This window comes from Streptomyces coelicoflavus (genome assembly GCF_045041415.1).
Lineage (GTDB): Bacteria > Actinomycetota > Actinomycetes > Streptomycetales > Streptomycetaceae > Streptomyces > Streptomyces coelicoflavus.
In genome coordinates this window covers 3,543,220-4,004,592 of sequence record NZ_CP108218.1, presented here as the reverse complement: position 1 = coordinate 4,004,592, position 461,373 = coordinate 3,543,220, and the positions used below count along the sequence as shown (strand labels likewise).

At 72.3% G+C, this 461,373-nt stretch carries 375 protein-coding genes, 3 tRNA genes, 3 rRNA genes and 6 pseudogenes (1 of these 387 only partly in view); 242 read left to right on the top strand and 145 right to left on the bottom strand.

Annotated elements, in window-relative coordinates; genetic code table 11:
- From OHA99_RS17610 to OHA99_RS17595, 4 genes are all read right to left on the bottom strand, one after another.
- Window positions 1-542, bottom strand: partial view of a relaxase/mobilization nuclease domain-containing protein gene (locus OHA99_RS17610; RefSeq protein ID WP_405696627.1) — the beginning only. Its footprint begins 1,129 nt before the window's first position; only the first 542 of its 1,671 coding nucleotides appear in the window; its start codon is at window positions 540-542; its stop codon lies beyond the left edge, outside the window.
- A gap of 4 nt (window positions 543-546) precedes the next feature.
- Window positions 547-918 (bottom strand): plasmid mobilization protein, encoded by a 372-nt coding sequence (locus OHA99_RS17605; protein WP_405696624.1) that lies wholly within the window; start codon window positions 916-918, stop codon window positions 547-549.
- A gap of 811 nt (window positions 919-1,729) precedes the next feature.
- Window positions 1,730-2,422: an ATP-binding protein gene (locus OHA99_RS17600; protein ID WP_405698967.1), complete on the bottom strand. Its 693-nt coding sequence runs from the start codon at window positions 2,420-2,422 to the stop codon at window positions 1,730-1,732.
- Window positions 2,419-3,375: a hypothetical protein gene (locus tag OHA99_RS17595; protein WP_405696621.1), complete on the bottom strand. Its 957-nt coding sequence runs from the start codon at window positions 3,373-3,375 to the stop codon at window positions 2,419-2,421. Before OHA99_RS17595 ends, OHA99_RS17600 begins: the two co-directional genes overlap by 4 nt.
- Before the next feature lie 506 nt (window positions 3,376-3,881).
- On the opposite strand from OHA99_RS17595, the pseudogene OHA99_RS17590 reads away from it, so the two are divergent.
- From OHA99_RS17590 to OHA99_RS17570, 5 genes and pseudogenes are all read left to right on the top strand, one after another.
- Window positions 3,882-4,138: pseudogene (locus OHA99_RS17590) on the top strand (helix-turn-helix domain-containing protein).
- Between the two features lie 127 nt (window positions 4,139-4,265).
- Complete coding sequence (locus tag OHA99_RS17585; protein WP_405696618.1) at window positions 4,266-4,478, top strand: excisionase family DNA-binding protein; 213 nt, start codon at window positions 4,266-4,268, stop codon at window positions 4,476-4,478.
- Window positions 4,478-5,620: a tyrosine-type recombinase/integrase gene (locus OHA99_RS17580; RefSeq protein ID WP_405696615.1), complete on the top strand. Its 1,143-nt coding sequence runs from the start codon at window positions 4,478-4,480 to the stop codon at window positions 5,618-5,620. The genes OHA99_RS17585 and OHA99_RS17580 overlap by 1 nt, the downstream gene beginning before the upstream one ends.
- A gap of 211 nt (window positions 5,621-5,831) precedes the next feature.
- Window positions 5,832-6,485, top strand: a complete 654-nt coding sequence (locus tag OHA99_RS17575; protein ID WP_405696612.1) for a hypothetical protein — start codon at window positions 5,832-5,834, stop codon at window positions 6,483-6,485.
- A 32-nt stretch (window positions 6,486-6,517) separates the two neighbouring features.
- Window positions 6,518-7,672 (top strand): helix-turn-helix domain-containing protein, encoded by a 1,155-nt coding sequence (locus tag OHA99_RS17570; protein WP_405696609.1) that lies wholly within the window; start codon window positions 6,518-6,520, stop codon window positions 7,670-7,672.
- Window positions 7,673-8,410: 738 nt separating this feature from the next.
- Here OHA99_RS17570 and OHA99_RS17565 read toward each other — a convergent pair.
- Window positions 8,411-8,484: transfer RNA gene (locus OHA99_RS17565), tRNA-Gly, on the bottom strand.
- Window positions 8,485-9,038: 554 nt separating this feature from the next.
- On the opposite strand from OHA99_RS17565, the gene dcd reads away from it, so the two are divergent.
- The gene (dcd, locus tag OHA99_RS17560; RefSeq protein ID WP_153178776.1) at window positions 9,039-9,614 is read left to right on the top strand and encodes a dCTP deaminase; all 576 of its coding nucleotides are present in this window, start codon (window positions 9,039-9,041) and stop codon (window positions 9,612-9,614) included.
- Between the two features lie 40 nt (window positions 9,615-9,654).
- Entirely contained in the window at window positions 9,655-10,152 is a 498-nt protein-coding gene (locus OHA99_RS17555; RefSeq protein ID WP_007453367.1) for a phosphoribosyltransferase, read from the top strand.
- An 89-nt stretch (window positions 10,153-10,241) separates the two neighbouring features.
- On the opposite strand, the gene OHA99_RS17550 is transcribed toward OHA99_RS17555, so the two are convergent.
- From OHA99_RS17550 to OHA99_RS17540, 3 genes are all read right to left on the bottom strand, one after another.
- Entirely contained in the window at window positions 10,242-11,192 is a 951-nt protein-coding gene (locus OHA99_RS17550) for a Yip1 family protein (protein ID WP_405696605.1), read from the bottom strand.
- Window positions 11,193-11,343: 151 nt separating this feature from the next.
- Window positions 11,344-12,618 carry an FG-GAP repeat domain-containing protein gene (locus OHA99_RS17545; protein ID WP_405696602.1) on the bottom strand — a complete coding sequence of 425 codons (1,275 nt, stop codon included), beginning with the start codon at window positions 12,616-12,618 and terminating at the stop codon, window positions 11,344-11,346.
- Window positions 12,619-12,777: 159 nt separating this feature from the next.
- Window positions 12,778-15,060 (bottom strand): heterodisulfide reductase-related iron-sulfur binding cluster, encoded by a 2,283-nt coding sequence (locus tag OHA99_RS17540; protein WP_405696599.1) that lies wholly within the window; start codon window positions 15,058-15,060, stop codon window positions 12,778-12,780.
- A 421-nt stretch (window positions 15,061-15,481) separates the two neighbouring features.
- Between OHA99_RS17540 and dnaK the strand changes: the two genes are divergently transcribed.
- The 8 genes from dnaK to OHA99_RS17500 all read left to right on the top strand — a co-directional run bounded on the left by dnaK (window position 15,482) and on the right by OHA99_RS17500 (window position 24,162).
- Window positions 15,482-17,344, top strand: coding sequence for a molecular chaperone DnaK (gene dnaK / locus OHA99_RS17535; RefSeq protein WP_153178772.1), 1,863 nt, complete (start codon window positions 15,482-15,484; stop codon window positions 17,342-17,344).
- Window positions 17,341-18,018, top strand: a complete 678-nt coding sequence (grpE, locus tag OHA99_RS17530; protein ID WP_164383896.1) for a nucleotide exchange factor GrpE — start codon at window positions 17,341-17,343, stop codon at window positions 18,016-18,018. The genes dnaK and grpE overlap by 4 nt, the downstream gene beginning before the upstream one ends.
- A gap of 42 nt (window positions 18,019-18,060) precedes the next feature.
- The gene (gene dnaJ / locus OHA99_RS17525; RefSeq protein WP_366472325.1) at window positions 18,061-19,254 is read left to right on the top strand and encodes a molecular chaperone DnaJ; all 1,194 of its coding nucleotides are present in this window, start codon (window positions 18,061-18,063) and stop codon (window positions 19,252-19,254) included.
- Between the two features lie 5 nt (window positions 19,255-19,259).
- A complete protein-coding gene (locus OHA99_RS17520; RefSeq protein WP_007451804.1) occupies window positions 19,260-19,715 on the top strand; it encodes a heat shock protein transcriptional repressor HspR in 456 nt (151 codons plus the stop codon).
- Window positions 19,716-19,957: 242 nt separating this feature from the next.
- On the top strand, window positions 19,958-21,076 hold the full coding sequence (locus OHA99_RS17515; RefSeq protein ID WP_153178769.1) for a substrate-binding domain-containing protein: 1,119 nt from the start codon (window positions 19,958-19,960) through the stop codon (window positions 21,074-21,076).
- 236 nt (window positions 21,077-21,312) lie between these two features.
- Entirely contained in the window at window positions 21,313-21,999 is a 687-nt protein-coding gene (locus tag OHA99_RS17510) for an ABC transporter ATP-binding protein (protein WP_405696590.1), read from the top strand.
- A complete protein-coding gene (locus OHA99_RS17505; protein ID WP_405696587.1) occupies window positions 21,996-23,402 on the top strand; it encodes a hypothetical protein in 1,407 nt (468 codons plus the stop codon). Before OHA99_RS17510 ends, OHA99_RS17505 begins: the two co-directional genes overlap by 4 nt.
- The gene (locus OHA99_RS17500; protein WP_405696584.1) at window positions 23,296-24,162 is read left to right on the top strand and encodes a hypothetical protein; all 867 of its coding nucleotides are present in this window, start codon (window positions 23,296-23,298) and stop codon (window positions 24,160-24,162) included. Before OHA99_RS17505 ends, OHA99_RS17500 begins: the two co-directional genes overlap by 107 nt.
- A gap of 23 nt (window positions 24,163-24,185) precedes the next feature.
- Here the strand turns inward: OHA99_RS17500 and OHA99_RS17495 are convergent, their stop codons facing one another.
- Complete coding sequence (locus OHA99_RS17495; protein WP_405696582.1) at window positions 24,186-24,920, bottom strand: LuxR C-terminal-related transcriptional regulator; 735 nt, start codon at window positions 24,918-24,920, stop codon at window positions 24,186-24,188.
- Window positions 24,921-25,180: 260 nt separating this feature from the next.
- Between OHA99_RS17495 and OHA99_RS17490 the strand changes: the two genes are divergently transcribed.
- Complete coding sequence (locus tag OHA99_RS17490; RefSeq protein ID WP_164383894.1) at window positions 25,181-26,218, top strand: LuxR C-terminal-related transcriptional regulator; 1,038 nt, start codon at window positions 25,181-25,183, stop codon at window positions 26,216-26,218.
- Here OHA99_RS17490 and OHA99_RS17485 read toward each other — a convergent pair.
- Together OHA99_RS17485 and OHA99_RS17480 are read right to left on the bottom strand one after the other, a co-directional pair.
- Entirely contained in the window at window positions 26,181-27,197 is a 1,017-nt protein-coding gene (locus tag OHA99_RS17485; RefSeq protein WP_153178764.1) for a helix-turn-helix transcriptional regulator, read from the bottom strand. The two genes, OHA99_RS17490 and OHA99_RS17485, sit on opposite strands and share 38 nt — an antisense overlap.
- Complete coding sequence (locus OHA99_RS17480) at window positions 27,194-28,207, bottom strand: helix-turn-helix transcriptional regulator (protein ID WP_153178763.1); 1,014 nt, start codon at window positions 28,205-28,207, stop codon at window positions 27,194-27,196. Before OHA99_RS17480 ends, OHA99_RS17485 begins: the two co-directional genes overlap by 4 nt.
- A gap of 113 nt (window positions 28,208-28,320) precedes the next feature.
- On the opposite strand from OHA99_RS17480, the gene OHA99_RS17475 reads away from it, so the two are divergent.
- The 4 genes from OHA99_RS17475 to OHA99_RS17460 all read left to right on the top strand — a co-directional run bounded on the left by OHA99_RS17475 (window position 28,321) and on the right by OHA99_RS17460 (window position 32,456).
- Window positions 28,321-28,530, top strand: coding sequence for a hypothetical protein (locus OHA99_RS17475; protein ID WP_322746713.1), 210 nt, complete (start codon window positions 28,321-28,323; stop codon window positions 28,528-28,530).
- A 1-nt stretch (window position 28,531) separates the two neighbouring features.
- Window positions 28,532-28,867, top strand: coding sequence for a hypothetical protein (locus OHA99_RS17470; protein WP_007451819.1), 336 nt, complete (start codon window positions 28,532-28,534; stop codon window positions 28,865-28,867).
- 281 nt (window positions 28,868-29,148) lie between these two features.
- On the top strand, window positions 29,149-31,746 hold the full coding sequence (gene clpB, locus OHA99_RS17465; RefSeq protein ID WP_405696576.1) for an ATP-dependent chaperone ClpB: 2,598 nt from the start codon (window positions 29,149-29,151) through the stop codon (window positions 31,744-31,746).
- 173 nt (window positions 31,747-31,919) lie between these two features.
- Window positions 31,920-32,456 carry a YbjN domain-containing protein gene (locus OHA99_RS17460; RefSeq protein ID WP_007451821.1) on the top strand — a complete coding sequence of 179 codons (537 nt, stop codon included), beginning with the start codon at window positions 31,920-31,922 and terminating at the stop codon, window positions 32,454-32,456.
- A 241-nt stretch (window positions 32,457-32,697) separates the two neighbouring features.
- On the opposite strand, the gene OHA99_RS17455 is transcribed toward OHA99_RS17460, so the two are convergent.
- Window positions 32,698-36,669, bottom strand: a complete 3,972-nt coding sequence (locus tag OHA99_RS17455) for a hypothetical protein (RefSeq protein WP_405696573.1) — start codon at window positions 36,667-36,669, stop codon at window positions 32,698-32,700.
- A 103-nt stretch (window positions 36,670-36,772) separates the two neighbouring features.
- Here OHA99_RS17455 and OHA99_RS17450 point away from each other — a divergent pair, with 103 nt between their 5' ends.
- Window positions 36,773-38,218 (top strand): hypothetical protein, encoded by a 1,446-nt coding sequence (locus tag OHA99_RS17450; protein WP_405696570.1) that lies wholly within the window; start codon window positions 36,773-36,775, stop codon window positions 38,216-38,218.
- 391 nt (window positions 38,219-38,609) lie between these two features.
- Here the strand turns inward: OHA99_RS17450 and OHA99_RS17445 are convergent, their stop codons facing one another.
- From OHA99_RS17445 to OHA99_RS17435, 3 genes are all read right to left on the bottom strand, one after another.
- On the bottom strand, window positions 38,610-38,870 hold the full coding sequence (locus OHA99_RS17445) for a Txe/YoeB family addiction module toxin (RefSeq protein WP_153178759.1): 261 nt from the start codon (window positions 38,868-38,870) through the stop codon (window positions 38,610-38,612).
- Between the two features lie 9 nt (window positions 38,871-38,879).
- Window positions 38,880-39,137, bottom strand: a complete 258-nt coding sequence (locus OHA99_RS17440; RefSeq protein ID WP_153178758.1) for a type II toxin-antitoxin system Phd/YefM family antitoxin — start codon at window positions 39,135-39,137, stop codon at window positions 38,880-38,882.
- 163 nt (window positions 39,138-39,300) lie between these two features.
- The gene (locus OHA99_RS17435; RefSeq protein ID WP_405696565.1) at window positions 39,301-40,494 is read right to left on the bottom strand and encodes a pyridoxal phosphate-dependent aminotransferase; all 1,194 of its coding nucleotides are present in this window, start codon (window positions 40,492-40,494) and stop codon (window positions 39,301-39,303) included.
- Between the two features lie 205 nt (window positions 40,495-40,699).
- Between OHA99_RS17435 and OHA99_RS17430 the strand changes: the two genes are divergently transcribed.
- The 20 genes from OHA99_RS17430 to OHA99_RS17335 all read left to right on the top strand — a co-directional run bounded on the left by OHA99_RS17430 (window position 40,700) and on the right by OHA99_RS17335 (window position 61,698).
- A complete protein-coding gene (locus tag OHA99_RS17430; RefSeq protein ID WP_165685312.1) occupies window positions 40,700-40,996 on the top strand; it encodes a hypothetical protein in 297 nt (98 codons plus the stop codon).
- Window positions 40,997-41,398: 402 nt separating this feature from the next.
- Window positions 41,399-41,935 carry a DUF2617 family protein gene (locus tag OHA99_RS17425; protein ID WP_194279989.1) on the top strand — a complete coding sequence of 179 codons (537 nt, stop codon included), beginning with the start codon at window positions 41,399-41,401 and terminating at the stop codon, window positions 41,933-41,935.
- 98 nt (window positions 41,936-42,033) lie between these two features.
- A complete protein-coding gene (locus OHA99_RS17420) occupies window positions 42,034-43,830 on the top strand; it encodes a polyamine aminopropyltransferase (protein WP_405696561.1) in 1,797 nt (598 codons plus the stop codon).
- Window positions 43,831-44,140: 310 nt separating this feature from the next.
- On the top strand, window positions 44,141-45,298 hold the full coding sequence (locus OHA99_RS17415; protein WP_405696558.1) for a sensor histidine kinase: 1,158 nt from the start codon (window positions 44,141-44,143) through the stop codon (window positions 45,296-45,298).
- A complete protein-coding gene (locus tag OHA99_RS17410; protein WP_153178753.1) occupies window positions 45,295-46,038 on the top strand; it encodes a response regulator transcription factor in 744 nt (247 codons plus the stop codon). The genes OHA99_RS17415 and OHA99_RS17410 overlap by 4 nt, the downstream gene beginning before the upstream one ends.
- Before the next feature lie 52 nt (window positions 46,039-46,090).
- A complete protein-coding gene (locus OHA99_RS17405; RefSeq protein WP_194279987.1) occupies window positions 46,091-46,954 on the top strand; it encodes an SRPBCC domain-containing protein in 864 nt (287 codons plus the stop codon).
- A gap of 124 nt (window positions 46,955-47,078) precedes the next feature.
- On the top strand, window positions 47,079-47,876 hold the full coding sequence (locus tag OHA99_RS17400; RefSeq protein ID WP_164383879.1) for an aldose 1-epimerase: 798 nt from the start codon (window positions 47,079-47,081) through the stop codon (window positions 47,874-47,876).
- Window positions 47,877-47,886: 10 nt separating this feature from the next.
- Entirely contained in the window at window positions 47,887-48,435 is a 549-nt protein-coding gene (gene pyrE, locus OHA99_RS17395) for an orotate phosphoribosyltransferase (protein WP_007451719.1), read from the top strand.
- 154 nt (window positions 48,436-48,589) lie between these two features.
- A complete protein-coding gene (gene fbaA, locus OHA99_RS17390) occupies window positions 48,590-49,621 on the top strand; it encodes a class II fructose-bisphosphate aldolase (protein ID WP_007451722.1) in 1,032 nt (343 codons plus the stop codon).
- Between the two features lie 90 nt (window positions 49,622-49,711).
- On the top strand, window positions 49,712-51,181 hold the full coding sequence (locus tag OHA99_RS17385; protein WP_153178749.1) for an MFS transporter: 1,470 nt from the start codon (window positions 49,712-49,714) through the stop codon (window positions 51,179-51,181).
- A 211-nt stretch (window positions 51,182-51,392) separates the two neighbouring features.
- Window positions 51,393-51,806 carry a DUF3151 domain-containing protein gene (locus OHA99_RS17380; RefSeq protein ID WP_054103084.1) on the top strand — a complete coding sequence of 138 codons (414 nt, stop codon included), beginning with the start codon at window positions 51,393-51,395 and terminating at the stop codon, window positions 51,804-51,806.
- Window positions 51,807-51,952: 146 nt separating this feature from the next.
- Window positions 51,953-52,768 (top strand): tryptophan 2,3-dioxygenase, encoded by an 816-nt coding sequence (locus OHA99_RS17375; protein ID WP_282879442.1) that lies wholly within the window; start codon window positions 51,953-51,955, stop codon window positions 52,766-52,768.
- Entirely contained in the window at window positions 52,761-53,972 is a 1,212-nt protein-coding gene (gene kynU / locus OHA99_RS17370) for a kynureninase (protein ID WP_405696551.1), read from the top strand. The genes OHA99_RS17375 and kynU overlap by 8 nt, the downstream gene beginning before the upstream one ends.
- A gap of 241 nt (window positions 53,973-54,213) precedes the next feature.
- On the top strand, window positions 54,214-55,116 hold the full coding sequence (locus tag OHA99_RS17365; RefSeq protein WP_405696549.1) for an alpha/beta hydrolase: 903 nt from the start codon (window positions 54,214-54,216) through the stop codon (window positions 55,114-55,116).
- A 152-nt stretch (window positions 55,117-55,268) separates the two neighbouring features.
- Window positions 55,269-56,258 carry an alpha/beta hydrolase gene (locus OHA99_RS17360; RefSeq protein ID WP_405696546.1) on the top strand — a complete coding sequence of 330 codons (990 nt, stop codon included), beginning with the start codon at window positions 55,269-55,271 and terminating at the stop codon, window positions 56,256-56,258.
- Entirely contained in the window at window positions 56,251-57,477 is a 1,227-nt protein-coding gene (locus OHA99_RS17355) for an acyltransferase (RefSeq protein ID WP_405696543.1), read from the top strand. The genes OHA99_RS17360 and OHA99_RS17355 overlap by 8 nt, the downstream gene beginning before the upstream one ends.
- Window positions 57,470-58,915 carry a sensor histidine kinase gene (locus OHA99_RS17350; protein ID WP_405696540.1) on the top strand — a complete coding sequence of 482 codons (1,446 nt, stop codon included), beginning with the start codon at window positions 57,470-57,472 and terminating at the stop codon, window positions 58,913-58,915. Before OHA99_RS17355 ends, OHA99_RS17350 begins: the two co-directional genes overlap by 8 nt.
- On the top strand, window positions 58,912-59,598 hold the full coding sequence (locus tag OHA99_RS17345; protein WP_031085127.1) for a response regulator transcription factor: 687 nt from the start codon (window positions 58,912-58,914) through the stop codon (window positions 59,596-59,598). The genes OHA99_RS17350 and OHA99_RS17345 overlap by 4 nt, the downstream gene beginning before the upstream one ends.
- Window positions 59,599-59,611: 13 nt before the next feature.
- Complete coding sequence (locus OHA99_RS17340; protein ID WP_405696536.1) at window positions 59,612-61,036, top strand: sensor histidine kinase; 1,425 nt, start codon at window positions 59,612-59,614, stop codon at window positions 61,034-61,036.
- Window positions 61,033-61,698 carry a response regulator transcription factor gene (locus OHA99_RS17335; protein WP_153178741.1) on the top strand — a complete coding sequence of 222 codons (666 nt, stop codon included), beginning with the start codon at window positions 61,033-61,035 and terminating at the stop codon, window positions 61,696-61,698. Before OHA99_RS17340 ends, OHA99_RS17335 begins: the two co-directional genes overlap by 4 nt.
- Here OHA99_RS17335 and OHA99_RS17330 read toward each other — a convergent pair.
- Window positions 61,668-62,105, bottom strand: coding sequence for an ATP-binding protein (locus OHA99_RS17330; RefSeq protein ID WP_153178740.1), 438 nt, complete (start codon window positions 62,103-62,105; stop codon window positions 61,668-61,670). The genes OHA99_RS17335 and OHA99_RS17330 overlap by 31 nt on opposite strands.
- Before the next feature lie 242 nt (window positions 62,106-62,347).
- Between OHA99_RS17330 and OHA99_RS17325 the strand changes: the two genes are divergently transcribed.
- The gene (locus tag OHA99_RS17325; protein WP_153178739.1) at window positions 62,348-63,199 is read left to right on the top strand and encodes a helix-turn-helix transcriptional regulator; all 852 of its coding nucleotides are present in this window, start codon (window positions 62,348-62,350) and stop codon (window positions 63,197-63,199) included.
- On the top strand, window positions 63,199-63,402 hold the full coding sequence (locus OHA99_RS17320; protein WP_153178738.1) for a DUF397 domain-containing protein: 204 nt from the start codon (window positions 63,199-63,201) through the stop codon (window positions 63,400-63,402). The genes OHA99_RS17325 and OHA99_RS17320 overlap by 1 nt, the downstream gene beginning before the upstream one ends.
- Here the strand turns inward: OHA99_RS17320 and OHA99_RS17315 are convergent.
- Both OHA99_RS17315 and OHA99_RS17310 read right to left on the bottom strand, forming a co-directional pair.
- A complete protein-coding gene (locus OHA99_RS17315; RefSeq protein ID WP_153178737.1) occupies window positions 63,392-64,054 on the bottom strand; it encodes a response regulator transcription factor in 663 nt (220 codons plus the stop codon). The two genes, OHA99_RS17320 and OHA99_RS17315, sit on opposite strands and share 11 nt — an antisense overlap.
- The gene (locus OHA99_RS17310) at window positions 64,051-65,295 is read right to left on the bottom strand and encodes a sensor histidine kinase (RefSeq protein WP_153178736.1); all 1,245 of its coding nucleotides are present in this window, start codon (window positions 65,293-65,295) and stop codon (window positions 64,051-64,053) included. The genes OHA99_RS17315 and OHA99_RS17310 overlap by 4 nt, the downstream gene beginning before the upstream one ends.
- A 145-nt stretch (window positions 65,296-65,440) precedes the next feature.
- On the opposite strand from OHA99_RS17310, the gene OHA99_RS17305 reads away from it, so the two are divergent.
- The 3 genes from OHA99_RS17305 to OHA99_RS17295 all read left to right on the top strand — a co-directional run bounded on the left by OHA99_RS17305 (window position 65,441) and on the right by OHA99_RS17295 (window position 68,850).
- Window positions 65,441-65,836 (top strand): DUF4190 domain-containing protein, encoded by a 396-nt coding sequence (locus OHA99_RS17305; protein ID WP_228126158.1) that lies wholly within the window; start codon window positions 65,441-65,443, stop codon window positions 65,834-65,836.
- 90 nt (window positions 65,837-65,926) lie between these two features.
- Window positions 65,927-67,456, top strand: coding sequence for an alpha/beta hydrolase (locus tag OHA99_RS17300; RefSeq protein WP_153181845.1), 1,530 nt, complete (start codon window positions 65,927-65,929; stop codon window positions 67,454-67,456).
- Between the two features lie 155 nt (window positions 67,457-67,611).
- Window positions 67,612-68,850 carry a cytochrome P450 gene (locus tag OHA99_RS17295; RefSeq protein ID WP_405696529.1) on the top strand — a complete coding sequence of 413 codons (1,239 nt, stop codon included), beginning with the start codon at window positions 67,612-67,614 and terminating at the stop codon, window positions 68,848-68,850.
- Here OHA99_RS17295 and OHA99_RS17290 read toward each other — a convergent pair.
- From OHA99_RS17290 to OHA99_RS17280, 3 genes are read right to left on the bottom strand one after another with little or no spacing between them, the layout of a single operon-like run.
- Window positions 68,833-69,099, bottom strand: coding sequence for a hypothetical protein (locus OHA99_RS17290; RefSeq protein WP_087790134.1), 267 nt, complete (start codon window positions 69,097-69,099; stop codon window positions 68,833-68,835). The genes OHA99_RS17295 and OHA99_RS17290 overlap by 18 nt on opposite strands.
- A gap of 39 nt (window positions 69,100-69,138) precedes the next feature.
- On the bottom strand, window positions 69,139-70,761 hold the full coding sequence (locus OHA99_RS17285) for an ABC transporter permease (protein ID WP_405696527.1): 1,623 nt from the start codon (window positions 70,759-70,761) through the stop codon (window positions 69,139-69,141).
- Entirely contained in the window at window positions 70,758-71,684 is a 927-nt protein-coding gene (locus OHA99_RS17280; RefSeq protein WP_153178733.1) for an ABC transporter ATP-binding protein, read from the bottom strand. Before OHA99_RS17280 ends, OHA99_RS17285 begins: the two co-directional genes overlap by 4 nt.
- A 74-nt stretch (window positions 71,685-71,758) precedes the next feature.
- On the opposite strand from OHA99_RS17280, the gene OHA99_RS17275 reads away from it, so the two are divergent.
- Window positions 71,759-72,271, top strand: a complete 513-nt coding sequence (locus tag OHA99_RS17275) for a GbsR/MarR family transcriptional regulator (protein ID WP_194279986.1) — start codon at window positions 71,759-71,761, stop codon at window positions 72,269-72,271.
- A gap of 91 nt (window positions 72,272-72,362) precedes the next feature.
- Here OHA99_RS17275 and OHA99_RS17270 read toward each other — a convergent pair whose 3' ends face one another.
- Window positions 72,363-73,259, bottom strand: coding sequence for a diacylglycerol kinase family protein (locus OHA99_RS17270; RefSeq protein WP_153178732.1), 897 nt, complete (start codon window positions 73,257-73,259; stop codon window positions 72,363-72,365).
- A 185-nt stretch (window positions 73,260-73,444) separates the two neighbouring features.
- Here OHA99_RS17270 and OHA99_RS17265 point away from each other — a divergent pair, with 185 nt between their 5' ends.
- From OHA99_RS17265 to OHA99_RS17245, 5 genes are all read left to right on the top strand, one after another.
- Window positions 73,445-74,728: an adenylosuccinate synthase gene (locus OHA99_RS17265; protein WP_003975310.1), complete on the top strand. Its 1,284-nt coding sequence runs from the start codon at window positions 73,445-73,447 to the stop codon at window positions 74,726-74,728.
- A 170-nt stretch (window positions 74,729-74,898) separates the two neighbouring features.
- Window positions 74,899-75,390: a DUF3515 family protein gene (locus OHA99_RS17260; protein ID WP_108987319.1), complete on the top strand. Its 492-nt coding sequence runs from the start codon at window positions 74,899-74,901 to the stop codon at window positions 75,388-75,390.
- Window positions 75,391-75,448: 58 nt separating this feature from the next.
- Complete coding sequence (locus OHA99_RS17255; RefSeq protein ID WP_405696524.1) at window positions 75,449-75,649, top strand: hypothetical protein; 201 nt, start codon at window positions 75,449-75,451, stop codon at window positions 75,647-75,649.
- Between the two features lie 91 nt (window positions 75,650-75,740).
- Window positions 75,741-76,625, top strand: a complete 885-nt coding sequence (locus tag OHA99_RS17250; protein ID WP_366472304.1) for a sigma-70 family RNA polymerase sigma factor — start codon at window positions 75,741-75,743, stop codon at window positions 76,623-76,625.
- Between the two features lie 38 nt (window positions 76,626-76,663).
- Window positions 76,664-76,954, top strand: coding sequence for a hypothetical protein (locus tag OHA99_RS17245; protein ID WP_153178729.1), 291 nt, complete (start codon window positions 76,664-76,666; stop codon window positions 76,952-76,954).
- 26 nt (window positions 76,955-76,980) lie between these two features.
- Here OHA99_RS17245 and OHA99_RS17240 read toward each other — a convergent pair whose 3' ends face one another.
- The 3 genes from OHA99_RS17240 to OHA99_RS17230 all read right to left on the bottom strand — a co-directional run bounded on the left by OHA99_RS17240 (window position 76,981) and on the right by OHA99_RS17230 (window position 79,981).
- Entirely contained in the window at window positions 76,981-77,631 is a 651-nt protein-coding gene (locus tag OHA99_RS17240) for a hypothetical protein (protein ID WP_153178728.1), read from the bottom strand.
- Window positions 77,632-77,759: 128 nt separating this feature from the next.
- Window positions 77,760-78,488, bottom strand: coding sequence for a GntR family transcriptional regulator (locus tag OHA99_RS17235; protein WP_153178727.1), 729 nt, complete (start codon window positions 78,486-78,488; stop codon window positions 77,760-77,762).
- Between the two features lie 137 nt (window positions 78,489-78,625).
- A complete protein-coding gene (locus OHA99_RS17230; protein ID WP_164383864.1) occupies window positions 78,626-79,981 on the bottom strand; it encodes an aspartate aminotransferase family protein in 1,356 nt (451 codons plus the stop codon).
- A 259-nt stretch (window positions 79,982-80,240) separates the two neighbouring features.
- Between OHA99_RS17230 and OHA99_RS17225 the strand changes: the two genes are divergently transcribed.
- Window positions 80,241-82,415 carry a serine/threonine-protein kinase gene (locus OHA99_RS17225; RefSeq protein ID WP_405696520.1) on the top strand — a complete coding sequence of 725 codons (2,175 nt, stop codon included), beginning with the start codon at window positions 80,241-80,243 and terminating at the stop codon, window positions 82,413-82,415.
- Window positions 82,416-82,440: 25 nt separating this feature from the next.
- On the opposite strand, the gene OHA99_RS17220 is transcribed toward OHA99_RS17225, so the two are convergent.
- Window positions 82,441-83,208: an SLATT domain-containing protein gene (locus tag OHA99_RS17220; protein ID WP_153178724.1), complete on the bottom strand. Its 768-nt coding sequence runs from the start codon at window positions 83,206-83,208 to the stop codon at window positions 82,441-82,443.
- A gap of 283 nt (window positions 83,209-83,491) precedes the next feature.
- Between OHA99_RS17220 and OHA99_RS17215 the strand changes: the two genes are divergently transcribed.
- The 3 genes from OHA99_RS17215 (at window position 83,492) to OHA99_RS17205 (ending at window position 85,176) form a co-directional block, all read left to right on the top strand.
- Window positions 83,492-83,839, top strand: a complete 348-nt coding sequence (locus tag OHA99_RS17215) for a YbaB/EbfC family nucleoid-associated protein (RefSeq protein WP_153178723.1) — start codon at window positions 83,492-83,494, stop codon at window positions 83,837-83,839.
- An 85-nt stretch (window positions 83,840-83,924) separates the two neighbouring features.
- Window positions 83,925-84,524: a recombination mediator RecR gene (gene recR / locus OHA99_RS17210; protein WP_007451877.1), complete on the top strand. Its 600-nt coding sequence runs from the start codon at window positions 83,925-83,927 to the stop codon at window positions 84,522-84,524.
- On the top strand, window positions 84,517-85,176 hold the full coding sequence (locus tag OHA99_RS17205) for a DUF5063 domain-containing protein (protein WP_007451878.1): 660 nt from the start codon (window positions 84,517-84,519) through the stop codon (window positions 85,174-85,176). The genes recR and OHA99_RS17205 overlap by 8 nt, the downstream gene beginning before the upstream one ends.
- Here OHA99_RS17205 and OHA99_RS17200 read toward each other — a convergent pair.
- Window positions 85,169-86,071, bottom strand: coding sequence for a LysR family transcriptional regulator (locus OHA99_RS17200; protein ID WP_405696517.1), 903 nt, complete (start codon window positions 86,069-86,071; stop codon window positions 85,169-85,171). The genes OHA99_RS17205 and OHA99_RS17200 overlap by 8 nt on opposite strands.
- An 82-nt stretch (window positions 86,072-86,153) precedes the next feature.
- On the opposite strand from OHA99_RS17200, the gene OHA99_RS17195 reads away from it, so the two are divergent.
- The gene (locus OHA99_RS17195) at window positions 86,154-87,380 is read left to right on the top strand and encodes an MFS transporter (RefSeq protein WP_405696515.1); all 1,227 of its coding nucleotides are present in this window, start codon (window positions 86,154-86,156) and stop codon (window positions 87,378-87,380) included.
- A gap of 36 nt (window positions 87,381-87,416) precedes the next feature.
- On the top strand, window positions 87,417-87,860 hold the full coding sequence (locus tag OHA99_RS17190) for a GNAT family N-acetyltransferase (protein WP_405696513.1): 444 nt from the start codon (window positions 87,417-87,419) through the stop codon (window positions 87,858-87,860).
- A gap of 102 nt (window positions 87,861-87,962) precedes the next feature.
- Here OHA99_RS17190 and OHA99_RS17185 read toward each other — a convergent pair whose 3' ends face one another.
- The gene (locus OHA99_RS17185; protein WP_405696511.1) at window positions 87,963-90,146 is read right to left on the bottom strand and encodes an FG-GAP repeat domain-containing protein; all 2,184 of its coding nucleotides are present in this window, start codon (window positions 90,144-90,146) and stop codon (window positions 87,963-87,965) included.
- A gap of 275 nt (window positions 90,147-90,421) precedes the next feature.
- Here OHA99_RS17185 and OHA99_RS17180 point away from each other — a divergent pair, with 275 nt between their 5' ends.
- The 4 genes from OHA99_RS17180 to OHA99_RS17165 all read left to right on the top strand — a co-directional run bounded on the left by OHA99_RS17180 (window position 90,422) and on the right by OHA99_RS17165 (window position 95,116).
- Window positions 90,422-91,699 carry an aspartate kinase gene (locus tag OHA99_RS17180; RefSeq protein WP_153178718.1) on the top strand — a complete coding sequence of 426 codons (1,278 nt, stop codon included), beginning with the start codon at window positions 90,422-90,424 and terminating at the stop codon, window positions 91,697-91,699.
- A complete protein-coding gene (locus OHA99_RS17175; protein WP_153178717.1) occupies window positions 91,699-92,784 on the top strand; it encodes an aspartate-semialdehyde dehydrogenase in 1,086 nt (361 codons plus the stop codon). The genes OHA99_RS17180 and OHA99_RS17175 overlap by 1 nt, the downstream gene beginning before the upstream one ends.
- Before the next feature lie 545 nt (window positions 92,785-93,329).
- On the top strand, window positions 93,330-93,902 hold the full coding sequence (locus OHA99_RS17170) for a SigE family RNA polymerase sigma factor (RefSeq protein ID WP_007451881.1): 573 nt from the start codon (window positions 93,330-93,332) through the stop codon (window positions 93,900-93,902).
- The gene (locus OHA99_RS17165) at window positions 93,899-95,116 is read left to right on the top strand and encodes a hypothetical protein (protein ID WP_405696509.1); all 1,218 of its coding nucleotides are present in this window, start codon (window positions 93,899-93,901) and stop codon (window positions 95,114-95,116) included. The genes OHA99_RS17170 and OHA99_RS17165 overlap by 4 nt, the downstream gene beginning before the upstream one ends.
- Before the next feature lie 14 nt (window positions 95,117-95,130).
- Here OHA99_RS17165 and OHA99_RS17160 read toward each other — a convergent pair whose 3' ends face one another.
- Entirely contained in the window at window positions 95,131-96,009 is an 879-nt protein-coding gene (locus OHA99_RS17160; protein ID WP_405696507.1) for an SURF1 family protein, read from the bottom strand.
- A 144-nt stretch (window positions 96,010-96,153) separates the two neighbouring features.
- Here OHA99_RS17160 and OHA99_RS17155 point away from each other — a divergent pair, with 144 nt between their 5' ends.
- Window positions 96,154-98,031, top strand: coding sequence for a prolyl oligopeptidase family serine peptidase (locus tag OHA99_RS17155; protein ID WP_405696505.1), 1,878 nt, complete (start codon window positions 96,154-96,156; stop codon window positions 98,029-98,031).
- Window positions 98,032-98,367: 336 nt separating this feature from the next.
- On the opposite strand, the gene OHA99_RS17150 is transcribed toward OHA99_RS17155, so the two are convergent.
- The 3 genes from OHA99_RS17150 to OHA99_RS17140 all read right to left on the bottom strand — a co-directional run bounded on the left by OHA99_RS17150 (window position 98,368) and on the right by OHA99_RS17140 (window position 102,163).
- On the bottom strand, window positions 98,368-100,239 hold the full coding sequence (locus OHA99_RS17150; protein WP_164386396.1) for an NAD-binding protein: 1,872 nt from the start codon (window positions 100,237-100,239) through the stop codon (window positions 98,368-98,370).
- Between the two features lie 348 nt (window positions 100,240-100,587).
- Window positions 100,588-101,670, bottom strand: coding sequence for a PucR family transcriptional regulator (locus OHA99_RS17145; protein ID WP_405696503.1), 1,083 nt, complete (start codon window positions 101,668-101,670; stop codon window positions 100,588-100,590).
- A gap of 181 nt (window positions 101,671-101,851) precedes the next feature.
- Window positions 101,852-102,163, bottom strand: coding sequence for a zinc-ribbon domain-containing protein (locus OHA99_RS17140; protein WP_153178714.1), 312 nt, complete (start codon window positions 102,161-102,163; stop codon window positions 101,852-101,854).
- A 308-nt stretch (window positions 102,164-102,471) separates the two neighbouring features.
- Between OHA99_RS17140 and OHA99_RS17135 the strand changes: the two genes are divergently transcribed.
- From OHA99_RS17135 to OHA99_RS17125, 3 genes are all read left to right on the top strand, one after another.
- Window positions 102,472-102,762 carry a DUF3040 domain-containing protein gene (locus OHA99_RS17135; RefSeq protein ID WP_007452099.1) on the top strand — a complete coding sequence of 97 codons (291 nt, stop codon included), beginning with the start codon at window positions 102,472-102,474 and terminating at the stop codon, window positions 102,760-102,762.
- A gap of 117 nt (window positions 102,763-102,879) precedes the next feature.
- Complete coding sequence (locus OHA99_RS17130; RefSeq protein ID WP_345964008.1) at window positions 102,880-104,424, top strand: potassium/proton antiporter; 1,545 nt, start codon at window positions 102,880-102,882, stop codon at window positions 104,422-104,424.
- A gap of 379 nt (window positions 104,425-104,803) precedes the next feature.
- Window positions 104,804-106,042 carry a cation:proton antiporter gene (locus tag OHA99_RS17125; RefSeq protein ID WP_153178712.1) on the top strand — a complete coding sequence of 413 codons (1,239 nt, stop codon included), beginning with the start codon at window positions 104,804-104,806 and terminating at the stop codon, window positions 106,040-106,042.
- Between the two features lie 46 nt (window positions 106,043-106,088).
- Here OHA99_RS17125 and OHA99_RS17120 read toward each other — a convergent pair whose 3' ends face one another.
- Together OHA99_RS17120 and OHA99_RS17115 are read right to left on the bottom strand one after the other, a co-directional pair.
- Window positions 106,089-106,577: a cation:proton antiporter regulatory subunit gene (locus OHA99_RS17120; protein ID WP_153178711.1), complete on the bottom strand. Its 489-nt coding sequence runs from the start codon at window positions 106,575-106,577 to the stop codon at window positions 106,089-106,091.
- 214 nt (window positions 106,578-106,791) lie between these two features.
- On the bottom strand, window positions 106,792-107,889 hold the full coding sequence (locus tag OHA99_RS17115) for an endonuclease/exonuclease/phosphatase family protein (RefSeq protein WP_381497766.1): 1,098 nt from the start codon (window positions 107,887-107,889) through the stop codon (window positions 106,792-106,794).
- 87 nt (window positions 107,890-107,976) lie between these two features.
- On the opposite strand from OHA99_RS17115, the gene OHA99_RS17110 reads away from it, so the two are divergent.
- Both OHA99_RS17110 and OHA99_RS17105 read left to right on the top strand, forming a co-directional pair.
- Window positions 107,977-108,780: a response regulator transcription factor gene (locus OHA99_RS17110; RefSeq protein ID WP_405696499.1), complete on the top strand. Its 804-nt coding sequence runs from the start codon at window positions 107,977-107,979 to the stop codon at window positions 108,778-108,780.
- Window positions 108,773-109,846 carry a sensor histidine kinase gene (locus tag OHA99_RS17105; protein ID WP_405696497.1) on the top strand — a complete coding sequence of 358 codons (1,074 nt, stop codon included), beginning with the start codon at window positions 108,773-108,775 and terminating at the stop codon, window positions 109,844-109,846. The genes OHA99_RS17110 and OHA99_RS17105 overlap by 8 nt, the downstream gene beginning before the upstream one ends.
- Window positions 109,847-109,868: 22 nt before the next feature.
- Here OHA99_RS17105 and OHA99_RS17100 read toward each other — a convergent pair whose 3' ends face one another.
- The 6 genes and pseudogenes from OHA99_RS17100 to OHA99_RS17075 all read right to left on the bottom strand — a co-directional run.
- The gene (locus tag OHA99_RS17100; protein ID WP_282879418.1) at window positions 109,869-110,444 is read right to left on the bottom strand and encodes an SLATT domain-containing protein; all 576 of its coding nucleotides are present in this window, start codon (window positions 110,442-110,444) and stop codon (window positions 109,869-109,871) included.
- Between the two features lie 156 nt (window positions 110,445-110,600).
- Window positions 110,601-111,368, bottom strand: coding sequence for an SDR family oxidoreductase (locus OHA99_RS17095; RefSeq protein WP_207627925.1), 768 nt, complete (start codon window positions 111,366-111,368; stop codon window positions 110,601-110,603).
- 78 nt (window positions 111,369-111,446) lie between these two features.
- Window positions 111,447-112,025, bottom strand: a complete 579-nt coding sequence (locus tag OHA99_RS17090) for a TetR/AcrR family transcriptional regulator (RefSeq protein WP_054102393.1) — start codon at window positions 112,023-112,025, stop codon at window positions 111,447-111,449.
- A 99-nt stretch (window positions 112,026-112,124) separates the two neighbouring features.
- Window positions 112,125-113,084 carry a hypothetical protein gene (locus OHA99_RS17085; RefSeq protein ID WP_405696494.1) on the bottom strand — a complete coding sequence of 320 codons (960 nt, stop codon included), beginning with the start codon at window positions 113,082-113,084 and terminating at the stop codon, window positions 112,125-112,127.
- 217 nt (window positions 113,085-113,301) lie between these two features.
- The gene (locus OHA99_RS17080; RefSeq protein ID WP_381497759.1) at window positions 113,302-113,517 is read right to left on the bottom strand and encodes a DUF397 domain-containing protein; all 216 of its coding nucleotides are present in this window, start codon (window positions 113,515-113,517) and stop codon (window positions 113,302-113,304) included.
- Window positions 113,474-113,857 (bottom strand): annotated as a pseudogene (locus OHA99_RS17075) (Scr1 family TA system antitoxin-like transcriptional regulator); the annotation flags it as partial. The gene OHA99_RS17080 and the pseudogene OHA99_RS17075, both read right to left, overlap by 44 nt.
- Here OHA99_RS17075 and OHA99_RS17070 point away from each other — a divergent pair.
- Together OHA99_RS17070 and OHA99_RS17065 are read left to right on the top strand one after the other, a co-directional pair.
- Window positions 113,854-114,042 (top strand): annotated as a pseudogene (locus tag OHA99_RS17070) (ATP-binding protein); the annotation flags it as partial. The pseudogenes OHA99_RS17075 and OHA99_RS17070 sit on opposite strands and share 4 nt — an antisense overlap.
- 57 nt (window positions 114,043-114,099) lie before the next feature.
- Entirely contained in the window at window positions 114,100-114,930 is an 831-nt protein-coding gene (locus OHA99_RS17065; protein ID WP_381497757.1) for a hypothetical protein, read from the top strand.
- Window positions 114,931-114,962: 32 nt separating this feature from the next.
- Here the strand turns inward: OHA99_RS17065 and OHA99_RS17060 are convergent, their stop codons facing one another.
- The 5 genes from OHA99_RS17060 to OHA99_RS17040 form a co-directional block, all read right to left on the bottom strand.
- Window positions 114,963-115,667: a nucleotidyltransferase domain-containing protein gene (locus OHA99_RS17060; RefSeq protein WP_153178704.1), complete on the bottom strand. Its 705-nt coding sequence runs from the start codon at window positions 115,665-115,667 to the stop codon at window positions 114,963-114,965.
- 55 nt (window positions 115,668-115,722) lie between these two features.
- Window positions 115,723-116,088: a hypothetical protein gene (locus tag OHA99_RS17055; RefSeq protein ID WP_405696492.1), complete on the bottom strand. Its 366-nt coding sequence runs from the start codon at window positions 116,086-116,088 to the stop codon at window positions 115,723-115,725.
- Between the two features lie 120 nt (window positions 116,089-116,208).
- Window positions 116,209-116,282, bottom strand: a tRNA-Pro gene (locus OHA99_RS17050).
- 67 nt (window positions 116,283-116,349) lie between these two features.
- The gene (locus OHA99_RS17045; RefSeq protein WP_405696490.1) at window positions 116,350-117,096 is read right to left on the bottom strand and encodes a Pr6Pr family membrane protein; all 747 of its coding nucleotides are present in this window, start codon (window positions 117,094-117,096) and stop codon (window positions 116,350-116,352) included.
- A gap of 173 nt (window positions 117,097-117,269) precedes the next feature.
- Complete coding sequence (locus OHA99_RS17040; RefSeq protein WP_153178701.1) at window positions 117,270-118,199, bottom strand: metallophosphoesterase; 930 nt, start codon at window positions 118,197-118,199, stop codon at window positions 117,270-117,272.
- Between the two features lie 120 nt (window positions 118,200-118,319).
- On the opposite strand from OHA99_RS17040, the gene OHA99_RS17035 reads away from it, so the two are divergent.
- Window positions 118,320-118,784 (top strand): GatB/YqeY domain-containing protein, encoded by a 465-nt coding sequence (locus OHA99_RS17035; protein WP_087790088.1) that lies wholly within the window; start codon window positions 118,320-118,322, stop codon window positions 118,782-118,784.
- A 147-nt stretch (window positions 118,785-118,931) separates the two neighbouring features.
- Here OHA99_RS17035 and OHA99_RS17030 read toward each other — a convergent pair whose 3' ends face one another.
- The 3 genes from OHA99_RS17030 to OHA99_RS17020 all read right to left on the bottom strand — a co-directional run bounded on the left by OHA99_RS17030 (window position 118,932) and on the right by OHA99_RS17020 (window position 122,398).
- The gene (locus tag OHA99_RS17030) at window positions 118,932-119,222 is read right to left on the bottom strand and encodes a response regulator transcription factor (RefSeq protein WP_228126153.1); all 291 of its coding nucleotides are present in this window, start codon (window positions 119,220-119,222) and stop codon (window positions 118,932-118,934) included.
- Window positions 119,223-119,407: 185 nt separating this feature from the next.
- On the bottom strand, window positions 119,408-119,914 hold the full coding sequence (locus OHA99_RS17025) for a hypothetical protein (protein WP_366472289.1): 507 nt from the start codon (window positions 119,912-119,914) through the stop codon (window positions 119,408-119,410).
- A 207-nt stretch (window positions 119,915-120,121) separates the two neighbouring features.
- A complete protein-coding gene (locus tag OHA99_RS17020; protein WP_405696487.1) occupies window positions 120,122-122,398 on the bottom strand; it encodes a transglycosylase domain-containing protein in 2,277 nt (758 codons plus the stop codon).
- Window positions 122,399-122,858: 460 nt separating this feature from the next.
- Here OHA99_RS17020 and wblA point away from each other — a divergent pair, with 460 nt between their 5' ends.
- Window positions 122,859-123,197 carry a transcriptional regulator WblA gene (gene wblA / locus OHA99_RS17015; protein WP_042826659.1) on the top strand — a complete coding sequence of 113 codons (339 nt, stop codon included), beginning with the start codon at window positions 122,859-122,861 and terminating at the stop codon, window positions 123,195-123,197.
- A gap of 28 nt (window positions 123,198-123,225) precedes the next feature.
- Here wblA and OHA99_RS17010 read toward each other — a convergent pair whose 3' ends face one another.
- The gene (locus OHA99_RS17010) at window positions 123,226-124,686 is read right to left on the bottom strand and encodes an ArsA-related P-loop ATPase (RefSeq protein ID WP_405696484.1); all 1,461 of its coding nucleotides are present in this window, start codon (window positions 124,684-124,686) and stop codon (window positions 123,226-123,228) included.
- On the bottom strand, window positions 124,683-125,660 hold the full coding sequence (locus tag OHA99_RS17005; RefSeq protein WP_042826662.1) for an ArsA-related P-loop ATPase: 978 nt from the start codon (window positions 125,658-125,660) through the stop codon (window positions 124,683-124,685). The genes OHA99_RS17010 and OHA99_RS17005 overlap by 4 nt, the downstream gene beginning before the upstream one ends.
- Before the next feature lie 153 nt (window positions 125,661-125,813).
- Between OHA99_RS17005 and OHA99_RS17000 the strand changes: the two genes are divergently transcribed.
- The 5 genes from OHA99_RS17000 (at window position 125,814) to OHA99_RS16980 (ending at window position 129,502) form a co-directional block, all read left to right on the top strand.
- Window positions 125,814-125,975, top strand: a complete 162-nt coding sequence (locus OHA99_RS17000) for a DUF4177 domain-containing protein (RefSeq protein WP_003975360.1) — start codon at window positions 125,814-125,816, stop codon at window positions 125,973-125,975.
- Entirely contained in the window at window positions 125,972-126,439 is a 468-nt protein-coding gene (locus OHA99_RS16995; RefSeq protein WP_405696482.1) for a RidA family protein, read from the top strand. Before OHA99_RS17000 ends, OHA99_RS16995 begins: the two co-directional genes overlap by 4 nt.
- Window positions 126,440-126,624: 185 nt before the next feature.
- A complete protein-coding gene (locus tag OHA99_RS16990) occupies window positions 126,625-127,665 on the top strand; it encodes an alpha/beta fold hydrolase (protein WP_405696480.1) in 1,041 nt (346 codons plus the stop codon).
- 59 nt (window positions 127,666-127,724) lie between these two features.
- Entirely contained in the window at window positions 127,725-128,663 is a 939-nt protein-coding gene (locus OHA99_RS16985) for an NUDIX hydrolase (protein WP_282879408.1), read from the top strand.
- Window positions 128,660-129,502 (top strand): MBL fold metallo-hydrolase, encoded by an 843-nt coding sequence (locus OHA99_RS16980; protein WP_153178695.1) that lies wholly within the window; start codon window positions 128,660-128,662, stop codon window positions 129,500-129,502. The genes OHA99_RS16985 and OHA99_RS16980 overlap by 4 nt, the downstream gene beginning before the upstream one ends.
- A gap of 38 nt (window positions 129,503-129,540) precedes the next feature.
- On the opposite strand, the gene OHA99_RS16975 is transcribed toward OHA99_RS16980, so the two are convergent.
- On the bottom strand, window positions 129,541-130,215 hold the full coding sequence (locus OHA99_RS16975; protein ID WP_003975365.1) for a Crp/Fnr family transcriptional regulator: 675 nt from the start codon (window positions 130,213-130,215) through the stop codon (window positions 129,541-129,543).
- A gap of 368 nt (window positions 130,216-130,583) precedes the next feature.
- On the opposite strand from OHA99_RS16975, the gene nth reads away from it, so the two are divergent.
- Genes nth through OHA99_RS16960 form a run of 3 tightly spaced genes read left to right on the top strand, consistent with a single transcriptional unit; the run spans window position 130,584 to window position 133,701 of the window.
- Window positions 130,584-131,642 carry an endonuclease III gene (gene nth, locus OHA99_RS16970; RefSeq protein ID WP_405696478.1) on the top strand — a complete coding sequence of 353 codons (1,059 nt, stop codon included), beginning with the start codon at window positions 130,584-130,586 and terminating at the stop codon, window positions 131,640-131,642.
- A gap of 52 nt (window positions 131,643-131,694) precedes the next feature.
- The gene (locus tag OHA99_RS16965) at window positions 131,695-132,450 is read left to right on the top strand and encodes an NUDIX hydrolase (RefSeq protein WP_405696475.1); all 756 of its coding nucleotides are present in this window, start codon (window positions 131,695-131,697) and stop codon (window positions 132,448-132,450) included.
- A gap of 45 nt (window positions 132,451-132,495) precedes the next feature.
- On the top strand, window positions 132,496-133,701 hold the full coding sequence (locus OHA99_RS16960; protein WP_153178693.1) for a MarP family serine protease: 1,206 nt from the start codon (window positions 132,496-132,498) through the stop codon (window positions 133,699-133,701).
- Between the two features lie 44 nt (window positions 133,702-133,745).
- Here the strand turns inward: OHA99_RS16960 and OHA99_RS16955 are convergent, their stop codons facing one another.
- The 6 genes from OHA99_RS16955 to OHA99_RS16930 all read right to left on the bottom strand — a co-directional run bounded on the left by OHA99_RS16955 (window position 133,746) and on the right by OHA99_RS16930 (window position 142,010).
- Window positions 133,746-133,931 (bottom strand): hypothetical protein, encoded by a 186-nt coding sequence (locus OHA99_RS16955; RefSeq protein ID WP_078582024.1) that lies wholly within the window; start codon window positions 133,929-133,931, stop codon window positions 133,746-133,748.
- A gap of 149 nt (window positions 133,932-134,080) precedes the next feature.
- Window positions 134,081-135,055 carry an alpha/beta fold hydrolase gene (locus OHA99_RS16950; RefSeq protein WP_108987341.1) on the bottom strand — a complete coding sequence of 325 codons (975 nt, stop codon included), beginning with the start codon at window positions 135,053-135,055 and terminating at the stop codon, window positions 134,081-134,083.
- Complete coding sequence (locus tag OHA99_RS16945) at window positions 135,052-135,540, bottom strand: phage holin family protein (RefSeq protein WP_153178692.1); 489 nt, start codon at window positions 135,538-135,540, stop codon at window positions 135,052-135,054. Before OHA99_RS16945 ends, OHA99_RS16950 begins: the two co-directional genes overlap by 4 nt.
- Window positions 135,541-135,604: 64 nt before the next feature.
- Complete coding sequence (nhaA, locus tag OHA99_RS16940) at window positions 135,605-137,029, bottom strand: Na+/H+ antiporter NhaA (RefSeq protein WP_405696471.1); 1,425 nt, start codon at window positions 137,027-137,029, stop codon at window positions 135,605-135,607.
- Window positions 137,030-137,219: 190 nt separating this feature from the next.
- Window positions 137,220-139,175, bottom strand: coding sequence for an acetate--CoA ligase (acs, locus tag OHA99_RS16935; protein WP_153178690.1), 1,956 nt, complete (start codon window positions 139,173-139,175; stop codon window positions 137,220-137,222).
- A 285-nt stretch (window positions 139,176-139,460) separates the two neighbouring features.
- Complete coding sequence (locus OHA99_RS16930; RefSeq protein WP_405696467.1) at window positions 139,461-142,010, bottom strand: SulP family inorganic anion transporter; 2,550 nt, start codon at window positions 142,008-142,010, stop codon at window positions 139,461-139,463.
- 260 nt (window positions 142,011-142,270) lie between these two features.
- Here OHA99_RS16930 and OHA99_RS16925 point away from each other — a divergent pair, with 260 nt between their 5' ends.
- A complete protein-coding gene (locus tag OHA99_RS16925) occupies window positions 142,271-143,566 on the top strand; it encodes a hypothetical protein (RefSeq protein WP_153178688.1) in 1,296 nt (431 codons plus the stop codon).
- A 31-nt stretch (window positions 143,567-143,597) separates the two neighbouring features.
- Here the strand turns inward: OHA99_RS16925 and OHA99_RS16920 are convergent, their stop codons facing one another.
- Complete coding sequence (locus OHA99_RS16920) at window positions 143,598-144,578, bottom strand: ATP-binding protein (RefSeq protein WP_405696465.1); 981 nt, start codon at window positions 144,576-144,578, stop codon at window positions 143,598-143,600.
- Window positions 144,579-144,689: 111 nt separating this feature from the next.
- On the opposite strand from OHA99_RS16920, the gene OHA99_RS16915 reads away from it, so the two are divergent.
- Window positions 144,690-145,514, top strand: a complete 825-nt coding sequence (locus OHA99_RS16915) for a Fic family protein (RefSeq protein ID WP_153178686.1) — start codon at window positions 144,690-144,692, stop codon at window positions 145,512-145,514.
- A gap of 409 nt (window positions 145,515-145,923) precedes the next feature.
- Here the strand turns inward: OHA99_RS16915 and OHA99_RS16910 are convergent, their stop codons facing one another.
- Entirely contained in the window at window positions 145,924-146,781 is an 858-nt protein-coding gene (locus OHA99_RS16910; protein ID WP_007452098.1) for an HAD family phosphatase, read from the bottom strand.
- A 737-nt stretch (window positions 146,782-147,518) separates the two neighbouring features.
- Between OHA99_RS16910 and ssd the strand changes: the two genes are divergently transcribed.
- The 7 genes from ssd to OHA99_RS16875 all read left to right on the top strand — a co-directional run bounded on the left by ssd (window position 147,519) and on the right by OHA99_RS16875 (window position 153,586).
- Complete coding sequence (ssd, locus tag OHA99_RS16905; RefSeq protein ID WP_282879401.1) at window positions 147,519-148,748, top strand: septum site-determining protein Ssd; 1,230 nt, start codon at window positions 147,519-147,521, stop codon at window positions 148,746-148,748.
- 458 nt (window positions 148,749-149,206) lie between these two features.
- Window positions 149,207-150,394: a TadA family conjugal transfer-associated ATPase gene (locus OHA99_RS16900; protein ID WP_405696462.1), complete on the top strand. Its 1,188-nt coding sequence runs from the start codon at window positions 149,207-149,209 to the stop codon at window positions 150,392-150,394.
- 59 nt (window positions 150,395-150,453) lie between these two features.
- Window positions 150,454-151,428 carry a type II secretion system F family protein gene (locus tag OHA99_RS16895; protein ID WP_405698966.1) on the top strand — a complete coding sequence of 325 codons (975 nt, stop codon included), beginning with the start codon at window positions 150,454-150,456 and terminating at the stop codon, window positions 151,426-151,428.
- Window positions 151,425-152,222: a type II secretion system F family protein gene (locus OHA99_RS16890; protein ID WP_405696459.1), complete on the top strand. Its 798-nt coding sequence runs from the start codon at window positions 151,425-151,427 to the stop codon at window positions 152,220-152,222. Before OHA99_RS16895 ends, OHA99_RS16890 begins: the two co-directional genes overlap by 4 nt.
- Before the next feature lie 101 nt (window positions 152,223-152,323).
- On the top strand, window positions 152,324-152,566 hold the full coding sequence (locus tag OHA99_RS16885; RefSeq protein WP_405696457.1) for a DUF4244 domain-containing protein: 243 nt from the start codon (window positions 152,324-152,326) through the stop codon (window positions 152,564-152,566).
- A 181-nt stretch (window positions 152,567-152,747) separates the two neighbouring features.
- On the top strand, window positions 152,748-153,092 hold the full coding sequence (locus tag OHA99_RS16880; RefSeq protein ID WP_153178682.1) for a TadE family type IV pilus minor pilin: 345 nt from the start codon (window positions 152,748-152,750) through the stop codon (window positions 153,090-153,092).
- Window positions 153,089-153,586 (top strand): Rv3654c family TadE-like protein, encoded by a 498-nt coding sequence (locus tag OHA99_RS16875; RefSeq protein ID WP_405696454.1) that lies wholly within the window; start codon window positions 153,089-153,091, stop codon window positions 153,584-153,586. The genes OHA99_RS16880 and OHA99_RS16875 overlap by 4 nt, the downstream gene beginning before the upstream one ends.
- On the opposite strand, the gene OHA99_RS16870 is transcribed toward OHA99_RS16875, so the two are convergent.
- Entirely contained in the window at window positions 153,546-156,005 is a 2,460-nt protein-coding gene (locus OHA99_RS16870) for a DEAD/DEAH box helicase (RefSeq protein ID WP_405696451.1), read from the bottom strand. The genes OHA99_RS16875 and OHA99_RS16870 overlap by 41 nt on opposite strands.
- Before the next feature lie 82 nt (window positions 156,006-156,087).
- Here OHA99_RS16870 and bldG point away from each other — a divergent pair, with 82 nt between their 5' ends.
- The 17 genes from bldG (at window position 156,088) to OHA99_RS16785 (ending at window position 185,056) form a co-directional block, all read left to right on the top strand.
- Window positions 156,088-156,429: an anti-sigma factor antagonist BldG gene (bldG, locus tag OHA99_RS16865; RefSeq protein WP_003975386.1), complete on the top strand. Its 342-nt coding sequence runs from the start codon at window positions 156,088-156,090 to the stop codon at window positions 156,427-156,429.
- Window positions 156,430-156,539: 110 nt separating this feature from the next.
- Window positions 156,540-156,971 carry an ATP-binding protein gene (locus tag OHA99_RS16860; RefSeq protein ID WP_087790074.1) on the top strand — a complete coding sequence of 144 codons (432 nt, stop codon included), beginning with the start codon at window positions 156,540-156,542 and terminating at the stop codon, window positions 156,969-156,971.
- Window positions 156,972-157,317: 346 nt separating this feature from the next.
- Window positions 157,318-159,702 carry a sodium-translocating pyrophosphatase gene (locus OHA99_RS16855; RefSeq protein WP_405696449.1) on the top strand — a complete coding sequence of 795 codons (2,385 nt, stop codon included), beginning with the start codon at window positions 157,318-157,320 and terminating at the stop codon, window positions 159,700-159,702.
- A gap of 229 nt (window positions 159,703-159,931) precedes the next feature.
- Window positions 159,932-160,522, top strand: a complete 591-nt coding sequence (locus OHA99_RS16850; protein WP_007451898.1) for a hypothetical protein — start codon at window positions 159,932-159,934, stop codon at window positions 160,520-160,522.
- A gap of 107 nt (window positions 160,523-160,629) precedes the next feature.
- Window positions 160,630-162,147, top strand: a complete 1,518-nt coding sequence (locus OHA99_RS16845) for a methyltransferase (protein WP_405696446.1) — start codon at window positions 160,630-160,632, stop codon at window positions 162,145-162,147.
- Window positions 162,148-162,381: 234 nt separating this feature from the next.
- Entirely contained in the window at window positions 162,382-162,579 is a 198-nt protein-coding gene (locus tag OHA99_RS16840) for a hypothetical protein (RefSeq protein WP_007451901.1), read from the top strand.
- A gap of 268 nt (window positions 162,580-162,847) precedes the next feature.
- Window positions 162,848-165,706 (top strand): type I DNA topoisomerase, encoded by a 2,859-nt coding sequence (topA, locus tag OHA99_RS16835; RefSeq protein ID WP_087790070.1) that lies wholly within the window; start codon window positions 162,848-162,850, stop codon window positions 165,704-165,706.
- 106 nt (window positions 165,707-165,812) lie between these two features.
- Window positions 165,813-169,121 carry a dTMP kinase gene (gene tmk, locus OHA99_RS16830; protein WP_405696443.1) on the top strand — a complete coding sequence of 1,103 codons (3,309 nt, stop codon included), beginning with the start codon at window positions 165,813-165,815 and terminating at the stop codon, window positions 169,119-169,121.
- 128 nt (window positions 169,122-169,249) lie between these two features.
- A complete protein-coding gene (locus OHA99_RS16825) occupies window positions 169,250-170,455 on the top strand; it encodes a DNA polymerase III subunit delta' (protein WP_165685257.1) in 1,206 nt (401 codons plus the stop codon).
- A gap of 108 nt (window positions 170,456-170,563) precedes the next feature.
- On the top strand, window positions 170,564-172,183 hold the full coding sequence (locus tag OHA99_RS16820) for an alpha/beta hydrolase (RefSeq protein ID WP_405696440.1): 1,620 nt from the start codon (window positions 170,564-170,566) through the stop codon (window positions 172,181-172,183).
- Between the two features lie 117 nt (window positions 172,184-172,300).
- Window positions 172,301-172,377 (top strand) — tRNA-Thr (locus tag OHA99_RS16815).
- A 574-nt stretch (window positions 172,378-172,951) separates the two neighbouring features.
- Window positions 172,952-176,500, top strand: a complete 3,549-nt coding sequence (locus OHA99_RS16810; protein ID WP_381501024.1) for a hypothetical protein — start codon at window positions 172,952-172,954, stop codon at window positions 176,498-176,500.
- 321 nt (window positions 176,501-176,821) lie between these two features.
- Window positions 176,822-178,828 (top strand): ATP-dependent nuclease, encoded by a 2,007-nt coding sequence (locus tag OHA99_RS16805; RefSeq protein ID WP_405696437.1) that lies wholly within the window; start codon window positions 176,822-176,824, stop codon window positions 178,826-178,828.
- On the top strand, window positions 178,813-180,453 hold the full coding sequence (locus OHA99_RS16800; RefSeq protein ID WP_381501029.1) for a UvrD-helicase domain-containing protein: 1,641 nt from the start codon (window positions 178,813-178,815) through the stop codon (window positions 180,451-180,453). Before OHA99_RS16805 ends, OHA99_RS16800 begins: the two co-directional genes overlap by 16 nt.
- Window positions 180,454-181,440: 987 nt before the next feature.
- The gene (locus OHA99_RS16795; RefSeq protein WP_405696435.1) at window positions 181,441-182,679 is read left to right on the top strand and encodes a Clp protease N-terminal domain-containing protein; all 1,239 of its coding nucleotides are present in this window, start codon (window positions 181,441-181,443) and stop codon (window positions 182,677-182,679) included.
- A gap of 40 nt (window positions 182,680-182,719) precedes the next feature.
- Window positions 182,720-184,330: a histidine kinase gene (locus OHA99_RS16790; protein WP_366472273.1), complete on the top strand. Its 1,611-nt coding sequence runs from the start codon at window positions 182,720-182,722 to the stop codon at window positions 184,328-184,330.
- 72 nt (window positions 184,331-184,402) lie between these two features.
- Window positions 184,403-185,056, top strand: a complete 654-nt coding sequence (locus tag OHA99_RS16785; protein ID WP_381501037.1) for a response regulator — start codon at window positions 184,403-184,405, stop codon at window positions 185,054-185,056.
- A 27-nt stretch (window positions 185,057-185,083) separates the two neighbouring features.
- On the opposite strand, the pseudogene OHA99_RS16780 reads toward OHA99_RS16785, so the two are convergent.
- Window positions 185,084-185,236: pseudogene (locus OHA99_RS16780) on the bottom strand (hypothetical protein); the annotation flags it as partial.
- 33 nt (window positions 185,237-185,269) lie between these two features.
- Entirely contained in the window at window positions 185,270-186,100 is an 831-nt protein-coding gene (locus OHA99_RS16775; RefSeq protein ID WP_405696432.1) for a hypothetical protein, read from the bottom strand.
- Between the two features lie 404 nt (window positions 186,101-186,504).
- Between OHA99_RS16775 and OHA99_RS16770 the strand changes: the two genes are divergently transcribed.
- The 7 genes from OHA99_RS16770 (at window position 186,505) to OHA99_RS16740 (ending at window position 235,961) form a co-directional block, all read left to right on the top strand.
- Complete coding sequence (locus tag OHA99_RS16770) at window positions 186,505-187,248, top strand: SDR family oxidoreductase (protein WP_405696430.1); 744 nt, start codon at window positions 186,505-186,507, stop codon at window positions 187,246-187,248.
- A gap of 72 nt (window positions 187,249-187,320) precedes the next feature.
- Entirely contained in the window at window positions 187,321-208,335 is a 21,015-nt protein-coding gene (locus OHA99_RS16765) for a non-ribosomal peptide synthase/polyketide synthase (RefSeq protein WP_405696427.1), read from the top strand.
- 1 nt (window position 208,336) lies between these two features.
- Window positions 208,337-220,981: an amino acid adenylation domain-containing protein gene (locus OHA99_RS16760; protein WP_405696425.1), complete on the top strand. Its 12,645-nt coding sequence runs from the start codon at window positions 208,337-208,339 to the stop codon at window positions 220,979-220,981.
- Window positions 220,978-232,584: an amino acid adenylation domain-containing protein gene (locus tag OHA99_RS16755; RefSeq protein ID WP_405696423.1), complete on the top strand. Its 11,607-nt coding sequence runs from the start codon at window positions 220,978-220,980 to the stop codon at window positions 232,582-232,584. Before OHA99_RS16760 ends, OHA99_RS16755 begins: the two co-directional genes overlap by 4 nt.
- Window positions 232,581-233,864 (top strand): MFS transporter, encoded by a 1,284-nt coding sequence (locus tag OHA99_RS16750; protein ID WP_366472266.1) that lies wholly within the window; start codon window positions 232,581-232,583, stop codon window positions 233,862-233,864. The genes OHA99_RS16755 and OHA99_RS16750 overlap by 4 nt, the downstream gene beginning before the upstream one ends.
- 97 nt (window positions 233,865-233,961) lie before the next feature.
- Entirely contained in the window at window positions 233,962-235,002 is a 1,041-nt protein-coding gene (locus OHA99_RS16745) for a MupA/Atu3671 family FMN-dependent luciferase-like monooxygenase (RefSeq protein WP_007451947.1), read from the top strand.
- 14 nt (window positions 235,003-235,016) lie between these two features.
- Complete coding sequence (locus OHA99_RS16740) at window positions 235,017-235,961, top strand: TauD/TfdA family dioxygenase (protein ID WP_087790061.1); 945 nt, start codon at window positions 235,017-235,019, stop codon at window positions 235,959-235,961.
- A 56-nt stretch (window positions 235,962-236,017) separates the two neighbouring features.
- Here OHA99_RS16740 and OHA99_RS16735 read toward each other — a convergent pair whose 3' ends face one another.
- Both OHA99_RS16735 and OHA99_RS16730 read right to left on the bottom strand, forming a co-directional pair.
- The gene (locus OHA99_RS16735; protein WP_153178664.1) at window positions 236,018-236,665 is read right to left on the bottom strand and encodes a response regulator transcription factor; all 648 of its coding nucleotides are present in this window, start codon (window positions 236,663-236,665) and stop codon (window positions 236,018-236,020) included.
- The gene (locus OHA99_RS16730) at window positions 236,650-237,867 is read right to left on the bottom strand and encodes a sensor domain-containing protein (RefSeq protein ID WP_366472265.1); all 1,218 of its coding nucleotides are present in this window, start codon (window positions 237,865-237,867) and stop codon (window positions 236,650-236,652) included. The genes OHA99_RS16735 and OHA99_RS16730 overlap by 16 nt, the downstream gene beginning before the upstream one ends.
- Before the next feature lie 126 nt (window positions 237,868-237,993).
- Here OHA99_RS16730 and OHA99_RS16725 point away from each other — a divergent pair, with 126 nt between their 5' ends.
- From OHA99_RS16725 to OHA99_RS16695, 7 genes are all read left to right on the top strand, one after another.
- On the top strand, window positions 237,994-238,764 hold the full coding sequence (locus OHA99_RS16725; RefSeq protein WP_153178663.1) for an ABC transporter ATP-binding protein: 771 nt from the start codon (window positions 237,994-237,996) through the stop codon (window positions 238,762-238,764).
- 5 nt (window positions 238,765-238,769) lie between these two features.
- Window positions 238,770-241,181: an ABC transporter permease gene (locus OHA99_RS16720; RefSeq protein ID WP_164383796.1), complete on the top strand. Its 2,412-nt coding sequence runs from the start codon at window positions 238,770-238,772 to the stop codon at window positions 241,179-241,181.
- A gap of 250 nt (window positions 241,182-241,431) precedes the next feature.
- Window positions 241,432-242,115, top strand: coding sequence for a thioesterase II family protein (locus tag OHA99_RS16715; protein ID WP_240469037.1), 684 nt, complete (start codon window positions 241,432-241,434; stop codon window positions 242,113-242,115).
- Between the two features lie 60 nt (window positions 242,116-242,175).
- Complete coding sequence (locus tag OHA99_RS16710; RefSeq protein ID WP_153178660.1) at window positions 242,176-243,957, top strand: fatty acyl-AMP ligase; 1,782 nt, start codon at window positions 242,176-242,178, stop codon at window positions 243,955-243,957.
- Window positions 243,954-245,786, top strand: a complete 1,833-nt coding sequence (locus tag OHA99_RS16705) for an acyl-CoA dehydrogenase family protein (RefSeq protein ID WP_405696418.1) — start codon at window positions 243,954-243,956, stop codon at window positions 245,784-245,786. Before OHA99_RS16710 ends, OHA99_RS16705 begins: the two co-directional genes overlap by 4 nt.
- Window positions 245,783-247,465: an acyl-CoA dehydrogenase gene (locus OHA99_RS16700; protein ID WP_153178658.1), complete on the top strand. Its 1,683-nt coding sequence runs from the start codon at window positions 245,783-245,785 to the stop codon at window positions 247,463-247,465. Before OHA99_RS16705 ends, OHA99_RS16700 begins: the two co-directional genes overlap by 4 nt.
- A 56-nt stretch (window positions 247,466-247,521) precedes the next feature.
- Window positions 247,522-247,803, top strand: coding sequence for an acyl carrier protein (locus OHA99_RS16695; protein ID WP_153178657.1), 282 nt, complete (start codon window positions 247,522-247,524; stop codon window positions 247,801-247,803).
- Between the two features lie 86 nt (window positions 247,804-247,889).
- Here OHA99_RS16695 and OHA99_RS16690 read toward each other — a convergent pair whose 3' ends face one another.
- On the bottom strand, window positions 247,890-248,108 hold the full coding sequence (locus OHA99_RS16690) for an MbtH family protein (RefSeq protein ID WP_276209610.1): 219 nt from the start codon (window positions 248,106-248,108) through the stop codon (window positions 247,890-247,892).
- A 420-nt stretch (window positions 248,109-248,528) separates the two neighbouring features.
- Between OHA99_RS16690 and OHA99_RS16685 the strand changes: the two genes are divergently transcribed.
- Together OHA99_RS16685 and OHA99_RS16680 are read left to right on the top strand one after the other, a co-directional pair.
- The gene (locus OHA99_RS16685; protein ID WP_153178655.1) at window positions 248,529-248,753 is read left to right on the top strand and encodes a hypothetical protein; all 225 of its coding nucleotides are present in this window, start codon (window positions 248,529-248,531) and stop codon (window positions 248,751-248,753) included.
- A gap of 169 nt (window positions 248,754-248,922) precedes the next feature.
- Entirely contained in the window at window positions 248,923-250,008 is a 1,086-nt protein-coding gene (locus OHA99_RS16680) for a LuxR C-terminal-related transcriptional regulator (protein WP_282883034.1), read from the top strand.
- A gap of 82 nt (window positions 250,009-250,090) precedes the next feature.
- Here the strand turns inward: OHA99_RS16680 and OHA99_RS16675 are convergent, their stop codons facing one another.
- On the bottom strand, window positions 250,091-250,546 hold the full coding sequence (locus OHA99_RS16675; RefSeq protein ID WP_313895751.1) for a flavin reductase family protein: 456 nt from the start codon (window positions 250,544-250,546) through the stop codon (window positions 250,091-250,093).
- 422 nt (window positions 250,547-250,968) lie between these two features.
- Between OHA99_RS16675 and OHA99_RS16670 the strand changes: the two genes are divergently transcribed.
- Together OHA99_RS16670 and OHA99_RS16665 are read left to right on the top strand one after the other, a co-directional pair.
- Window positions 250,969-251,895: a TauD/TfdA family dioxygenase gene (locus OHA99_RS16670; RefSeq protein ID WP_153178652.1), complete on the top strand. Its 927-nt coding sequence runs from the start codon at window positions 250,969-250,971 to the stop codon at window positions 251,893-251,895.
- A gap of 47 nt (window positions 251,896-251,942) precedes the next feature.
- Window positions 251,943-252,731 carry a 4'-phosphopantetheinyl transferase family protein gene (locus OHA99_RS16665; protein WP_405696414.1) on the top strand — a complete coding sequence of 263 codons (789 nt, stop codon included), beginning with the start codon at window positions 251,943-251,945 and terminating at the stop codon, window positions 252,729-252,731.
- 27 nt (window positions 252,732-252,758) lie between these two features.
- Here the strand turns inward: OHA99_RS16665 and OHA99_RS16660 are convergent, their stop codons facing one another.
- From OHA99_RS16660 to OHA99_RS16625, 8 genes are all read right to left on the bottom strand, one after another.
- Entirely contained in the window at window positions 252,759-254,435 is a 1,677-nt protein-coding gene (locus OHA99_RS16660; protein ID WP_405696413.1) for a BTAD domain-containing putative transcriptional regulator, read from the bottom strand.
- A gap of 361 nt (window positions 254,436-254,796) precedes the next feature.
- Complete coding sequence (locus OHA99_RS16655) at window positions 254,797-255,015, bottom strand: MbtH family protein (protein ID WP_153178649.1); 219 nt, start codon at window positions 255,013-255,015, stop codon at window positions 254,797-254,799.
- A gap of 181 nt (window positions 255,016-255,196) precedes the next feature.
- Entirely contained in the window at window positions 255,197-256,171 is a 975-nt protein-coding gene (gene rfbB, locus OHA99_RS16650) for a dTDP-glucose 4,6-dehydratase (protein WP_153178648.1), read from the bottom strand.
- On the bottom strand, window positions 256,168-257,235 hold the full coding sequence (locus OHA99_RS16645; RefSeq protein WP_153178647.1) for a glucose-1-phosphate thymidylyltransferase: 1,068 nt from the start codon (window positions 257,233-257,235) through the stop codon (window positions 256,168-256,170). Before OHA99_RS16645 ends, rfbB begins: the two co-directional genes overlap by 4 nt.
- 70 nt (window positions 257,236-257,305) lie before the next feature.
- Window positions 257,306-258,343 (bottom strand): glycosyltransferase family 2 protein, encoded by a 1,038-nt coding sequence (locus OHA99_RS16640; RefSeq protein WP_164383787.1) that lies wholly within the window; start codon window positions 258,341-258,343, stop codon window positions 257,306-257,308.
- A gap of 116 nt (window positions 258,344-258,459) precedes the next feature.
- Window positions 258,460-259,314 carry a formyltetrahydrofolate deformylase gene (purU, locus tag OHA99_RS16635; protein ID WP_282883028.1) on the bottom strand — a complete coding sequence of 285 codons (855 nt, stop codon included), beginning with the start codon at window positions 259,312-259,314 and terminating at the stop codon, window positions 258,460-258,462.
- Between the two features lie 117 nt (window positions 259,315-259,431).
- Entirely contained in the window at window positions 259,432-261,123 is a 1,692-nt protein-coding gene (locus OHA99_RS16630; protein ID WP_405696408.1) for a bifunctional 3'-5' exonuclease/DNA polymerase, read from the bottom strand.
- A 161-nt stretch (window positions 261,124-261,284) separates the two neighbouring features.
- Window positions 261,285-262,046, bottom strand: a complete 762-nt coding sequence (locus OHA99_RS16625; protein WP_153178642.1) for a Clp protease N-terminal domain-containing protein — start codon at window positions 262,044-262,046, stop codon at window positions 261,285-261,287.
- A 106-nt stretch (window positions 262,047-262,152) separates the two neighbouring features.
- Here OHA99_RS16625 and OHA99_RS16620 point away from each other — a divergent pair, with 106 nt between their 5' ends.
- The gene (locus tag OHA99_RS16620) at window positions 262,153-263,316 is read left to right on the top strand and encodes a DUF2786 domain-containing protein (protein ID WP_366473927.1); all 1,164 of its coding nucleotides are present in this window, start codon (window positions 262,153-262,155) and stop codon (window positions 263,314-263,316) included.
- A 44-nt stretch (window positions 263,317-263,360) separates the two neighbouring features.
- On the opposite strand, the gene OHA99_RS16615 is transcribed toward OHA99_RS16620, so the two are convergent.
- The 3 genes from OHA99_RS16615 to rpmB form a co-directional block, all read right to left on the bottom strand.
- The gene (locus OHA99_RS16615) at window positions 263,361-263,879 is read right to left on the bottom strand and encodes a hypothetical protein (protein WP_153178639.1); all 519 of its coding nucleotides are present in this window, start codon (window positions 263,877-263,879) and stop codon (window positions 263,361-263,363) included.
- Window positions 263,880-264,055: 176 nt separating this feature from the next.
- Window positions 264,056-264,361, bottom strand: coding sequence for a 30S ribosomal protein S14 (gene rpsN, locus OHA99_RS16610; protein ID WP_054100947.1), 306 nt, complete (start codon window positions 264,359-264,361; stop codon window positions 264,056-264,058).
- Window positions 264,361-264,597: a 50S ribosomal protein L28 gene (gene rpmB, locus OHA99_RS16605; protein WP_153178638.1), complete on the bottom strand. Its 237-nt coding sequence runs from the start codon at window positions 264,595-264,597 to the stop codon at window positions 264,361-264,363. The genes rpsN and rpmB overlap by 1 nt, the downstream gene beginning before the upstream one ends.
- A gap of 71 nt (window positions 264,598-264,668) precedes the next feature.
- On the opposite strand from rpmB, the gene rpmG reads away from it, so the two are divergent.
- The 5 genes from rpmG to OHA99_RS16580 all read left to right on the top strand — a co-directional run bounded on the left by rpmG (window position 264,669) and on the right by OHA99_RS16580 (window position 267,099).
- Complete coding sequence (rpmG, locus tag OHA99_RS16600) at window positions 264,669-264,833, top strand: 50S ribosomal protein L33 (protein WP_059301677.1); 165 nt, start codon at window positions 264,669-264,671, stop codon at window positions 264,831-264,833.
- A 6-nt stretch (window positions 264,834-264,839) separates the two neighbouring features.
- Window positions 264,840-265,094: a type B 50S ribosomal protein L31 gene (locus OHA99_RS16595; RefSeq protein WP_153178637.1), complete on the top strand. Its 255-nt coding sequence runs from the start codon at window positions 264,840-264,842 to the stop codon at window positions 265,092-265,094.
- Complete coding sequence (locus OHA99_RS16590) at window positions 265,091-266,299, top strand: GTP-binding protein (protein ID WP_153178636.1); 1,209 nt, start codon at window positions 265,091-265,093, stop codon at window positions 266,297-266,299. Before OHA99_RS16595 ends, OHA99_RS16590 begins: the two co-directional genes overlap by 4 nt.
- 4 nt (window positions 266,300-266,303) lie before the next feature.
- Window positions 266,304-266,543, top strand: a complete 240-nt coding sequence (gene rpsR / locus OHA99_RS16585) for a 30S ribosomal protein S18 (RefSeq protein WP_153178635.1) — start codon at window positions 266,304-266,306, stop codon at window positions 266,541-266,543.
- Between the two features lie 337 nt (window positions 266,544-266,880).
- On the top strand, window positions 266,881-267,099 hold the full coding sequence (locus OHA99_RS16580) for a DUF397 domain-containing protein (protein WP_174855328.1): 219 nt from the start codon (window positions 266,881-266,883) through the stop codon (window positions 267,097-267,099).
- Between the two features lie 25 nt (window positions 267,100-267,124).
- Here OHA99_RS16580 and OHA99_RS16575 read toward each other — a convergent pair whose 3' ends face one another.
- Window positions 267,125-267,610, bottom strand: coding sequence for an ATP-binding protein (locus OHA99_RS16575; RefSeq protein WP_007452012.1), 486 nt, complete (start codon window positions 267,608-267,610; stop codon window positions 267,125-267,127).
- Between the two features lie 357 nt (window positions 267,611-267,967).
- Here OHA99_RS16575 and OHA99_RS16570 point away from each other — a divergent pair, with 357 nt between their 5' ends.
- The 5 genes from OHA99_RS16570 (at window position 267,968) to OHA99_RS16550 (ending at window position 272,844) form a co-directional block, all read left to right on the top strand.
- Window positions 267,968-268,792, top strand: coding sequence for a helix-turn-helix transcriptional regulator (locus tag OHA99_RS16570; protein ID WP_051005950.1), 825 nt, complete (start codon window positions 267,968-267,970; stop codon window positions 268,790-268,792).
- Between the two features lie 75 nt (window positions 268,793-268,867).
- Window positions 268,868-270,328 carry an aldehyde dehydrogenase family protein gene (locus tag OHA99_RS16565; protein WP_153178633.1) on the top strand — a complete coding sequence of 487 codons (1,461 nt, stop codon included), beginning with the start codon at window positions 268,868-268,870 and terminating at the stop codon, window positions 270,326-270,328.
- Between the two features lie 45 nt (window positions 270,329-270,373).
- Window positions 270,374-271,015: a PadR family transcriptional regulator gene (locus OHA99_RS16560; RefSeq protein WP_153178632.1), complete on the top strand. Its 642-nt coding sequence runs from the start codon at window positions 270,374-270,376 to the stop codon at window positions 271,013-271,015.
- 93 nt (window positions 271,016-271,108) lie between these two features.
- A complete protein-coding gene (locus OHA99_RS16555; protein ID WP_381500201.1) occupies window positions 271,109-272,050 on the top strand; it encodes an ATP-binding cassette domain-containing protein in 942 nt (313 codons plus the stop codon).
- Between the two features lie 65 nt (window positions 272,051-272,115).
- Complete coding sequence (locus OHA99_RS16550) at window positions 272,116-272,844, top strand: ABC transporter permease (protein ID WP_366473945.1); 729 nt, start codon at window positions 272,116-272,118, stop codon at window positions 272,842-272,844.
- On the opposite strand, the gene OHA99_RS16545 is transcribed toward OHA99_RS16550, so the two are convergent.
- Both OHA99_RS16545 and OHA99_RS16540 read right to left on the bottom strand, forming a co-directional pair.
- The gene (locus tag OHA99_RS16545) at window positions 272,841-274,268 is read right to left on the bottom strand and encodes a glutamate decarboxylase (RefSeq protein WP_153178630.1); all 1,428 of its coding nucleotides are present in this window, start codon (window positions 274,266-274,268) and stop codon (window positions 272,841-272,843) included. The genes OHA99_RS16550 and OHA99_RS16545 overlap by 4 nt on opposite strands.
- A gap of 74 nt (window positions 274,269-274,342) precedes the next feature.
- Entirely contained in the window at window positions 274,343-275,272 is a 930-nt protein-coding gene (locus OHA99_RS16540) for an alpha/beta hydrolase (protein WP_153178629.1), read from the bottom strand.
- A 107-nt stretch (window positions 275,273-275,379) separates the two neighbouring features.
- On the opposite strand from OHA99_RS16540, the gene OHA99_RS16535 reads away from it, so the two are divergent.
- Window positions 275,380-275,826 carry a MarR family winged helix-turn-helix transcriptional regulator gene (locus OHA99_RS16535; protein WP_153178628.1) on the top strand — a complete coding sequence of 149 codons (447 nt, stop codon included), beginning with the start codon at window positions 275,380-275,382 and terminating at the stop codon, window positions 275,824-275,826.
- 109 nt (window positions 275,827-275,935) lie between these two features.
- Window positions 275,936-276,697, top strand: a complete 762-nt coding sequence (locus OHA99_RS16530) for a MerR family transcriptional regulator (protein ID WP_164383778.1) — start codon at window positions 275,936-275,938, stop codon at window positions 276,695-276,697.
- Between the two features lie 46 nt (window positions 276,698-276,743).
- Here OHA99_RS16530 and OHA99_RS16525 read toward each other — a convergent pair whose 3' ends face one another.
- Complete coding sequence (locus tag OHA99_RS16525; RefSeq protein WP_153178626.1) at window positions 276,744-277,109, bottom strand: YbjQ family protein; 366 nt, start codon at window positions 277,107-277,109, stop codon at window positions 276,744-276,746.
- 135 nt (window positions 277,110-277,244) lie between these two features.
- On the opposite strand from OHA99_RS16525, the gene OHA99_RS16520 reads away from it, so the two are divergent.
- Complete coding sequence (locus OHA99_RS16520; RefSeq protein WP_153178625.1) at window positions 277,245-278,129, top strand: DedA family protein; 885 nt, start codon at window positions 277,245-277,247, stop codon at window positions 278,127-278,129.
- Here OHA99_RS16520 and OHA99_RS16515 read toward each other — a convergent pair.
- Complete coding sequence (locus OHA99_RS16515) at window positions 278,126-279,835, bottom strand: threonine/serine exporter ThrE family protein (RefSeq protein ID WP_381500187.1); 1,710 nt, start codon at window positions 279,833-279,835, stop codon at window positions 278,126-278,128. The two genes, OHA99_RS16520 and OHA99_RS16515, sit on opposite strands and share 4 nt — an antisense overlap.
- 113 nt (window positions 279,836-279,948) lie before the next feature.
- A complete protein-coding gene (locus OHA99_RS16510) occupies window positions 279,949-280,440 on the bottom strand; it encodes an inorganic diphosphatase (protein ID WP_007452023.1) in 492 nt (163 codons plus the stop codon).
- 124 nt (window positions 280,441-280,564) lie between these two features.
- On the opposite strand from OHA99_RS16510, the gene dacB reads away from it, so the two are divergent.
- The 7 genes from dacB (at window position 280,565) to OHA99_RS16475 (ending at window position 289,391) form a co-directional block, all read left to right on the top strand.
- On the top strand, window positions 280,565-282,115 hold the full coding sequence (gene dacB / locus OHA99_RS16505; protein ID WP_405696401.1) for a D-alanyl-D-alanine carboxypeptidase/D-alanyl-D-alanine-endopeptidase: 1,551 nt from the start codon (window positions 280,565-280,567) through the stop codon (window positions 282,113-282,115).
- Window positions 282,116-282,277: 162 nt separating this feature from the next.
- Window positions 282,278-283,405, top strand: coding sequence for a zinc-dependent metalloprotease (locus OHA99_RS16500; RefSeq protein WP_153178623.1), 1,128 nt, complete (start codon window positions 282,278-282,280; stop codon window positions 283,403-283,405).
- 192 nt (window positions 283,406-283,597) lie between these two features.
- A complete protein-coding gene (gene tilS, locus OHA99_RS16495; protein ID WP_153178622.1) occupies window positions 283,598-284,656 on the top strand; it encodes a tRNA lysidine(34) synthetase TilS in 1,059 nt (352 codons plus the stop codon).
- Between the two features lie 94 nt (window positions 284,657-284,750).
- Complete coding sequence (gene hpt / locus OHA99_RS16490) at window positions 284,751-285,290, top strand: hypoxanthine phosphoribosyltransferase (RefSeq protein ID WP_226027733.1); 540 nt, start codon at window positions 284,751-284,753, stop codon at window positions 285,288-285,290.
- Between the two features lie 195 nt (window positions 285,291-285,485).
- Entirely contained in the window at window positions 285,486-287,525 is a 2,040-nt protein-coding gene (gene ftsH, locus OHA99_RS16485) for an ATP-dependent zinc metalloprotease FtsH (protein ID WP_108987379.1), read from the top strand.
- 121 nt (window positions 287,526-287,646) lie between these two features.
- Entirely contained in the window at window positions 287,647-288,252 is a 606-nt protein-coding gene (folE, locus tag OHA99_RS16480; RefSeq protein ID WP_153178621.1) for a GTP cyclohydrolase I FolE, read from the top strand.
- 80 nt (window positions 288,253-288,332) lie between these two features.
- Window positions 288,333-289,391 carry a hypothetical protein gene (locus OHA99_RS16475; protein WP_405696398.1) on the top strand — a complete coding sequence of 353 codons (1,059 nt, stop codon included), beginning with the start codon at window positions 288,333-288,335 and terminating at the stop codon, window positions 289,389-289,391.
- On the opposite strand, the gene OHA99_RS16470 is transcribed toward OHA99_RS16475, so the two are convergent.
- The 6 genes from OHA99_RS16470 to OHA99_RS16445 form a co-directional block, all read right to left on the bottom strand.
- Complete coding sequence (locus OHA99_RS16470) at window positions 289,321-289,809, bottom strand: DUF3180 domain-containing protein (protein WP_153178620.1); 489 nt, start codon at window positions 289,807-289,809, stop codon at window positions 289,321-289,323. The genes OHA99_RS16475 and OHA99_RS16470 overlap by 71 nt on opposite strands.
- Window positions 289,810-289,879: 70 nt before the next feature.
- Window positions 289,880-290,491, bottom strand: a complete 612-nt coding sequence (folK, locus tag OHA99_RS16465; RefSeq protein WP_153178619.1) for a 2-amino-4-hydroxy-6-hydroxymethyldihydropteridine diphosphokinase — start codon at window positions 290,489-290,491, stop codon at window positions 289,880-289,882.
- A complete protein-coding gene (gene folB / locus OHA99_RS16460; RefSeq protein WP_087790041.1) occupies window positions 290,488-290,847 on the bottom strand; it encodes a dihydroneopterin aldolase in 360 nt (119 codons plus the stop codon). Before folB ends, folK begins: the two co-directional genes overlap by 4 nt.
- 263 nt (window positions 290,848-291,110) lie before the next feature.
- On the bottom strand, window positions 291,111-291,614 hold the full coding sequence (locus OHA99_RS16455) for a nuclear transport factor 2 family protein (RefSeq protein WP_153178618.1): 504 nt from the start codon (window positions 291,612-291,614) through the stop codon (window positions 291,111-291,113).
- Window positions 291,611-292,474, bottom strand: coding sequence for a dihydropteroate synthase (gene folP, locus OHA99_RS16450; RefSeq protein ID WP_153178617.1), 864 nt, complete (start codon window positions 292,472-292,474; stop codon window positions 291,611-291,613). The genes OHA99_RS16455 and folP overlap by 4 nt, the downstream gene beginning before the upstream one ends.
- A 253-nt stretch (window positions 292,475-292,727) precedes the next feature.
- Window positions 292,728-294,524 (bottom strand): phosphatidylglycerol lysyltransferase domain-containing protein, encoded by a 1,797-nt coding sequence (locus OHA99_RS16445; protein WP_153178616.1) that lies wholly within the window; start codon window positions 294,522-294,524, stop codon window positions 292,728-292,730.
- A gap of 229 nt (window positions 294,525-294,753) precedes the next feature.
- Between OHA99_RS16445 and OHA99_RS16440 the strand changes: the two genes are divergently transcribed.
- Window positions 294,754-295,887, top strand: a complete 1,134-nt coding sequence (locus tag OHA99_RS16440; protein WP_405696395.1) for an alpha/beta hydrolase — start codon at window positions 294,754-294,756, stop codon at window positions 295,885-295,887.
- A gap of 136 nt (window positions 295,888-296,023) precedes the next feature.
- The gene (locus OHA99_RS16435; protein WP_405696393.1) at window positions 296,024-297,352 is read left to right on the top strand and encodes a hypothetical protein; all 1,329 of its coding nucleotides are present in this window, start codon (window positions 296,024-296,026) and stop codon (window positions 297,350-297,352) included.
- A 34-nt stretch (window positions 297,353-297,386) separates the two neighbouring features.
- Here the strand turns inward: OHA99_RS16435 and OHA99_RS16430 are convergent, their stop codons facing one another.
- Both OHA99_RS16430 and OHA99_RS16425 read right to left on the bottom strand, forming a co-directional pair.
- Entirely contained in the window at window positions 297,387-298,727 is a 1,341-nt protein-coding gene (locus tag OHA99_RS16430; protein WP_405698963.1) for a PH domain-containing protein, read from the bottom strand.
- Window positions 298,728-299,299: 572 nt separating this feature from the next.
- Window positions 299,300-299,857: a PH domain-containing protein gene (locus OHA99_RS16425; RefSeq protein ID WP_194279976.1), complete on the bottom strand. Its 558-nt coding sequence runs from the start codon at window positions 299,855-299,857 to the stop codon at window positions 299,300-299,302.
- 31 nt (window positions 299,858-299,888) lie between these two features.
- Here OHA99_RS16425 and OHA99_RS16420 point away from each other — a divergent pair, with 31 nt between their 5' ends.
- Window positions 299,889-301,040, top strand: a complete 1,152-nt coding sequence (locus OHA99_RS16420) for an NADH-quinone oxidoreductase subunit D (protein WP_153178614.1) — start codon at window positions 299,889-299,891, stop codon at window positions 301,038-301,040.
- On the opposite strand, the gene OHA99_RS16415 is transcribed toward OHA99_RS16420, so the two are convergent.
- On the bottom strand, window positions 301,005-302,102 hold the full coding sequence (locus OHA99_RS16415) for an SAM-dependent methyltransferase (protein WP_405696390.1): 1,098 nt from the start codon (window positions 302,100-302,102) through the stop codon (window positions 301,005-301,007). The genes OHA99_RS16420 and OHA99_RS16415 overlap by 36 nt on opposite strands.
- Before the next feature lie 385 nt (window positions 302,103-302,487).
- On the opposite strand from OHA99_RS16415, the gene OHA99_RS16410 reads away from it, so the two are divergent.
- From OHA99_RS16410 to OHA99_RS16400, 3 genes are all read left to right on the top strand, one after another.
- Window positions 302,488-303,693, top strand: a complete 1,206-nt coding sequence (locus tag OHA99_RS16410; RefSeq protein ID WP_153178612.1) for a sensor histidine kinase — start codon at window positions 302,488-302,490, stop codon at window positions 303,691-303,693.
- A gap of 91 nt (window positions 303,694-303,784) precedes the next feature.
- Complete coding sequence (locus OHA99_RS16405; protein ID WP_153178611.1) at window positions 303,785-304,459, top strand: response regulator transcription factor; 675 nt, start codon at window positions 303,785-303,787, stop codon at window positions 304,457-304,459.
- A gap of 39 nt (window positions 304,460-304,498) precedes the next feature.
- A complete protein-coding gene (locus OHA99_RS16400) occupies window positions 304,499-305,131 on the top strand; it encodes an AAA family ATPase (protein ID WP_165685222.1) in 633 nt (210 codons plus the stop codon).
- Window positions 305,132-305,171: 40 nt separating this feature from the next.
- Here the strand turns inward: OHA99_RS16400 and OHA99_RS16395 are convergent, their stop codons facing one another.
- Together OHA99_RS16395 and OHA99_RS16390 are read right to left on the bottom strand one after the other, a co-directional pair.
- Entirely contained in the window at window positions 305,172-306,278 is a 1,107-nt protein-coding gene (locus tag OHA99_RS16395) for a DUF5937 family protein (RefSeq protein ID WP_405696387.1), read from the bottom strand.
- Between the two features lie 386 nt (window positions 306,279-306,664).
- Window positions 306,665-307,849, bottom strand: coding sequence for a threonine aldolase family protein (locus OHA99_RS16390; protein WP_405696384.1), 1,185 nt, complete (start codon window positions 307,847-307,849; stop codon window positions 306,665-306,667).
- 201 nt (window positions 307,850-308,050) lie between these two features.
- Between OHA99_RS16390 and OHA99_RS16385 the strand changes: the two genes are divergently transcribed.
- The 10 genes from OHA99_RS16385 to OHA99_RS16340 all read left to right on the top strand — a co-directional run bounded on the left by OHA99_RS16385 (window position 308,051) and on the right by OHA99_RS16340 (window position 316,935).
- A complete protein-coding gene (locus tag OHA99_RS16385; RefSeq protein WP_366473938.1) occupies window positions 308,051-309,148 on the top strand; it encodes a DUF2520 domain-containing protein in 1,098 nt (365 codons plus the stop codon).
- Window positions 309,145-310,155: a pantoate--beta-alanine ligase gene (panC, locus tag OHA99_RS16380; protein WP_153178606.1), complete on the top strand. Its 1,011-nt coding sequence runs from the start codon at window positions 309,145-309,147 to the stop codon at window positions 310,153-310,155. The genes OHA99_RS16385 and panC overlap by 4 nt, the downstream gene beginning before the upstream one ends.
- Window positions 310,152-311,885, top strand: coding sequence for an L-aspartate oxidase (locus OHA99_RS16375; RefSeq protein ID WP_153178605.1), 1,734 nt, complete (start codon window positions 310,152-310,154; stop codon window positions 311,883-311,885). Before panC ends, OHA99_RS16375 begins: the two co-directional genes overlap by 4 nt.
- A 5-nt stretch (window positions 311,886-311,890) precedes the next feature.
- Complete coding sequence (gene nadC / locus OHA99_RS16370) at window positions 311,891-312,880, top strand: carboxylating nicotinate-nucleotide diphosphorylase (protein ID WP_153181829.1); 990 nt, start codon at window positions 311,891-311,893, stop codon at window positions 312,878-312,880.
- 5 nt (window positions 312,881-312,885) lie between these two features.
- Window positions 312,886-313,683, top strand: coding sequence for a type III pantothenate kinase (locus OHA99_RS16365; RefSeq protein ID WP_003975453.1), 798 nt, complete (start codon window positions 312,886-312,888; stop codon window positions 313,681-313,683).
- A gap of 752 nt (window positions 313,684-314,435) precedes the next feature.
- Complete coding sequence (locus OHA99_RS16360; RefSeq protein WP_153178604.1) at window positions 314,436-315,074, top strand: hypothetical protein; 639 nt, start codon at window positions 314,436-314,438, stop codon at window positions 315,072-315,074.
- A 23-nt stretch (window positions 315,075-315,097) separates the two neighbouring features.
- Window positions 315,098-315,277 (top strand): hypothetical protein, encoded by a 180-nt coding sequence (locus OHA99_RS16355; protein WP_042826696.1) that lies wholly within the window; start codon window positions 315,098-315,100, stop codon window positions 315,275-315,277.
- A gap of 151 nt (window positions 315,278-315,428) precedes the next feature.
- On the top strand, window positions 315,429-315,827 hold the full coding sequence (locus tag OHA99_RS16350; RefSeq protein WP_078582032.1) for a BlaI/MecI/CopY family transcriptional regulator: 399 nt from the start codon (window positions 315,429-315,431) through the stop codon (window positions 315,825-315,827).
- Between the two features lie 9 nt (window positions 315,828-315,836).
- Window positions 315,837-316,346, top strand: coding sequence for an amino-acid N-acetyltransferase (locus tag OHA99_RS16345; protein WP_153178603.1), 510 nt, complete (start codon window positions 315,837-315,839; stop codon window positions 316,344-316,346).
- A gap of 253 nt (window positions 316,347-316,599) precedes the next feature.
- On the top strand, window positions 316,600-316,935 hold the full coding sequence (locus OHA99_RS16340; RefSeq protein WP_003975458.1) for an Lsr2 family protein: 336 nt from the start codon (window positions 316,600-316,602) through the stop codon (window positions 316,933-316,935).
- Here the strand turns inward: OHA99_RS16340 and OHA99_RS16335 are convergent, their stop codons facing one another.
- Window positions 316,936-317,712, bottom strand: a complete 777-nt coding sequence (locus tag OHA99_RS16335) for an SCO3374 family protein (RefSeq protein WP_153181828.1) — start codon at window positions 317,710-317,712, stop codon at window positions 316,936-316,938. It lies immediately after the preceding gene.
- 441 nt (window positions 317,713-318,153) lie between these two features.
- On the opposite strand from OHA99_RS16335, the gene OHA99_RS16330 reads away from it, so the two are divergent.
- Complete coding sequence (locus OHA99_RS16330) at window positions 318,154-320,682, top strand: ATP-dependent Clp protease ATP-binding subunit (RefSeq protein WP_153178602.1); 2,529 nt, start codon at window positions 318,154-318,156, stop codon at window positions 320,680-320,682.
- 85 nt (window positions 320,683-320,767) lie between these two features.
- Here the strand turns inward: OHA99_RS16330 and OHA99_RS16325 are convergent, their stop codons facing one another.
- The 4 genes and pseudogenes from OHA99_RS16325 to OHA99_RS16310 form a co-directional block, all read right to left on the bottom strand.
- Window positions 320,768-321,427 (bottom strand): HAD family acid phosphatase, encoded by a 660-nt coding sequence (locus OHA99_RS16325; protein WP_405696380.1) that lies wholly within the window; start codon window positions 321,425-321,427, stop codon window positions 320,768-320,770.
- A 130-nt stretch (window positions 321,428-321,557) separates the two neighbouring features.
- The gene (locus tag OHA99_RS16320) at window positions 321,558-324,149 is read right to left on the bottom strand and encodes an NACHT domain-containing protein (protein ID WP_405696379.1); all 2,592 of its coding nucleotides are present in this window, start codon (window positions 324,147-324,149) and stop codon (window positions 321,558-321,560) included.
- A 9-nt stretch (window positions 324,150-324,158) separates the two neighbouring features.
- Entirely contained in the window at window positions 324,159-326,744 is a 2,586-nt protein-coding gene (locus OHA99_RS16315; RefSeq protein ID WP_405696377.1) for an NACHT domain-containing protein, read from the bottom strand.
- Window positions 326,745-326,797: 53 nt separating this feature from the next.
- A pseudogene (locus OHA99_RS16310) lies at window positions 326,798-328,017 on the bottom strand (RNA-guided endonuclease InsQ/TnpB family protein).
- Window positions 328,018-328,673: 656 nt separating this feature from the next.
- On the opposite strand from OHA99_RS16310, the gene OHA99_RS16305 reads away from it, so the two are divergent.
- Window positions 328,674-329,342, top strand: coding sequence for a M23 family metallopeptidase (locus OHA99_RS16305; protein WP_153178597.1), 669 nt, complete (start codon window positions 328,674-328,676; stop codon window positions 329,340-329,342).
- A 9-nt stretch (window positions 329,343-329,351) separates the two neighbouring features.
- Here the strand turns inward: OHA99_RS16305 and OHA99_RS16300 are convergent, their stop codons facing one another.
- Window positions 329,352-329,951, bottom strand: coding sequence for a TetR/AcrR family transcriptional regulator (locus OHA99_RS16300; protein ID WP_194279975.1), 600 nt, complete (start codon window positions 329,949-329,951; stop codon window positions 329,352-329,354).
- A gap of 146 nt (window positions 329,952-330,097) precedes the next feature.
- Between OHA99_RS16300 and OHA99_RS16295 the strand changes: the two genes are divergently transcribed.
- The gene (locus tag OHA99_RS16295; protein ID WP_164383760.1) at window positions 330,098-331,696 is read left to right on the top strand and encodes an MDR family MFS transporter; all 1,599 of its coding nucleotides are present in this window, start codon (window positions 330,098-330,100) and stop codon (window positions 331,694-331,696) included.
- Window positions 331,697-331,849: 153 nt separating this feature from the next.
- On the top strand, window positions 331,850-332,368 hold the full coding sequence (locus tag OHA99_RS16290) for a hypothetical protein (RefSeq protein WP_405696374.1): 519 nt from the start codon (window positions 331,850-331,852) through the stop codon (window positions 332,366-332,368).
- 84 nt (window positions 332,369-332,452) lie between these two features.
- Here the strand turns inward: OHA99_RS16290 and OHA99_RS16285 are convergent, their stop codons facing one another.
- Window positions 332,453-332,905, bottom strand: a complete 453-nt coding sequence (locus tag OHA99_RS16285; protein ID WP_153178595.1) for a hypothetical protein — start codon at window positions 332,903-332,905, stop codon at window positions 332,453-332,455.
- A 69-nt stretch (window positions 332,906-332,974) separates the two neighbouring features.
- Here OHA99_RS16285 and OHA99_RS16280 point away from each other — a divergent pair, with 69 nt between their 5' ends.
- A complete protein-coding gene (locus tag OHA99_RS16280) occupies window positions 332,975-333,541 on the top strand; it encodes a YrhB domain-containing protein (protein WP_405696372.1) in 567 nt (188 codons plus the stop codon).
- On the opposite strand, the gene OHA99_RS16275 is transcribed toward OHA99_RS16280, so the two are convergent.
- The 6 genes from OHA99_RS16275 to OHA99_RS16250 form a co-directional block, all read right to left on the bottom strand.
- Entirely contained in the window at window positions 333,495-334,343 is an 849-nt protein-coding gene (locus tag OHA99_RS16275) for a phosphotransferase (protein ID WP_366474017.1), read from the bottom strand. The two genes, OHA99_RS16280 and OHA99_RS16275, sit on opposite strands and share 47 nt — an antisense overlap.
- 122 nt (window positions 334,344-334,465) lie before the next feature.
- Complete coding sequence (gene cseC, locus OHA99_RS16270; RefSeq protein ID WP_405696368.1) at window positions 334,466-336,073, bottom strand: two-component system sensor histidine kinase CseC; 1,608 nt, start codon at window positions 336,071-336,073, stop codon at window positions 334,466-334,468.
- A gap of 16 nt (window positions 336,074-336,089) precedes the next feature.
- Complete coding sequence (gene cseB, locus OHA99_RS16265) at window positions 336,090-336,794, bottom strand: two-component system response regulator CseB (RefSeq protein WP_153178591.1); 705 nt, start codon at window positions 336,792-336,794, stop codon at window positions 336,090-336,092.
- Between the two features lie 127 nt (window positions 336,795-336,921).
- Complete coding sequence (locus OHA99_RS16260; RefSeq protein WP_207627914.1) at window positions 336,922-337,620, bottom strand: hypothetical protein; 699 nt, start codon at window positions 337,618-337,620, stop codon at window positions 336,922-336,924.
- Window positions 337,608-338,141: a SigE family RNA polymerase sigma factor gene (locus OHA99_RS16255; RefSeq protein WP_003975479.1), complete on the bottom strand. Its 534-nt coding sequence runs from the start codon at window positions 338,139-338,141 to the stop codon at window positions 337,608-337,610. Before OHA99_RS16255 ends, OHA99_RS16260 begins: the two co-directional genes overlap by 13 nt.
- A gap of 282 nt (window positions 338,142-338,423) precedes the next feature.
- Window positions 338,424-339,350, bottom strand: a complete 927-nt coding sequence (locus OHA99_RS16250) for an A/G-specific adenine glycosylase (RefSeq protein WP_087790019.1) — start codon at window positions 339,348-339,350, stop codon at window positions 338,424-338,426.
- A 119-nt stretch (window positions 339,351-339,469) separates the two neighbouring features.
- Here OHA99_RS16250 and OHA99_RS16245 point away from each other — a divergent pair, with 119 nt between their 5' ends.
- Both OHA99_RS16245 and OHA99_RS16240 read left to right on the top strand, forming a co-directional pair.
- A complete protein-coding gene (locus tag OHA99_RS16245; RefSeq protein ID WP_405696342.1) occupies window positions 339,470-341,326 on the top strand; it encodes a sensor histidine kinase in 1,857 nt (618 codons plus the stop codon).
- On the top strand, window positions 341,323-341,994 hold the full coding sequence (locus OHA99_RS16240; RefSeq protein WP_405696339.1) for a response regulator: 672 nt from the start codon (window positions 341,323-341,325) through the stop codon (window positions 341,992-341,994). Before OHA99_RS16245 ends, OHA99_RS16240 begins: the two co-directional genes overlap by 4 nt.
- Before the next feature lie 18 nt (window positions 341,995-342,012).
- Here the strand turns inward: OHA99_RS16240 and OHA99_RS16235 are convergent, their stop codons facing one another.
- A complete protein-coding gene (locus tag OHA99_RS16235; protein WP_194279973.1) occupies window positions 342,013-342,666 on the bottom strand; it encodes a phosphatase PAP2 family protein in 654 nt (217 codons plus the stop codon).
- Window positions 342,667-342,840: 174 nt separating this feature from the next.
- Here OHA99_RS16235 and OHA99_RS16230 point away from each other — a divergent pair, with 174 nt between their 5' ends.
- Complete coding sequence (locus OHA99_RS16230; RefSeq protein WP_405696336.1) at window positions 342,841-343,695, top strand: hypothetical protein; 855 nt, start codon at window positions 342,841-342,843, stop codon at window positions 343,693-343,695.
- A gap of 18 nt (window positions 343,696-343,713) precedes the next feature.
- Here the strand turns inward: OHA99_RS16230 and disA are convergent, their stop codons facing one another.
- On the bottom strand, window positions 343,714-344,838 hold the full coding sequence (disA, locus tag OHA99_RS16225; RefSeq protein WP_266571134.1) for a DNA integrity scanning diadenylate cyclase DisA: 1,125 nt from the start codon (window positions 344,836-344,838) through the stop codon (window positions 343,714-343,716).
- 81 nt (window positions 344,839-344,919) lie between these two features.
- Window positions 344,920-346,329: a DNA repair protein RadA gene (gene radA / locus OHA99_RS16220; protein ID WP_054100914.1), complete on the bottom strand. Its 1,410-nt coding sequence runs from the start codon at window positions 346,327-346,329 to the stop codon at window positions 344,920-344,922.
- A 265-nt stretch (window positions 346,330-346,594) separates the two neighbouring features.
- Between radA and OHA99_RS16215 the strand changes: the two genes are divergently transcribed.
- Complete coding sequence (locus OHA99_RS16215; RefSeq protein ID WP_405696331.1) at window positions 346,595-348,391, top strand: BACON domain-containing protein; 1,797 nt, start codon at window positions 346,595-346,597, stop codon at window positions 348,389-348,391.
- A 24-nt stretch (window positions 348,392-348,415) separates the two neighbouring features.
- Here OHA99_RS16215 and OHA99_RS16210 read toward each other — a convergent pair whose 3' ends face one another.
- Window positions 348,416-349,228, bottom strand: a complete 813-nt coding sequence (locus OHA99_RS16210) for a hypothetical protein (protein WP_405696328.1) — start codon at window positions 349,226-349,228, stop codon at window positions 348,416-348,418.
- A 71-nt stretch (window positions 349,229-349,299) separates the two neighbouring features.
- Here OHA99_RS16210 and OHA99_RS16205 point away from each other — a divergent pair, with 71 nt between their 5' ends.
- From OHA99_RS16205 to ilvD, 4 genes are all read left to right on the top strand, one after another.
- Window positions 349,300-350,232: a Ppx/GppA phosphatase family protein gene (locus OHA99_RS16205; protein WP_153178582.1), complete on the top strand. Its 933-nt coding sequence runs from the start codon at window positions 349,300-349,302 to the stop codon at window positions 350,230-350,232.
- Between the two features lie 131 nt (window positions 350,233-350,363).
- On the top strand, window positions 350,364-351,221 hold the full coding sequence (locus tag OHA99_RS16200) for a sugar phosphate isomerase/epimerase family protein (RefSeq protein ID WP_405696325.1): 858 nt from the start codon (window positions 350,364-350,366) through the stop codon (window positions 351,219-351,221).
- Window positions 351,218-351,829 (top strand): TetR family transcriptional regulator, encoded by a 612-nt coding sequence (locus OHA99_RS16195; protein ID WP_366474024.1) that lies wholly within the window; start codon window positions 351,218-351,220, stop codon window positions 351,827-351,829. Before OHA99_RS16200 ends, OHA99_RS16195 begins: the two co-directional genes overlap by 4 nt.
- Before the next feature lie 141 nt (window positions 351,830-351,970).
- Window positions 351,971-353,824 (top strand): dihydroxy-acid dehydratase, encoded by a 1,854-nt coding sequence (gene ilvD / locus OHA99_RS16190; protein WP_405696322.1) that lies wholly within the window; start codon window positions 351,971-351,973, stop codon window positions 353,822-353,824.
- A 27-nt stretch (window positions 353,825-353,851) separates the two neighbouring features.
- Here the strand turns inward: ilvD and OHA99_RS16185 are convergent, their stop codons facing one another.
- Entirely contained in the window at window positions 353,852-356,032 is a 2,181-nt protein-coding gene (locus tag OHA99_RS16185) for a serine/threonine-protein kinase (protein ID WP_405696319.1), read from the bottom strand.
- Between the two features lie 183 nt (window positions 356,033-356,215).
- Between OHA99_RS16185 and OHA99_RS16180 the strand changes: the two genes are divergently transcribed.
- The 7 genes from OHA99_RS16180 (at window position 356,216) to proC (ending at window position 361,873) form a co-directional block, all read left to right on the top strand.
- On the top strand, window positions 356,216-356,548 hold the full coding sequence (locus OHA99_RS16180) for an SH3 domain-containing protein (RefSeq protein WP_153178578.1): 333 nt from the start codon (window positions 356,216-356,218) through the stop codon (window positions 356,546-356,548).
- Between the two features lie 166 nt (window positions 356,549-356,714).
- The gene (locus OHA99_RS16175; protein ID WP_405696315.1) at window positions 356,715-357,380 is read left to right on the top strand and encodes a DUF4232 domain-containing protein; all 666 of its coding nucleotides are present in this window, start codon (window positions 356,715-356,717) and stop codon (window positions 357,378-357,380) included.
- Between the two features lie 41 nt (window positions 357,381-357,421).
- The gene (locus OHA99_RS16170; protein WP_405696312.1) at window positions 357,422-357,925 is read left to right on the top strand and encodes an EamA/RhaT family transporter; all 504 of its coding nucleotides are present in this window, start codon (window positions 357,422-357,424) and stop codon (window positions 357,923-357,925) included.
- Between the two features lie 205 nt (window positions 357,926-358,130).
- On the top strand, window positions 358,131-359,102 hold the full coding sequence (locus OHA99_RS16165; protein ID WP_405698961.1) for a class I SAM-dependent methyltransferase: 972 nt from the start codon (window positions 358,131-358,133) through the stop codon (window positions 359,100-359,102).
- 98 nt (window positions 359,103-359,200) lie between these two features.
- On the top strand, window positions 359,201-360,031 hold the full coding sequence (locus OHA99_RS16160) for an ABC transporter ATP-binding protein (RefSeq protein WP_405696309.1): 831 nt from the start codon (window positions 359,201-359,203) through the stop codon (window positions 360,029-360,031).
- Window positions 360,028-360,828 carry an ABC transporter permease gene (locus tag OHA99_RS16155; RefSeq protein ID WP_153178574.1) on the top strand — a complete coding sequence of 267 codons (801 nt, stop codon included), beginning with the start codon at window positions 360,028-360,030 and terminating at the stop codon, window positions 360,826-360,828. Before OHA99_RS16160 ends, OHA99_RS16155 begins: the two co-directional genes overlap by 4 nt.
- Before the next feature lie 232 nt (window positions 360,829-361,060).
- On the top strand, window positions 361,061-361,873 hold the full coding sequence (gene proC / locus OHA99_RS16150; RefSeq protein ID WP_164243417.1) for a pyrroline-5-carboxylate reductase: 813 nt from the start codon (window positions 361,061-361,063) through the stop codon (window positions 361,871-361,873).
- A 42-nt stretch (window positions 361,874-361,915) separates the two neighbouring features.
- Here proC and OHA99_RS16145 read toward each other — a convergent pair whose 3' ends face one another.
- Window positions 361,916-362,500, bottom strand: coding sequence for a cysteine hydrolase family protein (locus OHA99_RS16145; RefSeq protein ID WP_405696304.1), 585 nt, complete (start codon window positions 362,498-362,500; stop codon window positions 361,916-361,918).
- Window positions 362,501-362,575: 75 nt separating this feature from the next.
- Between OHA99_RS16145 and OHA99_RS16140 the strand changes: the two genes are divergently transcribed.
- Window positions 362,576-363,568, top strand: coding sequence for a helix-turn-helix domain-containing protein (locus tag OHA99_RS16140; RefSeq protein ID WP_366474030.1), 993 nt, complete (start codon window positions 362,576-362,578; stop codon window positions 363,566-363,568).
- Here the strand turns inward: OHA99_RS16140 and trpS are convergent.
- The gene (gene trpS / locus OHA99_RS16135; protein WP_381573244.1) at window positions 363,523-364,533 is read right to left on the bottom strand and encodes a tryptophan--tRNA ligase; all 1,011 of its coding nucleotides are present in this window, start codon (window positions 364,531-364,533) and stop codon (window positions 363,523-363,525) included. The genes OHA99_RS16140 and trpS overlap by 46 nt on opposite strands.
- An 830-nt stretch (window positions 364,534-365,363) precedes the next feature.
- Between trpS and OHA99_RS16130 the strand changes: the two genes are divergently transcribed.
- The 11 genes from OHA99_RS16130 to OHA99_RS16080 all read left to right on the top strand — a co-directional run bounded on the left by OHA99_RS16130 (window position 365,364) and on the right by OHA99_RS16080 (window position 377,669).
- Window positions 365,364-366,892 (top strand): 16S ribosomal RNA (locus OHA99_RS16130).
- A gap of 295 nt (window positions 366,893-367,187) precedes the next feature.
- A 23S ribosomal RNA gene (locus OHA99_RS16125) occupies window positions 367,188-370,309 on the top strand.
- An 84-nt stretch (window positions 370,310-370,393) separates the two neighbouring features.
- A 5S ribosomal RNA gene (rrf, locus tag OHA99_RS16120) occupies window positions 370,394-370,510 on the top strand.
- Together the 16S, 23S and 5S rRNA genes form the textbook arrangement of a ribosomal RNA operon.
- 63 nt (window positions 370,511-370,573) lie before the next feature.
- Window positions 370,574-371,221: an HAD family phosphatase gene (locus OHA99_RS16115; RefSeq protein ID WP_153178570.1), complete on the top strand. Its 648-nt coding sequence runs from the start codon at window positions 370,574-370,576 to the stop codon at window positions 371,219-371,221.
- Window positions 371,222-371,318: 97 nt separating this feature from the next.
- Window positions 371,319-372,566 carry an MFS transporter gene (locus OHA99_RS16110; RefSeq protein WP_405696299.1) on the top strand — a complete coding sequence of 416 codons (1,248 nt, stop codon included), beginning with the start codon at window positions 371,319-371,321 and terminating at the stop codon, window positions 372,564-372,566.
- Window positions 372,517-373,689: an acetoin utilization protein AcuC gene (locus OHA99_RS16105; RefSeq protein WP_164383736.1), complete on the top strand. Its 1,173-nt coding sequence runs from the start codon at window positions 372,517-372,519 to the stop codon at window positions 373,687-373,689. The genes OHA99_RS16110 and OHA99_RS16105 overlap by 50 nt, the downstream gene beginning before the upstream one ends.
- Before the next feature lie 251 nt (window positions 373,690-373,940).
- Window positions 373,941-374,756, top strand: a complete 816-nt coding sequence (locus OHA99_RS16100) for a phosphatase (protein WP_153178567.1) — start codon at window positions 373,941-373,943, stop codon at window positions 374,754-374,756.
- A gap of 129 nt (window positions 374,757-374,885) precedes the next feature.
- Window positions 374,886-375,098, top strand: a complete 213-nt coding sequence (locus OHA99_RS16095) for a helix-turn-helix domain-containing protein (RefSeq protein ID WP_007443703.1) — start codon at window positions 374,886-374,888, stop codon at window positions 375,096-375,098.
- 109 nt (window positions 375,099-375,207) lie between these two features.
- Window positions 375,208-375,306 carry a 30S ribosomal protein bS22 gene (locus tag OHA99_RS16090; RefSeq protein ID WP_003948845.1) on the top strand — a complete coding sequence of 33 codons (99 nt, stop codon included), beginning with the start codon at window positions 375,208-375,210 and terminating at the stop codon, window positions 375,304-375,306.
- Between the two features lie 210 nt (window positions 375,307-375,516).
- Window positions 375,517-376,578 (top strand): NAD-dependent epimerase/dehydratase family protein, encoded by a 1,062-nt coding sequence (locus tag OHA99_RS16085; RefSeq protein ID WP_153178566.1) that lies wholly within the window; start codon window positions 375,517-375,519, stop codon window positions 376,576-376,578.
- Window positions 376,579-376,592: 14 nt separating this feature from the next.
- Entirely contained in the window at window positions 376,593-377,669 is a 1,077-nt protein-coding gene (locus OHA99_RS16080; RefSeq protein WP_153178565.1) for a lysophospholipid acyltransferase family protein, read from the top strand.
- Window positions 377,670-377,884: 215 nt separating this feature from the next.
- On the opposite strand, the gene OHA99_RS16075 is transcribed toward OHA99_RS16080, so the two are convergent.
- The 3 genes from OHA99_RS16075 to OHA99_RS16065 all read right to left on the bottom strand — a co-directional run bounded on the left by OHA99_RS16075 (window position 377,885) and on the right by OHA99_RS16065 (window position 381,424).
- Window positions 377,885-379,132, bottom strand: a complete 1,248-nt coding sequence (locus tag OHA99_RS16075; protein WP_194279971.1) for a DUF5667 domain-containing protein — start codon at window positions 379,130-379,132, stop codon at window positions 377,885-377,887.
- A gap of 235 nt (window positions 379,133-379,367) precedes the next feature.
- Complete coding sequence (locus OHA99_RS16070) at window positions 379,368-380,162, bottom strand: ECF subfamily RNA polymerase sigma factor, BldN family (protein ID WP_164383732.1); 795 nt, start codon at window positions 380,160-380,162, stop codon at window positions 379,368-379,370.
- Window positions 380,163-380,488: 326 nt separating this feature from the next.
- Window positions 380,489-381,424 (bottom strand): HAD family phosphatase, encoded by a 936-nt coding sequence (locus OHA99_RS16065; protein ID WP_194279970.1) that lies wholly within the window; start codon window positions 381,422-381,424, stop codon window positions 380,489-380,491.
- 120 nt (window positions 381,425-381,544) lie between these two features.
- On the opposite strand from OHA99_RS16065, the gene OHA99_RS16060 reads away from it, so the two are divergent.
- From OHA99_RS16060 to OHA99_RS16040, 5 genes are all read left to right on the top strand, one after another.
- Entirely contained in the window at window positions 381,545-381,874 is a 330-nt protein-coding gene (locus tag OHA99_RS16060) for a glutaredoxin family protein (RefSeq protein WP_153181822.1), read from the top strand.
- Between the two features lie 274 nt (window positions 381,875-382,148).
- A complete protein-coding gene (locus tag OHA99_RS16055; protein WP_153178563.1) occupies window positions 382,149-382,928 on the top strand; it encodes a redox-sensing transcriptional repressor Rex in 780 nt (259 codons plus the stop codon).
- Window positions 382,925-384,646, top strand: a complete 1,722-nt coding sequence (locus OHA99_RS16050; protein ID WP_405696291.1) for a glutamyl-tRNA reductase — start codon at window positions 382,925-382,927, stop codon at window positions 384,644-384,646. Before OHA99_RS16055 ends, OHA99_RS16050 begins: the two co-directional genes overlap by 4 nt.
- On the top strand, window positions 384,643-385,602 hold the full coding sequence (gene hemC, locus OHA99_RS16045) for a hydroxymethylbilane synthase (RefSeq protein WP_153178561.1): 960 nt from the start codon (window positions 384,643-384,645) through the stop codon (window positions 385,600-385,602). The genes OHA99_RS16050 and hemC overlap by 4 nt, the downstream gene beginning before the upstream one ends.
- Window positions 385,599-387,296, top strand: a complete 1,698-nt coding sequence (locus OHA99_RS16040; RefSeq protein WP_153178560.1) for a bifunctional uroporphyrinogen-III C-methyltransferase/uroporphyrinogen-III synthase — start codon at window positions 385,599-385,601, stop codon at window positions 387,294-387,296. The genes hemC and OHA99_RS16040 overlap by 4 nt, the downstream gene beginning before the upstream one ends.
- A gap of 185 nt (window positions 387,297-387,481) precedes the next feature.
- On the opposite strand, the gene OHA99_RS16035 is transcribed toward OHA99_RS16040, so the two are convergent.
- Both OHA99_RS16035 and OHA99_RS16030 read right to left on the bottom strand, forming a co-directional pair.
- Window positions 387,482-388,006 carry an SMI1/KNR4 family protein gene (locus OHA99_RS16035; RefSeq protein WP_405696287.1) on the bottom strand — a complete coding sequence of 175 codons (525 nt, stop codon included), beginning with the start codon at window positions 388,004-388,006 and terminating at the stop codon, window positions 387,482-387,484.
- Window positions 388,003-388,710, bottom strand: coding sequence for a helix-turn-helix domain-containing protein (locus OHA99_RS16030; protein WP_345962707.1), 708 nt, complete (start codon window positions 388,708-388,710; stop codon window positions 388,003-388,005). Before OHA99_RS16030 ends, OHA99_RS16035 begins: the two co-directional genes overlap by 4 nt.
- Before the next feature lie 144 nt (window positions 388,711-388,854).
- Here OHA99_RS16030 and OHA99_RS16025 point away from each other — a divergent pair, with 144 nt between their 5' ends.
- The 3 genes from OHA99_RS16025 to OHA99_RS16015 all read left to right on the top strand — a co-directional run bounded on the left by OHA99_RS16025 (window position 388,855) and on the right by OHA99_RS16015 (window position 391,381).
- On the top strand, window positions 388,855-389,811 hold the full coding sequence (locus OHA99_RS16025; protein ID WP_405696284.1) for an NAD(P)-dependent alcohol dehydrogenase: 957 nt from the start codon (window positions 388,855-388,857) through the stop codon (window positions 389,809-389,811).
- Between the two features lie 296 nt (window positions 389,812-390,107).
- The gene (locus OHA99_RS16020; RefSeq protein ID WP_405696282.1) at window positions 390,108-391,010 is read left to right on the top strand and encodes a nitroreductase/quinone reductase family protein; all 903 of its coding nucleotides are present in this window, start codon (window positions 390,108-390,110) and stop codon (window positions 391,008-391,010) included.
- A gap of 65 nt (window positions 391,011-391,075) precedes the next feature.
- Window positions 391,076-391,381, top strand: a complete 306-nt coding sequence (locus tag OHA99_RS16015) for a hypothetical protein (RefSeq protein ID WP_153178555.1) — start codon at window positions 391,076-391,078, stop codon at window positions 391,379-391,381.
- A gap of 19 nt (window positions 391,382-391,400) precedes the next feature.
- Here the strand turns inward: OHA99_RS16015 and OHA99_RS16010 are convergent, their stop codons facing one another.
- The gene (locus OHA99_RS16010) at window positions 391,401-391,868 is read right to left on the bottom strand and encodes a MarR family winged helix-turn-helix transcriptional regulator (protein WP_153178554.1); all 468 of its coding nucleotides are present in this window, start codon (window positions 391,866-391,868) and stop codon (window positions 391,401-391,403) included.
- Window positions 391,869-391,989: 121 nt separating this feature from the next.
- On the opposite strand from OHA99_RS16010, the gene hemB reads away from it, so the two are divergent.
- A complete protein-coding gene (hemB, locus tag OHA99_RS16005) occupies window positions 391,990-392,982 on the top strand; it encodes a porphobilinogen synthase (protein WP_153178553.1) in 993 nt (330 codons plus the stop codon).
- Between the two features lie 49 nt (window positions 392,983-393,031).
- Here the strand turns inward: hemB and OHA99_RS16000 are convergent, their stop codons facing one another.
- The gene (locus tag OHA99_RS16000) at window positions 393,032-393,748 is read right to left on the bottom strand and encodes a DUF4232 domain-containing protein (RefSeq protein WP_153178552.1); all 717 of its coding nucleotides are present in this window, start codon (window positions 393,746-393,748) and stop codon (window positions 393,032-393,034) included.
- Between the two features lie 190 nt (window positions 393,749-393,938).
- Between OHA99_RS16000 and OHA99_RS15995 the strand changes: the two genes are divergently transcribed.
- The 3 genes from OHA99_RS15995 (at window position 393,939) to OHA99_RS15985 (ending at window position 397,796) form a co-directional block, all read left to right on the top strand.
- Window positions 393,939-395,444, top strand: coding sequence for a helix-turn-helix domain-containing protein (locus tag OHA99_RS15995; protein WP_405696278.1), 1,506 nt, complete (start codon window positions 393,939-393,941; stop codon window positions 395,442-395,444).
- Window positions 395,445-395,558: 114 nt separating this feature from the next.
- Window positions 395,559-396,461, top strand: a complete 903-nt coding sequence (locus OHA99_RS15990) for an SAM-dependent methyltransferase (RefSeq protein ID WP_153178551.1) — start codon at window positions 395,559-395,561, stop codon at window positions 396,459-396,461.
- A 96-nt stretch (window positions 396,462-396,557) separates the two neighbouring features.
- Window positions 396,558-397,796, top strand: coding sequence for a PLP-dependent aminotransferase family protein (locus OHA99_RS15985; protein WP_153178550.1), 1,239 nt, complete (start codon window positions 396,558-396,560; stop codon window positions 397,794-397,796).
- Between the two features lie 6 nt (window positions 397,797-397,802).
- On the opposite strand, the gene argS is transcribed toward OHA99_RS15985, so the two are convergent.
- The gene (gene argS / locus OHA99_RS15980) at window positions 397,803-399,566 is read right to left on the bottom strand and encodes an arginine--tRNA ligase (RefSeq protein ID WP_153178549.1); all 1,764 of its coding nucleotides are present in this window, start codon (window positions 399,564-399,566) and stop codon (window positions 397,803-397,805) included.
- 153 nt (window positions 399,567-399,719) lie between these two features.
- On the opposite strand from argS, the gene lysS reads away from it, so the two are divergent.
- The gene (lysS, locus tag OHA99_RS15975) at window positions 399,720-401,483 is read left to right on the top strand and encodes a lysine--tRNA ligase (RefSeq protein WP_153178548.1); all 1,764 of its coding nucleotides are present in this window, start codon (window positions 399,720-399,722) and stop codon (window positions 401,481-401,483) included.
- Window positions 401,484-401,554: 71 nt separating this feature from the next.
- Here lysS and OHA99_RS15970 read toward each other — a convergent pair whose 3' ends face one another.
- The 3 genes from OHA99_RS15970 to OHA99_RS15960 all read right to left on the bottom strand — a co-directional run bounded on the left by OHA99_RS15970 (window position 401,555) and on the right by OHA99_RS15960 (window position 404,864).
- Entirely contained in the window at window positions 401,555-402,874 is a 1,320-nt protein-coding gene (locus tag OHA99_RS15970) for a DUF2637 domain-containing protein (protein WP_153178547.1), read from the bottom strand.
- Between the two features lie 88 nt (window positions 402,875-402,962).
- Window positions 402,963-403,865, bottom strand: a complete 903-nt coding sequence (locus OHA99_RS15965; protein WP_194279967.1) for a DUF3558 family protein — start codon at window positions 403,863-403,865, stop codon at window positions 402,963-402,965.
- Between the two features lie 117 nt (window positions 403,866-403,982).
- On the bottom strand, window positions 403,983-404,864 hold the full coding sequence (locus OHA99_RS15960) for a DUF3558 domain-containing protein (RefSeq protein WP_405696274.1): 882 nt from the start codon (window positions 404,862-404,864) through the stop codon (window positions 403,983-403,985).
- A 216-nt stretch (window positions 404,865-405,080) separates the two neighbouring features.
- On the opposite strand from OHA99_RS15960, the gene OHA99_RS15955 reads away from it, so the two are divergent.
- Window positions 405,081-406,274 (top strand): RtcB family protein, encoded by a 1,194-nt coding sequence (locus OHA99_RS15955; protein WP_366473050.1) that lies wholly within the window; start codon window positions 405,081-405,083, stop codon window positions 406,272-406,274.
- A gap of 21 nt (window positions 406,275-406,295) precedes the next feature.
- Here OHA99_RS15955 and OHA99_RS15950 read toward each other — a convergent pair whose 3' ends face one another.
- From OHA99_RS15950 to OHA99_RS15940, 3 genes are all read right to left on the bottom strand, one after another.
- Complete coding sequence (locus tag OHA99_RS15950; protein ID WP_007387502.1) at window positions 406,296-407,102, bottom strand: SAM-dependent methyltransferase; 807 nt, start codon at window positions 407,100-407,102, stop codon at window positions 406,296-406,298.
- A 102-nt stretch (window positions 407,103-407,204) separates the two neighbouring features.
- Window positions 407,205-407,984 (bottom strand): SDR family NAD(P)-dependent oxidoreductase, encoded by a 780-nt coding sequence (locus OHA99_RS15945; protein ID WP_153178544.1) that lies wholly within the window; start codon window positions 407,982-407,984, stop codon window positions 407,205-407,207.
- Window positions 407,985-408,061: 77 nt separating this feature from the next.
- Window positions 408,062-408,400, bottom strand: coding sequence for a YnfA family protein (locus OHA99_RS15940; RefSeq protein ID WP_153178543.1), 339 nt, complete (start codon window positions 408,398-408,400; stop codon window positions 408,062-408,064).
- A 138-nt stretch (window positions 408,401-408,538) separates the two neighbouring features.
- On the opposite strand from OHA99_RS15940, the gene OHA99_RS15935 reads away from it, so the two are divergent.
- From OHA99_RS15935 to OHA99_RS15915, 5 genes are all read left to right on the top strand, one after another.
- Entirely contained in the window at window positions 408,539-409,657 is a 1,119-nt protein-coding gene (locus OHA99_RS15935; RefSeq protein WP_153178542.1) for an LLM class flavin-dependent oxidoreductase, read from the top strand.
- Window positions 409,654-410,304 (top strand): FMN reductase, encoded by a 651-nt coding sequence (locus OHA99_RS15930; RefSeq protein ID WP_366473051.1) that lies wholly within the window; start codon window positions 409,654-409,656, stop codon window positions 410,302-410,304. Before OHA99_RS15935 ends, OHA99_RS15930 begins: the two co-directional genes overlap by 4 nt.
- A gap of 197 nt (window positions 410,305-410,501) precedes the next feature.
- Window positions 410,502-410,633 carry a hypothetical protein gene (locus OHA99_RS15925; RefSeq protein ID WP_275407740.1) on the top strand — a complete coding sequence of 44 codons (132 nt, stop codon included), beginning with the start codon at window positions 410,502-410,504 and terminating at the stop codon, window positions 410,631-410,633.
- Between the two features lie 164 nt (window positions 410,634-410,797).
- Complete coding sequence (locus tag OHA99_RS15920) at window positions 410,798-412,831, top strand: SPFH domain-containing protein (RefSeq protein ID WP_153178540.1); 2,034 nt, start codon at window positions 410,798-410,800, stop codon at window positions 412,829-412,831.
- 100 nt (window positions 412,832-412,931) lie between these two features.
- Window positions 412,932-417,974: a DNA repair ATPase gene (locus OHA99_RS15915; protein ID WP_405696269.1), complete on the top strand. Its 5,043-nt coding sequence runs from the start codon at window positions 412,932-412,934 to the stop codon at window positions 417,972-417,974.
- A 15-nt stretch (window positions 417,975-417,989) separates the two neighbouring features.
- Here OHA99_RS15915 and OHA99_RS15910 read toward each other — a convergent pair whose 3' ends face one another.
- Window positions 417,990-418,502 (bottom strand): PAS domain-containing protein, encoded by a 513-nt coding sequence (locus OHA99_RS15910; RefSeq protein ID WP_381500224.1) that lies wholly within the window; start codon window positions 418,500-418,502, stop codon window positions 417,990-417,992.
- 150 nt (window positions 418,503-418,652) lie between these two features.
- Between OHA99_RS15910 and OHA99_RS15905 the strand changes: the two genes are divergently transcribed.
- A complete protein-coding gene (locus OHA99_RS15905) occupies window positions 418,653-419,420 on the top strand; it encodes a cobalt-precorrin-6A reductase (protein WP_153178538.1) in 768 nt (255 codons plus the stop codon).
- An 831-nt stretch (window positions 419,421-420,251) separates the two neighbouring features.
- Here OHA99_RS15905 and OHA99_RS15900 read toward each other — a convergent pair.
- Entirely contained in the window at window positions 420,252-420,914 is a 663-nt protein-coding gene (locus OHA99_RS15900; RefSeq protein WP_153178537.1) for a precorrin-8X methylmutase, read from the bottom strand.
- Window positions 420,915-421,061: 147 nt separating this feature from the next.
- Between OHA99_RS15900 and OHA99_RS15895 the strand changes: the two genes are divergently transcribed.
- Window positions 421,062-421,472, top strand: a complete 411-nt coding sequence (locus OHA99_RS15895; RefSeq protein WP_153178536.1) for a four-helix bundle copper-binding protein — start codon at window positions 421,062-421,064, stop codon at window positions 421,470-421,472.
- Window positions 421,473-421,502: 30 nt separating this feature from the next.
- On the opposite strand, the gene OHA99_RS15890 is transcribed toward OHA99_RS15895, so the two are convergent.
- The 3 genes from OHA99_RS15890 to OHA99_RS15880 all read right to left on the bottom strand — a co-directional run bounded on the left by OHA99_RS15890 (window position 421,503) and on the right by OHA99_RS15880 (window position 423,648).
- Window positions 421,503-421,979, bottom strand: a complete 477-nt coding sequence (locus OHA99_RS15890) for a DUF4396 domain-containing protein (RefSeq protein WP_153178535.1) — start codon at window positions 421,977-421,979, stop codon at window positions 421,503-421,505.
- 114 nt (window positions 421,980-422,093) lie between these two features.
- Window positions 422,094-422,990: a phosphorothioated DNA-binding restriction endonuclease gene (locus OHA99_RS15885; protein ID WP_153178534.1), complete on the bottom strand. Its 897-nt coding sequence runs from the start codon at window positions 422,988-422,990 to the stop codon at window positions 422,094-422,096.
- Between the two features lie 76 nt (window positions 422,991-423,066).
- Window positions 423,067-423,648 (bottom strand): TetR-like C-terminal domain-containing protein, encoded by a 582-nt coding sequence (locus tag OHA99_RS15880; protein ID WP_153178533.1) that lies wholly within the window; start codon window positions 423,646-423,648, stop codon window positions 423,067-423,069.
- Between the two features lie 209 nt (window positions 423,649-423,857).
- Here OHA99_RS15880 and OHA99_RS15875 point away from each other — a divergent pair, with 209 nt between their 5' ends.
- Together OHA99_RS15875 and OHA99_RS15870 are read left to right on the top strand one after the other, a co-directional pair.
- The gene (locus OHA99_RS15875) at window positions 423,858-424,652 is read left to right on the top strand and encodes an ABC transporter ATP-binding protein (RefSeq protein ID WP_366473057.1); all 795 of its coding nucleotides are present in this window, start codon (window positions 423,858-423,860) and stop codon (window positions 424,650-424,652) included.
- A 5-nt stretch (window positions 424,653-424,657) separates the two neighbouring features.
- Window positions 424,658-426,007 (top strand): FtsX-like permease family protein, encoded by a 1,350-nt coding sequence (locus OHA99_RS15870; RefSeq protein ID WP_405696264.1) that lies wholly within the window; start codon window positions 424,658-424,660, stop codon window positions 426,005-426,007.
- Window positions 426,008-426,260: 253 nt separating this feature from the next.
- Here OHA99_RS15870 and OHA99_RS15865 read toward each other — a convergent pair whose 3' ends face one another.
- Window positions 426,261-426,398, bottom strand: coding sequence for a hypothetical protein (locus OHA99_RS15865; RefSeq protein ID WP_366473059.1), 138 nt, complete (start codon window positions 426,396-426,398; stop codon window positions 426,261-426,263).
- Window positions 426,395-426,817, bottom strand: coding sequence for an arsenate reductase ArsC (locus OHA99_RS15860; RefSeq protein ID WP_405696262.1), 423 nt, complete (start codon window positions 426,815-426,817; stop codon window positions 426,395-426,397). Before OHA99_RS15860 ends, OHA99_RS15865 begins: the two co-directional genes overlap by 4 nt.
- A 95-nt stretch (window positions 426,818-426,912) precedes the next feature.
- Between OHA99_RS15860 and OHA99_RS15855 the strand changes: the two genes are divergently transcribed.
- The 3 genes and pseudogenes from OHA99_RS15855 to OHA99_RS15845 form a co-directional block, all read left to right on the top strand.
- Entirely contained in the window at window positions 426,913-427,221 is a 309-nt protein-coding gene (locus tag OHA99_RS15855; RefSeq protein ID WP_153178529.1) for a helix-turn-helix transcriptional regulator, read from the top strand.
- Window positions 427,218-428,327, top strand: coding sequence for an ACR3 family arsenite efflux transporter (gene arsB / locus OHA99_RS15850; protein ID WP_153178528.1), 1,110 nt, complete (start codon window positions 427,218-427,220; stop codon window positions 428,325-428,327). The genes OHA99_RS15855 and arsB overlap by 4 nt, the downstream gene beginning before the upstream one ends.
- Window positions 428,324-428,495, top strand: a pseudogene (locus tag OHA99_RS15845) (NAD(P)-binding protein); the annotation flags it as partial. The gene arsB and the pseudogene OHA99_RS15845, both read left to right, overlap by 4 nt.
- 205 nt (window positions 428,496-428,700) lie before the next feature.
- Here OHA99_RS15845 and OHA99_RS15840 read toward each other — a convergent pair.
- Complete coding sequence (locus OHA99_RS15840) at window positions 428,701-429,078, bottom strand: helix-turn-helix transcriptional regulator (RefSeq protein WP_153178527.1); 378 nt, start codon at window positions 429,076-429,078, stop codon at window positions 428,701-428,703.
- An 84-nt stretch (window positions 429,079-429,162) separates the two neighbouring features.
- On the opposite strand from OHA99_RS15840, the gene OHA99_RS15835 reads away from it, so the two are divergent.
- The 4 genes from OHA99_RS15835 to OHA99_RS15820 all read left to right on the top strand — a co-directional run bounded on the left by OHA99_RS15835 (window position 429,163) and on the right by OHA99_RS15820 (window position 432,032).
- Window positions 429,163-429,330, top strand: coding sequence for a hypothetical protein (locus tag OHA99_RS15835; protein WP_228126142.1), 168 nt, complete (start codon window positions 429,163-429,165; stop codon window positions 429,328-429,330).
- A 29-nt stretch (window positions 429,331-429,359) separates the two neighbouring features.
- Window positions 429,360-430,760, top strand: coding sequence for an NAD(P)-binding domain-containing protein (locus tag OHA99_RS15830; protein ID WP_405696259.1), 1,401 nt, complete (start codon window positions 429,360-429,362; stop codon window positions 430,758-430,760).
- Between the two features lie 184 nt (window positions 430,761-430,944).
- On the top strand, window positions 430,945-431,280 hold the full coding sequence (locus OHA99_RS15825; RefSeq protein WP_087789957.1) for a helix-turn-helix transcriptional regulator: 336 nt from the start codon (window positions 430,945-430,947) through the stop codon (window positions 431,278-431,280).
- A gap of 2 nt (window positions 431,281-431,282) precedes the next feature.
- A complete protein-coding gene (locus tag OHA99_RS15820) occupies window positions 431,283-432,032 on the top strand; it encodes a cation transporter (protein ID WP_405696257.1) in 750 nt (249 codons plus the stop codon).
- A 58-nt stretch (window positions 432,033-432,090) separates the two neighbouring features.
- Here OHA99_RS15820 and OHA99_RS15815 read toward each other — a convergent pair whose 3' ends face one another.
- On the bottom strand, window positions 432,091-432,528 hold the full coding sequence (locus OHA99_RS15815) for a hypothetical protein (protein ID WP_003974483.1): 438 nt from the start codon (window positions 432,526-432,528) through the stop codon (window positions 432,091-432,093).
- A 518-nt stretch (window positions 432,529-433,046) separates the two neighbouring features.
- On the opposite strand from OHA99_RS15815, the gene hemL reads away from it, so the two are divergent.
- The 3 genes from hemL to OHA99_RS15800 all read left to right on the top strand — a co-directional run bounded on the left by hemL (window position 433,047) and on the right by OHA99_RS15800 (window position 436,650).
- Window positions 433,047-434,363 carry a glutamate-1-semialdehyde 2,1-aminomutase gene (gene hemL / locus OHA99_RS15810; RefSeq protein WP_405696255.1) on the top strand — a complete coding sequence of 439 codons (1,317 nt, stop codon included), beginning with the start codon at window positions 433,047-433,049 and terminating at the stop codon, window positions 434,361-434,363.
- The gene (locus OHA99_RS15805) at window positions 434,360-435,058 is read left to right on the top strand and encodes a histidine phosphatase family protein (RefSeq protein WP_007387546.1); all 699 of its coding nucleotides are present in this window, start codon (window positions 434,360-434,362) and stop codon (window positions 435,056-435,058) included. The genes hemL and OHA99_RS15805 overlap by 4 nt, the downstream gene beginning before the upstream one ends.
- A 323-nt stretch (window positions 435,059-435,381) precedes the next feature.
- On the top strand, window positions 435,382-436,650 hold the full coding sequence (locus OHA99_RS15800; protein WP_153178524.1) for a hypothetical protein: 1,269 nt from the start codon (window positions 435,382-435,384) through the stop codon (window positions 436,648-436,650).
- A gap of 114 nt (window positions 436,651-436,764) precedes the next feature.
- On the opposite strand, the gene OHA99_RS15795 is transcribed toward OHA99_RS15800, so the two are convergent.
- A complete protein-coding gene (locus OHA99_RS15795; protein ID WP_153178523.1) occupies window positions 436,765-437,193 on the bottom strand; it encodes a hypothetical protein in 429 nt (142 codons plus the stop codon).
- A gap of 205 nt (window positions 437,194-437,398) precedes the next feature.
- Here OHA99_RS15795 and OHA99_RS15790 point away from each other — a divergent pair, with 205 nt between their 5' ends.
- The 4 genes from OHA99_RS15790 to ccsB are packed head-to-tail and all read left to right on the top strand — an operon-like array spanning window position 437,399 to window position 441,705.
- Window positions 437,399-438,034 (top strand): TlpA disulfide reductase family protein, encoded by a 636-nt coding sequence (locus tag OHA99_RS15790; RefSeq protein ID WP_153181815.1) that lies wholly within the window; start codon window positions 437,399-437,401, stop codon window positions 438,032-438,034.
- Between the two features lies 1 nt (window position 438,035).
- On the top strand, window positions 438,036-438,803 hold the full coding sequence (locus tag OHA99_RS15785) for a cytochrome c biogenesis CcdA family protein (protein ID WP_153178522.1): 768 nt from the start codon (window positions 438,036-438,038) through the stop codon (window positions 438,801-438,803).
- Complete coding sequence (locus OHA99_RS15780) at window positions 438,803-440,584, top strand: cytochrome c biogenesis protein ResB (RefSeq protein WP_405696252.1); 1,782 nt, start codon at window positions 438,803-438,805, stop codon at window positions 440,582-440,584. Before OHA99_RS15785 ends, OHA99_RS15780 begins: the two co-directional genes overlap by 1 nt.
- Entirely contained in the window at window positions 440,581-441,705 is a 1,125-nt protein-coding gene (gene ccsB, locus OHA99_RS15775; protein WP_153178520.1) for a c-type cytochrome biogenesis protein CcsB, read from the top strand. Before OHA99_RS15780 ends, ccsB begins: the two co-directional genes overlap by 4 nt.
- On the opposite strand, the gene OHA99_RS15770 is transcribed toward ccsB, so the two are convergent.
- From OHA99_RS15770 to OHA99_RS15755, 4 genes are all read right to left on the bottom strand, one after another.
- Complete coding sequence (locus OHA99_RS15770; protein WP_165685173.1) at window positions 441,687-443,090, bottom strand: condensation domain-containing protein; 1,404 nt, start codon at window positions 443,088-443,090, stop codon at window positions 441,687-441,689. The genes ccsB and OHA99_RS15770 overlap by 19 nt on opposite strands.
- A 175-nt stretch (window positions 443,091-443,265) precedes the next feature.
- A complete protein-coding gene (locus tag OHA99_RS15765) occupies window positions 443,266-443,973 on the bottom strand; it encodes a MerR family transcriptional regulator (protein ID WP_405696249.1) in 708 nt (235 codons plus the stop codon).
- Between the two features lie 96 nt (window positions 443,974-444,069).
- A complete protein-coding gene (locus tag OHA99_RS15760) occupies window positions 444,070-444,987 on the bottom strand; it encodes an alpha/beta fold hydrolase (protein ID WP_405696247.1) in 918 nt (305 codons plus the stop codon).
- Window positions 444,988-445,166: 179 nt separating this feature from the next.
- On the bottom strand, window positions 445,167-445,769 hold the full coding sequence (locus OHA99_RS15755; RefSeq protein WP_164383676.1) for a TetR/AcrR family transcriptional regulator: 603 nt from the start codon (window positions 445,767-445,769) through the stop codon (window positions 445,167-445,169).
- Window positions 445,770-445,947: 178 nt separating this feature from the next.
- Here OHA99_RS15755 and OHA99_RS15750 point away from each other — a divergent pair, with 178 nt between their 5' ends.
- Complete coding sequence (locus OHA99_RS15750; protein ID WP_405696245.1) at window positions 445,948-447,840, top strand: protein kinase domain-containing protein; 1,893 nt, start codon at window positions 445,948-445,950, stop codon at window positions 447,838-447,840.
- Here OHA99_RS15750 and OHA99_RS15745 read toward each other — a convergent pair.
- Entirely contained in the window at window positions 447,837-448,739 is a 903-nt protein-coding gene (locus tag OHA99_RS15745) for a LysR family transcriptional regulator (RefSeq protein ID WP_405698959.1), read from the bottom strand. The two genes, OHA99_RS15750 and OHA99_RS15745, sit on opposite strands and share 4 nt — an antisense overlap.
- A gap of 125 nt (window positions 448,740-448,864) precedes the next feature.
- On the opposite strand from OHA99_RS15745, the gene OHA99_RS15740 reads away from it, so the two are divergent.
- Both OHA99_RS15740 and OHA99_RS15735 read left to right on the top strand, forming a co-directional pair.
- Complete coding sequence (locus OHA99_RS15740) at window positions 448,865-449,404, top strand: cupin domain-containing protein (RefSeq protein ID WP_366473066.1); 540 nt, start codon at window positions 448,865-448,867, stop codon at window positions 449,402-449,404.
- Complete coding sequence (locus OHA99_RS15735) at window positions 449,401-449,763, top strand: DoxX family protein (RefSeq protein ID WP_381502457.1); 363 nt, start codon at window positions 449,401-449,403, stop codon at window positions 449,761-449,763. The genes OHA99_RS15740 and OHA99_RS15735 overlap by 4 nt, the downstream gene beginning before the upstream one ends.
- A gap of 17 nt (window positions 449,764-449,780) precedes the next feature.
- Here OHA99_RS15735 and OHA99_RS15730 read toward each other — a convergent pair whose 3' ends face one another.
- On the bottom strand, window positions 449,781-450,815 hold the full coding sequence (locus OHA99_RS15730; protein ID WP_405696242.1) for a helix-turn-helix transcriptional regulator: 1,035 nt from the start codon (window positions 450,813-450,815) through the stop codon (window positions 449,781-449,783).
- A 100-nt stretch (window positions 450,816-450,915) separates the two neighbouring features.
- Between OHA99_RS15730 and OHA99_RS15725 the strand changes: the two genes are divergently transcribed.
- The 3 genes from OHA99_RS15725 to OHA99_RS15715 all read left to right on the top strand — a co-directional run bounded on the left by OHA99_RS15725 (window position 450,916) and on the right by OHA99_RS15715 (window position 455,243).
- Window positions 450,916-451,323, top strand: coding sequence for a VOC family protein (locus tag OHA99_RS15725; protein WP_164383671.1), 408 nt, complete (start codon window positions 450,916-450,918; stop codon window positions 451,321-451,323).
- A gap of 59 nt (window positions 451,324-451,382) precedes the next feature.
- A complete protein-coding gene (locus OHA99_RS15720; protein ID WP_405696240.1) occupies window positions 451,383-453,167 on the top strand; it encodes a protein kinase domain-containing protein in 1,785 nt (594 codons plus the stop codon).
- A gap of 132 nt (window positions 453,168-453,299) precedes the next feature.
- Window positions 453,300-455,243, top strand: coding sequence for a protein kinase domain-containing protein (locus OHA99_RS15715; protein WP_405696238.1), 1,944 nt, complete (start codon window positions 453,300-453,302; stop codon window positions 455,241-455,243).
- 37 nt (window positions 455,244-455,280) lie between these two features.
- Here OHA99_RS15715 and OHA99_RS15710 read toward each other — a convergent pair whose 3' ends face one another.
- On the bottom strand, window positions 455,281-455,649 hold the full coding sequence (locus tag OHA99_RS15710; RefSeq protein ID WP_381584779.1) for a PLD nuclease N-terminal domain-containing protein: 369 nt from the start codon (window positions 455,647-455,649) through the stop codon (window positions 455,281-455,283).
- A 90-nt stretch (window positions 455,650-455,739) separates the two neighbouring features.
- Here OHA99_RS15710 and OHA99_RS15705 point away from each other — a divergent pair, with 90 nt between their 5' ends.
- The 6 genes from OHA99_RS15705 to OHA99_RS15680 all read left to right on the top strand — a co-directional run bounded on the left by OHA99_RS15705 (window position 455,740) and on the right by OHA99_RS15680 (window position 461,359).
- Entirely contained in the window at window positions 455,740-457,197 is a 1,458-nt protein-coding gene (locus OHA99_RS15705) for a menaquinone biosynthesis decarboxylase (RefSeq protein ID WP_153178507.1), read from the top strand.
- Window positions 457,194-458,099 carry a menaquinone biosynthesis prenyltransferase MqnP gene (mqnP, locus tag OHA99_RS15700; RefSeq protein WP_405696235.1) on the top strand — a complete coding sequence of 302 codons (906 nt, stop codon included), beginning with the start codon at window positions 457,194-457,196 and terminating at the stop codon, window positions 458,097-458,099. The genes OHA99_RS15705 and mqnP overlap by 4 nt, the downstream gene beginning before the upstream one ends.
- A gap of 55 nt (window positions 458,100-458,154) precedes the next feature.
- On the top strand, window positions 458,155-458,805 hold the full coding sequence (locus OHA99_RS15695; RefSeq protein ID WP_405698957.1) for a UbiX family flavin prenyltransferase: 651 nt from the start codon (window positions 458,155-458,157) through the stop codon (window positions 458,803-458,805).
- 67 nt (window positions 458,806-458,872) lie between these two features.
- Window positions 458,873-459,331 (top strand): Lrp/AsnC family transcriptional regulator, encoded by a 459-nt coding sequence (locus OHA99_RS15690; protein ID WP_153178505.1) that lies wholly within the window; start codon window positions 458,873-458,875, stop codon window positions 459,329-459,331.
- Between the two features lie 44 nt (window positions 459,332-459,375).
- On the top strand, window positions 459,376-460,539 hold the full coding sequence (gene mqnE, locus OHA99_RS15685) for an aminofutalosine synthase MqnE (RefSeq protein WP_153178504.1): 1,164 nt from the start codon (window positions 459,376-459,378) through the stop codon (window positions 460,537-460,539).
- 181 nt (window positions 460,540-460,720) lie between these two features.
- Window positions 460,721-461,359: a UdgX family uracil-DNA binding protein gene (locus OHA99_RS15680; RefSeq protein ID WP_405696231.1), complete on the top strand. Its 639-nt coding sequence runs from the start codon at window positions 460,721-460,723 to the stop codon at window positions 461,357-461,359.
- Window positions 461,360-461,373 lie beyond the last annotated feature (14 nt).

The following is a 461,373-nucleotide window of genomic DNA, read 5'->3' as shown; positions in this document are numbered from 1 at the left end:
CGCTTGGCGGCGGTGCCGTCGCCGGGCCTCAGCCGTCTCAGTCCGAAGTCCTTCTCGATCCTTCGTGCCTCGCGCTGGACGGCTCGGATGTCGTGATCGCGGCGGGGGCGACGGCCGTCCTGGCGCACCAAGGTGGCGGCGATATGGATGTGGTCGTCCGCGTGGCGGACCGCGACCCAGCGGCAGCCTTCGGCGTCCTCTACTGGAGCGATACCGGCGGCGGCCACGATCCGACGGGCGATCTCGGCCCACTGCGTGTCGGTCAGGATCGGGTCCTCGGGGGCGGCACGGACCGGGCAATGCCAGACGGTCGTCTTGGGCGCCTGATGGCCCAGCATGGCAACGGGCTGGTCAAGCTGCGTGGAGAGCTGCTTCTCTACATCCTTCGGGACTCGGTGTGGGCTGCGCCCTGGATCCGGCGCGAAGCCGTTCCAGGAAGCGACCACGTGCGGGTCCACGTGCTCGTTCGCCGTCCCCTTGCCGAAGAGGTAGGCGATCAGGCGGCGGGTGCTGCCCTTGCCCAGAATGATCTTCGGTATCACCAGCTCACCTACCCTCGACGACTTGCGCAACAGCACTGTCGACATGTGCGACGGCCGTTTCGACGCGCTCCAGGAGGCTGCGAACCGCATCAAGTTGAGGCCAGGGTTCGTCCTTGTTGAGGTGCCAGGCGAGCTGGTTGAGGTTGTTGCCGACGCCACCGAGCTGCCGGTTGGCGGCCATCAGAGCCTTCACCATCGACCGGTAGTCGGCGACGGCTGACGTGGGGTCTTCGGCACGGGCAGCGGCCAGTGACGCCTCGGCGACGTAACCTCCGATCGCCATCCGGCTGAGGGCGGCGGCGTGCTGCAGATCGGCGAACTCACGATCGCTGTAGCGAGGATGGACGCGGCGCTCACGCAGACGCGTCTGACGCAAGCGGCGACGCGGCGAGGGCTGCTGCGTGGTGTGTGAAGGCGACGCGATGGCCCCTTCCCTGGTCGGCCCCCCAAGGCCGGCCGTGTCCGGCGCCCCCGCGCCGGACACCTTCGCCGCTCCAGAGGCGGCGGGCGGGTAAGGACTCCTTACCCGACAACTTGCTCCGTCGGAGGCTGAGATGGTGGCCTCCTGACGCACGTCGTCGGGAGTGTGCTGATGCGGTTGGTGCATGGGTCGCTTTTCTGGGTGGGTGTTCCGTGGTGAGAACCCGTAGTGGCGGCCGTGCGCGGCTGGCACCGGGCGGGCTCGTTACGGGACCGTGTGGGGTGGGCTCCAGATTGGAGCGGTCCGCGGGGACCGATCCTCTCTTCCTCTGCGCATCACGCTCGGGGACCGCGGACCGCGTTGTGCAGGTCTTCGGTCCTCGGCAGGACCGGGACCTGGCAGGGCTCGGTCCTCTCTCACGATTGACTGTCATTCGCGGTGCAGGACCGTTGTTTCCGCCCGCCTGGGGGCTGTGACCTGCTGCTTTGCCAGGAGACCGTTCTCGTGTCCGACGGGACCGTCGGGGACCGGTCCCCGAGACGTACGGGACCGGTCCCCGATGTCTGGTGAGGACCGGTCCCCACCTGGGGCGGCCACGGTCCCGGACCGGGATGCTCGGTCCTCGCATGTGCCGTCCGGTCCCCGGCCATTAAGGACCGGCCCCCGACACCCTCGCTCGGTCCTCGACGCGGCACGAGGCCGGTCCTCCTGGTGAAAGGACGCGCGCTCGCAGACTGCCCTTCCGTCATCCGGTCTTCCTCCATCGTCAGGGGGAGCGGTGACGTCGTCTGTCAGGGCCCTTGAGGATGACGCGGTCGGTCATCTCCGCGAGGCGGGAAGCGACGCGGTCACCGAGGGTGGTGCGCAGCTCGGCGGTGGGGAGGTTGGTCGTGATGAGAGTGGGGAGCAGGTGCTCGTACCGGTGGTTGATGAGCCGGTAGGTCAGCTCCTCGGTCCACTCGCTGGTCTTGGCCGCACCGAGGTCGTCCAAAAGCAGCAGTGGGCTGCGGGCCAGGGTCTGCAGGTCGCGTTCGGCGTCGTGGCCGGCACGGGGACGCAGGCGGGCGTACAGGTCGGCGGTGGTGACGGCTTCCCAGCGCAGGCGGACCCCGCGGGTGAGGAGGGCCCGGACGGCGCCGTACGCCTGATGCGTCTTGCCCGTGCCGGTGGGGCCGGCGATCAGCAGGGAGGGACCCTCGGCGATGCCGGGCCCACTCGGGCCGGGGCGTCCGGCATGGGCGATGTGGTCGGCCCAGGCGATGATCTGAGGGTGGTCGGCGAGGGCACGGCGGTAGCGGGCCGGGATGCGGGCGTCGGCCAGCTCCAAGGCGGTGACGGGTTCGGCGGGCGGCTCCGTGGCTACGGCGCCGGGGTCGATGCCGCGGCCCGCCAGTATGCCGTTCAGACGGTCGGCGAGCGGGCCGACGTGCCGGGGTTCGCGGGTGAGGGTGGAGGTCAGAGCTGTTCTCCGTAGGCGGCTTCGAGGTCGGCGGGGTTTGTCCACGCCCTGTGGATGACGGGCTGGGCGAGGGCGGCGTTCATGGCCTCGTGCACCAGGCTCGGCAGGATGCTGGGGTGCTTGCCCCTGGTCCTGTGCAGGACGAGCCCTGCCCTGATGTGGTCGGGAGCAATTCCTTCGGCGAGCAGCTTGCGCACCTCTCGGCCGAGATGGCCCAGGACGTCCTGGGGCGGGCGGTGGGCGCATGCCGCGCTGTATTCGGCGATGAGCTGCTTGGCCGAGACGGTGCTGGCCGCGGGGGCGCTTGCGCCCCCCGAAGGGGTAGATCCTAGATCCATGATCCTAGGTCCTAGATCCGGACCGTGAGGTGTCACCGCGGCCTCAAGCACGAGTCCATGAGGTTCAGGTGAGGGCTCACTGAATGCCTCCTGACCTGTGGGTTTGCTGGTTGCTTCCCTTTGGGCCGAGGGACCGTGCGGGTTCCGTGCCCCTTCACTGCCACCTCCGTGAGGGTTCGGCGCATGGTCCGCGACGACTCCGTGCGTTACGGACGGCGCGGGTGTCACCGCCTCGACAGCCTCGGTGCCGCCCGGGGCACCGTCTGGATCATTGTGGCGAGGGCAGGCCGGGATGCGGCTCTTGCTGGCACGGTTGATCTTCTGGTGCTTGTGCCACGTGACGATGTGCAGGTAGCGCTTGTCGTCCGGGCCCTTGTACCGGCAGACCAGGCCGGCGTCGGCGAGCTGGGCGATATCCTTTTCGACCTCGGCGGGAGTGTGCTCCGGGCGCAGAACCCACAGCTGACCGGCGATGATCGCCGCGTGGTCGCGATAGCGGCCCTGGTCGTCGGCCTGGGTGAGCAGACCGAAGAAGGTGCGCTCGGCGGTCAGGGTGACGACGGCGAGGGATTCGGAGACGAAGGCTTCGGGCTTGATGGTGCGGATCCGTGCCAAGAGCGGAGTGTTCCTCACTCGGTGGCCGATGGGCGGGCACCCATGGCTCACCGTCGGTCGTGACGGCAAAGGCTGGGGAGTTGGCCGGCCGTTGACGCGAGGCTGACTGAGAGCCGGTCGCGCTTTCCGGGGGGTGTCGTCAACATAGCCACACCCAGGCGGCACAAGTCCAGCCCCAACCTGCCGAATCTCTGTCGGCAGAAATGCCGTCGGGAATCGGGGCGGCGAGGGCGGTGTGAAAACGGTAGGTCACGATCGGCCGTTGACCAAATAGTTGTTCTGGACGTGAAGCCAGAAGGATCACACTGGCAAGCCGTTGACGTCCGGTGAGTGACGAAGCTACAACACAACACCCCACGTCAGAGACGCTGTCGAGCACTGCTCGGGCCACTGTCACGGGGAACGTATCGACGAAATGGCCACCCGCTCGCCAAGCGCAGGGTGGCGCAACATAGCCGACGATCGCCGGTTAACCAAACCGGCGAACACAGCCGAGAATTGGAGCCATGGCAGCACGTTCACTGGAAATCGGCCCGGCCGGGATAAGGGCCGCCCGCACGATCGAAATTCTCCGTACCGAGCGTGGCCTCTCCCAGCGAGAGTTGGCCGCTCGCGTCACCGCCCTCGGCCGGCCAATTCCAACACGATGCTGTCCCGTATCGAACGCGCACAGCGCCGCTGCGACATCGACGATCTGCTCGCCCTCGCGCAGGCACTTCGCGTCCCGGCCCGCGCCCTGCTCCAGGGCTCCGCGACCTGTTGAAGCCACCCCTGGCCCGCCGTGCCCGCTCCAGTTCCCGACCTCGGTAAGGAAGCCTCACCGTTGCACCCACTCGCAATAGCCCCGGCCCGTTGCCCTCAGCAGCGCAGCCGAAAGGAGGCGGTCGCCCATGACTGATCGCCTTCTGACGGTGGCGGAAGCCGCCGAACAGCTCGGTACCGGCGAACGGTTCATTCGCCGCCTGATCGCCGAGCGCCGCATTCGCTACGTCAAGCTCGGCCGTCCCGTGCGCGTCCCCGAGAGCGCCGTCACCGAGTACATCGAGGCGCGCACGGTCGAGCCGACCCGGCGCACCCGCGCTCGGTACGGGAGGGCCGCCTGATGCCGACACGCAAGCCCCAGCGCCGACGGGAGTTCGGCACCGTACGCAAGCTTCCGTCCGGTCGATGGCAGGCCCGCTATCTGGGCCCGGACGGGCAGCGCCACAAGGCCCCCGAGACGTTCGCCACGAAGACCGACGCGCAGGACTGGCTGAACCTGGTCCGCGCCGACATCGAACGCGACCACTGGCGTGACCCGGACGCCGGTGCGATCAACTTCGAGAAGTACGCCCTCCGCTGGGTGGATGAGCGCGGTCTGGCTCCGACCACGGTCGACCGCTACGACGGCCTGCTACGCCTGCACCTCCTGCCGGCCTTCGGCGGCAAGGACCTGGACGAGATCACACCGCCTTCCGTCCGCACCTGGCGAGCCGAGCGGCTCAAGGCAACGGGTGCGACGACGGTCGCCAAGTCGTACCGGCTGCTGAAAGCCATCCTGCAGACCGCGGCCGACGACGACCTCCTGCGGACCAACCCGTGCCGGATCAAGGGTGCCGGTCGCGAGGAAGCCGACGAGCGGCCGACCGCCACCGTGGAGCAGGTCTTCGACCTCGCCGACGCCATGGGTCCGCGCTGGCGCCTGATGGTCCTGCTCGGCGCTTTCGCCTCGCTCCGTCCCGAGGAACTGGCCGAGCTGCGCCGCCGCAGTGTCGATCTCGACGAATGCTCCCTACGGATCACGCATGCGTCCCCGGAGCTGACCAACGGCAGGAGGGTCACCGGCGATCCCAAATCACGAGCGGGCAAGCGAACCGTGTACTTGCCCGACTTCCTCCTGCCGGAGGTGCGTCGCCATGTGCAGTGGTTCGCCGAGAAGGAGCCGGATGGTCTCCTCTTTGTAGGAGAGAAGGGCGCTCCATTCCGCCGCTCGACGTTCGGACGGAAGTGGCGCAAGGCCAGGACGAAGGTGGGGCTGCCCGACAACTTCCGCTTCTACGACCTCCGGCACACCGGCAACACTCTTGCCGCCGACACCGGCGCCAAGCTGAAGGATCTCATGGTGCGCGCCGGCCAGTCCTCGGAGCGCGCCCAGCTCATCTACCAGCACTCGACGGCCAAGCACCAGCGGAGGCTGGCCCAGGGGATCGATGCGGAGGTCCGGGCCCAGAGGCACGAGGCGTCTGACGCTGAGCGAAGGGCCTAGGAGGCGTAGCACACTCGGCCTGCGGCGCGGCCGGCTGCGTGCAGAGGGCGGATCGCGCATGTGCTGAGCCGCGCTGTTTTGGGACTACCAGTGTCGTGATGCCATCGTCTCGCGTTCGTCGTGGCGCCACTGACCAGCCTCGCTTCTTGATTTTCCCCCTCATATGAGGGAGAGTTTCCGGAAGTCGATTGGGTGCGTCGAGAGGCTGGGCATGGCTGTTGTGCACGCGGAGAGTCCTCGGGTCCGTGATCGGCTCGCCGAGCTGGGGCTGTCGGTCGAGGCGATCGAGGACGTCCTGCGCCGAGCCGAGGCGGAGCGTAGTTTTTGCACGCCGCTGGATCCGGTCTCACTGCCCGGCAACATCTTCTGGGGCCGCACGATCCGCTTCCTGCGAGAGACCTACAAGCCGGACGGGTGGACCAGCGTCAGTCCGAGCAACGTTCCTCTTCTCCTCTCGCCCTCCGGCGACTTCGCGATCGCAGCATCCAGCGGCAGTGCGGAGACCGGCTATGCCGCGTTGACCCCCTCCACGCGCTACCCCAAGGGCAACGCTGTGACGAAGAGGGTGGAGGCCAACCGTCAGCTTCTGCTGTTCGGCGAGGTGGAGTCGGCGCCCGAGCAGCAAGACGCGGGGGACGGCATCCCCACATGGTTCCTGCTCTACCACCATTCGAAGACCGACCAGGGAACTCGGCTCCACGCCGAGCTCTCGCTCCCCAATGACACCGGCGGCCGTGGCAAGATCAGCAGCTGGTACGAGCGGATCATCCTTCCCTGGATCGACTTCGAGGGCTTCACTCCGTTCGTCGACGACATCGACGACGGCCAGGGGGGCATCGACATTCCGATCGAGCGCCTGTCCTGACCACTCAGCACGACCAACACTTGGCTCCTCCCATGACCACCGCATCCCGGCTGGTCCTGGCGCGCAAGCGTCGAGGACTGACCGTCACCCGACTCGCCCAGATGGCCGGCCTGACGCCGCGCAGGCTGTCCGACTTCGAGAACGGGCGGGCTGCTCCCAGCCCGCCGTCCCTGGAGGCGCTCGCGGCGGCCTTGGAGTTCCCGCCATCCTTCTTCACCGCCGAGGACGTTGCCGAGCTGACGGTGGACTCGGTGAGTTTCCGCGCCTTGAGCAAGATGACCGCCTCGCAGCGGGACGTCGCCCTCAGCTCCGGACGGTTGGCTCGGGTCCTTCAGGACTGGATCGGCGCGCGCTTCCGCTTGCCCTCTCCCGACATCCCGACGCTCACATCCTTCAGCCGCCTCGGCTCGGACGAAGACCGAGTCCCTCACCCGGGGGAGGACGCGGGCACAGACGTGCCGGCCGAGGAAGCTGCCGCGCTGGTGCGGGCCCGTTGGGGTCTTGGCAACGCACCGATCCCGAATGCCGTGCACCTGCTGGAGGCGCACGGAGTGCGCGTCTTCTCGCTCTCCCGGGACTGCCCAGAGATCGACGCGTTCTCCTTCTGGGATCGTGGGATTCCGTTCGTGCTGTTGAGTACCGAGAAGACCGCGGAGCGCGGACGCTTCGACGCGGCCCACGAACTCGGACACCTCGTCCTCCATGGTGAGGAGCAGATGCCGCACGGTCCGCAAGCCGAAGCCGAGGCCCATCGGTTCGCAGCCGCGCTTCTGATGCCACGAGCGGACGTCCTCGCCCACGCCCCGCGCGGTGCGAGCACCAACTGGATCCTTCAGGCCAAGCGCCGCTGGAAGGTCGCCGCCATGGCGCTGGCCCACCGGCTGCACGAGCTGGGCCTGACGACCGAGTGGCAGTACCGAACTCACTGCGTGGAACTAGGCCGCCTCGGCTACCGCAAGTCCGAGCCGCGCAGTGGCGTGGTCCGCGAAACGTCCCAAATTCTGGGCAAGGTGTTCGCGACCCTGCGAAGTGAGGGCACAAGGCTCACTGACATCGCCCGCGAGCTGCATCTCCAGCCTGCCGACCTCAGTGACCTCGTCTTCGGCCTCGTCGTCACCACGCAGGAGGGTGAGGGGCGGCAGCGCACCGGTAAGACCGACCGGTCCCACCTGTCCGTCGTCCGGTGAGTCGACGAGGGCCGGCTCCGCGGCGCCTGTCGCGGCTCCGGGGCACGACGGAACAGCCACCAACGGCAAGGCCATGCTCCTGAACACGAAGCGGGCCCCGGCACCACGCCGTGGCCCGTTTCGCGTTGCCGGGTCAGCTGCAGCAGTCACAGCCGACCCGGCAGCCGCAGGCGTCTACTGCGGCCGCCACGGACGGGACCGCTGCGGCGGACGCGGGCGCGCAAACAGCCCATGCCGTGCTACGCGTCGCGGCCTTCCTTGATGGCGACGGCGGCGATGACGAGGGCGGTGACGGGACCAGCCCCCGCTCGACCTGCCCGCCTGGCTCCACATGGCCGGCCAACATCTACCTCGGCCCCGTGCCCGGGACCGAGCAGCCCACCTAAGCCTTGCGGCTGACCGCCGGCGCGCTGCCCACCCGCGCTGACGCGCCATGGCATTCAGTCGCGCCGTAGTCCTTCCGGTGGCCACGATCGCACAGTGACGTCGTGCCACCGCCTTACGGCGCGAACTGCTGCTTTGCGGAAGCTACTTCCCACCGACAGCGCAGAGAGTGGCGCAGGTCACACGAAATGCGTCTCGCGATTCGAGACGTTCCGGAGCCGGGTGGGCTGGAATGGCGTGTCAGGACCCACCTGGGCACCACCCGCCTGCACTTAGGGCACGCGGAGGGCACGCCACTCTGCGATTGGACTAGACGACAAGAAACCCCCGGCCTGATGGCCTGGGGGTTAAGAGTGGAGCGGGTGACGAGAATCGAACTCGCGCTCTCAGCTTGGGAAGCTGATGTTCTACCATTAAACTACACCCGCGTAAGACGCCGACCACGGCCGGTGTCTGGACGCTCGCTCACTCTACCCCATGCCCGGTCCCCGGTGTTCGCGCCCGTGGGGCCGTTGGTCGTTCCGGGGGGTGGATGCGGCTGCGGGGGCTCGGGGTTGGGGCGTACCGTGGGGGCCCCGAAGAGGGTGTGTGCGAGGGCGGAGTGCCGCCTGGAGAGTCGTCTCTTTCATCCCGTACTGTGGCTTTTGTCGTCAGGGTAGTAAGCCAGACGCGGCTCTTGGGGAAGGGACTTGAAGGACTTGATGGAGCGCACCGTCGTCCGCTGTGCCGATGGGCACGTATTCACCGCCAGCTCGTTCCCGATGCAGCAGGCCGAGCGACTCGGCCCCGGTCGGCTCGTCCGATGTCCGCGGTGTGCGCGGCTGCGGAGTGCCGTGCCCGTGGGTGCTGCGCAGAAGCGGTAGCGGACAGGCGCTGGCGGAGACGCGGCCGCGGAGACGCGGTAGCACAGACGCAGAGTGGTTCGGGCGCGTGGCGTGGCGGCGGTTGTCGTTGCTCCGCGCGCCTTGCGTATCCTCGGTGCGTGCTTCTCTCAGACAAGGACATCCGGGCCGAGATCGACGCCGGTCGGGTGCGGATCGATCCGTTCGACGACTCCATGGTGCAGCCGTCGAGCATCGACGTGCGCCTCGACCGCTACTTCCGGGTGTTCGAGAATCACCGGTACCCGCACATCGACCCCTCCGTCGAGCAGGTGGACCTGACCAGGCTCGTGGAGCCGGAGGGCGACGAGCCGTTCATCCTGCACCCCGGTGAGTTCGTGCTGGCCAGTACGTACGAGGTCGTCAGCCTCCCCGACGACCTCGCCTCGCGGCTCGAGGGCAAGAGTTCGCTCGGTCGGCTCGGCCTCGTCACGCACTCCACCGCCGGGTTCATCGACCCGGGATTCTCGGGGCACGTGACGCTGGAGCTGAGCAATCTCGCGACCCTGCCCATCAAGCTGTGGCCGGGGATGAAGATCGGGCAGCTGTGCCTGTTCCGGCTCACCTCGCCGGCCGAGCACCCGTACGGGAGCGAGCGCTACGGGTCCCGTTACCAGGGCCAGCGAGGGCCGACGGCCTCCCGGTCCTACCTCAATTTCCATCGGACCCAGGTATGAGCTGCGGTATGAGCGGCGAGAACGCAGGCGGGACGCACGCATGAGTGATGTTCGGGAGAATCTGACCTACGAGCAGTTCGGCGTCGCCGTGCGCGAGCTGGCGCAGGCCGTCGCCGACGACGGCTACGAGCCGGACATAGTGCTGTCCATCGCGCGCGGCGGTGTCTTCGTCGCGGGCGGGCTCGCGTACGCGCTGGACTGCAAGAACATCCACCTCGTGAACGTGGAGTTCTACACGGGCGTCGGCACCACCCTCGACATGCCCGTCATGCTCGCGCCGGTCCCGAACGTCATCGACTTCTCCGACAAGAAGGTCCTGATCACCGACGACGTCGCCGACACCGGCAAGACGCTCAAGCTGGTGCGGGACTTCTGCCTCGACACGGTCGCCGAGGTCCGCAGCGCGGTGATCTATGAGAAGTCGCACTCTCTCGTCCAGTGCGAGTACGTGTGGAAGCGGACCGACGAGTGGATCAACTTCCCGTGGTCCGTGCTGCCTCCCGTCGTGCGGCGGGAGGGCCAGGTGCTCGACGCCTGACCGGGCGGACCGGCGGACAGCGGCGACGCGACGCTGCGCGAAGGGCCCCGGCGTGACGTACACGCCGGGGCCCTTCCACCTGTCCGGGACTAGAACGTGCCCAGCTTCACGATCGACAGCAGGGCGATCAGCTGGATCGCGGACGCGCCCAGCGCCTTCGGCCAGGGCAGGTCGTGGGAGCGGCTGACCATCAGGGTGAGGAGGGCGCCGGCCGCGACCCAGGTGGCCCAGCCGAGGATCTGGACGAAGGGCGCGTCGCCGCCGGCGAACATCGCGACGACCAGGCGCGGGGCGTCCGTGAGGGACATGATCAGCATGGAGAGGCCGACCGTCGGCTGCCAGGCGCCGTCGCCGCCGAGCTGGCGGGCCAGGGTGTGGGTGACCACGCCCAGGACGAAGGCGCTCAGCACCAGCGCCACCGCCGTGGTCAGGACGATCGGGATGGCGTTGGAGAGGGTGGCGCTGATCGCCTCCTCGCGGGCGCCGTCGAAGCCGAAGACCGCCAGCAGGCCGTAGAGGAACGTCACGACGAGGGCGGGGACCCACATCGCGTAGTCCCGCATCTGGAGGAAGGTCTGGTTGGGCGCGAGGACGATGCCCTTCAGCAGGTCCTTCCAGTGCAGGCGGGGGCCGACCGGGCCGGGCGCGGGGGCGGAACCGGCGCGGTAGGTGTCGCCCTGGTTGTAGGGGTCGTCGACCGTGAACGCCTGGGTGTGGCCCGGGTTGTTGGCCGCGTACGGGTTGTACGGGGCCTGCTGGGGCTGCCCGTGCCCGCCGGGTCCGTAGCCGCCGTCGCCGAAGTACTCCGGCTCGCCGTGGCCGCCGCCGTGACCGCCGCCGTGGGCCTGCGGCCACGGGGATCCGCCGGGGGCCGGGCCGGGGGCGCCACCTCCGTACGGCGGCTGCGGGTACGGCTGCCGAGGCGCCGCAGGTCCGCCGTACGGCGGTCTCTGGGGCGCCTGCTGTCCGTACGGAGGGCGTTGCGGTCGCGCGTTTGGAGCGCCGTTGTCCCGGCCGCGTCCGATCCTGAATCCAGCCACGCCTTCGAACGTACCTGGTCCCGGAGAGTGACGTGCGGGGCCCGGCCGTTCGGGGGTCCTTTGCTGCCGAGCTGTGACATCCCTTACGGGGGGTCCCCGAGGCCTCCCCGAGGACCGGCCGGCGGGAACCGCGGGTCCGCCCGCCGGTCCCCTACGGGGTCAGGAACTGCGACGTCGAGAACGTCACCGCGGCCCGTGCCGTGACCACGCCCTTGGTCGTGCCCCGGTGGACCTCGACGGTGTCCTCGGTGTCGCCCCGGTACGTCCGCAGCACCAGGTCCGCCAGGCCGTCGCCGTCGAAGTCGCCTGCCGTCAGCACCCGTGTCGTGCCCGCCGACGAGGGCCGGACCGTGACCGCGTCCCGCGTCGTGGGGCCCGTCCCGCGGCCGGGATACACACGTACTCCGGAGCCGCTGGAGACCAGTTCGCTCAGGCCGTCGCCGTCGAAGTCGGCGGCGTCGAGCATCGTGCCGGGGGTGTCGAAGGTGCCGCGTACGCCGGTGGGCAGGTCGTAGCGCAGCGCGGTGCCGTCCAGGGTGCCCACGGCCGCGTCCAGTGCCCTGCCCCGGCCGAAGGCGCCGAGGGCGACGTCGACGCCGGTGGGCAGGGTGGTCCCGGTGCGGTCCGGGCCGTCGGGGCCGCCGAGGACGACGGCGGCCTTGCCGGGGCCCGCCGAGGCGCGGACGACCAGGTCGTCGTAGCCGTCGCGGTTCACGTCGGCGGCGGGGCCGGTGGGTGCCTCGCCGGGGGAGGGGAGGGGCGCGGCGGCCACGTGCGGGGCGCCCTCGCGGGTGAAGGGGCCGCGCAGGTAGCTGAGGCGGCCGGTCGAGGCGTGGAGGACGAGGTCCTCGGCGCCGTCGCCGTCGAAGTCGCCGCACACCGGGCGCTCGGGCCAGTCGTTGCCGTACCGGGCCCGGTCGGGCACGGTCAGCGGGACGGCGCGGCCGGCCGGTCCGGCCGGGGAGCCGAAGAGGAGCTGGAGCGGGACCGGGGGGCGGCCCTGGCCGTCGTAGGGCGGGTCGGTGGTGACCACCAGGTCGGTGAAGCCGTCGCCGTCCAGGTCGCAGGCGGCCTCCGCCTCGAAGACGGCCGGCGACCGGCCGTCCACCGGCGCCGCGTGCCGCGTGGGGGTGAGCAACTGCCGGGCTCCCGGCACCAGTCCGCGGGGTGAGCCGTAGACGATGCCGATGCCGGCGTCGTCCGCGTGGCTCTCCGCCGTGACCAGGGAGTCGAGGACCAGGTCGCGGTGACCGTCCCCGTTGAAGTCGTCGGGGACCTCGCTGCCCCGGCCGCGCGGGACGGGGAGCAGGGCGGGGGCCTGGGCGGCGCGTACGGGGGTCGCAGCGGCGTCCTTGGTGGCGTGTGCGGGGCCGTGGCCGCAGGCGGCGAGCAGCAGCACCGCACCGCAGGCGGCTGCGCCGGTCACAGTGTGTCTTCGCAGGCGCACCGTTCACCTCGTCCGTATCGACCCGTATCACCCTCACCGACAACGACCGGGTAATGATGCACGTGTTCGACACGCGACGACACCCCCGGGTTCGTACGGAACCCGGGGGTGTCGGTCGAGAACGCGGCCGGAAGGCGGCTACTTCACCGGCTCCGGCGTCGGCTCGTTCTCCGGCTCCGGCTCGCCGGTCGGGTCGGCCGGGGTCTTGACGGAGTCCAGCAGCAGCTGGGCGACGTCGACGACCTGGATGGACTCCTTGGCCTTGCCGTCGTTCTTCTTGCCGTTGACCGAGTCCGTGAGCATGACCAGGCAGAAGGGGCAGGCGGTCGAGACGATGTCGGGGTTGACCGACAGGGCCTCGTCGACGCGCTCGTTGTTGATGCGCTTGCCGATCCGCTCCTCCATCCACATCCGCGCGCCGCCGGCGCCGCAGCAGAAGCCGCGCTCCTTGTGGCGGTGCATCTCCTCGTTGCGGACGCCCGGGACGGCGGCGATGATCTCGCGCGGCGGGGTGTAGATCTTGTTGTGACGGCCCAGGTAGCACGGGTCGTGGTAGGTGATGATGCCCTCGACCGGGGTGACCGGGAGCAGCTTGCCCTCGTCGACCAGGTGCTGGAGCAGCTGGGTGTGGTGGATGACCTCGTAGTCGCCGCCGAGCTGCGGGTACTCGTTGCCGAGGGTGTTGAGGCAGTGCGGGCAGGTGGCGACGATCTTCTTCGCCGACTTGGGCTTCGCCGACTCGGGCACCACCTTGCCGTCGTCGTCCATCTCCTCGCCGAAGGCGGCGTTGAGGGACATGACGTTCTCCATGCCGAGCTCCTGGAACAGGGGCTCGTTGCCGAGGCGGCGGGCGGAGTCGCCGGTGCACTTCTCGTCGCCGCCCATGATCGCGAACTTGACGCCCGCGATGTGGAGCAGCTCGGCGAAGGCCTTGGTGGTCTTCTTGGCGCGGTCCTCCAGGGCGCCGGCGCAGCCGACCCAGTACAGGTACTCGACCTCGGTGAGGTCCTCGATGTCCTTGCCGACGACCGGGACCTCGAAGTCCAGCTCCTTGAGCCACTCCAGGCGCTGCTTCTTCGCCAGGCCCCAGGGGTTGCCCTTCTTCTCCAGGTTCTTGAGCATCGTGCCCGCCTCGGACGGGAACGCCGACTCGATCATGACCTGGTAGCGGCGCATGTCGACGATGTGGTCGACGTGCTCGATGTCGACGGGGCACTGCTCGACGCAGGCGCCGCAGGTGGTGCAGGACCACAGGACGTCCGGGTCGATGACGCCCTGCTCCTCGAGGGTGCCGATCAGCGGGCGCTCGGCCTCCGCAAGCGCGGCGGCCGGGACACCGGCGAGCTGCTCGGCGGACGCCTTCTCCTCGCCCTCCATCGTCTTGCCGCCGCCGGCCAGCAGGTAGGGGGCCTTGGCGTGCGCGTGGTCGCGCAGGGACATGATCAGGAGCTTGGGGGAGAGCGGCTTGCCGGTGTTCCAGGCGGGGCACTGCGACTGGCAGCGGCCGCACTCGGTGCAGGTGGAGAAGTCCAGCAGGCCCTTCCACGAGAACTGCTCGACCTGGGAGACGCCGAAGACGTCGTCGTCGCCGGGGTCGGTGAAGTCGATCGGCTTGCCGCCCGAGGTCATCGGCAGCAGCGCGCCGAGCGCGGTGCCGCCCTTGGCGTCCCGCTTGAACCAGATGTTCGGGAAGGCCAGGAAGCGGTGCCAGGCGACGCCCATGTCGGTCTTCAGCGCGACCGTGATCATCCAGATGAAGGAGGTCGCGATCTTCAGCGCGGCGAAGAAGTAGACGAGGTTCTGGAGCGTGCCGAGGTCTGCGTCCCGGAGCGCCGAGACGACCGGGTACGAGATGAAGAACGACGCCTCGTAGCCGTCGACGTGGTGGAGGGCGCCCTCCAGCGCGTGCAGCATGAAGATGCAGACGCCGACGATGAGGATGACGGCCTCGACGAAGTACGCCTGGCCGAAGTTGGAGCCGGCGAAGCGGGACTTGCGGCCCGGCTTGCGCGGGTGGGACAGCTGCCGGATGCCGATGAGCACCAGGATGCCGAGCACCGTCATCGTGCCGATGAACTCGACGAAGACGTTGTACGGCGCCCAGTCGCCGATGACCGGCAGGATCCAGTCGGCCTGGAAGAGCTGGCCGATGGCGTTGACGATGGTCAGCAGCAGGGAGAAGAAGCCCACCGCGACGAACCAGTGCGCCACACCGACGATGCCCCAGCGGTTCATCCGGGTGTGGCCGAGGAACTCCCTGACCACGGTGACGGTGCGGTCCACGGGGTCGTTGGTCCGCGTTCCGGCCGGCACCGGCTGTCCCAGCCGCATGTAGGTGACGATCTGCAGGACGGCGCGGCCGAACAGTGCGACGCCGACCACGATCAGGACCAGCGACACGATGATCGCGGCGAGTTGCATTTGGGGGCTCCTCGGGCCTGCGAGGTTACGAGGGGGGGCGGTGATACTCGGTGGTACTGGGTCTTACTCGGTATTACTAAGCGGTAACTTATTCAGTCCGTCTGAGACTACCCCCATCCTCCGCCGCACTGTAGTCGGACGTGCGGTGATCTGCGTCGCTGAGGCAACCCTGACCCCGTCGGCGGCGTCAGGAATCACCGGCGCCACTCCGGGCAACCGGAGTCGCGGGCGGCGCGTCCTTCCGTGGGGCGATTTTTCCGCTTCGTCGGGCCGGTGGTGATGAGAAGGTGCAGGTCAGCGCGTCGTTGCGCGTAAGGAACGGATAAGAGTTGAGCCTGCCCCGCTCACCTCTGTTGACCCAGTGCCGGGCGTCATGCACACTTGAGCCTGTTCCACTCAAGTCAGCTGGAGGTTATTCACCATGGCACGTGCGGTCGGCATCGACCTGGGCACGACTAACTCCGTCGTCAGCGTTCTGGAGGGCGGCGAGCCCACCGTCATCACCAACGCCGAGGGCGCCAGGACCACGCCGTCCGTCGTCGCCTTCGCCAAGAACGGTGAGGTGCTCGTCGGCGAGGTCGCCAAGCGCCAGGCGGTCACGAACGTCGACAGGACCATCCGCTCGGTCAAGCGCCACATGGGCACCGACTGGAAGGTCAACCTGGACGGCAAGGACTTCAACCCGCAGCAGATCAGCGCCTTCGTGCTGCAGAAGCTGAAGCGGGACGCCGAGTCCTACCTGGGCGAGAAGGTGACCGACGCGGTCATCACCGTCCCGGCGTACTTCAACGACGCCGAGCGCCAGGCCACCAAGGAGGCCGGTGAGATCGCGGGCCTCAACGTCCTGCGCATCGTCAACGAGCCCACCGCCGCCGCGCTGGCGTACGGCCTCGACAAGGACGAGCAGGTCATCCTGGTCTTCGACCTCGGTGGCGGTACGTTCGACGTCTCGCTGCTCGAGATCGGCGACGGCGTCGTCGAGGTGAAGGCCACCAACGGTGACAACAACCTCGGTGGCGACGACTGGGACCAGCGCGTCGTCGACTACCTGGTCAAGCAGTTCCAGTCCGGCCACGGCGTGGACCTCGGCAAGGACAAGATGGCCCTCCAGCGCCTGCGCGAGGCCGCCGAGAAGGCCAAGATCGAGCTGTCCTCGTCCACCGAGACCTCGATCAACCTCCCCTACATCACGGCGTCCGCCGAGGGCCCGCTGCACCTGGACGAGAAGCTCACCCGCGCCCAGTTCCAGCAGCTGACCTCCGACCTGCTGGAGCGCTGCAAGACGCCGTTCCACAACGTCATCAAGGACGCCGGCATCCAGCTGTCCGAGATCGACCACGTCGTTCTCGTCGGCGGCTCCACCCGTATGCCCGCCGTCGCCGAGCTCGTCAAGGAGCTGACCGGCGGCAAGGACGCCAACAAGGGCGTCAACCCGGACGAGGTCGTCGCCATCGGCGCCGCCCTCCAGGCCGGTGTCCTCAAGGGCGAGGTCAAGGACGTCCTGCTGCTCGACGTCACCCCGCTGTCCCTCGGCATCGAGACCAAGGGCGGCATCATGACCAAGCTGATCGAGCGGAACACGACGATCCCGACCAAGCGCTCGGAGATCTTCACCACCGCCGAGGACAACCAGCCCTCCGTGCAGATCCAGGTCTACCAGGGCGAGCGCGAGATCGCGGCGTACAACAAGAAGCTCGGGATGTTCGAGCTGACCGGTCTGCCGCCGGCGCCCCGCGGCGTCCCGCAGATCGAGGTCGCCTTCGACATCGACGCCAACGGCATCATGCACGTGACCGCGAAGGACCTGGGCACGGGCAAGGAGCAGAAGATGACCGTCACCGGCGGCTCCTCGCTGCCGAAGGACGAGGTCGACCGGATGCGCCAGGAGGCCGAGAAGTACGCGGAGGAGGACCACGCCCGCCGCGAGGCCGCCGAGTCCCGCAACCAGGGCGAGCAGCTCGTCTACCAGACGGAGAAGTTCCTCAAGGACAACGAGGACAAGGTCCCCGGCGAGGTGAAGACCGAGGTCGAGGGTGCCGTCGCCGAGCTGAAGGAGAAGCTCAAGGGCGAGGACACCGCCGAGATCCGCACCGCCACCGAGAAGGTCGCCGCCGTCTCGCAGAAGCTGGGCCAGGCCATGTACGCCGACGCCCAGGGCGCGCAGGCCGCCGGCGGCGAGGCCCCGGGCGCCGACGCGGGTGCCGGTGCCGACGGCAAGGGTGCCGACGACGACGTCGTCGACGCCGAGATCGTGGACGACGAGCGCAAGGACGGTGCGGCGTGACCGAGGAGACCCCGGGCTTCGACGAGAAGCCCGACGTCCCCTCTGGCGCCACCCCCGACGCCGCCGAGCCGCAGGCCGCCTCCGAAGAGGGGGCGGCCCCGGCCGGGGACGCAAGTGAGAACGCGGGCCTGGTGGCCCAGCTGGACCAGGCACGTACGGCGCTCGGCGAGCGCACGGCGGACCTCCAGCGCCTCCAGGCCGAGTACCAGAACTACCGCCGCCGGGTCGAGCGGGACCGCGTCGCGGTCAAGGAGATCGCCGTGGCGAACCTCCTGTCCGAGCTGCTTCCCGTACTCGACGACATCGGCCGCGCCCAGGAGCACGGCGAACTGGTCGGCGGCTTCAAGTCGGTCGCGGACTCGCTGGAGACGGTCATCGCCAAGATGGGCCTCCAGCAGTTCGGCAAGGAGGGCGAGCCCTTCGACCCGACGATCCACGAGGCCCTGATGCACTCCTACGCACCGGACGTCACCGAGACGACCTGCGTGGCGATCCTGCAGCCCGGGTACCGGATCGGCGAACGCACCATCCGCCCCGCGCGGGTGGCGGTCGCCGAGCCGCAGCCGGGCGCCCAGACGGTCAAGCCGGCGGAGTCCGGCTCCGAGGGGCAGGACGGCTCCGACGCGGAGGACGGCGCCGGGACCAAGGAGAGCGGTGGCCCGGACGAGGGCTGAGCTCGAAGTGACACGCAGGACGCGAGAGGAGGGACGTCGGGGATGAGCACGAAGGACTTCATCGAGAAGGACTACTACAAGGTTCTCGGCGTCCCCAAGGACGCCACCGAGGCCGAGATCAAGAAGGCGTACCGGAAGCTCGCCCGCGAGAACCACCCGGACGCCAACAAGGGGAACGTCAAGGCGGAGGAGCGCTTCAAGGAGATCTCCGAGGCCAACGACATCCTCGGCGACCCCAAGAAGCGCAAGGAGTACGACGAGGCCCGCAGCCTCTTCGGCAACGGCGGCTTCCGTCCGGGGCCGGGCGCGGGCGGCGGCACCTTCAACTTCGACCTGGGCGACCTCTTCGGAGGCGGCGCCCAGGGCGGGGGCCAGGGGGGCGCCGGCGGCTTCGGCGGCGGCCTCGGGGACGTCTTCGGCGGCCTGTTCAACCGCACCGGAGGCTCACCGGGCACCGGCACGCGCACGCAGCCGCGGCGCGGGCAGGACATCGAGTCCGAGGTCACCCTGAGCTTCATCGAGGCCATCGAGGGCGCGACCGTGCCGCTCAGGATGTCCTCGCAGGCGCCCTGCAAGGCCTGTTCCGGCACCGGCGACAAGAACGGCACGCCGCGCGTGTGCCCGACCTGCGTCGGCACCGGGCAGGTCGCCCGCGGCTCGGGCGGCGGCTTCTCGCTCACCGACCCGTGCCCCGACTGCAAGGGCCGCGGTCTGATCGCCGAGGACCCCTGCGACGTCTGCAAGGGCTCCGGACGCGCCAAGTCCTCGCGGACGATGCAGGTCCGTATCCCCGCCGGGGTCTCGGACGGGCAGCGCATCCGGCTGCGCGGCAAGGGCACGCCGGGCGAGCGGGGCGGCCCGGCGGGCGACCTGTACGTGGTCGTGCACGTCAAGGAACACCCCGTCTTCGGCCGCCGGGGCGACAACCTCACCGTCACCGTCCCGGTCACCTACGCCGAGGCGGCCCTCGGCGGCGAGGTCAGGGTCCCGACCCTGGGCGGTCCTCCCGTCACGCTGAAGCTGCCGGCCGGCACGCCGGGCGGCCGCACCATGCGGGCCCGGGGCAAGGGCGCGGTCCGCAAGGACGGCACCCGCGGCGACCTCCTGGTCACCGTGGAGGTGAGTGTTCCGAAGGACCTGACGGGGAAGGCTCGTGACGCGCTCGAGGCGTATCGCGAGGCGACCGCGGACGAGGATCCGCGGGCGGAGTTGTTCCAGGCCGCGAAGGGAGCTTGACGGGAATGGACGGTCGTCGACGCAACCCGTACGAACTGACCGAGGACACCCCGGTCTACGTCATCTCGGTGGCGGCCCAGCTCTCCGGACTGCACCCGCAGACGCTGCGGCAGTACGACCGTCTCGGCCTGGTCTCCCCCGACCGCACGGCGGGCCGCGGCCGGCGCTACTCGGCCCGCGACATCGAACTGCTTCGGCAGGTCCAGCAGTTGTCGCAGGACGAGGGCATCAACCTGGCCGGAATCAAGCGCATCATCGAGCTGGAGAACCAGGTCGCCGCGCTCCAGGCCCGGGCGGCGGAGCTGGCCGCCGCGCTCGACGGCGCGGCCACGGCGATGCGCCAGCGCGAGGCCGCGGTGCACGCCTCCTACCGCCGTGACCTGGTCCCCTACCAAGAGGTACAGCAGACCAGCGCGTTGGTGGTCTGGCGCCCCAAGCGCCACGGACAGTCCCCGGACTGACCGGGACCGGCAGGCGGCACAAGGGAATACGGCATCGACAGCCCCGGAGGACCGCCCGTCCCCCGGGGCTGGTTCACAACGGTGCTGTCTCATTGGTCTAGTACTTCTTGACGATTTGGTGAAGACAGCGTTGGCTTCCTTCACCGGGCGTTGCCGGGGCCCCGGGGGGCACTGGAGTCACCCGGTTCACCCGGGTCCACCCGGTTCGTCCACCACGCCCGTGTGTCGGAAGGCAAAGCGCAGTGAGTAGCCGTGCCCGTCGTATCGCCATATCCGTGGCCGCGCCCCTGATGACCCTCTCGCTGGCCTCCTGCGGTGTGCTGGGCGCATCGGAGAGCAGCGACGACGCGAGCCCGACCAAGGGCAACGACATCACCATCGGGTTGCTGCTGCCGGAGAAGGAGAACACCCGCTACGAGCAGTTCGACTACCCCTTCTTCAAGGCCAAGGTCGGCGAGCTCACGCGCGACGAGGGCAACGTCAAGTACGCCAACGCCGAGGCCAGCGCCACCAAGCAGGCCGACCAGATGCAGCAGATGGTCAACGACAAGGTCGACGTCATCGTGCTGGACGCGGTCGACGCGCACGCCATCGCGGACGGCGTGCGGAAGGCGAAGGACGCCGGCATCCCCGTCATCGCCTACGACCGGCTGGCCGAGGGTCCGATCGACGCCTACATCTCCTTCGACAACGAGCTGGTCGGCGAGGTCCAGGGCCGCTCCCTCATCGAGGCGCTCGGCGGCGACCCGGCCGGCTCCGACAAGATCGTCATGATGAACGGCTCGTCGACCGACCCGAACGCCAAACAGTTCAAGGCGGGCGCGCTGTCCGAGCTGAACGGCAAGGTGACGATCGCCCAGTCCTTCGACACCAAGGACTGGAAGCCGGAGAACGCCGAGGCGAACATGACCGAGGCGATCGAGAAGATCGGCAAGAAGAACATCGCGGGCGTCTACTCCGCCAACGACGGCATGGCCGGCGGCATCATCAAGGCCCTCGAGGACGCGGGCGTCACGGACCTGCCCCCGATCACCGGCCAGGACGCCGAACTCGCCGCCGTCCAGCGGATCGTCACCGGCGAGCAGTACATGAGCGTGTACAAGTCCTATCCGCAGGAGGCCGCGAACGCCGCGGAGATGGCCGTCGCCCGGGTCCAGGGCCGCGACATCCAGTTCGAGGCGCTCGCCCGCGACAAGGTCGACAGCCCCACCCACAAGGGCATCCCCGCCCAGCTCGTCCCCGTCGTCGCCCTCACCAAGGACAACATCAAGGACACGGTCGTCGCGGACGAGTTCTACAAGATCAGCGACATCTGCACCGCCAAGTACGCGGACGCCTGCGCGGAGGCGGGGCTGAAGTAGGGCCGGCGTCCCCCCCGAAGGTGGGGGGGCATACCCCCCAACAGGGGGATTCTCCTGTCGGTCGCCCCGGGACAGTCTGGGAGTCACAGGAACCGCACAGCCAACTCCCGTGCGGTTCCGTCCCCGTCCGCACCGCCCGACCACAGCCTGACCGAGGGGCCCACCGGCTCCTCGGTCAGCCGTGCGTTGGCGCAGTTCTCGGCATCGAGTGATCCCGCCGACCAAGGGAGCTCCGCATGACCTCAACCCCCGTGCCACTTGCCCTGCGCCTGAGCGAGGTGGTCTACGGCGTATCCGGCCGCAGCCTGCTCGACGGTGCCGACCTCGCCGTCCCGGCGGGCAGTTCCGTCTCCGTGATGGGCCCCTCCGGAAGCGGCAAGTCCACCTTGCTGATGTGCGTCATGGGGCTGATCCGACCGCAGTCGGGGCGCGTCGAGGTCGTGGGCCAGGACGTGACCCGGCTGTCCGCGCGTGCCCTCGCCGCGCACCGGCGGCGGCACGTCGGCATGGTCTTCCAGTTCGGCGAGCTGCTCCCCGAACTCACCCCGGTGGAGAACGTGATGATCGCGAGCCTGCTGGCCGGCGACGCGGTCACCGAGGCCCGCTCCCGTGCCGAGTCCCTGCTCACCCGACTGGGAGTCCCCGAGGCCACGGCCACGCAGGACCTGTCGGGCGGGGAGAGGCAGCGCGTCGCCGTGGCCCGCGCCCTGGTCAACACGCCGGAACTGCTGCTGGCGGACGAGCCGACCGGTGCGCTGGACGGTGAACAGCGGGAAGCCGTGGCCGACCTGCTGTTCAGCACGCCGCGGGAACACGGGTGCGCCCTCGTGGTGGTGACGCACGACCCGATGGTGGCCGGGCGTGCCGACGTGCGGCTGTACCTGCACGAGGGACGCCTGGTTCAGGCCCAGGAGGCGCGGTGAACGGCGGCGGTCTGCGACGCACACTCCTGCGCACGGGACGGGCAGCGTCCCGGTCGGCCGAGGCGGGCCGCATCCGCTACTTCGCGTTGTTAGCCGCCACCACAGTGGCGGTCCTCGCGGTCTGCGGCTTCCTGCTCGCCGCGTCCTCCTTCGACGGTCGCACCGAGCGCAGCCAGGCCCGTTGGCCGCAGGTCGCGGACGACGGCTCCGCCACGCTGCTGTGGCGGGCGACCCTGGCGAGTGTCGACGACCGCCAGTACGACGTGGTGTACATCGAGCCCCTCACGCCCGACGCGCCGCTGCCTCCCGGCCTGAGCCGGTGGCCGAGGCCCGGTGAGGCAGTGCTCTCTCCGGCGCTGAAGGCGGTCGGCCCTCAGGTGCGTGAGGAGTACGGGCGGGCCGAGGGCACCATCGCTCCGGACGGCCTGGAGTCGCCGAGCGAGTATTTCGCGTATGTACGGCCGACGGCTGAACGGCTGGACCCGGAGGAGATGACCGGGGCTTCGGGATTCGGTGTCTCCTGGACACCGTCGCTCGGGGAGCACATGTACAACTTCGGCCCGAAGGAGTTCCACTGGGCCTATCTGGCGTTGGTGGGCCTCCCCGCCGGGTTGTTCGTCGTGATCGCCGCCCGGGTCGGCGCCGCCGCCCGGGACCGCCGGACCGCCGTCCTGACCGCCCTGGGCGCCTCCGGCGGCGCCCGCGCCTGGTTCACGGTGGGCGAGGCGGTGCTGCCCGTGGCCCTCGGCGCGTCGGCGGCGGCCGTGGCCGTCGCTCCCGTACTCCTCACGGACACACCGCTGCCCGTCGTCGACTTCGTGCTGTACGTCGCCGACGCCCGCGCGGCGCTCCCCGCCCTGGTGGGCGCAGTGGTGGGCGTCCCCCTCGCCGTGCTCGCCGCCGTGGTGCTGCTCCAGCCGCGCTACCGACCCGGCGCCTCGACCCGGCCCGTGGCTGCCGGACGGCGCCGTGAGTGGATGCTGTGGCTGTTTCCCGTGGCCCTCTTCGGCACGGTGCGGGGTACCGACCTGGCACCGTACGACCTGCGCCTGCCCGTTCTGGCGGCCGGCAGCGTGATCACGATCGCGCTGCTGCCCGGGGTGGCCGGTGCGGTGGTGTCGGCGTCGGGACCCGCACTGGCCAGGCTCGGTGCCGCGCGGGGCAGGGTGGGCATGCTGGTCGCCGGCCGGCGCCTGGCGGTGGGCGCGCGTCCGGTCGCGCGGCTGGTGGCCGCGGTGGTCGTCGCGGTGGGTCTCGCGGCGCAGGGGCAAATCGCGATCAGCCTGTTTCACGGACATGAGCGACCGGGTCGAGGCGGTGGAGGAACACCTCGGCACCAGCGTGGTCCAGGTCTCCACGACGCTGTCCACGACCACGGCCGACGTGGCGTCCTTCGAAAGTGACCTGGGGCCGGGAGTGCATGCCCTGGCCGTGACGAGGGACCCCCGGTCGGGGCGGACCGACCTCGTCGCGGACTGCCCGGTATGGCGGGACCTGGGCGTCGAGTGCCCGACGGCGGCCCCTGCCGAACTCCGTACCCGTCATGCCGGTCTGGCCCAGGCCGCGGAGTTGGAGCGGTCGGTCGGGGTGCGTCTTCACGCCCGTACCGGAGACGTGACGAAGACGGTGCGTACGTCCGAGGAAGCGGCCCTGGTGGTCCTCGCGCAGGACGGACGGCAGCTGTCCCTGTCACGGGTGCACCGGGCCGCCAACGCGCATGTGGCCATGGCGACGGACGTTCAGGTGTTCGCGATGGTCGGCACCTTCGGAGGCAGCGGCGAGGGCATCGCGGCCGGGCGGTGGCTGGAACTGCTCTCCGTGGCGGGCGTGCTGGTGATCGTGGTCGTGGCCGGGATCGGCGCGGTGGCCCAGTTCGTCCGGACGGGCCGCGAACTGGGCCCGGTCTCGGTGCTGAGCGGCAACGGCCGCGTGTACTACGCGGTCTCCGTCTGGTCACTCCTGGTGCCGACCGCGTTCGCCGTGTGCGCGGCCGTCGCAGTGACCTGGTACGTGACGACACCGCTGATGGCGGACTCCGCCGACCGGCTGTCCGCCCTGTCGGCGGTGGGGGCGGCCGGTCTGGCGTGCGCGGCGGTGATGGCCTGGTGGGGTGCGCGTACGGCATCCGCGGCGGGACTGGTGTGGCGCCCGCGCAACGATTGACGCGCTCGCTCGAAGGCCGGGCTTCACGGCGCCTGGAGACCACCGCAGGCATCCGAACCGTGTGCCTGCGGGCTCGTAGGCTGTGGTTGTGCGTGCACGTGTGCCTGCCACACGACGCGGGATGCCTGCACGCGGTTGTCCACACCGAGCTTGGTGTAGACCCCGCGGATGTGGTCCTTGACCGTGTGGGTACTGATCCCCAGGGTTTCGGCCATGTCGGGGTTCGACACCCCGTCCGCCAGTAGGTGCACGATCTCCCGCTCCCTGGAGCTGAGCTTCTCCAGCAAACCGCGCGCGGCGGCCACCGCATCGGCCGTGCGGCCGGGCCGAACGTACTGGTCGACCAGGAACCGGGCGGCCACGGGCCCGAGGGCGACCGTGCCTGCCGCCGCCGCGCGTACGGCCCACGGGAGGTGCCGGACGGAGTTGCCACGCAGCAGGATCCCGCGGGCGCCGTGGTGCAGCAGCACGCGCGTGGTGTGTTCCGACAAGCGGTCGACCAGTACGACGTGCGCCGGACGGGAGACCGGGACGTTCGTGGCTCTCAGCACGGCGGCCTTCGGTAACCGGAGGTTGTCGAGTGCCTCCTCCGTATGCGTGTGGCTGCTGACCACGACGTCCAGGCGTGCAGTCCGCCTGATGTGCGGCTCGGCCTCCGAGGCCTCACCGACGATCCGAATCCTGCTGTCCGCCTCCAGGACGCGCCTGATGCCTGCCCGTTCCAGCGGCTCCCGGCCGACAATTCCTACGCGTATCACGCTCTCTGTCCCCCCCGCTTGCCCACCAAGTCGCCATACAGCAGGCGGAGTCGGTCAGGCCCCGCCGTCACCCAGCATGCACGCTGCGTACATCTCTCCGGCACCTTCAGCTTGTTGCAACGAGGAGAGGCGGAGGGTGAGCGTAACGGATGATTACCCCACATATGTGCCGTCGGCGGCGACGGACCCTTGTTGCGGAGCCGGTCCCGGCCGCGCATAGTTGCGCTGCGGAAGAGCCGGAACCGGGGGTGGGATGGGCGATGGCCGGGCACGGGGCTCAGGAGCACCCGCACGGGGCCGACCGGCTGTGCGCGGCCGGGGACCGCGTGTACTCCCGTGCCGTCCGGCGCGGCCGGATACCGCGGCGTGACGCCGATCCGGTCCCCTGCCTGCTCGAACTGGCCCTGCTGCACCCCGACCCCGACGACATGGACTGGCTGGTGCCGACCTCCCCGCAGGAGGTCATGACGCGGCTGTTGCGCGGGGTGCAGGAGGAGGTGAGCGCCAGTCAGCGGCGGGTGGGTTCGGCCGTGGAGGCGTTCGAGTGGTACGCGGACCTGGGCCGGCTGCTCCAGTCCCCGGCCGGCCCCGAGGGAACGGCGATCCGGGTCCTGGACGGCCTCTCCCGCATCCAGGCCGCGATGGACGAGGCGACCCAGGCCTGTACGACGGAGGTGCTCACCGTCCAGCCCGGCGGCATCCGGCGCGAGCACGAGCTGTCGGAGGGGCTGCACCGGGCGCTGGCGCTGCGCGGGCGCGGGGTGCGGATGCGGGACCTGTACACGCACGTGGCCCGGCACGGCCAGGGCCTGCTCAACTACCTGGAGTTGATGGGCGACGCGGTGGAGGCCCGCACGCTGGACGAGGTCATCGACCGCCTCATCCTCTTCGACCGCACCGTCGCCTTCATCCCCGCCAACACCGACCGCACGATGGCCCTCGAACTGCGCCACCCCGCACTGATCGCCTACCTGGTCACGGTCTTCGAACGTCTGTGGCGCCTGGGGATCCCCCTGACCGCCGCGCTCCCCGACACCGGCATCGAGGGCATCTCCCACCGCGAGCAGTCCATCGCGGCGCTCCTCGCGGAAGGCCACCAGGACGCGGTGATCGCGGAACGCCTCGGCATCAGCGTCCGCACGGCCCGCGCGCACATCGCCCGGCTCTCGGAGACCCTGGGCGCGGCCAGCCGCACACAGTTGGGCGTCCGCATAGCCCAGGCCGGCCTGGACGGCTCTCCGCGGACCGCCCCCGCCCCTGTCATTCTTCCCGGTCGAGAATCCCCGACTGCCCGATGAGATACCCGAGCTGAGCCCGGCTTTCGCTGCCGAGGGTGGCGGCGAGTTTGGCGATGTGGACGCGGGCGGTGCGGACGTTCATGCCGAGGCGGTCGGCGACGTCGGTGTCGGTGTGGCCTTCGACCAGGAGGGCGGCTATGGCGCGTTGGCGGGGGGTGATGCCGTTGAGGGTGGGCTGGTGGACGGCTTGGGGGTGCATGGGGGTGGCGAGGCGCCAGAGGCGGTCGAACGTCGTGGTCAAGTAGGTGACGAGGGCAGGCTGACGGACTTCCAGGGCGAGACTGCGGTCGGCGTTGGCGGGGATGAAGGCCACCGCGCGGTCGATGATGATCAGGCGGTCGGTGACCTCGTCCAGAGTTCGGGCCTGCACGTCGCCACGCAGTTGCTCGTAACGCGCCAGGATCGGTGGAGCGTGGCGCAGGGTGTGCTGGTAGAGGGCCCGGATGCGACCACCACGGTCCAGCAGTTCCTGGTCCCGTCTCAGGGCGGCGTCCCTGAAACGGGCCTTGGACGGTGTGTAGCTGTTGTGCGGCTGGATGGTCAGGACCTCGGTCGCATGGATCATGGACTTGTCGAGGACGGTACTGATGTGGTCCTTTTCGCTGTGAACCATGATCAAGGGATCGGTGGGTGAGGTGTCGTACTGCGCGCTCACCCGCATCAACGGCTCGAAGCTCTCCGCCAGTCGTTCCGAGCGTCTGCGTTCGTCTGCGACGCGCTCCTCCGAGGCACGCAGCAGCTTGTGCAACGCCACGGCAGGAGCCACCGGCTCCAGCCAGTCCACGTCGTCAAGTGCCGGCCGGAGGAAGTCGTAGGTCGCGAGGCAAGGCGCCGATCCGGCCTCCGTGGTGTGCAACCGTCCTTCGCGCAGAGCCCGCACGTAGACTTCCGTCCCCTCCGCGCACAACTCCTCCGGTCCGTGGGCGGGGTGCGGGGTGGGATCGGCCGGGGTGCGGCGGTCGTACGTCTCGTCGGTCACGGGGTCCCCTCCCCCACGTCGGAGCCTTGTTGTCCCTCCTGCAAAATGCCGGACTGGGCTATGAGGTAGCCGAGTTGGGCGCGACTGCCGCTGCCGAGGGCCGACGCGAGTTTCGCGATGTGGGCCCGGCACGTGCGCACGTTCATGCCCAGGCGCCGGGCGATGGCCTCGTCGACGTGCCCTTCCACCAGGAGTTTGGCGATCGAGTGCTGGATGTCGGTGATGCCGTCAGGAGCCGTCTCGTACGGGGCCCCCGCGGTGAGCGGGACCGCTCGGCTCCAAATGAACTCGAAGACTTTGATCAGGTAACGGACGAGACCGGGGTGCCGGATCTCCAGGGCGACCTGCCGGTCGTCCCGGATGGGAATGAAGGCCACGGTCTCGTCGCAGATGATGAGCCGCTCGACCAGTTCGTCGATGGTGCGGTACTCGGCCTTCCCGTTGGGAAACTGGTCTACGTAGGCGAGGCGCTCCGGGCTGTACCGTGCCGTGTGCTGGTAGAGCGTCCTGATCCGTACTCCTCGTCCGATCAGGGTTCTGTCACGTTCCAGTGCTTCGATGAGCCGGCGTTCGGGATGCCGGGCGCTCGGTTGCACAGTGAGCATCTCGATGAGGCACTGATCCGTGGCCAGGTCGAGGGCCGCGTTGATGCGGTCGAGACCTTCCAGCACGGTGATCGAGTGCGTCGGTGCCGCGCCCTGCGCACTGAGTGCCATGAAGGGTTCGAAGGCGGCGGCCAGCTCGATGGAACTGCGCCTGCGCTCTGAGATCTCGTGCTCGATGGGATTCAGCCGCCGGGCGAGGGCGACCGCCGGGGACACGGGGAGCAGCCAGTTCGCGTCGTCGGGATCGGGATGGAGCAGGGCGAACTCCATCAGGCAGGGGACGGACTCCGCCTCACCACGGGCTATACGTCCAGTGCGCAGAGCGTTCGCGTAGAGCCGCCCGCCGTCCTCGCACAGGTCCGTAATGGCATGGGGATGTGTCGCTTTGGCCTGATTTGTTGTCAAATCTCCACCCCCCAGGGTCCTGAACGTGCAGGAACATGATGCACCGATTGTGTGGCCATGACGTGCCTGAATGAGCCATCGTCTTATCCGACGGGGGAAGAGGGGACCTTCAAGTGAGGACGAAGCCGACTATGTCTAAGAGAATGCTTCGCTCGGTGCTTGTCGCCGCCTTCTCCGCCGTTGTGGCCTTCGGAACACTGAGTGGCCTCTCCGTCGAGAAGGGTGACGCTCGAGCGGACAGCGCCTGGTCGCTGGCGGCGGTGACTGCCTCGCCCGCCGGCGAGGAGGCAGCAGCCGTCACGGACGACAGTGCGTGGTCTTGACATGACGACGCCACCCGACGACCGCTCCTTCCGGCGAGAAATGGCCACCGCCTACCGCTCCGGCTGGCACTTCATCGACCTGGTCACCGCGATCCCGCACGCCGGTGACTCCCTGATGGTGACCGTCTTCGGCGAGCCGGTCGTCGTCACGCTGGACGAGGACGGCGACGTGCGTGCGTACCGGTGTCTGCGGCGGCCTCGGGGGGCGCCGCAGCCCGTGCGGTGCGCCATCCGGTACGGAATGATCTTTGTGAACCTGGACCAGCGGGACCACCGGCTCGAGCAGCCGGACGTCCCCGAAGTGAGGACCATCTCGGCCACCCCCCGCAGTGCCTGACGCGATTCCCCCGTCGTAACAGATCGCTCAGGTGCTTCCCCCCGGCAGCGGCGTCACCGTGACCTGAACACGGTGACGCCGCTGTCGCATGTGCGGACATCTCGCGAAACCCGGCAGTTCTGCGGCTGGCCGAAAAAGCACTCGTGCGGCACGTCCCGTCTCCCGCTCCATCGCCCTGGCGTCTCGATCGGCGGGCACGTGGAGGCTCCACCTTGAGTGGCGCCGACTCAACTTTGTGTACGCTGGACGAGTCAGCACTACGCGAGGAGGAGAGCCAGACCGTGGACGCCGAGCTGACCAACCGGAGCCGGGACGCGATCAACGCGGCCAGCAACCGGGCCGTGACCGAGGGAAACGCCGACCTCACCCCCGCCCACCTGCTCCTCGCCCTGCTCCAGGGGCAGGACAACGAGAACATCACCGACCTGCTCGTCGCCGTCGAGGCCGACCTGGCCGCCGTGCGCTCCGGCGCCGAGCGCATCGTCGGCGGGCTGCCCAGCGTCACCGGGTCCACCGTCGCGCCCCCGCAGCCGAGCCGTGAGATGCTCGCCGTGGTCGCCGACGCCCAGGCCCGCGCCAAGGAACTCGGGGACGAGTACCTCTCCACCGAGCACCTGCTCCTCGGCATCGCCGCGAAGGGCGGCGCGGCCGGTGAGGTACTGGAGGGGCAGGGAGCGAGTGCGAAGAAACTGCAGGAGGCCTTCCGCAAGGCGAGGGGAGGGCGCCGCGTGACCACTCCCGACCCCGAGGGCCAGTACAAGGCGCTGGAGAAGTTCGGCACCGACCTCACCGCCGCCGCCCGGGACGGCAAGCTCGACCCCGTCATCGGGCGCGACCAGGAGATCCGGCGCGTCGTGCAGGTGCTGAGCCGGCGGACCAAGAACAACCCCGTGCTCATCGGCGAGCCCGGCGTCGGCAAGACCGCCGTCGTCGAGGGACTCGCCCAGCGGATCGTCAAGGGGGACGTGCCCGAGTCGCTGAAGGACAAGCGGCTGGTGGCGCTGGACCTCGGGGCGATGGTCGCCGGGGCGAAGTACCGGGGCGAGTTCGAGGAGCGGCTCAAGACCGTCCTCGCCGAGATCAAGGACTCCGACGGGCAGGTCGTCACCTTCATCGACGAGCTGCACACCGTCGTCGGCGCCGGCGCCGGCGGGGACTCCGCCATGGACGCCGGGAACATGCTCAAGCCCATGCTCGCGCGCGGCGAGCTGCGCATGGTCGGCGCGACCACGCTGGACGAGTACCGGGAACGGATCGAGAAGGACCCGGCCCTGGAGCGGCGCTTCCAGCAGGTGCTGGTCGCCGAGCCCACCGTCGAGGACTCCATCGCCATCCTGCGCGGGCTCAAGGGACGTTACGAGGCCCACCACAAGGTGCAGATCGCGGACAGCGCCCTGGTGGCCGCCGCCACGCTCTCCGACCGGTACATCACCTCCCGCTTCCTGCCCGACAAGGCCATCGACCTCGTCGACGAGGCCGCCTCCCGGCTGCGTATGGAGATCGACTCCTCGCCCGTCGAGATCGACGAACTCCAGCGCGCCGTCGACCGGCTGAAGATGGAGGAGCTGGCGATCGGCAAGGAGACCGACGCCGCCTCCCTCGAACGCCTGGAGCGGCTGCGGCGCGACCTCGCCGACAAGGAGGAGGAGCTGCGCGGCCTCAACGCCCGCTGGGAGAAGGAGAAGCAGTCCCTCAACCGGGTCGGCGAGCTGAAGGAGAAGCTCGACGAACTGCGCGGGCAGGCCGAACGCGCCCAGCGCGACGGCGACTTCGACACCGCCAGCAAGCTGCTCTACGGCGAGATCCCCACCCTGGAGCGCGACCTGGAGGCCGCCTCCGAGGCGGAGGAAGAGGTCGCCCGGGACACCATGGTCAAGGAGGAGGTCGGCGCCGACGACATCGCCGACGTCGTCGCCTCCTGGACCGGCATCCCCGCCGGGCGGCTGATGGAGGGCGAGACCCAGAAGCTGCTGCGCATGGAGGACGAGCTGGGCAAGCGGCTCATCGGGCAGACCGAGGCCGTACGGGCCGTCTCCGACGCCGTACGCCGCAGCCGCGCCGGGATCGCCGACCCGGACCGGCCGACCGGGTCGTTCCTCTTCCTCGGCCCGACCGGCGTCGGCAAGACCGAGCTGGCCAAGGCGCTCGCCGACTTCCTCTTCGACGACGAGCGGGCCATGGTCCGCATCGACATGTCGGAGTACAGCGAGAAGCACAGCGTCGCCCGGCTCGTCGGCGCCCCGCCCGGATACGTGGGCTACGAGGAGGGCGGCCAGCTCACCGAGGCTGTGCGGCGACGGCCGTACACCGTCGTGCTGCTCGACGAGGTGGAGAAGGCGCACCCCGAGGTCTTCGACATCCTGCTCCAGGTGCTGGACGACGGCCGCCTCACCGACGGCCAGGGCCGCACCGTCGACTTCCGCAACACCATCCTGGTGCTCACCTCCAACCTGGGCAGCCAGTACCTGGTCGACCCGACGACCGGTGAGGCGGAGAAGAAGCAGCAGGTCCTGGAGGTGGTCCGGGCCTCCTTCAAGCCGGAGTTCCTCAACCGGCTCGACGACCTGGTGGTCTTTTCGGCCCTCAGCAAGGAGGAGCTGAGCCGGATCGCCCGGCTCCAGATCAACGGCCTGGCCCGCCGGCTCGCCGAACGCCGCCTCACCCTGGAGGTCACCGACGAGGCCCTGGCCTGGCTGGCCGAGGAGGGCAACGACCCGGCGTACGGCGCCCGCCCGCTGCGCCGCCTCGTCCAGACCGCCATCGGCGACCGGCTCGCCCGGGAGATCCTCTCCGGGGAGATCAAGGACGGCGACACGGTCCGCGTGGACCGCTCCGGCGACGACCTGATCGTGGGCCCGGCGAGCGGCAAGACGCTGTAGCCGATCGCCCCCGTCCCCGCCCCGGCGACCCGTCCCCCGGGTTGCCGGGGCCCCGAAGGGGTACCCGACCGGCCGGATCAAGTCAGCCCAGGGCTGACAGGCCCACGGCGGGCTTGCCACGCCCCTCCCCGCATGGGGGAGGATGGCCAGATCCGTACGAAGGGAAATTCACGGTGAGCATCGACCCGTCCTCGATTCCGAACTTCGGGGGCAAGCAGCCCGAGCCGCAGCCCCAAGGACCGGCGGGCCCCGTCGTCCCGGATCAGGATCTTGTGAAGCAGCTCCTCGAACAGATGGAGCTGAAGTACGTCGTCGACGACGAGGGCGACCTCGCGGCGCCGTGGGAGCAGTTCCGTACGTACTTCATGTTCCGCGGCGAGGGTGACCAGCAGGTCTTCTCGGTGCGGACGTTCTACGACCGGCCCCACCAGATCGACGAGAAGCAGCAGCTGCTCGAGTCGGTCGACGACTGGAACCGGCGCACCCTGTGGCCCAAGGTGTACTCGCACACGCACGACGACGGCACGGTCCGCCTGATCGGCGAGGCGCAGATGCTGATCGGCATGGGCGTCAGCCTGGAGCACTTCGTCTCCTCGACGGTCAGCTGGGTGCGGGCCGCCATCGAGTTCGACCGGTGGCTCGTGGAGCAGCTCGGTCTGGAGCAGGACGTCAACGAGTCGGAGAAGCCGACCGACGAGGACGGCGAGTAGTCCGCCGCCACGGCCGAATCCAGGAGAGAGCCCGGCACCCGCGGCAGCGGGGGGCCGGGCTCTCTCCGTCCCGCGTGGCTCAGCCCGCCAGGGACTTCAGCCGCCGCACCGCCTCCTCCAGCACCGGGGTCCGCTTGCGGGAAGGGCCCCGAGGCCACGTACGTCAGGTACTGCTTGGCCATGCGGACTGCCGTGAGAGCAGGGCGGGCGCGGCGGTGACCCCGCCGAGTGCTGCTACGCCCTACGAGTTGATCAAGCCGAGGGTCTGCAACCTGTTGATGAGCTGGTAGCACCGCTGCTCGGGCCCCGACGTTTGTTCGGTCATCGCTTTGGTCAGCTCTCGCATGGCTGTGGGATGGGTTCCACGTCCGGTCTTGTCGTACGTCCGCAGCAAGCGGCGCAGGAAAGCGCGCATCGCGGTGAGGTCGCCCTGAAGGGTCTTCGCGTGCGCCCAGGCGCAGAGGTCGTGCGGGTTTTCTGTCGACCACGATTGCATGTGTCTTTCGACGTTGTCGGGCATGCGGACCCGTAGAAGTTCCGAAATGACTTCTCGGTACGCCATTTTCTGTGATTCTTCCGGATAGTTCTGGAGGATGCGAACAATCCGGCTTCGCTGTTTGCCCAGGTCTCCTTGGAGTAGGCGCAGGGCGAGGATGAGGCGTTTCAGGGTTCGGGGGTTCAGCGTGAGCGCTGCGGCGGGGGCTGGGGTGCCCGCCCAGTCGGCCAGGGCGTCGAGGCAGTTGCTCAGTGCTGTGGGCGACTCCCAGGCTTCTCGCACTGCCAAGTCGGCCAGGAGTCGGTACACCGGGGAGGAGTCTGCCGGGTCGCTGGAACGGATGACCGCGGTGGCCAGTTGAACCACCAGTTCGGCTTGACTGTCCTCGGGTGTAGCGGGGAAGGCTTTCAGGTAGTTTTTCGCGTCCGAAGGGCGCAGCGTGCGTGCATGTATGGCTGTTTCCAACGCCGCGAAATGTAGCGGCCAGTAATCTGTGACGGGCACTTGGGGGTCCTTCATTAGCCGGCCCACCGTATCCAGTGACATCCGGGACAGGCCGTGCAGTTCGTCCGGGTGCCATTGGTGGGCGATTTTCAGCAGCCACTCCCACGCGTGGGCGGCTTGGTTGTGCGGGAGTTCGCAGGCCAGGGACAAGAGGGCCTCCGTGCTTCGCGCTCCCAGTGCGTCGTTGACTTCTTCGCGATGAATCACGTGCAGCTCTGCTTCAAATCCGTCACAGGTGGCGTCGTCCAGGGTCGATGACTGCACGCAGGCTTTCAGGATGCGCAGGGACAGATCGTGCCGTTTCTGGGTCAGACAGCGGCGCGTCAGTTCCACGAACTGGCCTGCACACTTGTAGCGGTCCTGCAAGGATGCCGTGTCGGTGTCCGTCATGCCGTTGTACAGGTGACGCCACAGCCACGTGCGCTCATCGGGTCGCCCGTACTCGGTGACCAGAGGGGGAAGCAACTGCGCCGTGTTCCTGGTGTGCAGCAGGCGCGGCACGTCCACGGCGCCGCTCCGCAGAACCGGCATCAGAATGTTGGTGATTTCTGTTTTTCTGGGGAACTTTTCCACCATTTCGAAGAACTCCGCCCAGGGATTTGCATCCCATTCGGAGGCGCCTCGCAGTCGGCCAACCAGGTGGAGCATTGTCTCGTCGCCGCCCAGTGTGAGGAGCATGTGCAGTACTTCCGCCGGGCTGCGGGGTTGCGGAGCGAGGTTCTGCGCGAGCTCGTCCGAGAGTCCGGCCTGCCAGTCATCCGCCAGGGATCGGACGTCCGGTAGCGTTTCACCGTCCGAGCGGTGGATCGCGAGGATGACGGGGTACCAGGCGTAGATCTGGTTCGACACCGGCTCCTGGCCGCTATTCGTGGCGATGGAGAGGATCAGGTTCCGATGGTTGCTCGCCAGCCAGGACCTGTCCTCTTTCGAGGCCCTGTTGATGAGTTCCCGCACGAATTTTCGGTGCAGCCGGTTTGTAGGGTCAATTCCCCTGAGTGTCTTGTGCAGGAATTCATGCCTCCATTTTTCGAAGGTAGGATTTCCGTTTCGGTTTCTGATTCTCTTCAGTGCCCGGTCCAGGGCAGTGCGCTGCCCCAGCCAGACGAGGCGCTCGCCGGCTCCCACGATGTAGCCGTGTGCCTGTTCGAGGTCGTCCGATGCCAGGCCGAATGCTTCGCTGAGGACACCGTCAGGTACGGGGAGCCGCTGACTTCCGCAGTACATGAGCAGCAGGAGGCCGAGGGCCTTGTCAGTCCCGGACGGGTACTTCTGAAACTGGAGGTGCAGTTCTTCCGCGTACCGCTGGAATGCTTGCTCCCGGTCGGAGCTGAGCATGCGGACGACTTCGCCGATGAGTGGGGGGTTGTCGCTCCTGAGACGCAAGTTGATGTCCGCTCGTTCGCTGTGGGTCAATCGGTGCCGCCGCGAGCGGGAAGGGTGCAATTGCGTGGCAAGGGCCTGTACTTCGTCGATTTGTACCCGTCCTGCCTGCACCGTTTGCTGCAACGGCAGCAGCCAGGCGGGGGTGTCGCACTCGGTTAGCAAATACAGCCCGGGTTGGCTGCCGTCCCTGCCATCCAGCGCGGGGCTGAGGATGACCCGTACATCGTCGGGGTCGCGGAGGGCGTCCAGCACGATGATGAAGGGCTGTTGCTGTTCGGTGCGGAAGGCATGCAAAGCCGTGATGTCGGCTCCGCTCTCGGGGTCGAGGACGAAGACGGGGGCTTGCCTGAGCCGGTGGAGTCCGTCCACGCTGCGCAGCAGCGCCCAGGTGCGGCCCGATCCCCGAGCACCTTCGACCTTTAAAATGCCGGAATGAGGGGAGGGTTGGTCGAGCCAATTGCTCATGAATCGATAGGCCTGGCGCTCGACATTCCGTTCAATCGTCGGCTTCGAGAAGCACTCGTGTGTGACAAGAGCCAGCGGGGTGCCGGAGGCGGGCACCTGCTCGCGCCACTGGGCCCAGGCTACGGGCCCGTCGGCAGCTGAGTTGTCTTCTCGCTGCGTCGGCGCGGGGGCGGGACGGCGCGGCGTGTGCCGTGTGGCCCTGGCCTGGAAGGCTGCGCAGGCGCGGGCAGCTAGGCGCAGGAACCACAGCTGTTCGACAGGTTCCGTGCGGCGGGGAAGGAACATCAGGGCGCAGGCTTGAAGGGCCAGGAGGTACTGGGGGTGCCATTCGGGCTGGGCGTAGCGGCGGACCTGGCGCCAGGGGTTGGGAGCAGCACGCAGGCGCCGAATGACGGACAGCAGGCCTTTGGGCAGGAGAACTTCGTCCGCTGCCGTGCTCTCCTCGTCCTCGTTGAGCAAGAGTTCTTCCAGCACGTTGCGCGCTGGCTCGCCCAGTTGGGGCAGGTAGTCGCAGACCAGGTGGAGCATCAGCTGGACCGGGTCTCGCAGCAGCAGCCCTTCCTCCTGAAAGCGGGACAGGTCGATGAGGCGAAAGGAATCGGGGTCAAGCTGCGGCTGCCTGGCCACCATGATGTTGCCGGGGTGCAGGTCGTAGTGGGCGCGGCCCAGGGCCACCGTGGGCGGTTTCAGACGGGCTAGCGGGGAAGGATCTGCAAACGGGGTGGGGTTGGGCAGCGCGTGAGACCCTCCCGGCGGTGTGAAGAATGTGCTGCGCAGGTCGGTGCCCAGGAGCCGTGCGGCGGCGACGGCCAGGTGGCTGGCGGGGTCGGCCCGATGGCCGAGAGCCTTCGCCAAGAAGTCCTGCGCCGCCATGTCGTGCTCGGCGCGCGGGTCGGGATTCCACTCCGTGAAGATGGATTCGATGACGGCGGCGGCTACATCGGTTCTCCCCTCGCCGAGTGGGATCATGGTCAGCGGGGCCAGCGGATTACGTCCGCGTTCATCGAGGGCGCACTCGAGGAACATCAGCCAGCTGTCGCCGACCTTGAGCGGCGGATAGACCTGGCGAATGAGCCGGCGCTCGGGAAAGGCGAAGGCGGGCCCACCCCGGTGGAAGTCCGGACCGGACTGCCAGGCCGTCTCGAGATCACGCGGTTCGGTGATGGCCCCGTAATCGTCGGCACACAGCTTGAGCAGAAGCTTGTGCTGTGGGTGCTCTGCATCCCCTTCGTGGAAGACGAAGCCGAGGCGTGCTCCGCTGCCCCCGGCGGGTAATGCCTCCGCGAGGGTGATCCTGCGCCGAGTGTTTTGCCACTGCTCCAGCGCAGCGTCGGCCTCGTGGCCAAAGTGTGTGAACCCGCTCATGAGACCCAGTCTGTCTGAACCGCAGCCACAACAGGGGCAGGTGTGATGCTATGCCCGCGGAAGGTGGAGGTCGGGGGGGCTGGGAATGACGAGGACAGGGACGATGCGCCGCCTGCAGCGTGCAGCGACACGGGGCAGGCCCATCAGCGCGCGCGTGCTGCAGCAGGCGGTGGCCGACCATGATGCGAGTTTGGGACCATGCCGCATCCACGGTGCCCGAGTGGCGGGGCCGGTGGACCTCTCCCACCGTCAACTGGAATTTGGCCTGGAGTTCGTTCAGTGCCGGTTCTCCGATCCGCTGGATCTGCGCGGCCTGCAAGCCGTCGCGCTCGATCTGAGGGGTTCGAGTGTTCCTGCACTGCTGGCGGATGGCCTTGCCGTGGACGGGGACGTTCGCCTGTCGGGATGCGTCATCGGCACGGCGCCGGGTGAACCGATGGCCCTGGGCATCGAGGCAGCCGTCGTACGCGACGGCGTGCAGGCCCCGCGCCGGGTGTCCGAGCCGCCAGCCGAGGCGCCACTGCGCCTGGCCGACGCCCGGATCGCAGGCAACCTCACTGCGGAGGAACTGCACCTGTACTCCAGCGGGCTGTGGTCCCTGTTTGCTCCTCGCCTGCGCATCGATGGCGCGCTCCAGGGACGAGGGCTGACGGCGACGGGCGCGGTGTACCTGCGTGATGTCCGGGTGGCGCACGCCGTGTACGTCAACGGGGCACGGATGGGGGGCATCGACGCCACCGGTCTCTCGTGCGGCCGCGGGTTCTACGCCGACTGGGGTTTTTGCTCCCACGGACAGGTTCTGTTGCGGGGAGCCGCGGTCGAATCGGTGGTGACCTTTCACGACGCCACCCTGGCCGCCCCGCACGGGGAGCTGATCCTCAGCCGCCTGACGACGTCCCGGCTGCGTCTGGACCTGCGGGTCGCTCCGCACAGACGCGTCGTGCTGCGGGATGCTCGCGTGGGAGCACTCGTCGACGACTCCGCCACCTGGCCCGCTGATGGGCGGCTGGACATTGAAGGCCTCGTCTATCAGCGTCTGGGGTCCACCACTCCTCTGTCGCTTAAGGACCGGCTGGCCTGGCTCGCCTTGGACCACGAAGCCGGCGTGAGCGTGTTCGAGCAATTGGCTGCCTCCTACCAGGCGGCGGGTGACGAGCGCGCTGTCAGAGCAGTGCGGCATGCGCGTGAACGACATCTGCGGCGCAGCGACAGACTCACCGGCCGGATCTGGGGGGCGGTGCAAGACGTTCTGTTCGGCTACGGCTACGCACCACGACGGGCATTGCTGTGGCTGCTGGCGCTGGTGGCGGCCGGCTCAAGCTGGTTCTCGGTGCACCCGCCAGCCGCGGTGGGCGGGTCGGGTCAGCGCACGTTCGACCCGGTGCTGTACTGCCTGGATCTGCTGATCCCGGTGGTCTCTTTGGGCTATCGGTCGGCTTTCGACCCGGCCGGCTGGGACAAGGTGGTGGCCGTGTTTTTGATCATCTCGGGATGGGTGCTGGCCACCGCGGTGATCTCCGGTGCCAGCCGCGCGTTGGGACGCGGATAGACCGCGTTCGGGATGGCCACTACGCCCGCGCGTTGCGGCAGAGATCGGCAGGAGGCGAGGCCGTGGGGCGGTGTCGGCCGTGATGAAGTGCGTGCCGGCCGGACGGAAGACCCCGAAGCCCGCCTCTGTCGGGCCGCGCCAGTGGGTCGCGCGTGGTCAGCATGTCCTTGCGGAACGTCTCGAATTGCGTCTCTGGCAAGGCCAGCGACTCCGTCATCGCGTACTGGGAGGGGCCCGATGCCACGTACGTCAGGAATGGCTTGGCCGAGCGGACCGCCGTCACCCGGTCCGGCGTCGATGTCACCCAAGGCGAAACTCCTCTTCGCGCACCTGTCCGTGTGCGGCGCGGGGCAGGTTGCGAGGAGGGCGCTGTGCCCGACCCCGAGTCCTGTCAGCTTTCGTAGTGGTAGCGGCACTGTGCGATCAGGACGCCGTCCTCGGTGGCCTTGTAGATGAGTCGGTGCTCGTCGTTGATGCGGCGCGACCAGTAGCCCTGGAATCCGTGCTTGAGCGGTTCCGGTTTGCCAATCCCCTCGTTGCCATTCCGGGCGATGTCCGTGATGAGTGTGTTGATGCGCTTCAGGATCTTCCGGTCCTGAAGCTGCCACCACAGGTAGTCCTCCCAGGCACGGGAGGAGAAGGTGATCTTCAAGTCGCGGCCTTACTCGTCGGTCGCCAGCTCGCGTACCGTGCCTCCGCCGTTTTCCAGCTCGTCGATGGACGCGAGCAGGCGCCGGGCGTTCGCTGGATTTCGCAGCAGGTACGCCGTCTCTTTCAGGGACTCGTAGTCCTCAAGGGAGACGATGACGACCGGCTCATGTCCGGCCCGGGTGATAACGACCTCCTCGCGGTCGTCGGTGACGGAGTTGAGTACCTCGGCGTACCGCGCGCGCGACTCGGAATAGGTCATGGTCTTCACGATCAACACTCCTTGACGTACAAGAAACTGTACGTTGATGTCTGTGGAGTGGCAAGCGCCGGAACGGTGGCCGTGACCGGCCGGCCACCGGGCGTGAAATTCCCCTGCGGGTGAGGAATGGCGGGTGACGAGGGATGCGACGACCTGTCCCATGGGGCGGCGGTCAACACGCGAAGGCCCTGCGGAGCCGTTCCGTCGCGTCCGTCAGCACCGGGGTCCGCTTGCAGAACGCGAAACGGACGAACGGCGCGCCCGCCTCGCGGTGGTCGTAGAAGACCGCGTTGGGGACGGCGACGACCCCCGCCCGCTCGGGCAGGGAGCGGCAGAAGGCGATGCCGTCGCGCTCGCCGAGCGGGCGGATGTCGGTGGTGACGAAGTACGTTCCGGTGGGGCGGTGGACGCCGAAGCCCGCCTCGGCCAGCCCCGCGGCCAGCAGGTCCCGCTTGGCCTCCATGTCCGCCCGGTAGGCGGTGAAGTACGACTCCGGCAGCGCGAGCGCCTCGGCGACCGCGTACTGGAAGGGTCCCGAGGACACGTACGTCAGGTACTGCTTGGCCGAGCGGACCGCCGTGAGCAGGGCGGGCGCGGCGGTGACCCAGCCGACCTTCCAGCCGGTGAACGAGAAGGTCTTGCCGGCGCTGGAGATGCTCACCGTGCGCTCCCGCATGCCCGGGAAGGTGGCCAGGGGGATGTGCTCGGCGCCGTCGAAGACGAGGTGCTCGTAGACCTCGTCGGTCACCACCAGCAGGTCCCGCTCCACGGCCAGCTCGGCGATCGCGGCCAGCTCCTCGCGGGTCAGGACCGTGCCCGTCGGGTTGTGCGGGGTGTTCAGCAGCAGGAGGCGGGTGCGGTCGGTGACCGCGTCGCGCAGTTCGTCCAGGTCCAGGCGGAACGCGCCCTCGTGCGGCCGCAGGGTCACGGGCACGCGCGTGCCGCCCGCCATCGCGATGCAGGCCGCGTACGAGTCGTAGTACGGCTCCAGCGCCACGACCTCGTCACCGGGCTCGAGCAGGCCCAGCAGGCTGGCGGCGATGGCCTCCGTGGCGCCGGCGGTGACCAGGACCTCGGTGTCGGGGTCGTAGGGCAGGCCGTAGCGGCGGAACTGGTGCTCGGCGACGGCGGCGCGCAGTTCGGGGACCCCGGGGCCCGGCGGGTACTGGTTGCCGCGCCCGTCGCGCAGCGCCCTGACGGCGGCCTCGCGGACCTCCTCGGGACCGTCGGTGTCGGGGAAGCCCTGACCGAGGTTGATCGCCCCGGTCGTCACCGCCAGGGCGGACATCTCGGCGAAGATCGTCGTCCCGAACTCCGCCAGCCGGCGGTTCAGGAGGGGACGGGTGCTGGAGCTCATCGAGGTCATGCCGGTCATCCTGCGCCGAAGCTCTGGAGTTCCTCAACTCTGCTTTGGGGCGTGGCCGCGAGGGGCATCTCCCGTTCACGCCGGTGAGCTTCACGGCGCGATCCAATGGCAATCGGCAGGCATCGACAGACAGCGAGGCGTCCGACGGGGGATTGCTTCGGGGGACTTCCGGGCGCGTCCCGGAAACGGGAAGGAGGGTGGAGCCGTGGTCACAGGCATCATCCTGTTCGTGGTCGCAGCCCTGGTGATCAGGGGGCTCGTGCGGGGACGGCACACCGCCCGCACCGTCCGGACCAGGGGCGGCAGGAGCTCGCGCTGGACCGGCACCGGCGGGGGCGGCGACAGCGGCGGCGGCAGCAACAGCTGGTGGGCCGGCGACGGGGGCGGTTCGTCCTCGGACGGACATCACTCGGGCCACTCCTGCGGTGGCGGCTCGTCCTGCGGAGGCGGGTCGTCCTGCGGGGGAGGGGGCGGCGGCGGATGCGGCGGAGGCGGCGGCTGACACGGGGCAGCCGAGCCTGACGGTCAGGGGGAACCGCATCCCCTCCACGGGGCCCGCTCCTGGGGCCGGGTCCCGCGTCCCCATCACGAGCGCCCGCCGGGGCACACTCCCGGTGGGCGCTCCCACGCACCGGCGCACTTCGTGCGGGCGGGGTGTGCGCCATGGTTGAACAGTTGAGCTGTGGAGCCCCCTGAGGGATGGAAACGCCACGAAGTTGGGTAAAAACGCTGTGGCGGCGCCACCGTTCATGATTCGCTCTCCCTCATCAACGCAGCTCCTCGGACGACCTGTTGACCCCCCTCCTGACCGGCCGACTGGGCTGAGCGGGCCGCATCCCCGGCAGTGCCCCGGATGCGCAGGCCCCACACCTTCTTTCTCCTTGTGTGCTTGCGGAGCCGATCCATGCTCACGACCCTGACAACCGCCTACACCGACACGCGCGCATCCGACCTGGCCTGGGCCCTGGGGCGCGAGCCACTGCCCGCGCTCGCGTGTCTCGACGTCGAACTGACGGACGCGAAACTGCAGTTGAGGCTCCTGGGGGCCTCTCATCAAGTCCTGCTCGAGGAGGAGGGGGGCAGCTGTTCGGAGACGGTGGCGTGCATCCCGGGCAGCAGTACCCCCCTTCCGCTGGGCGTCGCCAAGCGGGTGGGCGACTGGGAGTACGAGTTCGCCGCCCGTGTGGAGGTGCTGACCCCGGGCTCCTTCGCCGGCCGCGCGCAGGAACTGATCGCCCTGGTCTCCGACCACCCGCACGGCCTGGCCGGGGTCTTCCCGGGCAGTCCGCACGCCTTCACCGCGCTGCTGGCCCAGCGGCGCGAGGGGCAGGTGCACTGGCGGACCTGGCACGCCTATCCACAGGACGGCCAGTTGGTGGCGACCCGCACCCGGGTGGGCGTGCGGGTGCCGAGGTCGCAGCTCAGGCCGTCCGCGGTGTGAGCGAGTGAGAGCCGGATAAACCTGTGGCGCCCCACAGTGCCCAAGTTTCACACGTGTGGGTGACGAAGCGCAGTGGCCGTGTGACGTAACGTCACTGCGTGATCGAACCGCACGCGCCCGCCCCGCCCGGCTCTCCGCCGTCCTGGGGCGATGCCTGCGGTCCCAACGGTCCCGGCAGTGCTGACAGCCCTGGCGATACCAGCGATTCCGGCCGCTCCGGCCGCTCCGGCGGGCTCGGCGGGCCCGGCGGGCCCGGCGATACCGGTGGTCCCTGCGATCCCGAAGCGACCGCGCGGCTACCGGTCCGGCCGGCCGTCGGGCGGTTCCTGGTGCTGGCGGGCGTGTTCGTGTGCGCGGCCTGCGGGCTCGTGTACGAACTCGAACTCGTCGCGCTGGCCTCGTACCTGATCGGTGACTCGGTCACCCAGGCGTCCGTCGTTCTGTCCGTCATGGTCTTCGCCATGGGCCTCGGCTCGCTCGCCGCCAAACGGCTGCGCGGCCTCGCGGCGGCCGGCTTCGGCGCGCTCGAGGCCGTCCTCGCCCTCGTCGGCGGCTCCAGCGCGATGGTGCTGTACGCCGTCTTCGCCTGGACCGGCGGCTGGGGCGGCCTGTGGGCCGACGGCCCGCGCGTCCTGCTGGTCGCCTTCTCCCTGGCGATCGGCGTGCTGATCGGCGCCGAGGTGCCGCTGCTCATGGAGCTGATCCAGCGTGTCCGCAGACAGGACCCGGGCGGTGCCGTCGCCGACCTCTTCGCCGCGGACTACGTCGGCGCCCTCGTCGGCGGCCTCGCCTTCCCGTTCGTGCTGCTGCCCTTCCTCGGCCAGCTCACCGGCGCGCTGCTCACCGGCACCGTCAACGCGGCCGTCGGTGCCGCCCTGGTCCTCGGCCTGTTCCGGCGCGACCTGACCCGCCGGGCGCGCTGGCTGCTGCTGGCCGCCAACGTGGTCGTCCTCGCGCTCCTCGCCACGGCGACCGTCCTCGCCGACGACTTCGAACGCGCCGCCCGGCAGGCCGTGTACGGCCAGGACGTCCGCGTGGCGGTGCGGACCGACGTGCAGGAGGTCGTCCTGACCGGCGACACCGACGGCCGGCCCCTCGACCTGTTCCTGGACGGCCGACTGCGGGTGCGCGGCAGCGACGAGCGGCGCTACCACGAGGCGCTGGTGCACCCCGCGATGAACGGTCCCCACGCGCGCGTGCTGGTTCTCGGCGGCGGCGACGGCCTCGCCGTCCGGGAGGTCCTGCGCCACCCCGGCGTGCGCCGTGTCGACGTCGTCGAACTCGACCCCCAGCTCGCCCGGCTGGCCCGGCACGACCCCGGTCTGTCCGCCCTCAACGAGCACGCCTACGGCGACGCGCGCGTCCACGCCGGCGCGGGCGACGCCTTTCACCGGCTGCGCTCGACGCCCTCCGCGACGTACGACGTGGTGATCTCGGACCTGCCCGACCCGGCCGTCACGGCCAGTACGAAGCTGTACTCGCAGGAGTTCTACGGCCTGCTGCGGCGGGTGCTCGCGCCCGGCGGGCGGCTGGTGGTCCACGCGGGCCCGGTCTCCGCGCACCCGCGGGCCTTCTGGACGGTGGACGCCACCCTCCGCGCGGCCGGCCTGCCGACCGCCGCCTACCGCGTCGGCGCCCGCGACCCGGACTCCGGCCCCGCCGCCTCCGAGCCCGGCCCCACGCCCGGCCTCGACCGCTCCGGCGCGGGCCCGCGCGCGCCCCGCGGCTGGGGTTTCCTCCTGGCCGCCCGGACGCCCCCCGTACTTCGCCTCGACCCGGCGGCACCCCGCCCGCGCACCCTCACACCCGACTCCCTGGCCCGGGACGCCCGCGACGCGGCCCGCACCCGGATTCCGGGGCTGCCGCCCTCCACGCTGGTGCATCCGCGGTACTGAGCCCGGCGCGCGGGCGCCGCGACCGCGAGCGTCCACATCCCCCGTGGTCCCCGTGGTCCCCGTGGTCCCCGTGGTCCCCGTGGTCCCCGTGCGGCGGCCCGGCCCTTCCCCCCCCCGGGTTCGGGACGAACCGCCACACCCCCCTGTGGATCGCTCGCACCGAGAACCTACGGCCGCCCCGCGTGTCGCGGAATCCGGCGGTGGGTGGAGACCGGAGCCAACCCGGCGCGGTAGCCGGCCGGTTCCTGCAACTTCCGCGGTACGGCAGAAGGATGACGCCGACGCCGGGCGGCAGACCTACGCTGCGGGAATGCGCCTGCACCCCCTGGCGGCCGACGGCCTGATCGCCGCGGCGCTGACGACCGTGGCCGTCCTGCTCGGCACCGAGGCCGTCGCCCAGGGGTGGCCCGCGCTCGACCCGCTCGCCTGGACGCTCGTCGCCCTGCTGACCCTCCCCCTCGTCCTGCGCACCCGCGCCCCCGTCACGGTCTGCCTCGCCGTCCACGCCTGCTGGACGGTGTACGTCACCCTCGACTACTGGCCCGTCGTGGGCTCCTTCGGCCCGATGCTCGCCGTCTACACCGTGGCCTCCCTGCGCCCCACCCGCACCGCCGCCTGCGCCGCGCTGCTCGCCGGGGTCTGGATCTACGCCGGGCTGCGCAGCGACGCCGGGGCGATGGCCTCGGTGGCGGGGCAGGCCGTGGGCTTCCCGCTGGTGCTGTGGAGGTTCGGATACGTGGCCCGCCGGACCGGCGAGCTGACGCTGCGGCTGCGGGCCGAGCAGGCCGACCGGGCCCGGCGCGAGGTCGCCGAGGAACGGGTGCGGATCGCCCGTGAACTGCACGACGTGGTCGCCCACCACATCGCCGTCATCAACGTCCAGGCGGGCCTCGCCCGCTTCGTCTTCCACTCCGACGCCCGCACCGCGCGCGACGCCCTGGACACCATCGAGGGCGCCAGCGGCGAGGCCCTGGCCGAACTGCGCCGCATGCTCGGCCTGCTGCGGGCCGACGGCGTGCAGGGCGCGGACGGCGCGCCCGCCCCCGGCCTCGACCAGCTCGACGAGATGGTCACCCGGGTGCGCACCGGCGGCGTCGGCGTCGAGCTGCGCGTCACGGGCACCCCGCGCCCCCTGCCGCCCGGCGTCCAGCTGTGCGTCTACCGGGTGGTGCAGGAGGCCCTCACCAACGTGCTCAAGCACGCGCCCGGCGCGGACGCCGCCGTGGAACTCGCCTACCGCGCGGGCGAGGTGGCGGTTTCGGTGACCGACGGCGGGCCGTCCGAGGGACTGGATCCGGTCAGACCTGCCGAACGCGGCGGACACGGCTTGATCGGGATGCGGGAGAGGGCCAAGCTCTACGGCGGGACGATCGTCGTCGGCCCGCGCAGCGAGGGTGGATTCGGCGTGCGCCTGACCCTGCCGACGCCGGTACAGGCCGCACGCAGGGGAGACACCGTCACGGAATGACCGACGCAGACCGCCCGCCGGACGGGCCGCACCACGACGCCGCCGGGCCGATACGCCTGCTCGTCGTCGACGACCAGTTCCTCGTCCGCAGCGGCCTCGCCACGCTGCTGCGCGCCGCGCCCGGCATGGAGGTCGTCGGCGAGGCGGCCGACGGCGCCGAGGCGGTGGCGCTGGCCGCGCGGACCCGGCCGGACGTCGTCCTGATGGACATCCGTATGCCCGGCCTCACCGGTATCCAGGCCACCGAGCGGATCCTCGCCGAGGCGGTGGACCCCGCGCCCCGCGTCCTCGTCCTGACCACCTTCGACCTCGACGAGTACGTGTACGGCGCCCTGCGGGCCGGCGCCTCCGGCTTCCTGCTCAAGGACGCGGGGCCGGAACGGCTGCTGGCCGCGATCACCGCGGTGCACGGCGGCGACGCGCTCTTCGCCCCCGCGGTCACCCGGCGTCTGGTCGAGGCGTTCACGCGGATGACGGACACGGGGCGCCCCGAATCCCCGGACGCCGCTCCGCCGCCCGAGCTGACGGCGCTGACCGGCCGCGAGGCCGAGGTGCTGAAGCTGGTGGCCGGCGGGCTGAGCAACGCCGAGGCCGCCGACCGCCTGTTCATCAGCGAGGCCACGGTGAAGACCCACCTCAACCGCACGATGAGCAAGCTGGGCCTGACCAGCCGGGCCCAGGCGGTGGTCGTGGCGTACGAGACGGGACTGGTGACGCCGGGCGGCGCGGGCGGCGGGTGACTTTGTGCCGACGGGGGGTGCACCGGGCGCCCGCTGGGTAGGCTGCGCTGACATGGAGCATGAGGTGTTCGTTCCGGTTCCGGCCGAGCGGCTCAGGGACGTGCTGGCCGACCCCGTCCGGGTCGCCCGGGCGGTCCCGGGGCTCCAGCAGGACGCCGGTGCCGAGCCCGTCGCGGGCCGGCTCAAGGTGCGCATCGGCAGCCACTCCATCACCTACCGCGGCTCCCTGCGCCTGTCCGCGCGGGAGGACGGCACGTACGCCGTCGAGGGCGAGGCCATCGAGTCGCGCGGCACCGGCACGGTCACGCTCGCGCTCTCGCTCCGGGCGGACGACGCCGACGGCGGCGCCACCGTCACCTTCACCGGGACGGCCACCGCGGACGGCCGCGTCACCGAGCTGCCCGGCGAGTCGGTCACGTCGGCGGCGGCCCGGCTGCTGACCCGGTTCGCGGCGAACCTGGGCGCGGCGGCGCAGACACCCCAGCAGGCGGAGCCGGAGCCGAAAACGGAGCCGGAGCCGGAGCCGAAAACGGAGTCGGATCCGGAGGCGCACCCCGACCCGCGCCCCACCTCCGTCTTCGACACCGAGATCCCCCCGCCCTCCCTCATGGACACGGACGAGGACGACGAGGAAGCGGACGGGGACACGTCCGGGGACGAGGGAGCCGATACGGCGCCGCACGCCGCCGGGGAACCGGCCGTCCAGCCCCCCGCCGAGGCCGCGCACGCCCGCCGCACGATGATCGGCCGCAGCGCCGAGGAGGTGGACCACGCCCCGCCGCGCGGCAGGTACGCACCCGTGCCCGCACCTCAGGCGAGCGCGGTCGGCGCCCCCCTGCGCTGGGCCGCCCCCGCGGCCGCGCTGGTCGTGGCGTCGGCGATCGTGGTGGGCCGCGCCCTGCGCAAACGCCGCTGAACCGCGGCGCGGCGTGACCCGCCCCGGCACCCGGCACCCGGCACCCAGGCACCCGCCACCCGTCACCCGGCACCGCCCCGTCGGCCGAGTGGGCCGCCCTTGATCGCCCCAGTAGGGTCGTGGCGTGAGTAACGAACCCATCACGCTGACCGCGGGTGACGCGGAGGCGACCGTGCTGCCGGGCAACGGCGGCCGGATCGGCGGGCTCCGCGTCGGCGGCACGGAACTGCTCCGCCAGGGGGAGCGCTACGGCTGCTTCCCGATGGTCCCCTGGTGCGGACGCATCCGCGAGGGCCGCTTCAGCGACGGCGCCGTGGTCCACCAGATGCCCCTGAACTCCCCGCCGCACGCCATCCACGGCACCGCCCGCGACGCCGCCTGGCGCACCGCCCGCGTCGGCGGGAGCGAGGCCGTCCTCACGTACGACCTCACCGCCCCCTGGCCGTACACCGGCCGCGTCACTCAGGTCGTCGCCCTCGCCGAGGACGCGCTGACGCTGACGATGGCCGTGGAGACGTACGAGTCGTCCTTCCCGGCGCAGGTCGGCTGGCACCCCTGGTTCAACCGGACCCTGGACGGCGCGGACGGCCCCGGAGTGGAGATCGCCTTCGACCCCGCCTGGCAGGAGGAGCGCGGCGACGACCACCTCCCCACCGGCAACCGCGTCGACCCGAAGCCGGGCCCCTGGGACGACTGCTTCGGCATGCCCGACGGCGTCGACGTCACCCTCACCTGGCCGGGACGGCTGGAGCTGAAGGTGACCAGCCGGGAGCAGTGGGCCGTGGTGTACGACGAGCAGGAGGCCGCCGTCTGCGTGGAGCCGCAGACCGGCCCGCCCAACGGCCTGAACACCCTCCCGCGCCTGGTCACACCCCTGGAGCCGCTGGAGGCCACGACCACCTGGGCCTGGCGCCGCCTTTAAGCTGGCGTACATGACGGACGTACGCGGCGAGCTGCTGCAGCAGATCAAGGACAAGGCCGTGGTGCACGGCAAGGTGACCCTCTCCTCGGGTCTGGAGGCCGACTACTACGTCGACCTGCGCCGCATCACCCTCGACGGCGAGGCCGCGCCCCTGGTCGGCCAGGTGCTGCTCGACCTCACCGCCGACCTGGAGTTCGACGCGGTGGGCGGGCTCACCATGGGCGCCGACCCGGTCGCCGCGAGCATGCTGCACGCCGCCGCAGCACGCGGCCGCAGGCTCGACGCGTTCGTCGTCCGCAAGGCCGCCAAGGCGCACGGGTTGCAGCGCCGCGTCGAGGGCCCGGAGATCAAGGGCCGCCGTGTCGTGGTCGTCGAGGACACCTCCACCACCGGCGGCTCCCCGCTCACCGCCGTCGAGGCCGTGCGCGAGGCCGGCGCCGAGGTGGTCGCCGTCGTGACGATCGTCGACCGGGCGACGGGCGCCGCGGAGAAGATCCAGGACGGCGCGGGAGTGCCGTACCTGTACGCGTACGACAAGGACGAGCTGGGCCTGGACTGACACCAGGGGTACCAGGGGCCGAGACGGGACCGGGGTCCACTCGGGTATTCCCGTTCCGTCTGGAAGGATGGGGCCGACGATGACGTCGCCCCCCAGTCCTAGGTCAGGGCCATAAGCAACAACACGCCCACCCGCACATACAAGGAGCGGACAGATGCCCATCGCAACTCCCGAGGTCTACAACGAGATGCTGGACCGGGCGAAGGCAGGAAAGTTCGCCTACCCGGCCATCAACGTGACCTCTTCCCAGACGCTGCACGCCGCCCTGCGCGGTTTCGCGGAGGCGGAGAGCGACGGCATCGTCCAGATCTCCACCGGCGGCGCCGAGTTCCTGGGCGGCCAGCACAACAAGGACATGGTGACCGGCGCCGTCGCCCTCGCCGAGTTCGCGCACATCGTCGCCGAGAAGTACGACGTCACCGTCGCCCTGCACACGGACCACTGCCCCAAGGACAAGCTCGACGGGTACGTACGCCCGCTGCTGGCGGTCTCCGAGGAGCGCGTGAAGGCCGGCCGCAACCCGCTCTTCCAGTCGCACATGTGGGACGGCTCCGCCGAGACCCTGTCCGACAACCTCTCCATCGCCCAGGAGCTCCTGGAGCGCGCCCGCGCCGCCAGGATCATCCTCGAGGTCGAGATCACCCCGACCGGCGGCGAGGAGGACGGCGTCTCGCACGAGATCAACGACTCCCTGTACACGACGGTCGACGACGCGGTCCGCACCGTCGAGGCCCTGGGCCTGGGCGAGAAGGGCCGCTACCTGCTCGCCGCGTCCTTCGGCAACGTGCACGGTGTGTACAAGCCGGGCAACGTCGTGCTCCGCCCCGAGCTGCTCAAGGAGCTGAACGAGGGCATCGCGTCGAAGTACGGCCGGCCGGCCGGCAGCAAGCCGTTCGACTTCGTCTTCCACGGCGGCTCCGGTTCCTCCGCCGAGGAGATCGCGACCGCGCTGGAGAACGGCGTGGTCAAGATGAACATCGACACGGACACCCAGTACGCCTTCACGCGTCCGGTCGCCGACCACATGTTCAGCAACTACGACGGTGTCCTGAAGGTCGACGGCGAGGTCGGCAACAAGAAGACCTACGACCCGCGCACCTGGGGCAAGCTGGCCGAGGCCGGCATGGCCGCGCGCGTCGTCGAGGCCTGTGGCCACCTGCGTTCGGCGGGCCAGAAGATCAAGTAACACCCGGTCGACACGACCGTACGCACGAGCCCGGCGCCCGACGCGCCGGGCTCGCCGCATGCCGGGGGTATACGGGTGTATATCTGGGGCATGCCCGATGTCCGGCTGTCCTCACCGCAGGGCAAGTGGATCCTGCTGACCACCGTCCTCGGCTCCAGCATGGCGCTGCTGGACTCCACCGTCGTCAACGTCGCGCTCCCCCACATCGGCCGCGACCTCGGCGCGGACCTGGCCGCCCTCCAGTGGACCGTCAACGCGTACATGGTCACGCTGGCCGGCCTGATCCTCCTCGGCGGCGCCCTCGGGGACCGCTTCGGCCGCCGCCGGATCTTCGTCCTCGGCGTGCTGTGGTTCGCCGCCGCGTCCCTGCTGTGCGGCCTCGCGCCGAACGCCGGTGTGCTGATCGCCGCCCGCGCCCTCCAGGGCGTCGGCGGCGCGCTGCTCACGCCCGGCTCCCTCGCCCTCATCCAGGCCTCCTTCCACGCCGACGACCGGGGCCGCGCGGTGGGCCTGTGGTCGGGGTTCGGCGGCGTCGGCGCGGCGGTGGGGCCGTTCCTCGGGGGCTGGCTGGTGGACGGCGCGGGCTGGCGCTGGGTGTTCCTGCTCAACGTCCCGCTGGCGCTGCTGTGCGCCCCGATCGCGCTGCGGCACGTCCCCGAGTCCTCGGACGAGCGCGCCCACACCCGCTTCGACGTCCTCGGCGCCGCCCTGTGCGCGGCGGCCCTCGCACTGCTCACCTACGCGCTGATCGAGGCGCGTACGGCGTCCTGGGCGGTGGCGCTCAGCGCGGTGGCCGGGGCGGTGGCCGCCGTGGCCTTCGTCCTCGTCGAGCGGCGCGGCAAGGACCCGATGATGCCGCTCGACGTCTTCTCCTCCCGCCAGTTCACGGCGGTCAACCTGGTCACCCTGTGCGTGTACGCGGCCTTCGGCGGCTTCTTCTTCCTCGCCGCGCTCCAGCTCCAGGTCGTCGTCGGCTGGTCCGCGCTGGCCGCCGGTACGGCCCTGCTGCCGACCACCGTCCTGATGCTGCTGCTCTCGGCCCGTTCCGGCGAACTCGCCGAGCGCCTCGGCCCGCGCCTCCAGCTCACCGTCGGCCCCTTGCTGTGCGCCGCCGGGATGGTGCTGATGCTGCGGGTCGGCCCCGGCGCCTCGTACCTCGCCGACGTGCTGCCCGCCCTGCTGGTGCTCGGCCTCGGCATGGTCACGCTGGTCGCCCCGCTCACGGCGAGCGTGCTGGCCGCCGTGGACACCGCGCGCGCCGGTCTGGCCAGTGGCATCAACAACGCGGCGGCCCGTGCGGCGGGCCTCGTCGCGGTCGCCGCGCTGCCGCTGCTCACGGGCATGGGCGAAGAAGCGTACCGGTCGCCCCGGGCGTTCGACGACGCGTTCGGACCGGCGATGCTGATCTGCGCGGGCGTCCTGGTGACGGGCTCCCTGATCGCCTTCACCACGGTGCGCCGCCCGCCCCCGGACTGCCCCCACCCCGAGTGCCGCACCCACGGCTCGGTCCTGACACCCCCGCTGGAGCAAGGGGCGCGGGGAACCGCGCACGAAAGATGACGCAGGGCACCGCCTCGGACCGACGCCCGGGTCACGCCCCCAAGGGGCGCGGGGAACTGCGCGCTCAACCACAACGCACCCGCACCCGACAGCGCACCCGTACCCGACAAGGCACCCGCACCCGCACCCGCACCCGACAGCGCACCCCACCCCACCGCACCCCACCCACAGCCCCGTCCAGCCGCCGCCGGCGATGCCGCAGACTTGTCCCATGGCCATTCACGAAAACCTCCTCGGGGGACCGCCCCCGACCCACCTCCCCGACGACCCCGGGCCGCGCGAGCTGCTGGCGGGCGGCACCTCCGCCACCGACGTCGCCGCGAAGTACCCGACCTCCTCGCTCGCCTGGGCCCGCCTGGCCGACGAGGCGTTCGAGCGGGGCAGCGTCGTGGAGTCGTACGCGTACGCCCGTACGGGCTACCACCGCGGCCTCGACTCCCTGCGCCGCAGCGGCTGGAAGGGGCACGGCCCGGTGCCCTGGGAGCACGAGCCGAACCGCGGCTTCCTGCGCGCCCTGCACGCCCTCGCCCGCGCCGCCCAGGCGATCGGCGAGAAGGAGGAGTACGAGCGCTGCAGCCAGTTCCTGAAGGACTCCTCGCCGAGCGCGGCCGAGGTGCTGGGCTGACCCCGGTGTCACGCCCCGGCCCGTCCGCCGTGCGCGGGCGGGCCTTGCGGTTTCCTGCGACGATTGCGGAGGATGCCGTTGGGGACCGGGGCCCCGTGCCGGTAACGGCAGGGCGGACCGCTACCCGTGCACATCAGGAGACAGCGATGTCCCACGACGCCCCGAATCTCGACTTCGAGGGCAGCACGCCCTACGAGGACTACGTCAAGGCGGACGTGCTCACCCACCTCCAGCACACCCTCTCCGACGATCCCGGAGAGATGGTCTTCCTGGTCACGACCCAGGTCATGGAGCTGTGGTTCACCGTCATCGTCCACGAATGGGAGACCGCCGCCCGCGCCCTGCGCGAGGACCGGATCCCGGTGGCGACCGACGCGCTCAAGCGTTCGGTGCGGGAGCTGGAGGCGCTCAACGCCTCCTGGACCCCCCTGGGGCAGCTCACCCCGGCCCAGTTCAACTCCTACCGGTCCGCCCTCGGCGAGGGCTCCGGCTTCCAGTCGGCGATGTACCGCCGCCTGGAGTTCCTGCTCGGCGACAAGTCCGCGTCCATGCTCGTCCCGCACCGCGGCGCCCCGCGCGTCCACGCGGAACTGGAGAAGGCGCTGCACGAGCCGAGCCTGTACGACGAGGTGGTCCGGCTGCTCGCCCGGCACGGGTACGACATCCCGGACGCCGTGCTCCAGCGCGACGTCACCCGGAAGTACGAGGCCGCCCCCGAGGTGGAGGCCGCCTGGACGGCCGTCTACTCCGGCGACCAGAACGGTGAGCTGGCCCGCCTCGGCGAGGCCCTCACCGACGTCGCCGAGCTGGTCTGGCGCTGGCGCAACGACCACCTGGTCGCCACCCGCCGCGCGATGGGCTCCAAGACCGGCACGGGCGGCTCCGCCGGGGTGGCCTGGCTGGAGAAGCGGGCCCGGGGCAACGTGTTCCCCGAGCTGTGGACGGCGCGGTCGTATGTCTGAGCCGACGAGCCTCGCGGGCGAGGCGGAGCAGCTGGACGCCGCCGACCGGCTGGCCGCGGTGCGCGAGCGGTTCGTCCTCGACGACGTCACGTACTTGGACGGCAACTCCCTCGGCGCCCTCCCCGCGCACGTCCCCGCGCGCGTGGAGGACGTCGTACGGCGCCAGTGGGGCGAGCTGCGCATCCGGTCCTGGGACGAGAGCGGCTGGTGGACCGCGCCCGAGCGGGTCGGCGACCGGATCGCCCCGCTGGTCGGCGCGGCCGCCGGGCAGGTCGTGGTCGGCGACTCGACCAGCGTCAACGTCTTCAAGGCGCTGGTCGCGGCGGTGCGCATGGCGCAGGAGGACGGGCCCGGGCGGAACGAGATCCTCGTGGACGCCACCACCTTCCCCACGGACGGGTACATCGCCGAGTCGGCGGCCCGGATGACGGGCTGCGCCCTGCGGCCCGTGACCCCGGCCGAGGTCCCCGGCGCCCTGGGCGACCGCACCGCCGCGGTGCTGCTCAACCACGTCGACTACCGCACGGGCCGGCTGCACGACCTGCCCGGACTCACGGCCGCGGTGCACGCGGCGGGGGCGTACGCCGTCTGGGACCTGTGCCACAGCGCGGGCGCGCTGCCGGTCGGCCTCGACGAGCACGGCGTCGACCTGGCGGTCGGCTGCACCTACAAGTACCTCAACGGCGGCCCCGGCTCGCCCGCGTACCTGTACGTGCGCCGTGACCTCCAGCCCCGGTTCGACTCCCCGCTGCCCGGCTGGAACTCGCACGCCGAGCCGTTCGGCATGCGGTCCGACTACGCCCCGGCCTCCGGTGCGGTGCGCGGGCGGGTCGGCACGCCGGACATCCTCTCCCTGCTCGCCCTGGACGCGGCGCTGGACGTGTGGGACGAGGACGGGGTGTCCGTGGCGGCGGTGCGGGAGAAGTCGCTGGCGCTGACGGACTTCTTCCTGCGCTGCGTCGGGGCGTACGTCCCGACAGGCCGCGTGGAGTCCGTGACCCCGGCGGCGCACGCCGAGCGCGGCAGCCAGGTCGCGCTGCGCTGCGAGGACGCGGGCGAGGTGATGAAGCGGCTGATCGAGCGCGGAGTGGTCGGCGACTACCGCGCCCCCGACGTGCTGCGCTTCGGCTTCACCCCGCTGTACGTCGGCTTCGCGGACGTGGAGCGGGCGGCGCGGGTGCTGGCCCGGACGCTCAGCGGCTGAGCCGCAGACCGGGACCCGGGTCGAGTCGCAGGGGATCCGCAGACCGGGTCCCGGGTCGAGCCGCAGGTGATCCGTGGCCCGGTCGCGGGGTGAGGGCGGGCGCGTCGGCCCTCACCCAGCATCACATCACCCAGCGTCACATCCCCATGTCCGCGCACGTCACCGGCCTGATAACGTCCCGCCAACGGCCGATTTCACACCCCCGGTCCGCCAACACCGTTCCTTCGCCGAGAGGTTGAGCATGCCGGACGCCGCAGCAGAACCGGGCACCGCTGCCGCGAGGAACGCGGCGGAGGAGGAATCGGCCTTCTCCCACCCGGCGGTCGAACCCGACTCCACCGCCGGTTACGGCGACCAACCCGACCAGGTGGTCGACTTCTACGCGCCGCACGACGGTGCGGGGCCGGGCGGGGCAGCCCCCGTCGTGGTGGTCCTGCACGGCGGCTCGTGGCGCGCCCCGTACGACCGGCGGCACATCAGTCCGTTCGCCGGCTTCCTGGCCCGGCGGGGTTTCGCCGTGGCCAGTGTGGAGTACCGGCGCGGGGCGGAGGGGACCGGTGCCGGCGGTTCCGGGGACCCCGTCGCGGGGCGCTGGCCCGACACCTTCGACGACGTGGCCGCCGCGCTGGACGCGCTGCCGGAGCTGGTCCGGCGGCACCTGCCGCAGGCGGACGTCCGCCGTACGGTGCTCACCGGCCACTCCGCCGGCGGCCACCTCGCCCTGTGGGCGGCCGCCCGGCACCTGCTGCCCGCGGACGCCCCGTGGCGGACCGACCGCCCGACGCCCCTGCGGGGCGTGGTCGCGCTCGCGCCGATCGCCGACTTCGAGGTCGCCGACAAGCTCGACGTGTGCGGCGGCGCGGCGCGGCAACTGCTGGGTGACGGCGAGCTGTTCGCCGAGCGCCGCCCGTACGCGGACCCCGCCCTGCTGCTGCCCACGGGGATCGCGACGACCCTGGTGCAGGGCCGCGCCGACGTGGACGTCCCGCAGGCCGTCGCCGAGGCGTACGCGGACGCGGCGGCCAAGGCCGGGGAGGTGGTGGGGGTGACGCTGCTGGAGGACGTCGGCCACTACCCGCTGATCGACCCGGCGGCGGACGCGTGCGCGGTGGTGACGGAGGAGATCGCGCAACTGGCTTGGTGAGCCGGGGACGGGCGGGGGAGGGATGTCGTACCCGTAGTACCTGAGAGCTACCCGCCAGGTGAGTTCCCTGGCGGGACGCGGGTTACCCGGCCCGATTCATAACTTCCCCTTCAGACACGCCCGATGTCCGGGCGGTCCGGAGGGGAGAGGCCATGGGGCCGGGGACGACGGTACGTTGGCGGCGGCGGGTGCGCGGATGGCGCCGTGCCGGTTGCGCCGCCCTCATCACCGGCGCCGTGGTGCTGCCCCTCTCCGGCGCCGCACGGCCCACGATTCCCGCCCCCGCGCCTGCCGTCGTGGCCGCCCCGACGGCCGCCACACTGGACGACACCTATGCCGCCCACCGGGCCAACGCGGCCCAGGCGTCCCGCATGGCCGCCGACCACGGCGACCGGCACCGCGCGGCGGCGGACCGTGCGATGGCCGGCCCGTCCCGGCACCTCCTCGCCTTCGACGGCCGGGGCGCGGGACTGGTCACCGAGGTCTTCGGCGACCTGGCGCACGCCGACCGTGTCGCCGTGCTGGTCCCGGGCTCCGACACCGGCATGGACACGTACGGCCGCTTTCGCGCCGCCGCCCTCGCCCTGCACCGGCAGCTCGTCGCCTCGGCTCCCGCGGGGACGCGCACCGCCGTCGTGGCCTGGCTGGGCTACGAGACACCGGGCACCGTCAGCACCACCGTCGCCACGACCGACCGCGCCGACGGGGCCGCCCCCGGGCTGCGCCACCTGGTCGACGACCTGCGCCGGATCACCGGCTCCGGCGCCCGCATCGCCCTCCTCTGCCACTCCTACGGCTCGGTGGTGTGCGCCCGCGCGGCCGACGGCCTGGACGTCGCCGACATCGCCCTGGTCGGCAGCCCCGGCACCGGCGCGGACACCGCCGCCGGCCTGGGCTCCGACGCCCGGATATGGGCGGGCCGGGGCGCCGACGACTGGGTGGAGCACGTGCCGCACGTCAGCGCCGACCTGTTCGGCACCACCGTCGGCTTCGGCACCGACCCGGTCTCCCCGGACTTCGGCGCCCGGGTCTTCGACGCCGGCGACGGCGGCCACAGCGACTACTTCGACACCGGCTCCCGCTCCCTGGCGAACCTGACCCGGATCGCCCTGGGCGAGACCACGGAGGTGACCCATGCCTGACCTTGCCCCGACCTCGACCGTCATACCGTCGTTCGCGCGCGGCACCCTGCGCGAGGCCGCCGACCGTATCGACGCGGCCACTCCCAAGGACCGGGACCGGGCCGTGGACGCCCTGCGCGCCCTTGCCATCCTCGGGGTGGTCCTCGGGCACTGGCTGGTGACGGCCCTGGTCGCCGACGGCGGCAGCCTGCACTCGGCCAGCCCGCTGGGGGACATGCCCTGGCTGGCCCCGGTCTCCTGGGCCTTCCAGACCCTCGCCGTGTTCTTCCTGGTCGGCGGCCATGTCGCCACGCGTGGATACGCGTCGGCCCGGGCTCGCGGCGAGTCCTACGGCCGCTGGCTGAGCGCCCGGCTGTCCCGGCTCTTCCGCCCTGTCCTGGCCGTCCTCGCCCTGTGGACGGTGACGGCGGCGCTGCTCCTGCTCACGGGCGCGGACTTCGTGACCGTCCACACCCTGGTGAAGCTGGCGCTGTCCCCGATGTGGTTCCTGCTGGTCTTTGCCGCGCTGACCGCCGCGACGCCGTTGCTGACCCGGCTGCATCCGCTGTGGCCGCTGGTCGTCGTCCTCCACATGGACCTGCTGCGCTTCGGTTTCGGCGCCCCGTCCTGGCTGGGCTGGGTCAACCTCGCGGCCGGCTGGCTCGTCCCCTACGCCCTCGGCGCCGCCTGGACCCGGGGCGAACTCGACCGACCTCGCGCAGGCTGGATCCTGCTGACCGGCGGCACGGCGGCCACCGCGGCACTCGTCGCCTGGGCGGGCTACCCGGCGTCGATGGTCGGGGTCCCCGGCGCGTCGGTGTCGAACCTCAACCCGTCGACCCTGGCCGCCGTCACCTTCGGCCTGGCCCAGTGCGGGCTCGCCCTGCTGCTGCGGGACCGGCTGCGCCGTGCGACGCGGCGTCCCGTGGCCTGGGCGGCGGTCGCGCTGGTCAACCTCTCCGCGATGACGATCTTCCTCTGGCACCAGACGGCGCTGATGGCGACCACGGCCACCGGACTCCTCGCGGGCCGTCTGCCCGGCCTGCACACGCGTCCCGACGGCCTGGACTGGGTCGCGGCCCGGCTCGCCTGGCTCCCCGTGTTCGCGCTGGTCCTGGCCGGCTGCTGGGCCACGTTCCGCTCCTGCGAGCAGCGCGGCCGGGGACGGCGGCACACCCGGGTCGTGCACACCCACCGTCCGCAGCGCCGGGCGACCGGGGCGGGTGCACGCCATGTCTAGGGTGGATCCCGTGACGCGATGGGGGAAACGGCAGGTGGTCCGGTCACGGGTCCGGGCCGGACGCGTGCTGCGCGTGCTGCACGACGACCTGTGGGCGTGGCGCGCCGATCCGCTGCCCGCGTCGGTGTGGCTGCGCTGGGTCCCGCACGGGGTGGTGTGCCTGGCGGCGCTCGGGGTGTTGTTCGGGGACGCCGCCCAGCTCAACGAGCACAGCAAGCTGGCGCCGGAGTTCGCGTTCCTGATCGCGCTGGGTCAGGCGTCCGCGATGGTGCTCGCACTGTGGCGGCCGCTCCCGGCCTGGTGGCTGTCGACGGCGGCCGCCGTGGTTGGAGCCCTCGCGGTGCGAATGGACGCCGAGGACTACAAGTTCACCTGGCCATGGACCGCGGCCGGGCTCATCGGTCACATGTTCGTGATGTTGCTGCTCGCTCTGCGGGTGCGCACACGGGTGGCGGTGGAGGCCTTCGGCCTGAGCGCGCTGGTCACCTACGTCCTCGAGGGACTGATAGGCGCGCGGAACTACCAGCCCACCGGCTGGCTGGCGGTCGCGCTGTACGCGGTCGTCGTCCTTCTCGGCATCGCCCTGCGCGGCCGCAGGGAAGCCCGCACGCAGTTGGCGGAGCAGACCACGCTCACCGCCGAGGAGAGGGCCCGGCGCACCCTGCTCGAGGAGCGCGGCCGCATCGCGCGCGAGCTGCACGACGTCGTCGCCCACCACATGTCGGTGATCTCCATCCAGGCCCAGGTCGCGCCCCTCCTCGTCGAGAACCCGTCGGACGAGCTGAAGGAGAACCTCGCCGGCATCCGGCAGAACGCCGTGGAGGCGCTCACCGAGCTGCGCCGGGTGCTGGGCGTGCTGCGCGCCGAGCATCCGGACGTGCCGGTGGCCCCCGAGGCGGGCGACGGTGCCGCGCCGCACGCCCCGCAGCCGACCCTCGACCGGCTCGACGCGCTGGTGGACAACATCAGGGCCGCCGGCCTGATCGTCACCACCGGCAGCAGCGGCACGCGCCGACCGCTGCCGCCCGGCGTGGAGCTGTCGGCGTACCGGATCGTGCAGGAGGCGCTCAGCAACGTGTTGCGGCACGCGCCGGGCGCGACGGCCCGGGTCCACCTCGTCCACCTTCCGATCGGGCTGCGCGTGGAGGTCACCAACACCCGGCCGAAGCTTGCCCCGGCGCCGTCGCAGGGGGCTGGGCACGGGCTGCTCGGCATGCGGGAGCGGGTGGCGATGCTCGACGGCACGCTGACGGCCCAGCCGATGCCGGACGGCGGGTATCAGGTGGCGGCGTTCCTGCCGGCCGACGGCCCCGACCTGCCCGCCGGGCCCTTCACCGACCCTCCTGCCGACCCGTCCCCCCACCCTTCCGCCGACCCGTCCCCCCGCCCTTCCGCCGCCCCATCCGCCGACGCTTCCACCGAGGACGACACCCCATGACGACCAGCAGCAACGGCCGCGTGATCCGCGTGCTGATCGCCGACGACCAGCAGATGGTCCGGCAGGGGTTCACCGTGCTGCTCAACACCCAGCCCGACATCGAGGTGATCGGGCAGGCGGTGGACGGCCTGGACGCGGTGGCCAAGGTCGCCGAGCTGGCCCCGGAGGTCGTCCTGATGGACATCCGCATGCCGGAGCTGGGCGGTATCGAGGCCACCCGGCGCATCACCGGGGCCACTCCGGAGATCAGGGTGCTGGTGCTGACCACCTTCGACCTCGACGAGTACGTGTACGAGGCGCTGCGGGCCGGGGCCTCCGGCTTCCTCCTCAAGGACGCCTCCGCCGACCAGCTCGCCGAGGCGGTCCGGGTCGTCGCCGCCGGTGACGCCCTGCTCGCGCCGGGGATCACGCGGCGGCTGATCGCCGAGTTCTCCCGGCTGGACGACCGCCCGCGGGCCCCGCTGAAGGCCCGCGTCGGCGAGCTGACCGAGCGGGAGACGGAGGTGCTCGCCCTGATCGCGCAGGGCCTGTCGAACGCGGAGATCGCCCAGCGTCTGGTGGTCGCCGAGCAGACGGTGAAGACCCATGTCGGCAGGATCCTGGTGAAGCTGGGCCTCAGGGACCGCACACAGGCGGCGGTGTTCGCGTACGAGTCGGGCCTGGTGCGCCCCGCGGGCTACTGAGGAGCGACGCGCAGTGGCCCCCGTAGTACTTGAGACGGACGCTGGAGAACCCCTCTCCACGGGGACGACCGGCCACTCCCGGTCGGCCTACCGTGTGAGCGTGACCGAGACGACTCACCAGCAGCACGAGGGCGGGACCCGCAGCCAGGAGTACCGGCTGGCCCGGACCTCCCTGCGGGGACTGCGCCAGGATCTGTTCCACGACCCCTTTGCCTACCGCCGCCTGCCGCCCCGGCACACGGACGGCCCGTTCGTCCGTCGGCTGCCCGGCAGGCTGCGGACGGACGCGCAGTACCTTCCGCACGCGGTGGTGGGGGTGATCGCGTTCATCGCGTTCGTCGTCGGCTCGGTCTCGGGGAACCTGCCCGGGGGTGACGCACCGGCCCTGCTGACCGGCATTCTGTGCGCCCTTCCGGTGCTCGCCACGCTGGTGCGGCCGATCGGCGCGTTCTGGCTGTCCCTCGCCGTGACGCCGCTGGTCGCGCTCATCAACGGCGCCGGGTGGGACTGGCCCTGGATGCCGGGCGCGTTCATCTGCCACCTCGCGGTACTGATCATCGTGGCGCTGCGCACCCGGCCCCGCACCGCTGTGTGGATGTGGGCCCTGACATGCGTGTACGCCTTCGTGTCGGACGTCTTCTTCGGCGGGTCGTACTACTACACGAACAGCGGGCCGATGATGGTGACGTCGGCGTTCGCCCTGCTCGTGGTCTGTCTCTGGCACATACGGCAGACCGCCCGCAAGGAGGTGACCGCCCAGCAGACGGTCACGGCGCACGAACGCTCCCGCCGCACCCTGCTGGAGGAGCGCACGACCATCGCCCGCGAGCTGCACGACGTGGTCGCACACCACATGTCGGTGGTCGCCATCCAGGCGGAGGCCGCGCCCTACCGCGTGGAGAATCCGCCGGAGGAGCTGGAGCGCGCCTTCGCCACCATCCGGGAGAACGCGGTGGCGGCCCTCACCGAGCTGCGTCGTGTCCTGGGAGTCGTCCGCGCCGAGGACTACGAGGCGCCGGACGCCCCGCAGCCGACGCTCGCCGACCTGGACGCCCTGCTCGCCAATGTGCGGGAGGCGGGCCTGGCCGTGGACAAGGCGGTGACCGGCGCGGTGCGCGAGCTGCCGCCCGGGGTGGAGCTGTCGGCGTACCGGATCGTGCAGGAGGCGCTGAGCAACAGCCTGCGCCACGCACCCGGCGCGACGGCCCGCGTCGAGGTCTCGTACGTCCTGGGCGGCCTGGGCCTGCGCGTGGTCAACACCGCGATTCCGCCGAACACCCTGGTCAAGCCGTCGCCCGGCGCCGGCCACGGCATCACCGGCATGCGCGAACGCGTCTCGATGCTGAACGGCGGGATCACGGCGGCGCCGACGGACGACGGAGGGTACGAGGTGACGGTGTTCCTGCCGGTCACGGTGCAGACCGAGGACGAGGCATGACGATCCGCGTACTGATCGCCGACGACCAGATGATGGTGCGCGAGGGCTTCTCGGTCCTGCTGAACGCGATGCCGGACATCGAGGTCGCCGGCGAGGCGGTCAACGGCCGGGAGGCGGTGACGAAGGTCCGCGAGCTCGCACCGGACGTCGTCCTGATGGACATCCGCATGCCCGAGCTGAACGGCATCGAGGCGACGCGGGAGATCGTGGCGGCGGACACCACGTCCAAGGTGCTGGTCCTCACCACCTTCGACCTCGACGAGTACGTGTACCAGGCACTGCGCGCGGGCGCGTCCGGCTTCCTCCTCAAGGACGCCTCGGCCCGCCAGCTCGCGGACGGTGTCCGGGTGGTGGCGTCCGGGGAAGCCCTCCTCGCTCCCACGGTCACCAAACGCCTGATCACCGAGTTCTCCAAGCTCTCCGACGCCCCGCGCCTGATGTCCTCGGCCCAGGCGGCCTACGGCGACCTGACCGAGCGCGAGACGGAGGTCCTGGTCCTGATCGCCCAGGGCCTGTCCAACTCGGAGATCGCCGAACGCCTGGTGGTCGCCGAGTCGACGATCAAGACCCACGTCAGCCGCATCCTGGTGAAGCTGGGCCTGCGCGACCGCACTCAGGCGGCGGTCTTCGCCTACGAGGCGCGGTTGGTGACCCCGGGCTGACCGGCACCGACCTCGCACCACACGTACTTGCCCCGGTTGCCGAACCGGGAGAGCGGCTGCCAGCCCCACAGGTCGGAGCAGGCTTTGACGAGGGCGAGCCCCCGGCCGCTCTCGTCGCCGGTTACGTCCGCCAACCGGGCGGGAGCGTCGGGCGGTTCGGGATCCGCGTCCCACGCGCCGATCCGTAGCGTCGCCGGCGGCGACCAGCGCACCCGCAGTGCGGCGGGCCCCTTGGTGTGCAGCACGGCATTGCCGATCAGCTCCGCCGCGAGGAGCTCCGCGACGTCGACGAGGCGGATCAGTCCGTGCATGGTGAGGATCAGGCGCAGGGTGCGCCGACTGACGGTGACTGCGCGCGGGTCGTTGGGGATGTACAGGGAGTATTCCCAGGACCCGTCTTCGGGCATGCGGCAACTCCGTTCGGGTGAGGGAAGGGTGAGGTGAGAGAGGGTGCGGCCTTCCGGGCGGTGTCCATGCCGCATCCGTCATGGCAGGACAGTGCGGTGCGCTTCCGGTACCCCGGCGTTCCGCAGCGTGTGCGTCGCGTCACCGACGGTATTTCCTATGCTTAGGAAAGTGCAACCCGTTGAAGTATTCTGGCGCTCGAAAGAGGTAGGCCCGCAGGGAAGTTGGAGCGAGGAGGCGCCGGTTGCCGCCGAAGAGACACCTCACGGCGCGAAGGGCGAGGTTGGGCGCCGAGCTGAGAAAGTTGCGCGAAGCGACAGGCCTTACGGCTAAGGAAGCCGCACAGCTGTTGGAAGCTGACGCTGTTCAGATGAGCCAGATCGAGTCCGGCACCGTAGGGGTGAGCGCCAAGCGCCTGCGCCGCCTCGCCGCCAACTACGCCTGCACGGACTCGGCATTGATCGAGTCACTCGTCGCGGTGGCGACCGACCGTACACGCGGCTGGTGGGAGGAGTACCGAGGCGTGCTTCCTTCAGTGTTCCTGGATGGCGCCGAAGCCGAGCACCATGCGGCGTTCTTGCGCGAGGTTGTGATCCACTACGTTCCAGGGCTGTTGCAGACCGCCGACTATGCCCGCTCGGTGTTCACGTACACGCGCCCCGAGCTGACCGAGAACGATGTGGCCCTGCGCGTGCGGCACCGGATGGAGCGTCGGGCCGTCATCGAGCGGGAAACTCCGACTCCGTACGAGACGATCGTGCATGAGTTCGCTCTGCGTGTGATGGTGGCCGACCGTCGGGCATCGCTCACTCAACTGCGCTTCATTCTCGACAAGATCGAGGCAGGGCAGGCCGCGGTGCGCGTCATCCCGATCGAGCGCGAAGGCTTCGCCGGTGCCGGAGCCTCCATGCTGTACTTGGGGGGTCCGGTGCCTCAGTTGGACACAGCGCTTCGGGACGCTCCCACCGGCGCTGCGTACATCGATGCGCAGCCTCAGCTGGAACAGCTTCGGACGCTGCTCCGGAGAGTGCAGGCGGCGTCGTTGGACGCCGCCGCGTCGCGCGACTTCATTCACCGTCTGACGAAGGAGCTGTAATGCACTGGCGAAAGTCCAGCCACTCCGGCGGCGGCGACGGCGACGCCTGCGTCGAGATTGCCGAACTGCCCGTCGGGGTCGCCATCCGCGACTCCAAGGCTCCCACCCGCGCCACCCTCTCAGTCCCCGCCGCTTCCTTCGTCGCCTTCGTCGAAGGGGTGAAGGGCGACGGGGAGGCGGGGACCGGCGGCGTCAGCCGGTGAAGCCCGGCATCACCAGGCCGGATTCGTAGGCGATCACCACCGCGTGGGTCCGGTTCTGCGCGCCGAGCTTGCTCAGGACGTTCCCGACGTGGGTCTTCACGGTCTCCAGACTCACCGTGAGCGCCTGTGCGATCTCGGGGTTGGACCGGCCCGTGGCCATCAGCCGCAGTACCGCCTCCTCGCGCTCCGTCAGGGATGTTGCCGGCAACGCCTCGGCCGGGCTCAGGGGGCGGGCGGTGACCATCCGGCGCAGGGCCGCCGGGAAGAGGATCGCCTCCCCCGCGGCCACGATCCGCACCGCCTCCGCGATCTGCGGAACCGGGCGCCGTTTGAGGACGAACCCGCTGGCTCCGGCGCTGAGCGCGGCGGTGACGTAGCCGTCGTTCTCGAAGGTGGTGATCACCACGACCTTCGGCGGGTCGAGGGACTCGGCGAGGAGTTGCCGGGTGGCTTCGATCCCGTTGCGGCGCGGCATGCGCACGTCCATCAGGACGACGTCCGGTCGCAGCCGCTGTGCCTGCTCGACGGCCTCCACTCCGTCGGCGGCCTCCCCGGCGACCGAGATACCCGGCTGCGCCGCCAGCAGGGTGCACAGCCCACTCCGGGTCACCGCGTCGTCGTCCGCGACCAGCAGGGTGACGGGGCCGGTCATGCCGACAGCCGTACCGGCAGGCGGACCGCCAGTCGCCAGTGCTCCGTACCGTCGGGGCCGGCGTCGAACTCGCCGTGCAGCAGCCGTACGCGCTCGGCGAGGCCGCGCAGTCCGTGCCCGGAGGTCGGGAAGACGCCTCGGTCCGCGTCCGGGCCGGTACCGGTCCGTCGGCCGGTCCGGTTGACCACACCGAGCCGCAGCCCGTCCTGCGCGGCCGCGACGTCGACCTCGACCCGGATCGGACCACCGTCCCCGTGTCGCAGCGCGTTCGTCAGCCCCTCCTGGAGGATCCGGTAGGCCGCCCGGGACAGCGTGCCCGGCACCTGGGCCAGGTCGCCGGTCAGGTCCGTCTCGATCACGGCGCCCGTGTGCCGCAACCGGCCGAGCAGTTCGGGCAGTTCGGCCAGCGTCCGGACGGGCGCCGTCTCCGCCCGCTCGTCGCGCAGTACGCCCAGTACGTGGTCCAGGTCCTCCAGCGCGGCCCGGGTCGACTCCTCGATGCTGCGCAGCGCGGACCGGGCCGCCACCGGGTCGGCGGCGAGCACCTCGCCCGCCACCGCCGCCTGGATCGTGGCCGCCGTCAACGTGTGTCCGATGGAGTCGTGCAACTCGTGGGCCAGCCGGTTGCGTTCGGCCAGTCGCCGCTCCCGTTCGGCCGCCAGCGCGAGCCGCTCGGCGGCCGACGGTCCCAGCAGCCGCGGGGCCAGCCACCGCAGCGCGCCCGACACCGCGACGCACACCAGCAGTGCCAGCAGGACGCAGGCGACCGCCCCCACCCAGCTCTGCCAGCCGGGCTCCGGCCGCAGCGTCCGGTCGAACAGAACGATCTCCCTGTCGCCGCCCGTCCCGGGCTGGGGGAGGGCCAGGCCGGTGAGGAGCAGGACGCCGCCCGCCAGTGTCCCCGTCCACCCGAACGCGACGTGCAGCAGCAGCCAGGCAGGGGTGCGCAGGCGGTCGGACCGGGTCGGCGACGCGGGGTTCGGCAGGCGCACCTTCAGGAGGCGGCGGGCGGACGCGGTCAGGACCCGCCGGGTGACGGGGACGAACCCGACCGCGGTGATCAGCGCGGCCCAGATCAGCAGGACCAGACCGGCCCGCACTCCGTACGGAGCGGAACGCCATGCCAGAGCGGGGAGCACGGCGAGCGGAAGCAGCGGGGCGCTCGCCATCGCGCCGAGGAGGGCGAGCAGCGCGCCCGAGTACGTGGAGCCGCGCAGGAACGGCCGGAAAGCCCTGGTCATAGGGGAAGTATGGCGGGCCGGCGGGCAGCGGCCCTCCCTCGATCGGGGGAGGGCTTGTCCACGCCTTCCAGCGATGTGCCCGCGCCCCCTCCGGCTCCATGATCGTGCCCTGTCGGGCGAATCAGGCGAGTCAGGAGAACGGCGGATGAAGAGTGGAAGCAGCACGGCGACGGCACCCCGGTACACGACGACGGCCGGAGGCGCGCCCCCGGCGCGGCCTCCGGTCACCGGGGGCAGTGCGGCCACGGCGTCCCTGGTGCTGGGCGTCGTCGGCCTGTTCACCTCGGTCGTCCTGGTCGGGGGGCTGCTCGGCGCCGCGGGTGTGGTCCTGGGCTTCCTGGGTCTCAGGACGGCCGGGCGGACCGGGGCGGGCCGGAGCACGGCTGTGACCGGTGTGGTGACGTCGGTCCTCGCGCTCGTGATGTCCGTGCTCTTCGCCCTCTTCGTGGCCTGGTACGCGAACCGCACTCAGTCCTGCTACCAGCCCGACAGCCTCCATCAGTACGCGCAGTGCGTCCGCCACCACCTCGGCGGGAACTGAGCGGCGACGCGGACCGGCCCATCACCGACAAGGACGAGCATCACCGTGCGCAACACATGCAGGACACACACCGCGCGGAGCGCGCGGACCATACGCGGCAGGCGCGTGGCGTCGCTCCTGGCCGCCTGTACCGCAGCCCTCCTGGCCGCGACGCCGACACCTGCGACGGCCCATACGACGGCCCGTACGGCGGCCCATACGGCGACCGGGTCTTCCGGGGTGTCCGCCAAGGACGCCCTGCGCCGCTACACACAGCAGGAACTCCGCTGGCGGTCCTGCGACGACGCGCAGACGCCCGCGTCCTTCCGGTGCGCGACGCTTAAGGTGCCGCTGGACTACGACGACCCCGGCGGCAGGCAACTGGACGTCGTGGTGAGCCGGTCGAAGGCGAGCAGTCCGAAGGAACGCCGTGGCGTGCTGCTGTTCAACCCCGGCGGTCCGGGAGCACCGGGTCTGGGCTTTCCGGCCGCCCTGGAGACGTATCTCCCCAAGGAGGTGAAGCGACGGTACGACCTCGTCGGGTTCGACCCGAGGGGCGTCGGACGGAGCTCCCCGCTCAGCTGCGGTCTGACCGCCCGCGAGCTGGACTTCGAGCGTCCCTACCACGCCAGGACCTTCGGCAAGGACGTGCGGTGGGCGCGCACGGTGGCCGCCAAGTGCCGGGCCGAGGAGGGGGACCGGCTGCCGCACATCACCACTCGCAACACCGCGCGCGACATGGACGTCGTCCGCGCCGCCCTGGGCGAGAGCAGGATCTCCTACTTCGGGGGCTCGTACGGCACCTACCTCGGGGCCGTCTACCTGCAGATGTTCCCCCGGCGGGCCGACCGGTTCGTGCTGGACAGCGCGGCCGACCCGGCGCGGTACGGACGCGGCACGTTCCAGGGGATGGCGGAGGGTGCCGAGCCCGCCTTCGTGAGGTGGAGCCGGTGGACCGCCCGCCGGAACGCGACCTACCGCCTCGGCGCGACTCCGGCCGAGGTCCGCAGGACCTTCTGGGACATCGTCGCCCGGGCCGACCGCGAACCCCTCCTCACCGGCGACGGTCTCCTCGCGGGAGACGACATCCGGTCCGCGCGCGCCGTCTTCTTCCGGGTGCGGCAGGCCGCGGACTGGGTGGCCGGGCTGAAGAAGGCAGAGGCCGGCACCGGCACCGGCACCGTCACGCCGACGCCGGATCCCGAACTCCCCCCGGAGAACCAGATCGTCGGTCTCTGGGCGGTCATGTGCGGTGACACCGCGGCCGCCTGGCCGCACGACCCCCGGCAGTACCGGCGCGACGCCGTCCGCGACAGGGCACGGTATCCGCTGTACGGCGACTTCGCGTCCACCGTCAAACCGTGTGCGTTCTGGAAGCCCGGCAGCGAGCCGGCGACCACCGTGAGCAACGACGCCAGGGCGCTGATACTGCAGAACGAGTGGGATCCGCAGACCTCTCTGAAAGCCGCCCGGAGCATGCACCGGGCCCTGCGGGGTTCCCGGATGGTCACCGTCGTGGGGGGAGAGGGCCACGGCGTCTACGGCGCGGGGTCCTGTGCGGACGAGGTCGCCGACGCCTACCTGACCACGGGCCGGCTTCCGGCCGAGGACGTGGTCTGCCGAGCGTCGGCCGGGCGGTAGAAGGGCCGTCGCCGTCGGCCGGGCGGACGGCGCAGCCGTGGAAGGCCTCCGCCGTGGCGCTCCGGCGGGCGGCGGTGCGGCGTCGTCCCGTGCCCGGACGCGGTCCACCGCGCACGGGGTGGGCACGGGCCCGGGGTACGTCGTATCGTCCGTCCATGACGGCCGCATCCGCTGGTTCCCGTGAATCCGCCCCCGCGTTCGACCCGTGGGACCCCGCCTTCGTCGCCGACCCCTACCCCGCCTTCGCCGAGCTGCGGGCGAAGGGGCGCGTGCTCTACTACGAGCCGAGCGACCAGTGGCTGGTCCCGCACCACGGGGACGTCTCGGCGCTGCTGCGCGACCGACGCCTGGGCCGGACCTACCAGCACCGTTTCAGCCACGAGGACTTCGGCCGCACCCCGCCCCCGCCGGAGCAGGAACCCTTCCACACGCTCAACGACCACGGCATGCTCGACCTGGAGCCGCCGGACCACACCCGGATCCGGCGCCTGGTGTCGAAGGCGTTCACGCCGCGCACGGTGGAGCGGCTGAAGCCGTACGTGCACGGGCTGGCGGACGACCTGGTGGCCCGGCTGGTCGCGGCGGGCGGCGGCGACCTGCTCACCGACGTGGCCGAGCCGCTGCCGGTCGCCGTGATCGCCGAGATGCTGGGCATCCCGGAGTCCGACCGCGCCCCGCTGCGCCCCTGGTCGGCGGAGATCTGCGGGATGTACGAGCTGAACCCGTCCGAGGAGACGGCGGCGAAGGCGGTCCGGGCGTCCGTCGACTTCTCCGAGTACCTGCGCACACTCATCGCGGCCCGCCGCAAGGACCCCGGCGACGACCTGATCTCCGGTCTGATCGCGGCCCACGACGAGGACGACGACCGCCTCACCGAGCAGGAGATGATCTCGACCTGCGTCCTGCTCCTGAATGCCGGTCACGAGGCCACGGTGAACGCGACGAGCAACGGCTGGCTGGCGCTCTTCCGCCACCCCGACCAGCTGGCCGCCCTGCGCGCGGACCACTCCCTCGTCCCGTCCGCCGTGGAGGAGCTGATGCGCTACGACACCCCGCTCCAGCTCTTCGAACGCTGGGTCCTGGACGAGATCGAGATCGACGGGAGGACGATCCCGCGCGGCGCGGAGGTGGCGATGCTGTTCGGCTCGGCCAACCACGACCCGGCGGTCTTCACCGACCCGGAACGCCTCGACCTCACCCGCCGGGACAACCCGCACATCTCCTTCAGCGCCGGCATCCACTACTGCATCGGCGCCCCGCTGGCCCGCATCGAACTGGCGGCGTCCATGACGTCCCTGCTGGAGCGGGCCCCCGGCCTGCGCTTGGCGGCGGAGCCGGAACGCAGGCCGAACTTCGTGATGCGCGGCCTGACGGGGCTACGCGTGGAACTGTGACGACTCCTGGCGCCGGCGCCGTCCCAGCAGCCAGGCCCCGAGCCCCCACACCACGGCGGGCACGACGGCCCCGGCGAGGAAGACCAACGGCAGCTCGGTGAGGACGGCGCCGAAGTCCTGCCCGTTGTTCTCGAACTCGTTGCCCAGGTGCCGCTGGGTCCGCGCGGTCTGCCACCACACGACCACCGCACCCACGGCCCCGGCGAACGAGACCGCACAGCCACCACCCGTCATCGCATCCCGACTCATACCTGTCCTGACGCCTTGGCCCGTACGTTCGGTTTCGCCTCAGGTCGTCAGGTCCCGCCGCCGCAGCCCCGCCAGGCCCGCTGCGACCAGCGCCCCCGCGATCAGGAGCAGCACCAGCACCGGCGTCCAGCTCATCTCTCCGGCCGGCAGCTTCGGCAGGTGCCCGAACGGGGACACGTCCAGGACGCTCCGCGGCACGTCCAGTGCCGGTCCGACCCAGCCGAGCAGCAGCACCGCGCCCGCGACGGCCCACGCGGCGACGGCCGCCCGGGGCAGCAGCCCGTGCAGCAGCACCGCCGCCCCGCCGATCACCCAGACCGCCGGGAGCTGGACCAGGCACGCGCCCAGGATCGCCCCGAAGTCCTGCCCGTACCCGGCGGCGAAGCCGAGCCCGGCGAGCAGCATGATGAGCGCCGCGCCGCCGAAGGCGATCACCAGGTGGCCCGCCGCCCACCGCAGCCGGCCCACCGCGCCCGCGAGCACCGGTTCGGCCCGCCCGGACGTCTCCTCGCCGCTGAGCCGCAGCACCGACGCGACCACGTACAGCGCGGCGACCAGCCCGAGCATGCCGATCATCGCCGACACGAAGGCGTCGGTGACCCCGGCCTGTCCGCCCATCCGCTCGATGATGTCGCGGGCCTGCGCGTTGTCGCCGACGAGATCGGCCGCGCCCTCCGTCATCCCGCCGTAGACCGCCCCGGCGAGGAGGAAGCCGATGCTCCAGCCGAGGACGCTGCCGCGTTGCAGGCGCCAGGCCAGCGCCCCGGCCGTGCCCAGGCGCCCGGCGGCCGGTCCCGGCCGGGTGGGCAGGAAGCTCATGCCGAGGTCCCGGCGTCCGGCCAGGGCGTAGGCCACCGCCCCCTGGGCCACCGCCGCGCCGGCGACGAGCAGCAGTACCCACCACCGTTCACCGGCGAAGGCCCGCAGGTTCTCCAGCCAGCCCAGCGGCGACACCCACGTCAGCACCGACGAGCCGTCGTCCGTCGCGGAATCGCCCGCCGCGCGCAGGACGAAGGCCCCGCCGAGCACGGCCGCCGTCAGCCCCCGGGCCAGCCGGGCGCTCTCGGTCAGCTGGGCGACGATCGCCGCCGTGGTCGCGAAGAGCATCCCGACGCCCGCGACCCCGAGCCCGAGGGCCAGCGCGCCGGCCGCCCCCTGCCCGGCCAGTCCGACGGCGACCAGCAGGGCCAGGACGGCGTTGGCGACCGCCGCCGCCAGCAGTGCCGCCGTCAGTGGGGCGCGGCGGCCGACCATCCCGGAGGCGACGACCTCCTGCCGTCCGCTCTCCTCCTCGTCGCGGGTGTGCCGTACGACGATCAGCAGGCTCATCACCGCGGCGAGCGCGCCCGCGTACAGGCCGACGCGCCAGGCGGTGAGCGCGCCGAGGCTGTCGTCGAAGACCGGGCCGACCAGTGCCCGCAGCGAGGAGTTGGTCTCCATCTGCCGCATCAGGTCGGCGCGTTCGGCGGCGGTGCCGTACAGGCCCTTGAGGGTGCCCGGCATGGACAGCACCATGAGCGCGTTCACCGCGACCCAGACGGGGATCAGCACGCGGTCGCGGCGCAGGGCGAAGCGCAGCAGCGTGCCGGTCCCGGCGAGTCGGCGCGCGCCCCCGGTCCGGGCGGCGAAGGCCGTGGCGGTGGCGTCGGCGGTGGCGGTCATCGCGCCGTCACCTCCGCTCCGGACTCCGCGTCCTCGGCGTCCTCGGCCTGGTAGTGCCGCAGGAACAGCTCCTCCAGCGTCGGCGGCGTCGACGTCAGCGACCGCACGCCCGTCTCGCTCAGCGACCTGAGGACGGCGTCCAGCTTGTCCGTGTCGACCTGGAGCCGGACCCGGTGGCCCCGGACGTCGAGGTCGTGCACGCCGGGCAGGCGGGTGAGGCCGTTCGGGGCGCCCGCGAGTTCGGCGGTGACGCTGGTCCGGGTCAGGTGGCGGAGTTCGGCGAGCGAGCCGCTCTCGACGGTCCGCCCCTTGCGGATGATGCTGACCCGGTCGCACAGCTCCTCGACCTCGCTGAGGATGTGGGAGGAGAGCAGCACCGTCCGGCCGCGCTCGCGCTCCTCCTCGACGCACCGCTGGAAGACCTCCTCCATCAGCGGGTCGAGTCCGGAAGTGGGTTCGTCGAGGATCAGCAGGTCGACGTCGGAGGCGAAGGCGGCGACCAGGGCCACCTTCTGCCGGTTGCCCTTGGAGTAGGTGCGGCCCTTCTTGGTCGGGTCGAGTTCGAAGCGCTCGACCAGTTCCGCGCGCCGCCGGGTGTCCAGTCCGCCGCGCAGCCGGCCGTAGAGGTCGATGACCTCGCCGCCGGAGAGGTTGCGCCACAGCGTCACGTCGCCGGGGACGTACGCGATCCGCCGGTGCGCCTCCACCGCGTCGGCCCACGGGTCGCGGCCGAGCACCTGCGCGGCGCCGGAGTCGGCGCGCAGCAGGCCGAGCAGGACCCGGATGGTGGTGGACTTCCCGGCTCCGTTGGGCCCGAGGAACCCGTGGACCTCCCCGGTCCCGACCTCCAGGTCGAGCCCGTCCAGAGCATGCGTGCGTCCGAACGACTTGTGGAGTCCGGAGACGCTGATTGCCTTCGTCATGATTCGGAACGTACGCTACTTTCAGAAACTTGTGAAGTTAAGGAACCGTCAAGACGGTGAGGGATGATCGTGGGATGAGACAACCAGCGGATCGGGCGGATCAGGCGGCGGGGCGCGACCCCGAGGCGGTGTCGAAGTTCGTGGAGGGCTTCGCGGCCCAGCTCGTCGAGGCCGGGATGCAGCGCATGCCGTCCCGGGTCTTCGCCGCGCTGCTGGCCTCCGACTCGGGTTCGCTGACCTCCGCCGAACTCGGCGAGCAGCTCCGGGTCAGCCCGGCCGCCGTCTCCGGCGCCGTGCGCTACCTCTCGCAGCAGCACATGGTCTCGCGCGAGCGGGAGCCCGGTTCGCGCCGGGAGCGCTACCGGGTGCACAGCAACCAGTGGTACGAGGCGCTGACCAACCGCGAGGCCGTCCTCAAGCGCTGGGAGAGCGCCCTGAGCGACGGCGTCACCAGCCTCGGCGCCGACACCCCGGCGGGCCGGCGCATGGCCGAGACACTCGCCTTCTTCGAGTTCGTCGACGAGGAGATCGCGGCGATGATGGAGCGCTGGCGCGTGCACCGGGAGGAGCGGTTCGGACAGGGGTGAAACCGGACCCCCCTGAACGCGGACCGGACCCCTGAACCCGGACCCCCGAACACGGACTCCTGAACCCGGACCGGAAGCCCGAACCCCGCCCCTACCCGGCCGGCAGCGTCAGCCCCCACGCCCCTTCCCGCGCCACCCATGTCCGCGTCCCCACCGGTCCGCACACCACCGCGTCCGCCCGGTACCGGAAGTGCGCCCCCGACACGGTCACCGTCCGCCCGCTCGCCGTCAGCGGTGCCGCCTGAGCGCCCACCGACAGCGGCCGCACCTCCACCGCGGCCAGCCCGCCGCCCTCCGGCGTCACCGTCAGTGCCTCCACCGGCTGGTCCAGGTCGACCAGCGTCACCCCGTCGACCTCCACCCGCAGCCGGGCCGGACCCGCGGCCCCCGGCGCCACGGCGGTCCGCGCCGGACGTGCGGAGGCCAGCGTCCGTACGAGCGACTGGCAGGTCCGCAGCCAGGGGCGGAGCGACGCCGGGCCGGGCGCCGGGTCCTCCCGCCCCGGGACGGGGAACGGGGCCGGCGGAATGCCCACCGCCCCCAGCACCACCCCGTCGCTGTCGTCCACGAGCAGGTCCAGGCGCCGTTCCGCGCCGTCCAGCACGGCCCGCGCCGCCGCCACCGCCCCGGTCGGCAGCCCCAGGGACCGGGCGAGACCGAGCGCCGGGCCCACCGGCACCACCGACAGCGCGCACCCCGCGAGCTCCCGCTGCCGGTGCAGCAGCGCCACGGCCCGTAGCAGCGCACCGTCGTCCCCGACCACCACCGGGCGCCGCGAGCCGCGCCGGCGCAGCGCCCGCGCGAACTCCTCCGGGCCGTCCGGAAGACACACCTTCGTATGCGACGCACCGGCGCTGAGCACGTCTTTCGCGATCCGGACGGACTCCCCGTCCATGCGCCGGGCGGCCGGATCCACCACCACCAGAAGCTGGTCGGACCTCGCGGAAGAGTTCGCGGAAGAGCTCGCGGAAGTCGCCACCTCGGCCATGCCTCGCTTCCTCGGGTAGCATCTTGGTGCAAGAGCCCCTTGCGCTGTTGCGCCAGGGGCTTCGTCTATTCCGGGGCACCCGGTCCGACGGTTGGCGGCCAACGACGGTCGCGGTGTACGTGGCGGAAACCCGTCGCATACGCCCTCGACCATGGACATGCCCCGCCCGGAAGGGGTGTACGCGCGTGCCCGCACTTGTGCTGCTCGGTGCTCAGTGGGGTGACGAAGGCAAGGGAAAGGCGACGGACCTGCTCGGTGGCTCCGTCGACTATGTGGTGCGCTACCAGGGCGGCAACAACGCCGGCCACACGGTAGTCGTGGGCGACCAGAAGTACGCCCTGCACCTGCTCCCTTCCGGAATTCTCTCCCCCGGCTGCACGCCGGTCATCGGCAACGGCGTCGTCGTCGACCCGTCGGTCCTGTTCTCCGAGCTGAGCGGGCTGAACGAGCGCGGCGTCGACACGTCCAAGCTCCTGATCAGCGGCAACGCTCACATCATCACGCCGTACAACGTCACCGTCGACAAGGTGACGGAACGCTTCCTCGGCAAGCGGAAGATCGGCACCACCGGGCGCGGCATCGGCCCGACCTACGCCGACAAGATCAACCGCGTGGGCATCCGGGTCCAGGACCTCTACGACGAGTCGATCCTCACCCAGAAGGTCGAGGCGGCCCTCGACGTCAAGAACCAGATGCTCACCAAGCTCTACAACCGCCGCGCCATCGCCACCGGCCAGGTCGTCGAGGAGCTGCTGGGCTACGCGGACAAGCTCGCGCCGTACGTCGCCGACACCGTCCTGGTCCTCAACCAGGCCCTCGACGACGACAAGGTGGTCCTCTTCGAGGGCGGCCAGGGCACGCTCCTGGACATCGACCACGGCACGTACCCCTTCGTCACCTCGTCGAACCCGACCGCGGGCGGCGCCTGCACCGGCGCCGGCGTGGGCCCGACGAAGATCAGCCGGGTCATCGGCATCCTCAAGGCGTACACGACCCGCGTCGGCGCCGGACCGTTCCCGACCGAGCTGTTCGACGAGGACGGCGAGGCCCTGCGCCGCATCGGCGGCGAGCGCGGCGTCACCACCGGCCGCGACCGGCGTTGCGGCTGGTTCGACGCGGTGATCGCCCGCTACGCCACCCGCGTCAACGGCCTCACCGACTTCTTCCTCACCAAGCTCGACGTCCTCACCGGCTGGGAGCAGATCCCGGTCTGCGTGGCCTACGAGATCGACGGCAAGCGCGTCGAGGAGCTGCCGTACTCGCAGTCCGACTTCCACCACGCGAAGCCGGTCTACGAGACGCTGCCCGGCTGGAGCGAGGACATCACCAAGGCGAAGTCCTTCTCCGACCTGCCGAAGAACGCCCAGGCGTACGTCAAGGCGCTGGAGGAGATGTCCGGCGCCCCGATCTCCGCGATCGGCGTCGGCCCGGGCCGGGACGAGACGATCGAGATCAACTCGTTCCTGTAGGCACGGCGCACGCACCACGACGGCCGGGACCCCGCGCGGGGCCCCGGCCGTCGGCGTCGGGCGGGCGGATACGCTGGCCGAAACAGCAGGGGCCGGGACATCACGGTCACCACGGTCACCACGGTCACCGCGGTCACCGCGGTCACCACGGACAGACGGAGCGAGCGGACATGCGGAAGCCCACCACCCGGACGTGGATCTGGCTGACCGCGGCGGTCGTCGTCGTGACCGGCGGGGCCTTCTACGTCGACGGCCACCGCGTCTCCGCCGCACCGCACGCCGGCGACGCCAAGTGCGACACGGTGATCTCCCGCCTGCCCGAGGACATACCCGGCGCCTCGCGCGACTGGGCCCTGGGCGACTCGGTGGCGTCCTGGGGCGGCCAGAAGGCCGTGTTCCGCTGCGGTGCCGAGGAGCTCCAGCCCAACATCAACCTCTGCGTCACCGCCGACGGCGTCGACTGGGTCCTGGACGAGGCACGGCTCAAGCGCGACGGCGTGAGCGTCCTGCGGACGTACGGTCGCTCACCGGCCGTGGAGTTCACGTACTCCGGTCCGCGCGAGGAGGTGGGCGGCATCCTCGCCGCACTGGATCCCGCCGTGAAGTGGATCCCGCAGGAGCGCAAGTGCATCGGCCTCGACGAGGCCGCCACCGCCCTGTAGCCCTCCCTTCGGCCCCCTTCGCCGGGCGCCGGAGCGTGGCCTGGTGTCGGATCGGGACATGACCGACTGTGACCGCGCCGCCTCCTGCCAGGGCCCGTACGGCGGCGAGAACGGCCCGGAGGACTGCGGCGACCCGGTCCGCTTCGAGGTCGCCCGGCACCTTCGGGCGCCGCTGCGGGTGTGCCCGGTCCACCTGGGACCGTCGCTGCTGCTGGCCGCCGGGGTGCTGTGGCCGCCGGGGATCATCCTGGTGCGGTGAGAGGCCCTTGTGGGGGTGCGTACGCCGGGTGGTTCACTGGGTCCCGCCCTCCCCCGAGGACCTGTGAACGGACGCGGAAGGAAGCCGTACGGTGCCCGGACGACCCGATGACGTGGCCCGGCAGTTCGAGCTGGACCGGCCCCGGCTGCGGGCGGTCGCGTACCGGATCCTCGGTTCGCTCGGTGAGGCGGACGACGCCCTTCAGGAGGCCTGGCTGCGGGCCGACCGGACGGACACTTCCGAGGTGGCCAATCCGTCGGGCTGGCTCACCACGGTCGTGGCCCGGGTCTGCCTCAACCTGCTCCGCGCCCGGGACACCCGCCGCGAGGAGCCGCTGGACGACACGCCACGCGGGCGGGCGGCCCGCACCGGCACCGGCACCGATCCGGCCGAGGAGGCGCAGCTCGCCGACGAGGTCGGGATCGCGCTGCTGATCGTCCTGGACACCCTCGGGCCCGCCGAGCGGCTCGCGTTCGTCCTGCACGACATGTTCGACGTGCCCTTCGACGACATCGCCGCGATGCTCGACAAGACCCCCGCCGCCACCCGCCAGCTGGCGAGCCGGGCCCGCCGCCGGGTCCGGGGCGTCCCCGCACCCGAGGCCGACCTGCCGCGCCGGCGCCGCGCGGTCGACGCCTACCTGGCGGCCACCCGCGGCGGCGACTTCGACGCGCTGGTGGCCCTGCTCCACCCGGACGTCGTGCTGCGCGCCGACGCGGCGGTCGTGCCGACGCCCGAGCCCTTCACCGTCGGTGGTGTGGAGCCGGTGGCCAGGGGCGCGATGGCCTCGATGGGCCGGGCCCGGGCCGCCGCCGTCGTCCTCGTCGACGGCCGGGTGGGCATGGCGATGGCCGAGCACGGCAGGCTGCGCGTCGTCCTCCGCTTCGACTTCGCCGCCGACGGCCGCATGACCGGCATCGACGTGATCGCCGAGCCCGCTCGACTGAACGAACTGGACATCACGGGCATAGGCTGAACCCGTACACGTCGCGTCGGCAGAAGAAGGTGAGTGCGATGCGCGTGCTGCTCAAGGCGACGCTGGACACGGAGAAGGGCAACGAGGCGATCCGCAGCGGGAAACTGCCCGACGTGATCAGCCGGATGCTCGACCAGCTCAAGCCGGAGGCCGCCTACTTCGGCCCCGTCGGCGGCCGGCGGACGGCCCTGCTGGTCTTCGACATGCAGGACAGCTCGGAGCTGCCGCCCACCGGCGAGCCGTTCTTCACCGAGCTGAACGCCGAGGTCGAGGTCTCCCCGATCATGAACGCGGACGACCTGCGCAAGGGACTGTCCCAGCTCGGCTGACCGGCAGCGACCGCTGAGGTCCCCGGTCAGCTGAAGACGATCATCGACCCCTGTGCCAGGCTCCGCGTCGCCGCCGTGTGCAGCCCCAGCCACACGTGGCGCTCCCGGGCGAACGGGCTGGCGTCGTACGGCGCGGGCACGGCCGGTTCCTCCAGCTCCGTCGGGGCGAGCGGCGGCTGCGGTGGAGCAGGGGGGTTGGCCGGGTCGATGCCGAGGGCCGGGGCGACGGCCTCCAGTTCCCGCAGCAGGGCGTGCGAAGAACCCAAGGGGCCGCCGCCCGCCAGGAGTTCGTCGTTGGCGAGCGGATGCGGGAAGTCGACCGGGACGTAGGCGCCCGCGTGGTCGTAGTGCCAGACGAGGTGGGACTGCTGGGCCGTCGACTCGAACATCTCCAGCAACTGCTCGTAGTCCCCGCCCAGTTCGTCCACCGGGGTCACCGGCAGTCCGCACACCTGAAGGAGGTAGGACCGGCGCAGGAAGTGCAGCGCGTCGTAGTCGAAACCGGCCACGGGCGCGACCTCGCCGGAGAGTCCCGGCATGTACTGGTACACCGGCACCGGCGGCAGCCCGGCCTCGGCCAGCACCTTGTCGTATTGCGCGAGTTCCTCGGCGAACGGGTTGTCCGGCGTGTGGCACAAGACGTCGACGAGCGGTACCAGCCACAGGTCACAGGCCAAAAGAGGGCTCCTCACACAGCACGGTGGTCAGGGCAGCGTAGTCGGTGCGTGTCGGTGGTGCGTCGGGCGCGCTTCGCGTGCAGGTCCCATACCCATCTGGGGCCGGGCCACGACACGTCCGGCGTTGGTCATCCCCCGGCGACGCCGCCGTCGCTGCCCCCGGCGCTGCCGCCGGTGAGCCCTTCGATGAGGGCGAGCGAGTGGGCGTTGTACGCGTCGACGAGCGCGCGTGCGCCCGGGACGTCGCGGTGGGCGAGGGCGTCGACCAACTCGGTGTGCCCGGACCACAGCGCGCCGCGCAGGTCGCTGAGCCGGCGCAGGTGCTGCACCGTGCACACCCAGCTCTGCACGCGCAGCCGGTGCAGGAAGTCGCAGAGGTAGGGGTTGCCGAAGAGGGCGGCCAGTTCGCGCCAGTAGCGCAGGTCGTAGCCGATCAGGACGGTCAGCTCCCCGGCCGAGGCGGCGCGCTGGGCCTCCTCGCCGCGCCGGCGGACCCCGGAGAGCGCGGCGGCGATACGCGGATCGGCCGGGTCCGGCAGGTCCGCGGCGAGGGCGAGGAACATCCCGTCGGTCACCAGACTGCGGGCCTCGATCATGCCGCGGAAGTCGTCGACCGAGTACTCGTGGACGCGGAAGCCCCGGTGGTGGTCGGCGTCGAGGAGCCCCTGCGCGGACAGGTCGACCAGGGCTTCGCGCACCGGCGTCGCGGACACCCCGTACTGCTCGGCTATCTCCTTGACCGTGAACTCCTGCCCCGGCTGGAGCCGCCCGGCCAGTACCTCGTCGCGGAGCGCGTCGGCGATCTGCTGCCGCAGGGTGCTGCGCGTGACGGCACCGGTACCGCTGGGGCCGGGCATGGTCGGGCGTCTCCTCGTCGGGTCCGGGGCGCCGGTCGGGCGTCGTGCTGGGCGTCGTTCGGGGGGCGTGCTCGTACATATGTCTACCGCGTACGAGCACGCAACCCTACGCGCTCGGATCCGGCGCCCGACCCCGCTTACCGTGTGTACTCGTCCGCCACGGACAGTGCCGTGTCCAGGGCCGCGAGGCCCTCCTTCAGCTCCGCCTCGGTGATGTTGCACGGCGGGACCACGTGGGTGCGGTTCATGTTCACGAACGGCCACAGGCCGTGGGCCTTGGCGGAGGCGGCGAACGCCGACATCGGCGCGGCCGCCTGTCCGGTCGCGTTGTACGGCACCAGCGGCTCCCGGGTCTCCCGGTCCTTCACCAGCTCCAGCGCCCAGAACATGCCGGTCCCGCGCACCTCGCCCACGCTCGGGTGGCGCTCGGCCAGCTCCCGCAGCGCCGGTTCGACGACCTCTCCGCCGAGCCGCGCGGCGTGCTCGACGACGCCCTCCTCCGCCATCACGTTGATCGTGGCGACGGCGGCGGCGCAGGCCAGCGGGTGCCCGGAGTAGGTCAGTCCGCCGGGGTAGGGCCGCTCGGCGAAGGTCGCGGCGATCTCGGCGGAGATCGCGACGCCGCCGAGGGGCACGTAACCCGAGTTCACACCCTTGGCGAAGGTCATCAGGTCGGGCACGACGTCGTACAGATCGGCCGCGAACCAGGTACCGGTGCGCCCGAACCCGGCCATGACCTCGTCGAGCACGAAGACGATGCCGTACTTGTCGCAGATCTCGCGCACGCCGGCCAGGTAACCGGCCGGCGGCATCATGATCCCCGCGGTGCCCGGGATGGTCTCCAGGATGATCGCGGCGATCGTCCCCGGACCCTCGAAGGCGATCGTCGTCTCCAGGTGCTCCAGCGCCCGCGCGCACTCCTGCTCCTCGTTCTCGGCGTAGAAGCGCGAGCGGTACGGGAAGGGCGCCCAGAAGTGCACGACGCCGGCCGTGCCGCTGTCGGAGGCCCAGCGGCGCGGGTCACCGGTGACGTTGACCGCCTGCTGGGTGCCGCCGTGGTACGAGCGGTACGCCGAGAGCACCTTGGGGCGGCCGGTGTGCAGCCGGGCCATGCGCAGGGCGTGCTCGACGGCGTCGGCGCCGCCGTTGGTGAAGAAGATCTTGTCCAGGTCGCCGGGCGTCCGCTCGGCGATCAGCCGGGCCGCCTCCGAGCGCGCCTCGACGGCGAACGCGGGCGCGAACGTCGTCATCCGCGCCGCCTGCTCCTGGATCGCGGCGACGACCTTGGGGTGCTGGTAGCCGATGTTCGTGTAGACGAGCCCGCTGGAGAAGTCGAGGTAGCGCTTGCCTTCGTAGTCCCAGAAGTACGACCCCTCGGCGCCGGCGACGGCGAGCGGGTCGATCAGCTCTTGCGCTGACCAGGAGTGGAAGACGTGCGCGCGGTCCGCGGCCTTCACGGCGGCGCCGGCCTGGGGATTGGGCTGAGGGGTCATGCGGCCGAGGGTAGATGTCCGCGATGCGGAAACGGAATCGGCGTCCTGTCTGCGGTCGGGAGCTTTCCACGACAGGTTGTCGACGCGTCGCCGGTGTGTTGCCGGTGTGTTGCCGGTGCGTCGCTCGTGCCTCGGCGGTGCGTCGCCGGTGCGGGCGGGCCGCTCCGTTACGGAACCGTGGACAACGCCCGCCCTTCGTGAGACCGAGCCCGCACTATCCTCGCCCTGTTGCTCACGTGCGGGGGGAAGGCGGCGCGGCATGCGGAAACTGGGGGACGGGGACCCACAGCACATCGGGGCCTACCGGCTGCTGGGGCGGCTGGGGGCGGGCGGCATGGGCCACGTCTACCTGGCCCGCTCGGACCGCGGGCGCACCGTCGCCGTCAAGCTGGTGCGCGAGGAACTGGCCGCGCTGGAGGAGTTCCGCGAGCGGTTCCGGCAGGAGGTCGAGTCCGCGCGCCGGGTCGGCGGGTACTGGACGGCGCCCGTACTGGACGCCGACACCGAGGCCCCGGTGCCGTGGGTCGCCACCGGGTACGTCGCGGGGCCGAGCCTCCAGCAGGTCGTCGGGCACGACCACGGTGCGCTGCCGGAGCGGTCGGTACGCACGCTGGCGGCCGGTCTCGCCCACGCGCTCCAGGACATCCACGCCGCCGGGATCGTCCACCGCGACCTCAAGCCGTCCAACGTCCTGGTCACCATCGACGGCCCCCGCGTCATCGACTTCGGCATCGCCCGCGCCCTGGAGACGGTGACCGACGGCGGCCTCACCCGCACCGGCGCGCTCGTCGGCTCGCCCGGGTTCATGGCGCCCGAGCAGGTGCGCGGCGACCGCGTCACGCCCGCGTGCGACGTCTTCTGCCTCGGCTCGGTCCTCGTCTACGCCGCCACGGGCAGGCTGCCGTTCGGCGCCGCGAACAGCGGCGTGCACGCCCTGATGTTCCGCATCGCGCAGGAGGAGCCCGACCTGGAGGGCGTGCCCGAGGGCGTCGCCGACCTCGTCCGCGACTGCCTGAGGAAGGACCCCGCCGCGCGGCCGGGCCTCGCCGAGGTCCTGGAACGCACGGGCGCGCAGGACACGGTCACCGACGGCCGCTCCCGCGACCCGTGGCTGCCCAGCGCCCTGGTGGCCCAGCTCGGCCGGCACGCGGTACGGCTGCTGGACACGGAGAACCCTGAAGACGCGGGGTCCGCGGGGTCCGCGGGGTCTGTGGGGTCCGCGGGGCAGGCGGGGGCTGCCGGGCAGGCCGGGAGCCGCGGGGCGTCGGCCGCGCTTGGCGGGGGCGCGGCAGCCGGGTTCGGAGGTGCGGGGTCCGGCGGTGCCGAGACCGGCGGCGCGGGTTCCGACGGTGCGGGGCCCGGCGGTGCGGGGCCAGGCACCGCGGGGACCGCCGGAGAACCGCCGGACGGTGCGGCGCCGGGCGGTGCGGTGCTGGACGGCGCGGGTGCGGAGCCGGTGCCGGGCGGTGCGACGCCGGTGGGCCCGCCGCCCCCGCGTGAGCCGGGCAGCGGCGGCACCCCGCTGGACCACCTCCCGACCCTGGTCGCCGGCCAGGCCCTGCCCACGCCTCCGCCCGCCGCCAACGGCCATGCCCAGCCGCCCGCGCCGGGACACGCCCAGGCCCCCGACGAGGGATGGCACACGGCGCAGCCCGGCCACCACCGGCCCGGCCATCAGCAGCAGCCGGGGTACCAACAGCCCGGGTACCAGCAGCCGGGGTACCAACAGCAGGGCCATCCGCAGCCGGGCTACCCGCAGTCCGGTTACCAGCACCCGTACGGCGGGGGCGGCCTCGGCCCGACCCCGCCCCAGGGGCCGCCACCGTACGGACCCCCGCACGAGCCGCCCCGCAACGCCCGCGCCACCGCGCTGCTGATCGTCGTGGCCCTGATCGTCGCGCTGGGCGCGGGCGGCACGGTCTACGCCCTGATGCGCGGCGACGGCACCGACGCGGCGGGCGGCGACCCCACCCCCACGCGGTCCACCGGCGCGCCGCAGGACCCGGGGCCGGGCTCGCCCGGCACGTCGGACCCGGCGGGCCAGTCGCCGTCGACCGGTTCGACCGCTCCGTCCGCCGACGAGGGCACGGTCCCGGCCGGGTACCTGGGCGGCTGGGCGACCGCCATCGACAACGCCTCCGGCACGCACCCCCGGCGGCTGACCATCGCGCAGGGCGAGGTCGGCGAGACGGTGCTGACCCTCGTGGCGGACGGCCCGACGGACACCGGCACCTACCACTGCGTGTTCGCCGCCGCCCTCACCGCCGAGCCGGGCGCCGACGGGCCGCTGCGGCTCGGCCCGTCCCGGGTCACCAGCGGGCCGTCCACCAGTTGCGCCCCGGGCGGGTCCAGCACGGTCACCCTGCTGCCCGACGGCAGCCTGGAACGCACCAACGACGACACCGGCGAGGCCCTGGTCTACACCCGGGGATGAGCGGACGTGACCCCGCCACCGGTCGTCACCGGGGCTCCGGCGGGCGCTGGCGGGGCATGTTCGGGCGGGAGCCGTTCTGCGGGGGGACCGGGAAGCGGCCGGTGGCGCCGGTGCCCGTGCCCTCGGGGCGCGGCCCGTCGGCCGCCGCCGCGGCGTGCGGTCCCAGGGGCGCCGGTCCCGGACGGAAGCTCACCATCCAGTCCGTCGTCTCGGCCCGCACCAGCTCCGTCACGTCCTCCGAGAACCGCCGCAGCACCAGCAGGCACCGCTCGGCGGCCTCACTCGCCGTGCCCTCCGCCGGTCCCAGCACCTCCCGCACACTCTCCGACGCCCAGTCGAACTGGAGCGCCTGGAGCCGGCGCTGCACCGCCTGCGCCGTGGCCACGTCCCGCATCCACCCGGCCGTGACACCGAAACACCGGTCGACCGCCACGCACGCCACCGCCCACAGCAGCGCCAGATACCCCCAGGGCGCGACCCCGCCCACCGCCCCGGACAGGTCGAGCAGCGGCAGCGCCGCCCCGGCGACCGCGCCCACCGCGGCCCCGCCGCGCAGCAGCACGGCGCCGCGCCGCTTCCACACCCGGTCCGCCAGGTACCAGGCCGCCGTGTCCAGTGCGCCCCGCTCCACCCACCGGTACAGCTCGTCGAGGCGCTCGGCGGGCAGGGCCCAGTCCCCGAGGGGAAACGCCCGCCCGGTCAGGTCGCCCGGCCGCGCCCCGGCCGCCCCCTCACCGCCACCGCCCGCTCCGTTCCGCGGCGGCCCCTCGGGCTGCATCTCCGGCTGACCCACCCGGCACTCCCTACTGCTCGCCACTGCTCGCCGTACCGCTCGCCGTCCGCGAGGACTCGTGCGCTGGCATCATGCGCCGGAACACTGCGCCGGAACCCTTCCTACCGCCCAATGGGTGGCGAAGAGCCGGGTGCCGCCGGTTTTCCGCCCGGAAGAGGGCGTTGATCAGGTATAGGGCTGCCACCGCATCACTCGAAAGAGTGCTGGGGCGGGGGCCGCCCGGACCACGTAGGCTCGTGCCGAACGGCAAAACCGTCGTGACCGGACTTGATGGGAGCTGAACGTGATCCCCGGTGGTGGCCAGCCCAACATGCAGCAGCTGCTCCAGCAGGCCCAGAAGATGCAGGAGGACCTGGCGAAGGCGCAGGAGGAACTGGCGCGGACCGAGGTCGACGGCCAGGCGGGCGGCGGCCTGGTGAAGGCCACGGTCACCGGCTCCGGCGAGCTGCGCGGTCTGAAAATCGACCCGAAGGCGGTGGACCCCGAGGACACCGAGACCCTCGCCGACCTGATCGTCGCGGCCGTCCAGGCGGCCAACGAGAACGCGCAGAACCTCCAGCAGCAGAAGCTCGGCCCCCTCGCCCAGGGTCTTGGCGGTGGCGGCAGCGGTATCCCCGGCCTGCCGTTCTGAACCGTCTCCCCGGTTCGCCTTTCTCAGACCGGCCGAAGCCATCTACCGTACGTAGTGCACGAACCTCAGGAAGGACGGCAGTCCGTTGTACGAAGGCGTGGTCCAGGACCTCATCGACGAACTCGGGCGGCTGCCCGGCGTCGGTCCCAAGAGCGCGCAGCGGATCGCCTTCCACATCCTCCAGGCCGAGCCGACCGACGTACGGCGGCTCGCCCAGGCCCTCATGGAAGTGAAGGCCAAGGTCCGCTTCTGTGCGACCTGCGGAAACGTAGCGCAGGAGGAGCAGTGCAACATCTGCCGGGACACCCGGCGCGACCCTTCCGTCATCTGCGTGGTGGAGGAGCCGAAGGACGTCGTCGCCATCGAGCGCACCCGTGAGTTCCGCGGGCGCTATCACGTGCTCGGCGGCGCGATCAGCCCGATCGACGGGGTCGGCCCGGACGACCTCCGCATCCGTGAGCTGCTGGCCCGCCTGGCGGACGGCACGGTCACGGAGCTGATCCTGGCCACGGACCCGAATCTGGAGGGCGAGGCCACGGCCACGTACCTCGCCCGCATGATCAAGCCCATGGGCCTCAAGGTCACCCGCCTGGCCAGCGGCCTCCCGGTGGGCGGCGACCTGGAGTATGCGGACGAGGTGACCCTCGGCCGCGCCTTCGAGGGGAGACGACTCCTAGATGTCTGACGCCACGCTGCACGCGACCGACCAGAATCCGGACGACTTCGCGGTCCAGATCGCCGACCAGATCGAGAGCTTCCTGGTGGCCGTCACCGAGGTCGCCAAGGGCGACGAGCCGGACTCGGCCGTCCCCTTCCTCCTCCTGGAGGTCTCCCAGCTGATGCTGGCCGGCGGCCGCCTGGGCGCCCACGAGGACATCGTCCCCGACGAGCGCTACGAGCCCGACCCGGGTCCGGAGCAGGACGTGGACCTGCTCCGCGAGAACCTGGCCCGCATCCTCGACCCGATCGACGTCTACTCCGAGGTCTTCGACCCCTACGAGCCGCGCAAGGCCCCGGTCCCGGCCCGTATCTCCGACGACCTCACCGACGTCATCACCGACCTGCGCCACGGCATGGTCCACTACAAGGCCGGCCGCACCACGGAGGCGCTGTGGTGGTGGCAGTTCTCCTACTTCTCCAACTGGGGCTCCACCGCCTCCGCGACCCTGCGTGCCCTCCAGTCGGTCGTCGCCCACGTCCGCCTGAACCAGCCCCTGGAGGAGCTGGACGGCCTCGACACCGACCAGGACCTCGGCGACGACGCCCTGGAGTCGGAGGCCGGCCGCGTCATGGTCCAGGAGATCGCGGGACCGCTGGGGCTGCGCCCGGTCAAGTAGCGGCGCCCTCCGGGGTTTCCGGGGTTTCCGGTACGCCGAGCAGGCGGAGGAACGCGGTCGCAGCGGGCGTGCGGCTGCCGGGCGGCCAGACGACGTACTCGACGCGGGCCGGTGCGTCGGTGACCTGAATCGTGGTCACCCCGCTGAGCTGGGGCACGTAGGCGGAGGGCAGCATCGCGACGCCGAGGCCCTGTCCGACCAGCCGTGCCAGGAAGTGCGTGTTCGTCACCTCGAAGGCGACGTCACGGGTGAGGCCGGCGGCGGAGAAGGCCAGGTCGGACTGGGCGCGGCCGGCGGTCTTCGCCGGCAGGTCCACGAACGTCTCCTCGGCGAGCCGCCGCAGATCGACCGGCCCCCCGCCGGCGAGGGGGTGATCGGGGGAGACCACGGCGACGAGCCGGTCACGGCCGACGACGTGCGCCTCGACCCCTTGAGGGCGCGCGGTGGTCGGCAGCCCGAGGAAGGCGACCTGGACGTCCCCCTCCTTGACCCGCTCGACGAGTTCCTCACTGGGGCTCACGCGCAGGCTGACGCGCACCTTCGGATACCGCTCGCGGAAGTCGCGCAGGGCGCGCGGGACGTCGACGGCGGCGACGGACGAGATCACGCCAACGCGGAGCTGCCCGCGGACCTCGCCGACGGCGGCGGCCACCTCGTCGGCCGCGCGTTCGGCGGCGGCCAGGCACTGCCGGGCGGCCGGGAGGAACGCCTCCCCGGCCGGAGTCAGCCGCACCCGGCGGGTGGTGCGCTCGAAGAGCCTGGCACCCAGCTCCTGCTCCAGCCGTGCGACCTGGTGGCTGAGGGCGGACTGCACGACGTGACACCGCTCGGCGGCCCGGGTGAAGCTCATGGTCTCGGCGACCGCGAGCACGTAGCGCATCTGCTGGAGCTCCATGGCTGTTTATCTTGATCCAAGATAAATGAGGTGACAAGCATGTGTTGGACTCATGGATCGGCCATGAGCAGACTTCATTGACATGTCCGCACACGTACCAGAGACCTCGACCTCGTCCTTGAAGGGATGGCTGGGCGTCGCCGCCATCACGGCCAGTCTCTTCGTCTTCCTGACCACCGAGTTGATGCCCGTGGGCCTGCTCACCCCGCTGAGCGAGAGCCTGCACGTGTCCGTCGGCACCGCCGGTCTCATGGTCACCGCCCAGGGTGTCGCGGCCGGCCTCGGCGTACCGTTCATCGTCGCCTGGACCAGACGTGTCGACCGGCGCCCGCTGCTGACCACGCTGCTCGCGGTGCTCACGCTGGGCAACCTCGTCACCGCCGTCTCACCGAACTACCCGCTGATCCTCGGCACCCGGCTCCTCATGGGCTTCGCCAGCGGGGTCTTCTGGGCCATCGGCGTGAGCATGGCCATGCGGATCGTGCCCGAACGGCACGCGAACCGGGCCGCCGCGGTGGTGATGTCCGGCATCTCCATAGCCACGGTCGTGGGCATCCCTCTCGGCACCGTCATCGAGGCACAGACCGACTGGCGGACCACCTTCGGCATCTGGGCCGGGCTCAGTGTCCTGGTCCTCGTCGCCGTCGCGGCCCTGGTCCCGTCGATGCCGTCGCGGAACGCGGTCTCCGTCCGCGAGGTCTTCCAACTGCCGGTCGGGAACGGGCAACTGCGCACGGTGCTGCTCGTGGTCGTCTTCTTCGTGCTCGGGCACTTCGGCGCCTACACGTTCGTGCGCCCCTACCTGGAGGACACCGCGGACGCCTCGTCCGGCTTCATCACCACCGTTCTGATCATCTTCGGCGTCGGCGGCGCGGTCGGGAACTTCGTCGCCGGACACACGGTGAACAAGAGCCTGCGCGGCACCTTCGTCGTCGGTCTCGCAGGGCTCCTGGCGGCCCTGTTGCTGCTGCGCTTCGTCGGGAACGGGGAACTCGGCGCCGTCGTCGCGCTGGTCCTGTGGGGGCTCTCCTTCGGAGCCGTGCAGCTGTCGCAGATCAACATGACGCTCGCCTCCGCGCCCGACGCCTTCGAAGCCGCCATGTCGCTCAACACCATGGCCTACAACACGTGCATCGCGCTCGGCGCGCTCTTCGGCGGTCTGCTCGTCGACCACGTCGGCGTCACGAGCGTCCTGTGGTTCGGCATGGCCCTGGCCGCGGCGTCGCTGCTGCTCCGGCTCGCCACCGGCCGGGCGGCGAAGACCCGGGCCGACGCGCCCGAGGACGACCTCGCCCCCACCGTCGGGTAGGCGGAGGAAGGCCAGGAGGAAGAAGGTGAGGAAGACATGACGTCGGAGAACCACACCTGGACCCATCGCCTCGACGAGGTGGACCTCGACGAGCTGTCCCGGCTGTACCTGCTGGCCCCCTTGGGCAACAAGCCTCCCGAGGCACTCGCCACCGTGTTCGGCAACAGCCGCTACATGTGCTTCGTCCACGCCGGCGACGTCCTCGTCGGCGCGGGGCGCGCACTGGCCGACGGGGTCGACTGCGCCTGCATCGCCGACGTGGCCGTCCATCCCGAGCACCAGGGGCGGGGCCTCGGTTCGGACATCGTCCGCCGGCTCGTGGAGCTGGCGGAGGGCCACAAGAAGATCATCCTCTACGCCGCCCCCGGAACCGAGCCCTTCTACCGCGGGCTCGGCTTCCTCCACATGAACACGGCGATGGGCATCTGGTCCGACCCCCAACGGGCCGTAGGCATGGGACTGCTCCGCCCGGCGGACTGACGATGCCGCCTCACCGGAGGGCCGTCGGGTCCGCGGCCGGTGGGGCGGCCGCCGCCCGGGCACGTGCGGAAGGCAGCGCCCGGGCCGGTTGCCCGCCGCCGGTCAGAGCACCGCCGTGTGGTCCGGGTACGTGTCGAGGACGGTGTCGCCCTTCCGGCTGCCGAAGGGCGCGCGCCAGTTGCCGGTGCCGGGGTAGTAGTACGTGTACTCGGGACCGTAGGCGTACAGGTCGGGGTGTCCGTCGTGGTCGGCGTCGCCGATGCCGACGATGTACTGGTAGGCGTTCCAACCGCCGCCGATCCGGGTGCGGGGCGCGAAGGTGCCGTCGCCCTTGCCGAGGTAGAGCCACAGGACGCCGGCCCGGTCGCGGGCGATCAGGTCGCCCGTCGCGGCGCCGCCGATGTCGCCCGTGGCGATCAGGTCGTTGTAGACGCCCCAGCCGCCGCCGACCCGGGTGCGCTTGGCGAAGGGGGCCCGCCAGTCGCCGGTGCCCTTGTACAGCCACAGGACGCCGCTCTTGTCGGTGGCGAGGAGGTCGGCCCTGCCGTCGTTGGTGAGGTCGCTGCCCGCGGCGATCCTGTCGTAGACGCCCCAGCCGCCGCCGATGCGGCTGCGGGTGGCGAAGGTGCCGTCGCCCTTGCTCAGGTAGAGCCAGAGGACGCCCGCCTTGTCGCGCGCGACCAGGTCTCCGTGCGCGGCGCCGCCCAGGTTGCCGCCCGCTTCGATCCGGTCGTAGGTGTTCCAGCCGCCGCCGACGAGCTTCTCCTCCGTCGTCCGGGTCAGTTGCCTGTCCAGCGGGGCGAAGTAGGAGTCGGTGCGCCACAGGCGGCCCGACGCGTCGCGGGCCAGGAGGTCCGGGCTGCCGTTGTCCGTGTAGTCGTGCGGCGCGGAGGCGCGTACGACCTTGAAGGTGCCGGACGCGCTCAGGGTCGGGCCGATGCCGTTGCGCGGGCGGGCCGAGATCTCCCACGTGTAGTCGCCGTTGGGCGCGTCGGCCGTCGCGTGGTCGACGTCGCCCAGCCAGTCGAAGGTGAAGCCCGTCGACTCGGGCCCGTAGAAGACCGCCTGGGTGAGCTTCCCGCTGCGCTTGTGACGCAGTGTCACCCACAGTTCCGCGTTGTCCCGCGACAGCGTCCAGCGCAGCTTGGCCCGGCCGCCGTCGCGGTCGAGGTGGATCACCTCGGGGACGTTGTGGCCGACGAGGGCGAGGCTGGTCGGTTCGCCGGTGCTCGCGACCATGGCCGCGGTCGGGGTGCCGTCGGCGTCGGCGGTGATGCGGTAGACGCCCTCGCCCTCGGCGACGGTGCCGCCGCGTGCGTAGAGGACACCGTCGGGGGAGACGGCGGCGGACGTGAGGTGGTCCAGCAGCTTGGTGGCGACCCCGGTCTTCAGGTCGCGGGCGGTCAGGTCGTGCAGGGTGCTCTCGTAGGCGTCGGTCAGGCCGCCGGGGTCGCCGTGCACCACGTGGTCGCCCTGGAGACCGACCTGGATGTCACGGGCCGTCGAGGCGGGCAGTTTGATCCGCTGCGTCCCGCCCGTGGCGCGTGTGCGGACCATGATGCCGGTCCGCTCCGTGCCGTACTCGACCCAGGCGACGTAGTCCCGGGAGACGGCGATGTCACCGTTGCCGGTCGGCTCGTCCCGCAGGCCGGTCTCCGTCACGGCGCCGGTGGCGAGGTCGATCAGTCCCCAGTACTTCCTGCCGCCGCTGGTGTAGGTGATCAGGCCGTGAGCGGCGGTGCCGGACGAGACCCTGCGGTTGGTGGCGTCGGCCGGAAGGCCGGTCACCGGGGACCTTCCGGAGCCCTTGGTGTGCATGAACAGGTCGGCGCCCGCGGGTGAGCTGCTGTCCGTGCTGAAAAGTGCCTGGCCCGCCGCACCCGCGTAGTCGAGACCGGCGGCCGGCTGGACGAAGACGTCGAAGATCTTGCGGCCGGTGGCCACGTCCCGCAGCTCCGCCGTGTCGCGGCGCGACTGCACGGCCACCAGGTCGCCGTATCCGGTGGCCTGCATGGGCAGGCTGTCGGCCAGGTCGGTCACGGCGCCGTCCGAGGCCCGCACCCAGGCCCGGTCGTTCTTGGTGCTGTCCCAGGTCAGGTAGCCCGATGCGGTGACTGCCACGATCTTGTGGTGGACCGGGAAGGCGGTCGCGGCGGTCGCGGCCGCCTGCTGGGCCGGTGGGGCGGCTACGGCCGGAAGTGCCGGAAGGCCGGCGGCGCCGACGGCGGCGGCGAGAACGGCGGCGGCGACGGCGAGCCGTCCGCGCACCGGGCGTGCGTGTGACAAGGCGGTGATCCTCCCCAGGTGCGGCGCACCACGCGCCGGCGGAGGATCAGACTCCCCACCGACCGGCGAGGTTGTGGCCCGATGACCTTGTGAACGTGTGACACACCGCACTTTCCCGAGTGACCCGCGTCCCCCTGGGCATGAGCCAGCCTGAGCGAGTACCCGGGTCTCACCATGCGATACCGCAGGGGCGAAACCCGGACGCTCGGTAAAATGAGCCGACCGCAGTACATACACGTACGTGCGGAAAGAGACGGATTGAGCGAGGAGCGCACGTGGGCCTTGTCGTGCAGAAGTACGGAGGCTCCTCCGTAGCCGATGCCGAAGGCATCAAGCGCGTCGCCAAGCGGATCGTGGAAGCGAAGAAGAACGGCAACCAGGTGGTCGCCGTTGTTTCCGCGATGGGCGACACGACGGACGAGCTGATCGATCTCGCCGAGCAGGTTTCCCCGATCCCTGCCGGGCGTGAACTCGACATGCTGCTGACCGCCGGAGAGCGTATCTCCATGGCGCTGCTGGCCATGGCGATCAAAAACCTGGGCCACGAGGCCCAGTCGTTCACCGGCAGCCAGGCCGGAGTCATCACCGACTCGGTCCACAACAAGGCCCGGATCATCGACGTGACGCCGGGGCGCATCAAGACCTCGGTGGACGAGGGCAACGTCGCCATCGTGGCCGGCTTCCAGGGCGTCAGCCAGGACAGCAAGGACATCACCACGCTGGGCCGCGGCGGTTCCGACACCACGGCCGTGGCCCTCGCCGCCGCGCTCGACGCGGACGTCTGCGAGATCTACACGGACGTCGACGGCGTGTTCACCGCCGACCCGCGCGTGGTGCCGAAGGCGAAGAAGATCGACTGGATCTCCTTCGAGGACATGCTGGAGCTCGCTGCCTCCGGCTCCAAGGTGCTGCTCCACCGTTGCGTGGAGTACGCCCGCCGGTACAACATCCCGATCCACGTGCGGTCCAGCTTCAGCGGACTGCAGGGCACGTGGGTCAGCAGCGAGCCGATCAAGCAAGGGGAAAAGCACGTGGAGCAGGCCCTCATCTCCGGAGTCGCGCACGACACCTCCGAGGCCAAGGTCACGGTTGTCGGGGTGCCCGACAAGCCGGGCGAGGCGGCCGCGATCTTCCGCACCATCGCCGACGCCCAGGTCAACATCGACATGGTCGTGCAGAACGTGTCCGCCGCCTCCACGGGCCTGACGGACATCTCGTTCACGCTGCCCAAGACCGAGGGCCGCAAGGCCATCGACGCGCTGGAGCGGAACCGGCCGGGCATCGGCTTCGCCTCGCTGCGCTACGACGACCAGATCGGCAAGATCTCCCTGGTCGGCGCCGGTATGAAGAGCAACCCGGGCGTCACCGCCGACTTCTTCACCGCGCTCTCCGACGCCGGGGTGAACATCGAGCTCATCTCGACCTCCGAGATCCGCATCTCGGTCGTCACCCGCAAGGACGACGTGAACGAGGCCGTGCGCGCCGTGCACACCGCCTTCGGGCTGGACTCCGACAGCGACGAGGCCGTCGTCTACGGGGGCACCGGACGCTGATGTCCGGCATGCAGGACAGCGGCCGGGACGGCCGCACCGGCAGGCCCACGCTCGCCGTCGTGGGCGCGACCGGTGCCGTCGGCTCGGTCATGCTCCAGATCCTGTCCCAGCACGCGGACGTCTGGGGCGACATCCGCCTGATCGCCTCCCCGCGCTCGGCCGGCCGCAAGCTGGCCGTACGGGGGGAGGAGGTCGAGGTGGTGGCGCTCGCCGAGGAGGCCTTCGACGGGGTCGACGTCGCCATGTTCGACGTGCCCGACGAGGTCTCCGCGCAGTGGGCGCCCCTCGCCGCCGCCAAGGGCGTGGTGGTGGTCGACAACTCCGGCGCGTTCCGGATGGACCCGGACGTGCCGCTCGTCGTGCCCGAGGTCAATCCGCACGCGGTGCGGATGCGGCCGCGCGGGATCGTCGCCAACCCGAACTGCACGACGCTGTCCATGATCGTGGCGCTGGGCGCGCTGCACGCCGAGTTCGGGCTGCGCGAACTGGTGGTCTCCTCGTACCAGGCGGTCAGCGGCGCCGGGCGGGACGGCGTGGACACGCTGCGCCGGCAGCTGTCGCTGGTGGCCGGCACCGAGCTGGGGACCCACCCCGGTGACGTACGGCGGGCCGTCGGCGACGACACCGGCCCGTTCCCGGAGCCGGTCGCGCTGAACGTCGTGCCGTGGGCCGGATCGCTGCGGGAGGACGGCTGGTCGTCGGAGGAGATGAAGGTGCGGGACGAGTCCCGCAAGATCCTCGGGCTGCCCCGGCTGCCGGTCGCCGTGACCTGCGTACGGGTCCCGGTGGTGACCACGCACTCACTGACCGTGCACGCCCGTTTCGAGGGCGAGGTCAGCGTCGAGGGGGCCCGGGAGATCCTGGCCACCGCACCCGGCGTCGTCCTGTTCGACAACCCGGCCGCCGGGGAGTTCCCCACGCCCGCCGACGCGGTCGGCACCGACCCGACCTGGGTCGGCCGGGTGCGCCGGGCCCTGGACGACCCGACCGCGCTCGAACTCTTCGTGTGCGGGGACAACCTCCGCAAGGGCGCCGCGCTGAACACCGCCCAGATCGCGGAACTGGTGGCGGCCGAGTTCGGCTGACCATCGGTCAGAGGCGGATCGGTGGGGCAAAAGCCCTGGCTGCCATGGATTTCATTTGTAGGATCCATGGACGAGATGTGATCCGGAAGTTGGTCCGGACTACTTGTACCGGGCACCCGTGCCGTCAGAGGATTTCCTCCCCGCCCTCCGCAACCGTGCGAGTGGCGGGGAGCGTCTTTGCGGTCACCCATTCGGGGCGCGGGGACGCGTGGGTCGGCGTGGGGACGCCGAGGACGGGCGTGGGGACGCCCGTGCACACGGGACATAGGGGAAGAGCGGACGATGAGGGCCTATGACGCACCGTCAGGCGGCTGGCTGCCCGGGAGACGGTCTGGACCGTACGGACTTTCCGGACTCTTCGGGCGGTGGTCCGGCGGACGCCGGAACGTGACGTCCGGCACGTACAACCCTCACGGGGGTGGACGTGTCCAACTGGCGTGGCAGAGGTTCTCGAATTCACCGCAGGAGCACGGGGGGCGGCATTGCGCCCGCCCGTCCCGCCCGCCCGGTCCGTCCGTCCCCGCGTGGCCGGTCCGGCCGGTGGCATGCCGGTGATCGCGCCCATGCCCGCAGCGCGGCCGGCCCGCATATCGAACCAGCGCGACGGCGCCGAGGAAGTGGCGGCGGGGACCACCGTCGACCACCTCACCGAGACCTACCGGGCGCACTACCGCTCGCTGCTCGGACTCGCCGCCCTCCTCCTCGACGACACGGCCTCCTGCGAGGACGTGGTCCAGGAGGCCTTCATCCGTGTCCACTCGGCCCGCAAACGCGTCCGCGACCCGGAGAAGACCCTGGCGTACCTGCGTCAGACCGTCGTGAACCTCTCGCGCTCGGCGCTGCGCCGCCGCATCCTCGGTCTCAAGCTCCTCTCCAAGCCCATGCCCGACATGGCGAGCGCGGAGGAGGGCGCCTACGACCAGTTGGAGCGGGACTCCCTGATCAAGGCGATGAAGGGCTTGCAGCGCAGGCAGCGCGAGGTGCTGGTCCTGCGCTACTTCGCCGACATGACGGAGTCGCAGGTCGCCGAGACGCTCGGCATATCCCTGGGCTCGGTCAAGGCGTACGGTTCCCGCGGGATCGCGGCGCTCAGGGTGGCCATGGAGGCTCCGGCATGAGCGACGGCAACGACGCGCGACCGGACGCCCGTGAGGGGCGCGAGGGGCATGACGCGCGACCGGACGCCCGTGAGGGGCACGACGCGCCCGCCGCACCGGACGGCGGGCGAGAGCAGCACACGCACACGCACCCTGGGAACGGAACTGTGAACCACGGCCCCGCCGAGCAGGGCCCCGACGCTCCGGGGACCGACGGTCCGGCCACCGACGAGGCCGCGCTGCGCGCGATGATGCAGCGGGCGGTCGGGGAGATGGAGCCGAGCGACGGCACCCTGGAGCACCTGCGGCGGGCCGTGCCCGCCCGGCGGGCCCGCAAGCGCCAGGCCTTCGTCGGCGCGGCGGCCGCCGCCCTCTTCCTCGGCACGGCGGTCCCGGCCCTCGTACACGTCTCCAACTCCACCGGAGCGGGTGCCGACCCGTCCGTCGCGGGCAACGCCTCACAGGCCCAGGGCGGCGCCTCCCAGGGCAAGGACCCGGCCGGCGGCCAGAGCGGCATCGCCGGTTCCGGGGACACCGACAAGGGCAAGGACAAGGCCGACCCCAAGCAGACGCCCGGCGGCAAGGAGAGCGACCCCTCGAAGGGCTCGTCCCCCACGGACGCCCCCAGCGCCAGCAGCCCCGCCGACGTCCCCGCCTGTGCGCCGGGCTCCCTCGGCCCGTCCGTCGCGAGCAGCGCGGCCCCCGACTCCACGGGCGTGGTCTACGGCTCCTTCCGGGTCACCAACGTCTCCCCGGGCGGCTGCACCGTCACCGGTCCCGGCAGCGTGGTCACCACCTCGCTGGGCGCCGCGGACGCCGGCCGGGTCGGCACCGCCCGGCACGCCGCCGGGGACGCCGCGGCCGGACTGCCCGACCCGTCGCTGGAGGCGCCCTCGCTGACCCTGGCGCCGGGGGCGGCGTACGAGGTGCGGTTCGCCTGGGTGCCCTCGGAGACCTGTCCCACCACCGGAGGACCCACGGGGGGCGGCACGGGCGGGCCCTCGCCCGATCCCTCGCCCTCCGGGGACACGACCGCCTCGGGCGGCAACTCCGCGGCCGGCGGCGGAGAGGCAGGCCCCACGGCCCAGCTGGTCACCGAGGACGGCCCGGCCGAGGGAAGCGTGTCGGTGACGTACAGCCCCGAGGGCGGCTCCGGCTCGGCGACGGCCACGGTGACCAACGCGTGCGTGGGGACCGTGTACTGGACGGGACTGCTGGCGGACCCGGGGGCGTAAGGCCCCCACGGGGCTCAGGAGATGAGCCCCGTCTTGGTCTCCTCGGCCTTGTCCGCGCCCGTGCCGGCTTCCTCGGCCGCCCCAGCCCCACTGTTCTCGCTGCTGCCGCCGCCACTCCCGCTGCCCTCGTCGTCCTCCGGGTTCAGGCCCAGCTCCGCGTCCCGGGCGAGTTCGACCTCGCGGCGCAGCAGCCGGAACCACATGAAGATCACGAAGCCGACGAAGGCGAACCACTCGGCGGTGTAGCCCAGGTTCTGGAAGGCCTTCAGGTCGAGACCCGTGCCCTGCGGCGCGCTCACGGGCACGGCCCGCATCCCGGAATCGCCCTCGTTCAGCGTGACCCACGCGTCGTACACGTCGTACGGCACGAGGTTGAGCAGCGTGGCCGCGCTGATCGCGCCGGTCTGCCCCTCGGGCCACCCGGAGCGGCCGCTGACGCCGTTCGCGCCGGGGGACTCGGCGGCCTGGAGCGCCCCGGTGACGGTGACCTCGCCGGTGGGCGGTGCCGGGGCCCTGGCCGGGTCGGGCTCGCCGGGCAGCCAGCCGCGCACGACGGGCAGGGCCTCGCCGCCGTCGGTGCGCAGGAGGGTGAGGACGTAGAAGCCCTTCCGGTCGTCCAGCTCCCGCTCCGGGACCAGCAGCTGGTCCTCGTACCGGCCGGTGACGGTGGTCTGCTTGCCGACCGTCGCCTTGTCCACGGGCAGCAGCTCGCTCAACGGGCGCGCCGCCTCCCGGCGGGCCGACTCGTGCTGCGTGGAGGCGGTCTCGTGGTCCTGCACCCGGTCCTCGAACCGGCCGAGCTGCCAGGAACCCATGAAGATGCAGAAGGGGATGGCCAGGACGACGAAGACGTTGATCCCCCACCATCGGGGCGTCAGCAGAAACCGGTACACGCCCTCCACGGTACGGTGCGCGCCCGCAGGACCCCGCCGCGGGGCTGTGGAAAACGTGGGGGAGAGGGAACGGGCCCGGGGAGGTTGTCCACAGGCTGGGGATCCCTTCTGCGCGTTGTCGCCCGGTCGGGGCAGTATGGGGCCATGACTGAGAGCAACGGGTCCGTTCCGCCGGACAGGGAAGCGGCCGCGGACGTGGACAGGGACGGGCGGGCCGTGGACGGGCGGCCGACGCAGGGCGAGCAGGTGCCCGACTGGCAGAAGCGGTTCCGGGCGCCGCGGGTGTCGCTGCCCGACTGGGCCGAGGACGCGCCGGACCGCTCACTGTTCGTGTCGAACGCGACGGGGACGTACGAGCTGTACGCCTGGGACCGCTCGAGCGGGCAGCAGCGCCAGGTCACGGACCGGCCCAACGGCACGACGGACGGGGTGCTCGCGCCCGACGGCGACTGGATCTGGTGGTTCGACGACAAGGACGGCGACGAGTTCGGCGTCTGGCGCCGCCAGCCCTTCGCGGGCGGCGAGGACGAGCCCGCCGTGCCGGGCCTGGACCCCTCCTACCCGGCGGGCCTGGCCCTCGGCCGGGACGGGCGCACGGCGGTGGTCGGCCGCTCGACGGACGAGGACGGTACGACGATCCACCTCGCGTACGCGGGCGGACCCCCGTCGGAGATCTACCGGCACCGCGAGTCCGCGGGCGTCGGCGATCTTTCCCACGACGGCTCCCTCATCGCGATCGAGCACACCGAACACGGCGACGCCATGCACTCGGCGCTGCGCGTCCTGCGCCCCGACGGCAGCAAGGTCGCCGAGCTGGACGACACCGAGGGCGGAGAGAAGGAGCTGGGCCTGGAGGTCCTGGGCTTCGCACCGGTCGACGGCGACACCCGCCTGCTCATCGGCCACCAGCGCCGGGGCCGCTGGGAGCCCCTGGTGTGGGACGTGGCGACGGGCGAGCAGACCGACCTCGCCCTGGAGCTGCCCGGTGACGTCAGCGCGGAGTGGTATCCGGACGGCTCCTCCCTGCTGATCGTGCACGGCTTCGAGGCCCGCAGCGAGCTGTTCCGCTACGACTTCGCCGAGCGCGGGCTGACGGAGATCGACACCCCCGCGGGCACCGTCTCCGGGGCGACGGCACGCCCCGACGGCAGCGTGGAGTACCTGTGGTCCTCGGCCGCCGAGCCGTCGGCCGTCCGCTCCACCACCGGCCGCGTCGTCCTGGACCCGCCCGGCCCGAAGTCGCCCCGCTCGGTCCCGGTGGAGGACGTGTGGGTGGAGGGCCCCGGCGGCCGCATCCACGCCCTGGTCCAGAAGCCCGCCGGCGCCACCGGCCCGCTCCCGACGGTCTTCGACATCCACGGCGGCCCGACCTGGCACGACAGCGACGCCTTCGCCGCCGGCCCGGCCGCCTGGGTCGACCACGGGTACGCGGTGGTCCGCGTCAACTACCGGGGCTCCACCGGGTACGGCCGCGCGTGGACCGACGCCCTCAAGCACCGGGTGGGCCTCATCGAGCTGGAGGACGTCGCGGCGGTGCGGGAATGGGCGGTGACCTCGGGCCTCGCGGATCCCGAGCGCCTGATCCTCACCGGCGGTTCCTGGGGCGGCTACCTCACCCTCCTCGGCGTCGGCACCCAGCCCGAGGCCTGGACCCTGGGCATCGCTGCCGTGCCGGTGGCCGACTACGTCACCGCGTACCACGACGAGATGGAGGGCCTGAAGGCCCTCGACCGCACCCTGCTGGGCGGCACCCCCGAGGAGGTCCCCGAGCGCTTCGAGGCGTCCTCCCCGCTGACCTACGTCGACGACGTCAAGGCCCCGGTGTACATCTCGGCGGGCGTCAACGACCCGCGCTGCCCGATCCGCCAGGTCGAGAACTACGTCGAGCGCCTGGAGTCCAGGGGCGCCGTCCACGAGGTCTACCGCTACGACGCGGGCCACGGCTCCCTGGTGGTCGACGAACGCATCAAGCAGGTGGCCCTGGAACTCGACTTCGCAGCAAGACACTTGCCAAAGCCGTAACTTCCCCGCCCACCCACCCCGCTCCCCCCGACCGGACCTCCGGACTGGCTCCTCGGCCGGCCGAGCCCCGCCCGGCCGAGCACGTCTCCGCGGCGGCTTCCCGGCCCGACCGAGCACGTCTCCGCGGCGGCTTCTCGGCCGGGCCGTCCGGGTCATCGGGGTGGCTTCCCGGCCGGGCGAGCCCCGCCCGGCCGACCTCGTCTCCGCGGCGGCTTCCTGCCCGGCCGAGTCGGTCTCCGTGGGGATCCTCTTGTCCGACCGAGTCGGGTGGTGGGTGGGCATAGGCCGGGGGTCCAGGGGGCGGCGCCCCCTGGCGGGGTCGTAGGGGCGGCGCCCCTACACGTCCACTCCCCGCCGGGCCCGCCGCCCCAGCAACTCCGCCAACCCCCTCCGCGTCGCCGCCAACACCACCCGATCCGAGCCCCGCAGGACATACGTGTCGGGCAGCTCCCACACCAACCGAGATTCCCGCACCCCCTGCTGGACAGCGCCCTCCCCCCGCTCACCGTCGGAGACCTCGAGCGCCAGCACCCGCCACGCCCCCGCCCGGAACGCCTCCCCCACCGTCTTCCCCTCCAGCTGCGGATGCCCCGCGACCTCCACCGCCGCGAACAACAGCACCCGCCGCTCGACGGGGATCGCCCCCAGGATCTGCCGCCCCATCATCGCCCCGGCGAAGGACGGCGCCGCCAGATGCGTCACGCTCCGGCTCCGGGTGAGCGCGGAGGGGTGCGCGGCACGCAGGGTGCGGTACGCGGCGGTCGCGAAGTCGTCGTCGTACAGCCGCAGTACCACCCGCACCCGCGACCGCACGGACCGGGCGTACAGCACCGCCTCCAGGTTCGTCGTGTCCACGCTGGTGAGGGCGAGCAGCGAGTGTGCCCGGTGGATCTTGGCGGCCTCCAGGACGCCCTCCTGGGTGACGTCCCCGAGGACCACCGGCACCCGCAGCCGTCGCGCCGTCGCCATGCCGCGCGCCTCGGGGTCGGCCTCGACGCACACCACGGGGATGTCCATCTCCCGCAACCGGGTCAGCACCCGCGTGCCGATCTTGCCGAGACCCAGCAGGACGACGTGCCCGCCGAGCCCGCGCGGCGGCTTGCGCAGGGACGACGCGGTGCGGAAGGTGCCGAGGGCCTCCAGCACGGCCGCCAGCAGGACGGGCAGCAACAGCAGTCCGACGAATCCGGAGAGGAGTTGCAGGATCTGGCGCCCGATGTCGTCGTTGTGCGCGGGTTCGTTGATGGAGAACAGATCGAGCAGGGTCACGTACGTGGCGTGCAGCGGATGGTCGCCGGTGACCACCATCAGCGCCACGGCGAGCGCGACCACGCACGCCGCCAGCCCGGCCAGCGACCACCGCAGCCGGCGTGAGAACAGCTCGCCGAAGGCGGGCACACCGGCCCGCCCGGCGGGCAGCGGCGGCCCGGAGTAGGACACCTGCTCCAGCGCCACGGTCCCGCGTCCGGTGGCCGCCTCCACCGCCGCCGCGTCGGGCAGCAGTTGCGGCCCGTGTTCGCCGCTGTCCTCCGAACCGTCCGCGCCGGCGGGGTCGTTGCTCGTCGCGGAGAGCAGCGCGAGGGTGCACAGCCCCGGGTCGGCCACCTCGCCGGGGCGGGGCGGGTTCCGTTCGACGGCGCGCAGCAGGATGCCGTCCGCCTCGACGATCTTGCTGGTGCCGACAAGGGCGGTGGCCGCCAGCGCGGGCGCGGCGGTGTCGGCGTCGGACAGCACGGTCGTGGACCCGGATCCGGAGCCGGGACCGCCGCCGGTCGCCAACGCGGCGCTCTGGTCGAGGAGTTCCTCGATGTGCTGGCCCAGGCGCCGGTTGTACAGGCGCAGGACCAGGCGCAGACGCGGGTTGAGCCGGCGCGCGGTCAGGGCGGCGCGGATGTTGGTCTCGTCGTCGTCGTACACGAGGGCCAGCGCGGTGGCCCGTTCGACACCGGCGTCCGCGAGCACGTCCTCGGTCGGCTCGGTGGCCTCCAGTTCGCGGCCGGTGCCGCCCTGGTCGCCGTTGCCCGACCGGTTGACGGCCGCGTTGACCATGTCGAGCAGCGCCGCCGAGGCCGCGCGGGCCCGTCCGACCACGGGCTGGCGCACCCGGTGCCCGGAGGGCGGGACGACGAGTGTGACCTGTTCGCGGTAGACGCCGCGCAGTTCGGCGGCCAGCCGGTGTGCCAGCCCGTCGTCGCCGCACACCACCATGTGCGCGTATCCGTCGCCCTGCGGAACCTGGTTCGGAACGCTCCCCGTATGAGTCCCCATTTGAGGAAGGACAGTACAGGCACCGGGTGCGGTTCCAGGGGCGCGGGAACTGATCGAGGGCGGCACCGAAGACGCGGGAAGGTTGCCGGAGCCCGGCAATGACAGCCTGTCACGCCACGTGTGACGATGCGTCTCACCGAAGCTCAGCGGCGGGCGGGACGGGGGACGTCACGCACGGCCCGGTCTTCCCGACCGGGTGTCATGGGGGTGACATGGGGGGCGTGCTGCCCGCCCTGTCGCTGGTCTTCGGGCGGGAGCGGGGCGGATTCCCGGATTCGAGAGGCGTCCCTAGACCTCCTGCGCGGGCCACCCCAGCAGCCGGGCCCCGATGACCGCGGTCTGCAACGTGTAGCGGTGCACCGGTTCGGAGGCGTCCGCCCCGGTCAGCTGGTGGATGCGGTCCAGCCGGTAGGTGAGCGCCCGCACGCTGAGCGCGAGCCGCCGGGCGGCCTCGGCCGCGGTGCAGCCCGCGTCGAAGTACACCTCCAGGGTGCGCAGCAGCGGCTCGGCACCGCCGCGGGCCTCGCGCAGCGGACCCAGCACACTGAGCACCAGGTCGGCCATCGCCTGCCGGTCCCGGGCGAGGACCGGGTAGACCAGCATGTCGGCAGCGCGGACCACGGGTTCCTCGAGGCCCAGCCGGTCGGCGAGTTCGAGGGTGCTGAGCGCCTCCTCGTAGCTGTGCACCACGCCGCCCGCGCCGCTCTGGGGGCGCCCGATGGCGACCCGGCTGCCGTCCGTGGCGGCGTAGGCCTGCTTGGCGAAGAAGGACAGGACGTCGTCCTGGTCGCCGGGGGCGATGCAGATCAGCTGTCCGTTCTTGGTGGTGATCAGGACGCGCCGGTCGCCGAAGCGGGCGATGAGCGCGCTCTCCACGACCCGGGTGACCGGCGCGGTGTCGTCGTACGCGTCCGGGCCCTCGGCCACCGCGACGGCGTGGGCGCGGGAGAGGACGAGCCCGAACCGTTCGGCGCGTTCGGCGAGGCGGCCCAGGTCGCTGCGCCCGTAGAGCAGGTCGTCGATGAACTCCCGCCGCGCGGCCTCTTCCTGGCGCACCGCGAGCCGCTGTGCGCGTTCGTATCCCTCGGCGAAGGCGTCCACGGCCTGCGCGACGGCGGCGAGCACGCTGCCGGTGACGTCGGAACCCGCCCCCGTCGATCCGCCGCCGGGCCAGGACGTGCGCGTGGCGTCCAGGTGCAGCCGCACGAGGCTGCGCAGGCTGTGTCCCGCCTCCGCGGCCTGCTCACCGAAGAGCCGCCGCTCCTCCAGCTCGTCGCGGGTCAGCCTGCGCCCCGTGTCGGCGGCCCCCGCCAGGATCTCGGCATACCCGGTCAGGTACGTCTCGCGCTGGTCCGTCCCCAGGTCCGTCACCCCGTGCCTCCCCTGCCGGCCACGCCCGCTGCGCGGTGTCCGGCAACGTGAGGGTAGTCAACACTGCCGGAAACCGGCAACGCGGAAGGCAGGGGGCAGCCGCTAATCTCCGCCGCCCCCGTCGGTGCGGTGCCTCGGCGGAGGCGGCGGAGGGCGGCGGGGCGCCGGAGGCGTCAGGCCCTCACGGCCGCCCGTACGGCTGCTGCCCCGCCTGCCCGTGGGTCTGACCGCCAGGCCCCGGGTATCCGCCCTGGCCGGCGGCCTCCTGCGCCTGGAGCTGCTCCGCCTCTTCCCTGGTCACCTGCTGCTCGGCGCCGCAGAAGGTGCACTGCGTCGCGTACTTCGTGGAGAAGGGGAACAGCGGCACGAAGAACAGCGTGAACTTCGTGACGCGCTTCCTGAGGGTGTGCGCGGAGGGGTTGCCGCACCGGCCGCACACCAGTGTCAGTATCGCGAGCTGGTAGAGGTATCCCTTGGTGCCAAAAATGATCATGAGCTGGGTCCTTCCCGGTCGCCCCCCGCGAGCGCGCAGGACAGGCAGATCCTCTCCCAGGTTGCGCCGCGACCACTCCCGGCGGCCACCCGCGGGGCTCCCGCGTCCCTACAGGTCGCACGCCCCGGTATCTGGGTGCCGTCCCGTATGGACCGGACGGCCCTGTACGGGCGAGTCTGGAGACCACTCCCCTTACCCGGCGGCCTCGTTCTGGTGTGATCGGGACGACCCGCACCGCAAGGAGAGCACATGGCCCGCCCCGCTGACCGCGTCGCCCCCGCAGGGCCCCGCGGCGGGAGGAGGACCTCATGCCCCTGTCCGACGACCGCAGACTCACCGAGATCGAGTCCCGGCTGCACCGCGAGGACCCCGGGTTCGTCCGGGCCTTCGCCGACGGCCGCCCCCGCCGCCCGCGCGAGTACCGCTACCGCCGGGCCTGGCTGCTGCTCGCCGTCGCGCTCGGCGCGCTGGCCACCGGCGTCTTCCTCGCCCACGGGCTGCTCATCGCCGCCGGGCTGGTCTTCGCCGGCGTCGCCGGTGAACTCTTCGACCCGCACCGGCGCGAACGCCCGGCCCGGTGCCCGCCCTCCGGGTCCTGACCCCGGCGGACGCGGCCCGGCCGATGCCGACCCTCCCCCGGGCCGGCGTCCCCCGGACCCGCGCCCCCCGGACCCGCGTCCCCCGGGCGTCGGAGCCCACGGCCCGGAGTCCGCTCGATGACCCTGTCCGAGCTGTACGTGATGCTGCTGATCGGCGGCACGGTGCTGCTGGCCAGCATCGCCGCCGCCCGCGCCGCCCACCGCATCGGCCTGCCCAGCCTGCTGCTGTTCCTGTGCGTCGGCCTCGTCGCCGGCGAGGACGGTCTCGGCCTGCGCTTCGACGACGCCCAGCTGGCCCAGGCGCTGGGTGCCGCCGCCCTCGCGCTCATCCTGGTCGAGGGCGGTCTGACCACCCGGTGGAGCGACGTGCGGCGCCTGCTCGCCCCGGCCGGCGTCCTGGCCACCGTGGGCGTGGCGATCTCCGTCGTGGTGACTGCGGCGGGCGCGCACTGGCTGCTGGGGATCGACTGGCGCCTGGCCCTGCTGATCGGCGCGATCGTCTCCTCCACCGACGCCGCCGCCGTCTTCGCCGTACTGCGCGCCCTGCCGCTGCCGCGCAAAGTGAGCGTGCTGGTGGAGGCCGAGTCCGGCTTCAACGACGCGCCGACCATCATCCTGGTCCTGCTCTTCTCCACCACCGCCGACCTGCCGGGACCGCTCCCGGTCGTGGGCAACCTGCTCTTCCAGCTTGTGGTCGGCGGCGTCCTGGGCGTGGTGATCGGCCGCCTCGGCGCCGCGGCACTGCGGCACATCGCCCTGCCCGCGACCGGCCTGTACCCGCTGGCGACGGTCGGCTTCGGCGTCATCGCCTTCGCCGCCGCCGGGGCGCTCGGCGCCAGCGGCATCATCGCCGCCTACCTCTCCGGGCTCGTCCTCGGCAACGCCAAGCTGCCCCACCGCGCGGCCACCCGCTCCTTCGCCGAGGGCGTCGGCTGGCTGGCCCAGATCGGCCTGTTCGTCATGCTCGGCCTGCTCGTCGACCCCTCCGAACTGCCCTCCGCGATCCTCCCGGCCCTGGTCGTCGGCCTGGTCCTGCTCCTGGTCGCCCGGCCCGTCTCCGTCCTGCTCTGCCTGCTGCCCTTCCGCGTGCCCTGGCGCGAGCAGGCCTTCATCTCCTGGGCCGGGCTGCGCGGCGCGGTCCCCATCGTGCTCACGACGTTCCCGGTCGTGGCCGGGGTGAGCGGCGCGCGCGACGCCCTGAACATCGTGTTCGTCCTCGTCGTCCTGTTCACGCTGCTCCAGGGGCCCACGCTGCCCGCCGTCGCCCGGTGGACGGGCGTGACCCGTCCGGACGCGCTGCGCGAGATCCAGGTCGAGACGGCGCCCCTCGACCTGCTGGACGCCGACCTGCTCACCGTGTCCGTTCCGCCGGGCTCGCGGCTGCACGGCGTCACCGTCTTCGAACTTCGCCTGCCGCACCCGACGGCGGTGACCCTGATCGTCCGCGACGGCACGAGCCTCGTGCCCGACCGCGACACCGTGCTGCGCGCCGGCGACGAACTGCTGCTCATCACCACGCCCCGGGTCCGCGAGACCGCCGAACGCCGGCTGCGCGCGGTCGGCCGCCGCGGCAAACTGGCCCGCTGGCTGGGGGAGTACGGCACTCCGGAGTCGGAGTCATTGCTCCCGGTTCACCCCGAAAAGCAGCACAATGCGCAATAAGTGATGCGGTAAACTTCTTTACCGAGCCGTGACCGTGCGGCAGGTCGAAACGACGGATTCGAGAAGACGGTTCGAGAAGACGGGGGTACGCCAGATGCATCAGCTGCACCGAGCGACCCCGGCCGTCGGCGCCGTCCACACCGCACGCATCGACAACACGGCCCGAGACAGCGTTCCCGAATTCTGACGCGTCCCTCCTCACGACAGGCTGTCGCGATTCCGCATAGCTGCGGGCAGTCGCCGGCCGTCCCGTAGCTGCGGGCAGTCGTGCCGCTGGGGTGGCACGGGTGGGCGCAGCGGCACCCCGTAACGCCGGGAAGGCGCCCCCCGGCGCCCGCACCCGCGCCCCGCCGCCCGACCCCCGGAGGACAGACGCCCCGTGCACAACACGACCGCCGTGCTCATCGAACTCGGAGCGATCATCCTCGCTCTCGGACTCCTCGGTCGCATCGCCGGCCGCGTGGGCTTCTCGCCCATCCCCCTCTACCTGCTGGCCGGGCTCGCCTTCGGCCACGGCGGCATCCTGCCTCTCCAGGCCAGCGAGGAGTTCACCGCGACGGGCGCGGAGATCGGCGTCATCCTGCTGCTGCTCCTGCTCGGCCTGGAGTACAGCGCCTCCGAACTGGTCACCAACCTCAAGACCCAATACCCCTCCGGCGCCGTCGACTTCGTGCTGAACGCCGTCCCCGGCGCCGTGGCGGCACTGATCCTCGGCTGGGGCCCGGTGGCCGCCGTCGCGCTCGCGGGCGTCACCTGGATCTCCTCCTCCGGAGTGATCGCCAAGGTCCTCGGCGACCTGGGCCGGCTCGGCAACCGCGAGACACCGGTCATCCTCGGCGTCCTCGTCATCGAGGATCTCGCGATGGCCGTCTACCTGCCGATCCTCACCGCGCTGCTGGCCGGGGTGAGCCTGGCCGGCGGCGCCGTCACCCTGCTGATCTCCCTGGGCACCGTCGGCGCCGTCCTCTACCTCGCGCTGCGCCACGGGCGGCTGATCAGCCGCGCGGTCTCCTCCGACAGCGCGGAGACGCTCCTGCTGGTGGTGCTCGGCCTCACCCTCGTCGTGGCGGGTCTCGCCCAGGAACTCCAGGTCTCCGCGGCGGTCGGCGCGTTCCTCGTCGGCATCGCCCTGTCCGGCGAGGTCGCCGAGGGCGCCAGCAGCCTCCTGACCCCGCTGCGCGACCTGTTCGCGGCCGTCTTCTTCGTCTTCTTCGGCCTGTCCACCAACCCCGCCGACATCCCGCCGGTCCTCGTCCCGGCCCTGATCCTCGCCGTCGTCACCGCCCTGACCAAGATCGCCACCGGCTGGTACGCCGCGCACCGCGCCGGGCTGCGGGGCTCGGGCCGCTGGCGGGCGGGCGGCACGCTGGTGGCGCGGGGCGAGTTCTCGATCGTCATCGCCGGGCTCGCGGTGGGCGTCGAGCCCCGCCTCGGCCCGCTGGCGACGGCCTACGTGCTCATCCTCGTCGTACTCGGCCCGCTCACCGCCCGCTTCACCGAGCCGCTCGCCCGCCGCCTCACCCGGGGCCCCGGCAAGGCGGCCGGGGCAGGGGGCGACGCCGCGACCGCTCCCGGGACCACCACGGAGCCGACGGGGTCGACGCACGCCAACGCGTGAACCGGCGGACGCCCCGCACCCACCCCCGCCCCGGCCCCCGGGGGGCTCACTCCCGCCCGAGGATCTCCGCGGCCGCGTCGACGCCCTCGCGCGTGCCGATCACGATCAGCGTGTCGCCGCCGGCCAGCCGGAAGTCCGGACCCGGCGACGGGAGCGCCTCGGTCCGCCGCAGTACCGCGACGATGGACACGCCGGTCTCGGTACGCGTACGGGTGTCGCCCAGCAGACGCCCGTTCCAGTGCGACGACGCCGACAGCCCGACACGCTCCGCGACCAGCCCCAGCTCGGTCGTCGACAGCAGGCTGGGACTGTGATGGGCGGGCCTGAGCGCGTCGACGACCAGGGACGCCTCCTGCGCGTCCAGCCGCACCGACAGCTCGGGGTCCTCCTCCGGACCCTTGCCGCGGTAGGCGCTCAGCGTCCGCGCCCCGTCCTTCTCCGCCACCACCGACAGCCGACGCCGCTCGCGGGTGACCAGGTCGTAGCGCACCCCTATCCCCGGCAACGGCGTCCTGCTCGTACGCGCAGCACCCACGGCCGCCTCCCTGTCTGCCCAGGCCAGTCCTTCCGGCAACCCGGGACACCTTAGGCCCTGCCCGCGCGTTTGGCCCTCCGCCCCGTCACTCCCTAACGTCCGCCATACGCTCCGTGATCACGACGGACGTCCTGCGCCTCACGGTCCTCGGCAGCGCGAGCCCGTACCCCTTCGAGCTCGCGAAGCCCTGAGACCGCACGGGGCCCGGCGACGCTCACCAGCTGATGCGCGCCGCCACCGGCAGGTGGTCGCTGCCGGTGGCGGGCAGCACCCACGAACTGTCCGGCTCCACGCCCCGCACCAGGATGTGATCGATCCGCGCCACCGGGAACCGCGCCGGCCAGCTGAACCCGAAGCCGTCCCCGGCCGCTTCCTGGACCGAGTGCACCTGCGAGGTGACGCCGTCGAAGGCACGGTCGTCCAGCGAGCCGTTCAGGTCGCCGAGCAGCACCACCCGCTCACTGCGGTCGGCGGCGAGGACGTCGCCGAGCGCCCGGATGTTCCGGTCGCGCGAGTCCGTCCAGAAACCGGTCCGGGGGTTCAGCCGTACGGATCCCAGGTGGGCCACGTACACCGTCAGCGGGCCCTGGTCGGTGGCCACCGTGGTGCGCAGCGCCCGGTTGCCGGCCGTCCGCACGTCGGCCGGCTTGGTGGCCGCCAGCGGCCCGACGTCCGTCGCGATGTCGACCGGCCGCGTGTCCGACAACGGCAGCCTGCTCCACACCCCGACCGTGCCCACGACCGCGTGGTACGGGTACGCCTCGGCAAGCTCCTCCTCGTACACGCCCCGGTCCTGGTCGGTGATCTCCTCCAGGGCCAGCACGTCCGCACCCGAGGCGGCCAGGCCGCGGGCGGTGCCGGCCGGGTCCGGATTGTCGGCGCCGACGTTGTGGGTGGCCAGGGCGAGGTCGCCGCCCGGGTGCGACTTGTCGGCGAGCAGCCCGCCGAAGAGGCTCAGCCACACGGCGACCGGCAGCACCAGCGCGGTCACCGCGGCGGGGGAGCGGCGCCACAGGGCGCCCACCGCCAGCACCGGGACGAACAGCCCGAACCACGGCAGGAACGTCTCGACCAGGCTGCCGACGGTCCCGTACCGGTTCGGGACGTACGCGTGCAGCAGCATGACCAGGCCCAGCAGCAGCGCCGCCCCGGTGAGCACAGGGGCGCGCTTCCAGAGCTCCGGCCGGACGGCGCGGCGCAACGCCTCCCGCGAAAACCGGCGCGGGGCGGGCGCGGCTGCGGATGCGGGCGCGGGGGCCGGGGCTGCGGCTGTGACCGGTTCCGGGGCTGACGGTGATGAGGTCCGATACATACCGCCAGTGAAGGAAACGCGCCGTTGCGAGGGCGTATGCGGTTTCGGATACGCGGACGATACGTGCCGGCTCGTAACCTCGACGGCATGCGTGTGCTGATCGTCGAGGACGAGCCCTATCTGGCGGAAGCGATCCGCGACGGCCTGCGCCTGGAAGCGATCGCGGCCGACATCGCCGGAGACGGCGACACCGCGCTGCGACTCCTGGACACCAACGCCTACGACATCGCCGTCCTCGACCGCGACATCCCCGGCCCGTCCGGTGACGAGGTCGCCGCACACATCGTCGCCTCCGGCAGCGGCCTGCCGATCCTCATGCTCACGGCGGCCGACCGCCTCGACGACAAGGCCTCCGGCTTCGGACTCGGCGCCGACGACTACCTCACCAAGCCGTTCGACCTGCGGGAGCTCGCGCTCAGGCTCCGGGCCCTGGACCGCAGGCGCGCCCACAGCAGGCCGCCGGTGCGGGAGATCGCCGGTCTGCGCCTCGACCCGTTCCGCCGGGAGGTCTACCGGGACGGCCGCTACGTCGCGCTGACCAGGAAGCAGTTCGCGGTGCTCGACGTGCTGGTCGCCGCCGAGGGCGGTGTCGTCAGCGCCGAGGAACTCCTGGAACGCGCGTGGGACGAGAACGCCGACCCGTTCACCAACGCCGTCCGCATCACCGTCTCGGCCCTGCGCAAGCGCCTCGGCGAGCCCTGGATCATCGCCACGGTGCCGGGCGTGGGCTACCGCATCGACACGGGACCCGGACCCGGACCCGGCACCGGACCCGGACCCGGCACCGGACCCGGACCCGGCACCGGACCCGGACCCGGACCCGGCACCAGGCCGGACACAGGACCTGCGGCAGGCCCCGACCCGGGGCACGGCGGCGGCGACCGTGGGTAGGCGTCCCGGCCTGAGCGTCCGCCTCAAACTCACCCTCAGCTACGCCGGTTTCCTCATGCTCGCCGGTGCCCTGCTCCTCGCCGCGGTGGGCGTGTTCCTCCTGCAGCAGGGCTGGTTGCTCACCAACGAACGGGGGGCGGTGCGAGCGACCCCGGGCACGATCTTCCTCCGCGACTTCGCCCCGACGGCAGCCGCGGTCATGGTGTTCCTCCTGCTCTTCGGTCTCCTGGGCGGATGGATCCTCGCCGGGCGCATGCTCGCCCCGCTGGACCGCATCACCCAGGCCACCCGCACGGCCGAGGCCGGCTCGCTGTCCCACCGGATCCGGTTGCCGGGCCGCAGGGACGAGTTCCGCGAACTCGCCGACGCCTTCGACACGATGCTCGCCCGCCTCGAAGCCCGCGTCGCCGAACAGCAGCGCTTCGCGGCCAACGCCTCGCACGAGCTGCGCACCCCGCTCGCCGTCTCGAAGGCCCTCCTCGACGTGGCCCGCACCGACCCGGACCAGGACACCGGCGAGCTCATCGACCGCCTCCACACCGTGAACACCCGGGCGATCGACCTCACCGAGGCCCTGCTGCTGCTCAGCCGGGCCGGTCAGCGTTCCTTCACCCGGGAGCAGGTCGACCTGTCCCTGCTGGCGGAAGAGGCCACCGAGACCCTCCTGCCGCTCGCCGAGAAGCACGGCATCGCTCTCGAGACCGGCGGCGACGTGACCCCCGCCTCCGGATCGCCGACGCTCCTCCTGCAACTGACCACGAACCTCGTGCACAACGCGATCGTCCACAACCTCCCCGGACACGGCAGGGTCCGCGTCCACACCACCTCCGGCCCGCACACCGCGCTGCTCACCGTCGAGAACACCGGTGAACGGATCAGCCCCCGGCAGGCCGCGACCCTCACCGAGCCGTTCCAGCGCGGCACCGAACGCGTCCACACCGACCACGCGGGCACCGGCCTGGGCCTGGCCATCGTCGCCACCATCACCGAGGCCCACGACGGCATCCTCACCGTCACGCCCCGCGGCGAGGGCGGCCTTCGCGTCACGGTGCAACTGCCCGGGTGAGGGTCGACCGGGCCCGGTGCCGTCACTCCTGTGAGCGCTCGGCGGGGGCCTGGAGGGGCTGGTACGGGACTGCTGCGGTGAGGGGAGTCCGGCTCAGGCTGCCCCAGTTGCTGGCGTCCTGGCTCAGCGTCGCGTCGAGCAGTTCCATCGCTTCCCGCGCGATGAGCTGCCGGTCGTCGCCCGAGGCCTCCCGGCGCTCGACGTTCCTTATGATCCGCTGGAGTTCCGCGAGTATCAGGCTCCGCTGCTGCCACAGCTCGTGGTGGCGCATGAGGCCGCTCCACGCCGAGATCACCCCGACGACGCCGGCCACGGCGGTGCTCGCCAATCCGAGCCAGGCGGCGTAGTCCCGCCAGGCCGCGACCGCCACACCGAGCACGGCGATGAGTCCGTTCAGGGCGGCGATCCCCACGGTGGACCGCCGGGCCTTCTTCTTCATCAGCTCACGGGTGCGCGTGTATTCCTTGCGGAAGTGACTCAGGTAGTGGGTGGTCACTCCGAGCGCGTCCGAGTCCGCCGGGGGCGGCTCCATCGGCCGCATACCGGTGAACTTCTGCTGTCCGTCCGCCTGTTGCCCCACACCGGTCCGCCGCCTCATGCCCCGGATCCTAGCCGCGACGCCTCCGGCACGGCGCGGGCCGGGACTGGCCGAGTCCGCCCGTCGGATCGGGCTACGAGGAGCCGCAGGCCCAGCTCCGCCACGGGCGCCCCCGTCCAGTGCCGGGGGGGCGCGCCCGTGGGGGTGGGGTGCGGATCAGAGCTGGGAGCCGCCGCCGTCCACGGGGAGCTCCGCGCCCGTGGTGAAGGTGGCCTCGAAGGCGAGGAAGGCCATCGTCCGGGCCACCTCCTCCGGGGTGCCCATCCGCCGCATCGGGTTCTCGGCGGCCATCTGCGCCTTGGTCTGCTCGGCGGCCTCCTTCGGCATCGACTTCTCCAGGATCCCGGAATCGATCGGGCCGGGGCTGACCGCGTTGACGCGGATCCCGCGCGGCAGCAGTTCCCGGGCCAGGCTGCGGGTCATCGAGCGCAGTGCGGCCTTGCTCGCCCCGTAGGCGCTCAGCGCGGGGATGCCCAGCACGTTGGCGACCGACGTGGTGAGTACGACTCCTGCCCCGTCGGCCAGCAGCGGAACGAGCTTCTGCACCGTGAAGTAGGGGCCTTTGGCGTTGATCGTCAGCAACTGGTCGAAGAGCTCCTCGCCCGTCTCCTCGAACGGCGCGAAGCCGTTGACGCCCGCGTTGGCGAAGAGCGCGTGGACGGTGCCGAACTCGGCCTTGACCCGGTCGGCCAGCGCCTCGATGTCGTCCAGTGAGGAGGCGTCGCTGCGCACCGCGAGGTGCCCGGCACCGAGTTGCTCGCGGGCGGCGTCCAGTGCGGCCCGGTCCCGGCCGGTGATCAGCACCCGGGCGCCCTCGTGCGCCAGGAGCTTCGCGACGGCCAGGCCGAAGCCGCTGCTGCCGCCGGTGACGACGACGTTCTTGCCCGTGTACGTGCCCGTGTAGTTGTCCATGTGCTGGCTCATGTTCTGCTCCAGCTCTTTAACTCGAGGTACAGAATTTCGGTATGGCAACCCCCGGCAGTGCCGGGGGGTGGGGGTGGATCAGAGGGAGTCGACCGTCGCGTCGATCACCCGGGTGAGTCGGTCCGGCCCCTGGGCGACGCGGGCCACCAGGCGCATCCCGACGACGGTGTTCATCAGCATGCTGCCGAGGGCGGCGGGGTCACGCCCCGGGTCGATCTCTCCCGCCCGTTGCCCCTCCGCCGCCAGTGCCTGGAAGGCCTCCTCGGTGCGGTCGAGCATCCGGCGGAGCACCTCCGCCGCCTCCTGGTCGACGCCGGCCCGCTCGGCCGTGGTGTTCACCGCCAGGCAGCCTCGGTGGTCCGGGTCGGCCAGGTCCATCTCGGCCAGCGCCGTGAGCGCCCCGCGCAGCCGCTGCTTCACCGGGCCCGGCTGCTCCAGCACCTCGATCAGTGCCTCGGTCTGGCTGTCCCGGTACCGACGCAGCGCTCGCAGGAAGAGCGCCTGCTTGCTGCCGAACGCGTTGTACAGACTCCCCTTTCCGATGCCGAGCGCGTCCACCAGGTCCTGGGGGGTGGTGGCGGCGTACCCCTTTCGCCAGAACACCTCCATCGCCTGGTCGACGGCGATCTCCGGGTCGAACTCCTTCGGTCTTGCCATGTCCCGACTGTAAGCAATTCTGGACCTGCAAGTCAAGAACGGGCCTGGGTGACGTTCCTCGAACGACTCGAACCTGTCGACCACATCCCGCCCACCGGCTCAGCCGGCCGCGCGCAGGCTCTCCCCGACCAGGTGGTCCCGGCAGCTCCGGCAGTGTCCCGGTTCCTGGGCGCGGAAGGCGCGCTCGCAGCCGTCGCAGGTCTGGAACGGCAGCACGGCCGGGCGCTCGACGGTCGGTGGGAGAGGCGCCAGGGGTGGCACGGGCAGCGGCGTCTCCCGCAGGCGGAACGCGAGGAAGCTCGCCGGGCGGGCCCGGAAGCGGTCGGGAAGCCGTACGGTCAGCAGCTCGGTGATCTCGTGCGCTCCCACTCCGGCCGCCAGCCACTCGGTCACGGCCGGCGCCAAGCGGGCGGCCTCCCGCGCGGACAGGACGAGCCGGGGGTCGATCCGACGCAGGGCGGTCAGCACGGCAACCGCCTTCGGATCGGCGTCGCCCAGTGCGGGCACCGGGCTTTCGGTCTCCTCGGGGGCGGGAGCGGGACCGGGAGCAGGCGCCACCTCACGCAGAGGAGAAGCGGACTCACGCACGACGGGCCGCTCCCGGGGTCCCCGGGCCCGGGACCGGGGCGGCGTCGGCGGCTCGGGCGGGCCGTCGGGACCGTCGGGACCGTCCGGACCGTCCGGACCGTCCGGACCGTCCGGACCGTCGCCACCGGGGACGTCGTAGAAGTACGTCCGGGTACGGATCTGCCCGGAGGCCAGCCGCTCCCGGCGACGCTCCAGGTAACCGGCGGCTTCCAACTCCCGCAGAGCACGCGAAATCAGGATCTCGCCCTCGCTGAAGTGCTCGCACAGGGCGGCGATGGACACAGGGGCGCCGGTGGGCAACGACAGGATGTACACGGCCACGCCGACCGTGACCGCGCTGCCGCGCCGCTGGGCGAGGGTGTTGGAGACCACCGTGAAGTCGGCGGTGAGCCGGGTGCGTAGGTGGATCACGCCGGAGGTAGGTGCTCCGGCGTCGGCGCGCAGGCGCGCGTTAGACTGCGAGTCAGCCATCGGGAAGCTTCTTCTTCCTTGATCGGTCAGGCCCGCGTCCGGGACGGCGAATCCTGGGCGTGGGCCGCTCTGTTGCAGGTCGTTGGTGTGCTCTTGCGGTGAACGTAACGGCCCGAATCCCGCACCCGCAAGCCAGTCACTCGCACGGGTGACACGCGCGCACCGGCGCGGGGAGGGTGGGTGGGCGGGTAGTTCTTTCCCCGGTTCTTTGGGGAGGTCAGTGGCCCACCGGCACCTCGCGAACGAGGCACCGGCGGACCCGGGCAACCGCTGTCGACCGGCACCCGGTTGACTCAGCGGCGGCGCGGCGACCACCTTGGACCCCGCTTATGAACGCGGTCCAGGAGCCGTCCCCGAAGGAGACGACGGGCCCGCCCGGAACCTTGCTGTCACGAACGGGCACGACGCCCGTGACCCCGTCGGCGACCTCCACGCAGTCGCCGCCCTCCTGATTGCTGTAGCTGCTCTTGCGCCACGCGACGCCGTTCGGATCGGGAAGGAACGTTCGCTTCACGGTTGTAGCCCTCCATCGCGGACCGGATCATGTCGAGTGACATGACTGTGGGCAGGGCATCCGCCCGGAGCCGATCGTAAATCCCGGAGAAGTGCCTGACCTCGGCCGGTTCCTCGACGAGTTGGCCGTAGTGCGCGCCCTCCGTGTAGGCCACCTCCGAGCCGTCCGGCAGCGTCAGAACCGACAGCGAACCACCCAACGCGTCGTGCCCGCCCTGCTCGAACGGGAACACCTGCACCCTGATGTGCGGCTCCGCCGCCAGAGGGGGAGTCGGGCCGGGGACTGCTTCTGGTGGACGTCCTGGCCCTCCGCTGGGGCTGGGCACCGCGCAAGCCGCTGGGGAAGACGGTATGGGCAGAGCTGCCCCTGAACCGGCGGAGGGGACGACGCCCGACCCGGGCCGGACGTGAGCGCCACCCGGCGAACCGGATGCCGAACGTGTGATGTGTACGCGCCGCTCTATAGTCACTTGCGGACCACAATCGTCGGGGGGCGGAATACATGCGACGTACAAGATCGCTGCTCACGGTCGTTCTGCTGAGTGCGGTCGGCGTGCTGCTGCTCGGCGCGTGCGGGACGCTTCGCGCCGGTTCCGACGGTGCGGCGACCGCGACGGGGCCGACGGAGCCGACGGGGCCGACGGAGTCGACGCGCTGGCAGACGTTCGCGCCGATCGGGGTGACCGCCGCCCGGCTCGCGGGCGACCGCCGTACGCTCAGCGTCGACGTCGAGGTGCCCGGCCCCGGGAAGACGTGCGCGCGCGACCTGAAGGCGGTCGTCACCGACACGTCGGACCGTACCGTGTGGGTGCAGGTGACGTACTCCGCCCCGGCGGGCGACACCCCGCGCGCCGACTGCCGTACGACCGCCACGGCGACGGCGGAGGTGCGGCTGCCGTCCCCGCTCGGCCACCGGGTCCTGTCCGTGGACAACTTCACGGCGTTCACGGCGGACGACGCCGCCCCGCCCCACCTGCGCCTGTGCGGCGAACTCGGCTGCCACCCCGCGCCCACCGGCTGCACCCCCGCCTCCTACGACCAGGCGGTGACGGCTCTCGACGTGCCGAACCACACCTCCCGCGGCGATGAGCACTGCGACGGGAAGTGGCTGGTGTTCGACGTCTCCTCGCGCATGGGCCCGGCCTGCCCCGAGGGCGCCGGTCCCGGCTGCGGGGCGAGCCTCGACGACCGCTGGTTCTTCCGGGCCGAGAAGTCGGGCTGGAATCCGATCGCCCGCGGTACGAAGGGCGGATGCACCGACGTACACGCCATCGAGCCCGCCTTCCCGTCCGCACTGTGCGCCGGCCTCCCCCCGCTCAAGAGGTCGAACTAGGCCCCGCCCCGGGCCCCTTCGGCGAACGCCCGTCAGGGAGTTCCAGCACGCTTGTAGCCGACCCACAACCGGCCGCCGGCCCGCTCGAGCACCTCGTCGACGACGGTCACGAGGGGTCCCACCCTCCCGTCCAGCACCTCCCGCAGACCGTGGTGGAGGCGTGTGCTGAGCCCTGGCGCGGTCGTCTCGAGACGGCGTGCCAGCCACTTCCCACCGCCGCCCCAGGATCCGGCGACCGCCAGCCCCAGCTCACCGGTCCGACGGACCAACTCGGTCGCGATGAACAGCCGCTCGCTCGGGTCGTCGCTTCCCGCGAGGTCGTCCAGGAGATCGGTGATGGCGTAGCGGCGGTCGTCGATCTCTTCCGCCGACACCGGTGGTGGTCCTGCGGCGGTCAGCTTCCGGGCGTGCGCGGCGAGGCGCGCTCCGAGTCCGTCGGTGTCGAAGAGCAGCAGCCCGGCGGCACACATCCACAGCAGCGGCGACTGGCGCGTGGGCAACTCCCGTTCGATGTAGGCGTGCCACGTCGCTTCGGTGTGCACGAACATCTCCACCGGCCAGTCGGCGTACTGGAGGCTCTCGCGGTAGGGGGCCGGGGCTCCGTGGAGCAGCACCACGACGTCGAGGTCCGACGTCGCCGTGTGGCGGCCCGTCGCGACGCTGCCACCCAGGAAGGCGGTACGTGCTTCGGGGTGCTGTTCCTCTACGACGGCGCGTGCGGCTTCGATCGCATCCATGCGCCAACTATCGGCACTGGGCCCGCCGCGCGCACGCTCTTTCTCGGTCCGCCGGTCAGCGGACGATCTTCCGTCCCGCTTCGGTGAGGGTGAGCGTGAGGCACCCCAGCCACGTGCCGGAGCGCGGATACTCCCACTTCTCGGCGTCCGCCAGGACAGCGGCGAGGTCCTGCTCCGGGACGGGCGGACCGGGCTGCTCCCCGAGCGTGCCGTCCGGCGCTGACCAGGGCACGAGCCGGCACACCTCGATCCACCCCCGCTCGACGAGGGAAAGGAGGACCGGGACGAGTGCCGAGGAGGGCCCCGAAACCAGCGGCTCGTCCAGGTCACCCCGGACACCGGGGAGGATGTCGATCTCGGTGGCGTTGATCACGAACGCGTGTTCGGCGGAGGGCAACTGCTCTGTCGCTGGATAGGGCACGTGCGGAGTTTCGCAGCTCTGGAGAACGACCTCCTCGGCGCGGGTACTCCTGCCGCCCCCGCAACCACTCAGGGGCCCGACCCGCTAAGCGGATCAGGCCCCTGAACTGGTACTTCACTGTCGGGGTGGCGGGATTTGAACCCACGACCTCTTCGTCCCGAACGAAGCGCGCTACCAAGCTGCGCCACACCCCGATCGTCGCTGCTCGTCGCGGCGACGTCGTTTACTTTAGCCCACCGCTGGCCGGAGACGAAATCCGGTTTACCGGGGGCGGCGGTGCGGGTTCGGGCGGGCGTGGTCCAGGGCGACGAGGAGTACGGCCAGGGCGTACAGGGCGAGGCCCACGAGGAGGGCGTTGCCGAGGACGATCTTGTAGCCGTGCCGGCCCACGTCGAGGAAGGGGTAGAGGTAGCGGTCCTGGGCGCCGGACGGGAGCAGCTCGCCGCGGGTGAGGGAGAAGGCCAGGTAGGCCAGGGGGTAGAGGAGCCACACCGGGGCCTGGCGCAGGTGCAGTCGGCCGGGGGCGGTGAAGAGGAGCCAGTCCAGGGCCGCGGCCACCGGCACCGCGATGTGGAGGATCTGGGTCGCGGCGGTCTGCCAGGACGTGGCGTCCGGCGCCGTGAACAGGGGGGACTCGCCCGCCGGGACGAGGTGCTGGACCAGGCCCGCGGCGACGACGAAGAACAGTGCCGCTCCCGTGAGGGCGCCCGGCAGGGGGTGGTGGGCGGACCAGGAGCACCGGGCGGAGGCGAGCATGACCAGTGCCAGCAGGATGCCGCTCTGGACCGTGAAGTGGCTCAGCGGAGTCGTGGGCGGACCGCCGGCGGTGAGCAGCTCGATCGCCACGCCGGTCAGGGCCAGCAGCGCGATCGCGCCGCGGTAGACGGCGACCAGGCGACGGCGTGCCGGGATCAGCACGGCGCGGGCCGGTACGACGGTGGGCGGCAGGACGACGTGGCCCGGGATCGGGGGGAGGTCCGGGAGGTCCCTGGGTATCGGGGCTGTCATGGCCTCAACGTAGACAGACCGGACATCGCGGGCTATGTGGGTGGGCCGTGTGGGTTACCCACTCGTCCCGGGCCCCCGGGGTTGCGTGTCCTCCGCTCCGGGTTCCCCCCCCCGCTTCCCGGCGCCCGTGAGCCCAGCCCCAGCCCCGGCCCCGGGACTGAGGCCGGGGCCGGTCAGTCCTCCCGGCCCACCAGCGTGAGCAGCGTCGCCTCCGGCGGGCAGGCGAAGCGGAACGGGGTGTAGCGGTTGGCGCCGCAGCCGGCCGAGACGTGGAGGTAGGACGTGTGGCCCCCGGAGGTGTGCGTGGACAGGCCCTTCACGCGGTCGGTGTCCAGGTCGCAGTTGGTGACCAGGGCGCCGTAGAAGGGGATGCACAGCTGGCCGCCGTGGGTGTGGCCGGCGACGATCAGGGGGTAGCCGTCCGCCGCGTAGGCGTCCAGGACGCGCAGGTACGGGGCGTGGACCACGCCCATCGAGAAGTCCGCCGTGTCGGACGGGCCGCCGGCCACCTCCGCGTACCGGTCCCGCTTGATGTGCGGGTCGTCCAGTCCCGTCAGCTCGACCGACACGCCCTCGATCTTGAGCGAGCCGCGGGTGTTCGTGAGGTTCTGCCAGCCCGCGGCGTCGAAACCGTCGCGCAGGTCCTCCCACGGGTTGTGGACGGCGCCGACGACGGGCGGGTTGCCGTTGAGGCCGTGGCGGCCCTGGACCTTCTCGAGGAGGTACCGGGCGGGGTTGCGGGGCCGGGGGCCGTAGTAGTCGTTGGAGCCGAAGACGTAGGCGCCCGGGAACTCCATCAGGGGGCCCAGGGCGTCCAGGACCTCGGGGATGCCCTCCGGGTCGGACAGGTTGTCGCCGGTGTTGAGCACGAAGTCGGGGCGCAGCCCGGCCAGCGAGCGCAGCCAGCGCTGCTTTCCCCGCTGCCCGCCGACCATGTGGATGTCGGAGACCTGGAGCACCCGCAGAGGACGCATCCCGGACGGGAGGACGGGGACGGTCACCCGCCGGAGGCGGAAGGCACGGGGCTCGATCCCCGCCGCGTAGATCAGGCCGGCGGCGCCAACCGCCGTGACTCCCAGGGGTACTCCGTATCGCGCGCGCATACGTCCATCGTGTCAGAAGCGGAAGAGAAGCGGCGCTGGGAGGCCTCCGCGCGGAGGCCTTCGCCGAGGGCGCGGAAATCGGCGGGCGCCGGTCCTCGCGCACCTGCGACAATCAGGTCCATGACCACGCTCAAGGCGAAGCTGCACGACGACCTCAACTCCTCCATCAAGGAGCGCGACGAGCTGCGCTCCTCGACGCTCCGGCTGACGCTCGCCGCGATCACCAAGGAGGAGGTCGCCGGAAAGGAGAAGCGGGAGCTCTCCGACGACGAGGTGCAGAAGGTGATCACCCGCGAGGCGAAGAAGCGCCGTGAGGCCGCCGAGGCCTTCGCCCAGGGCGGCCGCGCCGAGCAGGCCGAGCGGGAGAAGGCGGAGGGCGAGGTGCTTGCCGCCTACCTGCCGAAGCAGCTGTCCGACGACGAGCTGGACGCGATCGTCGCGCAGGCCGTGCAGGAGGCGAAGGCGGCCGGCGCCGAGGGGCCGCGGGCCATGGGCGCCGTCATGAAGATCGTGAACCCGAAGGTGGCCGGGCAGGCCGAGGGCGGCCGGGTCGCCGCCGCGGTCAAGAAGCTCCTGGCCGGCTGAGCACGCACCGACGGCCGGAACGCGTCGCCGCGAAGATCCGCTCCTGGAGCGAGGCCCCGGGGGCGGGGCGGGTGTGGCCCCCCGACGTGGCGGAGTCCTCCCGCCGACGCCGGGACGACCGCTACCGCTGACCGGCCGGTCGGCTCTTCACGCGTTGCGAGAGGGTGTCCGCTGCGACGGACGCCCTCTCGACTCGTTCGGCGGACGCGCGGGGCGCAGCAGGCCGAGCTCCTGGGCCCGCGCTCCCAGCGCCACCCGCCCATTGGCCCCCAGCTGCTCCATGAGCCGCTGGACCCTGCGCTGTACGGTGCGGTGCCCTACGCCGAGTCGCCGGGCGATCGACGCATCGCTGAAACCGGCGTACAAAAGGTTCAGAATCCTTTGCTCATCGTCATCGACGGTGTAAAGGTCGGCACAAGGGTCCGGTCTGGCGGTCAAAGAAACCCCGATGTCATGCGCGGCTGTTAGGCGTACCTCATTTTAAATGAGCTTTGACGTTCCGGGAAGCTGAATAAATGCGAGAAGGGTGAACAAAAGGGCGGAACGATGGTATTCCATCCTTCCGCCCGAGGCCCGCCCGGCCGTCACGGTGACGACCGTCACGGTGACGACCGTCGGCCCGCTCAGTACCAGGGAGTGCAGCTCTGGTCGCCGGACGGGTCCTCGACACAGGCCCGCATCATGTGGGTCGAGGGATTGTGGTACATCGGCGTGCGGGTCCAGTAGTAGTTCGTTCCGCTCGGAATCTTGGCGGTCCAGCCCGAGGCGCCGCCCTTCGTCAGCCCGAGCCGCCAGTAGCACGTGGACTGGTCCTTGGTGCACCGCTGGACGTACACGTTCCAGTTGCTCGCCCCCGATCCGCTGATGTAGTGCAGCCGCGCCCAGCTGTACTGGTCACCGTCGGTCTTGCCCCATCGCAGCTCGTACAGGAAGGAGCTGCCGAGCTGGTAGGGGCCGTACGGGCTGACCGGTCCGCTCTGCCACGACTGGATGTTCGGATCGTGGCCGTCGCAGCCGAAGCCGTAGCACGCCTGGGCTCTCGCCTGGGCCGAGCCGGGGATCATGAGGACCAGGGCGAGCGCGCTGAGCAGGGCGCCGAACAACACACGGATTCGTGGGCGGGTTTTCATATTCCCCTCCATGGGCGGACAGCAACGGAAAGGCACCCCGGGAGGGCGCCAGGCGTGACTATGTCACGCCTGGTCACGCATTCGGAATGTCTCTTTCGAGGGCTGGCGTAATCACGTCGAATACGTTTGCCGTCCAAGAAAATGGTCCCTCCCCCGTCGTGGGGAAGGGACCATCTCGTGCTGCCCGCGCGCCTGCCGGCGGGTGGCTCAGCGGCGTCCGCCCGGCCCGTTGCCCGGGCCCTGGATCAGGTTGCCGCCGGGGAAGCCGCCCGGCCCGCCGTCGCCGCCGTCACCGGTGCCGCCGTTGGTCAGGCCGGCGATGAAGCCCTCGTCGCCGTTGTTCCCGTCGTCGGGCTTGTCCTTGTCGCGGTCCTTGTCCTTGTCTTTGTCCTTGTCCTTCTTCTTGTCCTTGTCCTCGTCCGGGATGTCGATGACGTTGAACGAAGGGGAGCCCTTGCCCGCGAGGGCGCCGGTCATGGCGTCCTTCCAGATCGGACCGGGAACCGCGCCACCGAAGACGAGGGGGTGGTAGACGCCGCCGATCGTGATGTTCTTCATCTGGACCTGCTGCGAGGCGCTGCCCACCCAGACGGCGCCCGACAGGTTCGGCGTGTAACCGACGAACCAGGCGTTCTTGCGCTCGTCGGTCGTACCCGTCTTGCCGGCGTTGTCGCGGTCCGTGAGACCGGCCGCCTTGCCTGTACCGGAGTCGACCACGCCGCGCAGCAGGGTGCTCACCGTGTCCGCGGTCTTCTCGCTCATCGCGCGGGAGCAGGTGGACTTCGGCACGTCGAGCGACTTCTGCTTGTTGCCGATCTTCTGGGTGATCGACTCGATCACGATCGGCGTGCAGTACATGCCCCGGGAGGCGAAGGCGGCGTACGCGCTCGCCATCGTCAGCGGGGCCACGCCCTTGGAGCCGAGGGAGACGGCGGGGACCTCGGGGAGCTTCTCACCGTTGCCCTGCACCACGTGCAGGGCGTCCGCCATCTCCATCACCGGACACAGGCCGATGTCGGCCACCATCTGGACGAAGTAGGTGTTGACCGAGAGGGCCATCGCCTCCTTCAGCCGGTACGGGCCGACCTCCGACTCGCTCTCGTTGGGGACGGTCGCGCCGTCCGTGTTGAGCCAGGGCTTCCCGCTGCACGTCTGCACGGGCTCGGGATAAGGCATCTCGTACGGGGACGAGTACTCCTGGGTGGCCGGGCGCCCTTCCTCGAGCGCGGCCGCCGCGACGAAGGGCTTGAACGTCGACCCCGTCGGGAAGCCGTAGTTGGAGCCGCCCATGCTGTGGTCGACCGAGTAGTTGATCTCGGTCTCGTTCTTGCCGTAGCCGTACGGCTTCGTCTGGCCCATCGCGAGGACCTTGCCGGTGCCGGGCTCGACCAGCGTGCTCGCGGCGGCGACCGAGTCCGACTGGTTCACGTGGTCCTTGAGCGACTGCTGGACCGACTTCTGGGCCTGCGGGTCGAGCGTCGTGCGGATGGTCAGGCCGCCCTGGTTCCACACCTTCGCCCGGTCCTTGCGGGTCTTGCCGAAGACCTTGTCGCTCAGGAACACCTCGCGCACGTAGTCGCAGAAGAAGCTCGCGTTCTTCACGGCCGTGATGCAGCCGTTCTTCGGCTTGCTGACCTTCAGCCCGAGCGGTGCCTTCTTCGCCTTCTCGGCCTCGGCCGTGGAGATGTCGCCGACCTGGGCCATGCGGTTCAGGACGATGTTGCGCCGCTTGGTGGCCTCCGCCTCGTCGTTGACCGGGTCGTACCGGCTGGGCGACTGGACGATGCCGGCCAGGAGGGCGGCCTCCTGGACCTTGAGGTCCTTGGCGTGCTTGGAGAAGTAGCGCTGGGAGGCGGCCTCGACGCCGTAGGCCTGCTGGCCGAAGAACGTGATGTTCAGGTAGTTCTCGAGGATCTTCTTCTTGCCCAGCTCCTCCTCGACCTGGATCGCGAGCTTCAGCTCCTGGATCTTGCGGCCGATGGTCTGCTGGGTGGCCTGGGCGACCTTCGTCGCGTCGTCGCCCGCCTCCTCCACGAAGACGTTCTTGACGTACTGCTGGGTGAGCGTGGAGGCACCCTCGGAGACCTCACCGCTGCGCGCGTTCTTGTTGAGGGCGCGCAGGACGCCCTTGAGGTCGATCGCACCGTGCTCGTAGAAGCGCGAGTCCTCGATCGCGACGATCGCCTTCTGCATGTACGGCGAGATGTCCTTGAGGTCGACCACCGTCCGGTCGCGCGAGTAGACCGTGGCGATGGTGCCGCCCTCGGCATCGAGGATGGTGGTGCGCTGGCTCAGCGGGGGAGTCTTCAGGTTGGCCGGGAGGGCGTCGAAACCCTCCACCGACCCCTTGGCGGCCAGCCCCAGCGCGCCCACAGCGGGCAACGCGATGCCGGCCAGCACTGCTCCCGCGAGCACACTGACACCGAGGAACTTGGCGGCCTGCTGCGTTGGCGACAGACCACCGCCCGAGCGCTTCTTTGGCATGGAGGCAGCCTACGTTCTCATTCGCCGGACACACGTATATGCCTTGGCCTAAGCTGCACTCAACTGTCACAGCAGTGAGGCCACGTATCAATACGTCCGGCGACCCCGAATCGTTCCGGATCCGCTCGAATCTTTTCCGAGAGGCCCCGCTGGGGAGCGCGTTGGTGCGTACCGGCGCGTGCCGCGGCGTGTGGGGTGCGTGTCCGAATCCGCCTCGTGTGTCAATCGGTGTCCGTTGTGGCGCAACAGAGATGACCTGTATGTCGGGATCGTCGCGCATGTCGCCAGCTCACTCCCCCGGGTGATCTGCCGCTTACCCATAGTCCGTTCGGGCCATTCAAGATTGGGCCCGAAGGGGGTGTTGCGCTGTGCCCACCTTCCGTAACGTCCTCAACTGGCGGCGGTGAATATGCCGCTGCCGCCGTGGGGGAGCCTCGATTCGGGAGAGGACGGCGCCGGTATGGGCTGGGTAACCGACTGGAGTGCGCAGGCCGCCTGCCGCACTACCGATCCGGACGAACTGTTCGTTCAGGGAGCAGCGCAGAACAGGGCCAAGGCGGTGTGCACCGGATGTCCGGTGCGCACCGAGTGCCTGGCCGACGCGCTCGACAACCGCGTCGAGTTCGGCGTGTGGGGAGGCATGACGGAGCGGGAACGCCGCGCGCTGCTGCGCAGGCGGCCCACCGTGACCTCCTGGCGCCGGCTCCTCGAGACGGCGCGGACGGAGTACGAGCGGGGGGCCGGGATCCTGCCCCTCGAGGACGACGAGGTGTACGAGAACTACGCGGCCGTGGGCTGAGCCCCGGGCCCGGGGGACCGAGGCCCGATCAGACGCCCGGCCCGGGCAGCTCGGGCCGGCCGGTCGCCAGGCGTTCCCCGATGTCCCGCAGTCCCGCGAGGTCGTGCACGTCGCCGGGCAGCGCGGCCACCTCGGTGACCGCCACCTCGGGATGACGTGCGGTGAAGCGGTCACGCGTGCGCTGCTCCCGGGCGAGCAGGTGCATGCGCTCCGCGTGCAGTCGCAGCAGTCCGGCGGTGAGCGCGTCGACGGACCGCTCCGTCGCCTCGGGAGCCGCTGTGCCGACGGCCGCTGTGTCGTTGGCCGCTGTGCTGTCGACTGCAGTGCTGTCGGCCGCCGGGTCGGGAGCCGGTCGTTCGGTGGCCTTCGGTGCGGAAGCCTCCGGAGAGGTGTCGGGGGCCTGCTCGGCGGGAGCGGAACCGGCCGTTCCTGAACTGCCTTGTGTGCCGGGGGAGTTGCCGGGGTCGGTACGAACTCCAGCTTTCCCGCCGTCCTGATCCACAATGCGGGGATCCTCAAGATTTTCCGCGGCGGCGAGCGCCCGCTCGGCCGACAGACCGTCGGCGCCGCTGCCGTGGACCCGGTTGAGCACCAGACCGGCGAGCGGCATGTCCTCGGCCGCCAGCCGCTGCACGAAGTACGCGGCCTCGCGCAGGGCGTCCCGCTCCGGGGCCGCGACCACCAGGAACGCGGTGCCGGGCGCCTGGAGCAGCTTGTACGTCGCGTCCGCGCGGGTACGGAAGCCGCCGAACATCGAGTCCATCGCGGCCACGAAGGTCTGCACGTCCTTGAGGAACTGCCCGCCCAGCACCTTCCCCAGGACGCCGGTCATCATCGACATGCCGACGTTCAGGAACTTCATGCCCGCCCGGCCGCCGACCTTCGCGGGGGCCAGCAGGACGCGGATCAGCTTGCCGTCCAGGAAGGAACCGAGGCGCTTGGGCGCGTCGAGGAAATCCAGCGCCGAGCGGGACGGCGGCGTGTCGACGACGATGAGGTCCCACTCGTCCTTCGCCCGCAGCTGCCCCAGCTTCTCCATCGCCATGTACTCCTGCGTGCCCGCGAAGCCCGCCGAGAGCGACTGGTAGAAGGGGTTGCCCAGGATCGCCGCCGCCCGCTCGCGGTCCGCGTGGGACTCGACGATCTCGTCGAAGGTCCGCTTCATGTCGAGCATCATGGCGTGCAGCTCGCCGCCCGCCGCGTCGTCGACGCCCTTCACCCGGCGCGGGGTGTTGTCGAGCGAGTCGATGCCCATGGACTGCGCGAGCCGCCGGGCCGGGTCGATGGTGAGGACGACCACCTTGCGGCCGCGCTCGGCCGCGCGCAGGCCCAGGGCCGCCGCCGTGGTCGTCTTGCCGACCCCGCCGGAGCCGCAGCACACCACGATGCGGGTCTGCGGGTCCTCCAGCAGCAGGTCGACGTCGAGCACGGGCGCGGCCGCCAGCCGCCGCGCCCCCTCCCGGTGACGGGCCGGCTCCTCCGGACTCATGCGATCCCCTGCTTCCGCAGCTCGGTGGCCAGTTCGTACAGGCCCGCCAGGTCCATGCCCTCCGCGAGGAGCGGCAGTTCGTGCGTCGGCAGACCCACCTCGCCGAGGACCGCCCGCTGCTCCTGCTCCAGCGTGTACCGCTCGGCGTACTCCCCGGCCTGCGCGAGGAGCGGGTCCACCAGCCGCTCGGCGTGCCCGCCCCGCCGCGCCCCGCCGAGCCCGGCCCCGGACAGCGACCGGGCCAGCGCCGTGCGCGGTGTCTCCCGTACGCGTTCCAGATCGGTGGCGTCCAGCACCTGGGGCCGGACCATGTTGACGACGACCCGGCCCACCGGGAGCCGTGCCGTGCGCAGCTCGGCGATGCCGTCCACGGTCTCCTGGACCGGCATCTCCTCCAGCAGCGTCACCAGGTGCACCGCGGTCTCCCGCGATTTCAGCACCCGCATCACGGCCTGCGCCTGATTGTGTATGGGGCCGACCTTCGCGAGCCCGGCCACCTCGTCGTTCACATTGAGGAAGCGCGTGATGCGGCCGGTCGGCGGGGCGTCCATGACGACGTAGTCGTACACGAACCGCCCCCGCTTGTCCTTGCGCCGGACCGCCTCGCACGCCTTGCCGGTCAGCAGGACGTCCCTGACGCCCGGCGCGATGGTGGTCGCGAAGTCGATCGCGCCGAGTTTCTTCAGAGCCCGTCCGGCGCTGCCCAGCTTGTAGAACATCTGGAGGTAGTCCAGAAGGGCCAGTTCGGCGTCGATGGCGAGGGCGTACACCTCCCCGCCCCCGGGAGCGACGGCGATCTTCCGCTCCTCATAAGGCAGCGCCTCCGTTTCGAAGAGCTGCGCGATGCCCTGGCGACCCTCGACCTCGACGAGAAGCGCGCGCTTCCCCTCGGTGGCCAGGGCCAGCGCGAGGGCCGCGGCCACCGTGGTCTTGCCGGTACCGCCCTTGCCGCTGACGACCTGGAGCCTGCTCACGTATTCGAGCGTAACCAGTCCGCGCGCCGAGTACGCCGGTGGCTGTGGACAACGTGGTCGCGACCGGCCCGCGGAGGGTCCCGGACCACGGCTGCGGACGGGCCCCGGACAGCGGTCGCAGAGGCGCCCCGGCCAACGGCTAGAGTCGGCCGCATGACCAAGTGGGAATACGCAACCGTGCCGCTGCTCGTCCATGCCACGAAGCAGATTCTGGACACCTGGGGCGAGGACGGCTGGGAGCTCGTCCAGGTCGTGCCCGGGCCGAACAACCCCGAGCAGCTCGTCGCCTACCTGAAGCGGGAGAAGCAGGCATGAGCGCCGTGGAGGTGAGGCTCGCCGAGCTGGGCCTGACGCTGCCCGAGGTCGTCCCGCCGCTGGCCGCCTACCAGCCGGCCGTGCAGTCCGGCCCGTACGTCTACACGTCCGGCCAGCTGCCGATGCTCGGGGGCAAGCTCCCGGTCACCGGCAAGGTGGGCGCCGAGGTGACGGCCGACGAGGCCAAGGAACTGGCCCGCACCTGCGCGCTGAACGCCCTGGCCGCCGTGAAGTCCGTCGCCGGTGACCTGGACCGCGTCGCGCGTGTCGTCAAGGTCGTCGGCTTCGTCGCGTCCGCGACCGACTTCACCGGTCAGCCCGGCGTGGTCAACGGCGCCAGCGAACTGCTCGCCGAGGTCCTCGGCGACAAGGGCGTGCACGCCCGCAGCGCGGTGGGCGTGGCGGTCCTTCCGCTGGACGCGCCGGTCGAGGTCGAGATCCAGGTGGAGCTCGTCCAGCCGTAGCCTCCTCGAGCCGCGACGGGGCCCGGTGCGTTGCCGGACCGGCAACAAACCTCGCCCCGGCGGCCCCGGCCCCGCAGGATCGGTGCCAGGTGGCCCCGTACGGCGCGGGAGCCGGCTCCGGCCGGCGGTCCCGGCCCGCCGCGGGGCCGTACCGACCGTATGGACCGTACGCGCCAGGAGGAGCCGTGCCGCAGCCGCCCGAGACCGTCCCGCAGCCCCACCACCCCGGAGGGAGCGCCGGCCGGCCCGTTCACCGGCTGGTGCCCTCACCCGCCGGCCGGATCCACCTGGTGGAGCAGGGCAGCGGGCCGCTGGTCCTGCTCGTGCACGGCTTCCCCGAGTCCTGGTACTCCTGGCGCCACCAGCTGCCCGCGCTGGCCGCCGCCGGGTTCCGCGCCGTCGCCGTCGACGTGCGCGGCTACGGGCGCTCCTCGCGGCCCGACGCCGTCGAGACGTACCGGATGCTCGACCTGGTGGCGGACAACGTGGCCGTGGTGGAGGCCCTGGGGGAGCGCTCCGCGGTGATCGTCGGCCACGACTGGGGTGCGAACATCGCCTCGCACTCCGCGCTGCTGCGGCCGGACGTGTTCCGCGCGGTGGGCCTGCTGAGCGTGCCGTACACCCCGCCGGGCGGCCCGAGGCCCAGCGAGGTCTTCGCCGGGATGAGCGACCCGGCCGGGCCCTTCGCCGGGCAGGAGTTCTACGTCTCCTACTTCCAGGAGCCCGGCCGCGCCGAGGCGGAGATCGAGCCCGACGTACGGGGCTGGCTCGCCGGCCTCTACGCCGCCCTGTCCGCCGACACCATGCCCGGCCCCCAGGAGCCCGACCCGCACTTCGTCGCCCCCGGCGGCCGGATGCGCGACCGGTTCCCGGCCGCCGGGCGGCTGCCCTCCTGGCTGACCGAGGAGGACCTGGACGTCTACGCCGGGGAGTTCGAGCGCACCGGCCTGACCGGCGCCCTGAACCGCTACCGCAACATGGACCGCGACTGGGCCGACCTGGCCGCGCACGAGGGCGCTCCGATCACCCAGCCGTCGCTCTTCCTCGGCGGCGCCCTGGACGCCTCCACGACCTGGCTGTCCGACGCGATCGAGGCGTATCCGGTCACCCTGCCCGGTCTGAGCGCCTCGCACCTCCTCGACGGCTGCGGCCACTGGCTCCAGCAGGAGCGCCCCGAGGAGACCAACCGGCTGCTCACCGAGTGGCTGACCGGCCTGCCCTCCTGACGCCCGCCGGGCCCCGGGGGCCACTCGAACATCCGCCCGTCACCGGATAGCCTCCGGCCATGGCGAATGGTCAGGCGAATGGTCAGTGGTACCCACCGGAGTGGCCGGACCGCATCCGCGCGCTGGCGGACGGCACCCTCACCCCGGTCACCCCGAAGCGCGCGGCCACCGTCATGCTCCTCAGGGACACCGGCGCCACGGATTCCGGGTCCGGCCCCGTCGTGCACATGCTGCGCCGCCGCACCTCCATGGCGTTCGCCGGGGGCGCGTACGCCTATCCGGGCGGCGGGGTCGACCCGCGCGACGACGACCGCGCCGTCGGCTGGGCGGGCCCCACGCGCGCGTGGTGGGCGGACCGGCTGGGCGTCGACGAGGCGGGCGCCCAGGCGATCGTCTGCGCGGCCGTACGGGAGACCTACGAGGAGGCCGGTGTCCTGCTCGCGGGTCCGACCGCCGACTCGGTGGTCGGCGACACGACGGGCGCGGACTGGGAGGCCGACCGGGCCGCACTGGTCGACCGCGAGCTGTCCTTCGCGGAGTTCCTGGACCGCAGGGGCCTCGTCCTGCGCTCCGACCTGCTGGGCGCCTGGGCGCGCTGGATCACCCCGGAGTTCGAGTCCCGGCGCTACGACACCTGGTTCTTCGTGGCGGCGCTCCCCGAGGGGCAGCGCACCCGCAACGCCTCCACGGAGGCCGACCGCACGGTGTGGATCACGCCGGCGGACGCGGCCGCCGGGTACGACAAGGGCGAGCTGCTGATGATGCCGCCCACCGTCGCCACCCTGCGCGGCCTGGCGGAGTGCGCCACGGCGGCCGAGGCGCTGGCGTCGGCCGCCGGCCGCGACATGACGCCCGTGCTCGCCCGCGCCCGGCTGTCCGGCGACGAGGTCGTCCTCTCCTGGCCGGGGCACGACGAGTTCACGAAGCACGTTCCGAGTACGCGTACGGCCACGGCGCCGGCGACGCCTTCCGACCCGACCGGGGGAGCCCCCTCATGACGGACGCAGCAGCACTGCCCGGACAGCCGCGCGGCGGCGTCCTGTCGGGACCGGCCACCGCGCGCGCGGTGAACGTCCTCGCGCCCAACGCCTCCGCGATGACCCTGGACGGCACCAACACCTGGATCCTCGCCGAACCCGACTCCGACCTGGCCGTCGTCGTCGACCCGGGCCCCCTGGACGACACCCACCTGCGGCACGTCGTCGACACGGCCGAGCGGGCCGGCAAGCGGGTGGCGCTGACGCTCCTGACGCATGGTCACCCCGACCACGCGGAGGGCGCCGCGCGCTTCGCCGAGCTGACGCGCACGAACGTACGGGCTCTGGACCCGGCCCTGCGGCTGGGCGACGAAGGGCTGGCCGCCGGGGACGTGATCGCGGTCGGCGGCCTGGAACTGAGGGTCGTACCGACGCCGGGGCACACGGCCGACTCGCTGTGCTTCCATCTCCCGGCCGACGGGGCCGTCCTGACGGGCGACACGATCCTGGGGCGCGGTACGACGATGGTGGCCCACCCCGACGGCCGTCTCGGCGACTACCTGGACTCGCTGCGCAGGCTCAGGTCGCTCACCACCGACGACGGGGTGCACACGGTGCTTCCGGGCCACGGGCCCGTCCTGGAGGACGCCCAGGGCGCCGTGGAGTACTACCTGGCCCACCGCGCCCACCGCCTCGCCCAGGTCGAGACGGCGGTGGAGGACGGCCACCGCACACCGGGCGAGGTCGTCGCCCACGTGTACGCGGACGTCGACCGCTCCCTGTGGCCGGCGGCGGAACTGTCGGTGCGGGCGCAGTTGGAGTACCTGGGCGAGCACGGGATCGTCCGGCTGCCCGAGTAGAACCCCGGAGGCCGGGGAGGCGGGGCCGGGGCGCGGGCTCAGCGGGAGCGCTTGGCCAGCCGCTCCACGTCCAGCAGGATCACCGCGCGGGCCTCCAGGCGGAGCCAGCCGCGCTGGGCGAAGTCCGCCAGTGCCTTGTTGACCGTCTCGCGGGACGCGCCGACCAACTGGGCCAGCTCCTCCTGCGTGAGGTCGTGCACCACGTGGATGCCCTCCTCGGACTGCACGCCGAAACGGCGGGAGAGGTCCAGCAGGGCGCGGGCCACGCGGCCGGGGACGTCCGAGAAGACCAGGTCCGACATGGCGTCGTTGGTCTTGCGCAGGCGGCGGGCGACGGCGCGCAGCAGCGCGGTGGCCACCTCCGGGCGGACGTTCAGCCAGGGCTGGAGGTCGCCGTGGCCGAGGGCGAGCAGCTTGACCTCGGTCAGCGCGGTGCCGGTCGCCGTGCGCGGGCCCGGGTCGAAGAGCGACAGCTCGCCGATCAGCTCGCTGGGACCGACCACGGCCAGCATGTTCTCGCGCCCGTCGGGGGACGTGCGGTGGAGCTTGACCTTGCCTTCCGTGACCACGTACAGGCGGTCTCCGGGGTCCCCCTCGTGGAAGAGGGTGTCGCCGCGGGCGAGGGTCACCTCACTCATGGAGGCGCGGAGCTCCGCGGATTGCTCGTCGTCGAGCGCCGCGAAGAGCGGGTTGCGCCGCAGAACGTCGTCCACGAGTTCTCTCCTTGTCGACCGGCTCAGAGGATCTTGTTCCCCCGGTGTACCAGGGGTCCGTGGTGCCCATTTTGCCGGACAGTCCAAACAGTGTGATCTGTCACAAGGATGCCGCACCGATGTCCCGGGGTACGCGGCAGGGGTCCAATTGGGCGCCGATCTTCGAGGTCCGGGGCGGATGTCGGTGCCGGGCCGTAGGCTGGCCGGGTGTCCAAATCGCCGGTGAGAGCACAGGCCTGGGGGCTGCGCGAGTGAGTGCACGGCGCGATTCCGCTGTGGGCGAACAGGGTCCCGATGGCGGTAGGAAACCGGCGAAAGCGACGAAGAAGGCAGTGCCTGCCAAGAGGGTGACTGCGGAGAAGGGTGCCGTGAAGAAGTCCTCCGCGAGCAAGGAGACCGCCGCGAGCCGGAAGGCGGTCGCGGGCAAGAAGACCGCGGCGAAGGAGACCGCGGCGGCGAAGACCCCGGCGAAGGAGGCCGCGGCGAAGAAGGCCGCCGCTGGTAAGACGGTCGTCAAGAAGGCCGCCGTCAAGAAGGCCGCGCCCCTCAAGCGGCAGGCGCCGGCCAAGAAGCCCGCCGTCGCCCCGAAGAAGGCCGCCGCGGCCGTCAAGGGCGTCGCCCCGGCGAAGACCGTCGCCCCGACCTCGCCGCGCGGCGAGTCGCGCACCGCGCTGGTCCGCCGCGCCCGCCGTATCGACCGCGAGCTCGCCGAGGTGTACCCGTACGCCCACCCGGAGCTGGACTTCGAGAACCCGTTCCAGCTGGTCGTGGCCACGGTGCTGTCCGCGCAGACCACCGACCTGAGGGTCAACCAGACGACGCCCGCCCTCTTCGCCAAGTACCCCACCCCCGAGGACCTGGCCGCCGCCGCCCCCGAGGAGGTCGAGGAGATCCTGCGCCCGACCGGCTTCTTCCGGGCCAAGACCAGGTCGGTCATAGGGCTGTCCAAGGCGCTCACGGAGGACTTCGGCGGCGAGGTCCCGGGACGCCTCGAAGACCTCGTCAAGCTGCCCGGCGTCGGCCGCAAGACCGCCTTCGTCGTGCTCGGCAACGCGTTCGGCCGCCCCGGCATCACCGTGGACACCCACTTCCAGCGCCTGGTGCGCCGCTGGCGGTGGACCGAGGAGACCGACCCGGACAAGATCGAGGCCGCCGTCGGCGCGCTCTTCCCGAAGAACGACTGGACCGACCTCTCCCACCACGTGATCTGGCACGGCCGCCGCATCTGCCACGCCCGCAAGCCCGCCTGCGGCGCCTGTCCCATCGCCCCGCTGTGCCCGGCGTACGGCGAGGGCGAGACGGACCCGGAGAAGGCGAAGAAGCTGCTCAAGTACGAGAAGGGCGGCTTCCCCGGCCAGCGGCTGAAGCCCCCGCGGGCGTACCTGGACGCGGGCGGGAAGCCGGCACTCCCGCTGGGGGCCGGGTGACGGAACGATCTCGGGGGCGTCGGGCGTTGGATTCTGCGGGACGGGGGTGGAGATGACACGGGTGAGTGACACGCACGGCCCCGCGCGGGACCACGCTCGGGAGGTGCTGCTCAGCAAGGAGGGCCTGCCCGGCTGGCTGGACCCGGTGGTGAGAGCGGCCGAGACGGTCCGGCCCACCCAGCTGAGCCGCTTCCTGCCGCCTGCGGACGGCGCCGGCCGCCAGTCCGCCGTCCTGATCCTCTTCGGCGACGGCACGCTTCCAGGGGGCGAGGGACGGAGCGGCGGGGCGGAGGCCGGCCGCGGCCCCGAGCTGCTGCTCATGGAGCGGGCGGGCTCCCTGCGCTCGCACCCGGGCCAGCCCGCCTTCCCGGGCGGCGCGCTCGACCCGGAGGACGGTGATCCGCGCGGGGACGGTCCGCTGCGGGCCGCCCTGCGCGAGGCCGAGGAGGAGACCGGGCTCGACCCGTCCGGCGTCCAGCTCTTCGGGGTCCTGCCCAAGCTCTACATCCCGGTGAGCGGCTTCGTCGTCACGCCGGTGCTGGCCTGGTGGCGCGAACCCACCCCGGTCGGTGTCGTCGATCCGGCCGAGACCGCGCGCGTCTTCAAGGTCCCCGTGGCGGATCTCACGGACCCCGCCAACCGGGTGACGACCCTTCACCCCAGCGGTCACCGGGGCCCGGCATTCCTGGTCGAATCGGCGCTCGTGTGGGGCTTCACCGCCGGCATCATCGACCGGTTGCTGCACTTCGCGGGCTGGGAGCGGCCCTGGGACCGGGAGAAGCAGGTCCCGCTGGACTGGCGCGCATGACAGGGTGGCCTGCGTACCGCAGACGACAAGACGAGGCCTGAATCGGTGAACGTGCTGGACATCCTGTTGCTGCTGGCCGCCGTCTGGTTCGCGATCGTCGGCTTCCGGCAGGGCTTCGTCGTCGGCATCCTGTCGGTCATCGGCTTCCTCGGCGGCGGTCTCGTCGCCGTCTACCTGCTGCCGGTGATCTGGGACGCGCTGACGGACGACGCGGAGGTGAGCACGACCGCCGCCGTCGTCGCGATCGTCGTCGTCATCGTGTGCGCCTCGGTCGGCCAGGCCCTGACGACCCATCTGGGCAACAAGCTGCGCCGGTACATCACGTGGTCCCCGGCCCGCGCCCTGGACGCCACCGGGGGCGCCCTGGTCAACGTCCTCGCCATGCTCCTGGTCGCCTGGCTGCTCGGCTCCGCCCTCGCGCGGACCACGATGCCGACGGTCGGCAAGGAGGTGCGGCAGTCCACGGTGCTTGCGGGCATACAGGAGGTGCTGCCCGCCGGCGCGGACAACTGGTTCGACAACTTCACCTCGGTCCTCGACAAGAACGGCTTCCCGCAGGTCTTCAGCCCGTTCTCCAACGAGCCGGTCCTGGACACGCCGCCGCCCGACCCGGCGCTGGTGAACAGCCCGGTCGCCGTCAACGCCAAGCGCTCCATCGTCAAGGTCATGGGCACCGCCCCCGACTGCGGCAAGGTCCTCGAGGGCACCGGCTTCGTCTTCGCCGACCGCCGCGTCATGACCAACGCCCATGTCGTGGGCGGCGTCGACGAGCCCACGGTGCAGATAGGCGGCGAGGGCCGGAAGTACGACGCGACGGTCGTCCTCTACGACTGGCGGCGCGACATCGCCGTACTGGACGTGCCGAATCTGGACGCGCCCGCGCTGCGGTTCACGGACGAGGACGAGGACGCGGAGCGCAACGACGGCGCGATCGTCGCCGGCTTCCCGGAGAACGGGGCGTACGACGTCCGCGCCGCCCGGGTGCGCGGGCGCATCACCGCCAACGGCCCGGACATCTACCACCGCGACACCGTCCGCCGGGACGTCTACTCCCTGTTCGCGACCGTCCGTCAGGGCAACTCGGGCGGACCGCTGCTGACGCCGGAGGGCGAGGTGTACGGCGTGGTCTTCGCCAAGTCCCTCGACGACCCGGACACCGGTTACGCGCTCACCGCGGACGAGATCCGCGACGACATCAGCGAGGGACGCACCGCGAGCCAGCAGGTGGACAGCGACAGCTGCGCCCTCTAGCCGCGCGTCAGCGCGGTGTCGGGGCGGTGTCGGGGCGGGCTGTCTCAGGTCCGTGGATGGCGCAGGCGTACGGAGACCCAGCGGGCCCGGCGGCGCAGAATGCGCGGAATGCCCACCCGTAGGTCCGCACCCGCGAGTTGCGGGGTGCCGCCGCGTCGGTGGGTACTGCTCACGCCGCTCGTGGAGCGGCCGTCGCGTGCTACGTCACTGTAGTCGTGCGTCCAGCCCATACCCGGACGTGTGCCCCCGCCCCAAGGTCGATAACCGTTCCCGGGGCCCTCAATTGGCCTATGCGTCGGGCAAGTGGCCGTTCATAGGACGAGCGTTCCGGTTCGGATACCGGGCGCGTTCGTTCGGTGATCGATCGCCTACGTTTCGGTCATCGATCGGGTTCGGGATCCTTCAGCCAGTTGATCAGTTCGGTCGAGAAGGCGACCGGATCCTCTTCGTGCGGGAAGTGCCCGAGCCCGTCGAACAGCCTCCAGCGGTACGGCGCTTCGACGTACTGCCCCGACCCGGCGGCGCTCCGTGTCCGCATCACGGGGTCGAGGGAGCCGTGCAGATGCAGGGTCGGCACCCGCACCGGCCGCTTCATCCGGCGGTAGAACTGGATGCCGTCCGGACGGGCCAGGGAACGCACCAGCCAGCGGTACGGCTCGACCGAGCAGTGCGCCGTGGACGGGATGCACATGGCACGCCGGTACGCCGTCACCGCCTCGTCGTCGAGGAGGCGCGGCCCGGACCAGTCGTGGAGCAGCCGGCCCACCAGCGCGCCGTCGTCCGCGGTCAGCTGACGCTCCGGCACCCAGGGGCGCTGGAAACCCCAGATGTAGGAACCCGCCCGGCTCTGGCGGACGTCGCCGAGCATGGCCGAGCGCCAGCGCCGGGGATGCGGCATCGAGGACACCGCGAGCCGGCGTACGAGCTTGGGGCGCATCGCGGCGGCCGTCCAGGCCAGGTAGCCGCCGAGGTCGTGACCGACCAGCGCGGCGTCCGGCTCGCCCAGGGAGCGGACCACGCCGGTGATGTCGAGCGCGAGGCCCGCGGGATCGTAACCGCGCGGGGTGCGGTCGCTGCCGCCGACGCCGCGCAGGTCCATGGCGACCGCGCGGAAACCGGCGTCGGCGAGCGCCGTCAGCTGGTGCCGCCAGGTCCACCAGAACTGCGGGAAGCCGTGCAGCAGCAGCACCAGCGGGCCGTCGCCCAGCTCGGCGATGTGGAAGCGGGCGCCGTTGGCCGCGACATCCCGGTGGGTCGGCTCGGGTCCGCCCGGGATGCCGAGCCGTACGACCGAGGTGGGGTTGGGGTGCTGCGGCGAGGGGGATTGCCCCGAAGGGGTGGTGGAGCCCGTCATGAGGTCGAGCGTGCCACAGCCTCGATCGCTTCGGGGGACCGGTCCGCGGGCAGTTCCGGCCGCGGGTGCGGTTTGGCGTTCTGGAGCACACCGGCGGACTGCTTCACCGAGGCGGCGACCTTCTGCGGGCCGCGGCCCTTCTTGGCCTTCTTCGCGAAGACGAGGCCGATCAGCGCGAGCAGGAGGGCGATCAGGACGTTGGCCGCGAAGGACAACAGGAAGCAGACCGCCAGGTTCCAGTGGCTCCAGGTCCGGATGCCGTAGGCCAGCGCGAAGCTCAGCATCGGCAGCGAGAACACCAGGAGCAGGCCCGCGACGGAGAACGCGCCGCCCGCCGTCGCCCCGCGCTTGACGTCCTGCTTCAGCTGCGCCTTCGCCAGTGCGATCTCGTCGTGCACGAGCGCCGACATGTCGGTGGTCGCCGAGGCGAACAGCTGGCCGATGCTGCGTTCGGTGCCGACCGGGCTGCCGTCGGGTGCGCTCATCGCGGTCTCCCTCTTCTGCTGGCTCGTCTGAGTACGGTTCCGTCTTTTGTACCGTCTCGTCAGATCATGCCGGACGGTCGTCCTCGTCGCCTGCCCCGCCCGCCACTTCGGCAAGCCGCGCCGACTGCATCTCCTCGGCGATCCGGCGGTGCTCGGCGGCCTTCTTCTCGTGGAGGGCGGCCATGCGCAGGTGGTACGCGGGGTCGTCCTCCTCGTAGATGTCCGGGACACCGCTCAGGTCGTCGTCGCGCTCCTCCTCCGCGACCATCCCCCGGTACTTCGCGTTGCGTACCTTCAGCAGCACCGTCGCCAGCGCCGCCGCGATCAGCGAGCCGGACAGGACGGCGGCCTTGACCTCGTCGGTCATCGTCGCGTCGCCGTCGAAGGCCAGCTCACCGATGAGCAGCGAGACGGTGAACCCGATGCCGGCCAGGGTCGCCACCGCGAACACGTCGGCCCACTGGAGGTCGTCGCTGAGCGAGGCCCTGGTGAAACGCGAGGTCAGCCAGGTGCCGCCGAAGATGCCCAGCGTCTTGCCGACGACGAGCCCGAGCACGACGCCGAGGGTCTCCGGCTTGGTGAACACATCGGCCAGCGCCCCGCCCGAGATGGCCACCCCCGCGCTGAACAGCGCGAACAGGGGCACGGCCAGGCCCGCCGACAGCGGGCGCACCAGGTGCTCGACGTGCTCGCCGGGGGAGTGCTCCTCGCCCTCGCGCGTGTGGCAGCGCAGCATCAGGCCCATCGCGACACCGGCGATGGTGGCGTGGATGCCGCTGTTGTACATCAGGCCCCAGATCACCAGGCCGAGCGGGACGTACACGTACCAGCCGCGTACGCCCTTGCGCAGCAGCAGCCAGAACACCACCAGACCGGCGACCGCGCCGCCCAGCGCCGCGAAGTTCAGGGTGTCGGTGAAGAAGACGGCGATGATCAGGATGGCGAACAGGTCGTCGACGACGGCGAGGGTCAGCAGGAACGCGCGCAGGGCGCTCGGCAGCGACGTGCCGATGACGGCGAGTACGGCGAGCGCGAAGGCGATGTCGGTGGCGGTCGGCACGGCCCAGCCGGACAGCGAACCGCCGCCCACGGTGGCGGTGACCGTGTAGACGATCGCCGGTACGGCCATGCCGCACAGCGCCGCCACCACCGGGAGCGCGGCGGCCTTGGGGTCCTTGAGGTCACCGGCGACCAGTTCGCGTTTGAGCTCGATGCCGGCGACGAAGAAGAAGATCGCCAGGAGCCCGTCGGCGGCCCAGTGCGCCACCGACAGGTTCAGACCGAGGGCCTCGGGGCCGAAGTGGAAGTGGCTGACGCTCTCGTAGCTGTCGTGGAGCGCCGGTATGTTCGCCCACACCAGGGCGGCGACCGCGGCGACCAGAAGCAGGACGCCGCCGACGGTCTCGGTGCGCAGCGCGTCCGCGATGTAGGTGCGCTCCGGGAGGGACAGCCGTCCGAAGGCCTTGCGGGGGGTGCGGGGCGCGGTCACGAGGGGGAACCTCCGGTGGGTGGGCAGCACGGAACACGTGCCGACCAGACTTCCCGGCGCACCATGAGGATCTTGAAAAAGATCTTGATGAGTCTCTTACGTCTTCCCCAGCTTACCCGGGCCCCGGTTCTCCCACAGGGCGAGGGCACCCGGCACGTGCGCGACGCCGGGTGCCCTCGGTGTCCGTGGCTCAGTCCTCGCTGGACGCGGCCGGGAGCTTCGACTGGATGAGGTCCATGACCGTGGAGTCCGCCAGCGTCGTGACGTCGCCGACCTGACGGTTCTCCGCGACGTCGCGGAGCAGGCGCCGCATGATCTTGCCGGAGCGGGTCTTCGGCAGCTCCGAGACCGGCAGGATCCGCTTGGGCTTGGCGATGGGGCCGAGCGTGGCGCCGACGTGGTTGCGCAGCTCGGCGACCAGGTCCTCGCTCTCCGCGGTGGTGCCGCGCAGGATCACGAAGGCGACGATGGCCTGCCCGGTGGTCTCGTCCGCCGCGCCGACCACGGCCGCCTCGGCGACCGACGGGTGGGAGACGAGCGCCGACTCGACCTCGGTGGTGGAGATGTTGTGGCCGGAGACGAGCATCACGTCGTCCACGCGGCCGAGCAGCCAGATGTCGCCGTCGTCGTCCTTCTTGGCGCCGTCGCCCGCGAAGTACTTGCCCTCGAAGCGCGACCAGTAGGTGTCGATGAACCGCTGGTCGTCGCCCCAGATGGTGCGCAGCATCGACGGCCACGGCTCGGTGAGGACCAGGTAACCGCCGCCGCCGTTGGGCACCTCGTTGGCCTCGTCGTCGACGACGGTGGCGGAGATGCCGGGCAGCGGGCGCTGGGCGGAGCCCGGCTTGGCCTCCGTGACGCCCGGCAGCGGTGTGATCATCATCGCGCCGGTCTCGGTCTGCCACCAGGTGTCGACGACCGGGGTGGCGTCCGCGCCGATGTTCTTGCGGTACCAGATCCACGCCTCGGGGTTGATCGGCTCGCCGACCGAGCCGAGGACGCGCAGGGACGACAGGTCGAACTTCGCGGGGATGTCGTCGCCCCACTTCATGAACGTCCGGATCGCGGTGGGGGCCGTGTACAGGATCGTCACGCCGTACTTCTGCACGATCTCCCAGAACCGGCCCTGGTGCGGGGTGTCCGGGGTGCCCTCGTACATGACCTGCGTCGCGCCGTTGGCGAGCGGGCCGTAGACGATGTACGAGTGTCCGGTGACCCAGCCGACGTCGGCGGTGCACCAGAAGACGTCCGTCTCCGGCTTGAGGTCGAAGACCGCCCAGTGCGTGTACGCCGTCTGGGTGAGGTAGCCGCCGGAGGTGTGCAGGATGCCCTTGGGCTTACCCGTCGTGCCGGACGTGTACAGGATGAACAGCGGGTGCTCGGCGTCGAACGCCTCGGGCGTGTGCTCGGCGGACTGCCCGTCGACCGTCTCGTGCCACCACTTGTCGCGGGAGTCGTCCCAGGCGACGTCCTGGCCGGTGCGGCGGACGACGAGCACGTGCTCGACGATGCCGGCGCGCTCGACGGCCTCGTCGACGGCCGGCTTGAGCGCGGAGGGCTTGCCGCGCCGGTAGCCGCCGTCGGCGGTGATGACGACGCGGGCGTCGGCATCCTGGATGCGGGTGGCCAGCGCGTCCGAGGAGAAGCCGCCGAAGACGACCGAGTGCGCGGCGCCGATGCGGGCGCAGGCCAGCATCGCGATCGCCGTCTCGGGGATCATCGGCATGTAGATCGCGACCCGGTCGCCCTTCTGCACGCCCAGCTCCAGCAGGGCGTTGGCGGCCTTGGAGACCTCGTCCTTGAGCTGCGCGTAGGTGATGGCGCGGCCGTCGCCGGACTCGCCCTCGAAGTGGATGGCGACGCGGTCGCCGTTGCCCGCCTCCACGTGGCGGTCCACGCAGTTGTAGGCGACGTTCAGCGTGCCGTCCTTGAACCACTTGGCGAACGGCGGGTTCGACCAGTCGAGGGTCTCGGTCGGCTCCTTCGCCCAGGTCAGTCGGCGGGCCTGCTCGGCCCAGAAGCCGAGCCTGTCAGCCTTGGCCTGTTCGTACGCCTCCGCCGTGACGTTGGCGTTCGCGGCCAGGTCGGCGGGGGGTGCGAACCTGCGTTCTTCCTTGAGCAGGTTGGCCAAGGATTCGTTGCTCACGACATCTCCCTTTCTCAGGGTTGTCCGTTGTGTCCCAGGCCACAGCTCATCAGACCCGGGGGGCCGATGACAAGGGTCGACGGGCAAATGGTTTAGACCTGTTGTGGTCGCCGTCTGCCCGCGGTGTCTCCTTCGTGGCTTCGTGGTCCGTGGTCACTCGTACCCACGGACCACGAAGGCGCGGGGTTCAGCGTGTGTAACGCCGCTCACACCGGTCCGCGCCTCGGCGCCCCCGGGACCACCGCTCGGACAGCCAGGTACTCAGGTACTCAGGCGGTGAAGGGGTCAGGCGGTGAGGTCCGTGGTCGGTACCAGTGCGAACACGCCGCCCTCGGCGTCCTCGGACAGCAGGTACGACTGGGCCTCGCCGACGTGGAAGTACATGCCGTGCAGCTCCAGGTCGCCGGTGCGCAGTGCCCGGGCCACCGAATCGTGGGCGCGCAGGTGCTCCATTTGCTGGACGACGTTGGCCAGGCACAGCCGCTCGGCCGCGTCGACGGGTCCGCGTCCGGCCAGCAGGGGGCGGGAGCGACCGTCCTGGGGCACCTGCTCCTGCCCCTGTTTCTGCTCCTGCCTCTGTTTCTGCTCCGGCTCGTTCGCGCGCGCGTCCAGGTCCGGCAGGGCGCGCTCCAGGCTGGGCAGCCCGTGCCGCAGCCACCGCTGCAGGGGCGTGCGCGCACCCCCGTGTTCGGCGTCGAGCAGTGCCTGCATCGCCCCGCACCCGGAGTGGCCGCACACCGTGATGGACCGCACCTTCAGTACGTCCACGGCGTACTCGATCGCTGCGGCCACCGAGTCGTCGCCGCTCTCCTCGCCCGGCAGCGGCACGAAGTTGCCGACGTTGCGCACCACGAAGAGGTCGCCGGGGCCGCTGGAGGTGATCATCGACGTGACCACCCGCGAGTCGGCGCAGGTCAGGAAGAGCTGGGAGGGCTGCTGTCCCTCCCGTGCCAGCCGGGCCAGCTCACGGCGCATCAGCGGGCCGGTGTTGCGGTGGAAGGCACTGATGCCACGGGCGAGTTCGTGTCCGGTGGGTCCGTCGGCGGCACCGGACGCACCTAGTGGGTGTGGTGCACCTGGTGCGCCCGCTGTGTCTCTTGTGTCTCTTGTGTCTCTTGTGCCGGGTGCGGTCGGGCCGGTCGCGGCGGCGAGCGTCCCGCCGGTGGCTCCGTCGGTGGCAGCCTGCCCGTGCGCGTCGGGTGATGGGGCCTTCGGCGGGCGTTCGCACTGGTGGTTGCGCCAGGGCGTCCAGGGACGGCAGCGGCAGCCGTCCTCCTCGGCCGGTTCGGAGATCCGGGTGCCGGGCCGGCGGCCGGTGATGTCGACGGCACCGCCCTGCGCGGTGTGCGTCTTCTGCCAGTCCTGCAGCGTCTCGTACGCCGCGTGGTCCATGAACGACCCGTCCAGCTCCACGGCGGCGTCCGCCCCCGGGGGCACCTGGTGCAGGATCCGGCTGAGACGCGGCACGGCGAGGAACGTCAACTGGCCGCGTACGTGTACGTAGTGGACTCCTTCCACCTGGTCGTGGGTGATCCGGGTGCGGGTGAGGCGGTGCAGGGCGACGCCTACGGCGACGGCGATGCCCAGCGCGACGCCCTCCAGGACGCCGAGGAACACCACACCGAAGGTGGTGACCGCGTAGACCAGCACCTCACGGTGGCGGGTCACCGTGCGAATGTGGTTCAGCGAGACCATCTTGAGGCCGACGGCCATGACCAGGGCGGCGAGCGAGGCGAGCGGGATGAGCTCCAGGACCGGGACCATCAGCAGCGCGGCGATCACTACGAGAACGCCGTGCAGCATCGTGGAGTTCCGGCTGACGGCACCCGCCGCCACGTTCGCGGAACTGCGCACGGCCACACCGGCGATGGGCAGCCCGCCCAGTGACCCGGAGACGACGTTGGCGGCGCCCTGACCGAGCAGTTCGCGGTCGAGGTTGGAACGCTTGACGTGACCGGCCGGAGCGGGCCGGGCGGTGACCAGTTTGTCCACGGCGACCGCACCGAGCAGGGACTGCACGCTGCACACCAGTGTGGTGGTCAGGACCGCGGCGAGCAGGCCGAGTACCGGACCGTCGGGCAGCGTGGCCAGGGCGTGGCTGCTCCAGGACGGCAGGTCGACCTTGGGCAGGAGAAGCCCGGTGAGGGAGGCGACCGCGGTGGCACCGGCGACGGCGATCAGGGCGGCGGGCAGCTTGCCCAGCAGCGCACCGGCCCGGCCGGGGACACGGGGCCAGAGCAGCAGCAGGGTCAGGGTCAGCACGCTCACGGCGAGGTCGGCGGGGTGGAGATTCGCCAACTGGGCGGGCAGCGCGACCAGATTGTCGGGCACGGAGCTCTGGGGGGTGCCGCCGAGGACGATGTGCAGCTGCGCGACGGCGATGGTGACACCGATGCCGGCGAGCATGCCGTGCACGATGGCGGGGCTCACGGCGAGCGCCGAGCGCGCCACGCGCAGGCAGCCGAGGCCCAGTTGGGCGAGCCCGGCCAGGATGGTGATCGCGCAGGTCGTGCGCCATCCGTAGCGCTGGATCAGGTCGGCGGTGACCACGGTGAGACCGGCGGCGGGGCCGCTGACCTGGAGCGGGCAGCCGCCGATCCGTCCGGCGACGATCCCGCCCACCGCGGCGGCGACGAGGCCGGCCTGCAAGGGGGCGCCGGTGGCGAGGGCGATGCCCAGGGAGAGGGGCAGGGCGATCAGGAAGACCGCGATCGCGGCCGAGACGTCGGCACCCGCGAGGCGGAAGCGCCGGGGGCCGCCGGGCGGCGGGCTGTGGGGTGGATGGATGTGCTTGGTCCGGGCCGAGTCGGCGCGGGCGGGGACGCAGGCTGACATGTTCCCGACTCCTGAGGATCCGTTCGATTCGATTACAGCGAGTAAATAGAGAGTAATTCAGAGTAAAGAAGAGGCATAGGTTTTTACCGCGAATGGAGTAACGGCCCGCGTATTGGAGTGAATCAGTTATTTCATCGGCTTGTCGTACTAATTCCTTCTCATTTCCGTGTCACCTTGACGGCGCTGACGGCACGGCCCGGCTCAGCACCCGACATCGCCTCGTCGGCGTTGGCCCGAGAGAAGGAAGAAGGTGGGCGGACATGGCCGCCACCCGCAGGATGGCCTCCCACAGGATGGCCGCGCGCGCCGTGGTCGCCGCGGTCTGCGCCGCGTCGCTCGCCGGTTGCGCGATCGACAACGGCAGCGGTTCCGGGGAAGGCCCGCAAGGATCGGAGAAGGAGAAGGGGAAAGCGGCACCGGCGCCGAAGAACGCGGTCCGGCTGATCGGTGACGGTTCCACCGCGTACACCGGGGCCCAGCCGCACCTGCCCCGGCCCGAACGGCTCAAGCCCGGCCAGAAGCCCCCGCAGTTCGTGGTGTTCTCGTGGGACGGCGCGGGTGAGGACAGTCAGAAGCTGTTCTCCCACTTCCGCGAAGTGGCCAAGGAGAACAACGCCACGATGACGTACTTCCTGAGCGGCGTGTACATGCTGCCGACCGAGAAGCGGGACCTGTACAGCCCGCCCCAGCACTCGCCGGGCCGCTCCGACATCGGCTTCAACGACGAGCAGGGCATCGCCGACACCGTCAAGCAGCTGCGGCTGGCGTGGCAGGAGGGCAACGAGATCGGCACCCACTTCAACGGTCACTTCTGTGGCGCGAACGGCGGGGTCGGCGAGTGGTCCGTCGAGGAGTGGAAGGAGGAGATCAAGCAGGCCAAGCAGTTCGTGAAGACCTGGAAGACCAACACCGGCATGAAGAACGCGGCGCCCCTGCCCTTCGACTACGACAAGGAGCTGATCGGCGCCCGCACCCCGTGCCTCGAGGGCCAGAAGAACTTCATGAAGGCCGCGAGCCAGATGGGCTTCCGCTACGACAGCAGCGGGGTGAACAACCAGGTCTGGCCGGCGAAGAAGGAGGGCCTGTGGGACCTGTCGATGCAGCTCGTGCCGTTCCCCGGCCACACCTACGAGCAGCTCACCATGGACTACAACTACATGGTCAACCAGTCGGGCAGCGCCACCCAGGGCGACCCCGCCAAGCGCGAGTTCTGGGGCGACCAGATGCGTGACAGCCTGCTCAAGGGCTTCGAACGGGCCTACGACGGCAACCGTGCGCCCCTGATCATCGGCAACCACTTCGAGTCCTGGAACGGCGGCACCTACATGCGCGCCGTCGAGGAGGTCGTCGAGACCGTGTGCAACAAGGAGGAGGTGCGCTGCGTCTCCTTCCGGCAACTCGCGGACTGGCTGGACGCCCAGGACCCGAAGGTCCTGAAGAAGCTGCGCACCCTCGGCGTCGGGGAGGCTCCCGAGAAGGGGTGGGCGTCCTTCCTGTCGGCGGCGCCCGCACCGGCGCCGAAGGGTGTGCCCGGGGCGCCGGCCGCCAAGCGGTAGCGCCGCCCGCCCGACGGGGACGCGTGGACGGTCACGCGGGGGCGGTGATCTCCTCGCCGAGCACGAAACCGGGGTCGACCTGCGCCGCCAGGTCGGCACCGGTGCGCTCGTTGCCCCAACTGTGCGCGTTCCTCAGGTGGAAGTGGACCATCTGCCGCGTGTACCGCGCCCAGTCCCGGAGCTCGTACGTCGCGTCGACGGCCGTGTGCAGTGCGCGCAGTGCCCGGCCGTTGGCGTCTTCCAGGAGCTCGAACCGGGGCGGCCGGCCCTTTTCCATGGCGCGCACCCAGTCCGAGTGCCCGACGGTGACCAACAGGTCCTCCCCGACCTGGTCGCGCAGGAAGTCGAGGTCGTCCGGGCCCTGCACCTTGTTGCCGACGACCTTCAGGGCGACGCCGAAGTCGCGGGCGTACTCCTTGTACTGGCGGTAGACGGAGACCCCCTTCCGGGTCGGCTCGGCGACGAGGAACGTGACGTCGAAACGGGTGAACATGCCGGACGCGAAGGAGTCCGAGCCGGCCGTCATGTCCACCACCACGTACTCGTCACGGCCGTCGACCAGGTGGTTCAGACACAGCTCCACCGCGCCCGTCTTGGAGTGGTAGCAGGCCACCCCCAGGTCGGCGTCGGTGAAGGGCCCGGTGACCATCAAACGGACGGTCCCGCCGTCGAGTTCCACCGGCCGGGCGCAGGCGTCGTAGACCGGGTTGTCCTCGCGCACCCGCAGCAGGCGCGACCCCTCGCCGGGCGGCGTCGTCTTGATCATCGTCTCGGCGGAGGCGATGCGCGGGTTGCTGCCCCGCAGATGCTCCTTGATCAGCGGAAGGTGCTCGCCGAGCGCGGGCAGTCCGGCAGCCTCCGCGTCGTCGAGGCCCAGCGCGGCCCCGAGGTGCTGGTTGATGTCGGCGTCGATCGCGACGACGGGCGCGCCGGTGGTGGCGAGGTGGCGGACGAACAGGGAGGACAGGGTCGTCTTGCCGCTGCCGCCCTTCCCGACGAAAGCAATTTTCATGTTCACCAACGGTAGTGGCTCGATAGCTGTACGTGGCACATGAGGCCGGGGAGGAGTGAAGAAGACCACTCATTCGTGGGGTGCGGCGCGGGTTTGCGTAGGGTCTTACCCATGAGTACGACAGGCGCGAACGCCGATCCGCTCGCGGCCCTGGGCGCCCTGCCCGGGGTGGCCGAGTCAGTGGAGTCCGTACGCAAGGCCGTGGACCGCGTCTACGGCCACCGGATCATGCGGCGCCGCAGCAACGAGATCACCTCCGAGGCGGCACTGCGCGGCGCCCGGGGCTCGGCCGCGCTGTCCGGGGCGGACTGGGCGCTGGAAGAGGTGCGCCGGCGCAGCGACTTCGGCGGCGACGACGAGGCGCGCGCGGTGGGCGCCGCGCTCCGGCTCACCGCCGAGGCGGGACAGTTGCTGTCCATCTGGCGCCAGTCGCCGCTGCGGGTGCTGGCCCGGCTGCACCTGGTGGCGGCCGCCACCAACGCCGACGAGGTGGGGCGGCCCCGCCGGCGGGGCGAGCCGGTGGACGAACCGCTCGTGGGACTTCCGCTGCCCGACGCCCAGGAGGCGCACGGTCGTCTGGACGGCCTGGCGGCGCTGGTGACGGCCGGCGGGTCCGCGCCGGCGCTGGTGACGGCCGCCGTGGTGCACGGGGAAATCCTGGCGCTGCGCCCGTTCACCTCTCACAACGGACTCGTCGCGCGCGCGGCCGAGCGCATCGTCCTGGTCGGCAGCGGCCTGGATCCGAAGTCGGTCTGCCCGGCCGAGGTCGGCCACGCCGAACTGGGGCCCGCGGCCTATCTGAAGGCCCTCGACGGCTACGTCTCCGGAACTCCGGAAGGCATGGCCGCCTGGATCGCCCACTGCGGCAAGGCGGTCGCGCTGGGCGCCCGCGAGTCGACGGCGGTGTGCGAGGCACTCCAGCGCGGGGCGGCGTAGGGCTCGCAGGACGGGGCCCTGGGGAGGCTCCCGGGCTGAGCGGCACAGAAATGCGGCGGTACGAGTGCTCGTACCGCCGCTGGCACGACCGCCGGGTTACCAAGCGTCCTCGGTATGTGCCCATCAGGTCGGGAACTTCGCCCGTCGCCTGGTGCGGCTGGCCCGTAATCGACGGGTCGACGTCGCGTGGGTGCCCGGTGTCCGTGCTCGGTCCGTGGGGCCAAATGCGTGTTTAAGGTGATCCTTTCGGATGTCCTTGGTCTCGCGGGCCGTTGAGTCCTTTGTACTCCTGGGCCCGAATAAGCGGAAGTGCTCGCCGCACTTCTTTACTTTTGCGCTCATACACGGGTGAAAGGGTGACCCGGCAGGTGGGGCCGGGCGGCCAAGCCGCCCAGGCCGGTGAGCCCGGTCAGGCCGCCGTGGACCGGCGTCGGCTCGCGTACCAGACGAGGCCCGCGGTGGCTGCCGCGGCGCCTATCGCGGCGGCGGCGACGAGCGCGGGCCGCGGCGGCACGGACAGTCCCCCGAGCCGCTGCTTGAGCCGCACCGGACGGTGGAAATCGAGAATCGGCCACTCGCGCGCGAGCGCCTCCCGACGCAGCGCCCGGTCCGGATTGACCGCGTGCGGGTGACCCACGGCCTCCAGCATCGGCAGGTCGGTCGCCGAGTCGCTGTAGGCGTAGCAGCGGGACAGGTCGTACCCCTCGGACGCGGCCAGTTCCCGGATCGCCTCCGCCTTGGTCGGGCCGTACGCGTAGTACTCCACCTCCCCGGTGAAGCAGCCGTCGTCACCCACGATCATGCGGGTCGCCACCACCCGGTCCGCACCGAGCAGCTCACCGATCGGTTCGACGACCTCGGCACCAGACGTGGACACGATCACGACGTCGCGGCCGGCGGTGTGGTGCTCCTCGATCAGGGAGGCCGCCTCGTCGTAGATGATCGGGTCGATGAGATCGTGCAGGGTTTCGGCGACCAGCTCCTTGACCAACTGGACGTTCCACCCGCGGCACAGTGCGGAGAGGTACTCGCGCATCCGCTCCATCTGGTCGTGGTCGGCTCCCCCGGCGAGGAAGACGAACTGGGCATATGCGGTACGCAACACGGCCCTGCGGTTGATCAGCCCGCCTTGGTAGAACGACTTGCTGAACGTGAGCGTGCTCGACTTCGCAATGACCGTCTTGTCCAGGTCGAAGAAGGCCGCAGTGCGGGGCATCGAGTGGGCCGCGGAGTGGGCCAAGGAGTGGTTTTCCACGAGCTTGAGCATAGGCGCAGCCCATTCGGCGTAAGGTGGGGCGCGTGGGTTTGCCTGAGAAGGCTCTCGGGTACACCATGGAAGTCACGGATCGTTCGCGACCGTGCTAACCCGGTCCGACTCCTCCCCCCCCGAGTCGGCCGTGGAGACGACCCCCGCTCTCCCCCCCGGCGGGGGTCGTCGCATGTCCGGGTGGGTTTCTTCACTCTTCCCCATGGTCTGGGCTCCGTGCCGTGGCGGCGCGGGGCCCAGACCTGTCGTGAGCACTTTTGGCTACGCAGAGTAGTTGACGCACTGCTCTGCGGGAGTCGTACGCGGGATGGAGCGGGGCCGGTCCCGGCTCACCGGTTCGAGTGAGTCGATATTCACAACCACCGAGTTGTCCACAGCTTTTGACCAAGATCCACACGATTTCCGGGATCGCTGCACCGTGATTGCCATGCGTTCGGGCCGCGTCGAGTTCTCCGGCCGGATCTGTTTGCCGGACGCGTGATGTCGGCCGCTCGTGCGGGACCGGATTCCGGTTCTTCGCACGGTCGCGAATCGCGGGGCCGCAGGGCCTCGCGATGACCGGTGCGCGCCCCGGCAGACGGCCGGACACGACTGGGCCGGCCGGACACGACCGGACCGACCGAACAGACCGGACCGGACCGACCGAACCGACTGGACCGACCGGACACGACGAGAACCACGAGACACCGCGAACACCGGCGCGACCGCGGGAGCCGCGCCGAAGGGGGAAGCGAACCATGACCGGAACCATCACGTACGACCCACCGCCCGCCGCCGGAGGGCGGCAGAGCGGGCCTCTGATCGTCACCGAGGACCCGGACCTCCTCGACGACCTGCTGCGCCTGTGCGCCGCTGCGGGCGCCATGCCGGAGGTGCACCACTCGCTGCCCGCGAGGCCGCCCTCGACACCTTCGGCGCTCCCCACGGCGGCGACACCCTCAACGCCCCCAGAGGTCTCAACATCCTTGACGCCCTCGGCGTCCGCGTGGCCGACCGGTTGGGAGGCCGCGCCCCTGGTGCTCGTCGGGGACGACGCGGCGCGGCGTGTCCGCGGAGCCGTTCGGAGACGCGGAGTGGTCCTCGTGGGCCGTGACCAGGACGACTCGGGGGTCTGGCAGCGGGCGGTCGAGATCGGCGCCGACCATGTCCTGATGCTGCCCGACGGCGAGCAGTGGCTGGTCGACCGCATCGCCGATGTCGCGGAGGGCGTCGGCCGTCCGGCCCTCACCGTCGGCGTCATCGGTGGCCGGGGCGGCGCCGGAGCGTCCACGCTGGCCTGCGCGCTCGCCGTCACCTCCGCGCGGGAGGGGCTGCGCAGTCTGCTGGTGGACGCCGATCCGATGGGCGGCGGCCTCGACGTCCTCCTCGGCGGCGAGACGGCCGACGGGCTGAGATGGCCGGCGTTCGCGGCCTCCCGCGGTCGGGTCGGCGGCGGCGCCCTGGAGGAGTCGCTGCCCGAGCTGCACTCGCTGCGGGTGCTCAGCTGGGACCGGGGTGACTGTGTCGCGGTACCGCCGCAGGCCGTACGGGCGGTGCTCGCCGCGGCCCGGCGAAGGGGCGGCACCGTCGTCGTGGACCTGCCACGCCGGATCGACGACGGCGTCGCGGAGATCCTCGCGCAGCTCGACGTCGGGATCCTCGTCGTCCCCGCCGAGCTGCGGGCCGTCGCGGCAGCGGGCCGGGTGGCGGCCGTGGTCGGCATGGTCCTGCGCGACCTCCGGGTGGCGGTACGAGGGCCGTACACCTCCGGGCTCGACGACCGCGAGGTGGCCCGGCTGCTCGGCCTGCCCCTGGCCGGTGAGGTGCCGGTCGAGTCCGGGCTGCTGCGTGCCACGGAGAGCAGACGTCCTCCGGGTACGCCTTCGCGCGGCCCGCTGGCGCGCTTCTGCCGGGAGTTCTGGGAACGGGCGCTGGCGGAGTCGGAAGGGCGGGGCGGGAGTGCCGGGGGTGTCGGCGGTGCCCCATGAAGGACGTGGCTGGAGCGGTGCGGTGGCGAGCGGTGGCGAGCGGAGAAAGGCGGGCCGAGGTGGACATGATGGTTGCGAGGGAGCCGGGCGGGACGGCGGAGCTGCCCGCGGGGGCGGCGGTGAGGAGCCGGACGGGCGGCAGCGGTCACGAGACGCCCGAAGGACTGACGGGCCGGGTGGTGCGCGAGGGGCCGGCGACCCCGGTGGCGTCCGAGGGGCCGGCGGCCAGGGTGGCGCCGGGCTGGGCCCGTCGGCAAGCCGGAGGATCGCCGACGGGAGGGCCTGCGCGCCGCGTCCCTGGACCATCGGCGGGACCGGCACCCACTGGATTTCCGGACACGGCTTCCGGACAGCCGCAGGGGCAGGGGCAGGGGCAGGGGCAGGGGCACGGACACGGGCGAGGTTCCGTGCGGCCCTTCGCGACGGCGTCGCCGAGAGGTCCGGGCGCCGCGTCGGGGATGCTCGCCGCGCCCGGGATGCTCGACGGGGTGCGGCGCCGGCTTGCCGAGAGCGGAGCCGAGCCGACGCCCGCGCGTGTGGCGCAGGCACTGCGGGAGCAGGGACGGGTGCTCGGGGACGCCGAGATCCTCGGTGCCGCCGAACAGCTCAGGTCGGAACTGGTCGGCAGCGGGCCCCTCGAACCCCTGCTCGCCGACCCGTCGGTGACGGACGTACTGGTGTCCGCTCCGGACCGTGTGTGGGTGGACCGTGGAGGCGGCCTGGAGCTGACCCCGGTCAGCTTCCCGGACGCGGGGGCCGTACGGCGGCTCGCGCAGCGCCTCGCCACCGTCGCCGGGCGTCGGCTCGACGACGCCCGGCCCTGGGTTGACGCCAGGCTCCCCGACGGCACCCGGCTGCACGCGGTGCTGCCACCGGTCGCTGTCGAGTGCGCGTGCCTGTCGCTGCGGGTGGTTCGGCCGCGTGCCTTCACGCTCGACGAGCTGGCGGCGGCGGGCACCGTACCGCCCGGCGGTGACCGCGTGCTGCGCGCTCTGGTGCGGGCCCGGCTGTCCTTCCTGGTCAGCGGTGGGACGGGCAGTGGCAAGACGACGCTGCTCAGCGCGTTGCTCGGGCTCGTCGGACCGGACGAGCGCATCGTGCTGGCCGAGGACTCGGCGGAGCTGCGACCCGATCATCCGCACGTCGTCCGGTTGGAGACCAGACCGGCGAACCAGGAGGGCGCGGGCCTGGTCACCCTTGAGGACCTGGTCCGGCAGGCCCTGCGCATGCGCCCGGACCTGCTGGTCGTGGGCGAGGTGCGCGGCCCCGAAGCGGCCCATCTGCTCGCCGCGTTGAACACGGGTCACAGCGGGTGCGGAACCGTGCACGCCAACGCCGCCGCCGACGTCCCGGCCCGGCTGGAGGCGCTCGGCACGGCCGCCGGCCTGGACCGTGCGGCCCTGCACAGCCAGCTCGCGGCGGCCCTCTCGGTGGTCCTCCACCTGGTCCGTGACCGCGCGGGCCGGCGCCGCATCGCCGAGGTGCACGTCCTGGAGCGGGACTCTTCGGGGCTGGTGCGGACGGTACCGGCACTGCGATGGGGAGCGGACGCCTTCGTGGCCGAACGCGGCTGGCAGCGGCTGCGGGAGCTGTTGCGCGGTGCCGGGCCCGACGAGCGGGCCGTCGGACGGGAGACGCAGCGGTGACGAGCACGACGGTGACGAGCCCGATGGTGATGAGCCCGATGGTGATGAGTACGACGGTGATGAGCGTGGCGGGGACGGGTGCCGTGAGGACGGACACAGTGGGTGCGGGAGAGCTGTGGACGGGCGTGGCACTGGTCTGCCTGGGCGCGGCCGCGTGGCTGGGCGGCGGGTGGCACTCCGGCGTACGGCGGGCTCGACGGGTGCTGGCCGAAGCCCGGGCCGGCCGGACCGCCGGCACCGGCGAGGCGGTCGGTACGGGCGGGGCGGCCGGTACGGGCGGGGCCGGCGGCACGGGGCCGCTGTCTCCCGCGGACCGGGTGACCGACGGGCTGCGGCGGATCCGTGGCCGGATGAGGCCCGAATGGGGGTCACTGGCCGCCGGTCTGGTGCTGGCGCTCCTGGGCGACTCGGTGCTGCCGGTCGTCGCGGGAGTGGCGGGGGTGCCGCTGCTGCGGCGGATGCGCCTGGCCGGCAGGGAGCGGCGGGCCCGGGAGCACCGGCAGGACGCGGTGATCGCGCTGTGCGGGACGCTTGCCGGGGAGGTCAGATCGGGGCGACAGCCGGGCGAGGCCCTGCTGGGTGCCGCGTACGACTGCGACGGGCTCGGCGACGGGCAGGCGGCTGTGCTCGCGGCGGCCAGGTTCGGCGGGGACGTCCCCGGGGCGCTCGCGGCGGCGGCAGGGCAACCCGGCGCCGAGGGACTGCGCGGTCTCGCGGCGTGCTGGCGGGTCGCGGTGGACCAGGGGGCCGGGCTCGCGGCCGGTCTCGACCGGCTGGAGGGCGCGCTGCGTGCCGAGCGGGACCAGCGCTCCGACCTGCGTGCCCAACTGGCGGGCGCCCGGGCCACGGCCGTGATGCTGGCCGGTCTGCCGGTCCTCGGCCTGCTGCTCGGCGTCGCCCTCGGATCCGACCCCCTGCGCGTGTTGCTGCACACCGGAGCCGGACTGGGTTGTCTGCTGGCCGGTGGGGCGCTGGAGGGTCTGGGCGTCTGGTGGGTGACGCGGATCGTGCGCGGGGCGGAGGCGGCCTCGTGAACGGCGACCTTGTCCACAGGCTGGGGGTAGTGGTGGGGACGGCGCTGGTCGTCGGATGGCTGACGCGCGGTCTCGCGGCCACGCGGCGGCAGCGGGCGCTGCGCAGACGGCTCGCAGGCCTGCTGGCACCGGAACCGGCTCGTTCCGCCCCGCGGCACACCGAGGTGCTGAACACCGTCCGCCCGTGGCTGCCGCTGCTCGGCACGGTGGGCGCGGGCTGGGCCCTGATCGGCGGTGTGGCCGGGATCCTGGGCGGACTGATGGGCGCCGCCGCACTGTGGCGTTGGAGTGCCCGTCGCTCGGCCGCCGGAACGGCGGCGGCGCAGGCCACCGCCGCGGCCGCCGTCCGCCAGCTTCCCCTGGCGGCCGACCTGCTGGCTGCCTGCGTCGCGGCGGGCGCGAGTCCGGTCACGGCCGCACGGGCGGTCGGCGACGCCCTGGGCGGACCGGTCGGGGACGCGCTGGGGCACGGCGCCGCGGAGGTGCGTCTCGGCGGTGAACCGGACGGCGCCTGGCGAGGGCTCGCCGCTGTGCCGGGTGCGGCGCCCCTTGCCCGGCTGCTGGAACGGGCCGAGGTGTCCGGCCTGCCCGCGGCGGGCCCGGTGGCCCGGCTGGCCGCCCAGGCCCGTGCCGACTGGGCTCGCACCACGACGGCTCGGGCCCGTCGGGCGGCGGTCATGGTCACCGCGCCGGTGGGCCTGTGCTTCCTGCCCGCGTTCATCGCGGTGGGCGTGCTGCCGGTGGTCATCGGACTGGCCGGCGGGGTCCTGGGACCCGGGGAAGGCGGTGGCTGACGATCCGGAACGCACCGGCGACGGGGCCGGAAAGCGGAGGTCCGACGCACGGGCGACGGACGAGCAAGTGAGCAACAGGATCGAACCTCACGGGGGTTGTGATGTATCAGGTGGTACGGGCACGGCTGCGTGCCCTGGTGTGCGGAGCGGGTACGGCCTTGAAGCGGCGGGCCGCGCGGCACGGGGGCCTGCGGCGGGACGCGGGCATGGTCACGTCCGAGTACGCGATGGGAATCGTCGCGGCGGTGGCCTTCGCCGTGGTCCTCTACAAGGTCGTGACAAGCGGCGCGGTCAGCGCGGAGCTGCAGGGCATCGTGAAGCGAGCCCTCGATGCGCGGATGTGACCGGGTGGCGAGGACGCAAGCCCGGGCCGCGGGTTCCCGGGCAGCCCGCGGTCGCCACCCGCACGGCGGATCGGACGACAGGCCACTCGACGGGCCACTCGACGGGCCACTCGACAGGCCACTCGACGGGCCGGAGAGCAGGCCGGAGGGCAGGTCAGGGGGCAGGCCGGACGGCGGTTTCGTGACGGCGGAGACGGCTGTGGTGCTTCCGGTGCTGGTGGTGTTCGCGATGGCGCTGGCGTGGGGTCTGCTCGTGGTGGCCGCCCAGATCCAGTGTGTGGACGCGGCCCGGACGGGCGCCCGCGCGGCGGCACGACAGGACCCGGTCGGCGCGGTCGTGGAGGTCGCCCGTGAGGCGGCACCGCGCGGGGCGAGGGTCACGGTCAGCCGGGAGGCGGGCCTGGTCCGTGTGGTCGTGGTGGCCGACCCGCCGGCCCTGCACGGGTTGCCCTTCGAGGTACGGGAGGAGGCCGTGGCCTCGGTGGAACAGACGGTGGGGGCGGCGCCGGCGGGGGCGGAGTCGTGAGGCGGCGCGACGCCGTGAGGGCCGCGCCCGACCGGGGTTCGGCGACCGTATGGAGCGTGGCCGCCATCGCCGTTCTGTGCCTGGTGTTCGGCGTCGTGCTCGCCCTCGGGCAGGCAGTCGTCGCCCGTCATCGTGCGGCGGGCGGCGCCGATCTGGCGGCGCTGGCAGCGGCGGATCACTGGGCCGAGGGAGGCACGGCGGCGTGCGACCGTGCGGACCGGGTCGCGCGGGCCCAGGGGGTGCGGTTGGTGCGGTGCGTCCTCACCGGGCAGGTCTCGGACGTGACGGCGGCGTCGGGCAGGGAGCCGTTCACGGCGGAGATCCGGGCGCGGGCGGGCCCGGCCACGCCCGCGTCCCCCGCACTGACCCCGCTCAGCCCGGCACTGACCCCGCTCACCACGCCCGCACTGCCCCCGCGCGGGTCCCCCGCACCGCGCCCGCCGTCCGCTCTCCCTACTCCGGCGGCTGTGGTGCTCCCCGCAGCAGCACCGTGAGGAGCCGTACCGCCCCCCGTTTGTGCAGCGGATCGTTGCCGTTGCCGCACTTGGGGGACTGGATGCAGGACGGGCAGCCGGCGTCGCACTCGCAGGAGGCGATGGCCTCCCGGGTGGCGGTGAGCCAGTCGCGGGCCGTGTGGAAGGCGCGCTCGGCGAACCCCGCGCCGCCGGGGTGGCCGTCGTACACGAAGACCGTCGGCAGCAGCGTGTCCGGGTGCAGGGGGACCGACACGCCGCCGATGTCCCAGCGGTCGCAGGTGGCGAACAGGGGCAGCATGCCGATCGAGGCGTGCTCGGCGGCGTGCAGGGCCCCGCCGAGGATCTCCGGGTTGATCCGGGCCTCGTCCAGCTGGTCCTCGGTGACCGTCCACCACACCGCGCGGGTACGCAGCGTCCGGGGTGGCAGGTCGAGCTTCGTCTCGCCCAGGACCTCGCCGGTGATCAGGCGCCGGCGCAGGAAGGAGACCACTTGGTTGGTGACCTCGACGGAGCCGTAGCAGAGGCGCCCGCCGCCCCAGGGGACCTCGACGTCGGTCTCCAGGACCGAGATCGCCGTCGTGTCGCGGGCCACCGTCGAGTAGGCGGGCGTGGCCTGTTCGACCAGCGCGACGGAGTCCTCCAGGTCCAGGGAGCGGACGAGGTACGTGCGCCCCTGGTGGAGGTGGACGGCGCCCTCGTGGACGGTCGTGTGGGCGGCACCGGCGTCCACCGTGCCCAGCAGCCTGCCCGTGCCCTCCTCGACGACCTGGACCGGGCGTCCGCCCTCCCCGCGGATGTCCGTCAGGTCGGCGGCGCGCGCGCGCCGGGTCCAGTGCCAGGCCCGGGTACGCCGGCGCAGCAGCTTCGCCGCCTCCAGCTGGGGCAGCAGTTCTTCGCAGGCGGGGCCGAAGAGCTTCAGGTCCTCCTCCGTCAGGGGGAGTTCGGCAGCGGCCGCGCACAGGTGGGGGGCGAGGACGTACGGATTGTCCGGGTCGAGGACCGTGGACTCCACCGGCTGGTCGAACAGGGCCTCCGGGTGGTGGACGAGGAAGGTGTCCAGCGGGTCGTCACGGGCGACCAGCACGGCCAGCGCCCCCTGTCCGGCCCGGCCCGCCCGTCCCGCCTGCTGCCACAGCGAGGCGCGCGTGCCCGGGTACCCGGCGATCACCACGGCGTCCAGGCCGGAGATGTCGAGGCCGAGTTCGAGGGCGTTCGTCGCGGCGAGGCCGAGGAGGTCACCCGAGTGCAGGGCGCGTTCCAGGGCGCGGCGCTCCTCGGGGAGGTAGCCGCCGCGGTAGGCCGCCACACGCCCGGCCAGGGAGCGGTCGACCTCGGCCAGGCGTTCCTGGGCGATCACCGAGATCAGCTCGGCGCCGCGCCGGGAGCGCACGAAGGTGATCGACCGCATGCCCTGCACGGTGAGGTCGGTGAGCAAGTCCGCGGCCTCGGCGGTGGCGGTGCGGCGTACCGGCGCGCCCTTCTCGCCCTCCAGTTCGGTCAGCGGAGGTTCCCACAGGGCGAACACCAGTTCTCCGCGCGGTGACGCGTCGTCGGCGACCTCGACCACCGGCAGTCCGGTGAGCCGGCGGGCGGCCACCGCGGGCTCGGCGGCGGTGGCGGAGGCGAGCAGGAAGACGGGCGACGCGCCGTAGCGGGCGCACAGTCTGCGCAGTCTGCGCAGCACCTGGGCGACGTGGGAGCCGAAGACGCCGCGATAGGTGTGGCACTCGTCGATCACGACGTACTTCAGCGCCCTCAGGAAGGAGGACCAGCGGGGATGGGAGGGCAGGATGCCGCGGTGCAGCATGTCCGGGTTGGTCAGGACGTACGTGCCGTACTGGCGGATCCACTCGCGTTCCTCGAACGGTGTGTCGCCGTCGTAGACCGCTGCCCGGACGGATGTGCCCAGCGGATGTGAAAGTTCCTTCACGGACCGGCACTGGTCGGCCGCCAGCGCCTTGGTGGGGGCCAGGTAGAGGGTGGTGGCGCCACGCCCGTTCGGAGCCTCGGAGCCGTCCACGAGGGCAGACAGGACCGGCACCAGATAGGCCAGGGACTTGCCCGACGCGGTGCCCGTGGCGACGACCACCGAGTCGCCGTCCAGGGCGTGCTCGGCCACGCGTGCCTGGTGGGCCCAGGGGTGTTCGATGCCCGCGGCCCGCACCGCGGCGAGGACCTCCGGCCGAATCCGGTCCGGCCAGACGGCATGACGGCCCGCACGCGGGGGCAAGTGCTCCGTATGAGTGATGCGCGCAGCCCGGCTCGGTCCCGCGGCGAGCCGGTCCAGGAGCATGCCCGGTTCCGGCCGGGAGCCGGGCTCCGCCGGGGATCGATCGGGTCGGTGATTCTTGGCCATCGGCACCGAGTCTGTCACTGGCGTGACGGACAATGGGACCAAGGCGTCGTGCACGCCTGCCGGTAAGTGATTGAATGCCATCGCGGCTGGCGAACCGTCCTGGGGGCTTCAAGCCGAGGTGTCCCGAGGGACGACCGCTCGATAGCAAGGTGCTGGAGGATCCGTGGACCTGTCCCTGTCGACCCGTACCGTCGGCGATCGTACGGTCGTCGAGGTCGGTGGCGAAATTGACGTATACACCGCGCCCAAGCTGCGTGAGCAGCTGGTCGAGCTCGTGAACGACGGGAGTTTCCACCTCGTCGTCGACATGGAGGGCGTGGACTTCCTCGACTCCACAGGGCTCGGCGTGCTGGTGGGTGGACTGAAGCGGGTGCGTGCCCATGAGGGCTCGCTGCGGCTGGTCTGCAACCAGGAGCGCATTCTCAAGATCTTCCGTATCACCGGCCTCACCAAGGTGTTCCCCATTCACACCTCGGTCGAGGAAGCGGTGGCGGCCACCGACTGACGACCGGTCCCGGGCCCCTCGGGGCCCGGGACAGCAAGTAGAACGAGGGGGGTCCGGGCTGTCGGCGGCCCGGACCCTCGAAAGCACGCCCGTAGTTCCGAGGGGGATGCATGGCCACCGTCGAACTCCGCTTCAGCGCGCTGCCCGAGCACGTCCGGACCGCCCGTCTGGTGGCGGCCGCGGTGGCGCGCAGGGCCGGAGTGGACGAGGCCGTCCTCGACGAGGTCAGGCTCGCCGTCGGCGAGGCCTGCACCCGGGCTGTGGGCCTGCATCAGCACGTCGGCATCACGGCGCCGGTCAAGGTGTCGCTGATCGAGGAGGAGAAGCAGTTCTCCATCGAGGTCGGTGACGAGGCGCCGCACGCCGTCCCCGGGGGCAAGACCTCGGGGGACGGCGCCGACGAGCCGGAGGCCGAGGAGGACGAGATGGGCCTCGCGGTCATCAGCGGCCTCGTCGACGACGTGGAGGTCTCGGCGGGCGAGGACGGCGGACTGATCCGCATGACCTGGCCCACCGCGCCGGCGGTGCTGCCGCCGATCTGATCCCCCGCGTCACCCCTGCACCATCCTGCACCACCCCTGCGTCACCCGGAGGGCCCCACCTGGTGGGGCCCTTTGTCATGCGCGGACATACATTGGTCCCGTGGCGCCCTTAAGTGAATTCATTCACGATCAATGGCCTGGGAAAGTGATCACCAAGTCGTTAGTGAAACGGATCATCAAGCGGTCACCGAACGGATCACGGAATTAATGCCGGAGGGGCATTACTACTTCCGGCCGCCTTCTGGTTGACAGAGCAATTCCTTTTGTCGTGCACTGTTTTGATCGGCTTCCGGTACCTACAATCCCGTCCACATCTTGAGCTCAGCCCAAGCGTCAAGGAGGACGAATGGCGGAGCTTCCTACCTCTCATCTCGCAGCCGCCGTGCTGACCGACGGAAACCGCGCCCTGGTCGCGGTCATCGCGGTCGTCGCGCTGGCCGCGCTGGTGCTCGCCGGCGTCCTGGTGCGCCAGGTGCTCGCGGCGGGCGAGGGAACCGACAGCATGAAGAAGATCGCGGCGGCCGTCCAGGAAGGCGCCAACGCCTATCTGGCCCGGCAGTTGCGCACGCTCGGCGTATTCGCCGTGGTCGTGTTCTTCCTGCTCATGCTGCTGCCCGCGGACGACTGGAATCAACGTGCCGGGCGTTCGATCTTCTTTCTGATCGGCGCGGCGTTCTCGGCGGCCACCGGCTATATCGGCATGTGGCTCGCCGTACGCAGCAATGTGCGCGTCGCCGCGGCGGCGCGGGAAGCGACACCGGCACCCGGCGAACCGGAAAAGGATCTCACTCTCGTCTCGCACAAAGCGACGAAGATCGCGTTCCGCACGGGTGGCGTCGTCGGCATGTTCACGGTGGGACTGGGCCTGCTGGGCGCCTGCTGCGTGGTGCTGGTGTACGCGGCCGACGCGCCGAAGGTCCTGGAAGGATTCGGCCTCGGCGCCGCGCTGATCGCGATGTTCATGCGCGTCGGCGGCGGCATCTTCACCAAGGCCGCCGACGTCGGCGCCGACCTGGTCGGCAAGGTCGAACAGGGCATCCCGGAGGACGATCCGCGCAATGCCGCGACCATCGCCGACAACGTGGGCGACAACGTCGGCGACTGCGCGGGCATGGCCGCCGACCTCTTCGAGTCGTACGCCGTCACCCTGGTGGCCGCGCTGATCCTCGGCAAGGTCGCCTTCGGCGACTCCGGGCTGGCGTTCCCGCTGCTGGTCCCGGCGATCGGTGTGCTCACCGCCATGATCGGCATCTTCGCGGTGGCGCCCCGGCGGTCCGACCGCAGCGGCATGAGCGCGATCAACCGGGGCTTCTTCATCTCCGCGGTGATCTCGCTGGTGCTGGTGGCGGTCGCCGTCTTCGTCTACCTGCCCGGCAGCTACGCCGAACTGGACGGCGTCACCGACGCCGCGATCGCCGGCAGGAGCGGCGACCCGCGGATCCTCGCCCTGGTCGCCGTCGCGATCGGCATCGTGCTCGCGGCCCTGATCCAGCAGCTCACCGGCTACTTCACCGAGACCACCCGGCGCCCGGTCAAGGACATCGGCAAGAGCTCGCTCACCGGTCCCGCCACCGTCGTCCTCGCCGGGATCTCGCTCGGCCTCGAATCCGCGGTCTACACCGCCCTGTTGATCGGTCTCGGCGTCTACGGGGCCTTCCTGCTCGGTGGTACCTCGATCATGCTGGCGCTGTTCGCGGTGGCGCTGGCCGGCACCGGTCTGCTCACCACGGTCGGTGTGATCGTCGCCATGGACACCTTCGGGCCGGTCTCCGACAACGCGCAGGGCATCGCCGAGATGTCCGGCGACGTCGAGGGTGCCGGCGCCCAGGTGCTCACCGACCTGGACGCCGTCGGCAACACCACCAAGGCCATCACCAAGGGCATCGCCATCGCCACCGCCGTACTCGCCGCCGCGGCCCTCTTCGGGTCGTACCGCGACGCCATCACCACCGGCGCGGCGGACGTGGGCGAGAAACTCAGCGGCGAGGGCGCGCCGATGAACCTGATGATGGACATCTCGCAGCCCAACAACCTCGTCGGGCTCATCGCCGGAGCGGCGGTCGTCTTCCTCTTCTCGGGGCTGGCGATCAACGCGGTGTCGCGGTCGGCGGGCGCGGTGGTCTACGAGGTGCGGCGGCAGTTCCGGGAACGGCCCGGAATCATGGACTACAGCGAGAAACCCGAGTACGGCAAGGTCGTCGACATCTGCACCAGGGACGCCCTGCGGGAACTCGCCACGCCCGGACTGCTCGCCGTGATGGCACCCATCTTCATCGGCTTCACCCTCGGCGTGGGCGCGCTCGGCGCCTTCCTGGCGGGCGCGATCGGCGCGGGCACGCTGATGGCGGTGTTCCTCGCCAACTCCGGCGGTTCCTGGGACAACGCCAAGAAACTCGTCGAGGACGGCCACCACGGCGGCAAGGGCAGCGAGGCCCACGCCGCCACCGTCATCGGCGACACGGTCGGCGACCCCTTCAAGGACACCGCCGGCCCGGCCATCAACCCGCTGCTGAAGGTCATGAACCTGGTGGCGCTGCTCATCGCGCCCGCGGTCATCAAGTTCTCCTACGGAGCGGACAAGAGCGTCGGCGTACGGGTGCTGATCGCCGTCGTCGCGTTCCTCGTCATCGCGGCGGCGGTCTACGTCTCCAAACGGCGCAGGATCGCCATGGGTGACGAGGACGACACCGACGAGCGGCCCAAGTCGGCCGATCCGGCGGTGGTTTCGTAGGCACCCGGCCACGAGCCCGCCGTACGGCCTGGCCGGAGGAGGGGTGCAAAGGACGGGCGGAGGGCGCGTGTTGACGCGTCGTCCGCCCGTTTCGCGCGTGTGCGCCCCTCACGCCGTGAGCCTTCTCTCCCTTGCTGTCTCTTGGTGCAAATGGCTTCAATACCGTCATAACGGATGTTCGTCCGGTGGATGTCCCCCATCCGGCGTGTATGTTCCGGGGCCGAGAGCCATGGAAGGGACCAATCCGGTGAACAAGAAGCTCGCGGTCGCACTGTCCGGCGGTGCGGTACTGGTACTGGCGCTGACGGGATGCGGCGGCAGCGACGACAACGAGAAGCTGGACTCCTGGGCCAAGGAGGTCTGCGAGGGCGTGCAGCCGCAGGCCAAGAAGATCGCGGCGGCCAACGCGGCGATCCAGAAGGAGACCTCGGACAGCAGCACGCCGGCCGAGGTCCAGAAGACCGACGCGAAGGCGTTCCAGGACATGTCCGACGCCTACAAGGCGATGGGCGCCACCGTCCAGAAGGCGGGCCCCCCGGACGTCGACGACGGCGAGAAGAAGCAGAAGGACGCGGTCACCGAGCTGAACGGCCTCTCCTCCTCGTACGCCTCCCTGCGCCAGCAGGTGGAGAAGCTCAACACCAAGGACCAGGCCGAGTTCGCCGACGGTCTCAAGGACATCGCCACCGAGCTGAACAAGCTCAGCAAGAGCGGCAGCGACGCGCTGAAGACCCTCGAGGAGGGCGACGTCGGCAAGGCGATGGCCAAGCAGCCCAGCTGCAAGTCGGCCTCGGCGACGCCGTCCGCCGCCAAGGGCTGACCGGGGCGGCGTCCCCCCGAGTCCCGCCCGCACCCCGCCCCGAGTTCCGTCCCGCGTCCCCACGCGGACGCGGGGCGGGGCGCCGACCGCCGGGCCACAATGGGGGTGTGAGTAACGCCAGCCTGTCCCCCCTGCCCTCCGCCGACCGCCCCGACGTCACCGTCCGGCTGCGGGACGCCCTGCTCGGGGCGTCCTTCACCGCCGACGGACTGCTGGAGCTGCTCGGCGCCCCCGCCTACGCGGCACTGTCGCGCAGCGAGACCGTGCCCGCGCTCCGGGCGACCCGCGGCGACACGGCGCTCGAACTGCTCGTCCGGCTCTTCCTGCTCCAGCAACCCGTCCCCCGCGCGCGCGTGGCGGACGTCCTGCCCGTCGACGGCTGTCTGGAGAGCGGCTGGCTCGACCGCGCGGGCGACGACGAGGTGACGGCCACCGTGGACGTACGGCCCTACGGCGGGCCCGGTGGCGAGGACTGGTTCATCGTCTCCGACCTGGGCTGCGCGGTCGGCGGCGCCGGCGGCATCGGCAGCCACGCCGAGGGCGTCGTCCTCGGCGTCGGCGGCGCCTCCACGACCCTGGCGGGCCTCACCGTCCGTACGCCCGTCGCCGCCGCCCTCGACCTCGGCACCGGCTCCGGCATCCAGGCGCTGCACGCCGCCGCGCACGCCACGCGCGTGACCGCCACCGACGTCAACCCGCGCGCGCTGCACATCGCCGCACTCACCCTCGCCCTGTCCGGAGCCCCGGCCGCCGACCTGCGCGAGGGCTCCCTCTACGAACCGGTCGACGACGACGCGACGTACGACCTCGTCGTCTCCAACCCGCCGTTCGTGATCTCACCGGGCGCCCGGCTCACCTACCGCGACGGCGGGATGGGCGGGGACGATCTGTGCCGCTCGCTCGTTCAGCAGACGGGGGAGCGCCTGAACGAGGGCGGGTTCGCGCACTTCCTCGCCAACTGGCAGCACGTGGAGGGGGAGGAGTGGACGGACCGGCTGCGCGCCTGGGTGCCGCGCGGCTGCGACGCCTGGATCGTGCAGCGCGAGGTGCAGGACGTCACCCAGTACGCCGAGCTGTGGCTGCGCGACGCGGGCGACCACCGCGGTGACCCGGCCGCGTACCAGGCGCGGTACGACGCGTGGCTGGACGAGTTCGAGGCGCGCAAGGTCAGGGCCGTCGGCTTCGGCTGGATCACACTGCGCCGGACCGCGGCCGCCGAGCCCTCCGTCGTCGTGGAGGAGTGGCCGCACCCGGTGGAGCAGCCGCTCGGCGAGACCGTGCGCACCCACTTCGACCGCGTCGACTACCTGCGCTCCCACGACGACGCGGCCCTCCTGGAGGCGCACTTCACGCTGGCCGGCGAGGTCGTCCAGGAGCAGGTCGGGCTGCCCGGCGCCGAGGACCCGGAGCACGTCGTGCTGCGCCAGAACCGCGGCATGCGCCGGGCCACCCGGGTCGACACGGTCGGCGCCGGTTTCGCGGGCGTCTGCGACGGCACGATGAGCGCGGGCCGCATCCTGGACGCCATCGCCCAGCTGGTGGGCGAGGACCCGGTCGCCCTGCGCGACCGCACGCCCGCGCAGATCCGCCTGCTGGTGGAGCAGGGCTTCCTCGAACCCCCGTAGCGGGGGCCCGGATCACCGGGCATGGGTGCGCACACCCATTTCTTTCTCCGGGCCGCCCGGGAAGCCCGCCCGAGCAGCCCGCCCCGCCCGGGTACGGCGAACCGGCCGCGTCCGACCGCACCCGGCGGACCCGTCGGCTCCCCGTTCACCTCGGGTTCGCCTGCCCGCCGCCCGCGCGTGACAGCCTCCCGGAGGCTGGACACGCGCGGGCTGGAGAAAAGGGGCACGGGGACCATGGAGAGCGGGCCGGCGATCTTCGCGGGAGTGGTGTTCGCCCTGTTCGGGGCCGGTCTGCTGGCGTGGACCACGACGCGGCTGCGGCACGGCCGCCCCGTCGCGCTCGGTGTGAGCCCCGTCGCATCGGCGACCGTCGCGAGCGTCGCCGCGGTGATCGCGCTGGGCCTCGGGGCGTGGTGCCTGACGCGGGTGTGAGGAGCAGGTCGCAGGGCCGGGCCACGGCGCGGCCCGGGTAACCGGGGGATCGCGCTCCGGATACCCGGGTCGGGGCAGGTGAGCACTCCGGGCGGCAGGAACAGGGTTCGTCGGGTTACCGTTCGAGTGGCCGTTGCGGGCTTTTCCCGTTTGACACGGGGGCGGGAGGTACCGTCACACTCCGCAGCGTCACGATCGAAACACAGAACGACCCGACCCGGGACCACGCCCTGGGAAGGCCCAGCGTCGACCGGAGAGAAGAGCGAAGTTGTCCCCGACCAGCGAGACCGCGAACGGCGGCCGCCGACTCGTCATCGTCGAGTCGCCTGCCAAGGCGAAGACGATCAAGGGCTATCTCGGCCCTGGCTACGTCGTCGAGGCGAGCGTCGGGCACATTCGCGACCTCCCCAGCGGCGCGGCGGAGGTGCCGGAGAAGTACACCGGCGAGGTCCGCCGCCTCGGTGTGGACGTCGAGCACGACTTCCAGCCGATCTATGTGGTCAACGCGGACAAGAAGTCCCAGGTCAAGAAGCTCAAGGACCTGCTGAAGGAGTCCGACGAACTCTTCCTCGCCACCGATGAGGACCGCGAGGGCGAGGCCATCGCCTGGCACCTTCAGGAAGTCCTCAAGCCGAAGATCCCGGTCAAGCGCATGGTGTTCCACGAGATCACCAAGGACGCGATCCGCGCCGCCGTCGCCAACCCGCGCGAGCTGAACCAGAAGCTCGTCGACGCCCAGGAGACCCGCCGCATCCTCGACCGCCTCTACGGCTACGAGGTCTCGCCGGTCCTGTGGAAGAAGGTCATGCCGCGCCTGTCGGCAGGCCGCGTCCAGTCCGTCGCCACCCGGCTCGTCGTCGAGCGGGAACGCGAGCGCATGGCGTTCCGCTCCGCCGAGTACTGGGACCTCACCGGCACCTTCGCGACCGGCCGCGCGGGAGACGCCTCCGACCCGTCATCGCTGGTCGCCCGCCTCCAGACGGTCGACGGACGGCGTGTCGCGCAGGGCCGCGACTTCGACTCCCTGGGCCAGATCAAGAGCGCGAACACCCTCCACCTCGACGAGGCGAACGCCCGCGCGCTCGCCGCCGCCCTGGAGAACACGCGCTTCGCCGTCCGCTCCGTCGAGTCCAAGCCGTACCGCCGCTCGCCGTACGCCCCGTTCCGTACGACGACGCTCCAGCAGGAGGCCTCTCGCAAGCTCGGCTTCGGCGCGAAGTCGACCATGCAGGTCGCCCAGAAGCTGTACGAGAACGGCTACATCACCTACATGCGTACGGACTCCACGACCCTGAGCGACACGGCGGTCTCCGCCGCCCGCGCCCAGGTGACGCAGCTGTACGGCGCCGACTACCTGCCGCCCCAGCCGCGCACGTACGCCGGCAAGGTCAAGAACGCGCAGGAGGCGCACGAGGCGATCCGCCCCTCCGGCGACCGCTTCCGCACGCCCGCCGAGACCGGACTGACCGGCGACCAGTTCAAGCTGTACGAGCTGATCTGGAAGCGGACCGTCGCCTCCCAGATGAAGGACGCGACCGGCAACAGCGTCACCGTGAAGATCGGCGGCGCCGCCTCCGACGGCCGGGACGTCGAGTTCAGCGCCTCCGGCAAGACCATCACCTTCCACGGCTTCCTCAAGGCCTACGTCGAGGGTGCCGACGACCCGAACGCCGAGCTGGACGACCGCGAGCGCCGGCTGCCGCAGGTCGCCGAGGGCGACGCGCTGACGGCCGAGGAGATCACGGTCGACGGCCACGCCACCAAGCCCCCGGCCCGCTACACCGAGGCGTCGCTGGTCAAGGAGCTGGAAGAGCGCGAGATCGGCCGCCCGTCGACGTACGCGTCGATCATCGGCACCATCCTGGACCGCGGCTACGTCTTCAAGAAGGGCACGGCCCTCGTCCCGTCCTTCCTCTCCTTCGCCGTGGTCAACCTCCTGGAGAAGCACTTCGGACGGCTCGTCGACTACGACTTCACCGCCAAGATGGAGGACGACCTCGACGCCATCGCCCGCGGCGAGGCCCAGTCGGTGCCGTGGCTGCGCCGCTTCTACTTCGGTGAGGGCGACGGCACGGGCGGCGGCGCCGCCGCCGACGCGGGCAACGGCGACGGGGACCACCTCGGCGGCCTCAAGGAGCTGGTGACCGACCTCGGCGCGATCGACGCGCGCGAGGTGTCCTCCTTCCCCGTCGGCAACGACATCAAGCTGCGCGTCGGCCGCTACGGCCCCTATGTCGAGCGCGGCGAGAAGGACGCCGAGAACCACCAGCGCGCCGACGTCCCCGAGGACCTGGCCCCGGACGAGCTGTCCGTGGAGCTGGCGGAGGAGCTGCTCGCCAAGCCGAGCGGCGACTTCGAGCTGGGCACCGACCCGGCCACCGGCCACGCCATCGTCGCCAAGGACGGCCGCTACGGCCCCTACGTCACCGAGGTGCTCCCCGAGGGCACCCCGAAGACCGGCAAGAACGCCGTGAAGCCGCGCACCGCCTCGCTGTTCAAGTCGATGTCGCTGGACACGGTGACCCTCGACGACGCCCTGAGGCTCATGTCGCTGCCGCGGGTCGTCGGCGCCGACGCGGAGGGCGTGGAGATCACCGCGCAGAACGGCCGCTACGGCCCGTACCTGAAGAAGGGCACGGACTCGCGGTCTCTCCAGACCGAGGAGCAGCTCTTCGACATCACGCTGGAGGAGGCGCTGGCGATCTACGCCCAGCCCAAGCAGCGTGGCCGGGCCGCGGCCAAGCCGCCGCTGAAGGAGCTGGGCACCGACCCCGTCAGCGAGAAGCCCGTCGTCGTCAAGGACGGCCGCTTCGGCCCGTACGTCACCGACGGTGAGACCAACGCGACCCTGCGCTCCGGCGACAGCGTCGAGGAGATCACACCCGAGCGGGGCTACGAGCTGCTCGCCGAGAAGCGCGCCAAGGGGCCCGCCAAGAAGACGGCGAAGAAGGCCGTGAAGAAGACGGCCGCCAAGAAGGCCCCGGCCAAGAAGGCGGCGGCCACCAAGAAGACGGCCGCCGCGAAGACCACGGCGGCCAAGAAGACCGCGGCCAAGAGCACCGCGAAGAAGACGACCGCCAAGACGACCGCCAAGAAGGCGACCGCGTCGAAGGCGTCGGAGGACTGAGCGCGCTCTTCGCGAAACGAACGCCCCGGCATCGATTCGGTGTCGGGGCGGACGTACGTCCGGCCGGGCACGCCGGACTGTCGGTGGCGACCTATAGGCTGAACGCATGACGCGAGCCGAGCAGCCAACGGCCCCTCACCCCGCCCCGGACGACGCCCTGGTCGCGGACTCCCGCGAGCGCGCCGTCCGCGCCCTGCTGCGCCGTCCGCAGCTGAGGCGTTTGTGGAGCGCACAGCTCGTGGGGGGTGTCGGCGACATCCTCGCCCTCCTGGTGCTGGTCCTCCTCGCCGTCCAGGCCGCGATCGGCGCGGGCTCGTTCGGCGGGGGCTACCGGGGTGTGGCGTTCGCAGTGGCGACCGTTTTCGGCGTCCGGATCCTGGCGACGCTGCTCTTCGGCGCCGTCCTGCTCGGGCCCCTGACCTCCCTCACCTCGCAGGACGGTCCGCTCGACCGGCGCTGGACCCTGGTCGGCGCCGACGGGCTGCGGGCCGCACTGCTGATCGTCGCGCCGCTGTGGATCGACTGGACGCCCGACAACGCGCTGGCCGTCCTCCTGGTGACCGTCTTCGTCACCGGCGTCGCCGAGCGCTTCTGGACGGTGTGCCGGGAGAGCGCGGCCCCCGCGCTGCTGCCCGCCCCGCCCCTGGAGGGCGCCACGGTACGGCCGCTGCCGGACCACATGGACGCGCTGCGCCGCCTGTCGCTGCGCACGAGCTTCGTCGCGATCCCGCTCGCGGCGGCCGTACTGGTCGTCGCCGGGCTCCTGAACAACCTCCTGGGCGCCGGCATCGCCTGGTTCGCCGAGCACCAGGCGGCGCTGGGCTCGTACGTGGCGGCCGGACTGTTCGCCGCGTCCCTGTCCGTGGTGGCCTTCCTGGAGCTGCCCGCCGTGCGCACCCCGCGCGCGCGGTCGCCGCTGGAGGGCATGCGCCGCCCCAAGAGCGGCAGCGTCGTCGACAAGGGCCGCACCGGTGTGCTGCCCCTGCTGGTGTTCGCCTGCGCCGCGGTCGCCGCCGTGGTGGCCGCCGCGGTCGCCGTCGCCGTGCTGCACGCCAAGGACCTGGGCGGCGGCCCCGTGCTGTACGGGCTGATGGTGGCCGCGCTGACCGGCGGCGTCGTCGTCGGCATCCGCACCGCCCCCGCCCTGCTGCCGTCGCTGTCCCGGCGGCGGCTGCTGGCCCTGGCGATCGCCTTCGCCGGCATCGCCCTGCTGGCCGCCGGACTCGTCCCGGACGACACCACCGTGCTGCTGCTCCTCGCGCTGGCCGGTGTCGGCGCGGGCGTGACCGCGAACACCGGGCACGCGCTGCTCGACCAGGAGACCGAGGACCACCGCCGGGCACGGACCACCGAGCACCTGCACGCCGTCGTCCGGGTCTACGTGGCGCTCGGCGCCGTCGTCGGACCCGTGCTGGCCGCGGCGATCGGACCGCACCGGCTGGAGAGCGGGAGGTTCGTCTTCGCCCACGGCGGCGCCGCGTTCCTCCTGATGCTGCTCGGCGCCCTGCTGCTGCCGCTGGCCGCGCTGGTGCTTGCCAAGGTCGACGACCGCTCCGGCGTGCCGCTGCGGCACGACCTGCGCGACGCGCTGCTCGGCGGCGACGACCCGGAGCCCGCGCCGACGGCCAACGGTTTCTTCATCGCCCTGGAGGGCGGCGACGGCGCCGGCAAGTCCACCCAGGCCGAGGCCCTCGCCGAGTGGATCCGCGGCAAGGGCCACGAGGTCGTGCTCACCCGGGAGCCGGGCGCCACGCCGGTCGGCAAGCGCCTGCGCTCCATCCTGCTGGACGTCTCCAGCGCCGGACTGTCGCACCGCGCGGAGGCCCTGCTGTACGCCGCCGACCGCGCGGAGCACGTCGACACCGTGGTCCGGCCCGCCCTGGAGCGCGGCGCCGTGGTCGTCTCGGACCGCTACATCGATTCCTCGGTCGCCTACCAGGGCGCCGGCCGCGACCTGTCGCCGACCGAGATCGCCCGCATCAACCGCTGGGCCACCGACGGTCTCGTACCGCACCTGACCGTCCTCCTGGACGTGGCGCCGGAGGCCGCCCGCGAGCGGTTCACCGAGGCGCCCGACCGGCTCGAGTCTGAGCCCGCCGAGTTCCACGCGCGCGTGCGCTCCGGATTCCTCACCCTCGCCGCCGCCGACCCCGGGCGCTACCTGGTGGTGGACGCCGGCCAGGAGCCCGAGGCCGTCACCACCGCCGTACGCCACCGGCTCGACCAGGTGCTGCCGCTGTCCGAGGCCGAGGTCAAGGCTCAGGAGGAGGCGCGCCGCAAGGCCGAGGAGGAGGCCCGCCGCAAGGCCGAGGAAGAGGCCGCGCGCAAGGCCGAGGAGGAGCGCCTGGAGCGCGAGCGCCTCGAGGAGGAGGCGCGGGTGCGCGCCGAGGAGGAGGAGCGCAAGCGGCGCGAGCTGGAGGAGGCGCAGCGGCGCGAGGCCGAGCGGCAGGCCGAGGAGGCCAGGCAGCGGGCCGAGGAAGCACGCCGCAAGGCCGAGGAGGAGCAGGCACGGCTCCTCGCCGAGGAGAAGGCGCGCGCCGAGGAGGAGGCGCGGCTGCGGGCCGAGGAGGAACGGCGCCGCAAGCAGGCCGAGGAGGAGGAGCGGCTGCGCGCCGAGGCCGAGGCCCGGCGCCTGGAGAAGCAGCGCAAGGCCGAGGAGGCCCTGCTGCGGGCCGAGGAGGCCCGCCGGGCGGCGGAGCAGGCGGCGGCCGCGGCCGCGGCCGGCCCCAAGTCGGCGGCCCCCGCGGCGGCCGACGCGCCCCGTCCGAAGCCGGCCGCCTCCGCGCCCTCCGACGCGGCGACCGTGCCGACCCCGGTCGTGACCCCGTCCAACGCCTCCGGCGGTCCGGTGGAGGACACGGCGGTCCTGCAGCCGGTGCGGGACACGGAGGACGACGACCGGGCCGACGGGGCCGAGGACGGTGCCCGGCGCGGGCGCGACGGCGGCCGGGCGTCCGGCGAGTCCGAGTCCGAGGTGACGACCGAGCTGCCCAAGCCGCCGGTGCCGTCCGGCGCGGCGGACGAGACGGCGGTGCTGCCGGCGGTGGAACCGCGGGACGCCGACGAGACCGCGGTCCTGCCGCCCGTGACGCCGCCGGGAGCCGCCGACGAGACGGCCGTACTGCCGCCCGTGCGCGGGGACGACCCCGCCGACCGGGTCCCGCCGGGCTACTTCCGCGAGGAGGGACCGGACGCCGGTGCCGGGGACGCCCAGGACAGCACGCGTGAGCTGCCCCGGATCGACCCCGACCAGGCACCGCCGTCCCGCAGGCGCCGCTCCGACTGGGCCGAGGAGACCCCGCTGGACGACCTGCCGACGCTGGCGGACGAGCTGCTCGGGCCGCACGACGAGGACGAGGGCGGCCGGGACGACGAGGGCCGCGGCGGCCGGGGCAGGGGCCGGGGACGACGCTGAGCACCGGGGCCGCCGCGTTGTCGGTGCCGCCCCGCACAATGGAGGGCGCGGCGCGGATCGGCGCGGCGGTCAGTGCTCGCGTCGGCCCGATGCGGCCGGCCCGGTGTGACGGAAGGACGGCGTGACCCATGACCGTGTGGGACGACCTCGTCGGGCAGGAGAAGGTGTGCGAGCCGCTCGTCGCCGCTGCCCGGGACGCCGACGCCTTCGTCACCGCCGCTGCGGCCGACGGCCCGCTCCCGCAGGCGACGAGCATGACGCACGCCTGGCTGTTCACGGGCCCGCCCGGCTCGGGAGTGGCACAGACGGCGCGGGCCTTCGCCGCCGCGTTGCAGTGCGTGAGCCCCGACCGCGCCCTCGGCGGCGTCCCCGGCTGCGGCTTCTGCGACGGCTGCCACACGGCGCTGGTCGGCACCCACGCGGACGTCAGCACGGTGGTCGCGGTTGGTGCGCAGATCCTCGTGGCCGACATGCGCGACACCGTCCGCAAGTCGTACACGTCACCTGCTAACGGTCGCTGGCAGATCATCCTCGTAGAGGACGCCGAGAGGCTGAACGAGAGATCCGCCAACGCCGTCCTCAAAGCCGTGGAGGAGCCGGCCCCGCGCACCGTCTGGCTGCTGTGCGCCCCCTCCGTCGAGGACGTCCTGCCCACGATCCGCTCCCGCTGCCGCCACCTGAACCTGCGCACACCGTCGGTCGGTGCCGTCGCCGACATGCTCGTACGCCGCGAGGGCATCGAACCGGACGTCGCCGCAGCGGCGGCCCGCGCCACCCAGGGCCACATCGACCGCGCCCGCCGCCTGGCCACGGACCAGGCCGCCCGGGCGCGCCGGGAGGCCGTGCTGAAGCTGCCGCTGCGGGTCGAGGACGTCGGCGGGGCACTCAAGGCGGCCCAGGAGCTGGTCGACGCCGCGGCGGCGGACGCCAAGCAGCTCGCCGAGGAGATGGACGCCAAGGAGACCGAGGAACTGAAGGCGGCCCTGGGTGCGGCCCAGGGCGGCCGGCTCCCGCGCGGCACGGCGGGCGTGATGAAGGACCTGGAGGCCGACCAGAAACGCCGCAAGGCGCGCACCCAGCGCAACAGCCTCGACCTCGCCCTGAGCGAGCTGACCGGCTTCTACCGCGACGTCCTCGCGCTCCAGCTCGGCTCCCGCGTGGCGATCGCCAACGCCGACGCGGAGGACGCCCTGGAGCGGCTCGCCCGCGGCAGCACACCCGAGGCCACGCTGCGCCGGATCGAGGCGATCGCGGCCTGCGGTCGGGCCCTCGACCGCAATGTGCCGCCGCTGCTCGCGGTGGAGGCGATGACGATGGCCCTCAGAGCGGGCTGAGCCGGCGCGCACAGCGCACCGGGGGCGGGGCGGTTGACGCCGTAACCCGTACGAGGCACGCGAACCACGCACCGCGATGACGCCGTCGCGGAGCGTTACGCTCGCTCAATGCACACAAGGCGCACTCACCGCAGGACCCGCATCGGCAGCACCCGTCTCCGAGCCACGGTGCTCGTCGCCGCGCTGCTCGCCACCGCCTGCTCGGCCGGGGGCGCGTCCACGTCCGCCGGGTCTCCTGCGGCGGAGGCGGCCGGCTCGACGGAGGCGGCGACGGCGACCCTGACCCCGTTGCCGAAGGCCACGCCCGCCGAGCTGTCGCCGTACTACGAGCAGAAGCTCGCCTGGCGCGACTGCGGCGTCCCCGGCTTCCAGTGCGCCACCATGAAGGCCCCGCTCGACTACGCCGAGCCCGCCGACGGCGACGTCCGCCTCGCGGTGGCCCGCAAGAAGGCCACGGGGCCGGGCAAGCGCCTGGGCTCGCTGCTGGTCAACCCGGGCGGACCGGGCGGCTCGGCGATCGGCTACCTCCAGCAGTACGCGGGCATCGGCTACCCGGCTGAGGTCCGGGCCCAGTACGACATGGTCGCGGTCGACCCCCGGGGCGTGGCGCGCAGCGAGCCGGTCGAGTGCCTCGACGGCCGCGAGATGGACGCGTACACGCAGACCGACGTCACGCCCGACGACGCGGGCGAGACGGACGAGCTGGTCGACGCCTACAAGGAGTTCGCGGAGGGCTGCGGGGCGGACGCGCCGAAGCTGCTGCGCCACGTCTCCACGGTCGAGGCGGCGCGCGACATGGACGTCCTGCGCGCGGTGCTGGGGGACGAGAAGCTGACCTACGTCGGAGCCTCGTACGGCACGTTCCTGGGTGCGACCTACGCCGGTCTGTTCCCGGACCGGACGGGCCGCCTGGTCCTGGACGGCGCGATGGACCCCTCCCTGCCCGCGCGCCGCCTGAACCTGGAGCAGACGGCGGGCTTCGAGACGGCGTTCCAGTCCTTCGCGAAGGACTGCGTACGGCAGTCCGACTGCCCCCTCGGCGACAAGGACAACACCCCCGACCAGGTCGGCAAGAACCTGAAGTCCTTCTTCGACGACCTGGACGCGAAGCCCCTGCCCGCCGGGGACGCCGACGGCCGCAAGCTCACCGAGTCCCTCGCCACCACCGGCGTGATCGCCGCGATGTACGACGAGGGCGCCTGGCAGCAACTGCGCGAGTCCCTGACCTCGGCGATCAAGGAGAAGGACGGCGCCGGCCTGCTGATCCTGTCCGACAGCTACTACGAGCGCGAGGCCGACGGCGGCTACAGCAACCTGATGTTCGCCAACGCCGCCGTGAACTGCCTCGACCTCCCCGCCGCCTTCTCCTCCCCGGACGAGGTGCGCGCCGCCCTCCCCGACTTCGAGAAGGCGTCCCCGGTCTTCGGCGAGGGCCTCGCCTGGTCCTCTCTGAACTGCACGTACTGGCCGGTGAAGCCCACGGGTGAGCCGCACCGCATCGAGGCGGCCGGTGCCACCCCGATCGTCGTGGTCGGCACCACCCGCGACCCGGCCACCCCCTACCGCTGGGCCGAGGCCCTCTCCGACCAGCTCTCCTCCGGCCGCCTCCTCACCTACGAGGGCGACGGCCACACCGCCTACGGCCGCGGCAGCTCCTGCATCGACGCGGCGATCAACACCTACCTGCTGACCGGCACCGCCCCGAAGGACGGCACCCGCTGCTCGTAGGCCCACCCCGCCGGCCCCACCCGCCCCGGAGCCTTCCGCTCCGGGGCAGGTTCGGAGCACCCCGGGAAACTGTGTAGACTTACCGACGTTGCTGATCGCACCATGGGTGCACGGCGCGCCGCCTTAGCTCAGATGGCCAGAGCAACGCACTCGTAATGCGTAGGTCTCGGGTTCGAATCCCGAAGGCGGCTCCATGGCGAACCCCAGGTCAGGCCTCTGACCTGGGGTTTCTTGCTCCGGATGACCTTGGAATCTCGGCAATTCGAGCACCGTCCGTCTGTGCATCGTAATGCGTAGGTCGGAGGTTTGGTTTCTGTGACGAGATCGACGGTCCAACGCTCTGACCTGGTATTTTATCTGCCCGTAGGGGGTGGAGTGTGTTGGCGCAAAGGATGCCGGTGGACACCCGGTGGACAGCTGTGCGTGACACTCCATCAGGGGACTCTCGCTGACCCTGGGGCCAGGGTGAAATCCACCCGTCGCCGATGGGGCGACCGGCGTCGTCGAGACTGTCCGGTCCTGACAGATCTCACGTCCGGCTCGGGCCCTGGCGAAGATTGGCCGTGAGAACACTCCGTAGCTGATCTGAGGGCGAAGAAGGAGCGGCTGCGTCGGTGCGTGCGGGAGCGTCGGCCCATTTCAGGATGAGCGCTATAGGTTCGGCGCTCTCGTTGTTCCTAGATCCCAGGTGCGCGGCCTGTCATCGAGCCGGGCGGCGAGCGGCAAACGCTATCAGTACGACAAAAGGTGCGCGTAGCATTAGTGGTCATGGATCTCATGGCACGCGTACGCCGGGCGTTGGGTGAACAGGCTATCCACCCAACGGAGTTTGAACGCTGTGCCTGTGCGCTCCTGCAATCGCAGTACCCCGGTCTGTCCGCAGTTGAGGGCGGGCATGACTTCGGCCGCGACGCCGATATCTACTTTCCGTGGGGCTCCGAGGACGTGGACGCTCGTGGGCGTCTGCTGGTCACCACCGGTGATCCGGTGGCGAACCTGCGCACGGGCCTTCGCAGAATGCGCGAAGAGGGTGTGCAGGCCGATCTGATCGTGATGGCCTGTTCACAACCGGTTGACGCAACGAAGCGCGCGTCCATGGATCGGCTGTGTACTGAACGTGACCTTCCAACACCACACATCTACGCCCAGGATTGGTTTGTCACCCGCCTCGCCACTGAGCCGGTGTGGCGGTTCAGCCTCCTCGGCATCAGAGGAGAGCTGGGTGCTCTGCTTGATCGGCCGTTGGACCTGCATGAGGACCTGGCTGACCGAACCGACCTCCTCGGACGGGAAGCCACTCTCGCCACGCTTGCCGACGCTGTCGCCCGTGGCCAGGATGTCGTGCTGGTGGGCGTGCCTGGTGTGGGTAAGACGCGGCTCACCACCGAATTGGAAGGCCAGGTCGCTTACCTTGAGCAGGCGCAAGCGGACCGCATTCTGGATGAGCTGTTGGAGACTCGACCCGCTGCCGTTGTCGTGGACGACGCCCACATTCGCCTCGATGAGATGCGTGTGCTGCGGCGGGCGCGTCACGGGGCGGAGCATGCCTTCGCCATCGTCGCGACTACCTGGCCTGACAGGGCAGACGAGGTAACAGCGGCCCTGCCCAGAGCTCTCCGCGTCAACGTTGACCTGTTGGAGCGATCCGACATGAACACACTGGTCACCTCACTGGGCGTCACCGGTCACCGGGCCCGGATGGTGATCCTCGACCAGGCGGCCGGACGGCCGGGCTGGGCCCTCACCTTGTGTGAGATGTTCGCTAAGGGCGAGAGCAGCCAGGTGGCCAGCGGCGCAGCGCACCTCGCGAACGTAGAACGACACCTCCGCCGTATCACCGAGTCCGAGACGGCCGTCGATGCTCTGGCCTGCGTAGCGGCACTGGGAGGGGCTTCCAGCGAGACGCTGTACGCGCTCGCGCCCCTTGTTGGCGAGCCGCCGGCCAGCATGTCCGGCCTCATGGAGCGCCTCGCGCGCAATGGCCTCGTTGAGACTGTCAACGGTGTCTGGCACCTGCAACCTGCATTGCGCGCACCGCTGATTGCCCGGTGGTTCTTCACACGGCCGGCAGGCAGGCCGTGGTCCACCCTCTGCGACGCCTTCCCAGACCGGGACCGTGACCTCGCCTCCGCCGTGATGTCCGCCGCCCGAGTCTCGGCCTCCCCTGACGCTTGGATGACCGCTGATGCCTGGGTCCGAACGCTGCCCACCCCAACCGAGTGGGGCACCGGAACCTTCGCTGTAGTGTCCGAATACGCCCGGCTGGACCGGGGAGCCGCTCAGTTCGCTGTCGCCCAGGCTCGTACGGTCCTCGCCAGCCCGCGCGAGACCGAGCAGACGTACGGGATCACCGTCGATCCGCAGGGTGATGCCGCTGCTCGTCAACTTGCGCAGTCGGCCGCTCAGTATCTGCTGCCCGAGGCCGTGACGGGCCTGCTCGACCTCGCAGTGGGAGACAACCGTCCACGCCATTCCACCCCTCAGCACCCGCTGCGCGTGCTCAGCGGTGTGGCCAATGCCATAGACCCGGACTTCGGAACCGCGTTCGAGACTCGAGGGCTGTTGCTGCGACCAGTGCTGGAGTGGCTGCGTACTCACCGCGCCCCGTCGGACTGGGCCGTGGCCACCGAGGTGCTGGCGAGTGTCTTTGCCGTTGAAACATCGGGGAACTGGTCTGACCCGGGTAATTTGAACACGGTCACCCTCGCCCAGGGTGTCGAAAGCGCCGAAAACCTGGCGCGACTCATCTCCTTGTGGAACGAGGTTGTGCCCCTTCTCGCAGATACCGAAGGACAGGATGACCTGGGCAACGCCCCGGCTGCGGTGGTTCCACTACTGGACCTGGCGGGCTCATGGGTGCGGCTCGGAGAAGGATTCGTGCCGCACAACGGTGAACCGAGCGAGGCGCAGAAGGGCCACGGAGCAGAGGGAGGAGCTCGCATCCTGGCCACACTGCATCCCCTGCTCCAGACCTTTCCTGGGTTGGCCCTCCGTGCCCGACGCATGCTCAACGCTGCATACGCCCGCAGTGGTGACAGGGGCCGTAGACCCCCGGAACTGGACGTCGACCCTGACCTGGAGTCTTTCACCGGCTGGAGTCGTTGGGGCGACATGGATACCCGCGATGACGCCGCACAAGGCCGGGCCCACGCAGTGGAAGCCTTAGCACAGAAGATCGCGGCGCTCGGACCGCTCGACGGAGTCATGAGATTCGACGCACTGGTTGAACAATCCAAGCTTGCTGGCGACCACGGGGGCGGCGTCTGGGTAGCCGACCGTATGGTGCCTCACCTCGCCGATCCCGCTTCTTGGCACGCAGCCGCAGCCGCAACTGGTAGCCCACTCATGCTTCGCGCCGCACTGACCCGATGGCTCACCACCTCGCCCAGCACGTTGTCGGCAGATGTCCTCACCGCTGCACTGGATGATCCCCGCTTCAGGACGTGCGTCATCTCGACCGTCCTCGGACGAGGTGAAGCCGACGAGGCTTCCGAGTTCGTGATCGAGGCAATGCGCACGGAGGACGCCTGGCTGCTCGACTCGCTGTTCATCCAGGACGAGCCGAACGAGGTGCTGCACCGTCTACTGCTCCATCCGATTCCCACAATCGCCAGCAGCGCGGCGGTCACCTTTGCCGTTGGCCAACCCCACGGTCCCTCACTGCCGGAAGCATGGCGCTCTGCTTGGCGCGACGCTGTGCAGCACCTTCGCCCCGAGGACCTGCCCCAGCCCGACCACTGGCGTGCAAGCCAGTTGCTCGGTCATCTAGCCGACCATGATCCTGACCTGCTCGAAGCGTGGTACGCCGAACGGCTCGGCGAAATGGCCAACCGCAGCTATTTTGCCGCCCCTGAACCCCACGGCTGCGATCTCCACCTGGACCGCCTTCCGCAGGCACACCGTTACCGGCTATCCGTCCGCTGCGCCGGCCTCCCGCGCATCGGCCATAGCCCACTCATACAGCTTGTGGGTGCAGACCGCGACTTGGCGGAGCGTCTGATCCGCGACTGCGCCGTTACTCCCGACAACCTCCTCGAAGCCCTCGTGGGACAGCGCAACGAGACCCTGGAGCGCCTCGGCCCGCTGCTCCTCGACCACGGCGTACTCCCCGCTCACATCGCGGCCAACGTGGCTTGGGTCGACTCCTGGTGGGGAGATGACTCTGCCAGACATCAGCACCTCATCGACTACTTCACTACCCTCTCAACTCATGTCCCCGCGCTCGCCGCCGTCGCAGCAGCGGGACTGGCCGAGCAGGAGGCATCACTGAGGGAGGCAGAGAACAGAGAGCGCGCTGCACGGGTGCGGGGAGTCTGAGAAAGTCGGGCCCTCCCCCAGTGAAGTGCGCCGCTGACCGAGTCGCGTCGTACGCGTCCGCCTCCTGATCTCCATGGCTCTCCCTCGACTATCACGGTGGCCAGCCCATCATCTGGGCACTCAGGCATTGCCACGCCGCCGCAGTTGCACCGGCTTTGGCTCGGCGGCTTCAGCCCGGGTGAAGTAGCTGAGAAATCGAACGAATGATCCACTTTTAGTGAATCGCGGATCTGGGCCCGTGGTGTAGCTGATACTGCAGCAAATCGGTGTGCCTGTTGGGTCGGTGCGGCAGGCTAGGGGTGGAACAGCTCGGGGGAGCCAGTGCAGTTGACCTGTGCCAAAGTGACGAACTTCCGCGCGTTGCAGGACGTAGAGGTGAAGATCGACAAGAAGACCACGCTCGTAGTGGGTCGGAACAACAGCGGCAAGACGTCCTTCGCCAACCTCTTCGACAAGTTCTTCGGCAGCGACGACACCAAGTTCGTCCTGGAGGACCTGTCCGTAGGCAGGATCAGGGAGATCAAGTCAGCCGTGGAGGCCTACCGCACGGCCCGGGTGGTGCCGGAGGGCAGCAGTGAGAGCCGCGAACAGCAGTTGAAGGCAGCAGAAGAGCTTATCCCTGTCATCAGCGTGCAGGTCATCATCGCCTACACCGTGGAAGATGACCTCGCCTTGCTGTCCGGAATCATCCTGGACCTGGACGAGGATTGCCTGGAGGCCCGGCTCGAAGCGGTCCTGAGTGTGAAGCGGCCGCGCGACCTTCTGGAGCAAGTGGACGCTGCCCTAACCCGACAGGGCCCGGACTTCGACTGGGGCAAGTTCCTCCGCAAGAACTTTTCCACCTTCTACGCTCCCTCCTACTGGGCGGTCTCGGCCCTGGACCCGAACGTCCGTCGAGAGATCACGCCGACTGCGGCGCGCAGGGTGCTGTCGGTGAAGTCCATCCACGCCCAGCCTCGTATCGACGACGTCCCCGCCGATCGGGCCCGCACGCTGTCCAAGACCTTCGAGACCTTCTACAAGGCGAACAGTGCCGATGAGGAACGTAATCAGAACATCGAGAGAATTGAGCAGGCGCTGGCCGCCGCTTCGAAGAGTATCGACATTAACTACGGCTCGTTGTTCCGCCCCATCCTCGACGAACTGCGGACCTTCGGCGTGGGTACTATCGCTCCGCTGCAAACGCCGGAGATCACCTCGTTGATCGAGTCCGGGGACATTCTCCGCGGCAGTACCCGCATCCAGTACGCCTCGCCTGGGAGCGACCATCCGCTACCTGAGGGGCACAACGGCCTTGGTTACAGCAAGCTCATCAGCACCGTGGTCCAGGTTATCGGCTTCTACCACGCCTACCTGCGCTTGAAGCCCCGGCCGGCCCTGCAATTGCTCTTCATCGAGGAACCCGAAGCCCACCTGCACCCCCAGATGCAGGAAGTCTTTATCAGCAACATTAACCGCCTCTTGGAGAGAGAAGAGTGGGCCGTCCAGGCGGTCCTGACCACCCATTCTTCGCACATTGTCGCGAGTAGCGGTTTTGGTGCCGTGCGCTATTTCGACTCCAACGGCCCCACGCTTAAGGTTAAGGACCTCTCCGACTTCGAGCACACCACCAAGCGGCAGACTAACGGGAAGACGACCCTTCAGTTCCTCGCCCAGTACATGCATACGCACCGCTGCGACATGTTCTTCGCCGACCGCATCATCTTGATCGAGGGGACCGCTGAACGGCTCCTCCTCCGCGCCATGATCAGCAAGTGTGCGCCTGAACTGGCGAACCAGTACATCTCGATTATTGAGGTCGGCGATGCGTACGCCGCCCGGTTCAAGACTCTCCTGGAGTTCCTCGGCGTCCCTGCACTGGTGATCACCGACCTCGACTCGGTAGACCCCGCCACCAAAAAACGCTGCGCACCCGACACCGGCGGCGCCCTCACCTCCAATGCCACCCTCAAGGAGTGGGTGCCGAAGCTCAGTGAGGTCAAGACCCTCCTGCAGGCCCCGGCAGAGGCGAAGGTCTGCGGGAACGTACGTGTCGCCTATGAAGTGCCGGAAGCGGATGGGGGGCCGTGCGGGCGCAGCTTCGAGGACGCCTTGATCATTGCCAACGCCGACATGTTCGCCCGTAACTTGGGCACCCTGGCCCTCAAAGATGCCTTCACCAGCGAGGTCGGCATCGTGCCGAGGCCCGAGGCCATCGCTGCCGCCGCCTTCCCGATCGCCGAGCGACTGAGCCGCAAGAAGACCGACTTCGCGTTCGACATGGTTCTCACGGAGGGCTGGACGGTCCCTCGCTATATCCAGGAGGGCCTGCAGTGGCTGATGAGGTAGGAGTACGCGAAGGTATCCGCGCCGCCCTCGACGCCCGGAGTAACTTCCTCGTGGAAGCAGGGGCCGGCGCCGGCAAGACCACGGCCCTGGTGGAAGCCCTTCTCTACCTCCTCGATACCCGGCGATCCGCCCTGGAACAGGCCGGTAAGCAGATCGCCTGCATCACCTACACCAACGTGGCCAAGCACCAGATTAAGCAGCGGATCGCTGACGACCCCCTGGTGTACGTCGGCACGATCCACGAGTTCCTGTGGAGTCTCATCCAAGACCATCAGCGTGAACTGCTGGACGCCCTCATCGAGTACAACCAAGGCTTGCCGCGTCCCCAGGACATGGCAGAACTCGCTTCCGGCCTCCGGATTGAATACCACGACCGAGGCCGGCGCTTCGCCGACGGGAAAATCTCCCACGACGAGGTCCTCGCGCTCGCCTCCGCACTGATTGGCTCGCACTCCAAACTCGCGCGGATCATCGCCCACCGCTACCCGGTGGTCTTCGTCGACGAGTACCAGGACACCTTCCCCGCCACCGTCAGCCTCCTCTTGGACCACATCGCCACGGCGACCGGACCCGCCTGCACCGTCGGCTTCTTCGGCGACTCCATGCAGAAGATCTACAACACCGGCGTCGGCGCCCTGGAGCGGGACGACCTGATCACGCTCACCATGCATGGCAACCACCGCTGCGCGAAGCCGATCGTCGACGTCCTGAACAAGATCCGACCCGACTTGATCCAGCAACCGGACCCCGACAAAACTGCAGGCGAGGTCCGCCTGATCCTCAAGCTGCCCGGAGCTGAGGACGAGAACCCGGTCCAGCGGGCCCGGACAGTGCTCGACACCTGCGGCTGGCCTGCGACGGGGGTCAAGTACCTGAGCCTGACGCACCGCAGCATCGCAGCCGCCCATGGCTACCCCAACCTCCTCCAGCTTTACAGCAGACGAGGGAGCCACGGGAGGGACGACCTTCTGGAGGGAACCGAGCCTTACGCCCAGTTCATGAAGAGCATCGAGGAGCTGTGCGCCGCCTACGAAGCCCAGGAGTGCGCCCACCTCACCTCCCTGCTCGGCACAGGGCCCCTCACCATCCGCAAGCACTCGGACAAAGCCAGGATCAACGGCATACTCCAGGAGATCACCGCCGTCCGGGCTACGGGCACCGTTGGCGACGTCCTTGACGCCGTTACCCGCGCCAAGCTGATCACTCCGCCGGGCAGGGTCAAATCCATTGAACGCTCCATCGGCGCGGAGGGCCTCGACGAACGTGCCCAAAGGGATGCCGACTTCGCGGCTGGCCTGCGCGCTATCAAATACCAGGAGGTCGTCCGTCTCACCGAGTACCGCAACGAGCTCACCCCCTTCTCCACTCAGCACGGCGTTAAGGGCGACGAGTTCGAGGACGTCGTGGTCATGATCGACGACAGCGCATGGAACCAGTTCAACGTCGACCGCATGCTTACCGGAGACGACCACCGCAAGGAACGAGCCTCCCGCTCCCGCAACCTCTTCTACGTCTGCTGCTCCCGGGCCGTCAGGCGCCTAGCGGTCGTCTTCGTGACTCCACTCAGCCCGCCCAGCGAAGCAGTGGCACGGCAATGGTTCAGCGGCGCTACGGTCCACGACTAATGCTCTGACCGCGCAGCGCCGGCCGGAGTAACTAGCGATCACCCGTTCACGGTGCATGTTGGAAACCCGGGGTGGTCAGGGTGCTCAGCAGTGGTGGTGGAACGGCTTGTAGAGGTCCGACAGCGACCGGTGCTCGTCGCTTGGAACGGGGTGACCTGGCGCAGCCAGCTCAACTGAGGTCGCGCCGGTGGGCCGCTGGCAGCTCCACCGGTGGACAGCCGGTGGACAGACTCCTTTGGACGGTGCAACACAGCGCGGCACAGGCCAACCCGTCGCACGTGCTCTGATCAGGAAAAACGTCAACACGCAGCACGACGAGGTACCAGGCAACACGAACGCTCCTGGTCTCGTAATGCGTAGGTCTCGGGTTCGAATCCCGAAGGCGGCTCTGAATGGACCAGGTCACATAACTCGTGACCTGGTCTTTTTGTGTTCCCGATGGCTGATTGCCGTGCGCGGTCGCGGGGTTGCGCGATGTCATGCGTGCGCGGGTGTGCCCGCGATCTCGTCAGGCTTTGACGATCTCGACGGCGGGTGGCTTGCTCCGGGGCCGGCCCGCGCGACGGTCCGGCCCCGTTCATGCATCCGATCGGTTGCTCAGGCCCACCAGCGTGCGGCCGGATCCCGGACCGAGATTTCATCGTCCCGGAGCGGGAACGAATCCCGGCCACCACGGGGGCACGCTGCCGGGGCACCGGCGCAGCCGTGGACTCTCCACCGACACCCCGTTCGCCGTCCGCACTGACCAAGGGCTCGAATACCCCTGGGTTCCAGTAAGCACCTGATCCGCGGACAGTCCCAGGGAATCCGATTACCCGGGCGATCCTGGCCGTCTGCGTGCGGCCTGATCGATGAAAGGTGCGCGCCCGGGGCCGGCCGATCGGATCAGGAGTCTGGCCGGTCGGCAGGCGCGGGGGTGGGGTGTGGGTGCCTAGCGTCGTTCGCGTAGTCGGGGCGGCGGTGCGCCGCGGGGCGAGGAGAGGTTCGATGGGGCAGCGAGGGACGACGGCAGATGTGGCCGGGCTCGGGGTGACGACGGAGTTCGAGCCGGACGTCATGGAGGTGCTCGTCGCGACGGTTCGCCGGGCGGTTCGGGGCGAGGCGGCGTTCGCGGGGACGGACACCCTGCTGGCGGAGCTGGTGATGGGGGACTCGGAGTCGGGGGCGGTGATTGCTCCGGGGATGCGGAAGTCCGGTGGGCTCAGTGGTTTCATCCAGGCCCGCGCGGGTCTGGGCTGGGTCAGCGAAGACGAGGCGGGCGGTGGGCCGGGGGCGCGGTCCGACGAGGTCGAGGTCGAGGCCGCCTGGCGTGAGGCGTGGTGGCGGTTCGGGCTGGGGCTGCGCGGGTCGGCGCGGGACGGAGTCCCTGCCGTGCCGCCCGTGATGAGCGGGGCGATGCGGAGCTGCCTGTTGCGCGCGCTGGCGTCCGCGCGTGCCGAGGGGACGGTCTCCGTGCGCTGCCGGCACGTGGCCAGGGCGCTGCTGGAGCTGCCGGACAGCAGGGCGCGGGAGGCGCTGCTGCTCCGGCGGCTGGACACGGCCGAGGCGCTGGACCGGCTGGACGCCGAGGTTGCGGGGTCGGGCGCGGCGAGCGAGCGTCCGGAGTCGTACGGCGTGCTGCTGCTGCGCCGGGCCGGGACGGTGGGCAGGAGCGGCAACCGGCTGTCCCGCGCGTTCACTTCGTGGACCGCTCAGTCCGGGCTGAACGGCTCACCGGTGCTCTTCGCCGTGAACGTCGAGGCCACGCGCCAGGCGGTGCGGTGCGGGCGGGGCACGGCGGAGCCGGTGGATCTGCTGCTGGGAACGCTGGCCCTGGACCGGGCGTTGGCCGTGGCAGGGCATGTCCTTCCAGAGGGCCTGGCGGCGGCCAATGCCGCGTCGGCCGTCCTGCGTCGGCACGGGGTGCGGCAGGGTGCTCTCGTCGCCTCGGCTGTCGCGTCGGTACCGGCTGTACCGGCCAATCCGGCTGTGTCGGCTGTGTCGGCTGTGTCGGCCGGCGGTGGTGCCGACCGCGCCGAGGGCGAGCGGGCGAGGCTGTCCGTCGCTGCCGAACGCGCCGTCGCGGTCGCCCGGCTGCGGGCCGCCGAGCGGGGGTCGCCCACCGTCGGTACCGTTCATCTGCTGTCCGCGCTGCTCGACGACGCCGGTGTGGCGGAACTGCTGGCCGCCGAGCAGGCCGACGTGGGTGCGTTGCGGGGCGAGCTGGACGGTCTGCCGGGTGCGTGAGAACGGGCGTGGCCGGGTCGATAGCGTTCCGCGGGTGGGTATGAGCAGCAAGGACTCCGACGGTCGGTGCGTACCCCGGTCGTCCGTACGGGTGCGGCGCGTGCCGGCCGGTGTGCCGCGCCGGGTGCGGCGGGAGGTGGTCGCCGGCTGGGCCGCGGTGCGCGGTGCCGGACGTCGTACGGTCGTCGTGGAAGGGCTGCTCTGTCTCCTCGCGGCCGCCTTCGGGCTGGTGCCCCTGTTGCTCGTGGTACCCGCGCGGCCGGGGCTCGCCGTGGCGGAGGCGCTGTGGGCGGTACTGCTCGTCGCCCTGTGCCGTGGGCGGCCGGTCGCCGCCGTCATAGGGTCCTCCCTGCTGGTCGTGGGGGTCAACGTGTGGACGCTGGCGGTGGCGCCGCTCGTCGTGATGTCCGCGACCCGGCGCATCGCACCGACGCGACGTGCGTGGCAGGCCGTCGGGGCGGCCTCGGCCGTGGTCGGGGTACTGACCGTCGTCACCGTTCCGTTCCGGACCGAGCGCCTCGCCTTCCAACTGGTGGGCAACGCGGTCTCCCTGGCGCTGCTCCTGGTGCTTCCCGCCCTGGCCGGGACGCTGTTGGGGCAACGACGGCCGCTCGTCAGCCTGTTGCGCGAACGCAACGCCTATCTGGAGCAGGCTCGCGCCCTCACCGCCGAGGCGGCCCGGAGGGAGGAACGGAACCGGATCGCGGGCGAGATGCACGACCTCCTGGGCCATCGGCTGAGCCTCTTGTCCGTGCACGCGGGGGCACTTGAACTGGCTGCCGCGAGGCAGGCGCCGGCCCTCGCCGGGCAGACCGAGCTGCTGCGTACTACCGCCGGCACGGCGATGGAGGAACTGCGCGAGATCCTCGGTGTGCTGCGGCACGCCGACCCGGCCGGTACGGGGGGCGACCGGTCCGGGGACGAGCGGGGAACCCGGGAGGACATCGCCGCGCTGGTGACGGAGTCCCGGCGGACCGGCAGCGCCGTCGAGCTGGACTGGTCCGTCCCCGACGGGGCGGAGCTGGGGCCGCGGACGCGGCAGGCCGTTCACCGGGTGGTCCGCGAAGGGCTGACCAACGTGCTGAAACACGCGTCCGGCGCGCCCACCCGGGTGCAGGTGACGAGTGTCGGCGACGGATTCGAAGTCTCCGTCACCAATGCCCCGCCGTCCGTGGCCGGGCCCTCCCGCGGGGGCAGTCACAGCGGACTCGCCGGCTGCCAGGAGCGGGTCGGGCTGCTCGGCGGCACATTCGAGGCGGGCGCCCTGGTGAACGGCGGCTTCCGCGTCGCCGCCCGGCTGCCCGCGCAGGGGCGCCGGGGGCGGGGACAGGGAGGCGGCGGCGCCGCGCAGGGTGCCGCCGACCGGCCTGTGCACGACGGGCCTGCGGCTGCCGCACATTCGGCGGTCGCGTCTGCGGCGGTCGCGTCCGCGGGCGCCGCGCCTTCGGCGGCCGGGCACTCGGCACCCGGTCGCCCGGCCTCTCGCCACCCGCTCGTCCGTCCCGGGGCGGAAGGGGCGGCACGTGCCCCACTGCCGGACGAGATCCTGACCTGGCCGCGCGTCCTCGGCTCGGGCTGTGCGGCGCTGGCCGTGATCCTGCCCACGGCGGGCTTCCTCGTCGTCCTGTTGGTGTTGGCGGTTCTGGGATGAACGGAGGATGCGGGGCCGGTACGGAGGAATGAGCGCGGGTGACCTGACGGCCGGCGGTCCTAGGATGAGCCGATGATCCGAGTCCTGGTCGCCGACGACGAGGCGCTGATGCGCGCCGGAATCCGGCTCATCCTGGAGAACGCCGACGACGTCGAGGTGGTCGCCGAGGCAGGCGACGGCAGGGAAGCCGCCGCGGCCTGTCGCGAACAGGACGTCGACGTCGCCCTGGTGGACGTCCAGATGCCGGTCCGGGACGGTATCGCCGCGGCCGAGGACATCTCCCGTCTCTCGCCGCGCACCTGTGTCGTGATGCTGACGGCCTTCGGGCAGGACGCGCACGTGACGCGGGCCCTGCGGGCCGGGGCCGGCGGCTTCCTCCTCAAGGACACCGGCCCCGCCGACCTGATCCGGGCCGTCCGACTCGCAGCCAAGGGCGAGCCCGTGCTGGCCCCGCGGATCACCCGGCGGCTGCTGGAGCGGCATGTGCGGTCCGGCCGGGACACCGAGGCGGCGCTGCTCCGGATCGACGGGCTGGCCCCTGCCGAGCGGGACGTGCTGCGGCTGCTCGGCACCGGTCTGTCCAACGGGGAGATCGCCGAGCGGCTGTATCTGAGCGCCGGTACGGTCAAGGCGCACATCAGCCGCATCCTCACCCGCACCGGCTGCGCCAACCGCGTCCAGGCCGCCGTCCTCGCCCACGACGCGGGGCTTCTCGACGAGGCGTAGGCACCTTCGCGTCCGCCCGGCATCCGCTCACTCCGCGTCCGCGCAGCACTCCACCACCGCCGTCGTGAACGTGAACCGCACCGGCGTCGTCCCGAACGTCAGCAGTCCCGTCGGCTCCGCCACGTCCCGGATCGCCGCGACGACGGTGTCGGCCTCCTCCTCGGGCCAGTGCACGATCACGGCGAATCGGTACTGTCCGGGATGTACGGCAACCTACTGAAGTCCCTCGGCCCGATCCTTGGCCCACCACAGGAACGCGGCGGCGTGCTGCTGGTTGGCGAAGCCCTGGCCGACGAGGTCGTTCAGGAGGTCGTTGCTCCACAGGACGAGCCGGCCGCGGGTCCAGTTCACCGACTCAGGTGCCGGCAATTCCAGCCCGTAGACCATCCGCGCGATCTCGCGCTTGCCGCCCGCCTCCGTCGTGTACTTGAGGATCGTCAGGAACCGCTCGGGATACATCACGCAAAGGACCCTCGTCAGGAGGGCCTCCTTGAAACCGGTCATGGCGAACGCCTTGGTGCCGTCCAACAGGTGCTGGAGCCGGTCTTCGAGCGGCACCTCGTCAGGCCCGTACAGCAGGTACTCGATCGTCTTGCGGGTGGCCTCCCCGGCCGCGACATCGCCCATGCCGTTCCATGCGGAATTGAAGGTGGCCTGATTGCCGGGGTGGGCTCCGACCTCGGAGTTGGCGAAGTCCTTGAGGACTCTGGGGGCGCACGTCCACAGCCCGTCGGGGGAGAAGACCTGCTGGTACTTCGACCAGTAGGCCGCCACTTCGGGGTCGAAGTCCGGTTTGACGGCGAGGTACTGCTCCTTCAGCCGGGCCACGCCCTCCAACTGCTCGGGGTCGACGTTCTCGGGTTTCGGGAAACGGGCCTTGAGGTCGGCGAAGGCGCGGGGCGGGTTCCTGTGCGGGACGGCGGGCTCCTTGTGCTCCCATTCGTAGCCGCATCGGTGCTTCACGAGCCGGCGCCCGCCGTCGAGCGTGCGAACCACCTCGATGTCCTCGTCGTCGCTGCACAGCGGGCACATAACCAGCGCCATGACTACCCCCGTTCCAACAGTGCTCGTGCCCGCTCCGAGCCGATGCACTTGTCCACCCAGGGGCCGCATTCTTGCATTCGGCACAGGCAGGCGGGATGGGGGGCCATCCGGCGGGACTGGGGGGGCGGGGCGAGGGCATCCTGCCCGTCGGATCCGTCCGTCCCCGGCCACGGCTCGTCCTGGGAGACGACGTCAGCCGCTTCCGGAGATCGTGGCCGTGGAGTCGTCGTCCAGGACGGCCCAGCCGGCCGATCACGACAGGCGTCGCCGGGCCCTGCGAGGAGCGGTGCGGCAACCTGCGCGCCCTGCTCGACCTCGAGGAGCGTGGGACGGTTCGCTCTATTGGTGTCGCTCGGTGGGTATTGGTGCTCCCGGCAGGTGGGTCACCGGGGCGGGGAGGGATCATGGCGGTGCTCACGGGCAAGGCGGCGGTCGTTACCGGTGGCTCGCGGGGGATCGGCCGGGCTGTCGTGCTGCGGCTCGCGCGGGACGGGGCGGCTGTGGTCTTCAACCACGCGCAGAGCCGGGATGCCGCGGACGAGGTCGTGCGGCAGGCCGGGAAGGCGGGCGGGGAGGTTGTTGCGGTCCAGCTGGATCTGGCGGAGCCTCACGCGGCCGAGGAGTTGTTGGCCACCGCCGAACGCCGGCTCGGCGGTCTGGACATTCTGGTGAACAACGCGGCCGTGCACACCGACGTCGTGCCCCTCGCGCAGACGGAGGAGGCCGTGTTCGACAGGGTGATGGCTGTGAACGCGAAGTCGGTCTTCCTCGCGGTGCGTTACGCGGCGCGGCACATGCGCGACGGTGGGCGGATCGTGAACATCTCCACCCTCAACACCGTGTTCCCCGCCCCCGGCAACGCTCCGTACGCGGCCAGCAAGGGCGCACTGGAACAGCTGACCCTGGTGGCTTCACGCGAGCTGGGCGCACGGGGCATCACGGTCAACACCGTCTCGCCCGGCGCCACGGACACCGATCTTCTGAACGCGGCCAACGAGCCGGAGAAGGTGGCGACGGCCGTGGCCATGACCTCGCTCGGACGTCTCGGCCGGCCCGAGGACGTGGCGGACGTCGTCGCCTTCCTCGCGGGGCCGGACGGGCGGTGGCTCACGGGCCAGAACGTCCGTGCCAACGGAGGCGTCCTCTGACCGAGAGAGGCGCGGCTCCCTTCGAAACCCTGAAACCCCGGGTCGGAATTCCGACCCGGGGTTTCTGCCGTCGTGCGACCCGCCACCTCCGTGTGGCGTCCCTATAGGGCCGAGATAGGCCGCGAGGAGAGCCTCCGCTCGGAGCGTCGCGCCCGTCGTGCGGTGTGCGCGCCCTTGAGGTCCGCATCGGTACACCGTTCTGGGAGCGTGAGTCGGTTGGCACTTTCCGAGGTTCGCAACGAGGTCCGCCTGCCGGTCACGGCCGCCCAACTCGGCGTGTGGGTGGCTCAGCGGCTGACACCGGAAAGCCCCCTCTACCAGTGCGCCGTCCACTTCGACTCCGCCCCGCTCGACATCGAGGTGCTGCGCGACTCCGTCGCCCTGGCCGTGGCCGAGACCGAGGCGCTGCGTGCCCGGTTCGGTGACGACGGTGAGGTGCACCAGGTCGTCGCCGGCACGGTGGACGCCCCGGTGGACGTCGTCGATCTCAGCGCCGCGGACGATCCGGAGGCCGCCGCCCGCGCATGGATGGACCAGGACCTGGCCACCGTGCCCGATCTGGAGGCGGGGCCGCTGTTCCGGCACGCGCTGCTGGTTCTCTCCGACGCGCGGCACTTCTTCTACCTGCGCTACCACCACATCGTCCTGGACGGCTTCGGCCAGACCCGTTACCTGGGCCGCCTGGCCAGGATCTACACGGCGCTGCTCGCCGGCCAGGAGCCCGATCCGGCCCGCCCCCGCGGGCTCGACGTGCTCGTGGCCGAGGAGCGCGCCTACCAGGACTCGACGCACCACACGGACGACCGTGCCCTCGTGCTGGAGCGGCTGGCCGGCGTCGAGGAGCGCCAGAGCCTGACCGAGGGCGTGGCCGGCGCCTCACCGCGCGCCCTGCGTCTGAGCACCGTCCTGCCGTCCGAGCTGACCGGCGCGCTCACCGCCGTCGGCCACTGGCCGGCCGTTATCGCCGCGGCCACCGCCGTCTACCACCACCGGATGCTCTCCGTCGACGACGTGGTCCTCGGCATCCCGGTGGCCGCGCGCCGCACCCCGGCCGCGCTCGCCACCCCGTCCATGCTCGCCAACGACCTGCCGCTGCGGCTCACCGTCGCACCCGGCGCCACCTTCACCGAACTGGTCCGCACCGTCCGCACCGAACTCGGCGTCCTGCTGCGCGCCCAGCGTCTGCGCCGCGAGGAACTGCACGGGGCCCGCGAGCTCACCGGCACGGACGCCGCCCTGTTCGGTACGGCCGTCAACGCCATGTCGTTCGACGCCCGGGTCCGTTTCGGCGAGGCGCTCCTGACCCCCCGCCAGCTGTCCAACGGCCCGGTGGCCGACCTGGCGATGGCCACGTACGGCGATCCCGCCGACGGCGAAGTGGTCCTCGAGATCGCGGCCAATCCCGCGCTGTACACCGAGGACGGACTCCGCGCCCACCAGGAGCGGTTCCTGCGGCTGCTCGGCTCGCTCGCCGACGCCCCCGGCGCCCTCGTCGGCCGCGCCGCACTCCTCGACGACGCGACCGCCGAGCTCCTGCTGCACGCCCCCAACGACACGGCGGGCGAGGTGCCGGGCGCGCTGGTCGAGCTCTTCGAGCGGCAGGCCGCCGCGACGCCCGACGCCGTCGCCCTGTGCGCCGACGAGACGCTCACCTACGCGGAGCTCGACGCCCGGGCCAACCGGCTCGCCCGTCTGCTCGCCGAGCGGGGTACGGGCCCCGAGACCCTGGTCGGGGTGGCGCTGCCGCGCACCGCCGGCCTGATCGTGACGCTGCTCGCCGTCCTGAAGACCGGCGGCGCCTACCTGCCCGTCGACCCCGAGCACCCCGCCGACCGGCGCGCGATGGTGCTGGAGGACGCCGCGCCCGGCCTGCTGGTCACCACGACCGGTACCGAAATCCCCGACGGGGTGCCCGCGCTGCTGCTGGACACGGTGGACCTCCGTGCCGGTGACGCGAGTCCGCTCGGCCGTCCGCAGGACCCGCGCTCCACCGCGTACGTCATCTACACCTCCGGCTCCACCGGGCGCCCCAAGGGCGTGGTCCTGGAGCGGTCCGCCATGGACAACTTCCTTCGGGCGATGGCCCTCGCCGTGCCCGTCGACGCCACGGACCGGCTGCTCGCCGTGACCACGGTGAGCTTCGACATCGCCGTACTGGAGATCTTCCAGCCGCTCCTCGCCGGCGCCCGTGTGGTGCTCGCGAGCCGCGACGAGGTGCTCGACCCGGACGCGCTGCGGGCGATCGTCGAGCGCGAGGGCATCACCGTCATGCAGGCCACCCCCAGCCTGTGGCAGCCGCTGATCGAGACGCGGCCGGAGGTCTTCGCCGGTGTGCGCGTGCTCACCGGCGGCGAGGCGCTGCCCCAGTCACTGGCGGACCCGCTGGCCGAGCACGCCGCGAACGTCACCAACATGTACGGACCCACCGAGACCACCGTCTGGTCGATGACCGCGCCCGTCGCCCCCGGCGGCGGCCCCGTCACCCTCGGCGCGCCGATCCTCAACACCCAGGTGTACGTGCTGGACGCGGCCCTGCGGCCGGTGCCCGCCGGGTACAGCGGCGAGCTGTACATCGCCGGTGACGGCGTGGCCCGCGGCTACCGCGGCCGGCCGGGCCTGACCGCCGAGCGCTTCGTCGCCAACCCCTACGGCCCCGGGCGCATCTACCGCACCGGTGACCTGGTGCGCCGTGAGCACGACGGCTCCTTCACCTACCTGTCCCGCCTCGACCACCAGGTCAAGGTGCGCGGCTTCCGCATCGAACTCGGCGACATCGAGGCCGCGCTGCTCGCCCACCCGCCGGTCGAGCGCGCCGCCGTGCTGATGCGCGAGGACCGGCCGGGCGACAAGCGCCTGGTGGCGTACGTCGTCTCGCCTCAGGGCGACTCGCCGGCGCTGCGCGACCACCTCGCCGGCACGCTGCCCGAGTACATGGTGCCCGGTGCCGTCGTGGTCCTCGACGCGCTGCCGCTGACCCCCAACGGCAAGCTGGACCGCCGGGCGCTGCCCGCCCCCGTACGTGTCGCGCTGTCCGACGGCCGCGCCCCGCGCACCGACCTGGAAGCACGTCTGTGCGCCCTGTACGCCACCGTGCTCGGCGTCGAGTCCGTCACCGTCGACGACGACTTCTTCACCATCGGCGGCACCTCCCTGTCCGCCACCCGCGTCGTCAGCCGGGCCGCCCTCGAAGGCCTCACCGTGACCGTCCGCGACCTGTTCCGGGCCCGCACCGTCGCCCGGCTCGCGCCGGCCTGCACGGTGGGCGGACCGGCCGCCGGGACGGCTCCTGCCGCCGAGTTGCCCGCCGCGCTGCCGCAGGCGGAACTGGCCGCGCTGCTCACCGGCCCCGGCGTGGTGGAGGTGCTGCCCCTGACGCCGTTGCAGGACGGGATCGTCGTGCACAGCCTCACCACGGACGAGGACCGCCACGTCTACAGCGTGCGCGTCAGCCTCGACCTGGGCGGCGACGTGGACGCCGAGCGGCTGCGCGCCGCGGTCGGCACCGTCGTCGCCCGGCACCCCGTGCTGCGCTCCGCGATCGCCCACGAGAACGTGAGCCGTCCCGTGCTCGTGGTGCGCGCGGACGCCACCGTGCCCTGGCGCGTCCACGATCTGCGCGGCCGCGCCGACCGGCTCGACACGGTGCTGCGCTCCGAGACCGCGGAGCCCTTCGACCTCGCCGCCGCGCCCCTGCTGCGCGCCGCCCTGCTGCGGCTCGACGAGGGCTGGCGGCTCGTGGTCACCGGGCACCACGCCGTCCTGGACGGCTGGTCGGTCCCGGTGCTCCTCGGCGAGGTGCTGCGCGCCTACGCCGGCGGCGACCCGGGCGCCGAGCCCCGCCCCTACCGCGATCACCTCGCCTGGCTGGCCGCACAGGACCGCGAGGAGTCCGCCGCCGCATGGGGCGAGGCCCTCGCCGGGGTCCGGCCGACCCTGGTGGGCGCGGCGCACGGGCCCGCCGAAGAGGCGGTACGGCTGGAAGGCGCGCTGGACGCCGCGACCACCGCGGGTGTGACGCGGGCCGCCCGTGACCTGGGCGTCACCGTCAACTCCCTGGTGCAGGCCGCCTGGTCCGTCGCCCTGCGCGAGCTGACCGGCCGGGACGACGTGGTGTTCGGCATCACCGCGGCGGGCCGGTCCGCCGAGGTACCGGGATCGGCCGGGATGATCGGCCTGTTCGTCAACACCGTCCCGCTGCGCGCCCGTCCGGGCTCCGACCGCACCCTGGCCGAGCTGGCCCGGTCCGTCCAGGACGACCAGGCCGACCTGCTCGCGCACCAGTACCTGCCGCTGGTCGACGTGCAGCGGGCGGCCGGTGTCTCCTCGCTCTTCGACACCGTCGTCGCCTTCCAGAACTACCCGGTGGACCGGGCCGCGCTGGACGCGACGGCCCGCGAGGGCGGCCTGGTGGCGGGCGACGCCGACGTCACCGACGTCAACCACTACCCGCTCACGCTCACCGCCGTACCCGGCGAGCGGCTCACGGCCCGCCTCGTGTGCCGGCCGCACCTGTTCGACCCGGCCGCCGCACAGACGCTCCTCGATCGGTTCACCGGCACCCTCGCGACGCTCGCCGACGCCCCCGCCACGCTCGTCGGCGAGCTGGTCCCGGACCGCGGTCCCGCGGCCGCCGAGGACGTGCGCGACCTGGCCGAGCTGCGCGGCTTCCGCTTCGACACGGCCGAGGTGGAGGCCGTCCTCGCGGCGCACCCGGACGTGGTGCGCGCCGCCGCCGTGGTCCGCGAGGACACCCCCGGCGAGCGCCGGCTCGTCGGCTACGTGGTGCCCCGCCACGGCGCCACGGTCGACGTCCCGGCCCTGCGCGACGCGGTCGCCGCCGAGCTGCCGGACTACATGGTCCCCTCGGTCCTGGTCACCCTGGACACCCTGCCGCCCGCGCCCGGCGGCGGCGTCGACCGGCGTGCGCTGCCCGTACCGGTGATCGCCGGAACGGCGCCCCGCGCCCCGCAGACCCCCGCGCAGGAACTGCTGTGCGAGCTGTACGCGGAGGTGCTCGGCCTCGACGACGTCGGCATCGACGACGACTTCTTCGCGCTCGGCGGCGACAGCATCCTCGGCTTCCGGCTGCTGAGCCGCGCCCGCGCCCGCGGGGTCTCGTTCGGCTTCCGCGACATGTTCGAGCTGCGCACGGTGGCCGCGCTCGCCGAGGTCTGCTCGGCGTACGAACCGGTCGCCGCGCCCGCCGCGATCAGCCTGCCCGTGTCCGCGGACGAGGCCGCGCGGCTGGCCGCCGAGCCCGGCGTCGAGGACGTGCTCCCGCTCTCGCCCAACCAGCAGGGCCTGCTGTTCCACCACGCCTTCGACGACGCCGACGCCGACCCGTACACCCTTCAGGTCGTCCTCGACTTCGCCGCGCCCCTGGACCCCGCACGGCTGTCCGCCGCCCTCGACCGGGTGCTGCTGCGCCACGAGGCGCTGCGCGTCTCCTTCCGCAGCACCGAGGAACAGGGGTCGGTGCAGCTCGTGCACGAGGCACCGGCCGTACCGGTGCGCGAGGCCGACGCCGCCGACGACGCCGCGTTCGCCGCCCTGCTCGACGAGGACCGCGCCACCCGGTTCGACCTGAGCCGCCCGCCGCTGGTGCGGGCGGCCGCGGTGCGCCGCGCCGACGGCACGGGCTCCCTCGTCCTGACGGTGCACCACATCGTGGTGGACGGCTGGTCGCTGCCGATCGTCGCCCAGGACCTGTTCGCCGCGTACGCGGATCCGGACGCCGTACCCGGGACGGCGGGCCCGGCCCGCTACCGCGACCACCTCGCGTGGCTGGACGGCACCGACCGCGCGGCGTCGCTCGACGTGTGGCGTACGGCGCTCGCCGAGGTCACCGAGCCGTCGCGGGTCGCCACCGGTCACGGCGACCGGGTCCTGGAGCCGGTGCGCCAGGAGCACCTGCTCAGCGCCGCGGACACCACCGCGCTGGCCGTGGCCGCCCGTCGGCACGGTGTCACCGTCAACACCCTGGTGCAGGCCGCCTGGGCCGTCGTGCTGCGTGGCCTGACCGGCCGGGACGAGGCCCTGTTCGGTGTCACCGTGGCCGGCCGCCCGGCCGAGCTGGAGGGCGCGGGCGACCTGGTGGGCCTGTTCATCAACACCGTGCCGCTGTCGGTGCGTCTCGACGCGGGCGAGCCGCTCGGCGATCTCGCCGTACGGCTCGGCCGCGAGCAGTCCGCGCTGCTCGACCACCACCATGTGGCGCTCGGCGACATCCAGCGCGCCCTGGGCATGGGCGAGCTCTTCGACACCCTGCTGAGCTTCGAGAACTACCCGCTGGACCCGGCCGCGATCACCGCCGGCGCCCGGGCCGCCGGTCTCGACCTGGCCGACGCCCGCGTCCGCGACGGCAGCCACTTCGCCATCAGCGTCGTCGTCGAACCCGGGGAGCGGATGCGGCTGCGGGTACGCCATCAGCCGCAACTGGTGGACGAGGTCACCGCGCAGGCCGCCGGCGCGGAACTGCTCGCGACGCTGCGGGCCTTCGCCTCCACGCCCGGGCTGCCGCTCGGCCGGCTCGCGAGGCTGGAGGAGGACAGGCTCGTGGCGGCGAATGCGACGCCGGCCGCGAATGCGACGCCTGCCGTGACCGCGACGTCGGCCGCGAATGCGACGCCTGCCGTGAACAAGACGTCGGCCGCGAATGCGACGCCTGCCGCGCATGCGACATCGCCCGCGACCGCGGCGCCGCCCGCGGATGCGACGCCGCCCGCCACCGCGACGCTGCCCGCGCTGTTCGCCGCGCAGGTGGCCCGTACCCCGGACGCGCCCGCCGTCCTCGCCGGCGGCGAGAGCCTCACCTACCGGCAGCTCGACCGGCGCTCCAACGCCCTGGCCGCCGAACTCGTCGCGCACGGCGCCGGTCCCGGCGGCCTGGTCGCGGTGCTGCTGCCCCGCTCGGTGGACCTGATGGTCGCGCTGCTCGGCGTACTGAAGTCCGGTGCCGCCTACGTGCCGGTGGACCCGGCCTACCCGGCCGACCGCATCGCCGTGATCCTGGAGGACAGCGCCCCCGCGCTCGCCGTCACCGCCGACCCGGCGCTCGTACCCGCGGGCCTGGCCACCGTACGGCCCACCGCCGCCGAGGCGGACGGGACCGGCCGCGCGCCGCGGCCGGAGGACGCCGCGTACGTCATCTTCACCTCCGGCTCCACCGGCCGCCCCAAGGGCGTCGTCGTCGAGCACCGTGCGCTGGGGGCCTATGCGGCGCGCGCCGCCACGGCCTATCCGGACGCGGCGGGAACCGCACTCGCGCACACCTCGGTCTCCTTCGACCTCACCATCACCTGTCTCTTCACCCCGCTGGTCGCGGGCGGCCAGGTGCACCTGGCCGAGCTGCCGGACGCGATCGGCGCCGCACGGCCCACCTTCCTCAAGGGCACGCCCAGCCATCTGCGGCTGCTCGGCACGCTGCCCGACGAGGTGTCGCCGACCGGCACGCTGGTGCTCGGCGGCGAGGCGCTGCGCGGCGAGATGCTGGCCGGCTGGCGTGCCGCGCACCCCGACGCGACCGTCGTCAACGCCTACGGGCCGACCGAGGCGACCGTCAACGTCATGGAGTTCCGCATCGCCCCGGGTGAGCCGCTCGCCGACGGCCCGGTGCCGATCGGCCGCGCGTTCCCGTACGCCCGTGTGCACCTGCTCGACAGCGGACTGCGGCCCGTACGCCCCGGTGCGCGCGGTGAGCTCTACCTCGCGGGCGAGGGGCTGGCCCGAGGCTACCTGGGGCTGCCCGGACAGACCTCGCACCGCTTCGTGGCCGATCCGTTCGGCCCCGCGGGCAGCCGGATGTACCGGACGGGAGACCTGGCCCGGCGGCGGCCCGACGGCATGATCGAGTACCTCGGCCGGGTCGACGACCAGGTCAAGGTGCGGGGCTTCCGCATCGAACTCGGCGAGGTGGAGGCCGCGGCCGAGGCCGTGCCCGGCGTCCGTCGTGCCGCCGCCGCCGTCCGCGGCACCGCCGGTGAGCCCCGGCTGGTCGGCTACCTGGTCGCCTCCGACGGGGTGCGGACCGCCGACGTCGAGGCACGGATGCGCGCGGTGCTGCCCGCCTACATGGTGCCCGCCGCGTTCGTCGTCCTGGACGAGCTGCCGCTCACCCCCAACGGCAAGGTGGACCGGGCGGCCCTGCCCGAGCCCGCCGCCACCGCGGGCACGGCTGCCGGCCGCACCGCCTCGGGGCACCTGGAAGAGCCGCTGCTGGCCCTGTTCCGGGACGTGCTGGGCCGTGAGGACGTGGGGGTGGACGACGACTTCTTCGCGTTGGGCGGGGATTCGATCATGTCGATCCAGTTGGTGGGTCGTGCGCGTGCGGCGGGGGTGCGGTTCTCGGCGCGGCACGTCTTCGAGCACCGCACTCCGGCCGGTCTCGCGGCCGCCCTGGGGGGTGGTGAGAGGCCGTTGGTGCGGCGGCTCGTGGGGTTGTTCCGGGATGTGCTGGGCCGTGAGGACGTGGGGGTGGACGACGACTTCTTCGCGTTGGGCGGGGATTCGATCATGTCGATCCAGTTGGTGGGTCGTGCGCGTGCGGCGGGGGTGCGGTTCTCGGCGCGGCACGTCTTCGAGCACCGCACCCCGGCCGGACTCGCCGCCGCACTCGGTGAGCAGGGACCGCGGGAGGCGGGCGCCGCAGCAGTGCCGGGACCGCGGGAGGCCGGCGCCGCAGCCGTGCCGGGTCCGCGGAACGCGCCGTTGCTGCCGCTGATGAGCCGGCTCGTCACCCGGGGCCGGTTCGACCAGTACCACCAGTCCGTCACCCTGACCCTGCCCCCGACCACCCGCGACCACCTGGCCGCCGCGCTCGGCGCGCTCGTCGAGCGGCACGAGGCGCTGCGGATGCGCGTCGCGAACGGCGAGGGATTCACGGTCGAGCCGGTGGACGACGGGCCCGCGTTCGCGGACGCCCTCCTCACCCGGGTCGACGCCGCCCCGGACACGACCGACGAGGAGGCCACCGCCCTCGCCGCCGCGCACACCGCCGCGGCCCGCGACGGCCTCGACCCGGCCGCCGGCCGGATGCTGCGGGCCGTGTGGATCGACCGCGGCCCCCGGCGCCCCGGCCGGCTGCTGCTCGTCGTGCACCACCTGGCCGTCGACGGTGTGTCCTGGCGCATCCTTGCGCCCGACCTCGCCGAGGCCTGGACGGCGGTCACCGAGGGCCGCCGTCCCGAACCCGGCCCCGTCGGCACCTCGCTCGCCCAGTGGGCGGGTGCCGTCACCGCGCTGCCCGCCGACGACGCCGCACACTGGCGCGACCTCCTCGCCACGGAGGACCCGCTGCTCGGCGACCGGCCCCTCGACCCCGCCCGCGACCTGCGCGGCGACGCCGGACGGCGCACCGTGCGGGTGCCCGCCGACGTGACCGCCGCGCTGCTCGGCACCCTGCCCGCCGCCTTCCACGCCGGGCCGGACGACGTCCTGCTGACGGCGCTCGCCGCCGCCGTACCGCTGTGGCGCGGCGACCGCGCCGGACTCCTCGTGGACGTGGAGAGCCACGGCCGTCACGAGGAACTGGTTCCGGACGCCGACCTCTCCCGCACCGTCGGCTGGTTCACCGTCACCCACCCCGTGCGCCTGGACACCGCGACGGCCGGTCCGGACGCCGTCCTCGCGGGCACGGACGCGGCGGGCGACGCCCTGCGCGCCGTGAAGGAGCAGCTGCGCACCACCCCGCGCCACGGCGTCGGCCACGGCCTCGCCCGGTACGCCGACCCCGCCACCGCGCGGGAGTTCGCGGCACTGCCCGAGGCGCAGATCGGCTTCAACTACCTGGGCCGCGTCAGCCTCGCCGGCGCGCTCGCACCCGGCTGGGAGCTGGCCGCCGTCGGCGCCGACGACGCCCCCGACGTACCCCTCTCGCACACGGTCGAGGTCAACGTCGCCGCCCACGAAGGCCCCGGGGGCACCGAACTCGTCGCCACCTGGACCTGGGCCCGCGCCCTGGTCGCCGACGCCGACGCCGCCCGCCTCGCCGACCTGTGGGACAGCGCGCTGCGCGGCCTCGCCGCACACGGGGAGCGGCCGGACGCCGGCGGCCGTACCCCGTCCGACCTGCTCGTCACCCTCACCCAGGAGGAGATACGCGAGCTGGAGGCCGACCCGGACGTCGCCGACCTGCTGCCGCTCGCCCCCCTCCAGGAAGGCCTGCTCTTCCACCACCAGTACGGCGACGGCGCCGACGACCCGTACATCTCCCAGCTCCGTGTGGAACTCACCGGCGCACTCGACCGCACCCGGCTGCGCGCCGCCGCCGCCGAGGTGCAGCGCCGCCACCCCGCGCTGCGGGCCGCCTTCCGCCGCACCGCACAGGGCACGCCCGTCCAGGTCGTCCTCGCGCACCCCGCGCTCGACTTCACGGAGGTCGCGCTGACCGACCGCGGCGAGCTGGACGCGGTCTGCGCCGCCGACCGCCGCCGCGGCTTCGACATCACCGCCGCGCCCCTGATCCGCTGGACGCTCGCCTCGCTCGGCGAGCAGCACACCCTCGTGGCCACCGCCCACCACAGTGTCCGCGACGGCTGGTCCATGCCGATCGTGATGCGCGATCTGATGGCCCACTACCTGGGCGACCCCCTGCCGCAGGCCCGCCCGCACCGCGCCCACCTGGACTGGCTGGCCCGCCAGGACCGCACGGCCGCCGAGGCCGCGTGGGGCGAGGCGCTCGCCGGACTCGACGGCGGCACCCTGCTGTCCACCGGACCGGCCCCGGCCGGACAGGAACCCGGACGGCTCGACCTGACCGTCGACGGTCTCGACGTCCAGGCCGCGGCCCGCCGCCTCGGCGTCACCGTCAACACCCTCGTCCAGAGCGCCTGGCTGCTGCTCGTGGCCCGGCTCACCGGACGCGACGACGTCGTCACCGGCACCACCGTCAGCGGCCGGCCCGCCGACCTGCCCGGCGCCGCCGACATGGTCGGCCTGTTCGCCAACACGGTGCCGCTGCGGGCGACCCTGCGCGCCGACGAGTCCGTCGGCGACTTCGCCCGCCGCCTCCAGCTGGAGCAGGCCCGCCTGACCGACCACCACCACCTCAACCTGGTGGAGATCCGCCGCCTGGCCGGACACGGCGAACTCTTCGACACCTCGATGGTGTTCGAGAACTATCCGCTGGACGTCGACGCCCTGACCGCCGTGGCCCGCCGCGCCGGACTGGAGGCCGGCGAGGTCGCCCACCACGCCGTCACCCACTACGCCCTCGCCATGGAGGCCGGCCCGAGCGCCGACGGGCTGCGGCTCCGCATCCACCACCGCACCGACGTGCTGGGCCCCGAACAGGCTTTCCAGATCGCCGAGTTGCTGCCGCGGCTGCTGCGCACCGTCGTCGGCGACCCCGAGACTCCGGTCGGCCGGATCCCCGGGTTCGACCCCGGCGCCCTCCTCGCGCTCGGCGAGGGACCCGAGGACAGCGGCGACCCGCGCACCTGGCCCGAGCTCTTCCTCGACCGGGTCCGCCGCACACCCGACGCGCCCGCCGTCGTCTCCGGCACACAGACCCTCACCTTCGGCGAACTCGCCGCCCGCGCGGGCGCCCTGGCCCGGCTGCTGGCCGAGGCCGGCGTCGACACCGAGCGGCGCGTGGGCGTCGTCCTGCCGCGCTCCGTCGACCTGGTCGTCGCCCTGCACGCGGTCGCCCTCGCGGGCGGTGCCTTCGTGCCCGTCGACCCGGCCCACCCGGCCGAGCGCATCGCGCAGACCCTCACCGACGCGGCGCCCGTCCTCGTCCTCACCACCACCGGCACCGCCGTGCCCGCCACCGGTGTGCGCCGCCTCGACGTCGACGCGCTCGACCCGACCGGCGAGACGCTGGTGCGGCCGGTGCGCGCCGGGCAGGCCGCCTACGTCATCTACACCTCCGGCTCCACCGGCCGCCCCAAGGGCGTCGTCGTCACCCACGCCGGCATCCCCGGCCTGGCCCGCGCCCAGCAGGCCGGCTTCGACGTCGACGAGAGCGCCCGCGTCCTGCAGTTCGCCTCGCCCGGCTTCGACGCGTCCGTCTCCGAGGTGGCCGTCACCCTGCTGGCGGGGGCCTGCCTGGTCGTGGCCCCCCGCGAGGAGCTGCTGCCCGGCGCCCCGCTGGCCCGCACCGTCGCCGCGCACGGCGTCACCCACGCCACGCTGCCGCCGGCCGCGCTGCGTGAACTGCGCCCCGACGACCTGCCGACCCTGCGCAGCCTCGCCGTCGCCGGTGAACAGTGCCCGCCGCAGGTCGCCGAGGTGTGGTCGGCCGGCCGGCGCGTGATCAACGCGTACGGGCCGACCGAGACGACCGTGTGCGCCACCATGAGCGCCCCGCTGGCCGGCTTCGGCGTCCCGCCGATCGGCACCGCCCTGCCGGGCCTCGCCGTCCGCGTCCTCGACGCCCACCTCCAGCCCGTGCCGACCGGCGTGGTGGGGGAGCTGTACGTGTCCGGCGCGGGACTCGCCCGCGGCTACCTGGACCGGCCGGGCCTGTCCGCCGAACGCTTCGTCGCCGACCCCTTCGGCGCCCCGGGCACCCGCATGTACCGCACCGGCGACCAGGTCGCCCGGCGCGAGGACGGGCAACTGGTCTACGTCGGCCGCGCCGACCGCCAGATCAAACTGCGCGGTTTCCGCATCGAACCCGGCGAGATCGAGGCGGCCGTCACCCGGGCCCCCGAGGTCGCCGCGAGCGCCGTCGTCGTCCGCGAGGACCGGCCCGGCGACCGCCGCGTGGTCGCCTACGCGGTGCCCGCCCCCGGCGCCACCGTCGTCCCCGGGACGCTGCGCGCCCGGCTGCGCGAGGTGCTGCCCGACCACATGGTCCCGGCCGCCGTCGTCGTCCTCGACCGGATCCCGGTCACCGTCAACGGCAAGCTGGACCAGGCCGCCCTGCCCGCCCCCCGCTACGACTCCGCCTCGGGCCACGCCGGCGGCGACCCGGTCGAGGAACTGCTCGCCGGTGTCTTCGCCGAGGTGCTCGGCGTGGACCGGGTCGGCCCGGACGACTCCTTCTTCGACCTGGGCGGCCACTCACTGCTCGCCATGCGCCTGGTCGCCCGGGTGGGCGCCGTGCTCGGCACGGAACTCACCGTGCGCGAGGTCTTCGAGACCCCCACCGTGCGCGCCCTCGCCCGGACCGCCGCGGGCGGCCCGCGGACCACCGGTCCCGCCCCCGGCGACCTGCCGCGCCCCGAGCGGCTGCCCCTGTCGTACGCCCAGCAGCGGCAGTGGTTCCTCGACCGCTTCGACGGCACGCACTCCGCCTACCACATCCCGATGGCGCTCCGGTTGACCGGCGCACTCGACGAGTCGGCGCTCGCCGGCGCCCTCGACGCCCTGGTCGCCCGGCACGAGAGCCTGCGCACCCTGATCGCCGAGGACGAGGACGGCCCGTACCAGCGCATCGTGGCCACGACGCCGCGCTGCGAGCGGACCCCGGTCACCGAGGACGGCCTGGACGCGGCGCTGCGGGAGGCCGTCGCCCGGCCCTTCGACCTGACCACCGAGACACCGGTGCGCGTCCACCTGTTCGCGGTCGGGCCGGACGAGCACGTACTGCTCGTCGTGGTCCACCACATCGCCGGCGACGGCGCCTCCGTGCAGGTGCTCGCCCGCGACCTCGTCGCCGCCTACCGCTCCCTCCTCGACGGCGACACGCCTGAACTGGCGGACGCGGCACCGCAGTACGCCGACTTCGCGCTGTGGCAGCGTGCGGCGCTCGGCACCGAGGACGACCCCGACTCCCTGCTGAGCCGCCAGCTCGACCACTGGACGGCCGCGCTCGACGGACTGCCCGAGGAACTGGCGCTGCCCGCCGACCGGCCCCGCCCGGCCGCCGGACCGCACCGCGCGGGCCGCCACCGCCTGGAGATCCCGGCCGCCCTGCACGCCGACCTCGCCCGCAGCGCCAAGGAGCTGAGGGCCACGCCGTTCATGGTGGTGCAGGCCGCGCTCGCGGCCCTGCTCTCCCGGCTCGGCGCGGGCACCGACATCCCGCTCGGCTCCCCCGTCGCCGGACGCTCCCACGCGTCGCTGACGGACGTGGTCGGCCTGTTCGCCAACACGCTGGTGCTGCGCACCGACGTGTCCGGCGACCCGAGCTTCACCGCGCTGGTGGACCGGGTGCGGGAGAGCGACCTGGCCGCGTTCGCGCACCAGGACGTGCCGTTCGAGCGGCTCGTCGAGGCGCTGCGCCCCGAGCGCTCCGCCGCCCGCCACCCGCTGTTCCAGGTGGTCCTGGAATGGGGCGACGACGACACCCGCGCCCTGGACTCCCTGCGCGAACTGCCCTCGCTCGACGTCGCGCCGCTGCACCTGACCGTGGACGCGGCCAAGTTCGACCTGGTCTGGCACCTGCGCCCGCGGTACACCGCCGAGGACGCCCCGGCCGGTATCGCGGTGGACCTGGAGTACAGCGCCGACCTGTTCGACGCCGCCACCGTCGCGGCCCTCGGCGACCGGCTGGTCCTGCTGCTGGGCGCCGCGCTCGCCGAACCCGAGCGCCCCGTCACCGACCTGGACGTCCTCTTCGACGAGGAGCGGGAGCTGCTGCGCACCGACTGGGCGCACACCCCCGCCGCGCCGGGCGAGCCCCTGCGCGCCGACGACACGATCGTCGCGCGCTTCGAGGCGGCCGCCGCCGCCCGGCCGGACGCCGTCGCCGTCACGGGTGAGGACGAACAGGGCCGGCCCGTTTCCCTGACGTACGGCCGGCTCAACGCCCGGGTCAACCGGCTCGCCGCTCTCCTGCGGGAACGGGGCGCCGCGCCCGAGCGGATCGTCGCCCTCGCCCTGCCCCGGGTGAGCGACCTGGTGACGGCCGTGCTCGCGGTCCTCAAGACCGGCGCCGGCTACCTGCCGGTCGACCCGGCCTACCCCGCCGAGCGCGTGGCCCTGCTCCTCGGCGACAGCCGGCCCGTGGTCACCGTCGGCACCCGCGCCACCGCGGCCGCACTCGGCGGCGACGACGCCTGGCTCGCCCTCGACGACGAGGACGTGGTCGCGGACCTCGCCGCGCGGGACGCGGCCGACCCGCCGCCCGCCGCCGGCGCCGACCACGCCGCGTACGTCATCTACACCTCCGGCTCCACCGGCACCCCCAAGGGCGTGGTGGTCACCCACCGCAACGTGCTGCGCCTCTTCGACGCCACCGACCACTGGTTCGGCTTCGGCGCCGACGACGTGTGGACGCTCTTCCACTCCTACGCCTTCGACTTCTCGGTGTGGGAGCTGTGGGGCCCGCTGCTGCACGGCGGCCGGCTCGTGGTGGTGCCGCACGCCGTCAGCCGCGAGCCGAGCGCGTTCCTCGCCCTCCTGGAGCGCGAGCGCGTCACGGTCCTCAACCAGACCCCGTCCGCCTTCCACGAGCTGATCCGCGCCGACGAGGCCGTGGACGGCGCCGACCTCGCGCTGCGCTACGTCGTCTTCGGCGGCGAGGCCCTCGACCCGGCCCGGCTCCTGCCCTGGTACGAGCGGCACGCCGACGACGGCCCGCTGCTGGTCAACATGTACGGCATCACCGAGACCACCGTGCACGTCACCCACCGGGCGCTCGGCGCCGACGAGGTGCGGGCCGGAGCGGCCGGCGCCATCGGCGTCGGCATCCCCGACCTCGGGGTGCACGTCCTCGACGAACGGCTGCGGCCCGTGCCGCCCGGCGTCGTGGGGGAGATGTACGTCTCCGGCGCGGGCGTCGCCCGCGGCTACGCCCACCGCCCGGGCCTGACCTCGGGCCGCTTCGTCGCCGACCCGTTCGGCGCGCCCGGCACCCGCATGTACCGCTCCGGCGACCTGGCGCGGCGGCGCCCCGACGGCTCGCTCGACTACCTCGGCCGGTCCGACGCCCAGGTCAAGGTGCGCGGCTTCCGCATGGAACTCGGCGAGATCGAGGCGGCACTCCTCGCGCAGGATCCGGTGGCCCAGGCCGCCGTCGTGGTCCGCGAGGACACCCCGGGCGACCAGCGCCTGGTGGCCTACGTGGTCACCGGGGACGGCACGGCACCGACGTCGGCGACCGCGTTGCGCGACGCGGTGGCCGGGACGCTGCCCGCCCACATGGTGCCCTCCGCCGTGGTCGTCCTCGACCGGCTGCCGCTGACCGTCAACGGCAAGCTCGACCGCGAGGCGCTGCCCGCCCCGCAGGCCCCCGCCCGCACGGCGGGCCGCGCCCCCGCGAACCCGGCCGAGCACCTCGTCGCGGACGCCTTCGCCGAGGCGCTCGGCGTGGACCGGGTCGGCGTGGACGACTCCTTCTTCGACCTGGGCGGCCACTCGCTGCTCGCGATGCGCCTGGTCGCCCGGGTACGGGCGGCGCTGGGCGCCGACCTCGGCGTGCGCGACCTGTTCGAGTCGCCGACCCCCGCGGCCCTCGCCCGCCGCGCCGCGGACGCCACGGGAGCGGGACGGCCCGCACCGACCGCGCGCCCGCGCACCGCCCAGGTTCCGCTCTCGTACGCCCAGCAGCGCCTGTGGGTGCTCGAGCGGCTCGGCGGGCACGACGGGGCGTACAACATCCCGATCGCGCTGCGCCTGACCGGCACGGTCGACGCGGACCGGCTGCGCGAGGCGCTCGGTGACGTGGTGGCCCGGCACGAGAGCCTGCGCACCCTCGTCGACGACCGGGGCGGCGACGGTGCCGACGCCTGGCTGCGGGTGCTGCCCGAGGCCCGGGTCGACCTGCCGGTCGTGCCGGTGCGGCCCGAGGACCTGGACGAGCGCGTCGAGGCGGGCGCCGCGGCCGGCTTCGACCTGACGAGCGAAGTGCCCATCCGGGCACGGCTGTTCGCGGTCGGACCCGACGAGCACGTGCTGCTCGTCGTGGTCCACCACATCGCGGGCGACGGCACCTCCATGCCGGTCCTCGCCAGGGACCTCGCGACCGCCTACGCGGCCCGCCTCGACGGCGCGGCCCCCGCGTGGGAGCCGCTGCCGGTGCAGTACGCCGACTACGCGCGGTGGCAGCGCGAGTTCCTCGGCGACGAGGCGGCCGACGGCGGTGGCGGGAGCGGGGCCGGCGGCGACGACACCGAGATGGCGCGTCAACTCGGCTACTGGAGCGCCGCGCTGAGCGGGCTGCCCGAGGAGCTGACGCTGCCCGCCGACCGGCCCCGCCCGGCCGTCGGACCGCACCGCGCGGGCCGGGAGACCTTCGAGGTGCCCGAGGAGCTGTACCGGCGGGTGGGCCGCGTGGCCCGCGAGCTGCGGGCCACGCCGTTCATGGTGGTGCAGGCCGCGCTCGCGGCGCTGCTCTCCCGGCTCGGCGCGGGCACCGACATCCCGCTCGGCTCCCCGGTGGTCTCGCGCTCCGACGCGTCGCTGGCCGACGTGGTCGGCTTCTTCGTCAACACGCTGGTGCTGCGCACCGACGTGTCCGGCGACCCGAGCTTCACCGCACTGGTGGACCGGGTGCGGGAGAGCGACCTGGCCGCGTTCGCGCACCAGGACGTGCCGTTCGAGCGGCTCGTCGAGGCGCTGCGCCCCGAGCGGTCCGCCGCCCGCCACCCGCTGTTCCAGGTGGCGCTCAGCCTCGACAGCGCGGGCGGCACGGCGCTCGCCGAGGCCGGACGGATGCCCGGACTGACCGTCGAGCCCCGACCGGTCGCGCCGTCCGTCGCCAAGTTCGACCTCACCTTCACCCTCACCGAGCGGCTCGGCGCCGACGGCACACCGGTCGACTGGAGCGGCGGCGTCGAGTACAGCGCCGACATGTTCGACGCGCCGACGGTGGGGCGCCTCGCCCGCCGTCTGGTGCGGTTCCTGGACGTCCTCACCGCGCGGCCGGAGGCACCCGTCTCGGCCCACGACGTCCTGGTGGACGGCGAACGCGAGCGGATCCTCGGCAGCTGGCTGGAGACCCCCGCGCCGGTCGCCCCGGCGAACCTGCCCGACGCCGTCGCCCGCCACGTGGCCGAGCGGCCGGACGCCCCCGCCGTCACCTTCCGGGACACCACGCTCTCGTACGCCGAACTGGACGCGCGCGCCAACCGCTTCGCGCACGCCCTGCTGGCCCGCGGGGTCGCCCCCGAGGCGCGCGTCGGCGTGCTGATGGAGCGCTCGGACACGCTGGCCGTCACCCTGCTCGGCATCGTCAAGGCGGGCTGCGGCTACGTCCCGCTCGCCCCCGCCAACCCGGACGAGCGCCTGGAGTGGCTGCTCGACCAGGTGCAGGCGCCGCTGCTCGTCGTGGACGAGGCGTGCCGCGAGCGGGCCGAAGGGCTGGACCTGCGGGCCGAGCTGGTGGACGCCGGGGCCGACGTCTCGCACCTGCCGGCCACCGCGCCCGCCACCCGGGTGGACCCGCGCCAGCTCGCCTACCTGATGTTCACCTCCGGCTCCAGCGGGCTGCCCAAGGGCGTGGCCATCTGCCACGGCGACATCGTCCAGCTCGCCGCCGACCGCTGCTGGGACGGCGTCACCGACCGGGTGCCGCTGCACTCCCCGCACGCCTGGGACGCCTCCATCCTGGAGTTCTGGGTGCCGCTCGTGCGCGGCGGCGAGGTGCTGATCGTGCCGCCCGGCGACCTGGACGTGAGCGACCTGCGGACGCTGATCGCGGACTCCGGCATCACCTCGCTGTTCCTGACCGCCGGCCTGTTCCGGGTGCTCGGCCAGGAGATCCCCGAGGCGTTCGCCGCCCTGCGGCAGGTCGCCACCGGCGGCGACGTGGTCTCCGGCACCGCCGTGCGCCGCATCCTCGAGCACGCACCGCACCTCAGGGTCGTCAACGCCTACGGTCCGACCGAGGTGACCGTGATGGCGCTGTCCCACCGCGTCGACCCGGACGCGCTCGACCCGCGCTCGCACAGCGTGCCCATCGGCCGCTCCCTGGACGCCATGCGGCACTACGTCCTCGACGACGCGCTGCGGCCCGTGCCGCCCGGCGTCACCGGCGAGCTGTACGCGGCGGGGGCGGGACTGGCCCGCTGCTACTGGAACCGGCCCGACCTCACCTCCGACCGGTTCGTCGCCGACCCGTACGGTGCGCCCGGCACCCGGATGTACCGCACCGGCGACCTCGCGCGCTGGACGGCCGCGGGGACCGTCGAGTTCGCCGGCCGCGCCGACGAGCAGGTCAAACTGCGCGGCTTCCGGATCGAACTCGGCGAGATCGAGTCCGCGCTGGCCGCCGGCCCCGGCGTCACCGCCTGCGCGGTGGTCGTCCGCGAGGACCGGCCCGGCGACAAGCGCCTGGTCGCCTACACGGTGGCCGGGCCCGGCTACGACCGGGTGGAACTCGGCGCCCGCCTGGGCCGCACCCTGCCCGACTACATGGTGCCCGCGGCGATCGTCGAACTGACCGAGCTGCCGCTCACCGCGATCGGCAAGCTGGACCGCAAGGCGCTGCCCGCGCCCGAGTTCGGCAGCGCGGGCGGCCGGACGGCCCGGAACACCGAGGAGGAGATCCTCGTCCGGCTCTTCGCCCAGGTGCTCGGCCTGCCCCCGGAGTCCGTCGACGCCGACAGCGCCTTCTTCGACCTCGGCGGCGACTCCATCATGGCCATCCAGCTGGTCAGCGCCGCCCGCCGGGAAGGCCTCGCCATCACCGGCGCGGACGTCTTCACCCACCGCACCGTCGCCGAACTGGCCCGCGCCGCCGCCGCGGCCGGGGCCCCGGAGCAGGGCGAGCCCGACGAGCCCGTCGGCGCACTGCCCGCCTGGCCGATGCTGCACTGGCTGGCCGAACGGCAGGTCCCGGTGGACCGGTTCAACCAGACCACCGTGCTCAACGCGCCGGCCGCACTCGACCTGGACCGGCTGCACGCCCTGGTCGGTGCGCTGCTCACCCGCCACGACAGCCTCCGGCTCAAGGTGGCCGTCGACGACCCCGCCGACGCCGCCGGCTGGCACGTGGAGATCCCCGCCCCGGACGCCGTACGCGCCGCGGACCGGGTGCTGCGGGTGGACGCGGCCGCGCTGACGCGGAGCGAACTCGACGACGCCGTGCGGGAACACGGCGCGGCGGCCGTCGGGCGGCTCGACCCCGCCGCGGGCGCCATGGTGGAGATCGTCTGGTTCGACCGGGCCGAGCGGCCGGGCCTGCTCCTGGTCGCCGTCAACCACCTGGCGATCGACGGAGTGTCCTGGCGCATCCTGCTGCCGGACCTGTTCCGGGCCTGGGACGACCTCCTGGCCGGCCGGGAGCCGGCCCTCGACGCCGGGGGCACCTCACTGCGCCGCTGGGCGCAGCGGGCCGCCGAACGCGCCCGGTCACCGCGCACCCTGGCCGAACTCGACCACTGGACCGGCACACTGCGCGGCGGCCCCGTTCTCGGCGCCCGCCCGCTGGACGCGGCCGTGGACGTGCTCGCCGCCGCGGGACGGCTGCGCCGCACCCTGCCGGCCGAGGTCACCGGACACCTGCTCACCACCGCCCCGGCCGTGGTCGGCGCGGGCGTGGACGACGTGCTGCTCGCCGGCCTCGCGCTGGCCGAGGCCCGCAGGCGCCGCGACCCGCACACCGCCGTCCTGATCGACGTGGAGAGCCACGGCCGCGAACGCGACGGAGCCATGGACCTGTCCCGCACCACGGGCTGGTTCACCGCCCTGTACCCGGTGCTCCTGGACACCGCCGGCGTCGACCTCGACGAGGCGCTCGCGGGCGGCCACGCCGCCGGAACCGTCCTCAAGCACGTCAAGGAGCAACTGCGGGCGGTACCGGCCCAGGGCCTGGGCTACGGCCTGCTGCGCCACCTCAACCCGGAGACCGCCGCCGCCTTCGACGGGCTGCGCACCGCCGGGATCGGCTTCAACTACCTGGGCCGGTTCGTGGCCGGCGAGACCGGCGACTGGTCGGTCGCCGCGGGGGCGCCGCGCCCCGAGGGCGAGGACCCGGCGACCCCGCTGGCCCACGCCGTCGAAATCAACGCCTACGTCGAGGAGAGCGCCGAGGGCCCGCGCCTGGGCGCGACGTGGACGTACGCCCCCGGTGTCCTCACCGACGACGAGGTCGCCGCGCTCGCCGACGGCTGGTTCGAGGCGCTGACCGCCCTCACGGAGCACGCCCAGCGGCCCGACGCCGGCGGCCTGACCCCGACCGACGTGGGGCTTATAGAGATCACACAGAGCGAGATTGAAGAGTTCGAGGACGAACTGGCCTCGGACTGGGAGATATGAAGTGGCGAGAAGCACCCGCACAGTCGATGACATTCTGCCGCTCTCCCCGCTCCAGAGCGGCCTGCTGTTCCACAGCGTGTTCGACAGCTCCGGCGGTTCCGACGCCTCCGGCGGCTCCGACGGGGCGACCCCGGACATCTACACCGTCCAGTCGACCTTCCACCTGGCCGGCCCGCTCGACGCGGGCCGCGCCCGGGCGGCCGCCGAGGCGCTGCTGCGCCGGCACGCGAGCCTGCGGGTCGCCTTCCGCCAGCGCAAGGACGGGGAGTGGGTGCAGATCGTCGCGGCCCGGTACAAGCTGCCGTGGACCGAGACCGACCTGTCCCACCTCCCCGCGGAGCAGGCGGACAGCGAGGCGCGGGCGGCCACGCTCGCCGACCGCGAGCGGCGCTTCGACACCGGCCGGCCGCCGCTGATCCGCTTCATGCTGATCCGGACCGGCGCCGAGAGCCACCGCCTCGTGCTCACCATCCACCACACGGTGCTCGACGGCTGGTCCCTGCCGACGCTCCTGAAGGAGTACCACGCGCTGTACCTGTCGGGCGGCGACGCCCGCGACCTGCCCGCGGTGGCCCCCTACCGGGACTACCTGACCTGGCTGTCCCGCCAGGACGCCGACGCGTCGCGGGCCGCCTGGGACACCATGCTCGACGGCCTGACGGCGCCCAGCCTGGTGGCCGGCACCGCCGAGCACACCCCGCGCGACCCCGGACGCCACGAGTTCGGGCTCACCGAGGAGCAGACCCGGGCCCTGACCGCCCGGGCCCGCTCCGCGGGCGTCACCGTCAACACCGTGGTGCAGGCCGCCTGGTCGCTGGTGCTGGCCGGCCTGACCGGCGGCGACGACGTGGTCTTCGGCGTCACCGTCAACGGCCGCCCCGCCGAACTGCCCGGCATCGAGTCCATGGTCGGCCTGTTCATCAACACCCTGCCGCTGCGCGTCCGGCTGCGCCCGGAGCAGACCGCGGGCGAACTCCTCGGCGCGGTGCACCACGCGCAGGCCGAGCTGATCGCCCACCAGTACCTGGGCCTGTCCGAGGTGCAGCACCGCACCGGACTCGGCCCGCTCTTCGACACGTCCGTCGTCTTCGAGAACTTCCCGTTCGACTCCGCCCCGGCCGTCTCCGAGGACGGCGACCCGCTGCGGGTGGTGGGCGCCGAGAGCCACTCCGCCAACCACTTCCCGCTCAGCCTCGTCGGAATGCCGCAGGACGCCCTGCGCTTCAAGCTCTTCCACCAGCGCGACCTGTTCGACGACACCGCCGCCGCGGCCGTCGCCGACCGCTTCCTCGGCCTGCTCGACACCCTGGTGCGCGACCCCGGGCAGCCCCTCGGCCGCATCGACGTGATCGGCGCGGACGCGACCGCCCGCGCGCTCGCCGACGCGGCCGGGCCCGCCGGCCCCGCGGCCGGCGACGCCCGGCCGCCCGCCCTGCCCGAGCTGTTCACCGCCCAGGCCGCCGCCACCCCCGACGCCCCCGCCGTGCGCGCCGGCGACCAGGTGCTCACCTACCGCGAACTCGACGCGCGCGCCAGCCACGTCGCCCGCACGCTCGTCGGACGCGGGGTGCGCGCCGGCAGCACGGTCGCCGTGCTGCTGCCGCGCGGCATCGACCTCGTGGTGGCGCTGCTCGGCGTCGCCAAGTCCGGCGGCGCCTACGTACCGCTGGACCCCGGGCATCCGGCCGAGCGGATCGCCGCGGTGCTCGCCGACGCCGACCCGGTGCTCGCGCTGACCGCACCGGGCCTCGCCCTGCCGGGCACCGAGACGCTCGAGGTCACCGGCGAGGAGGCCGCCTCCTTCACCGCGGCCCCGCACCCGCACGACCCGGCCTACCTGATCTTCACCTCCGGCTCCACCGGCCGCCCCAAGGGCGTGGTCGTCGAGCACGGCTCCGTGGCCGCCTACCTCGCACGGGCCCGCGACGCCTACCCGGACGCCGCGGGACTCACCCTCGTGCACTCCTCGGTCACCTTCGACCTCACCGTCACCGGCCTGTACACGCCGCTGGTCTCCGGCGGCTGCGCCCACCTCGCCGAGCTCGAGGACGCCGTGGGCGGCCCGCGCCCCACCTTCCTCAAGGGCACGCCCAGCCACCTGGAGCTGCTCGACACCCTGCCCGGCGAGGTCTTGCCGTCCGGCACCCTCGTCCTCGGCGGCGAGGCCCTGCGCGGCGAGGCCGTGCGCGGCTGGCGCGCCGCGCACCCCCACGCCACCGTGATCAACGCGTACGGGCCCACCGAGGCGACCGTCAACTGCCTCGAGTTCCGGATCGAGCCCGGCACCGACCTCGCCGACGGCGCCGTCCCGATCGGCCGCCCCTTCGCCGGCAGCCGCGCCTACGTCCTGGACGCCGCCCTGCGCCCGGTCGCCCCCGGCGTCGCCGGTGAGCTGTACGTATCCGGCGTGGTCCTGGCCCGCGGCTACCTCAACCGGCCCGACCTCACCGCCGAGCGCTTCGTCGCCGACCCCTACGGCCCGCCCGGCACCCGGATGTACCGCACCGGCGACCTCGCCCGGCGCCTGGCCGACGGCACCTTCGTGCACGCCGGCCGCGCCGACGACCAGATCAAACTGCGCGGCTTCCGCATCGAACCCGGCGAGATCGAGGCGGCGGCCGCCGCCCACGCCGACGTCACCCGCGCCGTGGTGCTCGCCCGCGAGGAGACCGCGGGCGACGCCCGCCTGATCGCCTGGGTGACCCCCGAGACCGTGGACACCGACGCGCTGCGCGCCCACCTCGCCGACGCCCTGCCGCCCTACATGGTCCCGGCCGCGATCGTCGCGCTGCCCGCGATGCCGCTGACCCCCAACGGCAAGATCGACCGCAAGGCGCTGCCCGCCCCCGAGGAGCCCGCGACCGCGCTGCCCGTCCAGCGCGCCCGGCGCGACCCGCGCGAGGAACTGGTGGCCGAGCTGTTCGCCGGAGTGCTGAAGCTCGCCTCCGTCGGGCCCGACGACGACTTCTTCGAGCTGGGCGGCCACTCCCTGCTCGCCATCCGCCTGGTGAGCCGCCTGCGCGCGAACCTGGGCGTCGAACTCTCCGTCAAGCACCTGTTCCAGAACCCCACCCCGGCCGCCCTGGTCCGCTCCCTCGGGCAGGGCGAGGAAGCCCGCCCCGCGCTCGTGCGCGGCGAGCGCCCGGAGCGGCTGCCGCTCTCCTACGGCCAGCAGCGCCTCTGGTTCCTGCACCGCATGGAGGGGCCGAACCCCGTCTACAACCTGGCCTCCGCGCTGCGTCTGACCGGCCCGCTCGACCACGCCGCGCTGCGCGCCGCCCACGCCGACGTCGTGGCCCGCCACGAGAGCCTGCGCACCGTCGTCGCCGAGGACGAGCAGGGCGCCCACCAGGTCGTCCTCGCGGACGTCCACCCCGAGCCGGTGCACGTGCGCTGCACGGAGGAGGAGCTGCCGGAACTGCTCGCCGAGCACGCCCGCCACCCCTTCGACCTCGCCGCCGACCTGCCGCTCAAGCTGTTCCTGTACGAACTCGCCGAGGACCGGCACGAACTGCTCGTCCTGCTGCACCACGTGGCCGGCGACGGCTGGTCCACCCCGCTGCTCACCCGCGACCTGACCCGCGCCTACGCCGCACGGGCCCGGGGCAGCGCACCGCAGTGGCGGGAACTTCCCGTGCAGTACGCCGACTTCGCGCTGTGGCAGCACCGCCTGATGGGTTCCGAGGACGACCCGGACAGCCGTGCCTCCCGCCAGCTCGCCTTCTGGCGCGAGGCCCTCGCGGACCTGCCCGAGGAACTCGCCCTGCCCACCGACCGGCCGCGCCCGGCCGTCGCCTCCTACCGCGGCGACAACGTCGCGATCAGCCTGCCCGCCGCCCTGCACCGGGCCGTCGCCGAGCGCGCCCGCGCCGCCGACGCCACCGTCTTCATGGTCGTCCAGGCCGCGCTCGCCGTGACCCTGTCGCGGCTCGGCGCCGGGGACGACATCCCGCTCGGTTCCCCCGTCGCGGGCCGCCTCGACGAGGCGCTCGACGACCTCGTCGGCGACTTCATCAACACCCTGGTGCTGCGCACCGACGTCAGCGGCGACCCCACCTTCACCGAGCTCCTCGCCCGCGTACGGGAGACGGACCTCGCGGCCTGGTCCCACCAGGACCTGCCGTTCGAGCGGCTGGTCGAGGTGCTCAACCCGACCCGCTCGCTGGCCCGCTCACCGCTGTTCCAGACCCTGCTCGCCTTCAACAACACCGGCGGACCGGCCGGAGCGGACCCGGCCGAGGCCCGGCTCGGCGCGCTCGCGGTGACCGCGCACGGCGGCGTCGGCAGCGGCGTCGCCAAGTTCGACCTCGCCTTCAACCTGCGCGAGCGGCACACCCCGGACGGCGCCGCCGACGGCATGACCGGCATCCTCGAGTACGCCGGCGACCTGTTCGACCGCGGCACCGCCGAACGCCTCGTGGAGCGGTTCACCGCCGTCCTGGCCCGCCTCGTCGCGGAGCCCGACGAGCGCGTCGGCGCCGTGGACGTGCTCCTCGAGGGGGAGCGCGCGGCCGCGCTCACCGGCCCGCGCGACACCGCACGCGCGGCCGAGGACCGCTGGTTCCTCGACCGCTTCGAGCAGCAGGCCGCCCGGCGCCCGGACGCCCCGGCCGTCACCGCGGGCGACGTCACCCTCTCGTACGGGGAACTGAACCGCCGCGCCAACGCGACGGCCCGCCTGCTCATCGAGCGGGGCGCCGCCCCGGAACGGTTCGTCGCCGTCGCCCTGCCCCGCACCACCGACCTGCTCGTCACCCTGCTCGCCGTGCAGAAGTCGGGTGCCGCCTACCTGCCGCTCGACACCGGCTTCCCCGCCGACCGCGTCCACCGCATGATCGCGGACGCGGACCCGGCGGTGCTCGTCACCACCGGCGACCTGCTGCCCGGCCTGCCCGACGTGGCCGTGCCCACCGTCCTGGCCGACGAGGCGGACCTGTCCGGGTACCCCGACGGCGACCTCGGCGTGCGCGCCGCGCCCACCCACGCCGCGTACGTGCTGCACACCTCCGGCTCCACCGGCGTCCCCAAGGGCGTCGTGGTGCCGCGCGGCGCGCTCGACAACTTCCTGCGGGCCATGGCCGACCGCTGCGCGGTCACCGCCGACGACCGGCTCCTGGCCGTCACCACCATCGGCTTCGACATCGCCGGCCTGGAGCTGTACCTGCCGCTCGCCCGCGGCGCCGCCGTCGTCGTCGCCGGCCCCGACACCGTGCGTGACCCCGAGGCGCTGCGCGCCGCCGTCACCGCGCACGGCATCACCCTCATGCAGGCCACCCCCACCCTGTGGCGGGCCGCGACCGGACGGGACGCCTCGTTCCTGGCCGGCGTGCGCGTCCTGGTGGGCGGCGAGGCACTGCCCGCCGACCTGGCCGCGACGCTCACCGCCGGCGCACGCTCGGTCCTCAACGTGTACGGGCCCACCGAGACCACCATCTGGTCCACCGCGGCCACGGTCACCGACCCCGCCGCCGTGCACCTCGGCGAGCCGGTCGACAACACCGGCCGGTACGTCCTGGACGCCCGGCTGCGCCCGGTCGCCCCCGGCGTCCCCGGCGAGCTGTACCTGTCCGGCGCCGGACTCGCCCGCGGCTACCTCGGGCAGCCCGGCCGCACCGCGGAGCGGTTCGTCGCCGACCCGTTCGGCGCCGCCGGCACCCTGATGTACCGGACCGGGGACGTCGTGCGCCGCACGGCCGCCGGACGCCTGGAGTACGTGGGCCGCGGCGACCAGCAGGTCAAGCTGCGCGGCTTCCGCATCGAGACCGGCGAGATCGAGGCCGTGCTCACCGCCCACGCGGACGTCGGCGCCGCCGCCGTCGGCGTGCGCCCCGACGCGGCGGGCGAGCCCCGCCTGGTCGCCTGGGTCGTCACCGACCTCGCCGTGCCGGCCCTGCGCGCCCACGTCGCCGCGGCCCTCCCCGAGTACATGGTCCCCGGCGCCTTCGTGGCCCTGCCCGAGCTGCCGCTGACCGCCAACGGCAAGCTGAACCGGGCCGCGCTGCCCGACCCCGCCGAGACGCGGGACACCACGGGCCGCCCGCCGCGCTCGCCGCAGGAGGAGATCCTGTGCGGGCTCTTCGCGGAGATCCTCAGCCGCCCCCGGGTCTCCATCGACGACGACTTCTTCGCCGTCGGCGGCCACTCGCTCGCCGCGATGCGACTGGCCGGCCGGATCCGCTCGGTGCTCGACGTCGACCTGCCGATCAGTGTCCTGTTCGAAGCGCCCACCGTCGCCGCGCTCGCCGCCCGGCTCACCGGCACCGGCACCGGCCGCACCCCGCTGACCGCGCGGGAGCGTCCCGAGCGGCTGCCCGCCTCGCCGGCCCAGCAACGCCTGTGGTTCCTCGGCAGGTTCGAGGAGCCCGGCAGCCCCACGTACAACGTGCCGGTGGTGCTGCGCCTCAGCGGCACCCTCGACGAGCAGGCCCTGGCCGACGCGCTCACCGACGTCGTCACCCGCCACGAGACGCTGCGCACCGTCTTCGCCGAGGACGCCGAAGGCCCGTACCAGATCGTCCTCGCACCGCGCCCCGTCCCGGTCCCCGTCCGCCCCGCCACGGAAGAGGAACTGCCCGCGCTGCTCACCGAGGCCGCCCGGACCGGCTTCGACCTCGCCGCGGACATCCCGCTGCGCGCCCATCTGTTCGCCCTCGCACAGGACGAGCACGCCCTGCTGCTCGTCATGCACCACATCGCCGGTGACGGCGGCTGGTCGGTACCGCTGCTCGTCAAGGACCTCGCCACCGCCTACGCGGCCCGGCGCGGTGGCCGGGAACCCGGCTGGCAGCCGCTGGCCGTGCAGTACGCCGACTACACGCTGTGGCAGCGCGAGGTGCTCGGCTCCGCCGACGACCCGGACAGCGAACTCGGCCGGCAGCTCGCCCACTGGCGCGAGGCGCTCGCCGGCCTGCCCGAGGAACTCACCCTGCCCACCGACCGGCCGCGGCCCCTCAGCGGCACCGGCCGCGGCGCGGACCTGCGCCACCACATACCGGCCGAGCTGCACGCCGGCCTCGAGGCCCTCGCCCAGAAGCACCGGGCGAGCCTGTTCATGGTGGTCCAGGCCGCCGTCGCGGTCACCCTCTCCCGGCTCGGCGCGGGCGAGGACGTTCCGCTCGGCACGCCCAGCGCGGGCCGGGTCAACGAGGCGCTCGACGGCCTCATCGGCTTCTTCGTGAACACGCTGGTGCTGCGCACCGACCTGTCCGGCGACCCCACGTTCGCCGAGGTCCTCGACCGGGTCCGCGCCAACTCCCTGAGCGCCTACGCCCACCAGGACGTGCCGTTCGAGCGCCTCGTCGAGACCCTCAACCCGGACCGCTCCCTCGGCCGCCACCCGCTGTTCCAGACCATGGTCACCTGGAACAACACGGCCCAGGACACCACCGGCAGGCTCGCCGAGGACCTGCCCGACCTGCGGATGCGGGTCGGCGAGGTCGACGCCCAGGTGGCCACCTTCGACCTGCTGTTCGCCTTCTCCGACCTGCGCACCGAGCGCGGCGCCCCGGACGGCCTCGCCGTCCGCCTCGAATACGCCACCGACCTGTACGACCCGGCCACGGTCGACCTGTTCGTGTCCACCCTGACGGCGGTGCTCGGCGCGGTCACCGCCGACGCCGACCGCCCCGTGCACCGCATCGACGTCCTGCCCGCGGCCACCCGCGCCCGGCTGCTCGACGCGTCGGCCGGCCCCGCACCGCGCCCCGGCGCGCCCCTGGCCCGGCGGCTCGCCGCGCAGGCCGGACGGACCCCGGACGTCGTCGCCGTCACCGACGCGTACGGCAGCCTCACCTACCGCGAACTGCACGAGCGGGCCCGCGCCCTGGCCGTCGAACTGCGCGGCCTCGGGCTCGGCCCCGAGGACCGGGTCGCCGTCGCCCTGCCGCGCGGCACCGACCTCGCCGTCGCCCTCGTCGCGACCCTCACCGCCAGCGCGGCCTACGTGCCCCTCGACCCGGAACTGCCGGCCGAGCGGCTCGCGCTGATGCTCGCCGACACCACGCCCGGCGCGCTGATCACCACGGCCTCCGCCGCCACCGCCCTGCCCGCCGCCGACGTGCCGCGGATCCTCGTGGAGGCGCCCCGGCCGGCCGCCGGCCCGGCGCAGACCTTCCCCGAGGCGCTGCCCGAGAACCCGGCGTACGTGATCTACACCTCCGGCTCGACCGGCCGCCCCAAGGGCATCGTCATGCCGAACGGCGCGCTGGCCAACCTGCTCGACTGGCACGAGCGGACGCTGCCCGCGGCGCCCGGCACCGTGGTGTGCCAGTTCACCGCCGTCGGCTTCGACGTGTCCGTGCAGGAGATCCTGTCGGCCCTGCTGGCAGGCAAGACCCTCGCCGTGGTCCCCGAGGACACCCGGCGCGACCCGCGCGAACTGGCCCTCTGGCTCGCGCGGCAGCGCGTCGCCGAACTGTACGCGCCGAACCTGGTGATCGACGGCGTACTGGAGGCGGCCCGCGAGTGCGGCGCCGACCTGTCGGGCCTGCGCCACGTCGTCCAGGCCGGCGAGGCGCTGACCCTGCGCGAGCCGGTGCGCGCCCACCACACCGCCGCGCGGACCCGCCTGCACAACCACTACGGGCCCGCCGAGACCCACGTGGTGACCGCGTGGACGCTGCCCGCCGACGTCGCGTCCTGGCCCGGCACCCCGCCGATCGGCCGCCCGGTCGACGGCGTCGGCGTGCGGCTCCTGGACGCCGGCCTGCTGCCCGTGCCGCCCGGCGTCGTCGGCGAACTGCACCTGACCGGAACAGCGCTGGCCCGCGGCTACCTCAACCGGCCCGACCTCACCGCGGAACGCTTCGTCGCCGACCCGTACGGTCCGCCCGGCGCCCGGATGTACCGCACCGGGGATCTGGCCCGCACGACCGCGGACGGCACCCTCGTCCACGTGGGCCGCGCCGACGACCAGGTCAAGATCCGCGGCTTCCGCATCGAGCCCGGCGAGATCGAGGCCGCGCTCACCGCGCACGAGGACGTGGTGCGCTGCGCCGTCGTGGTCCGCGAGGACACCCCCGGCGACAGGCGGCTGATCGCCTACGCGGTGGCCCGTCCCGGCGCCGCGCCCGCCGAGTCCGCGCTCCGCGCCCACCTCGGGAGCCTCCTGCCGGCCCACATGGTGCCCGCCGCCTGTGTGCTGCTCGACGAGCTGCCGCTGACCCGCACGGGCAAGCTGGACCGGGCCGCGCTGCCCGCCCCCGCCCAGGACGTGACGGCGGTACGCGCCCCGCGCACCGCCCGCGAGGAGGCCCTGTGCGGCCTGTTCGCCGAGGTGCTGGGCCGCCCCGTGGTCGGTGTCGACCAGGACTTCTTCGACCTGGGCGGCCACTCGCTGCTCGCCACCCGCCTGGTGGCCCGCGTCCGCACGGTCCTCGGCGCCGAACTCGCCGTCCGCGGCCTGTTCGAGCAGCGCACGCCCGCCGGTCTCGCGGCCCTGCTCGACGGGGCCGACGGCGCCCGCCCGGCGGTGACCCGCCGCGAGCGGCCCGAGCGGATCCCGCTCTCGCCCGCCCAGCGCCGGCTGTGGTTCCTGCACCGCATGGAGGGGCCGAGCGCGACCTGGAACATGCCCACCGCCCTGAAGCTGTCCGGCGCCCTCGACGAGAACGCGCTCGGCGCGGCCCTCGCCGACGTCGTCACCCGGCACGAGTCGCTGCGCACGGTCTTCGCCGAGGAGGCCGGCAGCGGATACCAGGTGATCCGCACGCCCGAGGAGGCCCTCGCCGCGCTCGGCACCCCCGGCGCCGCCGACGTGGCACCCGAGGCCCTCGCCGGGCGGCTGGCCGAGGCGGCGGCCCGCCCGTTCGACCTCGCCGCCGAGCCGCCGCTGCGGGTCACCCTGCTGCGCACCGGCCCGCGCGAGCACGTCCTGCTGCTCGTCCTGCACCACATCGCCACCGACGGCTGGTCGGCGCCGGTGCTCGCCCGCGACCTGATCGAGGCGTACGCGGCGCGCCGCACCGGCAGCGGCCCCGGCTGGGCCGAACTCCCGGTCCAATACGCCGACTACACCCTGTGGCAGGCCGACGTGCTCGGCTCCGAGGAGGATCCGGACAGTACGGCCGCCCGGCAACTCGCGTACTGGAAGCAGGCGCTGGCCGAGCTGCCCGAGGAACTGGCGCTGCCCGCCGACCGGCCGCGGCCCGCGGCCGCCTCGCACCGCGGCGACGCCGTGCCCTTCCACCTGCCCGCCGACCTGCACGCGGGCCTGGCACGGCTCGCGGGCGAGCACCGGGCCAGTCTCTTCATGGTGGTCCAGGCCGCCTGGGCGACGCTGCTGTCCCGGCTCGGCGCGGGCGAGGACATCCCGGTCGGCACCCCGGTCGCGGGCCGCACCGACGAGGCCCTGGACGACCTGGTCGGCTTCTTCGTGAACACCCTGGTGCTGCGCGCCGACCTGTCCGGCAACCCCTCCTTCACCCAGCTCGTGGACCGGGTGCGCGAGACGTCGCTCGGTGCCTACGCCCACCAGGACGTGCCGTTCGAGCGGCTGGTGGAGGTGCTCAACCCGACGCGTTCCCTGGCCCGCCACCCGCTGTTCCAGACCATGCTGATGTGGAACAACAACGACGACCGCCTCGCGTCCGGAGCGGCCGGCGACCTGGGCGGCCTGACCGCCGAGACGCTGCCGCTGGGCACCAGGGTCGCCAAGTACGACCTGACGCTGGCCCTGAAGGAGGCCTACACCGCCGACGGCGGCGCCGACGGACTCCACGGCCACCTCGAGTTCGCGACCGACCTGTACGACCGGTCCACCGCCGAGAACCTCGTGGAGCGGTTCACGCGCGTGCTGCGCACGGTCGTGGAACGGCCGGAGACCTCCGTGGCGGAGGTGGACGTGATGGCCCCGGGAGAACGGGAGAGAGTACTCGGTGAGTGGAACGACAGCGACCGTGAGGTCCCGGACCTCACCCTCACGCGGCTCCTCGCGGACCGTGTGGCGATGTCGCCTGAGGCGTGCGCTCTGGTCTTCGGTGATCTGGCCCTCTCGTACGGGGAGTTGAACGCGCGGGCCAATCGGCTTGCGCACTGGCTGGTCGAGCGGGGTGCGGGGCCGGAGCGGTTGGTGGCGGTGGCGTTGCCGCGTTCGGTGGATCTGGTGGTGGCGCTGCTGGCCGTGCTGAAGTCCGGTGCGGGGTACGTGCCGGTGGATCCGGAGTTCCCCGAGGAGCGGGTGGCGTACATCCTCCAGGACGCGGCGCCGGTCCTGACCCTGACCGAGGGCCTGCTCGCCGGGACGGACCTGTCGTCGTACGGCGTCCAGGACCCGGTAGTCCCCGGGCTCTCGGGTGGGAACACCGCGTATGTCATCTACACGTCGGGGTCGACGGGCCGGCCGAAGGGGGTGGCGGTTCCGCACGGGGCGCTGGTGAACTTCCTGGCGGCGATGCAGGACCGGTTCGTGCTGGGTGAGGGTGACCGGTTGGCGGCGGTGACGACGGTCGGGTTCGACATCGCGGGTCTGGAGTTGTTCCTGCCGTTGCTGCACGGTGCGCGGGTGGTGCTGGCGCCGCGTGAGGTGGTGCGGGATCCGGTCGCGCTGGGTGCTCTCGTGCGGGAGTCGGGCGCCACGCTCATGCAGGCGACGCCGAGTCTGTGGCAGGCGTTGTGCGAGGCGGGGGGTCTGCCCGCCGGGCTGCGTGTGCTGGTCGGCGGTGAGGCGTTGCCGGTGTCGCTGGCGCGTTCGCTCGCGGAGGGCGGCCGTGCGGTGACGAATCTGTACGGGCCGACGGAGACGACAGTCTGGTCGTCGGCGGCGGAGGTCACGGAGTCCGGTGCGGTGTCGATCGGTCGTCCGGTCGCGAACACGCGTCTGTATGTGCTTGATGCGGGTCTGCGTCCGGTGCCGGTCGGGGTGGCGGGTGAGCTGTACATCGCGGGTGCGGGTCTGGCTCGTGGCTACCACGGTCGTCCGGGGTTGTCGGCTGAGCGGTTCGTGGCCGATCCGTTCGGCCTGCCGGGTACGCGGATGTACCGGACCGGTGACCTGGTGCGGCGTTCGGTGTCCGGCGAGCTGGAGTACCTCGGCCGCAGCGACTTCCAGGTGAAGGTGCGCGGTTTCCGAATCGAGTTGGGGGAGATCGAGAGTGTGGTCGCCGGTCATCCGGACGTCGGCCGTGCCGCGGTCGTCGTCCGTGAGGACACCCCGGGCGACAAACGCATCGTCGCCTACGTCGTACCCGGCCCGGACGGCTCGCCCGACGGCGACGTCCTGCGCAAGCACGTCGCCGTGACCCTTCCCGACTACATGGTCCCGTCGGCCTTCGTCGTCCTCGACGCCCTCCCGCTGACGCCCAACGGCAAGCTCGACCGCGCCGCCCTCCCCGCCCCCGCGCTCGGCGCACTCGGCGAGGGACGTCCGCCGCGCACCCCGCAGGAGGAGGCCCTGTGCGGCCTGTTCGCCGAGGTCCTCGGCGTGCCCGAGGTCTCGGTGGACGACGACTTCTTCGCTCTCGGCGGCCACTCGCTGCTCGCCAACCGCCTCGCCGCCCGCGTCCGTTCGACGCTCGGCAAGGAGATGAGTATCCGCGCCTTCTTCGAGCGGCCCACCGTCGCCGCCCTGGCCGAGAGCCTCGCACAGGCCTCCGCCGCCACCACCCGTCCCGCCCTGCGCCGCCGCACCGGTACCAAGGAGAACTCGTGACCACGCTGTCCTTCTCGCAGCGCCGCCTGTGGTTCCTCAACCAGCTGGACGGCCCGAGCGCGATCTACAACATCCCCACCGCCCTGCGCCTGTCCGGATCCCTCGACCGCGCGGCGCTCACCGCCGCCCTGGCCGACGTGATCACCCGCCACGAGACCCTGCGCACCGTCCTCGCCGACGGACCCGAAGGCCCGCGCCAGGTGGTGCTCGACGCCGGCGACGACGCCGCCGCGCCCGTGCTCACGGTGATGCCGTGCGACGAGGCCGGTCTCGACGACGCCCTCCAGGCGGCGGCCCGGCACGAGTTCGACCTGCTCGGCGAGACCCCGATCCGCTGCACCCTGTTCGCCCTCGCCCCCGACGAGCACGTCCTGCTCGTGCTGCTGCACCACGTCGCGGGCGACGGCTGGTCCGTGCCCGTCCTCGTCCGCGACCTGCTCGGCGGCTACGCCGCCCGGCAGAGCGGCCACGCGCCCGACTGGCCCGAACTGCCCGTCCAGTACTCGGACTTCACCGTCTGGCAGCAGGAACTGCTCGGCTCCGAGGACGACCCGGACAGCGTGATCTCCCGGCAGCTCGGCTACTGGCGCGAGACGCTGGCCGGCCTGCCGGACGAGCTGGGCCTGCCGGCCGACCGGCCCCGCCCGGCGACCGCCACCCACCGGGGCGACACCGTGCCGCTGACCGTGCCTGCCGACGTGCACGCGCGTCTGCTCACCCTGGCGCGGGAGAACCGGGCCAGCCTCTTCATGGTCGTCCAGGCCGCCCTGGCGACCCTGCTGTCCAAGCTGAGCGGGTCCACCGACGTGCCCCTCGGCACCCCGATCGCGGGCCGCACCGACGAGGCCCTGGACGACCTCGTCGGCTTCTTCGTCAACACCCTCGTGCTGCGCGCCGACCTGTCCGGCACTCCCACCTTCCGGGAGCTCCTGGCCCGGGTGCGGGACGCCGACCTGCACGCGTACGAGCATCAGGACGTGCCCTTCGAACGGCTCGTGGAGGTGCTCAACCCGCCGCGCGCGATGGCCCGCCACCCGCTCTTCCAGACCCTGCTCACCTGGAACGACAACGACCAGCGCCAGGCCCGCACGGCCGCCGCCGAACTGCCGGGCCTGACCGTGGCCGGGCACCACGCCGAGACCCGCACCGCCCGCTTCGACCTCTCCTTCACGGTGGAGGAGCGGCAGAGCGGCTCGGAAGCGCCCGAGGGGCTCAGCGGCGCCCTGAACTACAGCACCGACCTGTTCGACCGCGCCACCGCCGAGCGCATCGCCGAGCGGTTCACCCGGGTGCTCGCGGCGGTGGCCACCGCCCCGGACGCGCCGGTGGCCCGCGTCGACCTGCTCACCGCGGACGAGCGGCACGCGGCCCTGGAAGCGGCCAACGCGACCGCACGGGACGTGGCGCCCGCCACCGTCCCCGAGCTGTTCGCCGCCCGCGCCGCCCTCGTACCCGGGGCGCCCGCCCTCTCCTTCGGCGACCTGGTCGTTTCGTACGGGGAGTTGAACGCGCGGGCCAATCGGCTTGCGCACTGGCTGGTCGAGCGGGGTGCGGGGCCGGAGCGGTTGGTGGCGGTGGCGTTGCCGCGTTCGGTGGATCTGGTGGTGGCGCTGCTGGCCGTGCTGAAGTCCGGTGCGGGGTACGTGCCGGTGGACCCGGAGTTCCCGGAGGAGCGCATCGCGTACATCCTGGAGGACGCGGCGCCGGTACTGACGTTGTCGGAGGACGTGCTCGCGGGGCTGGACCTGTCGTCGTACGGGGCTGAGGATCCGCCTGTGGCGGGGTTGTCGGGTGGGAACACCGCGTATGTCATCTACACGTCGGGGTCGACGGGCCGGCCGAAGGGGGTGGCGGTTCCGCACGGGGCGCTGGTGAACTTCCTGGCGGCGATGCAGGACCGGTTCGTGCTGGGTGAGGGTGACCGGTTGGCGGCGGTGACGACGGTCGGGTTCGACATCGCGGGTCTGGAGTTGTTCCTGCCGTTGCTGCACGGTGCGCGGGTGGTGCTGGCGCCGCGTGAGGTGGTGCGGGATCCGGTCGCGCTGGGTGCTCTCGTGCGGGAGTCGGGCGCCACGTTGATGCAGGCGACGCCGAGTCTGTGGCAGGCGTTGTGCGAGGCGGGGGGTCTGCCCGCCGGGCTGCGTGTGCTGGTGGGTGGTGAGGCGTTGCCGGTGTCGCTGGCGCGTTCGCTCGCGGACGGCGGCCGTGCGGTGACGAATCTGTACGGGCCGACGGAGACGACGGTCTGGTCGTCGGCGGCGGAGATCACGGAGTCGGGTGCGGTCTCGATCGGTGGTCCGGTGGCGAACACGCGTCTGTATGTGCTTGATGCGGGTCTGCGTCCGGTGCCGGTCGGGGTGGCGGGTGAGCTGTACATCGCGGGTGCGGGTCTGGCTCGTGGCTATCACGGGCGTCCGGGGTTGTCGGCTGAGCGGTTCGTGGCCGATCCGTTCGGCCTGCCGGGTACGCGGATGTACCGGACCGGTGACCTGGTGCGGCGTTCGGCGTCCGGTGAGCTGGAGTACCTCGGCCGCAGCGACTTCCAGGTGAAGGTGCGGGGTTTCCGTATCGAGCTGGGTGAGATCGAGAGTGTGGTCGCCGGTCATCCGGACGTCGGCCGTGCCGCGGTCGTCGTCCGTGAGGACACCCCGGGCGACAAACGCATCGTCGCCTACGTCGTGCCCGTCGGCGCACACAGCGGCCCGCACCACGCGCTCCTGCGCAAGTTCGCGGCGGCCTCGCTGCCCGAGTACATGGTCCCGTCGGCCTTCGTCGTCCTCGACGCGCTGCCGCTGACGCCGAACGGCAAGCTCGACCGCGCCGCCCTGCCCGCCCCCGCGTACGGCCTGGAGAGCACCGGCCGCGCCCCGCGCACCCCGCAGGAGGAGATCCTGTGCGGTCTGTTCGCCGAGGTCCTCGGGGTGCCCAAGGTCTCGGTGGACGAGGACTTCTTCTCCCGCGGCGGCCACTCGCTGCTCGCCCTGCGCCTGATGACCCGCGTCCGCGCGACCCTCGGCGTGGAGCTGCCCGTGCGCCAGCTCTTCGAGACCCCGACCGTCGCCGGCCTCGCCGCGCTGCTCCTCACCGGCGAAACGGCCCGCCCCGCCCTGGAGGCCCGCCCCCGTCCCGCACGGATACCGGTCTCCTTCGCCCAGCGCCGCCTGTGGTTCCTCAGCCGGCTCGAAGGGCCGAGCGCCGCCCACAACATCCCCACGACGCTGCGCCTGTCCGGCTCCCTCGACCGTGAGGCGCTGGCCGGCGCGCTGGCCGACGTCGTCACCCGGCACGAGAGCCTGCGCACCGTCTTCGCCGAGGACGAGCAGGGCCCGCACCAGATCGTCCTCGACCCCGAGCGGGCCCGACCCGAACCCCGGATCACCCCCACCGACGCGGCGGGCCTGCCCGAGGAGCTGCGCCGGGCCGCGCGCCAGGGCTTCGACCTCGCGGCCGAACCACCACTGCGCGCCCACCTGTTCGAGCTCGGCGCGGACGACCACGTCCTGATGCTGCTGGTCCACCACATCGCGAGCGACGGCGGCTGGTCCACCCCCGTCCTGGTCCGCGACCTCACCACCGCCTACACCGCGCGCTGCGCCGGCGAGGCACCCGCCTGGACCCCGCTGCCCGTGCAGTACGCCGACTACACCCTGTGGCAGCACGAGGTGCTCGGCTCCGAGGACGACCCCGACAGCCTCGTCAGCCGCCAGGTCGCCCACTGGAGCGAGACCCTGCGCGATCTGCCCGAGGAACTGCCGCTGCCCACCGACCGGCCCCGGCCCGCCGAGAGCAGCTACCGCGGCGCCACGGTGCCCGTCGCCCTCTCCGCACAGCTGCACCGGCGCCTCGAACACCTCGCCCGCGAGAACCGGGCCAGCCTCTTCATGGTCGTCCAGGCCGGTCTCGCCGCCCTGCTGTCCAAGCTGAGCGGCTCCACCGACATCCCCCTCGGCACCCCGATCGCGGGCCGCACCGACGAGGCCCTGGAGGACCTCGTCGGGTTCTTCGTCAACACCCTGGTGCTGCGCACCGACGTCTCCGGCGACCCGACCTTCACCGACCTGGTGGCGCGCGCCCGGCAGACCGACCTCGCGGCCTACGCCCACCAGGACGTGCCCTTCGAACGGCTGGTGGAAGTGCTCAACCCGTCCCGCGCGATGGGCCGCCACCCGCTGTTCCAGACGATGCTCGCCTTCAACAACGTCGACCAGAAGGCCGCGCTCGGCGAGGGCCGGCTGCCCGGCCTCACCGTCTCCGGCGACAAGGTCGGCACCGGCGTCGCCCAGTTCGACCTGCTGCTCGCCGTGGCCGACAGCCGCGCCGACGACGGCACCCCCGCGGGTATCACCGGGCACCTCGAATACAGCGAGGACCTCTTCGACCGGTCCACCGCCGAGACCCTCGTCCGCCGCCTCACCCTGCTGCTCGACGCCCTGACCGACCAGCCCGGCCTGCCCCTGAGCCGGATCGGTGTCCTGGAGGACGACGAACGCGGGCACATCCTCGGCAGCTGGCTCGACACCGCCGCCGAGGTGCCCCGGGCGACGCTGCCCGCCCTGTTCGCCGCCCAGGTCGCCCGCACGCCGGAGGCGCCCGCCGTACGGCACCGGGAGCGGACCCTGACGTACGCCGAGCTCGACGCCCGGTCGAACCGGCTGGCGCGGCTGCTGATCGGGCGCGGCGCCGGCCCCGAGCGCTTCGTGGGCATCGCCCTGCCGCGCACCGAGCTGACCCTCGTCGCGGTCCTCGGCGTCCTCAAGTCCGGTGCGGCGTACGTGCCCGTCGACCCGGACTACCCCGCCGACCGCCAGGCCCACCTGCTGCGCGACGCCGCACCCGGCCTGCTGCTCACCGCACGGGACGTGGCCGGCCGGCTGCCCGTCGAGGGCGCCGAGCCCGTCGTGCTCGACGACCCGGCCACCGAGGCCGCGCTCGCCGTCCTGCCCGCGGGCGAGGTGAGCGACGCGGAACGCGCGGCGCCGCTGCTGCCCGCGCACGCCGCCTACGCGATCTACACCTCCGGCTCCACCGGCCTGCCCAAGGGCGTCGTGGTGCCGCACGAGAACGTCGCCGACCTGGCGGCCTGGGCCGCGGACGAGTTCGGCGCCGCCGGCATGTCGCACGTGGTGGCCTCCACCTCGCTCAACTTCGACGTCTCCGTCTTCGAGATGTTCGGCCCGCTGCTCAGCGGCGGCGCCGTCGAGGTGATGCGCGACGTCCTGGAACTGGGCGACACCGCCCACACGGGCCGCTCGGTCTCCCTGATCAGCGGTGTGCCCTCGGCCGTCGCCCAGCTCGTCGGCGACGGCGGCCCGCTGGTCGCCGCCCGGGAGGTCGTACTCGCCGGCGAAGCCGTCTCCGCCCGTGACGCGGGCGACGTCGTACGCGCCGTCGGAGCCGAACGGTTCGCCAACATCTACGGCCCCACCGAGGCCACCGTCTACGCCGCCGCCTGGTACAGCCGCGACGAGATCACCGGTGTGCCGCCGATCGGCGCCCCGATCCGCAACACCCGGCTCTACGTCCTCGACCGGGCGCTGCAACCCGTCCCGGTCGGCGCCGCGGGCGAGCTGTACATCGCCGGCCCCGGCCTGGCCCGCGGCTACCACCGGCGCGCCGGCCTGTCGGCGGAGCGCTTCGTCGCCGATCCGCACGGCGCCGCCGGCACCCGCATGTACCGCACCGGCGACCTGGTCCGCTGGAGCGCCGACGGGAACCTCGACTACCTCGGCCGCACCGACTTCCAGGTCAAGGTGCGCGGCTTCCGCATCGAGCCCGGCGAGATCGAGGCGGTCGTACGCGGCCACGCCGGCGTGGCCCGCACCGCCGTCCTCGTCCGCGAGGACCGGCCGGGCGACCGGCGCCTGGTCGCCTACGTCGTCCCGGCCGCCGGCCACACCGTCGACCGGGCCCGGCTGCGCGCGCACGTCGCCGCCGCCCTGCCCGAGTACATGGTGCCCGCCGCGTTCGTCGCCCTGGACGCCCTGCCGCTCAACCCCAGCGGCAAACTCGACCGCGCCGCGCTCCCCGCGCCGGAGTACGGCCCCGCCCGGCCGGGCCGCGCCCCGCGCACCCCGCACGAGGTGATCCTGTGCGGCCTGTTCGCCGAAGTGCTCGGCCTGGCCGAGGTGTTCATCGACGACGACTTCTTCGTCCTCGGCGGCCACTCGCTGCTCGCCACCCGCCTGGCGGGCCGGATCCGCGCCACACTCGGCGAGGAACTCACCATCCGCCAGTTCTTCGAGACGCCGACCGTCGCCGGACTCGCCGCCGCCCTCGGCTCCGGCGGGCCCGCCCGGCCGCCGCTGCGCGCCACCGGGCGCCGGGCTCGCGTCCCGCTCTCCTCCGCCCAGCAACGCCTGTGGTTCCTCAACCGGTTCGAGGGCCGCAGCCACACGTACAACGTGCCGACGGCCCTCAGGCTCTCCGGCGCCGTCGACCGGGCGGCGCTCACCGAGGCCCTCGCCGACCTCGCCGTGCGCCACGAGACGCTGCGCACGGTCTTCGCGGAGGACGCCGACGGCCCGTACCAGACCGTCCTCGCACCCGAGCGGGCCCGCCCCGCGCTGGCCCTGCGCGAGACCACGGAGGAGAAACTGGTCGCGGACCTGGAGCGGGAGGCGCGCCACGCCTTCGACATCGGCGTCGAACCGCCGTTGCGGGCCACGCTGTTCACCGTCGGGCCCGACGAGCACGTCCTGCTCGTCCTGGTCCACCACATCGCCACCGACGGCTGGTCGATGCCGCTGCTCGTGCGCGACCTCACGGCCGCCTACGCCGCGCGCTGCCGGGGCGAGGCACCCGGCACGCCGCCGCTGCCGGTGCAGTACGCCGACTACACCCTGTGGCAGCGGGAGCTGCTCGGCGACGAGGACGACCCGGACAGCGCCGGGGCGCGCCAACTCGCCTACTGGCGGCGGGCGCTGGCCGGGCTGCCCGAAGAGCTCGACCTGCCCACCGACCGGCCCCGCCCGGCCGTCTCCTCCTACCGCGGCGACCTGCTCGACGTGGAGATCCCGGCCGCGACCCACGCCCGGCTCACCGAACTGGCCCGGGACCACCACGCGAGCCTCTTCATGGTCGTGCAGGCCGCCCTCGCCGCCCTCCTGTCCAAGCTCAGCGGCTCCACCGACGTCCCGATCGGCACCCCGATCGCCGGCCGCACCGACGAGGCCCTGGAGGACCTGGTCGGATTCTTCGCCAACACCCTCGTCCTGCGCACCGAGGTGGCGGCCGACGAGCCGTTCACCGCGCTGGTGGCCAAGGTCCGCGAGACCGACCTGAGCGCGTACGCCCACCAGGACGTGCCCTTCGAGCGGCTCGTCGACGCGCTCAACCCGGCCCGCTCCATGGCCCGCCACCCGCTGTTCCAGACCATGCTGACCTTCGACAACGTCACCGCACGCGGCACCACCGACGCCGCCCCCGCGGGACCGATGCCCGACGTGGCCGCCTCCGGCCAGGACGTCGGCACCGGCGTCGCGCGCTTCGACCTGATGTTCCGGCTCGGCGAACGGCACACCCCGGACGGCACGCCCGGCGGCATCGCCGGCGTCCTGGAGTACGCCGCCGACCTGTTCGACCGGTCCACCGCCCGCGGGCTCGCCGACCGGCTCGTCGCCGTCCTCACGGCGGCCGCGGCGCGCCCCGAAGCCCCGGTGGGCGCCCTCGACACGCTGCCCGAGAACGACCGCGGCCGCCTCCTCGTCGACTGGAACGACACCGGCCGCGACCTGCCCGGCGACCGGCTGCCCGCCCTGTTCCGCGCCCGGGCCGCCCGCACGCCGCACGCACCCGCGCTCGACTTCGGGGACCTGACCCTCGACTACCGCGAACTCGACCTGCGCTCCGACCGGCTCGCCCACGTGCTGGCCGCCCGCGGCGTCGGCGCCGAGGACCTCGTCGCGGTGGCCCTGCCGCGCACCGACGCGATGGTCGTGGCGCTGCTCGCCGTCCTCAAGTCCGGGGCGGCGTACGTCCCGATCGACCCGGAGTACCCGGCCGACCGCGTCGCCTACATGCTGGCCGACGCGTCCCCGGTCCTGCTGCTCACCGACCGCGAGACCGCGCCGGGCCTGCCCGGCGACGACGGAGTGGCCCGCCTGGTCCTGGACGCCCCCGAAACGGTGGACGCCCTGGACGCCGTCACCGCACCCGAACTCGACCGGGTCCGCCGGATCCCCGCCCCGCACCCGGACCACCCGGCGTACGTCATCTACACCTCCGGCTCGACCGGCCGCCCCAAGGGCGTCGTCGTCGGCCACGAGAACCTGCTCAACCTGCTCCACGCCATCCAGGGGCGGCTGGGCCTGACCGCCGACGACCGGCTGCTCGCCGTCACCACCATCGGCTTCGACATCTCCAACCTGGAGCTGTGGACACCGCTCGCGCACGGCGCCCGCCTGGTGCTCGCGCCCCGCGAGACCGTCAAGGACCCGGTGGCGCTCGCCCGGCTCGTCGAGGAGTCCGGGGCGACCGTCCTCCAGGCCACCCCGACCGCCTGGCAGGGCCTGGTCGCCACCCGGCCCGAGGCGCTGCGCGGACTCGTCAAGCTCGTCGGCGGCGAGGCGCTGCCCGGACCGCTCGGCCGCGCCCTGCACGACCTGGGCGGCCCCCTCACCAACGTCTACGGGCCGACCGAGACCACCATCTGGTCGACCGCCGCGCTCCTCGACGACGCCACCTGCGAACGCCCCCCGATCGGCCGCCCGCTCGACAACACCCGGGTGTACGTCCTGGACGGCGGGCTGCGCCCGGTCGCGCCCGGCGAGGCCGGCGAGCTGTACATCGCCGGCACCGGCGTCGCGCGCGGCTACCTGAACCGGCCCGGCCTGACCGCCGAGCGCTTCGCCGCCGACCCCTTCGGACCCGCGGGCGGCCGGATGTACCGCACCGGCGACCTGGTCCGCTGGAGCGCCGACGGCGACCTGGAGTACATCGGCCGCACCGACCACCAGGTCAAGGTGCGCGGCTTCCGCATCGAACTCGGCGAGATCGAGGCCGCGCTCACCTCCGGCGGCGACCTCGCCCAGGCGGTCGTCGTCGCCCGCGAGGACACCCCGGGCGACAAGCGTCTGGTCGCGTACGCGGTGCCCGACCGCGGCGACGGCAGCCGGGACACCGAGGCGGAGAAGAGCCAGGTCCGCGAGTGGGAGGAGGCCTACGACGCCCTCTACGGCGACCCGGGCTCCGACACCTTCGGCGAGGACTTCGGCATCTGGCGCTCCACGTACACCGGCGACCCGATCCCCCTGGAGGAGATGCGCGAGTGGCGCGCGGCCACCGTCGAGCGCATCCTCGCCGACCGGCCGCGCCGCGTCCTGGAGATCGGCGCGGGCACCGGCCTGATCCTCGCCCACGTCGCCCCGCACTGCGAGAGCTACTGGGGCACCGACCTCTCCGCCTCCGCCGTCGAGCGGCTGCGCGCCCAGGTCGCCGGAGAGCCCGGCCTGGCCGACCGGGTGACCCTGACCGTCCAGCCCGCCCACGACACCGGCGGCCTGCCCGCCGGCACCTTCGACACCGTCGTGCTCAACTCGGTCGTCCAGTACTTCCCGAGCGCCGACTACCTCGCCGAGGTCCTCGACAAGGTCACGGGGCTCCTGGCCCCCGGCGGCACCGTCTTCGTCGGCGACGTCCGCAACCTGCGCACCCTGCGCACCCTGCGCGGCGGCGTCGCCCTCACCGGCCGGGACACCGTGCCCGGCGGCACCGAACGGGAGCTGCTGCGCGCCGGCGTCGAACGGGACGTGGCCCGCGAGAAGGAGCTGCTGCTCGCCCCCGAGTGGTTCACGGAGCGGGCCGGTCCGCTCGGCGTCGACGTGCGGGTACGGCGCGGCACGCATCACAACGAACTCACCCGGCACCGCTACGACGTGGTGCTGCGCACCGCCCACGGACCCGGGACGCCCGACGCGCCCGTCCTGCCCTGGGGCGAGCGGGTGCCCGGACTCGCCGCGCTGGCCGGTGAACTGGCCGCGGGCCGTCCCGCCCTGCGGGTCACCGGCATCCCCAACCTCCGGCTGGCCGACGAGGCGGCCGGGGTGCGCGCCCTGTTCGCCGACGACGACGCCCGGGACACCGCGGCCGTGGACCCCGAGGAGCTGTACGCGCTGGCGGAGCGCACCGGACACCGGGTGGCCGTCACCTGGGCGGCCGAGGACGCGGCGGACGGCGCGCTGGACGCCCTGTTCGTCCGCGGGGACGGCCCCGTGGACCTGGCGCTCGCCGGCGTCCACCGGCCGGCGTCCGGGCCCGGCCCCCTGCCCCGGGCCAACGACCCGGTGAGGCACCGGGACGACGCCGGACTCGGCCCCGTCCTGCGCGACCGGCTGGGGGAGACCCTGCCCGCGCACATGGTGCCCGCGGCGGTGGTCGTCCTCGACGCCCTGCCGCTCACCCCGAACGGCAAGGTCGACCGGGCCGCGCTACCCGCGCCCGACTACGGGGCGCGCGGCCAGGGACGCACGCCCGTCACCCCGCGCGAGGAGCTGATGTGCGCCCTGTTCGCCGAGGTGCTCGGTCTCGCGAGCTTCGGGCTCGACGACAACTTCTTCGAGAGCGGCGGGCACTCCCTGCTCGCGACCCGGCTCGTCGGCCGCGTCGGGTCCGTCCTCGGCGTCGACGTGCCGCTGCGCCGCCTCTTCCAGGCCCCCACGCCCGACGCACTGCTGCGGGAGCTGCAACCGCAGACCGCAGACGGCACAGACGGCGCGGACGGCGGGAGCGACGGGCACGGCGTGCTGGTGCCGCTGCGGGCCTCCGGTGCGGCGTCCCCGCTGTTCTGCGTGCACCCCGCCGCCGGCCTCAGCTGGGTCTACCTCGGCCTGCTCGCCCACCTGGGCCCGCAGTACCCGCTGTACGGACTCCAGGCGCGCGGCACCGACGGCGCGGAGCCGCTGCCCGCCTCCCTCGAGGAGATGGCCGCCGACTACGCCGACCGGATCACCGCCACCGCGCCCGAGGGGCCGTACCGGCTGCTCGGCTGGTCGGTGGGCGGGACGATCGCGCACGCCGTGGCGGCCGAACTGGAGCGCCGGGGCGAGCGGGTGGAGCTCCTCGCCGTGCTCGACGCCTACCCGGTCGCCGACGCGGCCGGCTCCGAACCGCCCTCCGAGGCGACGATCGTCGCGCACAACCTGCGGGCGATCGGCTTCGACTTCCAGGAGGGCGAACTGACCCCGGAGACCTTCCCGATCGAGCGCTACCGGGCGTTCCTGGCCCGCGAGAACAAGGTGATGGCGCGGTTCGACGAGCACGAGATCCTCGCCATGAAGGACGTCTACGTCAACAACACCCGGCTCATGTGGGGGCACACCCCGCCCCGGTTCGGCGGCGACATGCTCTTCGTCACCGCCGAGCGCGGCCGGGGAGCACTGGTCCGCGAGCGCGGCCACCGGGCCTGGGCGCCGCACGTCGGCGGCGAGATCGTCAACCACGACGTGGACAGCGACCACGAGGGCCTCATGACGCGGCCGGGACCGGTCGCCCACGTCGGCCGCGTCCTGGCCGAGCGGCTCGCGGCGCTGGACGGGGCGGCCCGGGGCGGGGCCCCCACCGGCGCTCGTAGAACCGCCGTAGAAGCAGCGTGCAGGCTCGGCGCATGACAGCGCTGGACGACACCACGGTCACGGCACCGCCCCCGCTGCGCCGCAACCGCGACTTCCTGCTGCTGTGGACCGGCAACTGGCTCCAGTTCTTCGGATCCCGGATGAGCAGCGTCTGCTACCCGCTGCTCGCGCTCCAGATCTCCGGCGGTTCGGCCGAGGCGGTCGGCCTGGCGGCGACCGCGGCCGTACTGCCGCAGGCCGTCGTCCAGTTGCCGGCGGGTGTGCTGGTGGACCGGTGGGACCGGCGCGCGGTCATGCGCTGGTGCGCCGTCGGCCGGATCCTGGCGCTCGGCGCGGTGGGGGTCGCCCTGACCCTCGGCGCGCTCGGCATGGAGCTGCTGCTGGCGCTGATCGCCGTCGAGGTCTCGCTGGCGATCATCTCCTCGCTCGCCGAGCGGGTCGCCGTGCGCACGGTCGTCCCGGGCGGACAACTGCCCGCCGCGCTGTCGCAGAACGAGGCGCGCGGACGGATCGCCGGCCTGCTGGGCGGGCCGGCCGGCACCGTGCTGTTCACCTGGGTCCGCTGGAGCCCGTTCCTCGCCGCCACGCTCGGGGCGCTGGTCGCGGCCGTCAACCTGCGGTTCATCCGGGCCGACCTGCGGGCCGGGACCCGGGAGCCGGGGCGGGCGCTCCACCGCGACCTGGCCGACGCCCTGCGCTGGCTGCTGGGACAGCGGGCGCTGCGCGCCATGCTGCCCGTGGTCACCGTGTCCACGGCCCTGCTGCAAGTGGTGATGCAGGGGCTGGTCGTGATCCTGGTCAAGGAACAGGGGCTGCCGGAGGCGACCCTGGGCCTCGTGCTCGGGATCAGCGGCTGCGGCGGGCTGCTCGGCGCGCTCGGCGCCCGCTGGTTCATGGCACGGCTGCCGCTGTCCGTCCTGCTGATCGGCGGCCTGACCCTGTGGGCCGCGCTCATGAACGCCATGGCCTGGGCGCGGGGGCCGGTGCAGCTCGGAGTGCTGTTCGCGCTGATGAACATCGTCGGCGCCGTGTTCGGAGTGGCCACCGCCGTCTACCAGGTCACCGTCACACCGCAGGAGTTGCAGGGGCGGGTCGCCGCCCTGTCCGGCCTGGTCGTCGCGCTCGGCACCACCGCGGGCGCCTTCTGCGCCGGGAAGCTCCTGGAGGCCTACCGCGGACTGCTCTCCCTGCTGGTGGCGGCCGGCCTGATGGCCGTCACCGCCGCGGTGGCCGCACTGATCCCGGCCGTCCGCAGGGCCCGCATCCCGGACGCGGCCCGGCCCGCGGCACCACCGGCGCCCCCGCCCGACACCTGACCGGCCGGTTCACCGGCCCTCCCCGTCCGCAAGCCGTGTGGACGTGCGCACCCACCCGACCCCGCACCCGAATCCCGGACCACCCGAAGGACCGTCCATGGACCTGAGCCTGTTCTATTTCGCGCACGACTCGACCGCGCCGGGGGAGGCCGGCCGCTACGAGCTGCTGATCGAGGGGGCGAAGCTCGCCGACCGGTCGGGCCTGGCCGCCGTATGGACCCCCGAGCGGCACTTCGACCCCTTCGGCGGGGCCTACCCCAACCCGTCCGTGCTCGGCGCCGCCGTGGCGATGTGCACCCAGCGGGTGGGCATCCGGGCGGGCAGCGTCGTCGCCCCGCTGCACCACCCGGCGCGGATCGCCGAGGAGTGGTCGGTGGTCGACAACCTGTCCGGCGGCCGCGCGGGCGTCGCCTTCGCCTCCGGCTGGAACACCGTGGACTTCGCGCTGCGCCCGGAGAACCACGCCGACCGCCGCGCCCTGGTCCGCGACACCGCCGAGGAGGTGCGCCGGCTGTGGCGCGGCGAGGCCCTGTCCACCACGGACGGGCTCGGCCGGCCGGTCGACATCCGCGCCTACCCGCCCGCCGTCCAGCCCGAGCTGCCGGTGTGGCTGACCTCGGCCGGCGGCGTCGACACCTTCCGGGCCGCCGCCCGGATGAAGGCCGGCATCCTGACCCATCTGCTCGGCCAGTCCCTGGAGGAGGTCGCCGGGAAGATCGCCGAGTACCGGCGGGTCGCCGCCGAGGAGCACGACGGCTGGTCCGGTCATGTCGTGCTGATGCTGCACACCCTGCTCGGTGACGACCTGGACCAGGTCCGCGAGCAGGTGCGGGAGCCCTTCACCCACTACCTGAAGAGTTCCGCCAACCTCACCGCCAAGTCGTTCACCGGCAAGGACACGGACCTGTCCCAGCTCAACGCCGACGACATGGACTACCTCGCCGCCCGGGCCTTCGACCGCTACTTCGAGAGCGGCGGCCTCTTCGGCAGCGTCGAACGGGCCGCCGAACTGGTGCCGCGCGTACAGGCGCTGGGCGTCGACGAGATCGGCTGCCTGGTGGACTTCGGCGTGGAGCCGAGGGCCGTACTCGAAGGCATCGAGAAGCTCGGCAAGCTGAACGAGACCATCTCCCGATAGGAGCAGGAGACGTCATGAGCACCACCCTGAGCGAGAACCCCACCTGGGCCCCGCACGAGATCACCGAGGACGGGGCCGGCGGCCGTGACCTGGCCGCGCACCTGACCGGCCTGGGCGCCGAGGGCCTGACCGATCTGCTGACCGAGCACAAGGCGCTCGTCTTCCGCGGCTTCGGGGTCACACCGGAATCCATCGACCCGGTCCTCGACCGGCTGCTGCCGACCCGGCTGCCGTACGTGCACGGCAACTCGCCGCGCACCCGGGTCAAGGGCAACCTGTACACCTCGACCGAGTACCCGCAGCGCTTCACCATCTCGATGCACAACGAGCTGAACTACGCCCGCCGCTGGCCGTCGCGGCTCGCCTTCTACTGCGAGAAGGCCGCCGAGTCGGGCGGCGCGACCCCCGTCGTGGACGGTGAGCTGTGGCTCGCCTCCCTGCGTCCCGAGGTCCGGGAGGCGTTCGCGGGCGGCATCCGCTACGTGCAGAACCTGCACGACGGCTACGGCCTCGGCAAGAGCTGGCAGGACACCTTCGAGACCGACGACCGCGCCGAGGTGGAGCGCTACCTGAAGGCCGCGGAGGCCGAGTGGGAGTGGGGCCCCGACGGCATCCGCGTCGTCCAGCACCGCAAGGCCACCACCACGCACCCGGTGACGGGCGTCGAGGTCTGGTTCAACCAGGCCGACCAGTGGCACCCGGCCGGCCTCGGCGACGAGACCTCCAAGGAGCTGTACGACATCCTGGCGCCCGAGGAGTTCCCGCAGTACGTCACCTTCGCGGACGGCGGCCTCATCCCCGACGAGTACGTCACGCACATCCGTGACGTCGGCCTGGAGCTGGCCGTGGACGTGGACTGGCGCGAGGGCGACGTCCTCGTCATCGACAACGTCCTCACGGGCCACGGCCGCCGCCCCTTCGAGGGCACCCGACGCATCCTGGTCGCCATGTGCGACTGAGCGGCCCCCCGCACGGCGGCCCCCGGGGACGGAAGACTCCCCGGCGGGCCGCCGTGTCACGCCCGCAGGTACGCCAGTACCGCCAGCACCCGGCGGTGCCCCTCGGTGTCCACCGGGAGGTCCAGCTTGGTGAAGATGTTGCCGATGTGCTTGTTCACGGCCGCCTCGCTGATGAACAGCTGCTTGGCCAGCGTCGCGTTGGTGCGGCCCTGCGCGATCAGTGAGAGCACCTCGCGTTCCCGGGCGCTGAGCCGCTCCAGCGGGTCCTGGCGCAGTTGGACCAGCTGCTGGATGACCTCGGGGTCCACCACCGTCCCGCCGGCCGCGACCCGCTCGATCGCGGCCGTGAAGTCCGCCACCGCGCTCACCCGCTCCTTGAGCAGATAGCCCACCCCGGCACCGCCGCCCGAGTCCAACAGCCGCAGCGCGTACGAGCGTTCCACGTACTGGCTGAGCACGAGCACGGGCAGCCCGGGGAACTCCGCCCGCAGTTCGACCGACGCCCGCAGCCCGTCGTCGCCGAGCGACGGCGGCATCCGCACGTCCGTGACGATCAGGTCCGGGCGGTCGGCGCGGACCGCCGCGAGCAGGGCGTCGGCGTCGCCGACCGCCGTCACCACCTCGTGTCCGACCCGCTCGAGCAGCCCGACCAGCCCTTCGCGCAACAGAACGGCGTCCTCGGCCACGATCAGGCGAAGCGACACGGAACCTCCACGTGCAACAGGGTGGGACCACCGGACGGACTCGACACCCGCATCCGGCCGTCGAGGGCGGTGACCCGGTCCGCGAGCCCCGTCACACCACTGCCCGCGGGATCCAGCCCGCCTTGGCCGTCGTCCTTGATGTCGAGAACCAACAGATCGGAATGATAGCGACCGTGCACCGCGGCGGTCCTGGCACCGCTGTGTTTGGCGATGTTCGTCATGGCCTCGTTGATCAGGTAGTACATCGTCGTCTCCAGCTTCCTGGGCAGCCGCTCGGGCAGGTTCAGATCGACCGTCACCGGGATCGGGAAACGGCCCGCGTAGTCCTCGATGGCGGCGACGAGCCCGTGATCGGCGAGCACCGGGGGATTGAGCCCCCGGATCAGGGCCCGCAGCTCCTGGTGGGCCGTCGACAGCTGACGCTCGGCCCGGGTGAGCAGCTCGTCCTGCGGCGATCCCGGCTCGACGTCCAGGCGCATCAGGCCCAGCGTCATGCCCAGCGACACCAGATGCTGCTGGGCCCCGTCGTGCAGGTCGCGCTCGATGCGGATTCGCTCGGCGTCGAAGGAGTCCAGCAGCCGCGACTGGGAGGCGCGCACCTCGCGCAGCTCCTCGCCCAGCTCCCGGTCGCGCGGGGCGAGGAAGGAGCGGGCCATGGCGGCGCGCGCGCCCGCCCACGACGTCACCGTGTACGGCGTCGAGAGCAGCACCAGCACGCCGAACACCGTCCACGGCCAGGTCTCGCCGTCGGTCGAGGCGATCGTCGTGGCCGGCAGTCCGAACGAGAAGCCGAGCACCATCAGGTCGAGCCACCACAGGGCGACCGCCGACAGCAGCGTGAACATCAGCTCCCGCCACGTCGCCTGCTCCTTGAGCCGGGTGGCGACCCAGCCGCGCAGCCCCGGGGCCTCCGGGGCGCGGTGCGGGTCGCTGACCCGGTCGAGGTCGACCAGACGCAGCCGGCGGCGCTCCACCGTGGCGACCACGGTGGAGGTGAAGACCAGGCCGACCAGGGGCGCGACACCGATCAGCACGACCAGGAGGACCAGGCCCGCAGCCAGGCCGAGGGCGAAGAAGAGCACCGCCGCGGCCCCGACCAGGACACCGCCGCTCAGATACGCGAGGGACCGCCAGGGCCAGCTGGAGGTCAGGAAGCTCAGCGGGCGCTGGGCCATGGCCTGCCAGGCCGTTGTGGGTTGCATACGGCCAACGTAACCACGGCGTCTCTCGCGGATCTCCGAGAACGCGGGAGAGGTAGAGCTGCCTCTACCCCAGGAGTAGAGAGCGGGTCAGTGCCCGGACCCCCTCCGGTGCAGTGGAATCTGAGCATGACGACGACGAGCCACATCACCCCCACGCAGGACGCGGTCGAACTCCACGCGGTGCGCAAGGTCCACGGCACCGGCGGACGGCAGGTCACCGCCCTGGACGGCGTGTCGCTCTCCTTCCGGCGCGGCACCTTCACCGCGATCATGGGCCCCTCCGGTTCCGGCAAGTCGACCCTGCTCCAGTGCGCGGCCGGCCTCGAGCAGCCGTCGGACGGGCAGATCGTCCTGGCCGGCGTGGACATCGGCCGGCAGAACGAGATGCAGCGCACCGAACTGCGCCGCAAGCACGTCGGCTTCGTGTTCCAGGCCTTCAACCTGGTGGAGTCCCTGACCGCGGCGCAGAACGTCGAGCTGCCCTCCCGGTTCGCCGGCCGCAAGGTCAGCCGCGAGCAGGTCTCCGCGGCGCTCGCCTCCGTGGGACTGGCCGACCGCGCCGGGCACCGCCCCAGCGAGATGTCCGGTGGCCAGCAGCAGCGCGTCGCCCTCGCCCGCGCCCTCGTCACCCGGCCCGACGTCCTCTTCGCGGACGAGCCGACCGGCGCCCTGGACACCGCCACCTCCCGCGAAGTGCTGCGGATGATGCGGATGCTGGTCGACCAGGAGGGCCAGACCACCCTGATGGTCACCCACGACCCGGTGGCCGCCGCCCACGCCGACGTCGTCGTCTTCCTCAAGGACGGCCGGATCGCCGACCGGATCCACCTCGACCAACAGGCCGGCGCCGACAACGCCGCCGCGATCGCCACCCACATGGCCCGGCTGGAGGCCTGACCCTCATGCTGATCCTCGCGAACGTCCGTGAACGCTGGTCCGGTTTCCTCGGCGCCTTCGTCGCCGTCCTGGTCGGCGTGGCACTGATCACCACCACCCTGGTCATCTACGACTCCGCCCGCGCCAAGGTGCAGCCCCGCTACGAGGGCACCACGGCCCTCGCCCTGCCGCCGCAGGCCGTCGACGCCGACGGCAGCCCCGAGGACCGGATGCCGTGGAGCGCCTCCGAGGCCGAACCGCTCGTCTCCGGCCTGGAGAAGATCCCCGGTGTCGCCGACGCCGTGGTCGACCGCTCCTTCTACGCCCAGGCGATCAGGAACGGCGAGCCCGTCACCGACGAGGGCGCCGACGAGTCCGGGCACGGCTTCGGCAGCGCCCGGATGGCGCCGTACAAGCTGGTCTCCGGCCGTGCTCCCGCCGCCGCGAACGAGGTCGTCGTCGACCGCGACCTCGGCGCCGCCGTGGGCAGCGAGCTGACCGTCAACATCACCGAGGGCCGCGAGCAGTTCCGGGTCGTCGGCACGGTGGACGGCCCCGGCTACTACTTCAGCGAGCAGTTCGCCGCCGAGCAGCAGCCGGGCGTGGCCGCCATCGCCCTGGTCCCCGGCAAGGACGCCGACACCGGCGCGATCGTCTCCGGCGCGAAGAAGGTCGTCGGCGACAAGGGCAGCGTGGTCTCCGGCGACGGCCGGTCCGAACTCCAGCCCGAGTACATCGAGCACAAGCGCTTCCTGGGCGTCCAGCTGATCAGCGCCATGGCCCTCCTCGGCCTGTTCACCACCGTGTTCGTGGTCGCCTCCATGCTGGTCCTGTCCACCGGGATGCGCCGCCGCGAGATCGGTCTGCTGCGCACCATCGGCGCCTCGCCGAAGCAGATCCGGCGCATGATCCTCGGCGAGGCCGCCGTGGTCGGGCTGGCCGGCTCGATCGCCGGCTGCCTCGTGGGCATCGCCGCCACGCCGCAGCTGCTCTCCATCCTCAAGGGCCTGGACGTCACACCGCCCGGCATGGAGATCGACGTCGCCGCCTGGCCGCTGCTCACCGGCGCCCTCGTCGGCATCGGGGTCAGCGTGATCGGCGCCTGGAGCGCGGGCCGCAAGGCCGCCAAGGTCGCCCCCATCGAGGCGCTGCTCGACAGCCGCTCGGCCAACACGGGCATGGGACGCGGGCGTTGGATCGCCGGCCTCACCGTGCTCGGCCTGGGTGTCCTGCTCGCGATCGGCACCGCCACCTCCACCGCGGACAACCGCATCAACATGGCGATCGCCGCCACCATGACGCTGATCGTCGCCGCGGCCCTGCTCACCCCGGTGTTCGTCGGACCGGTCGGCCGGTTCCTGACCGCGCCGTTCCAGCGCGGCGGCAAGGCCGCCCCGGTCCTCGTCCGGGCCGAGCTGGTCGCCAACCCGCGCCGCGCCGCCTCGCTGGTCGCCCCGGTGATCGCCGCCGTCGGCTTCGCCGTCCTGCTCAGCGGCATGGTGTCGACCATGCGGGTCGCCTACCCGGCCGGTGAGGCGCTGAAGGTCGCCGGCCAGACGATCGTCACGCCGGACGGCACCCCCGGCAACACCGACGAGGTCGTCGCCGCCAACCCCGTGGGCAAGGCGGCGCTGCCGACCCGGGCCTTCGTCGACACGACGTCCGGCAAGAACGGTGAGAAGGGCGAGGAGGCCGGGTCGTACACCGTCCTGGACGTCCTCGGCAGCCGGAACGCGAAGTGGAACAAGCCCGGCGAGGCGGTGCTCGGCGAGAAGACGGCCGGTGCCCTCGGTCTGAAGGAGGGCCAGGAGGTCCCGGTCCGGTTCGCGGACGGCGCGACCGTCACGCTCCGCGTCTCCCAGGTGCTGCCCGACGACCCGGCCCGCGGAGACTTCGTGGTCGCCCGTGACCTGGTCCGCGCCCACGACCCGGCCGCGCTCACCGACGACATCTTCGTCCCCGGCGACGCCAAGGCCTCGGCCGCGGTCCCCGGAGTCGCCCTGCACGACGCCGCCGAGTACGCCCTGGCCGACTACAACACCGACGCCAAGCTCACCGAGTCCCTCGCCATGATGCTGATCGTCATCGCCGTCGGCTACAGCGTCATCGCCGTCGCCAACTCCATGGCCATGGCCGCGCACGGCCGGCGCCGCGACTTCGGTGTGATGAAGTCGGCCGGCGGCACCGTCCGCCAGCTCCTGTTCACCTCGGCCGGCGAGACCACCCTGGTCATCGTCATCGGCGCCGCCCTCGGCGTGCTGGTGACCCTGCCCCCGCTGGCCGGCATGGCGGCCGGACTCTCCGAGTCCACCTCGTCGGACGTCGGCCTGCACCTGAACTCGGGCGTCGTGGTCCTCGCCATCATCGGCACCCTGGTGGCGGCCCTGTGCGCGGGAGTCGCGGTCACCTCGAAGACGCTGAAGCGGCAGGCGGTCTGAGACCGTACGAGCACCCGGCACGACGACGAAGCGGCGGCCCCGGACATCCCGGGGCCGCCGCTTCGTCGTCTGCCGCGCCCAGGCCTCCGCAACGCCTCCACACGTGCTTATAGAGGCCGGATAGCGCCGGTGGTTTCGCTGGTGGGCGCAAGCGCGACGGGAGGCCAAGACAGTGACCATTGAGGACCTGAACACGCGATCACGGTGGCTCAAGACGTTCCGCCGGGTGACGCGGCCCAGGTGCCGCCTCGTGTGTGCCCCGCACGCCGGCGGCACCGCGCAGGCGTACCGCACCTGGCCCGCGGGCCTGCCGGCCGACGTCGAGGTGCACGGCGTGCAGTACCCCGGCCGGCAGGACCGGCTCGGGGAGGCCCCGCCGGCCGCCATGGACGACCTGGTCGGACCGGTCGCCGACTCCCTCGAACCCTTCCTCGGCGAACCCCTCGCCCTGTTCGGCCACAGCATGGGCGCGATCGTCGCCTACGAGGTCACCCTCGAACTGGAACGCCGGCACGGACGGGTCGTGGACCTGCTCGCCGTCTCCGGGTCGCGGGCCCCGCACGAGCGCGAGAACCACGACCGGCACATCCTGGACGACGCGGGCCTCATCGACGAACTGCGCCGCCTCAACGACGACTTCGCCGACCTGCTCGACTCCCCGGAGCTGCTGGAACTGGTGCTGCCCGCCATCCGCGCCGACTTCGGCGTGGTGGCCGGATACCTGCGCACCCCGCCGCTCCCGGTGCGCGCGCCCGTGCTGGTGCTCGGCGGCAGCGACGACCCGGACGTCTCGCCCGAGCAGCTGACCCACTGGCGGGCCTGCGCGGGCAACGCCTTCGGCACCCGTGTCCTGCCCGGCGGCCACTTCTACCTCGAGGACGAGCAGCCGGTGCTCGACCAGATCACCCCCTGGCTCCCGGGCCGCCGTTCCTGACCCGCACGCCCGGTGCCGAGCGCGCCGCGGCGACCCCACGACCACAGGAGTACGCGCAGCATGGCTGACCTGTCCGGTGCCTCGAACGTCGTCCAGATCCTGACCGAGCACGCGCGCACCCGCGGCGACTTCCGCGCCGTCGCGATCGTGCCCGACCCCTCCGATCCCGCCACCGCCCAATGGGTGACCTACGACCAGCTCGACCGCGCCGCCCGCGGCTGCGCCGCGACCCTGCTGCGCAGCTGCCGGCCCGGCGACCGCGCCCTGCTCCTGCTGCCGAACTCCGCCGAGTTCGTCGTCGCCATCCTCGGCTGCTTCTACGCGGGCCTGGTACCGGTGCCCTCGTCGATGCCCGGCCGCTACAAGCAGGACCGGCGCCGGGTGCGCGCGATCGCGCGGGACGCCGGGATCGGGGCGGTGCTCACCGGACCCGACGAACTGGACGACGTACTGACCTGGGCCGCGGCCGAGGAGCTCGACGTCCCGGTGCTGATCCCGGACGTCGACCCGGAGCCCCTCGCCGAGCCGTTCACCCCGCATGCCGCCGCCCCGCACGACCTGGCGCTGCTCCAGTACACCTCGGGCTCCACCAGCGATCCCAAGGGCGCCCGGGTCACCCAGCGCAACCTGCTGCTCAACGCGCTCGCCATCGACACCCACCTGTCGGTCCGCGAGGGCCAGCGCTACGGCGGCTGGATCCCCAACTACCACGACATGGGCCTGATGGGGCACATCCTGACCCCGCTGCTGGCCGGGCGCGGCATCGCCCTGATGACCCCGGCGGCCTTCCTGCGCCGCCCGCGCGCCTGGCTGGAACTCGTCGACCACTTCGACATCGGCCTGTCCGCCGCCCCCAACTTCGCGTACGAGCTGTGCCTGACCCGTGTCCCCGAGGACTCCATCGCCGGCCTCGACCTGTCCCGCTGGACCCGGACCATCAGCGGCTCGGAGCCCGTCAAGGCGAGCGTCCTGGAGGACTTCGCGCAGCGGTTCGCGCCCGCGGGCCTGCGACCGGAGCAGCTCACGCCCTGCTACGGCATGGCCGAGACCACCCTGATGATCTCGACGACGTCGGGCCGTGTCCCGCGGGTGCTCACCGCCGACAGTGACGCGCTCGAAGCGGGCCGTGTGGTGGCCGCCGCCGACGGCACCGGCCGCACACTCGTCAGCTGCGGCGAGCCGCGCCACCTGGAGGCGTGCGTCGTCGACCCGGCCACCGGCGACGCCCTGCCGGAGGGCTCGGTCGGCGAGATCTGGCTGCGCGGAGAGCTCGTGGTGGACGGCTACTGGCGCAGACCCGACGCCACCGCGGCCACGTTCGGCAACCGGGTGGCGAACGACCCCGCCGACGCCGGGGGCTGGCTGCGCACCGGCGACCTCGGTGCCCTGGTCGACGGCGAGATCCACGTCACCGGCCGGATCAAGGAGATGCTGATCGTCCGGGGCCGGAACATCTATCCGCACGACATCGAGCACGAACTGCGCCGCCAGCACGAGGAGCTGCGGGACACCGTCGGCTCGGTCGTCTCCGTCGCGGCGGGCGGCGCCGACGACACCGACGGCCGGCTCGTGGTCATCCACGAGGTCCGGCGCCGTGGCCAGGACGAGGAACTGGCCCGTCTCGCGGCGGGCATCCGCCTGACCGTGTCCCGCGAGTTCGGCCTGCGCGCCGACTCCGTCCTGCTGATGCGCCGCGGCGCGGTGCGGCGCACCACCAGCGGGAAGGTCCAGCGCGGCGCCATGCGCGCCCTGTACGCCAACGGTGAGCTGGAGCCGCTGTGGGCCGACGGCTACCCGGCGGCCGCGCAGGCCGTCCCCGTCGCGGCGGGGGAGCCCCGGTGACCGCGCCCGGCGCGGTGCCACAGGCCGCGCGTCGGGACACCGCGGCGGACGTGGACCCCACCGTCGCGGGCCTCGAGACGGCCCTGGCCGCATGGTCGCGGCCCGGCGGCCCCTTCGACCCCGCCCTGCTCGCCGCGCACGAGGAGCGGGAGAGCTTCCCGGCCGAGGCGTGCGCCGCGCTCGACTCCTGGGGACTCCCGGAGTTCTACGTCCCCGCCCGCCACGGCGGACGCCAGGAGCGCCTCGACGTGTTCGTCGCGCTGCTGCGCCGGATCGCCGCCCGCGACCTGACCGTGGCCGTGGCCCACGGCAAGACCTTCCTCGGCGGCGTCTGCGTCTGGGCCGCCGACGAGGACGGCCCCGCCCACCTGCTGGCCCGGCAGGTCCTCGCGGGCGAACCGGTGGCGTGGGGGCTGACCGAACCGGGTGGCGGCAGCGATCTGCTCGCCGGTGCGCTCACCGCCACCCGGCACGGCTCCGGCTGGCGCCTCAGCGGCCGGAAATGGCCGGTGAACAACGCCACCCGGGGCAACCTCATGTGCGTCCTCGCCCGCACCGAACCGGGCGGCGGCGCCCGCGGGTTCACCGTCTTCCTGCTCGACCGGCGCGCCACCCCGGCCGGCACGGTCCGTCCGCTGCCCAAGATGCCCACGCACGGCATCCGCGGGGCCGACATCAGCGGCCTGGAGTTCGACGACGCCCGGCTGCCCGCCCACGCCGTGGTCGGCCCGGTCGGCGGCGGCCTCGAACTCGTCCTCAAGTCACTGCAACTGACCCGCATCGTGTGCGTGTCGCTGTCCCTGGGCGCGGGCGACCACGCGCTGGGGCTGCTGCGCCGCTTCCTCGGCGAACGGCGCCTGTACGGCCGGGGTCTGGCCGACCTGCCGCACGCCCGCGACGTCGCGGGCCGGGCCGTGGCCCGGCAGTTCCTGGCCGAGTCCGTGGCCCACACCGCCGCCCTCGCCGCCCACCACGTCCCGGAGCAGCTGAGCGTCGTCTCCGCCATCACCAAGGCGTTCGTCCCGAGCCTGATCGCCGGGCAACTGCGCCTGGTCGGCGACCTGCTGGGCGCGCGCGGCTTCCTCACGGACGTCGAGGGATACGGCGGCTTCGCCAAGCTGGAGCGCGACCACCAGGTCGTCCCCCTCTTCGACGGCAGTACGTGGGTCAACCGCGCCGGACTCGCCGCCGTACTGCCCCTGCTGCGCCCGGGACGGCGGCCGGCCCCGGACGGCGCCGACTCCCCGGCGCGCTGGCTGCGCGAGGACTCCTGCCCGGACCCGCTGGACACGCGGCGCCTGCGGCTGATGGCCCCGCGCGACGCCGTACTCGGCGCCCTGCCCGGCCTGGTGGCCGAACTGGGCGCGGAGGAGGGCGAGTCGACCACGGCCGGCCTGGCCCGCGCGCTGCTCGCGGCGTGCGAGCGGCTCGGCGCCGACATCGGCGCACTGCGTCCCGCCGCGGGGCCGCCGAGCACCGCCGCCCTGAGGCTCGCCGAGCGCTACGAGTGGTGCTTCGCGGGCGCGGCCGCACTCGCCCTGCACCGTGCGCGGCCCCGGCTGCGCGACGGGGTGTGGGGCGCGGACGGGCTGTGGCTGCGCGGCGTCCTCGCGCTGGTCCTCGAAGCCCTGGACGCCGCCCCGGCCGACGCCACGCAGGTGTACGGCGAGCTCGGCACGCTCCTGACCACCGTGCCGGACGCTCCGGCGACGCTGCTGGGCGGCGACCTCGGCGGTGACGGGGTGAGCGGCGGGCAAGAAGCCCCGGCGCCCCGGTCCGGCGCTCCCGCGCCGGACGTCCGACGCTCCGAAGAGGTGGAGGCCGCATGATCGGCATCGGATCCCGTACCGACCATCTGGAGAAACTGCTGGGCGACCCCTGGGACGCCGGCAACCCGGCCGGTTTCGCGGCAGCCGTGGCCGCCGACGAACGGGAGGAGACGGCCGCCGCGGCCGAGGTCGCCCTGGACGACTTCGGCCTGCACGCGGAGTTCGTCCCCACGGCGCTGGGCGGCCGCCTCGACCGTGTCGACCACATGGTCGAGCTGATGCGCTCGGTCTACCGGCGCGACCCGGCCCTCGGCCTGGGCCGGTCCGGCCAGCTCCTCGCCGCCGTCAACGTGTGGACCGCAGGCTCGCCCGGGCAGCGCGCCGCCGCGGCCGCCCTGCTCCTGGACAACCGCAGGATCGCCTGCGCCTTCCACGAGCTCGCGCACGGCAACGACATCGCCGCCAACACCTTCGCCGCCCGGCACGTCGACGGCGGGCTGCGGCTGAGCGGGCGCAAGGAGTCCATCGCCAACCTGGACCGGGCCGACGCCCTGGTCGTCCTCGCCCGCACCGGCGAGAACGACGGGCCGCGCTCGCGCTCGCAGCTGTTCCTCACCGCCGACCGGCTGGACCCGGCGCGGGTACGGCACCTGCCGCGGTTCCGCTCCGTCGGCATGCGCGGCGTCCGGCTCGGCGGCATGGAGGTGGACGGCCTCGACGTGCCCGCGGGCGCGCTGCTCGGCACCGAGGGATCGGGCGTCGACACGGCCGCCCGCGCCTTCCAGGTGACCCGGATGGCCCTGCCGGCGATGACCACCGCCCTGCTCGACACGGCCCTGCGCGTCACCCTGCACCACACGCGGCGGCGCATGCTCTACGGCCGGGAGGCGGCGGCCATCCCCGTCGTGCGCACCGTCCTTGCCGAGACCTTCGCCGACCTGCTGGTCTGCGAGGCGCTCTCCCGGGCCGCGACCCGTGCCCTGCAGCTTCGCCCCGAGTCCGGCAGCGTGCACGCGCCCGCGGTGAAGTACCTGGTTGCAGGCGTCCTCACGGACGCCCTGGAGCGGCTGTCCACGGTGATGGGCTCGGAGTTCTACCGGCGCGACGGCGAGCACGCCGTGTTCCAGAAACTCGCCCGGGACGTCAAGCCGGTCGCCTTCGGCCACATCGCCCGGGCGGCCTGCCTGTCCGCCCTGCTGCCCCAGCTGCCGGGGCTCCTCCGGCGCTCGGCGCGCGAGCCGGCCCCGGCCCCGGACTCCCTGTTCGGCGCGGAGGCCGTACTGCCCGCACTCGACCTGCCCGCCCTGCGGCTGGCCTCCGGCGGCCGGGACTGCCTCGCCGCCTCCCTCGGCACCGTGCTCGACGACGAGCTGCCCGCCGCCGTCCGCCCGCTCGCCGAGGAACACGTACGCGCCTTCGCCGCCCTCGCCGGGGCCGGTGCGTCCCTGCGGCCGCGGCAGCTGGCCATCGACGCCGAGGTACCGGTGCGCCGGCTCGCGGCGCGCTACACCGTGGCGCTCGCCGCCGCCGCCTGCCTCGGCGTCCACCGGACCGCCGCGGACGGCGGCTTCCTCGCTCGCCCGCACTGGCTGGCCGCCGCGCTGACCCGGCTGTCCGCCCTGGAGCGGCCGTCGGGCGCGCAGCTGCCGGCCGGGGCCGAGGACGCGCTGATCGCCGAGCTGACGGACCGCGACGACCGCGGGCTGTCCTTCGGGCTCGACGCGCGCCCGTACCTGTGAGCCCGCCGGCCGGCCCCACGACCCCCCCACACACACCGCACCTTCGAGGAGACCCGATGACCACGTTCGCCTTCGACCCCACCGTGCCCGCCCAGCTCCAGAGCTGGCTGACCGACCGCGTCGCGGAGTACCTGCCGGACGTCACGGAGCCCGTCGACCCGCACCGCCTGCTGGGTGAGTACGGGCTCGACTCCATCGCCGTGGTGGCCTTCGCCGCCGACGTGGAGGACCAGCTCGGCACCGTCGTGGACCCCACCGCGATATGGGACTACCCGACCATCGCCCAGCTCGCCGAGTTCCTGGCCGCCGAGCTGGCCGAGCCTTCGCCGGCCGCCTGACGGACCCGCCGGCCCCGGTCGCACGCGAGGGGGCCGCGGTGGTTCTCCCACCGCGGCCCCCTTCGCGTGCCTTCGCGTCCCTCGGCTCAGGCGGCGTCGCCCGCCATCGCCCGGACCAGGCTGAGCGGACGCATGTCGGTCCAGTTCTCCTCCACGTACGCGAGGCAGGCCGCGCGGGTGTCCTCGCCGTGCGCCTGCTGCCAGCCCTCCGGGATCTCGGCGAATGCCGGCCACAGCGAGTGCTGACCCTCGTCGTTGACGAGCACGAAGTACGACGCCTCGTCATTCTCGAACGGATTGGCCACGATGCCACCTCACAGAACGCGTGCGGAAATGGGGTCGGCACGAGCCTGGGGCGCGGATCTACACCATTCCTACGACGCCCGCCGCGCCTCCTTCCCCTGGCCACAAACTGCCACGGGGGAACGGAAAGAGACCGGAGACCTCCGGATATCCGGACCGAGTCGATCCGGATATCCGGTAGATGAGGTTCCGTATTCCGCCGGCACCCGTGGTGAACGCCGTCGGAGAGCTCCGGACGAGGGAGAACGACCGCTGTCAGTTCACTGCCAACGCAGCAGGCTGACAGGCCGAATGCTGGAGAAGGCCGGGCCGACGGAGCAAGAATCCTCGTATGCCGAGGCGTCGCAGCGAAGCGGGTGCGAACGCCGGGAGCAAACAGAAGGCCAAGGTGTTCCACCCACTCGAGGAAGAGGAGTTCATCGATGAGGTCCGCGGCATTCCAGAAGATTTCCGCCGTAGCCGTCACCGTGATCGCGCTCGGGCTCGGACCCGTCACCTGCGCCGACGCGTTCGCCGCGGACCCCGGCTGGCAGGCCCCGCCGGCAAAGGGCGCGGGGATCACCTTCGAACTCGACGACGAGCCGGGCTGGCAGAGAGTTCCCGGAGAGCCCGGCTGGCAGCTCGTCGTCGCCGACTCCGCCGGATGATCTCCCTTTGCTCCTGACGGCCCGTTCTCCCGGCCCAGGAGGTCCGTTCCGGCAAAACCCGCCCGTTAGTGGGGCGTGTTAGTCTGCCGCCGTCGCGACAGGCTTGGATCAGGACTTTCGTTCGACGGGGGAGTGGGACGTTGTGCTCGAGCCCATAGGATTGAGTGCGGTGGCTACCGAGGTCTACAGGGCTTCTTTACTGGGGTCCGGGGGATCGGTCGAGGAATTGGCCGCGTTGGTCGGCCGTCCGGCGGAGATGGTAAGGGAAGCGCTGGACGAATGTGTACGCCTCGGCCTGATCCGGCCCTCCTGGGAGAATCCCGGCCGGGTGCGGGCGATCAGCCCCGACGTCGGACTCCAGGCCCTGCTCGCCCGGCAGGAGGCCGACCTGCGGACCCGGCAGCGTCAGATAGCCGACACGCGAGTCGAAGTGGCGCGGTTGACCGAGGAGTTCGCGGCGCAGCGCAGCCGTAGCGAGCGCTACGAGGTCGAGCAGTTGCAGGGCCTCGACCGGATTCGCGACCGCATACAGGAACTGAGCGCCGACTGCACGCGCAGTCTCGTGGCCTTCGCGCCCGGCGGGCACCAGACCCGGGACAACCGGGAGGCGAGCCGTCCCCTCACGGAGGCGCTGCGGAGCCGGGGCGTCGTGATGCGCACCGTCTACCTGGACAGCATCTACAACGACCCCGCGACGGTGGAGCACGCGCGCTGGCTGGTGGGCCTCGGCAACAACGTCCGGACCGTCGCCTCGCTGCCCGCCCGCATGATCATCTTTGACGGGGAGGCGGCCATCGTCCCCATGGACCCGGACAACAGCGGCGAGGGCGCCCTGCTGTTCCGGGGCCGGGGGACCCTGGCCACCCTCTCCGAGCTCTTCCGGATGGTGTGGGAGCGGGCGGCGCCCGTCACCACCGCCCGCAAGCAGCGCACGAGCACCGACGCCAGAGGCCTCACCGGCCAGGAGCGGGCCGTTCTGCGGCTGCTCAGCGAAGGGCTCACCGACGAGGGAGTGGCACGCAAACTCGGGGTGTCGGTACGCACCGGCCGCCGGATCACCGCGGAACTGATGGCCCGGCTCGGCGCCAGGAGCCGCTTCCAGGCGGGCCTGCGTGCGGCCCACCTGGGCTGGCTCGGCGAGCACCCGGACGAGGACGGGACACCTGAGGGCGGCCTCGCCGACCTCCTCGACCTGGCACCGCCCCGCGGCGCGGACGCGGACGCCCCGACCGGGAGCCGGCTGGCCGGCCGCTGACCCCGGGCGGCACCTCCGCCCGCCCGGACGGGGCGCGTCCGGGACCGGCGGCCCGGCACGGCCCCCCGCGCACACCGAGCGGTCAGGCCGCCGCGGGGCCCGGCACGGTCTGGGGGCCGAGGAACGCGCCCCGGTAGTACAGCAGCGGAAGGGCGTCGTCGGCGTTCTCCGGTGTACTGAGGTCCACCACCCGGCCCACCACGATCCGGTGGTCCCCCGCGGGGATCACGGTCTCGATCCGGCAGTCCACCCAGGCGAGACCACCGGCGATCCGCGGGGACCCGGTGCCGTCGGCCGGCCGCCAGTCCACACCGGCGAACTTGTCCGCGCCGGAACGGCCGAATCCGCGGCACAGGTCGCCCTGGTCGGCCCTCAGCACCGTCGCGCAGAAGGCCCCCGACCGTTCGATCCGGGGGCCGGTCGTCGACGTCCCGGCCACCGCGTAGGACACCAGCGGCGGATCGAGGGAGAGCGAGGCGAAGGACTGGCAGGCGAAGCCGGCCGGTCTCCCGTCGTGGACGGCGGAGATGATCGTCACCCCCGTACAGAAGCGGCCGAGCACATCGCGAAAACGGCTCCGGTCGAAGCGGAGGGCGGTGGCGGTCGTGTACACGCGAACCTCACAGGGCAGGGGACGGCGGTCGACGCGCCGCGGGGCGCACGCCGGGTGCTCACGGTCCCCGCGCCCCCTACATCGGGTCTACACGCGGCGGTTCGGCCCGGCCGCGGAACCTGTGGGACCCTCGGTGCCTGAGCGCGCCCAACCGCTCCCGGACCGGGTGCCGTTCGCCCCCGTGCCCCGGCACTTCCCGGTCCTGCGGGCACCGTCCGTCCGGACTCCGCCGTCGCCATAGGAATGCCGTAGGCAGGCGCTCTTTGATGAGCGGCGTGCCGTAGGCCGCCGGCGTACCCTCCTGTCCCCCCACCGGCCTTCCTGTTGCGATGTCGGAGAAAGGCCGTGTGGTGAGGTTGGAGAACTGGACGCCGCTGGAGATGGACCCGGGGGGCGTCGGCGGTCCCGAGGAACTCGTGCAACGCCTCACGGATCTGGGGCCGCAGGAGCTCACCGGTCTGCTCGCCGAGGAGAAGGCCCTGGTCTTCAGGGGTTTCGACATCACGGCCGAGACACTCTCCGACGTCCTCGCCCCGCTGCTCGCGACCGGGTCCGGACCGGACGCGGGATCGCGCGCCCCGGCCGTCCACGCCGTGTGGCACACCCGGACCGGCCGGCCGGAGACCACCGTCTGGCCGTTCCACAAGATGAGCGCCGCGCACGCCTGGCCCACGCGCCTCGCCCTGTACTGCGACACCGCCCCGCTCACCGGCGGCGCCAGTGTGGTGGTGGACTCGGCGGGATGGCTCGCCGCTCTCGATCCCGCGCTGCTCGAGCGCCTGGCGCCCGGAGTCCGCTACGTGCGCTACTTCCACGACGGCTCCGGCATCGGTGAGAGCTGGCAGAACGCCTTCGGCACCGACCTCCGGGAGCAGGTCGAGCTGTTCCTCGACGCGACCGGGTACGAGTGGTCCTGGAGGGCGGACGGCGGGATCCAGGTGTCGCGGGTCCTGCCCGCCACCGTCAGGCACCCGGTCACCGGCACCGAGATGTGGTTCAACCAGATCCACCGCTGGCACCCGGCCGGCTCCGGGCACCGCGAGGCACTGACGCGGATCCTGCCCGAGGGCCAGCTGCCGTGGAACGTCACCTTCGCGGACGGCTCCTCCATCCCCGGCCCCACGGTGACCGAGATCTGCTGCCGCGGTTTCGCCATGGCCGTCGACATCCCCTGGAACCGCGGCGACCTGCTGCTGCTCGACAACGTGTCACTCGCCCACGGCTGCCGTCCCTTCACCGGGACGCGCCGCGTCTGCGTCGCCATGTCGGACTGACGGCGCGTGGGCCGAACCGCCCCTCCCCACCCGCCAGGAGCCTGTTCATGCACGGAGCCTCGTACCGGACCCTGCACGAGACGGATGCCGTCCACGTGTGGCAGGGCAAGGTGACCGATCACTTCGACCCCGTGGTCCTCGCCCTGCTGTCGCCCGACGAGCGGGCCGTCGCGGCCCGCCGGCCCGCGCCGGTCGGCACGCGCTACGCGAAGGTGCACGCCGAGGTCCGGCGCATCCTCGCGAGCTACCTCGACGCCGACCCCGGCGAACTGCGCATGGGCCGCATGCCCTGCCCGCGCTGCCCGGACCCGGCGCACGGCAGGCCCCGGCTGGTCGCTCCCGGCACCGACCTCGACTTCAACCTGTCGCGCTCCGGGCCGCACTGGCTGCTCGCGGTGTCCGCGCGGGGGCCGGTGGGGGTGGACCTGGAGACCGCACGGCCGGTCGCCGACCTCTGGACGACCGCGGCCGCCGTCATGTCACCGTCCGAACTGCGTCACCTCAGGAGCCTGCCGGACGAGGCGGCGCGCACGGCCGCGTACTACCGGGCCTGGACCCGCAAGGAGGCCGTGGTCAAGGCGAGCGGTGTGGGCGTCGTGGCCGACCTGCGGGCCGTGGACGTACGCCCGCACGCCTCCGCGCCCGTGTCCGTGGGGCACGCCGAGCCCCGCGGCCCCCAGGTGTGGCTGGTGCGCGACCTGCCGCTGGGCCCCGACCGGTACGGTGCGCTGGCCGGAGAACCCGAGGCGCACGGCCCGGTCCTGCTGGTCGGTCCCGCCGGGACCGGCACAGCCGTGGTGCCCGTGCCGGACGGCGGGCCGGGGCCGCGCCCGTGACGTCCCCGCCGGCCGGCCCGGTGCCGCTCAGGCCGCGGACCGCTCGGCCTCCCGCGCGTGGCGGCTGGTCTCCGCGACCAGCCGCACCAGGCTGTTGAGCCGGTACACCGGTTCGTCGGGCCCGTCCGAGAAGCCGAGCAGACCCTGGTCCACCAGGGATTCCAGCGCCGCCTCCAGGGGCGCCGCCCCGAGCCCGAGCGACCGGGCCGCCGACCGTACCGAGAACTCCTCGCGGCCGAGCCGGGGCAGCAGCAGGAGCAGCCTGCGCTGTTCACCGTCCAGGCGGCCCAGCGCCGCTTCCAGGCTGCGCGGCACCGACAGGCCGCGCGCCTCCAGCTCCCGCAGCCGGCCGTGCGGCTGGGCGAGGCGGTCCGCGAACCGCCGCAGCGAGGAGCTCGGCCGGGCCGCGAGCCGCGTCGCCACGATCCGCACGGCCAGCGGCAGTCCCGCGCAGTACCGGGCGATGTCCCGCGCGGCCTGCGGTTCCGCGGCCACGCGCGCCGGGTCCGCGGAGGCCGTCAGCATCTGGAGGCTCTCCTGCGTGCTGAGCGGCCCCAGGACCCGGGTGTGCAGGCCGCCGATCGGCCCGAGCAGCGTCTGGCTGGTGATCAGCACGCCGGGCTCGGGCGCCCCGGGCAGCAGCGGGGAGAGCTGGAGTTCGCTGACCGCGTTGTCCAGCAGGATGAGGATGCGCCGCCCGGTGGTGCGGGTCCGGTACCGCCTGACCAACTCGTCGAGGTCCGACTCGCCGGTGCCCATCGGCTCCCCGAGGGAGCGCAGCATCCCGACCAGGACGTCGCGCGGGTCGGCCGGCCTGCCGTCCGGGCGGCTCAGGTTCACGTACAGCCGGCCGTCGGGGAAGGCGTCGAGGGACTCGTTGGCCGCCCGTACGGCGAGAGCGGTCTTGCCGATGCCCGGCATGCCCGTCACCAGGAACCGGCGGGTGTGCCACGAGCGGCCCCCGGCGGGCGGGAGGAGCCGGCCCAGCTCGGCCAGCTCGGCCCGGCGGCCGGTGAACTCCGGGATGTCCGCGGGCAGGGTGCTGGGCGGGGCCGTGCGCGCCACCGCGGCACGGGCCGGCGGGGCGACGGCCGGGTCGCCGGTCAGCACGGCCTGGTACACGGAGGCCAGCTCGGCGCCCGGGTCGACGCCCAGTTCGTCCGCGAGCACCCGGCGGCCCGCGTGGTAGGCGGTGAGCGCGTCGGCCTGCCGCCCGCACTGGTAGAGCGCCTTCATGAGCTGCGCCCGCATCCGCTCCCGGACCGGGAACTCGGACACCAGGGACGTCAGTTCGGGGATCAGCCCGCGGTGCCGGCCCAGCTCCAGGTCCGCCTCGATGCGGTGCTCCAGGGTCACGGCGCGGGCTTCCTCCAGGCGGGGCAGCTCGGTGTCGGCCAGGAACTCCGTGACGTTCGACAGGGCGGGGCCCCGCCACAGCTCCAGCGCGTCCTGGAGGAGCGCGCCGGCCCGCTCCACGTCGCCCGCCTCCTGCGCCTCGGTGCCGAGCCGGCTGAGCCGTTCGAACTCCAGGAAGTCGATCCGGGCGTCTCCGGCGTCGAGCGCGTAGCCCGGCAGCTGGCGCGCGATCCGCACGTCGTCGCCCAGACGCATCCGCAGCCGCGAGATGTAGGTGTAGATCTGCGCGCTCACGGTGACCGGCGGATTCCAGCCCCACAGCAGCCGGCTCAGTTGCGCGTCGGACACGACCCGCCCCCTGGCCAACAGCAGAGCCGCGAGCACCGTCTTGACCTTGGTTCCTGACAGAACGATGGATTCGCCGTCTCTGCGGACTTCCACCGGACCGAGTACTCGGAACTCCATGACACCCCCTGTTTCGACGCCTTTCCGCCAACCAGTCTGTGAGTGCCGTGGCCGGTTGGGAGGGCTCCGGAGCTGTCAGGAGGCTGCACTGACAGCTCCTTGCGAGCCAGGGGCCGTGTGCTGCCGGCACCGCGAATCGTTGGGCGGGCCCGGCCCGACGTGCGCGTGGGGGCGGCCGGGCCCGACGTGCAGGCGGGGGGCCGCGACGCCGGCTGACGTCGCGGCCCCCCGCGGGGCGGCCGGGTCAGGAGGCCGTGCCGGCCATGGCTCGCACCAGGCTGAGCGGACGCATGTCGGTCCAGTTCTCCTCCACGTACTCCAGGCAGGCGGCGCGCGTGTCCTCGCCGTGCGCCTGCTGCCAGCCCTCCGGGATCTCGGCGAACGCCGGCCACAGCGAGTGCTGTCCCTCCTCGTTGACGAGCACGAAGTACGACGCCTCGTCGTTCTCGAACGGATTCGCCACGGTTCCACCTCATACGTCGGCAACTGCGGTCCGTAAGATCTTCGGGGCCCGCCCTATACGAATCCTGCGCCCGCCCGTATAGGCCGGCCGGTGCCGCGGGCAGGTACCGTCCGGGCACACGAAGGGGCCCTCCGCCGGACGGCGAAGGGCGTCGCGCACACGCTTCGGAGCGGTGGGGCGGCTACCGGGCCAGCGGCTCCCACCAGGCGCGGTTGTCCCGGTACCACCGCACGGTCTCGGCGAGGCCCGTACGGAAGTCCTTGCGGGGCGCGTAACCGAGTTCCCGGCGGATCTTGGCGCAGTCCACCGAGTACCGCCGGTCGTGGCCCTTGCGGTCGGCCACGTACTCGACGCTGCTCTCCCAGTCGGCGCCGCAGGCGTCGAGGAGCAGGCCGGTGAGTTCCTTGTTGGACAGTTCGGTGCCGCCGCCGATGTTGTAGACCTCGCCGGCCCGGCCCCGGGTGCGGACGAGTTCGATGCCCTGCACGTGGTCGTCGATGTGCAGCCAGTCGCGCACGTTGCCGCCGTCCCCGTACAGCGGGACCTTCCTGCCGTCCAGGAGGTTCGTCACGAACAGCGGGATGAGCTTCTCGGGGTAGTGGTGGTGACCGTAGTTGTTGGAGCAGCGGGTGACCCGGACGTCCAGGCCGTGGGTGCGGTGGTAGGCCAGGGCGAGCAGGTCGCTGGAGGCCTTGGCCGCGGAGTAGGGCGAGTTGGGGGACAGCGGGTGGGTCTCCGGCCAGGAGCCGGAGTCGATCGAGCCGTAGACCTCGTCCGTCGAGACGTGCACGAACCTGCGGCCGCCCGCCCGATGGGCGGCCTCCACCAGGGTGTGCGTGCCGAGCACGTTGGTCCGCACGAACGCGGCGCCGCCCTCGATGGACCGGTCGACGTGCGACTCGGCCGCGAAGTGCACCACCTCGTCGTGCTCGGCCATCAGCCCGGCGACGAGGCCGGCGTCGCAGATGTCGCCCTCGACGAACGCGAAGCCGGGGTGGTCGCGGACCTCGTCGAGGTTGGCCGGATTGCCGGCGTAGGTGAGCAGGTCGAGCACGGTGACGCGGACGTCGCCCGGGCCGTCGGGACCGAGCAGGGTGCGTACGTAGTGGGAGCCGATGAAGCCGGCGCCGCCGGTGACGAGGATTCTGCTGCTCATGACGAGATCTGCACCTTACTGTGATCACCGAGCACGAGCCGGTGGGCGGAGGGGACGCGGGGGGCCGGTGTCACCTCGACGTCGCGGCCGATGAGGGAGGCCTCGATGCGGCGGACACCGCGGACCGAGGAACCGCGCAGGACGATGGAGTACTCGATCTCGCTCTGCTCTATGCGGCAGTTGGCGGACACCGACGTGTACGGGCCGATGTAGGCGTCGCGCACCACCGTGTCCTCGCCGATCACCACGGGACCGACGATGCGGCTGCCGCTGACCTCGGCGCCCTCCTCGATCACGACCCGCCCGATGAGTTCCGAGCACGCGTCGACCCGGCCGTGGACCGCCGGTTCCAGGGTGTCGAGGACCGAGCGGTTGACCTCCAGCATGTCGGCCGTGTTCCCGGTGTCCTTCCAGTAGCCGGAGATCGCGGTGGACCGTACCGTCCGGCCCCCGTCGATCAGCCACTGGATGGCGTCGGTGATCTCCAGCTCGCCCCGCCAGGAGGGTTCGATGGAGCGCACCGCCCGGTGTATCGCCGGGGTGAAGAGATAGATCCCGACCAGCGCCAGATCGCTCTTGGGCCGCAGGGGCTTCTCCTCCAGGCCGACGACCCGGCCGCGCTCGTCGAGCTCGGCGACGCCGAAGGCGGTGGGGTCGGCGACCCGGGTGAGCAGGATCTGGGCGTCGGGCCGCTCGGCGCGGAAGGCGTCGACCAGCCCCGTGATCCCGCCGACGACGAAGTTGTCGCCGAGGTACATCACGAAGTCGTCGTCGCCGAGGAACTCCTCGGCGATGCGCACCGCGTGGGCGAGGCCGAGCGGGGACGCCTGCGGTATGTAGGTGACCTTCAGCCCGAACCCGGCACCGTCGCCCACCGCTTCGCGGATCTCCTCGGCCGTGTCGCCGACGATGATCCCCACCTCGACGATGTCGGCCTCGGCGATCGCCTCCAGACCGTAGAAGAGCACCGGCTTGTTGGCCACCGGGACCAGCTGCTTGGCCGAGGTGTGCGTGATCGGACGCAGCCGGGTGCCCGCGCCGCCGGCCAGGACCAAAGCTTTCATGGAGCTTTCCCTACCTTGCTGTCGAGTCGCTCGGGAGCGGTGCATCGGTTCGGGGCCGGGCCGCATGCCGTCAGGCGCCGACGGCCTCGATGAGCCGGCGCACGATCGCGTGCCGGCCGGCGTCGTGGCGGCGCAGGAACTCCCGGAGCCGCTCGGCGTGCCGGTCGCTGCTGCACTGGAGGGGGTGGACGACCGCGTAGCCGTCCTCCTCGGCCACGTACGCGAGTTCGCGCAGCATGGGCACGGTGGGGTCGGTGACGAACTTCTCCAGGCCGGTCAGGGCCTCGTCGGTGCTCATGCCGCGCGGTGTCACCAGCTCGCCGGCGTCGGTGATCGCGCGGTAGAAGCGGAGCATCTCGCCGGCGAAGCACGCCCGCAGTTCGTCCTGGACCGCCGGCGTCCCGATCGCCTCGGTGAGCTTGGTGCAGGCCGCCTCGTCGGGCAGGGAGCCCAGGGTGAGGCGGTGGCTGACGGTCATGGTGCGCCGCCGCGAGGTGTCGCGCAGCAGCATCCGGACGGTACGGTCCAGCACCGTGGTGAAGCGTTCGCCGGCGTCGGCGAGGCGCAGCCACAGGTCCCAGTCCTCCATCCCGACGTGGTCGGTGGTCCAGCCCCCGACGCTCTCCGGCAGTCCGCGCACGTGGCCGACGCGGGACGGCTCGTACAGCGGCCACAGGAGTTGCAGCTGCGGGTGCCACAGGCCGTTGAGCGGGTGCGAGCGGTACTCCTCCCCGCCCTGCTCGTTCATGCCGATGCTCGCCGTCGCCACCAGGCGCGCCCCGGCGTCGAACTCGCGCTGAAGCACGGCCAGGTGGTCGGGGAGCCACTCGTCGTCGTAGTCGAGGTAGGCGATGGCCGGTGCCGTGGAGGCGGCCAGGCCGATGTTGCGGGGGCCGCCGGGGTGGCCGTGCCGCTGCGTGCGGATCAGCTGGACGCGCTCGTCCTCGTAGGAGAGCACCACGTCGTCGGTGTCGTCGGTGCAGCCGTCGGACACCACGATCAGGCGCCAGTCCTCGAAGGTCTGGGCGAGCACACTGTCGATGGTCGTGCGGATGGCCTCGGACCGGTTCCAGGCCGGACAGATCACATCTATCGCTGCCGTGCTCAAGGGCTTCCTCGCAGACTCCTCAAGACGGCCGTCGTGCCGTCCCCGGTACCTTCGGAGCCCTGCCTACACGGCGCCTATACGCAGGGCGCCGGGGGCGGCCGGGCGTGGCGATGCCGTCAGGCGAAGACGACGGTGCGGTGCCCGTTGGGCAGGACCCGCCGCGCGCTGTGCCACTCGACGGCCCTGGCCAGCGCCTGGGCCTCCACGTCGCGCCCGATGGCCACCAGTTGCTCCGGGGTGACCGCGTGGCTGACCCGGCGGACCTCCTGCTCGATGATCGGCCCCTCGTCGAGGTCGCCGGTCACGTAGTGCGCGGTGGCGCCGATCAGCTTCACCCCGCGGGCGTGCGCCTGGTGGTAGGGCTTGGCGCCCTTGAAGCTCGGCAGGAAGGAGTGGTGGATGTTGATGATCCGGTCGCTGAGCCGTTTGCAGAAGTGGTCCGACAGGATCTGCATGTAGCGGGCCAGTACCACCAGTTCGACCTCTTCGGCCTTGACCAGGTCGAGCACCTGCTGCTCCGCGAGGGCCTTGGTGTCCTTCGTCACGGGGATGTGGTGGAAGGGGATCCCGTGCGTGGCGACGAGGGCGCCGAGGTCCGGGTGGTTGGAGACGACGGCGGCGATCTCCACCGGCAGCGCGCCGGTGCTCGAGCGGAACAGCAGGTCGTTCAGGCAGTGCCCGAACTTGCTGACCATCAGCACGACCCGCATGCGCTCCTTCGCCCGGTGGATCTGCCAGTCCATCCGGAACGAGTCGCCGACGGCGCCGAAGCTGGCCCGCAGCTTGTCCACCGACGCGGGCGGCTCGGCGCTGAACGCGACCCGCATGAAGAACCGCTCCGTGTCGTGGTCGCTGAACTGCTGGCTGTCCTCGATGTTGCATCCCGTCATGAACAGGTAGCTGGACACGGCGTGCACGATGCCCTGCCTGTCGGGGCAGGAGAGCGTGAGGACGTACTGCTCGGCGGGCATGGGCGTCTCCGATACGTGGGGGCCGTCGCGTGATGAGGCGAGGCCACCCAAGCGGTGGTGTCCATTTTTTTCATACGTGCGCCGGGGAGGGCGGAAGGCAGGTGCGGGGACCGCCCCTCACTTCGCCTCCGCGTAGCACTCCACCACCGCCGTGGTGAACGGGAACCGCACCGGTGTGGGCCCGAACGTCAGCCGTCCCGCCAGCTCCGCCGCGTCCCGGATCGCCGCGACGACGGTGCCGGCCTCCTCCTCGGGACAGTGCACGATCACCTCGTCGTGCTGGAAGAAGACCAGCTCGGCCGCCATGTCCGCGCAGGCCTGCCGCAGGGCCGCGAGCAGCAGCAGGGCCCAGTCGGCGGCGCTGCCCTGGACCACGAAGTTCCGGGCGAAGCGGCCCCGCGCGCGGGCGTTGGTGGACGCGTAGCCCGGCACCCACTCCTGCGGGCGGCCCGCGGTGTCGGCGGGGTCGTCCTGCGGCAGGCCCGCCTCCTCGGCGCCGTCGGCCGCGCCGACCGCGGGCGGGCAGGTGCGGCCCAGCCAGGTGCGCACCAGCCGGCCCTCCTCGCCGGCGCGGGCCGCGTCGTCGACGTAGGCCACCGCGCGGGGGAAGCGGCGTCTGAGCGCGGCCAGGTTCTTCAGGCCGTCGCCGGAGGTCTGGCCGTAGACCGCGCCGAGCACGGCGAGCTTGGCCTGGGCGCGGTCGCCGGAGAAGGCGCGGTCGGAGACCGACTGGTAGAGGTCGGTCTCCCGGCCGGCCACCTCCATCAGACCGGGGTCGCGGGAGATCGCCGCCAGGACGCGCGGCTCCATCTGGTCGGCGTCGGCGACGACCAGTCGCCAGCCGGGGTCGGCGACGACGGCACGGCGGATCACCTTGGGGATCTGGAGCCCGCCCCCGCCGTTGGTGACCCAGCGGCCGGTGACGGTGCCGCCGGCCAGGAACTCGGGGCGGAACCGTCCGTCGCGCACCCAGTCCTGGAGCCAGGACCAGCCGTGGGCGACCCAGATCCGGTACAGCTTCTTGTACTCGATCAGCGGTTCCACCGCCGGGTGGTCCAGCGTTTCCAGCTCCCAGCGGCGGGTGGAGCCGACCTTCACGCCCGCCTGCCCGAACGCCTTGACCACGTCCGCGGGCAGGTCGGGCCGCACCCGGCGGCCGAAGGCCGCGGACACCTCGTCCGCCAGCTCGGCCAGGCGGCGCGGCTCGCCCCCGCCCGCATACCGCTCGCCCAGCAGGCCGTGCAGCACCTCGCGGTGCACGTCGGCCCGCCAGGGCAGCCCCGCGCGGTTCATCTCGGCGGCCACCAGCATCCCCGCCGACTCGGCGGCCGTCAGCAGCCGCATCCGGTCGGGGTGTGCCGAGCGGCCGTGGCGGTGCTGCTGCTCGGCGTAGACGGTGAGCAGGTCGGGGAGGGGGAGGTGGACGGCCTGGGGCTCGAAGAGCGGGGACTGGGCGCCGGGCTCGGCGGAGCGCTGCGGCGGGTCGGGCGGCACGGGGCCGCCGCGCAGCCGGGCCAGGGCGGCCGCGGCCGAGTGCGGCTCCCCGTACCGCCCCTCGTGGCCGAGCAGGAGGGTCTCGGCGGCCTCCACGTCGTAGCACCGCTCCACCCGCACCCCCGCGGCGAGCAGGCGCGGCGCGATCTCGGCGGTGGACCGCCACACCCAGCGGGTGACGTCCGGCCTGCTCCGCACGGCCCCGGCGAGGTCGGGCTCCCGCCGCACCGGTCCGGCGGGCAGCCCGTCGTGGCCGAGGGGCGCGACATCCACGCCACCGCCCTCGGCCACCGCGAGCGCCCACCTCTCGGCCATGCCGCGAGTCTCGCAGGCGGGTCTGACATCGGCCTCGCGGCGGCGGGCCTCGTCCGCGTCGCCTTGCCGGCAGGGCGGGAGCGCGCCTCGGCCCGCGTCGCCCTGCCGGCTCGGCGGTGGTGGCCTCGGCCCGCGTCGCCCTGCCGGCTCGGCGGCGGGTGTCAGCCTTCCCCGTCCTCCGGCCCGCCCTCCCCGCCGTTCTTGGTCACCTTGATGAACTGCGCCAGCGCCTCGGTGACGTAGGCCTCGGTGGCCTCCTTGCCGAGGCCGAGCCCGCTGAGCACGCCCTCGCCGTCCTCGTGCTCCAGCAGGGCGAGCAGGACGTGCTCGGTGCCGATGTAGTTGTGGCCGAGGCGCAGGGCCTCGCGGAAGGTGAGTTCGAGGACCTTCTTGGCGGCGGGGCCGTAGGGCACCAGTTCCGGGACCTCGGAGGCGGCGGGCGGGAGGGCGGCGAGTGCCGCCTCGCGGACCGCGTCGAGGGTGACGCCCTGCGCGGCGATCGCCTTGGCGGAGAGGCTCTCGCCCTGCGTGAGCAGGCCCAGGACCAGGTGCTCGGGCAGTCCCTCGGTGTTGCCCGCGGTCTTGGCCGCGTTGTGGGCGGCCATCACGGCTTCGCGAGCGCGGGGCGTGTAGCGGCTGAAGCCCTGGCTCGCGTCCAGGTCGGCGGACTCCTTGGGCACGAAGCGCTTCTGCGCCGCCTGCCGGGTGACGCCCATGCTCTTGCCGATGTCCGTCCAGGACGCGCCCGAACGCCGGGCCTGGTCCACGAAGTGACCGATGAGGTGGTCGGCCACCTCACCGAGGTGCTCGCCCGCGATGACGGCGTCCTGGAGCTGTGCCAGGGGTTCCTGGTGCACCTTCTTGATGGCGGTGATGAGTTCGTCGAGGCGTACGGATGACGTGATGCTCGGGTCGGTCGTCATGTGTCAACCGTAGGTTGCACTCCCGCCACTGTCAACCGAAGGTTGACAGTGGGAGAGAGGGGTCTCGTCGAAGAGACCTCCTCGGCACTCGTGGCACCATCGCCGGGTGAGTACGCCCCGCACCGTCGACCGTGCCTTCGAGACCGCCCTGTACGACACCGCCGACGACGCCCTCGACACGGCGGCCTCGCTGCTCGCGGCCGACCCGGCGGCGGATGCGGAACTGGCCCGGCGCGGCGAGGAGTTCGTGGCCACGGCCTGGCGGCGCGGCTGGCAGCCCGCCGACCTGGTGCGCATCGTGCGGCGCGAACTGGACGACGTGCACGTACGGCTGGCGGCGGCCCTGATCCGCGCCCAGGCCGCGCACGACCGCCCGCGCGGACCCCGCTGGGCCGCACAGCTCGACGCCGTGACCGACCGGGCGCCGTCCCCCGCCGACCGCTTCTCGCACGCCACCGCCGTACTCGAGCTGTACCGCCTGCTGCTGCGGCTGCCCGCGCTCGAACCGCTGGACGAAGCGCCGGGTGCGCCGCGTCGCGAGGCCCGGCCCGAGTCGCGCGCCCTCGCCCGCATCCGCGCGCTGCTCGCCAAGGCGGAGGCGACCGGATACCCCGAGGAGGCGGAGGCGCTGAGCGCCAAGGCGCAGGAGCTGATGGCCCGGCACAGCGTCGACGAGGCGCTGCTGGCCGCGCAGGCGCAGGGGCTCGCCACCTCGCCCGACACCCCGGGCGCGTGCCGGATCGGGGTGGAGCCGCCCTACGAGCAGGCCAAGGCGGTACTGCTGGACGCGGTGGCCGACGCCAACCACTGCCGGGCCGTGTGGAACGAGCCCTTCGGTTTCTCCACGGTCGTCGGTTTCGAGGCCGACCTGGACGCGGTCGAACTCCTCCACACCTCCCTGCTGGTGCAGGCCGAGGCCGCGATGGCGAAGGCGGAGGCCGGGCAGCGGGCCGGCGGGCGCAAGCGCACCAAGGCCTTCCGGCAGTCCTTCCTCGCCGCCTACGCCCACCGCGCGGGCACCAGGCTGCGGGCCGCGGCCGAGGCGGCCACCGCCGAATCCGCGGCCACCGGTGCGGCGGCGGACGCGGACCTCCTGCCGGTGCTCGCCTCCCGCGAGGTGGCCGTCACCGAGCGGCTGGAGCGGCTGTTCCCGGAGACGACCACGACCCGCCTGCGCGGTGTCTCGGACGCGGCGGGCTGGACGGAGGGCACCCGCGCGGCCGACGACGCCCGGGTCGAAGGCCGGCGGCCGTTGCGGCCGGGACGGTAGCCCGACCCCGGACGCGGGTCGCGTTCACCGGAGAAGGACCCCGTTCAGGAGCCGAGGCCCTCGGTCGGCAGTCCGGGCGGCAGCGAACCGCCTTCGGACCGGGTGTACGTCTCCTCGCCGACACCGCCCTCCCAGGTCACCCTGAGCGAGGTGTCGTCGACCGACTCGACGGTGCCGGTCGACCGGTCGTCGCCTCCCGCGGTGCACTTCAGGCGGATGGTCCGGGTGCCGGAGGCCTCCCCGGCGGTGCCGCTGCACACGGTCCCGCCGGTGGCGAAGAGGGCGGCCTTGCCACCGTTGACCATCAGGGCGACGGCCTGGCCGTCGGTGGTGGCCAGCCAGCTGCCCTCCAGGTCCGCGTCGGCGGACGGCGACCCGCCGCCGGAGCCGCCGGAACCGTCGGAGCCGCCGGTCTCCGCGCTCGCCGAGGCGCTGGGCGCCGCCGACGCCTTGTCACCCCCGCCCCCGGAACCGCCCCCGGAACCGCCGTCGGAGCCACCGTCGGTGCAGGCGGTCAGCGCCAGCGCGCCCGCCAGTGCGACGGCCACGGCCGCGGCCCGCACGGGGCGCCGCCCCGAGCGCCCGCCAGGGCCCAGGGGAGCGCCGGCCGTACGCGCGGCCCCGCCCCCGGTCGCACCCCTCGTACTCGCCGTGCTCGCCGTTCTCTCCGCAGTCACCCACGTCACCGGAAGCTCCAAGCTGTAGCCGGACGGCCGGTTCGGCCCCGAACAGCCGCAAGCTACCAGGAGGACTTGCGCACCCCGGGCAGATGCCCGGCGTGCGCCTGCTCACGCAGATTCACCCGGGAGAGCCCGAAGACCCGGAAGTATCCGCGCGGGCGCCCGTCCACCTGGTCGCGGTTGCGCACCCGCGTGGGGCTCGCGTCGCGCGGCTGCCGGCGCAGTTCACGCTGGGCGGCGAGCCGTTCGGCCTCCGTCGAGGAGGGGCGGCGGACGATCTCCTTCAACTCGGCCCGGCGTGCCGCGTAGCGCGCGACGGTCGCCTGCCGCTGCTCGTTCTTCGCGATCTTGCTCTTCTTCGCCATCAGATCCTCACTCCCCGGGCACGGATGCGCGCCACCGCCGCCTCGACGCCGATCGAGTCGACCGTCCTGATCGCCTTCGTGCTCAGCCGCAGCCGTACGTGCCGGCTCTCGCTCGGCAGCCAGTAGCGCTTGGTCTGGACGTTGGGGTCGAAGCGGCGCGAGGTGCGCCGGTGGGAGTGCGAGATGCGGTTGCCGAATCCGGGCTGTGCCCCGGTCAGCATGCAGTGGGCGGACACGGTGACGTACCTCTCCTCCGGGCCGGACGGGCCCAACTGTTAATGGAATTCATTTTCAGTAAGATAGCAGCATGGCACGCAACGAACTCCGACCGGTCATCAAGCTCCGGTCCACCGCCGGGACCGGCTACACCTACGTCACCCGCAAGAACCGCCGCAACGACCCGGACCGGCTGGTCCTGCGCAAGTACGACCCGACGGCCGGCCGTCACGTCGACTTCCGAGAGGAGCGCTGAGCCGCCGTGCGCAAGGGAATCCACCCGGAGTACCGTCCCGTCGTCTTCCGCGACCGGGCCGCGGACTACGCCTTCCTCACCCGCTCGACCCTCACCAGTGAGCGCACGGTCGAGTGGGAGGACGGCCGTACCTACCCGGTCGTCGACGTCGAGATCTCCCACGTCAGCCACCCCTTCTACACCGGCACCGCGCGCGTCCTGGACACCGCCGGACGCGTGGAGCGCTTCGAGCGCCGGTACGGGAAGGAGGGCGGGGCGTGAGCGGGCCGGGCCCCCTCCACGATCTGCCGGTGGTGATCGTCGGCGGGCTGCACGCCGACGCGCGCCGGGCGGCCGTGGCACGGCTGCTGGCCGACGTGCCCGGCAGTGTCGTCCTCCACCACGACCTGGCGACCGCCGCCGCGGGCACGGTCGTGCGGACCGTGCGGGACGCCACGGGCATCCTCGACGCGGGCGAGGCACCCCTGGTCAACGACTGCGCGTGCTGCGCCCTGCGCGAGGATCTCGTCCCCGAGCTGGTCCGGCTCGCGGAGGCCGGCGGCACCCCGCTGGCGGTGGTCGAACTGTGGGACTCCGTCGAGCCCAAGGCGATGGCGGAGGTGGTCACGGCCGGCGGCTTCACCGTCACCGGCGTGATCACCGCCGTCGACCCGGCCCTCGTCCTGCCGTACCTCGGCAACGGCGACGACCTCGCCGAGGGCGGCCTCGCCGCCGCGGCCACCGATCAGCGCACCGTCGCGGACACCTTCGCGCGGCAGCTGGAGTACGCCTCCGTCCTCGCTCTCGCCGAGTCCCTCCCCGGCTCGCCGGAGGCCGACGACGAGGACCGCGAGCTGCTCACCCAGCTCCATCCGACCGCCCGCCGGGTGCCGATCGGCCACGGTGACCCGGCGGGCGCCCCGGCCCCGCCCGCATCCGCATCCGCGTCCTCGGAGCTGGCGCGGGCCGCCCTCGCCGGGTTCGACGTCGAGGCCGCCGCCGCCGCGCAGCACCCTGCCTGCGCCCTGCTGCCCGCCGAGGCCGACGCGCACGGCGTCGCCACCCTGGTCTGGCACCGCCGCCGCCCCTTCCACCCGGAGCGGCTGTACGCGGCGCTCGAGGACCTGACCTGCGCCGCGGCCCGCAGCCGGGGGCGGTTCTGGCTCGCGGGCAAGGGGGACACGCTGCTGCACTGGGACGCCGCGGGCGGTGCCCTGTGCGTGGAGGGCGCGGGGCCGTGGCTCGCCTCGCTCCCCGACGCGGCCTGGGACCTGGTGCCGCCCGTGCGCCGTGCCGCCGCCGCGCTGGACTGGCACCCCGAGCACGGAGACCGCTGCCAGCACCTGGTCTTCACGTCCCCCGGCCTCGACCGCGACGGCCTGGAACGGCTGCTGGAGTCCTGCCTGCTGACCGACGCCGAGTACGCCGCGGGACAGGCCGCCTGGGAACGGCTGCCGCCCGCCTTCGACACCCTCCTGGAGGTCTGACCCGATGCCCCGACCCCGCAAGACCGACCGCACGCCCGCCCGGCAGCGCCCCAACCCGCTCGACCGGGACGGAGTGACGTACGTCGACTACAAGGACACCGAGCTGCTGCGGAAGTTCCTCTCCGACCGCGGCAAGATCCGCAGCCGCCGGGTCACCCGGGTGACGTCCCAGCAGCAGCGGCAGCTGGCCAGGGCGATCAAGAACGCGCGCGAGATGGCGCTGCTGCCGTACGGCACCCGCTGACCCGCCCGCCGCACCTCACGCACCAGCGACAACACCGGGGCACGCCCGTACCGGCCGGGCCCCGGTGTTGTCGCATGTTGTTGCATATTCTTCGAATCCGGGGGCACATGCGGGAACGACTTCCCGGGGCCCGGCGTCGTAGAGGGCAGGGCTCGGTAAAGCGGTCGTCAAAGCTGTAACCGCGGGACCACCACGCGTGCACGTGCATTTGCTCATGCATCTGCACGTGAACAGGGTTATGATCCGGATCAGTTGACCACTGCATCAATGGCCACATCAGCCAGTGCACACCGGGGAGCGACCTGTGAACCACGACGTGTACGACGTGTACAACGGCATGGCCGCCACGCAGTTGCACGACGCGGCCTGGCAGAAGAGCCGGCGCAGCAACTCGCAGGGATCGTGCGTGGAGTTCGCGCGCCTGCCCGACGGCGCGGTGGCGGTGCGCAACTCCCGCTTCCCCGACGGTCCCGCGCTCGTCTACACGCGCGCCGAGATCGAGGCCATGCTGCTGGGCATCAAGGACGGCGAGTTCGACCACCTGATCGCGAGCTGACCGAGCTGACCGGTCCCACTGCGGGCTAGAGCCGGAACAGCGCCCAGACCACCTTGCCGTTGAGCGTTCCGGCCAGCGGGTGCCAGCCCCAGCTGTCGCTGAAGGAGTCGACGAGGAACAGGCCCCGGCCCGACTCCGCCGAGAAGTCGTCCGTCTCACGGGCCACCGGGCTGTCGTGACTGGGGTCGCGCACCGCGCACACCAGCCGCTCCGTCCAGCGCATCAGGTGCAGCCGTACGGGACCGTGCTGCTCGTCGTGGCGCGGGGTGTCCGCGGGCAGCGCGTGGCGCAGGGCGTTGGTGACGAGTTCCGAGACCACCAGGCAGACGTCGTCGAAGCGGTCGCCCGTGTCCCAGCCGTCGAGTGTCCTGCGGGTGAATCTCCGGGCCTCGCGCACCGCCTCGTAACGGGGCGGCAGGGCGCAGGAGGCGGCGTTGGAGACGGCCGCGGGGTCGAGTGGTGGAAGGCCCTGCCGTAACGGCTCGAGCATGGTCGATCCATTCGTCCCCATGCGAGGCACTCCCGGGAGTTCGCGGTCGTAGCGATGCGGCGCGGTGGTGCGGGGACCATGGTTTCGGATGCGTACCGCAGATGCAAGGGCAGATGCACGTGCACGTGACCGAAATGGACCTGCCCGTACCGCTTGTTGGTCAATTTTTCCGCCATCTTCGCCCCCTCTTCATGTCCCTCGACGGCCGGTTCCGGCCCACCGTGTGCATGAGCCTGCACGTTTCCGTTGACTCAATTCCGTTTCCGTAACCGGACGAGTACTGCTCGGAGTGTTTTAGTGGCAGACTTCGGCCCCTGAAGACGGTTGGGGAGGCTGGCGAACGTGAGCGCGGGAGAGCCCGGATCGGTGGTGCGGCGCATGCTGCTCGGATCACAACTCAGGCGACTGCGTGAGACGCGGGGGATCACGCGCGAGGCGGCGGGCTACTCGATCCGCGCCTCAGAATCGAAGATCAGCCGGATGGAGCTGGGCCGGGTGAGCTTCAAGACCAGGGACGTCGAGGACCTGCTGACGCTGTACGGCATCACGGACGAGCAGGAGCGCAACTCGTTGCTCTCCCTCGCCAAGGAGGCCAACGTCGCGGGCTGGTGGCACAGCTACTCCGACGTGCTGCCCAGCTGGTTCCCCACCTACGTGGGCCTGGAGGGTGCCGCCTCGCTGATCCGGGTCTACGAGGTGCAGTTCGTGCACGGGCTGCTCCAGACCGAGGAGTACGCCCGCGCGGTCGTCCGGCGCGGCATGAAGGGCGCCGGCGAGGCGGACGTCGAGCGGCGGGTGGCCCTGCGCCTGGAGCGCCAGAAGCACCTGGTCGCGGAGAACGCCCCCGAGTTCCACATCGTGCTCGACGAGGCCGCCCTGCGCCGGCCCTACGGCGACCGCGAGGTGATGCGCGGCCAGCTCCAGCACCTGATCGAGATGTCCGAGCGCCCCAATGTGCGGCTCCAGATCATGCCGTTCGGCTTCGGCGGGCACTCCGGCGAGAGTGGCGCGTTCACGCTCCTCAGCTTCCCCGAGTCCGACCTTTCGGACGTCGTCTACCTGGAGCAGCTGACCAGCGCGCTGTACCTGGACAAGCAGGAGGACGTCACCCAGTACGAGACGGCGCTGAAGGAACTCCAGCAGGACAGCCCGGGACCGGACGAGAGCCGGGACCTTCTGCGAGGTCTCCTCCAACTCTCCTGAAACATAAGTACGATGACGCCCAATCAGGCGGCTCGCTCGCGGCGGCTGCGGCAGTTGAGGGGATTGAGGGTTCTCATGTCGTCGTACTTCACCGACCTCGCCCAGCAGTACATCGACGGCGAGTGGCGCCCGGGCACCGGCTCCTGGGACATCATCGACTTCAACCCGTACGACAACGAGAAGCTCGCCTCGATCACGATAGCCACCGTCGACGAGGTCGACGCCGCCTACCGGGCCGCCGAGCGCGCGCAGAAGCAGTGGGCCGCGACGAACCCGTACGCGCGCCGCGCGGTGTTCGAGAAGGCGCTGCGCCTGGTGGAGGAGCGCGAGGAGGAGATCAGCGAGGCGATCGTCGCCGAGCTGGGCGGCACCCGCCTGAAGGCCGCCTTCGAGCTGCACCTCGCCAAGGAGTTCCTGCGCGAGGCGGTCCACCTGGCGCTGGCGCCCGAGGGCCGGATCATCCCGTCCCCGGTCGACGGCAAGGAGAACCGCGTCTACCGGGTGCCGGTCGGCGTCGTGGGCGTCATCAGCCCCTTCAACTTCCCCTTCCTGCTCTCCCTGAAGTCGGTCGCCCCGGCCCTCGCCCTGGGCAACGGCGTCGTCCTCAAGCCGCACCAGAACACGCCGATCGTGGGCGGCACGCTGGTCGCGAAGCTCCTCGAGGACGCCGGACTGCCGGGCGGCCTGCTCAACGTGGTGGTCACCGACATCGCGGAGATCGGCGACGCCTTCATCGAGCACCCGGTGCCCAAGGTGATCTCCTTCACCGGCTCCGACAAGGTCGGCCGGCACGTGGCCACGGTCTGCGCGGCGAACTTCAAGCGCTCGGTCCTCGAACTGGGCGGCAACAGCGCGCTGGTGGTCCTCGACGACGCCGACGTCGACTACGCGGTCGACGCCGCGGTCTTCAGCCGGTACGTGCACCAGGGCCAGGTCTGCATGGCCGCCAACCGCGTGCTGGTCGACCGCGCGGTGGCCGACGAGTTCACCGAGAAGTTCGTCGCCAAGGTGAAGTCCCTCAAGGCCGGCGACCCGCGCGACCCGTCGACGGTCATCGGCCCGGTGATCAACTCCTCGCAGGCCGACGCCCTCTCCGGCGTGGTCGAGCAGGCGCTCGCCGAGGGCGCCACCGCCCTGGTGCGCGGCTCGGTCACCGACAACCTGGTCGAGCCCTCCGTCCTCACCGGCCTGCCCGCCGACTCCGCGCTGCTCCAGCAGGAGGTCTTCGGCCCGGTCGCCTTCCTCGTCCCCTTCGACGGCGAGGAGGAGGCGGTACGCCTCGTCAACGACACGCCGTACGGGCTGAGCGGCGCCGTGCACACCGGGGACGTCGAGCGCGGCGTCGGCTTCGCCAAGCGGATCGACACCGGCATGTTCCACGTGAACGACGGCACCGTGCACGACGAGCCCATCGTCCCCTTCGGCGGCGAGAAGCACTCCGGCCTCGGCCGCCTCAACGGCGAGACCATGCTGGACGCCTTCACCACGCAGAAGTGGATCTCGGTGCAGCACGGCCGCAGCGGCTTCCCGTTCTGAGGGCCCCGGCGGGCCGAGCCCGGCGCCGGATCTAGGCTGGACCCCATGTCAGCGATCCGTCTCCTCGTGCTCGGCGCCGTCCGCCAGCACGGGCGGGCCCACGGCTACCAGGTGCGCAACGACCTGGAGTACTGGGGCGCGCACGAGTGGTCCAACGCCAAGCCCGGCTCGATCTACCACGCGCTGAAGCAGATGGCGAAACAGGGACTGCTTCTCGCGCACGAGATCGCGCCGTCCACGGCGGGTGGCCCGCCGCGCGTGGAGTACGAGATCACGGAGCAGGGCACCGAGGAGTACCTCGCCCTGCTCCGCGACTACCTCACCGCCTACGACCAGCGGCCGGACGTGCTCACCGCGGCGCTCGGTTTCATGGTCGACCTGCCGCGCGAGGAGGCCCTGGGGCTCCTGGAGGAGCGGGTGCGGAAGATCGAGGAGTGGCGTGCCTCCGTCACCGAGTACTACATGCCCGCCGAGGGGCCCGGCCAGTACGGGCACATCGGCGAGATCATGAACTACTGGGTCCACTCGGCCGACTCGGGCGCGGAATGGACCCGCGGCCTCATCGAACGCGTCCGGGGCGGCGCGTACACCTTCGCCGGTGAGGGCGAGCCGTTCGTCGGCGTGCTCGCCGAGGGCGAGGAGAACCCCTTCGCGGCGGGGCGGCCGCACTACGGGGACGCTCGCTAATCAAGTTTGACCAACGGGAGGGTGGGGGTTATGTTCTGAGCTAGTAGTCAAATTTGGCTAGCTTGTCTCTCGAAGGGGAAGCGGGGAGTGACAGTGGCCGACGCGGCGATCACCGTCGAAGGAGCACGCAAGGAGTACGGCAGTAAGAGAGCGTTGGACGGACTCGACCTCACCGTCACGCGCGGCACGGTGCACGGCGTACTGGGCCCGAACGGAGCCGGCAAGACGACCCTGGTCCGCATCCTGTCCACCCTGCTGCGCCCCGACGCGGGCCGCGTCGAGGTGGCCGGACACGACGTAGTCGCCGAGGCGTACGCGGTACGGCTGCGCATCGGTCTGCTCGGCCAGCACGCGGCGCTCGACGAGGAGCTGGGCGGCCGGCAGAACCTGGAGATGTTCGGCCGCCTGCATCACCTGGGCGCCCGGCGGGCACGCGCGCGTGCCGACGAACTGCTCGCCCGCTTCGGCCTCGCCGACACCGGACGCAAACCGGTCACCGCCTACAGCGGCGGCATGCGGCGCCGCCTGGACCTGGCCGCGTCCCTCATCACCGAACCGGAGGTGCTCTTCCTGGACGAGCCGACCACCGGCCTCGACCCGCGCGGCCGCGCCGAGGTGTGGGACTCGGTCCGCTCCCTGGTCGGCTCCGGTACGACGGTCCTGCTCACCACCCAGTACCTGGAGGAGGCCGACCAGCTCGCCGACCGCATCTCGGTCGTCGACGCCGGCCGCGTCGTCGCCGACGGCACGGCGGACGAACTCAAGGCGGCCACCGGCGGCGACCGCGTCGACGTCGTCCTGCGCGACGCCGGCCACCTGGGCGCCGCGGTGGCCCTGCTGCCGCTCACCGGAGTCCGCGTGGACCCCGACCGCCGGTTGCTCAGCGCCCCGGTCACCGACCGGATGGCGGCGCTCTCCGGCGTCGTACGGGCGCTGGAGAAGGCCGGGATCGAGGCCGAGGACGTGGCGCTGCGCCGGCCGACCCTGGACGAGGTGTTCCTGCACCTCACCGACCGCACGAAGGAGGCCGCGTGAGTACGACCGCCGTGCGTACGACCGCCGTGAGTCCCGCGACCCACGCCCTGTCCGACTCCTGGACCATGACCCGCCGCGAGCTGGCCCGCTGGGGACGGCAGCCGGTGACGGTCGTCGTCAACCTGGTCTTCCCGGTGATGCTGCTGCTGATGTTCGGCTACCTGGTCGGCGGCGGCCGGGGCCTGAGCGGCGACTACGTCGACTACCTGGTCCCCGGGATGCTCGCCCTCACCATGGCCTTCGGCCTGGAGGGCACGATGATCGCCGTCACCCGGGACCTCGACAAGGGCGTCGTCGACCGCTTCCGCTCCCTCCCGATGGCGAACGGCGCGGTCCTGGTCGGCCGCTCCGCCGCCGACATGCTCCAGTCGGTGCTCGGCCTGACCGTACTGATCGGGGTCGGGTACGCGCTCGGCTGGCGCACCCACGGCGGTCCCGGCGCCTTCCTGGGCGCGGTCGGCCTGCTCCTGCTCTTCCGCTTCGCCATGCTCTGGATCGGCATCTTCCTGGCCCTGGTGGCCGGGAAGCCCGAGCTGGTGCAGGCGGTGCAGATCCTGGTCTGGCCGGTCGGCTTCCTCTCCAACGCCTTCGCCGCCCCCGACTCCATGCCCGGCTGGCTGGGCACGGTCGTCGAGTGGAACCCGCTGTCCCAGACCGCCACGGCCGTCCGCGACCTCTTCGGCGGCCCCGGCGGCGAGTCCGGCCACCTCTGGGCGGCCGTCGCCTGGCCGCTGGCACTGCTCGCGGTGTTCTTCCCGCTGGCGGTGGCCAGGTTCGGGCGGCTGAGCCGCTAGTGGTGGAACCCGGTGGCCGCGCCCTTGTCCCGGGTCAGCGGGTGCGGCTGCCGGCGCAGCTCCGGCAGCAGCCGCTCCAGATCCTCGAGGAGCAGGTCCGCCATGTCCGCCGAGAAGCCGTTGCGGCACACCACCCGCAGCACCGAGAGGTCCTCGCGGTGCGGCGGGAAGGTGTACGCCGGCACCAGCCAGCCGCCTTCCCGCAGCCGCCGGGACACGTCGAAGACGTCGTACGCCGTCACGCCGTCGGCCGTCGTGAAGGCGAACACCGGCAGCTGGTCGCCGCGCGTCAGCAGCCGGAAGTCGCCCAGCGCCGCCACCCGCCGCGCGAGCGAGCCCGCGATGTCCCGGGCGTTCTGCTGCACGGCCCGGTAGCCGTCACGGCCAAGCCGCAGAAAGTTGTAGTACTGCGCGACGACTTGCGCGCCGGGCCGGGAGAAGTTCAGCGCGAAGGTCGGCATGTCGCCGCCCAGGTAGTTCACGCGGAACACCAGCTCCTCGGGCAGCGCCTCCGCGTCCCGCCACAGTGCCCAGCCCACGCCCGGGTAGACCAGCCCGTACTTGTGTCCCGAGGTGTTGATCGAGGCGACCCGGGGCAGCCGGAAGTCCCACACCAGGTCCTCGTCCAGGAACGGCGCGACCATGCCGCCCGAGGCCCCGTCGACGTGCACCGGGACGTCGAGGCCGGTCCGCTCCTGGAGGGCGTCCAGAGCCGCGCACAGGTCGGCGACCGGCTCGTAGGACCCGTCGAAGGTGGAGCCCAGGATGCCGACGACCCCGATGGTGTTCTCGTCGCACAGCTCGGCGGCGGCCTGCGGGTCGAGGTGGAAGCGGTCGCCCTCCATCGGGACCTGGCGGGCCTCCACCTCCCAGAAGTTGCAGAACTTCTCCCAGCAGACCTGGACGTTCACGCCCATCACCAGATTGGGCCGCACGTCCTTCGCCGGATAGCGGTCTGCGTTGCGCAGCGCCCAGCGCCGCTTCAGCGCCATCCCGGCCAGCATGCACGCCTCGCTCGATCCGGTCGTCGAGCAGCCCACGGCCGTCGACGGGTCGGGCGCGTGCCACAGGTCGGCGAGCATCGCCACGCAGCGCCGCTCCAGCTCGGCGGTGCGCGGGTACTCGTCCTTGTCGATCATGTTCTTGTCCCGGCACTCGCTCATCAGCACCCCGGCCTGCGGCTCCATCCAGGTGGTGACGAAGGTGGCCAGGTTGAGCCGTGCGTTGCCGTCGAGCATCAGTTCGTCGTGGACCAGCCGGTACGCGGTCTCCGGCGGCAGTGGGGAGTCGGGCAGCCGGTGCGAGGGCGGAGCCTCGGTCATGCCGCCGAGCGGGTTCGCCGCCGCGTGGAAGGGGTTCACGGCGAGCCGGCGCCGGTCACGATCGTGGTCGTGGGACGGGCGGGGCCCCTGGTGCAGTGACATGCGACCGACGGTAGGCCGGGGCCCCGGACCCCGCATCCGGGACGGGACCGCACCGCACCGCACCGCACCGCACGTCAGCGGACCGGTGCGAGACGGTCGGTGCCCAGGGGCCCGGCGCCGAGGCGGGCGGTGAGGAAGCGGGCGGCGCGGTCGAGTGCGGCGTCCGCCTCGTCGAGGCGGCCGTAGTGGAGTGGGTAGACGTGGGGGAGGCCGGGGCCGACTTCGAGTGTGACCTCGACGTCGGCGGCGCCCGCGCGGCCGGCCAGCCGGACCGCGTCGTCGAGCAGTATCTCGTTCGCACCGGCCTGCACGAGCAGTGGGGGCAGTCCGGCGAGGTCGGCGAAGACCGGGCTGGCCAGGGGGGCCGCCCGGTCGCCCGCGCCGACGTAGAGATCGGCGTAGGCACGCACGTCGGCCTCGGTGAATATGGGATCGGCGCCCTCCTTGGAACGGATGCTCCCTCCGGCGAGGGTGAGATCGGCCCAGGGGGAGAAGAGGACCGCGGCGGCCGGCTGCGGCAGCCCGGCCTCCCTGGCCGCGAGCAGGGTGGCGACGCTCAGTCCGCCACCGGCGGAGTCACCGGCCAGGACGAGGTCCCGCGGGTCGGTACCCGTCGACAGCAGCTCGCGATAGGCGGCGAGCCCGTCGTCGACGGCCGCGGGGAAGGGGTGCTCGGGCGCCAGTCGGTAGTCCAGCGACAGGGCGCGCAGCCCGGCGCGGCGGGCCAGTTCACCGGCCAGCCCCGCGTGGGTGTCCGGTGAGCCGACGAGGTAGCCGCCGCCGTGCAGGTAGAGCAGTCGGCCGGGGCCGGAGGCCGTGTCCGGCTCCAGCTCCAGGGCCGGCCGTCCGCCCAGGACGGTCCTGCGGGTGACCACTCCTTCCGGCGCGGGGCGGGTGAGGGCCGAGGCGAAGGCGTCCCGCTGCTCTTCCGGAGTGGGCGGTGTCTCGGTGCGCGGTGCGGAACGGAGCAGGGCGTCCAGGGCGTCGCGCTGCTGTCGGGACATGGGGGGCCTCCATGGGTCGGCGTGCGAGAATAGATTCCTGGGAATCCATTTGTTCGGGCCAACCGTATTCCAGGGAATATGATTCCTGGGAATCTACTGGAGGTTTTGTGAGCCACGTCACCCCGGCCTTCGTCGACCTGGTCCGGGTCGAGACCCGGCTCTACAACGCGGTGAGCGCCCGGCTGCGGGACGAACAAGGGGTGAGTATCGGGCAGTTCGAGTTCCTGGAGATCATCGACCGCGTGCCGGGGTGCCGCGTGCTCGACATCGTCGGCGAACTGGCGATCACCGTGGGGGCCGTCAGCAAGGCGGTCGACCGGCTGGTGGCCGCGGGCTGGTGCCAACGGGCGGCACATCCCCAGGACCGCCGCTCGTCCGTGCTCCGCCTCACCGATGAGGGTGCCCGGCGGCTGGCGGCTTCCCGCCCGGTGGTCGAGAGTGCGCTCGTCTCGCTGACCGCGGGGGTCTCGCCCGAGGAACTGAGCCGTGTCGCCTCGACCCTGGCCACGCTGCGCGCGGCCCTCGAGGCGGGCTCCCACGGCCGCCCGGGCTGAGGGAGCCGACGCCGCGCGGCGGCTCACGGCGTGGCACGCGGAACGTCCGGGCTTGCACCTCACGTCACGTGAGGGGGCAGCGTGGAGGGCGTCAGAGAAGGGAGCGGAAGTGAGCTACTCCGTGGGACAGGTGGCCGGCTTCGCCGGAGTGACGGTGCGCACGCTGCACCACTACGACGACATCGGCCTGCTCGTACCGAGCGAGCGCAGCCACGCGGGCCACCGGCGCTACAGCGACGCCGACCTCGACCGGTTGCAGCAGATCCTGTTCTACCGGGAGCTGGGCTTCCCGCTCGACGAGGTCGCCGCCCTGCTCGACGACCCGGCCGCGGACCCGCGCGCGCACCTGCGCCGCCAGCACGAGCTGCTGTCCGCCCGGATCGAGAAGCTGAAGAAGATGGCGGCGGCCGTGGAGCAGGCCATGGAGGCACGCAGCATGGGAATCAACCTCACCCCGGAGGAGAAGTTCGAGGTGTTCGGCGACTTCGACCCCGACCAGTACGAGGAGGAGGTCCAGGAACGCTGGGGCGACACCGACGCCTACCGCCAGTCCAAGCAGAAGACCGCCTCCTACACCAAGGAGGACTGGCAGCGCATCCAGGACGAGGCCGACGAGCTCACCCGGCGCTTCGTCGCCCTGATGGAGGCCGGTGAGCCCGCCGACTCCGAGGGGGCCATGGACGCCGCCGAGGACCACCGGCAGGGCATCGCCCGCAACCACTACGACTGCGGGTACGAGATGCACACCTGCCTGGGCGACATGTACGTCTCGGACGAACGTTTCACGCGAAACATCGACGCCGCCAAGCCGGGCCTCGCCGCCTACATGCGCGACGCGATCCTCGCCAACGCCGTCCGGCACACCCCCTGAGCGGTGGTCGTGGCCCGGGTCTCACTCCCGGTCGCACCCCCACGGCTCACTCCCGGGCCACGACCACCGCCGTCCCGTACGCGCACACCTCGGTGCCCACGTCGGCCGCCTCCGTCACGTCGAAGCGGAAGGACAGCACCGCGTTCGCACCCCGGGCGCTCGCCTGCTCGACCAGCCGCTCCATCGCCTGGTTGCGGGTCTCCACCAGCGTCTTGGTGAGACCGCGCAGCTCACCGCCGACCAGCGACTTCAGCCCGGCTCCGATCTGGCTCCCCAGGTGCCGGGAGCGCACGGTCAGCCCGAAGACCTCCCCGAGCACCTCCTGCACCCGGTGGCCCGGCAGATCGTTGGTCGTCACGACGAGCACGTCGGGCTGCGGGCCCTGGCCGCCGCCGTATTCTTCAATACCCATGGTTCTCAGGTTTCCCCGGGGAACGTCACGGCGCACCCCAAGACGCCCCGTGGAACCTGGGGCACCGCGGCTGCGTTGTACGTTTGGGCAGCCAGGTCCAGCCCGCCTCCCCCCAGCAGCAGGAGCCACAATCCCGTGACCACCCTTGCGCTCGGTCCCGAGTGGATCAGCCCGGACTATCTGATCGAGACGTTCAGTCTGCCGGGCATCCTGCTCATCGTCTTCGCCGAGTCAGGACTCTTCGCGTTCCTGCCCGGCGACTCGCTGCTGTTCACCGCGGGTCTCTTCGTCGCCCAGGGCGAGTACATCAGCCAGCCGCTGTGGCTGGTGTGCACCCTGATCGTGGCCGCCGCCGTCCTCGGTGACCAAGTCGGCTACATGATCGGCAAGTTCTTCGGCCCCAAGCTCTTCAGCCGCCCCAACTCCAAGCTCTTCAAACAGGAGAATCTGGAGAAGGCGCACGAGTTCATGGAGAAGTACGGCCCCAAGGCGATCGTCCTGGCCCGCTTCGTGCCCATCGTGCGCACCTTCGCCCCCATCGTGGCGGGCGCCGGCCGCATGAAGTACCGCACCTTCCTCACGTACAACGTCGTCGGCGGTGTCGCCTGGGGCACCGGTGTCACCCTCGCGGGCTACTGGCTCGGCCAGATCGAGTTCATCCGGGCCCACGTCGAGGGCATCCTCGTCCTGATCATCCTGATCTCCGTCGTCCCGATCGCCATCGAGTACCTGCGGGAACGCAAGAAGAAGCAGCGCGCCGCCGCGGCCGCGCCGACCCCGCCGGCCGCCCAGCAGCACCAGCCCCAGCCCTCGTACCCGGTCATGGACGACGCGACGACCCAGCTCCGCCGGGTCGACCCGTACGACCAGCCGCAGCAGCAGTACGACCAGGGCTACGGCAACCAGCCCTACGGCGGTCAGCAGCCCCCGCAGCAGCCGTATGCCCAGCAGTACCCGCAGGGCTACGGCGACCAGCCCCAGCAGTACGGCGACCAGTACCCGTACAACCAGGGCCGTTAGAACCCTCGCGTCCGCTTGGCCGCCCGGCGTCCCGCCGCACTCGCGGCGCCGGGCACCTTCAGGAAGAGCCGGGAGATCTCCCCGCCCAGGTTCACCCCGATCGCGATGGCCATCGCCAGGGCGACCGCGTTGGACAGCGACAGCAGCCCCGAGTCGACCTCGCCCTGCGCGATGCCCAGCAGACCGAAGTACGTCGCCGAACCGGGCAGCAGCGGCCCGATCGCCGCGGTCGTGTACGGCAGCGCCGACGCGAACCGGTACCGGGACATCAGCTGCCCGAACAGGCCCACGAGCCCCGCCGCGGCGGCCGTGGAGGCCACCGGCGAGATGTCGCCGGCGTAGTGCATGGCGCCGTACACGCACCAGGCGATGCCGCCGTTCAGGGTCACCGCGAGGACGGTGGCCCGTTCCTGCTGGAGCAGGATCGCGAAGGCCAGCGACAGCAGCATCGAGGCGAAGATCTGCACGAACGGTTCGTCACCGGTGCCGAGCTTGGCGTCCGGGTTGAGCTCGGCGCCCAGCTGGACCCCGAAGTACAGCACCACCAGCACCCCGGCGACGATGCTGACGAAGAAGTACATGACCTCCAGCAGACGCGCCGCGGCGGTGATGTAGAAGCCGGTCAGCCCGTCCTGCACCCCCGCGACCAGCGCCCGTCCGGGCAGCAGCGCGAACAGCCCACCGGTGATGACCGCGGACGCCTTCACGTCGACGTGCGTCACCGTCAGCACGACGCCCATCGCGGCCGGCGGCATCGCGGCCACGGCGAACTGGTAGAACTCCGGCAGCCCGCGCCCGGCGCACAGCCATGCCAGCCGGTCGCCGAGCATCGAGCCGAACATCGCGGCGAAGAACACGGTCGCCCCGCCGCCGACGAGCAGCGAGGCCCCGCCCGCGAGCAGACCGCTGGCCACCGTCAGCACCCAGGTGGGGTACGGGTGCCGGTTGCGGCGGATCTCCGCGAGGCGCCGGTAGGCCTCCTCCAGGGAGATGTTCGTGTCGGGGTCGCTGAGGTCGTCCACCAGGTGGAAGACGGCCGCGAGCCGCGTGTAGTCGGTGCCCCGGCGGCGTACCGTCCGCGAGGCCGTCACCGGGTCGTCGACCAGGGACGGCTGGTGGGAGATCGACAGCAGGGTGAAGGTGACGTTGGGCTCGCAGCGGTCCAGGCCGTAGGAGCGGCAGACGGCGAACATGGCCGCCTCCACGTCCTCGGCGCCCTCACCGCCCGCCAGCAGCAGCTCCCCGATACGCAGCGTCAGGTCGAGCACGCGCGGCACGGCGGGGCCGGTCTCGTCGTCGTGCTTCTGCGAGGGCTCGGGCGCGGGCCGTTCGGCCACCGGCATCCGCAGCATGGCGCGCATCCGGTCCTGCCACGGCACGTCCGCCAGGCTCACCGCCGGGAAGCCGCTCGCCGGGGTGAAGGCGGTCGGGGCGGTCCACGCGCTGTGCGTGCTCGGCATGGTGAACGCCGAGCCCTCCGTGTCCGAGGGCGCGGCCTGCGGCACCTCCAGCCCGTCCGGGAGCGAGAACTCCGAGGTCGTCTCGGCCTCGGTACCGGCGTGTCGCGTGACGGCCAGCCCCTGCGGAATCTCGAACTCGGACGTCGTCGACGACTCGCCGTCGAGCGACGCCGCGATCCCACTGGCCTGCCGGAAGGCACTGCGGGCCTCGTCCGACTGCGGCTTGGGCTCCTCCGCCTCCGTCACCTGCGCAACGCTCCCTGGTACCGACACACCCTCCTGTTGACCTCAGTATGGTCACTCAAACACGAACGGGCCGCACGCGTGTGCGTGCGACCCGTTGCGCGAGACCGGACTGCTCAGTGGCCGCCCTGGTCCTTGAAACGCTTGTAGGACCGCTCGATCTCGGCCTCGGCGTCGGTGCGGCCGACCCAGTCGGCGCCCTCGACGGACTTGCCGGGCTCCAGGTCCTTGTAGACCTCGAAGAAGTGCTGGATCTCCAGGCGGTCGAACTCCGACACGTGGTGGATGTCACGCAGGTGCTCCACGCGCGGGTCGGTGGACGGAACGCACAGCAGCTTGTCGTCGCCGCCGGCCTCGTCCGTCATCCGGAACATGCCGATCGCGCGGCAGCGGATGAGGCAGCCCGGGAAGGTCGGCTCGTCCAGGATGACCAGCGCGTCCAGCGGGTCGCCGTCCTCGCCGAGGGTGTTCTCGACGAAGCCGTAGTCGGTCGGGTAGGCGGTCGAGGTGAACAGGCGGCGGTCCAGGCGGATACGACCGGTCTCGTGGTCCACCTCGTACTTGTTCCGCGAACCCTTCGGGATCTCGATCGTGACGTCGAACTCCACCGGACGCTCCTCCATGATCAGCACATAGTTCTGGTGGTTAAGTGTCCCTCACGCAGGTGTGTGATCGCGAAAGGGGCTGGTGACAGTGCCAGAGCTGAGGCCTTGGCGGACCGCGGGACCGCGTGTGGCGCGGGCCGCGGATGCCGTACGTCCCCGTCTGGCCCGCTTTGCCCGGGCCACCGGACCGCGGGTCACACGGTTCGCACGGGCCACGGCGCCACGGCTCAACCGGATCACGAGGCCGAAGACCTGGCAGTACACCGCCGGTGCCGCCACCGCCGGACTGGCACTGGCCGCCGGTGTGGTGACCGCCGCCGGCCCCTGGGACTCCACGGGTCAGCGTACGGCCGAGCGGGACCGGGCCGTCGCACTGGACCGCACGGGTGGCGCAGATCACGGCCACGGAGCCGGAGCCTCCGGTACGGCGCCCGGTTCGCCCCGCCCCGCGCCCAGCGCCGGGGCCGTGCTGAGCGGTCTGGGCGGCACCAGCACGCCGGGCGGCGTCAAGGCGGCACCCGGCGCCGAGAACCTCGCGGACCTCCTCGACCCGCTGCTCAAGGACGACCCCGGGCTCGGCGAGCACCGCGCGGCCGCCGTCGTCGACCTCACCACCGGCAAGCGCCTGTACGGCCTCGACTCCGACGCCGCCCTCACCCCCGCCTCCACCACCAAGATCGCCACCGCCGTCGCCGCCCTCACCGCCATGGGCCCCGACCACCGCCTCACCACCCGCACCGCCCTGGAGCCCGACACCGGCGAACTCGTCCTGGTCGGCGGCGGCGACCCCACCCTCACCGCCCGCGAGGACGCCCACGGGCTCGCCAGCCTGCGCACCCTCGCCGAGAAGACCGCCACCGCCCTGAAGAGGCGCGACGTGCGCAAGGTGACGCTGTCGTACGACACGACGCTCTACGCCGGCACGGACCTGCACCCGATCGGCGTCAACGAGAACCTGGCCCGCGTCACCGCGCTGATGGCCGACGAGGGCCGCACCGACGACTCCACCAGCGGCCCCGCCCCGCGCGTCCCCGACCCGGCGGACGCCGCCGCCCGCACCTTCGCGGACCTCCTGAAGCAGCACGGCATCACCGCCTCGCTCCCCGGCCCCTCCAAGGCCACGGGCCGCGCCACCACCCTCGCCACCGTCTCCTCGCCCCCGCTGTCGGCCCTCGTCGAGCGGATGCTGACCAACAGCGACAACGACCTCGCCGAGGCCCTGGCCCGCCACACCGCCGCGGCGACCGGAAAACGCGCCGACTTCGCCGGGGCGGGAGCCGCCGTCACGGCCCGCCTGAAGCAGCTCGGCCTGCCGGTGGACAGAGCGCGGTTCCACGACGGAAGCGGCCTCGACCGCACCGACCTGATCACCCCCGACCTGCTCACCGCCCTGCTGACCGAGGCGGCCGACCCCGCCCGCCCCCAGCTCCGCGCGGTGCTCACCGGCCTCCCCGTCGCCCACTTCACCGGCACACTGGCCGGCCGTTACACGGACGGCGCAGCGGGCCTCGTCCGCGCCAAGACCGGCACCCTCACCGGCGTGAACACCCTCGCCGGCACGGTCACCACCCCCGACGGCCACGTCCTCGGCTTCGCCTTCCTGACCAACGCCACGACGGACCCGTACACGGCCCAGACGACCCTGGACAGAGCGGCGACGGCGCTGGCGCTTCCGTAACCGCGGGCAGTCGCATCCCGCGTAGCTGCGGGCAGTCGTGCCGCTGGGGCGGCACGGGTGGGCGCAGCGGCACCCCGCAACCCCGGGCCGCGCTCCCCACCCCCGGCACCCACCCCGCCGCACGACTGCCCCCCAGCGGCAGCGCTCCCGTACCGTTGACCCATGACGAGCATCGGCGCAAATTCCGGCATGGTCGACTGGAACCTCGCGGTGGCGACCGCGACCCGGCTCGTACGGCCGGGCCCCGAGGTGAGCCGCGACGAGGCCCGGGCCGTCGTCGCCGAACTCCGCCGCCATGCCAAGTCCTCGGAGGAGCACGTCCGCGGCTTCACCCGGATGGGCACCGAGGAGACCCACGACACCCCCCTCCTGGTGGTCGACCGTCCCGGCTGGGTCCGGGCGAACGTCGCCGGGTTCCGGGAGCTGCTCAAACCCCTGCTGGAGAAGATGCAGGAGCGGCGCGGCGGCGGCCCGGGCAACGCGGTCCTCGGCGCCGTCGGCGGCAAGGTCACCGGCGTCGAGCTGGGCATGCTGCTGTCGTTCCTGTCCTCCCGCGTCCTCGGCCAGTACGAGACGTTCGCCCCCGCCACCCGCGAACTCCCCGCCGGCGCGAACGGCGGCGGCCGGCTGCTCCTCGTCGCGCCGAACATCGTGCACGTGGAGCGTGAACTCGACGTCGAGCCGCACGACTTCCGCCTGTGGGTGACCCTGCACGAGGAGACGCACCGCACGCAGTTCACCGCGGTGCCCTGGCTCCGCGACCACCTCGAGGGCGAAATCCAGTCGTTCCTGGCCGAGACCGACGTGGACCCGATGACCGTCCTCGAGCGGATCCGCGAGGCCGCCCAGTCCCTGGCCGGAGGCCGCCCCGAGGCGGAGGAGGACGACGGCGGCCGCTCGCTCGTGGAGCTGGTGCAGACCCCCGCCCAGCGGGAGGTGCTCGGCCGCCTGACCGCCGTGATGTCCCTGCTCGAGGGGCACGCCGACTTCGTGATGGACGGCGTCGGACCGGCGGTCGTGCCGAGCGTCGGGGAGATCCGGGAGAAGTTCCAGCAGCGGCGCGCCAAGGGCGCCTCCCGCCTCGACATGGCGCTGCGCAAGCTGCTCGGCCTGGACGCCAAGCTCCGCCAGTACCGGGACGGCGAACGCTTCGTCCGGGCCGTCGTCGACGAGTGCGGCATGGACGGCTTCAACCGCGTCTGGACCTCTCCCAACACGCTCCCCACCAAGTCGGAGATCGCCAAACCGGCGGACTGGATCGCGCGGGTGCACCGCAAGCCGGAGGCGTGAGCCGCGCGGGCGGGGCGTGAAACGATTCCGGCCGACGGCAGGCGAACGACCCTCCAATCACCCGTCCGAGGGACCGTGAGGCTTCGGCAGGCGTGCGATGCTCGGGGAACGGCCCGTTTCTGTCACCATCTACACACTCTGCGTGACCGAACCTCGGGTTCACCCCCGACAACTTCATGAAGGGCACCGGACATGGGTCCCCATCCTGCGGTCGCGGCGATACGCCTGGCGGTCCGCCGCGTCCTCCACGACATTCTCACCGAACTGAACACTCCGGCCGGCGTTCCCGCCGCGGCGGCCGCCGGACGCACGCCCGAGGGCGTGTCCGGACTCCCCGACTCCCCGCTCGTCCTCGTGGCGTGCTCCGGCGGCGCCGACTCCATGGCGCTCGCCTCGGCCCTCGCCTTCGAGGCGCCCCGGCTCGGCATCCGCGCCGGCGGCGTCACCGTCGACCACGGCCTCCAGCACGGCTCCGACCTGCGCGCCGAAGAGGTCGTCCTGCGCCTGCGCGAACTGGGCCTCGGCCCGGTGGAGGCCACCGCCGTGACCGTCGGCCGCGAGGGCGGCCCGGAAGCGGCCGCCCGCGACGCCCGCTACGCCGCGCTGGACGCCGCCGCCGCCCGCCACGGCGCCGCCGCCGTCCTGCTCGGCCACACCCGCGACGACCAGGCCGAGACCGTCCTGCTGGGCCTCGCCCGCGGCTCCGGCATCCGCTCCCTGTCGGGCATGGCCGCGGTCTCGGGGGCCGACGGCCGTTACCGGCGCCCCTTCCTCCAGGTCGACCGGCAGACCGCCCGCAAGGCCTGCATGGTCCAGTCCCTCCCCGTCTGGGACGACCCCCACAACGCCGACCCCGCCTACACCCGCTCCCGGCTGCGCCACGAGGGCCTGCCCGCCCTGGAGAAGGCGCTCGGCAAAGGCGTCGTCGAGGCCCTCGCCCGTACGGCCCAACTCTCCCGGGACGACGCCGACGCCCTCGACACCTGGGCCCGCCAGGCCGAGGCCGGCGTCCGCGACGCCACCGGCGGACTGGAGTGCGCGGGGCTCTACGCCCTGCCGCCCGCCGTACGCCGCCGGATCCTGCGCCGCGCCGCCCTCGACGCGGGCGCCCCCGGCGGCGCGCTGTTCGCCCGCCACATCGAGGAAGTCGACCGGCTGATCACCGGCTGGCGCGGTCAGGGGGCCATCAACCTCCCCGGCAAAGTCGTCGCCCGGCGGCAGGGTGGCAGACTGGTGATTCGGCAAGGCTGAATCCGGAACTCCCACCGATCCGCGCACGGATCGCCGGGACGTTCCGGAGTGGCCGGTGGGACGACCGAAAGTGATGCGGGTGGACGCGAACGACATGGGTGCCGACCTCGAGAAGGTACTCATCACCAAGGAAGAGATCGACGCGAAGCTGGCCGAGCTGGCCGCGAAGATCGACGCGGAGTACGCGGGCAAGGACCTGCTCATCGTCGGCGTGCTCAAGGGCGCCGTGATGGTCATGGCCGACCTGGCGCGCACGCTGTCCACCCCCGTCACGATGGACTGGATGGCGGTGTCCTCGTACGGCGCGGGCACCCAGTCCTCCGGCGTGGTGCGGATCCTCAAGGACCTCGACACCGACATCAAGGGCCGCCACGTCCTGATCGTCGAGGACATCATCGACTCCGGCCTGACCCTGTCCTGGCTGATCTCCAACCTCGGCTCGCGCGAGCCCGCCTCCCTCAAGGTGTGCACGCTGCTGCGCAAGCCCGACGCCGCGAAGGTCGCCATCGACGTGGAGTGGGTCGGCTTCGACATCCCCAACGAGTTCGTCGTCGGCTACGGCCTCGACTACGCCGAGAAGTACCGCAACCTCCCGTTCGTCGGTACGCTCGCGCCCCACGTGTACGGCGGCTGACGCGGCCCCGCAGCCGGTTCGACGGCGTTTCGGCGGGCCACCGGGAACCCCTGGGGCCGCCGCGCCGTTGGAGCATGCAGACGGGACGTCGGCCCGCCCGTGCGGCTCAGGGCCGCCACGCTGGGGTACCGTCAGAAGAACTGTCTTATCAAACTCACTATGGCAGGAGGGACGGGGCGACACCGCTCCGTGTGGATGGACGTGAAGCGATACTTCCGTGGGCCAATCATGTGGATCGTGCTGGCCGTCCTTGCCGTGGTCGTGTTGATGCAGGTCGTGGGCTCGTCCGGCGGCTACAAGACGGTGGACACGGGCCAGGTCGTCCAGGCGATCAACGACAACAGGGTCGAGTCGGCCAAGCTGACCACCGGCGACGAGCAGAACATCAAGGTTCAGCTCAAGGACGGCCAGAAGGTCGAAGGCAGCTCGAAGATCCAGGCGAGCTACATCGGCGACCAGGGCGTGACCCTGGCCAACACACTTCAGAACAAGTACCAGGACAAGCAGATCCCCGACGGCTACACGGTCTCGCCGTCGAAGCAGAACCCCTTCGTCGGGCTGCTGATCACCCTGCTTCCCTTCGTCCTCATCGTGGTCATCTTCCTGTTCCTGATGAACCAGATGCAGGGCGGCGGCTCCCGCGTCATGAACTTCGGCAAGTCCAAGGCGAAGCTCATCACCAAGGACACCCCGAAGACGACGTTCTCCGACGTCGCCGGGTCCGACGAGGCCGTCGAGGAACTCCACGAGATCAAGGAGTTCCTCCAGGAGCCGGCCAAGTTCCAGGCCGTCGGTGCCAAGATCCCCAAGGGCGTGCTGCTGTACGGCCCGCCCGGCACCGGCAAGACGCTGCTCGCGCGTGCCGTCGCGGGCGAGGCCGGCGTGCCGTTCTACTCGATCTCCGGTTCCGACTTCGTCGAGATGTTCGTCGGTGTCGGTGCCTCCCGGGTGCGCGACCTGTTCGAGCAGGCCAAGGCGAACGCCCCGGCCATCGTCTTCGTCGACGAGATCGACGCGGTCGGCCGCCACCGCGGCGCCGGCCTCGGCGGCGGTCACGACGAGCGCGAGCAGACGCTGAACCAGCTGCTCGTCGAGATGGACGGCTTCGACGTCAAGGGCGGCGTGATCCTCATCGCCGCGACGAACCGGCCCGACATCCTCGACCCGGCGCTGCTGCGCCCCGGCCGCTTCGACCGGCAGATCGCCGTCGACCGCCCGGACATGCAGGGCCGTCTGGAGATCCTCAAGGTCCACCAGAAGGGCAAGCCGGTCGCGCCCGACGTCGACCTGTCGGCCGTCGCCCGCCGTACGCCCGGCATGACCGGCGCCGACCTGGCCAACGTGCTGAACGAGGCCGCGCTGCTGACGGCCCGCAGCGACAAGAAGCTGGTCGACAACCACATGCTGGACGAGGCGATCGACCGTGTGGTCGCGGGCCCGCAGAAGCGGACCCGGATCATGTCGGACAAGGAGAAGAAGATCACCGCGTACCACGAGGGCGGTCACGCCCTGGTCGCGGCGGCCTCACCGAACTCCGACCCGGTCCACAAGATCACGATCCTGTCCAGAGGCCGGGCCCTCGGCTACACGATGGTGCTCCCGGACGAGGACAAGTACTCGACCACGCGCAACGAGATGCTCGACCAGCTCGCCTACATGCTGGGCGGCCGCGCGGCCGAGGAGCTCGTCTTCCACGACCCGACGACGGGCGCGGCCAACGACATCGAGAAGGCCACCGGCCTGGCCCGCGCGATGGTCACCCAGTACGGCATGACCGAGCGTCTCGGCGCGATCAAGTTCGGCGGCGACAACAGCGAGCCGTTCCTCGGCCGTGAGATGGCTCACCAGCGCGACTACTCGGAAGAGATCGCCGCGCTGGTGGACGAAGAGGTCAAGAAGCTCATCGAGACGGCGCACAACGAGGCCTGGGAGATCCTGGTCGAGAACCGCGACGTCCTCGACAACCTCGTCCTCGCGCTGCTGGAGAAGGAGACGCTGGGCAAGGAGGAGATCGCCGAGGTCTTCGCCCAGATCGTCAAGCGCCCGGCCCGGCCCGCCTGGACCGGCTCCTCCCGCCGCACGCCCTCGACCCGTCCGCCGGTGCTCTCCCCGAAGGAGCTCGCCCTGACGAACGGTGCGAACGGCGCGACGGCGGCGATCTCCACCACCAAGAGCACCACCGCGGAGCCCGCCCCGGCACCCGAGCGTGCCCCGGAGGACCGCCCGGAGAGCTGACCCGCGCACGCTCCCGGCCCCACCGGGCCCGGAATGTATGCCGCACCCCCCAGGTTCTAGCCTTGGGGGGTGCGGCATTTCGGTATGCCGTTCGCAGGACGGATCAGGAACGAGGCATCAGATGACCGACCCCGTGACGCTGGACGGCGAGGGCCAGATCGGCGAGTTCGACGAGAAGCGGGCCGAGAACGCCGTGCGCGAACTGCTCATCGCGGTCGGCGAGGACCCGGACCGCGAGGGCCTGAGGGAGACGCCGGGGCGGGTGGCGCGGGCGTACAGGGAGCTTCTGGCGGGACATGCGCAGGAGCCCGAGGACGTCCTGACGACGACGTTCGACATCGGGCACGACGAAATGGTCCTGGTGAAGGACATCGAGATCGTCAGCCTGTGCGAGCACCACATGCTGCCGTTCCACGGTGTGGCGCACATCGGCTACATCCCGGCGGCGAGCGGCAAGATCACCGGCCTGTCGAAGCTCGCGCGGCTGGTCGAGGTCTTCGCGCGTCGCCTGCAGGTGCAGGAACGTCTCACCACGCAGGTCGCCGACTCGCTCATGCGGATTCTCGAGGCGCGGGGCGTGATCGTCGTCGTCGAGGCCGAGCACATGTGCATGTCGGTGCGAGGGGTTCGTAAGCCGGGTGCCAAGACCACGACGTCGGCGGTGCGCGGGCAGCTTCGGGACGCTACGACGCGTGCCGAGGCCATGAGCCTGATACTGGCGCGCTGACCCGATTGTCAGTGGTTCCCGATATCGTCCTTGATCAGTGGGTTGCTCACTGATCAAGGGGGATCGCCGTGGGGCACGGGTTGCCCAGCAACCAGACGGTGAACGCGGTCGAGGGGCGCCTGCGGGCGCGGGACGTGCGAGTGGGCTGCCGTCTGTGGATGTTGGACGGGGAGCGCACGGTCCCGACCACGGTGACGGCCGTCGCCACGACCCGAGCTCGCGAAGTCGTGGACGTCGTGACCGACCGTGTCAGCTTCACCGTGGCACCTGACCAGATGCTGGGTACGCCCGACGGCTGGGTCCACGCGAGAGATGCCACGGGGACCGTGCTTGCCTGGACCCAGGCGCGAAAGCTGTGTCGCACACGGTTGACCGTCAAGCCGGGTTACGAACTGGGCTACCTGATCGGGGCCAACTGCGCGGACGGGACCGTCGGCAAGAACTACGTGTCCCTGGTGGTCAACGACGAGGCTTTCGCCGAGCGCTATGCGGCGTGCCTCACCGCTGCCACCGGGTTGCCCGCCCGTCCGGAGGCAGTGACCCGACCGTCCGGTTACCTCCAGCGGGACGTCCCAGGTTTTCGCGTGCGTGTGGTGTCGTCGTACCTCGCCGACTTGATGAGGCAGTACGTCGGTGGTGACGCGCACCACATGCGGCAGCGATTTCCCCGGGTCGTTCTCCGGGACAGGGAGACGTTTGAAGGCTTTCTGGACGGCTACGCGGATGGCGACGGGTGGCGTGCCAAAGCCTGGTCCGGCCGTCTGCTCGTCAGTGCGAACGTCCCGTTTCTCTCGGACCTGGCGCAGGTGGTGGGCGCGCGGTTCACTCCACGGAACAGGGGGCTCGCGTCTCAGTTGGCCGTGGTCGACAGCTGGCCTGCCCGAGGCACGTTCCAATCCGAACAGCACCCGCTGCAACTCCGGGAGTCGTGCTGGACCCAGGTCCACGAGGTGCGGCCGCGGACCACGGTGAACAAGCCGTTCACCCTCTACAGCTACCGACTCGACCCCCACCCCGGATTCCTGGTACACGGACACTTGGCCCGCCAGCCCTGGTCAGACGGGCGCGTCACGCCGCTGACGCCGCGCCCGGGTGGTCGTCGTCCTCGTCTTCCGGGAGTTTGCAGACCCGTTCCATGAAGAGGGCGGCCGCTATGACGGCGATGCCCGCCACGACCGAGGAACCGGCGTAGATCGCCTGGTCGCGGCGGGCCGGGACGTCGAGGTACTCCAGCAGGAAGACGCCGGTGCCGCCGTACATGCCGGCGACGAGGGCGGCCACCAGGGCGCTGGCCTGGCCGAAGACGACCGCGCGGGCCGCCATCATCGGGTCGACGCCCTTGGCGCCGGGCACCCGCTCCCGCTGCGCCTTCAGACGGGCCCGGATGGAGAGCGCCGTGGCCAGCAGGATCACCGCGATCAGGGCGAGGACGACGGGGGCGGCGAGGGGGACGCTCGGGAGGCTCCCGACCGAGTTCCACAGGCGGGCGCCGGCCCAGGACAGCACCCCCGCGACGACGAACACGCCGGCCAGCACCCTGATGCGCAGCTCTTTCACGGTGTTCCGGTGTCCCTTCGGTTCCCCGGCGCGGTCGTCCTGACCTCGTCGTCCTCGTCGACCTTAACGACTACTCGGGCAGCCGGAGTTCCAGGTCGGCGCGGGGCGCCACCCCGTCGCGGGTGACGGCGCCCAGGAGGTCGGCGACCGAGCCCTGTCCGGGCAGCGCGGCCTCGGGGTCCACGTCGAGCCAGGGGGCCAGGACGAAGGCGCGTTCGTGGGCGCGCGGGTGCGGGAGGGTGAGCCGCGGGTCGTCGGAGACGACCTCGGCGTAGGCGACGATGTCGACGTCCAGGGTGCGCGGGCCCCAGCGCTCGTCGCGGACCCGGTGGAAGGCCTCCTCGACCGCGTGCGCCCGCTCCAGGAGGGAGTCCGGGGGCAGGGTCGTCTTCACGATCACGACCGCGTTGAAGTACGAGGGCTGGCTGTCGGGCGCGACGCCCCACGGCTCCGTCTCGTAGACGGGGGAGACCCCTTTGACGCGCACGCCCGGGGTGTCCTCCAGGGCGTCGATGGCGCCCTGGAGGGTCTCCAGGCGGTTGCCCAGGTTGGCGCCGAGGGCGATCACCGCGCGCTTGGGGTTGGACAGGGTGGTGTCCGCGGCGTCGACCTGCTCGATGACGGAGGCGGGCACGGGCTGTACGGTCGGGTCGCTCGGACCCTTGGCGAAGGGGGCGCTCATACACGGCTCCGGATGATGGTGACGGTCACGTCGTCGAAGGGGACGGTGATCGGCGCGTCCGGCTTGTGGACGCAGACCTCGACCTCCTCGACCCCCGCGTGCTTCAGGCAGACCTGGGCGATGCGCTCGGCGAGGGTCTCGACGAGGTCGACCGGATCGCCCTCGACGACGGCCACGACCTCCTCGGCCACGATGCCGTAGTGCACGGTCTTCGCCAGGTCGTCGTCGGCCGCGGCCGGACGGGTGTCCAGGCCAAGGACGATGTCCACGAGGAAGGTCTGGCCGTCCTCGCGTTCCTTGGGGAACACACCGTGGTGCCCGCGGGCCTTCAGGCCGCGCAGCGCGACACGATCCACGCGAATCACTCCTGCAGTCGTCGGTTCGGCCGGTCGTACCACGTGCGGGCGGTACGTCGGCCCCAGTCGAATCTACCCGCGTGCACCGACAGTGCCGGGCCGCGGGGTGTGCGGGAGGGGCGGGAGCAGGCAGTTTTCACCGTGCGTTTCCCCGGCGGTCGCGGTGGATCACGGGATGACAGCCGCCCCTGCGCCGTGGTCCGTGATTCCAGCCACGTCGCTGCCGCGCCGTGCCCCGCCGTGTCCCGCCGTGTCCCGCCGGGTCAGGGAGGGGTCTCGTCGCCCTCGTCGGCCTCGCTCTCGGCGAGCACCGGGGAGGCGTGGTGGGACCAGAGCTTCCAGCCGTCGGGGGTGCGGCGGAACGTGTTGGTGGCCACCACGAGCTGCCCGACGAGCGGGCCGAGCTCCTCGCCGCCGTCGGGGGCGGGGCCGCCGCTGAGGATGTTCTCGGTGCAGGTGACCAGGGCGGTGTCGCCGGTGACGGAGACGTGCACGTCGGTGAGGAAGAACTGGATGTAGTCCGTGTTCGCCATGATCAGGGCGTAGGAGCGCAGGACCTCGCCGCGGCCGGTGAGGACCGGCCAGCCCGGGTGCACGCAGGAGACCACACCGGCGTCGGCGGGGTCGTGGTACGACTCGTCGACGCCCAGGTCGGAGGGGGTGAGCCAGAACTCGGAGACCTTCTCGAAGTCGCCCTCCTCCAGCGCCTCGTAGAAGGCGGTGTTGGCGGCCTCGACCTGTTCGACGTCGAGGTGCGGCGCGTTCACCGGGCGCCTTCGACGGCGCGGGCGACGCGTACGGCGTCGGCGGTGGCGCGGACCTCGTGGACACGGACCGCCCACGCGCCGGCGTGCGCCGCGAGGGCGGAGACCGCGGCGGTGGCCGCGTCGCGCTCGCGCGCGGGGGGCGGGGTGGCCTCCGGCCCGGCGAGGACCCGGCCGAGGAACCGCTTGCGGGAGGCGGCGACGAGGACGGGGTGGCCGAGGGCCAGGAGGCGGTCGAGGTGGGCGAGGAGGACGAGGTCGTGCTCGGCGTCCTTGGAGAAGCCGAGGCCGGGGTCGACGACGATGCGCTCGGGGGCGATGCCGCCGTCGAGAACGGCCTCCACACGCGCGTGCAGTTCGTCGACGACCTCGGTGACGACGTCGGCGTAGGTGCCCCTGACGTTGCCGCCCTCCAGGAGGCCGCGCCAGTGCATGACGACGAAGGGGGCGCCCGCGTCGGCGACGACCGGGATCATCCGGGGGTCGGCGAGACCGCCGCTCACGTCGTTGACCAGGGCGGCACCGGCGGCGAGGGCCTGCTCGGCGACGGAGGCGCGCATGGTGTCGACGGAGATCGTGACGCCCTCGGAGGCGAGGCCGCGCACGACCGGGACCACGCGCCTGAGTTCCTCGTCCTCGTCGACGCGGGTCGCGCCCGGGCGGGTGGACTCGCCGCCGACGTCCACCAGGTCGGCCCCCTCGGCGACCAGGTCGAGGCCGTGTTTGATGGCGGCCGTGGTGTCGAAGAAGCGGCCGCCGTCGGAGAAGGAGTCGGGGGTCACGTTGACGACGCCCATGACCGCGCAGCGGTCCCAGGCGGTCAGTCCCGCGAGAGGGTGGCGGCGGCCGGTCTGCTTGCTCATGTGTTCAGCGTAGGTGGTGGCCCGGGGTGGCCGCCGCTGCCTCCGGCGCTGGTGCGGGTGGGGTGCTGCTGCTTCCGGCGGTGGTGCGGGTGGGGTGCTGCTGCTTCCGGCGGTGGTGCGGGTGGGGTGCTGCTGCTTCCGGCGGTGGTGCGGGTGGGGTGCCGCTGCCTCCGGCGCTGGTGCGGGTGGGGTGCCCGGGCCGGCCGGGGTCCTCCACCGACGCGGCCGCGACCACCCCGGACCGGCGGTCGTCCTACGCCGCCCGCGCCGGCGTCTGGTGCGCGCAGGGGCGCCGCGCGGGCGTCCGGCGGCGCAGGAACCGCGGCAGCGGCACCGTGACGAACCCTTCCGCCTGCATCGCGGCGAAGCCGATGCGGGGGAGGTCGGCGGAGCGGCGGTAGACCACGAAGCGCGGCTCCCAGCGGGGCCGGAACTTCGCGTTGAACTTGTACAGGGACTCGATCTGGAACCAGCGGGAGAGGAAGACCAGCAGCCCGCGCCACGCGCGCAGGACCGGGCCCGCGCCGATCTTCTCGCCGCGCGCGAGCGCCGCGCGGAACATGGCGAAGTTCAGGGACACTCGCGCGACGCCCAGTTTCGGGGCGGCCTGGAGCGCCGCCACGATCAGGAGTTCGTTCATGCCGGGGTCGGCCGCGCGGTCGCGGCGCATGAGGTCCAGGGATGCCCCGTCCGGGCCCCACGGCACGAAGTGCAGGACCGCCTTCAGGTCGCCGTACTCGCCCGGTTCGGCGTCCTGCTTGTGGGCGGTCGCGATGAGGCAGTCGCCGTCGGCCGGGTCGCCGACGCGGCCCAGGGCCATGGAGAAGCCGCGCTCGGTGTCGGTGCCGCGCCAGGCGTCGGCGGCGCGGCGGACGCGGTCCAGTTCGGCGTCGGAGAGATCAGCCACGCGCCGTACCCGGGTCTCGTAACCGGCCCGCTCGATGCGCTTGACCATCTGTCGCACGTTGCGCATCGCGCGGCCGGCGAGGGAGAAATCCGCCACGTCCACCACCGCCTCGTCGCCGAGTTCGAGGGCGTCGAGGCCGGTCTCGCGGGTCCAGACCTCGCCGCCGGTCTCGGAGCAGCCCATCACGGCGGGCGTCCAGGAGTGGGCGCGCGCCTCGTCCATGAAGCGTTCGATGGCGCCGGGCCAGGCCTCGACGTCGCCGATCGGGTCGCCGCTGGCCAGCATCACACCGGAGACGACGCGGTAGGTGACGGCTGCCTTGCCGCTGGGGGAGAAGACGACGGCCTTGTCGCGGCGCAGCGCGAAGTGGCCGAGGGAGTCGCGGCCGCCGTGCCGGGCGAGGAGGGCGCGCAGGCGCGTCTCGTCGTCCTCGGTGAGGCGGGCTGCCGGGTGTTCGGGCCGGAAGGCCAGGTAGATCGTGGTGACGGCGGTCAGCAGGCCGAGGGCGCCCAGGGAGAAGGCGACCGTCCAGGAGGTGTTGCCCCGGTAGTCGACCGGGCCCTCGACGCCGAACAGGCCGTACAGGACGTGGGTGATGCGGTCGGCCAGGCTCGGGTCGCCGAGCATGCGGTGCGGGTGCGCGTTGACCACGAGGAGGCCGAGCAGGACGGAACCGGCGCTCATGAGGACGAAGTTGGCCAGGGCCCGCCAGCGGCTGCGCGGGTCGGGGAGGGCGGCGAACTCGGTGCGGTGGCGCAGGAGGAGGGCCAGCAGGACCAGGGAGATCAGTACGCCGAGCAGGGAGTGGCGGTACGTGAACTGCGCGACGGCGCCGACCGGGAGCAGCGCGACGGCAGCCCGCCAGGCCCGGCGTTTGCGGCGCTTGAGGCCGTGGGCGAGCAGGAGCAGCAGGACGCCGGCGCAGAGGGAGAGGGCGGCGGCGAAGGGGCCGAAGGCGCCGGGCAGCACCTCGGCCAGGGCGTGCATACGACTGTGCCGGAAGCGGGGGAAGGAACCCGCCGCGATGTTCAGCAGGCCGACGAGCACACAGGCGCGGCCGACGAGGAGAGGGACGCTCTCCGGACGGGGGCCGCGCGGTATGCGCCGTATGCGGGCGGACCTCGCCGGAACCGCGCCCGACATTTCCTCATCTGTCCTGACAGACATCGCACCTGTTAGTTCTGCGAGAGACCGTGGATCCGGGCCCGTTTCGGGCATCCGGCGACATTGCGCCCTCTAGGACGGTGTCTCGGAGGGAGAGGTTCACTCCCCTCTGATCACAAAGCCCCGACGAACGGATGACTGGACGATCGGACGATCGGACCGGCGGACGGATGGTCGGGCGCACGGAAGGCGTGGGCGGTAGCGGGGCATGGGTTTGACGAGCGACAAGGTGCTGGCGCTGGCCGTGGTGGCCGGTGTGCTGCTGTTCGCCGGGACGGTGTGGCTGTGGCCGCGGCTGGCGCGCCGGAGCGTGCGGGCCGTACTCGGCAGGGTCGGTCTGCTGCTCGCCACCCAGGTGGCGGTCTTCGCTGCGGTGGGGCTGGTCGCCAACCAGTCCTTCGGGTTCTACGGCAGCTGGGCCGACCTGTTCGGACGGGAGGACGGGCAGGGCGTGGTCGTGGACCACTCGGCCGGTGCGGACGGCGGGCCGCTGCGGGTCGTCGGGAAGCGGCGGGTGACGCCCGCGGCCGGGTCGCGGCCCGAGGTCTCGGGGCGGGTCGAGGAGATACGGGTCTTCGGGCGCACGTCGCGGATCGCGTCACCCGCGTTCGTGTACCTGCCGCCGGAGTACTTCCAGGCGTGGCACCGCGGCCGTACGTTTCCCGCGGCCGTCGTCCTGACCGGTTACCCGGGGACCGCCGAGGCGCTGGTGGAGAAGCTGCACTACCCGCGCACGGCGCTGGAACTGGCGAAGGCCGGCCGGATGCGGCCGATGATCCTGGTGATGCTGCGGCCCACGGTGGCGCCGCCGCGCGACACGGAGTGCGTGGACGTACCGGGCGGGCCGCAGACGGAGACGTTCTTCGCGAAGGACCTGCCCGAGGCGGTGAGTGCCCACTACCGGGTGGACAAGGGGCCGCGGGGCTGGGGCGTCGTCGGCAACTCGACCGGCGGCTACTGCGCCCTGAAGCTCGCCGTCCACCACCCGGAGGTGTACGCCGCCGGGGCCGGGCTCTCCCCGTACTACGACGCGCCGAACGACCCCACCACGGGCGATCTCTTCCAGGGCGACAAGGACCGGGAGAACCGGGCCAGCCTCTGGTGGTATCTCAAGAACAGGCCCGCGCCGGACACTTCACTGCTCGTCACCAGCAGCAGGACCGGCGAGACGAACTACAAGGACACGCTGAAGTTCATCGGTCTGGTGAAGGAGAAGAGGCCGACGCGGATCTCGTCGATCATCCTGGAAAGCGGCGGACACAACTTCAATACCTGGCGGCGTGAGATTCCCGCGACGCTGCGGTGGCTGGACGGGCGGCTGAACGGCGGACGGGACTCTTGAATGATCTTGAAGTCGGGGAGTAATTCCCCCGCCGCCGGGGATGTGGATTACCCGCACCCTGTGAACACGTCGGAGACGGCCGAGTTTTTACGGGGCGGGGCGCCAAGATTCGCCTACGCGCGGTAAGTTTCTGGCCATGCCACGTGGACGTCACCGCCATTCCCCGCCTTTGCACAGGCTGCTTCCTCCCTCGGCGATCGCAGGTGTTTCGGTCGTCTGCGCCCTCGGGCCCTGGTTGTTCGGCGAGATGCTGATCCTGCGCGTACTGGCCGCCGCCGCCGCGGTGACGGCTGTGGCCGGTGCGGTCGTCATGCGGCACTGGGACGCCCAGGCGGGCCGGCGGGTCGCCGACCTCACGCGCGCGCGGGCCAGTGACGAGTGGCGGTTCGAGGAGCGGGTCGCCGAACTGGAGTCCGACCTGGAGGAGTCGCGCGAGCTGCGGCAGAAGCTCGAGCACCGGCTGCGGGCCAAGCGCACCGAGCTGGCGGGGCTGCGCAACGAGCACGCCTCGCTGCTGCGGCGCTACGCCACGGCGGAGACCGAGCGCGCCAGTGCGCTGGAGGGCCGCCGCCTGCTCGAGATCGAGGCCGCTCCGCAGGCACCCGCGCTGCCCGCCGCGCGCACCGCCCCGGCCCAGGAGACGCCGGTCCAGGAGACGCCGGAGGCGGTGGAGACGGTGGCCGAGAAGGCGGAGGAAGCCGAGGAGGCGTCGGCCGGGAAGAGCGGGGACGCCGAAGAGGCCGCCGTCCCCGCGGTCTTCTCGCCCGAGGGGTCCCGGCTGTTCCTGCGCGCCAACGCGGCGCTGGCCCGCCTGGACGACGGCGCGCCCGACGGCCCGGACGGTGGCGACCGGGCCGGGACCGCCGAGGGGGCCGACGAGGACGGCGACACCGACGGCTCGGACGGTGACGGTGGCGGTGACGCCGACGGATCCGACGGTGACGGTGACGGCGGCGGTGGCGGCGGAGAGAGCGCGGCGCCGGCCGAGGCCGGTCCGGAGGACGGGGTGCAGGGGCAGCCCGAGGCGGCCGACGGCCACGAGCGCACCGCCGCCGCCTCCCCGACGACGACGTCCGACGCGGGGCCCGCGCAGTCCACCCAGTCCTCGCAGCCCACCCGGCGGGCCGACGGGCACTTCACGGTGCCGACCGCGGTGGCCGTCGTACCGGCGGCTCCGGCCCGGCGTCCGGTGGTCGAGGGCGGCTTCGACTTCTTCGGCACCAAGGCCCCCGAGGGTGCGCTGGACGCGGCGGCCACCTCCGACGCCGCCCTGGAGACCGTGCAGAACGAGGACCTGGCCGACGTGGTCGGCCAGGAGGCGCTCGCCCTGCACAAGGCCGAGGGCGAGATCTCCTTCAAGCCGGCCGGCGAGGAGTCCCGTGACGTGAGCCAGGTGATCGACCTGACCGCCCACGACGAGACCGAGCAGATCGACGTCCAGGGGCTGCGCAGCGCGGTCTCCTGACCGCCCCGTAGCCTCCGCGGGCGGCGGCGCCGGCTCACGCCATCCAGCGGTCCGGCGGGGCGTCCCGGCGGCCGGTCCTGGAGCGTTCCGCCTGGCTCCGCAGCAGCCGTGCCGCCTCGTCGGCGTCCCGCAGCCGTGCGCTCACGGTCTTGTTCGCCCCCGTGTCCACCGTGACGTCGGCCAGCCGCAGGGCGCGCCGCCAGGGCCCCTGCGTCAGGCGGACGCTCTGGACCTTGGCGTGCGGCACGAGTGCCAGACTGCGGCGCAGCAGGCCGTGCCGGCTGGCGAAGACCGCGTCGGTGACGGCGAGCCCGTGTCCGCGCCACCACACCGGCCTGCACCGCGCCGCCCGCCGGGGCGGGCGGGACAGTTCCGCTCCCGTCGGCACGGTCACCCCGGGCAGCACCCGCGCGACGACCGACTCGGCGATCTCGCGCGGCGCGACCGGCAGCAGGACGGAGTTCGACGACCCGGCCACGTCCAGCTCCACCCGCACCCAGCGGCGGCGCCGCCACAGCAGCGGCTCCACGATCCGCACGGTCTGCACCCGGCCCGGCGGTACCGTCTCGTGGACGCGGTCCAGCAGGCCGTGGTCGATGCGGAGACCGTCCGGGGACTCGGCCACCGTCCAGTCGTACTCCGCGACGAACCGGCCCGCGCTGTTCGCGCCCGCGGCGCCCACCAGCGGCAGGGCGGTCGCCAGCACCGTCCACAGGTTGTGGGTGGCCAGCCACAGCAGCGTCGGTACGACGGCGGCGGCGAGCAGCGTGCCCCAGGTCGCGCCGGTCAGCAGCAGGGAGACGGCGAGGACGCCGGGCGGCACCCGCAGCAGCTGCCGCGCGGGGGCCTCACCGACCTCGTGCGCGGTCTCCGGTGCGAAGCCCGCCGCGCGCGCGAGCAGCTCCGCCCGCAGGGCTCGCGCCTCGTCGGCGCCCAGGAAGGCCAGCTCGTCCTTCTTGCCGGTGCCTATGACGTCGAGTTTCAGCTTGGCGACCCCCGCGATCCGGGCCAGCAGGGGCTGGGTGACGTCGATCGCCTGGATGCGTTCGAGGCGGATGTGGGCGGTGCGGCGGAACAGCAGTCCGGTACGGATCCGCAGCTCCGTGTCGGTCACCGCGTAGTGGGTGAACCACCAGGTGAGGAAGCCGTAGAGGGCGGCGGCCGGGATGAGTACGGCGAGCCCGATCAGCAGGTGGGCCGTGGTCAGCCGGGTCAGCTGGCGCTGCGCCTGGTCGGGGTCGTGCACGGCCCACCCGACGAGCACGGCGATCGGCGCCCACGCCCGCCGCAGCGGCGTGACGGGGTGCAGACGGCGCTCGGCGACTCCGTCGGCGGGCGGGGTCGCGCCGGGGCCGCTGCCGGGCGGGGAGCCGATCGCTGCGGTGTCGGTGCCGGGCGGGGTACCGATCGCTTCGGTGTCGGTGCGGGGTGGGGGGTCGGCCGCTTCGGTTCCGGCGCCGGGCGCGGGGTCGGCCGCTGGGGTGTCGCTGCCTGCTACGGAGCGGACCGCTTCGGTGCCCGGGGCGCCGCCGGTGGTTTCCGCCGGTCCCGACCCGGCGCCGAGGGCGCGGTCAGGGCGCGCGGCCGCGTCGTCTCCCGTGCCCTCGTCGTCTCCCGTGCCCTCGCCGGGGGTGCCCTCGCCGGGGGTGCCGAGGTCGGCATCCGGGGAGTCGGGGGAGCCAGGGATGCCCGGGCCGGTCCCCGGAACGTCGGGGGAGCCCGCCGTACGGGCGGCCGCCCCCGGCACGCGACCCGGGGCCGCTCCCGCGCCGGGGCGCGGCTCCTTCAGGGCGCCGTCGGGGCCTGCCGCGTTCGCCCGGCGCGCCGGGGCGGGCTCTTGGGTGCCGTCCGCCGGGGCGTCGGCACCGCTCCCGACTCCCGTCGTACCGCCCGACGTGCCGCCCGTCGTACCGCCCTCTGCCCGGCCCTTCTCCGCCCCGGGCCCGCTCACAGTCCCGCCGATCGGGCCTCGCCCAGCTCGGTGAGGCGGTCGCGGAGGCGTTCCGCCTCGGCCGGGTCGAGGCCGGGGATGGTGGCGTCGGTCGCGGCGGCCGCCGTGTGCAGCTGCACGCTGGCCAGGCCGAAGTGCCGCTCCACCGGCCCGGAGGTGACCTCGACCAGCTGCATGCGCCCGTACGGGACGACGGTCTCCTCCCGCCACAGCACGCCCCGGCTGATCAGCAGGTCGTCGGCGCGCTCGGCGTACCGCCACGAGCGCCAGTTGCGCTCCAGCATCACCCAGCCCCAGGCCATCAGGGCCAGCGGCAGGAGCGCCAGACCGGCCCAGAAGGGGTCCAGGAACAGCGCGGGCAGCAGGCCCCCGGCGAGCGTCAGCAGGCCCAGCCACACCACCAGCAACAGCCGCCGCATGCGCAGCAGCCCCGGGGGCAGGCCGGTCCACACCGGCTCCTCCCGCGGCGGACCCGCGGGGCCCGCCGCCCCTGCCGGAGCCGCCGCCTCGGTCGCCCCCGCCTTGCCCGTGTCGTCCGGGCTCCCCGTCTCCATGGGGCCAGCGTACGTAGGGGAGACTGTGTTCATGACTCCTACGACGGAGACCACGGTCGGTATCGGCGGTGCCGCGGAGAGCACCGACATGGTGCTCAACATCGGCCCCCAGCACCCGTCCACCCACGGCGTGCTGCGGCTCAGGCTGGTTCTGGACGGCGAGCGCATCACGAGCGCGGAGCCGGTGATCGGCTACATGCACCGCGGCGCGGAGAAGCTGTTCGAGGCCCGTGACTACCGTCAGATCATCATGCTCGCCAACCGCCACGACTGGCTGTCGGCGTTCTCCAACGAGCTGGGCGTCGTCCTCGCCGTCGAGCGGATGCTCGGCATGGAGGTCCCCACGCGCGCGGTGTGGACGCGGACGCTGCTCGCCGAGCTGAACCGGGTGCTCAACCACCTGATGTTCCTGGGGTCGTACCCGCTGGAGCTGGGCGGCATCACCCCCGTGTTCTACGCCTTCCGGGAGCGGGAGGTCCTCCAGAACGTGATGGAGGAGGTCTCCGGCGGGCGCATGCACTACATGTTCAACCGCGTCGGCGGTCTCAAGGAGGACCTTCCGGCGGGCTGGACCACACGCGCGCGTGCCGCCGTCGCCGCCGTGCGCTCGCGCATGGACGTCTTCGACGACCTGGTGCTCGGCAACGAGATCTTCCGGGGGCGCACGCGGGGCGTGGGCGCCCTGTCCCCGGAGGCGGTGCACGGCTACGGCGTCAGCGGCCCGATCGCGCGCGCCTCCGGCGTCGACTTCGACCTGCGCCGCGACGAGCCCTACCTGGCCTACGGCGAGCTCCAGGACACGCTCCGGGTCGTCACCCGCACCGAGGGCGACTGCCTGGCCCGCTTCGAGGTCCTGCTGGCGCAGACGCACAACGCCCTGGACCTCGCCGACGCCTGCCTGGACCGCCTGGCCGAGCTGGCGCCGGGGCCGGTCAACCAGCGGCTCCCGAAGGTACTCAAGGCGCCCGAGGGCCACACCTACGCCTGGACCGAGAACCCGCTCGGCATCAACGGCTACTACCTGGTCAGCAAGGGCGAGAAGACCCCCTACCGGCTGAAGCTGCGCTCGGCGTCGTACAACAACATCCAGGCGCTGGCGGAGCTGCTGCCCGGGACGCTGGTCGCGGACATGGTGGCGATCCTGGGGTCACTGTTCTTCGTCGTCGGCGACATCGACAAGTAGCCCCTCGGCGTCGACCGGCCCCACCGGCTGGAGCAGCCACCAGAAGCCGCCCAGGCCACCGCGCGCGGTCAACTCGGCGGCCTGGGAGGCGCCCGCGAGAGCGCGTACGTACGCCGCCGGGTCGGCGGAGGCCAGCGCGAGCGGGGGGCGGGCGGCCGTGACACCCAGCGCGCGCAGAACCTCTCGCTGGGGGCGCAGAAGCGCATCCGGGGGCGCGTACTCCGGAGCGCACCTCGCGGTGGGGGCGGTCGCGCACGCGTCCAGCGCGACGTGCGCGGTGATGTCGCACGACCCGTCGGGCACCGGCTCCGTCTCCCGCCCCTCCCGGAAACCCGTGAGCGTCCCGAAGGGGGGCCGGGTGGCCGCGGTGTGCGCGTAGTCGGCGGCCACCGCGAGCCCGCCGCCCCCGCCGTCCAGCGCCGCCACGGCGGACGCCCAGGCCTCGTCGCGGGGGAGCCCGATCTCCGCCCGCAGGCCCTCCTCGCCGCTCAGCGGCCACCACCGGGCCAGCCAGTCGGCCTCCGCCCCGGCCACCGCCTCCCCGAGCCGCTCGGCCCCGTCGCCGCGCACGAGCACGCGGCGCGCCACGCCCGCGGCGTCCACCTCCGCCACCTCCACCGGCACGTTGTCCAGCCACTCGTTGGCGAACAGCAGCCCGGTGACGCCGTCCGGCGGCTGGGCGAACCACCGCACCCGCCGGTCGAGACCCTCGGGCCGGGCGGCGACCTCGACGGCGTACGCGCGCGTACGGGCCGCCACGTCGGCGGGCAGGGCCGCCAGCACCCCGGCGGCCAGCTCGCCCCGTCCGGCCGCCATGTCCACGAAGTCCAGCGGGTCGGGCCGGCCCAGCGCCTCGTCGACCCGGCACAGCAGCCGTGCCACGGCCCCCGCGAACAGCGGCGACGCGTGCACGGACGTCCGGAAGTGCCCGGCGGGCCCCTCGGGAGCGGTGCGGTAGAACCCCTCGGGCCCGTAGAGCGCGTCATGGGCGGCCCGCCGCCACCCCCGCCACTCCCCACCCGTCTCCGCAGCCCCTCTGAACCCTTCCGTCCCTGGTGTCACGGGCCAAGGTTAGGGGGTGTCGTTTGGATCAGGCCGGCTCCGGGCGGCGGTGCCTTGTTGCCGACGTGAGCGGGGGCGATGGGGGCCCCTCCCGCGCGAGCGAAGCCGAGCGTGGGGGAGCGTGCAGCTGCAAGGCGGAGGAGGGCGACAGGGCGGAGCCCTGGCAACCGACGACAACGCCGCTGGGGGCACCTCCCACGCCCTTTAGGCAGTGGGGGAGGGCGTGCCAGGCCCCGCGGCCCCGGCAGGATCCGAACGACACCCCCTGAGGGTCACGCAGGCGTACAGAAGACCGGGGCCTCCACCTTGCGGAGTATGCGGGGGGAGTACGGATCGGCCCTTCGGTTGACCCCTGCACCTATTCCTCTTCCCTACGCTGGGTTACGTGCAGCGCCTCTACGATTTCCTCCGCAGACACCCGACCGGGGTCGACTCCTTCTGGGCCGCCGTCGTGCTCGGAATCTCCCTGGTCTCTGCGGCGAACCCCGGGACGCGTGCGGACGGGACGGACAGCCTGGCGCTGATCGTCCCCGTCGTCGTGCTGCTCGGTGTCGTGATCGCGCTGCGCCAGCGGATGCCGGAGCGGATGCTGCTGCTCGCCGTCGCGATCGGCGTGGGGCAGCTGGCGCTCGACGTCTCGACGATGCCCGCCGACTTCGCCTTCCTCGTGATCATCTACACCGTGGCGGCGACCGGCGCCCGCTGGGCCTCCCGGACCGCGCTGGCCACCGGCCTGTGCGCGGCGCCCCTCGCCACACTGCGCTGGTCCGACAGCGAACTCGGCATGGGCACCACCATCGCCGTGACGGTCTTCCAGGCGGTCCCCTTCGCCCTGGCCTGGGTGCTCGGCGACTCCGTCCGCACCCGGCGCGCCTATTTCGCGCAGCTGGAGGAGCGCGCGACCCGGCTGGAGAAGGAGCGCGAGGCGCAGGCCAAGGTCGCGGTCGCCGCCGAACGCGCCCGGATCGCGCGCGAGCTGCACGACGTCGTCGCGCACAACGTCTCCGTCATGGTGGTGCAGGCCGACGGCGCCGCCTACGTCCTGGACGCGGCGCCCGACCAGGCGAAGAAGGCCCTGGAGACCATCTCCTCCACCGGCCGGCAGGCGCTCGCGGAGATGCGCCGCCTGCTGGGCGTGCTGCGCACCGGCGAGCACAAGGAGGCCGGGGAGTACGTCCCGCAGCCCGACGTCCAGCAGATCGAGGACCTCGTCGAGCAGTGCCGCACCTCCGGGCTGCCCGTCGACTTCAAGGTCGAGGGCACCCCCAGGCAGCTGCCCAGCGGCGTGGAGCTGACCGCGTACCGCATCGTGCAGGAGGCGCTCACCAACACCCGCAAGCACGGCGGGGAGAACGCGGGCGCGAGCGTGCGCCTGGTCTACTTCGACGACGGCCTCGGGCTGCTGATCGAGGACGACGGCAAGGGCGCCCCGCACGAGCTGTACGAGGAGGGCGGCTTCGACGGCCAGGGCCACGGCCTGATCGGCATGCGCGAGCGGATCGGCATGGTCGGCGGAACCCTGGACGCGGGCCCGCGCCCGGGCGGAGGATTCCGCATCAGCGCACTGCTGCCGCTGAAGTCCGCGCACTGACCACCGCACCCGTACGCATGTGCGGCGTTGACACCTGTAAGGCACGACACTGCGGGCACGACACCTGCAAGGCGAAGGAAGAAGAGGCCCGATGGCGATCCGCGTGATGCTCGTCGACGACCAGGTGCTGCTGCGCACCGGGTTCCGGATGGTGCTGGCGGCCCAGCCGGACATGGAGGTCGTCGCGGAGGCGGGCGACGGCGTCGAGGCACTCCAGGTGCTGCGCGCCACCGCCGTGGACGTGGTCCTGATGGACGTCCGCATGCCCAAGCTCGACGGCGTGGAGACCACCAGCCGGATCTGCGTGGACCCGAACGCGCCGAAGGTGCTGATCCTGACCACCTTCGACCTCGACGAGTACGCGTTCTCGGCGCTGAAGGCGGGCGCCTCCGGGTTCATGCTCAAGGACGTGCCGCCCGGTGAGCTGCTCGCCGCGATCCGCTCCGTGCACAGCGGCGACGCCGTGGTCGCCCCCTCCACCACCCGGCGGCTCCTGGACCGCTTCGCGCCGATGCTGCCGGCCACCGGCCAGGAGCCCCGGCAGAAGGAGCTCCAGCGGCTCACCGAGCGGGAGCGCGAGGTGATGGTGCTGGTGGCGCAGGGCCTGTCCAACGGCGAGATCGCGGCGCGGCTCGTGCTGTCGGAGGCGACCGTGAAGACGCACGTCGGGCGCATCCTGACCAAGCTGGGCCTGCGCGACCGCGTGCAGGTGGTGGTCCTGGCCTACGAGACCGGGCTGGTGCGGGCCGGCGGCGGACACGGCTGACGGCCTGTGCGGAGGGCTCCGCGTCGGTAGGGTCTGCGCATGCTCCTGTGGATCAACGGCCCCTTCGGGGGCGGAAAAACACAGACCGCGCACGAGATACGACGCCGGCTGCCCGGCAGCGTCGTCTGCGACCCCGAGCACGCCGGTTTCGGCCTGCGCCGCATGCTGCCGCCCGAGCTGCGGGACGACTTCCAGGACCTGGCCTCCTGGCGGCAGGGGGTCGTGGAGGTGCTGGACCTGGCCCTCACCAAGCACGACGGCGTCGTCGTCGCGCCCATGACCGTCACCGACTCCGGGTACTTCGCCGAGACCGTCGGCCGGCTGCGCGAACTGGGCCACGACGTCCACCACTTCACCCTCCTCGCCGAACGCGGGACCGTCCTGCGGCGGCTGCGCGAGCGCGGACTCGGGCAGGTCCTGCGGTACGTGTCCGGGAAGGGCGCCGGGCCGCGCCGGGAGAGCTGGGCCGTGCGGCAGCTCGACCACTGTCTCGAGCGGCTGGCCGAGCCTGAGTTCGCCGAGCACCTGTGGACGGACCACACGACCGTCCCGAAGACCGCCGACCGCATCGCCGTCCTCGCGGGGCTCACCCTGACGCCCAACAACGAGGGAGCGCTGCGCACCCGGATGCGACAGGCGGGCGTCGGGATCCGGCACATCCGGGTCGACTGACCGGATCGACCGGCCGGCGTACCGGCGGCGACGGGGCGGGCTAGCGCAGGATGCCCTCCAGGAAGTCGCTGCCCAGCCGGGCCACCACCGTGACGTCGAGCTGGTGCAGGACGTACCGGCCGCGTCGCCGGGTGGTGATCAGGCCCGCCTTCTTCAGCACGCCCAGGTGCCGGGATATCTCGGGGGCGGTCATGCCGTGCACCTGCGCCAGCTCGCCCGTGGTGTACTCGCTGCGGGCCAGATACCGGCAGAGCCGCATCCGCACGGGGTTGGACAGCGCGGTCATCCGCATCGTGAGCTGCCCGACCGAGGGCGGTGCGGCCGGCTCGGGGGAGCCGACCGGGTAGTGGAGCACCGGCTGCCAGCCGTGCCGGTGCAGGACCATCAGGTGCGGTCGGCCCAGGCTCGTCGGGACCAGCAGCAGACCGCCGTCCGCCGTCGCCGAACGGCCGTCGCCCAGCTTGTCGACGGTGATCCGGGCGGCGTCCTCGTCCAGCGTCAGCGCCGGGGACACGGCGGACAGCGCCTCCGCGAGGCCCTTGTGGCGCAGCAGGTCCGTCTTGTGACGGGCGTCCGCGGCGAGCTGGTGGCGCACCCGGGACCAGATCTCGGCGAAGAACGCCTCGTCGCAGTCCCGCGCGAACTGCCGCAGCCAGCTCCGGATCCGCGGCGGGTCGGCCAGCAGCCGCTCACTGAAGCGCAGCTGCTGCGGGCCCCGCGCGGCGGCCAGGTCCAGCGCGCGCCGGCGCACCTCGGGGTCGTCGAGCGCCGAGGCCCCGGCGGTGCTGTACGGCAGCGCGCAGGTGAACTCCAGGGCCGCGTCGACGAACTGCTCGTCGGCCAGCTTGTCGAGCAGGTCCAGGTCCTCGTCGAGGGTGGCACCGGGCAGGGTGCTGCGGCCCGGCACCCCGGCGAACGGCATGAACAGGTCCGAGAAGGTCGTCCGCCACAGGAAGTCGGCCTCGCACATCCGGTCCGCCAGGTGCGAGTCGAGCCGGGCGGTCACCCCCGTCGCCCAGCCCTGCAACCCCGGGTGGTGCCCCGGCTCGGACAGCGCGTGCAGCGCCATGCCCAGCTCGGCCAGCGGGGAGGGCACGGCGGCGATCCTCTCCGGCCGCAGCCCCGTGATGTCGATGCGCACGCTCATGTCCCCATGGTGCACGCCGCCACCGACAACGCCGCCGCCGATTGACCGCCGCCGTCAATCGAAGCGGCCGCGGGGCGCGGCCCGGAGCGGTCTCGGCCGCGGCTCGGAGAGCCCCGCCGCCCGCGCCCGCCGCCCGGGCCCACGCCCGCCCCCGCCGCCCGCGCCCGCGCCCGCCGCCCGCGCCCGCCGCCCGGGCCCGCGCCCGCCCCCGGCGCCCGCGCCCGCGCCCGCCGCCCGGGCCCGCCGCCAGCGCCCGCCGCCCGGGCCCACGCCCGCCCCCGCCGCCCGCGCCCACGACCGCCCCCGGTTCCCGGCCGTACTCGCCGGGCGCCCCGGCGCGCGGCCGGGTACGGCGGTCCCCGCGCCGGTGGCGGGTCGTCGGGTCGTCAGAACTTCAGCCGGCCCGCGAAGTCGGCGACCGCCGCCCGCACGTCGTCGGCCGTCCACTCGAGGCCCGACTCGCCCACCGAGACCTCGGTGAGGGCGAGCCCGGGGCCGCCCGCGTCCCAGGGGCTGGAGAAGAGCATCGTCCCCGTCTCCTCGGCCTGCCGGAGCGCGGCCTCACCGGCGGTGTCGGGGGCGCAGGGCAGCCAGACCTGGAACTCGTGCGTGTGCGGCACCTCGGGGTGCACCCGCGCCCACGGCAGCCCGGCCGCCGCGAGGCCCTCGCGCAGCGCGGCGGCCACCACGCGCGCGTGGGCCACGTACGCGGGCAGCCGGGGCAGCTCGCGCGCCAGGCCCGCCAGGGCGGACAGCGCCGTGGGGAACTGCTGGAACACCTGACCGCCGTACCGGTGCCGCCAGGCCTTCGCCTCCTCGACCAGCGTGCGGGGGCCGGCCAGGGCGGCGCCGCCGTAGCCGTTGAGGGACTTGTAGAACGAGACGTACACGCTGTCCGCCAGGCCCGCGATCTCGGCCAGGGGGCGGCCGAAGTGGGTGGTGCACTCCCACAGGCGGGCCCCGTCGAAGTGCACGACCGCGTCGCGCTCCCGGGCGGCCTCGACGACCTCGGTGAGCTCCTCCCAGGTGGGCAGCAGGTAACCGGCCTCCCTGAGCGGCAGTTCCAGCATCAGTGCCCCGAACGGCTCGTCGAAGCCGCGCACCTCGTCGGCGGTCGGCTGCCGGGGCGCGTCGGTCAGCCGTACCGGGCGCAGCCCGCTCACCCGGCTGAAGGCGTTGCGCTCGTGCAGCTCGGGGTGGCCCAGCCCGTGCAGGGCGACGACCGGGTTGCCGGTGCGGCCCGCCCAGCAGCGCAGGGCCACCTGCTGGGCCATGGTGCCGGTCGGGAAGAAGGCGGCGGCCTCGGTGCCGAGCAGGGCGGCGGTCTTCTCCTCCAGGGCCGCCACGACGCCGTTGCCGTACATGTCGGAGGGCTCGTCGAGGCCGTACAGTTCGTCGGCCCCGTCCAGCAGGGCGATGCGCTCCCGCAGGGTCGAGACGAAGCCCGGGCGGGCGAGTACGCGCCGCGCGCCGCGAAGGGCGGCCACGCGTCGCTCCCGCTGCCGCTGGTGCCACTGTTCCTCGGGTTCCGTCGGTTCGGCCGCTTCCGACCGCTCTGCCGTATCACTCATACGGGGATCATGGCGCGCGGGCGGCGCGTCCGGCACCCGGGTTTCTCCACAGGTTCCGACACGCGCGCGCGGTGTGTGCTCCGCCATCGCGCGGAAACCCACAGGCTGTGGACAACCGGACGCCGTCCGGACCGATCGCGTTAACATGACGAGAAATCGTCCGGTACCCCGAGCGGACTGGAACGGGAAGGCCGCCGTCGCGTGAACACAGCCCCACAACCAGACCCCAAGGACCGCCCCGCGCGGCTCACCGTAGGCGTGGTCGGCGCCGGGCGGGTGGGCCCCGCGCTGGCCGCGTCCCTCCAGCTCGCCGGGCACCGCCCGGTGGCCGTCTCGGGGGTGTCCGAGGCCTCCAGGAGGCGCGCCGCCGCCCTCCTGCCCGACGTGCCGCTCACGACGCCCGCCGAGGTCCTCCGGCACGCCGAGCTGGTGCTGCTGACCGTCCCGGACGACGCGCTGCCCGGCCTGGTGACCGGGCTCGCCGAGACCGGGGCGGTGCGTCCGGGGCAGCTCCTGGTGCACACCTCCGGGCGGTACGGCGCACGGGTCCTGGACCCCGCGCTGCGTGCGGGCGCCCTGCCACTGGCCCTGCACCCGGCGATGACCTTCACCGGCACCCCGGTGGACGTCCAGCGGCTGGCCGGCTGCTCCTTCGGCGTCACCGCGCCCGAGGAGCTGCGGCTGGCCGCCGAGGCCCTGGTCATCGAGATGGGCGGCGAGCCGGAGTGGATCGCCGAGGACCGGCGCCCGCTGTACCACGCGGCGCTCGCCCTGGGCTCCAACCACCTGATCACCCTGGTCGCCCAGTCCATGGAGCTGCTGCGCACGGCCGGTGTGACGGCCCCCGACCGGATGCTCGGCCCGCTGCTGGGCGCCTCCCTCGACAACGCCCTGCGCTCCGGCGACGCGGCCCTCACCGGCCCCGTGGCGCGCGGGGACGCGGGCACGGTCGCCGCGCACATCGAGGAGCTGCGCGCCCACGCCCCCCAGGCCGTCGCCGGCTACCTGGCGATGGCCCGCGCGACCGCCGACCGCGCCCTGGACCACGGCCTGCTGAAGGCCGAACTCGCCGAGGACCTGCTCGGGGTACTCGCCGACGGAGCCACGCCAGCCACCGGACGCACCGGAGCCGGCGGACACACCGGAGCCACCGGCACCGAGGGAGTCACCGGCACCGACCGGGCGCCCGGCCCCGACGGAGACCCCGGCGCCGAGGGCATCGACGACCCCGAAGGCTCTGACGACCCCGAAGGCACCGGCGAAGGCACTGACGAAGGCACCGACGGAGGCGCCCGATGACCCGTACCCCGCCCGCGCTCCTGCGCACCGCCGACGAGCTGCACGCGCGCGTGCGCCGCGGCCGCCGTGCCGTCGTGATGACCATGGGCGCCCTGCACGAGGGCCACGCCACCCTGATCCGCACGGCGCGCGACCTCGCCGGACCGGACGGCGAGGTCGTCGTCACCGTCTTCGTGAACCCGCTCCAGTTCGGCGCCGGCGAGGACCTCGACCGCTACCCGCGCACCCTGGACGCCGACCTGGAGATCGCCGGCCGGGCGGGCGCCGACGCCGTCTTCGCCCCCTTCACCGACGAGGTCTACCCCGGCGGCGAGCCCCAGGTGCGCATCACCGCCGGCCCCATGGGCGAGCGGCTGGAGGGCGCCTCCCGCCCCGGCCACTTCGACGGCATGCTCACCGTCGTCGCCAAGCTGCTCCACCTCACCCGGCCCGACCTCGCCCTCTACGGCCAGAAGGACGCCCAGCAGCTCGCGCTGATCCGCCGCATGGTCCGCGACCTGAACTTCGGCGTGGAGATCGTCGGCGTCCCCACCGTGCGCGAGGAGGACGGCCTGGCCCTGTCCAGCCGCAACCGCTACCTCTCGACGGCGGAACGCCGTACCGCCCTCGCGCTCTCGCAGGCGCTCTTCGCCGGCCAGGACCGGCACGCCGCCCAGGAGGCGCTCTGCGCGCGGGCCCGCGAAGTGCCCGCCACCCGGGCGCGCGCCGAGGCGCTGGGCGCCCTGGGCGAGTCCCGCGCGGCGGCCGACGCCCACGCCGTCGCCACCTCCGCCCCCGGCAGCGCCACGGCCGTCCGGGACGCCGCCCGCCTGGTGCTGGACGACGCGTCCCGCGCCACCCCGCCCCTGGAGCTGGACTACCTCGCCCTGGTCGACCCGTCCGACTTCACCGAGATCGGCGACGACCACACCGGTGAGGCCGTCCTCGCCGTCGCCGCCCGGATCGGCGCGACCCGCCTCATCGACAACGTCCACCTCACCTTCGGATCCCTCGGAGCCGCCTCGTGACCAGCACAGGCATACGACTGCACGCCCCCGCGCCCGGCTGGGCCATCGCCGCGGACGTGGTGGTCGTCGGCTCGGGCGTCGCGGGCCTCACCGCCGCCCTGCGCTGCGAGGCCGCCGGCCTGACGACGGTCGTCGTCACCAAGGCCCGCCTCGACGACGGCTCCACCCGCTGGGCGCAGGGCGGCATCGCCGCGGCCCTCGGCGAGGGCGACACCCCCCAGCAGCACCTCGACGACACCCTGGTGGCCGGCGTCGGCCTGTGCGACGAGGAAGCGGTCCGCACCCTGGTCACCGAGGGCCCCGACGCCGTACGCCGCCTCATCGCGACCGGCGCGCACTTCGACGAGTCCACCGAGGGCGGCCTGGCCCTCACCCGCGAGGGCGGCCACCACCGCCGCCGCATCGCCCACGCGGGCGGCGACGCCACGGGCGCCGAGATCTCCCGCGCCCTGGTCGAGGCGGTACGCGCGCGGGGGCTGCGCACCGTCGAGAACGCGCTCGTCCTGGACCTCCTCACGGACGCCGGGGGCCGCACGGCGGGCGTCACCCTGCACGTCATGGGCGAGGGCCAGCACGACGGCGTAGGGGCGGTCCACGCCCCCGCGGTCGTCCTCGCCACCGGCGGCATGGGCCAGGTCTTCTCGGCGACGACGAACCCCTCCGTCTCCACGGGCGACGGAGTGGCCCTGGCCCTGCGCGCGGGCGCCGAGGTCAGCGACCTCGAATTCGTCCAGTTCCACCCCACCGTCCTCTTCCTGGGCCCGGACGCCGAGGGCCAGCAGCCCCTGGTCTCCGAGGCGGTACGCGGCGAGGGCGCCCACCTGGTGGACGCGGACGGCGTGCGCTTCATGCTCGGGCAGCACGAACTGGCGGAACTGGCCCCCCGCGACATCGTCGCCAAGGCCATCACGCGCCGCATGCAGGAGCAGGGCGCCCAGCACATGTACCTGGACGCCCGCCACTTCGGCGCCGACATGTGGGAGCGCCGCTTCCCCACGATCCTCGCCGCCTGCCGCGCCCACGGCATCGACCCGGTCACCGAGCCGGTCCCCGTCGCCCCGGCCGCCCACTACGCCTCGGGCGGCGTGCGCACCGACCCGCACGGCCGTACGACGGTCCCCGGCCTGTACGCGTGCGGCGAGGTCGCCTGCACCGGCGTGCACGGCGCCAACCGGCTGGCCTCCAACTCGCTCCTCGAGGGCCTGGTCTACGCCGAACGCATCGCCGCCGACGTGGCGGCGGGCCACGCGGCCGGCGCCCTCCACGCGCGCGTGCCGGCCCCCCTGCCGCACCCGGCCCACCCGGAGCACCCCCTTCTCCCGCCCGAGACCCGCCTCACGATCCAGCGGATCATGACGGACGGCGCCGGCGTCCTGCGCTCGGCCGACTCCCTCACGCGCGCGGCGGACCGGCTGCACGCCCTCCACACGGAGGCCCGCGAGGCCCTGCACGACAACGGCAAGACGGCCGAGCCGGGCGTCGACACCTGGGAGGCCACCAACCTCCTGTGCGTGTCCCGCGTCCTGGTCGCGGCGGCGACCCTGCGCGAGGAGACCCGCGGCTGCCACTGGCGCGAGGACCACGCCGAGCGCGACGACACGGCGTGGCGCCGCCACGTCGTCGTACGCCTGAACCCGGACCGTTCCCTCGCCGTGCACACCACGGACACGCCAGAATTCCCCCCGACCGTCCACGGCGCCCAGCCGACGCACCGTCCCCAGGAGCAGTGACAGCAGTGAACCCCTCCGACCCCACCGAACTCCCCCTCGCCTCCGGCGGAGGCTGCGGCGACGGCTGCGCCTGCGGCGCGGACACCGAAGAAGACACCTACATGGAGTGCGGCCTCGACCCGGCGCTCGCCGCCCTCCTGCTGGACTCCGGCCTCGACCCCGTCGAGGTCGAGGACATCGCGAACGTCGCCATCCAGGAGGACCTGGCGGGCGGCGTGGACGTGACGACCGTGGCGACCATCCCCGAGGACGCGGTGGCCACGGCCGACTTCACCGCGCGCGAGGCGGGCGTCGTGGCGGGCCTCAGGGTCGCCGAGGCGGTGCTGTCGATCGTCTGCACGGACGAGTTCGAGGTGGAGCGCCACGTCGAGGACGGCGACCGTGTGGAGGCTGGCCAGAAGCTCCTCTCCGTGACCACCCGCACCCGCGACATCCTCACCGCCGAGCGCAGTGCGCTGAACCTCCTGTGCCGCATGTCGGGCATCGCGACGGCCACGCGCGCGTGGGCGGACGTCCTGGACGGCACGAAGGCCAAGGTCCGAGACACCCGCAAGACGACGCCGGGCCTGCGCAGCCTGGAGAAGTTCGCGGTGCGCTGCGGCAGCGGCGTCAACCACCGCATGTCCCTCTCGGACGCGGCCCTCGTCAAGGACAACCACGTGGTCGCCGCGGGCGGCGTCGCCGAGGCCTTCAACGCCGTGCGCGAGAGCTTCCCGGACGTGCCCATCGAGGTCGAGGTCGACACCCTGCACCAGCTGCGGGAGGTCGTGGACGCGGGCGCCGACCTGATCCTGCTGGACAACTTCACGCCCGACGAGTGCGAGGAGGCGGTGGCCCTGGTCGCCGGCCGCGCCGCACTGGAGGCCTCGGGCCGCCTCACCCTCGCCAACGCCAAGGCGTACGCCGACACGGGCGTCGACTACCTGGCGGTGGGCGCCCTCACCCACAGCTCCCCGATCCTGGACATCGGCCTGGACCTGCGAGCGGCGGAGTAGATCCCATGCTGCTGACGATCGACGTAGGCAACACGCACACCGTCCTGGGCCTCTTCGACGGCGAGGACATCGTCGAGCACTGGCGCATCTCCACGGACTCGCGCCGCACGGCCGACGAACTGGCGGTCCTCCTCCAGGGCCTCATGGGCATGCACCCCCTCCTCGGCGACGAACTGGGCGACGGCATCGACGGCATCGCCATCTGCGCGACCGTCCCCTCGGTCCTCCACGAGCTCCGCGAGGTCACCCGCCGCTACTACGGCGACGTCCCCGCGGTCCTGGTCGAACCGGGCGTCAAGACCGGCGTCCCGATCCTCACCGACCACCCCAAGGAGGTCGGCGCCGACCGCATCATCAACGCGGTCGCGGCCGTCGAGCTCTACGGCGGCCCGGCGATCGTCGTGGACTTCGGCACGGCGACGACGTTCGACGCGGTCAGCGCGCGCGGGGAGTACATCGGCGGCGTCATCGCGCCCGGCATCGAGATCTCGGTCGAGGCGCTGGGCGTCAAGGGCGCCCAGCTCCGCAAGATCGAGGTGGCGCGCCCCCGCAGCGTGATCGGCAAGAACACGGTCGAGGCGATGCAGTCCGGCATCGTGTACGGCTTCGCCGGCCAGGTCGACGGCGTCGTCAACCGCATGGCGCGGGAGCTGGCCGACGATCCGGACGACGTGACGGTCATCGCGACGGGCGGACTGGCGCCGATGGTGCTGGGCGAGTCCTCCGTGATCGACGAGCACGAGCCGTGGCTGACGCTCATGGGCCTGCGGCTGGTGTACGAACGGAACGTGTCCCGCATGTAGCCGTCCGGGCGCGGGGTGGGGTGCGCGGCCCGGCGTCGCGGGGTGCCGCCGCGCCCACCCGTGCCGCCCCAGCGGCACGACTGCCCGCAGTTGCGAGGCGGCGTGGCGCTGTTCGCGGCGACGGCGGGCGGCGAGGCGGGGCAGCGGCGCGTAGACGGCGCCGGCAGCCGCGTACGGCGGGAAGGGGCCGGGTCGGGGGGTGTCCGCCCGCAGCGGTTGGCGCGTCCGCGCCGGAAAGATCTGTGGCCGACCGATTCCGCGCCGTTCCGAGGACGGACACCCCCCGGCACGGCCCCGACCCACAACGCACCCCACGCGCCACGCGCACCCCCACAACCCGCACAGGCGCCGCAGGCATCACACCCGCACCCACACCCCACCCGCGGCAGGCTCCCGCACCCACGCCCCACCCGCGGCAGGCTCCCGCACCCACACCCCACCCGCACAGGCTCCCGCACCCCCATCGAACCCGCACAGGCGCCGCAGGCACCCGCACCCACGCCACACCCGCGCAGGCCGCCGCAGGCTCCCGCACCCCCACCGAACCCACACAGGCGCCGCAGGCACCCCGCGCCACCGCCGGAGGCACCCGCACAGGCGCCGCAGGCACCCCGTGCCACCGCCGGAGGCACCCGCACAGGCGCCGCAGGCACCCGGCGCCACCGCCGGAGGCACCGGCATCCGGGTGGGGGAGTGCGCCACACCCGTGCCCCCTATGCCGAGTTTGTCTGATTAGCGCGTATCGTCGCCGCATGCCCACGCCCTACGGACCCCGCGGCGGCATGGCGTTCGGTGCTCAGGAGCTGCGTGTGCTCCGGCGAGCCCTCGCCCTCGCCCTGAATCCCAGCCCGGCCTCGGCCCGGGAGGCCCAGGACTGCCTTCACCTCGCAGAGTCGCTGGACGAGGCGATGCGGGAGGGGGCCAGGCTGCGCGCCTTCCTGGTGGCCGACCTCGCCCGGTACCGCGCCGCCCTCCCCGGCACCGCCACCGGCTACCTCGCGCTCCTCGACGAGGCGCTGGACGCGGGCCACCGCCCCGGCGCGGACGACCTCGCCGCCCTGGGCGCCCTGCGCGGCAACCCCGCCGCGGCCGCCCTGCTGGCCCGCTGCGGCGCCGCCACGCCCACCACGCCCACCCCGGCGGCCGCGACGCCCACGGCCGCCACGGTCACGCTCCCCGCCGCGCGCACCCACCTCCACGCCGTCGCCGGCGGCCGCCGCCCCGACGGCGACCCCGCGCAGAAACCCGCCGCCCCGAAACCGGCCCCGCGCCCCGCCCCGGCCGCCCCCAAGCGCCCCGTCCCCACCCCCGGCGAGGTCTTCCCGCGCCGCAAGCCCGCCCCGCCGGCCCCACCCGCCCCGGACACCCGGCACCACCTCGCCGCCGGCTGACGGCGCCTGGCTACCCTGGTCCCATGGACTACGTCTCCGCGCTCCTGCCCCCGGCCGTGATGGCCGTCTTCTTCATCGGCTTGATCCGGGTGATCGTGAAGACCCAGGGCGGCGCCAACAAGGCCAAGGAGGACGCGGTCGTCGACGCCGCCCTCGCGCGGGCGGAGGGCGCCCGGCAGGCGTCCCCGCACCCCGAAGCCTGACCCGCACCCCGAAGCACCGCCAGGCGTACGGCCCCCGCACTCACCACCGCGGAGCCGTACGCCCCCTTTTGCGCACGTTCGCGCCCGGACGCGCACGTCCGGCACGCGATCGTCCCCATCTCCCACTATCGTTCGAAGCGTGCCTCGCCCATTGGGAGAACTCGAAGACGCGGTCATGACGAGGGTGTGGAAGTGGAACCGCCCCGTGACCGTTCGAGAAGTCCTGGAAGACCTGCAACAGGAACGGTCCATCGCGTACACCACCGTGATGACCGTTTTGGACAATCTCCATCAGAAGGGCTGGGTGCGCCGCGAGTCCGAAGGCCGGGCCTATCGATATGAGGCGGTCTCCACTCGCGCCGCCTACGCCGCCGCCCTCATGAACGACGCCTGGTCCCAGAGCGACAACCCCGCCGCGGCCCTCGTCGCCTTCTTCGGCATGATGAGCGAGGAACAGCGCCAGGCCCTGCAAGACGCCATCCGCATCGTGCAGGGACCGGAAACCCCCGCGCCGGGACCCGGCGCGGTACCGGACGGCGGCGGGCGATAGCGTCCCCCCATGCCAAATGCCATCAGCGTCCGGCGGGCCCGCACCAGCGATGTCCCGGACGTGCGCCGGCTGCTCGACGCGTACGTCCGTGACCGCATCCTGCTCGACAAAGCGATGGTGACGCTTTACGAGAGCATCCAGGAGTTCTGGGTCGCGGAACGGGACGACAACGCCGAGGTGGTCGGCTGCGGCGCTCTGCACGTGATGTGGGAAGACCTCGCGGAAGTGCGGACTCTCGCGGTGAAGCCCGGTCTGAAGGGCGCCGGCGTGGGCCACAAGCTGCTGGAGAAGTTGCTGGACACGGCACGTCGGCTGGGCGTTCGCCGCGTTTTCTGTCTCACCTTCGAAGTGGACTTCTTCAGCAAGCACGGCTTCGTGGAGATCGGGGAGACGCCCGTCGACACCGATGTGTACGCGGAGCTGCTGCGTTCCTATGACGAGGGCGTTGCGGAGTTCCTGGGTCTCGAACGAGTGAAACCGAACACCTTGGGCAACAGCCGGATGCTTCTGCATCTGTGATCGACGGGCAGCGCCGGGCGACCACCGTCGTTCGAGGTTTATTCCACCGAGGTGCCCTTCACGGGTTCCCTATGTCCGATACGCGCATGTTTCCGGCCGGAGTCGGGCTACCGGTCTCCGCCGGGGGTTTGTGTTTTTCCGGCAAAAGCGGTTTGCTTTCCGGCGTACTGCAGTACTGCATATATCAAGGGACGGCGATACGGCGGACGCCGGCGGACCCCCGGCCCTCAAGTTATCGATGAAAGGAAATCCGGTGGCACAGAAGGTTCAGGTCCTTCTTGTCGACGACCTCGACGGCGGCGAGGCAGACGAGACCGTGACGTTCGCACTGGACGGCAAGACCTACGAGATCGACCTCACCACCGCCAACGCGGACAAGCTCCGCGGTCTTCTCGACCCGTACCTGAAGGGTGGCCGTCGTACCGGGGGCCGTGCTTCGGGCGGTCGCGGCAAGGCGCGCGCCGCTTCCGGCGGCAGCCAGGACACCGCGGCGATCCGCGCCTGGGCCAAGGAGAACGGCTGGGACGTCAACGACCGCGGTCGTGTCCCCGCGAAGGTCCGCGAGGCGTACGAGCAGGCCAACGGCTGATCAGCCGACGCGCGCCACGGGCCGTGCCCGGGGTGGGGCGCCCGCGGTGAGCCGTACCCGGTGGCACTGCGTGGCCAGGGTGCGGACCAGCCGGGCGAGGTCGAGCGGGGTCCCGGCACCCCCGAGTGCCGACAGTGCCGGCAGCGAGGATTCGACCTCGCACTCCGGCTCCGGGGGTCGCAGCCAGACGGCGGCCCCCCGCAGGCCGTCGCGATCCGGGGGACGCGGCGGCAGGCCGCTCGCACCGAACCCGTCCGTGCCGTCCGTGCCGTTCGTGCTCTCCGCACCGTTCGGGCCGTCCGGGCCGGAGTCGCGTGGGCCGGGTCCAGGGGCGAGGGGCGCGTCCACGAGACCCCCCGCTCCGACCGCCGTCAGACCGAGCGGCAGCGAGCCCCAGTCCAGCCACTCCAGGAGACCGGGCAGCTCCTCCGCGCCACCCGCCGCCACGAGCAGCAGCATCCGCTCGTCCCGGACGGCCACCGGAAATCCCGGCACCGGCGCGCACGCGCCGAGCCCTCCGGCCCGCCCGAGCCGCTGCAACGTCGCGTACCCGGCCTCGGCCGGTACGTCGAGGACGTCGAAGCGGACGCCCGTGCGCAGCCGCACCGGCTCCCCGGGCGCCGTCGGCCACCCGAGCGCGTTCTCGTACCACCGCCGCGCCCGCTCCCACACCGAGCCGCCGTCCTCGGTGGTCCGGCGCGGCGACGGCACCACGGGGGATGCGAGGAGCGTGGGGGACGTGGGAGCGACGGGGACCGAGTGCGAGGCGCCGACCATGCCAAGTGCAACAGTCGAAAGAGCGCTCGGGTTACGCTGGGTGGTGTTGTGCATGCACAGAGTGTTGGTGTGGAGTGGCAAGAGGGGGCGTGCGGGGGTGCGGGGAGGCGCAAGGTTGTTCGCCCGTAGCGGAGGGAACCGGTGCGCGCGGCATGGAGTGTCAGTCCCCGCGGGTAAGACATCCCTAGTGGGAGGGGGCGACATGCAGATCGGGCCGTCTCGCGTTCGCCATCGGCGTACTGGCGAGTGGGGTAAGTGCCTGGCCTGCGGGAACATCGTCTCGCACCATCGGGTTGTGGCAGATGTCGGCGTCAGGGGTCAGGAGGCCATCGACGGTGTCGGCAGTTGGAATGAGCGGTCCCCGCTTGCGGGACTAAGCTGCGGAAGGACAGGGAGGGGAAGTTCCCCTTACTGCCTGACCGCTCTGAGGAGCGATTAACGATGTTCGAGAGGTTCACCGACCGCGCGCGGCGGGTTGTCGTCCTGGCTCAGGAAGAAGCCCGGATGCTCAACCACAACTACATCGGCACCGAGCACATCCTCCTGGGCCTGATCCACGAGGGTGAGGGTGTCGCCGCCAAGGCCCTTGAGAGCCTCGGGATTTCGCTCGAGGCGGTCCGCCAGCAGGTGGAGGAGATCATCGGCCAGGGCCAGCAGGCCCCGTCCGGCCACATCCCCTTCACCCCCCGTGCCAAGAAGGTTCTGGAGCTGTCGCTCCGCGAGGCCCTCCAGCTGGGCCACAACTACATCGGCACGGAGCACATCCTGCTCGGCCTGATCCGCGAGGGCGAGGGCGTCGCCGCCCAGGTCCTGGTCAAGCTGGGCGCAGATCTGAACCGGGTGCGGCAGCAGGTCATCCAGCTGCTCTCCGGCTACCAGGGCAAGGAGACCGCCACCGCCGGCGGTCCTGCGGAGGGCACCCCCTCCACGTCCCTGGTCCTCGACCAGTTCGGCCGGAACCTCACCCAGGCCGCTCGCGAGTCCAAGCTCGACCCGGTCATCGGGCGCGAGAAGGAGATCGAGCGGGTCATGCAGGTGCTGTCCCGCCGTACGAAGAACAACCCGGTGCTCATCGGTGAGCCCGGCGTCGGCAAGACCGCCGTCGTCGAGGGCCTCGCGCAGGCCATCGTCAAGGGCGAGGTGCCCGAGACCCTCAAGGACAAGCACCTCTACACCCTGGACCTCGGCGCCCTGGTCGCCGGCTCCCGCTACCGCGGTGACTTCGAGGAGCGCCTGAAGAAGGTCCTCAAGGAGATCCGCACCCGCGGCGACATCATCCTGTTCATCGACGAGCTGCACACGCTGGTCGGTGCGGGTGCCGCCGAGGGCGCCATCGACGCCGCGTCGATCCTCAAGCCGATGCTGGCCCGCGGTGAGCTCCAGACCATCGGTGCGACCACGCTGGACGAGTACCGCAAGCACCTGGAGAAGGACGCGGCCCTCGAGCGCCGCTTCCAGCCGATCCAGGTCGCGGAGCCGTCGCTGCCGCACACGATCGAGATCCTCAAGGGCCTGCGCGACCGCTACGAGGCCCACCACCGCGTCTCCATCACGGACGAGGCCCTCGTCCAGGCGGCGACGCTCGCCGACCGCTACATCTCGGACCGCTTCCTGCCGGACAAGGCGATCGACCTGATCGACGAGGCCGGCTCCCGGATGCGTATCCGCCGGATGACCGCGCCGCCGGACCTGCGCGAGTTCGACGAGAAGATCGCCGGCGTCCGCCGCGACAAGGAGTCCGCGATCGACTCGCAGGACTTCGAGAAGGCCGCCTCCCTGCGCGACAAGGAGAAGCAGCTCCTGGCCGCCAAGGCCAAGCGCGAGAAGGAGTGGAAGGCCGGCGACATGGACGTCGTCGCCGAGGTCGACGGCGAGCTGATCGCCGAGGTCCTCGCCACGGCGACCGGCATTCCGGTCTTCAAGCTCACGGAGGAGGAGTCGTCCCGCCTGCTGCGCATGGAGGACGAGCTCCACAAGCGGGTCATCGGCCAGAAGGACGCCGTCAAGGCGCTCTCCAAGGCGATCCGCCGTACCCGTGCCGGCCTGAAGGACCCGAAGCGTCCCGGTGGCTCGTTCATCTTCGCCGGCCCGTCCGGTGTCGGTAAGACGGAGCTGTCCAAGGCCCTCGCCGAGTTCCTCTTCGGTGACGAGGACGCGCTGATCTCCCTCGACATGTCGGAGTTCAGCGAGAAGCACACGGTCTCGCGCCTCTTCGGTTCGCCCCCCGGCTACGTGGGCTACGAGGAGGGCGGCCAGCTGACGGAGAAGGTCCGCCGCAAGCCGTTCTCGGTCGTCCTCTTCGACGAGGTCGAGAAGGCCCACCCGGACATCTTCAACAGCCTTCTCCAGATCCTGGAGGACGGTCGCCTGACCGACTCCCAGGGCCGGGTCGTGGACTTCAAGAACACGGTCATCATCATGACGACCAACCTCGGCACCCGGGACATCTCCAAGGGCTTCAACCTCGGCTTCGCCGCCGCGGGCGACACGAAGTCCAACTACGAGCGCATGAAGAACAAGGTCCAGGACGAGCTGAAGCAGCACTTCCGGCCCGAGTTCCTCAACCGTGTGGACGACGTGGTCGTCTTCCCGCAGCTCAGCCAGGACGACATCCTGCAGATCGTCGACCTGATGATCGACAAGGTCGACGAGCGCCTCAAGGACCGGGACATGGGCATCGAGCTCTCCCAGTCCGCCAAGGAGCTGCTGTCCAAGCGGGGCTACGACCCGGTGCTGGGCGCGCGTCCGCTGCGCCGCACGATCCAGCGCGAGGTCGAGGACTCGCTGTCGGAGAAGATCCTCTTCGGCGAGCTGCGTCCCGGTCACATCGTGGTCGTGGACACCGAGGGCGAGGGCGACACGGCGACCTTCACCTTCCGGGGTGAGGAGAAGTCGACCCTCCCCGACGTCCCGCCGATCGAGCAGGCGGCCGGCGGCGGCGCGGGCCCGAACCTGAGCAAGGAGGCGTAGCCCTCCGGGGTGAGCCTGGAAAGGGGCCGCCCGGGACTTCGGTCCCGGGCGGCCCCTTCCGTCTTTTGCCGTCAGAACACCAGGGTCAGGACAACTGCCCGTCGTAGTCCGGCAGCTTGAAGGTCCGTTCGGCGTGGCCGCCCGACAGGTCGGTGGCGCTGTTGCCGATGTTCGCGATGATCGTGTAGCCGTTCGACTCGATCTCGGCGCGCTGTTCGGTCTTGTACTCGGCGACGTCCTTGAACAGGTCGAGGAAGCCGCGGACGTACAGGCCCGAGGACTCGTACCCGGCGTGGGCGAGGTTCCACTCGGTGGGCGCCTCGATGATGCCCGGGCGGGCGGTCACGAAGAACAGGGCGACGCCGTGCTCCTGGGCGTACCGCGCGGCCTCCAGGACCGGCCGGTTGGCGGGCTGGGGGTAGCTGAAGCCGAAGTCGGTCTCCAGGGAGGTGTTGTCGATGTCGAGGACGATCGCCTGCTTCTCGCCGGGGGCGGAGTCGGCGATCCGCTCCTTCAGGTACGGCAGCGCCGCGTCCATCACGGCCCGGCAGTCCCGCTGCCAGGTGTCGTAGTCGACGTCGTCCGCGGCGGCGACCGCCGTGACCGACGCGGGCGGCGTCCGGGCCGGGGCGGCGACGGACGGCGTGACCGTCGCGGTGAGCGCCGCCGCGACGACGGCGGCCGTGCCCGTGGCACGCCACCAGGTACGCCGGGTCTGTCTGGTCTGTCCGGTCTGGTCGGTCATGGGGGGTGGGGTCCTCTCATGCCTGCGCGGATGCCTGACGGCACAAAGTTGTCGCGTGCATGCTTGCCCCAGCAAGTGGCCGGACGGCAACGATTGGGTTACTGAGTAGTAGTCAGTCCCCGGCCTGCGGCTACGCCGTGATCTCCACCCCGTTCGGCACGCTCCGCACCCGCGGCAGCCGGGGATTGACCCGCAGTACCCGCAGCCGGGGGAAGCCGGACAGCCACGAGAGGTCGGTGTCGGGCAGCTCCGCGTTGAGCCACAGGTGGGTCAGCCGGTCGGGGAGCAGCCCCGCCAGCAGCTCCTCGGCCCGCATCACCCCGGCCACCTGGATGCGCGCACGTCCGCCGAGTTCGCGCAGCGCCGCCAGCTCGGCGGTGTCGGAGACCGGGAAGTAGAGGCCGTCCGGGTCCAGGTGGGCGATGATCTCCTGGGCGTACCGCTCGGTGTCGAAGTGCCGCCAGCCCCGGGCCAGTTCCGCACGCACCGGCAGGGCGGCGCGGGAGCGCAGCCGGGCCAGGTAGTCGATGGCCGCGTCGTCCGCGACCCGGGTCGCGGTACAGGCGAGCAGCAGAGCCTGCCGGTCGTCGGGCACCTGGCCCGGGTCGGGCAGCAGCTCGAGCACGATGGGGCCGACCCAGCCGAGCCCTCGGGCGGCCAGCTCCGTCGTCGGGCGCACCAGGTTCTTCGTGCGGTCGTGGACCAGGCGCTGGACGGCCGGGTCGAGTTCGGCGACGTGGTCGAGGCAGGCCGCGGCCATCAGCCGGCGGTGGTTGATCTGCGGGCGGCGCAGTCCGGGCGCGGGTGCCAGCAGCCGTTCCAGGAACTGGCCGCACTCCTCGGGCCGGGCGTGGGCGGCGGCCATGCGGATGACCTCCTCCCACTCGGACTGGTGGGCGTGGTCCACCAGCGTCGGGAAGCCGCCGCGGGCGACTATCTCCTTGGCGGCCAGGTAGTCCTGGAAGGTGCGGTGGACGAAGTCGACCGACTCGCCCGACCGTTCGCGCAGCAGGCCCGTACGGTGCAGCAGGTGCCGGAAGATCGTCGCGCCGTCCCCCTGTGCGCGGGCGGCGGGCATCGCGGGCAGTGCGGCGTCCAGGATGGCGACCGCCCGTTCGCCGGTCAGCTCGGAGGCGTCCTCCTCCAGCATGGCGTGGGCCAGCTTCTGCAACAGCCGTTCCCTGGTGCTCTGCTGGAGCCGCACGTCGTCGGCGTACAGCACGTCCCGTTCGGGGTCGCGGCGCTGGAGCAGCATCTCCAGGGCGGCGTCGTACAGCTCCTTGCGGCCGCTGGGCAGGGAGCCCGCCCGGTCCCGGTTGAGGGCGCATATCAGGCCGCACATCAGGGGGTTGGTGGCGAGCTGGCGCAGCTCGCGGTAGATGCGTACGGAGTGCAGCAGCCGTTGCTCGTACTCGTCCAGTGTTCTTCGTTCCCGCTCCCGTTCCCGCCCCTGGGGGCCCGGGGAGCGGCTCTGCTCGTCCAGGCGGGCCGCCGAGTGCCAGTCCCGGATGAAGCGCGTCACCCGGTCCCGCGACATGGGCGCCAGGGACAGCTCGACGAAGTCCTCCTCGGCCAGCCCGCCCCCCGACAGCCAGCCGTCGGAGACGGCGGAGGGCCGGGAGGTGACCAGGCAGCCGTTGCCGGAGAAGACGCGCAGCAGCCGGCGCAGCCGGTCGCGCAGCTCGCCGCGCGTCTTCTCGGGCGCCTCGTCGATGCCGTCGACCAGCAGCAGCGCCCGGCCCGCGAGCAGCGTGCGCACCACCCACCCCTCCGGCGCGCGGTCGGCGAGCGGGTGCCGGACCGCGTGCAGGAAGTCGTCCGGGGCCGGGAAGCCCTCGCGGGCGAAGCGGCGTACGGGCAGCACGAAGGGGATCCGGGAGCCCTCACGGGCGGCGGCCACGGCCAGCCACTGCACCAGGGTCGTCTTGCCCGACCCGGCGCCGCCGCGCAGCAGCACCCGGTCGTGGTCCTCCAGGGCACGGTCCGCGAGCAGCACGGTGCGCTGGTCGTCCTCGGTGCCGCCCACGCCGCCGCTGCGCTCCTCCGCCTCCAGGCTCAGGTAGGTCTCCTCCAGCGGCCAACGGTCGGGCGCGTTGGGGAAGTCCACGCCGACGATGGTCAGCCAGCCGTGCCGCCGGGCCACCCACTCTGCGTACTCGGCCTCGAACGCCACGTCCTCCTCCGACCGTTCGGCGTGCCGGGCCGCCGCCTCGGCGTCGCCCAGGTCGACCAGCTGGGCGATCCGGCTCGCCCGCCCCGGCAGTTGCCGCTGGAGGTAGGCGGAGCGCCGCACCAAGTGGTGCAGGACGTGCAGGCACACCGACACGAGCAGCGCGTCGTGGAACCAGGCCGCGTCCGGCGACAGTTCCCGGTCGGCGCCCTGCACCGCGCCCCGCAGCCGCCGCGCGTAGTCCTGCGGTCCCAGGCGTACGGCGTCGGCGTCGGTGACGTCGACCTCGGCGATCGCGAGCAGCGTGCGGGCCAGGACGTCGACGACCGGGGCCAGTTCGGCGTTGGGCGCGGCGTGCCGCTCGGCGGCGAGGTGCACCAGGTCGGCGGCGGTGCGGTGGACGTCGTCCGGGGTGGCCGTGGCCCCGGCGCCGCGCCAGGTGACGAGGCCGGGGACCGGTTCGGAGAACACGGGCGGGCGGGCGGGGTCGCGGAAGAGCCGGTGGACGAGGGGGGCGGCGAGACGGGAGGGCGTGCGGACGACGGCATCCATGGATGTGGGTTACCCCTGGTGGTCGGCGGACGGGGGGACGGTTTCGTTCCGGACCGTCACTCCGGGCGGCGCCTGGCCTGCCACGGCCGGGTCCAGATCCGTGTACACGGTGACCGACCGCAGGGCGGGGAACGCGCCGAGCCAGGACAGCCCCTCCACGGGGTGCGGAGCGTCCAGGGCCAGGAGGCGCAGCCGCTCGGGGACGATCAGTGAGGTCAGGTCCTCGACGCGGTACGGGCCCCGGACGTGGATGTGCTCCCAGCCGCCCAGCGAGCGCAGCGTACGCAGGTCCTCGACCGAGTACGCGTCGACGGCGTACTGGGTGGGGAGGTGGGCGAGGATCTCGCGGGCGTACTGGTCCCGGTCGAAGCCGTGCCACGCGGCGGCCAGCTGCGTACCGACGAACGAGTCCGCGTGGTCCCGGAACCGGGACAGGAACTGGAGCGCGGCCTCGCTGTGCAGATGGGCCGCCGTCTGCACCACCCGGAACGCGGTGTCGTCGTCGAGGCCGTCCGGCCCCGGCAGCAGGCTCAGCACCAGATCGCCGCCGGCCTGCGCCACGTCCCGCGCCGCCGCCTTGGTGGCCGGCGGGACATGCGTCGCCAGCCCCTCCTCCACGTGCCTGCGCGTCCCCGGCTCCACCTCGGCCGCGTACCGCAGCCCGGCCGCCGCCAGCAGCGTCCCGCGCGGGGTGCCCAGCTCGGTCAGCCGGCGCAGCATGTGCTCCGCCTCCTTCGGCCGGGCATGGGCGAGGGCGAGCAGGATCACGTCCTCCCACTGGTCCCGGTCGGCGTGGCCGACCAGCAGGCCGAAGTCCATCTCCTGCACGGCGAGCCGGGCGCCCAGATAGTCCTGGAAGGTGCGGTGCAGGAAGTCCACCCGTCCCTCGGCGGGCTCGCGCAGCAGCCCGGAGCGCAGCAGCAGGGCCCGGTAGACCTCCTCGCCGCCGGCGCCGTCCAGGTCCAGCGCGGGCAGTGACCGCTCCACGATGCCGAGCGCCTCGTCCCGGTCCAGTTCCGCCCGGCTGTTGCGGATCAGCCACCACGCCAGCTTCTGCAACAGCTGCACCTGCGTGGCGTAGGCGAGGCGCACCCCGTCGAAGCCGTGCAGCTCCCGTTCCCGGTCCCGGCGCTCCAGGAGCATGGTCAGGGCGGCCTCGTAGAGCGACCTGCGGTCCTGGGGCAGGAAACCGCGCCGGTCGCGGTGCAGGGCGCACAGCATGCCGCACATCAGCGGGTTGGTGGCCAGCCCGGTCAGCTCCGGGGTGCCGCGCACGGAGGCCAGCAGGGACGCGCCGACCGACTCGTCCACCTCGGCCGCCCGGTGCCAGCGCCGTACGAAGGTGGCGACGCCCTCGCGGCCCATCGGGGCGAGGACGAGTTCGCTGAAGCCCTCGGCGGCCAGCCAGTCCTCCGGTACGGCGGAGGGCCGCGAGGTGACCAGCCACAGGTTCCCGGGGAAGGCCCGCACCAGCTCGCGCAGCCAGCGCCGGGCGGCGGCACGGCGGTCCCCGGCGACCTCGTCGATGCCGTCGACCAGCAGCACCCCGCGCCGGGCCCGCAGCACGCGCTCCACCCACCCCGGGGGCTGCTCCCCGGCGACGGGACAGCCGACCGCGCGCAGGAAGTCGCCGGGGAAGGGCAGCTCGGCGTCCGGCCGGACGATCCGGCGCATCGGCAGCACGAACGGCACCTGCCCGATGAGGTGGGGCAGCCCGTGGTCGTAGACCCGGCTCGCCGCCGTGACCGCGAGCCACTGCACGAGGGTGGTCTTGCCGGACCCGGCGACGCCGCGCAGGAACACCTGGTCGTGACCGGCGAGGACCTGCTCGGCGGCCACGGTCGGGTACTCCGGGCCCCGGCTCCCGCCCCGCCCCGCCTGCGGCCGGGTCGCCTCCAGGCTCAGATAGGCCGTGTCCAGCGGCCACTCCCGGGTCCCGGCGTCCAGCCCGTAGATGGTGAGGGTGCCGTACCGGGTGGTGATGTGGTCCGCGTAGCGCTCCTCGAACCCGGCGTCCTCGGCCGACCGGGACGGCAGCCGCTCCAGCAGTACGTCGACGGCCTGGACCAGCCGGGCCAGCTGCTGCGCCTGGACGGTCTGCCGGCGGGCGACGTAGGTGGAGCGCTGGGTGAGGAAGTTCAGGATGTGCAGCGAGGCGGTGTGCAGCAGCCGCTCGTACAGCAGCGTGCCGCCCTCGCCGAGCCCGTACGGGGCCAGCGGCACGCCCGCGCTCAGCTCGCGGGCGAAGCGCTCGGGGCCGAGCCCGACGGCCTCGTAGTCCTCGACGGTGATCTCGCCGAGCCGGGCGAGCGTGCGGGCCAGGGCGTCCTTGACGACCGCGGCCTCGGCGGCGCCGACGGGCTCCTCACCGGGGCCCGCGGCGGCCAGCGCCCTGCGGACCAGCTCTCCGGCGATCTTCTCGACGTCCTTGGGCGTGACGGTCCGCTTCTCGCCCCGGAAGGACACCAGCGCCGATATCCGCACCGGGCGGTCCACCAGACCCGCTCCCGGCCCGTCCCGGACGAAGAGCCGGCGGACGAGCGGAGTGACCGCACTGGACGCGACACGGGCCCCGAGTGCTGTGACGTCGACCATGTTCCGAGCCTAGTTGAATCCTCCCCTCCCAAAAGGGGCTGGGGATTTCTGGCTCAGGCTGCCTCCTGGAGCGGCGCTCCAGGAGGTCTTCCGCCTTCGGCGCCAGCCGGGTTGAGACCAGCCCGGACGAGCATGACGCGTGCGGAGTTCTTGTCCCGTGGGGAGACGGTTCCGCAGGCGGTGCAGGTGTGGGTGCGTTCACCCAGCGGCAGTGCGTGCTTGGCTCTCGCTCCGCACTGCGCGCAGTCCATCGTGGTGTACGCGGGGTGGACCAGGCGGATGTCCCGCCCGTACTTGCGTCCCATCTCGATCAGGGCGGCCTTGGTGGCGCCGATCGCGGCGTCCGCGGCCTTGCGGGCCATGTTTGTCCTGGCCAGGAACCTCGGGCGGAAGTCCTCCACCGCGACGGTGTCATGGTCGCGGACGACCTTCTTGGCCCACTTGCGGCCGGTGTCCGCACGCTGCCGGGCGACCTTCTTGTGCGCCTTCGCCCGCAGCCTCTTCGCCGTCCGGTAGCCCCTCGGTGCGGACGTCCCTTTCTTCGGCCTGCGGCGGGCCATCATCCGGTCGTAGCGGGTGAGTTTCTCCTTCGCCTTCCCACCGTGCGAGGGGTGCGGCAGGTCGTGCGCGTCGGACGTGGTGGTCGCCGTCTCCCGCACGCCCCAGTCGACACCGAGGACGCGGCCCTCGCAGGCAGGGGCTGGACCTGGGCGGGGACGACGAAGGAGGTGTACCAGTGCCCGAGGCTGTCCTGGTACACGCGGACCGAGGACGGCTCGTCGGGCAGCTCCCGCGACCACACCACGTTCAGGACGATGCCGCCCGCCAGGTGCAGCCGGCCGTCCTTCAGCCGGAACCCGCGCCGGGTGTAGTTCAGGGTTGCCGGCGACTCACGCCTGGTCTTCCACGTCGGCATCCCGGCCCGGCGCGCCACAGGCAGGCCCTCGGTGATGTCCTTGTGCGCCTTGGCGCGGGAGCGGCCGAAGTCGCGGATGACCTGCTGCTGGGGAACCGACGAGCCCTCCCGCAGCCACGGGGTACGCGCACGGGCCCCGGTCAGCGTCCTGTCCAGCTGCGCCGGACCGCACGTGGCCTTCTCGCCGGTGGCCCTGTTGTGCAGGTGTACGGCCCTGGACTTGGCGACGCACTCGTTCCACAGCCAGCGACACCGGCCCCACTCCGCCGCCAGCAGGGCACGAGCCGCGGACGACACCCGCAACCGGTACGTGTACCGGGCATGCCCGACCTTCTCATCCGTCCCCGCCTGCGCCATCTCGCACCCCCTTCACGGCCTGTGGCCGGGACACCGTGCCGTCCCGAACCCTGCAAAGGACCATACGTACGACAGCCGCACACACACCCGCCGATACCGCAACCACCACCCCGACCAGCGATCACAGGTACGCGTGTTCGTTTCGCCTTGGCCGTGCTGGTAGCCGTACGGGCGCTCCGCGCCCGGGGCTGGGCTTCGGCGACGCCCCGCGTCGCCATACTCGGATGTGATCCTCCCCGGCGTGAACACCGGAGCCTCCTCCTGGGAATCAGGTGAACCCCCTTGTGCGGGGGCGGGTTAGCCGGGACGGGAGTAGCCCCCGTCACATTCGGGGGCCTTTCGATCATGGCCGCCGGTGACGTGCCGCACAGGCCGATTGCCCTGTACTACGGGGAATAGTGGAAGCCGCAAGAACTACGAAAACGGACATACCGGGGTGGCGTGAGGGGCGATTTCCGGGTTTCTGACCTGGTTCTGTCCGTAATGACGGCTCTGGGGCGGGTCGGGAAGTTTCCCTCTGAAGTACTAAATAGGGTCGTAGGTCACACCTTTGTGCGGTTCGGGGTCGCCGGGTTACCAAGGTTGAGCCCGCCCGGTGAGCGCCTTGTGCGTCCCGCCGGTGGGCATTCCTCTGCACCCGTCCCCATGAGGTTCGAATGTTCCCGCGTGTCACGTCCCGTTCTTCCCGTACGACCATCCGCACCCGCGCCGCGGTGATGGCCGCCGGCCTCGGAGCCTCGGTCGCACTGGGAGCCGGGGTCGCGGCCGCCACCGGCACCACGGCGGCCTCCAGCACCACCTCCGCCGCGAGCGCGGTGGAGGCCCAGGCCGCCGCGCAGGCCAAGGCGGCGAAGGCCGAGAAGGCCTCCGCGAGCACGAAGAAGACCGCCACCAAGAAGAAGGCCGCCTCCTGGGTGGACCCGGTCAAGAAGTACGCGCTGAGCGCCGGCTTCGCCCAGAACGGCGGCATGTGGGCGCACAAGCACAGCGGCCAGGACTTCGCCGTGCCGGTCGGCACCAACGTCGTCGCCACGCACGGCGGCACCGTGGTCAAGGCCGGCGGCAACGGCGCCGGTGACGGCCCCGCCTACGGCAACGCGATCGTGATCAAGCACGGCAACGGCACGTACTCCCAGTACGCGCACCTGTCCAAGGTCAACGTGAAGATCGGCCAGGTCGTGAAGACCGGCCAGTCGATCGCCAAGTCCGGCAACACCGGCAACTCCAGCGGCCCCCACCTGCACTTCGAGATCCGCACGACCGCGAACTACGGCTCGGCCGTCGACCCGGTCGCCTTCCTGAAGTCCAAGGGCGTGACCGTCTGAGGGGCGTGACTACGCTCCCGCGGCTCCCCGATGGGCCTGGGTGATCAGATCGGTGGCGACCTCGAGAACGGCTGCACGCTGTTCCTCGGGGTCGCCTTCGAGGTCCCGGAGCACGAACATCCCGGCGTGCAGGGTGAACAGCGCGCTGATGCAGCGGACCTGGTCGACCAGGTCCGCCTCGGGGTCCATGAGGATGTCGCGCAGGCCGAACATCCTGGTCTTGAACAGCTCGCCGATGCGCAGGTCCCGCACCGTCGCCTGGTTCTCCTGCATGAAGCGGAACAGCGGCGCCGCGCCGGCCAGCGCCTCGCTGTAGCCGCGGATGATCTTCTGCTTCGTCTCCAGGGTGTGCGGCTGCTCCCGCCCCCACTCGATCAGGTGCTCCAGCGGCCGTGAGAGGTCCTCGAAGATGCTGACGAGGATCTCTTCCTTGGTCTTGAAGTGGTAGTAGAGCGCGGCCTTGGTCACGTCCAGACGCTCGGCGATCTCGCGCAGGGAGGTCTTCTCGTACCCCTGCTCCGCGAAGAGCTCGAGCGCGACGTCCTGGATGCGCTGGCGGGTGTCCCCGCGGCGTCGCTGCTGCTTGGTGCCGTTCATTGTGCCGCCCATCCTCCTACGCACCTCCTGCCCCGCGCACTTTCCGAAAAACTTACTTGACGACCGGCTAGTTACGCGCCTACCTTTCCCAGTGTAGACAACTTGCCGGGCGGCAAGTAAGTGCAAGTGGCACAGCGGTAGCTGGGGGAGTAGGAGAGATGGCGGACAAGACGGAGGCGGCGACCGGCGGAGCCGGCACCGTGAAGCAACCGAGGAGCGTACGGGTCGTCCTGCTCGCCCTCATGATCGCGATGATGCTCGCGATGCTCGACAACATGATCATCGGCACCGCGATGCCCACGATCGTCGGCGAGCTGGGCGGCCTGGAGCACCTCTCCTGGGTCGTCACCGCCTACACCCTGGCCACCGCGGCCTCCACCCCGCTGTGGGGCAAGCTCGGCGACATGTACGGGCGCAAGGGCGTCTTCATGACGTCGATCGTGATCTTCCTGGCCGGCTCGGCGCTCAGCGGTATGGCCCAGGACATGGGCCAGCTCATCGGCTTCCGCGCGATCCAGGGTCTGGGCGCCGGCGGTCTGATGGTCGGCGTCATGGCCATCATCGGCGACCTGATACCGCCCAGGGAGCGCGGCAAGTACCAGGGCATGATCGCCGGAGTCATGGCGCTCTCGATGATCGGCGGACCGCTGGTCGGCGGCACCATCACCGACAACTGGGGCTGGCGCTGGTCCTTCTACATCAACATCCCGCTCGGCGTGATCGCGCTGATCGCCATCAGCGCCGTACTGCACCTGCCGAAGAAGCGCAGCAAGGCGCGGATCGACTATCCGGGCGCCGCGCTGCTGACCGTCGGCATCACCGCCATCGTGCTCGTCACCACCTGGGGCGGCACCGAGTACGCCTGGACCTCGGCGCGGATCATGGAGCTGATCGGCATCGGCGTCGCCGCGCTGGTCGGGTTCGTGTTCTGGCAGACCAGGGCCGCGGAGCCGATCCTGCCGCTGCACATCTTCCGCAGCCGCAACTTCACGCTGATGTCCGTCATCGGCTTCATCGTCGGCTTCGTGATGTTCGGCGCCACCCTCTTCCTGCCGCTGTACCAGCAGTCGGTGCAGGGCGCGTCCGCCACCAACTCGGGCCTGCTGCTCCTGCCCATGCTGGGCGCGATGCTCGTCACGTCGATGGTCGCGGGCCGGGTCACCACCAACACCGGCCGCTACAAGATCTTCCCCGTCGCGGGCGGCGCGCTGATGACGGTCGGCCTGTTCCTCCTGTCCACCATGGACACCGACACCACCCGCTTCACCTCCGGCCTGTACATGGCCGTCGTCGGCCTCGGCATGGGCTGCCTGATGCAGATCACGATGCTGGTGGCGCAGAACAGCGTGGAGATGAAGGACATGGGCGTCGCGTCCTCCTCCACCACCCTCTTCCGCACCCTCGGCTCCTCCTTCGGTGTCGCGATCATGGGCGCCCTGTTCAACAGCCGCGTCCAGGACGCCATGGCCGAGCGGGCCCCGGAGGGCGCCAAGGCGACGGAGCAGTCGGCGACGCTGACCGCGGACGCGCTGAACGCCCTGCCGGCGGCGATCCGCGACGCCTACCAGCACGCGGTGTCCTCCGGCACCCACGGCGCGTTCCTGCTGGGCTCCGCGGTGGCGGTGCTCGCGCTGGTCGCGGCGTTCTTCGTCAAGGAGGTCCCGCTGAAGGGCGCGGGCCCGAAGCCGGCCGACGCCCCGGCCGACGGCGACGGCGACCCGGTCACGGCGAAGGCGCCGGTGACCGAGGCGGTCTGACCGCGCGGCGAGCCGTCGCCCGCCCCCTCGACCGGCCCCCGGGTGGATTCGTCCGCCCGGGGGCCTCGTCGTGCGCCGCATAGGCTGACCCGCAGGACTCCGGGGGCGGTCACCGGGCCGGGGCCGGGGCCGACACAGGGACGGGGCAGGGGCATGGACAGGGACGAGAACGGCAGGACCGGACCCCCGCGGCGCTCGGAGTGGGCCACCGCCGCCGGAACGGCCTTCCTCCCGGTCACGGCGGTCGTCCTGGCAGGTGTGGAGGCCGCGCTGCCGTGGTGGCCGGTGACCGGACCGGCCGTGCTGACCGCCGGGCTCGCCGGCTGGGCCGGAGTACGGATCGGCCGGCGCCGAGCCGTACGGCGTGAAGCGCTGGAGCCGGGGGAGAAGGTTCTCGGCACCTACACCGTCCGGCCCCCGTACCGCGAGCACACGCCGCCCGCGGCGCACGAGGGGCCGCAGTACCAGCTGGTGGTGACCAGTCGCGGCCTTCAGATGTGGGAGCGCTCCGCGTTGCTGTGGCGCCACCCCTGGCCGGAGCTGCGCGTCCTCACCGACGGCCCGCGCCTGCGCGTCCACCACGAGGGGCGCGAGGCCGCCCACCTGCTCCTCGAACCACCGGGCGCCGCACAAGAGGTACGCCTCGCCGCCACCCGGCACGCGACCGGTTGACGGAGTCGGTCACGGCCGCGGCGACGACTCGCCCGCCGTGCCGACGCACGCGAACCACACCGTCTTGCCCCGCCCGCCCGCCCGCTACCGCTCATCGCGCTCCGCCTGCCGGGCGAGAAATTCCTCGAACGCCGCCTTCTGCTTCGGGTCCATGAAGCCCTGGCGGACGTTGCGGGCCTTCTCCTCCAGCCAGTGCGCCTCGGCGGGGTCGATCAGCTCCGCGACCACCACGCCGTCCCGGACGACCGCCGTACGCCCACCGACGCGACGCCGGAAGAGCGTGAACGGCCCGAACTGCTCGGGGTGAGCCGGCTCGGGCCCCTCCGCCCGCTCTCCCGCCGGGTACGCGGTGGGCGCCCAGTGCTCCCAGAGCGCCAGCGTCGCCGCGGGCACCAGCACCCCGTGCAGCAAAGGCCGGTCCTTGTCCCGCACGACGGTGACCATGACCGGCGCACCGGCGGCCGCGGCCAGCCCCAGCACCCGCTCCACCTCGTCGTTGACCGGATGGCTGACCTCTGCTTCGATCCGTATGCTCACGGCGGCTCAGGCTACGGGCATCCCGTTCCTGCCCCTGTGACACCCGCGTACAGGGGAGGTGCCGCACGCGTGATCGAGCGGGATGTCGCGGTCCGGATCGTCGAAGAAGAGCTGGAGCGCACCTACCGGAGGGAGTCGGCGGCGGGCCTCGCCCCCGGGCGCATGGCTGTGGCAGGCGTGGAGGCGCACGAGCTGGCGTGGATCGTCGACTGGACGTCCGAGGAGTACCTGCGGACCGGGGACGATCGGTTCCTGCTGGCCGGAAACGGGCCCTACCTGGTCGACCGCGTGGACGGAAGCCTCCACTCGATCGGCGTCCTCTCCGCCATGAGCGGGGCGTGGGAGGCGGACTACCGGGTCCGCGTCCGGAAACAGACCGTGCGGACCGCGGTGGACGATCTGCACGACGAGGTGCGGGCGGCGACGGTCGGACGGGGACGGGTCCACGCCGTGCGCGTTCTCCGGCGGAGGGTGCCCGAACTGTCTCCCGCCCAGGCCGTCGCCTATGTGGCGGCCCTGGACGCAGGCGCCGCACCGGCACACCTCGTGGCGGTCGCCGCCGCGCGGCTCGTGCCGCCCGTGGACCCGGTCATGTCGGTGCGGACCATCCGCGGAGCGCGGCCCGCACCCGGTTGAGCCCCTCCGCCCTCCAGTGGTCCCGGTCGGGCATCTGGTCGTCCCGGCGCCAGCGCCAGGCCGAGAACAGCGCCCAGTTCAGGGCGCGGCACCGGTCGATCAGACCCTGGTCGGCCCCCGCGTAGTGCTGTCCCACCTCTTCCGGGGCGTGGGCGAGGTCGAACTCGACCGGCCCGCGGCAGCAGGTGGCGAGGTCGATGAAGAGCGGGCCCCGTTTCGTGTTGAGGAGGTTGCCCGGATGCGGTTCGCCGTGCAGCAGTTGGTCACCGGCCCGGTCGGCGCCGATCTCCGCGCTCAGCCCGCCGAGGGTGTCGCCGAGGAATGCCCGGTCGGCGTCGGGCAGCTCGGGGGAACGCTGCCGGTCACCCACCTCTCTGAGGGCCGCGGCGACCCGATCGGTGAAGTGCGGTGCAGTGGCCAGGTCGATCCGGCGCAGGGCGGCATGATGGCGTCGGAAGGCGTCCGCGTAGGCGGCCGGCGCGATCTCCGCGGGCAACGGTTCGTAGTAGGTCCAGAGCGAGACGGCGAAGGCGTCCCGTACGTGGACCCGGGGGGAGACCCCGGGTGCGAGCTCACCCACCGGAGCGTCGGTCTCGGCGAGACGGCGGGCGACCTCCACCTCGAACGCGGAGTCGGCCAGATGACCCATGGGCGCGACCCGTGCCAGGACGTCGCACGGGAGCAGGCGCAGCGCGATCCGGTCCGAGTCGTGGACGACGGCCACGTCGGTGACGTCAAGGCCCAGCTCCGCAGCGGTCGCCCGGCCCGCCTCGATCGCTCGGCGGAGCTCCGATGGCTCCATGTGGTTGGTCCCCCTCGATGTCGACGTGGCACTCCTGACCCGGCGGGAAGCATTCCACGACGGGACCCGCACCGTCCCCGGGTTTTCCGGGCAGCCGCAGGCGTTCGGCCGCCCCCGGCACGTCAGCGTCTCGGGGACGCCTCCCGCGACGACGACGAAGCCGCCGCCCCGCTGCCCGACCGGTCCTGGCCCGACCGGTCCGGCAGCATCGGGTAGCTGCCCGTGTTCGTCGGCGCGTGTTCCGGCAGCCACAGGACGGCGACCGCGCCCTCGGCCGGTACGTGGGCGGGGGCGCCGGCCGGGCGGACGTTGCGGAAGGTGAGGCGGGCGCCCAGGACCCTGGCCTGACCGGCGGCGATGGTCAGGCCGAGGCCGTGTCCGCGGCCCGCCCGGTCCGTGCTGCCGGTGCGGAACCGGCTCGGTCCCTCGGCCAGCAGGTCCTCGGGGAACCCCGGCCCGTGGTCCCGGACCCGGATCACCCGGCCCTCGACGCTCACCTCGACGGGGGAGCGGCCGTGCCGGGCGGCGTTGGCGAGCAGGTTGAACAGCACGCGCTCCAGGCGGCGCGGGTCGGTGGTGACCTCCGACTCGTGGATCACCCGCACCTCGACGGCCGGGTCCTTGGCGCCGACCCGCCGGGACACGAAGTGGCCGAGCATGATGTCCTGCAACTCCGCCCGCTCCGAGGCCCCGTCGAGGCGGGCCACCTCCAGGACGTCCTCGACCAGCGTGCGCATCGCCTTCGCCCGGTCCAGGACCAGCTCGGTCGGCCGGCCCGGCGGCAGCAGTTCGGCGGCCGTGAGCAGACCGGTCACCGGGGTGCGCAGCTCGTGCGCGATGTCCGCGGTGACCCGGCGCTCGGCCTCGATCCGCTGCTGCAACGCGTCCGCCATCGCGTCCACGGCACGCGCGACGTCGTCCGTCTCGTCCCGCACCACGCCGCCGATGGCGTCCCGCACCCGGACCTCCGCCTCGCCGCCCGCGACCCGGTTCGCGGCGGCGGCGGCCTTGCGCAGCCGGCGCGACAACTGGCCGCCGATGAGCACGCCGAGCGCGCTGCCGCCGAGGACGACCGCGATCGAGCCGATGACCAGGGCCTGGTCCAGGTCGCTGAGGATGTCCGCGCTGCGGTCGGTGAAGCCGGAGTGCAGCGACATCACGTGCCCGTCCTTGAGCGGCACGGCCGCCCAGATGTCCGTCACGCCGTTCGCCCGCTCCGAGACGAACGTGGCCCGCCGCCCCGCCTCGACCTTGCGGCGCAGCTCCGGCGGCAGGGCGGGGTCGTCGATCTGGGCGTTGGGGAAGTTCTGCCGCCCGGACAGCTCGTAGTTGCGCTGGGCGATCAGGACCCGGTCGTCCGCGAGGTCACGGGCGTTGTCGAGCATCGAGACCCGGGCGGCGTTGTGCACGACCAGGCTCAGCGCGATCGCCACCAGCGCGCCGACCAGCGCGATGGCCGCGCTCAGCTTCCAGCGCAGCCCGGTGCGGACCCCGCGGGCGGCGAGACCGCGGGCGACGAGACCGCGCGCACGGGCGGCCGGCCCCGTACGCCCGCCCGGGCCCGCCTGCTCGTCCCGGCCCGCGCGCTCGCCCGGACGCGCGCGTCCGCCCGGACCCGTGCGCCCACCCGGTCCCGCGTACTCACCCGGTCCCACGTACTCACCCGGCCCCGTGTGGTCGTACGGGCGCCCCGGAGGCGAGGCGGTCCGGCGTCGGAAGAACCCCCGCATATCCCTGTATCCCCGCTCAGGCCTTCAACTTGTAGCCGAAGCCGCGGACCGTCTCGATCCGGTCCTGGCCGATCTTGGTGCGCAGCCGCTGCACATGCACGTCGACGACCCGGGTGTCCCCGCCCCAGCCGTAGTCCCACACCCGCTCCAGCAGCTTGTCGCGCGAGAGCACGGTGCCCGGCGCGGAGGAGAACTCCAGCAGCAGCCGCATCTCGGTCGGGGTGAGCCCCACCGGCCGCCCCGCCCGGCGCACCTCCATGCCGTCGGTGTCCACCTCGAGGTCGCCGAAGCTGAGCACGCCCCCCGTCTCCGCGGCGCCGCCCGGCTCCCCCCGCCCGCCGCCCCCGGCGTGGCCGAAGCGGCGCAGCACCGCCCGGATCCGGGCGACCAGCACGGCCCCGTCGAACGGCTTGGTCACGTAGTCGTCGGCGCCGGCCTCCAGGCCGAGCACCACGTCGATGGAGTCCGCACGCGCCGACAGCATGATCACCGGTACCGTGGACTCGTCCCGGATACGGCGGCACAGACTGACGCCGTCGAGGCCGGGGAGCATGACGTCGAGGAGGGCGATGTCGGGACGGTCGGCCCGGAAGGACTCCAGGCCCGAGAGCCCGTCGGGCATCGCGGTGACCGCGAAACCGTCCCGCTCCAGGGCGAGCTGGGTGGCCTCGCGGATGACGTCGTCGTCCTCGACGAACAGGACGTGGGTCTGGTCTGCCATCCCGGTGCTCTCAGTCCTCATGGTGTGGTCGGGTCGAACGGGGTGCCGGACCGGCCGCGCACCGCCTGCACCCGGTCATCGGTGCGAGCGGCCCGATCGGTTCACGCCGGCCGGCGGGACGGGCGGGTCAGCCGTCCGGCTCGGGGGCCGGGGTGGGCGCGCTCCCCGCGGCCTTGCTGTAGTCGTTGTGGGTGCGGTACTCCTCGGTGAACCGGCCCGACGCCCAGCGGTACGTGATCACGTTGTCGCTGGACGGACTCGACACCGGGTCCTCCTTGTCGTACACCTGCTTGGTCACCACCAGGTCGCCGCGGTCGATCTCCGCGTAGACCGGCGGTGCCTCGGCCTTGAACACGTTCCGGTATCCGCCGTCCTCCTCGCGGTACACGTAGCTGCCCACTCCCACCGTGTCACCGCAGGTCAGCACGTTGACGACGACGTCGTCCACCGAGCCGCCGGTCAGCCTGCCGTAGGACACGTCGACGGGGTACTCGTCGGCGACGCACGGCTTCAGCTCGCGCTTGACCTCCGCGGAGACCTTGGGATCGGCCTTGACGAGCCGCACCGGGTCCACGCGGTCGGGGACCTTCGAAGGGGACGCCTTCGCCGCCGGCTCGGGGGACGCGGAGGCGGCGCCCCCCACCGTGTCCGCGTGGGCCGGGCCCTCGTCCCGGGCGCCGGTGCCGCCGGTCCCGCAGCCGGAAAGGGAAACGCCGAGGGCGACGAACACGGCCACCGCCGCACTCGCCGCCTGCGTGGTTCTCCGGGGCTCCCCGGACGTCCCCCGGGGCACCCCGGGTTTCCGACCGTCGGTCAGGCCGCGCAACGCTCCCGCTCCTCACGCTCCAGCGCCCGCGCGTCCAGATCGCGGGCGACCAGCTCCTCGCGGAGCCGGGCGAGCGCGCGGTGCAGCGTGCTCTTGACCGTTCCCGCCGACATGCCGAGGGCGGCGGCGGTCTCCTCCGTGGACATCTGCTCCCAGTGTCGCAGCACCACGACGCTGCGCTGCTTCGGGGCGAGCACCTTCAGGACGTCCATCAGCAGGGCGCGGTCCGCGTGCTGCTCGGTGGCGTCGTCCATGGGGGACTCGGGGAGCTGCTCGGTCGGCACCTCCTCCAGCTTCCGCGCCCGCCACCACTCGGTCCGCGTGTTGATCATGACCCGGCGCAGGTAGGCGTCCGCGAGCCGCTTGTCCTCGATGGTCTCCCAGCGCCCGTACGTCCGCGCCAGCGCGGTCTGGAGCAGGTCCTGGGCGTCGACGGGGTCGGGGACCAGGCGCCGGGCGCTGCGCAGCAGCGCGTCCTGCCGGGTGCGGACGTACTCCTCGAACTCGAGCACCTCGCCCATGTCAACCGCCTTCCGATCCCCGTATGCCGACGGTGGTCATCCGCCGGCCCACTGACTGTGGTCCGTAGTCGTGCCGTGCCCTCTGGGCACGCAAACGAAGGTAGGGAAGCGTTGTCACGGCGCTGTGCGATGCAGCCTGCGGCGAACCCTCGGCTGTCCGTCGGTTGTGTAACGGAAGTAGGAACCGGGTAAATCGATGGCCCACTTGATGGCGACATGGGGTGATTTGCCCGGCGGTGCGGCTGTCACAGAGACCCCCGAAGTCTCCGTGACGACGGTGCGTCAGCTCAGCGGCAGCCGGTACAGCCCGTCCGCCAGCGGCTCCACCAGGCCGTCGGCCACGAGGCCGTCCAGGGCGCGGGCCCGCTGGACCGGCTCCTGCCACACCTGGTCCAGGGCCGCCTGCGGCACCGGTCCGGTCGCCTCGCGGAGCACCGCGAGCAGCCGCCCGCGCACCTGCCGGTCGGTGCCCGCGTACGTCTGGCCGCGCCGCGGCGGGCCGTCGTGCGCCGGTTTGCCGGCCAGCCGCCAGGCGCACCGGGCCGCGATCGGGCAGCGGTGGCACGACTCGTTCTTCGCCGTGCAGACCAGGGCTCCCAGCTCCATCGAGGCGGCGGCCCAGCGGGCGGCGCTCGCCTCCTCGTCGGGCAGCAGCGCACGGGCCAGCTTCCGCTCGGCGGCGGTGGTGGCGTTCGGCGGGTACTGCACGCCGGTGACCGCGCGGGCGAAGACCCGGCGGACGTTGGTGTCCAGTACGGCGTGCCGCTGGCCGTAGGCGAAGGAGGCGACCGCGGCGGCCGTGTACTCGCCGATGCCGGGCAGCGCGAGGAGCTGGGCGTGGTCGGCGGGCACGTCGCCGCCGTGCCGTTCCGTTATGGCCACTGCGGCGCCGTGCAGGCGCAGGGCACGGCGCGGGTAGCCGAGCCGGCCCCAGGCCCGCACGGCCTCACCGGGTGCCTCGGCGGCGAGGTCGGCGGGGCGCGGCCAGCGGGCCAGCCACTGCTCGTACACGGGCTGGACGCGGCTGACCGGGGTCTGCTGGAGCATGAACTCGCTGACCATCACGCCCCAGGCGCCGGCCTCCGGGCGCCGCCACGGCAGATCGCGGGCGTGATCGTCGAACCAGTCGATGACGGGGGCGTGCAGCGGCACGCCGGACGGGGCGGGGTCGGAGGGTCCGCCTGGCGAGGGCTTCGTGGGCGCAGTCATGACCCTCCGATCCTGCCACGGGAGGGCCTCCGCACGGGAACACCGCCACCCGGTGGCGGGCGGGGCACCTGACGATCGGCAGGGGCGCGCGGGGCGCTTGCGCTTGTAGCGTCGAGGCCATGCGCCCCGCCCGGCCGACCGACGACCCCGACTCCGCCCCCGCCCCCGCCGCGAACGCGCTCGACGGCCGCGGGCCCCGGGCCGCCGGGACCGTGCCCGCCGGGACCGTGCCCGCCGACCGGGACCCGGCGCCCCGCGCGGCCACCTCCCCGGATGCCGCGGTGGCGCCGGACGGATGCGCTCCGTCCGACGGGGAGCGTGGGAGGGTGTCCCCGGGGCGGATCGGCGCGCGGGCGGGGAAAGGGGTCCTGTTCTGGGCCGCGCTCGCGCTGCCCGCGCTCGCCGCGGACCGGCTCGGCATGAACGAACCGCGTGCCCCGTGGCAGCAGCTGGCCGGTCTGGCGGTGCTCGCCGCCGCCGTCGCCTGCTCCCGGCGGCAGCCGCTCGCCGCGTACGTCCTGGCCGCCGCGCTGGGACTGGCCACCGCGCCCGCCCTGTTCAGCGTCTCCTACGGCCCCGCCCTCGGCGTCCTCGCCCTGCTGCTCGGCCTGCGCGCGCCGCGGCCGCACCCGGCGGTCGCCGCGTTCCTGGGCGTCGGTGTCGCGGGCGCCGCGCGCATCGCCCTGGCCGGTGACGACCCGGCGCCCGAGGCCTTCGTCCTGACCGGCACCCTGCTGTTCGGCAGCGTCTTCCCCTGGCTGGCCGGGCGCTACTGGCGACAGAGCCGGGCGCTCGCCGAGGCCGGCTGGCTCAGGGCGGCCCGGCTGGAGGAGCGGCAACGGCACGCCGAGGAACGGGCCACACTGCGCGAACGGTCCCGCATCGCCCAGGACATGCACGACTGCCTGGGCCACGAGCTGAGCCTGCTCGCCCTGCGCGCGGGTGCCCTCCAGGTCGCCCCCGGACTCGCCGCCGAGCACCGGGCCGCCGCGGCTGACCTGCGGGCCGCGGCCGCCGACGCCACCGACCACCTGCACCGCATCATCGGTGTCCTGCGCGAGGACGACGAACCCGTCCCGCTCGCCCCGGCGGGCGAGAGCGTCGAGGAACTCGTCGCCCGCGCCGCCGAGTCGGGGCTCCCCGTGCGGTGGGAGACCCGGCACCCCGCACCCCGGGTTCCGGAACCCGGCTCCCTCACCGAGCGGCTGCTGCACCGGATCGTGCGCGAGGCGCTGACCAACGCGGCCCGGCACGCGCCGGGCGCCCCCGTCGTCGTGGAGGTCGCCGGGCAGCCGTCCGGCACGACGGCCACCGTCACCAACGACCGCCCGACCGGGGCCGGTTCCCGTTCGGCGGGCGGCGGCACGGGTCTGCTGGGGCTGCGCGCCGCCGTGGCCTCGGTCGGCGGCGACTTCCGGGCGGGCCCGCACGGAGCGGGCTTCCGCGTCCGCGCGTACGCCCCGGCCGGGCGGCAGGACACCGGGTCCGTCCCCGACGAGGCCCCCGCCGCCTCGCCCGCTGCCCCGGACCCTCCGTCCCCTCCGTCCTTTCCATCCACTTCGGCCGCCCCGTTCGCGCCCGCCGCCCCGTTGGCCCGCGCCCGCCGCCGGGTCGCCCTCGGGCTGGGCGCCGCGGCCGGTGCGGGACTGGTCCTGGTCGGCGCCGCGTTCGCCTGGTACGCCTACACCGAGACCCGCTCGGTGCTCACCCCGAGCGCGTACGCGGAACTGCGCCCGGGCACGCCGTACGACGAGGTCGCCGCCGTCCTGCCGGACCGGGAGGCCCACGACCCGCCGAGCGACCGCGCTCCGGCGCCGCCGGAGGGCGCCGACTGCCGCTACTACCGCGCCGGGGGCGAACTCCTCGTCTCCGTCGACCACTTCCGCCTCTGCTTCGACGCGCGGGGGAACCTGGTCGCCAAGGACGTCGTGCCCGGCGCCGGACGACCCGAGAACGACGAGGAGACCGCACGGTGATCAGGGTGCTGCTGGCCGACGACGAGGCGATGGTGCGGGCCGGGGTGCGCGCCATCCTGGCGAGCGGCGGCGAGAGCGAGGTCGTCGCCGAGGCGGGCGACGGCCGCGAGGCGGTCGAACTGGCCCTCGCGCACCGCCCCGACGTGGCCCTGCTCGACATCCGCATGCCCCGCCTGGACGGCATCGCGACCGCGGCCGAGATCCTGCGGTCCGCCCCCGGCACCGCGGTCGCCATGCTCACCACCTTCTCCGAACAGGCCTACGTCAACCGCGCCCTGTCCGCCGGTGCCACGGGCTTCCTGCTCAAGTCCGGCGACCCCTACGAACTCATGGCCGGGGTACGGGCCGTCGCGGAGGGCGCCGCCTTCCTCTCCCCGAAGGTCGCCCGCTACGTCGTCGAGGACCTCGGCAGGAGCGCCGGCGGCGGCCGCCTCGCCCGCGAGGAGCGCGCCCGCCTGCGCGCGGGACGGCTGAGCCCCCGGGAACGCGAGGTCCTCGGCCTGGTGGGAGCGGGCCTGTCCAACCCGGAGATCGCCGCCCGGCTGCACCTGGTCGAGGGCACCGTGAAGGCGTACGTGAGCGCGGTCCTGGACCGGCTGGAGGTGCGCAACCGGGTCCAGGCGGCGATCGTCGCGTACGAGGCGGGCCTGGTCGAGGCGGACGTCTGAGCGAGGACCGCCCCCAGGTCAACGCCGCCGGTGCGAGGGGGCGAAGGGGGCCGCCGGCACGACGGCGGCCGGACCCGGCCCGCTCAGCCACCGTGCCACCGCCGCGTCGGATCCCCGCATCGTCCCGGCCAGCCGCGTCACCGCGCCCGTGCCCAGCCGCACGGCCACCGCGGCGACGACGGCGCCCAGCAGCAGACCGGCGGCGACGTCGTGCGGGTAGTGGACGCCGACGAACACCCTGGAGAAGGCCATCAGCAGGGCGAGCGGCGCCGTCAGCAGGACGAGCGCGCGCCGGACCAGCAGCAGGGCGACGGCCGAAGCCCCCGCGATCGTCGCGTGATTGCTGGGGAAGGACCAGTCGCCGGTCGCCGGGCACTCCACCAGGGACGCCGCCGCACCGGAGACCGCCCGGCACGGACGTTCCTCCTTGAACCCGGACTTGAGCAGCTCACTGCACACATAGGCCAAAGCCGTGGCCAGAGGTGCAAGGACCGCGATGGCGAACGCCCGGCTGTCACCGTGTCGCGCACGCCACCACGCCAGGACGAACAGCGCGCCGAAGACCAGGAGCCCCGCCTCCGTCCACAACTCCATCGTCCCCCGCACCCACCCAGGGGTGTCCCGGGCGAAACCGGTGATGTCGCGGTACAACTCGTCGTCTGTGAAGGTCATGCTCACGGACGGTAGGCGGCTGCCCGATACGGTCACACCCTGCGATCGACACGTGGGTCTCCTGTCGATCGACAGGGGTGGGAACAGGTCTCCGGGATGATGATCCGTAAAAGTTGCGGGTCTCAACGGCGGGTGGGACAAGGGAACGCGCCGATCTCTCGTACAGTTTGCGCCGTGGGATCTCTGCGCAATCCGGTCGGGCCGCTTCCCTCCACCATCTACTGGCGACGGAGGGCCGTACTGCTGTCTCTTCTCGCCCTGTTGGCGCTACTGATCACCTGGATCGTGGTCGCCGGCGGCGGGGACGGCGGCAACGGCGCCAAGGACGGGGCCGACGGCAAGAACCCGGCGCCGTCCATCACCCCGGGACCCTCGGGTTCCGGTCCGGCGATCAGCCAGGCACCGGGCGGACGCGACGAGTCGGGGGGCGGGGACTCCAACGGCTCGGGCTCCGGCTCGGGTTCGGGATCGGCCTCCGGCGGCGACGGATCGGACGCCGGATCAGGGTCCGGCGGCGGCGGCGAGGCCGGCGGCGACGGATCGGGCGGCGGCGCCGGCGGGGGATCCGCTGGCGGTGCCGCCACGGGCGTCGGCGCGGGCGACGCGCTGTCGGCCGGCTCGGGCCTGCCCAACTGCACGTCGGGTGCGGTGAAGTTGAGCCTGCGCAGCGTCCGCAACAACTACGCGCCGGGACAGACCCCGGCCTTCGAGCTGACCGCGCGGAACACCTCGGGCAGCGACTGCAAGGTCGATCTCGGCCCGGAGCACGCGGTGTTCACCATCACCCCGGCCGGCGCGGACGACGCGTACTGGGCCTCCGACGACTGCGTCGAGGGCAAGGGCAGCCTGCGGTACCGGGTGGCCGCGGGCAGCGGCATCGCCTACACCGTGAAGTGGGACCGCAAGCCGAGCGCCCCCGAGTGCGGGACGCCTCCGGCGGGTTCCGCCAAGGCGGGCACCTACCTGGTGGAGGCCAAGGCACCCGGTTTCGAGAAGGTACGGACGTCGTTCGTGCTCAAGAGCGACTGACCGTACGCGCCCGGGGGCTCAGACGTAACGCTCGAGGATCGACGACTCCGCCAGCCGCGACAGCCCCTCGCGCACGCTGCGTGCCCGCGCCTCGCCGACGCCGTCCACCGTCTGGAGGTCGTCGACGCTGGCGGCGAGCAGCTTCTGGAGACCGCCGAAGTGCTCCACCAGCCGGTCGATGATCGCGCCGGGCAGCCGCGGCACCTTGGCCAGCAGCCGGAAACCGCGCGGCGACACCGCCGAGTCCAGCGTCTCGGGCGAGCCGGTGTAACCCAACGCCCGGGCCACCATCGGCAGTTCCAGCAGCTCGGCGTGGCTGAGCTTGTCCAGCTCGACCAGCGCCTCCGCGACCGTACGGGACCGCTTCGCGGTCGGCTCGGGCACGTAGTCCCGCACGACCAGCTCGCGCTCGGGCTCCACACCGGCGATCAGCTCGTCCAACTGCAGGGCAAGGAGGCGTCCGTCCGTCCCCAGCTCCACCACGTACTCGGCGATCTCGGTGGCGATCGTGCGGACCATCTCCAGGCGCTGCGAGACCGCCGAGACGTCCCGGACCGTCACCAGGTCCTCGATCTCCAGCGCCGAGAGCGTGCCCGCGACCTCGTCGAGCCGCAGCTTGTACCGCTCCAGGGTGGCCAGGGCCTGGTTGGCCCGGGACAGGATGGCGGCGGAGTCCTCGAGGACCCGACGCTGCCCGTCCACGTACAGCGCGATCAGCCGCATGGACTGCGAGACCGAGACCACGGGGAACCCGACCTGCTTGCTGACCCGGTCCGCCGTACGGTGCCGGGTGCCGGTCTCCTCCGTGGGGATGGTCGGGTCCGGAAGGAGCTGCACCCCCGCCCGCAGGATCTTCGACAGGTCCGAGGACAGCACGATGCCGCCGTCCAGCTTGCACAGCTCGCGCAGCCGGGTCGCGGTGAACTCGACGTCCAGCACGAAACCGCCCGTGCACATCTGCTCGACGGTCTTGTCGGAACCCAGCACCATCAGACCGCCGGTGTTCCCGCGCAGGACCCGCTCCAGGCCGTCGCGCAAGGACGTGCCGGGCGCCACGGCGCTCAGTGAGGCGCGCATCAGGCCATCGGCACCGGCACTCCCACCGGACTTTCCGGGAGCTGCTGCCCGGTCGTTGGCTGCCACTGCACTCCTCCGGTCGCAGGTTCTTCTGGCACCCCCGTGTCGCACATTCGGTCGTACGGACGGGCGAGACCAGGGCAAAGTCTACCGGCGGTCCCCCTCGTCCCGTGGGGCCTCTCGGCGACGCGAGCGCGGAAGCACCCGCAGGGCGTCTCCCATGTCCGCGACTTCCAGGACCTTCATGCCGTCGGGGACCCTGCCCGGATCGGCCGGTACCAGGGCGTGCGTGAAGCCCAGCCGGTGCGCCTCGGAGAGCCTGCGCTGCACCCCCGTGACCCGTCTCACCTCTCCGGCGAGGCCGACCTCGCCGATCGCGACGAGGTTCTTGGGCAGCGGGGTGTCACTGGCCGCACTCGCCAGCGCCAGCGCGACGGCGAGGTCGGCGGCCGGCTCGGAGAGCTTCACGCCGCCGACCGTCGCGCTGTAGATGTCCCTCTTGCCCAGGGCGCTGATGCGGCCGCGCTGCTCGAGCACGGCCAGCATCATCGACACCCGCGAGGTCTCGAGCCCGGAGGTCGTGCGCCGGGGGGAGGGGATCTGCGAGTCGACGGTCAGCGCCTGCACCTCGGCGACCAGCGGCCGGCGCCCCTCCAGGGTGACGGTCAGACAAGTGCCGGGCACCGGCTCGGCCCGCCGGGTGAGGAACAGCCCGCTGGGGTCGGCGAGCCCGGTGATCCCCTCGTCGTGCAGCTCGAAGCAGCCGACCTCGTCCGTCGTCCCGTACCGGTTCTTGACGCCCCGCACCAGCCGCAGCCGCGCGTGCCGGTCGCCCTCGAAGTGCAGCACGACGTCCACCAGGTGCTCGAGCAGCCGGGGCCCGGCGATGGCCCCGTCCTTGGTGACGTGGCCCACGAGGAGCGTGGACATGCCGCGCTCCTTGGAGGCCCGGATCAGCGCGCCCGCGACCTCCCGCACCTGCGCCATGCCGCCCGGGGCACCGTCGATCTCGGGGGAGGCCACCGTCTGCACGGAGTCCAGGATCAGCAGCGACGGCTTCACGGCGTCCAGGTGCCCGAGCACCGCGGCGAGGTCGGTCTCGGCGGCGAGGTACAGATGGTCGTCGATGGCGTGGATCCGGTCGGCCCGCAGCCGCACCTGGCTCGCCGACTCCTCACCGGTGACATAGAGCGTCCGGTGCTCGTCGCTCGCGGACTTGGCCGCCACGTCGAGGAGCAGCGTGGACTTGCCGACCCCCGGCTCACCCGCGACCAGCACCACGGCCCCGGGCACCAGACCCCCGCCGAGCACCCGGTCCAGCTCGGGCACGCCGGTGGAGCGGGCGGTCGCCTGCCGCCCGTCGACCTGCCCGATCGGCACCGCGGACGTGGTCACGCGCCCCGGCGTGGTCGTGCGCACCGCGGGCGCGCCGTACTCCTCGACCGTGCCCCACGCCTGGCATTCGGGGCAGCGGCCGAGCCACTTGGCCGTCTGCCAGCCGCACTCGGTGCAGCGGTAGGACGGCCGTTCCTTGGCGGACTTCGTACGGGCAGCCATGCACGAACCGTAACCGCCGCCACTGACAGCGGACCCCGAGGTCCGTTCCCCCGCCCGGTCCGCCCGCTCCGCACGGGCCGCCGCGGGCGCCCCCGCGGGCGGGCACGAACGCCCCGCGACGGCCACGAACGGACGACCGCGACCCTGCTCCGGCCACGGAAGCGCGGCTTCCTGTCCCCTTATGAGGGATCGTTTCACCCGTACGGATTAAAAGTGCCCAACGCGCCAGTTCGCGCCACCCATAGCCCCCTACGGTCGCCGAGTGATGAGGAGCAGTCCGGAAACCACGACCCGCACGACCGGCGCACACCGGGCGCACCGGGAAGCGCGTGACCGCACCGCGACGAGGGTGCCGGCCCAGCCGCCGACGCAGCGTCCGCCCGCGCGGTACGCCGCGTACGACGCGTATCTGGACGGCCTGTTCACGTACTGCCTGTCCGTGCTCTGCGACCACGGCGCCGCGACCGCCGCCCTGGGCGACGTCCTCGCGCTCGCCGAGCGCCGCGGTCACCGCGGCCCCGACGCAGCGGCCGACCGCAGGGCCTGGCTCTACGCGCTGGCCCGCTGGGCCTGTCTGCGCAAGCTGGCCGAGGCCAAGCAGAAACGTCCGAGCAGCCACGCGGCGGGCCGCCCCGCCCCGGCCCCCGCGCCCGGCACCACCACCCCCACGGAGCCCGCGACCCCCGTCCACGACGAGTCCCGTCAGCGGCACCGCAGCGAGCTCGCCCTCCTCGCCTGGCCCGAGGCCGCCGGCACCACCCCCGAGCAGCGCGAGGCCCTCGAACTGGCCGTGCGCCACCACCTCGCCCCGCAGGAGGTGGCCGCCGTGCTCGGCATGGACCTGGCCGCCGCCCGCGAACTGCTCGCCTCCGCCGCCTGCGAGGTGGAGCGCACCCGCGCCGCCCTCGCCGTCGTCGAGACCGGCACCTGCGCGGGCGTCGCCCGCCTCACCGGCGACAACCGCTACGTCCTCAGCAGCGCCCTGCGCCGCGAGCTGGTCCGGCACGTGGACGACTGCCCGCGCTGCCGCCGAACCGCCGAGCGTGCGATCCCCGGCCGCTGGCCCGGCACCAGCGTCACCCCCGCCGAGCTGCCCGTCCTGGAGGCGCCCCGCACCGCCCTGCACGGAGCCCCGGCCCACCCTTCGCGCGCGCGGGGCAACGCCCCCCGCTTCGACCGGCGCGGCTTCCCGATGGACCCCAAGGACCGCGCGGCCCGGCGGGACCGCCTGCGCGCGCGTGCCGTCACCACCACCGTCGTCGCCACCGTCGTGGCGGCCCCGGTGCTCGCCCTGTGGGCGGCCTACCGGGGCACCCCCGTGGTCGAGGGCGAGGAAGGCCGCTCGGCCAGCGCCAGCGAGGCGCAGGACCCGGACGGCCTGAGCGGCGAGTCGGCGGGCGGCGGCCACGGCTACGAGAACGCGGGCAACGCGAGCACCACCCCGGGCACCGGCTTCGGCAAGAACGGCGGGGCCGACGTCTCCGTGGAGGTCGTCGGCGTCTCCGGCGCCGGAGAGAAGGGGACCGGCCACCTGAAGGTGACGGCCGGCCACGACGGCGACACCACGCTGGTCACCCTGACCGCGACCGGCGACGCCCCGGTGCGCTGGTCCGCGTCCGTCGGCGCCTCCTGGCTCTACCTGAACCAGCCCTCGGGCACCCTGCGCCCCGGCGAGTCCGTGACGGTCCGGGTGTACGTCGACCACCTGCGCGAGCCGTCCGGCCACTGGAGCGCACGGGTGTCCGTCTCGCCCGCGGGCGCCGTCGTGACCATCGAGGGCTACGGCCCCGCGCCCGCCCCGTCCCGGCCGGGCCCGCGCCCCAGCACGCCCGACGACACCACGTCCCCGTCCCACCCGGGCCAGAGCCCGGACCCGGACCCGGACCCGTCCACTCCGCCGCCGACCGGCCCGGACCCGACGCCCACCGACGACCCGCCACCGACCTCACCCGACCCGGACCCGACGACCGGCGAGCCGTCCCCGCCCGGCGGCCCGGACGGCTCCTCACCACCGCCGGGCGACGGCGACAGCGGTGCCCCGAGCCCGTCCGGCACCCCCTAGGGAATTCCGGAGCGGGTGGGTGTGTCAGCGCGCCGGATCCGCCGGATGCGGTGCCAGCAGCGGCAGCTGGGAGGCCAGCCGCTCCTCGCACAGCTCGACCAGCCGGTCGTACCCCGCCTTGCCCATCAGCTCGATCAGCTCCGGCCGGTAGGACACGTACACCGGGTCCCCCGCGCCGTGCGCCGAGGTCGCCGAGGTGCACCACCAGTGCAGGTCGTGCCCGCCCGGCCCCCAGCCCCGCCGGTCGTACTCACCGATCGACACCTGGAGCACGCGCGTGTCGTCGGGCCGGTCGATCCACTCGTACGTCCGCCGCACCGGCAGCTGCCAGCACACGTCCGGCTTGGTCTCCAGCGGCTCCCGGCCCTCCTTCAGCGCCAGGATGTGCAGCGAGCAGCCCGCACCCCCGGAGAATCCCGGCCGGTTCTGGAAGATGCAGGAGCCCTGGAAGGGCCGGGTCTGCCGGGAGCCCTCGTCGTCCTCGGAGGTCCAGCCGTTCAGCGTGCCCTCGGCGTGGTGCTGCCAGATGTCCGGGGTGAGCCTCGCCACATGCCCGGCGACCCGCTTCTCGTCGTCCTCGTCGGAGAAGTGCGCGCCCAGCGAGCAGCACCCGTCGTCCGCGCGGCCCGCCTGGATGCCCTGGCAGCCGCTGCCGAAGATGCAGTTCCAGCGGGAGGTCAGCCATGTCAGGTCGCACCGGAAGACCTGCTCGTCGTCCGCCGGATCCGGGAACTCCACCCACGCGCGCGCGAAGTCGAGCCCCTTCTCGTCGCCCGCGATGTGCTTCTTGTCCTTCTTGGCCGACTTTTCGTCCTTCGCCTTTTTCGTCTTTGGCACGGCTCCAGGGTAAGTCGCCGGACCGGAAGGACGGGACCACGGCGGGCGCCGTCGGCAGTAGCGTTCCGTACATGAGACTCGGTGTCCTCGACGTGGGTTCGAACACGGTGCATCTGCTGGTGGTGGACGCGCACCCCGGCGCCCGTCCGCTGCCCGCCCACTCGTACAAGGTGGAACTGCGCCTCGCCCAGCTCCTCGACGAGGACGGGGCGATCGGCCCCGACGGCGTCGACCGGCTGGTCGCGGTCATCAGGGAGGCACTCCAGGCCGCCGAGGACAAGGGCGTGGAGGACCTGCTGCCGTTCGCCACCTCGGCCGTGCGCGAGGCGAGCAACGCCGACGACGTCCTCGAACGCGTGCGGGACGACACCGGCGTCGAGCTGACCGTCCTCACCGGCGCCGAAGAGGCCCGGCTCACCTTCCTCGCCGCGCGCCGCTGGTTCGGCTGGTCCGCGGGCAGGCTGCTGGTCCTCGACATCGGCGGCGGCTCCCTGGAGATCGCCTACGGCATCGACGAGGAACCGGACGCCGCCGTGTCGCTGCCGCTCGGCGCGGGCCGGCTGACCGCGGCCCGGCTGCCCGACGACCCGCCCCACCCGGACGACGTCAGGGCGCTGCGCCGCCACGTCCGTACGGAGATCGCCCGGACGGTCGGCGAGTTCAGCCGCCTCGGCGCCCCCGACCACGTCGTCGCCACGTCGAAGACCTTCCGGCAGCTGGCCCGCATCGCCGGCGCCGCCCGCTCCGCCGAGGGCCTCTACGTCCAGCGCGAGCTGAAGCGCGCCTCCCTGGAGGCCTGGGTGCCCCGCCTGGCCGCCATGACCGGCGCCGAACGCGCCGAACTCCCCGGCGTCTCCGAGGGCCGCGCGAACCAGCTCCTGGCCGGCGCCCTGGTGGCCGAGGCCGCGATGGACCTCTTCCACGTGGAAAGCCTGGACATCTGCCCGTGGGCACTGAGGGAGGGCGTGATCCTGCGCCGCCTGGATCACATGGGCCAGGGATGAACGCGCCCCTGGAAGGGGCGCGGGGAACGGCGCGAGCAACCACAACACAGCCGCACCTGCCCTATGGCACTCACCACAACGGCGATTAGGCGCCCCGCGCCCCCCGGAGGGCACCCCGTACCCTGACCCCCGTGGCAAACCCCAGGGACGTGATCCGAACCCCGGACGCGAAGGTCGCCCTGTCGACGGCTTCCGTCTACCCGGAGTCGACGGCGACGGCCTTCGAGATCGCCGCGCGCCTCGGTTACGACGGCGTCGAGGTGATGGTCTGGACGGACCCGGTCAGCCAGGACATCGACGCGCTGCGCAGACTCAGCGACTACCACCGCATGCCGATACTCGCCGTGCACGCACCGTGTCTGCTCATCACCCAGCGCGTCTGGTCCACCGACCCCTGGGTCAAGCTCCAGCGCGCCCGCGCCGCCGCCGAGAAGCTCGGCGCGTCCGCCGTCGTCGTGCACCCCCCGTTCCGCTGGCAGCGCCAGTACGCGCGGGACTTCGTCGAGGGCGTCTGGCGGATGGCGAACGAGACGGACGTCCGCTTCGCCGTCGAGAACATGTACCCGTGGCGCTACCGCGACCGCGAGATGCAGGCGTACGCCCCCGACTGGGACGTCACGAAGGACGACTACCGGCACTTCACGATCGACCTCAGCCACGCCGCGACCTCCCGCACCGACGCCCTCGACATGATCGACCGCATGAGCGACCGCCTCGGCCACGTCCACCTGGCCGACGGCAAGGGCTCCGCCAAGGACGAGCACCTCGTCCCCGGCCGCGGCAACCAGCCCTGCGCCGAGGTCCTCGAACACCTCACGCGCACCGGCTTCGACGGCCACGTCGTGATCGAGGTCAACACCAGGCGCGCGATGTCCGGCGCCGAACGTGAGGCCGATCTCGCCGAGGCGCTGGCCTTCACCCGCAAGTACCTGGCACAGCCGGCGCCCCCGCTCGCGGGAGGCCCGGCGGCCGGGACGGAGCGCCGGTGAGCGACACCGGCGGAGCCACCCGCCGCCGCGGCCGCCCGCCCGGTTCGGAGTCCGGGGACACCCGCGACCGCATCCTCGTCACCGCCCGCGAGGAGTTCTCCGAGCGCGGCTACGAGAAGACGTCCGTGCGCGGCATCGCCAAGGCGGCGGGCGTGGACCCGGCCCTGGTCCACCACTACTTCGGCACCAAGGAGCAGGTCTTCGAGGCCGCCATCGAGGTCGCCTTCGCACCGGCCCTCAGAGCCCCCGAGGCGATCGGCGAGGGGCCCCTCGACGGGATCGGGGAGCAGCTCACACGGTTCATCATGGGCGTGTGGGAGAACCCCACGACCCGCAAGCCGGTGCTGGCCATCGTCCGTTCCGCGGTCAACAACGACACCGCCGCCGCGGTCTTCCGCCGCCTGATCGCCGCCCAGGTGATGCGGCGCGTGGCGGCCCGGCTGGAGAGCCCGGACGCGGAGCTGCGCGTCGAACTGGCGGCGGCGCAGTTGGTGGGCTGCGCGATGCTCCGCTACGTGATCAAGGTGGAGCCGCTGGCCTCCGCCGACCCGGAGCAGATCGTCGCCCGCCTGGCGCCGGTCGTCCAGGGCCACCTGACCGGACCGTGAGGCCCTTCACCGGCCCCCGAGGACGCCCAGCCACGGCGTACGGCGAGACGTGCGTCCCGCATTCCGGACACCCCGTCCCGACCCCTGGATGACCGGCGTACGCTCGACGGCAGTCATAACTCTCCGAAGGAGCGAGCGACGATGCCCGAACTGAGGTCCCGCACAGTCACCCACGGCCGCAACATGGCGGGCGCCCGCGCCCTTATGCGTGCCTCCGGTGTACCCGGCGCGGACATCGGACGGAAGCCGATCATCGCCGTCGCCAACAGCTTCACGGAGTTCGTGCCGGGCCACACGCACCTGGCCCCCGTCGGCCGCATCGTCAGCGAGGCGGTCACCGCGGCCGGCGGCATCCCGCGCGAGTTCAACACGATCGCCGTGGACGACGGCATCGCGATGGGCCACGGCGGCATGCTCTACTCCCTCCCCTCCCGCGACCTGATCGCGGACAGCGTGGAGTACATGGTCGAGGCCCACTGCGCCGACGCCCTGATCTGCATCTCCAACTGCGACAAGATCACCCCGGGCATGCTCAACGCGGCGCTCCGCCTGAACATCCCCACGGTCTTCGTCTCCGGCGGCCCGATGGAGTCCGGCCGCGCCACCCTGGTCGACGGCACGGTCCGCACCCTCGACCTGGTCGACGCGATGTCGGAGGCGGTCAACGACAAGATCTCCGACGCGGACATCCTCCGCATCGAGGAGAACGCCTGCCCGACCTGCGGCTCCTGCTCCGGCATGTTCACCGCCAACTCGATGAACTGCCTGACCGAGGCCATCGGCCTCTCCCTGCCCGGCAACGGCTCGGTGCTGGCCACCCACACCGCCCGCAAGGCGCTCTACGAGAACGCCGCCCGCACGGTCCTCGACCTGACCCGGCGCTACTACGAGCAGGACGACGACTCGGTCCTGCCCCGCAACATCGCCACCCCCGCCGCCTTCGGCAACGCCATGGCGCTGGACATCGCGATGGGCGGCTCCACCAACACGATCCTGCACCTGCTGGCCGCCGCCCAGGAGGCCGAGGTCTCCTACGGCCTCGCCGAGATGGACGCCCTCTCGCGCAGCGTCCCCTGCCTGGCCAAGGTCGCGCCGAACGTCGCCAAGGACCGCACGTACTACATGGAGGACGTGCACCGCGCCGGCGGCATCCCCGCCCTCCTCGGCGAACTGCACCGCGGCGGCCTGCTCAACGAGGACGTGCACTCCGTCCACAGCCCGTCCCTGACCGACTGGCTGAAGACCTGGGACGTGCGCGGCGGCTCCCCCTCCCAGGAGGCGGTCGAGCTGTGGCACGCGGCCCCCGGCTGCGTCCGCTCCGCCGAGGCCTTCTCCCAGTCCGAGCGCTGGGACTCCCTGGACGACGACGCCGCGGGCGGCTGCATCCGCTCCGTCGAGCACGCCTACTCCAAGGACGGCGGTCTCGCGGTCCTGCGCGGCAACCTCGCCGAGGACGGCTGCGTCGTGAAGACGGCCGGCGTCGACGAGTCGATCTGGACCTTCGAGGGCCCGGCCGTCGTCTGCGAGTCGCAGGAGGAGGCCGTCCAGAAGATCCTCACCCAGCAGGTCAAGGAGGGCGACGTCGTCGTCATCCGCTACGAGGGCCCCAAGGGCGGCCCCGGCATGCAGGAGATGCTCTACCCGACCTCGTACCTGAAGGGCCGCGGCCTCGGAAAGGCCTGCGCCCTGGTCACCGACGGACGCTTCTCCGGCGGCACCTCGGGCCTCTCCATCGGCCACGCCTCCCCCGAGGCGGCGGCCGGCGGCACCATCGCCCTGGTCGAGGACGGCGACCGCATCCGCGTCGACATCCCGAACCGCTCCATCGAGCTGCTCGTGGACGACGCCGAGCTGACCCGCCGCGAGCAGGCCCTGAACGGCGTGTACGCCCCGAAGAACCGCGACCGCAAGGTCTCCGCGGCCCTGAAGGCGTACGCCGCGATGGCCACCAGCGCCGACAAGGGCGCGGTGCGCGACATCAGCAAGCTGGGCTGACGCCCCCGCGAGGGACCCGGGCCCGCCCTACCAGGCCCCCGGGTCCCGCCCCGGCACCCCGAACACGGTCCCGTCGGGCGCCCCGGCGTACACGTGCCCGCCCGCGAGCAGGGGCGCCGGCAGCGACGCGGGCACCTTGTCGGAGTCGGCGCCGAGCCGGGGCCGGGTCTGCCCGAGGAGCCTGCCCTTGCGGGCGTCGACCCCGAGGAGCCGCCCGTCGGGCGCGGTGACGTACACGTGCCGTCCGTCGGAGACCGGCGCCGAGCCCCGGCTCACGCCCGTCTCCAGCCGCCAGGTCTGCTTCCCCGCCGCCATGTCGACGGCGACCAGTGAACCGCCCGCGCCCATGAGGTACACGGTGTCCCCGCGCACGCCCGCCGACGCCTGCTCGACCGGGATCGGCAGCGTCACCCGCCGGGTCGCCCCGGTGGCGGGCGTGTAGCGGACCACGGTCTTGACGTCGCCGTAGGTCGCCCCCTCGGCGACGAGGAACACCGACCCGTCCGCGGCGGCCCCCACGGGCGTCAGCGTCCCGGCCAGCTCCGCGTCCCAGCGCACGTCCCCGCTCGCCGGGTCCACCGCGGTGACCCGGGTCCGCCGCCCGTCCCCGCTCTGGCTCGTCGCGTACGCGGCCGGCTTCCGCTCCCCGGCGAACGAGGTGAAGTACGGCACGGACTGCCCGGGGATCCGGCGCGCCCACCGCGTCTTCCCCGAGGCGCTGTCCACGCCGGTGACCATGCCGTCGGCGCGGGTGAGCAGCAGCATGTCGCCGACGGTGCGCAGCCCGTCGTACGCGGGCATGTCCTCCTGCCACTCCGGCTCGCCCGTCGCGGGGTCGAGCGCCTCCAGCGGGCCCAGCAGGCCGACCTCGGGCTGCACGAGCCCGCCCGACACGACCGGCGGTTCGCTCCGCACGGCCTCCGCGACGGGGTGCCGCCACAGCGTGCTCCCGTCGGCCGGATCGAGGGCGAAGACCAGACCGGGCCGCGCGCACAGCAGCCGCCGCGCCGCGTACGAGCACTGCGGCATCCCGCCGTCCTCGGCCGCGGGCACCGCCTCCCACGTCCCGAACCCGCCCGGCGCGCTCTGTGCGGTGGGCGTGCCCGCGGGCTCGGCACCGCCGAACGCCTGCACGGCCACCAGGCTCCCGATCACGGCGAGGGCCACCGCCCCGGCGACGAGCACCGACCGCTTCCCCAGCCGCCGTACGACCCGCCCGGACCGCCGTGCGGACGGCCCGGACCCTTGCACCGACGGCCCGGACCCTTGCGCCGACGACCCGGCGGGAGCCCCCGGCCCGGGTTCCGCGCCGGCCCCGGGCGGCGGGGTCCGGTCCCCGTCCGTCCGCGGAGCCGGTATGAACACCTGCGTGTCGTAGGCCGCCGCCACCGACCGCAGCTCCCGCATCAGCTCGTCCGGCGTGGGCCGGTCCTCGGGCTCCTTGGCGAGACAGCGCAGCACCAGCGGAGCGAGCGAGTCCGGTACGCCGGTCAGGTCGGGCTCGTCGTGCACGACCTGGTAGGCGACGACGTACGGGCTGTCGGAGTCGAAGGGCCCGCGTCCGGTGGCCGCGTGCACCAGCAGCGATCCGAGGGTGAAGACGTCGGCCGCAGGACCCACCTCCCGGGGCCGCCGGAACTGCTCGGGTGCCATGTACGGCGGCGTGCCGATCAGCTTCCCGGTCTCGGTCCGCAACTCGCTGTCCTTCGGCCGGGAAATGCCGAAGTCGATGACCTTCGGCCCGTCCTCGGCGAGCAGGACGTTGCTCGGTTTGAGGTCCCGGTGCACCACACCCACCCGGTGGATGTCACGCAGCGCCTCGGCCAGCCCGGCCATCAGCCGGCGCAACTGGGGCTCGTCCATCGGCCCGTTCCGCTTCACGTGCTCCGAGAGCGTCGGGCCGGGGATGAACAGCGTGGCCATCCAGGGCCGTCCGGCCTCCGGATCGGCGTCCACGACCGGCGCCGTGAAGGCCCCGCTCACCCGCCGGGCCGCGGCCACCTCCTGCCGGAAACGCCCTCTGAACTCGGGGTCCCTGGCGTACGTGGCGTGCACGACCTTGACCGCGACGCGCATCCCGGAGGTGCTGCGGGCCAGGTGTACGACGCCCATGCCGCCCGAGCCCAGACGGGACTCCAGACGGTAGTGACCGGCGTACTCCGGAAGTTCCGCTTCCGCGTCCGCTCCGGCATCCCGCTGCGGCGCCATGGAACCACCCCCGTGCTGTTCGTTCGCGCGAGCGATGCTCGGAGCCTAGTCGATGGGGCGCACGGCACAGAGGCGGCCTGCCGACGTCCGCGTGCGAGTTGCGAACTGGTGTTTCATGGCTTGTTCTTGGGGTATCAACGGTCCCCCGCGAACGTCGCGGGGTGCAACGGGGGGAGTTCCATCATGTCGGTCGACCAGGTCCGGAACATCGGCGACGGGGAAGAGGAAGCGGTCGGGGCGGCCGGGGGAGCCGTCGCGGCGACCGCGGCCCTGCTCTCCTACCCGGTCGCTCCGGGCTACCGCCTGAACGTCCGCAGCGGCCCGGGCACCAACTACCGCCTGGTGCGGGTCCTGTCCGAGGGTTCCAGGGTCTCGATCCACTGCCAGCGCCCGGGGGAGTGGGTCTCGGGCCCCTACGGCACCTCGAACATCTGGGACAACATCGGCAGCGGCCAGTACGTCTCCGACGCCTACATCCGCACCGGCAGCGACGGCTACGTGGCTCCGCGCTGCTGACCGTGGCGTGCCGCTGACCTTGTAACAGCGGTGTCCCAGCGGCGTATTAGGAGGTCTCCGGGAGGAACGGCGTGCCGGGCCGAGTGGCTCTTGATGCTCGGAAACGCTGCCCGCACCGATGGGTGCGGGCGGACCGGCACGCCAACCGACTCTGAGGTAGACAACGATGCGCGTTCGCAAGCTGACCCTCGCCGCCATGGCCCTCGCCGCCGGTCTCTCGCTCACGGCCTGCCAGAACGACGACGGCACGGACCAGAGCGCCACCCCGCCGGCCGCCTCCGCCCCGTCCGCCGCGGACGGCGGCTCGGGCTCGGCCGGCTCGGACCAGGAGGGCGGGACGGACTCCGAGGGGAAGACCCCCAACGGGACGGGCGGGTCCGGCGGGACAGGCGGACCCGGCGAGGACGGCAGGACCGCCAAGTGCCGCACCGACGAGCTGGAGATCACGGCGATCGACGCCACGGTCGGCGGCGACGACAGGGGCACCGTCGCGGTGGACCTGAAGAACGGCGGCGGCCGGGACTGCACCCTCGAGGGCTACGCGGGCGTCGACCTGAAGACGAACGCGGGCACCCTGTCGGCCAAGCGCACCGGCGAGCAGGCCCCGACCGTCGTCCTCGCGGACGGGGACACGGTGACCTTCGGCATCACCTACCCGGTCAACGACACGGGCGGCTCCGGCGTCCGCATCACGGGCCTGGTGGTGACCCCGCCGAACGAGACCAAGTCGGTCACCCTCGACTGGCCGGGCGCCGCCAGCCTGCCCGTCACCGACGGCTCGGGCACCCCGGTGCAGGTCGGCCCGATGGGCAGCGCGGGCCAGGGCGGCTGACCGCACCGCACGCCCCGGGCGGCGCGCGCCATAATCGACCCGTGAGCGCAGAGAACGGCAAGAACGGCACCCCGGACACCCAGGCGGGCCCCCGCCCCGAACCCCTCCGGTTCTACGGCACGACCTGGGTGCACCACGACGACGGCTACACGGCCCGCCGGGCGGGCCTCGCCGTCGGCTCGCTCGCCGTGGCGGCCGCCGCCTGCTTCGTGCTCCGCGTCGCCTACCAGGGCCTCCAGATCGCCGACATCGGCAGCTTCGTCTCGCTGCTGATGATCGTCATGTTCGCGGTGTGCAGCGCCCTGGCCTTCCGCCACACCTGGTCCGCCTTCACCCGCCGTCCCGACCCCGACCGCCAGGCCTCCCTGCGCGGCCTCCTCGCCATCGGCTTCGTCGGCTCCCTCCTCGCCTACTTCCTCCGCACCTTCACCGAGGCCCCGGGCGAGAAGCTGCACCGCGCGGAGTACGAGAAGGCCTGCGAGGAGTACGAGCGGCGCACCACCCGCCGCACGGGCAACCCGTCGAAGAGGCGCCGCCGGAAGTAGCGCGCAGGAGGCCGGTCCCCTCTCCCGCGGCGCCCGTCGCCGCCCGCGACAACCCGGCGGGCCGTGGTCCGGCGCCGGCGCGACCCGCACCGCGATCCACCCCGGAAACGGCTACTGCGTCCCCGCCCCACCCGGCCACCATGGCCGTATGACGACACCGCCGCCCTCGGACGGCCGGGCCTCGGACGCTCGGGCTACACCGCCTGTGTCCGCACCGCCGCCCTCGGACGGCCGGGCCTCGGACGCTCGGGCCACATCGCCTGTGTCCGCACCGCCGCCCTCGGGCGACCGGGCCCCGGACGCTCCGGCTACACCGCCTGTGTCCGCACCGCCGCCCTCGGACGGCCGGGCCTCGGACGCTCCGGCCACCGCGACAGCGGCCGCCCGCGCGCAGGGCTCCTCCGCGCAGGCCGCCACCCACCGCGCCCGCGCCCACTCCTTCAACGCCGCCGCGGCCCAGTACGCCGCCAACCGCCCCTCCTACCCGCCGGCCCTCTTCGACGCCCTGGAGGAGCTGACCGGCCGCCCCCTCGAAGGCGCCCGCGTCGTGGACGTCGGCGCCGGTACGGGCCTCGCCACCGCCCGCCTGCACGAGCGCGGCGCCGACGTGATCGCCGTGGAACCCGGCGCCGGCATGGCCGCCGAGTTCCGCCGCACCCTCCCCGGCGTGCCCGTGGTCCGCGGCAACGGCAACGCCCTCCCCCTCGCCGGCCACAGCGCCGCCCTCCTCACCTACGCCCAGTCCTGGCACTGGACCGACCCCGCCCTGGCGGTCCCGGAGGCGCTGCGCGTGCTGCGTCCGGGCGGCGCGCTGGCGCTGTGGTGGAACACCGAGGCCCTCGACGTGCCGTGGATCGCGGAGTCGGCCCGGCGCGTCGACCGGCACTTCGCGGGCCTGAACCTCTCCGCCGAGAAGCGGAACTTCGACGCCCGCTTCGCCGACCCCACCGGCACCCTCGACTTCGTCCACCGCGAGATCCGCTGGAGCCGACGCGTCCCCCTCGACATCCACCTGGCCAACCTCGGCAGCCACTCGGTCTTCCTGACCGACACGGAGGAACGCGCCGCGGCCTTCTTCGCCGAGGAGCGCCGCCACCTGCTGGCGGTCTTCCCGGACGGCCTCGTCGAGGAGACGTACGACGTCCACCTCCTCCTCGGAACGACCCCGCCGGCCTGACACGGCGGACCACCGCGGCAGCGCGACCCCGCCGGCCCGACGCGGCGGCCCGGCGGGACGCCTTGACGCCTCGGACGCCCGGGAGGAGTATTCATCACATGATGAATTACTCGCCGGAACACTCCTCCCGGCCACCCGACGGTGGCGGCGGCACCCCCGCCCCACCCGCCGTCCACGCCGAAGACCTCACCGTCGTCCGCGGCACCCGCACCGTCCTGCACGGCCTCGGCTTCACCGTCCCGCGCGGCCGGATCACCGGCCTCCTCGGCCCCTCCGGCTGCGGCAAGTCGACCCTGATGCGGGCGATCGTCGGCACCCAGGACAAGGTCGCCGGCACCCTCGACGTCCTCGGCCGCCCGGCCGGCCACCCGGCCCTGCGCACCCGCATCGGCTACGTCACCCAGGCCCCGTCCGTCTTCGACGACCTCACCGTCCGCCAGAACCTGGACTACTTCGCCGAGATCCTCCACCCCGGCCGGGCGGCCTCCGCCCACCGCCGCGAGGAGGTCACCCGCGTCATCACCGACGTGGACCTCGCCACCCACGCGGGCTCCCTGGCCGGCAACCTCTCCGGCGGCCAGCGCAGCCGGGTCTCCCTCGCCGTGGCCCTCCTGGGCGCCCCCGAACTCCTCGTCCTCGACGAGCCGACGGTCGGCCTCGACCCCGTACTCCGCCGGGACCTGTGGGCCCTGTTCCACTCCCTGGCCACCGACCGCGGCGCCACCCTCCTGGTCTCCTCCCACGTCATGGACGAGGCCGAACGCTGCCACCGCCTGCTCCTGATGCGCGAGGGCGAGGTCCTCGCCGACGACACCCCCGACGCCCTGCGCGCCCGCACCGGCTCCGAGACGGTCGAGGAAGCCTTCCTCCACCTGGTCGACGAGTCGAAGGCCCAGGCGGCGGCCCGCACGAAGGAGACCACCCGATGACCACCCCCACGGCCCCCGCACCCGCCCGGGCGGCGGCGCCCCCGGCCCCCGCCCGCCCCCTGAGCCTCCCGCGCACCACGGCCACCGCGACCCGCGTCCTGCGCCAGCTGAGTCACGACCCCCGCACCATCGCGCTCCTGATGCTGATCCCCTGCGTGATGCTCTTCCTGCTGCGCTACGTCTTCGACGGCAGCCCGCGCACCTTCGACAACATCGGCGCCTCGCTCCTCGGCATCTTCCCGCTGATCACGATGTTCCTGGTCACGTCCATCGCGACGCTGCGCGAGCGCACCTCCGGCACCCTCGAACGCCTCCTCGCCATGCCCCTCGGCAAAGGCGACCTCATCGCGGGATACGCCCTCGCCTTCGGCGCCCTCGCGATCGTCCAGTCCGCCCTCGCGACCGGCCTCGCGGTCTGGTTCCTGGACCTGGACGTCACCGGCAGCCCCTGGCTGCTCCTCCTGGTCGCGCTGCTCGACGCCCTCCTGGGCACCGCGCTCGGCCTCTTCGTCTCGGCCTTCGCGGCCTCCGAATTCCAGGCGGTGCAGTTCATGCCGGCGGTGATCTTCCCTCAGCTCCTCCTCTGCGGCCTCTTCACCCCGCGCGACGCCATGCACCCGGCCCTGGAGGCCGTCTCCGACGTCCTGCCCATGTCCTACGCGGTCGACGGCATGAACGAGGTCCTCCGCCACACCGACATGACGGCCGCCTTCGTCCGCGACGCCCTGATCGTCGCCGGCTGCGCCCTCCTGGTCCTCGCTCTGGGAGCGGCAACCCTGAAACGCCGCACGGCATAACCGACCAGCCCGTCCGGCGCTTGAGGACGAGGCCGTCCAGGCCGAAAGCGGGGGCCCGGGGGCGCAGCCCCCAGGGACGGGAACGGGAAGGGGCGGCGGGGGCGAAAACCCCGAGCGACACCCACCACCACCGTCCCGCGGACTGGACGCGACGGCCGACCCACCCCCCTGAATGCGAGGATGACGACGACGCACGCAAGAACGGACAGCGCACCGAAGGGGCACCGAACCCATGACCCAGAAAGTCGCCGTCCTCGGCACCGGCAAGATCGGCGAAGCCCTCCTCAGCGGCATGATCGGAGCCGGCTGGGCCCCCGCCGACCTCCTGGTCACCGCCCGCCGCCGGGAACGCGCCGACGAACTCCGCGCCCGCCACGGAGTCACCCCGGTCACCAACGCCGAGGCCGCCAAGAACGCCGACACCCTGATCCTCACGGTCAAGCCGCAGGACATGGGCACGCTCCTCGACGAACTCGCCCCGCACGTCCCCGCCGACCGCCTGATCATCAGCGGCGCGGCAGGCGTCCCGACCGCCTTCTTCGAGGAACGCCTCGCCCCCGGCACCCCGGTCGTCCGCGTCATGACGAACACCCCGGCCCTCGTCGACGAGGCCATGTCCGTCATCTCGGCCGGCACCCACGCGACCGCCGCCCACCTGACCCACACCGAGGAGATCTTCGGCGCCGTCGGCAAGACCCTCCGCGTCCCCGAGTCCCAGCAGGACGCCTGCACCGCCCTCTCCGGCTCCGGTCCGGCGTACTTCTTCTACCTGGTCGAGGCCATGACCGACGCCGGCATCCTGCTCGGCCTGCCCCGGGACAAGGCCCACGACCTGATCGTCCAGTCCGCGATCGGCGCCGCGAAGATGCTCCGCGACAGCGGCGAACACCCGGTCAGGCTCCGCGAGAACGTCACGTCCCCGGCCGGCACCACGATCAACGCCATCCGCGAACTGGAGAACCACGGCGTCCGCGCCGCCCTCATCGCCGCCCTCGAGGCCGCCCGCGACCGCAGCCGCGAACTGGCCTCCGGCACCAAGGACTGACGACCGGGGCGGGCCCGCCGCGCGAGCCCTCCGCGCGGGGGCTCACTTCGCCGCGCTCAGGACGTCCTCCGTGGTCACCACGTCCGCGAACCCGCCCCCGTGCAGCGACACCGCCGACGCCCGAGCCAGCTCGTCCGCGCCCTGCCGCCAGCCGAAGGGTCCCTCCAGGCCGAAGGTGTACGTCGCGTCGAACGCGACCACGACCTCGTACCCGAGGTTCCCGCCCATCCGTGCGGTCGTCTCGACGCACATGTTGGTCTGGATCCCGGCCAGCACGAGCTGCGAGATCCCCGCCGCCCGCAGCCAGGCCCCCAGATCGGGCGCGCCGAGGAACGCCGAGTTCACGCTCTTGGTGACCAGCAGCTCGGCCCCGCCCCCCTTCCCGCGCCGCCGCTCCACGTACTCCTTGAACGCGTTCCCGTCGTAGCCCGTCCGCAACGGCGACCCGGGCTTCACCGAGTCGTGCCGCACGAAGACGACCGGCCGCCCCGTGGACTGCCACACGTCGATGAGGGCGGCGATGTTGTCGTCGGCCGCCGGATTGTTGCGCGTCCCCCAGAAGCCGAGCTCCTCGAAGCCCTTCTGCACGTCCACGACCACCAGTGCTGCGTTCTCCGCGATGTCCATGCCTCCGATCGTGCCGCCGGGCAGCACCGAACCCCAGAGGCACATAAGCCAGCGACCGATGGTTTACTGCCACCCATGGCAGCCCCGGCAGACCCCTACCGCGTCGCCCTCGTCGCCTTCCCCGGCGTCCGGGCCTTCGACGTCGCCGTCATCACCGAGGTCTGGGGCACCGACCGCACCGACCGCGGCGCCCCCGCCTTCGACCTGCGCCGCGTCGCCGCCGACGAGACCACCGCGGTCATGATGCGCGGCGGCCTTGCCCTCCACCCCGACCGTCCCCTCGACTGGCTGGCCGAAGCCGACCTCGTCGTCGTTCCCGGCCTCGACGACCACCTCACCCCGGCACCCGCCCCGGTCCTCGCCGCCCTGCGCCGCGCCCACGAGCGCGGCACGACCGTCGCCGCCCTGTGCGGAGGCGCCTTCACCCTCGCCCAGGCCGGCCTCCTCGACGGCCGCCGTGCCATCACCCACTGGCGGCTCCTGGACCTCCTCCAGACCCACCACCCCCGGGTCAGGGTCGTCCCCGACGCACTCTTCATCGAGGACGACAACATCTGGACCGCCGCCGGCACGGCAGCCGGCATCGACCTCTGCCTCCACCTGGTCCGCCTCGCCCACGGCGCCGAGGCCGCCGCCACCATCGCCCGCTCGATGGTCACCGCGCCCTTCCGCACCGGCACCCAGGCCCAGTTCATCGAGCACCCCACCCCCCAGGCGGACCGGGACGCCGACGCCCTCGCCGGCGTCCGCGAACACGCCCTGCGCCACCTCGACCAGCCCCTCACGGTCGCCGACCTGGCCGCCCGCGCCGGCATGTCCCCCCGCTCCTTCGCCCGCCACTTCACGGCGGCCACCGGCACGACACCCCTCCGCTGGCTCCTGGACCAGCGCGTCGCCGCGGCCCAGAAGCTCCTCGAACGCACCGACCTGCCCATGCCCGAGGTCGCGCGCCGGGCGGGTTTCGGCAGCGAGGTCACGATGCGCCAGCACTTCGCGGCCCGCCTCGCCACCAGCCCCCGCGCCTACCGCGCCGCGTTCACCGGGGGCAGCAACCCGATCGCCCGGTAGGCGGCGTCCACGGTCGGCCGCGCCATCGCCCGCGCCTTCTCCGCCCCGTCCCGGAGGACGCCCTCCACGTACCCGGGATCGGCGCACAGTTCCTGGTGCCGCTCCCGTACCGGCCGCAGCACCTCGACGACCGCCTCAGCGGTGTCCTTCTTCAAGGCGCCGTACGAGTCGTACCCACCCGCCAGCTCCGCCGGGTCCCCACCCGTACAGGCGGCGAGGATCTCCAGCAGATTCGCGAGCCCCGCCCGCTCCTCCCGGTCGTAGACGACGTCCCGTCCGCTGTCGGTCACGGCCCGCCCGACCTTCTTCCGCACCACGTCCGGCTCGTCCAGCAGATAGACGATCCCGGGCCCGGTGTCGTCGCTCTTGCCCATCTTCGAAGCGGGCTCCTGCAGATTCATCACCCGGGCCGCCACCGCCGGACCGGTCGCCCGGGGCACCACGAACGTGTGCCCGTACCGCTGGTTGAACCGCACCGCGAGATCCCGCGCCAGCTCCACGTGCTGCGTCTGGTCCTCCCCGACCGGCACCTCGTCCGTCCCGTACGCCAGGATGTCCGCTGCCATCAGCACGGGATACGTCAGCAGCGACAACCGCACACTCCCGCCCCGCCCCCGCTCCCGCACGGCCTTCTCCTTGTACTGGATCATCCGCCGCATCTCGCCGTCGGTCGCCACGCACTCCAGTACGTACGACAGCCGGGCGTGCTCGTCCACGTGACTCTGCACGAACACGGTGCACGACTCGGGATCCAGCCCCGCCGCCAGCAACAGCGACGCCGCCTGCCGGCTCAGTCTGCGCACCCGCGCCGGGTCGTGGTCGACGGTCAGTGCGTGCAGGTCGACGACGCAGAACAACGCGTCCGACCGGTACTGGTCCTCTGCGGCCCACCGCCGCATCGCTCCCAGGTAGTTCCCCAGGGTCAGGTGCCCCGTCGGCTTGACCCCACTGAAGACCCGCGTCATCTCTCCACCTCCTGGTCAGGACCGCCGCCCCCGGCCGGCCGCCCCTCCTGGAGGGAGATACGAGAACGGCCGCCGAAGCGGCGGCCGTCGAGTGCATACGTGTGTGCGGCCGCCGTCAGGCGGCCCACCAGCGCTGGTTGCACGTACGCGTCGTCACGAGCCCCACCGTACGCCCGCGCGGCCCCCGCCACCCGGGATTTGACACGTCTGCCCCGCACTCCTAGAGTTCTCCGAGTTGTCCGACGTGAGCGCCGACCCCGGTCGGTCCCCGGACAGCGATTCCGCGAGTACCAACCACTCTTCGACGAACCGTCGCACTGTCGGCGTCGTCTTCCTGTCGGTGCGTGTATTTACGGAATGAGGAATCCACGTTCGAAAGAACGCGGCCCCCGATTAGCTCGGGAGCCGGGAGTCCGCTAGAGTCTCACCTCGTTGAAACGGCCCAAAGGCCGGGACGGCAACCCCCTCTGACGGGGAATCAGAGCCCGAAAGGATCTGATAGAGTCGGAACCGCCGGAAAGGGAAACGCGAAAGCGGGAACCTGGAAAGCACCGAGGAAATCGGATCGGAAAGATCTGATAGAGTCGGAAACGCAAGACCGAAGGGAAGCGCCCGGAGGAAAGCCCGAGAGGGTGAGTACAAAGGAAGCGACCGTTCCTTGAGAACTCAACAGCGTGCCAAAAGTCAACGCCAGATATGTTGATACCCCGTCTCTCCCGTTCGGGAGGGCGAGGTTCCTTTGAAGTAACACACAGCGAGGACGCTGTGAACGTCGGGACTATTCCTCTCGATGTTCCGCTCTCGTGGTGTCACCCGATCACGGGTAAACATTCACGGAGAGTTTGATCCTGGCTCAGGACGAACGCTGGCGGCGTGCTTAACACATGCAAGTCGAACGATGAACCACCTTCGGGTGGGGATTAGTGGCGAACGGGTGAGTAACACGTGGGCAATCTGCCCTTCACTCTGGGACAAGCCCTGGAAACGGGGTCTAATACCGGATACTGACCTGCCAAGGCATCTTGGCGGGTCGAAAGCTCCGGCGGTGAAGGATGAGCCCGCGGCCTATCAGCTTGTTGGTGAGGTAATGGCTCACCAAGGCGACGACGGGTAGCCGGCCTGAGAGGGCGACCGGCCACACTGGGACTGAGACACGGCCCAGACTCCTACGGGAGGCAGCAGTGGGGAATATTGCACAATGGGCGAAAGCCTGATGCAGCGACGCCGCGTGAGGGATGACGGCCTTCGGGTTGTAAACCTCTTTCAGCAGGGAAGAAGCGAAAGTGACGGTACCTGCAGAAGAAGCGCCGGCTAACTACGTGCCAGCAGCCGCGGTAATACGTAGGGCGCAAGCGTTGTCCGGAATTATTGGGCGTAAAGAGCTCGTAGGCGGCTTGTCACGTCGGTTGTGAAAGCCCGGGGCTTAACCCCGGGTCTGCAGTCGATACGGGCAGGCTAGAGTTCGGTAGGGGAGATCGGAATTCCTGGTGTAGCGGTGAAATGCGCAGATATCAGGAGGAACACCGGTGGCGAAGGCGGATCTCTGGGCCGATACTGACGCTGAGGAGCGAAAGCGTGGGGAGCGAACAGGATTAGATACCCTGGTAGTCCACGCCGTAAACGGTGGGCACTAGGTGTGGGCAACATTCCACGTTGTCCGTGCCGCAGCTAACGCATTAAGTGCCCCGCCTGGGGAGTACGGCCGCAAGGCTAAAACTCAAAGGAATTGACGGGGGCCCGCACAAGCGGCGGAGCATGTGGCTTAATTCGACGCAACGCGAAGAACCTTACCAAGGCTTGACATACACCGGAAAGCATCAGAGATGGTGCCCCCCTTGTGGTCGGTGTACAGGTGGTGCATGGCTGTCGTCAGCTCGTGTCGTGAGATGTTGGGTTAAGTCCCGCAACGAGCGCAACCCTTGTCCCGTGTTGCCAGCAAGCCCTTCGGGGTGTTGGGGACTCACGGGAGACCGCCGGGGTCAACTCGGAGGAAGGTGGGGACGACGTCAAGTCATCATGCCCCTTATGTCTTGGGCTGCACACGTGCTACAATGGCCGGTACAATGAGCTGCGATACCGCAAGGTGGAGCGAATCTCAAAAAGCCGGTCTCAGTTCGGATTGGGGTCTGCAACTCGACCCCATGAAGTCGGAGTCGCTAGTAATCGCAGATCAGCATTGCTGCGGTGAATACGTTCCCGGGCCTTGTACACACCGCCCGTCACGTCACGAAAGTCGGTAACACCCGAAGCCGGTGGCCCAACCCCTTGTGGGAGGGAGCTGTCGAAGGTGGGACTGGCGATTGGGACGAAGTCGTAACAAGGTAGCCGTACCGGAAGGTGCGGCTGGATCACCTCCTTTCTAAGGAGCATTTCTTACCGGCCTTCGGGCTGGTCAGAGGCCAGGATGCGAGCGAACGTCTCGCACTGGTTGCTCATGGGTGGAACGTTGACTACTCGGCACGATCAGGATGAGGACTGCTAGTACTGCTTCGGCGTGGAACGCAGGATCTTGACTGAACGTGTCGGGCACGCTGTTGGGTGTCTGAGGGAATGATTTTCCTTCAGTTGCCGGCCCCAGTGCACTCGGGAGTTTTCCCGGGGTGATGGGTGGTTGGTCGTTGTTTGAGAACTGCACAGTGGACGCGAGCATCTGTGGCCAAGTTTTTAAGGGCGCACGGTGGATGCCTTGGCACCAGGAACCGATGAAGGACGTGGGAGGCCACGATAGGCCCCGGGGAGTCGTCAACCAGGCTTTGATCCGGGGGTGTCCGAATGGGGAAACCCGGCAGTCGTCATGGGCTGTCACCCGCTGCTGAACACATAGGCAGTGTGGAGGGAACGCGGGGAAGTGAAACATCTCAGTACCCGCAGGAAGAGAAAACAACCGTGATTCCGGGAGTAGTGGCGAGCGAAACCGGATGAGGCCAAACCGTATACGTGTGAGACCCGGCAGGGGTTGCGTGTGCGGGGTTGTGGGATCTCTCTTCTGTTGTCTGCCGGCAACAGGACGAGTCAGAAACCGTTGATGTAGGCGAAGGACATGCGAAAGGTCCGGCGTAGAGGGTAAGACCCCCGTAGTCGAAACATTAGCGGCTCGTTTGAGAGACACCCAAGTAGCACGGGGCCCGAGAAATCCCGTGTGAATCTGGCGGGACCACCCGCTAAGCCTAAATATTCCCTGGTGACCGATAGCGGATAGTACCGTGAGGGAATGGTGAAAAGTACCGCGGGAGCGGAGTGAAATAGTACCTGAAACCGTGTGCCTACAAGCCGTGGGAGCGTCGGGATGGAGCTTGCTCCATCCTCGTGACTGCGTGCCTTTTGAAGAATGAGCCTGCGAGTTTGCGGTGTGTTGCGAGGTTAACCCGGGTGGGGAAGCCGTAGCGAAAGCGAGTCCGAACAGGGCGATTTTAGTAGCACGCTCAAGACCCGAAGCGGAGTGATCTAGCCATGGGCAGGTTGAAGCGGCTGTAAGAGGTCGTGGAGGACCGAACCCACCAGGGTTGAAAACCTGGGGGATGACCTGTGGTTAGGGGTGAAAGGCCAATCAAACTCCGTGATAGCTGGTTCTCCCCGAAATGCATTTAGGTGCAGCGTCGTGTGTTTCTTGCCGGAGGTAGAGCACTGGATAGGCGATGGGCCCTACCGGGTTACTGACCTTAGCCAAACTCCGAATGCCGGTAAGTGAGAGCGCGGCAGTGAGACTGTGGGGGATAAGCTCCATGGTCGAGAGGGAAACAGCCCAGAGCATCGACTAAGGCCCCTAAGCGTACGCTAAGTGGGAAAGGATGTGGAGTCGCACAGACAACCAGGAGGTTGGCTTAGAAGCAGCCACCCTTGAAAGAGTGCGTAATAGCTCACTGGTCTAGTGATTCCGCGCCGACAATGTAGCGGGGCTCAAGCGTACCGCCGAAGTCGTGTCATTGCAGCAATACGGCCAACGCCGGCTGTGATGGGTAGGGGAGCGTCGTGTGCCGGGTGAAGCAGCCGCGGAAGCGAGTTGTGGACGGTTCACGAGTGAGAATGCAGGCATGAGTAGCGATACAAACGTGAGAAACGTTTGCGCCGATTGACTAAGGGTTCCTGGGTCAAGCTGATCTGCCCAGGGTAAGTCGGGACCTAAGGCGAGGCCGACAGGCGTAGTCGATGGATAACCGGTTGATATTCCGGTACCCGCTGTGAAGCGTCAAACATCGAACCAGGCGATGCTAAGTCCGTGAAGCCGCCCTGATCTCTTCGGAGTTGAGGGGAGTGGTGGAGCCGACGAACCAGACTTGCAGTAGGTGAGTGATGGGGTGACGCAGGAAGGTAGTCCATCCCGGGCGGTGGTTGTCCCGGGGTAAGGGTGTAGGCCGTGCGGTAGGTAAATCCGTCGCACACAAGGCTGAGACCTGATGCCGAGCCGATTGTGGTGAAGTGGATGATCCTATGCTGTCGAGAAAAGCCTCTAGCGAGTTTCATGGCGGCCCGTACCCTAAACCGACTCAGGTGGTCAGGTAGAGAATACCGAGGCGTTCGGGTGAACTATGGTTAAGGAACTCGGCAAAATGCCCCCGTAACTTCGGGAGAAGGGGGGCCACACCCGGTGACGAGTCTTGCACTCCGAGCTGGGGGTGGCCGCAGAGACCAGCGAGAAGCGACTGTTTACTAAAAACACAGGTCCGTGCGAAGCCGTAAGGCGATGTATACGGACTGACGCCTGCCCGGTGCTGGAACGTTAAGGGGACCGGTTAGTCACATTTCGGTGTGGCGAAGCTGAGAACTTAAGCGCCAGTAAACGGCGGTGGTAACTATAACCATCCTAAGGTAGCGAAATTCCTTGTCGGGTAAGTTCCGACCTGCACGAATGGCGTAACGACTTCTCGACTGTCTCAACCATAGGCCCGGTGAAATTGCACTACGAGTAAAGATGCTCGTTTCGCGCAGCAGGACGGAAAGACCCCGGGACCTTTACTACAGTTTGATATTGGTGTTCGGTTCGGCTTGTGTAGGATAGCTGGGAGACTTTGAAACTCGCACGCCAGTGTGGGTGGAGTCGTCGTTGAAATACCAGTCTGGTCGTGCTGGATGTCTAACCTGGGTCCGTGATCCGGATCAGGGACAGTGTCTGATGGGTAGTTTAACTGGGGCGGTTGCCTCCTAAAGAGTAACGGAGGCGCCCAAAGGTTCCCTCAGCCTGGTTGGCAATCAGGTGTTGAGTGTAAGTGCACAAGGGAGCTTGACTGTGAGACCGACGGGTCGAGCAGGGACGAAAGTCGGGACTAGTGATCCGGCGGTGGCTTGTGGAAGCGCCGTCGCTCAACGGATAAAAGGTACCCCGGGGATAACAGGCTGATCTTCCCCAAGAGTCCATATCGACGGGATGGTTTGGCACCTCGATGTCGGCTCGTCGCATCCTGGGGCTGGAGTCGGTCCCAAGGGTTGGGCTGTTCGCCCATTAAAGCGGTACGCGAGCTGGGTTTAGAACGTCGTGAGACAGTTCGGTCCCTATCCGCTGTGCGCGTAGGAGTCTTGAGAAGGGCTGTCCCTAGTACGAGAGGACCGGGACGGACGAACCTCTGGTGTGCCAGTTGTTCTGCCAAGGGCATGGCTGGTTGGCTACGTTCGGGAGGGATAACCGCTGAAAGCATCTAAGCGGGAAGCCTGCTTCGAGATGAGGACTCCCACCCCCTTGAGGGGTTAAGGCTCCCAGTAGACGACTGGGTTGATAGGCCGGATCTGGAAGCACCGTGAGGTGTGGAGGTGACCGGTACTAATAGGCCGAGGGCTTGTCCTCAGTTGCTCGCGTCCACTGTGTTGGTTCTGAAACCACGAACAACCCCACGTCCACAGCGTGGTGCGGTTGAGTGTTTCATAGTGTTTCGGTGGTCATAGCGTAGGGGAAACGCCCGGTTACATTTCGAACCCGGAAGCTAAGCCTTACAGCGCCGATGGTACTGCAGGGGGGACCCTGTGGGAGAGTAGGACGCCGCCGAACAATTATTGCGAGGAGACCCCGCACCGGGAACGGTGCGGGGTTTTCTGCGTTTAGGGTCGGTGTATGCGCTACGACCTGGTTATCTTCGACAACGACGGTGTTCTCGTCGACAGCGAGCCGATCTCCAACCGTCTGCTCGCCGGCTATCTCACCGAGCTGGGGCACCCGACGTCCTACGAGGACTCGCTGCGGGACTACATGGGTGGTGCCATGCACCGTGTGCACGACCTGGTGCTGGAGCGGACGGGGCGGCGACTGCCCGAGGACTTCGACGACGTCTTCCACGGGCGGGTGTTCGCCGCCTTCGAGCGGGAGCTGGAGCCCGTTCCGGGGGCCGTCGGTGTGCTGGAGAAGCTGGCCGCGGACGGGGTGGCGTACTGCGTGGCGTCCTCCGGGAGCCATGAGCGGATCCGGGTGGGGCACCGTAAGGCCGGGCTCGACCGGTGGTTCGACGACGGGCGGATCTTCAGTTCTCAGGACGTGGGGCGGGGCAAGCCCGCACCGGACCTGTTCCTGCACGCGGCCGGACGGATGGGTGTGGCACCGGAGCGGTGTGCCGTGATCGAGGACAGCCCGCTCGGCGTGCAGGCCGCGGTGGCCGCCGGGATGGACGTGTACGGGTTCACCGCGATGACGCCGGCCGCGAAGCTGGCCGGGGCGACCCGGCTCTTCGCGGACATGGGGGAGCTGGCCGACTTGCTCGCGGGCTGACGACCGTCGACCCGGTCGGCCCGGTGCTGGAAGCTGAGCAGAATTCATCTTTGGCGGGATCTACCCACGGGTAGGCCGGAGCCCTACGCTCGCCGCCATGACTGATGTGCTGCGGCGCGGCAGGGCCTCGCTCGCGTTCGGCTTCTTCGCCCAGGGGGTCGCCTTCGCGCTGCTGGTGACGCGGATCCCGGCCATCCAGAACCGGTACGGCGTCTCCGACGCGCTGCTGCCCGTCTTCCTCGCCGCCGTGCCGATTCTGGCCGGGGTCGGGAGTGTGGTGAGCGAGCGTCTGGTGCGGCGGGTGCGGCCCAGCCGGCTGCTGCGCTGGTCCCAGCCGGTGGTGCTCCTGGCGCTGCTCGGGGTGGGAGCCGGGGACCGGGTGGCGGTGCTGGCCGTCGCCCTGGCCGTCTTCGGGCTGGCCGTGGGCGCGCTGGACGCGTCGATGAACATGCTCGGGGTGAGCCTGCAACGGGCGTACGGGCGCAGCATCATGCTCGGGTTCCACGCGACGTACAGCCTCGGCGGGATCCTGGGGGCCTCGCTGGCGTGGGTGGGGGCGCACTGGGACCTGGCGCTGTGGGTGTCGTATCTGCCCGTGGTCGTCGTGCTGCTGCCGGCCGCGCTGGTCGGGAGCCGGTGGTACGTCGACGGGGACGGCGGTGGTCCGGCTGAGGCGGCGGTGGAGAAGGGGTCGGGCGGGGCCGGGGCGGGCGTCGGCTTCAAGGTGCTGTTGCCGCTGTGTCTGGTGATGACGTTCGCGTACATCGGGGACTCGACCGTCTCCAACTGGAGCGCGAAGTACCTCCAGGACGTGCTGGGCAGTTCGGAGCAGCTGGCCACCGTTCCGTACAACGTCTACATGGTGACCACGCTGGTGGGCCGGGCCCTCGGGGACCTCGGGGTGCGGCGGTTCGGTGCCGTGGCGGTGGTGCGGGGCGGGGCGGTCGTCGCGGCGGGCGGGTTCGCCGTGGTGGCGTCGGCGCCGGGGGCCTGGGTGGGGATGCTCGGGTTCACGCTGCTGGGGCTCGGGCTGTGTGTGCTGGTGCCGCAGACGTTCGCGGCGGCGGGGCGGCTGGCGGCGGAGCGGGACGGCCGTCCGGGTGCGTCCGACGCGGCGGTGGCGCGGCTCAACGTGTTCAACTACGTCGGTTTCCTGATCGGTTCGCCGCTGGTGGGTGCGCTCGGGGACGCCTGGAGCTATCGCGGGGCGATGCTCGTACCGATGGTGTTGGTGCTGGTGACGGTCGTGTACGCCAGGTCGTTCGGGGATCGGCCGGACCGATACGGTGGCGGGCATGAGCGGCCGCGCACAGCTGATGTGGGACGAGGCAGTAACGGGCTATGACTTCGGTCCCGAGCATCCGATGGACCCGGTCCGGCTCGCCCTGACGCGGAGCCTGGTCGGTGCCCTCGGGCTCGACCGGGAGGTGGAGGTCGTCGCGGCGCGGCCGGCCGGGGAGTCGACGCTGCGGCTCGTCCACCGGGAGGACTACATCGACGCGGTGAAGGCGGCGTCGGCGGAGCCGGGCGCGGCCGACGGGTCGTACGGGCTCGGGACGGTGGACGATCCGGCCTTCGCGGGGATGCACGAGGTGTCCGCGCTGATCGCCGGGCAGTCGGTGGGGGCGGCGGAGGCGGTCTGGCGCGGGGACGCGCTGCACGCGGTGAACTTCGCGGGCGGGCTGCACCACGCGATGCCGGGGGCGGCGTCCGGGTTCTGCGTGTACAACGACGCGGCGCTGGCGATCGCGCGGTTGCTGGAGCTGGGGGCCGAGCGGGTCGCGTACGTGGACGTCGACGTGCATCACGGTGACGGGGTGCAGGCGGCGTTCTGGGAGGACCCGCGGGTGCTGACGGTGTCGCTGCACGAGCATCCGCGGACGCTGTTTCCGCAGAGCGGGTGGCCGGAGGAGACGGGCGCCGACTGTGCCGAGGGGGCGGCGGTGAACGTCGCGCTGCCGGCCGGCACGGGGGACGCGGGGTGGGTGCGGGCGTTCCACGCGGTGGTGCCGGAGCTGCTCGCGGAGTTCCGGCCGCAGGTGCTGGTGACGCAGCACGGGGCCGACACGCACTTCGAGGATCCGCTGGCGCACCTGGCGGTGTCGCTGGACGCGCAGCGGGCGGTGCAGGTGGCGTGTCACGACTTCGCGCACGAGTACGCCGGGGGGCGGTGGGTGGCTCTCGGGGGTGGTGGCTACGCCGTGGTGGAGGTGGTGCCGCGGTCGTGGGCGCATCTGGTGGGGATCGCGGCGGGCCGGCCGGTGGAGCCGGAGACGGTGATTCCGGAGGGGTGGCGGCAGGAGGTGTACGCGCGGACGCGGCAGCTGGGGCCGATGCGGATGACCGATGGGCGGTGGCCGGTGTCGTTCGCCTCGTGGGAGGCGGGGTACGACCCTGCGGATCGGGTGGATCAGGCGGTGCGGGCGGCTCGGCGGGCGGTGTTTCCGTTGCGGGGGTTGTTGCCGTAGGGGGCGGTTTCCCAGAGGGCGGCCTTCTTGGGTGCCCGGCGTTGATGCCGGGCGGGGGTCGGTGCGCTGCCCGGCGGTGCGGGGTGCCTCCCCCAGTGCCTGAACGGCCTGGGAGGTACCCCCACCGCCCACCCGTGCCGCCCCAGCGGCACGACTGCCCGCAGCTGGGGGAGGCGGGGTGTTACGCCGACCGTGCGTAGATCTCCCCGTTTCCTGTTCGTCTCGTGGGGAGACCCGGCAGCATCGTTCGTGTGCTGACCCGTGGAGCTCTTCGGGCTCATCTTCTTGATGTGCGGCTGGCCGGGGTGGTGGCGACCTCTCGGGAGGTGAGTCTGCGGAGTTACCGGTTGTTCGCCGCGCGGGATCCCCGGGTGCTGATCGGGATCGACCCGGCAGGGGAGTGGCGGCAGCGGGAGCTGGTCGCGCTGATGGCGGAGAGGTGCGGGGTTTCGGCCGATCCGCGTGACACCTCCGGTCAGGACGTGATCGACCCCGACCGGACCCTCGCGGCCCTGGACGCCTTCGCCGGCCGGCTCGCGGCGGCCGCCGAACGACGGGCCCCGGTGCTGTTCGGCACCGGGCACCCGCATCGACTGCTCGGTTTCTACGTCGCCTTGGCCGAGGCGCTGTCGGCGGCGGGATGTGCTGTCCTCACCCCTGCGCAGGGTCGCTCTGTCGACATAACGACCCGGTTCGGTCTACGCACGTACCACCTCGACTACGTTCGCGGAGTCGCGTTGGTGCGGGAGCCCGCCGCCGGGCGCGCCGGTGGTGAGCCCGGCGCACACACGCACTCGCCGCTGCCGGTTCGTACGGCGCTGGCGGCCGCTGCCGAGGCCGGCGGGCCGTTGCCCGAGTTGGTGATCGGGGATCACGGGTGGGTCTGCGGGGCAGGTCAGCTGGGGTTCGAGGCGATCGGTCCGGCGGACACGGACGATCCCGCGCTCTTCGTGGGGGAGGCCGAGGGGGTCGTGTCCGTCGCCGTTCCACTTGATGACGCTGTGCGGTCCGAGTACTACCGACCGCTTACCCGCTACGTACTCAATCGGGCGTGTCTGTCACGTTAGGGATGTGAGGGGTGCACCTCTTCCCCACTCGCATCACCCGCCCCTACATTGGGGAGTGAGCACGCAGCGACGAAGAGTCACCGGAAGGGGAAGCCGGTGGCCGTCGAGTGCGGAAGGTGCAGGTGTGTCATGGCTGCAGCTGGCGAAAGGCCTCTGAACGAGGTTCAGTTCCTTACCGTGGCGGAGGTCGCCGCGGTGATGCGCGTGTCCAAGATGACCGTGTACCGGTTGGTGCACAGCGGTCATCTGCCCGCGATCCGGGTGGGACGGTCGTTCCGTGTCCCGGAGCAAGCGGTTCACGAGTACCTCCGCGAGAGCTACGTGGGGGTGGAAACGGCCTGACGGACCTCGATTACGACCTCAGCGCTCGGACCGGTAGGCTGGCCCCTCGTAGGTCGTGTGGGCCCATGGCGCTCACCAACCGAGTGATGAGAAGTGAGCGAGGATAGTCGTGGGCTCTGTTATCAAGAAGCGGCGCAAGCGGATGGCCAAGAAGAAGCACCGCAAGCTGCTGAAGCGCACGCGCGTTCAGCGTCGCAACAAGAAGTAGGCGACGCCGCGCCGTCGGCGTGGTCTGTGGCCCCCCACCGCATCCGGTGGGGGGCCACAGTCGTACGGTCGCCGGTTCGCCCGTCTCCGCCGGCCGTCCCTTTTTCGTCATCCGCCGTGTCCGTCGGTCATCACCGCGCAACACCTACCGGCTAAGTTGGCCGGAGCAGGGCTGGCACAGGCTGGAGCAGGCGGAAGGAAGGCGCTGATCTTGGGCAAGGTCGTGCTCGTGACCGGAGTGGCCCGGCAGCTGGGCGGCCGGTTCGTCCGGCGCGTCCAGCGTGATCCCGACGTGGAGCGGGTCATTGGTGTGGACGCCGTCGCGCCCGAGCACCATCTGGGCGGTGCGGACTTCGTCCAGGCGGACATCCGGCAGTCGGCCATCGGCCGGGTGCTCGCCGAGACGCGGGCGGACACGGTCGTCCACCTGGACGTGACGGGGACGCCGCTGGGCAGCGGCAGCCGCACGTCGGTGAAGGAGACCAACGTCATCGGCACGATGCAGCTGCTCGGCGCCTGCCAGAAGTCGCCGACGGTGCAGCGGCTGGTGGTGAAGTCCAGTACGAACGTCTACGGCTCCGCGCCGCGCGATCCGGCCGTCTGCACCGAGACCACCGCGCCCAAGTCCCTGCCCAGCGGCGGCTTCGCCAAGGACGCGGTCGAGGTCGAGGGGTACGTGCGGGGCTTCGCGCGCCGTCGGCCGGACGTGTCGGTGACCGTGCTGCGGTTCGCCAACATCCTCGGTCCGGCCGCGGACACGCCGCTCGCCTCCTACCTCGGACTGCCGGTGCTGCCGACGGTGTTCGGCTACGACCCGCGGCTTCAGTTCGTGCACGAGGACGACGTGATCGAGGTGCTGCGGGTCTGCTCGCACGAGCCGCGGCGGGGCACGCTGAACAGCGGGACGTTCAACATCGCCGGTGACGGGGTGCTGCTGCTCTCCCAGTGCTCGCGGCGGCTCGGCCGCCCCACGGTGCCGTTGCTGCTGCCCGCGGTCACCTGGGCGGGTTCGCTCGTGCGTACGCTGGGGATGACGGACTTCTCCCCCGAGCAGATCCGGCTGCTCACCCACGGTCGGGTGGTGGACACCACGCAGATGCGGGAGACGCTGGGCTTCCGGCCGACGTACTCGACGGCCGGGGCGTTCGCTGACTTCGCGCGCGGCCGGGGTGCCGGCCTGCTGCCGCCCGAGGCCCTCGCGGGGGCCGTCGACCGGATCGCGGAGCTGTCCCGGCGGGGCAGCGGCCACCTCCCGACGCAGAGCGCCAACTGAGGAGCGCAGCAACGATGGCGGACGCCAAGGTCATTCCGTTCGACGACGACCGGTCGCGCGGCAACCGGCGCAGGGCAAAGACGGAGTCGGCGCCGGCGGGCGAGGTGCAGCCGCTGCCGCTGCGGGGGTCCGCCGCGCGCGAGGACGACCTTGAGGACGACCCCGTGACGCCGTCGGCGGCGTCCGGACGGCAGGCGTCGGTGCGCTCGTCGGCGGAAGACGAGGGCGGCGGGGAGGACGGTGCCGGGGACGGCGGCCTGGAGCGGCGTGTCGCGGCCGGCCTGTCCTTCCTGCGCCGCCGGCTCACCGGGGACTACGAGGTCGACGACTTCGGTTTCGACGCCGAGCTGACCGACCAGGTGCTGATGTCCCTGCTGCGCCCGGTGTACGAGAAGTACTTCCGGGTCGAGGTGAAGGGCGTGGAGAACATCCCCGCCGAGGGCGGTGCGCTGATCGTCGCCAACCACTCCGGAACGCTGCCGCTGGACGGGCTGATGATGCAGGTCGCCGTGCACGACCACCATCCGGCCGACCGGCATCTGCGGCTGCTGGCGGCGGACCTGGTGTTCGTGCTGCCGGTGGTCAACGAGCTGGCGCGCAAGCTCGGGCACACGCTGGCCTGCGCCGAGGACGCCGAACGGCTGCTCGCCCAGGGCGAGCTGGTCGGGGTGATGCCGGAGGGCTTCAAGGGCATCGGCAAGCCGTTCGGGGAGCGCTACAAGCTCCAGCGGTTCGGGCGGGGCGGCTTCGTGTCCACGGCACTGCGGCAGGGGGCACCGATCGTTCCGTGCTCGATCGTCGGGGCCGAGGAGATCTACCCGATGATCGGCAACTCCAAGACGCTGGCGCGGCTGCTGGGCTTCCCGTACTTCCCGCTCACGCCGACCTTCCCGTGGCTGGGGCCGCTGGGTGCGGTGCCGTTGCCGACGAAGTGGACCATCCAGTTCGGCGAGCCGATCCCGACGGACGGCTACGCGCCGGAGGCGGCCGAGGACCCGGTCCTGATGTTCAACCTGACCGACCAGGTGCGAGAGCAGATCCAGCACACGCTCTACAAGCTGCTGGTGCAGCGGCGGTCGGTGTTCTTCTGAGGCGCGGTGTGTGGATGGCGCGGTGGGGGCGCTGAGCCGACGGACGGAATCCGGCGCAGCTGGCCGAAGCCCGCGGAGCGGTGCGAGGGCAGCAGACAGAGGGGTCAAGCTGCTGGTGCAGCGGCGGTCGGTGTTCTTCTGACCAGTCGTACGGCGGTGGCGCGCCCCCTGAAGAACCGCGGGGAGCCCCACCGCCGTACAGGTACCGCGTCGGATCAGTCCGCGTCCTCCGCCTCGATGCCCAGGCCGGGCAGGAGGCCCGGGAGGAGGGGCGGGAGGGTGACCTCCGGCTCGGCGGGCGGGGTGTTGCCGCCCGCGGGCGGGGAAGCGGTGTCGCTGTCGTCCTTGGGCGGGTCGAGCAGCCCACCGGTGCCGCCGCCGAGCAGCCCGTCGTTCTCGTCGCCGGAGTCGGCGGACTCGCTGGGCCGGCCGGACTGGGAACGCCCGCGCTCGGACGTGCCGTCGTCACCGGTGCGCGGCGCCGACGAGTGACCGGAGCCGGGGGTGTCGGTGGTCGTCGAGCCGGAACCGCCCGGCCGGCCGCCGTCCCCGCCGCCGTCGTCCTGGGTCGGCGACGGCGGCAGCATGGACTCCAGCGGGGCCACGTCGTCGTCTATGGCGGCGAACACCGACGACACCTGCTCACTGACGTCCCCGAGCTGCACGGGCAGCCGCTCGCGCAGTGCTCCCCAGGTCTCCCGGTGGGACTGGGAGAAGGCCGAGAGGGCCTGCATGGGGGCGAGCGAGTCGGGGTCGTGGGCGTAGGCCGCGCTGAGCAGGCGGTGGCCCTCGGAGGCGTCGTGCCGCATGCCGGACAGGGCGCGCCGGATCTCGCCGAGGGACTCGTGGTCGAGGGGGCCGCTGCGGCCGCGCTCCATCAGCCGGCGTGCCTCGCTCAGCCGGGTCGAGGCGAGGTCCAGGTAGGCGCGGCCCCGCTCGTCGTTGCCGTCGGCGAGGCCGAGGCGGAAGTCCTCTATGCCGCGCTTGAGGCCGTAGAGCGAGTCGCCGGGCAGGGCGTCCGAACTGGCGGCGGCGACTCCGCCGAAGGCACCGGCGGCCACACTCACGCTCAGTCCGCCGGCGGTGAGGCCCTTGGCCAGCCGCGAGCGGGGCCGGAACCTGCTCAGCGGGGCCGCGCGATGGGTGCCGCGCGCCCGGCGCTGCTCCGGTACCGATGTGTCCGCCGCCCCGCCGCCCACGGTGCCCTCTTGCAGCATGGCCTCGAAGGCGGCCACGAGCTGGGCCCGCTGGACGACCTTGACCTCGGGATCCAGCTCGGGCCGGGGCAGCGTCGCCAGACCTCGGGCGAGGGCCGTCAGACGGCCCTGCTCGGTCGGTTCCGCGGTGGCCCCGGCGGTCGCCGGTCCTCCGGACTGCTCGGCCGCCGCCCCGGGATCGGACTGCTCCTCCAGAGCCTGGGCGAAGGCGTTCGCCCGCCGGTGTGCCGATACGTTCGCGATCACTGGCGGCACCTCCTCTCGTCATCACGGTCGACTCCCCAGGGGGTCCTGAGGGTTGCACGCCCTGATCGAAACCATCCGATCGGGTGATCGGAGTCGGCCAGGGAGTGACCACAGGGAGCCTGCATCCCGCACAACGAGCGGCGCGGCACTTGGGTTACGGACGGCGGATGATCGGACCGCGGACTCAACACTCTCTCACCGATGGTGACTTGGGGAATGCGGGCAGTGAACGCCCTCAGCGGGCGTCGTCCGGGAGCAGCCGGGCGAGGGTGCGCACGGCCCGGTACTGGAGCGTCTTGATGGCGCCCTCGTTCTTGCCCATGACGCGGGCGGTCTCGGCGACCGAGAGGCCCTGGAGGAAGCGCAGGGTCACGCATTCCTGCTGCTGCGGGTTGAGCCGCCGTACCGCCTCCAGCAGGGCGGCGTTCGAGAGCGATTCGAGGACGGAGTCCTCGGGGGACCGCTCGACCTCGTTGGCGTCGAGCATCTCGCCGGTGGTGACCTCGAGGCGGAAGCGGCTGGACTTGAAGTGGTCGGCGACCAGGTTGCGGGCGATGGTCACGAGCCAGGCGCCGAAGTCGCGGCCCTGCCAGGTGAAGGTGCCGATGCGCCGCAGGGCCCGCAGGAAGGTCTCGCTGGTGAGGTCCTCGGCGGTGGCCTTGCCGCCCACGCGGTAGTAGATGTAGCGGTACACGGTGTCGCTGTACTGGTCGTAGAGGCGGCCGAAGGCGTCGGCCTCGCCGGCCTGGGCCCGTTCGACCAGGTCCATCATGCGGGCGCTGTCGCTGTCCGCGGCGGGGCGGCGGTGGGTGGTGGCGGCGGCCCCGGACGAGGACGACCGCGCTCGTCTGCCGACGGCGGCGCTTCCTTCGGCCAGCGCGTAGCACGGACCGGCGGGCACGGCGGCCGCGGCGAGGGCGGGGACGGCATACGCGGTGGGGACGAAGCCGCGCAACAGGTCTTGGGCTGATTTGACCGTTGCGCGCAGCGTAGCCAGGCCCGAGGCGTCAACCCCGACGTGTGGGTACACGGGACTCCCAGAGGCAGGACTTCCATCACGTGCAGTACGGAACCATTCACCCGTCGTAGCGAAGGTGGGGTACCGGAATGCGTCTGAGGAGAATAACGCTTCGTGCAGGCACTGCTACGCCCAGTTGCTCAAATCATCGATTACGTCGCTTCCGTGCCCGATTGACGCCCGGTCAGCTGCCGCAGAGTGATCAGTAATTGACCGAAACGGTTCGAAATCCGTGTGACTACAGAGCGTGTTGTGGTCGATGTGCGCAAGGGGGACTGGAGAGCCCGTCCCGGGGGTACGTCATCCCGATTGGGCCGACGGCACGGGACGGCGGCGCGTCAACGGCGGCGGCGGTGCAGCGCGATGGCCGCCGCGGTGCCGCCCGCCACCGCGCCGACGCCCGCGGCCGCCGGGATGCCGACCTTGGCCGCCTTGCGGCCGGTGCGGTAGTCGCGCAGCCGCCACTCCAGCTCGCGGGCGTGCTTGCGCAGCTTGGAGTCGGGGTTGATGGCATACGGGTGTCCGACCAGCGACAGCATCGGGATGTCGTTGTGGGAGTCGCTGTAGGCGGCGCAGCGGGACAGGTCCAGGGCCTCGGCCGCGGCCAGCGCCCGGACCGCCTCGGCCTTCGCGGGGCCGTGCAGCGGTTCGCCGACCAGCTTGCCCGTGTAGACGCCGCCGATCGACTCGGCGACCGTGCCGAGCGCGCCGGTCAGGCCCAGGCGGCGGGCGATCACCTGGGCGATCTCCACCGGGGCCGCCGTGACCAGCCAGACCTTCTGCCCGGCGTCCAGGTGGGCCTGGGCGAGGGCGCGGGTGCCGGGCCAGATGCGCTCGGCCATGTACTCGTCGTAGATCTCCTCGCCGATCGTCTCCAGTTCGGAGACGCGGTGGCCCTTGACGATGGAGAGCGCGGAGTCGCGGGCGTCCTGCATGTGCTCGGGGTCCTCGAACCCGGCCAGCCGGAACCACGCCTGCTGCCAGGCGAAGCGGGCGAGGTCGCGGGTCTCGAAGAACTTCCGCTTGTACAGGCCCCGGCCGAAGTGGAAGATCGCGGCGCCCTGCATGACGGTGTTGTCGAGGTCGAAGAAGGCGGCGGCCCGGTCGTCGCCGTGCACCGGGAACTCCGGCTCCGCGGTGCCGGAGCCGGAGTCCTGGGGGGTCTCGGCGGCCTCCGCGGACTTGCGCGCCGCCTCCGCCGAGGCCTCGCCTGCCAACACGCTCCGCGCCGTGGCGGAGCGCCTACGGGGAGTGAGCCATCGAAGAGCGGCCATGCCCGTGAGCATAGCCAGTCTGTTCGGACGCTTCGGAGCCGAGAGGTTTGCGGCCCGTGAACTCCGGGCGACCTCGCCGCCGGACGGCCGCCCGGCGCGGGGGTGCCCGTGCGCGCGAGAATGGCCGGCATGAGCCCCCTCTTCCACCGGAAGCCCGCGCAGCCCCAGCCTTCCCAGGCCCCCCAGCCCTCTGAGCACTCCGAGAACCATCTCGTCACCCTCATCCGCAAACCCGGCTGTCATCTGTGTGATGACGCACAGCTCGTCGTCGAGAAGGTCTGTGCCGAACTCGGTGTCCCCTGGGAGGGGAAGGACATCACCGAGGACCGCCGGCTCCACGACCAGTACTGGGAGCAGATTCCGGTCGTGCTGGTCGACGGACGGCAGCACACCTTCTGGCGTGTGAACGAGGAACGGCTGCGCAAGGCACTGACCGATCAGTACAAGTAGTCCGTATGGTCGCTTAGGATCGATGGTGACCAGGTCTCGGGGGCGTTGATCGTGAGGAGTGTGTGCGGCTTTGCCCCCGATGAGTGAGGGACGAGGGTCTGTACGCGCCGGTTCCCGTACCGTGCGCCGGGGGCGCGTGACCCCGGTCACGTTGGCCGGGCAAATCGGACACCATCTTTGTGCACGCGTTCACAAAGACATAGCCTGCATTCGACGGGGCGGTCATGTAGGGACGTATGACCGCCTACAGCCCCGCTCTACCCGCAGGAGCACCGTGGCAACTGGCCGAGCACACCGACCGGCGACCCGCAGCCGAGGGATTCCCGAGGCCACCGTCGCCAGGCTTCCGCTGTACCTCCGCGCGCTGACCGCGCTCTCCGAGCGCTCGGTGCCCACGGTCTCCTCCGAGGAGCTGGCCGCGGCGGCGGGGGTCAACTCCGCGAAGCTGCGCAAGGACTTCTCCTACCTGGGCTCCTACGGGACGCGTGGTGTCGGCTACGACGTCGAGTATCTCGTCTACCAGATCTCGCGCGAACTCGGCCTCACCCAGGACTGGCCGGTTGTCATCGTAGGAATCGGCAACCTCGGCGCCGCCCTCGCCAACTACGGCGGGTTCGCCTCCCGCGGTTTCCGGGTCGCCGCGCTCATCGACGCCGATCCGGGGATGGCCGGAAAGCCCGTGGCCGGCATCCCGGTGCAGCACACCGACGAGCTGGAGAAGATCATCCAGGACGACGGTGTCTCGATCGGTGTGATCGCGACCCCCGCCGGTGCCGCCCAGCAGGTCTGCGACCGTCTCGTGGCCGCCGGTGTCACCTCCATCCTCAACTTCGCGCCGACCGTGCTGAACGTCCCCGAGGGCGTCGACGTGCGCAAGGTCGACCTCTCCATCGAGCTCCAGATCCTCGCCTTCCACGAGCAGCGCAAGGCGGGCGAGGACGCCGCGGGCGACGCCGGCGTCGTACCGCCCGTCGCCGCCCGCAAGCAGCCGCACTCCACCGGCTCCGCCGACCAGGGACCCGACGGGGACGTACCCGCCGTGATGCCGGCATGAGCCTCCTCGTCGTCGGGCTGAGCCACCGCAGCGCGCCGGTCAGCGTGCTGGAGCGGGCGTCCCTGAACGCGGACGCGCAGCTCAAGCTGCTCCAGGACACGGTCGCCGCCGAACCGGCCGCCGAGGCCGCGGTCCTGGCCACCTGCAACCGCATCGAGCTGTACGCCGACGTGGACAAGTTCCACGCCGGTGTCGCCGAGCTGTCCACGCTGCTCGCCCAGCACAGCGGCGTCGGCCTGGAGGAGCTCACTCCCCACCTCTACGTGCACTACGAGGACCGGGCCGTCCACCACCTGTTCTCGGTGGCCTGCGGACTCGACTCGATGGTGGTCGGCGAGGGTCAGATCCTCGGCCAGATAAAGGACTCCCTGGCCCGCGCCCAGGACCTGCACAGCGCCGGACGGCTGCTGAACGACCTGTTCCAGCAGGCGCTGCGGGTCGGCAAGCGCGCCCACCACGAGACCGGCATCGACCGCGCCGGACAGTCCCTGGTCACCTTCGGCCTGGAGCAGCTGTCCGCCGGGGCCGACGTCCAGCGGTGGGCGCGGGGCAAGAAGGCCCTGGTGATCGGCGCCGGTTCGATGTCCTCGCTGGCCGCCGCGACGCTGGCCCGGTCCGGGGTCGCCGAGATCGTGGTCGCCAACCGCACCTTCGAGCGCGCCGAGCGCCTCGCACAGATCCTCTCCGAGGGCGACGACACGGACGTGCTGGCCCACGCGGTACCGATGGACGCGGTGCCGGGCGAGCTGACACGTGCCGACGTGGCCGTCTCCTGCACGGGCGCGACCGGCCTGGTCCTCACGGCGGACGCGGTGGCGGCGGCGGTGGAGGGCCGTACCGGCGCTCCCGCCGGGGCCGCCACCGTCGGCGTACGGGAAGCGGACGAGCGGCCGACCGCGGAAACGCCACTGCCGAACGCCGGTGCCGCCGCCGCAGACGACAACTGCCCGCTGGACCTGTCCTCCGTCCCCTCCGGCTTCTCCGTCATGGGCGAGGCCGCCGTGGCCGGCATGGACGCGGCGACGCTGGAGCAGCACGGGGCCTGGGCCGCGGGCGGTACGGCGGTGGACCGGCCCCGCGAGACGGGCCGGCCGGGACCGGAGGCGGACGCCGAGCTGATCGGCGCGCTCGCCGCGACGGCGACGCGTGTCGGCCGCATTCCCGAGCGCCGCCGCCCGGAGCCGGTCGCCGAGGTGCCGCGCCCGGAGCCCGTGCTCTTCCTCCTCGACCTGGCGATGCCGCGCGACGTCGACGCCGCCGTGCACCGGCTGGCGGGCGTACGCCTGGTGGACATCGAGTCGCTCGCCGACGCCTCCGCCGACGCACCGATGGCCGCCGACGTCGACATGGTCCGCCGGATCGTCGCCGACGAGGTCGCGGCCTTCGGCGCCGCCCAGCGCGCCGCGCACATCACGCCCACCGTGGTCGCGCTGCGCAGCATGGCCGCGGACGTCGTGGCCGGCGAGATCGCCCGCCTGGAAGGGCGGCTGCCGGGGCTCGACGACAAGCACCGCGCCGAGATCACCCAGACCGTCAAGCGTGTGGTCGACAAACTGCTGCACGCACCGACGGTGCGGGTCAAGCAGCTCGCCGCCGAACCCGGCGGCGCCGGGTACGCGGACGCGCTGCGCACCCTGTTCGACCTCGACCAGGAGACGGTGGCCTCCGTCTCCCGCGCCGGGAACAGCACCACTGAGAAGAACCGAGGGCCGGCATGACTGAGAAGGCACTGAGGCTGGGGACCAGGCGCAGCAAGCTCGCCATGGCGCAGTCCGGGCAGGTGGCGGACGCCGTGAGCCAGGTGACCGGTCGGCCCGTTGAGCTGGTCGAGATCACCACGTACGGCGACACGTCGCGCGAGCACCTGGCGCAGATCGGCGGCACGGGCGTGTTCGTCGCCGCGCTGCGCGACGCACTGCTGCGGGGTGAGGTGGACTTCGCGGTTCACTCGCTCAAGGACCTCCCCACCGCGCAGCACGAGGGCCTGGTCGTGGCCGCCGTGCCGGTGCGTGAGGACCCGCGGGACGTGGTCGTCGCCCGGGACGCGCGCAAGCTGACCGACCTGCCGCGCGGTGCGCGCATCGGTACGGGGGCGCCGCGCCGCATGGCGCAGCTGAACGCGTACGCCCGCACCCACGGCATGGAGATCGAGACGGTCCCGATCCGGGGCAACGTCGACACGCGCATCGGATACGTCCGCAGCGGTGAGCTGGACGCGGTCGTGCTGGCCGCCGCCGGGCTGAACCGGGTGGGACGCATCGACGAGGTGACCGACTTCCTGTCGGTCGACACGGTTTTGCCGGCCCCCGGCCAGGGGGCACTGGCGGTCGAGTGCCCCGCGGACAACGCGGACCTCATCGCCGCGCTCGCCGAACTCGACGACCCGTTCACGCGGGCCGCCGTAACGGCCGAGCGGTCACTGCTCGCCGCCCTGGAGGCCGGCTGCAGCGCACCCGTCGGGGCGCTGGCCGACCTTCTGGCCGACGGGCGGACTGTCAAGGAAATGCGCCTGCGCGGCGTCGTCGGCACGACCGACGGCTCGACGCTGGTGCAGCTGTCCACCACCGGTCCCGTGCCCCAGACGCACGAGGCGGCGATGGCACTCGGTCGCGACATGGCCACCGAGATGCTCGCCCAGGGCGCGGCCGGTCTGATGGGGGAGCGAGCACATTGAGCCCCACCACCTTTCCCGCCGGTCCGGAACACGGGCACGTCACCTTCCTCGGTGCCGGACCCGGAGATCCGGGACTGCTGACTCTGCGCGCCGTGGAGGCGCTGGCCCACGCGGACGTCCTCGTCGCCGAGCACGAGGTGCTCGACGTCGTGCGGACGCACGCGAGGCAGGGCGTGTCGGAGGTGCACACGGATGCCGACCCGTCGGATCCGGGCACAGGCGCACCCCAGCTGACGGTTGTTGACGGTGCGTCAACTGCCGTCGGTGTCCCCGCCGTGCGGGATGCCGCACATCTTGTCATGGAGGCCGCGCGGGGCGGCAGGCGGGTCGTGCGTGCGGTGACCGGTGACCCCGGGCTCGACGCGTACGCCGCCGAGGAGATGCTGGCCTGCGCCGCGGCCGGGGTGCCCTTCGAGGTCGTCCCCGGCATCGCGAACGCCGTCGGCGTGCCCGCGTACGCCGGTGTGCCGCTGCGGGACGCCCAGGGTGCCGACGTCCGGTTCGTGGACGCCCGTACGGCGTCGGACCGCTGCTGGACCGAGGTGGGCGCCTCCGACGGCACGGTGGTCGTGTCGACGACGCTCGACTCGGTCGCCGCGGCGGCCGGCGAGCTGGTGTCGGCGGGCCGCAAGCCGGACACCCCGCTGACGGTCACGATCGCGGGTACGACGACCCGGCAGCGCACCTGGTCCGCCACGCTCGGCACGGTCGCCCAGACCCTGAAGCAGGCGAAGGTGCTGCCGTCCCCGGACGGCGGCCGCCCGGTGATAGCCGTGGTCGGCGAGCGCAGCGCATCCGCCCGGCGCGACCAGCTCTCGTGGTTCGAGTCCAAGCCGCTGTTCGGTTGGAAGGTCCTCGTCCCGCGAACGAAGGAGCAGGCGGCGTCGCTCTCCGACCAGCTTCGGTCCTACGGCGCGGTCCCGCACGAGGTCCCGACCATCGCGGTGGAGCCCCCGCGCACCCCGCAGCAGATGGAGCGGGCGGTCAAGGGCCTGGTGACCGGCCGCTACGAGTGGATCGCGTTCACTTCGGTCAACGCGGTGAAGGCGGTCCGCGAGAAGTTCGAGGAGTACGGGCTCGACGCCCGCGCCTTCGCCGGCATCAAGGTCGCGGCGGTCGGCGAGCAGACGGCCAACGCGCTGATCGCCTTCGGCGTGAAGCCGGACCTGGTCCCGAGCGGCGAGCAGTCGGCCGCCGGTCTCCTCGAGGACTGGCCGCCCTACGACCCGGTCTTCGACCCGATCGACCGCGTCTTCCTGCCTCGTGCGGACATCGCGACCGAGACTCTCGTCGCCGGTCTGATCGAGCTGGGCTGGGAGGTCGACGACGTCACCGCCTACCGTACGGTGCGCGCCTCGCCGCCCCCGGCCACGACCCGGGAGGCCATCAAGGGCGGCGGCTTCGACGCGGTGCTCTTCACCTCGTCGTCCACGGTCCGCAACCTGGTCGGCATCGCGGGCAAGCCGCACAACGTCACGGTGATCGCCTGCATCGGCCCGGCCACGGCCAAGACGGCCGAGGAACACGGCCTGCGCGTCGACGTCATGTCCCCCGAGCCGTCCGTCACCAAGCTGGCGGAGGCCCTGGCCGACTTCGGCCTGCGGCGCCGGGCGGCGGCCCTGGAGGCGGGGGACCCGGTGACCCGGCCGAGCGAACGGCGACCGGGGTCGCGGAGACGGCGGTCCTCGACCTGAGGTGAGATGTGACTGCGGGGCGCCCTGTCAGGGGCGCCCCGCAGTCGTTTCCAGGAACGCCGTCCAGGTGGCGGGGTGAGGGACGGGCGGGGGGCCGGTGGGGTTCTCGGAGTCGCGGACGAGTGTCGGCGAGGTCGGGCGCGCCGCCTGAACCGCTGGGTACACGGCCGCGCCCGGGGCGCCGCTCACCGGCAGAGGGCCCAGAGGTCCTCCGCGAAGGTCGGGAAGGCGGCGCGGGCCTCCTTGACGATGTCCGCGGCCGGGCGGCGTGGGGTGGTGGCGTGGCGTTCGGCGAGGGCGGTGAGTGCCGGGTCGGGGCGTGACACGGGGCCGAAGAGGACCGCCTCTGCCGGGCCGGTGCCGTCGGCCAGCAGCCACAGGAAGTCGGACAGGTTCCCGGCGACCACGTCGCACTCGCCCTCCGAGCCCACGTACACCACGGGCTGCTCGGTGAGAGGGCGGCCGGGGCGTCCGTGCCACAGGGCCGCGAGGCCGCCGCTGCCGTCCTGGCCGAACACGCGGTAGGAGGAGCCGTCGGCTTCGGGGTTTCCCGTCCACTGGCGCAGCCAGTGCGTGGTCTCCTCGGCGGAGTCGAAGGCCGCGTAGGGCTCGAAGTCGATTCCGTCGCCGTCGGCGTAGTCGAACTCGATACGGGCCACGTCGGCCAGGGCCGGGGGAAGGCGGCAGTCGTCACCGGGTGTCGCGCTCATGGGCGCACAGTAGACGGCTGCGCCGGCACCGGCCGGTGCAGCCCGCTCAGGTCCAGTGCCGGGGCGGGCGGCAGAGGGGCCGGGCGGGGCGGCGGGTCGGCCTGGAAGGACTGGAAGAGGTAGGTCAGGAGGCGGTGGGCGGCGGGGACGGCGGCTTCGGGAGGCTGGGAGGCCAGGCCGCTCACGGCCAGCAGGAGCAGGGGGATGTCGGCGGGGGAGAAGTCCTCGCGGAGCCGGCCCGCGTCGCGGGCGCGCTGGACCAGGTGGGTCAGGCGCTCCTCGGCGCAGGCGCGCTCCCGGTCGTAGTCCAGGGACGCCGGGAAACCGGCCATGAACACCGTCTCGAAGCCGCGGTCGGTGACCAGCGTGGTGCACACCTTGCGCAGCAGCGTGTACAGGCCGTGTCCCGGGTCGGGGTCGGCCAGGGCCTCGTCGAACGCGGCCGCGCACACGGTGAGCTGGTCCTCGAAGGCGGCGGTGACGAGGGCGGACCGGGTGGGGAAGCGGCGGTAGAGGGTGGCCACGCCGACGCCCGCCCGGCGGGCGACCGCGCTCATCGGGGCGTCGACGCCCTGGGCGGCGAAGACCTCGCGCGCGGCCTCCAGGACGCGTGCGCGGTTGCGGCGGGCGTCGGCCCGCAGCGCGTCCGGCGCAGAGACCTTGGTGGTGTGCTCTGCGGGCTTGTGAGAGGGCTGGTCAGGCATGTTTCTCACTTCCGGGTTAAGTGGAGGGTGTCGTCCACTTAGGTGTCTAGCGTGAGGTTAGCAGCGGAGGCGGGCCTCGCCTCCGCGCTTCCCGAACGCGATGTGGATCACGGGACACCGGGCGCGAGACATGGGGTGCGAGACATGAGTGAGATGAAGGCGGTTCTCTTCGACCGGTACGGGCCTCCCGAGGTGCTGTACGTCGGACGGCGGCCGGTGCCGGGCATCGGACCCGGCGAGGTGCTGGTGCGGGTGCGTGCCGCCGGGGTCAACGGCGGGGACCTGCACGACCGGACGGGCAAGGTGCGCCTGGTGACCGGCCGGGCCTTTCCCAAGGGGTGCGGCATCGACTTCGCGGGGGAGGTGACCGAGGTCGGGGCCTCGGTCCGCGGGGTGCGGGAGGGACAGCGGGTGTGGGGGCTGCTGGGGCGCCGTACCGGCAGCATGGCCGAGTACGTCGCCGTCAGCCCGCGGCGGATCGCGCCCGCACCGGAGAACCTCACCCCGGAGGAGGCCGTCTCGATGCTCGCGGGTGCGACCACGGCGCTGACCGCGCTGCGGGACAAGGCCGCCCTGCAACCCGGTGAGCGGCTGCTGGTGCGGGGCGGGAGCGGCGGCGTGGGCAGTGTCGCCGTGCAGGTGGGAAAGGTGCTCGGGGCGCGTGTCGTCGCCCTCGCGGGTGGGCGGAACCTCGACTTCGTGCGGGGGCTCGGCGCCGAGGAGGCGCTGGACCACCGGACGACCGCGCTGTCCGCGCTCGGCCGCTTCGACGTCGTCCTCGACACCGTCGGCACCGAGCAGGCCCGGGTGCGGCGACTGCTGGCGCCGGGCGGGCGCATGGTCGCCGTCACCGTCGACTTCGACCGGCCGCTCGCCGCGCTCGGCACCGTGCTCGGCTCCGTCGTGCACGGGAAGGGGCGGATCCGCTTCTTCAGCGGCAATCCCGACGGCGCGCTGCTCGCCGAGGCCGCCCGGCTCGCCGAGCGCGGTGACATCGTCCCCGTCGTCGACACCGTCCACCCGCTCGACGGGGTCGCCGACGCCCAACGGGCCCTGGCGGCCGGGGGCGTGCGGGGCAAGCACGTCGTACGGGTGCGGTAGGTCCGGCAACCGGTGGCAGGCGGGCCCGCGTTGACAGGTGGCGGGCCGGTGCGTGTAATGACGGTGGTGCCGCGTGGCGCCGGTCAAAGAGCAGTGGGCCGGCCGGCGATCGGGCGAGCGCCCTTCATGCAAGGGGTCCGTGATGCGTTCATACTCCGCGCCCTGATTCCGAGTCGTCGACGCGGCGTTTCCGCCCGTCGGCTCTCGTGCTCGTCCCTCGCCCCTCATTCCCTCGCACGCCGCGGCACGTGTCGTTGCCGTCGCTGTGGCCTGCCGTTCCGGAGAAACAGAAACGTATGCCCACGTCGTTCCACCAGTCCGTCATCGACGAGTTCCGCGCCAACGGGGGGAAGGTCGGCGGTCCCTTCGCAGGCGGTGACCTGCTGCTGCTGACCACCACCGGCGCCAGGTCGGGCGCCTCGCGGACCACTCCGCTCGGGTACGTCCGCCATGGGGATTCCCTGCTCGTCGTCGGGTCCCATCTCGGCGGCCCCCGGCATCCCGACTGGTACCACAACCTGCTCGCCCACCCCGTGGTCCGGGTGGAGGTGGGCACGGAGAGCTTCGAGGCGCTGGCGGTGCCCGCCGAGGGTGCCCGGCGCGAGGAACTGTTCGCGCACGTGGTGCGGGCCTCGCCCGGCTACGGCGACTACCAGGCCCGTACCGCACGGCTGCTGCCGGTCGTGGTGCTGGAGCAGGCCGAGCCCGAGGAGTGGGAAGGGCGGCCCCGGGAAGTGCGTACCCTCGCCGACAAGGTGCTGGAGGTGCACACCTGGCTGCGGGGGCAGGTGCGGCAGGTGCGGGCCGAGACCGAGGCGTACTTCGCGGCGCCGGGGGCGGACGGGGCGCCGCCGAGCCTCGGGCTGCAGATCCGGCAGCGGTGCCTGGCGTTCTGCCAGGCGCTGGAGTTCCACCATGTGAGCGAGGACGGGCACCTGTTTCCGGGGATCGCCCGGCACCATCCCCACCTGACCGACGTCTTCGACCGGCTCGCCGACGAGCACCGCACGGTCGCCCGCGTCCAGGGGGAGCTGGCCGCCCTGCTGGACGGTCTCACCATCGCCGAACCGGCGCGTTTCCGAGCCGAGTTGGACGAGATGTCCGCGCAGCTCAACGCGCATCTCGACTACGAGGAGGAGGTGTTGCTGCCCTTGCTGGCCGACGTGCCGTGGCCGCCGGCCGGGGCGACCGCCTCCTGACGCGGGTCCACAGCCCCGGCGGCGGCGCCCTGTGCCCGGGGGTTCGGGGCTGTCACACTCGGAGGATGCGCGGCATCCACGACCCTCGACACGAGGGGACATGGCGGTACCGGGCACCGGAGCGCGTTGGCCTGACCCTGTTCGTGTGGCTGGCCGTCGCGCGGGGCGTCTGGATCCCGACCGCCCTCCTCATGGAGATCGACACCGGGGCGGACGGGCGGCGGGTGCTCGTCGGCGTCGCCGTCTCCCTGGCGGTGGCGGCCGTCCTGACGCTGCTCTCGATGCGCTTCTGCTTCCGCCGCAGGAAGCGTCGGCACTGGCTGATCGGCGCGGCCCGTGCGTACCGGGTGCGGCAGGACGACAGACGATAACGGTGTCCGGGCTGCGGGCTCAGTGGTGCCAGGCGCGGCCGCCCGTGTTGTGGATGACGCGCTGGAGCACCTTCATCGTCGTCAGGTACTCCTCGTCGGAGACGCCGGCGTGGCGTTCCGTCCACAGGTCGTCCTGGAGGGCGGCGGCCTTCTCGAAGAACGCCCGGCCCTCCGGGGTGAGGGAGAGACGGCCGTCCGAGGTCTCCGCGTCCTGCACGATCCAGCCCGCCGTGACCGTCGCGTCGATCTCCGACTCCATCGCCTCCGGGCCCGTGTCGAGGTAGTTCCGCAGGAGCGCGGAGACCTCGGCGCGGGTCTTCGGGCTGTCCGCGCGGGCCACCTGGGCGAGGACCCACCACTGGGGCTGGGTCGTGCCGAGCTCGGCGAGGGCCGCCCGGGTGCGGGTGACGACGGCCTTGTACGCCGCCCAGGTCCAGTAGCCGATGGGCTGGCGGACGAGTTCCGTGTCGGTGTGTGAGTAGTCCATGGCGTCGAACGTAGAAGCTGAAGTTTGGTTGAGGTCAAGCGTTGCCCGGGCCGGACCGGGTCGGACCGGGCCGACTCCCCGTCGGCAAAGGCACGGGTGGGACGGGCGTAGCGTGGGTGGTATGACGACGTACGGATCCTTTCCCGGCGCCCGGCCCCGGCGGCTGCGGACCACCCCCGTGATGCGTCGGATGGTCGCCGAGACCCGGCTGCACCCCGCCGACTTCATCCTCCCCGCCTTCGTCCGCGAGGGCGTGAGCGAGCCGGTGCCGATCGCGGCGATGCCCGGGGTCGTGCAGCACACGCGGGACACGCTCAGGAAGGCGGCCGCCGAGGCGGTCGAGGCCGGGGTCTCCGGGATCATGCTCTTCGGGGTGCCGGAGGACGGGAAGAAGGACGCCGCGGGGACGGCGGGGACCGATCCCGACGGGATCCTCCAGGTCGCGCTCCGGGACGTACGGGCCGAGGTCGGGGACGAGCTGCTGGTCATGTCCGACCTCTGTCTCGACGAGTTCACGGATCACGGGCACTGCGGGGTCCTCGACGACCAGGGGCGGGTCGACAACGACGCCACCCTCGAGCGGTACGCCGAGATGGCGCAGGTCCAGGCCGACGCGGGCGCCCACGTCGTCGGGCCCAGCGGAATGATGGACGGGCAGATCGGGGTCGTCCGGGACGCCCTCGACCAGATCGGGCGGGAGGACGTCGCGATCCTGGCGTACACCGCCAAGTACGCCTCCGCCTTCTACGGGCCCTTCCGCGAGGCCGTCGGCTCCTCGCTCAAGGGGGACCGCAAGACCTACCAGCAGGACGCGGCCAACGCGCGGGAGTCGCTGCGGGAGTTGGCGCTGGACCTGGAGGAGGGCGCCGACATGGTCATGGTCAAGCCGGCCGGGCCCTACCTCGACATCCTCGCCAAGGTCGCCGAGGCCTCGGACGTGCCCGTCGCCGCCTACCAGATCTCCGGCGAGTACTCGATGATCGAGGCCGCCGCCGAGAAGGGCTGGATCGACCGCGACCGGGCCATCCTGGAGAGCCTCACCGGGATCAAGCGGGCGGGCGCGCGCAACATCCTGACGTACTGGGCGACCGAGGTCGCCCGCACGCTGCGCTGAGCGACCTGGGCCGGCCCTTCCGGCAGGATCTGCGGGTGCGCTCACCCCTTCAGTACTCGAGGGCGTTCGACGCGCTCGTCTGCCAGTAGGTGACCGTGAGCGCGGTGTCGACGTACACGCCGCCGGAGGGCAGCTTGACCCGGGCGATGGAGCCGTCCTCGAAGGGGACGGTGAGGGTGGTCGTCTCGTAGCCGTTCTCGCCGCTGCCGTCACCCGACGACAGGCGGACCCCGGCGTAGCCGGACTCGCCGGGGGCCAGCGTCGTCAGGGACTGTGGCTTGCTGGACTCCGCGACCGGCGGCACCGCCTGGGCCTCGCCGAACCGCGCCGCCGGGTACGGCGGCAGCGCGCACGTCTTCGAGCCGGTGTTGGTGGCGGTCAGCAGCAGGTGGTTGATCGGGCGGGGCGCGTTCGCCGCGGTGATCCGTACGTCGGAGGCGGAGCACTTCCCGGGGAGGTCCGAGTCGGAACCGGAGCCCGAGCCGGACGCGTTGTCGTGTCCGGCGGAGCCCGTCGAGCCCGTGGAGCCCGTGGAGCCCGTCGAACCTGTCGAGCCCGTCGAGGCCTTGTCGCCCTTCGCGCCGCCCGCCGGCCCGGTGTCGTTGCCGTCCGCCGACGGGGAGGCGGGGGCGGAGGCGGAGGCGGAAGGGTCGGGCGCCGGGGAGCCCGTGAGCTCGTCGCCCTCGCAGGCCGTCAGGGAGAGCGCGGCCAGCGCGACCGTGGTGGCGGCGAAGAGGCGGGTACGGGTGATGCGGCGTGCGGACATGGAAGTTCTCCTTCGGAAGTGGGAGTCGGGGCGAGCCGCTCGACCGTTCACCGGGAGCGGCTGCTTTGATGACCACAGCTTGCGGCCGTGCTCGTCCCGGCCGCCAGCACCGGGGGAACATGCGGGACGCTGGGACGCCGGGGACGCTCTGACCTGCGGGAACAATGTCCTTCTGGGATGCGGTACGGGGATGCGAGAAGTGGGAGGAACGGTGGCGGGGGACGACTTCGCGGGACTGCTTCGGGAGCTGAAGGAGCGGTCCGGACTCAGCTACGGGGCACTCGGCAAGCGGCTGCACATGAGCGGCTCGACCCTGCACCGGTACGTCAGCGGGGAGGTGGTGCCGGTCGAGTTCGCGCCCGTCGAACGCTTCGCCCGCGTGTGCCGGGCGACGCCCGCGGAACTGCTCGAACTCCATCGCCGCTGGATCCGCGCGGACGCGCTGCGCGGCGTGAAGAAGGAGGAGACCGAGGGCGGCGGTGAGGCTCCCGAGGACGTCGGGGGTGCGGAGGGCGCGAAGGGCGCCGAGGGCGTCAGCGGCGCCGAGGACGTCAGGAGTGCGGACGGCGCGGAGGGCTCCCAGGGTGCCGAGGGCGCCCATGAGTCCAACGGCGCCGATGAGTCCAAAGGCGCCCATGAGTCCGACGGCGCCGAGAGTCCGGCGGCCCCGGACAACGCCCCGGCCGCCCCGCCGGCTTCCGCGGCGTCCCCCGCCCCGTCCGCGCCCGCGCCCGAGGCCCGGCTCGTGTCGGACGCCGAGCCCGTCCGCGACGCGCCCGCCCCGTCCCGCCGCCGCGTCCCGCGCGCCGCGCTCTACGCCGCGGCCGGCGTCGTCGCCGTCAGTGCCGCCGTGGCGCTCGTGGCGAACCTCGTGTCGTCCCCGGACTCCACCGCCGGGAGCCGCGGTCCCGCCGGGGCCGTCGCGCCGTCCTCCGCGTCGCTGTCCGCGTCCGCCACCGCACCGGCGTCCCCGCGTACGAGCGCGTCCGTGTCGTCCTCCCCGTCCGTCTCGGTCTCCGCCTCCCCGTCCGGGCCGCCCTCCGCGTCACCGTCGCGGCCGGGTGCCGCCGCGCCGGACCGTCAGGCGCCGCCCACCGGGACCCCGTTCACCGTGTCGACCAACCCCTACTACTGGTACCTGCCCTGCGACCACGCCTTCCTGGTCGACCGCAGCCCGGAGAACGTGCCGAAGCCGCCGCCGCAGCAGGGCGCCGTCGGCTGGGCCGTCCCCCTCAAGGCGGTCTCCGCGAACCACCAGGAGGCCGTCCTCACCGTGCAGGGCACCGGCCCCGAGACGGTGATCCTGGAGGACCTGCACGTCCGGGTGGTGAGCAGCGGGCCGGCGCTGGACTGGAACCAGTACGTGATGGGCAACGGCTGCGGCGGCCAGGTGGACACCACGTCCTTCGACGTCTCGCTCGACCTGGGCACCCCGACGGCGACGCCCATCGGGGGGCAGCGGGACTTCCCGTACAGCGTCAGCGAGTCCGACGCGGAGGTCTTCCACGTCACCGCGCACACCAGCGAGCACGACGTCAGCTGGTACCTGGAACTGGAGTGGTCCAGCGGCGGACGGCACGGCATCACGCGCGTCGACGACCACGGCAAGCCGTTCCGCACCAGCGCCTCCCGGGACGCCGCCCCCTACGCCTACCCGCTCGGCGGTAAGGGCTGGGAGGCGGTCGAGGGCGGCTGAGAGGGCGGGGCAGGTGCGTCGGACTGCCGCCAAGTCGGCCCGGCAGCCGGGCTGTTGGACGTAGCTTGAGCTTCGGTTCGCTTCGTCAGGTGACAATCGAAAGGTGGCACGCCCGTGTCCGGTGACGCCCTCGGCCAGGACCCCGCGGAGCTGCGGAGGAGGATCGACAGCAGCAAGGCGCATCCGGCGCGGGTCTACGACGTCTTCCTCGGCGGCAAGGACCACTACCCCGCCGACCTCGACGCGGCGGCCGCCGGGCTCGCCGCCAACCCGCGCGGCTACCTCGACGTACGGCACAACCGCGACTTCCTGCGGCGCGCGGTGACCGCGCTCGCCCGCGAGGACGGCATCCGGCAGTTCCTCGACATCGGGACCGGGCTGCCGACCGCCGAGAACGTGCACCAGATCGCCCAGCGCATCGCCCCTGAGTCGCGAGTCGTCTACGTCGACAACGACCCCGTCGTCCTCGCGCACGCCCGCGCCCTGCTCACCAGCGGCCCCGAGGGGCGTACGGACTACATCGACGCCGACCTCACGAGCCCGGCGCGGATCCTCGAACAGGCCGCGCGGACCTTCGACTTCGACCGGCCCGTGGCGCTCTGCCTCGTCGCCGTCCTGCACTTCGTGGAGGACGCGGAGGCGTATCCCATCGTCCGCGAACTGGTCGACGCGCTGCCCGCCGGGAGCAGGCTCGTGCTCAGCCACCTCACGGAGGACCTCAACCCGGAGAACATCCGCGCGGTCCGGCGGACGTACACGGAGCGGGGGTTCACCTTCGTGCTGCGCTCCCGCGACGACGTCGAGCGCTTCTTCACCGAGTCCGGTCTCGAACTCACCGAGCCGGGGGTCGTGCCGGTGCACCACTGGCGGCCGGACCACGCGGCGCCGGTGCCGGAGCAGCCGGAGGAGTCGTACCTCGCCGGCCTCGACGACATCGAGAAGGTCCGGTACGAGGACATCAACGACGTCACGGACGCCGACATCAACGTGTACGGCGGGCTGGGCGCCAAGGGCTGACACCCGGCGGCCGCCGGCCGCGTCGCGCGAGTCGTACGGCTGTCCGGATCGCGGAAAGGCGCCTGTAGAGGGCACGTACTTCTTTACGCTGCGCGCATGACCGTGACCGAGAACCCGCCCGCCGTGACCGCCACCGGGACCGCCACCGTGACCGCTGCACCGCCGCCGCTGGCCGCGCGGGCCCGCTCGATCGGGGGGTCGCCCGTACGGGACATCCTCGCCGTCACCGCCCGCCCCGAGGTGATCAACTTCGCGGGCGGGCTGCCGGCCCCCGAGCTGTTCGACGCCGACGGCATCGCCGCCGCCTACCGGGACGTCCTCGCCGAGACGCCCGCACGGGCCCTCCAGTACTCCACGACCGAGGGCGAGCCCACGCTGCGGGCCGCGCTCGCCGCCCGCACCTCGGCACGCGGACTGGCCACCGACGCCGACGACCTCCTCGTCACCACCGGCTCCCAGCAGGCGCTGTCGCTGCTCGCCACCGCGCTGCTCGAACCCGGCGACACCGTCCTCGTCGAGCGCCCCTGCTACCTGGCCGCGCTTCAGGCCTTCGGCCTCGCGGGCGCCCGGGTGGTGGCCGTGCCCGGGGACGAGGACGGGATCGACCCCGGGGCGCTGGAGGAGCTGGTGGTGCGCGAGCGCCCCAAACTGCTCTACACGGTCCCCACCTTCTCCAACCCCACCGGCCGCACCCTGCCCGCCGCCCGCCGCGCCGCCGTCGCCGAGGTCGCCGGACGGTGCGGCCTGTGGATCGTCGAGGACGACCCGTACGGCGAACTGCGCTTCGAGGGCGAGCGGGTGCCGTGGATCGCCTCCTACGAAGGCGCCCGCGACCGGACGGTGCTGCTGGGCTCCTTCTCCAAGGTCATGGCACCCGGCCTGCGCCTGGGCTGGCTGCGGGCGCCCGACGGGCTGCGCCGGGCCTGCGCGGTCGCCAAGCAGGCCGCCGACCTGCACACCCCCACCGTCAACCAGCTCGCCGCCGCCCGCTACCTCGCCGACCGGGACCTGGACGCCCACGTCGCCCGCGTCGCCGCCGCCTACGGCACCCGCCGGGACGCCATGCTCGCGGGCCTGGCGGACGCCCTTCCGGCCGGGTCGGCGTGGACCCGCCCCGAGGGCGGCATGTTCCTGTGGGCCCGGCTGCCGGACGGGTACGACACCACCGCCCTGCTCCCCGAGGTGGTCCGGCACGACGTGGCGTACGTCCCCGGCGCCCCCTTCCACGCCGCCGATCCCGACCGCGCCACGCTGCGGCTCTGCTTCGTCACCCAGACCCCGGACGAGATCGCGGAGGGACTGCGCAGGCTGGGGGAGGGGCTGACGCCGCGGTGAGGGCGCTCAGAGCCGCTCGGGGGTCCGGATGCCCAGCAGGGCCATGCCCCGGTGCAGGGTGCGGGCCGTGAGGTCGCACAGGAACAGGCGGTTCTCCGCGATGTCCTGCGGCGGCTGCGGCTTGATCACCGGACACTTGTCGTAGAACGTCGTGTACAGCGACGCCAGCTGGTACAGGTACGCGGCCAGCTTGTGCGGGGCGTACTCCGCGGCCGCCTCGAAGACCGTGTCCCCGAACGCGTCCAGGTGCAGGCCCAGCGCGCGCTCCGCCTCGTGCAGCGCCAGCTCCGGGTGGGCGGCGGGGCGGACCTCGCCGGCCTTGCGGAGGATGGACTGGATGCGGGCGTAGGCGTACTGGAGGTAGACGCTGGTGTCGCCGTTGAGCGAGACCATCTGGTCCAGGTCGAACTTGTAGTCGCGGCTCGGCGACGTCGACAGGTCCGCGTACTTCACGGCGCCGATGCCGACCTGCGCCGCCCGTTCCCGGATCTCGTCCTCGGTGAGGTCCCGCGCCTTCTCCCGGACGACCTCGGCCGCCCGCTGCACCGCCTCGTCCAGCAGGTCCTCGAGGCGCACGGTCTCGCCCGCACGCGTCTTGAAGGGCTTGCCGTCGGCGCCGAGCACCGTGCCGTAGCCCATGTTGTGCGCGGTGACCTCGTCGCCGAGCCAGCCGGCCCGCCGGGCGGCCTCGAAGACCATCCTGAAGTGCAGCGACTGGCGCACGTCGACGACGTACAGCAGCGTGGAGGCGTGCAGGTCCTGGACGCGGTTGCGGATCGCGGTCAGGTCGGAGGCCGCGTAGCCGAAGCCGCCGTCGGCCTTCTGCACGATCAGCGGCACCGGCTGGTCGTCCTTGCCGCGGATCTCGTCGAAGAAGACCACGAGCGCGCCCTCGGAGCGGACCGCTACGCCCATCTCCTCCAGGAGGCGGGCCGTCTCGGGCATGCCCTCGTTGTACGCGGACTCGCCGACGATCTCGTCGTCCCGGATCTCCATGTCGAGCTTCTCGAAGACGGAGTAGAAGTAGACCTTCGACTCGTCCACGAACTGCTGCCACAGCTCGAGGGTCTCCTTGTCGCCGGACTGGAGGGCGACGACCCGCTTGCGGGCCCGCTCCTTGAACGCGTCGTCCGCGTCGAAGACCGCGCGCGACGCCTTGTACACCCGGTTCAGGTTCGACATGGCCTGCTCGCCGTCGACGTCCTCGGCCGGGGCCAGCTCGCCGGGGTGCTCGAACAGGTACTGGATGAGCATGCCGAACTGGGTGCCCCAGTCCCCGATGTGGTGCCGGCCGATCGTCTTCTCGCCGGTGAAGTCGAGCATGCCGCGCAGCGCGTCGCCGATGACCGCGGAACGCAGGTGGCCGACGTGCATCTCCTTCGCCACGTTGGGCTGGGCGTAGTCGACGACCGTGACGCCCGCGTCCGCGTTCAGCGGCACGCCGAGGCGCTCGCCGTCCGCGAGGCGCGCGGCGAGGTTCGCGGTGATCGCCCGGTCGGCCACGGTGATGTTCAGGAAGCCGGGGCCGGAGACCTCGACGTCCTTGATCAGCTCGTCGCCGGTGGTGACGTGCGCGACGACCTCGGCCGCCAGCTCCCGCGGGTTGGCCTTCGCCTTCTTGGCCAGGGCCAGGATGCCGTTGGCCTGGTAGTCCGCCCGGTCACTGCGTCGCAGCAGCGGGTCGGCGCCGGCGGCCTCCGGCCGGGTGGCCGTGAGGGCGGACGCGAGCTGCTGCTGGACGGAGTCGGTGAGGGACGTGACCGAGGCCATGGAGTGGCTGCCGTTCTGCTCGGGTTCGTGGAAGTAGTACGGAAACCGAGTATCCCATGCGGTGAAAAGCGGTTTTCGCGGATGCGGGGCGGGCTGGGAGAATGGACCGGTCAGCCGTGCGACCGTACCGGCTGCCCGAGCAGAAAGAAGGACGTGCCGATCGTGGCTCAGAGCACAGAGACCACCGACTGGGTCTCCCGTTTCGCGGACGAGGTCATCGCCGAGTCGGAGCGTCGTGCCCCGGGCGCGAAAACATCGGCCGCCACCGCTCCGGATGTGGTCGTCGCGTCCGGGCTGTCGCCCTCCGGCCCGATCCACCTGGGCAACCTCCGCGAGGTCATGACCCCCCACCTCGTCGCCGACGAGGTCCGCCGTCGCGGCCACCGGGTCCGGCACCTGATCTCCTGGGACGACTACGACCGGTACCGCAAGGTGCCGGCGGGTGTCCCCGGCGTCGACGAGTCCTGGGCCGAGCACATCGGCAAGCCCCTGACCTCCGTCCCGGCCCCGAAGGGCTCCCCGCACCCGAACTGGGCGGAGCACTTCAAGGCCGCGATGACCGTCTCGCTCGCCGAGATGGGCGTCGAGTTCGACGGCATCAGCCAGACCGCGCAGTACACCTCCGGCGTCTACCGCGAGCAGATCCTGCACGCCATGAGGCACCGGCGGGACATCGACGCGATCCTCGACCAGTACCGGACGAAGAAGGCGCCCGCGAAGAAGTCGCAGAAGCCCGTCGACGAGGCCGAGCTGGAGGCCGCCGAGGGCTCCGGCGCCGCCGCCGAGGACGACGGCAGCTCCGGCTCCGCCGGGTACTTCCCGTACAAGCCGTACTGCGGCAACTGCGAGAAGGACCTGACGACGGTCACCGCGTACGACGACGACTCGACCGAGCTGACCTACGCCTGCACCGCCTGCGGCTTCTCCGAGACCGTGCGGCTGAGCGAGTTCAACCGCGGCAAGCTGGTCTGGAAGGTCGACTGGCCGATGCGCTGGGCCTACGAGGGCGTCGTCTTCGAGCCCAGCGGCGTCGACCACTCCTCGCCCGGGTCGTCGTTCCAGGTCGGCGGGCAGATCGTCGGGATCTTCGGCGGCAAGCAGCCGATCGGCCCGATGTACGCCTTCGTCGGCATCAGCGGCATGGCCAAGATGTCCTCCTCCAAGGGCGGCGTGCCCACCCCGGCCGACGCGCTCCGGATCATGGAGCCGCAGCTGCTGCGCTGGCTCTACGCCCGCCGCCGCCCCAACCAGTCCTTCAAGATCGCCTTCGACCAGGAGATCCAGCGGCTGTACGACGAGTGGGACCGCCTCGACGCCAAGGTCGCCGACGGTTCGGCCCTCCCCGCCGACGCGGCCGCCCACGCGCGCGCCGTCGGCACGGCCGCCGGTGAGCTGCCGCGCACGCCCAGGCCGCTGCCGTACCGCACGCTGGCCTCCGTGGCCGACATCACCGCCGGGCACGAGGACCAGGCGCTGCGCATCCTCGGCGAGCTGGACCCGGCGGACCCGATCGCGTCGCTGGACGAGGCCCGGCCGCGCTACGACAAGGCCGAGGCGTGGATCAACACCCACGTCCCCGCCGACCAGCGCACCATCGTCCGCCAGGAGCCCGACGCCGAGCTGCTGAGGTCCCTCGACGAGCCGAGCCGCCAGTCGCTGCGGCTGCTGCTCGACGGGCTGGCCGACCACTGGTCCCTGGACGGGCTCACCCACCACGTCTACGGCGTCCCCAAGGTCCAGGCGGGCTTCCCCGCCGACGCCACACCCAAGGAGCTGCCGCCGGAGATCAAGACCGCCCAGCGGACGTTCTTCGCGCTGCTGTACCACCTGCTCGTCGGCCGCGACACCGGCCCGCGCCTGCCCACACTGCTGCTCGCGGTGGGACAGGACCGGGTGCGGGCCCTGCTCGGGGAGTAGGCGGCACGCGAAGGGGGCGCCCGGTGTTCGCCGGGCGCCCCCTTCGTCGTTGATTCCGTCGTTGACGGCCCCTACGCGATGTGCTCCTCCTGGAGCTCCCGCATGTGGCGCTCGCTGAACGCCTTCACCATGCGATCGGCCTCACGCGCGGCCAGCGGCACCCCGAAGGTCGCCTCCACGTCGCCCCGGAACTGGGCGACCGTCGGGTAGCTGCCGTCGATCGACTTCCGGAACACCGTGTAGTAGTCCTCCTCCGTCGGGGCCGGCTCGTCCGTGCCGCCGCCCTCGCCCAGCTCGCGGGTGCGGCCCGGGGCGACCGGGATCGGGAAGCTGCCCGTCTCCTCCGGCGAGGGCTCCTGGAGCGGGGGCTCCTCCTCGTACTGGTCCCGGTACTGGTCGGCCTGCTGCTGCTCCTCGTACCACTGGGCGTACTGCTCGGCCGGGTCGTAGGTGGGGTCGTAACTGCCCTGGTAGGCGACCTGGCGGGTGTTGAACCAGGGGCTCTGCTCGGGGCCGTCCGGGGCGGGCTGCTCCTCGACGGGCCGCTCTTCGACGGGCCGCTGTCCGGCCTGCTGCTGCCGGGCTTCGAGCTCCGGGCGCTGCTCGGCGGGAGGTGCCCCGGCGCCCACCTGCGCCGCCGCTCCGGCGGCACGACCGTCCGCGACCCGGTCCGCTTCGGGCGCCGGCGGCAGCAGGGCCGGTTCGATGCCCGCCGCCGCCAGGCCCGACGGGGCGGTCTGCGCCAGCGGGACGCCGTAGCGGGCCAGCCGCAGCGGCATCAGGGACTCGACGGGCGCCTTGCGCCGCCAGGAGCGGCCGAAGCGGGACCGCAGCCGGGCCTGGTAGACCAGCCGCTCCTGCTCCAGCTTGATCACCTGCTCGTAGGAGCGCAGCTCCCACAGCTTCATACGGCGCCACAGCAGGAACGTCGGCACCGGCGAGAGCAGCCAGCGGGTGAGGCGGACGCCCTCCATGTGCTTGTCGGCGGTGATGTCGGCGATCCGGCCGATCGCGTGCCGGGCGGCCTCCACCGACACCACGAACAGGATCGGGATCACGCCGTGCATGCCCACGCCCAGCGGGTCGGGCCAGGCCGCCGCGCCGTTGAACGCGATCGTGGCCGCCGTCAGCAGCCACGCCGTCTGCCGCAGCAGCGGGAACGGGATGCGGATCCAGGTCAGCAGCAGATCCAGTGCCAGCAGCACGCAGATGCCCGCGTCGATGCCGATCGGGAAGACGTAGCTGAAGTTCCCGAAGCCCTTCTGCAGGGCCAGCTCCCGCACCGCCGCATAGGAACCCGCGAAGCCGATCCCGGCGATGATGACGGCGCCGAAGACGACCAGGCCGATGAGAACGCGATGCGTCCGTGTCAGCTGAAGTGGCGCGGCCACCCGTACTCCCCTCCCAGTGCCTGTTGTTGCGCGCAACAGAGTGGCACATGTGTACGGGGAACGGGTGGCCGGTAGGCCTAAGAGACCGTCAGCCCGACTTCGCGGGCGACGCCGAGGCCGACTGGGACGCCGCGTCGGAGGGGGTCTTCGAAGCCGACGGCGAACCGCTCGACTTGCCGCTCGACTTGTCGTTCGGCGTGCCTCCCGGCTTGTCGGAGCCGGTGCCGCCGTTGGCCTTCGTCACCGCGGCCACCGCCTCCTTGGCCGCCTTCTGCGCGTCCTTCACCAGGTCGTCGGCGTCCGGGGTCTTGTCGCCCGCCAGGCCCGCGCCGTTGTAGTCGACGGTGACGACGACGTTCTCGACCCGCGCCACGACCGTCTGCTGCTTGAAGGTGCCTTCCTTCTTCTTCAGGTCGTAGCGCACCACCGACGCCTCGTCGCCCGTGCCGCTCACCGGGGCCGTCTTGACGCTCTTCGCGCCCTCGACGCCCTGCGCGTCCTTGAGCTGCTTCTGGTAGTAGTCACGCGCCAGCTTGTCGCCCTCGCCGCGCGCCACGTCCGACTCGAAGCGCAGCATCGACACGCTCAGCCAGCGGAACTGAGAGCCCTTCACGCCGTTGTCGTCGAGGCTGTCCCAGGAGCAACTGGCGCGCAGCGCCGTGTCGTTGGACGAACCCTCCTTGCCGGAGTCGCCCTTCGGCACCAGGTCGTCCAGCGTCTTCTTCGTCACCACCGCGCAGGCCTCGGGAAGCTTGCGGAACGCCGCCGCCTGCACCGTCGGGGACGGGCTCGCGGACTTGGACGCGGCGGACTCCTCCGCGGCCTTGTCCTTGCCGTCGTCCGAGCCGGAGTCCGAGGAGCAGCCGGCCGCCACCAGCATCACGGGTACGGCGGCCGCGCCGACAAGGACGCGGGTGAGTCGCTTCGCTCGCTTCGCTTGCGGGTCTCGCTGGTCACGCTGGGCTCGTAGCTGCATGGTTCCTTCACTCATGGCACTCGTGGTTCCTGCGTTCGGAACGGGTCCGAGGGGCCACGGTACGCGGTGAAGAAATCGTGCGGTCCCGGTTCCGGTCCCCCGCGCGGGGGCGCGGAGAGGCCCGGGGCGGGCTCAGCCGCTCAGCGAATCCGCCAGCTGGGAGGCCAGTTTCCGCGCCTTGTCCTGCATTTCCTCGCTGTCCGGCACGACTCCGAGCGTCGCCGACTGCTCCGCGTACTCGATGGTCACCATGACGTTCGACGTGCGGAACGCCACAGTCACGGTGCGTCGCGTCGCCGTCGGGCCGGAGTTGCCGGGCTCGTCGTCCACGAACGCCTCGTCGCCCAGGTCGTCCAGGAGCCGGGGCTGGACCTCGGCGGGCGTCTCGTCGGGGGACGCGCCGGTCGAGGACGAGGCGGAGGCCGAGGAGGAGGGCGTGCCGCCCGCGCCGGTGGGCGGCTCCCCGGACGGTCCGGCGTCCGTGGATGCACCGGCCCCGGCGGACAGGGAAGAGCTCCCGGACGGGGAGTCCGAGGCGGCGGACCCGGAGCCCGAGACGACCGGCTCGGGCAGGTCGGCCGCCTCCACCTGCTGCGCGAACAGCCGCTCGGCCTCGCTGTCGTCGCTCACGGCGCCGTCGTACGACACCACCCGCTCGAAGTCGACGAAGAGGTGGTCGGTGGCCTCGGCGGACTCCACCTTCCAGCGGCAGCCCACCTTGCGGTCGGTGTCGTACGCGAGCGTCGGCTCACCCGCGTACGCCTTCTCGCGCTGCTCCTCGTCGGTGATCTCCTCGATGCCGGGCAGGAGCGCGTCGAGCGTCTTGTCGCCGACCACGCCGCACGGCTCCGGAAGGGTGCGGTACTTGCCGGGCTCGACCGTCTCGGTGGCCACGCCGGGCTGCCCGGGGTTCGAGTCGTCCGCCGTCGCACCGCCCTCCGAGCCGCCGGTGCAGCCGGCCAGCAACGCCGCCAGGAGGGCGGCGACGCCGGGTACGTAGGCCTTCCGCTGCACGGTGCGGCTCCTCTCGCCGGGGTGGCTTGTGGTTCGGGAGGGTACGGGACTCCAGTGTCCCCGCCGGTTATTCGCTTGCCGCACGGGGGCGCTCCCTGGAGACAATGTGTATCGCACGCGCTGCCGTGAACGCCGGTCGATCGTCCTTTTGGCCGACCTTGGCGCCGGTTCTGCGCTTCGATACTTCTGTATGTTTTCCGGGGGAATGAGGGCGATATGTCGTACGTGGAAATAGCGGGCGCGAAGGTGCCGATCCGGATGTGGACCGACCCGGCGACGGTCGAGGAGGGCGCGCTCCAGCAGCTGCGCAACGTCGCGACCCTGCCGTGGATCAAGGGCCTCGCGGTCATGCCGGACGTCCACTACGGCAAGGGGGCGACGGTCGGCTCCGTGATCGCGATGCGCGGCGCGGTGTGTCCGGCGGCGGTGGGCGTCGACATCGGCTGCGGCATGTCGGCGGTGAAGACGTCCCTGACGGCGAACGACCTCCCGGGCGACCTGTCCCGGCTGCGCTCGAAGATCGAGCAGGCGATTCCGGTGGGGCGGGGGATGCACGACAGTCCCGTGGAGCCGGGGCGCTTCCACGGGCTGGCCACGGCCGGGTGGGACGACTTCTGGGGGCGGTTCGACGGGGTGGCCGAAGCGGTCAAACTCCGTCACGAGCGCGCCGGAAAGCAGATGGGAACGCTCGGAGGCGGAAACCATTTTGTGGAGTTGTGCACGGATACGACCGGTTCCGTGTGGCTGATGCTGCACTCCGGTTCCCGCAACATCGGCAAGGAACTGGCCGAGCACCACATCGGCGTCGCCCAGAAGCTCCCGCACAACCAGGGCCTGATCGACCGCGACCTCGCCGTCTTCGTCGCGGACACCCCGCAGATGGCGGCGTACCGCAACGACCTGTTCTGGGCGCAGGAGTACGCGAAGTACAACCGCACGCTGATGATGGCGCTCTTCAAGGACGTGGTCCGCAAGGAGTTCAAGAAGGCCAAGCCGGTCTTCGAGCCGGAGATCAGCGCGCACCACAACTACGTGGCGGAGGAGCGCTACGAGGGGATGGACCTGCTCGTCACCCGCAAGGGCGCCATCCGCGCCGGTTCTGGCGAGTACGGCATCATCCCCGGCTCCATGGGCACCGGTTCGTACATCGTGAAGGGCCTCGGCAACGCCAAGTCCTTCAACTCCGCGTCCCACGGCGCCGGCCGGCGGATGAGCCGGAACGCCGCCAAGCGCCGCTTCTCCACGAAGGACCTGGAGGAGCAGACGCGGGGCGTGGAGTGCCGCAAGGACTCCGGCGTCGTGGACGAGATCCCGGGCGCCTACAAGCCGATTGAGCAGGTCATCGACCAGCAGCGCGACCTCGTGGAGGTCGTGGCGAAGCTGAAGCAGGTGGTGTGCGTGAAGGGCTGACCGACGGGGCCGGACTCCGGGCTAGGGCTTGCGTCCGACGGCCCCGTAGGAGTCGACGTGCTGGGCGGGGGCGCCGGGTTCCGGGCGCCACTGGGTGCACGGGGCGACGCCGGGGGCGACGAGGTCGAGGCCCTCGAAGAAGGACGCGATCGCCTCGGGGGTGCGCAGGCGGTACTGGACCGGGGTGCGGTCGTTGTGCTCCTGCTGGGCGGAGCGCAACTCCTCGTTGGTGTCGGTGCCGTCGCAGACCAGGAGGTGGCTGCCGGAGGGGAGCGGGGCGAGCAGGCGGCGGACCAGGTCGCGGGCCTCGCCGTCGTCGAGGACGTGGCCGAGGATGCCGCTGAGGATGAGTGCGACCGGCTGCTCGAAGTCGAGGGTCCGGCGGGCGGCCTCCATGATGGCCTCGGGCTCGTGCAGGTCCGCGTGGAGATAGTCGGTGGCACCCTCGGGGGCGCCGACCAGGAGGGCACGGGCGTGGGCCAGGACCAGCGGATCGTTGTCGACGTAGACGATGCGGCACTCCGGCGCCACCCGCTGGGCGAGCTCGTGGGTGTTGTTCTCGGTGGGCAGGCCGGTACCGACGTCCACGAACTGCCGTATCCCCGCCTCCGCCGCGAGGTGGGTGACACCACGGCCCAGGAACGCCCGGAAGGCGCGGGCGTTCTCGGCGATCTGGGGGAAGGCCGCCTGGAACTGTTCGGCGGCCTCCTGATCGGCCACGTAGTTGTCCTTGCCGCCCAGCCAGTAGTTCCACATCCGCGCCGAGTGCGGTACCGAGGTGTTGATCTCCGGCGTGGGCGGGACCGGACCCGAGGAGGGCATCATCATGTTGTTCGACTCCTGTCCCACGCGAAACAGTGCTGGAACCGGCATGATACGCACGGGAGTTGACCTTCGTACTGCTTCACTCCCGGGAGCCACGCACCCGCGTCAGCCCTCCCGGTGCACCTTCGTGTTCGACGCCTGGGCGCGGGGGCGGACGACCAGGAGGTCGATGTTGACGTGGGCGGGGCGGGTGACCGCCCAGGTGATGGTGTCGGCGACGTCGTCGGCGGTGAGGGGGGCGGCGACGCCCTGGTAGACCTTGGCTGCCCTGTCCTGGTCGCCGGCGAAGCGGGTCAGGGCGAACTCGTCGGTCTTGACCATGCCCGGCGCGACTTCGACGACGCGGACCGGGCGGCCGACGATCTCCAGGCGCAGGGTCTCGGCGAGGACGTGCTCGCCGTGCTTGGCGGCGACGTAGCCCGCGCCGCCCTCGTAGGTGGACAGGCCCGCGGTGGAGGAGACGACCACGACCGTGCCGTCGCCGCTCGCCTCCAGCTTGGGCAGCAGGGCCTGGGTGAGGTTGAGGGTGCCGATGACGTTCGTCTCGTACATGCGGCGCCAGTCGTCCGGGTCGCCGGTGGCCACCGGGTCGGCGCCGAGCGCGCCGCCCGCGTTGTTGACCAGGACGCCGATGGTCTTGAACGCGGTCGCGAACTCGTCGACCGCCTCGCGGTCGGTGACGTCCAGGGGATACGCCGTCGCCTTGTGGCCGGCCGCCTCGATCTCCTCGGCCAGTGCCTCGATGCGGTCCTTGCGGCGGGCGGTGAGGACCACGCGGTAGCCGGCCGCGGCCAGCTGCCGGGCCGTGGCGGCGCCGATGCCGCTGCTCGCGCCCGTGACGACGGCGATGCGGGAGGCGGCGGACGGTGCGGCTGCGGTGGCCATGGGCTGCTCCTGGTGCGTGCGGAGGGCGGTGCGACGGTCGCCGTCCAGGGTAGTCAGCGCCGTGGCCGGCCCCGTGGTCAGCCGCCGTTGCGCGGGGCCCACATGATCACGGCCATTCCGGCGAGGCAGACCAGCGCCCCCGCGATGTCCCAGCGGTCGGGGCGGTAGCCGTCGGCGACCATGCCCCACAGGATCGAGCCGGCCACGAAGATCCCGCCGTACGCGGCGAGGATGCGGCCGAAGTGGGCGTCGGGCTGGAAGGTGGCGACGAAGCCGTAGGCGCCGAGGGCCAGGACCCCGCCCGCGGCCCACAGCCAGCCGCGCTGCTCGCGCACCCCCTGCCAGACCAGCCAGGCGCCGCCGATCTCGAACAGGGCGGCGACGACGAAGAGGGCGGCGGAGCGGAGGACGAGCATGCGGGCAGCTTCGCACGCCGCGGGCACACGGCAGTCGCCCCGGGGACTCGCCGGGCGGCGGACCTGCGGAATAACGGCCGGGGGTGCTCCGTTCCACGGGTATAGTTGAAGCGTCAACAACCTGGAGGTTGAGCGATCATGCAGTTCGGCATCTTCACCGTCGGCGACGTCACGCCCGACCCGACCACGGGCCGTACGCCGACCGAGCGTGAGCGCATCAAGGCCATGGTCGCCATCGCGCTCAAGGCCGAGGAGGTCGGGCTCGACGTCTTCGCCACCGGCGAGCACCACAACCCGCCCTTCGTGCCCTCGTCGCCGACGACCATGCTCGGCTACGTCGCGGCCCGCACCGAGCGGCTGGTGCTGTCCACCTCCACCACCCTGATCACCACGAACGACCCGGTGAAGATCGCCGAGGACTTCGCGATGCTCCAGCACCTGGCCGACGGCCGGATGGACCTGATGATGGGGCGCGGCAACACCGGCCCGGTCTACCCCTGGTTCGGCAAGGACATCCGCGAGGGCATCAACCTCGCCGTGGAGAACTACAACCTGCTGCACCGCCTGTGGCGCGAGGACGTGGTGAACTGGGAGGGCAAGTTCCGCACGCCGCTCCAGGGCTTCACGTCCACCCCGCGTCCGCTGGACGGCGTCGCGCCCTTCGTGTGGCACGGGTCGATCCGCTCGCCGGAGATCGCCGAGCAGGCGGCCTACTACGGCGACGGCTTCTTCCACAACAACATCTTCTGGCCCGCCGACCACACCAAGCGGATGATCGAGCTGTACCGGGCCCGCTACGCCCACTACGGGCACGGCACGCCCGAGCAGGCGATCGTCGGCCTCGGCGGCCAGGTGTTCATGCGGAGGAACAGCCAGGACGCGGTCCGCGAGTTCCGGCCGTACTTCGACGAGGCGCCGGTCTACGGGCACGGGCCGTCGCTGGAGGACTTCACCGCGCAGACGCCGCTCACCGTCGGCTCGCCGCAGCAGGTGATCGAGAAGACGCTCGCCTTCCGCGACTACGCCGGTGACTACCAGCGCCAGCTGTTCCTGATGGACCACGCCGGGCTGCCCCTGAAGACCGTCCTGGAGCAGCTCGACCTGCTCGGCGAGGAGGTCGTCCCGGTGCTGCGCAAGGAGTTCGCCAAGGACCGTCCGGCGAACGTGCCGGACGCGCCGACCCACGCGTCCCTGCTGGCCTCCCGCAAGGGCGCCCCGGCCCAGGGGGCCGAGGAAGAGGAAGGAGCGCGCGCATGAAGCTCGTCATCGTCTCCGCGGGGCTGAGCGTCCCGTCGTCCACCCGGCTGCTCGGCGACCGGCTGGCCGCGGTCGCCGCCCCGGCCGCCACCGCGCCCGAGCCCGCCCCGGCCGACGTCACGGTGATCGAGCTGCGCGACCTCGCCGTGGAGATCGCGCACACCTTCACCAACGGGTTCCCGGCACCGGCGCTCGCGGACGCGTTCGCCGAGGTCGCGGCGGCCGACGGGCTGATCGTCGTCACGCCGGTGTTCTCGGCGTCGTACAGCGGGCTGTTCAAGTCGTTCTTCGACGCGCTGAGCGTCACCGACGAGGACGCCCTCACCGGGAAGCCGGTGCTGATCGCGGCGACCGGCGGCACCGGCCGGCACTCCCTGGTGCTCGACCACGCGCTGCGGCCGCTCTTCGCCCACCTGAAGGCGGTCGTCGTCCCCACCGGGGTGTACGCCGCCTCCGAGGACTGGGGCGCGGAGGGGCTCGACGCCCGGATCGGGCGCGCCGGGACCGAACTGGCCGCGCTCATGGCGGGGCTGTCGGGGCCCGCCACGGTCCGCCGGCCGCCCCGGCGGGACACCTTCGAGGAGGTCACGCCCTTCGAGCAGCGGCTCGCCGCGCTGAGCGTTCCGGGGCCGAGCCCGGCCCCCTGAGCACGGAACCGCCGCACCGCAGCACCGCCGTATCCGCCGCACCGCCCCCTGAGCCGCCGACCGGGTTCCCCCCAACCCGTCGGCGGCTCACCGGCATTCAAGCCCCCGTGAACGCTTCCGGAAACCGGCAATGCGCATAGGTGGCACGCTCACGCATCATGGAGCGCAACGGGGAGCACTGCGGAAGGGGGCGGACGATGACGACGACGGTGACGACGAACAGTCCCTACGTCCGTCCGCTCCACCCGCTGCACCGCCTTCGACCCGACGAACCCGGCGCCGCCTCCCGCGGCACCGGTGCCGCGGCACCGCACCGCCGCGCCGTCTGACATCAGGCTCTTCGCCCCCTGCCGGGGCCCGGTGCAGGCGCGTCGAAGGACTGCCGCCGCCCGGAACCGCGCCCGTCCACACGGGCGTCACCACACCAACAGTCGCAGCGGCCGGCCGCGCCCGGCCGCCGTGACAGCCGTCTCTTGCCGTAAGGACGTGTCCCATGGAAGTCATCGGTGTCCTCGCCGTCGTCGGCGTGCTCCTGGTCGTCATCGTGTTGTTCGGCGTCTCGCGGCTCTTCCGCAAGGTCGAGCAGGGCAAGGCGCTGATCGTCTCCAAGATGCGCAAGGTGGACGTGACCTTCACGGGTCAGGTGGTGCTGCCGGTGCTGCACAAGGCCGAGGTGATGGACATCTCGGTGAAGACGATCGAGATCACCCGGGCCGGCAAGGAAGGGCTGATCTGCCGGGACAACATCCGGGCGGACATCCGCATCACGTTCTTCGTCAAGGTCAACAAGACCATCGAGGACGTCGTCAAGGTCGCCCAGGCGGTCGGCACCGCCCGCGCCAGCGACCGGGACACGCTGCAGGAGCTGTTCCACGCGAAGTTCTCCGAGGCGCTGAAGACCGTCGGCAAGCAGATGGACTTCACCGACCTCTACACCAAGCGCGAGGAGCTGCGGTACCGGATCATCGAGGTCATCGGCGTCGACCTCAGCGGGTACCACCTCGAGGACGCGGCGATCGACTTCCTGGAGCAGACGCCGCTGACCCAGCTGGACCCGGCGAACGTCCTCGACGCCCAGGGCATCCGGAAGATCACCGAGCTGACGGCCGTGGAGCACGTGCGCACCAACGAGGCGCGGCGCACGGAGGAGAAGGAGATCACCCGGCAGAACGTCGACGCGCGCGAGGCCGTACTGGAGCTGGAGCGCCGGCAGGCGGACGCCGAGATCAAGCAGAAGCGCGAGATCGACACCACCCGGGCCCGCGAGGAGGCCGAGACGGCGCGGGTGGTGGAGGAGGAGCGGCTGCGCGCGCAGACGGCCTTCCTGCGCACCGAGGAGCAGCTCGGCGTGCAGCGCGAGAACCAGGCCCGTGAGGTCGCGGTCGCCGCGAAGAACCGCGAGCGGGTCATCGCCGTCGAGAACGAGCGCATCGAGAAGGACCGCATGCTCGAGGCCATCGGCCGCGAGCGGGAGACCGAACTGACCAGGATCGCCGCCGAGAAGGAGGTCGAGGCCGAGAAGCGGGACATCGCCGAGGTCATCCGCGAGCGGGTCGCCGTGGACCGTACGGTCGCCGAGCAGGAGGAGTCCATCAAGAAGCTGCGCGCCGTGGAGGAGGCGGAGCGGGACCGGCAGACCGTGATCATCGCCGCCGAGGCCCAGGCGCAGGAGCGGCTGGTCAAGGACATCAAGGCCGCCGAGGCCGCGGAGGCGGCGGCCGCCCACCGCGCCGCCGAGGAACTCACCATGGCCGAGGCCCGGTTGAAGAGCGCCGACCTGGACGCGCAGGCCAAGCTGCGGATGGCCGAGGGCATCCAGGCCGAGGCGGCCGCGGCGGGCCTCGCGGCGGTCCAGGTCCGCGACAAGGAGGCCGAGGTCATCGAGAAGGCCGGCCGCGCGGAGGCCGAGGCGACCGAGGCCCGGATGCGTGCCGAGGCCGAGGGCGCGCGGGCCAAGGCGCTCGCCGAGGCCGAGGCCATCGGCGGCAAGCTGAAGGCGGAGGCCGCCGGACTCACCGAGAAGGCCGCGGCGATGGCCGCCCTGGACGACGCCTCGCGCGGCCACGAGGAGTACCGGCTGCGCCTGGAGGCGGAGAAGGACATCCGGCTGGCCGGGCTCGACGTGCAGCGGCAGGTCGCCGAGGCCCAGGCCACGGTGCTCGCCACCGGCCTGGAGAACGCCGACATCGACATCGTCGGCGGAGACACGGTCTTCTTCGACCGTCTGATGTCCTCGGTCGCGCTCGGCAAGGGCGTCGACGGGTTCGTCAAGCACTCCGAGACGGCGCAGGCCCTCGCCGGGCCCTGGCTGGACGGCTCGTCGAACTTCACCGACGACCTGACCCGGGTGCTGGGCTCGTTCTCCACGGGCGACGTGCAGAACCTGACGGTGTCCGCGCTGCTGATGAAGCTGATGAAGTCGGGCGGCACGGACGCGGGGCAGGTGCAGCGCCTCCTGGACCGCGCCGGTGAACTGGGCCTCGCCGACACGCCGCTCACCGCGCTGAACGGCAAGACCAGGGTCTGACCGGCCACCACGACCGGCCACCACAGACCGGGTGCCGAGGCCGCCGTACGGGGGTCGGCGGCTTCGGCACCCCTCGCTTCCTGGAAGGGACCAACCGCTCATGGCCACCGCTCCGGAGACGGCTACGACGGACACGACGGACACGACGGACACGACGGACGCGACGGGCGCGACGGGCGGGTCGGAAACCACGGCCACGACGGCCGCGGCTGCCACCACGCGGGTGGACGCCGGCGCCTACGAGGTGCTGCGCGACCGCCTCGCCGCGCAGAGTGCCGACCTCGCCCACCGCGCCGGACTCCTCAACGCCCGCCGTGTCGAGGAGTTCGGGTCGGCCCGGCTCGAACTGGCCTCCACGGAGCGGCTGCGCACGGAGTACCCGGTCGTGCCCCGCGACATCGCCGTCGTCGGCGACGCCCTGCTGCTCGGCTCCACCGGCCGCCCCGGCCACCGCGACCGGACCGACGTGGCCGACGTCTTCACCCTGTACGACCGCGACCTGAACCCGCTGCCCGAGTCGGCCGTGCCCGGACTGCTCGACGACCCGGCCTTCGTGCGGGAGTTCGCCGACCTGCACCGCTACTACCGGCAGGCCCGGCTGCTGCGGCTGCGCTCCGTCGACGGCAGGCTGCTGGCCGTCTTCCGCACCGGCGAGAAGGCCGACGACATCCGCGTCCTGCGCTGGGAGCTGACCGAGGACGGGCGGGCCGCCTTCCTGGACGCGCGGGGCGAACGCGACGACGTGTTCCCCGCGCCGTACGACTTCGAGTGGACCGAGGCCACCCGCGAGGACCACGTCCTGGGCCGCCACCCGCACGTGTCCGTGCGCGGCGCGTTCCACGTCAGCGCGGTCGGCGGCACCCTCACCGTCAAACTGGAGGACGACACCGAGACCGCCGAGGGCATCCACTCCGAGCCCGTCGACGAGCCCCTCCAGTCCCTGGCCGACGCCGACATCGCGCACGCCCGGGTCGGCGCCCTGATCCTGCTGCGCGTACGGCCCTACAAGGAGGACACCGACCGCCACCTGGTGTTCAACACCCTCACCAAGTCGGTGGTCCGCCTGGACGGCATCGGGCTCGCCTGCCGCCGCCTCCCCGACGACCAGGGCATCGTCTTCCCCGGCGGCTACTGCCTGGCCACGGGCGCCCACAAGACGTACGAACTCGACGCGGCCGGACTGGAGTTCGAGCGGGAGGTGCGGTCGCCCAACGGCGAGGACTTGCTGTACGCCTTCCACGCGCGCGGTGCGAGTCGGCGCCTGCTGCTGTCGTACAACACCATCCGCAAGGAGGTCGCGAACCCGCTGCCCTGCCGGGGCTGGGCCCTGGCGGAGGACGGCACCTTCACCGTGCTGCGCGCGGACGGCGACGAACCCGCCCAGGTGCACCCCGTGCAGCTGTGGCACTCGCCGTACGTCTCCGACACCCACGCCGCCGCCGCGCCCGCCGGGAGCGGACCGCTGGCCCGCGTGGGCAACGCCGACCTCGTGCGCGGCATCTCCGCCTGCCTGTCCGTCGCCGGGGCCGTCGGCGAGGGCATCACCACCGCCGAGGGCTACCGGGCGCTCGCCGAGTCCTGCGTGCGCGCCGCCGACGGCCACCACTGGCTCGACGAGGAGGAACTGGGCGACCTGGCGGGCGCGCTGGCCGCCGTACGGGAGACGGCCGAGCAGGTGCTGGCCGAGTTCGAGACCGTACGGGACCTGACCCGGCGGGCGGCCGACGCCCGCGACGAGGCCGCCGAGCGGATCGCCGCGGTGGTGCGGCGGCTGCGCGGCGAGGCGCCCAAGGAGGCCGCCGCCTGGGTGCGCGGGCTGACCGAACTGCGGCACGCCCACGGGCACCTGCTGAACGTCAAGGAGATGCGGTACGCCGACGTCCCCGGCATCGACGCCCTCGCCGGGGAGGCCGAGGCGTCCCTCGCCGAGCTGGGGCGGCGGGCCGTGGCCTTCCTCGCCCGCGAGGACGCCTTCGACGCCCAGCGCGCGGACGTCGAAGCCCTCGTCGCCGACGCGGAGGCCATCACCACCGTCGCCGAGGCCGGGCCCGTCGCGGCCCGGCTCGACGAACTCGCCGACGGGCTGCGCACGGTCACCGACGTCGTCGCCGAACTCGACATGGGCGACGCCACCGTCCGCACCGCCCTGCTGGAGCGCGTCGCCGGTGTCCTGGGCGGCGTCAACCGCGCCCGCGCCACCCTCGACGCCCGCCGCCGCGCCCTCGCCGACCGCGAGGGCCGCGCCGAGTTCACCGCCGAGACGGCCCTGCTCGGCCAGGCCGTCACCGCCGCGCTCGCCGCCGCCGACACCCCCGAGCACTGCGACGACCAGCTCGCGCGGCTGCTGGCCCGCCTGGAGGACCTGGAGTCCCGCTTCGCGGAGTTCGACGGCTTCCTGACCGAACTCGCCGACAAGCGCACCGAGATCTACGACGCGCTCGCCGCCCGCAAGCAGTCCCTCTCCGACACCCGCGCCCGCCGCGCCGAACAGCTCGCCGCGTCCGCCGCCCGCATCCTGGAGACGATCACCCGGCGGTGCGCGACCCTCGCCGACGCCGACGCGGTCAGCACGTACTTCGCCTCCGACCCGATGCCGGCCAAGGTCCGCCGCACCGCCGACGAACTGCGCGCCCTCGGCGACAGCGTCCGCGCGGAGGAACTGGACGGGCGCCTCAAGTCGGCCCGCCAGGAGGCCGCCCGCGCCCTGCGCGACCGCACCGACCTGTACGCCGACGACGGCCGCACCCTGCGCCTGGGCGCCCACCGCTTCGCCGTCAACACCCAGCCCCTGGACCTCACCCTGGTCCCCGACGGCGACGGCCTCGCCTTCGCCCTCACCGGCACCGACTACCGCTCACCGGTCACCGACCCGGACTTCGCGGCCACCCGCGCCCACTGGGAGCGCACCCTCCCCTCGGAGTCCCCCGGCGTCTACCGCGCCGAGCACCTCGCCGCCCGCCTGCTGCGGCAGCACGGCGCCCCCACCCTCGCCGAGGCCGACGACCTGCCCGCCCTCGTCCGCGAGGCCGCGCGGGAGGCGTACGACGAGGGCTACGAGCGGGGCGTGCACGACCACGACGCGACGGTCGTCCTGACGGCGCTGCTGCCCCTGTACGAGCGGGCCGGGACCCTCGTCCACGAGCCGGCCGCCCGTGCCGCCGCCCAGCTCTTCTGGGCCCACGGCACCACACCGGAGGCCCGCGGGACGTGGACCCGGCGCGCCCGCTCCCTGGCCCGCGCCCGGGACACCTTCGGCCTCTCGGGCGCGATCGGCGACCTGGAGGAGGAACTGGCGGGCGCCGTCGCCGCGTGGCCGGAGACGGGGACGGGGCCGGAGACCGGTGGGGACACCGCCCGCGAGACCGGTGGGGACACCGCCCGCGCCGCCGCCTCCTACCTCTTCCACGAACTGACCACCGCCCCCGACGGCTTCGTCCTCGGTGCGGGCACGCGCACGCTCCTGGAGAAGTTCCGCCGCACGGTGGGCACCCCGGCCTACGACGAGGACCTGGCCGCGCTCGGCGACCTGGCCGCCCGCGGGCAGCTCGCCGAGGCGTGGATCACGTCGTACGCCGCCGCCACCGGCACCGACCTCACCCCCGGCGACCTGGCCGAGGCGGTCGCCGCCGAGCTCTGCCCCGACCTGCCCCGCTACGACGGCGACACCCCGCCCACGGCCACCGCGGAGGGCCTGCTGGGCACCCACCCGCGCGTCACGGGCGGCCGGCTGCCGCTGCGCCTCGACGAGTTCCTCGCCCGCACCGCGCGCTTCGCGGCCGAGGACGTCCCCGCGTTCCGCGCCTACCAGCGCCGCCGCACCGCCCTGGTGGGCGCCGAACGCGAGCGCCTGCGCCTGGACGACCACCGCCCGCGCGTCATGTCCGCCTTCGTCCGCAACCGGCTCGTGGACGAGGTCTACCTCCCGCTCGTCGGGGACAGCCTGGCCAAGCAGCTCGGCACCACCGGCGACGGCAAGCGCACCGACACCGGCGGGCTCCTGCTGCTGCTCTCCCCGCCCGGCTACGGCAAGACCACCCTGGTCGAGTACGTCGCCGAGCGCCTCGGCCTGATGCTGGTGAAGATCAGCGGCCCCGCGCTCGGCCACTCCGTCACCTCGCTCGACCCGGCCGACGCCCCGAACGCCACCGCGCGCCAGGAGATCGAGAAGATCAACTTCGCACTGGCGTCCGGGAACAACACGCTGCTGTACCTGGACGACATCCAGCACACGTCCCCGGAGCTGCTCCAGAAGTTCATCCCGCTGTGCGACGCCACCCGCCGCGTGGACGGCGTGCGGGACGGCGCCCCCCGCACCTACGACCTGCGCGGCAAGCGCTTCGCCGTCTGCATGGCCGGCAACCCCTACACCGAGTCCGGCGCCCGCTTCCAGGTCCCCGACATGCTCGCCAACCGGGCCGACGTCTGGAACCTGGGCGACGTCCTGACCGGCAAGGAGGAGGCCTTCGCGCTGAGCTTCCTGGAGAACGCGCTCACCGCGAACCCGGTCCTTGCCCCGCTCGCCGGCCGCGACCGGGCCGACCTGGAGCTCCTCGTCCGCCTCGCCGCCGGGGACCCCACCGCCCGCGCCGACCGGCTCACCCACGCCTACCCGCCGGCCGAGCTGGAGCGCGTCCTGTCCGTCCTGCGCCACCTGGTGGCCGCCCGCGAGACGGTCCTGGCCGTCAACGCCGCCTACATCGCCTCCGCCGCCCAGTCGGACGACTCCCGTACGGAGCCCGCGTTCCGGCTCCAGGGCTCCTACCGCAACATGAACAAGATCGCCCAGCGCATCCGCCCCGTCATGAACGACGCCGAGCGCGCCGCCGTCCTCGACGACCACTACACGGCGGAGGCGCAGACCCTCACCCACGGGGCGGAGGCCAACCTCCTCAAGCTCGCCGAGCTGCGCGGCACGCTCACCCCGGAGGAGGCCGCCCGCTGGGCCGAGGTGCGCACCGCCCACGTCCGCGCCCGCACCCTCGGCGGCCCCGACGACGACCCCCTGGTGCGTGCCGTCGCCGCCCTGGGCCTCCTCGCGGACCGGGTCGCCGCCGTCGAGTCCGCCATCACCCGCGCCGCCGACCCCCGCCACCTCCTGGCCAACCCGCACGCCCGGCACGCCGCCGACGGAACGGAGCGGTGAGGCGTCGGGGGGCCCTCACCGCTCCCCGGTGTCCGGCACGTCGAAGGCGTCCATCAGGTCCGCCGCGTCCGGTGCCGACCCCGCGTCGAGCCGCTGCTCGGACCAGATCGTCTTGTCGTGGCGGCTGTGCCGGACACCCCAGTGCGAGCTGAGCCGCATCACGATGAACAGCCCCCGGCCGCCCTCGTCGCTCTCCCGCGCGCGGCGCAGGTGGGGGCTGGCGCTGCTGGCGTCCGTGACCTCGGTCAGCAGCCGCACCCGGTCGCTGCAGACCAGGCGGCCCCGCAACGGCTCGGCGGTCGCCAGTACCTCGTCGATCAGGCGCTGGAGTTCGCCCGCCTCGAAGCCGGGCGCGAGCTCCTCGACGCGCCGGCCGACGACGTCCTCGGCGGACAGGCCCCGGACTCCCCGTCCGGCCGGGTTGTAGCGGGCGATCCGCTGCTCGGAGCCGAAGACGAACAGCCCCTGGGGCGAGTTGGCGAACAGCGCGTTGAGCACCGCGGTGTCGCCGATGGGACCGCCGGTCACCACTCGCTCCCTTCGCGGCCCGGTCTTCCCCCTCACCTTCTCGCATCGGCTCCGCGCGGCAACTCGGCCGACGGGTGTGCTTGAGTCTGGGGCGGCGGGCAGAGAGCGACGGGACGACCGCGGACACCGCGTGAAGGGAGGGTGCGCGTCGTGCACGTGCTGATCCTCGGCGGGACCACGGAGGCCCGCCGCCTCGCCGAACTGCTGGCGGCCGGCCCGCTTCCGGTCCCGCGTGTGACGACCTCCCTGGCGGGGCGGGTGTCCGCCCCCAGGACACCGCCCGGTGAGGTGCGCGTCGGCGGCTTCGGCGGCGCCGGAGGACTCGCCGCCTGGCTCCGCGAGCACGCGGTGGACCTCCTCGTCGACGCCACGCACCCCTTCGCCGGCATCATCACCGGCAACGCGGCCCACGCCGCCGCCACCGCCGGGGTCCCCCTCCTCGTGCTGCGCCGCCCCGGCTGGCGGCGGGCCGAGGGGGACCTCTGGCACGACGCCGGTTCGCTGGCGGAAGCCGCCGCGTTGCTGCCCGCCCTGGCCGCCCGGCGGGTCTTCCTGACCACCGGCCGCATGGGCCTGGCCGCCTTCGCCCCGCTGACCGACCCGTGGTTCCTGGTCCGGTCCGTCGACGCGCCCGGCGAACCGGCCCCGCCCCGCATGGAGGTACTGCTGGACCGCGGCCCCTTCACCCTCGCCGGGGAGCGCGAGCTGCTGCGCCGGCACCGGATCGACGTCCTGGTCACCAAGGACAGCGGGGGAGCGGCCACCGCCCCGAAACTGACGGCCGCACGGGAGGCGGGGCTGCCCGTGATCGTGGTGCGCAGGCCGCCGGTGCCGGGGGGAGTGCCGGTCGTGACCGAGCCCGAAGCGGCGGCGCGGTGGATCGCGGAGACACCGGCGGGGGGCCGGCCGCACGGCTAGACCACGCCTGGGCGCGTGGTCCGGCCGCTCGGGCCTGGGCGCACGGGCCGTTCGCTCACGTTGGGGCGCACGGTCCGGTCGCTCACCCGGGGGCACATGGCCCGTCCCCCTCACGTCCCTGCCGTGGTGCCGCTGCTCACGCTTGGGCGCGTGGTGTGGCTGCTCGCGGTCCCTGCCGGGGTGCCGCTTCTCGCGTCCGAGCGGGCGGTTCGGCTGCTCACGTTCCAGCCGTGGTCCCGCCGCTCACGCCTGGGCGCGTGGTGTGGCTGCTCGCGGTCCCTGCCGGGGTGCCGCTTCTCGCGTCCGAGCGCGCGGTCCGGCTGCTCACGTTCCAGCCGTGGTGCCGCTGCTCACGCCCGGGCGCGCGGTGTGGCTGCTCGCGGTCCCTGCCGGGGTGCCGCTTCTCGCGTCCGAGCGGGCGGTTCGGCTGCTCACGTCCCTGCCGTGGTGCCGCTGCTCACGCTTGGGCGCGTGGTGTGGCTGCTCGCGGTCCCTGCCGGGGTGCCGCTTCTCGCGTCCGAGCGGGCGGTTCGGCTGCTCACGTCCCTGCCGTGGTGCCGCTGCTCACGCTTGGGCGCGTGGTGTGGCTGCTCGCGGTGCCTGCCGGGGTGCCGCTTCTCGCGTCCGAGCGGGCGGTTCGGCTGCTCACGTCCCTGCCGTGGTGCCGCTGCTCACGCTTGGGCGCGTGGTGTGGCTGCTCGCGGTGCCTGCCGGGGTGCCGCTTCTCGCGTCCGAGCGCGCGGTTCGGCTGCTCACGTTCCAGCCGTGGTGCCGCCGCTCACGTCCAGGTGCACGGTCCGGCCGCTCACGTACGGACCGCGGTCCCGTCGCTCACTCCTCCTCGCTGGCGAGCGCGTTGATCGCGGCGGCGGCCATGGCGCTGCCCCCGCGACGTCCGCGCACGACGAGGTGCTCCACGCCCGAGGGGTGGGCGGCCAGCGCGTCCTTGGACTCGGCGGCACCGACGAAGCCGACGGGGACACCGATGACGGCGGCCGGGCGGGGCGCTCCCGCGTCGATCATCTCCAGGAGCCGGAAGAGCGCGGTGGGCGCGTTGCCCACGGCGACGACGGCGCCCTCCATCCGGTCGCGCCACAGCTCCAGCGCGGCGGCGCTGCGCGTGGTGCCGAGCCTGGCCGCCAGCTCGGGGACGGCCGGGTCGGACAGGGTGCACAGGACGTCGTTGTCCGCGGGCAGCCGCTTGCGCGTCACGCCGCTGGCCACCATCCGCACGTCGCACAGGACGGGCGCACCGGCCCGCAGGGCCTCGCGGGCGCGGGAGACGACGCCGGGCGTCCAGGACAGGTCCCGGACGAGGTCGACCATCCCGCAGGCGTGGATCATCCGGACCGCGACCCGGCCGACGTCCGCGGGCAGTCCGGAGAGGTCGGCCTCCGCGCGGATGGTCGCGAAGGACTGGCGGTAGATGGCCGCGCCGTCCTTCTCGTAGTCGTACTCGTACTGGTACTCGTTCTCTGAGTCGTACGGGGTCACGGTGCTCTTCTCGCTGCTCTCGGTCGGCGGACGGCCACGGCGGGGAGCTTACCGACAGGACTCCGGCGGCGGTTTGTGGTGTGCCGCACGGTGAAACCCGGCAGGCACGACCCCGACGTACGCGAGAACGGAAGGGAAGCGGCCACCATGCCCACCACCGTCAACGACCTGCTCCGTACCTACCCGGCCGACCTGGGCGGCGTGGACCGGGACGCCATGGCCCGGTGCATCGAGGAGTGCCTCAGGTGTGCCCAGGCGTGCACCGCGTGCGCCGACGCCTGTCTGTCGGAGCCCACGGTCGCCGATCTGACCAAGTGCATCCGTACCGACATGGACTGCGCCGACGTCTGCACCGCCACGGCCGCGGTCCTGTCCCGGCACACGGGCTACGACGCCAACGTCACCCGGGCCGTGCTCCAGGCCTGCGCGACCGTCTGCGCGGCGTGCGGCGACGAGTGTGCCCGGCACGCCGACATGCACGAGCACTGCCGGGTCTGCGCCGAGGCGTGCCGCAGCTGCGAGCAGGCGTGCGGCGAACTGCTCGCCGGCCTGGGCTGAAGCCGGCGAGCAGCAGCATGCCGCGGACGCTCAGTGGTAGGCGTGGGCGACGGCGTGGCCCTTGCCGCGGCCGATCATCCACTTGTTGACCGGCGTGGTGATCAGGAACGCCACGACGAAGCCGCCGAGCAGCGCGTACCAGAACAGCCCGTCGGACAGGTGCGCGTCCAGCGCGCCCGGTACGAGGGCGACGATGCCGTTGTCGACCAGTTCCATCACGGCGATGGAGACGGTGTCGGCCGCCAGGGCCACCTTGAGCGCGGCCCTCATGGACACCCCGGCGCGCACCACGGCGAACAGCGTGAAGGAGTAGCCGAAGACGAAGGCCAGGGCGATGGCCAGCACCATGGTCGGCGCGTTGCCCCACATCAGCGCGGTGCCGACGACCATGCCGAGGATCTCGCCGACGGCACACCCGGTGAGGCAGTGCAGCGTCGCCCGCATCGCGATCGTCCAGGTGGCGCCGTGTCCGTGCGCGGTACCGGAGGGGTGCGTGCCGTGGTCCATGCGGTGATTATACCCCCCAGGGGTACCGGTCGGGGGTGTTCCGGCGCGACGTCACCACGCTTCCGGCAGAGAGAACGCCGCCCGGCCCTCGGGGCGGGGAACGACGCTCCGGGCTCAGGCGGCCGCGGGGGCAGGGCGCGGTTCGCCGTGGAAGACCTGCCGGGCGTGCCAGCCGCGGTGAGCCGCGGCAACAGGGCTCGAGCCGGGCTGCGGGCCGATGAGCGGGCGGCCCGCGAGGGCAGTGACGTGCTCGCGGGCGGCAGGGCTGTGGCCGACGAAGCGCTGTGAGACCAGGATGCGCTGGTCGTCTCCCACGCCGAGGACGCCCTTGTCGAAGAGCTTGTGGTGCAGCGCGCACAGGCACAGCCCGTTCTCGATCCCGTCGGGTCCGCCGAACGCCCACCAGCGCACGTGGGCGGCCTCCAGCCCGACGGGTACCGCGCCGATCCGGCCGTCGTATCCGCAGAAGGCGCACCGGTACTCGTAGGCGGTCAGTACCTGCTCCCGCATCCGGGGGTCCCGCCGCCTGCGTACCGCCGAGTGCCGTTCGGCCTGCGCCGGCTCCAGCCCCAGACCGACGGCTTCGCAGAGTTCTCCATGCAGGGAGGGCGGGAAGTGCAGGTCGAGCAGCAGGCGTGTGATGCTGCCGAGCAGGTCCGGTTCGCGTCGCAGGGCCGCCTTCAGGTCCGGCGCGAGCTGCCCGGTGGCGCCCGTCTCACGGAGGTCCCGGACCCCGCTGCCGGGGCTGCCCGGCCCGCGCTCGGTGCGGACTTCCCACACCCCGTCGCTGACCAGGTGGTGGAAGGGGTAGGCCGGTGTCGTCCTGTTCGGTGGGCCGTACTCGATCAGCAGGCGCTGCAGGTCCTGTTCCACCGCGGTGTAGTGCAGGCCGCCGTCGGCATCGTCCTGGAACCGGCCGAGGGCGTACAGGAGCAGCAGCGGCTTGTGCGGAGCGCGGGTGCCGTTCCGGGTCCACTGCCTCAGCTTCGCGATCCGCTCCAGCCAGTCCATGGCGGCCGATCGTAGTCCGAACGGGGGGAGAACCGGGCCGACTTCGGACCCACCGTCCCGCTACCGCACTCCCGTCTCACGCCACGGGGCCCATGCCCGCGAAGACCGCTTCGAGGATGCGATCGATGTAGGCGGGGCTGATCGGCTCCTGGGTGACCAGGAGCCTGAAGTACAGGGGGCCCGACAGGATTTCCATCGCCAGGTCCAGGTCGAAGTCCGGAGCGATCTGCCCCTGGTCCCGGGCGGCCCGCAGGCGGGCCAGGGTGTTGGCCGTCTGGGGCTCGATGAAGCGCTGGTTGAGTGCGGCGGCGACCTTCGGATCGTGCTGTGCCTCGCCGATGAGGTCCCGGTACAGGGGACCCCACGGAGGGCGGCCGAGCAGGTCGGCGGCCTTGGTCATCACCGTGCGCAGGTCGGCGACGACGTCCCCGGTGTCGGGGTGGTCCAGGCCGCCCGTGTTCAGGCTGAGGACCGAATCCAGAAACAGCAGCCCCCGGGACGGCCAGCGTCGGTAGACGGTGTGCTTGCCGACGCCGGAACGGGCCGCGACCGCTTCGATGCTGAGCTTGGCGAAGCCGTTCTCCTGGGCCAGTTCCAGGGTGCTGCGCATGATCGCGTCGGTCCGGTCGGCGGCGCGGGAGGCACGGCGGTCTGTCATGCCGGCCACCGTACCAGCACGGCACGTGCCGTGTTGACAGCAGGCCGACCGGCCTTCATGCTGACCGTGCCTCGAGAACGGCACGGTCCGTGTCGTGTCGTGCAGGGGCGGCGACGGGAAGACGCCCGCTCGCGGCCCCGGCCAGGCACTCCGGTCCGCCCGGCGCAGCTGCCGGGCGGGCCCTTCTACGACGACGCGAAGGACTCCGCATGCTGCTGGAAGAACCGGCCGCCGGAACCCCCGGCTCCGATCAGGCGCTGCGCCTCGAATCGGTCACGAAGCACTACGTGTCACCGGGTGGATCGGTGACCGCCCTCGACGATGTGTCCCTCGCCCTGGACAGGGGGTCGTTCACCGCCGTCATGGGCCCGTCGGGCTCGGGCAAGAGCACGCTGCTGCAGTGCGCGGCCGGGCTGGACAGCCCCTCCTCCGGCCGGGTGTTCGTGGACGGCGTGGAGATGAGCGGCGGCACCGAGGCCCAGCTCACCAAGTTCCGCCGGGGGCGGATCGGCTTCGTGTTCCAGCACTTCAACCTGGTGCCCACGCTCACGGTGCTGCAGAACACGACGCTGCCGCTGCGGTTGGCGGGCAGGCGGGTCGATCGCGCCCGGGCCGTCGCGACGCTGGACCGCGTCGGGCTCGGGGAGCGGCTCGATCATCTGCCCTCGCAGCTGTCGGGAGGCCAGCAGCAGCGGGTGGCGATCGCCCGGGCGCTGGTCACCCGGCCGCGCGTGGTGTTCGCCGACGAACCCACCGGCGCGCTGGACACCCGCAGTGCGCGAGAGGTGCTGGCGCTTCTGCAGGAGGCCGTGCGCATCGACGGGCGGACCCTGGTGATGGTGACGCACGACCCGGTGGCCGCGGCCCATGCCGACCAGGTGCTGTTCCTGGCCGACGGCGGTCTCGTCGGCCGGCTGGCCGAGCCGACCGCCGCGGTGGTGGCCGACACGATGACCCGGCTCACCGAGCAGGTCGCCGGGCGCCGCGTCGGCGAAGGGGTGTGAGGGCGTTGTTCTGGTTGGCTCGCGCCTCGCTGCGCCGCCGCGCCGGGTCCTTCGCGGGCACCTTCCTGGTGCTGCTGTTCGGCGCGACGATGGTGATGTCGTTCGCGTCGATGCTGGACACCGGTCGCGGGGCCGGTGTCGACGCGACCAGTTCCGAAACGCTGACGACCATGGGAAGCGTCGTCGGAGGCTGGGGCATGTGCCTCGTCGTGTTCGCGGTGGTCTCCACACTGGGCCTGTCGGTGCGTCAGCGTGCGGCGGAGACGGCCCTGCTCAAGAGCGCCGGCGCCACCCCGGCGCAGATCGTGCGGATGGTCGTGGGTGAGGCGGCGCTGGTCTCGGTCGCCGCCGTCGTGGTCGCGGTGGCCCCGGCGTACCTGCTGGGCCGCGTGCTGCTCGACCTGCTGGTGGACACCGGCCAGGTCGCCGACGGCGTCGCCTTCGCGTTCGGGGCGGTCGCGCTGTCGATCGGGTGCGCGGTCACCGTACTGTCGGCGGTACTCGCCGCGCTGTGGACGTCCCGGCAGGCCACGGGAGTCAGCGTGGCCGAGTCGCTTGCGGACGCCGGCCCCGGCCGTATGGGATGGAAGCGCATCGCCCCGGCGACCGTACTGCTGGCCGGTGGCGGCTACCTCGGCGTGCTGACCGTCACCGCGTTCGCCGACAAGGGCCCGGACGCCATGCCCGTCGCGGGCCAGGCGTCCATCCTCACCTCCATCGGGCTGGCCGTCCTCGCCCCCGGCGTCGTACGCGTCGCGACCGCCGTGGCGGGGCGCCTGCTGCGCGGCCGCGGTGTGGCGGGATACCTGACGGTGCAGTACCTGCGTCGGCGCACCGGCCAGGCCGCCGCCGCGCTGTCGCCGATCATCCTGTTCACCGGGATCGGCACGGGCATCCTCTACCTGCAGCTCATCGAGAACCGGGCCGTCGCCGCGTCCGGCTACCTGCGCACCAACGAGCAGCAGAACATCCAGACGCTCAACCTGGTCGTCATCGGCATGATCGTCGTGTTCGCGTGCATCATGCTGATCAACACCCTGGTGGCCTCGACCGTCTCCCGGCGCAAGGAGTTCGGCCAGTTGCGGCTCGCGGGTGCGACACCCGGCCAGGTGATGCAGGCGATCCGCACCGAGTCCGCGCTCGTGGTGGTGACCGGCACCGTCCTGGGCGCGGTGGCCGGCTCGGTCACCGTGATCCCGTACAGCGTCGCCCGCGCCGACCGCTGGCTGCCCGACGTCCCGCTCTGGCTCCTGCTCGCCCTCGTCGCCGTCGCGGCGGCAGCGACCCTGGGCGCCGCACTGGGCACCGCGCGCCGGATGCTCCGCACCCCGGCGGTCAACGCGGTGGCACCCTGACCGCAGGCGAACCGTACGGCAGCGACCCGGCCCGCCGCGCCGGGTCGCCGCCGACGACGCCCGTGGCCCTGCCGGACCTGGCTCGGGGCCACACAGGCAGGACGGCTGATGCCCCGCCTCGTGCAGCCGGTGGCTGAGTGCTGCCACTCGTGCGGCGACGGGCGGCACTTGTACGAGAACCGGTAGTCGAATCGTCAGGCCGACCGTCCGGGCGGCCCGGTGCATGAGTCGGCCGTCCCGAGAGGCCAGGCGTTCAGGCCGGAAAGGCGATCAACGCAGCCTCGGAGCTCCCGTCGTGAAGTGCGGTGAGACGGCGCTCCGCGTTCAGCGCGGCCGGCGCCCGCTCGCAGCGGCGGCGCCCGATCAGGACGACCTCGCGCATCCCGCTCACGCCACCGCCTCCGGCTTCTCCGGGGCGATCTCGGCGATCAGACCCTCGACCAGGGTCCTGATCTCGTCGCGGATCGGGCGCACGGCCTCGACGCCCTGGCCGGCCGGGTCGTCGAGCTTCCAGTCGAGGTACCGCTTGCCGGGGAAGACCGGGCAGGTGTCGCCGCAGCCCATGGTGACGCAGACGTCCGACTCGCGGACCGCGTCGACGGTGAGGATCTTCGGCATCTCCTCGGAGATGTCGATGCCGACCTCGGCCATGGCCTCGACGGCCGCCGGGTTGACCCGGTCGCCGGGGGAGGAGCCGGCGGAGCGGACCTCGACGCGGTCGCCGGCCAGGTGGGCCAGCCAGGCGGCGGCCATCTGGGAGCGGCCGGCGTTGTGGACGCAGACGAACAGGACGGACGGCTTGTCGGCCATGGTGATCGTTCTCTCTCGTCGCGCGGTGGAACCCGGCCACCGATGACTTCAGCCCCCACTGATATCAGCAAGTGGTGATGTGAGAGTATCAGCGCATGCTGACTTCAGTCGACCCTGATGTGATCCGGGCGCTCGGTGATCCGCTGCGTCTGAGGATCGTGACCCTCCTGGCGCGCGAGACGCTCTGCACCACGCACCTGGTCGAGGAGACCGGAGCCAAGCAGACCAACCTCTCCAACCACATGAAGGTGCTGCGCGAGGCCGGGATCGTGGAGACCGAGCCCTGCGGCCGCTACACCTACTACCGGCTCAAGTCCGAGGTTCTGGCCGGCCTGTCCGAGCAGTTCGCCGGACTCGCCGCCGCCGCCCGCACCGCCGCCGAGAACAAGAGGGCCTGCCCGTGACCTCCACCGAGCCCACCACCTCGGCGCAGACCGGGGCCGGGGACGACTCGATCGTCAGGAAGCTCTCCACCCTCGACCGCTACCTCGCGGTGTGGATCCTCATCGCCATGGCCGTCGGCCTGGGGCTCGGGCGAGTGATCCCCGGACTGAACGACGCGCTGGCGAAGGTGGAGGTCGGCGGGATCTCCCTGCCGATCGCACTGGGCCTGTTGATCATGATGTATCCGGTCCTGGCCAAGGTCCGCTACGACAAGCTGGACGCAGTCACCGGCGACCGCAGGCTGATGATCTCCTCCCTGGTCATCAACTGGGTCCTCGGACCCGCGGTCATGTTCGCCCTGGCGTGGATCTTCCTGCCGGACCTGCCCGAGTACCGCACGGGCCTGATCATCGTCGGCCTGGCCCGCTGCATCGCCATGGTCGTCATCTGGAACGACCTCGCCTGCGGCGACCGCGAGGCCGCCGCCGTCCTGGTCGCCCTCAACTCCGTTTTCCAGGTGGTCGCGTTCGGCCTGCTGGGCTGGTTCTACCTCGACCTGCTGCCCGGCTGGCTGGGTCTGGGCGACGGGGAGCACCTGGACATCTCGACGGGGGAGATCGCCTTCAACGTGGTCGTCTTCCTCGGCGTCCCGCTACTGGCCGGCTTCCTGACCCGCCGGATCGGCGAGAAGAGGATGGGCCGCGAGAGCTACGAGTCCCGCTTCCTGCCGAAGATCGGCCCCTGGGCGCTGTACGGGCTGCTGTTCACGATCGTCATCCTCTTCGCCCTGCAGGGCAGGACCATCACCTCCCAGCCCCTGGACGTCGCCCGGATCGCGCTGCCGCTGCTCGTCTACTTCGCGGTCATGTTCTTCGGCAGCTTCGTTCTCGGCAAGGGCCTCGGTCTGGCCTACGACCGGACCACGACGCTGGCGTTCACCGCGGCGGGCAACAACTTCGAGCTGGCCATCGCGGTCGCCATCGCCACCTTCGGCGTCACCTCGGGCCAGGCCCTGTCCGGCGTCGTCGGACCGCTCATCGAAGTCCCGGTGCTGATCGGCCTCGTCTACGTCGCGCTCGCCTGGCGCAGGAAGTTCGCCGCCGACGCGGTGACCACGGCCCCGTGACGCGGGACGTGGACGCGGTGGTGGCCGGCGGTGGCCAAGCAGGGCTCGCCGCCGGTTATCACCTGCGTCGTCTGGGTATCGACTTCACCGTCCTCGACGCCGGACCGGCGCAGGGCGGGGCCTGGCAGCACATGTGGGACTCGCTGCACCTGTTCTCCCCGGCCGACCACGGCGACCGGACCGGCCCCGCCTCCGCCACCCTGATCGGCGTGGGCCGCCCTGCCCGCGAGGCCGCCCACCGGATCGCGCGCCGACTGGACATCTGAACTCGCGCCCGGCCGTGCGGCTGCCCAGGACCGGCCGCCGGGCCCGCGGCCGCAGTCAACGGAACAGTGGTGAATCCGCCCCGCCACCAGGTCACCGCGGAGCCGGCTCATGGCACCGGTCGGCCGCGCAGGTCGAGCATGGCCGCCATGGCCGCCACCACGGACGGGGCGACCTGGTAGTAGACCCAGGTGCCGCGCCGCTCGGAGGTCAGCAGGCCGGCCTCGCGCAGCTTCTTGAGGTGGTGGGAGACGGTCGGCTGGGAGACGCCGACGTCGGCGATGTCGCACACGCACGCCTCGCCGCCCGGGTGGGAGGCGACCTTGGAGAACAGCCGCAGGCGCACCGGGTCCGAGAGCGCCTTGAACATGGCGGCCATCTTCTCCGCGTCCGCCCGGGACAGCTCCCCGGCGGTGATCGGCGGGCAGCACGGCACGACGTCACTGTCCGGCAGGACGGGAAGTTCCACGACCTCTGAATTCGACATGTGTCTATGTTGACGCTCGTCGATACGAGTGGCAAGCTCCGGGCTGTGGAGAGACATCGACGGATATCGAAGCAAGGAGTCGTCGTGACCACCCTTCGTGCCGTGCTCACCGCGGTCCGTGCCCGCCGCGCCGTCCGTCACCTGGCCGGCGTCAGCTTCTGCGACAACTGCGCCCAGGTCGGCGACAGCGCCTCCCGAGCGGCCGAACGCCGGCGGCACGCCCAGATGGCCGCCTTCACCCACGCGCGCTGACCCTTCACCCCCAGAGGAGACCGAGCATCATGAGCACCCAGCAGCTCCCCGTCATCGTCGTCGGTGCGGGCCCCGTCGGGCTCGCCGCAGCCACCCACCTCATCGAGCGCGGCATCGAGCCCCTCGTTCTGGAGGCGGGCGACGAGACCGGCGCGGCCGTGCGTGAGTGGAGCCACGTACGCCTGTTCTCCACCTGGGGCGAGGTCGTCGACCCGGCCGCCGAGAAGCTCCTGGCCTCCACCGGCTGGACCCGGCCCGACCCGGCGACGTATCCCTCCGGCGGAGAGTGGGCCGAGCGGTACCTGCGGCCGCTCGCGGACGCCCTCGGCGACAAGGTCCGCACCGGGGCCGCGGTCACCGGTGTCTCTCGCGCCGGCCGCGATCGGATCGTCGACGCCGACCGGGAGCAGCAGCCGTTCGTCGTGCACGTCGAGTACGCCGACGGCCGTGAGGAGCGTGTCCTCGCCCGCGCCGTGATCGATGCCTCCGGCACCTGGACCACGCCCTCTCCGGCCGGCGGCAGCGGCCTGCCCGCCCTCGGCGAGAGGGCGGCGGCCGACCGGATCACCTACCGAGTACCGGACCTGGACGACCCGGCCGTACGCGCCCGTTACGCGGGCAGGCGCACGGCCGTCATCGGTTCGGGTGCCTCCGCCTTCACCGCGCTCGCGTACCTGGCCGAGCTGGCGGAGTCCGCCGACGGTGCGGGGACGAGGGGCCTGTGGGTCCTGCGCCGGGGGATCTCCGCGTCCACCTTCGGTGGCGGCACCGCCGACCAGCTCCCCGCCCGCGGCGCCCTCGGCCTCGCCGCGAAGGCCGCGGTCGACAAGGGGCACGCGGACGCGGTGACCGGCTTCCGCACCGAGGCGTTCGAACGCGACGCCGACGGACGTCTGGTCCTCGTGGGCGAGGACGGCCGACGCCTGGAGCCGGTGGACGAGGCGATCGTGCTGACCGGCTTCCGCCCCGACCTGTCCTTCCTGGACGAGCTGCGCCTGAGCCTGGACGAACGCCTCCAGGCCCCGGTCGCCCTGGCCCCGCTGATCGACCCGAACCAGCACTCCTGCGGCACCGTCTACCCGCACGGTCACCGCGAGCTCTCCCACCCCGAGCAGGGCGTCTACCTGGTCGGCATGAAGTCCTACGGCCGCGCCCCCACCTTCCTGGCCATGACCGGCTACGAGCAGGTCCGCTCCGTCGCCGCCGCCATCGCCGGCGACCTCGACGCCGCCGACCGCGTCGAACTCACCCTTCCCGAGACCGGAGTCTGCGGCGGCGCGGGCCTGTTCGACACCCCCGACGCCCGGCCGGCCGACGGCGGCGGCTGCTGCGCCGCACCGGAACCGCAGCTCGTGCAGCTCGCCCCGCCCACGGCAGTGGGCGCCGCCGCCGAGGACGCTCCGGCGGCGGGCGGCTGCTGCGGCTCGTGACCGGCCTCAACACCCGCGACAGCGGGGCCGCGACCGGAACAGGGGACCGGTCGCGGCCCGCGCCGCCCCGCCTGCCCCCTGCCCGGCGCGGATCGTGAGCCGGCGCATCACCCGCGACTCTTGCCCGCGATCCCTCTCTCGATACACGGTTTCCTGAATTCAGGATGCCCTGTACCGTCATCGTGTGCTGACTGTTGCCCCCGAGATCGAGGTGCTGGTCCGGTTCGGCCGCGCGCTGGCCGACCCGATCCGCTGCCGCATCCTGCTCGCCCTGCGCGAGGCCCCCGCCTACCCGGCCGACCTCGCCGACGCGCTCGGCGTCTCCCGGACCCGGTTGTCGAACCACCTGGCGTGCCTGCGTGACTGCGGCCTGGTCGTCACGGTTCCCGACGGCCGCCGCACCCGCTACGAGTTGGCCGACGAACGACTCGGCCACGCGCTGGACGACCTGCGCACCGCGGTGGTGGCCGTGGAGAGCGACCGCACGTGCGCCGAAGCCGACGACAAGGGGTGCTGCTGACTGTGAGCGCTGAGATCCCCACAACCCGCGGCCCTTCTCCGGCCCGCCGAGAAGTGCTGGCGACGCGGATACGACTGCTGGTCGCCGCGACGATCACCTACAACGTCGTCGAGGCGGTCGTCGCCCTCACCGCCGGCACGGTCGCCTCGTCCACCGCACTGATCGGCTTCGGCCTGGACTCCGTCGTCGAGGTGTCCTCCGCGGCTGCGGTCGCCTGGCAGTTCCGCGCAGCCGATCACGCGGTGCGGGAGGCCCGGGAGAAGACGGCGCTGAGGATCATCGCGGTGTCGTTCTTCGCGCTCGCCGCGTACGTCACGGTCGACGCGGTCCGGGCGCTGACCGGAACCGGCGAGGCCGAGCGTTCCGTCCCCGGCATCGTGCTCGCCGCGCTCTCCCTCGCGATCATGCCGTTCCTGTCCGCCGCGCAGCGCAGGGCCGGGCGCGAGCTCGGATCCGCCTCGGCCGTGGCGGATTCCAAGCAGACGTTGTTGTGCACGTACCTCTCGGCGGTGTTGTTGGCAGGCCTCGTCCTCAACGCCACCCTCGGCTGGTCCTGGGCCGACCCGATCACCGCGCTGGCCATCGCCGGCATCGCGGTCAAGGAAGGGCGCGACGCCTGGCGCGGCAAGGGCTGCTGCGCCCCTGCCCCTCCGGTCGGCGCGGGGACCGTCGAGGTCGACGCCGAGGAGGACGCGTGCGGCTGCCGTCCGGGCTGCACCTGCCGCACGACGGGTGCGGAGGCCGGTCGGTGACCTCTCAGGGCGCCAGTCGGGCCGTGACCGACCCGGCCCGACCCCTACGGCGTTCCGTTCAGGGCCACACCAGGCAGTACGGCTGATGCCCCGCCTCGTGCAGCCGGTGGCTGAAGTCCTGCCACTCGTGCAGCAGCTGGTACACGTTGAACGCGTCCCGCGGGCCGCCCCGGTCCGGGACCGTCGACCAGATGAAGGCCGCCGCGCCGACCGCCTCCTCGCCGATGCCGCGCAGGGGGTCGACGACGGTCATCGGGAGCTTCACGACCGCGTAGTCGGGGTGCAGGACGACCAGTTCCAGCGGGGGCACCTTGTGCAGGGGGACGCCCTCGATGCCGGTGAGGACCATGGCGGCCATGGTCTCCGGCTTGATCTTGGTGAACATGCCGTTCATCCCGAGCTCGTCGCCGCCCAGTTCCTCGGGGCGCATCGAGATCGGGACGCGGGCCGCGGTCGCGCCGTCGGGCGCGCCGAAGTACTTGTAGGTCACCCCCACCCGACCACCATTCCTGCTCCCCGCCCCCAGCCGGTCGGCCCGTCCGTCGAGCCGGTCGGGCTCGCCCGGCGTGCCGTGTGTCTGACGTGCTTCGGACGCTTCCTCCGCCTCGCGTCGGTGCCTTCCCCGCCGGGCACGTCGAGGACCCAGGTCGTCGGTCCCCTCGCCCAGTCCGCCACCGCGATGCATATCTCCACCCGACTGCTTTTCTAGGACGCGTGGCCCCCGCCGCGCAACCCGATCATCGTGTCAGTGACCTCCCCCACGGCCGCTCGCCGAAACGTGCGGTGAAACATATGTACGTCATATGTCCGTCGTGCGTTCGCGGGACGGTCGTCGGCCGCGCCCGCGTCCTTTCGGTGAGCTGCGTGGATGGGTTCCAGTCTGGCAGACGGCACGGCGTTCGGGGCGGTTGTCTACCCTTGACCAAGTCACCCTGGGCAACCAGCGGCCGAGCGGGACCCGCGCAGGGTCCGATACGTCGGAGAAGGTCGAGAAGGTCGGAGAAGTCGCAGGTCATGAGCGAACTGGCATATCCATACGAAGCACCGGCCTCGCAGGCTCTGTTCGACCGCGCGGCGGCCGTCACGCCCGGCGGTGTGAACTCCCCGGTGCGTGCCTTCGGCGCCGTCGGCGGCACGCCCCGGTTCATGGTGTCCGGCTCCGGGCCGTACCTGACCGACGCCGACGGGCGCGAGTACGTCGACCTCGTCTGCTCCTGGGGGCCGATGATCCTCGGGCACGCGCACCCCGAGGTGATCGCCGCCGTGCAGGAGGCGGTCGCGCGCGGGACGTCCTTCGGCACGCCCGCCGAGGGCGAGGTCGCGCTCGCCGAGGCGATGGTCGAGCGCGTCGCGCCGCTGGAGGAGGTCCGGCTCGTGTCCAGCGGGACCGAGGCCACCATGTCCGCCATCCGGCTCGCCCGCGGGTTCACCCGGCGCACCAAGGTGATCAAGTTCGCCGGGTGCTACCACGGCCACGTCGACTCGCTGCTCGCCGCGGCCGGCTCCGGCGTCGCCACCTTCGCGCTGCCCGACACGCCCGGCGTCACCGGCGCCCAGGCGAGCGACACGATCGTGCTGCCGTACAACGACCTGGAGGCCGTGCACGCCGCCTTCGCCGCCCACCCCGGCGAGATCGCCTGCGTGATCACCGAGGCGTCGCCCGGCAACATGGGCGTCGTGCCGCCGCTGCCCGGGTTCAACCAGGGGCTCAAGGAAGCGTGTGCCGCGAACGGCGCGCTGTTCGTGTCCGACGAGGTCATGACCGGGTTCCGGACCAGCCGCGCCGGGTGGTACGGGGTGGAGGGGGTCGTGCCCGACCTCATGACCTTCGGGAAGGTGATGGGGGGTGGGTTCCCCGCCGCCGCGTTCGGCGGGCGCGCCGACGTCATGGCGCACCTCGCGCCGGCCGGGCCCGTCTACCAGGCCGGCACCCTCTCCGGGAACCCGGTCGCCACCGCCGCCGGGCTCGCCCAGCTGCGGCTCCTCGACGACGCCGCGTACGAGAAGGTCGACGCGGTGTCCGCGCAGATCCAGTCGCTCGTGACCGAGGCGCTCGGCAAGGAGGGCGTCGCACACACCCTGCAGACCGCCTCCAACATGTTCTCGGTGTTCTTCACCGACCGGCCGGTCCGCAACTACGAGGACGCCAAGGCGCAGGAGTCCTTCCGGTTCACCGCCTTCTTCCACTCCCTCCTCTCGAACGGCGTCTACCTGCCGCCGTCCTCCTTCGAGTCCTGGTTCGTGTCCGCCGCCCACGACGAGCGGGCCGTCCAGCGCATCGCCGACGCCCTCCCGGCGGCGGCCCGAGCCGCAGCGGAGGCCACGGCATGAGCAACGGCGACCAGGAACGCGACGAAGAGCTGACCGTCGTCCACGTCATGCGGCACGGCGAGGTCGAGAACCCCACCGGCGTCCTGTACGGGCGGCTGCCCGGCTACCACCTCTCCGAGCTGGGCCGGCGCATGGCCGAGCGGGTCGCCGAGCACCTCGCGCCCCGCGACGTGACGTACGTCGTGGCCTCCCCGCTGGAGCGGGCGCAGGAGACGGCGACGCCGATCGCCAAGACGCACGGGCTCGACCTCGGCACCGACGCCCGCCTCATCGAGGCCGACAACGTCTTCCAGGGCAAGACCTTCGGCATCGGCGACGGCGCACTGCGGCGGCCCGCCAACTGGAAGCACGTGGTCAACCCGTTCAAGCCGTCCTGGGGCGAGCCGTACGTCGACCAGGTGGTGCGGATGAAGGGCGCGATCGACGCCGCACGGGACCGGGCGCGCGGCCACGAGGCCGTGGTCGTCAGCCACCAGCTGCCGATCTGGATCCTGCGGTCCTACGTCGAGCGGCGCCGCCTGTGGCACGACCCGCGCAAGCGGCAGTGCACGCTGGCGTCCCTGACGACGTTCACCTACCGCGGCGACAAGATCGTCTCCGTCGGCTACACCGAGCCCGCACGCGACCTCGTCCCGGCCCACCTCCTCGCGGGGGCCAAGCCGGTGAAGGGGCAGGGGAAGGCGTACGGGGCCTGACGGTCACCCCGGCCACCGGCCACCGGCCATCGGCCACCGGCCATCGGCCACCGGCCATCGGCCACCGGCCATCGGCCATCGGCCATCGGCCATCGGCCATCGGCCATCGGCCATCGGCCATCGGCCATCGGCCATCGGCCATCGGCCATCGGCCATCGGCCACCGGCCACCGGCCATCGGCCATCGGCCACCGCCCCGGGGCCCTGCCCCCTTTCTGTGGGCCCGCTGTCCACTGTTACCCAACCCGCACAAATTTCCGGAACCCGCTCGTTCGTCGCGTCCTCTCACCTAGTGACCACAAGGACGCGACGAACGAGGTTGCGATGCGCACTACCAACCGCACTCTCACCCGCAGGGGGATGCTCGGACTCGGCGCGGGGGCCGCGGCGGCGGTCGGGCTCGCGGGCTGCGGCACCGGCTCCCACTCCTCGTCGGAGGGCTCGCACCAGGCCGGCGGCTCCGGCGACGCCGGGAAGCCGTCGCCCTCCGGCAGCGGCAAGGCCCCGGCGAAGCCCATCGGCGACGGCTCCACGTCGTACACCGGCAAGCAGCCGCACCAGCCGGACGCGCCCGTGCCGCTGGAACCGGGCCAGACGCCGCCGCAGTTCGTCGTCTTCTCCTGGGACGGGGCCGGTGAGGTCGGCAACGGGCTCTTCCCGCGCTTCCTGGACCTCGCCCAGGAGCACGGCGCGCACATGACGTTCTTCCTCTCGGGCCTGTATCTGCTGCCCGAGTCGAAGAAGCGCCTCTACGACCCGCCGAACAACCCGCGCGGCGCCTCCGACATCGGCTACCTCACCGACGAGCACATCAAGGCGACGCTCACCAACGTCCGCCGGGCGTGGCTCGACGGGCACGAGATCGGCACCCACTTCAACGGCCACTTCTGCGGGGGCGGCGGCAGCGTCGGCAACTGGACGTCCGCGCAGTGGCGCAGCGAGATCGACCAGGCGAAGTCCTTCGTCAAGGAGTGGCGGACCAACAGCGGCTGGACCGACCTGCCGTCCCTGCCCTTCGACTACGACAAGGAACTCGTCGGCGGCCGCACGCCCTGTCTGCTCGGCCAGGACAAACTGCTGCCCACCGCCCGCGAACTGGGCTGGCGCTACGACGCCTCCTCGCCCGGCGGCCGCCAGGTGTGGCCGGTGAAGAAGGACGGGATCTGGGACCTGCCGCTCCAGCAGATACCGTTCCCCGGGCACTCCTTCGAGGTCCTCTCGATGGACTACAACATCCTCGCCAACCAGTCGGTCAACTCGACCAAGGCCCCCGCCCACAACTACCCGGGCTGGCGCGAACAAGCCACGAACTCGTACATATCCGGCTTCAAGCGGGCGTACGAGACGAACCGGGCGCCCTTCTTCATAGGCAACCACTTCGAGGAGTGGAACGGCGGCATCTACATGGACGCCGTGGAGAACGTCCTCAAGCACATCGCCCGCGAGAAGGAGAAGGGCGAGGACATCCGGCTCGTCTCCTTCCGGCAGTTCACCGACTGGCTGGACGTGCAGAAGCCCGAGGTGCTCGCCAAGCTCCGTACCGTCGAGGTGGGACAGCGGCCGGCCGGCGGCTGGAAGGGGCTGGGCGCCTGACGTGGCGGTCCATGGCGGGGGTGACGGGTGCGTCGACGACACCGGCGTCGTCGCCCTCGGAACCGAGGGCGACGACGCCGGTCATTCAGGTCGTGTCACACTCTGGGCACGGTTCTAGGCGTGAACGGAGTGCTTCGCGGAGCACTTGTACCACGTGCCCTTGCCGACGCAGACCCACATCTTGTGCCATTCGCCTTCGGGCAGATTGCCGGTCTTGGTGACGCTGTACGGCGCGTTGTGGCCCCGCGTCGTGGCGACCCGGCCGGTGTCCAGGTTCGCGGCGATCCAGTAACCGTCCCCCCACGAGTCGGTCGCGGCGAGAGCGTCGCCGGGCTGGCTGCCCTCGGGGTCGGTGAACCAGTCCCCGTAGCCGGCCACATGGCCGTTGAGATGGACCACGAGCTCGAGGCCGTTGCTGTGGGAATCGCTGGTGAAGTACACGCTGGGCGCCGCGTTCGCCGTTCCGGAGCCGAAGCCCACCAGGGCACCTGCCAGCAGCGTTCCCGTGGAGAGCAGAACTCCCGTACCCTTGCCGATCCTCATGATCCCCTCGTTTCTTCTGGTGCGGCGAACGGTCGGTGGTCATGTGTTCGCCTGCGCCGAAGATCGTATCCGCCGGGCAGGTGTCGGGCTAGCTGATTTCGATCAGGTAGTTACGGAGATGCCCGACTGCGTCACCTGAAGTGTGGATTCTGCATTACGCGGGGGTGCTGGCAGGATGCCGGACCGCGCATGCGAAACTTTTCACATGAGTGCCGCCAGTCGCGCCCCCGCACGCTCGAAACGGTCCCGTCCCTCCCGGGTCCGCGCTGTCCTGGTCGCCGCCGTGTCCGTGGCGACGGTCATGTCGGCCGTGTCCGCCTGTACGTCCGGAGGGGCTTCCGGGGGAGGTGGCGACACCAACTTCATCATGGGGGAGGACGGCATCGCCACGGCCGCGAAGGGAGACCGGGCGGCCGCACCCGACCTCTCAGGCGCAACCGTGGACGGTGGGCAGGTCGACGTCGGCGATTACGAGGGCAAGGTGGTCGTCCTCAATGTGTGGGGGTCGTGGTGCGGGCCGTGCCGCCTCGAGGCCAAGAACTTCGAGAAGGTGTATCAGGACCTGAAGGATCAAGGTGTGCAGTTCGTCGGGATCAACACCCGCGACACCGACACGCGCCCAGCGCGAGCCTTCGAGCAGAAGTTCGGTGTCTCCTATCCGAGCCTGTACGACCCGACGGGCAAGCTGCTGCTCCGCTTCAGGAAGGGCACGCTGAATCCGCAGGCGATCCCTTCCACGCTCGTCCTCGACCGAGACGGGGGAATCGCCGCCCGTGCGCTCGCTCCGCTCAGCGAGGAGGAGCTCCGCAAGATGATCGCTCCGGTCCTCGCGGAGAAGTGACGTGAGCCCGCTCTTCACGCTCGCCGCGGACCCGGGCGCGACGGTGACCGGCGGAGCGCTCCTGCTCGCTCTGCCGATCGCCCTGCTCGCCGGCCTCCTCTCCTTCTTCTCCCCCTGCGTGTTGCCTCTCGTGCCCGGCTATCTGTCCTACGTGACCGGGGTCACTGGCGCGGATCTCGCCGAGGCGCGGCGCGGCCGGATGGCCGCCGGCGCCGCCCTGTTCGTCCTGGGCTTCACCGCGGTGTTCGTCTCCGGCGGTGCACTGTTCGGCTACTTCGGGCAGACGCTCCAGGAACAACGCGGAGTCCTGACCAAGGTGCTGGGCGTACTCATGATCCTCATGGGTGCGTTCTTCATGGGCCTGATGCCCTGGCTCACCCAGCGCGAGTTCCGCTTCCACCGGCGACCGGCGACCGGCCTGGTCGGCGCGCCGGTGCTGGGCGCGCTGTTCGGTATCGGCTGGACGCCGTGCATCGGCCCGACCCTCGGTTCCGTACTGGCGCTCTCGTCCACCCAGGCAGGCGCGGGCCGCGGCGCCGTTCTCACGGTCGCCTACTGCCTCGGCCTCGGAGTCCCCTTCGTGCTTGCCGCGATCGCGTTCCGCAGGGCCCTCGGCGCCTTCGGTTGGGTCAAGCGGCATTATGTCTGGGTGATGCGCATCGGTGGCGGCATGATGATCCTGACCGGTCTGCTGCTGTTGACCGGTGCGTGGGACGCCCTCGTGCAGCAGATGCAGACCTGGTCCACTGGCTTCACCCCGGGAATCTGATGAGCGACACCCGCAGTACCTCGACGCCCGACTCCCCGAAGACAGGCGGCGACGGCCGTGACCTCGCCGCCGCAGGGTCCCAGCTCTCCACCGCCCCCGAGGAGGAGGCGCCGAACCTCCCTGCGCTCGGCGTGACCGGCTGGGCCCGCTGGTTCTGGCGTCAGCTCACCTCGATGCGCGTCGCGCTGATCCTGCTCCTGCTGGTGTCGCTGGGCGCGATCCCGGGGTCACTGATCCCGCAGGACGGCGTGGACGCCATGAAGGTCGAGGAGTTCCGCGACAACCACGACATCCTTGGGCCGGTCTACGACAAGCTCGGCCTCTTCCACGTCTACAGCTCGGTGTGGTTCTCCGCGATCTACATCCTGCTGTTCGTCTCCCTCATCGGCTGCATCGTCCCGCGCACCTGGCAGTTCGTCGGCCAGCTCCGCGGCCGCCCGCCCCGCGCCCCCCGGCGTCTGGACCGGCTGCCCGCCTACACCACCTGGCGCACCGGGACCGCGCCCGAGGAGGTCCGCGAGGCGGCCCTGAGGCTGTTGCGGAAGCGCCGCTTCCGCGCGGACACGGACCCCGCCGGCGACGCCGTCGCGGCCGAGAAGGGCTACCTGCGGGAGGTCGGCAACCTCGCCTTCCACATCGCGCTGATCGTGATGCTGATCGCCTTCGCCTGGGGGCAGCTGTTCAAGTACGAGGGCAACAAGCTGGTCCTGGAGGGCAGCGGCTTCGCCAACACCCTCGCCCAGTACGACGACTTCAAGTCCGGGAATCTGTTCACCCCGGACGACCTGGACCCCTTCAGCTTCGTCCTGAAGGATTTCAAGGGCACCTACGAGCCGACCGGACCCAACCGGGGCACCCCCCGTACCTACGAGGCGGCCGTCGTGTACAGCGAAGGGGTGGACGGCGCGGAGAAGCCGACCACCATCAAGGTCAACGAGCCGCTGGAGATCGACGGCTCGAAGGTCTACCTGGTCAGCCACGGCTACGCGCCGATCCTCACCATCAAGGACGCCCGCGGCGACGTGGTCATGGACCGCGAGGCCGTCGCCCTGCTGCCGATCGACGGCAACGTCACCTCCTCCGGTGCCGTCAAGGTCATGGACGGCTACCGCAATGCCAAGGGCGAGGAGGAACAGCTCGGCTTCAACGCCTTCTTCCTGCCGACCTACGGCGGCCCGGACTCAATGATGCTGTCCCAGTTCCCGGCGTTGCGGAGCCCGCTGCTAGCCCTGTCCGCCTACCACGGCGACCTGGGCGTGAACGCCGGTTTCCCGCAGAGCGTGTACCAGCTGGACAAGACGCACCTGAAGGAGTTCAAGGACTCCGACGGCAAGCTGTTCAAGAAGCGACTCAAGGTCGGCGACACCATGACCCTCCCGAACGGCGCCGGCACGGTCACCTTCAACGGCGTCCAGGAGTGGGCCGGCTTCCAGGTCACGCGGCAGCCCGCCAGCGGCTGGGCGCTCGGCGGTGCCGTCGTCGCCATCTTCGGCCTGGCCGGCTCCCTGTTCATCCAGCGCCGCCGCGTCTGGGTGCGGGCCGTGCGCGGCGCCGACGGCGTCACCGTCGTGGAGATGGCCGGCCTCGGCCGCAGCGAGTCCGCGAAGCTCCCCGAGGAGCTCGGCGACCTCGCCGGGGTCCTGTACGACCAGGCACCCGGCGCGCCGGACTCCTCCGACACCTCCGACGCGTCCGACGCTCCCGAGAACGACGACACCCCCGATTCCCCGGACACCCCCGACACCCACGCCGTCACTGCCGAAGGGGCTGAGAAGAAATGAATCTCGCCGCCGCGACCAACGAGGATCTCGCGAACCTCAGCAACACGCTGATCTACTCCGCGATGGCCGTCTACACCCTGGCCTTCTTCGCGCACATCGCCGAGTGGCTCTTCGGCAGCCGCAGCAAGGTCGGCCGCACCGCCGCCGCGCTCACCGCCACGAGCCGGGCCAAGGCGGGCGCCGCCAAGGCCGGACCGGCCGTGACCGTGAAGAAGGCCGGCGGCACCGCCGTACTGGAGCGGCCGGAGGTCGTCGTACGCACCGCCTCCGGCTCCCGCGACGTGCCCGACGGGCCGGGCGCGCACGGCGGCACCGAGAAGGGCGACCTCTACGGGCGGATCGCCATCTCGCTCACCGTCCTCGCCTTCGCCCTGGAGGCCGGCGGTGTCCTCACCCGCGCCCTGTCGGTGAAGCGGGCGCCGTGGGGCAACATGTACGAGTTCAACATCACGTTCACGACGGTCGCCGTCGGCGTGTACCTCGCGCTGCTCCTGCTGAAGAAGAACGTCCGCTGGCTCGGCCTGCCGCTGGCCACCACCGTCCTGCTCGACCTCGGCCTCGCCGTCACGGTCCTGTACACGGCGAGCGACCAGCTGGTGCCCGCCCTGCACTCGTACTGGCTGTACATCCACGTCTCGACCGCCATCTTCTGCGGCGCGGTGTTCTACGTCGGCGCGGTCGGCACGATCCTGTACCTCTTCAAGGACAACTTCGAGAGCAAGCTGGCCGCCGGCGGCACCCCCGGCCGGTTCGCCAGCTCCGTCCTGGACCGGCTGCCCGCCGCGGCCTCCCTCGACAAGTTCGCCTACCGCGTCAACGCCGCCGTGTTCCCGCTGTGGACGTTCACGATCATCGCGGGCGCGATCTGGGCGGGCGACGCCTGGGGCCGGTACTGGGGCTGGGACCCCAAGGAGACCTGGTCCTTCATCACCTGGGTCGCCTACGCCTGCTACCTGCACGCCCGCGCCACCGCCGGCTGGAAGGGCCGCAAGGCCGCCTACCTGGCCCTGGCCGCCTTCGCCTGCTGGATCTTCAACTACTACGGCGTCAACATCTTCGTCTCCGGCAAGCACTCCTACGCCGACGTCGGCCTCGGCGCCCTTCAGTCCGTGGGCTTCTGACCGACCGAGGTGATGATGTCCCGCAGCCGCTCCACGTACAGCCGCAGGTTCTTGTGGGCGACGTCGGTGTCCGGGTAGCGGCTGGCGAACCACAGGCCCTCCGGGAGCCGGGTGACCCAGGCGCACACCTGGTCGCCGTACGACACCCGCAGCAGCGCGTACGCCGTCCGGTCCGGCCAGCCGGCGGCGCCGGGGACGTCGCGGGCGTCGACGTACGACACGATCGAGTACAGGTCGGGCGAGGTCGGCCGGAAGTCCGTGCCGAGCAGCCGCAGCACCCGGTCGATCGGCATGCGGGACATCCGCCGGTTGGCCTGGAGTTCGGCGCGGACGGTGCCGAGGGCGCTGGGGAGGTCGTGGGCCCGGTCCGCCGGGACCTCGATGGGCGCGCCGCCGACGTACCAGCCGACGGACTCCGTCCACTGGGACCGCGACCGGGTGTGGAAGGGCACGACGGTGCGGTAGACGGGCTCGCCGCCGATCTCGTGGACGATCAGCGCGGTCGCGGCCAGCACGCCGACCAGGCTGCCGCCGTAGGGACGGCAGTACGCCTCGAACGCGGCGGCGTCGGCCGCGTCCACCAACGGCTCGCGCAGCAGCCGCTGTTCGGGCAGCGGATCGCCGGGCCGCACGCCGAGGTCGACGGGGAAGGACGGCAGCCGCCCGTCGCAGCGGCGGATGAACTCCCGCCAGCGGGCGACGATGTCGTGGCCGCCGTCGATCCGGTCCGCGTCCGCCCGCTCGGCCTCGCAGAAGTCGACGTAGGAGCCCACCCGGGGGTGCGGCACGGTCCGCCCCGCCACACCCGCCGCGTACAACTCGCCGACCTCGGCGGGGATGCGGTAGATGGAGTACGCGTCGACGTTGCTGTGGTCGAAGGCCATGTAGACGCTGACGCCGTCGTCGCGGACGACCGCCGTGTAGATGAGGTTGGGCCAGCGCAGCGCGTCCGCGACGTGGTCGAAGCGGTCCTGGAGATGCCGGGCGAGCTCGGCCGCGTCCGGGAAGTCCCCGACGTCCTCGCGGTGCAGCGCCACGGCGTCGGCGTCGAGCGTGAACCGCCGCATCGTGTCGCCGCTCTCGCCGCTCCACCGGAAACCGCTGCGCAGCGTCTCGTGCCGCAGCGTCCAGGCCCGCAACGCCTCCTGGAGCACGTCGAGATCGACCGGCCCCGGGATGTCGAAGGCGGCCCCGAGCCAGGTCGGCACGAACAGTCCGTCCTCGCGCACCGACCGCGCCGTGCGGATGTGCGACTCCTGGATGTAGGCGGGCGGCCGCGTGTCCTCGGGCAGCGCCGCCGCGATGTCGAGCGTGCCGGGGCTGAGCGTCCACTCGACGAGGCGCCCGGGACGGATCTCGCAGCGCTGGATGTCGGTCATTCGCACGAGGAGGTCTCCGTTCGCAGATGTACAGACCCGACCAAGGGAATGCCGTCTCCGCGACCGCGCACCCGCTGTGTCGGCACTGTTCAACGGAACGGATGGCCTCTCGAACGCCGATACGCCCCCACCGCCCGGCCGCCCTTCACCCTTCCCCCCTGCACCCTTCACGCCTCGCCCGTCACTCCAGGTACGCGTCCAGGGCGCCCGCCCCCGCCAGCATCGACCGCGTCCGCGCGGTGAGGGCCCGCCCGCGCGCCTCGACCGCCGCCCGCAGCGCCTCGCTGCTCCCCGCGCGCCGCAGGTCCTCCAGCACGGGCCGGATCTGCTCGAAGACGTGGTGACTGCGGCGCAGGGTGCGCACCACCCGCGCGTCCCGTACGTCGGCGGGCCCGTACACCCGGTACCCGGTGCCGTGTTCCCGTCCGGGCACGAGCAGCCCCGCCGCCTCCCACACCCGCAGCGCGGAGGTCCGTACGCCGACCAGCGCGGCCACCTCGCCGATGCGCAGGCCGCCACCCGTTCCGGGCGGCGGCCCCGGCTCCCGGCCGGCCAGCGCCTCCAGCGCCTCACCGGCGGCCCGCAGCGCGACCCGCTCCTCGTGGAGGGCGGCATGCGCGGCGTCCATCAGCGCGAGCGCCCCGGCCACGTCCCCGGCGTGCACCGCCCGCATGACCCGCGTCGCCGTCACCGCCCCGTACCCCGGCTGCAACGCCCGGTACGCCAGCAGCGCCTCCCGGTGCCGCTCCCCGAACACCCGGTACCCGGCGTCGGTGCGTCCGGCCGGGGGCAGGACACCGGCGTCCTCGTAATTGCGCACCTGCTGCGTCGACAGCCCGACGGCCCGGGCCAGATCGACGGTCCGCAGACGCCGCTCGCGGTTGCTCACCGGGCGCAGCCTATGCGTGGGACCGGACGGCCCGAAGGCCCTGGGCCGTGGCGGGGGAAGCCACGGCCCAGGGCCGGTCTGTGGGGGCGGCGGCTGTTACCGGGCGTCGGTGACGCGGGCGGTGACGCGGGCGGTGACGCTCTGGACGGCCTCGAGGGCGAGGTCGGGGCGGTCGGTGTGGATGTAGTGGCCGCTGTCCTTGGCGGTGGTCAGCTCGGCGGCGGTGGAGAGCTGCTGCCACTCCTGCTGGCCCTTGGCCCACATCGTCTCCAGGGCGGGACCGTACTCCGGGACCGCGGCGTACTGGGACTCGTGCTTGAGGATCTCGACGGGGATGTCCCTGGCGGAGTGGACCGGGCCGTCGGCGATGACGAACTGTTCCGGGTTCTGGCCCTCGTTGGCCGCGAGCGCGCCGTCCCGGACCTGGGTCGCCGGGCCGGTGGCGTCGGCGGGGATGGTGCGGTTCATGTCGCGGGTGAGGTGGGGGACGGTGGCGTCCAGGAGGACCAGGCCCTTGACGCGGTCGGTGTGGTCGGGGGTGTAGCGGGCGGCGATGTAGCCGCCCAGGGAGTGGCCGGCCAGGACGACGGGGCGGTCGCCCGCGAGGTGGTCGAGGAGCTTGGTGAGCAGGACGCCGGTGTCGTTGACGGTCTGGAGGGTGCCGGGGGCGGGCTTGTCGCTCTTGCCCTCGCCGAGGCGGTCGTAGGAGCAGACCCGGTCCGTCCTGCTCAGGGACTTCTGAAGGGCGGCCATGTTGTCCAGGCCCTCGCCGCCGCCCGCCATCAGCATCACCAGCGGCCGGTCCGCGTCCGAGTGGCCGGAGCAGGAGACGTTGACCGTGTGGCCGTCGGCGTCGATCTTCTTCGTGCCGGTGAAGGAGGCCCCCGCGGAGGCGGTGGTGTCCTTCGCGTCGGAGTCGTCCTTGCCGTACTCCTCGTTCAGGACGAGTCCCGCGCCGGCCACGGCGCAGACGACGGCGATCGCGGCGGTCGCCTTGGCGAGGGTGCGGAACATGGGGGGGCCTCCAGCGGGCAAGGGTGGGGTAGGGACGCGGTGTTGGGGGGGGGTTTCTCTCGGTCGGCCTGTGGTGCTCGGCGACTGATGAGGACTCTATGGATCCACCGGTCCCGGAACGTCACCCCGCGGTGGACACCTGCCCGTAGTCCCCTCGGGGGACAACCACCCCCGCCGGGCTACGCCCCGTCCGCGCTGATCGACCGCCAGATCCGCTCCGGCAGGATGCGCGCCGCCTCGTCCAGGTCGACGTCCCGGATCCCGGACAGGTGGCGCCGGGCGACGGCCACGACCGGGCCCAGGACCAGGCTCTCCAGCAACGGCACGGGGAGCGGGGCCACTTCACCCGCGTCGATGCGGGGCTGGATCCACCGGGACATCGCCGAGACGGTCGGCTGCTGCGCGTCCCGCATCTCCTGACCCCGCGCCATCAGGCGCCGGTCGGCGCTCGGGGAGTGCACGAGGAGGGCCGCGCCGGGGTGGTCGCGCACGAAGGCGAGGTAGGCCCCGACCACGGCCCGGATACCCTCGCGGGCGGTTTCGGTACTGGTCAGCGCGGTGACCAGCTGTGCGAGGAGCCGCCCGGTCCAGCGCTCGGTGAGTGCGGTGAGCAGGCCGTCGAGGCTGCCGAAGTGGTGGTACAGGCTGCCGAGGCTGACCCCGCTGGTCCGGGTGACGGCGGTGACGGTGACGCCCTGTTCGCCCGACTCCGTGTAGAGGCGGAGGGCGGCGTCCAGGAGGAGGTCGGAGGTGACCTCGCCGCGGTGTTGTTTGGGGCTCATGGGCAGGCGTGCTCTCGTTTCCCGTTTTCTAGAATAATTTTCTAGAAGCTTCTTTCAATCCTAGGCCCGTCTGGCTCAGACTGTCCCCTGCGGGACACGCGTGTCCGCCCGGACTTCGGAGGGGAGCGGGCGGGCCGCGGGTCCTCGGTCGTCGGGACAACGGGGGGACAGGGTCGACGTGTTGGAGCTGGACGGCAGTGGAGCGGAGCCGCTGGAGGCTCGGGACCCGCGGTGGATCGGGCCGATCCCGCTGATCGGGCGCCTCGGCGCCGGGGGCATGGGCCGGGTCTTCCTCGGCGTCCACGAGGGCCGGTACGTGGCGGTCAAGCAGGTGCTGCCCTCGGTCGCCGCCGAGGACAAGGGCTTCCTGCGCCGCTTCGGGCACGAGCTGGACAACCTCGCCCGGCTGCCCGAGGGAGTGACCGCGCCGCTGCTGGCGGGGGACCGGGAGGCGGCCCCGCCGTGGTTCGCCACCGCGTACGTGCCGGGCATCACCCTGTCCCAGGCGCTGGACGTCCACGGCGGCCCGCTGCCCGCCGGGGCGTTGTGGCTCATCCTGCGGGAAGCCGCGAAGGCGCTCGTGGCCGTGCACGCGCTGGAGATGGTGCACCGGGACCTGAAGCCGTCGAACCTGATGCTGACGGTGGACGGCCTGACGGTCATCGACTTCGGGGTGGCCCGGGCCGCCGATCAGAGCCAGTTGACGTCGGTGGACAAGGTGGTCGGGACGCCGGCCTACATGTCACCGGAGCAGGCGTCGGGGAGCCGGACGCCCAGTGCGGCGGTCGACGTGTTCGCGCTGGGCGGGGTGCTGGCGTACGCGGCGTCGGGACACCCGCCGTTCGGGGACGACTCGGCGTTGCCCGTGCTGAACCGCATCCTGACGAAGGAGCCCGACCTTCAGCCCCTCAGGGACCTGGACGGCGAGCTCGCCGACGTCGTCAAGTCCTGTCTCGACAAGGACCACGAGGGGCGGCCGACCGCGGCCGAGCTGCTCGCCGCGGCCGAGCTGCTCGCCGTGGCCGAGCGGCACGGGCCGTACGAGCCGCCCCTGTGGCCGCGGGGCGTGGCCGGGGTCCTGGCCGAACGAGCGGCGTTCGTCAAGGAGTTACCCCGAGCGGCGGACCTGCCCGACCCTGAGCCCCCGGCGACGGACGCGAAGAGCGAGGAGCCCGGACGGCGTAAGAACCGACGCCGCACCCGGGTCTTCGTCGGCGTCGTCCCGATCGTGCTGGCGACGGGCGCGACCCTCGCCGTCCAGCTCCTGCCGTACGCCTCCCACGACAAGGCGGAGGCGGACACCGCCCCGTCCCCGTCCGTCTCGGCGTCCCCGGACCCGGCGGGCCCGCCCTCGAAGTCGGCGAGTGAACGGCCGTCCGCGAGCGCGTCGCCGTCGGACGGGAAGGGTGACGAGAACGCGAAGGACGGCAAGGGCGGCAAGGAGGGCGGAGACGGCGCGGACGGCAAGGGCGCCGCGGGCGGCGACGACGGGAGCGGGGGAGCCGGCCGGGGCGGTGGTGCGCCTGCCGCCGGGGGCGGGGGACCGGGCGACGACGGCGGGGCAGGCGGAGCAGGCGGCTCGGACGGGGCCGGCGGGTCGGGCGACGGCGGGAGTTCGGGGGAGTCGTCCGACTCCGGCGGGTCGTCCGGGTCGGGAGACCAGCCGTCCGGCGGTGGTTCCAAGGGCACCGGCACCCCCTCCGGCACCTTCGCCCTCAAGAACGGCGGCAACGGCAAGTGCCTGATCCCGGACTTCACCGGGTGGGCGAGCACGGGGTCCTGCACGGCGGCGTCGGCGTCCTGGTCGTTCAAGAGCGGGTCCGACGGCACCGTGAAGATCGTCAACAACTCCTCCGGCAAGTGCCTGACCGCCGCCTTCATGGGCCAGGTGGCGGAGACCGGCAGCTGCGACCAGGTGGGGTTCCCGTCCTCGATGCTGTGGCGCACCGGCTCGGGCGGGCTGCTGAGAAGCGTCTTCAACGACGGGTGCCTCACCCGGGCCGACGACGGCTCCGTCAGGGCGCAGACGTGTTCCTCCGGAACGGCGTCGCAGCGGTGGACGCGTACCTAGGAACCAGGGCCAGGGCCAGGGCCAGGGCCAGGACCAGGACCAGGACCAGGACTGTCGTACACGGCGATCGCGAGCCGGACGAACGAGCGGATCAGCGGGTTCGGGCCGGCCCGGGGCCAGGCCACCACCACGGGGCTCGGCGGCAGGCCCGTCAGCGGAACCACGGTGAGGCCGTCGCCGGGCACGTGGTCCGCGAGGGTCATGCCGACGGTGCCGTTCCACAGGACGGCCTGCCGGCACTCCCGCACGGTGCGCACCACCGGCCCCCGCCGCGCCTCCCCGGCGTTCCAGTACGCCTGCCACAGCGGGTCAGTGCCCTCGGGGAAGCGGAACCAACGGCGGTCGGCCAGCTCGGCCGGGGTCAGGCTCGCCCGGCCGGCCAGCGGGTCGTCGGCGCGCAGCAGGGCGCCCACCGGGTCGGCGCGCAACGCCCCCGTGGTCAGGCCGGTCGGGTCGAAGGGGCCGCGGGTGAGGGCCACGTCGACCAGCCCTGCGTGCAGCCCGCAGGTGGGGTCGGTCAGGTCGGTCTCGCGGACGGTGACCTCGACGTGCGGGTGGCGCCGGCGGTAGGCGTCCGCCAGCCGGTTCACGTCCGGGTCGGTGCTGTCGCCGAGGATGCCGACGGTGAGGGTCGCGGCGCCGGCCGCGGCTGCCACGCGAGCGGGTACGCGTGCGGCCCGGTCGAGCAGGGCGCGCGCCTCGTCGAGCAGTACCGCACCGGCCCCGGTGAGGGTGACGCCCGCGGAGCTGCGGTGGAACAGCGTGGCGCCGAGGTCCGTCTCCAGCGCCTTGATCGCCCGGCTCAGCGGCGGCTGGCTCATGTGCAGCCGGACGGCCGCCCGGCCGAAGTGGAGTTCCTCGGCGACCGCCACGAAGTAGCGCAGCGTACGCAGCTCCATCCGGTCCGCCCGGCCCGCCTGCTCCGCCCGGTCCATCCGCGCCATGCTGCGACGATACCCGTGCGGTATCGAGTGCGCGGAACAGGTCTTGGACGCCGCCGGTGCCCCGGCGTTGGAATCGGGGCATGAGCGACGAACCCCGCAACGCAGCGCCGTGCGCGCACCCCGCCGTGTCGGTGGTAGGCCCGGGAGACGGCGAGACGATCCTCCTCGGCACCACCCGCATGCGCGTCCTGGAGGACGGCAGCCACACCGGCCACCGCCTCGGCATGGCCGAGTCCGTACTCGCCCCGCACACCCCCGGGCCGCCCCAGCACCGTCACGCACGGCACGACGAGGGCTTCTACGTCGTCTCCGGCACGGTGCGGTTCACCGTCGGGGACGAGGACATCGACGCGACGGCGGGCACGCTCGTGATGGTCCCGCCCGGCGCACCGCACACCTTCGCCAACACCACCGGTGAACCGGCCCGCATGCTCAGCACGTTCACCCCCGATCTGTACGTCCAGTACTTCCGGGACCTGGAGGAGCTGTACGCCGGCGGCCGCACCCCGACTCCGGAGGAAAGCCTCGGGACGATGAGCCGCTACGCGACCGAACCAGCGACCGAACCCGCCACCGACTTCGCCTCCCCGCCCACGCCGGCCCGGGGGACCGGGTCGTGAACATCGCGTACTGGATCGTCGCCGGTCTCCTCGCCGCCTTCCACCTCTACGGCGGCGCGGTGAAGGTGGTGCGCAGCCGGGACGGGCTCCGGCCGATGATGGCCTGGGTGGACAGCGTGCCGATGCCCGCCGTCCGCGCCATCGGCGTGGTCGAGGTGCTCGGCGCGGCCGGGCTGGTCCTCGCGCCGCTGACCGGCGTCGCACCCGGGCTGGCCCCGGCCGCGGCCGTCGGGTTCGTGATCCTTCAGATCGGCGCGACCGGGGTCCACCTGCGTCTCGGGGACCGGCAGGTCGCCCTCAACATCGGCCTCCTGGTCACCGCCGCCGTCACGGTCTGGCTCGCCACGACCCGGCTGTGACCCGGCGTCCGCCGCCGTCAGCCGCGCGGCGGCGGCGTGCCCCGGGCCGCGTCCATCAGGCGGCCCGCGAGGTCCGCGACGAGACCGCGCAGCTCGTCCGGCCGCTCGACGACGAAGGGGCGGTCCAGCGACGCGAGCAGCCCCGGCAGCCAGTCGAGGCGTTCGGCCCGGATCTCGACCCGGCACCATCCCCCGCCCTCGCCCTCGCCCCCGCCCCCGCCCCCGCCCCTGCCCTCGCCCCCGCCCTCTCCGTCCGCATCGGCGACGACGGCCACGCTGCCCGGCAGCAGTGCGCGGATCTCCTCGGCCGTCCCCCGGACCCGCACCGTGACCTCGTGCCGGTAGGGCGCGGTGGCCAGGGCCGTCAGCACGCGCTCCGCCGGACCGGGCCCCGGCGGCGGTTCGAAGGTGCCGGGCAGGACCCGCGCGCCGTCGATGCGGTCCAGCCGGAACGTCCGGTCCGCCCCGGCCGACAGGTCCCGGCCCGTCACGTACCACCGGCCCGCGTGCGCGACGAGCCCGTACGGGTACACGGTGCGTTCGCCGCTCCCACCGCGCCCGCCGGTGTAGCGGATCGCCAGCGGCCGGTGATGGCGAACGGCGTCCGCGACCGGGAGCAGCACGGCGGCCTCCGGGGCGGCGGATCCGGCGGGGGCGGCCGTGAAGGTGAGGGAGTCCAGCACCGCGTCCAGCCGGTGGCGCAGCCGCTCCGGCAGCACCCGCCGGACCTTCGCCGCCGCCGTCTCGCCCGCCGTGCCCGCCGCCGCCGTGATCCCCGTCCGCCGGCCCGCGACCAGGCCGAGGAGTACGGCCAGCGCCTCGTCGTCGCTCAGCATCAGCGGGGGCATGCGGTGGCCGGGAGCCAGCCGGTAGCCGCCGTAGCGGCCGCGCACCGACTCCACGGGGACGTCGAGGTCGACGAGGTGGTCGACGTACCGGCGCACCGTGCGCTCGCCGACGCCGAGCCGCCCGGCCAGTTCGGCCACGGTCCGCACACCGCCCGACTGGAGCAGTTCGAGCAGGGTCAGCACACGGGAGACGGGACGTGACATGCCTGTAAGTCTGCCGCCGATACCGGCCGGATTGTGACCGGTATTGCTCCTAGCGTGGGGGCCGTAGGCACTGATCGGTCATCGGCCCCTGGAGGCACCCATGAACCTCGTCTCGCTCCGCGTCATCACGGACGACGTCGCCCGTCTCGTCGGCTTCTACGAGCGCGCCACCGGCCTGCGCGCCGCCTGGGCCACCGAGGACTTCGCGGAACTGCGCACCCCGTCCGGGACGCTCGCGATCGGCAGCACCCGCACCGTGCCGCTCTTCGCCCCCGGTTCCGCCCGCCCCGCCGACAACCGGAGCGTCATCATCGAGTTCCTCGTCGACGACGTGGACGCCGTGCACCGGAACCTGACCGGGTTCGTCGGGGAGTTCGTCAAGGAGCCCACGACCATGCCCTGGGGCAACCGGGCGCTCCTCTTCCGCGACCCGGACGGCAACCTGGTCAACTTCTTCACGCCCGTCACCCCGGCCGCCGTCGAGAAGTTCGCCGACGTCGCCCGCTGACGGCCCCCCTATGCTGGACCCGCCCGCAGGGGCGAGGAACCGCACGCCGGGAGGGATCTGTGTCAGCGCTGGAGCCGGACGACCCGCGCTCCGTGGGGGAGTACCGGCTGCTGAGCCGGCTGGGCGTGGGCGGCATGGGCCGGGTCTTCCTCGGCCGGTCCCCGGGCGGACGGCTCGTCGCCGTCAAGGTGGTGCACGCCGAGCTGCTGCGCCGACCCGAGTTCCGCGACCGCTTCCGGCGCGAGGTCCGGGCGGCCAGGACGGTCAGCGGCGCCTTCACCGCGCCCGTCGTCGACGCCGACCCGGACGCGCCGCTGCCCTGGCTGGTCACCAGCTACATCGCCGGTCCTTCGCTGGAACAGGCGGTGGCCGAGCGGGGCCCGTTCGACCCGCAGGCCGTACTTGCCCTGGCCGCCGGTCTCGCCGAGGCCCTGGTGTCCATCCACGCCGTGCACCTCGTCCATCGCGACCTCAAGCCCTCCAACGTGCTGCTCGCCGAGGACGGGCCGCGCGTCATCGACTTCGGCATCGTCCGCAGCGTCGACGCCGACTCCCTCACCGGCACCGGGCACATGGCGGGCTCCCCGGGCTTCATGTCCCCGGAGCAGGTCAACGGCGACGAGGTCACCTGGGCCAGCGACGTGTTCTGCCTGGGCGCGGTGCTGGCCTTCGCGGCGACCGGCGCGGGCCCCTTCGGCGCCGGACCGACACCCGCGCTGCTCTACCGCGTCGTGCACAACGCCCCCGACGTGGACGCCGTCGCCGACCCCGCCCTGCGGTCCCTGATCGCCGACTGCCTCGCCAAGGACCCGGCCCGCCGTCCCGCCCCGCGCGAGATCCTCGCCCGCATCGGCCCGCTGGGCGGCGACAGCGCGACGGCCCTGCCGCACGCCCAGCAGTGGACACCGGCCGTCCGCCCGACCCGCGCGGACGCCGTGCCCACCCAGGTCGTCCCACCGGCCGCGGCACCTCCGGCGCACCAGCACACCCGCGTCGACACGTCACGTCCGCCGGCGTACCCGTCGGCGCCCGCACCGGCGGACGTACACCCGACGGCGACCGGGGACGGCGGCCGCCGGAGCCGACGGGCCTTCCTGCTCTCCGGCGCGGGCGCGCTCGCCGCCCTCGGCGTCGGCACCGGTTTCTGGCTCAACCGCCCGGCGGACTCCGGCCCGGCGGACGACGCAGCGCCCGCGCCGTCGCCGTCGGCCTCGTCCGCGCCCGCCCCGCCCCCGGGACTGGTCGGACTCTGGCCCCTCGACGAAGCCTCCGGCCAGGTCGCGCGGGACACCGTGGGCGGCCACGACGGCACCGTGACCGGCGTCGCCTGGCAGGGCGCCGGGGGAGGCGCCGCCTTCGACGGGACCGGCAGCCAGATCGTGACCGGCGGCCCGGTGCTGAAGACCGGCGCGGGCCGCGGCTTCACCGTCGCCGCCTGGGTGCGCCTCGCCGTCGTGCCCGGCGTCTTCGCCACCGCCGTCAGCCAGGACAGCGCCGACGCCAGCGGCTTCTACCTCCAGTACTCGAGCGAGGACCACGGCTGGGCCTTCTCCCGCCCCGGCCTGCGCGCCGTCGGCCGCACCGCGCCCGCCGCGCACGTCTGGACCCACCTGACCGGCGTCTGCGACGGCGCCGCCCGCAAGCTGCACCTGTACGTCAACGGCGTCCGGGAGGCGGTCGCCGACGACACCGCCCCCGCGCCCGCAACCGGCGCCTTCGTGATCGGCCGGGCCTCCTTCGGCGGACAGGCCCGCGACTTCTTCCCCGGCGCCATCCGCGACGTACGGGCCTTCGACCGGGCGCTGTCCCCGGCGCGGGTCGCGAAGCTCGCGCAGTCCGGGTGACGCGCCCTCACCGACGCTCTGTCGGGCGGTAGTTGGGACGATGGACGGGGCTCCCGTGCTAAAGATGTAGCTTTCCGAGGAGTGGCCGCGGTTCCCGCACGGAGCACGCGGCGCCGGCGAACGGGGAGAGAGTTGAGCGGGGAAGCCGGAACCGGCCTCACGGGCAGTGGCGCCGAGCCGTTGGAGGACGAGGACCCGCGCCGGATCGGACCGATCCCGCTGCTGGGCCGGCTCGGGGCCGGCGGCATGGGCCGGGTCTATCTGGGCGTCCACGAGGGCCGGTACGCGGCCGTCAAGCAGGTCCTGCCGTCGGTCGCCGGCGAGGACAAGGAGTTCCTGCGCCGCTTCGGACACGAGCTGGACAACCTCGCCCGGCTGCCCGACGAGGCCACCGCGCCGCTGCTCGCGGGGGACCGGGACGCCCGGCCGCCGTGGTTCGCCACCGCCTACGTGCCCGGCATCACCCTGCGCGAGGCCGTCGACCTGCACGGGCCGCTGCCCGCCGAGGCGCTGTGGCTCATGCTGCGGGAGGCCGCCACCGGGCTGGCGGCGGTGCACGCGCTGGACATGGTGCACCGGGACCTGAAGCCGTCGAACGTCATGCTGACCCTCGACGGACTCACCCTCATCGACTTCGGCGTCGCCCGGGCCGCCGACCAGAGCCAGCTGACCAGGACCGGCATGGTGGTGGGCACGCCCGCCTACATGTCGCCCGAACAGGCCTCCGGCAAGCGGGCGTCCAGCGGCGTCGTCGACGTCTTCGCGCTGGGCTCGGTGATCGCCTACGCGGCGGCCGGCCGTCCGCCCTTCGGCGACGAGTCCGGGCACGCCGTGCTCTACCGCATCGTGCACGAGGAGCCGGACCTCCAGCCGTTGCGCGACCTGGACCCCGAGCTCGCCGACACCGTCGCGGCCTGCCTGGACAAGGACCACGAGGGCCGGCCCACCGCCGCCGAACTCGTCGAACGCGCCGCGGGACGCGGTCCGTCGGCCGCCTCGCCGTGGCCGGAGGACATCACCGAGCGGCTGTCCGAGCGGGCGGCCTTCGCCGCACGGGTCCCCGAGCCCGTACACCTGCCCGAGCCGGACGAGGCTGAGGGCCCGGACGAGACGGACGAGCCGGGCGAGGTGGTGCCCGGCCCGCCGTCCGCCCCCGTGGTCGGCGGCGGACGGCCGGAGAGCGGACGGCCGGAGAAGCGCGAGCGGCGGCGCCGTACGAGGATCCTGGCGTTCGTGATCCCGGTCGCCGTGACCGGGGCGACGCTCGGCTTCACGCTGCTCCCGTACGCGATGAACGACGCGGACCGGGGCGGGAACACGGCCGCGCCGCCCACGGCCACCGGAACGGCAGCCCCGGCCCCCGCCGGCTCCGCCACCGGCTCGACCGGCCCGAGCGCCTCCGCCTCCGGCAGCCCCGACGGCGGGAAGAAGGACGGCAAGGACAAGGACGACGACGAGGGCAAGGGCGGGGAGAGCGGGAAGGACGGCGAGGGCGGCGCTCCCGGCGGGAGCGGGGACGCGGCCGGTTCCGCGCAGGGGGCGTCCGGCGGCGGCCCGGGTTCGGACGGCGCCTCCGGCTCGGGGGGATCCTCCGGTGCGGGAGGGGCGCCCGACGCGGGGGGATCGTCCGACTCGGGCGCGTCCTCCGGCTCCGGAAGCGGGTCCGGCGAGGACGGGTCCGCCGGTGACGGCTCGGAGGGCGGCGGTGGGTCCGCGTCCGGCAGCTTCATGCTGAAGAACGGGTCGAGCGGAAAGTGCATGTACGTCGGCCGGCCCATCGACGACGGCAACTGCTCGGGCGACATCGCAGTCTTCCGCTTCCAGAACACCTCCGACGGAGCCTTCCGGATGCTCAACGTGGGAACGGCCGACTGCATCCACGCCAGGAGCGCGAACGCCTGGCTCATCGCGACGACCTGCGGTCAGCCGGGAGGAGAGTGGCGAGAAGGGGCGAACGGCTCGCTCAGGAACCTCACCACGGGCGGCTGCCTCGACCTCAACCGCCGGGCGTCCATGATCGGCCTGACGACCACGACCTGCACCGGCTCCGCGTCCCAGCGCTGGACCAGGATCTGACGGAGCGCGACGGGGCGGAGCGTGACGGCGCGGAGCGTCAGGGTTCGTCCCGCCTGCCGCCGCTGCGGTCCTCGTCGTCCTTGTCCTTCGGGCCGTCCTTCCCGTCGCCCTTCCCGTCGTCCTTTTCGCCGTCCTTGCCCAGCGACTTCAGGAAGTCGGGGTTGTCGTCCGGCGCCACCCACTGCCGCCGCCCGCCGCCGCCCTGCCAGGGCGAGGAGCCGGCGGGCTGCCGCTTCTTGCCGGCGATGATCCAGGAGATCGAGCCGACCAGCGGGAAGAGCAGCACGAGGATCGCCCACAGCGGCTTGGGCATGTGGCGGATGTCCGCGTCCTTCGTGCTGATGCAGTCGATGAACGCGTAGACGCTCAGGGCCAGTGGCACGAGGAACATCAGCACCCGGAGCATGGGGCCTCTCCAGCGGGAAGCTAGGGGGTGGGGACGCGTCACGGCCCCCAGGTACAGGGCCAGGGTAGCCGCTCGGGGATACTGGACGGCATGGCTTACGACGATCTTCGCTCCCTGCTCAGGGCGCTGGAGCGCGAGGGCGACCTCAAGCGCATCAAGGCCGAGGTGGACCCGTACCTGGAGGTCGGGGAGATCGTCGACCGGGTGAACAAGGCCGGCGGCCCCGCGTTGCTCTTCGAGAACGTGAAGGGCTCCGACATGCCGCTGGCGATGAACGTCTTCGGCACCGACCGCCGCCTGCTCAAGGCCCTCGGCCTCAAGGCGTACAGCGACATCTCGGACAAGATCGGCGGGCTCCTCCGCCCCGAGCTGCCGCAGGGCTTCGTCGGCATGCGCGAGGCGTTCGGGAAGCTCGGCACGATGACCCACGTACCGCCGAAGAAGGTGAAGCCCGGCAGCGCGCCCGTCCAGGAGGTCGTCCTCACCGGCGACGACGTGGACCTGGAGCGCCTCCCGGCCCTCTTCACCTGGCCGGACGACGGCGGCTCCTTCTTCAACCTGGGCCTCACCCACACCAAGGACCCGGAGACGGGCATCCGGAACCTGGGCCTCTATCGCCTCCAGCGTCACGACAGGCGCACCATCGGCATGCACTGGCAGATCCACAAGGACAGCCGCAACCACTACCAGGTCGCCGCCCGCCGCGGTGAGCGCCTGCCCGTCGCCATCGCCTTCGGCTGCCCGCCCGCCGTCACCTACGCCTCCACCGCCCCGCTCCCCGGCGACATCGACGAGTACCTGTTCGCCGGGTTCCTCCAGGGCAAGCGCATCGAGATGGTCGACTGCAAGACGGTCCCGCTCCAGGTCCCCGCGCACGCGGAGGTCGTCGTCGAGGGCTGGCTGGAGCCCGGCGAGATGCTCCCCGAGGGCCCCTTCGGCGACCACACCGGCTTCTACACCCCGCAGGAGCCCTTCCCGGCCCTGAAGATCGACTGCGTGACGATGCGGAAGCGCCCGCTGCTCCAGTCGATCGTGGTCGGCCGCCCCCCGACGGAGGACGGCCCCCTCGGCCGGGCCACGGAGCGCTTCTTCCTGCCCCTCCTCAAGATCATCGTCCCGGACATCGTGGACTACCACCTCCCCGAGGCCGGCGGCTTCCACAACTGCGCGATCGTCTCGATCGACAAGAAGTACCCGAAGCACGCCCAGAAGGTGATGCACGCCATCTGGGGCGCCCACATGATGTCCCTGACCAAGCTGATCGTGGTCGTCGACTCCGACTGCGACGTCCACGACCTGCACGAGGTCGCCTGGCGGGCGCTGGGCAACACCGACTACGGCCGCGACCTCACCGTCGTCGAGGGCCCGGTCGACCACCTCGACCACGCCTCCTACCAGCAGTTCTGGGGCGGCAAGGCGGGCATCGACGCGACGAAGAAGCTGCCCGAGGAGGGGTACACCCGCGACGGGGGCTGGCCGGACATGGTGCTGTCCGACCCGGATACGGCGGCGAAGGTCGACCGCCGCTGGAAGGAGTACGGACTGTGACGTCGGCTTCCGCCGCCCTGCCCCAGCAGCCGGGGCGCACCAAGGCGTTCCTGCGCCTGGTGATGATCGAGCACTCGGTGTTCGCGCTGCCCTTCGCCTACATCGCCGCGCTGACCGCGATGTTCCTGTGGGACGGGAACATCCACTGGGGCCGGCTGCTCCTGGTCACGATCGCGATGGTGGGCCTGCGCACCTTCGCGATGGCGGTCAACCGGATCATCGACCGCGAGATCGACGCCCGCAATCCGCGCACCGCCCACCGCGAACTGGTCACCGGCGCCATGTCGGTCAGGCACGCCTGGACCGGCGCGCTGATCGCCCTGGTCGTCTTCCTGGGCGCGGCGGCCCTGCTCAACCCGCTCTGCCTGGCCCTCGCCCCGGTGGCCGTCGTACCGATGGTGGTCTACCCGTACGGCAAGCGGTTCACGAACTTCCCGCAGGCCATCCTGGGTCTCGCCCAGGCCATGGGCCCGATCGGCGGCTGGCTGGCGATCACCGGCGAGTGGTCCTGGGAGGCGGTGATCCTCGGCCTCGCGGTCGGCATCTGGATCGGCGGCTTCGACCTGATCTACGCCTGCCAGGACGTCGAGACCGACCGGCAGGTCGGCGTGAAGTCCGTCCCGGCCCGCTTCGGCATCCCCGCCGCGATCTGGGGCGCCCGCGCCTGCCACACGGTCACCACGGCGCTGTTCGTCTGGTACGCCCTCGCCACCGACGCCGGCGCGTTCTTCTGGCTCGGCCTGGTGATCGTCGCGGGCGCGTTCCTCTACGAGCACACCATCGTCCGCCCCACCGACCTGACCCGCCTCAACAGGGCGTTCTTCAGCGTCAACGGCTTCATCGGCATCGCCCTGTTCGTGTGCGCGCTGCTGGATCTGCTCGTGAGGGGCCTCACGGTCTGAAAACCCTGAGCCTACGACTAGGCTCGGCATCATGAAGCCAGGACAGACGCAGCGCGTGCCTTGGATCGTGGGGGTGTCCGGGGCGTCCGGCACCCCGTACGCCGCCGCCGTGCTGCGTGCGCTGCTCGCCGCCGGCGAGAGCGTCGACCTGGTGGTCAGCCGGGCCTCGCGGCTCACCCTGCTCGACGAGACCGGCATCTCCTTCCGCGACGCCCACTGGCAGCACGACCTGCGAGAGTGGCTGGCCCGCGGAGCCGACGGAAAGCCGGACGCGTTCGACGCGGACGTCTCCGGCGTACGGCACTGGAGCGCGGGCGACCTCGCGGCCGGGCCGTCCTCGGGGTCGTACCCGACGAAGGGCATGCTGATCGTGCCCGCGTCCACGGCCTGCGTGGCCGGTGTCGCGCTCGGGCTGTCCAAGGACCTGCTCCAGCGCACCGCGAGCGTGACCCTCAAGGAGCGCCGCAGGCTCGTCGTCGCCGTACGGGAGACCCCCCTGGACGGCCGGACCCTGCGGCACCTGGTGACCCTGGACGACGCCGGCGCGAGCGTGGTGCCCGCCTCCCCGGCGTTCTACGCGGGGGCGACGCACATCCAGGACCTGGTGGACTTCGTCGCCGGACGCGTCCTCGACGCCGCGGGTGTCGGGCACGACCTGTACCGCCGCTGGCGCGGCGACCTCGGCGGGGCCCGCCCCACCGACTGAGCACCAACTCCCCCCACACGTTTGTTACCCACATCTTCAGAACTCTTCAGTGGAAGGCTTCGATCGCATGGACGCGGTGGACAGGCAGCTCATCCAGGCCCTGAGGGAGAACGGCCGGGCCTCCTACGCGGAGCTGGGGCGCCTGGTCGGACTCTCCGGACCCAGCGTCACCGACCGCATCAACCGGCTCGAGGCGGCCGGTGTCATCACCGGCTACCGGGCCACCGTCGACGCCGCCTCGCTCGGCCTCGGCGTCACCGCCCTGATCGGCGTCTCGCTCTCCGACGCCGCCGACCACGAGGACGTGGCCCAGCGCCTCAAGGAGCTGCGGGAGATCGAGGACTGCTGGTTCATCGCCGGCGACGACTCCTACATGCTCAAGGTGCGGGCCGCCGACGTGGACGGCCTGGAGAGCATCATCCGGCGGCTGTCGGGCACCAAGGGCGTGTCCCGGACCCGTACCACCATCGTTCTCTCCACCAAGTGGGAGAACCGGGTGGGCGAGCTGCCCGAAGAGGTCCTGTAACCGGGGCGTACGGTTGACCCGTCTGTCTCAGAAAGAGGTATCGCATGGACGCCGGGCTCAAGCGCGAGCTGGAGCAGAAGGTCCGCTCCGGTGAGCGGCTGACCCGCGAGGACGGCATCGCGCTGTACGAGTCGGACGATCTCGCCTGGCTCGGCGGCCTCGCGCACGAGGTGCGGACGCGGAAGAACGGCGACGTCGTCCACTTCAACGTCAACCGCCACCTCAACATGACCAACGTGTGCACCGCGTCCTGCGCGTACTGCTCCTTCCAGCGCAAGCCGGGGGAGAAGGACGCGTACACGATGCGCATCGAGGAGGCGGTGAAGCTCGCCAAGGCGATGGAGGGCGAGAACCTCACCGAGCTGCACATCGTCAACGGCCTGCACCCCAACCTGCCCTGGCGCTACTACCCGCGCTCGCTGCGAGAACTGAAGGCCGCGCTGCCGGACGTCTCGCTGAAGGCGTTCACGGCGACCGAGATCCACCACTTCGAGACCATCTCCGGGATGTCCGCCTCCGACATCCTCGACGAGCTGATCGACGCCGGTCTGGAGTCCCTGACCGGCGGTGGCGCCGAGATCTTCGACTGGGAGGTGCGGCAGCACATCGTCGACCACCGCACCCACTGGGAGGACTGGTCCCGCATCCACCGCCTGGCCCACGAGAAGGGCCTGAAGACCCCGTGCACCATGCTCTACGGCCACATCGAGGAGCCCCGCCACCGCGTGGACCACGTGCTGCGGCTGCGTGAGCTCCAGGACGAGACGAACGGCTTCCAGGTCTTCATCCCGCTGCGCTACCAGCACGACTTCGTGGACATGAAGGACGGCAAGGTCAGGAACCGCCTCCAGGCGCGCACGCAGATGGCGACCGGCGCGGAGGCCCTGAAGACCTTCGCGGTCTCGCGGCTGCTCTTCGACAACGTGCCGCACGTCAAGGTCTTCTGGGTCATGCACGGAGTCCAGACCGCCCAGCTCGCCCTCCAGCACGGGGCGGACGACATGGACGGCTCGGTCGTCGAGTACAAGATCACCCACGACGCGGACGACTTCGGCACGCCGAACAAGCTGACGCGCGAGGACCTGCTGGACCTGATCCGCGACGCCGGGTTCCGGCCGGTCGAGCGGAACACGCGGTACGAGATCCTCCGGGAGTACGAGGGAGCCGACCCGGCGCGTCGGGAGTCGCCGCAGCCGATGCGGGTGTGACGTCCCCCGGTTGTCTTTCGACTGCGGGTGCGTGGTGGGCTGGTCGCGCAGTTCCCCGCGCCCCTTTCAGGGGCGTGCAGTGCACGTACCTCAAGGGGCGCGGGGAACTGCGCGAGCAACCACCCACTCACCCGCACCCGGCATCGGATCCGAACCGCCCCCGGCGGGTACCCGCACCCCCATGGCCACCGAGGACGACTACACCGCACAACCCTTCGTTCCAAGGCGCGGCGGCCTCCCCGCCCTGCGCGCGGCGGCAGCCGAATGCCGGGGCTGCCCCCTGAACCGGGACGCCACCCGGACCGTCTTCGGCGCCGGCCAGGCGACCGCCCGTGTCATGCTCGTCGGCGAGCAGCCCGGCGACCAGGAGGACCGGCAGGGGAAACCCTTCGTCGGCCCCGCCGGCAAGCTCCTCGACCGTGCGCCGACGGACGCCGGCATCGACCCCGCGGACGCGTACGTCACCAACGCCGTCAAGCACTTCAAGTTCACGCGGGCCGAGCCCCGCAAGCGCCGTATCCACAAGGCGCCCACCCTGCGTGAGACGACCGCCTGCGGGCCCTGGCTGGCGGCCGAGCTGGACCGGGTGGAGCCCGAACTGATCGTGGTGCTGGGCGCCACGGCGGGCAAGGCGCTGCTCGGCTCCTCGTTCCGGGTCACGCAGGTGCGCGGCACGGTGCTGGAGGAGGAGATCCACGGGCGCCCGGAGCGGCTCGTGCCCACGGTGCACCCCTCGGCGGTGCTGCGGGCCGACGACCGGGACGGGGCCTACCGGGGACTGGTGGCGGACCTGAAAGTCGCTGCGGAAACACTCGCGTAATAGTTACTATGGCC

What these genes read in the sequence shown, in the direction of transcription:
- OHA99_RS15800 (WP_153178524.1), top strand. Translation starts at nt 435,382, where the DNA reads ATGCGCACTACCAACCGCACTCTCACCCGCAGGGGGATGCTCGGACTC.
- OHA99_RS15725 (WP_164383671.1), top strand. Translation starts at nt 450,916, where the DNA reads ATGAACCTCGTCTCGCTCCGCGTCATCACGGACGACGTCGCCCGTCTC.
- OHA99_RS16745 (WP_007451947.1), top strand. Translation starts at nt 233,962, where the DNA reads ATGGACCTGAGCCTGTTCTATTTCGCGCACGACTCGACCGCGCCGGGG.
- OHA99_RS16775 (WP_405696432.1), bottom strand. Translation starts at nt 186,100, where the DNA reads ATGGCGCTGGTTATGTGCCCGCTGTGCAGCGACGACGAGGACATCGAG.
- OHA99_RS16015 (WP_153178555.1), top strand. Translation starts at nt 391,076, where the DNA reads ATGCGCGGCATCCACGACCCTCGACACGAGGGGACATGGCGGTACCGG.
- kynU (WP_405696551.1), top strand. Translation starts at nt 52,761, where the DNA reads ATGTCTGAGCCGACGAGCCTCGCGGGCGAGGCGGAGCAGCTGGACGCC.
- OHA99_RS16295 (WP_164383760.1), top strand. Translation starts at nt 330,098, where the DNA reads ATGGCGGACAAGACGGAGGCGGCGACCGGCGGAGCCGGCACCGTGAAG.
- OHA99_RS16360 (WP_153178604.1), top strand. Translation starts at nt 314,436, where the DNA reads ATGCCCACGCCCTACGGACCCCGCGGCGGCATGGCGTTCGGTGCTCAG.
- OHA99_RS17100 (WP_282879418.1), bottom strand. Translation starts at nt 110,444, where the DNA reads ATGAGGCGGCGGACCGGTGTGGGGCAACAGGCGGACGGACAGCAGAAG.
- OHA99_RS16425 (WP_194279976.1), bottom strand. Translation starts at nt 299,857, where the DNA reads ATGGAGACGGGGAGCCCGGACGACACGGGCAAGGCGGGGGCGACCGAG.
- OHA99_RS16000 (WP_153178552.1), bottom strand. Translation starts at nt 393,748, where the DNA reads ATGTCCGCACGCCGCATCACCCGTACCCGCCTCTTCGCCGCCACCACG.
- OHA99_RS16395 (WP_405696387.1), bottom strand. Translation starts at nt 306,278, where the DNA reads ATGAGCGTGCGCATCGACATCACGGGGCTGCGGCCGGAGAGGATCGCC.
- OHA99_RS16900 (WP_405696462.1), top strand. Translation starts at nt 149,207, where the DNA reads ATGCTCGCCGCGCCCGGGATGCTCGACGGGGTGCGGCGCCGGCTTGCC.
- OHA99_RS17110 (WP_405696499.1), top strand. Translation starts at nt 107,977, where the DNA reads ATGCGTGTGCTGATCGTCGAGGACGAGCCCTATCTGGCGGAAGCGATC.
- OHA99_RS17090 (WP_054102393.1), bottom strand. Translation starts at nt 112,025, where the DNA reads ATGGCAAGACCGAAGGAGTTCGACCCGGAGATCGCCGTCGACCAGGCG.
- OHA99_RS15805 (WP_007387546.1), top strand. Translation starts at nt 434,360, where the DNA reads ATGAGCAACGGCGACCAGGAACGCGACGAAGAGCTGACCGTCGTCCAC.
- radA (WP_054100914.1), bottom strand. Translation starts at nt 346,329, where the DNA reads ATGGCTGCCCGTACGAAGTCCGCCAAGGAACGGCCGTCCTACCGCTGC.
- OHA99_RS15690 (WP_153178505.1), top strand. Translation starts at nt 458,873, where the DNA reads ATGGACGCGGTGGACAGGCAGCTCATCCAGGCCCTGAGGGAGAACGGC.
- OHA99_RS17405 (WP_194279987.1), top strand. Translation starts at nt 46,091, where the DNA reads ATGGAGCATGAGGTGTTCGTTCCGGTTCCGGCCGAGCGGCTCAGGGAC.
- OHA99_RS16105 (WP_164383736.1), top strand. Translation starts at nt 372,517, where the DNA reads ATGAGCGGCCGCGCACAGCTGATGTGGGACGAGGCAGTAACGGGCTAT.
- OHA99_RS17255 (WP_405696524.1), top strand. Translation starts at nt 75,449, where the DNA reads ATGACCGACTGTGACCGCGCCGCCTCCTGCCAGGGCCCGTACGGCGGC.
- OHA99_RS16405 (WP_153178611.1), top strand. Translation starts at nt 303,785, where the DNA reads ATGGCGATCCGCGTGATGCTCGTCGACGACCAGGTGCTGCTGCGCACC.
- OHA99_RS17280 (WP_153178733.1), bottom strand. Translation starts at nt 71,684, where the DNA reads ATGACGAAGGCAATCAGCGTCTCCGGACTCCACAAGTCGTTCGGACGC.
- OHA99_RS16525 (WP_153178626.1), bottom strand. Translation starts at nt 277,109, where the DNA reads ATGGGTATTGAAGAATACGGCGGCGGCCAGGGCCCGCAGCCCGACGTG.
- OHA99_RS15930 (WP_366473051.1), top strand. Translation starts at nt 409,654, where the DNA reads ATGAAGCTCGTCATCGTCTCCGCGGGGCTGAGCGTCCCGTCGTCCACC.
- rfbB (WP_153178648.1), bottom strand. Translation starts at nt 256,171, where the DNA reads ATGAGCAGCAGAATCCTCGTCACCGGCGGCGCCGGCTTCATCGGCTCC.
- OHA99_RS17150 (WP_164386396.1), bottom strand. Translation starts at nt 100,239, where the DNA reads ATGGTGGTGTGCGGCGACGACGGGCTGGCACACCGGCTGGCCGCCGAA.
- OHA99_RS15790 (WP_153181815.1), top strand. Translation starts at nt 437,399, where the DNA reads ATGAGTGCCGCCAGTCGCGCCCCCGCACGCTCGAAACGGTCCCGTCCC.
- OHA99_RS16345 (WP_153178603.1), top strand. Translation starts at nt 315,837, where the DNA reads ATGCCAAATGCCATCAGCGTCCGGCGGGCCCGCACCAGCGATGTCCCG.
- OHA99_RS15740 (WP_366473066.1), top strand. Translation starts at nt 448,865, where the DNA reads ATGAGCGACGAACCCCGCAACGCAGCGCCGTGCGCGCACCCCGCCGTG.
- OHA99_RS15940 (WP_153178543.1), bottom strand. Translation starts at nt 408,400, where the DNA reads ATGCTCGTCCTCCGCTCCGCCGCCCTCTTCGTCGTCGCCGCCCTGTTC.
- OHA99_RS16695 (WP_153178657.1), top strand. Translation starts at nt 247,522, where the DNA reads ATGACCACGTTCGCCTTCGACCCCACCGTGCCCGCCCAGCTCCAGAGC.
- OHA99_RS16870 (WP_405696451.1), bottom strand. Translation starts at nt 156,005, where the DNA reads ATGGCATTCAATCACTTACCGGCAGGCGTGCACGACGCCTTGGTCCCA.
- OHA99_RS16440 (WP_405696395.1), top strand. Translation starts at nt 294,754, where the DNA reads ATGGGTTTGACGAGCGACAAGGTGCTGGCGCTGGCCGTGGTGGCCGGT.
- OHA99_RS15680 (WP_405696231.1), top strand. Translation starts at nt 460,721, where the DNA reads ATGGCCACCGAGGACGACTACACCGCACAACCCTTCGTTCCAAGGCGC.
- OHA99_RS16685 (WP_153178655.1), top strand. Translation starts at nt 248,529, where the DNA reads ATGAGGTCCGCGGCATTCCAGAAGATTTCCGCCGTAGCCGTCACCGTG.
- OHA99_RS17575 (WP_405696612.1), top strand. Translation starts at nt 5,832, where the DNA reads ATGGCTGTTGTGCACGCGGAGAGTCCTCGGGTCCGTGATCGGCTCGCC.
- ilvD (WP_405696322.1), top strand. Translation starts at nt 351,971, where the DNA reads ATGCCCGAACTGAGGTCCCGCACAGTCACCCACGGCCGCAACATGGCG.
- rpsN (WP_054100947.1), bottom strand. Translation starts at nt 264,361, where the DNA reads ATGGCGAAGAAGAGCAAGATCGCGAAGAACGAGCAGCGGCAGGCGACC.
- OHA99_RS17450 (WP_405696570.1), top strand. Translation starts at nt 36,773, where the DNA reads ATGCGCCGCCTGCAGCGTGCAGCGACACGGGGCAGGCCCATCAGCGCG.
- OHA99_RS16985 (WP_282879408.1), top strand. Translation starts at nt 127,725, where the DNA reads ATGGCGAATGGTCAGGCGAATGGTCAGTGGTACCCACCGGAGTGGCCG.
- OHA99_RS16945 (WP_153178692.1), bottom strand. Translation starts at nt 135,540, where the DNA reads ATGAGCGCACCCGACGGCAGCCCGGTCGGCACCGAACGCAGCATCGGC.
- argS (WP_153178549.1), bottom strand. Translation starts at nt 399,566, where the DNA reads ATGGCCTCGGTCACGTCCCTCACCGACTCCGTCCAGCAGCAGCTCGCG.
- OHA99_RS17375 (WP_282879442.1), top strand. Translation starts at nt 51,953, where the DNA reads ATGTCCCACGACGCCCCGAATCTCGACTTCGAGGGCAGCACGCCCTAC.
- OHA99_RS16885 (WP_405696457.1), top strand. Translation starts at nt 152,324, where the DNA reads ATGTATCAGGTGGTACGGGCACGGCTGCGTGCCCTGGTGTGCGGAGCG.
- OHA99_RS16420 (WP_153178614.1), top strand. Translation starts at nt 299,889, where the DNA reads ATGACTCCTACGACGGAGACCACGGTCGGTATCGGCGGTGCCGCGGAG.
- OHA99_RS16570 (WP_051005950.1), top strand. Translation starts at nt 267,968, where the DNA reads ATGCTGCTCGGATCACAACTCAGGCGACTGCGTGAGACGCGGGGGATC.
- folK (WP_153178619.1), bottom strand. Translation starts at nt 290,491, where the DNA reads ATGAGCGCCCCCTTCGCCAAGGGTCCGAGCGACCCGACCGTACAGCCC.
- OHA99_RS15995 (WP_405696278.1), top strand. Translation starts at nt 393,939, where the DNA reads ATGCGAGAAGTGGGAGGAACGGTGGCGGGGGACGACTTCGCGGGACTG.
- OHA99_RS17555 (WP_007453367.1), top strand. Translation starts at nt 9,655, where the DNA reads ATGAGTGATGTTCGGGAGAATCTGACCTACGAGCAGTTCGGCGTCGCC.
- OHA99_RS16895 (WP_405698966.1), top strand. Translation starts at nt 150,454, where the DNA reads ATGAGCGTGGCGGGGACGGGTGCCGTGAGGACGGACACAGTGGGTGCG.
- OHA99_RS17305 (WP_228126158.1), top strand. Translation starts at nt 65,441, where the DNA reads ATGAAGAGTGGAAGCAGCACGGCGACGGCACCCCGGTACACGACGACG.
- OHA99_RS16080 (WP_153178565.1), top strand. Translation starts at nt 376,593, where the DNA reads ATGGCGGACGCCAAGGTCATTCCGTTCGACGACGACCGGTCGCGCGGC.
- OHA99_RS17285 (WP_405696527.1), bottom strand. Translation starts at nt 70,761, where the DNA reads ATGACCGCCACCGCCGACGCCACCGCCACGGCCTTCGCCGCCCGGACC.
- wblA (WP_042826659.1), top strand. Translation starts at nt 122,859, where the DNA reads ATGGGCTGGGTAACCGACTGGAGTGCGCAGGCCGCCTGCCGCACTACC.
- purU (WP_282883028.1), bottom strand. Translation starts at nt 259,314, where the DNA reads ATGCCCGCCGAGCAGTACGTCCTCACGCTCTCCTGCCCCGACAGGCAG.
- OHA99_RS16810 (WP_381501024.1), top strand. Translation starts at nt 172,952, where the DNA reads ATGGATCTCATGGCACGCGTACGCCGGGCGTTGGGTGAACAGGCTATC.
- OHA99_RS16750 (WP_366472266.1), top strand. Translation starts at nt 232,581, where the DNA reads ATGACAGCGCTGGACGACACCACGGTCACGGCACCGCCCCCGCTGCGC.
- OHA99_RS15880 (WP_153178533.1), bottom strand. Translation starts at nt 423,648, where the DNA reads ATGACAGACCGCCGTGCCTCCCGCGCCGCCGACCGGACCGACGCGATC.
- OHA99_RS16700 (WP_153178658.1), top strand. Translation starts at nt 245,783, where the DNA reads ATGATCGGCATCGGATCCCGTACCGACCATCTGGAGAAACTGCTGGGC.
- OHA99_RS17295 (WP_405696529.1), top strand. Translation starts at nt 67,612, where the DNA reads ATGACGGCCGCATCCGCTGGTTCCCGTGAATCCGCCCCCGCGTTCGAC.
- OHA99_RS15890 (WP_153178535.1), bottom strand. Translation starts at nt 421,979, where the DNA reads ATGGACCACGGCACGCACCCCTCCGGTACCGCGCACGGACACGGCGCC.
- OHA99_RS16910 (WP_007452098.1), bottom strand. Translation starts at nt 146,781, where the DNA reads ATGCTCAAGCTCGTGGAAAACCACTCCTTGGCCCACTCCGCGGCCCAC.
- OHA99_RS17155 (WP_405696505.1), top strand. Translation starts at nt 96,154, where the DNA reads ATGACTGAGAGCAACGGGTCCGTTCCGCCGGACAGGGAAGCGGCCGCG.
- OHA99_RS15875 (WP_366473057.1), top strand. Translation starts at nt 423,858, where the DNA reads ATGCTGCTGGAAGAACCGGCCGCCGGAACCCCCGGCTCCGATCAGGCG.
- OHA99_RS15780 (WP_405696252.1), top strand. Translation starts at nt 438,803, where the DNA reads ATGAGCGACACCCGCAGTACCTCGACGCCCGACTCCCCGAAGACAGGC.
- OHA99_RS17135 (WP_007452099.1), top strand. Translation starts at nt 102,472, where the DNA reads ATGCCCCTGTCCGACGACCGCAGACTCACCGAGATCGAGTCCCGGCTG.
- OHA99_RS17035 (WP_087790088.1), top strand. Translation starts at nt 118,320, where the DNA reads ATGACCACGCTCAAGGCGAAGCTGCACGACGACCTCAACTCCTCCATC.
- OHA99_RS17415 (WP_405696558.1), top strand. Translation starts at nt 44,141, where the DNA reads ATGCGCCTGCACCCCCTGGCGGCCGACGGCCTGATCGCCGCGGCGCTG.
- OHA99_RS17235 (WP_153178727.1), bottom strand. Translation starts at nt 78,488, where the DNA reads ATGCCCGGCCCCAGCGGTACCGGTGCCGTCACGCGCAGCACCCTGCGG.
- OHA99_RS16545 (WP_153178630.1), bottom strand. Translation starts at nt 274,268, where the DNA reads ATGTCACTGCACCAGGGGCCCCGCCCGTCCCACGACCACGATCGTGAC.
- fbaA (WP_007451722.1), top strand. Translation starts at nt 48,590, where the DNA reads ATGCCCATCGCAACTCCCGAGGTCTACAACGAGATGCTGGACCGGGCG.
- OHA99_RS16795 (WP_405696435.1), top strand. Translation starts at nt 181,441, where the DNA reads ATGGGGCAGCGAGGGACGACGGCAGATGTGGCCGGGCTCGGGGTGACG.
- OHA99_RS15860 (WP_405696262.1), bottom strand. Translation starts at nt 426,817, where the DNA reads ATGGCCGACAAGCCGTCCGTCCTGTTCGTCTGCGTCCACAACGCCGGC.
- OHA99_RS15760 (WP_405696247.1), bottom strand. Translation starts at nt 444,987, where the DNA reads ATGTTCCGCACCCTCGCCAAGGCGACCGCCGCGATCGCCGTCGTCTGC.
- mqnE (WP_153178504.1), top strand. Translation starts at nt 459,376, where the DNA reads ATGGACGCCGGGCTCAAGCGCGAGCTGGAGCAGAAGGTCCGCTCCGGT.
- OHA99_RS16035 (WP_405696287.1), bottom strand. Translation starts at nt 388,006, where the DNA reads ATGAGCGCGACACCCGGTGACGACTGCCGCCTTCCCCCGGCCCTGGCC.
- OHA99_RS16235 (WP_194279973.1), bottom strand. Translation starts at nt 342,666, where the DNA reads ATGACCTTCACAGACGACGAGTTGTACCGCGACATCACCGGTTTCGCC.
- OHA99_RS16095 (WP_007443703.1), top strand. Translation starts at nt 374,886, where the DNA reads ATGGCTGCAGCTGGCGAAAGGCCTCTGAACGAGGTTCAGTTCCTTACC.
- OHA99_RS16320 (WP_405696379.1), bottom strand. Translation starts at nt 324,149, where the DNA reads ATGGATGCCGTCGTCCGCACGCCCTCCCGTCTCGCCGCCCCCCTCGTC.
- OHA99_RS16740 (WP_087790061.1), top strand. Translation starts at nt 235,017, where the DNA reads ATGAGCACCACCCTGAGCGAGAACCCCACCTGGGCCCCGCACGAGATC.
- OHA99_RS16355 (WP_042826696.1), top strand. Translation starts at nt 315,098, where the DNA reads ATGGACTACGTCTCCGCGCTCCTGCCCCCGGCCGTGATGGCCGTCTTC.
- OHA99_RS17060 (WP_153178704.1), bottom strand. Translation starts at nt 115,667, where the DNA reads ATGGATGCGATCGAAGCCGCACGCGCCGTCGTAGAGGAACAGCACCCC.
- OHA99_RS16155 (WP_153178574.1), top strand. Translation starts at nt 360,028, where the DNA reads ATGACCACCCCCACGGCCCCCGCACCCGCCCGGGCGGCGGCGCCCCCG.
- OHA99_RS16160 (WP_405696309.1), top strand. Translation starts at nt 359,201, where the DNA reads ATGATGAATTACTCGCCGGAACACTCCTCCCGGCCACCCGACGGTGGC.
- OHA99_RS16565 (WP_153178633.1), top strand. Translation starts at nt 268,868, where the DNA reads ATGTCGTCGTACTTCACCGACCTCGCCCAGCAGTACATCGACGGCGAG.
- OHA99_RS17500 (WP_405696584.1), top strand. Translation starts at nt 23,296, where the DNA reads ATGAGCGACCGGGTCGAGGCGGTGGAGGAACACCTCGGCACCAGCGTG.
- OHA99_RS17520 (WP_007451804.1), top strand. Translation starts at nt 19,260, where the DNA reads ATGGACGGTCGTCGACGCAACCCGTACGAACTGACCGAGGACACCCCG.
- OHA99_RS16965 (WP_405696475.1), top strand. Translation starts at nt 131,695, where the DNA reads ATGACACGGGTGAGTGACACGCACGGCCCCGCGCGGGACCACGCTCGG.
- OHA99_RS16175 (WP_405696315.1), top strand. Translation starts at nt 356,715, where the DNA reads ATGCGCGTTCGCAAGCTGACCCTCGCCGCCATGGCCCTCGCCGCCGGT.
- OHA99_RS16580 (WP_174855328.1), top strand. Translation starts at nt 266,881, where the DNA reads ATGGCCGCCACGCAGTTGCACGACGCGGCCTGGCAGAAGAGCCGGCGC.
- OHA99_RS17385 (WP_153178749.1), top strand. Translation starts at nt 49,712, where the DNA reads ATGCCCGATGTCCGGCTGTCCTCACCGCAGGGCAAGTGGATCCTGCTG.
- OHA99_RS16065 (WP_194279970.1), bottom strand. Translation starts at nt 381,424, where the DNA reads ATGGCCGCTCTTCGATGGCTCACTCCCCGTAGGCGCTCCGCCACGGCG.
- OHA99_RS17275 (WP_194279986.1), top strand. Translation starts at nt 71,759, where the DNA reads ATGAGACAACCAGCGGATCGGGCGGATCAGGCGGCGGGGCGCGACCCC.
- OHA99_RS15895 (WP_153178536.1), top strand. Translation starts at nt 421,062, where the DNA reads ATGCCCACCACCGTCAACGACCTGCTCCGTACCTACCCGGCCGACCTG.
- OHA99_RS16330 (WP_153178602.1), top strand. Translation starts at nt 318,154, where the DNA reads ATGTTCGAGAGGTTCACCGACCGCGCGCGGCGGGTTGTCGTCCTGGCT.
- cseC (WP_405696368.1), bottom strand. Translation starts at nt 336,073, where the DNA reads ATGCGGGGGTTCTTCCGACGCCGGACCGCCTCGCCTCCGGGGCGCCCG.
- OHA99_RS16575 (WP_007452012.1), bottom strand. Translation starts at nt 267,610, where the DNA reads ATGGGGACGAATGGATCGACCATGCTCGAGCCGTTACGGCAGGGCCTT.
- OHA99_RS17165 (WP_405696509.1), top strand. Translation starts at nt 93,899, where the DNA reads ATGAGCGACGGCAACGACGCGCGACCGGACGCCCGTGAGGGGCGCGAG.
- OHA99_RS17570 (WP_405696609.1), top strand. Translation starts at nt 6,518, where the DNA reads ATGACCACCGCATCCCGGCTGGTCCTGGCGCGCAAGCGTCGAGGACTG.
- OHA99_RS16365 (WP_003975453.1), top strand. Translation starts at nt 312,886, where the DNA reads ATGCTGCTGACGATCGACGTAGGCAACACGCACACCGTCCTGGGCCTC.
- OHA99_RS15885 (WP_153178534.1), bottom strand. Translation starts at nt 422,990, where the DNA reads ATGGACTGGCTGGAGCGGATCGCGAAGCTGAGGCAGTGGACCCGGAAC.
- rpsR (WP_153178635.1), top strand. Translation starts at nt 266,304, where the DNA reads ATGCCCCGACCCCGCAAGACCGACCGCACGCCCGCCCGGCAGCGCCCC.
- OHA99_RS16325 (WP_405696380.1), bottom strand. Translation starts at nt 321,427, where the DNA reads ATGACCGACCAGACCGGACAGACCAGACAGACCCGGCGTACCTGGTGG.
- OHA99_RS17195 (WP_405696515.1), top strand. Translation starts at nt 86,154, where the DNA reads ATGTCCGCACACGTACCAGAGACCTCGACCTCGTCCTTGAAGGGATGG.
- OHA99_RS17290 (WP_087790134.1), bottom strand. Translation starts at nt 69,099, where the DNA reads ATGAGTCGGGATGCGATGACGGGTGGTGGCTGTGCGGTCTCGTTCGCC.
- OHA99_RS17025 (WP_366472289.1), bottom strand. Translation starts at nt 119,914, where the DNA reads ATGAAAACCCGCCCACGAATCCGTGTGTTGTTCGGCGCCCTGCTCAGC.
- OHA99_RS15950 (WP_007387502.1), bottom strand. Translation starts at nt 407,102, where the DNA reads ATGATGATGCCCTCCTCGGGTCCGGTCCCGCCCACGCCGGAGATCAAC.
- OHA99_RS17115 (WP_381497766.1), bottom strand. Translation starts at nt 107,889, where the DNA reads ATGTATCGGACCTCATCACCGTCAGCCCCGGAACCGGTCACAGCCGCA.
- OHA99_RS16540 (WP_153178629.1), bottom strand. Translation starts at nt 275,272, where the DNA reads ATGTCCCGACAGCAGCGCGACGCCCTGGACGCCCTGCTCCGTTCCGCA.
- hemL (WP_405696255.1), top strand. Translation starts at nt 433,047, where the DNA reads ATGAGCGAACTGGCATATCCATACGAAGCACCGGCCTCGCAGGCTCTG.
- OHA99_RS17345 (WP_031085127.1), top strand. Translation starts at nt 58,912, where the DNA reads ATGACGACCAGCAGCAACGGCCGCGTGATCCGCGTGCTGATCGCCGAC.
- OHA99_RS16630 (WP_405696408.1), bottom strand. Translation starts at nt 261,123, where the DNA reads ATGGCCGAGAGGTGGGCGCTCGCGGTGGCCGAGGGCGGTGGCGTGGAT.
- OHA99_RS16435 (WP_405696393.1), top strand. Translation starts at nt 296,024, where the DNA reads ATGCCACGTGGACGTCACCGCCATTCCCCGCCTTTGCACAGGCTGCTT.
- OHA99_RS16290 (WP_405696374.1), top strand. Translation starts at nt 331,850, where the DNA reads ATGGACAGGGACGAGAACGGCAGGACCGGACCCCCGCGGCGCTCGGAG.
- OHA99_RS16500 (WP_153178623.1), top strand. Translation starts at nt 282,278, where the DNA reads ATGACGAGCATCGGCGCAAATTCCGGCATGGTCGACTGGAACCTCGCG.
- hemC (WP_153178561.1), top strand. Translation starts at nt 384,643, where the DNA reads ATGACTGAGAAGGCACTGAGGCTGGGGACCAGGCGCAGCAAGCTCGCC.
- OHA99_RS16275 (WP_366474017.1), bottom strand. Translation starts at nt 334,343, where the DNA reads ATGGAGCCATCGGAGCTCCGCCGAGCGATCGAGGCGGGCCGGGCGACC.
- OHA99_RS15965 (WP_194279967.1), bottom strand. Translation starts at nt 403,865, where the DNA reads ATGAGTGAAGGAACCATGCAGCTACGAGCCCAGCGTGACCAGCGAGAC.
- OHA99_RS16390 (WP_405696384.1), bottom strand. Translation starts at nt 307,849, where the DNA reads ATGAGTGATACGGCAGAGCGGTCGGAAGCGGCCGAACCGACGGAACCC.
- ssd (WP_282879401.1), top strand. Translation starts at nt 147,519, where the DNA reads ATGACCGGAACCATCACGTACGACCCACCGCCCGCCGCCGGAGGGCGG.
- OHA99_RS16020 (WP_405696282.1), top strand. Translation starts at nt 390,108, where the DNA reads ATGCCCACGTCGTTCCACCAGTCCGTCATCGACGAGTTCCGCGCCAAC.
- OHA99_RS17065 (WP_381497757.1), top strand. Translation starts at nt 114,100, where the DNA reads ATGCGACGTACAAGATCGCTGCTCACGGTCGTTCTGCTGAGTGCGGTC.
- OHA99_RS15755 (WP_164383676.1), bottom strand. Translation starts at nt 445,769, where the DNA reads ATGAGCCCCAAACAACACCGCGGCGAGGTCACCTCCGACCTCCTCCTG.
- OHA99_RS16920 (WP_405696465.1), bottom strand. Translation starts at nt 144,578, where the DNA reads ATGAAAATTGCTTTCGTCGGGAAGGGCGGCAGCGGCAAGACGACCCTG.
- OHA99_RS16245 (WP_405696342.1), top strand. Translation starts at nt 339,470, where the DNA reads ATGCGCCCCGCCCGGCCGACCGACGACCCCGACTCCGCCCCCGCCCCC.
- OHA99_RS15985 (WP_153178550.1), top strand. Translation starts at nt 396,558, where the DNA reads ATGACCGTGACCGAGAACCCGCCCGCCGTGACCGCCACCGGGACCGCC.
- OHA99_RS17130 (WP_345964008.1), top strand. Translation starts at nt 102,880, where the DNA reads ATGACCCTGTCCGAGCTGTACGTGATGCTGCTGATCGGCGGCACGGTG.
- OHA99_RS17085 (WP_405696494.1), bottom strand. Translation starts at nt 113,084, where the DNA reads ATGGCTGACTCGCAGTCTAACGCGCGCCTGCGCGCCGACGCCGGAGCA.
- OHA99_RS16140 (WP_366474030.1), top strand. Translation starts at nt 362,576, where the DNA reads ATGGCAGCCCCGGCAGACCCCTACCGCGTCGCCCTCGTCGCCTTCCCC.
- OHA99_RS16645 (WP_153178647.1), bottom strand. Translation starts at nt 257,235, where the DNA reads ATGAAAGCTTTGGTCCTGGCCGGCGGCGCGGGCACCCGGCTGCGTCCG.
- OHA99_RS16950 (WP_108987341.1), bottom strand. Translation starts at nt 135,055, where the DNA reads ATGACGGGCTCCACCACCCCTTCGGGGCAATCCCCCTCGCCGCAGCAC.
- ftsH (WP_108987379.1), top strand. Translation starts at nt 285,486, where the DNA reads ATGGACGTGAAGCGATACTTCCGTGGGCCAATCATGTGGATCGTGCTG.
- OHA99_RS17490 (WP_164383894.1), top strand. Translation starts at nt 25,181, where the DNA reads ATGGCCGGGCACGGGGCTCAGGAGCACCCGCACGGGGCCGACCGGCTG.
- OHA99_RS15745 (WP_405698959.1), bottom strand. Translation starts at nt 448,739, where the DNA reads ATGGAGCTGCGTACGCTGCGCTACTTCGTGGCGGTCGCCGAGGAACTC.
- OHA99_RS17585 (WP_405696618.1), top strand. Translation starts at nt 4,266, where the DNA reads ATGACTGATCGCCTTCTGACGGTGGCGGAAGCCGCCGAACAGCTCGGT.
- OHA99_RS16850 (WP_007451898.1), top strand. Translation starts at nt 159,932, where the DNA reads ATGGAAGGGACCAATCCGGTGAACAAGAAGCTCGCGGTCGCACTGTCC.
- OHA99_RS16825 (WP_165685257.1), top strand. Translation starts at nt 169,250, where the DNA reads ATGACCGTGTGGGACGACCTCGTCGGGCAGGAGAAGGTGTGCGAGCCG.
- OHA99_RS17170 (WP_007451881.1), top strand. Translation starts at nt 93,330, where the DNA reads ATGCCGGTGATCGCGCCCATGCCCGCAGCGCGGCCGGCCCGCATATCG.
- OHA99_RS17330 (WP_153178740.1), bottom strand. Translation starts at nt 62,105, where the DNA reads ATGCCCGAAGACGGGTCCTGGGAATACTCCCTGTACATCCCCAACGAC.
- OHA99_RS16110 (WP_405696299.1), top strand. Translation starts at nt 371,319, where the DNA reads ATGACTGATGTGCTGCGGCGCGGCAGGGCCTCGCTCGCGTTCGGCTTC.
- OHA99_RS15925 (WP_275407740.1), top strand. Translation starts at nt 410,502, where the DNA reads ATGACGACGACGGTGACGACGAACAGTCCCTACGTCCGTCCGCTCCAC.
- OHA99_RS16820 (WP_405696440.1), top strand. Translation starts at nt 170,564, where the DNA reads ATGCACACAAGGCGCACTCACCGCAGGACCCGCATCGGCAGCACCCGT.
- OHA99_RS16860 (WP_087790074.1), top strand. Translation starts at nt 156,540, where the DNA reads ATGGCCACCGTCGAACTCCGCTTCAGCGCGCTGCCCGAGCACGTCCGG.
- OHA99_RS17010 (WP_405696484.1), bottom strand. Translation starts at nt 124,686, where the DNA reads ATGAGTCCGGAGGAGCCGGCCCGTCACCGGGAGGGGGCGCGGCGGCTG.
- cseB (WP_153178591.1), bottom strand. Translation starts at nt 336,794, where the DNA reads ATGGCAGACCAGACCCACGTCCTGTTCGTCGAGGACGACGACGTCATC.
- OHA99_RS16255 (WP_003975479.1), bottom strand. Translation starts at nt 338,141, where the DNA reads ATGGGCGAGGTGCTCGAGTTCGAGGAGTACGTCCGCACCCGGCAGGAC.
- OHA99_RS16400 (WP_165685222.1), top strand. Translation starts at nt 304,499, where the DNA reads ATGCTCCTGTGGATCAACGGCCCCTTCGGGGGCGGAAAAACACAGACC.
- OHA99_RS17230 (WP_164383864.1), bottom strand. Translation starts at nt 79,981, where the DNA reads ATGACCCCTCAGCCCAATCCCCAGGCCGGCGCCGCCGTGAAGGCCGCG.
- OHA99_RS16855 (WP_405696449.1), top strand. Translation starts at nt 157,318, where the DNA reads ATGGCGGAGCTTCCTACCTCTCATCTCGCAGCCGCCGTGCTGACCGAC.
- OHA99_RS17580 (WP_405696615.1), top strand. Translation starts at nt 4,478, where the DNA reads ATGCCGACACGCAAGCCCCAGCGCCGACGGGAGTTCGGCACCGTACGC.
- OHA99_RS15955 (WP_366473050.1), top strand. Translation starts at nt 405,081, where the DNA reads ATGTCGTACGTGGAAATAGCGGGCGCGAAGGTGCCGATCCGGATGTGG.
- OHA99_RS17410 (WP_153178753.1), top strand. Translation starts at nt 45,295, where the DNA reads ATGACCGACGCAGACCGCCCGCCGGACGGGCCGCACCACGACGCCGCC.
- OHA99_RS17435 (WP_405696565.1), bottom strand. Translation starts at nt 40,494, where the DNA reads ATGACCTCGATGAGCTCCAGCACCCGTCCCCTCCTGAACCGCCGGCTG.
- folE (WP_153178621.1), top strand. Translation starts at nt 287,647, where the DNA reads ATGACCGACCCCGTGACGCTGGACGGCGAGGGCCAGATCGGCGAGTTC.
- OHA99_RS15795 (WP_153178523.1), bottom strand. Translation starts at nt 437,193, where the DNA reads ATGAGGATCGGCAAGGGTACGGGAGTTCTGCTCTCCACGGGAACGCTG.
- pyrE (WP_007451719.1), top strand. Translation starts at nt 47,887, where the DNA reads ATGACGGACGTACGCGGCGAGCTGCTGCAGCAGATCAAGGACAAGGCC.
- OHA99_RS15920 (WP_153178540.1), top strand. Translation starts at nt 410,798, where the DNA reads ATGGAAGTCATCGGTGTCCTCGCCGTCGTCGGCGTGCTCCTGGTCGTC.
- OHA99_RS17365 (WP_405696549.1), top strand. Translation starts at nt 54,214, where the DNA reads ATGCCGGACGCCGCAGCAGAACCGGGCACCGCTGCCGCGAGGAACGCG.
- panC (WP_153178606.1), top strand. Translation starts at nt 309,145, where the DNA reads ATGACCCGTACCCCGCCCGCGCTCCTGCGCACCGCCGACGAGCTGCAC.
- OHA99_RS17320 (WP_153178738.1), top strand. Translation starts at nt 63,199, where the DNA reads ATGCACTGGCGAAAGTCCAGCCACTCCGGCGGCGGCGACGGCGACGCC.
- OHA99_RS17380 (WP_054103084.1), top strand. Translation starts at nt 51,393, where the DNA reads ATGGCCATTCACGAAAACCTCCTCGGGGGACCGCCCCCGACCCACCTC.
- proC (WP_164243417.1), top strand. Translation starts at nt 361,061, where the DNA reads ATGACCCAGAAAGTCGCCGTCCTCGGCACCGGCAAGATCGGCGAAGCC.
- OHA99_RS17355 (WP_405696543.1), top strand. Translation starts at nt 56,251, where the DNA reads ATGCCTGACCTTGCCCCGACCTCGACCGTCATACCGTCGTTCGCGCGC.
- OHA99_RS16550 (WP_366473945.1), top strand. Translation starts at nt 272,116, where the DNA reads ATGACCCGCCGCGAGCTGGCCCGCTGGGGACGGCAGCCGGTGACGGTC.
- OHA99_RS16050 (WP_405696291.1), top strand. Translation starts at nt 382,925, where the DNA reads ATGAGCCTCCTCGTCGTCGGGCTGAGCCACCGCAGCGCGCCGGTCAGC.
- OHA99_RS16215 (WP_405696331.1), top strand. Translation starts at nt 346,595, where the DNA reads ATGAGGAGCAGTCCGGAAACCACGACCCGCACGACCGGCGCACACCGG.
- OHA99_RS16955 (WP_078582024.1), bottom strand. Translation starts at nt 133,931, where the DNA reads ATGGGCTGGACGCACGACTACAGTGACGTAGCACGCGACGGCCGCTCC.
- OHA99_RS17190 (WP_405696513.1), top strand. Translation starts at nt 87,417, where the DNA reads ATGACGTCGGAGAACCACACCTGGACCCATCGCCTCGACGAGGTGGAC.
- OHA99_RS17510 (WP_405696590.1), top strand. Translation starts at nt 21,313, where the DNA reads ATGACCTCAACCCCCGTGCCACTTGCCCTGCGCCTGAGCGAGGTGGTC.
- hpt (WP_226027733.1), top strand. Translation starts at nt 284,751, where the DNA reads ATGGGTGCCGACCTCGAGAAGGTACTCATCACCAAGGAAGAGATCGAC.
- OHA99_RS16025 (WP_405696284.1), top strand. Translation starts at nt 388,855, where the DNA reads ATGAGTGAGATGAAGGCGGTTCTCTTCGACCGGTACGGGCCTCCCGAG.
- OHA99_RS15935 (WP_153178542.1), top strand. Translation starts at nt 408,539, where the DNA reads ATGCAGTTCGGCATCTTCACCGTCGGCGACGTCACGCCCGACCCGACC.
- OHA99_RS17360 (WP_405696546.1), top strand. Translation starts at nt 55,269, where the DNA reads ATGGGGCCGGGGACGACGGTACGTTGGCGGCGGCGGGTGCGCGGATGG.
- OHA99_RS16790 (WP_366472273.1), top strand. Translation starts at nt 182,720, where the DNA reads ATGAGCAGCAAGGACTCCGACGGTCGGTGCGTACCCCGGTCGTCCGTA.
- OHA99_RS17205 (WP_007451878.1), top strand. Translation starts at nt 84,517, where the DNA reads ATGTCTGACGCCACGCTGCACGCGACCGACCAGAATCCGGACGACTTC.
- ccsB (WP_153178520.1), top strand. Translation starts at nt 440,581, where the DNA reads ATGAATCTCGCCGCCGCGACCAACGAGGATCTCGCGAACCTCAGCAAC.
- OHA99_RS16185 (WP_405696319.1), bottom strand. Translation starts at nt 356,032, where the DNA reads ATGGCGCCGCAGCGGGATGCCGGAGCGGACGCGGAAGCGGAACTTCCG.
- OHA99_RS15830 (WP_405696259.1), top strand. Translation starts at nt 429,360, where the DNA reads ATGAGCACCCAGCAGCTCCCCGTCATCGTCGTCGGTGCGGGCCCCGTC.
- OHA99_RS16925 (WP_153178688.1), top strand. Translation starts at nt 142,271, where the DNA reads ATGGCCGCCACCCGCAGGATGGCCTCCCACAGGATGGCCGCGCGCGCC.
- rpmG (WP_059301677.1), top strand. Translation starts at nt 264,669, where the DNA reads ATGGCACGCAACGAACTCCGACCGGTCATCAAGCTCCGGTCCACCGCC.
- tilS (WP_153178622.1), top strand. Translation starts at nt 283,598, where the DNA reads ATGGGTCCCCATCCTGCGGTCGCGGCGATACGCCTGGCGGTCCGCCGC.
- OHA99_RS16250 (WP_087790019.1), bottom strand. Translation starts at nt 339,350, where the DNA reads ATGACTGCGCCCACGAAGCCCTCGCCAGGCGGACCCTCCGACCCCGCC.
- OHA99_RS17245 (WP_153178729.1), top strand. Translation starts at nt 76,664, where the DNA reads ATGCGCGTGCTGCTCAAGGCGACGCTGGACACGGAGAAGGGCAACGAG.
- OHA99_RS17470 (WP_007451819.1), top strand. Translation starts at nt 28,532, where the DNA reads ATGACGACGCCACCCGACGACCGCTCCTTCCGGCGAGAAATGGCCACC.
- OHA99_RS16305 (WP_153178597.1), top strand. Translation starts at nt 328,674, where the DNA reads ATGTTCCCGCGTGTCACGTCCCGTTCTTCCCGTACGACCATCCGCACC.
- OHA99_RS16030 (WP_345962707.1), bottom strand. Translation starts at nt 388,710, where the DNA reads ATGCCTGACCAGCCCTCTCACAAGCCCGCAGAGCACACCACCAAGGTC.
- OHA99_RS17310 (WP_153178736.1), bottom strand. Translation starts at nt 65,295, where the DNA reads ATGACCAGGGCTTTCCGGCCGTTCCTGCGCGGCTCCACGTACTCGGGC.
- OHA99_RS16335 (WP_153181828.1), bottom strand. Translation starts at nt 317,712, where the DNA reads ATGGTCGGCGCCTCGCACTCGGTCCCCGTCGCTCCCACGTCCCCCACG.
- OHA99_RS15710 (WP_381584779.1), bottom strand. Translation starts at nt 455,649, where the DNA reads ATGCTCCGGGTGCTGATGTTCCTCGTGCCACTGGCCCTGAGCGTCTAC.
- OHA99_RS17455 (WP_405696573.1), bottom strand. Translation starts at nt 36,669, where the DNA reads ATGAGCGGGTTCACACACTTTGGCCACGAGGCCGACGCTGCGCTGGAG.
- OHA99_RS17175 (WP_153178717.1), top strand. Translation starts at nt 91,699, where the DNA reads ATGTCCGGCATGCAGGACAGCGGCCGGGACGGCCGCACCGGCAGGCCC.
- OHA99_RS16770 (WP_405696430.1), top strand. Translation starts at nt 186,505, where the DNA reads ATGGCGGTGCTCACGGGCAAGGCGGCGGTCGTTACCGGTGGCTCGCGG.
- OHA99_RS17335 (WP_153178741.1), top strand. Translation starts at nt 61,033, where the DNA reads ATGACGATCCGCGTACTGATCGCCGACGACCAGATGATGGTGCGCGAG.
- folP (WP_153178617.1), bottom strand. Translation starts at nt 292,474, where the DNA reads ATGAGCAAGCAGACCGGCCGCCGCCACCCTCTCGCGGGACTGACCGCC.
- OHA99_RS15915 (WP_405696269.1), top strand. Translation starts at nt 412,932, where the DNA reads ATGGCCACCGCTCCGGAGACGGCTACGACGGACACGACGGACACGACG.
- OHA99_RS17540 (WP_405696599.1), bottom strand. Translation starts at nt 15,060, where the DNA reads ATGCAACTCGCCGCGATCATCGTGTCGCTGGTCCTGATCGTGGTCGGC.
- OHA99_RS16445 (WP_153178616.1), bottom strand. Translation starts at nt 294,524, where the DNA reads ATGTCGGGCGCGGTTCCGGCGAGGTCCGCCCGCATACGGCGCATACCG.
- OHA99_RS17315 (WP_153178737.1), bottom strand. Translation starts at nt 64,054, where the DNA reads ATGACCGGCCCCGTCACCCTGCTGGTCGCGGACGACGACGCGGTGACC.
- OHA99_RS16980 (WP_153178695.1), top strand. Translation starts at nt 128,660, where the DNA reads ATGACGGACGCAGCAGCACTGCCCGGACAGCCGCGCGGCGGCGTCCTG.
- OHA99_RS17270 (WP_153178732.1), bottom strand. Translation starts at nt 73,259, where the DNA reads ATGGCCGAGGTGGCGACTTCCGCGAGCTCTTCCGCGAACTCTTCCGCG.
- OHA99_RS16060 (WP_153181822.1), top strand. Translation starts at nt 381,545, where the DNA reads ATGGCCGGCATGAGCCCCCTCTTCCACCGGAAGCCCGCGCAGCCCCAG.
- OHA99_RS17350 (WP_405696540.1), top strand. Translation starts at nt 57,470, where the DNA reads ATGTCTAGGGTGGATCCCGTGACGCGATGGGGGAAACGGCAGGTGGTC.
- OHA99_RS16300 (WP_194279975.1), bottom strand. Translation starts at nt 329,951, where the DNA reads ATGGGCGGCACAATGAACGGCACCAAGCAGCAGCGACGCCGCGGGGAC.
- OHA99_RS17020 (WP_405696487.1), bottom strand. Translation starts at nt 122,398, where the DNA reads ATGCCAAAGAAGCGCTCGGGCGGTGGTCTGTCGCCAACGCAGCAGGCC.
- OHA99_RS17095 (WP_207627925.1), bottom strand. Translation starts at nt 111,368, where the DNA reads ATGAGCCAGCACATGGACAACTACACGGGCACGTACACGGGCAAGAAC.
- OHA99_RS17045 (WP_405696490.1), bottom strand. Translation starts at nt 117,096, where the DNA reads ATGACAGCCCCGATACCCAGGGACCTCCCGGACCTCCCCCCGATCCCG.
- OHA99_RS17425 (WP_194279989.1), top strand. Translation starts at nt 41,399, where the DNA reads ATGCTCACGACCCTGACAACCGCCTACACCGACACGCGCGCATCCGAC.
- OHA99_RS16995 (WP_405696482.1), top strand. Translation starts at nt 125,972, where the DNA reads ATGAGCGCCGTGGAGGTGAGGCTCGCCGAGCTGGGCCTGACGCTGCCC.
- OHA99_RS16315 (WP_405696377.1), bottom strand. Translation starts at nt 326,744, where the DNA reads ATGGTCGACGTCACAGCACTCGGGGCCCGTGTCGCGTCCAGTGCGGTC.
- OHA99_RS15730 (WP_405696242.1), bottom strand. Translation starts at nt 450,815, where the DNA reads ATGTCACGTCCCGTCTCCCGTGTGCTGACCCTGCTCGAACTGCTCCAG.
- OHA99_RS17225 (WP_405696520.1), top strand. Translation starts at nt 80,241, where the DNA reads ATGCGGAAACTGGGGGACGGGGACCCACAGCACATCGGGGCCTACCGG.
- hemB (WP_153178553.1), top strand. Translation starts at nt 391,990, where the DNA reads ATGACGACGTACGGATCCTTTCCCGGCGCCCGGCCCCGGCGGCTGCGG.
- OHA99_RS16720 (WP_164383796.1), top strand. Translation starts at nt 238,770, where the DNA reads ATGCTGATCCTCGCGAACGTCCGTGAACGCTGGTCCGGTTTCCTCGGC.
- OHA99_RS16785 (WP_381501037.1), top strand. Translation starts at nt 184,403, where the DNA reads ATGATCCGAGTCCTGGTCGCCGACGACGAGGCGCTGATGCGCGCCGGA.
- OHA99_RS16840 (WP_007451901.1), top strand. Translation starts at nt 162,382, where the DNA reads ATGGAGAGCGGGCCGGCGATCTTCGCGGGAGTGGTGTTCGCCCTGTTC.
- OHA99_RS17040 (WP_153178701.1), bottom strand. Translation starts at nt 118,199, where the DNA reads ATGCGCGCGCGATACGGAGTACCCCTGGGAGTCACGGCGGTTGGCGCC.
- OHA99_RS17260 (WP_108987319.1), top strand. Translation starts at nt 74,899, where the DNA reads ATGCGGAAGCCCACCACCCGGACGTGGATCTGGCTGACCGCGGCGGTC.
- OHA99_RS15855 (WP_153178529.1), top strand. Translation starts at nt 426,913, where the DNA reads ATGCTGACTTCAGTCGACCCTGATGTGATCCGGGCGCTCGGTGATCCG.
- dnaK (WP_153178772.1), top strand. Translation starts at nt 15,482, where the DNA reads ATGGCACGTGCGGTCGGCATCGACCTGGGCACGACTAACTCCGTCGTC.
- OHA99_RS16665 (WP_405696414.1), top strand. Translation starts at nt 251,943, where the DNA reads ATGCACGGAGCCTCGTACCGGACCCTGCACGAGACGGATGCCGTCCAC.
- OHA99_RS16115 (WP_153178570.1), top strand. Translation starts at nt 370,574, where the DNA reads ATGCGCTACGACCTGGTTATCTTCGACAACGACGGTGTTCTCGTCGAC.
- trpS (WP_381573244.1), bottom strand. Translation starts at nt 364,533, where the DNA reads ATGACGCGGGTCTTCAGTGGGGTCAAGCCGACGGGGCACCTGACCCTG.
- OHA99_RS15945 (WP_153178544.1), bottom strand. Translation starts at nt 407,984, where the DNA reads ATGGCCACCGCAGCCGCACCGTCCGCCGCCTCCCGCATCGCCGTCGTC.
- OHA99_RS16915 (WP_153178686.1), top strand. Translation starts at nt 144,690, where the DNA reads ATGAGTACGACAGGCGCGAACGCCGATCCGCTCGCGGCCCTGGGCGCC.
- OHA99_RS15705 (WP_153178507.1), top strand. Translation starts at nt 455,740, where the DNA reads ATGGCTTACGACGATCTTCGCTCCCTGCTCAGGGCGCTGGAGCGCGAG.
- tmk (WP_405696443.1), top strand. Translation starts at nt 165,813, where the DNA reads ATGACGCGAGCCGAGCAGCCAACGGCCCCTCACCCCGCCCCGGACGAC.
- OHA99_RS17000 (WP_003975360.1), top strand. Translation starts at nt 125,814, where the DNA reads ATGACCAAGTGGGAATACGCAACCGTGCCGCTGCTCGTCCATGCCACG.
- OHA99_RS16725 (WP_153178663.1), top strand. Translation starts at nt 237,994, where the DNA reads ATGACGACGACGAGCCACATCACCCCCACGCAGGACGCGGTCGAACTC.
- OHA99_RS16145 (WP_405696304.1), bottom strand. Translation starts at nt 362,500, where the DNA reads ATGGACATCGCGGAGAACGCAGCACTGGTGGTCGTGGACGTGCAGAAG.
- OHA99_RS17140 (WP_153178714.1), bottom strand. Translation starts at nt 102,163, where the DNA reads ATGATCATTTTTGGCACCAAGGGATACCTCTACCAGCTCGCGATACTG.
- OHA99_RS16930 (WP_405696467.1), bottom strand. Translation starts at nt 142,010, where the DNA reads ATGTCAGCCTGCGTCCCCGCCCGCGCCGACTCGGCCCGGACCAAGCAC.
- OHA99_RS16205 (WP_153178582.1), top strand. Translation starts at nt 349,300, where the DNA reads ATGAGACTCGGTGTCCTCGACGTGGGTTCGAACACGGTGCATCTGCTG.
- OHA99_RS16625 (WP_153178642.1), bottom strand. Translation starts at nt 262,046, where the DNA reads ATGACGACCGACCCGAGCATCACGTCATCCGTACGCCTCGACGAACTC.
- OHA99_RS16560 (WP_153178632.1), top strand. Translation starts at nt 270,374, where the DNA reads ATGTCAGCGATCCGTCTCCTCGTGCTCGGCGCCGTCCGCCAGCACGGG.
- dnaJ (WP_366472325.1), top strand. Translation starts at nt 18,061, where the DNA reads ATGAGCACGAAGGACTTCATCGAGAAGGACTACTACAAGGTTCTCGGC.
- OHA99_RS16730 (WP_366472265.1), bottom strand. Translation starts at nt 237,867, where the DNA reads ATGCAACCCACAACGGCCTGGCAGGCCATGGCCCAGCGCCCGCTGAGC.
- OHA99_RS16010 (WP_153178554.1), bottom strand. Translation starts at nt 391,868, where the DNA reads ATGGACTACTCACACACCGACACGGAACTCGTCCGCCAGCCCATCGGC.
- OHA99_RS15840 (WP_153178527.1), bottom strand. Translation starts at nt 429,078, where the DNA reads ATGTCGAATTCAGAGGTCGTGGAACTTCCCGTCCTGCCGGACAGTGAC.
- OHA99_RS16180 (WP_153178578.1), top strand. Translation starts at nt 356,216, where the DNA reads ATGTCGGTCGACCAGGTCCGGAACATCGGCGACGGGGAAGAGGAAGCG.
- OHA99_RS17200 (WP_405696517.1), bottom strand. Translation starts at nt 86,071, where the DNA reads ATGGAGCTCCAGCAGATGCGCTACGTGCTCGCGGTCGCCGAGACCATG.
- OHA99_RS16710 (WP_153178660.1), top strand. Translation starts at nt 242,176, where the DNA reads ATGGCTGACCTGTCCGGTGCCTCGAACGTCGTCCAGATCCTGACCGAG.